Consider the following 458,531-nt stretch of genomic DNA (forward strand, 5'->3'; position numbering starts at 1 on the left):
GGACCACGTACTCGGCGAGCGCGTGGTGGACGAAGACGTCGGTGGCGCGGCGCTGGAGGTCGCGCAGCCGGGTCGGGTCGAGCACGGTACTCGCGGTGGGCCGCTCGGTGCTCATCCGGTAGAGGATGGCCAGCTCGTCGGCGTCGCTCGGGTAGTCGACCACGACCTTCATCAGGAAGCGGTCGCGCTGCGCCTCGGGGAGCTGATAGACGCCCTCGGACTCGATCGGGTTCTGGGTGGCCAGGACGAGGAACGGGTCCGGTACCGGCCAGCTCCGGCCGGCGATGGAGACCTGCCGCTCGGCCATCGCCTCGAGAAGCGCCGACTGCACCTTGGCCGGGGCCCGGTTGATCTCGTCGGCGAGCACCAGGTTCGCCATGATCGGCCCCAGCTCCACGTCGAACTGCTCGGTGGAGGCGCGGTAGATGCGGGTGCCGACGATGTCGGAGGGAACCAGGTCGGGGGTGAACTGGATGCGGGAGAACGTGCCACCGACCACTGTGGCGAGCGTCTGCGCCGCCAGCGTCTTGGCCACCCCCGGGACGCCCTCCAGCAGGCAGTGGCCGTCGGCGATCAGGGCGGTGAGCAGGCGGTCGACGAGCCGATCCTGCCCGACGATCACGCGTTTGACCTCGACGAGGGTCTGTTCCAGCTCGACGCCACTCGCGTCGGCGTCGACCGGGCTGAGCACGCTGGCCGGGGTGTCCGAGATGTCCGTCACGGTGCTTGCTTCCCGTGCCGGACCGGCGACAAACGTCGGATTATCGGCCCCTGGCCGGTGGTCGGCGGGCCGGACCGGCAGCATCTCCCCAGTCGGGCGGGAACGGCACGAAGCGGTGCGCCACCGGCCGGACCGGTACGGAACACGACACCGGCCCCCGCCGGAGCGGGGGCCGGTGCGGGGCCGGACGGGTCAGTTGGCGATGACCAGGTGGAACGGCCGGTCCGAGGCGCTGCCGGAGGAGCTGCGCGTCTGCACGAAGACGGCGTTCGGGGTCAGCGTGCGGGGCGCTACCGACACCTCACCGGCCGGCGGCACGTTCGCCGTGTCGTTCGTGCCGATCGTCGCCACGTACGCCTTGGCGGACACGTTGTAGTCCAGCAGCACCTGGTACTGCCCGGCGGACACCCCGACGCCCGGGGTGAACCGGAACGAGGACACCACGTTGCCGGAGTGCTGCAGCAGCGTGCCGTTGGCCGCCACGACGGCCCAGGCGACCTGGCCGGCCGCCGGCGGGGCCAGGGTGGCCCGCATCGCGGTCCGGGCGGCCTGCCGCTCGGCGGCGGTCACCGGCGGCTGGGCCGTGGAGTGCCGGGGGCCGGGCTGCGGCTTCGCCTCGGACTGGGCGGCCGCGGCGATCCCGCCACCGGCCAGGCTCAGCGACAGCGCGGCGAGCGCCACCACCGTCGCCTTGCGCTTGAAGAATGTGGCCATGAGTTCTCCCTTTGTAGACCGTGGTGATACGGCGACTGCGCGGGAAATTGCGGATCATCGAATATCCGCCAGGGAGCGCACCGCTTGTGAGCTGGCCTTACTACAGAGAGTCGCGACGTCTCAACCAGGTGGAACCTAGCACCGGAAAATGCGGGCGGTCAATAGCACTATTGCGTGTCCGACCGATCCGCAAAGCTGCCCGAAATTGCGAGGAACAATTCACGAAATTGTTTCGGAGGGCACCACGCCGACCCGGCTCCGGGTAGCCTGACCCTCATGATCACCATGGCGGGTCCACCCCGGGCGGGCACCCGGGGCGGCCGCCTGGCCACCGCCGCGTGCTGGCTCGCGGTCGCGCCGGTCGCCGCGTGGGCACTGGTACGCCTGACCGGGCTGGAACGCGGTCCACTGGTGCTGGCGATCGCGTTCACGCCGTACGTCGCCGCCGTGGCACCGGTCGTGGCGGTGGCGGCGCTCGCCCTGCGGCGCCGCGCCCCGGCGGTGGTCGCGGTGCTGGCCGCGGTGGCGCTGATCGGCGCGGTGGCGCCCCGCGCGATCCCCGGCGACCGGCCCGCCGCCGACGGGCCGACGCTGCGGCTGCTCACCGCCAACCTGCGCCTCGGCTCGGCCGACCCGGCGGCGCTGGTGGACCTGGTCCGGAACCGCCGGGTCGACGTGCTCACGGTGCAGGAACTCACCCCGCCGCTGGCGGCCGAGCTGGACCGGCTCGGCCTGGCCACGCTGCTGCCGCACCGGTCGCTGAGCCCGGAGGTCGGCTCGACCGGCTCCGGCGTGTACGCCCGGCACCCGCTGCGCGACACCGGTCACCGGCGCAACCAGGGGTTCTTCTTCACCCAGGCGTACGCGACGGTGGTGGTGCCGGGGGCGCCGCCGCTGCGGGTGGAGTCGGCGCACCCGGCCGCGCCGTACGCCCTCGACGTGGTGCCGGACTGGTGGACCGACCAGCGCGCCCAGCCGCCGACCACCCCGGACGGCGGGCTGAGCGTGCTGGCCGGGGACTTCAACGCCACGCTCGACCACGCCGCGCTGCGGGACCTGATCGCCACCGGCTACACCGACGCGGCGGACGCGGCCGGAGCCGGGTTCGGCGGCACCTGGGGCCCGTACGACGGCGACCCGATCCCGCCGGTCACCATCGACCACGTGCTCGTCGACCGGCGCATCGCGGTGCGCGCCGCCGGCACCCATCCGGTGCCGGGGAGCGACCACCGCGCGCTGCTGGCCGAGCTGCGCCTGCCCGCCGGATGAGTCAGGCCGCCGTCCCGCCCGCCACCCGGGCCCGGTCCAGGCCGTAGGTGAGCGCGTCGACAAGGGCGTGCCAGCTCGCCTCGACCACGTTCGGGTGCACGCCCACCGTGGTCCAGTCGCGGCCGACGCCGGCGGTCTCCACCAGCACGCGCGTCACCGCGCCGGTGCCGTGGCTGCCCTCCAGGATGCGGACCTTGTAGTCGGCCAGCTCGAAGTCGCGCAGCTCCGGGTAGTGCCGGGCCAGGCCGACCCGCAGCGCCTCGTCCAGCGCGTTGACCGGGCCGTTGCCCTCGGCGGTGGCGATCACCCGCTCACCGCGTACCCGGATCTTCACCGTCGCCTCGGAGACCACGGCACCGTCCTCGCGGTGCTCGACGATCACCCGGTACGACTCCAGCGCGAACGGCCGGGCCGGCGCGGCATCCGGCAGCTCGGAGCGGACCAGCAGCTCGAACGAGGCGTCGGCGGCCTCGAACGACCAGCCGTCGGCCTCCAGCTCCTTGACCCGCCCGGTGACCCGGGACAGGGTGTCCGGATGGCCGGCCAGGTCCAGACCGAGCTCACGGCTCTTGAGCTCGATGCTGGCCCGGCCGGCCATCTCGGTCACCAGGATCCGCATGTCGTTGCCCACCACGGTGGGTTCCACGTGGTTGTAGAGCAACGGGTCGACCTTGATCGCGCTCGCGTGCAGCCCCGCCTTGTGAGCGAAGGCGGCGGCCCCGACGTAGGCCTGGTGGGTGTCGGGGGCGATGTTGGCGATCTCGGCGATGGCGTGCGAGACCCGCACCATCTGTTCCAGGCAGCCCTCCGGTAGGACGGGCATGCCCAGCTTGAGCTGAAGATTGGCGACGATCGCGAAGATGTCGGCGTTGCCGGGGCGTTCGCCGTACCCGTTGGCGGTGCCCTGCACGTGCCGGACGCCCGCCTCGACCGCGGCGATCGTGTTGGCGACGGCGCAGGCGGTGTCGTTCTGCGCGTGCATGCCGAGTCGTTCCGGCGCGATCCCGGTCCGCGCCACCAGTCCCTCGATCACGGCGGTGACCTGGGAGGGCAGCATGCCGCCGTTGGTGTCGCAGAGCACGAAGCGCTCGGCGCCGGCGGCCAGCGCGGTCTCCGCCACGGCGGCGGTGTAGCCGGGGTCGAACCGGAACCCGTCGTAGCAGTGCTCCCCGTCGACGAAGACGCGCCGCCCCTGCGCCACCAGGTACGACACGGTGTCGCGGATCATGGCGAGGTTCTCCTCGGCGGTGGTGCGCAGCGCCCGCTCCACGTGCCGCAGGTCCGCCTTGGCGACCAGGGCCACGGCCGGGGTCTGTGCGTCGAGCAGGCCGCGCACCTGCGGGTCGTCCTCGACCGCGAGGCCCGCCTTGCGGGTGGCTCCGAAGGCGACCAGGATCGCGTGCCGCAGCTCCAGCTCGGTGCGGGCGCGGCGGAAGAACTCGGTGTCCTTGGGCACCGCGCCCGGCCAGCCGCCCTCGATGAAGCCGACTCCGAGGTCGTCGAGCAGGCGGGCCACCGCCAGCTTGTCGACCACCGAGTACGTGAGCCCTTCGCGCTGCGCGCCGTCGCGCAACGTCGTGTCGTACACCTGGAACGTCATCGGAGTCCTCTTCTCGTGCCCTGGGGAGCAAACAAAAAGACCCCCCGCGGATGCGGGAGGTCTGCGCGCTCGGCGAGGGAAGGCCGGCGCGCTAGCTGCTAATGATCAGGACGAAGCTGGTCACGACCCGTACTCTGCCACCCCGCCCCGGGTTTTGGGAGGCGAAACCCATATTCCGGGACGACAGCCCGCGCGACGCTCGACGCCGAGGCGCTCCTCGCCGGCGCCGGGGCCTGACCATGGGTCTCGACGCGATCAAGGCGGGCCTGCCCGAGTACGCCAAGGACATCCGGCTCAACCTCGGCTCCACCATCACCACCTCGACGCTGAAGCCGGAGCAGGCGTGGGGCACCGCCCTGGCCTGCGCGGTGGCGGCCCGCAACCCGGTGGTGCTGCGGGAGATCGCCGCCGAGGCGGCCGGTCACCTCACCCCCGAGGCGGTCGAGGCCGCCAAGGGCGCGGCGGCGGTCATGGCGATGAACAACGTCTACTACCGGGCCAAGCACCTGATCGGCGACGAGCAGTACGCGTCGCTGCCGGCCCGGCTGCGGATGCAGATCATCGCCCGCCCCGGCGTGGAGAAGACCGACTTCGAGCTGTGGTGCCTCGCCGTCTCGGCGATCACCGGCTGCGGCGTCTGCCTGGAGTCGCACGAGAAGACGCTGCGCGCCGCCGGGTTCAGCCGTGAGCAGGTGCACGAGGGGCTGCGGATCGCCGCCGTCGTCCACGCCGCCGCGGTGACCCTGGACGCGGAGGCCGCACTGGCCTGATCCACCGGCCCGCGCGCCCCGACCGGCACCGCGCGGGCCGACGACCCGAGGGGCCGGCGTCACCACCGTGGCGCCGGCCCCTCGGCGTCGGCGGGCCGGCCCTCCGGCGGTTGACCCCCGGACAGCGTGGGTAACCCTCCCGACTGATGACGGCGCCGCGACGGCCGCGGCCCTGGAGGACGGGAGGCGGCACATGGACGAACTGGACCCGCGCGCCACGCACGGCGGCACCGAGCCGATCCTCGACGACGGCCGGGGCGCGGTCGCCGGCGGCGCTCCGGCCGGTGCCTTCGACCCGTGGCGTTACCGCGACGAGGCGGGTGTGGCGAGCGCCGACCTGACCGGCTACAAGGTCGAGGCCACCGACGGCGCCATCGGCAAGATCGACCGGACGAGTCACGAGGTGGACGACAGCTACCTGGTCGTGGACACCGGGCCGTGGATCTTCGGCAAGAAGGTGATGCTCCCGGCCGGCACCGTGAACCACGTCGACCACGACGCCCGCACCGTGCACGTCGACCGGGAGAAGGACCAGATCAAGGCCGCTCCCGAGTACGACGAGTCCAGCCACGCCGACCCGGGCTTCCGGGACCGGCTGGGCGGCTACTACGGCGAGAACCACTCGGCGCTGCCGCCGGACGTACCGCCGCGCATCTGACACCTCGGCGACGGCCGGCGGGGACGTACACACGCCCCGCCGGCCGTTACCGTGTCGGATGTGGACGCTCCCGAGAGCCCCTTCCCCGCCCTGTTCAACTTCCGCGACGTCGGCGGCTACGCCGCCGGTGACGGACGCACCGTCCGCCGTGGCCGGCTCTACCGCTCCGACTCGCTGCACCGCATCGACGAGACCGACCGGAGCGCGTTCACCGCGCTCGGCATCCGCACCGTGATCGACCTGCGCCGGCCGTCCGAGGTGGAACGCGACGGGCGGGTGCCCGACTACGACGGCCTGACCTACCGGCACATCCACCCCGAGCACGCCGACTGGGGCGCGAACCGGTTCGACGACTCCGGCGTCAGCCTGGCCCGCTACCTGGCCGACCGGTACGCCGACCTGGCGCGTACCGGCACCGCCGGGCTCGCCGAGGCGGTCGGGCTGATCGCCGACAGCGCCAACGCCCCGGTGGTGGTGCACTGCGTCGCCGGCAAGGACCGCACCGGCATCGTCTGCGCGCTCACGCTCTCCGTGCTCGGGGTGCCAGACGAGGACGTGGTCGCCGACTACGCGCTCAGCACCGCCGCGTCGCGGCGCTTCACCGCCTGGGTCCGCTCCACGCTGCCGGACGCGGAGGAACCGCCACCGCCGTTCCTGGAGTCACCGGCCGAGACGATGGAGCTGTTCCTCACGGAGTTGCGCGCCGGCTACGGCTCCGTCGAGGGCTACCTGACCCATGCGGGCGTCACCGACGCGCAGCTGGAGTCCCTGCGTACCCACCTCCTGGACTGACCGCCGCCGCGCGGTGATCGAGGAGCGGACTCCTCGATCACCGCGAAGGGCCGTCAGAGGACCCGGGTGACCCAGCCGTGCGGGTCGGCGGCGCGGCCGCGCTGGATGTCGACGAGCTTCTGCCGCAACGCCATCGTGGCCCGGCCCGGCTCGCCGCCGCCCACGAGGAACTCGCCGTCGGGGAAGCGCACGCCGCCGATCGGGGTGATCACGGCGGCGGTGCCGCAGGCGAACACCTCGCGCAGCCGGCCGCTCGCCGCGTCGGCCCGCCAGTCGTCGAAGCTGACCGGCGCCTCCCGCACCTCGTGCCCGGCCTCGGCGGCGAGGGTGAGGATCGCGTCGCGGGTGATGCCCGGCAGGATCGTGCCGCCCAGCGGCGGGGTGACGATGCTGCCGTCGTCGTAGACGAAGAAGACGTTCATGCCGCCCAGCTCGTCGACGTACCGCCGCTGCACCGCGTCCAGGAACACCACCTGGTCGCAGCCGGCCTCGATCGCCTCGGCCTGCGCGGCGAGCGAGGCGGCGTAGTTGCCGCCGCACTTGGCCGCGCCGGTGCCGCCGGGCGCGGCCCGGGTGTAGTCCGGCGAGACCCAGACCGTCACCGGCTTCACGCCACCGGCGAAGTACGCCCCGGCGGGCGAGGCGATGACGCAGTAGAGGTATTCGTTGGCCGGGCGCACCCCGAGGAAGACCTCGCTGGCGAACATGAACGGACGCAGGTAGAGGCTGGCGTCCTCGTGCTCGGGAATCCACGCCTGGTCGATCTCGACCAGGCGGCGCAGCGACTCCACGAACGTCTCCCCCGGCAGCTCCGGCATGGCCAGCCGGCGGGCGGACGCGTTGAACCGGGCCGCGTTGGCCTCCGGGCGGAACATCGTCACCGCGTCACCGGTGCGGTACGCCTTCAGCCCCTCGAAGATCTCCTGCGCGTAGTGCAGCACGGCCGCGGCCGGGTCCATCGGGATCGGCGCGCGTGCCTCCAGGCGGGCGTCGTACCAGCCCTTGCCCTCGGCGTAGCGGATGGTGACCATGTGATCGGTGAACACCCGGCCGAAGCCCGGGTTCGCCAGCAGGGCGGCCCGGTCGGCGGCGGATACCGGCGCGGGATTCGGACGGATCTCGAAATCGAGCATGTCACCACCGCTCATCGCGCTGACCTCCCTGCGGGTTGACGGCATGCGGGATCGCACGCCGACGTCACTGGTGCCAGAAAACTTACCCCGAACGGTCGTTCAGCGGATAGCTCCGCCCCGGCGGAAGCGACGCGCCGGACGGTCGGGTGGGCCCGGTGACGGGTCTGGCGGCCCGGTACCGGGCCGCCAGGAAGGTCGGCCCGGTCAGGGTACGGCGTAGGCGGCGAGCCGGTCGCCGACCTCCTCGGTGCGCAGCGGCGCCCCCGGCGTACGCGCGGCCAGCTCGGTGCCGACCGCGGCGGTGACCCGGGCGGCGGCGTCGGCGTGGCCGAGCTGGTCCAGCAGCAGCGCGGCGGACAGCACCGCGGCGACCGGGTCGGCGACGCCCTGGCCGGCGATGTCCGGCGCCGAGCCGTGCACCGGCTCGAACATCGACGGGTAGCGCCCCTCGGGGTTGATGCAGCCGCTGGCCGCGAGCCCGATGCCACCGGTCACGGCGGCGGCGATGTCGGTGAGGATGTCGCCGAACAGGTTGTCGGTGACCACCACGTCGTACCGGGACGGGTTCGTCACCAGGAACATCGCGGCGGCGTCGATGTGCTGGTACTCCGTGGTCACGTCCGGGTGCTCGGCGGCCACCGCGGCGAAGGCGCGCGCCCAGAGCGACCCGGCGTGCGTGAGCACGTTGGTCTTGTGCACGAGCGTGACCTTGCGCCGCTCCCGGCGGCCGGCGCGGGTGAACGCGTCGCGGATCACCCGCTCGACGCCGTGCCGGGTGTTCAGGCTCTCCTCGGTGGCCACCTCGGCCGGGGTGTCCCGGTGCAGCGCGCCACCGGCGCCCGCGTACAGCCCCTCGGTGCCCTCGCGGACCACGACGAGGTCGACCTCGCCGGGCTTGACCGCGGCGAGCGGGCCGGCGACGCCGGGCCAGAGCCGGGACGGGCGCAGGTTGACGTACTGGTCGAAGGCGAACCGCAGCTTGAGCAGCAGGCCGCGCTCCAGCACGCCCGGCGGCACCGTCGGGTCGCCCACCGCGCCGAGCAGGATCGCGTCGTGACCGGCCAGCTCGTCGAGGACGGAGTCGGGCAGCACCTCGCCGGTGCGGTGATAGCGCGCCGCGCCCAGGTCGTACTCGGTGGCCTCGATCCCGGGCACCACCGCGTCGAGGACCTTGCGGGCCTGCGCGACCACCTCGGGTCCGATGCCGTCGCCGGCCACCACCGCGATGTGTGCCACCTGAGGCTCCTCGTCTCGTCGTTAGGCGCAACCGTACGTCGCCGTCCCGGCCCCCGGTACGAATCTTCCAACATCCGGGACGGTGAATCACAGGAGGCTCCCAGCCGACACTCATGGTGCGGTCATCTCCACTGCTTAGGGTCGGGGTCACGGGTCGACGGGGGCCCGGAATCCGGCACCGCCGCGACGCGGCGGCGACCACCGAGGGGGCAGGTGTCATGCGGATCGAGCACCGGCGGGCCCACTGGGCGGACGAACAACCACGTACCCGTTGGATCGACCAGTCCGCGTTCCGCCCGCTCCGGCCGGACCTGCACCTGGGCGCCAACCACCGCGTCGAGCGGGCCGGCACCGCGACCTCCGGCCGGATCAGCGTCCGGCACACGGTGACCACCTCGACCGCCGACTACACCCTGCTGCTCAACGCGCCGGAGTGGTTCGGCCACCGGGCGGTGAGCGAGGCGCTGCGTGACGCCGTCGCCGAGCTGCGCGCCGTCGACCTCACCTACGGCCCGAACCGGCCGGACAGCCTCGTGTCCCGGCTGCGCCGCGACGAGATCAGCCCCGACTCGTACCCCCCGCTGGCCGACCTGGTCGACCTCTGCGCCGCGATGCGGGCGGCGACCGACGGCTGGTTCGACGCCTGGGCGGTGCCCGGCGGCTTCGACCCGGGCGGCCTGCTCGGCGGCTGGGCGGTGGAGCGGGCCGCGGCGCGGTTGCGCGCCGCCGGCATCCACGACTACGCCGTGCTCACCGGCGCCGACCTGACGGTACGCGGACACGCGGCGCACGGCGGGCCGTGGCGCGTCGCGGTGCACCACCCCACCGACACCCGGCGCACGCCCGTCGTGCTGGAGATGACCACGGGCTCGGTCGGCACCTCCGGCGTCACCGGCCGCCGCGGGCACGTCGTCGACCCGCACACCGGGGAGCCGACCGACCGGCTGGTGGCCGCCACCGTGCTCGGGCCGAACCTGGCAGTCGCCGACGCCTACGCCACCGCCCTGTACGCCGCCGGACCGGCCGGGCTGGCCTGGTTCCGCCACGACGCGGACTACCGCCCCCTGTTCGCGCACCACCGGCGCTGATCTGCTGTCTGGCGCGGAGCGCGATCGGCCCCCACGGTCTCGGCAACGACCGTGAGGGCCGGTCAGCGACGAGTGCGCGTGGCTCGCGCAATCGAGGGGTGCGGGCCGAGGGGCCGGGCGCCCGACCGCGCCACCCGAAGACGGGCCGGGGATCGACTCAGCGGAAACCGCATCGGTACGCTAGCGAATCGACGCAACTCGAGGCAAGAGTCTCCACAGCGGACGTCGCGGGAACGATGTCGGCAATCAGCGGTGAACGCACGGTGGGGCAGAGGTGACGGGCCCGGCCCGGGATGGCACGCTGTCCGCCGTGAGTTTCGATCTGAGCGTGTGGGCCCTGCCGAACGGGGCGACACCGGAGCAGGTGCGGGCGGCCGTGCAGCAGTGCCGCGAGGGCTGGCACAGCGAGCAGCACCCCGATCCGCGACTCGTCGCCTTCTACCGGGCGATCACCGCGAGCTACCCGGACCGTCCGGCCCGGCCGGATACGCCGTGGGAGGTGGCGCCGTTGCACACGGCCGCCGACCACATCGAGATGAACCTGCATCCGACCTGCCCGGATCAGGTCCTGCTGGACATCGAGCGGCTGGCCGGCGAGCACGACCTGATGCTCTTCGACGCGCAGGACGGCTCGGTCTACCCGCCACCGGCCCGCGTCCGTTCCTGACCCACCGGAACGACGAAGGGCCCGGCCGATGCGGCCGGGCCCCGATCCGTCTGCGTCCGGACTACTCGTCGCGCAGGTCGGCCGCGCTGGCCGCGACCGCGCCGATCGAGTCGGCCGCGGAGGTGAGCAGGTCGGCGCCGAGCGCCTGGTCGACGGTGAGCGTCATCAGCGTCTCACCACCGGCCTCGCGGCGGGCCACCTGCATGGCGGCGATGTTGACGCCGGCCTCGCCGAGCAGGGTGCCGACGGTGCCGACCACGCCGGGCCGGTCGGCGTAGCGCAGGAAGACCAGGATGCCCTCCGCGCCGATCTCCACGTCGAAACCGTCCACCTCGGTCAACTTGAACACGTCGCGGGTGCCGGTGTGCGCCACGGTGCCGGAGACGCGGACGGTGCGCCCGTCCGGCAGCGCCCCGCGCACGGTCACCAGGTTCGGGTGGTCGACCGTCTCGCCCGGCGTGGCGAGCGTGACCTCGACACCCCGCTCGGCCGCCAGGTGCGGCGCGTTGACGTAGGTGACCTGCTCCTCCACCACGGAGCTGAACAGCCCCTTGGTCGCGGCGAGCTTGAGCACCGACACGTCGTGGGCGGCGATCTCGCCGCGCACCTCGACGGTGACGCTGGCGGCCACCCCGCCGGCCAGGGCGGTGAACGCCCGGCCCAGCTTCTCGGCCAGCGGCAGGAGCGGGCGGACGTCCTCGGCGACCACGCCGCCGGCCTGCACGTTCACCGCGTCCGGGACGAACTCGCCCTGCAGCGCGAGCTTGACGCTCTTGGCCACCGCGAGGCCGGCCTTGTCCTGCGCCTCGTTCGTGGAGGCGCCCAGGTGCGGGGTGGCCACCACGTTGTCGAAGGCGAACAGCGGCGAGGAGGTGCACGGTTCCTTGGCGTACACGTCGACGCCGGCGCCGGCGACCCGGCCCTCCGCGATCGCGTCGGCGAGCGCCTGCTCGTCGACCAGACCGCCCCGGGCCGCGTTGACGATCCGGACGCCCGGCTTGACGATCGCCAGTTCCTTCTCGCCGATCAGGCCGACCGTCTCCGGCGTCTTCGGCAGGTGGATCGAGATGAAGTCGCTCTCCCGCAGCAGCTCCTCCAGCCCGACCAGGCGGACACCGAGCTGCGCGGCGCGGGCCGGCTGGATGTACGGGTCGTACGCGATCAGCCGGGTGCCGAACGCGGCGATGCGCTGCGCGAAGAGCACGCCGATACGGCCGAGGCCGACCACGCCCACGGTCTTGCCCTGGATCTCGACGCCGGTGTACTTGGACCGCTTCCACTCCCCCGCCTTGAGCGCGGCGCTGGCGCTGGCGGTGTTCCGGGCCACGGCGAGCAGCAGCGCGAGGGCCTGCTCGGCGGCGGAGACGATGTTGGAGGTGGGAGCGTTGACGACCATGACGCCACGTGCCGTGGCGGCGGGCACCTCGACGTTGTCCAGCCCGACGCCGGCCCGGGCGACCACCTTCAGCCGCGGCGCGGCGGCGATCGCCTCGGCGTCGATCTGGGTGGCGCTGCGTACGATCACCGCGTCGGCCTCGGAGAGGGCGGAGAGCAGAGCGGGGCGGTCGGTGCCGTCCACGTGGCGCACGTCGAAGTCGTGCGCGAGCACCTCGATGGCGGCGGGGGCGAGTTCTTCGGCGATCAGTACGACAGGATTCATCGGTCCTCGTAGACGCTCGGTAATGGTTCGGCCTGGGGCGCCGGGACGCCGCGCTGCGCCCTGCGCCGATCCGTGCCACGGCCGTCGGGTGCGCTCGGGCACCACACCAAGGATGGTAGGTGGCTGCTCGCCCGGCGTGTCCCGGAGTGCGGGGTGAGGGCCCTCACACAGGCCCGTCGCACGCCTGTCATCCCCTGTTCACCGGACGCGGCGACTGGCGGGCTCCCCGTACAACGGAGGCAGCACCCGCACGGGGAGGGAGCCGCTGATGTCGGTAATGGTCCGGATCGCGCTGTTACGGCCGATGGTCCGGCTGGGCCCGCACCGGTGGGGGCCACGGTTGGCCGAGGTCCTGCTCACCCGGTCCCAGATGGTGAGCGGGCTGCCGGGCTCGACCGCCCGGCGCACGGCGGCGGCCGAGGAGGCGGTCACGCTCTGCCGGCGGCTGGCCGCCGAGCGGCCGGACCAGCACCGGGTCGCCCTGGCCCGGGCGCTGGTGGCCCGGGCCGCCGCGCCCGACACGGTTCCCGTCGCCGAGGCGATCGGCCAGCTCCGGGAGGCCATCGCGTACGTCGAGGACACCGACGACCGGTCGGAACTGGTGGTGCTCGCCACCGCCCGCGGGCTCCTCGCGCTGAACCTCCACCTGTGCGGGGAGGTGCGGGAGGCGCTCAGGCAGGCGCTGCGGGCCCGGGCGACCTGGCGCGCCTGCGGGGCGTTGCGTCCGCCGGAGCGGATGCGGTTGGCGCGGGCCCTGCTGGCGATCGGTGACGGCAAGGAGTCGCTGGGCCGGACGGAGGAGGCGAACACGGTCCGGCGAGAGGCGCTGGAGCTGCATCGCGGGCTTTCCGCCTATCGGCGGATCCAGTGGACAGGCATCGGCGCGTCCGCCGCGACGGACCTCGCCCAGGGCTTGGCGGCCACCGGTGCGGCACGCGAGGCCCTCGATTTGATCAAGGAGTCCCGCGTCGACGTGGAGCTGTGGAGCCGGGTCCAGCCCCGGTCGGGGCGACCGCTGCTGGCCCGGGCCATGCTGATCGAAGCGGAGTGCCGGGCGCAGTTGGACGAGCCGGAGGCGGCCGTGCGGCTCGCGGAGCAGGCCGTCGGCCGGCAGCGCGCGACGGCGACGGCCGGAACGCCGCACGCCGGGGCCGCGCTGGCACACGGGCTGCTCGTCCTCGGCGACCTCACCGCCCGGTCCGGCCGGCCGGACGACGCGGCCGCGCACCTGACCGAGGCGGCGGCGCTCGCCCGCAACGGCCACGACGACGTGCTGGCCCGGGCCCTGTTGGACATGCTCGAGCTGCGGGCCGCGGCCGAAGACCGGGCTGCGGTCGACGTCCTGCTGGCCGAGTTACTTCCGCTCTGCCGGGAGAACGCCGGGCGGCTGCCGGAGGTCTGGCGTCCCCGGCTCGCCCGCGCCCTGCTGCTCCGCTGCGCGCTGACAGTGGACGAGCCGACGACGGGCTCCGGCGGTTTGCCGGCGGAGGCACCAGGCCGGTGCGGGACAGCGCCGCCGGACGGACCGGCGGAGGACGGCCTGGCGGGCGGGGGCGCCGGGCCGGACGGAGACGGCCTGGCGGCCGGACGGGAGGCGGTCGAGCTGGCCCGGTTGCTGGCCGGCGGCGACCCGGCGTACCGGGACCTGCTCGGGCGGTGCCTCTTCACGCTCGCGGGCGCGGTGGACCTGGCCGGTGACCCGCGCGGGTCGGCCGAGCTGCTGCGCGAGTGCGTGACAGTGCGCCGCGAGCTGTTCGGCGTCGACCCGGTGGCGAGCCGGCTCGGGTTGGCGGAGGCCCTGTGCAACCTGGGCAACCGGATGCACGCCCTCGACCGGCTGGAGGAGGCGGTGGGGATCTACCGGGAGTGCCTCGATCTGCTGCGCGCCGACCCGGACCGGATCGACCGGGCGGAGCTGCTCACCCCGCTGCGCAACCTCGGGCTCACGCTGTCGCGTCTGAACCGCGGGGCCGAGGCGGAGCGGGTCCGGGACGAGGTCGCGGCCGTTCAGGAGACGGTCGGCGCCGGTCGCTCCGATCCGTCGTGACGGCCCGCGGCCCGACGCCGGGGAGAGCGTCGGGTCGCGGGCCGCACGTGGGGAGGGCTCAGGCGGTCTCGGTGATCGGCCGGTCGACCCAGCTCATCATGCCGCGCAGCTTCTGCCCGGTCTCCTCGATCGGGTGCGCCGCGCCCTCGGCCTGCCACTTGGCGAAGTTCGGCCGGCCGGCCTCGTCCTCGGCCACCCACTCGCGGGCGAACTCGCCGGACTGGATCTCGCCGAGGATCTTGCGCATCTCGTCCTTGACCCGGGAGTCGATGACGCGCGGGCCGCGGGACAGGTCGCCGTACTCGGCGGTGTCGGAGATGCTGTAACGCATCCGGGCGATGCCGCCCTCGTACATCAGGTCGACGATCAGCTTCAGCTCGTGCAGGCACTCGAAGTAGGCCACCTCGGGCGCGTAACCGGCCTCGGTGAGCACCTCGAAACCGGTCTGCACCAGCGCCGCCGCGCCACCGCACAGCACCGCCTGCTCGCCGAACAGGTCGGTCTCGGTCTCCTCGGTGAACGTGGTCCGGATCGCGCCGGCCCGGGTGCCGCCGATCGCCTTGGCGTACGCCAGGGCCAGGCCGAACGCGTTGCCGCTGGCGTCCTGCTCGACGGCGACCAGGCAGGGCACGCCCTTGCCGTCGACGTACTGGCGGCGCACCAGGTGACCGGGGCCCTTCGGGGCGACCATCGCCACGTCCACGTCGGCCGGGGGCTTGATCAGGCCGTACCGGATGTTGAAGCCGTGTCCGAAGAACAGCGCCTTGCCCGCGGCCAGGTTCGGCGCGATGGCCTCGGCGTAGATGTGCCGCTGGGCGGTGTCCGGGGCCAGGATCATGATCACGTCGGCCTCGGCCGCCGCCTCGGCGGGCGTGAGCACCCGCAGGCCCTGCTCCTCGGCCTTCGGCCGGCTCTTCGACCCGGCGGGCAGGCCGATCACCACGTCGACGCCGGAGTCGCGCAGCGACAGCGCGTGCGCGTGGCCCTGGCTGCCGTACCCGATCACGGCGACCTTGCGGCCCTGGATCAGGCCCAGGTCGGCGTCGTCGTCGTAGAACACCTCAACGCTCATTGACTTCCCTTTCGTACGGCGGTGCCCGTCGGCCCGTCGAAAAACTTGTGGGTACGGATCAGGCGGCGCGCAGGGCCGGGCCGGCGGTGATGGCCCGCGAACCCCGCCCGATGGCCACGGTGCCGGACTGGACCATCTCCTTGATCCCGAACGGCTCCAGGTCGCGCAGCAGCGCGTCGAGCTTGTCCGGCGTGCCGGTGGCCTCGATGGTCAGCGTGTCCGGCGCGACGTCGACCACCCGGGCGCGGAACAGGCCGACCGTCTCCAGCACCTGGGCGCGGGCCGTGCGGTCGGCGCGGACCTTGACCAGCAGCAGCTCCCGCGCCACCGACACCTGCGGGTCCAGTTCCACGATCTTGAGGACGTTGACCAGCTTGTTGAGCTGCTTGGTCACCTGCTCCAGCGGTGAGGACTCGGCGTTGACCACGATGGTGATGCGGGAGACGTCCGGGTTCTCGGTCTCGCCCACGGCGAGGCTGTCGATGTTGAACCCGCGCCGGGAGAACAGCCCGGAGACCCGGGCGAGGACACCCGGCTTGTTCTCCACGAGCACGGACAGCGTGTGCATAGTCATCTAGAGTTCGTCCTCGTCGAAGGCGGGACGCACGCCCCGCGCGAACATGATCTCGTCGTTGCTGGTGCCGGCGGCGACCATCGGCCAGACCATCGCGTCCTTGCCCACCACGAAGTCGATGACCACCGGCGCATCGTTGATCGCCATGGCCGCCTCGATGGTCTTGTCCACGTCGGCGGCGTTCTCGCAGCGCAGCCCGACGCAGCCCAGGGCCTCGGCGAGCTTGACGAAGTCCGGGATGCGGTGCTTGTGGGTGCCCAGCTCGGTGTTGGAGTAGCGCTCCCCGTAGAACAGGGTCTGCCACTGCCGCACCATGCCCAGGTTGCCGTTGTTGATCACGGCCACCTTGATCGGGATGCCCTCCAGGGCGCAGGTGGCCAGCTCCTGGTTGGTCATCTGGAAGCAGCCGTCGCCGTCGACCGCCCACACCGTGGTGTCCGGCTTGCCGACCTTGGCTCCCATCGCGGCCGGGACGGCGTAGCCCATGGTGCCCAGGCCACCGGAGTTGAGCCAGGTGTGCGGCTTCTCGTACGAGATGAACTGGCTGGCCCACATCTGGTGCTGGCCGACGCCCGCCACGTAGACCGCGTCCGGGCCGGCGATCTCGCCCAGCCGCTTGATCACGTACTGCGGGGAGAGCGTGCCGTCGGCCGGCTCCTCGAAGCCGAGCGGGTAGCGCTCGCGCAGGTCGTCGAGCTGGGCCCACCAGTCGGTCAGGTCCACCGACGGGTGCGCGGCCTGCTCGGCGGTGACCGCCGCGATCAGCTCGTCGATGACGTGCCGCGCGTCGCCCACGATCGGGACGTCGGCGTGCCGGTTCTTGCCGATCTCGGCCGGGTCGATGTCGGCGTGCACCACTGTCGCGTCCGGCGCGAACGAGTCGAGCCGGCCGGTCACCCGGTCGTCGAAGCGGGCGCCCAGCGCCACGATCAGGTCGGCCTTCTGCAGGCCGTAGACCGCGGCGACGGTGCCGTGCATGCCGGGCATGCCCAGGTGCTGGCGGTGCGAGTCGGGGAACGCGCCCAGCGCCATCAGCGTGGTGACCACCGGGATGCCGGTCTGCTCGGCCAGCTTGCGCAGCCCCTCGGTGGCGCCGGCCTTGAGCACGCCGCCGCCGACGTAGAGGACCGGGCGACGGGCCGAGGTCATCAGCCGGGCCGCCTCGCGAATCTGCTTGCCGTGCGGGTGCAGCGTGGGCCGGTAGCCGGGCAGGTCGAGCGTGGGCGGCCAGGAGAAGGTCGCCGGCGCCTGGAGCACGTCCTTGGGGATGTCGACGAGCACCGGGCCGGGGCGGCCGGTCGCGGCCAGGTGGAACGCCTCGGCAAGCACGCGGGGGATCTCGTCGGCGGTCTGCACCAGGAAGTTGTGCTTGGTGATCGGCAGCGTGATGCCCTGGATGTCCGCCTCCTGGAAGGCGTCCGTGCCGATCGACGGCCGGGCCACCTGCCCGGTGATCGCCACCATCGGGACCGAGTCCATGTACGCGTCGGCGATCGGCGTCACCAGGTTCGTCGCGCCGGGACCGGAGGTGGCGATGCACACACCGACCCGACCGGTGGCCTGCGCGTAGCCGGTGGCCGCGTGCCCGGCGCCCTGCTCGTGCCGGACCAGGATGTGCCGGACCGTGGAGTCGTAGAGCGGGTCGTAGGCGGGCAGGATCGCGCCGCCCGGAATGCCGAAGACCACGTCGACGCCGAGCGCCTCGAGCGACCGCACGAGCGAACCGGCGCCCGAGACCTGCGCGGTGGCGGGCTCCCGTACGGGCGTCTCGGTGGTGGCGGCCGCCGGAACGGTACGGCCGGAGCGGGCGGCGGGGTCGGAGTCACCGGCCGCGCCGGTGCCGGAACGGGCACGGCGGGCGGAGTGGGCGAGGGTCTCTGGCGTGGGTCTCGTCATGGCGGTTCAAGCCTTCGGAAGTGAGTGGGTGACGCGCTTCTCAGGATGGGACGGCGAGGTCCCGGCGATGGTCCGACGGCAACAAAAAAGCCCACGTGCAGGATGCACGGGGCCAGCGCACTCTCGGTGGGAGAGTGCGCTCAGGTAAGTACTCGCGGCGACCGGTTCGACGACATGCGGCTAAGCCTGACGCATCTCACGCGATGAGTCAACTGATCCCACATTTTGGTTCACGGACGTGGGCGTGTCGACCACCGGGACCCCCTCCGCGCCCGGCGCCACCTGCGAAGATCCCTCCAACGGGGGACGCTGCGCGGGCACCGCGGCTGGCGGACTGTTGCGCAGCCGGGGCAGCAGCGGCGAGGGGGCGCGAACCGGGGCGGGCGGCGGCACCGGCGGCATCGCGGTGTGCCGGTTGCCGGGCGCGGTGGCCGCCTCCAGCATCGCCTCCAGGTGCTCGGCCGGTACGCCCCAGCCGAACAGCGCGCCCTGCCCGAACCGGCAACCGGCGGCGACCACGGCGGCCAGCTCGGTCGGGTTGGTGACGCCCTCGGCGATCACCTCGAGCCCGAGCTGGTGGCCCAGGCGCATGACGATGTCGACCATCGGGGCGAACGCCGGGCCGTCCCGCCCGACCGGCCGGACCGGCTCGTGCTCGGCGACCAGACTGTGGTCGATCTTGAGGATGTCGATCGGCAGCCGCCGGAGCTGACCGAGCGACGAGTAGCCGGCGCCGAAGTCGTCGAGCGCGATCCGGACGCCGGTCAGCCGCAGCGCGGTGAGCCGCCGGATCAGCTCGTCCAGGTCGGTGGCGACAGCGTGCTCGGTGACCTCCAGCACCAGCCGCTGCGGCGGCACGTGGTGCGCGCGCAGCGCGTCGGCGACCTGGACCACGTACTCGGGGGCGTGCAGCTCGCGCGGCGACACGTTCACCGACACCCAGACGTCGTGCCCGTCGGCCAGCCAGCGGGAGAGCTGGAAGCAGGCCTGGTGCAACACCCACGCGCCGAGCTTGGCGATCATCCCGCACTCCTCGGCGAGCGGGATGAACTCGTCCGGCCGGACGTTGCCCAGCTCCGGGTGCCGCCAGCGCAGCAGCGCCTCCGCGCCGACCGGCCGCACCGACGGCAGCGAGGCCACCGGCTGGAAGACCAGCCGCAGCTCGTCGCGCTCGATCGCGCCGCGCAGCTCGTGCTCCATCCGGGTCCGCCGGCTCAGCAACTGGTCGTACGTGGCGTCGTAGCGCTCGATCCGGTTCTTGCCCCGCTGCTTGGCGTAGCGCAGCGCCAGGTCGGCGTTGCGCAGCAGCAGTTCGACGTCCTGCTCCCCCTGCCCGGCGGCCACCCCGATGCTCACCGACAGGAAGACCGGCCCGTCCCCCTGCTCGTACGGGCGGCCGAGCACCCCGAGCAGGCGGTCGGCGACCGGGCCGGGGTCGGCCGTCCCGTGCATCAGCACCGCGAACTCGTCACCGCCGAGCCGGGCGGCCAGGTCGCCCGGCCGCAGGTTGCCCCGCAGCCGCCGCCCCACCTCGATCAGCACCGCGTCGCCGACGTCGTGCCCGCGCATGTCGTTGACGTTCTTGAAGCCGTCCAGGTCGAGCCCGAGCAGGACGCACGGCCCGCCCGCCTCGGCGCTGCGGTGCAGGGCACGCAGCAGTCCGCGCCGGTTCGCCAGCCCGGTCAGCGGGTCGGTGTGCGCCAGCTCGCGGAAGTGCGCCTCCCGCTCGGCGAGCCGGATCGCGTAGCCGCGGACGTCGTTCAGCGCCAGGTACTGCCGGGTGACCAGGGCGAACCCCTCGACGGTGCCGGCCACGATGGCGTACCCGTCGAACCCGCCACCCTGCACCAGGTGGTACATCGCGGAGGCCGCCATGGCGAACATCGGCACGAAGGCGTACTCGCCGTCGCGGCGGATGAAGTCGACGTCGAGCTGCGTGAGGTCGGCCCGGCGCCCGGCCACGGCGGTGGCCAGCAGCCCGGCGGCGGTCAGCACCGCGCCGGTGAGCACCATGCCCGGGCCGGCCTGGCAGAGCCCGGCGGACACGGCCAGCCCGCCGGCCGTCACCGCTATCGCGCCGGCGGCGAGCAGCGTCAGCCACCCGCGCGGCGGCGCGACCCGCAGCACGACGATCATCGTGAGCCCGGTGGTGAGCGCCGCGCTCACGGTGGCCAGCACGATCGGCAGGCAGGCCACCGGGGTGGCGTCGCCGAGCAGCCGAGTCGGCTCGCTGAACGCCACCCAGCCGACGAACCAGAGCGCGCTGCCCATGATCAGGCCGTCGAGCAGCAGCCGGGCGGTGGCCGCACGGGTCGCGGCGGCGCCGGGCAGCCGCAGGACGGCGGCGCCGAGGCCGAGCGCGGCGAGCGTCGTACCGACGGAGACGAGGACCGCCCATCCGGTCCGCTGGCCCTGCCGGTGCGCCCAGTGGTCACCGGCGGCGAGCAGGCCGCCGAGACCGACCAGGAGGCTGAACAGGGCGGCACCGGCGGCGACCGCGAGCAGCAGGTGTGCCGGACGGCGGGGGCCGGTGCGGCGCCGCACCGACGCGGCGAGCAGCACGGCGGCGCCGGTCGCGGCGATCCCGCTCACCACCGCGACGGAGACCATCCCCGGGGACGACTGCACGCGTCAACTCTGCCGGATGAGTGCCTCTCGTGGGGCACCGGGTGTGCAACTGTTGGGACACAGGGTGCGCGCGGCGGGGTTGCCGCGCGAATGGTGTCAGACTGGTTGTCATGCCTGAGCTGCGGTCGAGGACCTCCACCCACGGTCGGACGATGGCCGGCGCCCGGGCCCTCTGGCGGGCCACCGGGATGACCGACGACGACTTCGGCAAGCCGATCGTCGCCATCGCGAACAGTTTCACCCAGTTCGTACCCGGTCACGTCCACCTCAAGGACCTCGGTGGCCTGGTCGCCGACGCGGTGGCCGAGGCCGGCGGCGTCGGCCGGGAGTTCAACACGATCGCCGTGGACGACGGCATCGCCATGGGCCACGGCGGCATGCTCTACTCGCTGCCCAGCCGGGAGCTGATCGCCGACGCGGTGGAGTACATGGTCAACGCGCACTGCGCGGACGCCCTGGTCTGCATCTCCAACTGCGACAAGATCACCCCGGGGATGCTCCTGGCCGCGCTGCGGCTCAACATCCCGACCGTCTTCGTCTCCGGCGGCCCGATGGAGGCCGGCAAGACGGTGGCGATCGAGGGCGTGGTGCACTCCAAGATCGACCTGATCGACGCCATGATCGCCTCCTCGAACGAGGCGGTCACCGACGACCAGCTCGGCGAGATCGAGCGCTCCGCGTGCCCCACCTGCGGCTCCTGCTCCGGCATGTTCACCGCCAACTCGATGAACTGCCTCACCGAGGCCATCGGCCTGGCGCTGCCCGGCAACGGGTCGACGCTCGCCACCCACGCCGCGCGGCGGTCGCTGTTCGTCGAGGCCGGACGCACCGTCGTGGAGATCGCCAAGCAGTGGTACGAGAACGACGACGCCTCGGTGCTGCCGCGCTCGATCGCCGGCCGGGAGGCGTTCGAGAACGCGATCGCCCTCGACGTGGCCATGGGCGGCTCCACCAACACGGTGCTGCACCTGCTCGCCGCCGCCCGCGAGGCGGAGCTGGACTTCGGCGTCGCCGACATCGACGCGATCTCCCGGCGGGTGCCGTGCCTGGCCAAGGTCGCCCCGAACTCGCCGAACTACCACATGGAGGACGTGCACCGGGCCGGCGGCATCCCCGCCATCCTCGGCGAACTGGACCGCGCCGGGCTGCTGCACCGCGACGTGCGCGCGGTGCACTCCCCCAACCTCGACACGTGGCTGGCCGACTGGGACGTCCGGGGCGGCTCGGCCACGCGCGAGGCGGTCGAACTGTTCCACGCCGCCCCGGGCGGCGTGCGGACCACCGAGCCGTTCTCCACCGCCAACCGCTGGTCGTCGCTGGACACCGACGCGGCCGGCGGCTGCATCCGGGACCGGGAGCACGCGTACAGCGCGGACGGCGGCCTGGCCATCCTGCACGGCAACCTCGCGCCGGCCGGCTGCGTGGTGAAGACCGCCGGTGTGCCCGAGGAGTGCCTGACGTTCCGCGGCCCGGCCAAGGTCTACGAGTCGCAGGACGACGCGGTGACCGCGATCCTCGCCAAGGAGATCGTCGCCGGGGACGTCGTGGTGATCCGGTACGAGGGCCCGAAGGGCGGCCCCGGCATGCAGGAGATGCTCTACCCCACGTCGTTCCTCAAGGGCCGTGGGCTGGGCCGCTCCTGCGCGCTGCTGACCGACGGCCGGTTCTCCGGCGGCACCTCCGGCCTGTCCATCGGGCACGTCTCCCCGGAGGCGGCCTCCGGTGGACTGATCGCGCTGGTCCGCGACGGCGACGAGATCGTCATCGACATCCCGGGCCGGTCGATCGAGCTGAACGTGCCCGCCGACGAGCTGGAGGCGCGCCGGGTGGCCGAGGAGAAGCGGGACCGCCCGTACACCCCTGTCGACCGTCAGCGTCCGGTGTCGGCGGCGCTGCGCGCGTACGCGTCGATGGCGACCTCGGCCAGCGACGGCGCCTACCGCCGCGTCCCGGAGTGACGTAAGGAAGGGCCCCTTCTTAACGCCTCCGGTAGAGGAGGGGGCCCTTCTTAACACCCGCGCGCCGGTAACGTCCGGCGGCGTGGAGACGACGGTGAGCTATGCGCGACTGGTCCGGCCGGCGATCGACCGGGCGTACGTAGGCGCCCGGTGGGGAGCACGCGCCCGGATGGAGACCTTCTACGCCGAACGGGGCTGCACACTCGGCGCGGAGAACAGCTTCTTCTCCGGCGTGCTGGCCCGGCCGATGCCCGCCGAGGCGCTTGCCGACGGCCTGATCTACACCTCCGGCAGCATGGACGAGGAGCTGGCGCAGGGCGTCGTCGTCCGGGACGCCGAGGGCGCCTGGCACCTCACCGACCTGGGGCGCGAGCTGACGCTGTTCGCCCAGCGGGCCACCGGTGAGGCCGCCGAGGAACTGTGGTCGACGCTGCCTGGAGTGCTGCCCGGCCTGAGCATCGTGCCCCGCCTCGCCGACCTGGTCGGCCGGGTGCTGGCACACGCGCAGGCCACCGGCGGGCCGGTGTTCCGGGCGATGTCCCCGCCGTACGAGCCGGAGGGCGCCTCCCCGGCGCTGCTGCTGGTCACCCGGCTGGGCTCGCTGCGCCACCACCGCGCCGACGCGCACCGGGCCGCGTGGCGGGCCGCCGGGCTGACCGCCGACGAGATCCGCGCGCTGCCGGACGGCCCGCAACGCGCGGCGATCGAGGCGGACACCGACCGCCGCGACGCGCCGGCGTACGCGGCGCTCACCGAGGCCGAGCGGTGGGAACTGCTGGCCGGCCTCGCCGCCCTGCCCAACTAGCGCCCGCAGCCTTAACAGCCGTCGGGTGGAACGCCATGGGTGTCAAACGGTGCCGTAGACACCCATGACGTTCCACTCACGGCGCAGCGGCGCGTCAGGACTGGGCGGGGTCCTCCTCGGCCGGGGCGGTGCCGTCTATCGGCAGGCCGAACTCCGCCGGTGAGTTCTCGTCGGTCCCGTCCAGGTCCGCGTGCGGGTCCTCCGGGGTGACGTCGTCGGGGTCGGCGCCTCCGGCGTGCAGTTCGGACAGCTCAACCGGATCAGTCATGCCGTCCTGGTACCCGCCGGGCGCCGCCCGAACCCGGCAGGTGTCGTTCCAGGCCGTCGAAGAGCAGGTCGAGGGTGAACTCGAACTCGGTCTGGGAGTCGCACCATCCGAGCGTCGGATCCGCCGCGTCGTGCGTCTCGGCGGCGACCATCGCGGCCAGGTGCGGCAGCCGTTCGGCCAGCGCCACCATCTCGGCCTCCGCTGCCTCCGCGTCCGCCTCCCCGCCCGCGTCCGGCCGGAACACCTCCTGGGCGAAGCCGAGCGCCAGGCTGCCGAAGGCGTGCAGCGCCCGGTGGGCGATCCGGTACGAGAATCCGCCGTCGACGAGGGTGGCGAGGATGCCGTCGTAGTAGGCGTACACCCCGGCGGGGACGGTCGGGCGGGAGCTGAGCAGCGCGGGCGCCCACGGGTGCCGCAGCATGACCGCGCGCGCGGCGAGGAAGCGCAGTCGCAGCCGGGTACGCCAGTCGCCGCCGGGCGCGTCCGCCTCGGCTCGCTCGGCGGCTTCGGTGATCTCGGCGGCGACGGCGTCCACGAGGCCGTCGAGCAGCCCGGCCTTGCCGGGTAGGTGGTGGTAGAGCGACATCGCCTCGACGCCGAGTTCGGCGGCGAGCCGGCGCATCGTGAGCGCCGCCATCCCTTCGGCGTCGACGAGGGCGATCGCGCTGGCCAGGGCTCGCTCGCGGCTGAGCGGCTCCCGTGGCTTCCTCGCTCCCATCCGGCTCTCCATCTCCCCTTGACCTTACAACGTATGGTTGGCCTTACGACGTAAGGCAGCCCCCGCCACGGGCACGTCGATCACCCCCGAAGGAGCCGCCATGCACCAGCTGATCCGTACCGCCCGCGTGACCGGGCTGTTCTACCTCGGGCTCGCCGTCACCGGCGCCCTGGGGTTCCTCACCGTCCGGCCCATGATCTTCGACGCTGACGACGCGGGCGCGACGCTCGCCAACCTGGTGGCCCACGAGTCGCTGGCCCGCGCCGGCATCGCCCTCGAACTGCTCGTCGTGCTCACCCAGGCGCTCACCGCCGTCTGGTTCCACCGCCTGTTCCGTACCGTCGACGGCACCGCCGCGGGCAGCATCGCCGCCTTCGGGCTCGTCAACGCGGTCGCGATCCTCGGCAGCGCCGCCGTCCTCGGGACAGCTTTGCGGGTCGCGACCGGCGGGCCGGGCGACGCGGACACCGTCCAGCTGCTCTACCTGGTCAGCGGGAACCTGTGGGAGGTGGGCGGCCTCTTCTTCGGCCTCTGGCTCGTGCCGATGGGCTGGTGCGTGCTCCGGTCCGGCTGGATGCCCCGGCCGCTGGGCTGGGTCCTCGTCGCCGGTGGTGTCGGCTACGTGCTCATGACGTTCGTCGCGTACCTCGCCCCCGGCGCCGGCATCGCCGGTGACCTGCTGGTGGTTCCCGCCACCGTGGGCGAGGTGTGGATCCTCGGCTACCTGATCGTCTTCGGCGTGCGGAAGGAGGAGGTGAAGGTGGACGCCGGGGTGACGAAAGCCTAGGCCGGGCTCGCGGCGAGGGCGACACCCCGGGCGTACCTGATGGCGGCCGGGGTGTCCGCGAACACCAGGCCCTCACGGCGCAGTTCGTCGGCGACGCCGAGGGCGCTGAGCACCTGGTCGTGGCCCGGGGTGATGCCGGAGAGCAGCACCGTGATCCCCCGGGCACGCAGCCGGGCGATGGCGTCGCCGAGCACCTGGGCGCCGGTGGCGTCGACGGTGGAGACGCGGGACATCCGCAGGATCACCACCCGCACGTCGGCCACCTCGGCCAGCTCCAGCAGGAACGTGTGCGCGGCGGCGAAGAACAGCGGCCCGTCCAGCCGGTACGCCACGATGTGCTCGGCGAGCAGCGCGTGCTCCTCGGCGCTGTGCTCGCCGGTGTCCAGCGGCACCTGTTCGAGCTTGGCGCTGCGGGCCACCGCGCGCAGCGCCAGGACGGCAGCCACGGCGAGCCCGACGACCACCGCTGTCACCAGATCCCAGATGACAGTGACGGCGAACGTCAGCACCAGCACCACCGCGTCGGCCCGGGTGGCCCGCATCAGCGCCAGCAGGGAGGCCGCCTCCACCATCCGTATCGTGGTGGCGAGCAGCACCCCGGCCAGGGCGGCCAGCGGGATGCGGCCGACGAGCGGGGCGGCGGCGAGCACGATCGCGGCGAGGGCTACCGCATGGGTGAGCGCGGCGAGTTTCGAGGACGCCCCGGCGCGGACGTTCACCGCGGTACGGGCGATGGCGGCGGTCGCCGGGATGCCGCCGAAGACCGGGGAGGCGAGGTTGGCCAGGCCCTGGCCGAACAGTTCCCGGTCCGGGTCGTGCCGCTCGCCGACAGTCATGCCGTCCGCCACCGTCGCGGAGAGCAGGCTCTCCAGGGCGGCGAGCGCGGCCACGGCCAGGGCGCTGGGCAGCAGGACGCCCAGCGCGCCGAGATCCAGGAAGCTCAGCGACGGCGCGGGCAGACCCTGCGGCAGCTCACCGATCCGGGCCAGGTCGATCGGGGCCAGCTCGGCGACAACAGTCGCGGCGGCCACGCCGACCAGGGAGAACGGCACGGCGGGCCGCCACCGGCCGCCGAGCAGCATGAGTGCCGCCACGCCGAGCGCCACGGCGATCGCGGCGGGCCGGGGATGCGCGGCGAACCGGGCGACCGCGTCGGCTGCGACCGCCCACACCTTCTCGCCGTGCGCCTCGGCGACGCCGAGCGCGGCCGGCACCTGTTGCAGCGCGATGACCACGGCGATGCCGGCGGTGAAGCCCTCGATCACCGGGGCCGGCAGGTAGCGGACGTACCGGCCCAGGCGGGCGAGGGCGAGCGCGATCAGGATCAGCCCGGCCAGCGCGCCGACCATCAGCACGCCTCCGGCGCCGAACTGCTGCACCACCGGCACCAGCACGACTGTCATCGCCCCGGTGGGGCCGGAGACCTGGAGGTTGGAGCCACCGAAGACCGCCGCGACGGCCCCGGCGACGACGGCGGTGACCAGGCCGGCCTGCGCGCCGAGCCCGGAGGTGACGCCGAAGGCGAGCGCCAGGGGCAGCGCCACCACCGCGACGGTGAGCCCGGCGAGCAGATCGCGCCGGGGCGAGCGGCGCACCGCTGCCCAGTCGGCCCGGCCCGGCAGCAGCCCGCCGAACAGCCGGCCCGCCCGCCGGACGACGTCACCGGCGCGAACGGTAGCCGCCGCGCTCACCGGTCCGTCCCCGAGGCCCGCAGCTCGTCCAGCAGGGCGTCCCGGTCGGTGAGGACCGCGCCGAGGATGCGCCGGCCGGCGGCGAGCAGGTCGGCGACGTCGGGGGTGCTGAGCGCGTACATGACCAGGGGGCCGTCTCGGTACGAGGTGACCATGCCGGCGCGGCGCAGCACGGCGAGCTGCTGGGAGAGGTTGGACGCCTCCACGTCGATGGCGGCGAGCAGGTCGCGGACCGGTTTGGGCCCGTCCTGGAGCAGTTCGAGCACCCGGATGCGCACGGGGTGCCCGAGGGTCCGGAACAGCTCCGCCTTGGCCTGGTACAGCGGCACCGACACGACTCACCCCTCCGACGACTCTGAAGACTTTAGCACTTGCAGAAATCTTCAAATCGACGGAGATGGCGGGCGTCCATCTCAGGCCAGGTCGTTGACGCAGCGCAGCACCGGCCGGGAGGTGAGCGCCTCGGCATCCAGCGGGCACGTGGTGCTCACCGTGAAGACGACGCTCTCCCCCGGCAGCAGCGTCACCAGGGCCCGGTCCACCTGCGCGGCCGGATCGAGGCGGTCCGGGAACAGCGTCAGGTCACGCAGCACCGTCCGCGCGGTCACCCGGACGCGCCGGCCGCCGCCGGTCGGCTCGACCGCCGCGTCCCACTGCGCCGCCGGCCACCGCACGTCGCGGTCCTCGGCGAAGAACCACAGCGCGCGCTCCGCTGCGTCCCCGGCGTCCGCGACGAGCAGTTCCGCGCGGCCGTCGTCCGGCCGCGCCACCTCCGCCGGCAGTTCCACCACGACCGAGGAGTACGCGGGGACGTCGAGGTGGACCGAGGTCTTCGCCCTCGGCTCCCCGGTGAGGGCCAGCCGGGTGACGGTGGCCGGCCCGCGCCACGCGTCGGCGGTTTCGTTCACCGCCACCAGCGCCGGCCCGCCGTCGCGCGGCTGCACCGTCAGCAGCCGGTCGGCGTAGGCGCGGCGCAGCGCGTACCACAGGGGTTTGCGGCGCCCGTCGCCATCGATCGCCGACCAGGACGTGACCGGCCAGCAGTCGTTCAGCTGCCACACGACGGTGCCGGTGCAGACCGGCCGGTGCGAGCGGAAGTGCTCCACGCCGAGCTGGATGGCGCGGGCCTGGTTGAGCTGGGTGAGGTAGTGCCAGTCGTCGAAGTCGCCCGGCGGCGGCAGGTGCGCGTCCAGCCCGCGCCGGAGCTTGCGGTCCCCGTCGGCGGCCTTCTGGTGGTGCGCCATGCCCGGCGAGTCGGGCGCGAGCGGGTCGTCGGAGAGGGCCCGGCGCAGCGTCGCGTGCGCCGGCGGCGCCTGGTAGCCGAACTCGGCGACGAAGCGGGGCACGTAGTCCCGGTAACGGGTGTAGTCGTCGGTGTTCCACACGTCCCAGATGTGCGTGGTGCCGTGCGCCGGGTCGTTGGGGTGAAGCTCCTCGCTGCCGGACCAGGGGCTACCCGGCCAGTACGGGACGGTCGTGTCCAACTCGCCGACGATCCCCGGCAGCAGGTCAAGGTAGTAGCCGCGTCCCCAGGTGCGCCCGGCCAGGGGTTCCTGCCAGTCCCAGTCGTGCCAGCCCCAGATGTTCTCGTTGTTGCCGGTCCAGAGCACCAGCGACGGGTGCCCGGCGAGGCGGGTCACCTGCTCCCGCGCCTCCGCCTCGACCTCGGTGCGGAACGGTTCCTCCTCCGGGTACGCCGCGCAGGCGAACAGGAAGTCCTGCTGCACCAGCAGGCCCATCTCGTCGGCGAGGTCGTAGAAGTCGTCGGACTCGTACCGGCCGCCGCCCCAGACGCGCAGCAGGTTGACGTTCGCCCCGGCCGCCTGGCCGAACCGCTGCGCGAGGCGGTCGCGGGTGACCCGGTTGGGGAACGCGTCGTCGGGGATCCAGTTGACGCCCCTGACGAACACCGGGACGTCGTTGACGTGCAGCGCGAACGGGGTGCCGTGGGCGTCGGGCGTGGTGTCCAGCCGTACCGAACGGAACCCGACCCGGCGGGACGCGGCGTCCAGCTCCCGGCCGTCGGCGCCGTGCAGGCTCACGTCGAGGTCGTAGCGCGGCTGGTCGCCGTACCCGATGGGCCACCACAGCGCGGGGTCCGCGACGGTGAGCGTCACGACGGCGGTCCGCTCCCCCGCCGGTACGGCGACCTCGGCGGCGACCCCGGCGACGGCGGCGCGGACGGTCAGCGGCTCGTCGCCGGCCCGCTCGACCCGCGCGTGCAGCTCCACCCGGCCGGTGCCGCCGACCACCGTGACGAGCGGCCGGACCGACGCGAGCCGGGCGGTGGACCAGGCGTGCAGGCCGATCTCCTGCCAGATGCCGGCGGTGACGAGCGTCGGTCCCCAGTCCCAGCCGAAGTTGCAGGCGGTCTTGCGGATGAAGGGGAACGGCTCCGGATAGGCGTTCGGCCGGTCACCGAGCCGGTCCCGGTGCGCCTCGGCGTACCGGTACGGGGAGTCGAAGCGTACGGCCAGGGTGTTGCGGTCCGGGCGCAGCAGCGCGCGGACGTCGAAGCGGTACGAGCGGTGCTGGTTCTCGGTGCGGCCGACCTCGACGCCGTTGAGCGTCACGGTGGCGACCGTGTCGAGACCGGCGCAGACCAGATCGATGCGGTCCTCGTCGCCGGGCTGCCCGGCGAACGTGGTCTCGTAGACCCAGTCGGTGCGGCCGATCCAGGTGAGGCGGTTCTCGTTGTCGTCCCGGTACGGGTCGGGGATGAGGCCCGCCGCGAGCAGGTCGGTGTGCACACAGCCGGGCACGGTGGCCGGCACCGCCGTCCCGGCGAACTCCGGCGGCACCGCCGGGCCGGGCTCGGCCCGCAGCGTCCACCCCTCGTGCAGCAGCGTTCGACGGCTCACGACTTCACCGCGCCTTCCATGATTCCGCGGACGATCTGACGTCCACCGATGAACAGCATGACCAGCAGGGGGACGGTCGCGATGAACGCGCCGGCGAGCACCCGCCGGTAGATCACGTAGTTGCCGCTGGCGAGGTCGGAGACCGCCACCATCGACGTCGGGTAGTCGGTGCCGCTGAGCGTGATCAACGGCCACTGGAAGTCGTTCCAGGTGGCCACGAACGTGAGCAGGCCGAGCACCGCCAGGGCCGGACGGATCGCGGGCAGCACGATCGTCGCGTACACCCGCATGGTCGTGGCGCCGTCGACCCGGGCCGACTCGATCAGCTCGTCCGGGACGGTGTTCACGATGAACTGCCGCATGTAGAACACGCCGAACGCGGTGACCAGGCCGGGCGCGATGACCGCGAGCAGCGTGCCGTTCCAGCCGAGCTTGCCCATCACGATGTAGAGCGCCACGATGCCGAGCTGGTTGGGCACGGTGAGCGTGAGCACCACGAACAGCATCAGCGCGCGGCTGCCCCGGAAGCGCAGCTTGGCGAAGGCGAAGCCGGCCAGCGAGCAGAAGAACAGCACCGAGGCGGTCACGACGGCGGAGACGATGACGCTGTTGACGAGCGACGCGGCGAAGTAGACGTCCTGGAGGGAGAAGACCTCGTCGACGTTCGTGAAGAAGCGGTCGCCGGGGATCACCGCGGGCGGTAGCTTCGCCAGCGCCTCGTCGTCGCTGGTGGCGATGACGAACATCCAGTAGAGCGGGAACGCGGCGAACAGCATGCTCACCGCGAGCAGCAGGTAGGTCCCCAGTCCGGCCGGGGTGTCCTGTGGGGCCCGGGCCACCACGCGTCGCGTCGTCACCGGCGGCCTCCGGAGAGTCGGTTGGTCAGCAGGTAGTTGACGCCGGCCACGACCAGGATGATCAGGAACAGCGCCCAGGACATCGCGGCGGCGTACCCGAGGTTGAGGTCCTTCCAGCCGACCTTGTAGATGAGCTGGGCGATGGTCTGCCACTCACCGTCCGGCCCGCCGGTCGCCGCCTGCGCGTTCGGGTCGAACAGCATCGGCTCGGTGAACAGCTGCAACCCGCCGATGGTGGACAGGATGACGGTGAACAGGACCACCGGCTGGATCATCGGGACGGTGATCCGCCAGAGCTGCTTCCACTGCCCGGCGCCGTCGATCGCGGCGGCCTCGTACACGTCGCGCGGGATGGACTGCATGGCGGCCAGGTAGAGCAGCGCGTTGTAGCCGATCCACTTCCAGTTGACCATGGTGGCGATGGCGATCCAGGCGTGCAGCTTGTCCGCCCGCCAGTCGATCGGGTCGTCCGGGCCGCCGATGCCGAGCAGGCCGAGCGCCCAGTTCGCCATGCCGAAGTCGCGGGAGAAGAAGACGCTGAACACCATCGTCGAGGCCACGATCGGTGTCACGTACGGCAGCAGCACACCCACCCGCCACCACGTCTGCGCCCGCAGTTTGCGGTTGAGCAGCGACGCGACGAGCAGCGCGAGCAGCAGTTGCGGCACTGTGGAGAGCAGGAAGATGCCGAACGTGTTGGTCAGGGCGTTCCAGAAGTCCTCGTCGGCGACCAGCCGGCTGAAGTTCTCGGTGCCGGCCCAGTACGGCAGCGTCGGGTCGTCCAGGCGGTAGTTGCGCAGCGACACGACCGCGTTGAACAGCAGCGGGAACAGCCCGAACACGAGGAAGAGCAGGATGAACGGCGCGATCATCAGGTACGGCATGTACCGCATGTCGAAGCGGTACAGCCGGTCGCGCCAGCTCATCCGCCGATCGGCTGCCCCGTTACGGCCGCGCTTGCGGGCGGGTGGGCGGCCGGGCGGCGCGGGCGCGGCACGGGTGCTGGACATCTGTTCACTCCAGGGCCGGGAGATCGGACGGTGACGGGGCGGACCGGGCCGCCCCGTCACCGCTGACAGGTCAGGACGTGGCGGCCTTCTCGGCCTCCTTGACCGCCTCGGACCAGGCGGCGTCGGACTTGAGCGACTTGTTCTCCACCCGCCGGATCACGTTCTCCACCGCCACCCGGGTCGGGCCGTTCCTGCGGCCCAGGTACTGCGGGGTGAGGCCCTGCGCCATCTTCGGGAAGATCTGGCCGACCGGGGCGTCGTTGAAGAACGGGTTCTTGAAGTCGGCGATCGCCGGGTCGGTGTAGAGCGCCGGCTGCGACGGCAGGTTGCCGACCTTCTTGAAGATCTCGATCTGCTGCTCCGGCGCGACCAGCCAGGTCAGCAACTTGTACGCCTCGTCGACGTTCTTGCCCTGCTTCGGCAGCGTCAGGAAGGAGCCGCCCCAGTTGCCGCCGCCACCGGGCACCGCGGCGATGTCCCACTTGCCCTCGGTGCCGGGTGCGGTGTCCTTGATGTGGCCGAGCATCCACGCCGGGCAGGCGAGCACCGCGAACGCGCCGCTGGTGAAGCCCTTGTCCCAGTCGGCCTGGAAGCTGACCAGGTTGGCCGACAGCCCGGCGCCGACCGCCTTGACCGTGTAGTCGAACGCGACCTTCGGGCCCTGCTCCATCCGGAGCTGGTCCTGCTCGTCGTAGAAGCCGACCGGCTGCTGGCCGAGGATCGGGTTGAACAGGTTGGTGCCGGCGTCGATGAACTTCTTCTTCGTCGTGGCGGTGTACTGCCGCCCGACCTCGATGAACCTGTCCCAGGTGGGCCACAGGGCTGATACCTGGTCGCGTTCGGTGGGCAGGCCGGCGGCCTTGAACAGGTCGGTGCGGTAGCACATGGCCAGGCCGCCGACGTCGGTGCCGAGGCCGATCTGCGTCTTGCCGTCCGCCGACAGCGACTGCTTCCACTTCCAGGGCAGGTACTTGCTCTCGTACGAGCCGGCGCCCTTGTCGAGCAGGTTGACGAACTTGTCGGACTGACTGCGGAACTGGACCATGAAGCCCTCGTCGATCGCCGCGATGTCCGGCGCCCCGTTGCCCGCGACGAGCTTCTTCTGCAGGTCCTCGTGCTGGGCGTTGTACTCGCCCGAGTTGAGCTGGATCTTGACGTTCGGGTGCTCGGCCTCGTACTTGGCCTTCAGATCCTGGAGCCCGAAGTCGCCCCAGAAGTTGATTTTCAGCGTGACCTGACCACCGGCCGAGTCCGAGCCGCCGGTGGTGCTCCTGCCGCTGCAGGCGGCGATCATGACCAGGCTGACGGCACCGACGGCGGCCACGCGCGCCAGGTGCGTCCAGGACCGTCTCATCTCATCCTCCGCGCCGAATGGAAACGCTCTCGAATATCGAGAGACGTTGACTGAACCGGATAAGTGACGCCACCGTACGGTTCCCATTCATGACTGTCAACGGTCGGTTACCGATGTGCTGGCCCGTTAACCTTGCCGCCGCTCACGCCCGAGGTCCGGGCCACTCGTGGCAGTCCTCGGGTTACGCCCGCTCTAAGCTGAACCGCACAAGCGCTCGCCGCCGAAACCCGTTCACCACCACCGACGGCGGCACCCGGGACCGGCACGGCGTGCAGTAGCGTCACCAGACGCCGGTGATCCGGCGACCGGAAGCGCCCGTGAGGGCCGGACACAGTGGAGGAACGCTTCGGTGAAGCGGCCGACCATCGCCGACGTCGCCCGGCGCGCCGGGGTCTCCAAGGGCGCGGTGTCGTACGCGCTCAACGGCCAGCCCGGCGTCTCCGAGACGACCCGGCAACGGATCCTCGCCATCGCCGCCGAGATCGGGTTCCGCCCGAGCAGCGCCGCCCGCGCACTGTCCGGCGCCACCGCCAAGGCGGTCGGGCTGGCACTGTGCCGCCCCGCCCGGATACTCGGCATCGAGCCGTTCTTCATGGAGCTGATCAGCGGCGTCGAGGCCGAACTGTCGGCCCGCTCGTACGCGCTGACGCTCCAGGTGGTCAGCGACCAGGAGGCCGAGATCGCCGTCTACCGGCGGTGGTGGGCCGAACGCCGGGTGGACGGCGTGCTCGTCTGCGACCTGCGCACCGACGACCGGCGCGTACCGGCGCTGGAGGAACTGCAACTGCCGGCGGTGGTGATCGGCGGACCGGGGCACACCGGCGGCCTGGCGAGCGTCTGGGCCGACGACGCGGCGGCCCTGGTGGAGACCGTGGAATACCTGGTCGCGCTCGGCCACCGGCGCATCGCCCGGGTCGGCGGTCTGCCCTCGTTGCTGCACACCGAGATCCGCACCGAGGCGTTCACCGGCGTGTGCCGGCGGCTCGGGCTGGACGAGGCGACCACCGTCTGGTCCGACTACACCGGCGAGGAGGGCGCGCGGGCCACCCGCCGGCTGCTCAGTTCCGCCGGCCGTCCCACGGCGGTGATCTATGACAACGACGTGATGGCGATCGCCGGACTGTCCGTGGCCCAGGAGATGGGCCTCACCGTGCCCGGCGACCTGTCCATCGTGGCCTGGGACGACTCACCGCTCTGCCGCCTGGTGCACCCGCCGCTCACCGCGCTGGGCCGGGACATCCCGGCGTACGGCGCGCACGCCGCCCGGCAGCTCCTCGCCGTCATCGCGGGTGAGCCGGCCACCGTCGTCCAGGACGAGACGGCGCACCTGACGCCGCGCGGCAGTACCGCCCCACCTCGGGCAACACCTCGCTGAACCGGTTCAGCTCACCGGGCGGTGGACGGGTGCTCCTCGAACCACGCCTCGACCCGTTCGGCGGTAGCCGGCCGGGCCAGCGCGAAGCCCTGCCCGTACCGGCAGCCGGCCCGCCGCGCGCCGGCCACCTGCACCTCCGACTCCAGTTCCTCGACCACCAGCTCCACGCCGAGCCGGTCGGCCAGGTTCGCCACCACGTCGATCAGCGGACGCTGCCCGTCCCCGCCCGGACCCACCAGATGCGGGCCCACCTTGAGCAGGTCGATCGGCAACCGGCGGAGCTGCGCGAGCGAGGCGTGCTGGGCCCGGAAGTCGTCCAGCGCGATCCGCACGCCGAGCGACCGCAGGCCGGCCAGCCGGGCCACCACGGTGGACAACTCCGCGCCCACCACCGGTTCGGACACCTCGACCACGAGCCGTTCCGGCACCACGTCGTACGCGGCCAGCGCGGTAGCGGTGCGCGCCACGAAGTCCGGCGCGGCCAGCTCGCGCGGCGTCACGTTGACCGCCATCCACAGATCACGGCCGCCCTCCGACCACGCGGCGAGCTGCCGGCAGGCCCGGTCCAGCACCCACCGCCCGATCTCGCCGGTCAGGTCCAGGTCGGCCGCCACCGGCAGCAGCTCCGCCGGCAGCACCGTACCCAGCGCCGGGCTGCGCCAGCGCAGCAGCGCCTCGGTGCCCACCGGCATCCGGTCGGCGAGCGCCACCACCGGCTGGTAGACCAGGTCCAGCTCACCGCGCGCCACCGCGCCCGGCAGCTCCCGCTCCAGATCCAGGCGTCGGACCAGCTGCTCCTCCAGGTAGGCGTCGTACCACTCGACCCGGTCCCGGCCGAGCTGCACCGCCCGGCGGCGGGCCAGGTCCGCCTGGCGTAGCACGTCCTCCGGATCGCCGCCGCTGGTCTCGGCCAGCCCGACGCTCACCGCCAGCCGGGCGGCGCCTCCGGGCCGGGGGTACGGCTCGGCCAGCGCCGCCAGCAGCCGGATGCCGAGCGCGTACGCGAGCACCGGCCCCCGATCGGTGAGGACCGCGTACTCGGTGTCGCCGAGCCGGGCGACCAGATCGTGCGTCTCGGAGCCCGCCCGCAGCCGGCGCGCGGCCTCGATGAGCACCGGCCCCTCCGGCACCGCGCCACCGGTGCCGTGCAGGTCGACGACGAGCAGGGCACCGCCGCTGCGTTCCGCCATCGCCCGGACCAGCTCGGCGCGCGTCAGCGGCACGGGCCCGGCCACCCGGGCGTCCGGTCCGAGCCGCCGCCGCAACCACGCCTCGCGCGCCGCGAGCCGTTGCACCCGGCGCCGCTGGTCGGCGGCGGTGAGCAGCTCCCCCACCATGATCGGCGGGATGACCGCCAGACCCAGGGCCATCGCGCCGGTGCTGAACTCCCCCGCCGTCATCAGGTGGACCCCGGCGGCCAGCGCGGCGATCCCGGCCGGCGCGGTCAGGCGGGGCCACGCGGCCGGCGCCACGTCCCGGCCCGGCCGTTCACCGCCCGAGGTACGCCGGGCGCCGGCGGCGGTGAGCAGCGCCCCGGCCACCAGCGGCGCCGCGACGAGTGGCAGCGCCCGGTCCGGCGCACCGTAGGCCAGCAGCACCACGAGCAGCGTGAGCCCGCCGAGCGTCAGCGCGGCTCCGGCGTGGCAGCACGCGGCACCGGGCCGGCGGCGACGTTCGGCGAGGGCCGCCACCGCGAGCACGGCGAGCACCACCGCACCAGCAGCCGCCACCGTCGCGGCGACGGCCGGGACCGGGCCGCCCGGCAGCAGCATCCAGCCCGCGAAGACCAGGCTGATGCCGAGCGCCAGCACGTCGACGGTACGGCGCACCAGTTCCGGGCCGGACAGCCGCGACCGGCCGGGCAGGCGCAGCAGGGCCGTCACGTGCAGCACCCCGGTGAGGCACAACCCGGTCAGCGCGATCGGCAGCCGGTGCGCGGAATCACTCAGCGGCAGCACCGCGACGGTGAGCCCGGCGGTCAGGACGGCGCTGTCGAGGATGGCGGCGACCCGGCGGGACAGGGCCGCCCGTCGCGCCCGCCGCCCGGTCGCCGTTGCGACGTGCGTCGGGGCGGTGTCCGTCGTCTCGCCGGCGCGCCACCGGAACGTGACAACCTGCTGCGGTCCGGGCCGCTGCGATCCGGGTTCGGCGGCTCGTCGTCCGGGTGCGGGACGGTCGATCGGTGCCGGCCTGTCAGTCGCGGCGGGCCCGTCGGTCGGTGCGGGAGCTGCGGGCCCGTCGGTCGGTACGGGGGCTGTGGGACGGCCAGTCGGTGCGGCGGCTCCGGCCAGCCAGGCGAGCCGGACGCAGGCGAGGGCGAACCCTCCGGCGACGGCGAGCGCGGCGGCAGCGGGGCCGGGCAGGGCACCGGCGACGCCGGCGAGGAGGAAGACCGCCCCGGTGAGCGACACGGCGACATCGGGCAGGGCTGATCGCCGACGGGGATCGGCGCGAGGGGGGACGGGCACGGCGGTCGCCTTCGTGAGGGGGCACGGGGGCGGTGCGGTTGCGGTACGCGGTACGACGTGCGGGGTCGGGGCGGGCGGGGACGCATCGGCGGGGACCGCTGCGGCCACGCCTAGAAACGATCCCGGAAGCGCCCGGTGACGTCACCGCACCAGTGACGTCCGTCACATCCACAGACGTCACGGAGACGGTCCCCATTCAAGATCGACGCCGCTCGCTTCCGCGTCGCCTCCCGACACAAGATCTTGGAAGCAACCGGCCCCCAGGAGGGCCCTTTGCTTCCAAGATCTCCAGACGCGGCAGATCTTGGTACCGAGCCGCCCCGCGAGGGGCGGAGCCGTACCAAGATCTGGGGCGGACCGCGTGCGGCCGGAGAGGGCGGGCGCGGAAGGGCAGCCCGCGGCGGAGTAGCCGGATGGGGCGAGGGGACGCCCGGGGGGTGGGGTGGAGGGGCCGGATGGGATTATCGGGGGGTGAGCCGCGCCGATACCGTCCGTTTCCGCCACAATCAGGCCATCCTGGTCGCCGCGATCGTCGCCGCCATCGGCGCGCTGCCCCTGGCCTCCGCCCGCTGGTGGCTGCTCTGGGTGCTGCTCGTACCGCTCGCCGCCGCGGTCTGGGCGTGGCGGGCCGGCACCGACGCCGACGCCCGGGAGCTGCGGCTGCGAGCGCTCGTCGGGCAGCGCCGGGTGCCGTGGACCCGGGTCGCCGAACTCGCCGGTGACCCCAGGGGAAGGGCAGTCGCCCGGCTCGACGACGGCGAGGTGGTGGTGCTGCCGGCGGTACGCGCCACCGAGCTGCCCCGGCTGATCGCCGTCACCGGGCAGGAGCTACCGGACGCCGACCGCGACCGGCAGACCGGCGATCAGTAGCCGTCGACCACCCGGTTCGTCAGCTCCTCCCCTGCCACGTACCGGCGCAACTGCTCGCCCACCAGGCGGTACGCGCGGGGCAGCAGCCCCCGTACCGAGCCGGCGACGTGCGGGGTGAGCAGCACGTTCGGCAGCTCCCACAGGGGATGGTCGGCGGGCAGCGGTTCCGGGTCGGTGACGTCCATCGCCGCGCGCAGGCGGCCCGAGGTCAGCTCGGCGACCAGCGCCGACGTACGGGCCACCGGCCCCCGGGCGGCGTTGACGAGCAACGCGCCGTCCGGCATCGCGGCGAGGAAACGCTCGTCGACCATGCCCCGGGTCTGCTCGGTCAGCGGCACCAGCAGCACCACCACGTCCGCCTCGGGCAGCAGCGCGGGCAGTTCGTCCACCCCGTGCACGCCCTGGTCGGGGCGCGGCGTACGGGCCACCAGCGTGAAGCTCACCTCGAACGGGGCGAGCCGGTCGCGTACCGCGGTGCCGATCGAGCCGGCGCCGACGATCAGCACCCGCTTGCCGGCCAGCTCGTCAGTGGGCGCCACCTCGTCGTACGCCCACTCGCGCCGGGCCTGCGCCCGGGCCAGCGGCGCGAATCCGCGCAGCGAGGCGAGGATCGCGGCGACCACCCATTCGGCGGTGGGCGAGTCGTGCACGCCCCGGGCGTCGCAGAGCGTCACGCCGTCGGGGATCCGTCCCACCCAGGCGTCCGCCCCCGCGGAGAGCAGTTGCACCACCTCGACGTCGGGCAACTCGGCCAGGAGCGCGCCGGCGTCGGGGCCGGACAGGAACGGCGGCACCCAGAACCGCACCCCGGCCGGGGACGACGGAAGCCGCCGCGGGTCGTCCAGCAGCTCCACGGTGACGCCGGGTGGCAGTTCGCCGAGCAGCCGGCGGCCCTCGGGGTGCGGGATCCATACCTTCACGATCGCCGACGATATCGGCCCCGGACCGGCGGGCGCGGCGTGACCCGTGACGAACACCGCGCCGGGAATGGAGTGGCGGTCCGGCGGGGTATAACCGAGAACGGGATGCCGCTCGGGTGTTCCGCTTGCTGAGGGCGGTGGCGATGAGCGAGGACGGCCGGGACCGGGTGTCCGTGCCGATTCCGGCGCTCGCCGACCCCGACCGGTTGCGGTCACTCGACGAGACCCGGCTCGACGCCGTACCGGACGAGGCGTTCGACAGGTTCGCGCGGCTGGTCGGCGACCTGCTGGACGTACCTGTCGCGCTCGTCTCCCTGGTGGATGCCGAGCGCCAGTTCTTTCCCGGCGCGACCGGCCTGCCGGAGCCGTGGGCGGCCCGCCGGGAGACCCCGCTGAGCCACTCGTTCTGCCAGCACGTCGTCGACATCGAGATGCCGCTGGTCCTGCCCGACGCCCGCCTCTACCCCCGGGTGCGCCTCAACCTGGCCGTCGAGGACCTGGGCGTGGTGGCGTACGCGGGCATGCCGCTGACCGACCTGGACGGACGGGTGCTCGGCTCGCTCTGCGCGATCGACAGCAAGCCCCGGGCCTGGACCAAGGAGCAGATGCGTACGCTCGCCGACCTGGCCGCCGCGTGCTCCTCGGAGCTGCGGCTGCGCATCGCGGTACGCGGCGCGGAGCAGGCCCGCCGCCGCGCGGAGGAGGCGCACGACCGGCTCGCCATGCTGGCCGGGATGAGCGAGATGCTCGGCGGCACGCTCGACGTGGCCACCGCGGTCGACCGGCTCGGGCACGCGATGGTGCCGCTGCTCGCCGACTGGTGCCTGATCACGCTCGTCGACCCGGCCGGGCGGCCGCGCACCGTCACCGGCGTACACCGGGAAGCCGACCGTGCGAGCGACATGGCCCGCTTCGCCGGGCTGCTGACCACCGGGCTCAGCGCGGACTCGCAGATCCGGTCGGTGCTGCGTACCGGCCGGCCGGTGGTGCGGGCCGTGGCCGGCCTGGACGACGTGGCGCGCGGCACCACGCGCCCGGAACTGGTGCCGCTCGCCGAGCGGCTCGGCGTGGGCTCCCATCTGACCGTGCCGATCACCGCCGCCGGGGACCGGGTGATCGGGGCCGTCACGCTCGTCAACCGCGCGGGGCGGCGCGGGTTCGACACCAGCGACCTGCGCACCGCGCAGGACATCGGGGTACGCGCCGGACAGGCGGTCGGCAACAGCCGTCTCTACGGCGAGCAGCGCCACGTCGCCGAGGTGCTCCAGCACAGCATGCTGCCGAGCCTGCCGGCCGTGCCGGGGATCGAGCTGGCCGCCCGCTACCTGCCGGCCGCCGACCGGGTGGAGGTGGGCGGCGACTGGTACGACGCCTTCGTCCAGCCCGACGGCGAGCTGATCGCCGCGATCGGTGACGTCGCCGGGCACGACATCGAGGCGGCGGCCACCATGGGCCAGTTGCGCAACCTGGTGCGGGGCAACGCGTACGGCCGGGACGATCCGGTGGAGGATCTGGTGGCCCACCTCGACCAGGCCATGGGCGGACTGCGGGTCCCCACCGTGGCCACCGCCGTGCTGGCCCGGGTGCGCCCGGCCGACGACGGGCTGCGGGTCTCCTGGTGCAACGCGGGGCACCCGCCGCCGCTGCTGGTCCGCGCCGACGGCACGGTCTCGGTGGCGGACGGCCGCGGACCGCTGCTCGGCCTGGCCCGGCCGCCCCGGCGCAGCGGCCGGACGCTGACCCTGGCACCGGGCGACACGCTGCTGCTGCACACCGACGGGCTGATCGAGCGCCGGGACCAGCCGATCGACGAGGGACAGGCCGAGCTGCTCGCCCACCTCGAGGCCGGCGGGCCGGGCGTACCCCTGGACCTGCTCTGCGACCGGCTGCTCGCCGCCGCGCACCGGCGCGAGGACGACGTCGCCCTGCTCGCGCTGCGCGCCGGCTGAACCGGCACCGCCTCCTCCGAACGGCCGGACGCGCCCCGCCGTGCCCGCGACGTGCCCGGTTCGCCGGTTCACCCGGCTAGGCTGGGGCGGGTGAGCCCGCGTCTTGCGTACCCCCGTGTCCGCCGCCTCCGGACGGCGCTGGCGGCGTCCTGCGCGGCGCTGCTGCTGGGCACCGCCGGCTGTGCCCTCGGCGAGCCCGAGCCGGATCCGGCCGGGGCGCCGCCCAACCTGCCGACGCCGTCGAGCACCGCGAGTCCCGGCGGAGCCGGTCAGCAGGTGGTCGCCACCGTGCTGGCCAAGGGGCTGGAGGTCCCCTGGGGCATCGCGTTCCTGCCCGACGGCGGGGCGCTGGTGACCGAGCGGGACAAGGGACGGATCCTCCAGGTCGGCCCGGGGTCCGGCCCGGACGGGCTGGCCGTGCGGCCGGTGCAGACCCTGCCGGACGTGGCCGCCGGTGGCGAGGGCGGGCTGCTGGGCATCGCTGTCTCCCCGGCGTACGCCCGGGACCGCACGGTCTTCGTCTACTACACGGCCGAGAACGACAACCGGATCGCGAAGATGCAGCTCGGGGAGGCCCCGAAGCCGATCCTGACCGGCATCCCGAAGTCCGGCACGCACAACGGCGGCGGGCTGGGGTTCGGGCCGGACGGCCACCTCTACGCGAGCACCGGTGACGCCGGGCGCACCGAGAACGCCCAGGACGCCAAGAGCCTCGGCGGCAAGATCCTGCGGATCACCCCGGACGGCAAGCCGGCGCCGGGCAACCCCACCGCCGGGTCCCCGGTCTGGTCGACCGGGCACCGTAACGTCCAGGGCTTCGCCTGGACGCCGGACAAGAAGATGTACGCGGTGGAGTTCGGCCAGAACACCTGGGACGAGATCAACCCGATCAACAAGGGCGGCAACTACGGGTGGCCCCGGGTCGAGGGCCGCGGCGACGACAGGCGCTACGTCAACCCGATCGCGCAGTGGCCCACCGGTGACGCCTCCTGTTCCGGCCTGGCCGCGGTGGACCGTCTGCTCGTCGCCGCCTGCCTGCGCGGCCAGCGGCTCTGGCTGGTGGAGCTGGCCGGCAACGGCACCGTCCTCGGCCAGCCGCGTGACCTGCTCACCGACCGCTACGGTCGGCTACGGGCCGCCGCGGTGGCGCCGGACGGCTCGCTCTGGGTGAGCACCTCGAACCGGGACGGGCGGGGTACACCTGCCGCCGAGGACGACCGCATCCTGCGACTCGTCTTCGCCGACGGGGGCGCCGGCCGGAGCTGATCCGGGCCGGGCGGGTTTGTCAAGATCGCTCAAGGGGCAGGTCAGAATCTCAGCATGGACGGCCACGAGAACGAACAGCACCGCACCGGGGACGAGACGTCTCCGGAGCGCGGGCGCGCCCGCCGCCTGGCGGCGTGGCGGCCCGGTCACCGGCTGCGCCGGCTGGGTGTCGTGCTTGCTCTGTTCGCGGTCACGCTCGGTGGCATCGTGATCGGCACGTACGCGGGCGGCCACGTCGGCACCGACATCGGCCCGTTCCGGGCCGAGTTGAAGCTCAGCCCGTCGCTGTCCGGCGGCACCACCGTCGACATCCCGCCGCTGGGCGCGCTGCTGCTGGACAGCCACGACGGCCCGGCGTACCTCACCGTCGAGGTGGGCTCGCTGGACCAGGGGCGCACCGAGGCGCTCATCGACGACCCGGCCAGCATCAGCCGGGCCAGCCAGTCGGCCGTCCAGGACGTCCGCGACGGCGTGATGCGGCTCGGGCTGCGTACGCTCGCCTCGGCCGTGCTGGCCACGCTGCTGCTGGCCGCGCTGGTCTTCCGGGACGTCCGTCGTACCGCCTGGGCCGGCGGTCTGGCGCTGGTCGTGACCGCCGGCAGCCTCGGGGTGGCCGCGAGCACGTTGCGCCCGCAGGCGATCGAGGAGCCACGGTACGAGGGCCTGCTGGTCAACGCGCCGGCGATCGTCGGTGACGCGCGCCGGATCGCGAACGACTACACCAAGTACGCCGAGCAGCTCCAGCGACTGGTCGGCAACGTCAGCAAGCTCTACACCACGGTCTCCGCCCTGCCCGTGGTGCAGCCGTCGCCGGGCACCACCCGGGTGCTGCACGTGTCGGACATCCACCTCAACCCGACCGGCTGGCAGCTGATCCGCACCGTGGTCGAACAGTTCGGCATCGACGTGGTGGTCGACACCGGCGACATGACCGACTGGGGCAGCGAGCCGGAGGCCTCGTTCGTCGGCTCGATCGGCCTGCTCAAGAAGCCGTACGTGTTCATCCGCGGCAACCACGACTCGCCGCGTACCGCCGCCGCGGTGGCGCAGCAGCCGAACGCGATCGTGCTGAACAACTCGGTCACGACTGTGGGTGGGCTGACCATCGCCGGCATCGGCGACCCCCGCTTCACGCCGGACAAGGAGACCTCGCCGGCCGGCAGCGGCCTCACCTCGGCCGTCGCCGACCAGGTGATCGGCGCCGGCGAACAGCTCGCCGGCATGATCGAGAAGTCGCCGCGCAAGGTCGACATCGCGCTCATCCACGACCCCGCCTCGGCCGGCCCGCTCTCCGGCACCTGCCCGCTCGTGCTCTCCGGGCACACCCACTCCCGGCAGGTATCGAAGCTGCCGCAGGTGGAGGGCAAACAGCCGACCACGCTGATGGTGGAGGGCTCGACCGGCGGTGCCGGGCTGCGCGGCCTGGAGGGCGAGAAGCCGACCCCGTTGACCATGACGGTGCTCTACTTCGACCAGCAGAAGCTGCTCCAGGCGTACGACGAGATCACCGTGGGCGGCACCGGGCAGTCGCAGGTCAACCTGGAGCGGCACGTCATCCGCGACCCGGCCAAGGGCGACCAGGTGCCGGTCACCCCGACCCCGACCCGCGGCCCCTCCGAGTCGCCCTCCCCGGGTACGACCACCCTGAGCCCCACCCCCACGAGCTGACCGCACCGCTTTTCTCGCCGCCTCCCCTCACGCGGTCGGTCCGGTGCTCTGCCGCATCAACACCCGGTCACTCCGCGTCACGAGGCTGCCCGGCACCGGGTTACCCCGACGCCGCCTTTGCTCTGCAGCCATCGACGCAGCAGGCACCGAGAGTCGCCGCGTGGGCGGGTGCAGAGCGGCGGTGCGCCCGTGCCACCCCAGCTCAGAGCGGTGCTGCGGATATGGCTGCAGAGCAAAGGGGCCGCGAGGTGATTCCTGAGGCCGCCAGGGCCGGTTACTCACCGCAACCGAGCAGTCCATTACTTTCTGTGATGAGTACCCTCTACCGCGTCGGCCGGATCCGCCAAAACGCAGACCGCCGTCCCAGAATCGAACCGGGAGCGCCCGGGGCAGCGCCGGGCGCCGCCGGGAGCGCTGGGCAGCGCTGGGCAGCGCCGGGCAGCGCCGGAAGGCCGGCCCTGCACCGCGACGACCCGGGGCCGCCCGGGATGTCCGGCCGGCCCCGTGGATGGCGTGCGGTCAGCGCGAGGCAGGCGCCTCAGCGCAGCGCGATCGCGGCCAGCGCGGCGTTGACGATGCTGCCGGGCAGCAGGTCGTGCAGCTCGTACAGCTCGCGGACGTTGCCGGACTGGCCGAACTCGTCCACACCGAGCGGCACCGCCGGGGCGCCGACCGCCGAGCCGAGCCAGGCCATCGCGTGCGACGCCGCGTCGTGCACGGTGACCACCGGCACCCGATCGGCGAACGCCGACCGCAGCGCGCCCGGCACGCTCGGCACGGTCGCGGTCCGCACGCCCTGGCGCAGCGTCCGCTGCCACGCCCGGTAGAGGCGGTCCAGGCTGGTCACGTCCACCACGTGCGCGGCCACGCCCTCCTCCGCCAGCTCCGCGGCGGCCGCGAGCACCTCCGGCAGCACCGCGCCGGAGGCGGCGAGCTGCACGACCGGGGCGTCAGCCAGATCGGGGTACGCCTGGTGCGCGTCCACGAGCCGGTACGCGCCGGCCACCACCTGCCGCCGCAGCACCGCGTCGCCGAGACGCGTACGCGCGGCCTCGAACGGCGCCTGGTCGATCGGCCGGGTGCTCAGCCGGAAGTAGTACGCCCCGTCCTCGGCCGGCGCGGCGGTGGCGGCCGGAGCGGCGCCGCCGGCGATCTGGCCGAGCGCGTCGCAGAGCAGCCAGTCGAGGCTGCCTGCGTACGCGGGCTCCAGGAACGTCACACCGGGCAGTTCCAGGCCGACCGAGGCGGTGATGGTGGACTGGTGCGCGCCGCCCTCGGGCGCCAGCGTGATGCCGGACGGGGTGCCGGCCACCACGAACCGGGAACCGGAGTACGTGCCGTAGAGGAACGCGTCGAGACCACGCAGCACGAACGGGTCGTAGACGGTGCCCACCGGCAGCAGCGGCTGGCCGGACAGGTCCCACGACAGGCCGAGCTGGCCCAGCAGCAGGAACAGGTTCATCTCCGAGATGCCCAGCTCGATGTGCTGCCCGGCGGGGCTCTCGGTCCAGCGCAACATCCGGTCCTCGGTCCAGGAACGCTGCTCGGTCGGGGCGAAGACGCCGGTCTTGTTGATGAACCCGGCCAGGTTGGTCGAGGTGGCCACGTCCGGCGCGGTGGTCACCAGGTAGGGCGCGACCTGCGGATCGCGGGCCAGGTCGACCAGCACCCGCCCGAAGACCTCCTGGGTGGAGACGGGCTTGTTCGCGCGTACCCTCGTGGTTTCCGGAACGGTGACGCCCAGCGCCCGCTCGCGCGGCGCGCGGGACAGCGCCTCCCGGCGCTCGCCGGCCCGGATGCCGGCCGGGGACGCCGGGTCAAGGCGGTCCCACTCGGTCTCGGCGGTGAGGCCCTGCGCGGCGCGCAGCGCGTCGACCTGCTCGGTGGTGAGCAGCGCCGAGTGGTTGCGCGGGTTGCCGGCGATCGGCAGGCCCCAGCCCTTGACCGTGTACGCGAATACGACGCTGGGCCGGTCGGTGACCGCGTCGCACTGGGCGTACGCGTCGAGCATCGCCTGCGCGTCGTGCCCGCCCAGGTCCGTGACGAGCGGACCCAGCTCGTCGTCGCCGATGTCGGCGACGAACGCGGCGACCTCGGCCGGCGCGCCGTCCAGGAACTGCTTGCGCAGCGCCGGCCCGGCCAGCCCGAACAGCGACTGGTACTGCTCGTTGGGCATCCGGTCGATCCAGTCGCGCAGCGCCGCGCCGCCCGGCCGGGCGTACGCCTCGGCGAGCCGACGGCCGTACTTGACCTCCACGACGTGCCAGCCGGCCGCCTCGAACTGGCCGCGCCACTGGTTGATCCGGATGCCGGGGACGACCCGGTCCAGCGACTGGCGGTTGAAGTCGACGAGCCACATCACGTTGCCGAGTCCGGTGGTGGCCGGGTCGGCGACCGCCTCCCAGATGTTGCCCTCGTCCAGCTCGGCGTCGCCGATGATGGCGACGAACCGGGAGTGCGGGCGCGCGCCGAAGTGGGCGTCGACGTAGCGGCGGGTGACGGCGGCGAACAGCGGCGCGGCGGCGCCCAGGCCGACCGAGCCGGTGGAGAAGTCCACCTCGTCCGGGTCCTTGGTGCGCGAGGGGTACGACTGGAGCCCGCCGCGCGCCCGCAGCTTCGGCAGGTACGCCTTGTCGAGGTTGCCGAGCAGGTACTGGATCGCGTGGAACACCGGCGAGGCGTGCGGCTTCACCGCGACCCGGTCCTCGGCGTCCAGGTGGTGGAACCAGAGCGCTGTCATCGCGGTGACCAGGGAGGCGCTGGACGCCTGGTGGCCGCCGATCTTCACCCCGTCACCGGTGTCGCGGTCGTGGTTGGCCGCGTCGACGATGCGGGTGGCGAGCCAGAGCACCCGGCGCTGGATCTCGTCGAGGACGTCGAGGTCGTGCTGGTTCACGGTGACTCCATCCGGGCGTCGCCGTTGACGCCCTGTCCGGGGGTGGCGAGGCGTTAGGAAGGGCCCCTTCCCATGCACCAGGCGTTAAGAAGGGGCCCTTCCTTACGTACGTCAGGCGCCGAGGCGCGCCAGGATCAGCTCGCGGACGGTCTTCGCGTCCGCCTGACCGCGGGTGGTCTTCATGACCGCGCCGACGAGCGCGCCGGCCGCCGCGACCTTGCCGCTGCGGACCTTGTCGGCGACGTCCGGGTTGGCGGCGATCGCCTCGTCCACGGCGGCGGTGAGCGCACCGGTGTCCGAGACGACCTCCAGGTTGCGGTTGGTCATGATCTCGGTCGGCGAGCCCTCGCCGGCGACCACGCCCTCCAGCACGGTACGGGCCAGCTTGTCGTTGAGCTTGCCCGTGTCGACCAGGCCCTGCAGCTCAGCGACCTGAGCCGGGGTCGCGCCCACGTCGGCCAGCTCCACGCCGGTCTCGTTGGCGCGGCGGGACAGCTCACCCAGCCACCACTTCCGGGCGGCCGCAGGGGTGGCGCCGGCGGCCACAGTCGCCTCGATCAGCTCGACCGCGCCCGCGTTCACCACGGACTGCATGTCGAGATCGGACAGGCCCCAGTCCTGCTGGATCCGCTTGCGACGCAGGCGCGGCAGCTCCGGCAGGGCGGCCTTCAGCTCGGCCACCCACGCCGTGTCCGGGGCGAGCGGCACCAGGTCCGGCTCCGGGAAGTACCGGTAGTCGGTGGCGGTCTCCTTGGACCGGCCCGACGTGGTGTCGCCGGTGTCCTCGTGGAAGTGCCGGGTCTCCTGGGTGATCCGGCCACCGGCCTCGAGCACCGACGCCTGGCGCAGCATCTCCGAGCGGACCGCCCGCTCGACCGAGCGCAGCGAGTTGACGTTCTTGGTCTCGGTGCGGGTGCCCCACTCCTCACCCGGCCGGTTGAGGGAGGTGTTGACGTCGCAGCGCAGGGAGCCCTCCTCCATCCGCACGTCGGAGACGCCGAGCGAGCGGATCACGTCACGCAGCTCGGCGACGTACGCGCGGGCGACCTCGGGCGCGAGCGCGCCGGTGCCCGGGATCGGCTTGGTGACGATCTCGACGAGCGGGATGCCGGCCCGGTTGTAGTCGACGAGCGACTCGGTGGCGCCGTGGATGCGACCGGTGGCGCCGCCGACGTGCAGCGTCTTGCCGGTGTCCTCCTCCAGGTGCACCCGCTCGATGCCGATGCGCACCAGTTCGCCGTTCACCTCGACGTCCAGGTAGCCGTCGAAGCACAGCGGCTCGTCGTACTGGCTGATCTGGAAGTTCTTCGGCATGTCCGGGTAGAAGTAGTTCTTCCGGGCGAAGCGGCACCACTGCGCGATCGAGCAGTTCAGCGCCAGCCCGATCCGGATGGTCGCCTCGATGGCGGCCTTGTTCGCCACCGGCAGCGAACCGGGCAGGCCGAGGCAGACCGGGCAGACCCGGGTGTTCGGCTCGCCACCGAAGTCGGTCGGGCAGCCGCACCACATCTTGGTGTTCGTGCCCAGCTCGACGTGGGTCTCCAGGCCGATCACCGGTTCGAAGCGCGCGACGACCTCGTCGTACGCGGGCAGTGTCGTCGTCATCTGAGCTCCAGGCGCGATCCGGACAGAACCGTTCCAGCCTAATCGGCTGACCCGATCACCCCGCTGCCGGGCTTCGAGATCGCGGCGCCAGGCCCGCCACGACGACCTGACCCGGGCCGGGCGTCACTCGGGTGTGGTGAAGGTCCGGCGACGGTTGTACGCCAGCACGAGCAGGATGCCGCCGATGGAGAAGGCCACGACGCTCAACAGCAGCAGCACGAGCGGCGAACCCGGCCCGGTGATCGGCAGCCACGCGCCGCTCACCTTCGACGGCGAGGGTGTCGGCTGGGGCGTCGCGGGGAGGCTGCTCTCCGACGGCGTGGCGGTCGGATCGCTCGCGGTCGGCGTAGCAGTCGGGTCGGCCGGGGCGGGCGTCGACCAGGTCGGGGGCGCCGTCGGGGTGCCCGGCGTCCGGGCGGCAACGATCAGCGACACCTGCTTCGTGGCGCTGGTGCTGTATCCCTTCGCCGCGACGGTGAAGGCGAACGTACCGGCCTTGCTCGGGGTGCCGCTGAGCTTGCCCTCCTCGTCGAGGGTGAGGCCGTCCGGCAGTGCCCCGGTGGCCAGGGCGAACACGATGTCCGAGTCGCCGTCGGCGGTGAACCGGAAGGAGTAGGGCTTACCGACGGTGGCGGCGGGCGGGTCGCCGGAGGTGAACGCGGTCGCGGCCTCGGCGACGACGACTGTGGCGTTCTGCTCGTCGAAGCGGTCGTTCTTGTCGGTCATCCGCAACGTGAACGTGTACGTGCCAGGCGTCGTCGGCGCGCCACCGAGCGACGTACCCACCACGAGCATCCCCGGCGGCAGACTGCCCGAGGTCACCGACAACCGGTACGGCGCGGTGCCACCTGTGGCCTCGACGGTGTGGATCGCGTACACCCGGCCGAGGTACATGGGCGACCGGGGCTTGCCCGACGTGATGACGACAGTCGGTTCGCGTACCTCGATGGTCGCCGTCTGCTCGCCGAAGAGGTCGTTCTGGTCGGTCATCCGCAACGTGAACGTGTACGTCCCGGGCGTCGTCGGCGCGCCACCGAGCGACGTCCCCACCACGAGCATCCCCGGCGGCAGACTGCCCGACGCCACCGACAACCGGTACGGCGCCGTGCCGCCAGTCGCCTCCACGGTGTGGATCGCGTAGACCTGCCCGATGACCATGACCGACCGGGGCTTGCCCGAGGTGATGGTGACGGTCTCGGTGGAGACGGTGGCCGGTTGCGCGGCGGCCGGTTGCCCGGTGCCCAGCAGCAGCGCGACCACCATCGTCAGGGCCATGACCGGGCGAAGTGTCCCCATCGCACATCCAGCTCTCGGTCGGAACCGCTCGCGTCCGCCAGCGGGTCACAGTCCAGTCGATCCAGCAGACTCGGAGTTTATTCGACCAGTGCCAGTGGCCCCGGACAATCCACTGATCGCTGATCACCGTGTCGCCGCGACGACAGACGCGCCCGGCGCGGTCGTGGTGACCGCACCGGGCGCGTGAGAGTCCCGTCAGCTCAGATCGTCGGCGGGGTGAGCGTGCCGACGGCGTTCTCCAGCGCGGCCGCGACCCGGTACATCCGGTCGTCGGCCATGGTCGGCGCCATGATCTGGAAGCCGACCGGGAGCCCGTCGGACAGACCGCACGGCACCGAGATGGCCGGGCCGCCGTACAGGTTCGTCGGGATGGTGAACAGGTCGGCCAGGTACATCTGGTACGGGTCGGCGGTGCGCGACCCGATCGGGAACGCCACGAACGGCGTGGTCGGCGAGATCAGCGCGTCGACCTGCTCGAACGCGCTGGTGAAGTCCCGCGTGATCAGGGTGCGGACCTTCTGCGCCTGGCCGTAGTAGGCGTCGTAGTAGCCCGACGAGAGCGCGTACGTGCCGATCATGATGCGCCGCTTGACCTCGGGGCCGAAGCCGGCCTCGCGGGTCAGCGACATGACCTCCTCCAGTGACCGGTTGCCGTCGTCGCCGACCCGCAGGCCGAACCGGACGCCGTCGAACCGGGCCAGGTTGGAGGAGCACTCGCTCGGCGCGATCAGGTAGTAGGCCGGCAGCGCGTACTTGAAGTGCGGGCAGGAGATCTCGACGATCTCCGCGCCCAGCTTCGCCAGCGCCTCGACCGACTCGCGGAACGCGGCCATCACGCCCGGCTCCGCGCCCTCGCCGGTGAACTCGGTGACCACGCCAAGCTTGACGCCGGTCAGGTCGCCGGTGGCGCCGAGCCGCGCCGCGGCCACCACGTCCGGCACCGGGGCCGGGATCGAGGTGGAGTCGCGCGGGTCGTGACCGCCGATCACCTCATGCAGCAACGCGGCGTCGAGCACGGTACGCGCGCACGGGCCGGGCGTGTCCAGCGACGAGGAGAACGCGACGAGGCCGTAGCGGGAGGTGCCGCCGTAGGTGGGCTTCGCGCCGACCGTGCCGGTCACCGCGCCGGGCTGGCGGATCGAGCCGCCGGTGTCCGAGCCGATCGACAGCGGCGCCTCGTACGCGGCCAGGGCCGCCGCGCTGCCGCCGCCGGAGCCGCCCGGGATCCGCTCCAGATCCCACGGGTTCCGGGTCGGCCCGTACGCCGAGTATTCGGTGGAGGAGCCCATCGCGAACTCGTCCATGTTCGTCTTGCCGAGCATCACCGTGCCGGCGGCGCGCAGCCGCTCGACGATCGTCGAGTCGTACGGCGGACGCCAGCCCTCCAGGATCTTCGACCCGACGGTGGTCGGTACGCCCTTGGTGGTGAGCACGTCCTTCACCGCGACCGGCACACCGGCGAGCGGGCCCAGTTCCTCACCGGCGGCGCGGCGCTCGTCCACCGCGCGTGCGGCGGCCAGCGCCCCCTCGGTGTCGACGTGCAGGAACGCGTGCACCCGGTCGTCGACGGCGCCGATCCGGTCCAGGTGGGCCTGGGTGACCTCGACCGCGGAGGTCTCGCCGCTCGCCACCAGCCCGGCGATATCCACGGCACTCAACTTCGTCAGGTCGGTCGTACGCTCGCTCATGAGGCCACATCCTCGTCCAGGATCCGCGGGACGCGGAACCGCTGCTCCTCGGCGTCGGGGGCGCCCGACAGCGCCTCCTGCGGGGTCAGACCCGGCCGCACCACGTCCTCGCGGAGCACGTTCGTCAGCGGCACGGAGTGGGACGTCGGCGGGATGTCCGCCGCGGCGACCTCGCCGACCTGCGCGACCGACTGGAGGATCACGTCCAGCTGGCCGGCGAAGGTGTCCAGCTCCTCCTCCGTGACGGCGAGCCGCGACAGTCGCGCGAGGTGCGCGACCTCCTCGCGGGAAATGGCGGCCATCAGTGCCCCCTTCGTGGCTGTCCTGAGACGTCTGCGGTGGGCCGCCCGCGCGTACGGGCGTACTCGATGACGCGCGGTGACCGGAGCGAGTCTATTGTCCCGCCGTCACGACGACGCCTTCGACTCCCCCTCCGGCGCCGGACCGCTGCGGCTCCCCGCCTCCGCCGGGCGCACCGGACGGTAGCGGGACAGCCAGGCCACCAGGTCCTCGGCCGGCATCGGCCGGGCGTGGAACCAGCCCTGCGCCACGTCGCACCCGGCCGCGTGCAGCAGCCGCCAGGTGCGCTCGTCCTCCACGCCCTCGGCCACCACCCGCAGCCCGAGCGCGCCGGCCAGCTCGATCATCGAGCGGACGATCGCCGCGTCGTCCGGGTCGTCGGCCATCCCCAGGACGAACGACCGGTCCACCTTCACCTCGGACAGCGGCAGCCGGCGCAGGTGCTGCAGCGAGGAGTAGCCGGTGCCGAAGTCGTCCAGCGCGATGCCGACGCCGATCCGGTGCAACTGGGTGATGCTGGCGAGCACCCGCCGCGGGTCGGCCATCAGCGCGCCCTCGGTGATCTCCACCTGGAGGCGCTCCGGCGGCACGCCGTACCGGGTCAGCCGGTCGGCGATCTGGTCGGCGATCTCGCCGGTGTGCAGGTCACGGACGCTGACGTTGAGCGCGGCCCGCAGCGCCAGCCCGGCCGCCGACCACTTGGCGAGCTGCTCCACCACGTCGTCCACCACGCGGCGGGTGAGCAGCCGCATCACCGCGCTCTGCTCGGCGACCTGGATCAGCTCGCCCGGGTCGACCATGCCCCGGCGCGGGTGCCGCCAGCGCAGCAGCGCCTCGACGCCCACCACCTCGCCGGTCGCGATGGCGATCTGCGGCTGGTAGTACATGGTGATCTCGCCCGGGTGCCCGGCCTGGTCGTCCGGCCCGGCCGCCGTGGAGTTCCCGTCGGCGGTCGGCCCGATGACGCCCGGCGCGCCGGTGCTCACAGCAGCCTCGGTGTCGTGGGTGACGTCCCCGTCGGCGGTCCCGGCGGCCGGCGTGAACTCCGCCTCGCCGACCACGAGCGGGCCCGCGACCGGTCCGGCCCCGGCGTGGGCGGCCCGGCGGCGGATCGGGTCGGCGCCGGTGAGGATCCGCTCGATCAGGTCGTCGTCGTGCCGCTCCTCGGCCCGGTCCCGGCGGCGCCGCAGCCACCGGTTCGGCCCGTCGCCTGACCGCCGGCCGCCTCGGCCGCCGTCGCGCGCCGGGCGCTGGTTGCGGGCCGGGCGGTCGGCCCGGACCGGCAGCGCGGGCTCCAGCGCGGCGCCGTCACCCCCGCGTACGCCCACCGTCTCCCCGCCCTGCGCGGACGGGCCGGACTCCAGCACCCGGCGCAGGTCGGCCAGCAGGCTCAGCCGCTCGGCCGAGTTGTGGTCGGACTCCGGCGCGTAGACGGCCACGGTGTCGTTGCGGTGCTTCGCGTCGTACATGGCCACGTCGGCGTGGCGCATCAGGGTGGCGAAATCCTCGCCGTGGTCGGGGTAGAGGGCGATGCCGATGGCGCCGCCCACGTCCAGCGGCAACCCGTCCAGGGGCACCGGCTCGGCGAGCGCGGCGACCACCCGGTCGGCCCGCTCGCGCGCCTGGTCGATGTCGGTGAGCCGGGGTACGACGATGGCGAACTCGTCGCCGCCGAGCCGCGCCACCAGGTCGCCGCCGTCGACCGCGCCCATCAGCCGGGCGCTCACCTCGACCAGCAGGCGATCCCCCACCGCGTGCCCGAGCGCGTCGTTGACGTGCTTGAACCGGTCGAGGTCGAGCAGCAGCAGCGCCACGTGCGCGTCCGGCGCGCCCCGGGCGGCCCGCTCGCCGTGCAGGTGCACCTGCTCGGCCACCTCGGTCAGCAGCGCCTTGCGGTTGGGCAGCCCGGTGAGCGGGTCCAGGTCGGCGAGCTGTTCCCGTTCGTCGGAGAGCCGGGCCATCCGGTAGACGGCGAACAGCGGCACCAGCACCAGCGGGATCAGTGCCGCGCTGGCCCGGGCCGCGGCCACCAGCACCGGCGCGAGCAGCAGCAGCGAACCGGTGGACAGCAGCTCGTAGGCGAGGCCGCTGCGGACGCTCGGCCACCACCGGTCGCCGAAACGCAGCCGGACGGCGGAGCTGACCAGCCCGTAGTTGACCACGAACCAGGCGAGCGTCGCGCCGCCCACCGCCGCGACGTCCGTCCAGTGCAGCCGGTCGCCGTCGAACAGCTCGCCCGGCCCGAGGCGGCTGACCGCGTACGCGGCGGCGAGCGCACACGCGTACTGGGCCGCGTTGAAGCCGGTGCGCCACGGGGCGTACCCGAGTCGCCAGCCGCTCACCGCGACCGCGACGGCCTGCACCGCGACGGCCGGGCCGAAGCCCCAGCCGAGCAGGATGGCGAAGGTGAAGCAGGTCGACGGGAACACCGCCGACGTCTGCCGCCGGCCGGGCGGGACGAACGGGCGGGCGTCGCAGGCGACGGCGAGCACCGCCATGGTCCAGAACGCGGCCGGCAGCTCGCTCCACCTGTCGGCGAGCGCGACGAGCGGCCCGGCCGAGACCGCCAGGGCGACCGCGCCGATCGCGGTGACGAAGCCGAAGAACGGCCCGCTCCGCCCGGGCGGGACGGAGTTACGCGGGTCGCCGGTCTCCATCGCACCTCCCGGGGAACGTCCTGGCGCGCGCCGTCACGCGTCGTACGCCAATGAAACGCCCTCCGAGGCGATTTCCCCGACACGACAGTCACGAATCGGTCGGAGTCGTAATTAACTTGGTATCCGCCGGACGAAAGCTGTGACCAGCCTGTCAGTCCTCCACCCGGGCCACCTCGCGGGCCGCCTCCGGGCCGGAGTCGAGCAGCACGCGGAATCCGTCCTCGTCGAGGATGGGCAGTTTCAGGGTGGCGGCCTTGTCGGCCTTGGATCCGGGATTGTCGCCGACCACCACGAAACCGGTCTTCTTGGAGACCGAGCCGGTCACCTTGCCGCCCCGGGCCTGGATCGCCTCGGCCGCCTGGTCGCGGCTGAACCCGCTGAGCGTGCCGGTGACCACGACCGTGACGCCGTCGAGCGGTCGCGGCCCCTCGTCGGCGGCCTCCTCGGCCATCCGGACGCCCGCCTCGGCCCACTTGCGCACCACGTCGCGGTGCCAGTCGACGGCGAACCACTCCTTCACGCTGGCGGCGATGGTCGGGCCGACGCCGTCCACCGAGGACAGCTCCTCCTCACCGGCGGCCTCGATCGCGGCGACCGACCGGAAGTGCCGGGCGAGCGCCTGGGCGGCGGTCGGGCCGACGTGCCGGATGGACAGCGCCACCAGCACCCGCCACAGGTCGCGTTCCTTGGCCTCGGCGAGGTTGTCGAGCAGCTTGGTGGCGTTGCTGCCCAGGCTGCCGTCCTTGTTGACGAAGAACGGCGACCGGCTCAGCTGCTCGGCGTCGAGCTGGAACAGGTCGCCCTCGTTGGTGATGATCTGGGCGTCCAGCAGCGCCGCCGCGCCCTTCTCGCCGAGCACCTCGATGTCGAGCACCTTGCGGCTGGCCAGGTAGAAGACCCGCTCGCGGATCTGGCCGGGGCAGGCACGCCCGTTGGGACAGCGGATGTCGACGTCGCTCTCCTTGGCCGGCGCGAGCGGAGTGCCGCAGGCCGGGCAGGTGGTCGGCATGACGAACGGGCGGGCGTCGGCCGGGCGCAGCTCGACCACCGGGCCGAGCACCTCGGGGATCACGTCGCCGGCCTTGCGCAGCACCACCGTGTCGCCGATGAGCACGCCCTTGCGCTCGACCTCGCGGGCGTTGTGCAGGGTCGCCAGCGCGACTGTGGACCCGGCCACCCGGACCGGTTCGAGGACGGCGAACGGGGTGACCCGGCCGGTGCGCCCGACGTTGACGTCGATGTCGAGCAGCTTGGTGTTCACCTCCTCGGGCGGGTATTTGAAGGCGATCGCCCAGCGGGGCGCGCGGCTGGTCGAGCCGAGGCGACCCTGGATGGAGACCGGGTCGACCTTGACCACCACGCCGTCGATCTCGTGCTCGACGTCGTGCCGGTGCTTGCCGTAGTAGGCGATGTAGTCAGCGACACCGGCCAGGTCGTCCACCACCCGCCACCGGTCGCTGGTGGGCAGCCCCCACGCCTTGAGCGCGGCGTACGACTCGGACTGGGCGGCCGGCCGGAACCCGGTGCGCGCGCCGATGCCGTGCACCACCAGGCGCAGCGGGCGGGAGGCGGTCACCCGGGGGTCCTTCTGCCGCAGGCTGCCGGCGGCGGCGTTGCGCGGGTTGGCGAACGGCGCCTTGCCCTGCTCGACCAGGCTCGCGTTCAGGTCGGCGAACGCGGCCACCGGGAAGTAGATCTCGCCGCGCACCTCCAAGAACTCCGGCACGTCGGGGAAGTCGCCCGCCGGGGTCAGCCGGGCCGGCACGCCCTTGATGCTGCGCACGTTGGCGGTGACGTCCTCGCCGGTGCGCCCGTCGCCCCGGGTGGCGGCGCGCACCAGCCGGCCCTTGGAGTAGGTGAGGTTGATGGCGAGCCCGTCGACCTTCAGCTCGCACAGGTAGGGCACCGGGCCGCCCGCGTCCCGCTCGACCCGCTCGGACCAGGCGGCCAGTTCCTCGTCGGCGAAAGCGTTGTCGAGCGAGAGCATCCGTTCGGCGTGCGCGACCGGGGTGAAGTCGGTGGAGAAGGTGCCGCCGACCCGCTGGGTGGGCGAGTCGGGGGTGCGCAGCGCCGGGTATTCGGCCTCCAGCGCCTCCAGCTCCCGCAGCTGCTTGTCGAACTCGGCGTCGGTGACTGTCGGCGCGTCGAGGACGTAGTAGCGGTACTGGTGTTCGGTCAGCTCCTGGCTGAGCGTGGCGTGCCGCTCCCGGGCCGCCGGGGTCGGCTCGGCACCCGCCGCCGCGTCCTGGGCCGCGTCGACCGCTGGGGGAACCGCTTCTTCGGACACGCCGCCACCTTCGGACACCGCTGTCGACCTCCCGTGTTGGTGCTACCCGAGAACCGTAGCGGTCGGCTGTGACAGCCGTCCGGCCACCCGCGCCGAGCAGGGCGAACCGGCACCAGCCGCGCCATCCGGCGGGCAGGTCCCGGCCGTGCGACGATCGCGTCGGCGGTACTGGGCGACAACGGTCGGAAGGCGGGCGGCGGATGCGCGACGGGGTGATCTGGGCGCTGGTGATCGTGGCCTGCGTCGCGGCCGGGTGGCTGTGGAACGACTGGCGCCGCCGGGCGGCCGAACGCGCCGCCGGCACGCGCGGCCGGGCCGACGGGCGGCGGGGCACCGGGCGTGGCGGCCGGACCGGCACCGACCGGCCCGGCGGAGGGCGCGGCGACGAGCGGGCCGGCGGTGGACGCCGAGGTGACCGGGCCAGCACCGGGCCACGGGGTGACCGCGCCGGCGCGGCGCCGAGGCCCCGGGACGCCGGGCGGGACCGGGACGAGCCGCGGCCCGGGGAGATCTGGTGGGCCGACGTGCCGTACGCCGACGGGACCGGTTCGAAGGTGCGCCCCTGTCTGGTGCTGCGAATCGACGGCGGGGACGTCGAGGTCCTGAAGATCACCAGCCAGGACAAGTCGGACCGGGACGACCACCTGCCGATCCCGACCCGCGGCTGGGATCCCGATGCCGACCACGACAGCTACCTCGACGTGAGCGAGCCGATCGCGGTGCCGCTGGGCGCGTTCGCCGACCGGGCCGGCACCTGCGACCCGGACCTGTGGCGTGGCGTCCGCCGGCTGAGCCACCTCACCGGCTGAGCGCGGGCGGCGTCACCCCTGGCCGCGAGAGCCGCCGCCGGGCGCCTCCCCGTCGAACGCGTCGGCGAGGGCGGTGAGCTGGTCGGCGTACTCGATCCGGCCGGCCCACCCGGCGGGCCAGGCCGCCGTGCCGTACGCGGCACCGACGAACGCGCCGGCCAGCGCGGCGATGGAGTCCGAGTCACCGGCTGTGGTGGCGCCCCGGGCCAGCGCGCCGACCGGGTCGTCGGCGTGGCGCAGCGCGCAGAGCAGCGCGGTGGCGAGCGCCTCCTCGGCGATCCACCCCTCACCGGTGAGCCGGCACGGGTCGCCACCGTCGTCCGGGCGGGCCAGCGCCGCCTCCAGCCGGCCGAGCACGTGCAGGCAGTCGTCCCAGCCCCGGGCGACGAACTCGGCGGCGCTGCTCCCGCCGGGCCGCTGCCACAGGTCACCGAGCCAGTCGTCCCGGTAGACGGTGCGCTGCTCCCGGGCCCGCTCGGTGAGCAGGCCGGGCAGCTCCGGCAGCGCCACGCCGTCGCGCAGCAGCCGGACCGCGTACGCGGTCAGCTCACTGGCCGCCAGCCCGGTCGGGTGACCGTGGGTGAGCCCGGCCTGGAGCTGGGCCAGCCCGGCCATGGTGTCGAGGTCGACGTCGAGCAGCCCGACCGGGGTGACGCGCATGTTCGCGCCGCAGCCCTTGGAACCGGCGACGGTGGCCTCCTGCCAGCGGGCACCCCGGGCCAGCTCGGCGCAGGCCCGCAGGCAGGTCATCCCGGGGGCGCGATTGTTCTCCGGGCTGACCGACCAGTCGACGAAGCGCTGCCGCAGCAGCGGCTCCACCGCCTCGGCCGTGTACGCGGGCGCCTCGTGCAGCGCCCACGCCACTGCGAGCGCCATCTGGGTGTCGTCGGTGACCAGGGCCGGGTCGCCGGTCAGCTCGCGCGGACCGGCCGGGCCGTAGCGCCGGACGATCTCGGTGACGGTGAGGAACTCGGTCGGCTTGCCCAGGGCGTCGCCGTAGGCCAGGCCGAACAGCGAACCGGCGGCGCGGCCGGTGGCGGTGGAGGCGGTCACGATGGCGATCATGCCTCCGCCGCGCAAGTGGCGGAAGGTCAGTCCCAGCAGAGGCAGAACGGGTGGCCGGCCGGGTCGGCGTAGACCCGGAAGCCCTCCCCCTCACCGGGCAGCCGCCGTGCGCCGAGTGCCAGCGCCGCCTTCTCGGCCGCCTCGATGTCGTCGACTGTCACGTCGAGGTGGAACTGCTGCGGCCGGGCCGGGTCGGGCCAGTCGGGGGCACGCAGGCCGGGTGCCCGCTGGAAGGCCACCCGCGGCTGGTGCCCGGGTGGGCCGCCGAGCACCACCCACTCGTCGCCGTCGGAGTTCTCCTCCACCAGGGGCAGGCCGAGCAGCTCGGCGTAGAAGCCGGCCAGCGCGCGCGGGTCGGGACAGTCGATCACTGTGGAACGCAGTCGTCCGATCATGCCGGTCATCGTGCCCGTCGGGTACGACGGAAAAACGTCAGTCCTCGGCGAGCCGCCGGCCCGCGTCGCGGCAGGCGGTGAGCACCGCGCGGGCGTACCCCGGGGTGGCGCCGGCCAGGCCGCACGCGGGGGTGACCACCACCTGCTCGGCCAGCCGGCGGCGGGGGAAGCCGAGCTGGTCCCAGACGCGCCGCACCCGGTCGGCGACCTGGGCCGACGTCGGCGCCCGGCCGGACGGCGGCGGCAGCGTCGGCGCGGCGCCGGCGAGCAGGCCGAGCCCGGCGTCGATCGCCTCGCCGAGCGGGTCGAGGTCGGTGACGAGCGACAGGTCGAGCGCGACGCCCACCGCACCGGCGGAGCGGATCAGCTCCAGCGGTACGTCCGGCGCGCAGCAGTGCACGAGCGCCGGGGCGCCGGCCGCCTCGATCACCTCGCGCAGCAGCGCCCGCGCGACCTCGGTCTCCACCGGACGGTGGGTGCCGAAGCCGCTCTCGGTGGGCACCCGGCCGGCCAGCACCGCCGGCAGGGACGGCTCGTCGAGCTGGAGCAGCACCGAGGCGCGGGGCAGCCGCCGGGTCACCGCCTCGACGTGCCCGCGCAGCCCTTCACCGAGCGAACCGGCGAGGTCGCGTACCGCACCGGGGTCGCGCAGCATCCGGCCGCCGATCGGCAGCTCCAGCGCGGCGGCCAGGGTGAACGGCCCGGCGGCCTGGACCTTGACCGGGCCGGCGTACTCCTCGGCCTGCTCGGCGAGCTGGTCGAGGTCGCGTTCCATCAGGTCGCGGGCGCGGCGCAGGTCCCGGCCGGGGCGCGGGGCGATGCGCCAGCGGGCCGCGTACAGCTCGACCGGGAGTTCGACGAGCAGACCGGCGGTGCGCCCGACGAGGTCCGCGCCCGGCCCTCGGGCGGGCAGCTCGGGCAGGTGTGGCAGGGCGGACAGCTCGCCGAGCACGATCCGCTGCGCCTCGGCGATGTCGGTGCCGGGCAGCGACCCGATCCCGGTCGCCGCGCCGGTGGGCCAGGGCCACGCCTGCTCAGTCACGGCCGCAGCCTATCCGCTGCCCGTCGCCGGTCAGGCAGCGGTGATGGTGGCCGAGCCGAGGACCACGTCTCCGGCCGGGTCCGGCCGGTAGGCCACGACCGCCTGGCCGGCGGCCACACCGCGGACCGGGCGGCGCAGCGAGGCGCGCAGGCCGTCGGCGTCCACCTCGACCGCGGCCGGCACCACGTCGCCGTGCGCCCGCAGCTGCACCTCGCACTCGACCGGCCCGTCCGGGCGCGGCCCGCCGGTCCACACCGGGCGGGTGGCGCGCACGTCCGAGACCTCCAGCGCCTCGGCCGGGCCGACGGTGACCGTGTTGGTGGTCGGGGTGATGGACAGCACGTAGCGGGGGCGGCCGTCCGGCGCCGGGCGGTCCAGGTGCAGGCCGCGCCGCTGCCCGACGGTGTACTGGTAGGCGCCGCTGTGGCTGCCCACCACCGCGCCGGTGAGCGCGTCCACCACCTGGCCCGGCGCCTCACCGAGCCGCTCCGCGAGGAAGCCGCGGGTGTCGCCGTCGGCGATGAAGCAGATGTCGTGCGAGTCGGGCTTGTCGGCCACCGCCAGGCCGCGCCGGGCGGCCTCCGCGCGTACCTCGGCCTTCGTCGAGTCGCCCAGCGGGAAGATGGACCGGTCGAGCTGCGCGCGGGTCAGCACCGCCAGCACGTACGACTGGTCCTTAGCCGCGTCGACGCTGCGCCGCAGCAGGCCGTCCGCGCCGAGCCGGGCGTGGTGGCCGGTCACCACCGCGTCGAAGCCCAGGGCCACGGCCCGGTCCAGCACCGCGGCGAACTTGATCTTCTCGTTGCAGCGCAGGCAGGGATTCGGGGTACGCCCGGCGGCGTACTCGGCCACGAAGTCGTCCACCACGTCGTCGTGGAACCGGTCGGCCATGTCCCACACGTAGAACGGGATGCCGAGCACGTCGGCGGCACGCCGGGCGTCCCGGGAGTCCTCCAGCGTGCAGCAGCCCCGGGCGCCGGTGCGGTACGTCTGCGGGTTGCGGGCCAGGGCCAGGTGCACGCCCGTCACGTCGTGCCCGGCCTCCACCGCCCGTGCCGCCGCGACGGCGGAGTCCACCCCGCCCGACATCGCCGCCAGAACCCTCACCGGCCCACTCCCCTCGTCCTCACCGAGCGTATCCGGGTCAGCGGGGCGTGCGGAGGGCGGCCGCGCGGCGGGCCCGCTCGACCGCGGCGGGCAGCGCGGCGATGAGCGCGTCCACGTCCGCGCCGGTGCTCGTGTGCCCGAGCGTGAAGCGCAGCGAGGACCGGGCCCGGTCGTCGTCGGCGCCCATCGCCAGCAGGACGTGCGAGGGCTGGGCCACCCCGGCGGAGCAGGCCGACCCGGTCGAGCAGGCGATGCCCTGGGCGTCCAGGAGCAGCAGCAGCGCGTCCCCCTCGCAGCCGGGGAAGGAGAAGTGCGCGTTGCCGGGGAGCCGGTCGGCCGGGTCGCCGTTGAAGATCACCTCGGGGACTGCCTGCCGGACCCGCTCGACCAGCTCGTCGCGGAGCGCGGCGACGCGGGCCGCGTACTCCTGCTGGCCCTTCACCGCGGCCTCGACGGCGACCGCGAACGCGACGATGCCCGCGGTATCGAGCGTCCCGGAGCGGACGTCGCGCTCCTGGCCGCCGCCGTGCAGCAGCGGGGTGGCCGCCACGTCGCGGGCCAGCAGCAGCGCGCCCACGCCGGTCGGCCCGCCGAGCTTGTGCCCGGTCACGGTGAGCGCCGACACGCCGCTGGCGGCGAAGTCGACAGGCACCTGCCCGACCGCCTGAATGGCGTCGGTGTGGAACGGCACCCCGTGCGCGGCGGCGACGGCGGCCAGCTCGGCCACCGGCTGGACGGTGCCCACCTCGTTGTTGGCCCACATGGCGGTGACCACCGCGACGCGCTCGCCGTGCTCGGCCAGCTCGGCGCGCAGGCGCTCCGGGTCGAGCCGCCCGGCCGCGTCGACCGGGAGCCAGCCGGCCTGCGCGCCCTCGTGCTCGACCAGCCAGTCCACCGCGTCCAGCACAGCGTGGTGCTCGACCGCGCTGGAGACCACCCGGACCCGGTCGGGCCGGGCGGCGCGGCGGGCCCAGAAGACGCCCTTCACGGCGAGGTTGTCGCTCTCCGTCCCGCCGCCGGTGAAGATCACCTCGGAGGGGCGGGCACCGAGCGCCGCGGCCACCCGCTCGCGGGACTCCTCCACCCGTCGCCGGGCCCGGCGACCCGCCGCGTGCAGCGAGGACGGGTTGCCGACCTCGCGGGCGACAGCGACGTACGCCTCGAGTGCCTCGTCCAGCATCGGGGTCGTCGCCGCGTGATCAAGGTATGCCATCACCGTTCAGCCTAACGGCCTGCGCGCCCGGCACCGGGGGCCGGACCGCCCCGTCCCACCCGGGGCGGTCCGGCCGCTCACGACGGAACGGCCGCGATCACGCGGGAACCGCCGTGATCACGATGTTGTCCCGGTAGCTGCGGGTCTTCGCGTCGAACGGCCCGCCGCAGGTGATCAGCGTGAGGCGGGGCTTGCCGTCGCGGGCGAAGTACCGCTCCAGCGGGATCTTCGACTTCCGGTACTCCTCCCGGGCCACCACCCGGTACGAGCGCTCCCGGCCGTCCGAGCCGGTGGCGGTGAGCTTGTCCCCCTGGCCCAGCTCGCGAAGCCGGAAGAACGCCCCCTTGCCCTGCTCGGCGCTGTCCACGTGCCCGGCGATCACCACCGAGCCGGCATCGGCCTCCAGGCCCGGGCCGTAGCGGTACCACCCGACCTGGTCCACGCTGGGCGGCACCTCGAACTCGTCGGTGCGCTCGTTGACGCCCACCGGGTTGACTGTCGCGGTGACCCGGATCGGCGGGATGCTCAGCTTCACCGGCGGCACGATCTCGCTGTCGCCGGGCAGCGTGCCCGGGTTCACCGGGACCGAGCCGCCGCCGGTCGCCGAGGCCGCCGGCGTGGGTGTGGCACTCGCCAGCGCCGTCACCTCGTCGCCGCCGACGTCCCCGGCGGGCTCGGAGCCGCACGCCACCACTGTCGCCAGGGTGAGCGCGGCGGCGCCGGCGGCCATCGCCGCCAGCGCCCCGCGGTTGCGCACCGTCACCGGCGACCGGCCCGGGCGGTTGCCGCCACCCGCGCCCCGCCGCCGACCAGGAGCAGCACGCCGGCCCCGGCCAGCACGTACCACCAGGTGTCCACGCCGGTGCCGGCCTGGCCGCCGGTGCCGCTGGGCACGCCGCCCGGCGCCGAGTGCAGGCCGTTGATGGTCTGGGCCACCACGCTCAGGTTCTTGGCCTCGGCCGAGCCGATGGCGTAGACGATGGTGGCGGTGCCCTCCTTCAGGTTCAGGTCGGCCGGGCCGATGGCGACGGTGTCGGTGCCGGCGAGCACCACGTCCGCCTTCACCGAGCCGGCGGCCACGTCCGCCTTGGCCTCCTTCGGGTTGGTCAGGTCCTCGAAGACCGGCTCGCCGCCGGCCCGCACGTCGACGGCCGGTGCGGCCGCGGTGTGCCGGACGATCAGCCGGGCCTTGCCGGCGCCCACCTTGGACACGTCGTTGACGAACGGGGTGATCTGCGGGTTTCCGTCGGCGCTCAGGTGGGCGGCGAGGCTGATGTTCGCCCCGCCCGGCACCGCGGCGTCGTCCACCTTCAGGATCGCCTTGTCGATCGCCTCGCCCGGCTTGGTCAGGGCGATGTCGTAGTCCCCCTCGGGCAGGGTGAGCGGACCGGCGACGTCGCCGGGCTTGAAGTTGTTCAGCGTCTTCTCGCCGTTGACGTACACGTCGACCGGGGTGTCCGGGATGCCGTGGACCACGGAGACCTTCGACGAGGCGGCGTAGGCGGGGCTCATGGTGGCGGCGCCGACGCCGGCGAAGGTGAGGGCGGCCACCGCGCCGCCCGCGGCGACCCGACGGAACATCGCGTACTGCATTGTCTGCCTCCTGGTGGTTGATGCTGATTCGTCAGGCCTGGCTTGCAGAACGGGTTACGCCGGCTCCGTCGCCCCCGGATGCGCCCGGATCCGATTTCTTTTTCCCGTCTCCGGACGCATCCGGCGGACCCCGCCGGGACGAAGGAGAGGTGACGAGGGTTGTGACGGACACACCGGGAGAGTGGGGCGGTGGCTGTGGGAGTTACAGTCGGGCATGCCCCACGGAAGGCGAGCCGCCCGGTGACGGCGGCGAGGCAGGGCCCCGAACCGCCGGGCGAGGACGACCTCGCCACCCGGTTCCGCGACGGCGACGAGGCGGCCCTGCGAGAGGCGTACGACAGGTACGGGCGAGCGGTGCTGCACCTGGCCACCACGACGCTTGTGAACCGCAGCGACGCCGAAGACGTGACCCAGGCGACGTTCGTCGCCGCCTGGCTCGGCCGGGAGACGTTCGACCCGGCGAAAGGCTCACTGGTCGGCTGGCTGCTCGGGATCGGGCGGCGCAAGGTGGTCGACCGGATCCGGGCCTCGGCCCGGGAGACGCGCGTGGTCGAGACGGTGAAGCAACTGCCGGAGCCGGTCTCGACCGGTCCCGACCCGGACACCGTTGTCGACCGGCTGGTGGTCGCCGACGAGCTGGCCCGGCTCCCCGACGAACAGCGTCGGATGCTCGAGCTGGCGTTCTACGACGACCTGACACACCAGCAGATCGCGGCGGTGACCGGCGTGCCGTTAGGCACTGTCAAGAGTCACATCAGACGCGGCATGCAGAGCCTGAAACGCAGATGGGAGGTGGACGGTGCAGCACCTGGACCACGACCGGCTGGTCTTTCTGGCGCTCGGTGAGAGCGAGGCGGCTGACGGCGAGGCCACCCATCTGGACACCTGCGACCACTGCCGGGGCGAGGTGGAGACACTCCAGCACGTCGCCGGGCTCGGCGCGGGCACCCAGGGTCTGGCCGATCTGCCCGACCCGCCGGAGCACATCTGGCAGGGCATCATGGCCGAGGTCCGGGCCGCCGAGCAGCTGCCGGCGCTGACCGAGCGGCGCCTGCCGCGCCCGGCCGACCCGGTGGAGCCGGCCGCCGTACCCGTCGTCGCACGTCGTCCGCGCCGCGGCCGGCGCCGGCCGGGGTGGGCGACCACGGCGGTCACCGCCGCCGCTGCCGCGGTGATCGGTGTGGCGGGCACCGCAGCGGTGCTCGGCGGTGGCGGCGAGCCCGCCGATCCGCAGCCGCAGGTGCTGGCCAGCGCGCCGCTCGCGGCGTTCGGGTCGACACCGAAGGAGGCCTCCGGCGACGCGCGGGTGCTCGGTGACAACCGATTGCATCTGCACGTGACGAATCTCCCGACCGTTCCGGGGTACTACGAGGTCTGGCTGATCGATCCGAACACGATGGAAATGTTCTCCGTGGGTACGCTGAGCAACGGATCAGGGGACGCGCTCCTGCCGATTCCCCCGAACGTCGACCTGCGCACCTACACCGTGGTCGACATCAGCGCGGAGCAGTACGACAACAAGCCCGCCCACTCCGGCGACAGCCTGCTGAGGGGCACCCTGACGGGCTGATCGGCGGGCCGGCTCAGCTCCCCGGCCCGCCGATCAGCTCCCCACGAGAAAGGCCGCCGCCCGGTGCACCGGGCGGCGGCCTTCTGTCACGCGACGCTCACTTGCGCTTGCGGATCTCCTCGGCGGCCTGCGGGACGACCTTGAACAGGTCGCCGACGACGCCGTAGTCGGCCAGCTCGAAGATCGGCGCCTCGGCGTCCTTGTTCACCGCGACGATGGTCTTCGAGGTCTGCATGCCGGCCCGGTGCTGGATCGCGCCGGAGATGCCCAGCGCGACGTAGAGCTGCGGGGAGACCGTCTTGCCGGTCTGGCCGACCTGGAACTGGTGCGGGTAGTAGCCGGAGTCGACCGCCGCGCGGGACGCGCCGACCGCGCCGCCGAGCAGGTCGGCCATCTCCTCGACCAGCTTGAAGTTGTCGGCGTTGCCGACACCGCGACCGCCGGAGACGACGACCGACGCCTCGGTCAGCTCGGGGCGGGAGCCCTTCTGCTCGGCGACCCGCTCGACGACCTTGGCGAGCTTGTCCGCGTCGGTGACCGACACGGTGAGCTGCTCGACGGCCGGGGTCGCCGCGGCCGGGGCCGGGGCGAGCGAGTTCGGCCGGACGGTGACCAGCGGCAGGCCCTTGGTGACCTTGGACTTGACGATGGTGGAGCCGGCGAACGCGACCTGGGTCGCGGTGCCGTCGGCGGCCAGGCCGACCACGTCGGTCAGGATGCCGTTGTCCAGCTTGACCGCGAGGCGGGCGGCGATCTCCTTGCCCTCCTGCGACGAGGCGAGCAGCACGGCGGCGGGCTGGACCCGCTTGACCAGCTCGGCGACCACGGTGGCCTTCGGGGCGACCAGGTAGCCGTCGATCTCCTCACCCTCGGCGGCGTAGATCTTCTCCGCGCCGTACTCGCCCAGCTTGGCGCTCAGCGCCTCGGCGGCACCGGCGCCACCGAGGACGACGGCGCTCGGGGTGCCCAGCTCGCGGGCGAGGGTGAGCATCTCGAGGGTGACCTTCTTGACGCCGAACTCCTTGGTGGCTTCGACGACGACGAGAACCTCAGACATGTCCCAGACCTCTCACACGAACTTCTCGGTGGCGAGGAACTCGACCAGCTTCACGCCGCCGTCGCCCTCGTCGGTGATCTTCTCGCCGCCGGAGCGCGGCGGGCGCTTGGAGTGCTCGACCACGGCGCTGGTGGCGCCGTCGAAGCCCACCTCGGCCGGGGCCACACCCAGGTCGCCCAGGGAGAGCGTCTGCACCGGCTTCTTCTTGGCGGCCATGATGCCCTTGAAGGACGGGTAGCGCGGCTCGTTGATGGTGTCCCAGACGGAGACCACGGCCGGGGTCGAGGCGGTGACCACCTCGTAGCCCTCCTCGGTCTGCCGCTCGACGGTCAGGCTGGACCCGTCGACGGTGAGCTTGCGCGCGCCGGTCAGGGCGGCCACGCCCAGCCGCTCGGCGATCATGTGCGGCATGACCTGCACCCGGCCGTCGGTCGACTCGGCGCCGCAGATGACCAGGTCGGCGTTGAGCTGCCCGAGGGCGGCGGCGAGCACCTTCGAGGTGGCCACCGCGCAGGAGCCGTGCAGGGCGTCGTCCACCACGTGGACGGCCTTGTCCGGGCCCATGGAGAGCGCCTTGCGGATCGACTCGGTCGCCCGGTCCGGACCCATGGTCAGGATGGTGACCTCGCCGCCGTGCGCCTCCTTGATCTTCAACGCCTCCTCGATGGCGTACTCGTCCATCTCGTTGATGACGTTGTTCGCCGAACCGCGGTCGACGGTGTTGTCGTCAGAACGCAGGTTGCGGTCCGCGCCCGAATCGGGCACCTGCTTGACGAGTACGACGATGTTCATCGCGCTTCGACGACCCTCCTGTTTGGTGTAGCGATCACTCGCCCGGTCACGGGCGCAGCCTCCCGCGTGACGCAACGTGGGTCAACCGCGGGCAGCTGTGCACTTCCCCACGAGCGCAATGTTACCCGCAAGTAGCATGGCCGCCCCCGCGGCCCGGAGTGACGCAACTCACCACCGTCACGCCGCCTCGGTCAGCGCCTGCCGGATCTTCTCGATCGCCGCCGCCTCGGCCGGCTCGATCCCCCGGTGTGCCTGCGCCACCCGATCCGCCGCGGCCAGCACCACCGACCGGTACGTCTCGACGTCACCCGGCGACTTGGCGCGCAGGATCTCCACCGACCGGCCCAGCGCGGGCAGCACCACCGACTCGACCTCCAGGGCCGAGTCCCGGGGGAGCTGCGGCAGCGGCCCGGTGGTGAGCGCCTCCTTGACCACGCCCCCCACCTCGGCGAGCGCGCCGGAGGCGGCGAAGCTCTCCCGCACCATGGCCAGCACGCCCGGTACGGCGTTGGAGACCAGGAACACGGCACCGAACGCGCCGGTCTTCAGGGTGAGCCGCTCGTCCGCCGTCAACCGTTCCATGATCACGGAGTGTAGACGTACGGCGTGGAGGTGGTGACCGCAACGAGCCCGAGCCGCTCGAGGATGGGCCGGCTGTCCGGCGAGCAGTCCACCTGCAGCAGCGTCTTGCCGCGCTGCTGCGCCAGCCGCGCCCGGTACGCCACGAGCGCCCGGTAGATGCCCTTCTTTCGCCACTGCGGCAGCGTCGAGCCGCCCCAGAGGCTGGCGAAGCCGGTGCCGCGCTGGTAGCGGATCCAGCCCGCGCTGACCACGGTCTCCCCCGCCTCGGCCACCACGATCGTGATCGACTGCGGATCGGCCTCGATCTCCCGGGCCAGCCCGTACACCAGGTGGCTGCGGTCCTCCCGCCAGACCTCCTCCTCCATGGCGGCGATCCGCTCCAGGTCGGCCCGGCTGGTGACCTCACGCAGGCGTACCCCCTCGGAGAGGACCGGGACGGCGGCGGCGAGTGGCGCGACCGGGCCGACCACTACCGTCTCCTGGTCCTCCGGCACGAACCCGGCGGCGCGCAGCCGGTCGCCCAGGTCGGCCGGCTCGTCGTGACCGGCGAGCTTCCACTCGACCGCCTCGCCCCGGGCCCGGAAGACCTCGACCTGCCGGGCGATCAGCGCGTCCAGCTCGGCGCCGGCCAGCCCGTCGAGCGTCCGGTAGGTGAGGAAGCCCCGGTGGTCGAGGCCCAGCACGCGGAACAGCGGTCCGTCCCGCTCCACCGTCACCCCGTCCGGCAGCGGGTCCGGCAGCTCCGGTCGGATCTGGGCGTCGTAGGCGTCGCGCAGCTCGCGCGCGTCAAGATCGGTCATCCCCCCAGGCTAGGCGCGGGGCAAAGCGGATAATCGGCAGCGTGTGGGAGTCGATCAAGAGCTGGTTCGACCCGCGTGAGCTGCGTTCGGTCGGCACCCCGCCGGACTACCGCTTCTCGCTGGCGAACGAACGGACCTTCCTGGCCTGGCTGCGAACAGGGCTCGCGCTGGTGGCCGGCGGGCTGGCCGCCGCCCAGTTCCTCCCGCCGCTGCGCCTGGCCCACCTGCGCGAGGCGCTCGCGATCGCGCTGCTGCTGCTCGGCGCGGCCGTCTCGATCCGGGCCGTCGACCACTGGGCGCGCACCGAACGCGCCATGCGGCTGAACGAGGAGTTGCCCGCGTCCCGCTTCCCGGCCGTGCTGGCGCTCGTCGTCGCGATCGGTGCGCTGCTGCTGGTGGCCGCCGTGCTGCTGGGTGGCGCAGGGTGATCCGTGACCCCGGCCTGCAACCCGAGCGCACCCGGCTGGCCTGGCGGCGGACGCTGCTCACGCTGACCGCGGTGCTGCTGCTGCAGCTGCGGCAGGCGTTCACCGGCCGCGTCCTCGACGCGCTGCTGACCGGGGCGGCGCTCCTGGTCTGGCTCGCCGTGCTGGTGGTGACGTGGCACCGGGCCACCGGCACCGGACCGCGCCGGTTCGACAGCTGGTCGGTGCCGCTGACCGCGCTCGGCGCGGCCGGGCTGGCAGCGCTCGGTGTGGCGCACGTACTCGGCGGGGTGCGCTGACGAGCGGCGGTGAGCCATCATGAGGCATGGCCCGCCTCTACGTGCTGCTCTTCCTGGTCCAGATCGTCCTCGCCGTGTGCGCGCTGATCAGCTGCCTCTCCGCCGACGAGGAGAAGGTCAAGGCGCTGCCCCGGATGATCTGGGTGCTGATCATTCTCTTCTTCCCGCTGGTCGGCTCGATCGCCTGGTTCCTCGTGGGCCGTGAGCGCCCGGCCGGGGCCGCCGGTGTCACCGGGACGACCCGTCCCGCCGCGCCGGCCCGCCGGCCGCTCGCCCCGGACGACGACCCGGAGTTCCTCGCCTCGCTCGACGAGCGGTCCCGCCGCGAGGACCAGGAACGGCTGCGGCTTTGGGAGGAGGACCTGCGCCGCCGGGAGGAGGAGCTGCGGGGCCGCCCGGACGACAGGGACCGCCCCGAGGTCTGACACGCGCCGCGGGCCGTCCGCCGGTCCCCCGGCGGACGGCCCGCACGCGCCGTGTTCAGGCCAGGTTCGACGACCGGGGGTACGCGTCGGCCGGGTCGGTCAGCACGTTCACCAGGTACGGCACGCCCGAGTCGAACGCGCGCCCCAGCGCGGGCCCGAGGTCGGCGGCCTTCTCCACCGTCTCGCCCGCGCCGCCCAGCGCCTCGACCACCTTGTCGTAGCGCAGCCCCGGCTGGAGGTCGGCGGCCACGTCGTAGCCGTACATCGCGCGCATCGGGTGCTTCTCCAGCCCCCAGATGCCGTTGTTGCCGACCACGATCACCACCGGCAGCTTCTGCCGGACCAGCGACTCCACGTCCATCAGCGAGAAGCCGGCCGCGCCGTCGCCCATCAGCACGCAGATCTGCCGGTCCGGGTGGCTGACCCGGGCGCCCATCGCGTAGCCCATGCCGGTGCCGAGGCACCCGTACGGGCCGGGGTCGAGCCAGGTGCCGGGCTGGGCCGGCTCCAGGTACCGACCGGCGTACGACACGAAGTCGCCGCCGTCGCCGATGGTGATGGCGTCCGGGGCGAGCGCCTTGCGAAGCTCGCCGTAGACCCGGGCCGGGCGGATCGGGTCGCTCTCGGCGGCCATCTCCTCCGCGTCGCGGGCCTTCGCCGCGTCCTCGGCGGTCCGCAGCTCGGCGATCCAGTCGGCGTGGTCGGCCCGGTCACCGGCGTGGTCGGCGAACGCGCCGAGGATCAGCCGCAGGTCACCGGCCGGCGCGGCGGCCGGCTGCACGTGCCCGGCGCGCTGGCTGGGCGCGTCCACCACGTGCACGACCTGGGCGTCGCCGAAGTCGCCGAAGGAGAGCCGGAAGTCCAGCGGGGTGCCGATCACCACGACCACGTCGGCGCCCTTGAGCGCGACCCGGCGGGCCTTGGCGAAGGCGAGCGGGTGCTCCGGCGGCAGCGCGCCCCGGCCCATCCCGTTGGTGAACACCGGCACCCGCAGCGACTCGGCGGCGGCACGCAGCGCCTCGACGGCGTCGCCCGCGTACACGTCGGAGCCGGCGATGATCACCGGCCGGGACGCGCCGGCGATCAGGCGGGCCGCCTTCGCGACCTCGTCCGGGTCCGGCTCGATCGGCGCCGGCGGCGTGACCGCCGGCAGGTCGGCGTCACCGACGGAGAAGACCGCCTCCAGCGGGAAGTCCAGGAACACCGGGCCCCGGTGCGGGGTGAGCGCGGTGGTCAGCGCCGCCGACACCGCGCGCGGGATGTCGTCGGCGCTGAACACCGTCTCGGCGTGCTTGGTCACCGGCGCGACGAGCGGCAGGTGGTCCATCTCCTGGAGGCTGCCCGAGCCCCAGCGGAACTGCGGGGCCCGCCCGCCGAGCACCAGCACCGGCGAGGCGTTGAAGAACGCGCTGGTCAGGCCGGAGACGCCGTTGGTGACGCCGGGGCCGGCGGTGAGCACGGCCAGGCCGGGGCGGCGCTGGAGCTTGGCCACCGCCTCGGCGGCGAACACGGCGGACTGCTCGTGCCGCACGTCGTAGAGGGGGAAGCCCGCCTTGTGGGCGGCGTCGTAGAGCGGGAAGACGTGCCCGCCGGAGAGCGTGAACATCTCCCGTACGCCGTGCGCCCGTAGTGCCGCGAGCGCCAGATCGCCGCCGTGGCCCTCGACCCGTTCCGTCATGCCATTCCCCTTCATCGACCGACCGGGGTCACGTTACTGGCCGGTACAGCAGATGTGAACAGCCCTCGCGTCAGCGGCCGGTGAAGCCCGGCTTGCGCTTCTCCACGAACGCGGTCATGCCCTCGCGCCGGTCGTCGGTGGCGAACAGCGCCGCGAAGAGCTGACTCTCCCACGCCAGGCCCGAGGTGAGGTCCATGTCCAGACCCGCGTCCACCGCTGCCTTCGCCGCCCGCAGCGCCTGCGCCGGCCCGGTCAGGAACGGCTTCACGTACGCCACCGCGGCGTCGTAGACCTCGGCGGCCGGGACCACCCGGTCGGCCAGGCCGATCCGCAGCGCCTCGGCGGCGTCGATCATCCGCCCGGTCATGATCAGGTCCTTGGCGCGGGCCGGACCGACCAGCCGGGCCAGTCGCTGGGTGCCACCGGCGCCCGGGATGATGCCGAGCTTGATCTCCGGCTGGCCGAGCTTGGCGTCCTCGGCGACGATCCGCCAGTCGCAGGCCAGCGCCAGCTCGCAGCCGCCGCCGAGCGCGTACCCGGTGATCGCGGCCACGACCGGCTTGGGGATACGGGAGATCGCGCCGAGCGCGCTGGACAGGTCGGCGGCACGCTCCGCCATGTCCACGTAGGACATGTCGGCCATCTCCTTGATGTCCGCGCCGGCCGCGAAGACCTTCTCGCCGCCGTACACGATCACGGCGCGGACCTCGGCGTCGGCGGTGGCCGCCGACGCGGCGGCGCGCAACTCCTCCTGCACCTGGGTGTTGAGCGCGTTCATCGGCGGCCGCTCCAGCCGGATGGTGCCGATGCCGTCCTTCACTTCCAGCCTGACGAACTCGCCCACGCTGCCCTCACTTCCTCGTCGAAGTCGCGTGCCAACCTTACGGCTCGCCTCGTTGGGGTAGACAGTGTGGTGTCGGCGACTCCCCAGGTCGCCGCCGGAGTCGCCGCCGCCCCGCCACCGGGAGTGAGGTCATGATCACCTACTTCGACGACCGATCCGTCCAGGTCACCTCCACGGCGGTACGGGTGGACGGGCGCACCTACCCGCTCGCCGAACTGACCACCGTGTGGCACCGGCGGGGCGAACGCTCGTGGCGGGTGCTCGCCGGGCGCGGCGCGATCGGGGCCGCGATGGCCGGGCCGCTGGTCACCGCCGTGCTGGGCATCGGGCTGGCCGTGTGGCTGCGAAGCTCGGCGGTGGTCACCATCGCCATCGTCGGGATCTCGGTGCTGATCGGCCTGGCCGTCGGGCCGGTGGCCGACTTCCTCTTCGAGTACCTGGACCGCTCCTACGCCCGGGGCAGCCGGGAGATGGAGATGTGGGCCGAATGGCGCGGCCGGCCGGTGCGGCTGCTGCACACCCGCGACGCGATGCGCTTCGGCCAGATCTACCGGGCGGTGCAGCGGGCCATGGAGAGCCTGCCCGCCGGCCCTCGCCGGAGCGCGCCGGGCCCTGCCGCGCCCGGTCAGAACGTGATCGGCTCGTCCGGCAGGAGGCCGAGCCCGCGCAACAGGCCATAGGTGTCCTGCTCGCCCCAGAACTGCACGATCCGGCCACCGGCCAGGCGGTACATCTTGCAGGCGCTCTGCACCGTGGTCGCCCCGGTGGCGTCCCGCCGGTACGTCTGCGCCAGCGACACCACCACCCGGTCCCCGGCCGCGAAGATCTCCTGGATCTCCTGGTCGAGCACGGTCAGGCCGGGCGAGGAGACGGCGGCCTCGGGGTAACGCCGGCCGCGTACCGCGCTGCCGGAGCCGTAGATCTCCACGTCCTCGTCGACCACCTCGGCCAGTTCGGCCAGGTCCTTCGTGACGAAGGTGCGCAGGTAGCGCTTGACCACCTCGACGTTGCGCGCCTGCTCGTCACCGGCCGTCATACCGTCACCCTACCGACGTTCGACCGTCCGGTGTCGACACGCGCGGTTAGGCTGATTCATGGTCCTCTATTACCGGGACGACACCGTGCAGGTCACCTCCGAGGCGATCCACGCGGGCGGTCAGGCCGTCGCGCTCGCCGACGTCACGTACGTCTGGCACGCGCGCGGCACCACCACACTTGCCGTCCGAGGGCGGGTGCTGGGCCGCGGCGTGCTGGTCCTGCTGCTGTCGCTGCCGCCGCTCGTCGCCGTGGTCTGCGTGCTCTCGCTGGCCTGGTCCGCGCAGGACCGCGGCGAGTGGAGACTGGCCCTGATCATCCTGGCCGCGTTCGTGGTGGTGGGACTGGCCCTCACCCCGTTCCTGGAGGTGCCGCTCGGCTGGCTGGACCGCTCCTACGAGCGCGGCAACCGGGTGCACGAACTCTGGGTCCAGCACCACGGCCGGGAGACGCTGCTGGTCCGTACGCCGGACGCGCTGCGGTTCGGGCAGATCTACCGGGCCGTGCAACGCGCCGTGGAACAGCAGACCGACCGCAGGTAGCACCCGTCAGGCCAGGGGCAGCGTGGTCGCCGTCGGCCAGGCCAGCAGCACCGCCCCGAGCGACGGCGCCAGCCACCACGGCACGGCCCGGCGGCGCAGCACCGCGGCCCAGGCCGCCTGCCAGGCCACCAGCGCGGCGAACAGCGGCACCACCAGCAGCACGAACCCGGGCGCCAGACCGATCACCGCGGCCACGGCGAGCACCAGCACGGCGATCCCGCCGGTGGCCGCGTAACGGACGGAGTGGCCGTCCGCGAGCCGCTCGGCGCCGAGCAGGAAGACCAGGCAGCAGAACGTCACCAGGGGCAGCAGCCACCAGCGCGCCCCGACCGGCACGGTCGAGGTGAGACCGAGATGAAGCGGCAGGGCGACGGCGAGCACCGCGTACCCGAGGAGCACGACGGCGACGACGGCGGACCGTACGCCACCCCCGGCCTCCTGTGTCCGGCCGGATTGCGCGAAGCGCGCCGCGGCAGCGAGCAGCACGCCGGTGAGCAGCAGGAACACCGCCACGTATCCGCCCACGGCGAGCGGTAGCCGGGCGGTAGGCAGCAGCGCGGCGAGTACGGCGCCCAGCCCGGCCGCCGGCACCGTCGCGGCGAGCCACCGCCCGGTACGCGGACCGCCGGCGACCGTCCCGGCCCGGCGCGTCCCGGCCCCGTGCGTCAGCAACGCCACCAGTGGTACGAAGCCCAGCGCGAGCCCTGCCAGCAGCAGCCCGGCGCCGCCCGGCCGGGTCAGCGGGGACAGTGGCAGCCCGCCGGCAGGGTTCGGCAGCGCGTGCAGAACCGCGGCGTGCGTACGCGGCGCGAACAGCACCGACACGTGCTCGACGCCGGGCGCCACCACCCGCGTGCGGGTGCCCGGCGCCGCGTCCCGTGACGCCTCGTCGACCGCCTGGCGGAAACCGGCGAACTCCAGCCCGCCGACCACGAGCGTCAGCTTCCCCGGCCAGCCCGCCGGTACGTCGCTGCCGTCGGGCAGCGAGATCGCCACGGCCCGGTCGATCTCCGGATGCGCGACCGCGTACCGGACGACAGCACCCGCGCCCATCGAGTGCCCGACCAGGACGATCCGGTCCGGGTCGACGCCGGGACGCCCGCGCAGCCAGGCGACCGCCACGTCCAGGTCGTGCCGCAGCGCCGCCCGGCTGCGTTCCTCGTCCCGGCCCGCGCCCGGTAGCCGGGAGCTGCTAGCACCGTGCCCGGCGAAGTCGAGCAGCACCGCGATCCCGCCCCGGCGGGCCACCGAGTCGGCCAGCGGCCGCATCAGCCGGGCGGACCCGGCGAAGCCGTGCGCGATCACCACCCCGGGCCGCCGGTCCCCGCTCGCACCGTCGGCCCGTACCTCGGTCAGCGGCACCCCGGCCACCGTCGCCCGCCGGGTGGTCAGACCGGCGTCGGCGCGGGCCAGGAGCAGGGCGCCGAGGACGACCGCGAGCAGCGCGACCACGCCGCAGGCGAGCAGTCGCCGCGACGCCGGGCCGGGGGTGGGCATGTCCGGCACCCTACGCCGCACCGGAAGCCCGGCGTGACCGACGCCGCCCGGCAGCCACCGGGCGGCGCTGGCCCCGACGCCGCACACTGGATGCCATGGCGATCCCTCTCCCCCGGCCCGGCGCCCTGCTCGGCCTCACCCGTACCGCAGTGGACCAGGCGCTCGGCTCGGCCGTCACGATGGCTTCGGTGCCCGCTCGCGCCTTCGCCGTTCTCGACCAGGTGGAGGCGCTGGTCCGGCGGATCGACGGGGTGGTCGACCGGATCGAGGGCACGCTCGACCGCACGGACCGGGTGCTCACCGACGCCGAGGCGGCGGTCCGCGAGGTGGCGGTGATCAGCGCCGCCGCCACCGGCGCGATCGAGACGGCGACCGAGGTGACCGCCGCGGCGACGGTGGTGGTCGGCGAGGCGCAGCAGGTCTCCGCGGCGGCGGCCACCGTGGTCGGCGAGGCGGACCGGGTGGCCCGCAGCGCGGCCGGTGTGGTGACCGAGGCGGAGACGGTGACCGCGCGGGCGGCGGGCACCCTGGCGACCGCCGAGAAGGCGACGGGCGTGGCGAACGAGTTGCTGGCCGCGTACGAGGCGACGCTGCGCCGGGCCGCGCCGATGGCGGCGCGCTTCGTGGAGCAGCTCAGCCCGGAGGAGGTGACCGCCGCGATCCGCCTGGTGGACGAGTTGCCGAAGCTCAAGGACCACCTCACCTCGGACGTGCTGCCGATCCTGGCCACGCTGGACCGGGTCGGCCCGGACCTGCACGACCTGCTGGACGTCACGCGTGATCTCAAGCTCGCGGTCGCCGGCATCCCCGGGCTCGGCATGCTGCGCCGCCGCGGCGAACGCCTCACCGACGACGTGTAAGGAAGGGCCCCTTCTTAACGCCTCCGGTAGTAAAAGGGGCCCTTCCTAACACTCGAACAGCTCGTCGATCTCCGCGCGGTGCGGCAGCGCCACCGAGGCGCCGAGCTTGCGCACGCACGCCGCACCGGCCGCCGCCGCCCAGCGCACCGCGTCGGCCAGGTCCCGCCCCTCGCCCCAGGCCACCGCGAGCGCGGCGGTGAACGCGTCCCCGGCGGCGGTCGAGTCGACCACATTCACCGGTACCGCCGGCACGTGCGTCGCCGGCCGCTCCCGGTCGACGTACCAGGCGCCGTCGCCGCCGAGCGTGAGCACCGCCCGGGGCACCAGGTCCAGCAGCGCCGCCGGCTCGTCCCGGCCGCGACCGGTCAGCGCCTGCGCCTCCGGCTCGTTCACCACGAGCAGGTCGGTCGCCGCCAGCAGCTCGGCCGGCACCGACCGGGCCGGCGCGGCGTTGAGCACCACCCGGGTGCCCGCGGCCCGGGCCGCCAGCGCCGCCTCGGTCACCGTCTCGACCGGCACCTCCAGCTGCGCGACCAGCACGTCCGCATCGCGTACGGCGGAGAGCTCGTCGGCGGTCAACGACGTGAACGCGGCGTTCGCGCCGGGGGTGACCAGGATGGCGTTCTCCCCCGCGCCGCCGACCATGACGAGGGCGACGCCGGACGGCCCGTAGACCACCCGCAGGTGGCCGGTGTCCACGCCCGCGGCTGTCATCCGGGCCCGCAGCGTCACGCCGAACGAGTCGGAGCCGATCGCGCCGAGGAAGACGCAGGAGGCGCCGGCGCGTACCGCGGCGACCGCCTGGTTGGCGCCCTTGCCGCCGGGCAGCATGACGAAGTCGTCGCCCAGCACCGTCTCACCGGGCCGGGGCAGCGCGGCGCCGATGCCGACGAGGTCCATGTTGGCGCTGCCCACGACGGCGACCCGGGTCTGCGGCACGGTGTCGTCCCGTCGCTCAGGCGGCGCGGGCGGCCCAGCGGTCGCCGGACCGCGTCACCACCAGCGGCAGGCCGAACGCCTTCGACAGGTTGTCGGCGGTGAGCACGTCGGCGAGCAGGCCCTGCGCCACCACGGCGCCCTCGCGCAGCAGCAACGCGTGGGTGAAGCCCGGCGGGATCTCCTCGACGTGGTGGGTGACCAGCACCATGGCCGGCGCGTCCGGGTCGTACGCCAGCTCGGCCAGCCGGGCCACCAGGTCCTCGCGCCCACCCAGGTCGAGCCCGGCGGCGGGCTCGTCGAGCAGCAGCAGCTCCGGGTCGGTCATCAGGGCGCGGGCGATCTGGACGCGCTTGCGCTCGCCCTCGGACAGCGTGCCGTACGCGCGGTCGGTGAGGTGGCCGACGCCGAGCTGACTCAGCAGCGCGCCGGCGCGCGCCTCGTCGGTGCGGTCGTAGTTCTCCCGCCAGCGGCCGACCACCGACCAGGCCGCGGTCACCACCACGTCGACGACTCGCTCGTCGGCGGGGATCCGCTCGGCGAGCGTCGCGGTGGACAGGCCGATGCGGGTACGCAGTTCGTTGACGTCGGTGCGGCCGATGCGCTCGCCGAGCACGTGCGCGACGCCGCTGGTGGGGTGCAGCCGGCCGGCGGCCAGGTTGAGCAGCGTGGTCTTGCCCGCGCCGTTCGGCCCGAGCACCACCCACCGTTCGTCCAGCTCGACCTGCCAGTCGACGTCGTGCACCAGCGCGGTGCCGGAACGCTTGACGCCGACGCCGTCGAGGCTGACCACCAGATCCGCGTCCACGGTCGAGGGGGCGGGGGCGCCCGGGGCGCCGGGGATCAGGTCACCAGTCACCGCTCCATCCAATCACGCACCCGGCCCGGCGCCCCCCACGGGCGGCGCCGCCGCCATAGGGTGGGGCGCCGTGTCGTTTGTCACCACTTCCGGAAGGACACCCATGCCCGACCGCTGCCGGAAGGCGCGCGGATGAGCGCGGTCATCGAGATCGCCGGCCTCCGCAAGACGTTCCACACGCTGCGCCAGGGGCGCCGGGTCGCCGTGGACGGCTTCGACATGCTGGTCGAGGCGGGCCAGGTGCACGGCTTCCTCGGGCCGAACGGGTCCGGGAAGACCACCACGCTGCGCGCGCTGCTGGGGCTGGTCCGGCCGGACGCCGGACGGATGCGCGTGCTGGGGGCCGAGTCACCCGAGCACCTGCCGGACGTGGCCGGCCGGGTCGGCGCGATCGTGGAGAGCCCGCAGTTCTTCGGCAACTTCACCGCGCACCGGACGCTGCGGCTGCTGGCGCTGGCCGGTGGTGTGCCGACCGGCCGGGTGGACGAGGTGCTGGAGCAGGTCGGGCTGCGCGACCGGGGCGACGAGCGGGTCAAGGGCTACTCGCTGGGCATGAAGCAGCGTCTGGCGGTCGCGTCGGCGCTGCTGAAGAACCCGGATCTGCTGATCCTGGACGAACCGGCGAACGGGCTGGACCCGGCCGGCATCCGGGAAATGCGCGACCTGACCCGGTCGCTGGCCGAGGCCGGGGTGACGGTGCTGCTGTCCAGCCACATCCTCGCCGAGATCCAGTTGATCTGTGACCACGTGACGATCGTCAGCCGGGGGCAGCGGGTCGCGTACGGGCCAGTGGAGGAGGTGCTGGCCGGCTTCGACCAGCACCAGTGGCGGGTCCGGGTGGCCGATCCGGAGCAGGCCGGGCAGTTGCTGGGCCGGGCCGGCCTGTCGGTGACCGCCGAGCCCGACCACCTGGTGGTGACCGGTGTGGAGGATCCGGAGACGATCAGCCGGACGCTCGGCGAGCAGGGCGTGTGGGTACGGGAGCTGGTCCCGCTGCGGCCGGACCTGGAGAGCGTCTTCCTGGAGCTGACCGGCGGCCACGAGCACGTGGCGGTGCCGCGGCAGGTCGACGGCGCTCCGCCGAACGACGGAGTGATCGACCTCGACGTCCGGGAGAGCCGGGAGGTGGACGCGTGAACCTGGTCCGTGCCGAGCTGGAGCGGCTGGCCGCCCGGCGTTTCGTGCAGCTCATGGTGGTGCTGCTGGCTGTCGCCTTCGCGGTGACGGTGGCGACCACGCTCGCCGGTTCGCACCGGCCCAGCCCGGCGGAGCTGAGCCGGGCCCAGACCCAGGCTGCGGAGAACGTGCGCCAGATGGAGATGGCGTACGACCGCTGCCTGCGGATCCGGGAGGGCGGGCTACCGCTGGGCGAGAACGACTACCTGCCGCGCGACTGCGCCCAGATCGACCCGGCCCAGATCGAGGAGTTGCCGACCGCGGCCGACTACCTCAGCGGTGTCTTCGTCTTCGCCAAGGAGGCCGAGCCGCTGCTCTACTTCCTGATCGCGTTCCTGACGCTGTTCGGGTTCCTGGTCGGGGCCTCCTACATCGGGGCCGACCTGAACTCGGGCGGGGTGGTGAACCTGCTGCTGTGGCGGCCCCGGCGGCCGACGGTGCTCGCCACGAAGCTGGGCACGCTGCTGGGCGGGCTGCTCGGCCTGTCGGTGCTGGCGTCGGTGGCGTACCTCGGGGCGTTCTGGTTGATCGGCCAGGCCTCCGGCCTGGTCGGGCGCACCGGCGGCGACTTCTGGCCGTCGCTCGCCGCGATCTGGGCGCGCGGGCTCGTGCTGGTGCTGCTCGCCGCGGCGCTCGGGTTCGCCGTCGCCACGCTGGGCCGGCACACGTCGGCGGCGCTCGGCACGGTGGCCGCGTACGTGGTGGTGTGGGAACTGGGTGCCCGGCTGGTGTTCCAGATCCTGGAGGTGGGCCGGCCGGACCGGTACATGCTGTCCAGCCACCTGGCGGCCTGGCTGTCCGGCGAGGTGCGGCTGTGGGACAACAACGCCTGCGGCCCCGGGATCTCCGGCTACTGCGACGGCTCCTACACGCTCACCTGGACGTCGGGGCTGGTGGTGCTGCTCGGGCTCACCGGCGCGCTGGTGGCCGCGGCGTTCACGGTGTTCCGCCGCCGCGACCTGATCTGAGGCGGATCCGCAATTCGGCAACTCCTTGCGAACCCTGAAGCCATGATGAAGGATTCCTTCACATGGCGCCAGGGTGCACGACGCGGTCAGCCGACCGTCGAGCCGAACACCTCGTCGCGCACCGCGTCCAGCGCGGTCCGCAGCGCGCCCCGCAGGATCGGCTCCTCGGTCAGCCCGGTCGTCACCACCCGGGGCCGGACCAGCGTGATCGCGGCGACCTCGTGCTGCACCCGCTCGGCCAGCGCCGCCCCGCCCGCCTGGCCGACCGCACCGGCGAGCACCACCAGCGGCGGGTCCAGCACCACGCAGGTGCTCGCCACACCGAGCGCCAGCCGCCGGGCCAGTTCGTCGAGCATCGGCCCACCGGCGGTGCCGGCCGCGATCGCCGCGCGTACCACCTCGGCGGCCCGGGCCGCCGCCACGCCCTGCTCGGCCGCCTCGGGGCTGGCGAAACCGTGCTCGGCTGCCACCGCGCGTACCGCGTCGGCGCCGACGAGCTGCTGGAACGCCGGCTTGGCCCGCTTGGACACGTCGCGCGGGATGGGCGCGCCGGGCACCGGCAGGTAGCCGATCTCGCCGGCCGCGCCGCTGCTGCCGTGGTGCAGCCGCCCGCCCAGCATGATCGCCAGGCCGACGCCCGCGTCCACCCATACCAGCACGAAGTCGGCGGTGCCCCGGGCCGCGCCGGACTGCGCCTCGGCCACCGCCGCGAGGTTCACGTCGTTCTCGAACACGACGGGGGTGTCCAGGTCCTCGCGCAGCGCGGCGAGCAGGCCGCTGTGCCAGCGTGGCAGGTTGAACGCGAACGTGATGTCGCCGGTCTGCGGGTCGACCAGGCCGGGGGTGCCGAGCACGACGCGCCGGACGGCGGACAGCTCCGCCCCGGCGCTGGCGGCCGCCTGGACCACGGCGTTGTGCACCACGCCGACCGGGTCGTCGGTGTCCTTGGTGGACTGCTCGACCCGTCCGGCCACGGTGCCGGTGATGTCGGCGCAGGCCGCGACCACCCGTTCCGCGCCCACCTCGACGCCCACCACGTACGCGCTGCTCGGCCGGACGGCGTAAAGCTGGGCGTTCGGGCCCCGCCCGCCGGCCTGCTCGCCGACCCGGGCGACCAGGCCGCGCTCCTCCAGCCGCTCGACGAGCTGGGACGCGGTGACCTTGGACAGCCCGGTCAGCTCACCGATCCGAGCCCGGGTCAGCGGACCGCGCTCGAGCAGCAGCTCCAGCGCCGCACGGTCGTTGAGCGCCCGCAGGAGTCGGGGGGTGCCGGGCAGCCGGGTCGCACTCATGCCAACGTCCTCAATTTTCAGTAAAGTTTTCTAACCACAAAACGCCTGCCGAGGGGCGCCCGTTAGCGTATCGGCCACCCCCATGCGCGGAGGTCGGACGACCCGGCAGGGAAAGGGGATACTCGTGGGTCTGGATCCAGGACTGCGCCGGCTCGCGCTGGGCACGCTGCTGGCCGCGTATCCGGGACCGGTCCCGCCGGACTGGGCGGTCGACCTGCTCGCCGACGGGCTCGCCGGGCACACCCTGTTCGGCACCAACATCCACGACCCGGCCCAGGTGGCGGCATCCACGGCGGCGCTGCGCGCCGGGCGCCCCGACGTGATCGTCGCGATCGACGAGGAGGGCGGCGACGTCACCCGGCTGGCACACGCCACCGGCAGCCCGTACCCCGGCAACGCCGCGCTCGGCGCGGTGGACGACCCCGACCTCACCCGCCAGGTGTACGCGGCGATCGGCGCGGAACTGACCGCGCTCGGCATCACCGTCGACCTCGCCCCCACCGTCGACGTGAACACCGCCGACGAGAACCCGGTGATCGGCACCCGCTCGTTCGGCGCGGACCCGAAGCGGGTCGCCGTCCACTCCGCCGCCGCCGTCACCGGCCTCCAGTCGACCGGTGTGGCCGCCTGCGCCAAGCACTTCCCCGGGCACGGCGCCACAGTCGCCGACTCCCACCACGAGCTGCCCACTGTCGACGTGCCGCCGGCCGTCCTGCGGGACCGCGACCTGCCGCCGTTCGCCGCCGTCGTCGACGCGGGCGTCCGCGCGGTGATGACCGCGCACATCCGGGTGCCGGCGCTGACCGGCGACGGTCCGGCCACGTTCAGCCGCGCGGTCCTGCACGACCTGCTGCGCGTCGAGTACGGCTTCACCGGCGCGGTGATCACCGACGCGCTGGAGATGAAGGGCGCGGTGCTCGCCGCCGGCGGGGTCGGCGCGGGCGCGGTCCGGGCCCTGGCCGCCGGCGCGGACCTGCTCTGCATCGGCGCCCGGGTGGACGCCGAGCTGGTCGAGTCGGTCGCCGCCGAGATCGTCGCGGCGATCGCCGACGGCCGGCTGGCGCGTGAGCGGGTCGAGGAGGCGGCCGGCCGGACCGCCGCGCTCGCCGCCGCCACCGGCCCCGCCGACGCCCCGCCGCCGGCCGCCGACGGCCTCGGTTACGCCGCCGCACTGCGGGCGGTACGCGTCGAGGGCGACCTCACCCGCGACACCGCCCCCCTGGTGGTGCAGGTGCACGCCACCTCCACCATCGCCGAGGGGCGGGTGCCGTGGGGGCTCGGCCCACACCTGGCCGCCGGGATCGAGCAGGCCCGCGCGGCGGCGGGCGAGACCGACCCGGAGCAGGTGCGGCGGCTCGCCGGGGACCGGCCGGTCGTGCTGGTCGGCCGGCACCTGCACCGGCTGCCCGGCGCGCGTGAGCTGGTCGAGGCGCTGGCCGCCACGCATCGGGTAGCGGTGGTCGAGATGGGCTGGCCGGGCGCGTGGCGGCCGGCGGGCGCGGTCGCGTTCGTCGCCACCCACGGCGCCAGTCACGCCAACGGCCGCGCCGCCGCCGAGGTGCTCGGCCTGACCGCCTGACCCGCGCCCCCACCGGCCCGTCGCCCGGAAGGGCGGCGGGCCGCGCTCTTGAACACGTTCAAAATCTGTCGTACGCTCAGCGTGCCCTTGATTTGAACACGTTCAAGAGAGGCGACGGGGATGGACGTGAAGGTCTGGATGTACCTGGCCTACCTCGCGGTCAGCATCGGTCTGACCATCTGGGTGGCGCGGGCACTGTCCCGCAACGGGATGGTTTTCCTGGAGGACGTGTTCGCCGACAGCCGCCTGGCCGGGGCGGTGAACAGCCTGCTGGTGGTCGGCTTCTACCTGCTCAACCTCGGCTACGTTACGGTGGCGATGAAGGAGTCCGATCCGGTCGGCGACACCAGCCAGGCGCTGGAGCAGCTCTCCATGAAGGTGGGATTCGTCCTGCTGGTGCTCGGCGCGCTGCACTTCTTCAACGTCTTCGCGCTCGGCCGCTACCGGCGCGGTCGGCTGCGGCAGCAGGCGACCCACCCGCCCCTGCCGCCGGTGCGAATGCTCCCGCCGCAGGGCGGACCGGTACCGGCGGCGGGCCCGAACCCGCCGGCCCGGTGACGTCCGCCCCGGGCGGGCACCGGCAGGATCCCACCGGGCACGGGGCCGGTGGGATCCGCGGGTTCACCGTCCTGTTCGACGCGGACTGCCCGATGTGCCGGGCCGCCCGGCGCTGGCTCGCCTCGCGCGCCCAGCTCGTACCCCTGGAGTTCGTGCCGGCCGGGTCCGCCGAGGCCCGGCGGCGCTTCCCCGAGCTGGACCACGACGCCACGTTGCGCGACCTGACGGTGGTGGCCGACACCGGTGCGGTCTACCGCGGCGACGGCGCCTGGTTCGCCTGCCTGTGGGCGCTGGCCGAGCATCGCGGCACGGCCGAGCGGCTGGCCCGTCCGCACCTGCTGCCGCTGGCCCGCAAGGTGGTCGCGGCGGCGTCGGCGGTCCGCGAACGGATCCGGGAACCGGGATACGGTGACGACGATGACCGAGCAGAGTGCGCCGACGACCGCTGCGGGTGGGCAGGGCACGACGACCCGGGGTGAGCAGACCCGCCAGCTGATCCTGGACACCGCGATGCGGCTGTTCCGCGAGCGCGGGTACGCGCGCACGACGATGCGCGCGGTCGCCCAGGAGGCCGGCGTGGCGGTGGGCAACGCCTACTACTACTTCGGTTCCAAGGAACACCTGGTCCAGGAGTTCTACGCGGGCACCCAGCGCGAGCACCGGGCGGCGGCCGACACGGTGCTCGCCCGGGAACGCGACTTCGGCCCGCGACTGGCCGGGGTGCTGCATGCGGGCATCGACGTGCTGAGCCCGTACCACGCGTTCGCCGGTGCCTTCTTCAAGACGGCGGCCGAGCCGACCTCGCCGCTGAGCCCGTTCTCCGCCGAGTCGTCGGAGCCCCGGGACATGTCGATCGCGCTGTTCCGCGAGGCCCTGACCGGGTCCACCGTCAAGCTCGACGACGAGCTGCGCGAGGCACTGCCCGAGCTGCTCTGGCTCGGCTACATGGGCGTGGTGCTCTACTGGGTGCACGACCGCTCGGACGGTCAGGTCAAGACCCGGCAGCTGATCGACGGCGTGGTGCCGCTGGTGGACCGGCTGGTGGGGCTGTCCCGGCTGCGCGTGCTGCGGCCCGTCACCCGTCAGGCACTCGCCCTGATCCACACGCTGCGTCACTGACCTCGTCGGCCCGGTTACGGGCGATTCCGCAGGTGAGAGTCCGTAACCGGACAGCGGCGCACCTCTTGTTCACCAGCGGCACTAACACATAGCGTTACCGATGTCGGGGCCCGGGGGAGAGCCGCGGACCGTGGATCCGGCCCGGGATCCACGGTCCGCGCCAACCCGGAACTTCAGCCCGGGTCAGCGGGGGAACACGCCGAACGCGGTGAGGCCCCGATCCGAGAACCCGGCCGCGTCGGCCACCCGAGCCGACGCGGCGTTGCCGGGGTCGTGCAGGTAGGTGGGGATCGCTCCCTCGTCCAGCACCCGGCGGGCCGCCTGTGCGACCAGCCGCCGGGCCAGGCCGCGCCCGCGCGCCGTCGGCACCGTGCCCACCGCCAGCTCGTGCCCGTACGCGTCGTGCCGCTTGATCCCCACGCCGGCCCGGTACGCGCCGTCGGCACCCCGGACCACGAGCACGTCCCTGTCGAACAGCCGCAGCCACGGCGGCAGTCCGGGCAGTGTGGGCGGCACCCACTCCCCCACCTCGGGCAGCGGCGCCGGGTGGGTGCACCAGCGGAAGACCGAGGTGTGCGCGGTGAACTCGGGCGCGCCGACCACACCCGGCAGGGCGGGCAGCCACTCGCCGAGCGGCCGGTCCCGTACCAGCGCCCGGACCGCCTCGACCCGGTCGGTGGCCACCGAGAGGACGGTGCTGCCGCCCGCCGTCACCGCGACGGCCGGGCGCAGCCGTCCGTCCCAGGCCGGACGGGCGCGGCGGTGGGACCGGACCACGTGCAGCCCGGGGCCCGCCGGCCACTGTCCCAACCAGGTCGCCAGATGGAGGAAGACCCGCCGGTCGAGCATGGTGATCATGGTACGCCGTGACGCCGGCCCCGTGCCCGGGGAATTCAGCGATCGCGCCGGGGTTGAGACGCGCCGGCGACGGGTAGAGGGTCGGCACGCCAGCGACGGACGCCGATCCCTGCTTCCGCCACCGGCCGCAGGAAGTCCGGCGCTTCACGGAACCGGAGGCATCGACCCTGCGTCATATTCATTTTCATACATGGACAAGTTTCTCTGGGACGGTAGTGGTCATGCCTCACGAACCGAATGACCGATTCCAGCAGGACGCGGAGCGCGGCTGGCGGGCCGCCGCAGACGCCGGGCGGTTCCCGGCGCAGCCGGCGTACCGCGAGGTGCGCGACCGGGCGCTCTCCTGGGCCGAACTGAACGCGCAGCCGGCCGGCACCGCCGCCTGGCGTGGCCTCACGCCGCTCTGAGAGGGCGGGGGACGACACACCGGCCGGGCGGGCGTACCGGCCTTCGCACACCTGTGCGGTAGCGTCTTGTGGTCCGATTTCCGGCCTACGACAGGAGAAGCTCCGCGCATGGGCAAGAAGACGATCCACGTCTCCGACTTCACCGGTCAGGTGCTCAGCCCCGACGACGAGGTGGTCAAGGTCGTCGTCCTGGAGCACCCGGACCTGGTCGCCGGCCCCGTGCAGCTGGACGCCACCCCGGTCGAGGTGGAGAGCATCGACGACGCGGCGCTCGACGTCGCGGTGGTGGAGATCCACGACCGGCACGGCCACGGTGAGCCGCGCCGGGTCGTGCTGACCGCCAGCGAGTTCGACGCGATGGCGACCGACGTGCCGATGGCGCAACTGCTGCGTACCGCCGAGCGGGTCAAGCCACCAAAGGCCCGCCGCGCGACCGAGAAGATCGACTACGGCACCATCGAGCACGCCGGCCGCCCGCACCGCGGCCGGGTCACCGAGGAGGAGGCCCGGCTGGTCCGGGAACACCTCGACGAGGTCAACAAGCGCCTGGCCGACGCCGGCATCCGCCAGGTCGACCCCGCCGACCCGGAGCACGCCGCCCGATACGGATTCCCCGCCGCCGACTGACACCCGAATGCCGGGCACGCGCCCCCGTGACGCGTGCCCGGCGTGGTGTCAGGCGCCTTTCCGGGTGATCTCGGCCAGCGCCGCCTCGAACGCCGACTCCAGCGCGTCCTTCTGCAGCCCGAGGCCGCTCAACACACCGTCACCGCCCTCCTCCTCCAGCAGGGCGAGCAGGATGTGCTCCGTACCGATGTAGTTGTGTCCCATCCGCAGCGCCTCCCGGAACGTCAGCTCCAGGACCTTCTTGGCCCGCGCGTCGTAGGGGATCAGGTCCGGGACCTGGCCGGCCGCCGCCGGCAGCGTCGCGGTGACGACCTCCCGCAGCCGTTCCAGGGGTACGCCCTGAGCCACGATCGCGGCGGCGGCCAGCCCTTCCGGCTCGGCGAGCAGACCGAGCGCCACGTGCCCGGGGGTGATCTCGGCGTTGCCGGCGGTCCGCGCCTCCTCCTGAGAGGCCAGCACGACGTTGCGGGCGCGCGGGGTGAACCGGCCGAACCCGGAGTTCGGGTCGAGCGCGGCGGCGGTCTCCGCCTTGGCGGCGGAACGCTTCTGGGCGGCCTGCTTGGTCACGCCCATGCTGCGGCCGATCTCCGTCCATGAGGCGCCGGAGCGGCGCGCCTGGTCGACGAAGTGCCCGATCAGGTGGTCGGCGACGTCGCCCAGGTGGTCGGCGACGAGAACGGCGTCGGCCAGCTGGTCGAGCGCGTCGGTGTGTGCCTTCTTGATGCCGTCGATGAGGTCGTCGAGGCGTACCGGATGGGTCATCTTGTGCGGCTGAGTCTCCTCCATGCGTCAACCATAGGTTGACGACTGCGCTGTCGTCAACCCGCAGTTGACGCGCTCGACGTTCAGCCGCGTACCCACCGCTGGTTGCTGCCGCCGTTGCAGGTCCAGATCTGCACCGCGGTGCCGTTGGTGGTGCCCTGCCCGTTGACGTCCAGGCAGAGACCCGAGCCGACGCCGACGATGGTGCCGTCGGCGTTGATCCGCCACTGCTGGTTGCTGCCGCCGTTGCAGGTCATGATCCGCGCGCGGCTGCCGGACGTGGTGCCCGGGACGTCGAGGCACTTGTTGCCGTACACGGTGAGCTGGTTGTTCGTGCCGACCGTCCACTGCTGGTTGGGCCCACCGTTGCAGTCCCAGATCTGCACGACCGCGCCGTCGGCCTGGCTGGCGCCGTTGACGTCGAGGCAGCGGTTGGCGCTCGCGCTGCGCACCTCTCCGGTCGGGCCGCTGGAACCGTCGCCCGGCGTGATCGCGAGGTTGTCGAACTGGGCGGTGACGCCCTGGCCGGTGCCGTACCCGATCTGGCCGGCCACCCAGGCGGAGTCCGACACGGTGCCGACTGTGGTGCCGTCGATCGCCGCGGTGAGGGTGCTGCCATTGAGCTTCAACGAAAGGTTGTGCCAGCGTCCGGTACCCAGCGCCGCGGTGTTGCCGCTGGCCAGGGTGCGCCAGTTGCCGCTGGTGTTGTTGCTCCGGATCGACCAGGCGCCGCCGTCGGTGACCCGGAAGTAGTAGCCGTTGAGGTTCTGCGGGCCCTGGTGGTTGTAGGTGTTGCCGCGGCCGATGAGCTGGGCGTAGCCGGACTTCTCCAGCAGCACGTCCGAGGAGACCGTGTAGTTGCGCCAGGTCAGATCGCCCAGCAGGGCGTACGGTTCGGCCTGGCCGGACGTCCAGTAGATCGGCGCCTGCTCGGACATCTGGCGGACGCACTGTCCGGTCCGGCCGCCACCGCAGCCGACGATCTCGAACGAGCCCTGCTGGTCCATCAGGTACCGGGCTTCGCGCCCGGTGGCGTAGCTGTCGAAGTTGTCGCGGTACGGCAGATCCAGGGTGCCCTGGACCGGACTGACAGCCGTGCCTTTCCCCTGCCCACTCGTGGTGGTGATGCTGTAGACGTAGCCGGGTTGGACGGTGAGCGAGAAGCGTCCGCCGTTCGGTGTGATGTCGGCGCCCCGGACGAAGTGCTCGGCGCTGTTGTTGGACCTGAGGTTCGTCGCCCACACGCGCACCGTGCCGGCGGAGAGCCCGCCGGTGACGGTGACGTCGAGCTGCTGGGCCGAGCCGGCGTCCTGCGTCTCGATGACGGTGCTCCAGTCGCTGTTGTTCGTGGACTTCAGCGAGACATAGCTGCCGTTGCCGCGGTTGCCCCCGAGGTAGCCGCTGGACGAGTCGAGATAGCGCCAGCCCGGCGCCGTGAACTGGGTGGTGTGCGCCATCACCCAGGTGCTCCTGCCGATCGAGTAGGCGCCGGACCACGGCTGCTGCGCCACCGCCACGCCGGTGGTCGCCCAGGGGATGTTGGGGGTGATGGCGGCGATCACCGGCCAGTTGATGTACCCGGTCATCTTGCCGTCGAGGTAGCCGCGGTTGATGCCCCGGGCGAGGGCCGGCGCGCCGGCGTTGTAGTCGTCGGAGCCGTTCTCACTGGCCCACAGCTGCTTGCCGGTGGAGATCGCGTTGGCGGAGCTGGGGCAGCTGGTCTGGGCGCTGCGGTAGCCGCAGACGTAGTGGCTGCCGAAGACCTGCACCGCGTTGGCGAACGCCGGGTCCCGCAGCGAGTCGTCGGCGGCGCCCCACCCGAAGTCGTCCGAGGCGACGATCTTCACATTGCCGTAGCCGCGGGAGTCGAGTGTGGAGCGCAGGTTCTTGTACCAGGTGGTGTTGTAGCCCTTCTCGTTCCACCCGCCGAGGTAGTTGATGGTCAGTCCGTGCGTCGCCGCGCAGTCCAGCCACCCGACGAGGTAGTTGATCGAGTCGGTGGACCAGAAGTTGCCGTTGCCGATCCAGCCGGGTGCCCCCCAGGCCAGACCGACCAGGGCGATGGAGGGGTTCCGCGCCCGCGCCTGCTCCATCAGCCACCACTCGTAGCCCCGGTTGCAGTTCACGCTGCCCCGGGTGTGCTCGTGGCTGGGCTCGGCGCCGGAGGTGGAGTTGGTGTCGCCGCCGATCTCCACCTTCATCAGTTGCATCGCGGCGCCGTAACCCGGCTTGAACAGGTAGTCGAGGATGTCGCTGCGCTGCGGCTCCGGGTAGTCGATCAGGAGTCTGCTGTTTCCGCCGCCGCCGCTGACCGCGCCGACCCCGTCGAGCACGCGCCCGCCGGAGGCGCCGTTGACGGTGAGGGCGGTCGCCGCCCGGGCCGGCGCGGCGGGGACGGTCAGCGCGAACGCCGTCACCATCGCGGCCACCGCCGCCGACGCCATCCGGCGCCACGCCGCATGTTCTCCGCTCACCCTGCTGGACACCGACCCACCTCCAGATAGACATGTGTCTATCAAATTTCCTGCATGTTAGCGTTCACACCACAGGTTGGTCAACGCCTCGCCGGCCCGAGCCCCACCCCACCGAACGCCGCTCGCGAGCGCGGGTAGGGTCGGTCGGGGTGAGCACCCATTCGACGCTGCTGTTCGTGCTCGCCGCCGTCGCGGTCGTCATCGCCGTACGGTGGGTGGCCTCCCGGACCGGCCTGCCGGCCGCCGCGCTCCTGCCGCTCATCGGCATCGCGTACGCACTGCTCCCCGGCCCCAACGTCGGCCTCGATCCCGAGCTGGCGCTCATGGTCGTGCTGCCGCCGCTGCTCTACAGTGCCGCGCTCGACTCGTCCCTGCTGGACATCCGGCGCAACCTGCGGATCGTGGTCAGTCTCTCCGTGGTGCTGGTGCTCCTCACCGGACTGCTCGTCGGCGTCGGGTTCCACCTCTTCGTCGCCGGCGCGACCCTGGCCGCAGGCATCGCTGTGGGCGCCGCCGTCGCCCCGCCCGACCCGGTCGCCGCCCTGGCCGTCGGCCGCCGGGTCAACCTGCCGCCGAAGATGGTCACGATCATCCAGGGCGAAGGGCTGCTGAACGACGCCACCGCGCTGACCATGCTCAGCGTCGCCGTGGCCGCCGCCGTGGGCGGCGAGTTCTCGTTCCACGCCGCGGTCGGACAGTTCGTGCTCGCCGCGGCCGGCGGCATCGCGGTGGGTGTGGTCGTCGCCCGGGCCAAACGGCTGGTCCGGCCGCTCACCGCGGACCCGCTGCTGTCCAACGCGATCTCGCTCGCGACGCCGTTCGTGGCGTACCTGCTCGGCGAGGCGCTGCACGTCTCCGGCGTGCTCGCAGTGGTGGTCGCCGGCCTGATCGTCGGCCACCAGACGCCGCAGTTCGGCTCCGGAGCCGCCCGCCTCCAGACGAACGCCGTGTGGCGGCTCGTCGACTTCCTCCTCGAAGGCTTCGTCTTCCTGCTGATCGGCCAGCAGCTCCCCGCCGTCATGCGGGGCCTGCGCCAGTACGAGACGTCGACCATCGTCATCGCCGTCGCGGTGTCGGTCGGCGTGGTGCTGCTCCTGCGCCCCGCCTGGCTGATCCTGACCCAGTGGCTCCCCCGGTCGCTGCACACCCGGCTCGGCGGCGTCGCCGAACAGGACGACACCGACGAGCCGGACGCCGCACGCCGGCTCGGCGGCGTCGACCGCAGGGAACGCGGGCTGACCGCCCGCGAGGTGGTGGCGCTGAGCTGGTCCGGTACGCGCGGCGTGATCAGCCTCGCCGCGATCTTCACGCTGCCGTTGACCACCCGCAGCGGAGATCCTTTCCCCGATCGTGACCTGCTGCTGTTCTGCACCTTCGTGGTCGTCCTGGTGACGCTGGTCGGGCAGGGTCTGACGTTCGCGCCGCTCGTGCGGATGCTCGGCCTGCGCGCCAACGAGGCCGACCAGGCCCGGGTACGCAACGAGGCCCGCTCGGCAGCGGTGGAGGCGGCGCTGGCACGCCTCGACACCGTCGTCGCCGAGGACCCGGACAGCACTGTCGCCGTCGACACCACGCGGCCCCAGTGGCAGACCCGGCTGGCCCGCTACCGGGGGCGGCTCGACCTGATCCAGCAGAGCGGCTCGTCGGAGCTGCCCACCTCACCGGAGTACGAGACGGCGCTGCGGGTCCGCCGGAGCGTCCTCGAAGCGCAGCGGGAGGAGTTGCTGCGGTGGCGTGACTCCGGGCGGCTGCCGGACGAGGAGCTGCGGGTGCTGGAACGCGAACTCGACCACGAGGAGCTGTTGCTGCCGAAGCGGGCGCCGGGCTGACCCTGGGCCCGGCGCCCGCCGGCCGCCTCACAGCTGGCGCAGGATCACCGGATCCTTGATCTTCTTGTCCGCGGCCAGCAGCAACGCCTTGCTGATGATCTCGCCGAGCCGGCTGTCGCCCTCGAAGGGCAGGTACATCTCCGGCTCCTTCGCCTTCGCCGAGTCCGGGATGACGCACAGGTACCGCTCGTCCGGCGCGATCAGGATGTTGCCCGAGCCGCAGTGGATGCGGTACGTGTGCAGGTCGCCGCGTACCTCCAGGAACCTGTCGGTGAGCGTGCAGCGACCGGCGATCGCCAGCCGGGGGATCAGGTCCGCCAGCACGTCCCGGCGCGTCCGGCCGGTCGGGGTCAGCTCGCCGAAGCTGTTCTGCGCCCAGTAGTCGCGATACCGGCCCTCCGGCCCGCCGTCGTACCAGTTCGGGTCGGCGCCCACCCCGGCGGCGGCCACGAACAGGTCGACGTCCCGCATCACCTCGCTCAGCACGACCGGCGGAACCTGCGCCAACGGGACCGGCAGGCGCTCGCCCCGGATGAAGAACAGCTGATCGGTTCCCATCGTGTCGAACACGAGGTCGTCGTCCCGGTCCTCGATCCCGGCGACACCCAGTTCGGCGCGCAGCCCCCAGTCCGGGAGGGCCAGCCAGGGCAGGTTGTAGGACGCCCCGTCGTTGCGGTGCTGGACGTACGACCAGCCGCGCCGGGACAGCAGCGCGTTGAGCCGGTGCTGACGCACGATGTGCGCGGCGAACCGGTTGGAGTACACGCCAGTGGCCCGCTCCGCGTCGGTGAGCAGGTACTGCTCCCGGTGCGCCTGCTTGAACGGCTGGGTGATCGCGTGCCGGGTGAGGAAGTCCCGCCACGGCCCCACCGCTTCGGGGTCGAGCACCGGATGCCACAACCGGACCGTCGCGTCGTCGGCCGGCTCGAACACGGTGTCGTCCACTGTGCGCAGCGTCTCACCGGCCCAGCAGCAGGCCACGCCGTCGACGGTCCAGACGAGCCGGCGGGCCAGGGTACGGGCCAGCGGGTGGTCGAGGAACCGTTCGCGCCACTGCTCGACGGTCCACGAACGGTCCCGTCGCAGCAGCCCTTCCAGCCGGTCGCGGGTGGCGACGAGCGTCGCGGCGACGTCGACGACGGTCGCCTTCAGCTCCTTCACCTCGTCGCCATGCTCGCTGCGCACCTGCGCCGGTGGGGCCTTGACCACCTTGCCGTCCGCGTTGCGCCACACCACTACGGCGTCGACACCGCGCACCTCCAGCTCGTACGAGCAGTCGCCCAGCTTGTCCGCGAGCGGCAGCCCGAAGCCGGGCAGAGCCATCTCCTCGACGTCCTCCCGGCTGACGCCGCGCGCCTCGGCGTGCCGGGTCAGCCCCTTCTCCACCAGGCGCAGGGTGCTCTTGTAGGTCAGCCGCGAGGACAGCCGCGCCAGCTGGGCGAGCGCGGCCGGGTGATCGGTGTCGACGAGCGCCGCGACCGCGACGTTCGCCAGTTTCGGGCTCGCCGGGCCGTGGCCGGAGATCTTGCGGGCGGCCCGTTCCGCGATCTGGCCGAGGTTGCGCAGTGTCTGCTCGGACGGCGGGCACATCGTCCGCGTCCAGATCAGTCCCCACAGCAGCCCGACGTTGTAGCGGTCGATCATCCGTGGTGGCATGTCCTTGATGTGGCCGGGGCAGCACGTTGTCATGCGCAGCGGCAGGCTGCGCGCCTGGCCGACGAGCGGGAGCCAGTCGTCGAGCCGGGCGGTGAAAGCGTCGACGCCCACCGCGTCGAGCAGCGACCGGGCCTGCTTGCGCCAACCGGCCGTCGGCTTCGCCTTGTCCACCTCGACCGGGCAGTGCGCCAGCAGCGCCTCCCACGCGGACCGGCGATCCGCCGGCATCGCCTCGATGTCCGCGACGGCGCGGTCGGCCCACTGCTCACCGACGTTGGGGATCGGCCACATCCGGTCGGCCTCGTCGCTGAAGTCGCTCGGCGATTGCTCGATCCCGGTCCGGCGCCAGGTCGCCAGCGCCGCCGGGTTCACGCGCCCGGCCGAGGCCTCCGCCTGGAGGGACTCCCAGGTGAACCGCTTGAGATGGGAGCTCCAGTAATTGAATCCCAGCCAGGCGTGGGTGCTCAGCCGGCCGAGCCAGGCCGAGCCGTCGAGCCCGCCGCCGGAACGCACGGCACGGATCAGCGTGGCCCACCCGTCCTTGCCCGAGCCCGGCACGGTCAGCGCATCGAACACCACCTGCCGTACCGGCGCCGGTTGTGCGGCCAGGAGTTCCTTCGTGCGGCGCCACGCCTCACCCCGGGCCCGGTCCCGCGGGTCCTCGTGCGCGTACGGCAGCGACGGCAGGTGGTCGATCAGTGTCGACGCAGCGGTGACTCGGCGGTCGTGATCCGCGTCGTCACCGGCCAGGTCGGCCACGGCTGCGGCGACCGTCTGCGCCTGTCGGTTCGCCTCCGGTAGCAGCTCGACCAGCGGCGGAGCGAGATCGTACGGCCCGTGCGGATCGTTCAGTGCGGCGAGCAGCGACGGAACCGTCGCCGCCGGCGCCCAGCCGCACACGGTCACCACCAGGCTGATGGATTCCCGCTGACTGGGCTCGTTGAGGGTCTGGCCGCTCCGCTCGCCCCACCTCTTGACGGTGGCGACCACATCGCGCAGGGCCAACTCGGGGTCGTACGTGTCCACTCAGCCACCCACCAGCGGGACGAGCTTGAGGAAGGTGACGCGGGATCCCGCGTGCAGGCGGACCTTCTCGTCCAGGGCGGTGACCTGACGGTCGTCGACGAGCACCACGAAGGCGTTGCGGCCGAACGCGTCGAGTGTCATCCGCGTCCGCTCCTCCGGGTCGGCGTCCACGCCGGACTCGGCGATCTCGAGGGAGACCCGACGGCGGATCAGCTCGGCGAGAGGCAGTGCCTCCTCGAAGACCTCGACTGTCCACACAGGCCCGTTCGGCGCACCGACGACCTCGTCGGTGACTGTGATCAATGGCATGGCGGAGAAGGTAACGGTTCCCTCCGACACCTCAGCATTTTGTGTGACCTGACCGCGTGCCGGACAGTCTCCACCGTGTACGAGATCGTTCCGTGAAGGCGAGGTTGTGAGCGTGTCCTATCCCGCGTACCCGAGCAGGGCCGGCATGTCGGCGGTGGTGGACGCGGCACGCCGCGGCGACCGCGCGGCGATGGACGAGCTGGTCTCGCACTGTCTGCCGCTGGTCTACAACATCGTGGGCCGGGCCCTGAACCGGTCGGCAGACGTCGACGACGTGGTGCAGAACACGATGCTGAGCGTCGTCCGCGGGCTGCCGGGCGTACGCGAGCCGCAGCTTTTCCGCTCGTGGCTGGTCGCCGTCACCATGAACGAGATCCGCACCCACACGCAGCGCCGGCACACCACACCGGCGCCGCCGGAGGACATCGACAACGTGATCGACCCGCGCGCGGACTTCGAGGACCTGACCCTGACCCAGCTCCGCCTCGCCGACCAGCGCCGGGAGGTCGTCCTGGCCACGCGCTGGCTGGACGACGACCACCGCCACCTGCTGTCCCTCTGGTGGCTGGTCGAGGCCGGTCACCTCAGCCGCGCCGACCTGGTCGACGCCCTGAAGCTGGCCCCGCACCACGTGACCGTGCGGGTGTCCCGGATGAAGGCGCAGCTGGACACCGCCCGGCTGGTCGTACGGGCCCTCACCGCCCGGCCCGGTTGCGCCGGCCTGCGCGACACCGCGTCGGGCTGGAACGGTCAGCCGACACCGGTGTGGCGCAAGCGGTTCGCCCGCCACATCCGGGACTGCCCGCACTGCCCGACGAACGACCTGGTCCCCGCCGAGCGGCTGCTGGCCGGCCTGGCGCTCACCCCGATCCCGGCCGATCTCGCCTCGGACGTCACGCACCACCTGCGCACCGTCGCCTCGCCGACGCACGCCGTCCCGCCCGGCGCGCAGGTCGTGAGCGCCGGGGCGCGGTCGACGCTCTCCCTGTCCAAGACCCTGGTCGGCGTGGTCGCCGCCGTCGCCGTGCTCGGCGGGGGTGGTCTGATCCTTGCCAACTACCCGAGCGGGTCGAAGCAGCAGCCGACAAGCGTGGCAGCCTCGCAGCCCGCGACCGAGACCACCGCTCCCGCGCTCACGCCCACCCCGACCCCGCTCGCACCCTCCCCGACCGCTGCCCGTCCGAGCCCCGCCAAGTCGGTGAAGCCCTCGAAGTCACCGAAGCCGACCCCGTCGCCGGCCAGGTCCACCGCCACGTCCAGCGGCTTGTCCGCCGCGGAACGGCGGCTGCTGGTGCTGCTCAACGAGCGGCGTCGCGCGCTCGGGCTGACCGAGGTCAAGCTCGGTACGGCCCAGCACCGGGAGGCGGAGTCCTGCGTACGGCAGAACCTGAACGCGAGCGGCCTGCAGCACTGCGGGCACGAGGTGCTGTTCGCCTCGTCGGGCAACTCCTCGCCGGAGCAGATGATCGAGGCGTGGTTCAACAGCCCCGGGCACAAGACGGCGCTGACGTACGCCAGCTCTCGCTTCGCCGGACCAGCGATCGTGTTCAACGGCAGCCGGCAGGTCGCCGCCATCAACATCGACTACTGAGGCGGTCGCTACGCTCCCCCGATGACGCACGAGAAGGAGATCGTCGAGCCGGTCGACCTGTGCCTGCCGGACGGGCGGCTCAACCCGGCCGCGGTCGGTTGGACCCGCCGGCCGCTGCACCGGGCGAACCTGCGCGGCTGGGGAAGGACCAAGCGCTGGGAGTACTGGGGGATCGTCACGCCCACCCACATCGTCGGCCTCGTCGCGTCGTCGCTGGACTACGCCGGGGTGCACGGCGTCTACGTGCTCGACCGCGCCACAAAGGTCGAGACCGGCAAGGACGTCGTGGTCCCGTTCGCCCGTGGCGTCGTCATGCCGCCGGTCAGCGGCGCGGGCACCGTGTGCGCACGCGGGGGTGGCCTGTCGATCGACATCGACCAGACCGCCGCTGGTAGCACGATCCGTGCCACCGCACCGGGCATCGAGATCGACCTCGTGGTGCCGCTCCCGCCCGGCCACGAGTCGCTCGGCGTCGTGGTCCCGTGGAACACCCGCCGGTTCCAGTACACGGTCAAGGACGTCGGGCGGCCAGTGCGCGGCTCGCTGCGGGTGAACGGCACGACCCACGTCGTGGCCGCGGACGACTCGTTCGCCGTGCTCGACCACGGCCGGGGCAGATGGCCGTACGCGATCACGTGGAACTGGGCGGCGGGCAGCGGACCGGACGTGTCGATCCAGCTCGGCGGCAAGTGGACCGACGGCACCGGCTCGACCGAGAACGCGTTGTTCACCGGCGGCCGGCTGCACAAGCTCGGCGCCGAACTGCGCTGGACCTACGACCGCCGCGACTGGCTGCGGCCGTGGCGGATCAGCGGTGATCGGGTCGCTGTGGAGTTCCACCCGTTCCACGAGAAGGTCTCCCGCACCAACCTCGGCGTCGTGGCCAGCGAGACCCACCAGTGCTTCGGGCACTTCTCCGGCTGGGCCCAGGCGGACGACGGCGAGCGGGTGGCTCTGGACGGCCTGGTCGGCTGGGCGGAGGAAGCTCAGAACCGCTGGTGACGCAGCCGCGCGTTGACCTGCCGCACCACGTCCTCTGGAAGCTTGACCACGCGCCGGTCATAGGTGAGCAGACCGTTGAGCTCGTCCTCCACGTCGGACAGCTGGGTGTAGACGGTCGCGCTCAGACCGGCCCGGATCGCGGGCACGATCTGCTCGGTGTGCAGCCGCGTGAACGCCTCCGCCAGTTCCTCGGCGCTCCGGCACCGCCGGTAGCCGAAATCCTTGCGGCTGAAGGCGTGCCCGTCAACGCGCAGGTTGTAGCCGCCGTACTCCGACAGCACCAGCACCCGGCGGTCCCCGCGTCGCCGCGGCACCCGGAAGCGGCGGAAGTAGACGTGCAGGCTGCGCAGGTCGCCCCCGCCCTGGTCGTGCCAGCCGCTGGCGTGGTCGACAGTACGGGTGCTGTCGAGTTCGGCGACCTCGCGGGCGATCCGGGCCGCGTCGAACTGCCCCCAGCCCTCGTTGAAGGGCACCCACACGGCGAGGCTCACCACGTTGCGCAGGTGCTCGACGGTGTCGCGCAGCTCGGCCCGGAACCGGTCCCGTCCACCGGCGTCGGCACGGCCGAACCGGCGCCGCCACCGGCCCCGGTCGGGCAGCCGCAGCGGCGTCACCGCCGGCGCGGTGACGACCAGCGGGTGGTAACTGCTGCCGCCGTTGACCATGTCCTGCCAGACCAGCATCCCCAGCCGGTCGCAGTGGTAATACCAGCGCAGCGGCTCGATCTTGATGTGCTTGCGCAGCATGGTGAACCCGAGTCGCTTCATGGCGGCGATGTCGGCGATCATCGCCTCGTCGGAGGGCGCCGTGTACATGCCGTCCGACCAGTAGCCCTGGTCGAGGATCCCGGCGTGGAAGTACGGCCGGCCGTTGAGCAGCAGCCGGGGCACGCCGTCGGGGTCCGGTCCGACACCGAACGAGCGCATGCCGAAGTAGCTGCGCACCCGATCCGCGCCCAGCTCGACGGTCACGTCGTAGAGGAACGGATCCTCGGGGCTCCACTGCCGTACCTCGGGGATCGGGATGCGCACGGCCACGCCGACCGGCGCGGTGGCCTCGGCCACCGCGGTCCCGTCGGCCAGGATCCGGATGCCGGCGTCGCCGGCATCCGCCGTCGCGTGCACCGTCACCTCGACGCACCGCTCGTCGAGGAGCGGGGTCAGGGTGAGGCTCCGCAGGTGTACGGCGGGCACGCTCTCGGCCCACACCGTCTGCCAGATCCCGGACTGGGCGGTGTACCAGATGCCGCCGCGGCGCAACCGCTGCTTGCCCCGGGAGTGGTGGCCGGTGTCGCTGTCGTCCTGGACCGCCACGACCAGGACGTTGGAGTCCTCGCGGAGCGCGTCGGTGATGTCGCAGGTGAACGGCAGATACCCGCCGGTGTGGCCGCCGACCGGAACATCGTTCAGGTAGATCCGGCAGGTCTGGTCGACCGCGCCGAAGTGCAGCAACAGGCGCGAACCGGCAGCGTGAAAGCCCGCCGGAAGGGTCAGCGGACGGCGGTACCAGAGCGTCTCGCCCGGTTGGAGCTGCCGCCCGACGCCGGAGAGCGCGGACTCCGGAGAGAACGGCACGAGGATCTCGCCGTCGTAGCGTTCCGGCTCGGTGGACGAACCGGTGATCGCGTACTCCCACCGGCCGTTGAGGTTCAGACAGCTGTCCCGGGCAAACTGCGGGCGGGGATACTCGGGCAGGACACGCTCCGCGTCGAGCGCGGCACCCCACGGGGTCAGCAGCGTCATGCCCGAGCCTCCTGCTCCCGCCGCCGCAGCGCCACGGCCGGCACCGCGATGAGGACCAGCACTGCGAGCGCCATGAGGAAGATGCCCGGCGTCGGGACCTGCTTCACCACGCCGAGGTCCTCGTAGACCTCGCCGGCGCCGGTGATCACGGCGGCGCCGAGGTACGGGCCGACGAGCATCGGGACGAGGATGGCGAAGACCATCCGCAGCCCCTGGACATGGCCGGCCCGGTCCGGCGGTGAGTAGTCACGCACGATGGCGCCGATCGGGGCGAGCACGAGCATGAAGCCCGACATCATCACGATCCCGGCGGCGATCACGGGGACCATGCCGCGGGCGAAGAACATCAGCGCCAGCCCGGTGCCGTAGACCACTACTGCCGGCAGCAGGAAGCGCACCTTGCCGACGCGGTCGATGAGCCGCCCGCCGACCACGCTCACCGCCGACGCCGTGACGAGGACGACGGCCAGGACGATCGCGTACCCCTCGATCCGCAGATACCGCTGCAGGTAGATGATCAGATACGGCAGGAACACCTGGGTGGAGATCCCCCAGATCGACCAGGCGGCGAGGGCGAGGTAGAGCCCCGGGTTGGCCCGGACGGCGGCCGGGCGCAGACCGTGGACGACGGCGCGCAGGTAACCGCCCTCGTGCCGGACGAGTGACGGGCTGTCCTCGACCAGGAACCACGCCAGCAGACCCGCCACGGCCATGATCGCGCCGATGATCACGAAGAACAGCTGCCAGTTCCCGGCGCGGGCCAGCCCGTCGAACCCGCCGAAGATCACCAGCATCGAGACCAGCGGCATGATGGCGAGCACCGACTCGACCCGGCCACGGTTCGCCGGCTCGGTCACGTCGGTGACCCACGCCTGGAACGCCGCGTCGTTGGCCCCGGAGCCGAGGAACGACATTAGGCAGTCCAGCATGATGACAGTGATCGCCGTGACCAGCACGACGTTCGCCACGGGCGCGATGTCCTCCACAAAACCCACTGTCAGGAAGCCGAAGGCGGCGGTGGAGACCCCCCACAGCAGGTAGCCACCGGCGATGAACGACCGGCGCCGGCCGGTCCGGTCGGAGAGGGCGCCGAGCAGCAGGGTCGCGACAGTGGCGGTGACGGCGCTGGCGGCGACCATCGTGGCGATCGCGTTGGGATCGTCGGTGATCGTGTCGTACACGAACAGATTCAGGTAGATGTTCTCGATGGTCCAGGCCATCTGCCCGACGAGCCCGAGCAGGATCAGGGCGGTCCAGGTGCGGGGGCGCAGGCCGGCCGGACCGGCCGACGCGGCCGGAGTGAGCACGCTGCGGGTGGCGGACACGACGGCCTCCTTCGACGGGTCAGAATATGATCCGTCCCGTCCGGCCGTCGATGGGTCCGGGGTCGGCCAGGCCGCCGCCTCCGAGCAGACACGACGAAAAGGCCCCGGTACGGGTGACCGAACCAGGGCCTTGATCGTTGGTGCGCCGCCAGGGACTCGAACCCCGAACCCGCGGATTAAGAGTCCGCTGCTCTGCCAGTTGAGCTAGCGGCGCTCGCTGACAACGGGACGAGACGTTAGCACCCCGCCCACCACCCCGGAAATCCAGGGTCGGCCTCACCGCACCGCCAGCGTGACCTGCCCGGTCGCGGCCCCCGACGGGTCCACCACCAGGGTGTACGCCCCGGAGGCCGGCGCCACGGTCGGCCCGAGTTCACCGGCCCCGTTGATCACGCAGCCGCTGCCGACGGTGCTGCCGTCGGGCGCGCGCAGCGCCAGCACGCCGCACTGGTCCGGCAGGTCCGAGGCGGAAGCGCTCACCGTCACCGACGTGCCGGCCGTGGCGGTGAACCGGTAGCCGGTGACGGCGCCGGGCCGGTCCACGACGGCGACGACAGGTGGCCCGCCGAGCGTGATCGCCGCGTCGCGGTCCCGGCCGGTGACCACCCGCAGCGTGGTCGTGCCGGTGCCGCGTTCGGTCGGGTCGACCACCACCGTGTACGTCCCGTCGGCAGGCAGCAGCGTGCCGTCGACCTCACCGACGCCGTTGATCACGCAGCCGCTGCGCAGCAGCCGCCCCTCGGCGTCCCGCAGTTCCAGCGGTGAGCACTGGTCGGTGAGCGTGCTCGCGGACACGTCCACGTAGGCCCGCTCCCCCGCGCGCCCGCTGAACCGGTAACGCGCCCGCGCGCCGGGTTGTGCGACTGTCGCGGTGACCGCCGGGCCGTTCGGTTGCAGCGTCCCGTCGCTGTCCTGGGCCGTGTACACCCGTACGGCGGCGCGGCCGGTGTCGCCGGGTGCGGCGGTGACCCGCAGCGCGTACGTGCCGGTGGCGGTGAGGTCGACGCGGTCGACGTACCCGGTGCCCTTGATGTTGCACCCGCCGGCGATCTCCCGGCCGCCCGGCTCGGTGAGCACGTACGGCGAGCAGCGGTCCCCGATCCCCGGCGCGGTGGCGTCGACGAAGACGGCGTCCCCGGCTCGCGCGGCGAACGTCAGCGGCTCCCCGCCGGGGGTGAGCGTGGCGGTGGCGACGGGTACGGCGGTGATCGGGGTGGCCGCCGGCGGGGCGACCCGTTCGGTGCTCGCGCCGGCCACGGCGAACTCGGGGCGGCCGCTGACCGCGACGTCGAAGACGCACTCGGCGAGCTGGGCGGGCGCGGTGACGCCGGCCCAGCGGCACACCTGTTCGGCGGCCACGCGCCGGGCCGGGTCGAGGTCGGCGACGGTGACCTCCCGTTCCGGGAACGCGCGGTCGGTGAAGGTGCCCGTGTCCTGCCCGTCGTCGTAGTGCAGCAGGGATCGGCCCGGGGCGATCCGCCAGCTGTCCGCGTACGCGGGATAGAGCTTGTCGAACGGCACCGGCTGGGCCAGCGCCGCCCCGGAGGAGGGGGCGATGTCGTCGGCCGGGTCGCCGTCGAAGTCGCCGAGCAGTCCGCGTACCTTCCCGGCCCGGCCGTCGGCCAGCCGGACCAGCACGCGGTAGCCGTAGCGGCCGATCTGGTCCACCGCCGCGGCGGACCCGTCCGGCCACGTCACGTCGTACCCGTCGACAGGGCCGGTGTCCGACGGGCGGCGGGTGAGGGTGCCGCCGCCGGCCAGGTCGGTGCGGTCCGGCAGCGCGGCCGGCGACGCGCCGTCGACGTGCACGCGGGTGCCGCCGTCGGTGAGGGTGAGCGCGACCCGGTGCGCGCCGATCCGGAACGCGACTGCCGAGTTGACCGAGGCGGTACGCGTGCCGGCCATCGGCGCCTGCCGGACCTGCACCTCCAGCGGGTCGCCGCCGGTCGCCGCGACCAGCGTGAACTCGCCGACGGCCTGGAAGTCGTAGGCGACCCGGTCGAACGTGACCAGGTGCGGGTCGCCGTTGCTGCCGCCGCAGTCGGCGCCGTCCTCGCAGAGCTTCACCGGTCCCTTCGGCGGCGGCGTCTTCTTGGCCGGCTTCTTGCACTCGTCGAGGTTCTTCGGCAGCGTCTTCCCCTTGTACTCGGTGCGCGGCGGCAGCCCTTTCGCCGCCCGGTAGCGGTTCTCCGCGAGCGTCGCCTTCACCTCGGCGGTAGGGATGCCGGTGCCGCCGCACTCCCCCTGCGGCACGGCGTTGCGGGAGATGTCGTCGGCGTGGTTCAGCTCGTGGTACAGCGCGGCGCAGGGGTCGCGGGCCACCCCGTCGCCGTACGGGTCGGTGGACGTCGGGTTCCAGGTGACGGTCGAGGAGCCCTTGCCGTCGGCGCTGTCCGGCGTCTCGAACGCGCCGGAGCCACCCGTGGTCGGGATGATCCGCACCCGGGGACTCTTCTTGTCGCGCAGCCTCGGCAGCAGGCCGGACGGGTCGCCGCCGGGCAACGCGAACCCGGCCAGGCAGCCGTCGACGGCCGCCTGGAAGTCGACGCCGCTGACCGGCACACCGGCGGTCGGGTCGACGCCGTAGTCGGCCCGCGCCGGCCGGGCGCCACCGCCGACGAGCGCACCGACCGCCACCAGCAGCAGGGCCACGGCGGCGGCCGCCGGCCTGCGGCGGCGTACCAGCAGCACCACCAGCGCGACGGCGAGCAGCGCCAGCACTCCCCCGCCGGCGAGCCAGAGCCAGCGCCGGCCGGTCCCACCGTCGTCGGAGACGGTGAACGTGGTGGTCCGCAGCGCCGTCGCGCCCGCGCACGGGTCCGTCGCGCCGGTGCCCGGCAGCGTCACGTAGCCGGCGGTCACCTCGTACCGGCCGGGTGCGCCGACCGGCCAGAGCGTGTCCAGCCCACCGCCGTCTCCGGTGGCGGCCACCGAGCGGAGCAGCACCTCGCCGTCGTGCAGCCGTACCCCGGTCAACGCCACGGTGGCGGTCGCACCAGGCTCCACTGTGGTCAGGCCGGCGGTGGCGGCGGCGCCGATCCCGTCGTCGTGGAAGCTGCGGGCGAGCGTCGGCCCGACGTCGCGCCCGTCACGGCGTACCCCGGTGACCTGCACGGTGCCGACGGGCCTGGTGGCGAGCGCGCAGGCCGACCCGCTGGTGTTCGTGACGGTGAGGTCGAGACGGACCTGGTCCCCGGCGCGGTAGTCGGCCTGGCCGGACCGCAGGGCCAGGCCGAGGCCGCCGTCGGCGGGCGCCGCGGCGCCGCTCGCCGCCCCGGTCGCCAGAGCGGTCACGAGTACGGCGAGCGCCGCCACCAGCCGCAGGGTCCACCTCATGGTGCGGACTGTAGAAGCGGGTGGGCCGGATTCCGCGCGGTCTGTCGGGGACCGGTCGGAGCCGTATCCTCCTGGTGATGGAGCTCTTCGGCACGGTCGCCGACCTGTACGAGCGCGCGCGGCCCGGATATCCGCCGGCGATCGCCGAGTCGATAGTCGCCTACCACGGCGGCACCCCGGCCTCAGTCGTCGAGGTGGGCGCGGGCACCGGCAAGGGCACCGAGGTGCTGGCCCGCCTCGGCGCGCCACTGACCTGCGTGGAACCCGACGCGCGGATGGCGGCCCGGCTGGCCGGGCGGTTCCCGGAAGCGCGCATCGAGGCCACGACGTTCGAGCGATGGTCGCCGCCCACCGGCGGGGTGGACGTGCTCGGCTGCGCGATGGCCTGGCACTGGCTGGACCCGGCCAACCGCAACGCCCTGGCCCGGCGCGCCCTGGCACCCGGCGGCACGCTCGCCGTGTTCGGGCACCGCTACGACTACGCGGACGCCGCCCAGCGGGACGCCGTCCGGGCCGCGCTGCGATCCGTCGACCCCACCGTCCGGGAACGGCCCGTCGACTGGTTCCACCGCGACGTCCTCGACAGCGGACAGTTCGACGACGTACGCCGCGAGGTGATCCGGCGGGAGCTGCCGCTGGACAAGGAGCGGTACCTGGCGCTGATGCGCACGTTCGGGCCGTACCTGTCCCGGACCCCGGAGCAGCAGCGGCGCGGGATCGCCGCCCTGGACCGGCTGGTGGACGACTTCGGCGGCACCGTCGTGCTCGACCTGCGGACCACGCTGGTGCTGGGCCGGGCCGATGCTCGGTGACCGGCCGCTGACCGTGCCCGCCGACGTGGCGAGAATCCGGCGGAGCCTGGCATTTTCGCCTCTCGTCGCCGGTGGCCGGCGTTCCTAGGCTCCTTCCCGAGACGCTTTCCGCGAACGGGAACGGGGCTGCACGTGCTTCGCTATGTCATGCCGGTCGTGATCGGGCTGGTCTACGTCGGGCTCAACTCGCTCGTGCCCGAGCCGCACCGGCGACGACTGAACGCGCTGATCGTCACCGGTGCGGGTGCCGCCTACATCAGCGGCGGCGGGTTCGGGCTGTGGGAACTGGCGTTCTGCGCCCTGCTCGTGGTGGTGGGCTACGCCGGGCTCACCTCGTACACCTTCATCGGTGTCGGGTGGCTGCTGCACACGGCCTGGGACGTGCTGCACCACCGCCGCGGCACCCCGATCATCCCGTCGCTGCACGACTCGTCGTTCGGCTGCGCCCTCTGCGATCCGGTCATCGCGCTCTGGTGCTTCGCCGGCGGCCTGTCGGTCAAGGACCTGTACCGGAGAACCGTCACGGCGTTGCGGCCGCCGGTCGCCGCGCGGTCCTGACTGGTTGAATTCCGCCATGCACACCGTGGCAGTGCTCGCCCTCGACAGCGTCGTGCCGTTCGACCTGGCCACCCCGATGGAGGTCTTCGGCCGCGCACGCCTGGCCGACGGCCGGCCCGGCTACCGGGTGCTCGTCTGCGCCGCGACGCCGACAGTCACCACCGGCGCGTTCCGCATGGCGGTGCCGTGGGGCCTGGACGCCCTCGCCGACGCCGACACCGTCGTCGTACCCGGTGTGTCAGACCCGGCCGCCGCGACGCCCGCCGCGGTCCTCGACGCGCTGCGGACCGCGGCGGCCAACGGAGCCCGGATCGCCTCGATCTGCGGCGGCGCGTTCACCCTCGCCGCCACCGGCCTGCTCGACGGGCATCGCGCCACGACGCACTGGATCGCCACCGACCGGCTCGCCGCCGAGCATCCGCGCGTCCAGGTCGACCCCGACGTCCTGTACGTGGACAACGGCCAGCTCCTGACCTCCGCCGGCGCCGCCGCCGGGCTCGACCTGTGCCTGCACCTGGTCCGGCGCGACCACGGCGCCGCCGTCGCCGCCGACACGGCGCGGCTGTCGGTCATGCCGCTGGAACGCGCGGGCGGGCAGGCTCAGTTCATCACCCACGAGCCGCCCACCCCCGAGGGGACGACGTTGGAGCCGCTGCTGGCCTGGATGCGCGACAACGCCGGGCGTGAGCTGACCCTCGCCGACATCGCCCGGCACGCGGGCCTGAGCACTCGCACACTGAACCGCCGGTTCCGGGACCAGACCGGCACCACCCCGCTGCGGTGGCTGCACCGGGTACGCGTACACCAGGCCCAGCACCTGCTGGAAACCACGACCCACCCCGTCGACCGGGTGGCGAGCCAGGTCGGCTTCGGCTCCACCACCGCCTTCCGGGACCGCTTCCGGCGGATCACCGGCACGAGCCCGCAGGCGTACCGCCGGAGTTTCCGGGGCGTCTGACCGGCCCGGTGGTCACTCCGGTCGTCGTTCGACGGGGGCGCTGCTCAGCACGCCGTCGGGCCGGACCTCCTGACGGAGCCGCGCCAGGTTGACGAACCGGTCGCCCTCGACGGGGGCGGCGTCGAGCAGGCGCAGGACGACAGTGCAGTACTTGGCCATCGTGTTGCGACCCGGCATGAAGATGGACAGCTCGTCGTGGGCGCCGGGTGTCTGCACGATCAGGTCGGCGGGCAGTAACGGCAGCGTCTCCGGGGTGCCGTCCACCGCGACCTTGACGATCCAGAACGGCCCGGTGCCGTCGAGTACGCGCCGGTCCTGCCCCGGTGTCTCCAGCGCGAGCGTCCGCCACGGCTCACCCAGGCAGGTGACGCCGGCCTGCCGCACCGTGGTGACCAGTTCGGCCCCTGCCGCCACGATGATCTCCTCGGCCCGGTCCCACTCCTGCGCGTCCCGGCCCAGCGGTGTGCCGGGCACGAGCCGCGCCACGACAGTCATGGCCGGTACGTGCCGCAGCCGTGGTTCGGGCTGCGCCTCGAAGACGGCGCGGGCCGCCTCGATCGCGTCGGCCTGAGCTTGTCGTTGCCGGTCGACCTCGTCGCGGTGCCGGTCGAGCAGGGCGAGCGCCTGGTCCGGTTCGTCGAGGGCACGCCGGACCAGCTTGACGCTCATCCCGGTGTCCCGCAGCAGGGTGATCAGCATGGCCCGTTCCACCTGGTCGAACGCGTACGAACGGTGGCCGGTCCGGTCGTCGACCTCGGCGGGCACGAGCAGCCCTTCGGCGTGGTAGAAGCGCAGCGCCTGCGGCGACAGGTGACACATCTGGCTGAACTCGCTGATCGACAACATGGCCCCAGACTGCCCCTTGCGGTAACCGGAAGGGCAAGCGCCGCCTAACCTACGCGCTCGTGCTGGGGCAGCCCGGCGGCGGCCGCGATCACCTCCACCGCCTGCTCCAGGCCGGTGCTCTCCGGGAGGACGAGTTCGCCGGGCCAGCCCAGGACGTCGTGTGCAGCGCGGTCAGCATGTCGCGGTAGCGGCCCGTGTACAGGATGCCCTCCAGGACCACGTGGTAGCCGTGGTCGAGGGCGAACCGGGCGGTCTGCTCGATCAGGGCGGGCGCCACACCGCCGGGCTTGTCCCGTTCGAGCAGGACGACGCGGCGCAGGTAGTCCTGCTCGACGAGGGCGCACCCCGGGCCGTGCCGGCGTCGTAGCTCGCGGGCGATGCTGCTCTTGCCCGAGCCGGAGTTGCCCCGGATGCAGACGAGGATCGTGTCCGAGCTGCCGGTGGCCCCAGCGGACACGATCCCCTCCCTGGCGTCAGGTGTCGCAGGCGGATGCCGATCAGGCCCGGGTGATCACCAGGAACGCGTACCCGATCACCTTCGTGCCGTCCCAGTTGTACATGGGACGGCACGCCTGCGGCTTCGTCCACGACGACTGGTACTTGGGCCGGGCCTCGTTGCAGGCCTTCAGCGTCGAGTAGGTCGGGCTCGAGTAGTCCGCGTACGCGGGCGCGGCCAGGCCGAGCACCAGGGCGCCCGCGACCGAGGTGGCGGCGACGAGGCTGCGGATCCGCGGCCGTCGGAAGGCTTTCATGTCTTCTCCTACTCTCATGCACGTCGCCCGACCGTCCATCATGGCCGGCGATCATGATCAGCTTAGGGCGGCGGGACAAGGCGCGCAGCGGGCGGCGTACGCGAAAAAGGCCCCGACCGGCGTGAAGCGCCTGGTCAGGGCCTTGCTCGTTGGTGCGCCGCCAGGGACTCGAACCCCGAACCCGCGGATTAAGAGTCCGCTGCTCTGCCAGTTGAGCTAGCGGCGCTCGCTGACAACGGGAAGAAGATTAGCACGCCCGCCGAGGCGGGTTCCAATCCGATACCGGGGTCCACCCTTCGGACGAGCTTAACCGGCGAAAGCGGTCAAAACGGTCAGCCGATCCGGCGCGGGGGCGGGCGTGGGGGCGTCGATACGGCACGATGTCCGCCAGGCACGCGATGACAGGGGTGGGCATGGGCAGGTTCGCGCGGGCCGGGGCGACGGTGGGCGTCCTGGTCCTGACGGCGTCGCTGGCACTGACCGGGTGCGGCGGCGGCGACGAGGGGAAGAAGCCGGAGTTCGTGCCCGGCCAGCAGCAGGTCGGCGGCGTCTCGTCCTCCGCGCCCGATCCGAGCGTCACACCGAGCGACAGCGCCGCCGCGCCGCCGCTGACGGTGAGCCCCGCCGACGGCGCGAACGCCCGGCCGGTCAGCACCGAGATCAGCGCCCGCATCCCCGGTGGCGGCACCGTGTCGAAGGTGGTGCTCGCCACCGCCGACGGGAAGAACGTCGCCGGGCGGATGCGGCGCGACGGCTCCAGCTGGGTGCCGTCGGCAGCGCTGAAGTACGGCACCAAGTACACCGCCACGGTCACCGGCGCCGGTAAGGACGGCCAGACCTACCAGGGCACCAGCACGTTCACCACGATGGCCAAGCCCAAGTCGATGATCGGCTCCGGTCTCTACATGTTCAGCGGCAAGACGTACGGGGTGGCCATGCCGGTGGTCGCCGAATTCTCCCCGGGCATCCCGAAGAAGGACCGGGCCGCGGTGCAGAAGCGGATGTTCGTGCAGACCGACCCGCCGCAGCCCGGCGCCTGGCACTGGGTCGACAACGGCACCCAGGCGTACTACCGCGCGCCGGAGTACTGGAAGACCGGCACCACGATCACGGTCCGGCTGGCGCTGGCCGGCATCCCGCTGAGCAACGGCCGGTACGGCAACATCGACCGCAGCGCCACCGCCAAGATCGGCCGCGCGTTCGAGATGACTGTCGACAACGCGACCAAGCAGATGACGGTGTCCGAGAACGGCACGGTGATCCGTACGCTGCCGGTGAGCCTGGGCAAGAAGAGCACGCCCTCCTCCAGCGGCACGATGGTGGTGATGGAGAAGAAGGAGGCCACCGTCTTCGACACCCGCAGCGAGCCGGACCCGGCCAACCGGTACGTCACCGAGATCGACTTCGCGCAGCGGATCACCTGGGGCGGCGAGTACATCCACGCCGCGCCCTGGTCCGAGGGCGTGCAGGGGCGCCGCAACGTCTCGCACGGCTGCGTCAACGTGTCGATGGCCAACGGCCGGTGGCTGTTCGGCAAGACGCTCGTGGGCGATCCGATCACGGTGAAGGGCACCGAACGCCGCCTCGCCCCTGGCAACGGCTGGACGGCGTGGAGCATGAGCTGGTCGCAGTTCGTCGCCGGCAGCGCGCTGCCGGTTCCGCAGGGCGGGCAGCCGGCGCCGTTCTGACCGGCGTAACGTGGTCGGACACGCCACCTCCGACGAAGCGCCGGACGCCAGTGGAATCGTTACACCCGCGCGGGGTGTTCCGTTTCACGTCCGGCAACGCGTACCCGCTCCGGCGCGTCTGACCTGAGACGACGGGGAACGGCATCACCTTGTGAGGGAGTCATGCGAGCTGGCCAGGACGAACCGATCCGGGGCGCGAGCGCCCGACGCGTCGGCCGCCGCCGCGCGCTGGCAGCCGGGCTGCTCGCCGCCGCGATGGCCCTGACCGCCTGTACGAGCGGCGGCGACAAGCCGTCGAGCTGGCAGGGCGGCGGAGACGGCGACGGCGGCGAGAAGGCACCGAAGGCGACGGCCACCATCAGCGAGCCCGCCGCCGACGCCAAGGACGTACCGGCGTCCACCGCCATCACCTTCACCACGGAGGAGGCGCAGGACACCACAGTCGAGCTGAAGGACGCCGCCGGCAAGGCCGTCGACGGCACGCTCGCGGCGGACGGCGCCAGCTGGCTGCCGTCCGCGGCCCTGGAGTACGGGCAGACGTACACGGCGACCGTGACCGCGACCGGCGACGACGGCAAGCCCGCCACCGCCACCAGCACGTTCACCACGATGGCGAAGCCGGCCAAGCAGGTCCGGGTCACCAGCTTCCTCGGTGACAACCAGGTCGTGGGCGTCGGCATGCCGCTGATCGTGAAGTTCGGCCGGGCCATCCCGGAGGACTACCGCGACGACATCCAGCGCCGGATGACAGTCACCTCGAAGCCGGCCCAGGAGGGCATCTGGCACTGGGTGAGCCCGACCGAGGTGCGCTACCGGCCGAAGACGTTCTGGAAGGCCAACAGCACCGTCAGCTACAAGGTGCAGGCGGGCGGGCTGCCGCTGGGCGGCGGCTGGTACGGCCGCGCCGACCTCAGCGTCGACATCAAGATCGGCCCGTCGTTCGTGATGACCGTCGACAACCGCACCAAGCGGATGACGGTCACCCGCGACGGCAAGGTGGTCAAGACCATCCCGGTGAGCCTGGGCAAGAAGAGCACCCCCTCCTCCAGCGGCACCATGGTGGTGATCGAGAAGCTCCGGCACACGGTCTTCGACACCATGGAGGAGCTGGGCCCGGAGGAGGGCTACCGCACCGAGATCGACTACGCCCAGCGGCTCACCTGGGGCGGCGAGTTCATCCACGCCGCACCCTGGTCCGAGGGCGTGCAGGGCCGCACGAACGTGTCGCACGGCTGCGTCAACGTCTCGATGAAGGAAGGCAACTGGCTGTTCGCCAACACCCGAATCGGTGACCCGATCACCGTCAAGGGCACCGAGCGCAAGCTCCAGAACGGCAACGGCTGGACCGACTGGAACATGAGCTGGGACGAGTACGTCAAGGGCAGCGCCCTGCCGTACGAGCCGCCGTCGGCCGACACCACGCCGGACGCCGGTACGCCGAGCGTCGAGCCCACCCCCTGACACCCCGCACACGACGAAGCCCCCTCCCGGAGGAGGGGGCTTCGTGTTGGGGTGACTGATGGGAATTGAACCCACGACAACCGGGACCACAACCCGGTGCTCTGCCAACTGAGCTACAGCCACCATGCTCGCCGCTCCGGTCGCCCGGGGCGGTGCGCGGACTAATCATAGCCACACTCCGGCCGACCCCGTCCACCGGGTTCGGCGCGGGCGTCAGAGCTGGGCGGCGATCGCCTTCGCGGCCTCCACGTCCGGCCCCGGCAGTGGCACGAACACGGTCCGCCGGTAGTACTCCAGCTCGCGGATGCTCTCCCTGATGTCGGCGAGCGCCCGGTGGGCCAGGCCCTTCTGCGGCTGCCCGAAGTACACCCGCGGGTACCAGCGCCGGCACAGCTCCTTGATCGAGGACACGTCGATCATCCGGTAGTGCAGGTGGGCGTCGAGCCGGGTCATGTCGCGGGCCAGGAAGCCCCTGTCGGTGGCGATCGAGTTGCCGCACAGCGGCGCGGTACGCGGGTCCTTCACGTAGCTGGTGACGTAGTCGAGCACCATGTCCTCGGCCTCGGCCAGCGTCACCGTGGAGCGGCGTACCTCCTCGGTGAGGCCGGACTTGGCGTGCATGGTGCGCACGATCTCCGGCATGCCGTCGAGCGCCTCGTCGTCGGCGTGGATCACCACGTCGACGCCGTCACCGAGCACGTTGAGGTCGGGATCGGTGACGAGCGCGGCGACCTCGATCAGGGCGTCCCGCCGCAGGTCGAGCCCGGTCATCTCACAGTCGATCCAGACGAGAAGATCAGCCACCGGAACAGACTACGCGCCGCCGACGCGCCCGCGCCTCGGCCCGGCGGCCGAGGTGGACCGCTAGGGTTTCCTGCGTGCCAGCCGAACCCGACGCGCCACCCGCCGTCGCCCGCGACGACGCGGGCGCGCGTACGGTCCGGCGGGTCGTGGCGGTGCTGGCGCTGGTCGCGATCCTGCCGGCGCTCTACCTGCCCAACCTGCGCCACGACTACTACGACCAGAAGATCTACATGTCGGCGATGGACTGGTGGGCGGCCGGGCATCCGCTGTACGACTACGTCCAGCCGGACCGGGTGCAGGGGGCGCTCTACTTCACCTATCCACCGTTCGCGGCGCTGCTCCTGGCGCCGTTCGGGTATCTGCGGCTCGGGGTGGCCATCGCCGCCTTCGCGGTGCTGACCGTGGCCGCGGTGGTGGTGACCACCCGCTGGCTGGTGCTGCCGGTGCTGCAGCGGCACGACCTGCCGCGCGGGTTCGGCCTGACCGTCGCCGTGCTGCTGGTGCTGGCGGTGGAGAGCACGCGGGAGACGCTCACGCTCGGGCAGATCAACATGCTGCTGGTGGTGCTGATCCTCGGCGACCTGCTGTTCGCCGTACCGCAGGGGCGGCGCTGGGCGGGTGTGGGCGTGGGCTTGGCCGCGGCGCTCAAGCTGTTCCCCGGCATCTTCGTGCTCTACCTGCTGGCCGCCCGGAAGTGGCGGGCGGCGGCCGTGGCGGCGGTGACAGCGGCGGTGGCCACGCTGCTGGCGGCGGCTGTCGCGCCGGGTGACTCGTGGCGGTTCTGGACGCACGAGCTGTGGGTGACCGACCGGGTGGGCCGCCCCGATTACACCGGCAACCAGTCGCTGTTCGGGCTGCTCAGCCGCCTGACCGCGCCGGCCGAGCCGGACCGGCTGCTGTGGCTGCTGCTCGCGCTGGCGGTGGCCGCGTTCGGCCTGTGGCGGGCCGCGCGCGCCGCCCGGGCGGGGGACGCGCTGGTGGGTCTCACAGTGACCGGGCTGGTGGGCGGGCTGGTCAGCCCGATCACCTGGATCCACCACCTGTACTGGTTCATCCCCGCCGTGGTGGTGCTCGTCGACGCGGCTCTGGACGCCGATCCGGCGACGCCCGCCGGAGCCCGCCGTCGCGGCGGCCTGTTCGCGCTGGCCGCCGTCGTGGGCCTGCCGATCGCGTACGGGTTGGTGACGTTCCAGGACTGGGGCACCGCCATCGTGCACACGGACGACCCGGTCGACTTCGTCGTCCGCAACGTGTACGTGCTGCTCAGCCTGCTGCTGCTCGTAGCGCTGCCGATCCGCCGGCGCTCGGCCGCGAACCCGATAACTCCGACTGATCGGACACAACTCGCAACAAACGGCGATCAGCGCTAATCTGGTATCAACTACCTCAGTTTTCTCCCAGGTAGCACCGATCCCCCGGTGAGAACGGCCCTCCGCGTCGGCAGCGCGGAGGGCCGTTCGGGTTCTCGTCAGTCCCCGCCGTCGGGGCACCGGCCGGGCGGCGGAGCGATCGCCGCGCGGGTCCGTCCGCCGGGCCCGGAGCCCACCGACACCAGATGCCGCTCGGGCCGCGACGCCGGACCCGGCTGCCGGCCCAGCCCGCTCAGCGACGTGACGCCGAGACGCCCGGCCAGCACCGGCACCTGGTCCGGCTCGACCACGAAGACCACCTCACGCGGCCGCACCGGCCGCAGCAGCACCACCACGGCGAGGACCACCAGCAGCGTCCCGCCGGCCAGCAACGCCCACGCCAGCCCGGGGAACCACCCGGCGCGCACCTCGGCACGCATCCGCAGGTCGAGCCCGTCCGCGCCGTCCACGCGCATCACGACCAGGCTCAGCGACCGGTCGGACAACTCCGCCGGACTCCACTCCAGCGAGCCGACGCCCTCGCGTACCCAGAAGGGCTGGGTCATCGGCGCGGCGGTGCCGGCGCCGGCGGTGGCCGGGTCGAGGTCGACGGGCAGCGGGCCCCGGGTGACCGCGACGCGGCGCACGGTGCTGTGCGGGACGTCGGCCAGCCACCGTCGCACCTGGTCGGCCGGGGCGAGGCCGAGGAAGACCGGACCGTCGTCGTCCCGCGCGGTCAGGTGCAGCCGGGCCTGACCGGTACGCGCCACCGGCAGGTCGGTGCGCAGCAACTCGTCCACGTCGGTCACCAGCACCGCGCGGGCCGACGTGCGGACCGGCTCGAACCGGGCACCGAACGCGCCGTCCGGGCCGGCGTGCCGGGCGGCGAGCCAGAGACCACCACCCGCCAGCAGCGCCGGAACCCCTAACGCCAGCAGCATCATGCCGGCGATCGTGCGTACGAAACGCATTCGCGTCGTCCCTCTCGGTAGCCAACCACCCGGCCGACCTTACCGACGCGCGGCTGCCGATCGGCGGATATCGGCGGCACCCGGCCGGGACGGCGACCGGCCCGGCGGATCGTTCCGCCGGGCCGGTACGACGCTCGCGTTCAGGACTTCGCGGCGGGCTCCCGACGGGTACGCGCGAACGCCAGGCCGCCGAGCGCCAGGCCGCCCAGACCGGCGACCAGGCCGGCCACCCCGAGGGCGGTGGCGGCGCCGGAACCGGCGTCGTCATCGTCGTCGTCGGCCGCCGCCGCGGCCGGCGCGCTCGCGCCCGGCGAGGCGGGCGCCGCGGCGGCCAGCGTGAGCACCGGTGCCGGGCTCTCCGGCTCCTCCGCTCCCGGCGTGGGCTCCTCGATCCAGCGGGAGACGTTGCCGTCGGAGTACGTCTGGAGCACCTTGAACGCCATCGTGTCGACCTGCGGCAGCGGGCCCATCGACACCGGGAACTCCTGGAACTCGCCCGGCTTCACGCCGCCGTTCGGCGCGGCGGTGAAGGTCAGCTTGGAGACCGCCTCGGTGAGCTGGCTGCCGTGCACCTCGATCGGCGGGTCGACCTTGCGCTTCTCCACCGCCACCGTCCAGCCCGCCACCGGCATGGTGGAGACCGAGCCGACCGGGGCGTTCTCCGGCAGGTTCACCTCGACCTTGACTGTCGACGCCGTGTCGCTCTCGTTCGGCACCCGGAACGCGAACCGGCCGTAGCCGCCCTGCGTACCCTCGGCCGGGTTGATCGTGACGTGCGCCGAGGCCGGACCGGCCACGCCGAGCACGGCCGTGGCGACGGCGGTGAGGGTCAGCGCGGCGACTGTCGCGGAGCGCCGGAGACGGATCATCAGATGGGACCTTCCGTTACTTGATCGGCACGGTGGCGGTCACCGTGGCCTGGTCGATGTCGGTCGTACGGACGGTGATGCGCAGCTGCCAGTCGCCCCGGGCCGGCAGGTTGACCTCACCGGTGGCGTGGTTGTCGCTCAGCGGCAGCAGCGGGACGGTGATCGGCTCGATCCCGGCCGACGGCAGCGCGGCGGTGACCTTCCACTCCTGCACCGTCTGGGGACGGTTGTCCTTCGTGTAGGCGTACAGGTGCATCGAGTTGTTGCCGGTCTCGGCCGGGTCCAGCTCGACCTGGAGCGAGTAGATCGGGCTGCTCAGCGTGGTGGAGAAGTAGCCGGCCGGGGCACCCGCGACGTCCGCGCCGGCGGTCCGCGCCGGTGTGGTCTGCACGAGCGTCGCCGACACGCCCAGCACCACCGCCGTGATCGCCAGTTCGGCCACCACGGCCCGCCGCATCGCACCCGGCCGCCCGGCGGCCACCCGCCGCCGCACCAGTGCCCGGGAGTACGCGGCCACGCCGATCACCAGCACGAACAGCGCGATCTTGACCAGCAGGAGCCGGCCGTACGTGGTGTCGATCAGCGCCTGGAAACTGGCCACCTCGATCAGCCCCTGCACGGTGCCGGCCAGCAGCAACGCGGCCACCGCGAGCGCCGCCCAGCGGGACCAGATCGGCAGGATCGCGTCCAGCTCGCGTTCGTCGGCCCGGCGCAGCAGGAACACCGCGAGCATCACCAGGCCGCCCAGCCAGACCGCCATGGCGCCCAGGTGCACCGTGTCCACCACCACCGACACCGCGGGCGCGGGCGACGCCGCCGCGTGCCCGGACAGCGGCCAGGTGAACAGCGCCGCGCCGCCGAGGACCGCCAGGATGATCCCGTCGGTACGGCCGATCGGGCCGGCGAACAGCGGCCGGAGCAGGAACGCGGCCGCGGCGAGCAGACCCAGCCGGACCAGGTGGGTGGTGCCGTAGGCGCTGCCCAGCACGTCGCTCAGGCCGGAGCCGGTCACGTCGAACAGGCCGCCGCCGTTGACGTACGGCACCTGCAGCCACACCTCGGCCACCGTCGCCACCGCCAGCAGGCCCAGCCCGGTCCAGGCCAGCCGTGCCGGTCCCCGGCGGGACAGCCGGCGCGGCCAGAGCGCGACGAGCACCAGCGCCGGGCCGACGAGCAGCAGCAACCCGGCGTAGCCGGCGTACTTCGCCACCTTCACCGCGTTCTCGGTGACCGGGTTCGCCCGGTTGTCCGAGCCGCTGTCGGTGGGCGGCTCCGACGGTGCGCCGACGGAGTAGGTGAAGGCACCGGAGACCGGGTGGCTGTCGGCCGAGATGACCCGGTAGCTCACCAGGTAGGTGCCGCGCCCGCCGGAGGCGTCCACCGGGATCGTCACCTCGGCGCCCTGGAACGTCGGCTCGCCCCGGTCGGCGCGCGAGCCGTCGGGAGCGATCACCCGTACCTTCCCGGGCACCTTGCGGACGCCCTCACTGAAGGTGATCACCACCTGCGCGGGCGCGTCGGGCACCACGGCGGAGGCGGCCGGGCTGCTGCTCACCAGCACCGCGTGGGCGGCGGCCGGGGTGGCCGGGACGAGCAGCAGGGCGACCAGCAGGAGCAGCAGCCCGGCGACGGCCCCGGATCGGGCGGCGACGGCCCGGGACGGGCGGCGTACGGCAGCAGTCATGACCGCCATGGTTCCCGAACCGGGGCGGGTCCGGCGAGCCGGTCCGGGGCGGGCGTGACCGAGCGCCCACCCGGTGCGGCGGCACGCGCCACGCCGGGCCTGCTCGGAGGTCATGGGAGGGTAGTCGGACGGCGGCCGGAAAAAGTTCCCGGCGTGTGCGGGACCACGGAATGGGTCGAAGGACCCTGTCCTGTCCAGGTACGCCGCGTAACCTCGGGTGACGTGATCCCCGGCCCGCGCGACACCGCCGCCGACCGCCCCGAGTCGGCGCCCGACGCTGCCCGGGACGCGGCCACCGGCTGGGCGCTGGCCGCCCGCGACGGGAACCGCGACGCGCAGGCCGCCTTCGTCCGGGCCACCCAGGCCGAGGTGTGGCGCTTCGCCGCCGCGCTCGTCGACCCGGACACCGCGGACGACCTGACCCAGGAGACGTACCTGCGGGCGTTCCGGGCGCTGTCCGGCTTCGAGGGGCGCTCCAGCGTGCGGACCTGGCTGCTCGGGATCGCCCGGCGAGCCTGCGCCGACCACCTGCGCACCGTGGTACGCCGCCGCCGGCTCGACGCGCGGCTCGCCGCCCAGGCCGCCACCGACCGTCCGTACCCGGACCCGGCCGGCCAGCTCGGCGCCGCCGACCTCGTCCGCCGGCTGCCCGCCGAGCGGCGCTCCGCGTTCGTGCTCACCCAGCTGCTCGGCCTGTCGTACGCCGAGGCCGCCGACGTGGAGGGGGTGCCGGTGGGCACCATCCGCTCCCGGGTGGCCCGCGCCCGCGACGAACTCGTCGGCGCCGTCGGCGACACGCTGGCCGGATAACGGGAACCTTTCGTGGCGCTCGGACGACGAATGACTGTGACCCCCTCCCCCTCCCGGGCCGGCCGCTGGCAGGCCCTGCGACCGTGGCTCGGCGTCGCGGCCCGCCTCGGACTCGCCGCGGTGTGGCTGATCGCCGGCGGCACCAAGGTCGGCGACCTGGCCGCCTCCGGCCGGGCCGTGAACGCGTACCAGGTGATGCCGTACGACCTGGCCACAGTGATCGGCGCGGCGCTGCCGTTCGTCGAGCTGGCCCTGGGCGTGCTGCTGCTCGCCGGGCTCGCCACCCGGATCAGCGCCGGTGTGTCCGCGGCGCTGCTCGTGATCTTCATCGCCGGCATCGCCTCGGCCTGGGCCCGGGGCCTGGCCATCGACTGCGGGTGTTTCGGCACCGGCGGCCAGCTCGCCGCCGGTCAGACGCCCAGCTACCTCCCGGAGATCCTCCGGGACCTCGGGTTCCTGGCCCTCGCCGGGTTCCTGCTGATCTGGCCCCGCACTCCGTTCTCGGTGGACGGGTGGCTGGCGGGCGACGACATCGTGGAGGACACCGATGAGCAGTCGTAAGGGACGCAAGGACGCGGCCCGGGTCGTACGCGAGCAGATCGCCCGGGAGAAGCGGCGCAAGCGCACGCTCTGGACCTCGATCGCCGCGGTGCTGGTGCTCGTCATCGCCGGCGGCATCGGCTGGGCGGTCTACTCCAGCCAGAAGTCCGACGAGTTCACCGCCCCGCCCGGGGCCAACGACGCCGGCACCGGCATCGTGCTCGGCACCGGACCGGTCACCATCGACCTGTACGAGGACTACCTCTGCCCGGCCTGCAAGCAGTTCCAGCAGATCAACGGCGAGACGCTCAACCAGCTCGTCGACGAGGGCAAGGCGAAGCTGGTGTTCCACCCGGTCGCGTTCCTGAACCGCTTCTCCACCACGGAGTACTCGACCCGTTCCTCGGCCGCCTCCGGCTGCGCGGCGCAGGGCGGCAAGTTCCGCGAGTTCACCGAGGAACTGTTCGCCAAGCAGCCGGCGGAGGGCGGCGCCGGGCTCAGCAACGACGAGCTGGTCGACATCGGCGCGGGCGTCGGGCTGAACCGGGACGAGTTCGCCTCCTGCGTCTCCGACGGCACGTACCGGTCGTGGACCGAGCACGTCACCGACGAGGCGAGCAAGTCCGGCGTGACCGGCACCCCGACCATCAAGGTCAACGGCAGCGAGCTCCAGGACCGCAGCCCGGAGGGGATCAAGTCGGCGGTGGAGGCGGCCGGCAAGTGATCGCACCCCTGCGCCGGGCCGCGGTGGTGCTCGCCGTCGCGGCCACCGCCCTGCTCACGCTCGCCGCGCCGGCTGCCGCGCACGGCGCGGACGCGCCCGACGGAACCGACTACCGCGCCACGATCAGCGGCGTCGACCCGGACCGGCCCGGCCTCACCGCGCGGATGGTGGAGGCCGGCGCGCGGCTGGAGCTGACGAACGACACCGGCGCCGACGTCACGGTGATGGGCTACTCCGGCGAGCCGTACCTGCGCATCGGCCCGGGAGGCGTGTACGAGAACACCCGCTCCCCCGCCACCTACCTGAACCGGACGCTGGCCGGGGAGACCCGGCTGCCCGCCGAGGCGAACCCGGCCGCCGCGCCCGACTGGCGGCGGATCGACGACGGACCGACCGCCCGCTGGCACGACCAGCGCACGCTGTGGCGCGAGGACGCCCCGCCGGCCGCCGTCGCCGCCGACCCGGACCGGGAACACCGGGTACGCGACTGGACGGTCCCGCTGCGCGCCGGTGACGCCACCGGAGCCGTACGCGGCACGCTGGACTGGGTGCCCCCGCCCGACCCGTACCCCTGGTGGGTGGCCGCCACGCTGGGCTTCCTGCTGATCGGCGCGGCCGGGCTCGCGCCGGGCGGTACCGCCGCCGGGGTGCGGGCGCTGCGCGCGGTCGGCGCGCTGCTCGCCGTGGGCGGCGCCGCCACTGTGGCGCTCACAGTGGCCCGCGCGCTGGACACCGGCGCCCCCGGCGTCGGCGGAACGCTCGCCGAACTGGTCACCGGTCAGGTGTGGACGCTGCTCACCGGCCTCGGCGCGCTCGCCGCGGGCGGGTACACGCTGGCTCGCCGCCCGGCCGCCGACTTCGTGCTGGCGCTCGCCGGCGCCTGCCTCACCGTGTTCGCCGGGGTGACGAACCTCGCCGCGCTGGCCCGCTCGGTGCCCCCCGCCGCCGGTCCGCCCACGCTGGTCCGGGTGCTGGTCGTGCTCGGCCTGGCGACAGGAGCCGGCGCGGTCGCCACGGGCCTGCTGCGCCTGCGCACGGCCGCGAGAACAGCCCGCCCCATCCCCCACCCCACCCCCACGCCCTAACCCGCCCGCCGCCCGCCGCCCGGCGAGATCTTGGTACCAAACGGCCCCCATAGGGGCCCTTTCCTACCAAGATCTCCACTGCTCCCACCACGCGGAACGCCAGTCTCGCGTAACGGGAGGCGTACCTTCCGCCCGGCATCCAAGTCGCCACGACATCTCCGGGGGCCGCAACCGCAAGATCACCGCAAGCTGTGAGCGCCGGGCACGCCCGAGTGGAACACCACGAGTGTCAAACCGCCCTAGACACACCCATCACGTTCCACCCCCGCCGCACTCGCCCCTGGATGGCGTGATCTTGCAGTTGCCGCCCCGAGTCTGCGGCTTCTGCCCCGGAATGCCCGGGCGGAAAGTGCAAGATCGCGGAGGAGGAAGAGAAGAAGGCGGGGCGGGACGGGCGAGGGGCGGGTCAGGTGGGGCGGGGGGCGAAGCCGTAGGGGAGCTCCAGGCGGTGGGCTGTCAGCAGTGCCTCGTCGGACAGCAGGTCGAGCGTGGGCGCGTCGGCGACGATACGGCCGCCGTCCAGGATCACCGAGCGGGGGCACAGCTCGGCCGCGTACGGCAGGTCGTGCGTGACCATGAGCAGCGTCACCGGCAGGGCGCGCAGGATCTCCGCCAGTTCCCGGCGTGCGGCCGGGTCGAGGTTCGACGACGGCTCGTCCAGCACCAGGATCTCCGGGCGCATCGCCAGCACCGTCGCCACCGCCACCCGGCGCCGCTGCCCGAAGGACAGGTGGTGCGGCGCGCGGTCCCGGTGCTCGCTCATGCCGACCGCCGCCAGCGCCTCGTCGACCCGGGCGGCCAGCTCGGCGCCGCGCAGACCCAGGTTGGCCGGCCCGAACGCCACGTCCTCGGCGACGGTGGGCAGGAACAGCTGGTCGTCCGGGTCCTGGAAGACGATGCCGACGCGGCGGCGTACCTCGGCCAGCGTGTCCCGGTCCCGGGTGACGGTCAGGCCGCCGACGCTCACCGTGCCCTCGGCCGGGGTGAGGATGCCGTTGAGGTGCAGCACGAGCGTGGTCTTGCCGGCGCCGTTGGGCCCGAGCAGCGCCACCCGCTCGCCGCGCGGGACGGTCAGGTCCACGCCGTGCAGGGCGACGTGACCGTCCGGGTACGCGTACCGGACGCCGCTGACGTCGAGGGAGGGCGGCTGCTGCACGTACCCGATCATTGCAGGACGAGCGCGACGGCGGCGATGGTGGCCGCGATCGCCGGCACCGTCGCGGCGGCCGCCCACTGGCCGGCGGTGGCCGCGCCGGCCCCCTGCCACACCGCCGGCATCCGGCCGGTGTAGCCGCGGGAGAGCATCGCCAGGTAGACCCGCTCGCCGCGCTCGAACGCGCGCAGGAACAGCGTGCCGACCCCGGCCGCGAAGCCGCGCAACTGCCACAGGAACCGCGGGTCGTCGCCCCGCGACACCCGGGCCACGCGCATCCGCCGGGCCTCGCCGACCAGCACCTCCAGGTAGCGCAGCATGAACGTGGCGATCTGGGTGAGGATCTGCGGGCACCGCAGCCGGTCCAGGCCGAGCAGCAGGTCACGCGTCGTCGTGGTCGCGGCCAGCAGAAGCGACGCGAGTACGCCGAGCGTGCCCTTCGCGAGGATGTTGAACGCGCCGTGCAGACCGTCGACGGACAGGGCGAACCCGGCCACCTCGACCCGCTCCCCGGCGCCGAGGAACGGCAGCGCGAACGCGAACAGCACGAACGGCAGCTCGATCAGCGCCCGGCTGAGCAGCCAGCGCGGGCCGACCCGGGCCAGCGCGGCCACCACGGCGACCAGGAAGGCGTACCCGCCGAAGGCCCAGTACGCCTCCCGGGGCGTGGCCACCACCGCGACGGTGAACAGCACCATCGCGGCGATCTTCACCTCCGGCGGGAGCCGGTGCACCGGCGAGCCGGACTCGCGGTAGAGCACGTGGGCGTGCCCGGCGCCCATGGTCAGCGTGTGCCGGTGGACTGGGCTGCCTCGTCCGCCGGGTCGGTGCTCGCGGTGGTAGTGGCAGGCGTCGCCGGGGTGCGGCGGCGGGCCAGCCAGAACAGGCCGCCGCCGACCGCGAAGGTCAGCAGCACACCGAGTACGCCGGACAGGCCGGTGGAGACGAAGTCGTTGCCGATCCCGCGTACGCCGTAGTCGGCGAGCGGGCTGTCCGCCAGCTCGTGGTCCTTGGCCTGCTGGGCCGGGCAGCTGCCGCCGGTGATCTCGTCGTCGGCGTTGACCGTGCAGCCCTTGAGCAGCGACGAGTCGAGGCCGTCCGGGTGCGAGGAGGCGTAGTTGCTGACCACGCCGGCCAGCAGGAGGGCCACCAGCAGGCCGCCGAGCAGGAACGACCAGTGACGCTTGTTCATCGGGCACCTCCGGCGACCGGGACGGCGGGAGCCGGCGTGGCCGGCTTGAGGGCGCGCAGCGCGTACACCAGGTCGGGCCGGACCTTCGCGACGGTGACCACGGTGGTGGCGGTGATCAGGCCCTCGCCGATGCCGATCAGCAGGTGGGCGACGGCCATGGTGCCGGCCAGCCCGGTGAGGTTGCCGCCGAGGTCGGTGGTGCCGCCCAGCCAGTACTGCAGGACGAAGCCCTGGGACGCGACCACCACGCTGACCAGCGCGGAGACGAACGCGGTCACCGCCAGCCCGGCCGGGGTACGCGGCAGCACGCGCAGCAGCAGCGCGATCAGCAGGTACGCGGCGGCGGTGCCGAGCAGCGCCATGTTGGTGATGTTGAGGCCGAGCATCGCCACCCCGCCGTCACCGAAGACCAGGGCCTGCACGATCAGCACCACGGCGACGCAGAGCGCGCCGACCCAGGGGCCGACGAGCAGCGCGGCCAGCGCCCCGCCGAGCAGGTGACCGCTGACCCCGGCGGTGAAGATCGGGAAGTTGAGCATCTGCACGGCGAAGATGAACGCCGCCACCAGCCCGGCCATCGGGGCCAGCCGGTCGTCGAGGTCGGCGCGCCCCCGCATCACGCAGAAGGCGAGCGCGGCCAGCGCGAGGGCCGCGAAGATCGCGGCGACAGGACCGTTGATGATCCCGTTGGAGATGTGCATCGCCAGGGTGTCCACGCGCTCAGCGTATTTCCAGGAAGGCACAGTTGCCAATATGTGGCAACAACCTCATGATGGCGATCACCCCGCCCGCGCGTCGCCGTCGGCCGGCCGTACCGGCCCGGCGGTATCGTCACCGCCATGACCGACCGCCTCAAGCCCGGCGACCCCGCCCCCGAGTTCACCCTCCCCACCGACGACGGCGGCACGCTGTCCCTGTCCGGCCTGCGCGGGCGCAAGGTCGTCCTGTACGCGTACCCGGCCGCCATGACGCCCGGCTGCACCAAGCAGGCATGTGACTTCCGGGACTCCCTCGCCTCCCTCCAGGCGGCCGGCTACGAGGTGGTCGGCATCTCGCCGGACAAGCCGGCGAAGCTCGCGAAGTTCCGCGACCGGGACGCCATCACGTTCCCGCTGGTCTCCGACGAGGACAAGGCGGTGCTGACCGCGTACGGCGCGTTCGGCGAGAAGCAGATGTACGGCCGCACCGTCACCGGCGTGATCCGCTCGACGTTCGTGGTGGACGAGGACGGCAAGATCGAGCGGGCGCTCTACAACGTGCGGGCCACCGGCCACGTCGCCAAGCTGCGCCGGGATCTCGGCCTCGACTGAGGTCGCGGATCGCCACGCGTGCCGGCGCCCGCGGGGCGGCAGTGGCGGCGGCGGAAGTGGTCTACGATCCGGAGGCTGTGACACCGGTCGGCGGGCTTCCGCGGCGTCGGCCAGAATGGCCGTGGAGAACGACGGTGTTCACCGTGGAGGGGCCGTAGCCCAACGGCAGAGGCATGCGGTTTAGGTCCGCACCAGTGCGGGTTCGAATCCCGCCGGCCCTACCAGTCCGACCGTCGGTTCCGCCCGGTCCGGCCGCCGGTTCCGCCCGGTTCCACCGCCGGTTCCGCCCGGCGCCTGTCGGGAACGTCACGAACGCGGGTTGGGGCGGTGTCGCCCCGCGCAGGATGGCGACGTGGACCTGCGCTTCGTACTCGACCCCGACCTGACGCCCGAGCTGCGCGAACAGATCATCGCGCTCTGGGTGGACGTGACGAACGCCGGCGGCGCCGTCGGATTCGTCGCCCCGGTGACAGCGGACGAGGTCCGCCCGCTCGCCACCGCCACGCTCGACGAGATCGCGGACGGGCCGGACCGCCTGCTCGCCGGCTACGAGGGCGACCGGCTGGTCGCTGTCCTGGTCATCGCCGACAACCGGTTCCACCTCAAGACGCACTGGCGGGTGCTCAAGCGCGTCATGGTGCATCCCGGCACGCAGGGACGCGGGTACGGCGCGGCGCTGATGCGCGAGGCCGAGCGGATCGCCCGAGAGCTCGGCCTGGCGGCGCTGCACGTGACGGTCCGCGACGGCTTGGGGCTGGACCGCTTCTACAAGCGCCTCGGGTACCGGGAGGTCGGCCGTCTTCCGGGCGCGCTGCGCCTGTCCCCCACCGACGCCCGAGACGAGATCCTCATGTGGCGAGACCTCCCCACCTCCTGCTCCTGACCCCACCCTCGCCCGCCCCCGTCCTCGCCCCGCCCGCTCCCGCTCCCGCTCCCGCTCCCGCTCCCGCTCCCGCTCCCGCTCCCGCCGATCTTGCACTTACCGCCCCCACAAAAGCCGCATCCTGGGCAATCCAGGGGCCACAACCGCAAGATCAACGCTGGGGTGCTGTCGTCGTTTCGCGCCGGCCCGCCCGCTTGCGGCGATCTTGCGGTTTGGGCCCGGTCGAAAGGTGCTTATCCGGCAACCGGGGGGCCGGAAGTGCAAGATCGGCGACGGCCGGCAGGAGGGCGGGGCGGAGGGCGGCGGGACGGAGGGTGGGTCAGGAACACGGGGTGGGGGTGGGTGGGGCGGCGGCTGCCTGGACCACGGGCTCCGTGAGGGTCGGGGTGGGGGCGGTGCTGGGGCTGGACGGCAGAGGCGTTGCCGGACTGGTGGTGGGGGTCGGGGGCGTGGGGGTCGGCTTCTTCCGGGCCGGCGCCGGGGCGGCGGGCTTCGCGCCGTACATGCGGGTCGTGCTGCGCTGCACCTGGCCGGGGAGCATCCGGATGCCGGAGGCGGTCACCCGGTGGCCGTACACGTCGGTGACCCGGATCTCGTACGGGCCGGGACCGGCGCCGGACTCGATCAGCCAGTAGTTGTAGTCCTGCCGCTGCGCCGCCCGCCACGAGCCGTTCTGCCGCACCTCGACCGAGCGCAACGGGTTGCCGTGGTCACCGACCAGGACGGCGAACCACCACTGCGACGAGCCCTCCTTCATCCGGAAGGTGAGCGGCCCGGCCAACGGCGGGTTCACCACCGCGCGGTAGCTGACCTTCACCACCCCCTGCACCGGGTCGGCGATCCGGGCGAACGCCTCGGCGGAGAGATCGAGGTGACCGGGCGCGCACTCCGGGCACTGGTCCATCACCAGCACCCGGACGGCGCCTCGCGGGCCGGTGACGTCGAGGTAGCCGCCGCAGGAGGCGCCGGAGGCGTACTCGCTCGGGCCGAGCGCGACGTACATCCGGTCGGCGGGCGCCGCGGGCCGGGAGCAGTTACCGCCGGCACCCTTGGAGTCGTAGAAGGTCGCCTTGCCGCTGCGCGTCGCGCCGCCCGTGGGAGGAGCGGCGGCCACCGGCATGGCGGCAGCCATGGGCGGAGCGGCGGCCACCGGCATGGCGGCGGCGTGCGGAAGGGCGGCCACGGGCGCCACGGCACCGCGCGGCGGCGGGGCGGCGCAGGCGGGGGCGGCGCCACCGCGTACCGCGAGAGTCACCGCGACCGCGGCGGCGACGGTGACCAGACCGGCGGCGGCGAGGCGGCGACGGTGCCGGGCGGTACGGCGGCGACCGTCCGCAACGGCGGGTCGGGGCGCGTCGCCGGTGCTCGGTTGAGGGGGTGCGGTGCCGTCGGTCACGCCGGTCGATGCTGCCGGACCGGCGTGCCGCCGGACAAGCGAGCTAAGCGAAAGCTAAACCGGGGCGGGCGCCGATCAGGCCGGGCGCGCCGCGCGGACGGCGGCCACGACGCCGGCCAGTTCGCCGGCGAGATCGGGCTGCTGCCGCAGCGAGTCCTCCAGGCGTACGCGCCAGACGCCGGTCTCGACCGGCAGCCGCCCGTCGCCCGCCCAGCGCACCCGGTCGCGGGTCTCGTCGAGGGCCGCCGCCGTGGCGGGACCCATCAGGGCGCCGAGTTCGCCGCGGAGCCAGGTGAACAGGCGCTCGTCGTGAATCGCACCGCCGATGACCCGGGCGGCGTCCCACGCCACCCGAGGTTGGTGGAGAACCTGCATCTCGGCTCCTCGGTCGATGTGGTCTTCCTCACCATCATCGATCGGGCGGGCACCCGGCGGCAAGGCCCGGAACGGGCCCACCTCGCTCCGGCGGCCCTGGACCTCCGACACCACACCTCACCGTCCGGTCGCGGGCCCACATCGTGCGACGCGAATCAGTAGCATCGCGGCATGTCAGATCGCCACCAGCTCACCGATTCCGACACGCGTGCGCAGGGCTCCGATGTGGAGCCGGGCGGGCCGGCGGAGGAGAAGGCGCCGCGGCGCCGCCGGGGCCGGCGGATCGCCCTGATCGTGCTGGTGGTGGTGGTGCTGCTCGCCGGCGGCGGTGCCCTCGCCGGCGGCCTCTACTACCGCTCGGTCGACAACTCGATCGAGCGGGTCGACGCCTTCGAGGGCGTACCGGAGGAGTCGCGCCCGCAGGTCGAGGCCAAGGGCGCCATGAACATCATGATCCTGGGCAGCGACTCCCGCGACCCGGAGAGCACCGGCGGCTCGCGCAGCGACACGATCATCCTGGCCCACCTGCCGAAGGACAGGTCGAGTGCCCAGCTCATCTCGATCCCCCGCGACACCTGGACGGCCGTCCCCAAGTCGAAGGAGGGCCGCGGCGGCCGCGACGCGAAGATCAATGCCGCGTACGCCTGGGGCGGTGTGCCGCTGATGGTGCAGACGGTGGAGAAGTTCAGCGGGGTACGCGTGGACAACGTCGCCATGGTCGACTTCGCCGGCTTCAAGGAGATCATCGACGCGCTCGGCGGGGTCGAGATCGACGTGGAGAAGGGCTTCACCACGAAGTACTCGCTGATCGGCACCCGGACCTTCGAGAAGGGCCGGCAAACCATGGACGGGGCCGCCGCGCTGGACTACGCGCGGGAGCGGCACGCCTTCCCGGACGGCGACTTCGCGCGCATCCGACACCAGCAGCAGGTGATCAAGGCCATTCTGGACAAGGCCGCCTCCGGCGGCGTGCTGACCAACCCGGCCAAGCTGAACTCGTTCGTCCGCGCCACGTCCGACTCGGTGGCTGTCGACAAGTCACTGTCGCTGGTGGATCTCGCGATGGAGATACGTGGCCTGCGCGGCGGCAACCTGACGTTCTTCACCTGCCCGGTGAAGGGAACGGGCCGGGTCGGCAGCGAGAGCGTCGTGTTCCCGGATCCGACGCGTTCCAAGCAGTTGTTCGACGCGGTACGCCGCGACTCGGTCCCCGAGATCCTGGCGATCAGCGGAAAGTAGGACGTCGATCTGTCATGCCGGTGCTGGCGGCAGGGCGGGGCCGCTCGTATCCTGCGATCGCCGTCGGTCTCTGCATCCGGGCCGGGGGCGTCACGGGGAAGGATCGACCATGCCACGCCTGCCGGCGTTCGAGCATTCGTCCGCGCCGCCGTCCGGTGCACAGATGAACACGCCGGCGGACAGCGGCATGGACACGACGACAGTGCTGCCGTACGCGGGTTCGCGCGCGTCGACGCGTACCCGACGGTTGCGGGCCTGGATGGTCACCGCGCCCATCGACGTCGCGGCGCTGCTCACGCCGCTGCTGCTCACCCAGGACTACTGGCGGGGCACGCTGTTCAACGCGGCCCTCACCGTGGGCCTGTTCGCCACGGGCGGGCTGTACCGGCCGCGCCGGCACATCAGCATCCTGGACGAGTTGCCGAGCCTCGGCGGCCGCCTGCTGGCCTCCGGCGCGGTGGGTGCCATCATCGCGGCGCTGCGGCACGACTCGGTGCCGCACGTCAGCGGGTTCATGCGCGGCGTCGCGCTCTCCGCCGGCCTGGTGATCGTCGGGCGGGCGCTGAACAGCCGGCTCATCCTGCTGGCCCGCAGGCGCCGGTGGGTGGAGCACAACGCGATAGTGATCGGCGGCGGCCCGATCGGCGGTGAGCTGGCCCGGCTGTTGCGCCGGTACCCGCAGTACGGGCTGCGGTTCGTCGGCGCTGTCGACGCCCCGTCCCGGGGGCGGATCGGCGCGTTGCCGCTCATCGGCACGATCGACGACCTGGAGAAGCTGGCCGACATGCTGGAGTGCGAGGTCCTCGTCATCGCGGACCCGGACTGCTCCGAGGCCGATCTGATGGAGGCGCTGCTGCGTCCGGCGAGTTCCCGCTGCGACCTGTGGGCGGTGCCGCGCCTGTGGGGGTCGCGGTCGCAGGGCGGCTACCCCGACCACATCGGCGCCATTCCGATCATCAAGATCGGCGACACCACGCTCACCGGTCCACGGTGGCGACTCAAGCGCGCCTCGGACGTGGTGTTCGCGGTGACCGCCCTGGTGGTGCTGAGCCCGCTGCTGCTGCTCTGCGCCGCCGCCACGTTCCTCGACGGCGGTCGCGGTGTGTTCTTCCGCCAGGAACGCGTCGGGCGGTACGGCAGGCCGTTCCACGTGATCAAGTTCCGGTCCATGCGCCCCGCCGACGAGTACGAGTCGCAGACCACCTGGTCCATCGCGCACGACGAGCGGGTCGGGCCGATCGGCCGGTTCATGCGGCGCACCTCGTTGGACGAGCTGCCGCAGCTGTGGAACATCCTGCGCGGTGAGATGAGCGTGGTGGGGCCCCGGCCGGAGCGGCCGTACTTCGTGGAGAAGTTCTCCATCGAATACCCGAGGTACGCGATGCGGCACCGGGTACCGGTCGGGCTCACCGGGCTGGCCCAGGTCAGCGGCCTGCGCGGGGACACGCCGATCTCGGACCGGGCGCGGTTCGACAACTACTACGTCGAGAACTGGTCGCTCTGGCTCGACATCAAGATCGTGCTGCGTACCGTCGCCGAGGTCTTCCGGGGCGGCGGCCGCTAGCTGTCGCCGGCGGCCAGCGCCCGCACCAGGTCCGCCCGCCAGTGCTCCGGCGGCGGCAGCTTCGCGGCGGCCCACCGGCCGTGCGCCAGCACGCTGTAGCGGGGGCGCGGCGCCGGGCGGGGGAAGCGGTCGGTCGTGGTCGGCCGGACCCGGTCCGGGTCGAGGCCGCGCAGGGCGAAGACGGCGCGGGCCAGGCCGTACCAGGTCGTCTCGCCGGCGGCCGTGCCGTGGTACGTCCCGGGCGCCGCGTCGCCTGCGAGCGCCGCGTCGGCGAGCGCGACGAGACGCTCGGCGAGCCGGTACGACCAGGTGGGCTGGCCCCGCTGGTCGTCCACCACGTCGAGCCGGTCGCGTTCGGCGGCGAGCCGCAGCATCGTGGTGACGAAGTTGCGCCCGTGGGTGGCGTAGAGCCACGCGGAGCGGACGACGTACCCGGTCTCGGGCAGCAGCCGCGCCACCGCGCGTTCCCCGGCGAGCTTGCTGCGCCCGTACGCGTTCACCGGGCCGGTCGGGGCGTCCTCCGGGTACGGCTCGGTGGCGTCCCCGCCGAACACGTAGTCGGTGGAGACGTGCACGAGGCGCGCCCCGGACACGGCACAGGCGCAGGCCAGCGCGGCTACCGCGTCGCCGTTGACGGCGGTGGCCTCGGCCTCCCGGGTCTCCGCGCCGTCCACGTCGGTCCACGCCGCGGCGTTGAGCACCACGTCGTGCCCGCCCACCGCGTCCCGGATCGCGCTGGTGTCGGTGACGTCCAGGTCGGCGCGGGCGGCGGCGGTGACCGACAGGTCGGGCCGGGTCCGCAGCACGGCGATCAGGTCCCGCCCGAGCATTCCGCCCGCGCCGGTGACGAGGACCCGGGTCATCAGTGGCCGGCCGTCTTCAGTGGCTCCCACCAGGCCCGGTTGTCCCGGTACCAGCGGACCGTCTCGGCCAGGCCCCGGTCGAGGTCGATGCTCGGCGCGTACCCCAGCTCGCTGCTGATCTTGCTGATGTCCAGCGAGTAGCGACGGTCGTGGCCCTTGCGGTCGGTGACCGGCACGACGCGGTCCCAGCCGGCCCCGCACGCCGCCAGGAGCCGTTCGGTGAGCTGCCGGTTCGTCAGCTCGGTGCCGCCGCCGATGTGGTAGACCTCGCCGGCCCGCCCCTTCTCCTGCACCATCGCCACGCCCCGGCAGTGGTCGTGCACGTGCAGCCAGTCCCGGATGTTGCCGCCGTCGCCGTACAGCGGCACGGTCCCGCCGTCGAGCAGGTTGGTCACGAACAGCGGGACGACCTTCTCCGGGAACTGGTACGGCCCGTAGTTGTTGGAACAGCGGGTCACCACGACGTCCAGGCCGTGGGTGCGGTGGTAGGACAGGGCCAGCAGATCCGACCCGGCCTTCGAGGCGGAGTACGGGGAGTTCGGCGCCAGCGGCCAGGTCTCCGTCCAGGAGCCGGAGTCGATCGAGCCGTACACCTCGTCGGTGGAGACGTGCACGAACCGGCGGGTGCCGTGCCGCAGCGCGGCGTCCAGCAGCGTCTGCGTGCCGAGCACGTTCGTGGTGACGAACGGGGCGGCACCGGTGATCGAGCGGTCCACGTGCGACTCGGCGGCGAAGTGGACGATCACGTCGTGGCCGGGCACCACCTCGTCGACCAGCGCGCGGTCGCAGATGTCGCCGCGTACGAAGCGCAGCCGGGGATCGTCGCGCACCGGCGCCAGGTTCGCCAGGTTGCCGGAGTAGGTCAGCTTGTCCAGCACGGTCAGCGCCTCGGGGCCCTCGACCGGCACCCCGGCCGCGTCGCCGCCGGGCACGCCCAGCAGCATCCGCACGTACTCCGACCCGATGAAGCCGGCGCCGCCGGTGACGAGGATCCTCACGGGTCGTGGAGTCTACGCCGTACCGGCAGCGTGGGCGGGACGTCGACGGGCCACGGGGGCGGCGTCGACGCGGGTAGTCTCCGCGGGTGCGCGGAATCCTTCTCGCCGGCGGCACCGGATCCCGGCTCTGGCCGATCACGCGGGCCGTCTCCAAGCAACTGATGCCGGTGTTCGACAAGCCGATGGTCTACTACCCGCTCTCCACCCTGATGATGGCCGGGGTGCGGGAGATCCTGGTGGTGACCACTCCGGAGGATCGCACCCAGTTCGAGCGGCTGCTCGGCGACGGCAGCCAGTGGGGGCTGCGGCTGGCGTACGCCGAGCAGCCCCGGCCGGAGGGCATCGCGCAGGCGTTCCTGCTCGGCGCCGACTTCCTCGGCGACGAGTCGGTGGCGCTGATCCTCGGCGACAACATCTTCCACGGCGCCGGGCTCGGCCGGCAGCTCGCCCAGCACGGTGAGCCGGCCGGTGGGCGGATTTTCGCGTACCCGATGGCGAACCCGCAGGACTACGGCGTGGTCGAGTTCGACGGCGCCGGCCGGGTGCTGTCGATCGAGGAGAAGCCGGCCCGCCCCCGGTCCCGGTACGCGGTCCCGGGCCTCTACTTCTACGACAACCGGGTGGTCGACATCGCCCGCAAGCTGACCCCGAGCGCCCGGGGCGAGCTGGAGATCACCGCGGTCAACGAGACGTACCGGACGTGGGGCGAGCTCACGGTGACGGTGCTCGACCGGGGCACCGCGTGGCTGGACACCGGCACGTTCGCGTCGATGATGCAGGCCGGCGAGTTCGTCCGGGTGATCGAGGAGCGCCAGGGCATGAAGATCGGCTGCGTCGAGGAGGTCGCCTGGCGGTCCGGGCTGATCGACGACGAGCGGCTGCGGATGCTGGCCCATCCGCTGACCCGAAGCGGTTACGGTGACTATCTGCTGGGCCTGCTGGCCGATCGGTCCGGTTCGGGGAGTCCGTCGTGAAGATCCGTCCGCTGAGCATCGAGGGCGCCTGGGAGGTGACCCCGCAACAGCACGGCGACCCGCGAGGTCTGTTCCTGGAGTGGTACCGCTTCGACCGGCTCGCCGAGGCGGTCGGTCATCCCCTGCGGCTGGCGCAGGCCAACATCTCCGTCTCCGCGCGGGACGTGGTGCGCGGCATCCACTTCGCCGACGTACCGCCCGGTCAGGCCAAGTACGTGACATGCGTACGCGGGGCGGTGCTGGACGTGGTGGTCGACGTACGGGTCGGCTCGCCGACGTACGGGCGGTGGGAGGCGGTACGCCTCGACGACACCGAGCGGCGGGCCGTCTACCTGGCCGAAGGGCTGGGGCACGGGTTCTGCGCGCTCACCGACGACGCGACGCTGAGCTACCTCTGCTCCACCACGTACAACCCGGCGGGCGAGCACACGGTGCACCCGCTGGATCCGGACCTCGGAATCGACTGGCCGGCGACGACGCCGCTGTTGTCCGACCGGGACGCGGCGGCACCGAGCCTGGCCGAGACACGCGCGGCGGGTGTGCTGCCCGGCTACGACGCCTGCCGCTCCTTCACCGAAGGGTTGGAGACCCGCCCGTCGCCCTGACCCGGCACCCCGGCCGGTTCCTCGGCCGCGCCCGGTTCCGCGACGGCGTCGGCCGGACGGCGACGCACCGTCGTCGCCCAGAGCGTCCGCACGTCCGCGCTCACCGGGGTACCGGCCCTGCGGTAGCCGAGCACCAGGGCGATGCCGACCCCGACGGCCAGGCCACCGAGTGCGCCACCTGCGGCGTACCACTGCCACCGCGCGGGCTGCGGACGCGGCGGCGGCGCGGCGGCCCGCACCACGGCGACGTGGGCCTTGAGCCCGAGCCCGGCGGGCGGCAGGTCACGTTCGGCGATCCGTTGCAGTTCGGCGGCGAGCGCGGCGGCGACCGCGGCGGCGGTGGCGGCGGACCGGTCGGTGACCGCCACGTCGATCGCCAGCGAGTCCACAGCGGACGAGGCAACGATGCGGCCGGCCAGATCATCCGTGGTGTACGGCAGCCCGAGCGAGTCGATCACCGGGCGGGTCAGCCGGGGCGTGTTCATCATGGTGGCGTACGTCTTCACCCGCCGCTGCATCAGCCGGCCCGCCTCGTCGGCCGGCGGGCGGGGCTGGGGCGCCGCCGACTTCTCGGCGGCGAACGTGACGAGCATCTGGCTCTCGGCCCGGTAGACCGGCGGCCGGCGGTCGGCGAGAACCCCGGTGATCGCGCCGCACAGCAGCGTCAGCACCAGCACGATCGGCCACCGCCTGCCGATCGTGTCGCGGAAGTGGGCCAGGTCCACGACGCGTCACCCTACCGGCGTCATAACGCCGCGGGCGTACCCGCCCGCCGGGTCCATTGCGCGGTGCCGCTCTTGTCGGGTAGAACAGGCCCGCACACATCCGCGCATCTTGGGGGAAGACGAGTGGATTCCGCGTGGTCGGCTCGCGGCCGACGCCGGCGCCTGGGCGCCGGGTGTTAGCCCGGGTCCGGCGGATCGTCTCCCCCGAGCGTCTCTATCTGGTCGCCCTGGGCCTGACCGGGCTCGCCGCACTGGTGTCGGTGACGCTGCCGGCGGCGGAGCGCGGCGAACTCGCGGCGAACATGGTCAGCGCCACGGTGGGCGCGGCCCTCGGCGGGCTGTCCGTCGACACGTTCCTGCTGTCCCGCCCGGCCGGTTGGATCATGTCGCGGGGTCGTCTGTGGATCGCCGGCATCCTCACCGTCTCGCTCGGCCTCACCGCGCTGGCCGCGGCGCTGCTGACCACGCTGGCCGGGCTGGGCAGCCACCCGGTGGGCATCGGGGCGGGCTGCGCGCTCACCGTGTTCAACACCGCCGCGTCGCTCGGCCTGCGCCTGAAGCGGTTCTGGTTCGTCTACACCATGCGGGCGCTCGGCGGCGCGGTGCTGGTGGCCGGGTACGCGCTGCTCTGGCTGGGCCACCGGCTCGACGGTGGCCTGTGGAGCGTGCTCTGGCTGGGCGTGCAGGTCGCCACCGCGACGGTGCTCGGCGTGGCGGTGCTGGGCTGGGCGCGGCGGTTCGGGCCGGTGCCGGCGGCGACGGCCGGGCGTACGGAGTACCGCGCCGACCTGCTCGCGGTGGGCCGGCTGCACGTCGGGGTGTGCGCGCAGATGCTGACGTACCGGCTGAGCCAGGTCCTGGTGGCCCGCTTCGCCGGTGCGGGCGCGCTCGGTGTGTTCGCGCTGGCGGTGGCCGCGCTGGAGTTCGCGCAGTCCGGCGCTGTGGTACGGGCGCAGCGGATCCTCGCCGAGCGTGACCCGGACGCGATCGGCGACCACGGCCGCGAGGTCGTCCGGTCGGCGCTGCCGATCGCCGCGCTCGCCGTGATCGGCCTGGCGGTGCTCGGCGTGCTGGCGCCCGACTACCGCGACGCCTGGATCTTCGGGCTGCTCCTGCTGCCCGGGACGCTGGCGTTGTCGGCCGGCAAGACGTGGAGCGCGGCGCTGCTCAAGCGCGCCGGCGAGCAGGCCACCACCGCCGTGGCCCTGGTCACCATGTCAGTGTCGGTGGTGCTGTACGTTCTGCTCATCCCGTGGGCCGGCGCGCTCGGCGCCGCGGTCGCGTCGTCTGTCGCCTACGGCGTCTACGCGTTGCGCACCCGGCAGCGACTCCAGCGGTCCACGCACCTCCTCGTCAATCGGATGGCCTAGCGGTGGACGTCTCAATCGTCGTGTTGACCTGGGAAGACTTCGAGCGCACCGACGGCTGCGTCCGCTCGCTGCCAGACGGTGTGGAAGCCGTCGTGGTGGACAACGGCAGCGCCGCCGAGATCAGCGACAAGCTGCGGGCGATGTGCGCCGAGACCGGCGCCCGCTACGTGCGTTCGGAGACGAACCTGGGCTACGCCAAGGGCATGAACCTCGGCGTCCGGCACAGCACCCGGTCCCGGGTGGTCCTGTCCAACAACGACATCCTCGTCCAGCCGGGCGCGATCGAGCGGCTGGCCGCCGAGCTGGACGACCCGGCCGTCGGCGCGGCGTTCCCGAAGGTGCTCGACGCGACCGGGCGGGACCAGACCGCCGCCGGCCGGTTCCTCACCGTGCGGACCGGTGTCGCGCACGCCACCGGGCTCAGCCTGGTGTTCCCGAGGCTGCGGATCGTGGCCCCGCCGGAACGGGGCGACTGGCTCTCCGGGCCGTTCGTGGCGGTCCGGCGGGAGACGCTGGACCGGATCGGCGGGGTGGACGAGTCGTCGTTCTTCTACTCCGAGGACCTGCGGCTGTGCTGGGCGGTGCGGCGGCTCGGGCTGCGCCTGGCGTACCTGCCGGACGCCGTCGTGACGCACGAGGACGACGCGAGCGCGAAGCGGCGGTGGGCGGCCGAGGAGATCTCCCGCCGGCAGACCCGGGAGTTCATCCGGGCCAGCCGTGAACTCGGCGGATGGCGGGGCACGGTGGCCTGCTCCGCGTACACGCTGGGGGTGCTCGCCCGGGCGGCGGTGGGCGGCGGGGCCGCGCGGCGGGCGATCGCCCGCGGCGCCCTGGAAGGCATGGGCGTCCGATGAGGGTGCTGTTCGTCTGCACCACCGGCGGGTCGGGGCGGCGGCAGCTCGGCGGCGCCGAACGCTTCCTGATCGAGATGCTGCCGGCGCTCGCGGACCGCGGCGTCGACGTGGTGGCGGCCACTCCGGAGGACGAGGTGGCGGCGGCGTTGCGGGACGCGGGCGTGCCGTGGCGTCGGCTGGGCGCGGCCAGGCGGGTGGACCTCGGGTACGCGCGCGGCATCCGCGCGCTGGTCGAGGAGCTGCGGCCGGACGTGGTGAGCGCGCACCTGCTCTCCGCCGCGATGCACGCCCGCGCCGGGCTGGGCGTGCGGGGCCGCCGCACGCCGCTCGTGGTGACGCTGCACAACAGCCTCTGGCAGTATCGCGACGCGGCGGAGACGCTGCGCGCCAAGGCCGCGGTGCAGGCCAACATCAGCACCGACCTGATGTTCCGGCGGCTGCGGCCGCACGCGACGGTCGCGGTCTCCGACTTCGAGGCCCACGAGCTTCGGGTACGCGGGCGGATCCGTGACGTGCGGGTGATCCCGAATCCGCTGCCCGCCATCTGGCCGCAGGTCGGTGACACCGGCGGCCTCGCGCCGGACGGCCCGGTGCGGGTCGGCTTCCTCGGCCGGCTGGAACGGGAGAAGGGCGCCGACCTGATCGCCGACGTCGCCGCGGCGCTGCCGGACGTGGAGATCCTGGTCGCCGGCGCGGGCACCGTCGACGTCGGGGAGCGGCCGAACCTGCACCTGGTCGGCCGGGTCGACGCCGCGCCGTTCCTGCAACGGCTGCACTGCCTGCTGGTGCCGTCCCGGGTGGAGGCGTTCGGGCGCAGCGCGCTGGAGGCGATGTCGCTGGGTGTGCCGGTGGTGCACTCGGGCGCGGGCGGGCTGACCGAGGTGACAGCCGCCGGTGACGGCGTGCTCGCGTACCGGGCGGAGCTGACGCCGCAGGCGCTCGCCGCCGCCGTCCGGACGGCGGTGGATCCGGTCGCGTGGGACGAGCGGCGGCGCGAGCTGGCCCGGCAGTACGCGCAGCGGCACTCGTTCGACGGATGCGTGGACAACTGGCACGACCTGTACCGGACGGTCGCCCGTGACAGCCGCTGAGCGACGCCTCTGGTCGGTCGGGATCCCGTTCGCGCTGGGCGCGGCGGCGCTGCTGGCCACGCTCGACACCGGGATCGCCGTCGCGCTCGCGCTGGCGGTCGGCACGCTGTTCGCCGCGCGCCTGCGGATGTGGGCGCTCGCCGCCTGCGCCGCCGTCTGGACCGCCGCGCTGCTCGCCGTACGGGTGCTGCCCGGCCCGTACGACTCCTGGGCCGGTCGCGGCGTGCTGCCGGTGCTCGCCGGTTACGTGACCGTCTTCCTGCTGGCCTGGGCGGCGGGGCGGCGGCTGATCGACAGGCGGGACGAGGACGGCGACCGGTCCCGTCCGGCGCTGTCCTGGCCGTCCGAGCGCCGCCTGCTGACGTACCTGCTCGTCCTGCTCGGCGTCGCCGTGGTGACCGCGGCGATCCGGTTCCGGGGGACGGTGCCGCCGCTGCTCGCCGACAACCCGGACGCCGCCCGGCAGGTGCTGCGCGAACAGTCCAACCTCATCATCGGGTTGTTGTCCGAGGCGTGGACGCTCGGCATGGCCGTCTCGCTGCTGCGCGCGCTGTCCGCGCGGGGCCGGGCGCTGCCCGTCTACTACGCGCTGACGGCGGTGTTCACCGTCGGGGCGGCGCTCGGCGCGAGCAAGAACTCGGTGCTGGTGGGCATCGCGCCGGCGCTGATCGCGGCGCTGTCGGTCCGCCGTACCCGGGGACGGGCCGCGTCGTTCCTGGCCGCGCGTACCCCTGTGGTCCTGCTGATCGGCGCGCTGGCGCTCGGGGCGGCGGTGTTCCTCGGCGGGCAGCGCACCATGGCCGGCACCGGCGCGTTCGAGACCGAGTTCCGGGCCCGCTACGGCAGCAACGCGCTGACCAGCAGCGCCGGGTCGCTGGACCTGTCGCTGAGTTCGTCCACCGAGACGTTCGGGCGGGTGTGGTCGCAGCGCGAGCACCTGGAACCCCGGTACGGCACCTACTCGCTGACGTTCCTCGGCTCCCGGGTCGAGCCGATCGTCGGCAAGGCGGACCTGTACGGGCTGACGTCCCAGCTCAGCCAGCCGTACCTGATGAACACGGCGACGTTCGTGGCCATCCCGCTGCTCGACTACGGCCCGCTGGGGGCGGTGTTCTTCCTGGCCGCGCTGGGGCTGGCGGTGGGCGCGACCGAGCGGTGGTTCGAGTTCTCCCGCGCGCCGGCCGGGCAGCTGGCGCGCGCGTTCGTCGTCTACTTCGCGCTGTTCGGCGTCTACGAGCTGTATCCGCTGATCTATCCGACCTGGCTGAGCCTGGTGCCCGGCCTCTGGGTGCTGCACCGGCTGGGCAGGAGCACGGCATGACCTTCGACGGGCTCACCGTGGCCACCGTCCTCTACCGGTCCGCCGGCATGCTCGCCGAGACGTTGCCGACCTGGGTCCGCAGCGCCGGTGACCTGCCGGTCCGGTTCGTCTTCGCGGACAACTGGCCCACCGACGCCTGCGCCGAGGTGATCGCCGGGCACCTGCCCGCCGACCGGTACGCGTACCTGCCCGACGCCACCAACCCGGGTTTCGCGGCCGGGTGCAACCGGGCCGCCGCGACGGTCACCACGAGCCATCTGCTGCTGCTGAACCCGGACGTGTGGCTGCCGGACGACGCGCTCGCCCGGATCTGCGCCGCCGTCGCCGCCGACCCGGACGCCCCGCTCGCGGTCGGCCTGGCCATGCGCGGCGGCGAGTACGTGGGCATCGACCTGAACCCGGTGTCGCTGTTCATCGACAGGCGGGCCACCGCCGGCCGTGCCCCACTCGGCCCGTCCGGTGGCGCGGCGGTCTTCCCGACCGCGCTGTACCAGCGGTTCGGCGGCTTCGACGAGCACCTGTTCGCCTGGGGCGAGGACGCCGACCTGGCGTTCCGGCTCTACGCCTCCGGACTGCGCACCCACGGTCTGGACGTGGTGCTGCCGCACGCCGGCGGGCACAGCGTGGACGGCGACGACCGGTTGCAGGGATTCCGGGCGTTCCTGCTGGCCCGCAACCGGCTGCTGGTCGCGTCCCGCACGTTCACCTGGCCGCTGCTGCTCGTCGCGGTGCCGGTACTGGCGCTCGCGCACCTCGCGCTGGCCGCCCGGCGGATCCGGCAGGGGCTGCTGCGGCCGTTCCTGCGCGGCATCGGACGCGGGCTGGCCGAGGGACCGGCAGCCCGCCGTCGGTGGACCGGGCCCCGCTTCGGGTTCGCGTCCCTGCTCGGCTACCTGACCGCTCGGAGGGCGTGATGACGGCGCAGCCGTGGACCGTGGTGACAGTCACCTACCACTCGGCGGAGACGCTGCGCCGCTGCTGGCGCGGCCCGAAGCCGTACGAGTGGCTGGTGGTCGACAACGCCTCCGCCGACGACTCCGCGGCGGTCGCCGAGGAGCTGGGCGCGCGGGTGATCCGGCTGCCGGAGAACGTCGGCTTCGCCCGCGCCAACAACGTCGCGTTGCGCCAGGCGACCGGCCGGTACGTGCTGTTCGCCAACCCGGACCTGGAGGTGCGCCCGGACGACCTGGACGCGCTGGCCCGGCACCTGGACACGCACGGCGGACTGGTCGCGCCGCAACTGCTGGGCACCGACGGCACGCCGCAGGCGAACGGGCGCGGCTTCCCGTACGCGACGGCGAAGGTCGGCAACCGGAGGGTGTGGCCGCTGTCCCGGCTGCACGCCTCGTACCGGCTGGTGGCCGCGCCCGGCGAGACCCGCCACGTCGCCTGGGTCATGGGCGCGGCGGTGGCCGGCCGGACCGCCGACGTCACCACGCTGGGCGGGTGGAACGAGCGGTTCTTCCTCTACTACGAGGACCACGAGCTGGGCCTGCGCGCCTGGCGGCACGGGATGCCGGTGGCGGTGCTCGGTGACGTGCGGTGGACCCACCACTGGGCCCGCGCGACGAACTCGGTGCGCTGGTCCCGGGCGCACACGCTGGAACTGCGCAGCGCCCGCACGTTCTTCGGCATGTTCCCGGAGTTCCTGGTCGGCCTGCCGCGACCGGCGCGCCGGCACCGCCGGGCCGCCGGGCTGGTCGGCACGACGGTTCCGCCCGAAGCGTCCACTCCGGACCTGAACGGGCAGTGATCGGAGCCGGTCGCGGGGCCGCTGACGTGAATGACGCTTTGATACCGTCTCGCCGTGTCCGTGACACGCCCGGCCTTCTCCCCCTCGATGGCACCCGCGCCGACGACGCCGGTGCCGGCGCGGCCGGGCACCCCGGCGGCGGTCGTCGCGGTCGCGTGGGAGCGGCTGAGCCGGTCCCCGTACTGGTCCGTCGCGGGCCTGCTGGTCGCGTTCGGCGCCGTGCTGCGGATCCGGCAGTGGGCGTACGCCCGCAGCTTCTGGAACGACGAACTCTCCATCGCGCACAACATCCGGGAGCGCGGCTACCTGGATCTGTTGCAGCCGCTGGCGTTCAGCCAGTCGGCACCGCCCGGCTGGCTGTGGCTGGAACGGTTCGCGCTGGAGCAGTTCGGCGACGGTGAGCGGGCGCTGCGGCTGGTGCCGCTGCTGTTCGGGCTGGCGCTGCTGCCACTCGTCGCCTGGCTCGGCCGGCAGCTTCTGCCGCCGCTCGCCGCGCTGGCGGCGCTGCTGCTGGTCACCGTCGCGCCGTTCCTGATCGGCTACTCCAACGAGCTGAAGCAGTACAGCGCCGAGGCGTTCGGCGTCACGCTCGTGGTCGGCTTGGCGCTGCTGCTCGTCCGGCGCGGCCTGACGTGGGCCGGGTCGGCGGTGTTCTGGTCGGCCGCGGCGGTCGTGGCGTTCGTCAGCACCCTGTCCATTCCGGTCACCGGCGTGCTGGGTGTGCTGCTGGCCGGGTACGCGCTGGCCCGCCCGGATCTTCCACGAGCGACCAGGTGGCGTGATCTGGGCCGGTTCCTCGCCCCGGCACCGGCCTGGGCCGTGGTGGCGCTCGTGGTGTACGTGCTGTTCCTGGCGCCGGGACTCGCCGATCCGCAGCTCGCCGCGTACTGGCGGGCGAAGTCGATCTATCCGGCGCACTCGCTGACCGACCTGGCCGCCACCGTGGAGTGGCTCGCGGCGACGTACCGAAGTCTCGCCACGGTGCCGTTCGTGGCCTGGTCGGCCTGGGTCGTCGTACCGCTGCTGGTGCTGGGGGCGGCCGCCGGGCTGCGCCGGCTGTCCACGGTGGGGGTGCTGGTCCTGCTCACCCCGCTGGCGGCGGGGCTAGCCGGCGCGGCGGTGTCGGTCTACCCGTTCAACGGCCGGCTGGCGCTCTACGCGGTGCCGGCGTGCCTGCTGCTCGCCGCGCTCGCCGTCGCGCCGCCACCGGCGCGGACCGGGCTGCCCGCCCGGATCCGGTGGGCGGTCGCGGTGGTGCTCCTGCTCGCGCTCGCCGTTCCGCAACTGGCCACCGCTGTGGTGGCGACGGTGCATCCGGCGCGGGCCTTCGCCCAGGGCGGCGGCGCGAACGCTGTCGACTACCGGGGCGCGCTGCGCCACCTGGACGACAAGCGCCGCCCGGGTGACCTGGTGCTGGCCACCACCGTCTCGTGGAACGCCCAGGCGTGGTACGGCCCGGCCGCGGACGCCTACGTGGTCGCCGCCGGACCGGGCGGCTGCCCGGGGCGGAACGTCTCGACGCTGCTGCCCGGACGGTCCCGGGTCTGGCTGTTCCAGGCCACCGACTGGGCCGACGCGGCGAACCGGGACGTCATCGTCCGGCTCGGCGGCAGTGGTGTGGCGGTGACCGAGCGGCAGTTCGGCGGGGCGCGCGTGGTCCGCTTCGACCTGGCCGCGGGCGTCACCAAGGGCAGCGACGTCTGTCTGGTGCCGCCGCCCAACGGAGCGGCTGTCCGTTAGCTGTGGCGCTGCCAGAGGTCGCGCAGGGCGTCCCAGTTGCCGCCCAGCCCGGCCCCGCAGGGCGTCTCCATGTAGATCGCGCTGGTGTTGTCGTCGCGGCCCCACCAGATGCCGCAGACCGGGCGGCCGTCCTGGCCGTTGCCGGCGTACTCGACGTAGCTGCCCTGCGCCCCGCTGACACCGCCGGTGGCCAGGCCGGCCTCCCTCATGCCCGGCGCGAGCGCCCGGCCGATGATGCCCATCTGTTGGCGGAAGGCGCGCGCCGCCTCCTTCTTCTCGGCCGACTCGTACTCGGCGAAGTGCAGCGACACACCCAGGTAGCGGCAGAAGACGTGCTGCTTCTCCCCGGCGGCGAGCCCGGGGCCGCTCTTCTCGGTGTTGATCGCGCAGCCACCCATGCCGTCGAGCCACGGCTCGGCGATCGGCATGAGCGCGGCGTCGAACTTCGCCTTGTTCAGCGACTGCTGGGTGGCCTCGTACAGTGCCGGGGACGCGCTCGCGGTCGGAGTGGACGGTTCGCCGCCGTCGGCGAGCGACCGCCCGGCCAGCAGGCCCGCGCCACCGGCGAGCACCGCCGCCATGACCACGCCGCCGATCCACAGGCCGGTACGGCTCTTGGGCGGGCGGGCGACCGGAGCGATCCGGGGACCGCCGGTCGGCACGAGCGGGTCCGGGGCGGTGGCCTGGGCCGGGATCGCCGGCACCGGCATGCCCGGCGACACCGGCATGCCGGGTGACACGGGCGCGCCGGACGAGACCGGCGCACCGGCGGACACGGGTGCCCCGGAGACCGGCTGCTGCGGCGTCATCGCCCACGGCTGCGGGCTCCACGGCAACTGCGGCGGCGACGAGACCTGCTGCGGCGGCGCGGACACCGGCGGGGGCGGCGGGAGGATCTCGGCGGTGGCGATGCGCTGGTAGTCCATGCCCAGGCTGCGGAACAGCCGCTCGGCCGCGCCGTCCTCATCGGACGGGTACGCCACCCAGGGCTGGCCGGCGGCGAAGTCGGAGTTCACGTACCGGTGGCCGCCGGGCGTCTGGGCCAGCACGTTCGCCGCGTTGGTGAACGCCTCGCGCCAGCGCTGGTCACCGGCGGCGGCTCCGTCCAGGACCGCCACGGTCAGCGCGCGGTCCTGCCCGTCGAGCGCGGCCCAGGCCCTGCCGACCTGGCACTCGCCCAGCACCTCGGTGAACCTGTACGGACCCTCCGGCTGCATGCCCCACTCCTCTGCTCACCCGCCGTGCGGATAGTACAGAGAGCACGCTCATCGGATCTCCCTGCGGTCGGACCACCCTTGCGCGCTGAAAGTTTTCATGCATAGAGTCCTGGCGTGAATGAAAGCGGTGCGGCCTCCCCCGACCGCCTGCTCGACCTGTTCCACGGCGTACGGCTCACCCCGACCCAGCGCCGCATCGCCCACTGCCTGGTGCGGCACGCGGGCGCGGCGGCGTACCTGTCCGCCGCCGAGGTGGCCGAGCTGGCCGGCGTCAGCCAGCCGTCGGTGACCCGGTTCGCCATGGCGCTCGGGCACGACGGCTACCCCGCGCTGCGCCGCCGCCTGCGGGAACTGACCGTCACCGGGTCGGCCGGACCGGCTGCCGGCAACGCCCTGCAACGGGCGGTGCACGCCGAGCGGGACAATCTCGACCGGCTCGCCGCGCAGCTCGCCGACGCCGGCCGGGTCGCCGAGGTCGGGAAGCTGCTGGCGGCCAGTCGTCCGCTGCCGGTGCTCGGGCTGCGCGCCGCCGCGCCGCTGGCCGCGTACTTCGCGTACTTCGCCGCCAAGGTGCACCCGGACGTGCGGGTCCTCGACGACGGCGGCAGCATGCTGGTCGACCGCCTGGACCAGGCGGCGGCGGCCGGCGCGACGGCGCTGCTGGCGTTCGTGCTGCCCCGCTACCCCCGGGAGACCCTGGACGCGCTGCGCGAGGCCCGGGACGCCGGACTGACCGTCGTGGCGATCACCGACTCGCCGGTGAGCCCGGCCACCGAGCACGCCCAGGTGGTGCTGCCCGCCGCCGTCGGCGCCGACCTGGTCTTCGACCTGCACACCGCACCGATGACGCTGGCCATGGTGGTGCTCCAGGCGATCTGCGACGCCGCACCGGCCGAGACCCAGAACCGGCTCGAGGCGTTCGAGTCGTCCGCCGCCCGCCGCCAGTTGTTCCTCGGCTGAGAGGAGTACGAGATGTACCAGCCCGTCCGCGCCGCTCGCGGCACCACACGCACCGCGAAGGGGTGGCCGCAGGAGGCCGCCCTGCGGATGCTGATGAACAATCTCGACCCGGAGGTGGCCGAGCGCCCCGAGGACCTGGTGGTCTACGGCGGCACCGGGAAGGCGGCCCGGGACTGGGCGTCGTACCACGCGCTGGTGCGCACGCTGACCGAGCTGCGCGACGACGAGACGATGCTCGTGCAGTCCGGCCGGCCGGTCGGCGTGATGCGGACCCACGAGTGGGCGCCGCGTGTGCTGCTGGCCAACTCCAACCTGGTCGGCGACTGGGCCACCTGGCCGGAGTTCCGCCGGCTGGAGTCGCTCGGCCTGACCATGTACGGGCAGATGACCGCCGGTTCCTGGATCTACATCGGCACCCAGGGCATCCTCCAGGGCACGTACGAGACGTTCGCCGCTGTCGCCGCCAAGCGCTTCGAGGGCACGCTCGCCGGCACGCTGACGCTCACCGCCGGCTGCGGCGGGATGGGCGGGGCGCAGCCGCTCGCGGTCACCATGAACGGCGGCGTCTGCCTGATCGTGGACGTGGACCGGTCCCGGCTGGAGCGGCGGGCACACGACCGCTACCTCGACGAGATCGCCGACTCGCTCGACGACGCGGTCGAGCGGGCGCTCGCGGCGAAGCGGGACCGGCGGGCGCTCAGCGTCGGCGTGGTCGGCAACGCCGCCACCGTCTTCCCGGAGCTGCTGCGCCGGGGCGTCGCCATCGACGTCGTGACCGACCAGACCAGCGCGCACGACCCGCTGTCGTACCTGCCGGAGGGCGTGGACCTGGCCGACGCGCGGGACTACGCGGCGGCCAAGCCGGCCGAGTTCACCGACCGGGCCCGGGCGTCGATGGCGAAGCACGTGGAGGCCATGGTCGGCTTCCTGGACGCGGGCGCCGAGGTCTTCGACTACGGCAACTCGATCCGGGGCGAGGCCAAGCTCGGCGGCTACGAGCGGGCGTTCGACTTCCCCGGTTTCGTGCCCGCGTACATCAGGCCGCTGTTCTGCGAGGGCAAGGGCCCGTTCCGCTGGGCCGCGCTCTCCGGCGACCCGAAGGACATCGCCGCCACCGACCGGGCCATCCTCGACCTGTTCCCGGAGAACGAGTCCCTGGCGCGGTGGATCCGGATGGCCGGCGAGCGGATCGCGTTCCAGGGCCTGCCGGCGCGGATCTGCTGGCTCGGCTACGGCGAGCGCGACCGGGCCGGGGTGCGGTTCAACGAGATGGTCGCCTCCGGCGAGCTGAGCGCCCCGGTGGTGATCGGCCGGGACCACCTGGACTGCGGCAGCGTGGCGAGCCCGTACCGGGAGACCGAGGCGATGGCCGACGGCTCCGACGCGATCGCCGACTGGCCGCTGCTGAACGCGCTGGTGAACACCGCCAGCGGCGCGTCCTGGGTGTCCATCCACCACGGCGGCGGCGTGGGGATCGGCCGGTCCATCCACGCCGGCCAGGTCTGCGTGGCCGACGGCAGTGAGCTGGCCGGGCAGAAGATCGAGCGGGTGCTCACGAACGATCCGGCGATGGGCGTCATCCGGCACGTCGACGCCGGCTACGACGACGCGCGCGAGGTCGCCGCGCGTACCGGCGTCCGCGTCCCCATGACCGAGGGCGACCTGTGAGCGACCTGGCGGCCCGGTTCCAGAAGCTGTGGAACGAGATCGCGCCGATCGGGCGCGACGAGGGCAGCAGCGGCTACCTGCGCTACGCGCTGACCGAACCGGAGCTGCGGCTGCGGGAGTGGTTCCACAACCAGGCCGACGCCCGCGGGATGCCGGTTCAGCAGGACGGCAACGGCAACCTGTTCGCCTGGTGGGGCGACCCGGGGGCCGGGGACGCGGTGCTCACCGGCAGCCACTTCGACTCGGTGCCGCACGGCGGCGCGTACGACGGGCCGCTCGGCATCGTCAGCGCGTTCCTCGCCGTGGACGAGCTGCGGGCCGCGGGCGTCACCCCGGACCGGCCGGTGGTGGTCGCCGCGTTCGTGGAGGAGGAGGGCGCGCGGTTCGGCGTACCCTGCCTGGGGTCTCGGCTGCTCACCGGCGAGATCGACGTCGACCGCGCGGCCGGGCTGCGCGACCAGGCCGGGACGACCTTCGCGCAGGCGCTGGGCGAGCGGCCGGCGGGCGCCGACCCGGCGCTGCTCGGCCGCTTCGCGGCCTTCGTGGAACTGCACGTCGAGCAGGGCCGCGCGCTGGTCGACCTGGACGCGCCGGTCGCTGTGGCGTCCGCGATCTGGCCGCACGGCCGGTGGCGGTTCGACTTCACCGGCGAGGGAAACCACGCGGGTACGACAAGGATGGCCGACCGCCGCGACCCGATGCTCACCTACGCGTTCACCGTGCTGGCGGCGAACAAGGAGGCCCGGCTGCGCGACGCGCACGCCACCGTGGGCCGGGTGTCGGTCGAGCCGAACGCCACGAACGCGATCCCGTCCCGGGTCACCGGCTGGCTGGACGCGCGGGCGGCCGAGGCGGAGACGCTGTACGGTCTGGTCGAGGCGGTACGCACCAAGGCCGCCGACCGGGCCGGCCGCGACGGCACGGCGCTGACCTGCACGCAGGAGTCGGCGACCCCGCTCGTCGCGTTCGACCGCGGGCTGGCCGACCGGCTGGCCGCGCTGCTCGACGCGCCGGTGCTGCCCACCGGCGCCGGGCACGACGCGGGCGTGCTGGCGGCGCACCTGCCCACCGCGATGCTGTTCGTGCGCAACCCGACCGGGGTGTCGCACTCCCCCGCCGAGGCGGCCACCGACGCCGACTGCGCCGCCGGGGTGGCCGCCCTGGCCCGGGTGCTGGAGGAGCTGGCATGCCGCTGACCCGCTGGCTGGCCGAGTACGCCTGGCTGCCCGACCGCGCCGAGCCCACCCGGGACGTGCTGATCGAGGCGACCGACGGGCGGCTCACCGCTGTCACCCCGCTGACCGTGGACGGTCCGCCGACCGCCGGGGTCGAGGTGCTCGCCGACGCGGTCCGGCTGCCCGGCCTGACGCTGCCCGGCCTGGCGAACGCGCACTCGCACGCGTTCCACCGGGCGCTGCGCGGACGCACCCACGACGGGCGCGGCGACTTCTGGTCCTGGCGCAGCCTGATGTACGCCGTCGCGATCCGGCTCGACCCGGACACCTACCTGGCGCTGGCCCGCGCCGTGTACGCCGAGATGGCGCTGTCCGGAATCACCTGCGTGGGCGAGTTCCACTACCTGCACCACGGTCCCGGCGGCACCCCGTACGACGACCCGAACGCCATGTCCGCCGCGCTCGTGGAGGCCGCCGCGCACGCCGGGATCCGGCTCACGCTGCTGGACACCGCGTACCTGGCCGGGGGCGTGGACGGCGCGCCGCTGGCCGGGCCGCAACGCCGCTTCGGTGACGGCGACGCGCTGCGCTGGGCGGCGCGGGTGGACGCGTTCCGCCCGGCCGACGACCACGTCCGGCTCGGCGCGGCCATCCACTCGGTACGCGCGGTCCCGGCCGAGCAGCTCGCCACGGTGGCGGGCTGGGCCGACCGCAACGGGCTGCCGCTGCACGTGCACCTGTCCGAGCAGCCGGCCGAGAACGACGCCTGCCGCGCGGTGCACGGCTGCACCCCGACGCGGCTGCTGGCCGACCACGGCGTCCTCGGCCCGCACACCACAGCCGTGCACGCCACCCACCCGACCGCCGCCGACGTGGCGCTGCTCGGCGACAGCCGTACCCGGGTCTGCGTCTGCCCCACCACCGAACGCGACCTGGCCGACGGGGTCGGCCCGGTGCGGCGGATGGCCGACGCGGGCAGCCCGCTGAGCCTGGGCAGCGACAGTCACGCCGTGGTGGACCTGTTCGAGGAGGCCCGCGCGCTGGAGCTGGACGAGCGGCTGCGTACCCGGCGGCGGGGGCACTTCACGCCGGCCGAGATGGTCGGCGCCGCCACCGTCGGCGGCCACGCCGCGCTGGGCTGGGGCGACGCCGGCCGGCTCGCCGTCGGGCAGCGCGCGGACCTGGTCACGGTACGGCTGGACAGCGCCCGCACCGCCGGGGTGCCGCCGGTCGGCGCGTTCTTCGCGGCCACCGCCGCCGACGTGACAAGCGTGGTGGTCGACGGCCGGCCCGTGGTGGACGGCGGCCGGCACCTCACCGTGGACGTGCCCACCGAGCTGCGGGACGCAATCGCAGCGGTGACCGCGAAGGAGGACTCGTGACGCGCGGCAGCCTGCTCGTCGACCACATCGGTGAGCTGGTCACGAACGACGGCCGCGACGGCGACCCGCTGGGTGTCCGGCGCGACGCCGCTCTGTTGATCGAGGACGGCGAGGTGGCCTGGACCGGTCCGGCCCGGCACGCGCCCGCCGCCGACCGGCGCATCGACGCCGGTGGCGCGGCGGTGCTGCCCGGCTTCGTGGACAGCCACGCCCACCTGGTCTTCGCCGGGGACCGGGCCGCCGAGTTCGCCGCCCGGATGGCCGGCGAGCGCTACACCGGCGGCGGCATCCGCACCACAGTCGGCGCCACCCGCGCCGCCTCCGACGACGACCTGCGCGCCACAGTGGGCCGGCTGCGCGCGGAGATGCTGCGGCAGGGCACCACCACCGTCGAGATCAAGAGCGGGTACGGCCTGAACGTCGCCGACGAGGCCCGCTCGCTGCGGATCGCCGCCGAGTTCACAGACGACACCACGTTCCTCGGCGCGCACGTCGTCCCCGCCGAGTACGCCGACCGCCCGGACGACTACGTGGGCCTGGTGTGCGGGCCGATGCTCGCCGCCGCCGCGCCGTACGCCCGCTGGATCGACGTGTTCTGCGAGCGGGGCGCGTTCGACGCCGACCACGCGCGGGCGATCCTCGCCTGCGGGCAGGCCGCCGGTCTGGGCGTCCGGCTGCACGCCAACCAGCTCGGTCCCGGGCCGGGCGTGCGGCTCGGCGTGGAGATGGGCGCGGCCAGCGTCGACCACTGCACCCACCTGACCGACGCCGACATCGACGCGCTGGCCTCACGACGGATCGACTGCATGTGCGCCGAGGGCAACCACACGGCCACCGTCGCCACGCTGCTGCCCGGGGCGGAGTTCTCCACCCGGTCGCCCTATCCGGACGCCCGGCGGCTGCTCGACGCGGGCGTGACGGTGGCGCTGGCGACCGACTGCAACCCCGGCTCGTCGTACACGTCGTCGATGCCGTTCTGCGTCGCGCTCGCCGTACGCGAGATGGGGATGACCCCGGCGGAGGCGGTGTGGGCCGCGACCGCCGGCGGGGCGGCGGCGCTGCGCCGCACCGACGTGGGACGGCTGACCCCCGGGGCGCGGGCCGACCTGATCATCCTCGACGCCCCGTCCCACCTGCACCTGGCCTACCGGCCGGGGGTGCCACTGATCCGCCAGGTCCTGCACAACGGAGTACCGCGATGACCACCGTGACCATCCTGTCCACCGGCGTCACCGCCGCCGACGTGCTCGCGGTGGCCCGCGGCACCGCCAAGGTCGTGCTCGACCCGGCCGCCACCGAGGCGATGGCCACCTCCCGGTCCATCGTGGACCGCATCGAGGCGGCCGGGCGGCCGGTGTACGGCGTCTCCACCGGCTTCGGCGCGCTGGCGAACACGTTCGTGGCCCCGGAGCGCCGGGCCGAGCTTCAGCACGCGCTGATCCGCTCGCACGCCGCCGGGGTGGGCGCGCCGATGCCGCGCGAGGTGGTACGCGCCATGATGCTGCTGCGGATCCGCTCGCTGGCGCTCGGCCGCTCCGGGGTACGCCCGCTGGTCGCCGAGGCGCTCGTGGACCTGCTCAACCACGAGGTGACCCCGTGGGTGCCCGAGCACGGCTCGCTCGGCGCATCAGGCGATCTGGCGCCGCTGGCGCACTGCGCGCTGGTGCTGCTCGGCGAGGGCTGGGTGCTCGGCCCGGCCGGTGACCGCATTCCGGCCGCCGACGCGCTGCGCCGGGTCGGGCTCGAGCCGGTGTCGCTGGCCGCCAAGGAGGGGCTGGCGCTGATCAACGGCACCGACGGCATGCTCGGCATGCTGCTGCTCGCCGTCGCCGACGCCCGGCACCTGTTCGCCATGGCGGACGTGACGGCGGCGCTGGCCATCGAGGCGATGCTCGGCTCGGAGCGGCCGTTCCTGCCCGAGCTGCACGCGATCCGCCCGCATCCCGGCCAGGCCGCGTCGGCGGCGAACATCCACCGGCTGTTGCAGGGCTCGGCGGTGATGGACTCGCACCGCGACGACCTGGCGCACGCGGTGCAGGACGCGTACTCGATGCGGTGTGCGCCGCAGGTGGCCGGCGCGGCCCGGGACACACTCGACTTCGTCGAGGTGATCGCGGGCCGGGAACTGCTGTCGGTGGTGGACAACCCGGTGGTGCTGCCGGACGGGCGGGTCGAGTCGACAGGCAACTTCCACGGCGCGCCGCTCGGCTTCGCCGCCGACTACCTGGCCATCGCCGCCGCCGAGGTGGGCGCGATCGCCGAACGCCGGGTGGACCGGCTGCTGGACGTCACCCGCTCCCGGGAGCTGCCCGCGTTCCTGTCCCCCGACGCCGGGGTGAACTCCGGGCTGATGATCGCCCAGTACACCGCCGCCGGGATCGTGGCGGAGAACCGCCGGCTGGCCGCGCCCGCCTCGGTCGACTCGCTGCCCACCAGCGGCATGCAGGAGGACCACGTCTCGATGGGCTGGGCGGCCACCAAGAAGCTGCGCACGGTGCTGGACAACCTGACCAGCCTGCTCGCGGTGGAGCTGCTGGCGGCCGTACGCGGGCTCCAGCTCCGCGCGCCGCTCACGCCGTCACCGGCCGGGCGGGCCGCGCTCGACGTGCTCGGCGGCACCATCGGCGAGCCGGGACCGGACGTGTTCCTCGCGCCGCTGATGGAGGCGGCGCGGGACGTGGTACGCGGTCCGGAGCTGCGCGCGGCGATCGAACGGGAGATCGGCCCGCTCGGCTGAGCGGGCCGGTCGGGGCGCTCCGGCCGCGCGCGCGTGCGGCGCTGCGGCCGGGCGGCCGGGCGGCCGGCGGGAGCGGATCAGGCGGGCGGGAGCACCTTCGCGACCAGCTTGGCCAGCTCCCGCAGCGCCTTGCCACGGTGACTGACCGCGTCCTTCTCCTCGGGCGTCAGCTCCGCGTTGGTCCGCTCCTGCCCGTCACCGAGGAAGATCGGGTCGTAGCCGAAGCCGCCGTCGCCACGCGGCGCGCGCAGCAGCCGGCCGGACTGGCGGCCGTCGACCAGGTGCTCCTTGCCGCCCGGCAGCACCAGCGCGACGGTGCAGACGAACGCGGCGCCCCGGTGCTCGTCCGGCACGTCGCCGATCTGGTCCAGCACGAGCTGGAGGTTGGCGTGGTCGTCGCCGTGCCGGCCGGACCAGCGGGCGCTAAACACACCCGGCATGCCGTTGAGCGCGTCCACCGCCAGCCCGGAGTCGTCGGCGATGGTCGGCAGGCCGGTGCGCCGGCAGCCCTCCCGCGCCTTGATCAGCGCGTTCTCACCGAAGGTGAGGCCGGTCTCCGGCAGCTCCGGGTACTCCTCGACGTCGTCGAGCCCGAGCAGGGCGATCCGGTGCGCGCCGAGCGCGCCGTCCAGGATCCGCTGGAGCTCGACCAGCTTCTTCCGGTTTCGGGTGGCGAGCAGCACCTTGTTCATGACGAGAGCGCCTTCCGCTGCGCGTCGGTCAGTTCCAGGCAGCCCGCCACGCCCAGGTCGAGCAGCGCGTCGAGCTGGTCGCGGGCGAAGACGCCCGCCTCGCCCGTACCCTGCACCTCGACGAAGTCGCCGGTGCCGGTGCAGACCACGTTCATGTCGACCTCGGCGGTGACGTCCTCGGCGTAGCAGAGGTCGAGCATCGCCTCGCCGCCGATCACCCCGACGCTCACCGCGGCCACCGAGCGGTGCATCACCTTCTCCACCTTGCCCGCCAGCGCCTTGCGCTCGGCCAGCCAGGTCACCGCGTCGTGCAGCGCGACGTACGCGCCGGTGATCGCGGCGGTACGGGTACCGCCGTCGGCCTGGAGCACGTCGCAGTCCAGCACGATCGAGTTCTCGCCGAGCGCCTTGAGGTCGACGCAGGCGCGCAGGCTGCGGCCGATCAGCCGGGAGATCTCGTGGGTCCGCCCGCCGACCTTGCCGCGGACGCTCTCCCGGTCCGAGCGGGTGTTCGTGGCCCGGGGCAGCATCGCGTACTCGGCAGTCACCCAGCCCAGCCCGGAACCCTTGCGCCAGCGGGGCACGCCCTCGGTGACGCTCGCCGTGCAGAGGACCCGGGTCGCGCCGAACTCGACGAGCACCGAGCCCTCCGGGTGGGTGCTCCAGCCCCGGGTCAGGGTCACCGGTCGGAGTTGGTCGGGCCGCCGCCCGTCAGGTCGCGCCATGCCTGCACCCTATGCGGTGCGGTGATCGCACCGCCCGCGGGTGCCCGCCGAGGAGGACCGGCCGCCGCCGGGCTCAGATCTCGTAGCAGGCGCCGGGCCGCACCACGTCCAGCGGCCCGGCGTACGCCCCGGCCGCCGCCTCCACCGTCTGCGACTCGCTGCCCCAGGCCGGTACGAGATGGGTGAGCAGGAGCCGGCCCACGCCCGCCTTGGTGGCCGCCTCGCCGGCCTCCCGGCCGGTCAGGTGCAGGTCCGGCGGGTTCTCCACGCCGTCCATGTAGCTCGCCTCGCAGAGGAACACGTCGGCGTCCTGGGCCAGGCGCAGCAGCGCCTCACAGGGCGCGGTGTCGGCGGAGTAGCAGAACACCCGGCCGCCGTGCTCCAGCCGCACCCCGTACGTCTCGACCGGGTGGTTCATCCGGTCGACGGTGACGCTGAACGGGCCGATCGGAAACGTGCCCGGCTGGAGACCGTAGAACTGGTAGACGTCCTCCACCGAGCCTTCCTCCTGCCCGTACGCCATGGCGAGCCGGTCGGGCGCGCCGGAGGGGGCGTACATCGGCAGGGGCGGGTACGGACCGTCCGGCGCGTACCGGCGCACCACCACGTAGGACACGGCGTCGAACATGTGGTCGCAGTGCAGGTGGGTGAGGAGGACGGCGTCGGGGGCGTGCAGCCCGACGTAGCGCTGGAGCGTGGAGAGCGACCCCACCCCGAAGTCGATCAGAAGCCGGAAGCCCTCGGCTTCCATGAGATAGGCCGAGCAGGGGGATTCGGGCCCCGGGAAGCTGCCCGCGCAGCCGAGGACGGTCAGTCTCATCCGGTGGCCTCGATCTCACGATGAGTAGTCGATGCGCCGGCGGCGGCGCCGCCGATGATCTCTACCGACGCGCTCGCCACGCTGCGCAGCCTACGCGTCGCCCCGGTCGAGCAAGAATCATCTGCCGGAAGTTGTCATCAACGTGACACCCATACACGTCCGCTCCGGACGAGACCGGCGGTCCGGCCGGCGGGCACGCCACCGACCGGACCGGCCATCGGTCCGTCAGGCCCAGAGCTGACCGTCCAGGGCCTCCTCCGCGTCGGCGAGGGTGCCGCCGTACGCGCCGGTCGAAAGGTATTTCCAGCCGCCGTCACAGACCACGAACGCCACGTCCGCGCGGCGGCCGTCGCGGACCGCCTCGTGGGCCACCGCGAGTGCGGCGTGCAGGATGGCGCCGGTGGAGAACCCGGCGAAGATGCCCTCCACCTCGACGAGCTGACGGGTACGCAGCACCGCGTCCCGGGTGCCCACGGAGAAGCGGCGGGACAGCACCCCGGCGTCGTACAGCTCGGGCACGTAGCCCTCGTCGATGTTGCGCAGACCGTAGACGAGCTCGCCGTAGCGCGGCTCGGCCGCCACGATCTGGATGCCTTCGACCTTCTCCCGCAGGAAGCGCCCGGTGCCCATGAGCGTGCCGGTGGTGCCCAGCCCGGCCACGAAGTGGGTGATGCCCGGCAGGTCCTGGAGCAGCTCCGGCCCGGTCGTCTCGTAGTGCGCCCGGGCGTTCGCCTCGTTGCCGTACTGGTAGAGCATCACCCAGTCCGGGTGCTCGGCGGAGATCTGCTTCGCGGTCGCGACCGCCTGGTTCGAGCCGCCGGCCGCCGGCGAGAAGATGATCTCCGCGCCGTACATCCGGAGCAGCTGCACCCGTTCGGTGGAGACGTTCTCCGGCATCACGCAGACCAGGCGGTAGCCGCGCAGCTTCGCCACCATGGCCAGCGAGATGCCGGTGTTGCCGCTCGTCGGCTCCAGGATCGTGTCACCGGGACGCAGCCGGCCGGACTCCTCGGCCGCGCGGACCATGAACAGCGCCGCGCGGTCCTTGATGCTGCCGGTCGGGTTCCGGTCCTCCAGCTTGGCCCAGAGCCGCACCGGCGGCGCCCCGGCAGGAACCGTCGGCGAGAGCCGGGGCAGCCCGACCAGCGGGGTGCCGCCACACGCGTCGAGCAGGCTGTCGTACCGCGCCATCGCGGGCCCCCCTCAGCGGGCGGCGCGCGTGGAGACCGCGTGCGAGGCGATCGCCGCGGCGGCCGCGAAGCCGAACGCGCCACCGGCCACGGCCGGCAGGACGGTCACGCTGTCGCCGTCGTTGAGCTTGGCGTCGAGCGCGCCGAGGAAGCGGACGTCCTCGTCGTTGACGTAGACGTTGACGAACCGGTGCAGCGCGCCCGCGTCGGTGACCAGGCGCGCCTTCAGGCCGCCGTGCCGGGAGTCCAGGTCGGCGATCAGGTCGGCGAGCGTGTCGCCGCTGCCCTCGACGACCTTCGCGCCGCCGGTGTAGCTGCGCAGGATGGTGGGAATGCGAACCTCGATAGCCATGATGTCTCGTGCTCCTCGTTCGGGATCGTGCCAGGTGACGGGAAAAGGAAGGTGCCGGCGCTGAAGGTCAGCGGTCGGAACACTCGTAGTCGACCGTCGCCGGGCTCTGCCCGAACATGTAGGACTGGACGGCGTTCGGGTCCACGGCGGCATCCACGATCTGCACCGGTTCCTCGGTGATCACGCCGTCGACGATCCGGAAGGAGCGGATCTCCTCGGTGTCGGGCTCGCGGGTCGAGACGAGCAGGTAGTGCGCGCCCGGCTCGCCGGCGAAGGAGACGTCCGTACGCGACGGGTAGGCCTCCGTCGCGGTGTGCGAGTGGTAGATGACGACCGGTTCCTCGTCGCGGTCGTCCATCTCGCGCCACACCCGCAACTGCTCCATCGAGTCGAACTCGTAGAACGTCATGGAGCGGGCGGCGTTGTCCATCGGGATGTGCCGGGTCGGGGTGTCACTGCCGACGGGGCCGGCGACCACGCCGCACGCCTCGTCCGGGTGGTCCCGACGCGCGTGGGCGACGATCGCGTCGATGATCGACCGGTCGATGCTCAGCACGCCGCCAAGCCTAGCGCCTGGTCGTCCCGGACGGCGAGGTGGCAACCGTCACCACTCAGTCGATGAGCGCGTTGAGCAGGGATTCCTGGAGATATCCGAGATAGGCGTAGACCGACAGTTGGAACACCCGGGACGAACCCGGGTCCGCGGCCACCGCGTCGTCGAGTTCCTCACCCAGGTCGGTGCCGTCCTTGATCTCCAGGCGTACGCCCATCGCGAGCCGGGCGTCGTTGAGCGCGCGCAGCCACGCCTCGGCCGCCTCCGCGTCCAGCCGCACCTCGCCGCCGGCGTCCCCGTCGGGCAGCGCGGCGAGGACGGCGCCCGCCTGGTCGATCTTGCCGGTCTTGAGATCGCCCTCGGTGTAGCGGCGGAACTCGGCCGTGCCGGCGTCGTCGTCCGGATAGACGTCGGGGAAGAGCCGCCCGACCACCGGGTCGCTGTGGTCGAAGCCGTCGGTCAGCAGGCCGACCACCTCGTTGGCGACCTTGCGCAGCACCCGGACCTCGTCCACGGCGAACGTGGCCACGTAGTGGTCGCCGCGGCGGCGGAACATGCTCATGAGCGGTCCACCGTCGCCCACAGCCCGTACGCGTGCAGCTGCGCCGCGTCGTGCTCCATCCGCTCCCGGGCGCCGCTGGAGACCACGGCCTTGCCCTTGTGGTGCACGTCCAGCATGAGCCGCTCCGCCTTCTCCCGGCTGTACCCGAAGAGCTTCTGGAACACCCAGGTCACATACGTCATCAGGTTGACCGGATCGTCCCAGACGATGGTCACCCATGGCCGGTCGGAGACCGGCACCTCTTCGGTGTCCGGCGTCTCGACCGGCGCAACCTGTGGAGCCGCCATGCCCCCCATCGTGCCACCGGATCCGGGGAACCGATGAACCGGAACGGCGCGGCGGTCGTCGTCACCCGCCCGGGCCGCGTACGCGAGCCCGGGTCGCCGTGTGCCGGCGGCGTCGTCAGGCAAGCAGGATGCCGTGGTCGACAGCATCGGCGAGCACCGAGCCGAGCGAGAGACGGATCACCTCGAAGCGGCGGGCCACCTCGCGGGACAGTTCGAGTTCGACCTCGCGCAGCGCGCGCTGGGCCCAGGAGCGAGCGGCGTTCGGGTCGTTGTTGCCGGGTGCCCGCCAGTGCTGCCAGCAGCCACCGTTGAGGGCGACGCCGACCGGCGGGAGCACCTCGTCGCGCTGCGCGCCGGGCAGCCCGGCCAGCGCGTCCAGGGCACCGGCGCCGGTGAGCCCGGCGACCCCGGCCGTGCTGGTCACCAGGAGCACCCGGTCCAGCTCGGGGGCGTCCGGGTGGTCGGCCAGGCCCCAGCGCACCGCGTGGGTGATGCGCCGGCGTACGCCCTCGGCCAGCGGCGCGCCGAAGACCCGGGCGGCGGCCTCGTCGACCAGCCCTCGCACCGCCTCGTCGCACTGTGCCGTGGCGAGCAGCGACAGCGCCTCCAGCTCCCGGTCGAGCATCTGCGGCAGGCCGGCGCAGCCGACCCCGAAGACGATCTCCTGCACCACCCGCAGGTGGATGTTCGCCAGTTCCAGGGCGAGGTGCTGGCGGATCCGGCGGGCGCAGGCACGGGCCTGACGGTCGATCCGGTCGGCCAGTTCGCCCGGCTCGACGCCGGCGAGCACCGGCACCCGGCCGTGCGCGCCGGACGGCACCGGTGGGTGGGCGCTGCCGCGGCGCAGCACCTCGTCGGCGGCCCAGTTCACCAGCGCGCGGCGCAGGTGCGGCAGCTCGGCGCGGCGGGCCGGGAACCACCGGGCCGGGGTGAGCGCCGGCACCGCGGCCAGCAGCGCCGCGCGGTGCGCCTCGATGGAGACCGACACCGGGTCGAGCCGCCGGGTGGGCCCGGTCCGGCCGGACGGCGGCACGTCCGGCATCCGGGCGGCGTCGCCCGGCGCCGGGCCGGTCACGCCGGGCGTGACGGCGAAGAACACCTCGACGCGGGCACGCGCCACCTCGGCGAGCAGATGCAGCTCGGCCGCGCTGAACGCCTGGTCGGCGGAGATCACGAAGAGCAGCGCGCCGGCCCGGCCGACGGCGTCGCGCAGCACCCGGCCGCCGGCCACACCGAGCGTGCCGGTGTCCGGCGTGTCGACCACCGCGAAGTGCCGCAGCAGCGGATCGGGCAGGCTCAGTTCGACCCGGCGCGGCGGCCGGGCCAGCGCCGGGCCGGCCGCGAGCGGGTCGGCGCCGTAGGCGTGCGGCTGGCGGTAGCCCGGGACGTACGCGGCGCGGGTGGCGGTGGCGGCGTGCTGGACCAGCAGGTTGCTGCCCGGCGGCACGGCGAGCGTCGCGGCCTCGATCCCGAGCAGGCCGACGATCAGCTCACGCCGGTTCGCGCCGGCCGGACCGGCGACGACCACCGCCATCGGCTCGTCCGGCCGGGGTTCGGTCACCCCGAGCCGGGTCGGCAGCGGGGCGCATCCGGAGGGCTCGGCCTGACTGTGCGGGTCGGGCACGTCGACCGAAGGGAGCGAACCTGGTGTCATCAGGTGGGCCTCCCGGTCGGGCGACCGGGGTATCGGTCGCGGGTCTCCCCTGGTTGCAGGGGCTGCCGGAAGAGTACGGGTGTCGGCCATCCGACAGCCAACATGTCCGGTACTCACGGGTAATGGACAGATTACTCAACTTCGCTGCGTGACGGTACGCACGCGGACGGAACATGGTCGATATGCTGCGTCGATGAGTAGGTGGGAGTTCGTCGGCCGTACGGATGAACTCAACCGTCTGTTGTCGGCGGTCGGCGGCCCGGAGGGGCGCGGGTTGCTCCTCAGCGGCGACGCCGGGGTCGGCAAGAGCCGGCTGCTGCGCGAGGGGGTGGCCGCGCTCTCCCCCGAGCGGTACGCGATCTGGTCCGTCGCGGCCAGTGCCACCACCGCCGCGCTGCCGTTCGGCGGGCTGGTCCAGGTGCTCCCCGCCTCGCAGCCGCAGGGCCTGTCCCCCGCCGGCATCCTGCGCTGGGCCATGGACGTGCTCCAGGAACAGGCCGCCGGCCGGCCCGTCGTGCTCGCCATCGACGACGCGCACCTGCTGGATCCGCCGTCGGCGGCGCTCGTGCACCTGGTCGCCCGGTCGGAGAACGCCTACGTGATCGGGACGCTGCGCAACGGCGAACAGGTCCCGCTGCCGATCCGCGCACTCTGGACGGACGACCTCGTCGACCTGGTCGAGCTGGGCCCGCTGTGCCGCAGCGAGACCACCGGGCTGCTCGCCGCCATCCTCGGTGGGCCGGTCGACGCCGGTTCCTCGGACCGGCTGTTCCAGCTCTCCGCCGGCAACCCGCTGCTGCTGCGGGAGCTGGTGCTGGCCGCCGACGACGCGCTGAACCGCAGGTACGGGATCTGGACCTGGACCGGCCGGCTGGGACTGGCACCCAACCTCACCGAACTCATCGACACGCGGATCGGCCAGCTCACCCCCGGCGTCCGGGGGGTCGTCGAGCTGGTCGCCTTCGGCGAGCCCCTGGGCCTGCAACTGCTGGAACGGGCGGTCGACCCGGCGGACGTGGAGACGGCCGAGGAACGCGGGCTCATCACGCTGGTGCACGACGACCGGCGGCTCAACGTCCGCCTGGCGCACCCGCTCTACGGCGAGGTGATGCGGCGGCGCTGCCCGGTCAGCCGCACCCGCCGGCTCCAGGCCACCCTGGCCGGGCTGCTGGAGCAGGTGGGCAAGCGCCGCCGGGAGGACCTGCTGCGCGTCGCGGTGTGGCGGCTCGACTCGGGTACGGCGCAGGACGTGGGCCTGCTGCTCGAAGCGGCGGTGCAGGCGTTCGGCCGGTACGACGTGCCGCTGGCCACCCGGCTGGCCCGGGCCGCGCTGGAGGCCGGCGGCGGCACGGACGCGGCGGAACTGCTCGCCACCATCCTGATGTTCGGCGACCGGCCGGACGAGGCGATCGGCGTGCTCGACCAGGTCGCCGGCGAGATCCACGACGACCGGCGGCGCAGCCGGTGGCTGACCGTCCGGGGCATGGTCAGCTACTGGGGGCTCAACCGCGAGTCCACGGTGGAGGAGATCGCCGCGCGTGCCGAGGAGCTGGACGACCCGGCCGACCGGGCCCGGGTACGCGCGTTCGAGGCCATCATGCGGCTGCACCGGCTCGACGTCGACGTCGCGGTACGGCTGGCCCAGGAGGTGCTGGACCGGCCGGCCGCCCCGATGGCCGCCCGGGAGCTGGCCCGCTGCACGCTCGCCCACCTCCAGGCCGCCCAGGGGCAGTACCAGCTCAGCACCACCGCGATCGCCCGGGTGCAGGCCGAGGCGGCGTGCTGGCGGGCCGACATGCCCTACCTCCAGCTCGCCATGGAGCTGGCCCGGGGCACCCGGCTGACGCTCTCCGGCGACCTGCCCGGCATCGACGCGATCGTCGCCGACGAGTTCGCCGACCTGGCGGGCGCCGGCGACTTCCGGCTCGGCACCGGCTACCTGGCCATCCTGCAGGCGTACGCGGCGCGGCTGCGCGGGCGCGGCGACGACGCGCTGCGGACCAGCCTGGAGGCGTGCGCGGTGCTCGCCACCAGCCGGGTGTACGCGGGCCTCGCGCACGCCGAGCGAGCCCAGGCCGCCGCGCTGCGCGGAGACGCGACGCACGCGGCCGAGGCGATGGCCGAGGCGGACCGGACGCACGCGCCGGGCATGGCGGTGCTCTACCCGTGGCTGGAGCAGGCCCGGGGCGCGGTCCAGGCCGCCACGGGCGACCTGCCAGGGGCCACCAAGCACCTGTGCGCGCTCGCCGACCGGCTGCGTGAGGACGGCCTGGCCGGGCACGAGCTGCTCGTCCTGCTCGACCTGGTCCGGCTGGACCAGGCCGCCGCGCCGGTCGGCCCGACCTGCACCGACGGTGGCCGGCGCACCGTGGCGCAACGCCTGGCCGAACTCTCCGAGCAGGTCGACGGCGTGCTGCCGCCGCTCGTCGCCCGGTTCGGCCGGGCCGCCGTCGACGGCTCGCCGGAGGCGCTGCTCGCAGTCGCCGACGGCTTCGCCGACCGGGAGCTGACCGTGTACGCGGCCGAGGCGACCGCGCTGGCGCTGCACCGGACGCGACACGTCCGCGCCGGCGCCACCGGGCCGATCCGGGACCGCCTGGCCGATCTGCTGCGCCGCTGCGACGAGATCTCCACCCCGGCGCTGCGGCTGCTGCGCCCCACGCTGAGCGAGCGGGAGTGGGAGATCGCCCGGCTGGCCGCCGACGGTGTGACCAGCCGCGCCATCGCCGAACGGCTGTTCCTGTCCACGCGCACGGTGGAGAACCACCTCCAGCGCGTCTACAGCAAACTCGGCGTCGCCGGGCGCGGCGAGTTGCGGGCCGCACTGCGGTCCATGCCGGGGCACGACGGCGCGGACCCGGGCTGAACTCTAGGCTGGGGCGGTGAGCTCCCTTCGCCCCGCGCTGCTGACCGACCACTACGAGCTGACCATGGTCAGCGCGGCCCTGCGTGACGGCACGGCCGACCGACGCTGCGTCTTCGAGGTGTTCAGCCGGCGGCTGCCGGCCGGGCGCCGGTACGGCGTGGTCGCCGGAACCGGCCGGCTGATCGAGATGATCCGCGACTTCCGGTTCGACCCGGCGGAGATCGACTTCCTGCGCCGTACCGGTGTGGTGGACGACCGGGCGGCACAGTGGCTGGCCGACTACCGGTTCACCGGCGACGTCGACGGCTACGCCGAGGGCGAGCTGTTCTTCCCCGGATCCCCGATCCTCACCGTGTCCGGCACGTTCGCCGAGTGCGTGGTGCTGGAGACGCTCGTGCTCTCCGTGCTCAACCACGACTGCGCGGTCGCCGCCGCGGCGGCCCGGATGGTCACCGCGGCCCGGGGCCGGGCACTGATCGAGATGGGCTCCCGCCGGGCGCACGAGGAGGCCGCCGTCGCCGCCGCGCGGGCCGCCTACCTGGCCGGGTTCCGGTTCACCTCCAACCTGGCCGCCGGGCAGCGCTACGGCATCCCCACCGCGGGCACCGCCGCACACGCCTTCACGCTCCTGCACGACGACGAGCGGGCCGCGTTCGCCTCCCAGGTCGCCACGCTGGGCAAGGACACCACGCTGCTCGTCGACACGTACGACATCGCCCAGGGCATCCGCAACGCGATCGCGGTGGCCGGGCCGGAGCTGCGGGCGGTCCGGATCGACTCCGGCGACCTCGCCGTGATCGCCCAGCAGTCCCGGGAACTGCTCGACTCGCTCGGCGCCACCGAGACGAAGATCATCGTCTCGGGCGACCTCGACGAGTACGCCATCGCCGCGCTCGCCGCCGAACCGGTCGACATGTACGGCGCCGGCACCGCTGTGGTGACCGGCTCCGGAGCGCCCACCGCCGGCCTGGTCTACAAGCTGGTCGAGGTGGAGGGGCGACCGGTGGTCAAGCGCTCCGAGCACAAGGCCACCATCGGCGGCCGGAAGGTCGCGGTCCGCCGGCACAAGCCGACCGGCACCGCCACCGAGGAGGTCATCGTGCCGCAGGGCGTGCCGGACCGGCAGCCGAACGACCGGTTGCTCCAGCACTCGTACGTCGTGTCGGGCGAGCCCGCGACGCTGCCCACGCTGGAGGAGTCCCGGGACCACCTGCGCCAGTGCCTGATCTCCATCCCGTGGGAGGGGCTCAAGCTCTCCGCCGGGGATCCGGCCGTACCCGTGACCGTCGTACCCGCGAGCTGAGGAGGAACCCGTCAGATGGCGAACGCCCTGATCATCGTGGACGTGCAGAACGACTTCTGCGAGGGCGGCTCCCTCGCGGTCGGCGGCGGAGCCGGAGTGGCAGCGGGCATCTCCCGGCTGCTCGCCGCCGAGCCGGACCGGTGGGACCACGTGGTCGCGACGAAGGACTACCACATCGACCCGGGCGCGCACTTCGGCGACCCGCCGGACTACGTCGACTCCTGGCCCCGGCACTGCGTGGTCGGCACCGCCGGTTCCGAGTTCCACAGCGAGCTGGCGACCGACCGGGTGGAGGCGATCTTCCACAAGGGCGAGCACGCGGCCGCGTACTCCGGTTTCGAGGGCCACGCCACCGACGGCGAGTGCCTGGCCGACTGGCTGCGGCGGCACGACGTGGACCAGGTCGACGTGGTGGGCATCGCCACCGACCACTGCGTGCGCGCGACCGCCCTGGACGCCGCCCGGGAGGGCTTCCGCACCACTGTGCTGCTCGACCTGACCGCCGCCGTCGCGCCGGGCACGCTCGACGTCGCACTGCGGGCGCTGGACGGCGCCGGGGTGACCATGGTGGGCGAGCCTGTGATCACCGCCGCTTGACCGGATAATCGCTTGCGGGTGTCCTACCCCGGCCCCAGGATGGCGCCGGAGGTACGGACCGTCGTGAACCTGAAGCCTTACCGGGAGGCGCTCGCCCTACCCGGTCTCCGATCGTTGCTGCTGGTGTCGGTCCTGGCCCGCGTGCCGCTGACCGCCACCGGGGTGACGCTCACCTTCTACGTGGTGCTCGACCTGGGCCGCGGCTACGGCGCCGCCGGCCTGGTCGGCGCCGCGTCGACGATCGGCGCGGCGGTCGGCGCCCCGCTGCTCGGGCGGCTCATCGACCGCCGAGGGCTCCGGCCGGTGCTGGTGCTCACGACCGTCGCCGAAGCGCTGTTCTGGTCCGCCGCGCCCACGCTGCCGTACCCGGTGCTGCTGCCCGCCGCGTTCCTCGCCGGGCTGCTCGCCCTGCCGATCTTCTCGATGATCCGCCAGTCGATCGCCGCGCTCGTGCCGGTGGAGAAGCGCCGACCCGCGTACGCGCTGGACTCGATCGCGATGGAGCTGTCGTTCATGGTCGGCCCGGCGCTCGCCGTCGCCCTGGCCACCGCCGTCACGCCGCGCCTGACGCTCTGGGCGGTCGGCGCCGGGATCGTCGGCTCCGGCATCTGTTTCTGGCTGCTCAACCCGCCGGTCCGCGCCGCCGACGAGCAGGCCGGGCCGCAGCGCCCGGTGCACCGCCGCGAGTGGCTCACCCCGCGTCTGCTCGCCGTGCTGGCCGTCAGCCTCGCCGGCACGCTGGTGCTCGGCGGCACCGACGTCGCAGTGGTCGCCGTGCTCCGCTCCGGCGGCGAGATCGGCTGGACCGGCGCCGTGCTGGCCGCCTGGGCGGTCGCCTCACTGGTGGGCGGCTTCGCCTACGGCGCGGTACGCCGCTCGTTCTCCCCGCTGGCGCTGATGGCGGCGCTGAGCCTCGCCACCATCCCGGTCGGGCTGGGCGGGTCGCACTGGTGGCTGCTCTGTCTCGCGCTGATCCCGGCCGGAGCGCTCTGCGCCCCCACCCTCGCATCCACCTCCGACGCGGTCAGCCGGCTGGCCCCGCCCTCCGTACGGGGCCTGGCCATGGGCCTGCACGGCTCGGCCGTGACAGTGGGCATCGCGCTCGGCGCACCGCTGGCCGGTGCGGTCATCGACGCGACGGCACCCGTGTGGGGCTTCGTGGTCACCGGTGCGATCGGCGCGCTGGTGGCGCTGGCGGTGCTCCCGATCGAGCTGCGCCACCGCCGTACCGCAGCCGTCACCCCCACCCCTACCCTCGAGCCCGACTTGACCCCCGCGCCCTTGTAGCCCCCGGCCTCCGCGCCCGCCCTCGGCCTCCGCCCTCGCCCCGCCCTCCCGAAGTTGACCAAGGAGTTCACGTCCTCCCCAGCGGCGTAGACCGCCCCAAACCCCTTGATCACCGGACGCGGCAGGGGCGCCATCGGGCCTCCCCCGGGCGTGATCAAGGAGTTTGTGTCCCGTCAGCGCGACCAACTGCCACAAACTCCTTGATCACCGCCATCAGCACGAGGGCGCGGGCGGGCACGCCAGGTGTGATCGAGAGTTCGTGCCCTCACCAGCGCGGTGCACCGCCCAAACGCCGTGATGACCGTCCGCCCGCACGGCGTCCAGGCGGGCCTTCCCCGGGAGTGATCAAGGAGTTTGTGTCCGCGCCGGCCCGCTGAATTGCCACAAACTCCTTGATCACGGGGCGCAGCGCGGCGCTGGACCCACCCGGCCTGACCCGCACGTCTGCTCCAAGGCGGCCCGGGCTAGCCCAACCCGGGCTGGGCTGACCTGGTCGCTGGTCCGACCCGGTGCCTGGTCCGGTGATCATGAAGTTAGCGGGGACAAAACGGACGCCGATCGCCGCCAACTTCATGATCGACGCGAGGGGACGCACGCGGAGGGAGCGCGGGCGGAGGGAGCGCACGCGGAGGGAGCGCACGCGGAGGGAGCGCGGGTGGGAAAAGGGCGGGCGCCGCGCCCCGGCAAGGGGTGCGGCGCCCGTCTCGACGTGGCGGTGCGGTGGTGCTAGCGCTTGTCGAGGTTGCCTGCGGTGTCCTCCTGGTAGCTGGCGCCACCGTTGACCTCGCTGGTCAGCGGCTTGGCACCACCCTCGGGCGGTCCGGCGAGGCTCTGCCCGGCGGCCAGCTCGGGGAACTTCGCGTCGAACGCCGGCCGCTCGGAGCGGATGCGCGGCATCCGGTCGAAGTTGCGCAGCGGCGGCGGGGAGCTGGTGGCCCACTCGAGCGAGTTGCCGTGACCCCACGGGTCGTCGACCTCGACCACCGGGCCGGTCTTGTACGACTTCCAGCAGTTCCAGATGAACGGCAGCGTCGAGATACCGGTGATGAAAGCGCCGATCGTGGAGATCGTGTTCAGCGTGGTGAAGCCGTCGGCGGCCTGGTAGTCGGCGTACCGGCGCGGCATGCCCTCGTTGCCCAGCCAGTGCTGCACCAGGAACGTGGTGTGGAAGCCGATCATGGTCAGCCAGAAGTGGATCTTGCCGAGCCGCTCGTCGAGCATCCGGCCGAACATCTTCGGGAACCAGAAGTAGATGCCGGCGAACACGGCGAACACGATGGTGCCGAAGAGCACGTAGTGGAAGTGCGCCACCACGAAGTACGAGTCGTGCAGGTGGAAGTCGAGCGGCGGGCTGGCCAGCAGCACGCCGGTGAGACCACCGAAGAGGAAGGTCACCAGGAAGCCGATCGAGAACAGCATCGGCGTCTCGAACGTGATCTGGCCCCGCCACATGGTGCCGATCCAGTTGAAGAACTTCATACCGGTGGGCACGGCGATCAGGTAGCTCAGGAAGCTGAAGAACGGCAGCAGCACCTGGCCGGTGGCGAACATGTGGTGCGCCCAGACGCTCATCGACAGGGCGGCGATGGCGATGGTGGCGGCCACGAGGCCCTTGTAGCCGAAGATCGGCTTCCGGGAGAACACCGGGATGATCTCGCTGATGATGCCGAAGAACGGCAGCGCGATGATGTACACCTCGGGGTGACCGAAGAACCAGAACAGGTGCTGCCAGAGCATCGGCCCGCCGGTCGCCGGGTCGTACACGTGGGCGCCCATCAGGCGGTCCGCGGCGAGCGCGAACAGCGCGGCGGCCAGCAGCGGGAAGACCAGGATCGCCAGCAGGCTGGTGACCAGCATGTTCCAGGTGAAGATCGGCATCCGGAACATGGTCATGCCGGGTGCGCGCAGCGTCAGGATCGTGGTGATCAGGTTGACCGCGCCGAGGATCGTGCCCAGACCGGAGATGGCCAGGCCGACGACCCACATGTTGGCGCCGACGCCCGGGGCGTGGTCGGCGGTGCTCAGCGGCGTGTACGCGGTCCAGCCGAAGTCGGCCGCGCCACCCGGGGCGATGAAGCCCGCGGTGGCGAGCGTGCCGCCGAACAGGTACAGCCAGTAGGCGAACGCGTTGAGCCGGGGGAACGACACGTCCGGCGCGCCGATCTGCAGCGGCACCACGTAGTTCGCGAAGGCGAACACGATCGGCGTCGCGAAGAACAGCAGCATGATCGTGCCGTGCATGGTGAAGAGCTGGTTGTACTGCTCGGGCGACAGGAACTGAAGGCCCGGTTGCGCGAGTTCGGCGCGCATGATCAGGGCCATCAGGCCACCGATCATGAAGAACACGAACGCGGTGACCATGTACATGATCCCGATCTGCTTCGCGTCCGTGGTGCGCAGCAGCCGCGCGATGGCCGACCCCTTGACCGGCTCGCGGACCGGCCAGGGCCGGGTCACGACCGGCTTGGGTGCGACGGTGGTCACGAGTGGCCTCCGGTTCTGGTTGTCCCGCATCGGCGCGCTGGTCATCGGCGCAGCCGTCATCCGCAAGGAGGATAGTCCCCGGTAGGTGGCCTCGCCGCGTGGGGTGGGCGGCTACGATCTCCCGCCCGTCAGAGCGGGCCGGTCAGGAGCCGGTAGTGCTCCCGGAAGATCCTTCCGCCGCGTCCGCGCAGCAACGGGTCGCGCAGCGCCGGCGGCACGTCGCGGGTGCGGTTGCGGTCCCGGGTCCGGTCCCGCACCCAGCGGGTACGCGGGCGGCGGCGACTCTCGTACGCGAGCAGCGCGGCGTCGACGCTGCCGGCGGCCCGCAGCGACTCGGCGAGCACGACGGCGTCCTCCAGTGCCATGGCGGCACCCTGGGAGAGCGTCGGCGCGGTGGCGTGAGCGGCATCACCGACGAGCAGCACCCGGCCGTGGAACCAGCGTCCCAGCTCGACCTCCTCGGTGCGCTCGGCGCACACGGTCTCCAGCGCGGCCAGCACCTCGGGCACCGGGCCGCCGTAGGAGCCGAACAACTCGTGCAGGCGGGCCAGCGGATCGGCGGGCAGGTCGGTGCCGGCCTCGTCGGCGTAGCAGTAGAGCCGCCCGGCGCCGAGCGGCACCACCAGGAACCCGGCCCGCTGGCCGAGCAGGGCGGTCCAGTCCGCGATGCGGGGGCCGCCGCGCACCAGGGCGCGGTAGACCACCTGCCCGGCGGGGCGTGGCGGTCCGCCGAGCGCGGCGAGCGTGCGTACCGCCGAGCGGGGTCCGTCGGCGCCGACGACCAGGTCGTACTCCGCTGTGGTGCCGTCGGTGAAGCCGACGGCGACCCCGCCGGGCAGCGGGTCGACGGTGCTCACCTCGGCGCCGTGGCGCACCGCGCCGCCGGCGCCGGTGAGCAGCACCCGGTGCAGTTCGGCCCGGGGCAGCGCCCGGCACTCCCCCACGCCGGCCCAGAGCGCGTCGAGGTCGACCTCGCACAGCGGCGCTCCGGCGGCGTCGAGGAAGCGCTGCCGGTGGATCACCTGGCCGAGCGGGCGCAGCGGCCCGTCGAGGTCGAGCCGGCGCATCGCCCGGGCGGCGTTGCCGGGCAGGTAGAGGCCGCTCTCGGTCGACTCGGTGGGTGGCAGCCGCTCGGTGACGTCGGGCCGGAACCCCGCCAGGCGCAGCGCCCGGGCCACGGCGAGGCCGGCGATGCCCGCGCCGACGACGAGGATGCGCAGGGGGGAACCACCCATCACGGGGTACGCCTCCGGAGGGGGATCGGAACGCGTTGGAGGCAAGACATTACTCGCCGCAACCAGGCGGCGGAAGTGCCCGTGCGCCCTGGCGCGGGCCGCCGGTCGGCGGCGCACCCCGTCCCACCGGCAGGAATCCCGCATCCATCTGGGGGAAGGGGGCGGCCGCGGCACCCTCGCGCGCCACCGGCCGGACGCGGAGCGTTAACGAGCTCGGCGCATTTGCGCAATGATTCGAGACATGTAAATGTGTTCCTTGCATCGTGGGAGCGCTCCCGCCCGTACCACCGACCGAACCGGCGCCGTCCCCGCGCCGAGCCAAGGAGCATCATGAAGCGTCCACTCAGGGCCATCGCGGCGGCCGGACTGCTCGCCGCCGGCACCCTCGTCGCCGTCGCGCTCGGCGGCACCGCCTCCGCCGACACCCAGATCTGCGAGCAGTACGGCTCGACCACGATCGGCGGCAAGTACGTGGTGCAGAACAACCGCTGGGGCACCAGTGCCCAGCAGTGCATCAACGTCACCTCGACCGGCTTCTCCATCACCCGGGCGGACGGCTCCGCGCCGACCAACGGGGCGCCGGTCGCGTACCCGTCGATCTTCGTGGGCTGCCACTACACCAACTGCTCGCCCGGCACGAACCTGCCGGTGCAGGTGAAGAACATCAGCAGCGCGCCGTCCAGCATCAGCTACAACTACGTCAGCGGCGCGATCTTCAACGCGTCGTACGACATCTGGCTCGACCCGTCACCCAAGCGCGACGGCGTGAACCAGATGGAGATCATGATCTGGCTCAACCGGCAGGGCTCGATCCAGCCCATCGGCTCGCCGGTCGGCACCGCCACCATCGCCGGCCGCACCTGGGAGGTCTGGCGCGGCAGCAACGGCTCCAACAACGTCATCTCGTACCTGTCGCCGTCGGCCATCCCCAGCTTCAGCTTCGACGCGCTGGCGTTCATCAACGACACCCGTAACCGGGGCGCGATCACGAACGACTGGTACCTGACCAGCATCCAGGCCGGCTTCGAGCCGTGGCAGGGCGGCGTCGGGCTGGCTGTCAACTCGTTCTCGCAGAACGTCAACACCGGCTCCAACCCGCCGCCGACCTCGCCCGGACCTACCACGCCCCCGCCGTCGGGCGGCGCATCCTGCACCGTCACCTACAAGGCGGCGAACGTCTGGAACAACGGCTTCACCGCCGACGTGACGGTCAAGAACACCGGCTCCGGCACGATCAACGGCTGGACGCTCAACTACAACCTGCCCTCCGGGCAGACCGTCACCAACGCGTGGAACGCCACTGTCAGCCAGAGCGGCTCCGCGGTGACCGCCCGCAACGCCGGCTACAACGGCACGCTGGCGCCCGGCGCGTCCACCAGCTTCGGCTACCAGGCGACGCTGAACGGCAGCTACTCCGCACCGAGCAGCTTCACGCTCAACGGCTCCACCTGCGCCCGCGGCTGACCACCGCACACGCGAAAAGGGCGCGGTCCGCTGCGGACCGCGCCCTTTCCGTGCGTACGCCTCAGCCGGCGAGGGCGTCGATGTCGCGCATCTCCTCGGCGGTGAGCGAGAACCCGAACACGTCGGCGTTCGCGCGGATGCGTTCCGGCGTGACCGACTTGGGGATGACCACGATCTCGTGGTCGATGTGCCAGCGCAGCACCACCTGGGCCGGGGACACGTCGTGCGCCTGGGCGATGCGGACCAGCACCGGGTCGGACAGGTCACTTGTCTTGAACGGGCTGTACCCCTCCAGCGCCACCCCCCGGTCCCGGTGCGCGACGTGCGTCTGCCTGTCGTACAGCGACGGGCTCCAGCGGATCTGGTTGACCGCGGGCGTCTCCTCGGTGGCCTGGATCAGCTCGTCGATCTGCCCGATCGAGTAGTTGCTCACCCCGACCGTGCGCGCCATGTTCTCGTCCCGCGCGGCGAGCATCTCCCGCCACACCGGGATGCTGTCGCCGGGCGCGGACGGCGGCCAGTGCACCAGCCACAGGTCGACGTAGTCGGTGTCCAGGGCGGCCAGGCTGGCCTCGATGGTCTCCCGCTCCCGGCCCACCCGGTCCGGCGGCAGCTTCGTGGTGATGAAGACGTCCTCCCGGCGCAGCCCGCTCTCCTTGACCGCCCGCCCGACCTCCTTCTCGTTGCCGTACATGGTGGCGGTGTCGATGTGGCGGTAGCCGGCGTCGAGCGCGGCGAGCACGGCCTGATAGCCGGCCTCACCGGTGGCCTGCCACGTGCCGAAGCCGAGCAGCGGGATCCGGACGTCGCCGGTGAGCGGAAGGGTGGGCTGGTCGCTGTCCATGTCCCCCGTTCTACCCCGGTTCGTCGCACACACACCGGCATCCCGGCGCGCACGGCGCGTCTGGGGGAGGATGCGGGGATGGCGGACCGGCTGGACGAGTACCGGCGCAAACGGGACGCCGCGCGTACCCCGGAACCGGTGCCCGAGCGGGCTTCCGGGCGGAAGCGGTCCGCGCGGCGCGCACCCCGCTTCGTCATCCAGCAGCACCACGCCCGGAGCCTGCACTGGGACCTGCGCCTGGAGCACGACGGCGTGCTCGCCTCCTGGGCGGTGCCGCGCGGCCTGCCCCGCGACCCGGGTCGCAACCACCTCGCCGTGCACACCGAGGACCACCCGATGGAATACCTCACGTTCCACGGGGAGATCCCGGCCGGCGAGTACGGCGGCGGGCGGATGATCGTGCACGACACCGGCACCTACCGCGCGGAGAAGTGGCGCGACGACGAGGTGATCGTGGTGCTCGACGGCGAGCGCACGAAGGGCCGGTACGTGCTGTTCGCCACTGGTGGCCGGGGCCGGGACTGGATGGTCAGGCGCACCGACCCGGCGCCGGAGGGTTGGACGCCGATGCCCGACCTGGTCCGCCCGATGCTGGCCACCGAGGGCGGACGGCTGCCGCGCGACGCCGACGCCTGGGGGTACGAGCTGCGCTGGGCGGGCGTACGGGCGATGGCGTACGTCTCGGGCGGCCGGCTGCGGCTGCTCGACGGCGACGACACGGAGGTCACCGGGGACTACCCGTGGGCGCGGGCGATGGCCGAGACGCTGGCCCCGGCCGAGGCGGTGATCGACGGTGTGCTCGTGCGGATCGACCCGGCCGGGCGGGTCCGGCCGCCGACCCGGCGCGACGGGCAGTTCCTCGCCGTCGACCTGCTCTGGCTGGAGGGCGTGTCCAGCCTCGACGTGCCGTACGCGCAACGCCGTGACCTGCTCGACGGTCTGGCGCTCGCCGGTCCGCACTGGCAGACTCCGCCGTGGTTCCCGGGAGTCGGCGCGGACGCCCTACGGGCCGCCCGTGAGCAGGGGCTCCCGGGAGTGGTGGCGAAACGCCTCGACTCCCCGTACGAGCCGGGCCGGCGCAGCCGGCACTGGCTGAGCATCGACGCGAGCTGAGGACCACCGTGCACCTGACGCACCTGGAGTGCCCGCGCTGCGGCAGTGAACACCCGGCCGACGTGGTGCAGAACCTGTGCGCCTGCGGCTCGCCGCTGCTGGCCCGCTACGACCTCGCCGCGGTGGCCGCCACCGTCGCCCCGGAGCAGTTCGGGCTGCGCCCGGCGGACCTGTGGCGCTACCGGGAACTGCTGCCGGTGGCCGATCCCCGGTTCGTCACCACGCTGGGCGAGGGCTGGACGCCGATGTGGCGTGCGCCGGCGTACGGCCACGAGATCGGCATCGCGGACCTGATCGTCAAGGACGAGGGGCTGACCCCGACCGGGTCGTTCAAGGCGCGCGGCGCGTCGGTGGGCGTGAGCCGGGCCCGGGAGCTGGGCGTGGAGCGGATCGCCATGCCGACGAACGGCAACGCCGGTGCGGCCTGGGCCACGTACGCGGCGCGGGCCGGGATGGGCGCGACGATCGCCATGCCGCTGGCCGCGCCGACGATCTGCCGCGAGGAGTGCCTCGCCGCCGGGGCCGACCTGCGGCTGATCGACGGCCTGATCAACGACGCGGGCCGGGAGATCGCCGCGCTGATCGCCGGGGCGGACGGACGGATCTTCGACGCCGGCACGCTGCGCGAGCCGTACCGCATCGAGGGCAAGAAGACCATGGGGTACGAGATCGTCGAGCAGCTCGGCTGGCAGGTGCCCGACGTGATCGTCTATCCCACCGGCGGGGGCGTCGGGCTGATCGGCATCCACAAGGCGCTGCACGAGCTGCGCGAGCTGGGCTGGGTGGAGGACCGGCTGCCCCGGCTGGTCGCGGTGCAGTCCACCGGGTGCGCGCCGATCGTGCGGGCGTTCGCCGCGGGCGAGGAGCGCGCCACCCCGTGGCAGGACGCGCGTACCGTCGCGTTCGGCATCACCGTGCCCGCCCCGCTCGGCGACGAGCTGGTCCTGTCCGCGCTGCGGGACAGCGCCGGCACCGCGGTCGCCGTTGACGACGCGGAGATCCTCGCCGACCTGCGGGACTTCGCCGCCCGGGAAGGGCTGCTGCTCTGCCCGGAGGGCGCGGCCTGCCTGACCGCCGCGCGGCACCTGCGGGCGGGCGGCTGGATCAGGCCCGGTGAGCGCGTGGTGGTGCTCAACACGGGCGCCGGCGTCAAGTATCCGGGCCTGGTGCAAGGAGGGGCCCCTTATTAACGTCTCCGGTAGAGCAGGGGCCCCCGCTTAACACGTGCGCACCGGGCGTCAGGACGTCGGCGGCTCGTCCTCGCCCGCCTCCTCGGCGGCGTCCGCCTCCTCCTTCGTCTTGTGCACCGCGCCGTCGGCGTGCTCCGGCGGGCCGTAGACGGTGTAGAGCACCAGCGGGTTCGGTCCGGTGTTGACGAAGTTGTGCTTCGTGCCGGCCGGCACGACCACCAGGTCGCCGGAGACGACCTCCTTCTTCTCCCCGGCCACCCGCGCCTCGCCGGTGCCGCTGACGAACGTGAGGATCTGGTCGATGCCCTCGTGGACCTCCTCGCCGATCTCGCCGCCCGGCGGAATGGTCATGATGACCAGCTGGGTGTGCTCCCCGGTCCAGAGCACGCGGCGGAAGTCGGGACTCTTCTCGGCGACGGTCGCGATCGTGAAATGCTCCATGGCCCGCTCATACCCCGATCACGCGCCCGCCACGCCGGGAGTCGCAGATGGTGGAATTCCCCACGCCGATCCGGTTTGGATCCCCGGAGAAGGGGCATGTGCTGCCGACAAGACCGGTGCGAGCTGGCCGGTCGAGCCAGGTCCCCGCCGGCGTACCGCCGTACGGCTGCGGTGGTGGGAGACGGCCGGAGCGCGGCGACGTTACGACCGGAGGTCGTGCGGCGCCGTGCGCTCGTCTGCGGGTCCGGTCAGGCCAGCACGGCCAGGTGGAACGGCCGGTCCGCGTGCCCGCTCGCGCCGTGCGTCTCGACGAACACCGCGTTGGCGATGCCGGAGCGCGGCGCCACCGTGATGACGCCCTGCGGGACCAGCCCGTTCGCCGTCGCGGGGCCGACCGTCCCGACGTACGCCGCTCCCGCGACGTCCTGGTCGAACGCGACCTGGTACATCCCGGCGGCGAGCCGGGTGGCCGAGGTGGCGCCGAGGCCGCGGACGAGCCGTCCGTTGGCGTCGACCACGGCGAACAGCATGCGCGCGGTGGCCGGCAGCCCGACCGGCGAACACGAGTTGATCTCGGTGTCGACGCGCGCGGCCTCCCGCATGCTCGGGATCGGCTGGCCGGTGGTGTCCCTCCTTGCTCTGCGGCTGGGCATGGTGATCCTCTCTCCCGCCGGTACGCCGGCAGAAGGCGTTCGTACGCGTCCGGGCGATCGTCGGCGGTCCCCCTCGATGATTCCGACGCTATGTCGGGGCACCGCCCGGCAACCAGCCGGGGAACTGTCCGATCACTGACAATGGACGCCTCTGACCTGCGAAAACATCCATCCGATCGGCGATGCGCGGCCGGTTCCGCCGGCCGTTTCCGTCCCGGTTGTCGCATCGGAGCCGACCGGAAGCCATGACGCAGCGCAATCGTCTGGCTACATTGAAGTATGGTGCAGCCGCTCCGGGGTCGACCGACGGTCTACCGGCCGGTGCTGGCCGCGCGTCGCGGCGAACTGGAGGCACTGGCCCGCCTCGACGACGCCTCCGCCGCGTTGCTCGCACCGGTCCTCGACGTTCCGGCGCACGCCCCGTCCATCGTGGACGCTCTGACCCGGCTGCCCGCCGGGCTGCTGCCCGCCGTCGACGTGTCGGCGCTGCCCGACGCCACGGACCACGATCCGGTCCGCTGGGGCGTACCGCTGGTGCCGGTGATCGGCCTCGCGGACAGCGAGCGGCGGCTCGCCGCGCACGGCGCGGCGGCGCGGGCCTGGGCGCATCGCGCGGTCGTGCGGTTGCGCGTCGGCCCGGACCGGGCCGGGCCGGACGCCGCGACGGCGGCCGCGGAACGGGCGTGGCGGGGGACGGGCCTGCTGCCCGAGCAGTGCGACCTGCTGCTGGACGCCGGGGACGTGTGCTGCCAGGCCGACATCCGGCTGGCCGAGCCGCGGATCCGGCGTGCGGAGCAGTGGGCCCGGCGGCACGCCTGGCGCTCCGTGACGGTGGCGGCGGGCGGGATGCCGCCGTCGCTGTCCCGGCTGCCGGTGGACGAGCCGGTCCGGGTGGACCGCTACGACTGGTCGCTCTGGCGGCGGCTGGCCGACCTGGGCCTCGGGTACGGCGACTACGGCGTCGGCTGCGCGGTACGCGACGCGGACGAACCGGGCGACCGCACCCCGACGCTGCGCTGGACCGCCGACGACGCGTGGTGGGTGTACCGCTGGTCGCGGCGGGGCGGGCGGGGCGACGAGCGCTTCGCCGACCTGTGCCGCACGCTCACCACCGCGCCGCACTGGTCGCCGGCCGGGGCCGGTTTCTCCTGGGGCGACCACGAGGTCGTCCGGCGGGCCCGGCGGGGCGCCGGGGCGGGCTCACCCGCCAACTGGATCGCGTGGAGCACGTCGCATCATCTGGCGCATGTGCTGGACGCGCTGGTCCGGCCGGAACCGGACCAGCGCGCCGGCTGAGCTCACTCCTTCTCGGTGAACCCGAACTGGACCACGCCCTCGTCGTCGACGACTGCGTCCACCGACGTGTCGTTCAGCAGTTCGGCCGCGTCCGAGTCGAGGAAGATGCGCGCCCCCTCGGTGTCCACCACCTGGTCGCCCTGCACCGGCTGCGGCACCAGCTCGATCGAGAGCGAACCGGCGTCGGTGTCGGCGGCGATGCGCAGCCCACCGGCATCGGCGACGTCCTGCTGGGCGGCGAGGTCACGGATCACCAGAACGGCGTTGTCGGTCATGGTCAGCATGGCAGAACTCCTCATGGCTGGATGTCGGGTTTGCGGGCGACACGGCCCACGCGGTCGGCTCGCGACCCGGAAGCGGGCGAGACACGGTCTCGCCGCGCTGGAGACAGGGCGGTTCCACCGCCCTCACCCCCACCGTGCCCGCTGCCGGGCCATCCGTCAAACGGAACGGGATCATCGGCCGCTCGCCGGTGAACTGGGGTTTTCCCCGATCCGGAGCGGGAACTCCCCTTCTTTGCGGCGCCCGCGCCGGGGCCCGCAAATAACCTTTCATGCCGGGGCCTTTCCCGCAGGAAATCTCCGTGGCAGCATCTGTCCATGCATCGACGCCTATTTCCCCGGGCGCTCGCGGCGCTGGTGCTGGTCGCCACCGCGGCCGCCGCCGGCACCACCACCGCCACCGCCGAAGCGCCCACCCCCGCGCAGACCCGGCTGAACGCCACCATCGACGCGGTCCTCGCCGACAGCCGCCTGAACGGGGCGCAGGCAGGCGTGGTCGTCGTCGACACCGCCACCGGTCGCACGCTCTACGACCGCAACGGCACCCGGCGGCTCATCCCCGCCTCCAACACCAAGCTGCTCACCTCGGCGGCGGCGATGGAGCTGCTCGGCCCCGGTCACCGCTTCACCACCGAGGTCGGCGCCGACGGCCCCCGGCGCGCCGGGATGCTCCGCGGCGACCTCTACCTGCGCGGCGGGGGCGACCCCACCATCCTCGCCGCCGACTACGACCGGCTCGCGCAGCAGGTCGCCGCGGCGGGCGTACGCGTCGTCGCGGGCGACCTGGTCGCCGACGACACCCGGTACGACAAGGGCCGGCTCGGTCCGGACTGGACCTGGGACGACGAGCCCTACTACTACGCCGCCCAGGTCTCCGCGCTGACGGTGGCTCCGGACACCGACTACGACGCCGGAACGGTGATCGTCCACGCCGCACCGGCAACGCGGGCCGGCGCCCGGCCAAAGATCACCATGACGCCGGACAACGGCTGGCTGCGCATCGACAACCGGGCCGAGACGGTGACCGAGGGCGAGACCACCATCTCGTTCAAACGCGAACACGGCGGCAACACCGTGGTGGTCACCGGCCAGATCGCCGTCGGCCAGGCCGCCGAGAGCGACTGGGTCACCGTGTGGGAACCGACCGGGTACGCCGCTGACGTGTTCCGCTCCGCGCTGCGGCGGCACGGCGTACGGGTGCTCGGCCGCACCGTACTCGGCACCGCCACCCCGGACACGGCCGAGCCGCTCGCCCGGCACGACTCGATGCCGCTGGCCGACCTGATGGTCCCGTTCCTCAAGCTCTCCAACAACGGGCACGCCGAGGTGCTGACCAAGGAACTGGGCCGGCAGCTGTCCGGGTCCGGCACCTGGGCCGCCGGGCTGTCCGCGATCAGCGGGTACGTGGGCGACGCCGGAGTGGACACCGGAACTCTGCGCCAGCGCGACGGGTCCGGCCTGTCCCGGCGCAACCTCGTCCCGCCGGCCCAGTTCGTCACGCTGCTCTCGGCGGTTCGCGCCGAACCGTGGTTCGACACCTGGTACGCCGCCCTGCCGGTGGCCGGCAACCCGGACCGGTTCGTGGGCGGGACGCTACGCAGCCGGATGGCCGGCACCGCCGCCGCGAACAACGTGCACGCCAAGACCGGCAGCCTGACCGGCGCGTCGGCGCTCTCCGGCTACGTCACCGACGCCGACGGCCGGCTGCTCGCCTTCTCGATCGTGCTGAACAACTACCTCACCTCGTCGGTGAAGGGACTGGAGGACCAGATCGCGATCGCGCTCGCGTCGTACACCGAGAAGGAGACGGCGACCGCCCGGCGCACCGTGCCGGCCGCGCCGGAGTCGCCGCGCGTACCGGAGGGGCGGGAGTGCTCCTGGGTGAAGCCCGCGCTCTGCTGACCGGCCGTGCCGCCCCGGTGCTCAGGCGCCGGGGCGGTACGGACGCGGATCGGCAGCGGGGTCGCCGCGCTCGACGAGCGCGTCGATCTCGGCCGACGGCAGCCCGCGGAGGGTGAGCACCCGGCGGCCCCACACGTGCAGGCGGCACGGGTGCGGGCTGGCGTCGTTGCGGCAGATGGTCCCGCCCGACCAGACCCGCGGCGCGTGCACCACCACCGCCCGCACCGCGAACTGGACGTCCTCGACCGTCACGTACGGCGGCATCGGGATCTCGCGCAGCACGTCACCCTCGGTGCGCGGGCGGGCGGGGGCGACGGGGGCAGGGCCGGTCATCGGTCGGGCCTCCACAGAGGATGGTCGGACGGGACAACCGAAACGTACGACGCCCGGCCCGGTACGCGACGGACAAACTGTCCCCGCTCAGCGCAGCGCCATCGCCTGGAGGCTGACGTTGCCGCAGTCGCCCAGCGACTCCTCGACCGTCCAGGTCAGGAGCAGCTTCGCGCCGCGCGGCGCGCGGAACTTCACGGTGAACTCGGCGGTCAGCGCGGTGTGCGGATCCTCCATCCGCAGCGTGGTCACCGGGCCGCCGCCGGAGACGCGCACGTCGAGGCGGCCACGGGCCATCCAGAGCCCGGCGTACAGACGGACGGTGCGCTGCTGCCCGTCGGCGGCCACCGCCAGGTTGAACCCGCTGCCCCGGTGGCAGGTGTAGACGCCGGACATGGTGCCGCTCGCCGACGCGACCGGGTTGCCGTCCCGCCAGGCGTACGCCTCGGGGTTGTTGCTGAAGCTCTCCCGCCGCCCGCGGCCGCCCTCGTCGCGGATCTCGCCGGAGCCACCCCGCTTGCGGACCGTCCGGTCGGCGCCGGTGAGCCCCCAGTGGACCCAGTCGGTGGGGCCTGCGGCGGTGAGGTCGACGGTGGCGGGCACCTCGGCGCGGGTCACGGTGACGGTCGGCGGCAGCGCGGTCGTCGGAGACGGCGACGGCGTGGACGGCGACGGGCTCGGCGACGGTGGCCGCTGGCGGGGACGCAGCCCCGGGTTGACGACGGCGTCGTCGGTCTCGTTCGGCAGCCCGACCCGGCCGGGCGGCGCCACCGGCAGGCCGGCGTGCTCCTCGCGCGGCGCGTCGTGCCGCTCGACGCCGAGGTAGACCGCCAGCGCCGCCAGGCAGAGCAACGCGGCCAGCCCTTCCAGCATCAGCCGTCGCCGGCGTCGCAGCCGGCGCAGCGCGGACCGGGTACGCGGAAGGCCGTGCCGATGCGAGCCGGGGCCGGTACGCGGACGGTCCTCCTGGCCCACCACACCCTCCACTTCGGTCACGACACCGCCGGATACGACTGGTGTGCGACGGGCTTCACGGTGTCACCCTTTGCGCCATATGTCGAGTGACGGGTTCTTCCAGTCCGTTACCTGGGGGCCGTGATCGGGGCCGGCGGCTCGGGCCGCTCAGCTTACCGTGATCGCCTGCAACGCCACCCCGTCGTTCTGCCCGCCGATGACGGTCAGGGCCCGCCACCTGATCAGCAGCTGCTCCCCCGGGGCGGCCCGGAAGCGGATGACGTACTGGTAGAAGCGGTCGCCCGCGGCGAGGGCCACCTCGCGGACGACGGGATCGCCGCCGCTGGACAGCGACAGGTCGAGCCGCGCGCCGGCCGAGAACGTGCCGACGAACAGCCGGACCGTCCGCAGATCCCCGCTCCCGGCCACGCCCAGCGTGAAGCTCTTCTCGGCGCCGCGCTGGAAGACACCCGCCCGGGTGCCCTCCTGGCGCGCGGTCGGCGTGCCGTCGGTCCAGTGGAGATCGCACGCACCCGCGTTGTGCTCCAGCCGCTCGCCGCCCCGGTCCTGGATCTCGCCGCTGCCGCTCGCCTTGCGATGGAAACTGTCGGCGCCGTTGCCACCCCAGTGCCGCCAGTCCCGCGTACCGAGCTCGGTCAGCGACAACGTCCCCGGCAGCGGCACCAGGTCCACGTCGAGCAGCGGTTCGCCGGGCGAGACCGGGTCGCCGGTGACCGGTACGACCGGCGCCTGATCGCCGGGTGCCTGCTCAGTCGGTGCCGCCACCGGCGCGGTCTCCCGCGGGGGTGACGCGGGCGACCGGACCGCGTACGCCAGCGCCGCCACCAGCCCGGTCACGGCCACCGCCGCCAGCACCGCGCGCCGGCGTCGACGCCGGGCCCGGGCCGCCGCGACCCGGGTGACCGGGGCATCGACCGGGGGCCGGGCCGGGTCGGGCGTCCGGCTCAGCCCGGTCCGCGCCGTCCGCGCCGCGTCGCGCAGCCGGACGCCGATCCCGCCGGTCAGGTCGGCGAGGCGCGCCGCCAGACTCTCCGGGGCGGAGTGCCGGCCCGGCCGCGCCTCCACCTGGGCCGGTGGGTCCGGCTCGGCCGGGCCGTGGGCGGCACCTGCCGGATCGTGGGTGATGCCTGCCGGATCGTGGTTGATGCCTGCCGGGTCGTCGGTGATGCCTGCCGGGCTCGCCGGGCCAGGGACGGCCGGTGCCGGGCTCGCCGGGCCGTGGGCGGCTCCTGCCGGGCCGGCCGGACCGTGGGTGGTGGTGCCCGGCCGGATCGGCGACGGAGCGGACAGGTGCAGTCCGATCGGTGCCGGCCCGACCAGCGGAACCCGGCCGCCGGCCGGATTCGGACGTGACTCGGGGCCGGCCGGCGCAGCCGCTCCGGAGACGAGTGGTCCCGGGCCGATCGAACCCGGGCCGATCGGTCCCGGAGCTTGCACACCCGGGCTGAGCAGACCCGGAGCTTGCACACCCGGCGCGATCGGACCCGAAGCGCGCGTCCCCGGCGCGAGCGTGCCCGGGCTGGGCGGACCCGAAGCGAGCGTGTTCGGGCTGGGCGGACTCGAAGCGAGCGTGTCCGAGGTAAGCGGGCCCGGGGCGAGCGGAGGCGGCGCGGGCAGGCTGGGTGCGGGCATGTCGGTCGGGAGCGGGCCGGCGGCCGGAAGGTCGGGAGCCGACGGGCCGGCGGCGCGCGGAGGCGGCCAGACAGCGGTACCGGGCGGATCCAGGTCGAGCGGCGGTGCCGGCCCGTCCGCGTCGGAGGGTGAGCGCTCGGCGTCCGGGGACATCACCGGCCGGGATGCGCCGGGGTCAGGGTCCCCGGGCAGGCGGCGTGGACCGGTGGGGCGCTCGGGTGCGTCCGTCGATTCGTCCGGCGTGGGCAGCCAACCCCCGACCCGGATTCCGGTCCGCGCGATGTCGTCCTCAGCCACCGACCCTCCTCGGCCACCGGCGGCGAGCGGCCCGGCCCCGTGGCTCGCCGTAGGGAGGATGACACAGAACGCGATCTTGGAGAAGGCCATCGACCCCCGCAATTCCCACGCACCACGCCCCGCCAGCCCTTCCCGCGGACAAGATCTTGGAAGAATCAGGCCCCCATAGGGGCCATTTCCTACCAAGATCTCCCCCGGGCCCGGCTTGGCAGACGCGCCCGGCCTCGCCAACCCCGTTGATCATGAGGTTGGCGGGGACATTTCGGGCGCGGAGTGCCGTCAACCTCATGATCGACGGGAGCAGGCGCGGGGCGGGCGACGGGCGGCGGGCGCGGGCGGGCGACGGGAGCGGGCGCGGGCGGGCGGCGGGCGGCGGGCCCCGGGGGGGGTCAGTGGCGGGTTCGGCGCTGGAGGCCCCGCGTAGGGTGCCAGCTCTCGATCAGCAGGTGGTCGGGTGGGTCGCCCACCCGGGTGAGGACCACCTCGGTCAGCTCGATCCGGAAGCGGTGCGAGCCGTCCTCGGCGGGCGGCTCCTCGTGCGCCCGGCCGGCGATCTTCGCGTCCCCGTCCCAGGCGGACGGGTCGTCCGGCGGCGTGTCCTCGGTCGGGCTGTGCAGCGCCACCCGGGGGTCACGCAGCAGGTCACGCGCCTTGAGCGCGCCGGCCATACTGCCCAGCCGCAGCTGCCCGTCGTCGCCGAAGTCGAACTCGGTGCCGCTGATCCGCGGCGAGCCGTCCCGCCGCAGCGTCGCCATCGTGCCGTGTTTGCGGACCGCGAAGCGGGCGCGTACGCGCGCCGCGAACTCGGGCTCGGCCGCCACCAGATCGGACCACCATGTCATGCGCCCGAGTGTGTCCGGAAAACCTGACAAGCCGCGGCACATTTCCCGGCGGACTCAGCCGACCTGGAAACCGAGCGCCTGAGCCAGCATCACGGCCTGCTCGGCGTCGATCCGCGCGCCGGAACGCTGCACCGCCGTCGGGTCGAGCGCGGACAGGTCACTGCCGCGCAGATCCGCCCGGATCAGCTTGGCGGCGTGCAGCTGGGCGCCGGAGAGGTCCACGCCGGTGAGCGTCGCGCCGGTGAGGTCGGCGCCGGTCAGGTCGACCTCCCGCATCCGTACGTCGGTGATCCGCGCCCCGCGCAGGTCGGCCCCGGCGAGCGTGACGAAGGACCAGTCGCCCCGGTCGACCCGCAGGGGGCGTAGGTCGCAGCGGTCGAACGTGCTGCCGACCAGCTTGCACCCGGTGAACTCGGCTTCGAAGAGGTTGCACTTGGTGAACGAGCACCTGGTGAACGCCGAGTCGGTGTGCCGGGAGGCGTTGAACGCCACGTTGCCGAACACGCAGTCGGTGAAGACCGCGCCCCGGCTGACCGCCTCGGTCAGGTCGACGTGGAAGAACTCGCACCGCACGAAGTGCCGGTCGCCCAGCTCCTCGGCGTACCAGTCCTCCTGGCGGTAGGTGACGTCCTCGACCGTCTCGGGCATGCCACCGACCCTAGTGACACTTCCCGGTCGCGATACCTGCGGGTAGGTTCGCGTCGTGAGTGTCGCAGTGAGCACCGACCCCGGCCGTGTCGGCTTCGATCCCGCCCGGCTGGCGCGGATCGACGAGCACTTCGCCCGGTACGTCGACGACGGCCGGCTCGCCGGCTGGCAGATCGTCGTCAGCCGCCGGGGCGAGATCGCCCACTCCTCGACGTACGGGCTGCGGGACCGGGAGGCCGGTACGCCGGTCGAGCCGGACACGCTCTGGCGCATCTACTCGATGACCAAGCCGATCACCTCGGTCGCCGCGATGATGCTCTGGGAGGAGGGCCGGTTCGAACTGAACGACCCGGTCAGCCGCTGGCTGCCGGAGTTCGCCGACGTCCGCGTCTACGACCGGGGTTCGGTGCTCAAGCCGTACACCGTGCCGGCGGTCGAGCCGATCCGGATCTGGCACCTGCTCACCCACACCGCCGGCCTCACGTACGGCTTCGCCCAGGTCTCGGTGGTCGACGGCCTGTACCGGGCGGCCGGCTTCGACCTGGGCGTGCCACCGGGCGCGGACCTGGCGGCGGCCTCGGCCGGGCTGGCCCGGCTGCCTCTGCTGTTCCAGCCCGGCACGAGCTGGAACTACGGCGTCTCCACCGACGTGCTGGGCCGCCTGGTCGAGGTGGTGTCCGGGCAGTCGCTCGACGCGTTCTTCGCCGAGCGGATCCTGCGTCCGCTGGGGATGACGGACACCCGCTGGTGGGTGGACGCGGCGGGCGCGAAGCGCCTGGCCGCGCTCTACGCCCCGCACCCGGCCACCGGGCAGGCGGTACGCGCCGACGGGGTGGGCCGGGCCGCGCTGGCGGAGCCGACGTGGCACTCCGGCGGCGGCGGGCTGGTCTCCACGGCGGCCGACTACCACCGGTTCACCCAGTTCCTGCTGCGCGGCGGCGAGCTGGACGGGGTGCGCCTGCTCGGCCCCCGCACGGTGCGCTTCATGACCCGCAACCACCTGCCCGGCAACCGGGATCTGGCCTCGTTCTCGCCGGAGGGCTTCGCCGAGACGATCCTCGACGGGATCGGCTTCGGGCTGGGCTTCGCCGTCGTGCTCGACCCGGTGCCGTCGCGGGTGCCCAGCAGCGTCGGCGAGTTCTACTGGGGCGGCCTGGCCAGCACCGCGTTCTGGGTCGACCCGGTCGAGGAGGTCACCGCCCTGCTGTTCACCCAGTTGATGCCGTCGAGCACGTACCCGCTGCGCGGCCAGTTGCGCCAGCTCGTCTACTCGTCGCTCGTCGACTGAGCCGGTTCGGCGGAACTCCCGCCGCCCGCCGGTGGGCTGCCTAGCCTGTGAGGCATGAGCGACATCGTCGTGTTCGGCGCCGGCGGCACGGCGGGCTCGCGGATCGCCGCCGAGGCGGTCGAGCGGGGCCACCGGGTGACAGCGGCGGTGCGGCGTCCGGAGGCAGTCGGCTACCTACCCCCCGGCGTACGCACGGTGACCGGCGACGCCACCTCGGCGCGGAGCGTACGCGAACTGGCCGAGGATGCGGACGTGCTGGTGGTGGCCATCGGCGGCGGCGAGCGGGACCTGTGGCGCGACGCCGCGCGGACACTGGTCGACACGCTGCGTGAGTTGCCGGACCCGCCCCGGGTGATCCACGTCGGCGGCGGCTCGACGCTGCTCACCCCGAAGGGCACCCGCTACCTGGACGAGCCGGACTTCCCGGAGGAGTACCGGGACTCGGCGCACGGCCAAGCCGACGCGCTGGAGTTCTACCGCACCAGCGCCGACGGGGTGACCTGGACGTACGTGTCCCCGCCGCCGCTGGAGTTCCACCCGGGTGAGCGGACCGGGCACTACCGCACCGGCACCGACCACCCGGTCACCGACGCGCAGGGCCGTTCGGTGCTCACCTACGAAGACCTGGCCGTGGCGATCGTCGACGAGATCGAAAGTCCCCGGTTCGGCAACGCCCGGTTCACCGTCGCGTACTGACCCGGCGCGTACCGGTTCAGCCGGCCAGCCGGGCCGGGAAGCCGCCGGTGGCGATCGGGCCCCATGACTCGATCGTGACGCGGATCAGCGACTTGCCCTGCGCGACCATCGCCGACCGGTACTCGTCCCAGTCGGGGTGCTCGCCGGAGATGCTGCGGAAGTACTCGACGAGCGGCTCCAGCGCCTCGGGCAGGTCGAGCACCTCGGCCACGCCGTCGACCTGCACCCACGGGCCGTCCCAGTCGTCGGAGAGCACGCACGCGGAGACGCGCGGGTCGCGGCGGACGTTGGCGACCTTGGCACGCTCGGGATAGGTGGAGATCACCAGGCGGCCCTCGGCGTCCACGCCGCAGGCCACCGGGGAGGACTGCGGGCGGCCGTCGGAGCGGGTGGTCATGAGCACGACGTGGTGGCGGGGGCGGAGGAACTCGATCAGGGCGTCCCGGTCGACCCGGGTGTTCTTCGCGATGCTGCGTGCCATGCCCTCGGTTCTACCAGGCATGCCCGTCGTTCTCAGCGCGGACGCCCGGCCGCCCGCTGCGCGGTGACCTGCTCGGGCACGCGCGGGCGGGCCGAGGGCCGCCACGCGCGGCCGTTGGCGTAGATCACCCGGAAACCGAGGTACGCGGCGAGCGGTGCCCAGTGCGCCGAGCGCATCCGCACCTCGGCGGCGTTGTGGCGCTGACCGTTGGCGAGCACGTCGAGCAGCACGGTCTCGAAGGCGGCCGACTCGACCCAGTCGACCTCGCGCGTGAAGCCGCAGATCAGCGCCGCGCCGGTGACGTCGAGGAACTCGCGCAGCGTGGCGTCGGAGGCGCGCAGCACCGAGCAGCTGCCGAAGTAGAGGCGGCGGCCCTCGCACCGGCCGGCCATCCGCTCGGCCACGTCCGTCAGCTCGACCGAGTCCCAGTCGGTGAGGCAGAGCCGGCTCGGCTCGCCGTGCATGGCGAAGAAGCCGACCCGGTGGTCCGCGTACTGCTTGAGCAGCCACCTGTCGACGAAGTAGAACAGCTCGTCGCGGGTGGCCGCGTCCTTGTGGATGTAGCGGATGCGGCCGAGCCGTTCGAGCAGGTCGAGCGTGGGCAGGACGGATCCTCGCTCGTTGAGGTCGCGGTGCCACTGCCCCTCGACGCAGAACACGCCCCCACGCGCCAACGCCCACCTCCCCGCCCGTCGAGGTCGCCGCCCGGATCCGGGAGCAGACGTTACCGGTCCCCTCCGACAGGCGACACCCGGCGGCGCGTACGCAAACAGGCACTATTCACAGGCAATATCCAGCAAACGCCCGATGTGAGAACAATTTTGGCTAATCACCACGAAGAATCCTCGTACCTGTCACGGTGAGAGAGACGGGACGTACCGGTCGATGTGCCCGTCCAACCCCAGTTCCGCTCTGACATCGGGAGGACTCTGTGCGCGTCAACACCCTGAAGCGGGCGGCGGTCGCGTTCGCGCTGGCCCTGCCCGGGGCCGCCGTGGCGACAGTCGTGGCCGCGCCACCGGCGCACGCCGACGGCTGCTACACCTGGAACCGGACGCTGTCCCAGGGAAGCTCCGGCGCCGAGGTCCGGCAGCTCCAGATCCGGGTGGCCGGCTGGGCCGCGTACGGCGGCATCGTCCGGGTCGACGGCGTGTACGGCCCGGAGACGGCCGCCGCGGTCAAGCGCTTCCAGGCCGCGTACGGGCTGCGCGCCGACGGCGTGGCCGGACCGAAGACGTTCGCCAAGATCTACGAACTGCAGAAGGACAGCGACTGCACGCCGAAGCACTTCAGCTACGCCGAGCTGGACAACGGCTGCGGCAAGGGCGGCTGGGCCGGGGGGCCGCTCTCCTCGGCGGCCACCCGGGAGAACGCGCTGCGCACCATGTGGAAGCTGGAGGCGCTGCGGCGCAGCCTCGGCGACAAGCCGCTCTACGTGACCAGCGGGTTCCGCAGCATCGCCTGCAACCGGCAGGTCGGCGGCGCCTCGGACAGCCAGCACCTGTACGGCAACGCGGCCGACCTGATCGCCAAGCACCGCAGCCTCTGCGACATCGCCCGGTCCGCCCGGGACCAGGGCTTCAGCGGCATCTACGGCCCCGGCTACCCGGACCACGACGACCACACGCACGTGGACTCGCGGCGGGAGAACAACCGGGACAAGGTGCCGAACACCAGGGACTGGTCCGCCCCGGACTGCGGGGTCAAGTAACGCGGTGACGGCGGCCCGGCGCGGGGGTGGGGGCTCCCCGGCCGGGCCGCCGTCGGCATGCTCCGGCACGGCCGACGCCGCTCCGCGACGGGGCGTCGGCACGACCGGAACCAGGGCGCCGGGCGTCCGCCGACCCGGGCCGGGCGGGCCCGAGGGTCAGCTCGCCCCGGGCCGGGCGGGCCCGGGGTCGACGTGCCCGGAACCGGGCGAGGGCTCGGCGCCGGCTCGCCCGGGGACTGGTGGCGGGAGTCAGCTCGCCCGCGGCCAGCGGGGCCGGGCGGCGGGAGCCGACCGCCCGGCGACGGGCCGCAGGCCGGGCCGCACCGGCGGCGCGGTGACCCGCGGGACCGGGCCACGCGCCGCCTGCGCCGCGGCGGCGGGACGGGCGACCTGACCCGGAACCGCCCGCGCCGGCTGCCCCGGTACGGGACGTCCGGCCTGACCGGGTACGCCGGGCCGCGCGACCTGTCCGGGTACGCCCGGTCGCGCCGCCTGGCCGGCGGCACGGGCGACCTGACCGGCCGGACGGGCGCCGGACGGCCCGGTCAGCACGAACGGGAAGGGCACGTGCACGAACGGGTTGCCGTGCCGGATCAGCGCGTCGATCTGGCGGTCGTTGAGACCGTGTGTCTCCAGCACGCGCCGGCCCCAGCGATGCAACCGGCAGGGGAACGACGACCCGTCGTTGCGGCACTTCGGCCCCGCGGGCCACTCCTCGGCGGCGTGCACCACCACCGCCCGGACCGCGAGGCGGACGTCCTCGGGGGTCAACGGTGCCGGTACCGGCACCTCGCCCAGGATCTGGTCGATGGGGTCCGTCGACTGCTCACCAACTCGCACGGCAGGCCTCCCGCAGCTCGGCAGCGGTGCGGCGGAACGGCCGCACCACATCCTCGACCACTGGTACGGCCGGATGACGGCAGCAGTTCAATCTCGCCACGCGGAGCGTCAGACGAGGCCGGCGTCCTGGACCAGCAGGGCCACCTGCACCCGGTTGTTCAGGTCGAGCTTCGTCAGCAGCCGCGACACGTACGCCTTCACCGTCGCCACGCTCATGAACAGCTCGGCGGAGATCTCGGCGTTGGTCCGGCCCCGCCCGAGCAGCAACGCGACCTCCCGCTCCCGCTCGGAAAGGTCGTCGAGCAGTCGTACCGCCCGCTCCCGCTTCGGGTCCGGGCCGGGCGCCGGCGCGGTGCCGGTCACGTGCGCGATGAGCTTGCGGGTCACCGCCGGGGACAGCGTCGCCTCCCCCGCCGCGACCCGGCGCACCGCGGCCACGATCTCGGCCGGCGGGGTGTCCTTGAGCAGGAATCCGCTCGCTCCGGCGCGCAGCGCCCGCAGCACCTGCTCGTCGGCGTCGAAGGTGGTGAGCACCAGCACCTCGGGCGGCTCGGCCGTGGCACGCAGCGTCTCGGTGGCGGCCAGCCCGTCGACCCGGGGCATGCGGATGTCCATCAGCACCACGTCCGGGGCGTGTGCGGCGACCGCCGCCGGCACCTCGGCGCCGTCGGTGGCCTCGCCGACCACGGTCAGATCGGGTACGCCGCCGAGGATCATCGACAGCGCGCCGCGGACCAGCGGGTCGTCGTCGACGATGAGCACCCGCACCGGGGCGCTCACCGGTCCGCCGCCCACGGCAGCCGGGCGGTCAGCCGGAACGTGCCGTCGGCGTCCCGCCCGTGTTCCAGGCTGCCACCGGCGAGCGTGACCCGTTCGGCGATGCCGACCAGGCCGGTACCGGTGCCGGGGATCGCGGTGGCCGGGCCGCCCACCGGCCAGGGGTTGCTGATCTCCACCACCAGCCCGTGCCCCGGGCCGCCGGCCAGCCGGACCGTCACCACCGCCCCGGGCGCGTGCTTGCGGGCGTTGGTCAGCCCTTCCTGCACGATCCGGTACGCGCTGCGCCCTATCGCCGCGGGCACCGCCTCCGGCTGGCTCACCTCGTCGACCACGCCGACCCGTACCCCGGCGTCGCGGCTCTCGGCGACGAGGGCGGGCACGTCGGCCAGCGTGGGCTGCGGCCGTTCCGGCGTCGCCTCGGAGCCGACCTCGGCCCGCAGCACGCCGATCACCTCGCGCAGGTCCTGCAGCGCGGCGTGCGCGCTGGCCCGGATCACCCCGGCGGCCCGCGCCACCTCCTCCGGCGGCGCGTCCGGCCGGAACTCCAGCGCGCCCGCGTGCAGGCTGAGCAGGGAGATCCGGTGCGCGAGTACGTCGTGCATCTCCCGGGCGATCCGGCCGCGTTCGAGCTGCCGGGCCTGATCGAGCCGGAGCTGCTGCTCGGCCTCGGCCCGCTCGGCGCGGTCGCGCAGGGACAGCACCAGCTGGCGGCGGGCCCGGACGAACAGCGCCCACGCCACCACCACGCAGATGAACAACGCGGTCCAGATCACCGAGCCCCAGAACGGCATCGTCGGGTCGGGCCGGACGGCGAGGTAGACCGGCAGGCTCAGCACGTTCCACGCCGCCAGGGCCAGGCCCACCGGCAGCGGCCGGTGCACGAGCACGGTGAACGTGATGACGAGCAGCGCGAGGCCGGAGGTGACCGAGAAGAACACCAGCGGCGCGGTGGCCAGCGCCAGCCCGACCGGCCAGCGGCGGCGCAGCCAGAGCGCGCCGCTGACGAGCAGGCCGACGAGCAGGTCGGCCTCCTCCAGCCAGGCCGGACCGGCGTTGAGGCCGAACTGCGGGGTGGCGCTGGTGACGTCGCCGTGCGTGATCAACACCCAGAGCAGCGAGGCCACGAACAGCACGCCGTCCACGAACCAGTCGCGCGGCGTCCGCCGGGCGGCCCGGGTGGGCACCAGGGACCCCGGCAGGAGCCAGGGATGATCGGGTACGGCGGCGCTGGTCACCCGTCCATGCTAGGAAGCCGCCCGGACCGGCTACCAGCTACCAAAGTCGACGCCTGCGGTGAACCGAGGTCGACATCGGCGCCGACCGTCGGCCGCAGCGCGCGACCGGGTGGCCCCGGCAGGCTCGACGGCATGATCGAAGTCGACCAGCTCACCAAGCGGTATGGCGCGCACACCGCCGTCGAGGACGTCACGTTCCGGTGCGAACCGGGCTCGGTGACCGGTTTCCTCGGGCCGAACGGCGCCGGGAAGTCCACCACCATGCGGATGATCTGCGGGATGACGCCGCCCACCTCGGGTGGCGCGACTGTCGGTGGCCGCCCGTACCGGCACCTGCCCAACCCGGGGCGGGAGATCGGCGTGCTGCTCGACGCGTCGGCGCAGCACGCCGGGCGCACCGGACGGGAGGCGCTCACGCTCGCCGCCCGCACCATGGGCGTGGACCGGAGACGGGTGGCGGCGGCGCTCGACCGGGTCGGGCTGAACGACACCGCGGCCCGGCGCCGCGTCGGCGCGTACTCCCTGGGCATGCGGCAGCGGCTCGGCCTGGCGCTGGCGCTGCTGGGCGACCCCCGGGTCCTGATCCTGGACGAGCCGGCCAACGGCCTCGACCCGGAGGGGATCTTCTGGATGCGCGGCCTGCTGCGCGACTTCGCCGACCGGGGCGGCACGGTGCTGCTCTCCTCGCACCTGCTGCGCGAGGTGGAGGCGGTGGCCGACCGGCTGGTGGTGATCGGCGGCGGCCGGGTGGTCGCCCAGGGCGGCAAGGACGAGCTGCTCGCCGGCGCCGGCACGCTGGTGCGCGCCCGCGACGCGCACGCGCTGCGCCTGACGTTGGAGCGAGCCGCGCTGCCCGCGTCCGCCGGCACCGACGGCGGCTTCGTCGTCCGGGCCGAGCCCGGCGAGGTCGGCCAGGCCGCGGCGGACGCCGGGCTGGTCCTCACCGAGCTGCGCCCGGCCGGCAGCGGCGGCCTGGAACAACTCTTCCTCACCCTCACCGCCGGCGCGTCGACCAAGGAGGCCGTCCGATGACCACCGCCACCCGCACCCCCGCACCGCCGCGACCCGAGGCCACCGTCGCTGGCCCCTCGCTGGCCCGGCTCACCGCCGTGGAGCTGCGCAAGCTCACCGACACCCGGGCCGGGCGGTGGTTGCTGATCACGATCGGGTTGATCGCCGCGGCGATCGTGGTGGTGCAGCTGTTCGTCGTCGACGCGCCGGACCAGACGTTCAGCGCCTTCTTCACCCCGTCGCTGCTGCCGGTCGGCCTGCTGCTGCCGGTGCTCGGCATCCTCTCCATCACCGGCGAGTGGTCGCAGCGCACCGCGCTCACCACGTTCGCACTGGTGCCCCGCCGGGAGCGGGTGATCGTCGCCAAGCTCGCCGCGGTGGTGCTCGCCGCCCTCGCCTCGGTGCTGGTCAGCCTGGCCGTCGCCGCCGTCGGCACGCTCGCCGCACGGGCCACCGGGGGCGCGGGCACCTGGACGTTCGACTGGCAACTGCTGCCGCACGCTGCCGTGTTCCAGGTGGCGAGCGTGCTGATGGGCGCCGCCTTCGGCCTGCTGCTGCTGAACACGCCGCTGGCGATCGTCACCTACTTCCTGCTGCCCACCGTGTGGAGCCTACTCGCCGCGATGATTGAGGGCCTGCGCGCGCCGGCCCGCTGGCTGGACACGTCCTACACGATGGAGCCGCTGCTCGGTGCCGAGGTGACCGGCGGGCAGTGGGCCCGGCTCGGCGTCTCGCTGGCGGTCTGGGTGCTCCTGCCGCTGGCTGCCGGGCTGTTCCGGACCATGCGCCGGGAGGTGTCGTGACCGTGGCGGCCCGCGGACTCGGCGAGGATGTCGTGGTCGACGGCGGACGCGCCGAACTGGTGGTCATGTGGGCCGGTTTCCCGCTGCTCGGGGCCGGGCTCGGTGCCGGGCTGACCGCGCTGTCCGGCTGGATCGCCGGGCTGCCATGGTTTCCGTTCCAGGGCCTGTTCGAGCTGCTCGACGGGTGGCCGGACGAGCGGTCGTACCCGATCGGGGCCGGGGTGGGCGTGCTCGGCGGCCTGTTCCTGGCGTTGGTGGCCGTGCGGGACCGGTTGACCGTCACGGTCGGGCACCGCACGGTACGGCTGCACCGCGACGGGCACGGCCGGGACGTGGCCCGCGCCGACGTGGCAGGGGTGTTCGTCGACGGCGAGGCGCTGGTGCTGCTGGACACCGCCGGTGGCGAGCTGGCCCGGGAGAAGTCCGACCTGGACGCCGAGCGGCTGCGCGCGGCGTTCACCCGGCAGGGCTGGCCGTGGATCGGCGCGGATCCGCACCGGGACGCGTACCGGCGGTGGGTGGAGGGCCTGCCCGGCCTGCCGCCCGGCGCGGACGCCCTGCTGCGCGCCCGGCAGCGGGCGCTCGACGGCGGCCACGACGCCGAGACCCGGGAGCTGCACGGGGAGCTGGCCCGGCTCGGCGTCGTGGTCCGCGACGAGGGCAAACGGCAGTACTGGCGGCTGGTCGCCGGCCCGCCGCCGGGGTGAGAGCGGCCGTCGCGCTGCGATCTTCGCGCCGAGGATTTACGTTCGTCCATGGCGGGGTCACGGCTCGTCGGACGCGGTGGCCCCGGGGCGGTACGACGCGGGCGACGGGGAGGGGCCGGCAATGGCCGTGGCACAGGGCATCTTCCGGCGCAAGCCGGTCGAGCAGATCGCCGACGAGACCGACGAGGGCCTCTCCCGCGAACTGGGGTTGTGGCAGCTCATTGCGATCGGCGTCGGCGGCATCATCGGGGCGGGCATCTTCGCGCTGGCCGGGGCGGTGGCGAACGAGACCGCCGGCCCGGCCGTGCTGGTGTCGTTCCTGATCGCCGGCCTGGCCAGCGCCGCCGCCGCGCTGTCGTACGCGGAGTTCGCCGGCATGATCCCGAAGGCCGGGTCGGCCTACACCTACGGGTACGCGGTGCTCGGTGAGGCGGTCGGCTGGTTCATCGGCTGGGACCTGCTGCTGGAGTACACGGCCATCGTCGCGGTGGTGGCGATCGGCATCTCCGGCTACTTCGGCTTCCTGGTCAACGAGCTGGGCGCGGACCTGCCGGCCTGGATGCTCGGCGCGCCCGGCACCGGCGACGGGCACCGCGTCGACCTGTTCGCGGTGGTGCTCTGCCTGCTCATCGCGTTCCTGCTGACCCGGGGCATCAAGGCCGCCGCGCGGTTCGAGACGTTCGTGGTGGGCCTCAAGGTCGCTGTCGTCCTGCTGGTGATTGTGGTCGGCTTCTTCCACGTGAAGACCGCCAACTACTCGCCGTTCTTCCCGTTCGGCGTCGGCGGCGCGATCACCGGCGCGGCCACCGTCTTCTTCGCCGTCTTCGGGTACGACGCGATGAGCACCGCCGCCGAGGAGTCGCGCGACGCCCGCCGGCACATGCCCAAGGCGATCATCTGGTCACTTGTCATCTCGATGGTGCTGTACGTGCTGGCCACGCTGGTGCTCACCGGCATGCAGAACTACCGGGACATCGACCCGGAGAGCGGCTTCTCCTCCGCGTTCGCCTCGGTCGGGCTGTCCGGGCTCGCCAGCGTGATCGCGGTCGGGGCGATCATCGGCATCCTCACCGTGATGTTCACGTTCATGCTCGGCGTGACCCGGGTGTGGTTCTCGATGAGCCGGGACGGACTGCTGCCCGGCTGGTTCGCCAAGGTCCACCCGGTACGCCGGGTGCCGACCCGGGTCACCTGGATCGTCGGGGTCGGCTCGGCGCTCATCGCCGGTTTCCTGCCGATCCGGCAGGCCGCCGAGCTGACGAACATCGGCATCCTGCTCGCGTTCGTGGTGGTGTGCGTGGCGGTGATCGTGCTGCGCTACCGCCGCCCGGACGCGCCGCGGACGTTCCGGCTCCCCGGCATGCCCGTGGTGCCGGCGATCGGCGTGATCTTCTCGATCTGGCTGATCACGTTCCTCGACCCGGTGACGTGGCTGCGGTTCGGCGCCTGGTTCCTGCTCGGCGCGGTCGTCTACGCCCTGTACGGCTACCGCCGTTCGGCGCTGGCCCGGCGCGACGGGGACACCGCCGGCACGCCCCGCTGACCGCGCGCCGCCGCGCCCGCAGACGTGACGTGCCACATCCGCTGGCGCGTTTCCGGCATCAGAACGAACTGTTCGGGCATGTTCTCCGTACACAGGTGTGGTTCGTGACGTCTACCTCGGAGGCATGGTGTCCGCACTTCGAACTGATCCATTCGCGGGGGCAATTCTCCAGGTCGGCGTACTCGCGGCCCTGGCCGGCACGGTCGGCCTGAGCGCGTACGGCTGGCTGGCCGGTCTGCTCTTCGGGGTGGTGACGGTCGCGGCGCTCGGATACGGGCTGCGCCGCTCGGGCGCGGAGCGGCTCGGGCCGGCCGACTGGGTGACGCTCACCCGGGCGACGCTCACCGGAGGCGTGGCCGCGCTGACTGTCGACTCGTTCCGCGAGCCGATCGTGGTGCCGGTGCTGGTCACGCTGAGCGCGGTGGCGCTCTCCCTCGACTGGGTCGACGGGCAGGTGGCCCGGCGCACCGGCACCGCCAGTGCGCTAGGCGCCCGGTTCGACATGGAGGTCGACTCCTTCCTCGTCCTGGTCCTCTGCGGGTACGTCGCCGACCAGGTCGGCGCCTGGGTGCTGGTGATCGGCGCGATGCGGTACGTCTTCGTCGCCGCCGGCTGGGTCCTGCCGTGGATGCGCGGCTCGCTGCCGCCGCGCTACTGGCGCAAGGTGGTGGCCGCCACGCAGGGCATCGCGCTGGCGGTGGTGGCGGCGGGCGTCCTGCCCCGGCTGCTCGCCGTCGCGGTGCTTCTCGGCGCGCTCGCGATGCTCGTCGAGTCGTTCGGCCGTGACGTCGCCTGGTTGTGGCGGCACCGCGTACGGCCGGTGCCGCGCGCACTCCCGGCCGCGCCGGTCTCCCCCGCACCGGCGGGCCACCGGCCCGAGTGGACGCCGGGCGTGCGGATCGCCCGCGAGCCCGCCGAGGTCGGCGGTCGGCACCGGTGACCGACCTGTCCCGCCGGGCGGACGGCGACGACGCCCCGGACGCCACCACGACCGACGACAGCGAGACCGCCACCACGACCGACCACAACGAGACCGGCACCACGACCGACGACGCGCCGGCGCCGGGGCGGCGGCGCTCCCGGCGGGTGCTCGCCGCCACGGTCACCGCGCTGGCCGCCGCACTCGTGCTTGTGGCACTCGTCGCGCCGAGCGACATCAACGAGTTCACCCCCCGCGCGTTCCTGCGCATCCCGGTGGAAGGGCTGATCGCCGTCGCCCTGCTGCTGGTCCTGCCGCCGCGTCCGCGCCGGGTGGCGGCCACGCTGCTCGGCGCGCTGCTCGGCCTGGTCCTCGTCCTCAAGGTCACCGACCTGGGGTTCTCGCTGGTCCTGGACCGCCCCTTCGACCTGATCGCCGACTGGACGTTCCTCGGCGCGGGCGCGGAGTTCCTGTCCGAGTCGTACGGCCGGGCCGCCGAGGTGGGTGCGGTGGCGCTGGCGGTGGTCGCCGTGCTCGCCGTACCGCTGCTGGTGACGCTGTCGGTGCGGCGGCTGACCCGGGTCGTGGTCGGTCACCGGCGGGTGACCGCGCGCGCGACCACCGCGTTCGCCGCCGCCTGGGTGGTCTGCGTCGTGCTCGGCGCGCAGATCGTGCCGGGCGTCCCGGTCGCCGCCGGCACGGTGGCGTCCGGTCTCTACGACCGGGCCCGGCAGGTACGGGCGGGCCTCAACGACCAGGAGACGCTGAACACCCAGCTCGCCGGTGACCCGTTCCAGACCATGCCGGGCGAGGAGATGCTCACCGCGCTGCGCGGCAAGGACGTGCTGTTCACGTTCGTGGAGAGCTACGGCCGGGTCGCGGTGGAGGATCCGGACCTCGCGCCGGAGGTGGACGCCGTCCTGGACGAGGGGACCCGGCAGTTGCGCGCGGCCGGGTACGGCAGCCGCAGCGCGTTCCTCACCTCGTCCACCACCGGCGGTGGGAGCTGGCTCGCGCACGCCACGCTGATGAGCGGCATCCGGGCGGACAACCAGTTGCGCTATACCAACCTGGTCCGCAGCGACCGGATGACACTGAACGGGGCGTTCAAGCGCGCCGGCTGGCGGACCACGCTCGTCATGCCGGCGCTCACCCGGGCCTGGCCGGAGGCCGAGTTCTTCTCCCCGGACAAGGTGTACGGCGTGAAGGAGCTCGGCTACCGGGGGCCGCTGTTCAGCTTCTCCTCACCGCCGGACCAGTACACGCTGTCGGCGTTCCAGCGCAGCGAGCGCGGACCGGGACACGCCCCGGTGATGGCCGAGATCCCGCTGCTGTCCAGCCACATCCCGTGGACGCCGGTACCGCCGCTGGTCGACTGGGACGACGTCGGGGACGGCTCGGTGTACAAGGGGACGGCGCGCGCCGACCGCTCGGCGGAGGGCACCCGGGAGGCGTACCGGCAGGCGGTGGTCTACACGCTGCGCACGCTGATCTCCTACGTGCAGCGGTACGGTGACGAGAACCTGGTGCTCGTGTTCCTCGGCGACCACCAGCCGGCCCGGGCGGTCACCGGCGAGGGTGCCGGCAAGGACGTGCCGATCACCGTCGTCGCCAAGGACCCGGCCGTGCTCGACCGCATCGCCGGGTGGGGCTGGCAGGACGGCCTCAACCCCGACCCGCAGGCCCCGGTCTGGCCGATGGAGTCGTTCCGCGACCGGTTCCTGCACGCGTTCGGACCGAAGTCCACCACTCACAGTTAGGGAAGTCGTGACGATGCTCGCACGGGCCTGGGGGATCACCCGTTCCCTTGCCGTCTACCACGGTCAGCCGGCCAAGCACCGGCGTGCCCGGCAGCTCTACGGGCAGTTCCTCTCCCCCGGCGACCTCGGCTTCGACATCGGCGCCCACGTCGGCGGCCGGGTCCGCACCTGGCGACGGCTGGGCGCACGCGTCGTCGCGGTGGAGCCGCAGCCGGACTGTCTGCGGGTGCTTCGCCTGGGCTTCGGCCGGGACGCCGACGTGACGATCGAACCGACGGCGGTCGGGGCGCGGTCCGGGAGCGCGCGGCTGGAGCTGTCGTCTGCGACGCCGACGGTGTCCACCATGTCGTCGTCGTGGATCGAGTCGGTCACCGCCGATCCGAGCTTCGCCGGGGTCCGCTGGGACCGGTCGGTCGAGGTGCCGGTGGTGACGCTCGACGACCTGATCGCGCGGCACGGCGTACCGGCGTTCTGCAAGGTCGACGTCGAGGGTTTCGAGGTCGACGTGCTGGCCGGGCTGAGTCACCCGGTGCGCGGGCTGTCGTTCGAGTACCTGCCGCCCGCGCACGACTCCGCGCTGGCCGCGTTGGAGCTGGTGGAACGGCTGGGCGCGTCGGCGGGTGGCTACCGCTACAACTACTCGCCGGTGGAGACCATGCGGTTCGCGAGCGACAGGTGGCTGGACGCGGCCGAGCTGGTGCGCCTGCTGGAGACGTACCGCCCGGCCGGTCGTTCCGGCGACGTCTACGCCCGGCTGGCGGCCTCGTGACGTAGCGGCGCCACGTCCCTCTCCTCAAACCGGCCGACGGCGACTAGCATCGCTGATCATGGATATGAAGCGCGTCACCCGCTCGCGACCCGGGCGGCTGATCGCGACGGTCGTGCTCGCCGTCGCGGTTGCGGTCCCGCTCGGCGTGACCGGCGCCGCGTCGGCCGCGACGCCCCTGACCGTGGCGCAGGCGCTCGCCGTCCAGGACGGCCGGACGGCCACCGTCACCGGCTACGTCATCGGCCAGCCCACCGCCACCACCACGGTGCTCACCTCCGGCTTCACCGCGGACACCGCGATCGCCCTCGCCGACCAGGCCGGCGAGACCGGCACGAGCCGGATGCTGTACGTGCAGGTGACGGCCGCCTGGCGGAGCACCTTCGGGCTGCTCACCAACCCGTCGCTGCGGGGGCGGCAGGTGACCGCGACCGGCGCGCTCACCGCGTACTTCAGCCACGGCGGGCTGAAGAACCCGACCGCGATGAGTCTCGGCGGCGGCGCCACGCCGAGTCCCACGCCGACCCCGAGCCCGACCGGCACCGCCGTGCCGGACGCCTACTACGCGGCTGCGTCCGGCAAGACCGGGCCGGCGCTGCGCACCGCGCTGCACGGCATCATCAAGGTGCAGGCAAAACTCAGCTACGACCAGGTGTGGGACGCGCTGAAGGACACCGATCAGGATCCGGCCAACCCGGCCAACGTGATCCTGCTCTACAGCGGACGGTCGCAGAGCAAGACGAGCAACGGCGGCGGCGCGAACGACTGGAACCGGGAGCACGTCTGGGCCAAGTCGCACGGCGACTTCGGCACCGCCACCGGTCCCGGCACCGACGTGCACCACCTTCGCCCGGAGGACGTGTCGGTCAACTCGTTGCGCGGCAACAAGGACTTCGACGCGGGCGGCGGCACGGTCGCCGAGGCGCCCGGCTGCTACACCGACGCCGACTCGTTCGAGCCGCGCGACGCGGTGAAGGGCGACGTGGCCCGCATGATCCTCTACATGGCGATCCGGTACGAGGGCGGCGACGGCTGGCCGGACCTGGAACCGAACGACTCGGTCTCCAACGGCTCCGCGCCCCGGCTCGGGCGGCTGTCGAAGCTGCTGACCTGGAACGACCAGGATCCGCCGGACGCCTTCGAGAAGCGCCGCAACCAGCGCATCTACGAGCGCTGGCAGGGCAACCGCAACCCGTTCGTCGACCACCCCGAGTGGGCGCGGTCGATCTGGAGTTGACGCTCGTCCCCGATGTTCCGAAGCGTGGCGAGCGGGTAGAGACATCCGGTTGGCACGGCCGGGAGGCGGTCGGCACGGACGCGCCCCGGGCACCGCACGATCGGAGATGAGGCTCTCATGGCCCAGAACGGCATTCCGGACATCGCACTCAACGACGGCAACACCATCCCGCAGCTCGGCTTCGGCGTCTTCCAGATCGAGCCGAAGGACACCGTGCGGGCGGTCGGCACCGCGCTCGAGGTCGGCTACCGGCACATCGACACCGCCCAGATGTACGGCAACGAGGCCGAGGTGGGTCAGGCGCTGCGCGCCTCCGGCCTGGACCGCGGCGAGGTCTTCGTCACCAGCAAGCTGAACAACGGCTTCCACCGCCCGGACGACGCCCGCAAGGCGTTCGAGCAGTCGCTGCGGGAGCTGAAGTTCGACTACCTCGACCTGTTCCTGATCCACTGGCCGCTGCCCACCCGCTACGACGGCGACTTCGTCTCCACCTGGAAGGTGCTGGAGGAACTGCGTGACGCGGGCACGGTCCGGTCGATCGGCGTGTCCAACTTCCAGGTCGCGCACCTGGAGCGGCTGGCCGCCGAGGCGGACGTGGTGCCGGCGGTCAACCAGATCGAGGCGCACCCCTACCTCGGCAACGAGGAGGTGCGGGCGTACGACAAGGCGCACGGCATCGCCACCGAGGCGTGGTCGCCGATCGCGCAGGGCAAGGTGCTCGACGACCCGACGGTCGTGGACGTGGCCGAGCAGGTCGGCCGGACCCCGGCCCAGGTGGTGTTGCGCTGGCACGTGCAGCGCGGCGACATCGTCTTCCCGAAGTCGACCACGCCGAAGCGGATCGAGGAGAACTTCGCGATCTTCGACTTCACGCTCGACGACACCGCGATGGAGCGGCTCACCTCGCTGGACCGGGGCGAGGCCGGCCGGACCGGACCGAACCCGGACGAGTTCGACTACATCCCGAGCTGAGCAGTCACACGTCGGAGGGGCCCCGGGGAGACTCGGGGCCCCTCCGCTGTTGACTTCGCGCGCACTCGAAGGGGCAGGGTGGCTGGCAAAGCTCCGACGGGGAGGAAGACATGCGCTACCGCACCATCGGCACGGACCCGGCCACCCGCCGCGAGGTCAGCGTGCTCAGTCTCGGCGCGATGCTGTTCGGCACCGCCACCGACGAGGCCACCTCGTTCGCCATCCTCGACCGGTACGTCGAGGCGGGCGGCACCTTCATCGACACCTCGGACAACTACGCCTTCTGGCAGAACGGGGGCCAGGGTGGCGAGAGCGAGGAGCTGCTCGGCCGCTGGCGGCGCAGCCGCGGGATCGGCGACGAGGTGGTCATCGCGACGAAGTTGGGCGCCCGTCCGCTCGCCCCCGGCACCAGCTACGTCGACAACCCGGAAGGGCTGTCGGCGAAGGTGATCCGCGAGTCCGCCGAGCGCAGCCGGGAGCGCCTCGGCGTCGAGCGGCTCGACCTGCTCTACGCCCACATCGAGGACCACACGGTGCCGCTGCAGGAGACCGTGGAGGGCTTCGCCGAGCTGGTGGCCGAGGGCACGGTCGGGCTGCTGGGCGCCAGCAACCACCGCGCCTGGCGGGTGGAGCGGGCCCGCGCGCTCGCCGCCTCGGCCGGTTTGCCCGGGTACGAGGTGCTCCAGTACCACCGCAGCTACCTGCCCCGGCGCCTGGACGTGCCGAGCGAGCTGGACCGGGACGGGGACGTCGGCTGGGTCGGGCCGGACCTGCTCAGCTACCTGCGCACCGAGCCGCAGCTCACGCTGGTCGCGTACTCGCCGCTGTTGAAGGGCGCGTACGTCCGGCCGGAACGGCTCGCCGAGGAGTACGCGCTGCCGGCCACCCCGGCCCGGCTGGAGGCGCTGCGGGCGGTGGCTGCCGAGACCGGCGCCACAGTCAACCAGGTGGTACTGGCCTGGCTGACGGGTGGGGACATCCCGTCGATTCCGCTCGTCGGCTTCTCCTCGGTGGCGCAACTGGAGGAGAGCCTGGCCGCCGTCGACCTGGAGCTGACCGCCGAGCAGCGGACCCGGCTGGACTCGGCGCACTGACCGGTGCCGGGCCGGGTGGCTCACACGCCACCCGGCCCGCGCCGATCAACCGGCTCGCGTCGCTCAACCGGCTCGCGTCGCTGAACCGGCCGGTGCCGCTGAGCTGTTCCGCGCCGCTGAACCGGCCGGGAACCGGTCGACCTCGACGTCGAGCCGCAGGGTGCCGGTACCCGGCAGGGCCACCTCGGTGGCGTCGGCCGGGCGGGTCGCGCCGTCGTACCAGCCGGCGTAGTTGACGTAGGGCGGCGTCCACAGCCACGCCACGGTGACCGGCTGGGGACCGAGCACGCGCAGCGCGTACTCACCGTCGGGATTCAGATCCAACGTGTATCCGATGACCTCACGGGTACGCGCGTTGCGCACCGTCAGTTCGGCGTCCACCGGGCGGCCCTCCGGGTCGACGAGCCGGCCGGTGACCAGGACGCCCCGCCGTACGGCAAGGTTGTAGACGGTGGTGGAGCCGGCCCGGACCGTGACCGGCACGGCCTTGCCCCGCAGGGCGAACCCGCCGGACCACTGGGTGGCGTTGTCGGCGGTGGTGAACAGCAGCGGCCAGGCGTACGGGCCGAGCCAGTCGATCCGGTAGCGGCCCTGCGCGTCCAGTTCCACTCCCCAATGCAGGAAGGTGCCCGACTCGGGCGCGAGCGTCACGGTGCCGGAGGTCGCCGGCCTGCCGGTGGCCGCGCTGGTCACGGTGCCGGTGACGACACCGGCGCGGTCGAGCCGGATCGGGGGCACGGTGACCGTCTGCCCGGCGCGGAGGGTGACCACCCGGGCCTGCTTCGCGTCGCCGGTGCCGCCGGTCGCGCCGACCCACTGCGCGCCGTACGCCGATCCGCCGGCGGGGCGGACGAACAGGTTCCAGGAACCGGCCGCCACCAGGCCGACGCGGACGTTCCCGGAGGCGTCGGAGCAGTACCGTCCCGGGTTGTGGGGTAGTTCGCCGGTCCCGGCGGGCGCCGGCGTCACACAGGCCCCGGCGACCGCTGCGCCGGTCGCCGCGTCGACCACCCGGGACACCACGTGCGCGGCCGGGGTCAGGTCGACCACCGCGCTGCCGCTGCCGTCGGCCAGCACGGTCACGGTAGCGTCGCGGGGCAGGTGGGAATCACCGTCGGTGTAGACCCATACCTCCTGCGGACCGGGGACGAGTGGCGGCACTGTCACCTCACCGTCGTCGCACAGGTTGCGGCGGGTGTCGACGTACACGCAGACGCGGTCGATCGGGGCGCCGGTGACCGCGTCACGCGCCCGCAGGGTCAACGGACTGGGCGTGAGCAGGCGCTCGGAGACGTCCGTCGTGCCCCCCGCGGACACCCGGACCGTTCCGGCCCCCGCCCAGTCCGTCCGGCCCGGCACCCACTGCCGCAGCGAGTCGTCGGGCAGGTCGGGGTCGACGTACCCGGGACTGATGGCGACCTTGTAGTCGCCGGCCGGCACCTCCACGCGCAGCTGCCCGGACTCGTCCAACTGGAGCAGTTGGACGTGGTAGCTGCTGTCCGCGGCCACCACGTCGACACTGCCCGGGCTCGGGGTGCCGTCGGGCGCGATGACGGTCAGGTGGAGGACACCTGTCGGCTCCTCGGCCGCGCCGGCTGCGGCGGGTGCGGCGGTGACGGCCAGGGCCGCCACGGTGAGTGCGCCGAGCACTCTTCGGACGATGGACACGGTGGACCCCTCTCGGTTTCAATGCGCTCAAGAGGCGTCCGCGTCACCACAACCAGGACACGCCCCCCGTGCGTCGGATGTCGGCGCAGCATATGGCAGACGATCGATCGGGCGCTGTCCGCGACCGGTCATCCGGCGGACCGCTGCGGGAACGGTCATAACCCGCCTTCCTCCCGTACCGGCCACCGTCGGCCGGGGATCCACCCACCGCCAGATCGGATCTGGCGGGCCGTCTGGCGCCTGAGAGGTGAGGCCGGCACAACACCACAGCATCCCGGCCTCGTTGAAACAGGCGATCGGTCTGGCGGCACGCCCGTACGCCTGTCGAGACACCGACGAGAGAGGTAGCGATTCATGAGCAACCGGAACACCGGCCTGGCCGTCGAGGCCGAGGGCCTGGTCCGGTCCTTCGGTTCGACCCGGGCACTCGACGGGCTGGACCTGCGGGTTCCCGCCGGAACCGTCTACGGCGTACTGGGCCCGAACGGCGCCGGGAAGACCACAGCCGTACGCGTGCTGGCGACGCTGTTGCGGCCGGACGGCGGCACGGCCCGGGTCTTCGGGCACGACGTGGTGCGCGAGGCCGACGCGGTGCGCGCCCGGGTGAGCCTGACCGGCCAGTACGCCTCGCTGGACGAGGACCTGACCGGCGCGGAGAACCTGGTCCTGCTCGGCCGGCTGCTCGGGCTGGGCCGGTCCGGCGCCCGGGACCGGGCCGAGCAGTTGCTCGCCGCGTTCGGGCTGACCGAGGCGGCGGGACGGCAGGTGAAGAAGTACTCCGGCGGGATGCGGCGGCGCATCGACATCGCCGCGAGCATCCTCAACACGCCGGACCTGCTGTTCCTCGACGAACCGACCACCGGGCTGGACCCGCGCAGCCGCAACCAGGTGTGGGCGATCGTGCGGGCGGTGGTGGCGTACGGCACGACGGTGCTGCTGACCACGCAGTACCTCGACGAGGCGGACCAGCTCGCCGGCCGGATCGCTGTGGTCGACCACGGCCGGGTGATCGCGGAGGGCACCCCGGGCGAGTTGAAGTCGTCGATCGGCGCGGGCAGTGTCCACATCCGGCTGCGCGATCCGGAGCAGCGGCCGCAGGCCGAGCAGGTGCTGCGGGCGTCGCTCGGCGTACCGGTGCAGCTCGCCGCGGACCCGGCGGCGCTGACCGCCCGCGTCGGCGAGCACGGCACCGACCTGGAGGCCGGCACGCAGGCGGCCCGGGCGCTCGGTGAGCTGGCCGCCGCCGGCATCGTGGTGGACGACTTCTCCCTCGGCCAGCCCAGCCTGGACGAGGTGTTCCTGGCCCTGACCGACCACCCGGCCGTCCCGGCGGACGAGCGGGACGACGAACTGGAGGCGGCGCGATGAGCGACACCGCGATCAGCACCGGGCGGTCGCCGTCCGTCTACATGCCGTCCGCCGAGGCGCTGGCCACCGTGCTCGCCCCGGCCGAGCGGCCGGCCCGGCCCAGCGCGCTGTCGGCGTCGCTGACGTTCGGCTGGCGCGCGCTGCTGAAGATCAAGCACGTGCCGGAGCAGCTGTTCGACGTGACCGCGTTCCCGATCATCATGGTGCTGATGTTCACGTACCTGTTCGGTGGCGCGCTCGCCGACAGCCCGCGTGCGTACCTCCAGTTCTTCCTGCCCGGCATCATGGTCACGAGCGTCGTGATGATCACCATGTACACCGGGGTGGGGCTGAACAGCGACATCGAGAAGGGCGTCTTCGACCGGATCCGTACGCTGCCGGTCTGGCGGCCGGCGGCGCTCGTCGGGATGATCTTCGGCGACGTGCTGCGCTACGTCCTGGCCGCCGTGGTGATCCTGACCGTGGGCGTGGTGCTCGGCTTCCGTCCCGACGGCGGGCTGCTCGGGGTGCTCGCCGGGATCGGGCTGCTTGTGGTCTTCTCGTTCGCGTTCTCCTGGGTGTGGACGTTCTTCGGCCTGGTGCTGCGCAGCGAGAAGTCGGTGATGGGGACCAGCATGATGGTGCTGTTCCCGCTGACGTTCCTGAGCAACGTGTTCGTCGACCCGTCGACAATGCCCGGTTGGCTGCAGGCGTTCGTCAAGATCAACCCGATCACCCAGCTCGTCACCTCGGTCCGCGCGGCGATGGCCGGCTCGATGGACGGCCCGAGCACCATGTGGATGCTGCTCTGGAGCGCCCTCTTCGTGGTCGTCTTCGGCACGCTGACGATGTACCGCTACAACCGCCGCTGACGCGACGGCGGTGGCGGGGTCCACTCGGCCCCGCCACCGTCGGTGGTCAGAGCCGCCAGGGCACCGGCTCGGCCGGCCGGTAGCGGCAGGCACCGCCGGTGGTGACCGACTCGCGCAGGTGCGCGGCGAGCGCCGGATGCCGCTCGTCGATGCGGCGCAGGGTGTCCCGGATCCGCCCGGTCACCGCCTTGCGCGCCCGTTCCGCCTGGTCACCGAGTCGCCGGCCGCGCCCGGCCAGCCCGGCGGCAGTACGCAACTGGTCGAGCAGCGCCGCGCGCTCGGCGTCCAGTTCGGCCAGCCGCCGCCCGTCGTCCCGGGCCGCCGCCCGATCGATCTCGTCGTCGAGCCGCCGCAGGTGCCGGCGGTAGCGGGCCTTCGCCTCGTCGTCGAGCACCGGATCGGCACCGAGGCGGCGCGCGGCGACGAGTTCCGGACCGGCCGCCGGGTCGAGCAGTTCGACGGCGGGCACGTCCGTGCCGGGACGGCTCAGCAGCAGGCGCAGGTCGTGCAGCCCTTTGGCGTCGGGCAGGTGCACCACGACGCCGTCGTACGCGAGGCGCCACACCGGCCCGTCCGGACGGAACTCGGGCCGGATGACGTCCGCGCCGGGGTCGGGCGGCCGCCCGTACACCACACCCGCCCGGGACAGGCCCGACGCGGTCCGGCGGCCGGCCGGCGACGACGCGGCGACCAGCGCCGGAACGCCCGCGCCGAGCCGGGCGGCCGGGGGCGCGACCACTGCGGACGCCGCCGCGGGGGCGGGATCCGCCGCACCCAGCCGGTCCACCACCTGGACCATGCCCAGCGTCCGCGCCTCGGCCACCGTCTCGGCCCGCAGTCGCCGCGCCTCGGCCGCGTCGCCCGGCCCGTTTCGCCCGGCGAGCGCGCCCACCAGACCGGCCCGGGCCAGCACCGACCAGGGCCGGGCGCCCAGCCGGTCGGCGGCGTCCCGGGCCGCCGCGTAGCAGTCGATCGCGTCGTCCCACCGGCCCTCGGCCGCGTCCACACCGGCCAGCCACAGGTCGACCGGGCCGCCGATGTCGCAGCCGAACAACGCCGCCGCCCACTGCCCGCGGTGCGGGGCCAGGTCGGCCCGTACCGCCGCGCACCGCGCCGGGTCGCCGTCCACGGCCGCCGCCTGCGCCCGCAGGCGCAGCCACAACGGCGACACCGACCGGGGGTACGCGGTGCCCGCGGCCTCGATCGCGGCGGTGAGCCGCAGCACCTTGGCCGCGTCGCCGCGCTCGGCCGCGGTGATCGCCCGGAGCAGTTCGACCTGCGGGTGCCCGGCGCCCACCCGGTCGAGCACCGCCTCGGCCTCGGCGAGGCGGCCGTACAGCAGCAGAATCGACCAGCGCATGTGGTGCGTCATGAACGCGTGGTCGGAGTGCCCCGGCTCGCGGTAGCTCTCCGCCTCGGCGAAGCCCGCCTCGGCGGCGGCGAGGTCGCCCTGGAAGGCGGCGATGATGGCGGTGTCCGCGATCGCCGCCACCCGCTGCCGGGCCACGTCGTCGCGTCGCGCGCCGGTCACGAACGCGGTCAGCTCCTGCCGGTAACCCGGATCGCCCAGCTCCAGCAGCGCGACCCAGCGCAGCGCCGTGGCCCACAGCTCGGTCTCCCGGTCGCCGCTGCGGCGGGCCACCTCCCGGATCTCGGCGGTGACCACTGCTCGCTCCTGCGCGGTGCCGAGACCCCATGTCGTGTCGTGGCGGGCCCACAGGCTGAAGGTGAGCGCCTCGTCGTCGCGGCCGTGCCGGGCGAGCGTCTCGGTGGCGGTGATCAGGTCGGTGACCAGCGCGCGTACCGGCCGTTCCGGATCCGGCTCCGCGATCAACCGCCGGTACGCCTCCCGGACCAGCTCGGCGGCGTCGAGCCGGCGGCGGGTGGCGGAGTGCTGCCGGTGCGCGATGAGCGCCACCCGGGTCAGCGCGCCGGGATCGGGCAGCTCCCTCGCCAGCGCGGCGGCCTCGGCCAGCAGCCGCTCCACCTCGGCCGGCGGGCCGGCGTGGTGCAGCAGCCCGGCCAGCTCCAGCAGCACCCGGACCCGCCGGCCGGGCTCGCCGGTCAGTTCGAGCGCGCGCCGGTAGTGCCGTACCGACTCGTCCACCGCGATCCGGCCCCCGGCGTCGCGGGCGGCGGCCACCAGCAGGTCACCGGCGCGTTCCGGGTCCAGCTCGGCGCCGGCCAGCCAGGCGTGCCGGGCCAGGTGGGCCGGGCTGAGTGCACCGGCGAGCGCGTCCGATTCGTAGACGGCCCGGACCACAGCCGCGTGCCGGGCCCGCCGTTCGTCGTCGGCGAGCCCGTCGTAGAGCGTCTCGCGGACCAGGTCGTGCACGAAGACGAACCGGCCGCCGTCGCGGGGCAGCACCAGCCGGGCTGCGGCGGCGCGGCCGAGCAGCCGGTCGACCTGCGCGACCGGAGCGGGTACGCAGGCGGCGAGCGTCCGTCTGTCGAACTCGCGGCCGAGCACGGCGGCCACCGTGAGGGCCTCGACCACTGCGGCGGGCAGTTGGTCGAGCCGGCGGCGCACCACCTCCCGTACGCCGGGGGCGATGGTGTCGGTGAGACCGTGGGTGTGCCAGAGCCGGGCGGTCTGCTCCACGAAGAACGGGTTGCCGCCGGTGCGCCGGTGCACCTCCGCGACCAGATCCGCGGCGGGCTCCCGGCCGGCGGTGCGGGCCATCAGCGCGGCCACCTCGGCGCGGTCCAGCCCGGCGAGCGTGACGGTGGTGGCCTTGGCGGTGAGCGGCAGCAGCCACGGGCGCAGCGGGTGCTCGCCGGACTCGACCTCGGCGTCCCGGTAGGTGCCGATCAGCAGCAGCCGTTCGAACCAGGCGTGCTGGGTGACGAACTGGAGCAGCCGCAGCGACGCCGGGTCGGCCCAGTGCAGGTCGTCGAAGACCAGCACGACCGGCCGGTGCTGGGCGACGGCGACCAGCGCGGCGGTCACCGCGTCGTGCCTGTTGAACTCGGCCCGGCCGGCCTCGCCCGGCGCGGACGTGTCGCCCTGGTCCGTCGCGTCGCCCTGGTCCGTCGCGCCGCCCGGCTCGGTGGCGTCGCCCGGCTCGGTGGCGTCGCCCGGCTCGGTGGCGTCGCCTGCCGCGCGCTCGCCCAGCAGTGCCGCCAGGCCCGCGGCGGCGGCCTCCCGCACCCCGCTCGGGTCGCCGGCGGATCGGGCCAGCCGGCGCAGCACCTGCACCCAGGGCCAGTAGTCGGGGGCGGTGTCGGAGTCCCAGCAGGCGGCGCCGAGCACCAGCGCCCCGCTGCGGCGGGCCTCGTCGGCGGCGGCCGAGACCAGCGTGGTCTTGCCGATGCCCGGCTCGCCGGTGACCAGGACGAGACCGCCGTGGCTGTCGACCAGCCGGGCCACCTCGGCGCGCAGCAGGGCAGCGGGATGCTCCCGCCCGATCAGCTCCGGCCCGAACCGCGGCTCCATGACCTCACGACGCTAGTCGAAGGGTCCGACAAAAGCGGGAGCCCTCAGAGCCGCGCGTCGGTGACCACGTGGGCGCACGCCGGGCACGCCGCCGGTCCCTGCTCGGCGAACCACCGGCAGGTACGCCTGATGGCACACTTCGGCAGCGCCTCCTCGGCGGGCGGGGCGACCTCGGCGTACGAGGCGGCCATCCGGGCGCCCAGTCCGCAGTGCGAGCCGGTCCAGAAGCCACAGGACGAGGTGACGCACGGGCCGGCGAGCCGGGCACGCGACTCGATCGGCTCGTCGGAGTCACCGAGCCCGGCGAGTGCCACCTCGGCCGGCACGGCCGGGGTCACGTAGGCCACCCGGCCCGCCGGAGTGATCATGCCGAGGAACACCGTGGCGTTCGACGCCGGGGTGCTCGGGCACATCCGCTCCGGCGTGCCGGCCGGCCGGGCGACATCAGTCACCGCTGGATCCAGAATCCGAAGTCGTTGATCCTCTGGCCGAGCTCCTGGGCGAGCGGGCCGTCGATGACCCAGAGCCCGTGCCACTCGGGACGCAGCTTGATGTTGCCGTGGCCGAGGGTCAGCGGGGTGGTCAGCTTGGCGTCGGCGGTACGCAGGGCGGCCAGGCCGGCCTTCTGGATCTCCGCGCCGATCAGGGACTGCTGCTCGGGGCTCAGGTCGACGCCGTCGACCACGAAGCGGAACTCGTTGCGGGCCATGTGTTTCCTCCGGTCACTCGTACGATTCGGTGCCCAGCCCGCGGCGCAGGCTGGTGCGGGTGAAGGCCGCCCAGCCGGCGTGCGAGGCGGCGTCGGTGCGGTGCCCGGCTCGGGCGAGCACCCGGGCGGCGTGCTCCGCCCAGCGGTCGGCGGTCGTCGCCGCGTCGCCCCACAGCTCGCGGCAGGCGGCGACCGCGAAGGCGACCTGTTCCGGTGCGCCGCTGAACCCGGCGGGTCCGTCGGCGACCCGGATCGTGCCGTCCGGCCGGACCCGCACGCTCGGGAAGTGGTGGTGCAGGCTGGCCAGCGTGGCCAGGTGCGTGGCGTCCCGCCGGTCGGCGGCGAAGCCGGCCCGCAACTCGTCGTCGTGGCGGTGCCGGATCGCGTGCAGGACCAGCGCGTCGCCGGTCGCCTCGATCCGGGCGACCACGTGCACCGGCATGCTCCAGGCCGACGGCGAGTTCGCCGACCAGAACGCCAGCCAGGCGGTGAGCCGGGCGTGGAAGTCGGCCTGGACGGCGATCGGGAGCGCGGCCCCGCCGGGCGCGCGCAGTGCGGCGGTGGCGATGTGGTCCCGGATGACGAGCGGAGTCGCGGGGCGGCGCGGTGCGGCCGCCGCAACGCCGGTGGTGGAGGCGACGGCCAGGCCGGTCACGGTGACCGCCGAGGCCGCCGCCACGCCGGCGAGCAGTCGCCGACGGTCGAGCGGGTGTCCGTTGTGGTTCATCGTCGGCCCTTCGTCGACGGCATTGGCCCGACGTTATCGACCGGAAGCGATCAGAAAAACACCCTGCGTGACGGGAGGTCGACAGGAAAGCCGGGGATACCCGGCGGCGTGAACGACGGTTCCTGTGCCCGATTCACGCGCCACCCACCGGCGGACGGTCAGGCCCGGAGCAACCCGGCCACAGCCCGCTGCGCGTGCACGACGGTCGCCGCCGGCAGGTCGAGCGCCCGCCGACGTCCGCGGGCGCGCCGCCCGGTCAGTTCACCGCAACCCTTGATATCGATAGATGCCTATCTATAGGCTGGCGGCGTTCCGCTCACCCCCCATCCAAGGAGTGTGAACCATGCGTAAGCCCAAGCTGTCCCGGATCCTCGCCACCCTCGCGGCCGCGACGCTGGCAGCGCTCGGCGCGGTAGCCGTCAACCCGGCTCCGGCCTCCGCCGCCGTCCGCAACGTCTGCTACAACATCAGCCAGGCTGGCCCGTTCGCCAACACGGCGGTGCAGGCGGCGGCGATCTGGAACAACTACACGAACAACATCAACATGGCCCAGTGCGGGTCCAACCTGCGGATCACCTACACCTACGGCGGCGGCTCGTACGCCCAGCGCACCAGCCTCGGCAACGGCCGCGTGGTGATCGACTACTACCAGGCCCAGCAGTACTCGCCGCTGCGCATCATGACGCACGAGATCGGCCACATCCTCGGCCTGCCGGACAACTACAACGGCAACTGCGCCATCCTGATGTCCGGCGGCAGCGCCGGTACGAGCTGCACCAACCCGTACCCCAGCTCCGCCGAGGCCTCCCGGGTCGACTCGCTGTTCGGCTTCGCCGCCCGCAGCGCGACGCCCGCCCAGGTCTTCACCGGCAGCTGGCCGGCCGCCTCGACCGTGGGTGCCCAGCGCTGACGACGCCGTGACGACGGGGTCGGCGGGTCACCGCCGGCCCCGTCCGCGCGTCCCGCGCCGGCCGGGCGCGGCGTCGTCGGCGAGATCGGCCGCGCGGCGGCTCATCTCCTCGACCCGCTCCCGGAGCCGGCGCAGCGCCGCGGCGTCGTCGTCCACCCCGGACACCTCGTCGAGCAGGCCGACGTAGTCGGCGGCCAGCCGCCGGTACGCCGGGGCGACCGGCCCGGCGTGCCCGTCCAGGTCGATGATCTGCTGGGCGAGAACAGCGGTGGCGGCACCGAGCGCCGCCCGCTCGTCGGCCCGCGCATCCCGCCCGGCCCGCCGCGCGTCGGCCAGCCGCCCGGCCCGCCGGCCGCCGAACCAGAGCACCACCGCACCGGCGACCACCCCGGCCACCGCGCCACCGGCCAGCAGATACCGGGGCAACGAGGGGCTGATGGTACGGGCGCCGTCCGGCACCAGACCGGCCCGGACCAGCCGGTCGTAGTTGAGCACGATCACCTTCAGCGCCTCGACCGGCCGGTCCACGAACGCATCAGCGCCCCGGCCGATGGTGGTCTCGGCGACCATCGCCCGGCCGAGGTCCTTGGCGCCGTCGCCACCGAGGCGGGAGCATCCGTAGGTGTCCCAGTCCTCGCCGTCGCGGCTCATCGCCAGCACCAGTGTGCCCTGGGCGGCGCGCTCGGTGTCGGCGCACGCCTCCCGCAGGTCGGCACCGGGCTCCATGATCAGCACCACCAGCCGCCGGTTGCCGATCACCCGTTCGGCGGCCGCCCGGTCCAGGTCCACTCCCGGCGCCGCGTAGACCGACGAGACGCGCACCTGCCGCGCGATCGGCCCGTCCAGGATCCCGCCGGTCCACAGCGCCCAGCCGGCCAGCGCCAGGCAGGCGAGCACCGCGCGGCCGAACGCGGTGCCGACCAGGCGGCCGAGCAGCCGGCGCGGGCCGGTCGCCGTCCCGCCACGACGGTCCGCCGCCCGTTCGGGCCGGTTCGCGACGCGGCTCACGACAGCCTCGCCCGCAGGTAGACGTCCGGCCGGTAGCCGGGCATCCGCACGTCCCGGGCCACGTCGTCCAGCTCGGCCGCCGCGTCGGCCAGCAGTTCGCGTACGTGCCGGTCGGGCAGCCCCTCGTCGAACGCGTCCCGGGCCGCCCGCAACCGGCCCACGCCCCGGACCAGCGCCGGGTCCGTGCGCGCGTCGGTGAGCAGCGACAACTCCACCGCCAGCGCGGAGAGCCCGGCCAGCCGGGCCGGCGTGCCACCGGGACCGACATCGGCCGGACGGCGGCCCGACCCCCGCACGGTACGGATGGACAGCACCACGAAACCCGCCACGCAGGCGGCGAAGATCCAGGGCAGCGCCGGCAACGCCACCCGCAGCGGGTCGAACGGCCGGTACGGCAACGGACGGTCGAACAGCCCCGCGTACCGCACGTCGGTGACCTGGGCCAGGTACGTGCCGAGCACGTTCTGCTGGGGGTAGGCGTATCGGCCGATCCGCGCGCCGAACTGGGCGTAGAAGCTCGCGGTGGCCACCTCGGCGAATTCCGCCGCGCCCGGACCGTGGTACTCGATCCAGTCGCCGTACATCACCACAAGCGGCTGGTCCGGGGCGAGCCGGTGCAGCGCCGGCCCGTACGCGGGCAGCGGCTCCCCGTACGGCTGCGCGGGCAGCACCACGAACCAGGCGCCGTCCGGGAACGCGGTGCCCGCGGCCTTCTCCGGCAGCCGGTTCAGCGTGGCGCCGGAGCCCACGTACCGGCCGGTGGTGCGCAGCGCGGCGACCACCGGGGCCAGCTCCGGGCCGGCCGGTTCCCGCCAGCGCAGGTCGTCGCGGTCCGGCGGGAGGGGCTGCTCGTGCAGCGTGGCCAGCAGCGTGAGCAGCGGGCCGGTCACGTCGCGGGTGGCGAACCGGGCCCGCCAGCCCGGCACGTCGTCCGGCGACGCCACGTAGAACCCGCCGCTGACCTCGGTGCCGACGATCCGGATCTCGGCGTTCTCCACGTCCTTCACCCGCCGGCGTTCGGCCTCGTCCAGACCGGGCGGGGCGACCAGGATCCGGGTGCCCCGGTCACCGATGGCGGCCCGGACCCGCTGCTCGTCCCAGCGCGCGACAGCCCCCGGCAGCCGGACCACCGGTTCGGCCGCGACGAGCGCCGTCATCTCCTCGACCGAAGGCACGCTCGCGTCGCTCAACTCCCCCGCCGAGCCCTCGGGCAGCGCGGCGGTCGACGGGGAACGCCCGTAGCTGACCTCGACGCTCTGCCGCTGCGCCACCAGGAACACCACGAGCACGGCCGCCGCGGCGGCCAGCAGCGACCAGCGCAGCAGCTCCCGGCGTGCCCTCGTCATCGCCCGGCCCGCCACAGCTCGTCGGCGCGGCGGGCGTGCTCGGCCGCCGCGCGGGCCGCGTCCGCGCCGCCGCTCCCGGCGGCGAGCGACTCGGCCCGGGCCAGCAGACGCTCGGCCTCCGGCAGCGTCACCGGGGACGCGTCCCGGCTGACGGTGGCGTCGTGGATCGCCGCCCGCGCCGACGACCAGGCGACCCGCCGGCCCTCGGCCCGGGCGCGGCGCCGGGGCAGCAACGCGGCGAGGAAACCGGCGGCCACCGCCACCAGGCCCCCGCCCAGCCAGGGCAGCACGCTCACCGTCATGATCTCTGTCTAACGCACCGCCGCCAGCGCCGCGCGCCGAGGGCGGCCGGTGCGACCTACGACGACTCGTAGCCCTCGTTGAAACCCTCCATGAACCCGCCTGCGAACCCGGAGATGACACATCCGGCACAGCACAGGATCACCAGCAGCGCCGGCACCGTTACCCACAGCACGATCGCCCATCTGCTCATCCCCTCGCTCGGCTGCTCCACGTACGCCGGCGGGTGGTACGGCTGCTGGTGGTACGCCTGCTGCTGATACGGATCCTGCTGGTAGGGGTCGTGAGGATGCATCCGGACATCGTGCCCACCGGCAGTGGCCGCCGGAAGATCCGAACGGTCCGCCGATCCTGCCGCGACGGCCCCTCGTCACGCCCGATGCGCATCGAGATGGGTCAGCACCGTCTGGTTGGCCTCCCAGCCGTCCGGGAACTTCACCGGTACGTCCAGGTGCACCCGCTCGGTCGACGGGTAAGCATCGAGCAGCTCACCGATCCCCGCCCGCGCCACCACCACGCAGGCGTGCCGGTGCCGCGACGCCAGCACGCACAGCCGCCCAGACTCCAGGTGGAACGCGGTCGCGTCGCGCCGGCCGGAGAGCGGATGCAGCACGATCGTCACGTCGTACTCCCGGCCCTGGAGCCGGTTGGCGGTGTCCACGGTGATGCCCGCCCCGGCCGCGCCCAGCCGGGAGCGGATGGCCGCGACCTGGTCGCGGTGCGCGGCCCCGACGGCGATCCGGTCCGCGGTGACCGGCGCGCCGCCCGGGGCGGCCTCGCTGACCGCGACCGCGCCGCGCGCCAGCACCCGCAGCGCCAGTTCCGCGCAGGCCGCGGCGGCGTCGGCATCGGTACGCACGGTGTGCCGGGCCGGCAGCTCGTGCAACGCCCAGCCGGTGGCGGCGGCCAGCTCGACCGCGGCGTCGTAGGCGTCACCCGCGCCGGGCTCGGTGAACGTCAGCGCACGATCGGCCGGGCCGGTCCCGGCGCGGAACCCGGTGAACGGGTAGAACGCGGCGGACACCACAGGCGCGGCCGAGTCCGGCAGCCGCCACGACACCGGAAGCCGGTGCACCGGCAGCTCCGGGTTGTGCCGCAGCAGCGTGGCCACCGCCGACTGCATCGGATCCCAGGTCAGCCCGGTCCAGCGGAACGTCTCCACGGTGCTGAACGGATCGAGCTGACCGGGGTCGCCGACGAACAGGGCCCGCTCGAACCGCCCCGCCACGCGCAGCAGCGCGTCGGCGCGCATCTGGTACGCCTCGTCCACGATCGCCCACGGCCAGCTCCCCTCGGTGACGGTGGCCCACTTGGCCGCCGTACCGATGGTGACCGCCGGGCCGCCCAGGTCGGCCACCTTTGCCGCGACCCGGACCGCCGGGTGGGCGGTGACCCGCTCGGTGGGCCGGTAGTCGGTCGCGGAGAGCCGCCCGACGCGCAGCTCCGGGGCCTTGCGGCCGAGCCGGTCGATGAGGTCGTCGACCTGCTCGTTGGTCTGCGCCACGATCATCAGCGGGTCGCCGGTGGCAGCAGTTTCGATGGCGGCGCGGACCACGAGGGTGGACTTCCCGGCGCCGGGAGGCGAGTCCACGACGACACCGCGGTGCGTGCCGTCGCGCAGATCCCGCAGCACACGCTGGATCACCTGCTCGGCTTCGTGCAAGGAAGACCCCCTGTCAAAGTCTCCGGTGGGGCCCCTTCTTAACACGCCCCGGGGCAGGACCTCGCGCCGCCGGCAGGGAGATCACCGCCCATCGATCACCTTGCACCCGGCTGCCACACTCTCGGTCAGGAACGACGGAGGAATCGCAGGTGAAACGATGGACCTTCACCGCAGTCGCGTCGGTTGTGTCATCGGTCTCGTCCTGCTGCCGTTCGGTCTCTGCACGGTCTTGTCCGGCTTGGACGACAGCACCTTTCGGTTGATCTCGGGGTTGGTCGTCGGCGCGCTCATGCTGCTCGGCGGCGTCGCGGGCATCGTCGAGGCGGTCCGGCCGTTCCGGTTCCACATCAGCTTCGAAGGCGTGACCGTCCGGACAGCCGAGCTGAACCGGCTGCTGCCCTGGGAGGAGATCGAACACCTGATCCTGTACCAGCCACCTCCGGTTCTGTCCGAGAAGAGGATGCCGTCGCCGTTGCTGCTGCTCGTACCCGCCGCCACGTCGGCCCTCGACGTTCCACTGACACACCGCAGCCCGTTGGACGACAGGCCCTGCGTGGTCCTGCTCGAAGTGCACGACGTCCGGGAGAAGACGGACCAGGTAGCCGACGCCCTCGCCCGGTACGGCGGCAGCCGTTTCATCGACCACCGCCAGATCGTCCGGCAGCGTTTCGACTCAGCCGACTTCCCGATCGAAGCGCGCGGATACGACAGGGATGCCGTCGACGCCCTCGTGCAGAAGGGCCGGGAGGCGCTGCGGTCGGAGGATCACCTGCTGCGCCTCGCAACGAAGGTACAGGTCGAGCGGGCCCTGCTCGAGTTGCCGCTCGTCGCCCACGGCTACTACCGCACCCAAGTCGACGCGTTCCTGCGGGACCTGTCCGCCGCGTTGGCACGGTTCGAGGAGGGCGACGAGGAGCCCGGCTGACGTGCCCGCACCCGCTCGCGGGCCCTTCGTACCCGAAGGGCTCGCGGCGTTCGCGAGCGGACGCCTACGGCTTGCGGGCGAGTAGCCCGACGAAGGTGTGGTAGGTGTCGGTCTGCTGCTGGGCGGGCGCGTCCGGGTCGGGACGCCACTCGGCCAGCGGCACCAGGCCCGGCTCCAGCACCGTCAGCCCGTCGGCGAAGGCGAGGATCTCCTCGTCGGTACGCCAGCGGCCGGTGCCCAGCGACTCGTTGAACACCCGCTCGACCTCGCGGGCCTTGCGGGAGCCCTCCGGATCCCGCTCACCCGGGTCGCGGAAGTGCGAGATCGCGACATAGCTGCCCGACGGCAGCGCGTCGATCAGTGCCGCCGCCACCGATCGCGGGTCCTCGTCGTCGCCGATGTGGTGCAGGATCGCGAACAGCAGGAGCCCGATCGGACGGTCGAAGTCGAGGAACCGGCGGACGTCCGGGTCGTTGAGGATCTCCTCCGGCTCCCGGATGTCGGCCTGGATCACCGTCGCGGTGCCCTCCGCGGCGAGCAGCGCCCGCCCGTGTGCCAGAACGATCGGGTCGTTGTCCACGTACACGACGCGGGCGGCCGGGTTGTGCTCGATGGCGACCTCGTGCACGTTGCCCTGGGTCGGCAGCCCCGACCCGATGTCGAGGAACTGGTCGATGCCCGCCTCGGTCACGAGGTAGCGGATCACCCGGCGCAGGAAGGCCCGGTTCGCCTGACCGGCGGCCGGCCCGTCCGGCGTGATCCGCAGGGCGTGCTCGGCGACCTTCCGGTCGACCTCGAAGTTGTCCTTGCCGCCCAGGAAGTAGTCGTAGACCCGGGCCACGCTGGGAACGGTGACGTCGATTCCGGGCGGTGCGGCCTTGTCGCGGGTCACTGGCGTCTCCAGACTCCGTGGGCGGTTCCGGGTGTTTCGGGGAGTGTAGCGACCGTACAGGGTGGACCGTCACCCCGTTTGGGACCGCTCCCAGCGGACGAGCCCGTCACCAGGACGTTCACCGGCCGACACGCCGAAGCGCGCTGACCGCCGCCCGGACCAGGTTCAAGGCACGGACCCCTCTTGACCAATTCGCCAGTAGCGCAGGCCCTTCTCGACAACGCGCCGGGTAAGACTGTGGGGCATGAGTGAAGCGCCGGTGCTCTACCTCGTCGTCTGCGCCGCGCCACCGGCCCAGCGGATCGGCGAACTCGCCGACCTGCTGATGGCCGACGGCTGGAGGATCTGCGTGATCGCCACCCCGATCGCCGCGAGCTGGCTCGACTGCGACGCGCTCGCCGAACAAACCGGATATCCGGTACGCGCGCAGTGGCGTCGACCCGGCGATCCCGAGCCGCACCCGCCGGCCGATGGCGCCGCAGTCGTGCCCGCCACGTTCAATACGCTGAACAAGTGGGCGACCGGGGCGAGCGACACGCTGGCGCTGGGAATCATCAACGAGCTGCTCGGCACCGGCGTGCCGATACATGTCTTCCCCCGGGTGAAGGCAACGCTTGCCGCGCACCCCGCCTACGGGCCGAACCTGCGGCGGTTGCGCGATGCGGGAGTAGTGGTACACGACGCCGATGTGCTGAGGACACCGGACGAGATGACGCCGAGCCACTGGGCGGCGGTGGTCGACGTGTTGCGCGCGGCCCGAACCGGCGCCTGACAGGAGCGGGGGCACCTGGCGATTGAAGCGGAACGCAGCGCCAGAGGAGCGCTTCTTTCGTCTCGGGTCGTTGCCTTCGCCCGGAGTGTCGAGGAGCCGGCAGACCTGGTGGTGCCGCACCGACGAGTATCGATTGGCGGTGAGGTCCCCAGGTGTCCAGCACTCCGCCCGACGTACACGGGCCTCAGCGCAGCTCCGTTACCCACACGCCCCGCCGTGACCATCTCGTAGTCCGCAGCGCCCACCGCCGGGCAGCCGCACGTCACACCAGACCCGGTACCGCAGGTGCTGCGCGTCCTCCTCGCTGAGCGTCGTCTCACCGAAGTCGACGACATCCAGGTGCCCGAGCGACCGGGCGAGCGCGGCGGCCAGCTCGACGGCGGCGTCCCGGCCGGCCAGCGTGGTCGGCAGGTGGACGATCCAGCGCGGCTCAGTCATCGTGGCCGCGCCGCCGGCAGCCGTTGTGGCGGGACTGCCACTGCCGCAAGGCCTGGCGAATCCGCTCCGACTCGGTCCGCGCCGTGGTCAGCTCCCGGTGCAGGCGGTCCATCTCGTCGGCGACCCGGCACAGGTAGTCGTGCACCTGCGCCGGGTCCAGCCCACGCCAGCGGGTGTCGAAGACGGCGCTGCGCACCTGGTACGCCTGCACCCGCTCGCCGGTCACGTAGATCACGACGCCGCCGTCCCGGCCGCCATGGCCTCGTCGGGCAGCCCGGCCGCGGCGAGCGTCGCCCTCCCCCACCGGGCCAGCCGGCAGGGGTACGGGACGCGCTCGCTGCGGCACAGCGGTCCCTGCGGCCAGTGCTCGGGCACGTGTACGCGCACGGCCAGCGCGGCGACGAGCAGTTCCTCGTCGGTGACCGGGGTGAGGACGGGAAAGTCGGCGAGTACGGCGGACATCGGCAGGCGCCTCCGGGTCGGGTCTCGTGGAGTGGCGCCGGGGCGGGCGGGGACGGCGGGAGCCGCGATCGGGGGACGCGGTGCCGCCGGAGCCCAGCACCCGCCCCGGGCCATGCGCTGACCATCAGTCCTTCTCCGCAGGAGGCGCATGCCCTGATGATCGTGGCCGCCATGCACATCCCGCATACGCTCGGTCACCCTTACGAAACGTGGAGCCATATGCACGGCACGTATACCGGGCCGCTCCGGAGCGGGTTGAATGGCTAGGCTCGACTTCGGACACAGGTTCTCCGCGAACGGCGAGGTTGCCGGTGACACCTGCGAACTGCCCCCGCTGCGGCGGCCGCCTGGCGCGCGACAACAGCACGGGGCGCTGCGCGCCCTGCCAGGCCGCCGAACGCGACCGCCTCAGCACGCCGCCCAGGGTGCCCGACTCGTTCTGGGACCATGAACCGGTACGGACGGCGCTGGCCCGGCGGCATCTCGGGCAGGTGATCCGGGCGTACCGCCACCACCCGTACCACGGGCGGAGCCCGCTGCCGCAGAGCGTGGTCGCGGGGTGGCTGGGGATCACGCAGGCACAGTTGAGCCGGATCGAGAACGGTCCCGCACTGGTGCATCTCGACCGGCTGACGCATTGGGCGACCGTGCTCCGCATCCCGCCGAGGTCTCTCTGGTTCTCAGTCGGTCCAGACTCCCCGGTCAGCGCTCCGGCCGACGGGATCCGCGCAACACCAGACCGGGGCCGACGAACCCTTCTGGCCGGCATCGCTGCGGTGTCGGCAGGAGCTGGGCTGGTCGGGGTCGCTGAGCAGCCCCGGCCCCGGCGTATCGGCAGTGCGGACGTCTCTCGGCTGAACGCGGTCCTGGAGCTCTACCGGTCGGTCGACTACGAATGCGGTGGCGGCCTGCTATATCGGGAGGTCGCGCGGTTCGCGGAGTCGGTATACGGAATGCTCGACTGGTCACACGCGCCCGGGCTGACACCCCGCCTGGTCGCGGCGGTTGCGGCGGCGCGTCAGTTGGCCGGCTGGACCGCGCTGGACGCCGGACGGCACGCGGACGCTCAGCGGCATTTCGCCGCCGGCGAGCGGGCCGCGATCTCCGCTGACGATGCCCCGCTGGCGGCCCTGATCCGCTACTCGCAGGCCAAGCAGCTACAGCACCTTCGACACAATCAGGATGCCCTGGCCGCGCTGAGGCTGGCCCACTCAAAGCTGGGGTCCCGGGCAACCCCGGCCGTGAAGGCGCTGCTCCGGGGCGCGGAGGCAGCCTCGACAGCCGCGCTCGGCGACCACCGCCACGCGCTGAGCCTTCTCGGTCAGGCGAGTGATCAGTTCGAGCGGGTGGATCCCGAGCGTGAACCGACCTGGATGGCCTTCTACGATCGTGGCGAGCTGCTAGCCCAGTACGGCCGCGTGTACCGCGACATGGCCCGGCAGGCCGGAACGCACGCCGCACAGGCGGTGCGGAGCGTCGAGGAGGCGATCGTCGCTTTCGGCCCGGCGAACGTCCGCAGCATGGTCCTGAACGAGGTCGGCTTGTGCAGCGCGCTCTTCCTCACCGATGAGCCCGAGCGGGCGGTCGCTGTCGGCACGCGCGTGGTCGAGCAGTCGCGTGCGCTGAGTTCCAGTCGAGTGGTTGATCGAGTAATCAACCTGCGCCGCGATCTCGGACGGCACCGCCGCCTTCCCGTCGTTGCCGAATTCGAACGGACGCTCATCGCACGAGCTGCGGCCACGGCATGAGCGGACGGTTCTCGGAAGAAGCGATGACCCGCGCCATGCGGGAGATCGCCGGCGGCCTCGACGTGCCAGCCGACGACGCTCGGCTCCTGCGGCTGACCAACAACGCCGTGTTCGCGCTGCCGGCATCCGGGCTTGTCATCCGCATCGCGCGGACGCACCGGCTCCGGGACCGGATGACGAAGGTCGTTCACCTCGCGCGATGGTTCGCCGAGCTGGACGCGCCCACGATCCGGCTGGCGCCTGGCGTGCCGCAGCCAGTGGCGGTCGGTGACTTGGTTGCCTCGGTGTGGACTTACGTGGCACCCGCCGCGCCTACCCCGACGGTCGATGACCTCGGCTCGGTGCTGCGGCGGTTTCATGCGCTCGGACCCCCACCCTTCCCACTGGCCACCTGGGATCCGATCGGGGATGCGCGTCGACGCCTGGCGGATGCCGACGGGTTGGGCGCAGAGGACCACGACTACCTGGTGACGTGGTGCGACCGCTTGGAGCCGCAGGTCGCCGATCTCAACCGGCGCGCGGAGCAGTCGCTCATCCACGGGGACGCACACGTCGGCAACCTGCTCCGGGAGGCATCGGGCGGCATCCTGCTCTGCGACTTCGACGCCACTTGTCTTGGGCCTTGGCAGGTGGACCTGGCAGCGGTCGCTGTGGGCGGGGCCCGCTTCGGAAAGACCGGGGCGCATCGGGCGCTCGCCAAGGCGTACGGGTACGACGTGATGTCCGACCGCAACTGGCCGCTTCTGCGGGAAGCCCGCGAGCTCAAAATGATCGCTGCTGCCACGCCGCTTCTCGCGAGTTCGGCGAGCGTCGCGGCCGAATTTGCCAAGCGATTGCAGTCAGTTTCGCAAGGCGAGCACGGTCTACGTTGGAAGCCATTCGCCGATCTCGTCTGAGAGCCTCTCGGCGAGCGACTGCCGCCCCGGTGGGATCCTGTGCTTGTGCTGGAGAATCTGCGACCACAGCACCAGACCGCAGCGGAGACCGAGGGTCTGGTGGAGCAGCTTGTGGACGTGTACCTCGATGCGCACCCCGACGACGGCCCGCGCTACACGGCCGAGCGGTGCGAACAGCAGCGCGCCGCACACATGCCCCGGGGAAGCTGGGGGCTGGTGACGGCCTACGTCGATGACGAGTTGGTCGGCTACGTCTACGGCTTCCCGCTCGGATCCGATACGCGTTGGTGGGACGGCATCCACGAACCGGTACCGGACGGCTTCATGGACGAAGACGGGCAACGGACTTACGCGGTCTGCGAACTGGTGGTGCGGCGATCGTGGCAACGCCGGGGTATCGCGAGGGCGCGCCACGATCGGCTCCTGAGCACCCGGCGGGAAGAGAGGGCCACGCTGCTCGTACGACCCGACCACACTGCCGCCCAGCAGGCGTATGACTCCTGGGGTTGGCGATCGGCCGGGTGGCTCCAGCCGACACGCGAGGGCGCGCCTCTGTTCGAGGTCCGCACGAAGGTACTCACGTTGCGCTCCTAGAGCCTTCAGAACACAAGCAGGAGTGCCTCTTCCAGCCTGTGACGCCATGCCATAAGTCGCCGCGGTCGGGCCGGCCTACGTGGTTCCCGATCACTAGCCGTTCAGTGGAAGGAGGGCCGTGGTTGGCATGACAGTATGTCGATCATGGCAGATGCGGCTCTCGACCTCCGCCTTCGCAAAGCAGCTGCTGCTTGGCTGAACGAACGAGCACAGCGCCAACAGGAACTGGCGACGAAGGCAGAGCTGGCGCAGTTCATCTTCGAAGGCCGACGAGTCGCTCTCCTGGATCCACAGCGCGGTATCCGTAAGCCTGCGTTTCTTGATGCAGCGCTGTCCATCCGCACAACGTTTACCCCGCCGTGCCACCCACCGCCTTACGAGGACCGAGAGGGACCGGACGGGCTCCTCCGATACAAGTATCGTGGAGACGACCCCAACCACCATGAGAATATCGCGTTGCGTCGCGCGTACGAACAGCGTCTACCACTGATCTGGTTCGTTGGCATCGCACCTGCTCTCTACCTGCCGCGGTATCCGGTGTGGCTGATCGCGGACGAACCGGAACAACTGCAGTTCGCGGTTGCGCTTGACGAGGCACAGCGCTTGATCCAGCCGGGAAGCGCATTCGATACGGACAGGCGAAGGTACGTCGAACGTCTGACGAAGCTGCGTCTTCACCAGCCGGTTTTCCGAGCCAGGGTGATACAGGCCTATGGGACGACCTGCGCGATCTGCCGGCTGCGCCACCGGTCGCTGCTGGACGCTGCCCACATCATCCCTGACGGCCAACCGGCGGGCGATCCGATCGTGCCCAACGGCCTAGCCCTCTGCAAGATTCATCACGCGGCGTTCGATCAGAACATCATTGGAATCCGACCCGACCACCGAGTCGAGGTGCGTCCCGACATCCTGAAGGAAGTCGATGGACCGATGCTGCGTCATGGAATCCAGGAAATGCATGGATGCCAGATTGCACTGCCTAAGGAGCGCTCTGCTCATCCCCATCGTCAAAGGCTTGAGGCACGCTACGAGAAGTTTCGGGCGGCCGCCTAGAAGATCGCCTGTTAACTGGGCTCTGTCGGCCGGGCTGACGCTGGCCAGACCCGGGAAAGCAGCACCGCGATCCCACCCGCGAGCACCCCGACCATCGTCCCGGTGACCAGGCTCGACATGACCGCCGCACCCCGCACCAACGCTTCCCGCGCCCCCGGCTCCAGCCCGGCCAGCCCCGGCGCGTTCATCCCCAGCGACGAGTCCCAGAACACCTGGTGCCCGACCGCCAGGAACACCCCGTACAGCGCCCCGATCACCACTGTCGTCAGGAACGGGCGCGGCGGCCGTCGCCACAGCACGGCGGCCACCCAGCACAGCGGCGGTCCGACCGCCAGCAGCGCGGCCACGACAGTGCCCTCCGGCACCACGTCCAGGTCGTGCAGTGCCACGCGCGGGGCGGCCGGCGCGGCCAGCGCGACGAGCGCCGGCCAGGAGAACCCGAGGGTACGGCGACCCGCGCTCATCGGGTCACCTCCGCCGGCCCGGAGTCCGGTGCCGAAGCGAGTGCCGACTGCGGAACGGACGCGGTCGAACGCACGAATCTCAGCAACGCGACGAACGCCAGCACGGCCGTCACCGCGCCTCCGGCGAAACGCACCCAGTGGCCGGCGACGAACTCGGCCGCGACCTGACGCAGGTACTCCGGCGAGTGCGTCCCCACCGGGTCCACGAACATGATCTCGTTGCGCGGCCAGAAGAAGACAGCGGAGAACAGGAACTCGCAGACGACGAAGACGGCTGTGGCTCCGGCGACCCACCAGCGCAGCCGCCGGTCGCGCCAGGTGAGCAGCGTCGCGGCGACGCTGCTCAGGATCACCGACGCGCCGAGCGGCGGGAAGTAGTCGTGCGGGCCGCCGTGGACGAGGAACTCGCGGGCCCGGTCGAGCGAGGCGGGCGCGTCGTTGAAGACGTTCGGGTAGAGCATCACGGTTTCGGCGGCGACCCCGCCGAACGACATCATCGACGCCCAGACCATCACAATAAGGGCGAACCAGGTCAGTCTTGTGCGTACCACGAGGGTTATCCTCACGTTTCGGGGACGCCATCGACGCTAGGTCGGCCGTCCTCGGCCGTCGTCCGCGTGGCCGCGCGACCGGATGTCGCTTCTCGGCGTACGCCTCGGGGTCGTCCCTGACGCCTGCGGACGACAGCGGTGAGGGTCCGCGCGGACCTAGGCTCGAAGGCGTGCCCGACACCTCACCCACCCGCGCCGATGTGCTGCTCGCGGCGGCCACGCTCGGCCTGGTCGTGGTGGCCGTGGCGGCCGACCGGCCCTCGCCCGGCAGCGCGGCGCTCGCGGTCGTGGTCGGCGCGGTGCTCGGCGGGCTGGTGCTGTGCGCCAGGCGGTGGCCGCTGCCGGCGCTGCTGGCCACGGCGATCGTGATCCTCGGGTACTACGCGCTGGACCTGCCGCCCGTAGGGGTGGCCGCCCCGGCCGCGGCCGTCCTCTACCGGGCGTCCGAGCGCGGGCGTGTCGTCCCGGCCGCCGTCGTGGCCGGGAGCCTGCTGGCCGTCTCGGTGGCCGCCCGGCTGGCCGAGGGGGACGACATCGCGGTCGTGGTGGGTACGGAACTCGGCTCCGAGGCGGCGCTGCTGCTCGCCGTCCTCGCCCTCGGTGACGCGGTACGCAACCGCCGGTCGCTGCGGGCGGCGCTGGTCCGGCAGGCGGTCGCGGCGGACGAGGAGCGGCACCGGGAGGCGACCCGTCAGGTCGAGGCGGAACGGCTGCGCATCGCCCGGGAGGTGCACGACACGCTCGGGCACACCATGTCGGTGATCACGTTGCAGTCCGCAGTCGCCGGGGAGGCGCTCGCCGACGGCGATCCGGCGCAGGCGGAGAGCGCGCTCGCAGCGATCCGGTCGGTGAGCGGCAGCGCGATGGCGGAGTTGCGGGCGACGCTCGGCACGCTGCGCCGTGAGCCCGGGCCCCGGGAACCGGTCCCCGGCTTCGACCGGCTCCCGGCGCTGGTGGACGGCGTTCGCCGGGGTGGGCTGGCGGTCGACCTGCGGGTCGAGGGTCCGGTGGACACGCTGCCCGCGGTGGTGGGCAGCACCGTCTACCGGGTCGTGCAGGAGGCGTTGACGAACGTCCTGCGCCACGCCGACGCCACCCGGGTCTCCGTGACGGTTCGCGCCACGCCCGGCCGGCTCGCGCTGGAGGTGGTGGACGACGGCCGCGGCGGCCCGCCCGCCGGGGACGGGGCGGGCCAAGGCTTGCGCGGCATGGCTGAGCGCGTGGCCCTGCTCGGGGGCACCGTCGAAACCGGCACGAGCGGCGGCTTCCGCGTATCGGTCCGCCTGCCGCTGACGGGAGCCGCCGCGTGAACCCGATCCGTGTCGTCCTCGTCGACGACCAGCACCTGGTGCGTACCGGCCTGCGCGCGCTGCTCGACCGGGCGGCGGACATCGAGGTGGTGGGTGAGGCCGGTGACGGCGGCAGCGGCCTCTCGGTGGTACGGGAGCAGCGGCCCGACATCGTGCTGATGGACGTCCGGATGCCCGGCGGGGACGGGCTGGCGGCGACCCGGCGGATCCTGACCGACCCGACGCTGGACGGCGTCCAGGTCGTCATGCTCACCACGTTCGACGACGACGAGTACCTGTTCGAGGCGATCCGCGCCGGGGCGGCGGGTTTCCTGCTCAAGGACACCCCGCCGGACGCGCTGCGGGACGCGGTCCGGACCGTGGCCGGTGGCGACGCGCTGCTCTCCCCCGCGGTCACCCGGCGGGTGCTCGCCGCGGCGGCCCGCTCACCGGTGGCCGACCCGGCGCGGCTGGCCGGACTGACCGCACGGGAACGGGACGTACTCGCGCAGGTGGGCGCCGGACGGTCCAACACCGAGATCGGGCAGGCGTTGTTCCTGAGCCCGGACACCGCCCGCACCTACGTGAGCCGCCTGTTGCAGAAGCTGAACGCCCGCGACCGGGCACAGCTCGTCGTCATCGCGTACGAGAGCGGGCTGATCCGCCCCGGCGAGGGCTGAGCCGCGTCGGGGCGGGCCGCAGTCAGACCGGCGTCGCGTCCGCCGATTCAGGCGCCGCGTGCCGGCCGCCACCACCGCCGTTGCGCCGCTCGTCGCCGTGCCCCGGCCACCACGCCTTGTGGCCGATCAGCCCAGTCAGCGCCGGTACGAAGAACATCGACATGACGAACGCGGACAGCACGATCCCGATCGCCACCGCGAAGCCCATCTGCTGGAGGAACGAGATCGGCGCGAGCATCAGCACCCCGAACGTACCGGCCAGGATGAGCCCGGCGGCGGCGACCGTCGGGCCGGCGTGTTCCACGCCGATCGCGGCGGCTTCGTGCGGTTCGTGGCCCTCGCGCGCCTCCTCGCGTAGTCGGGCGATCATCAGAATGTTGTAGTCGGTGCCGATCGCCACCACGAACAGGTACAGGATGATCGGCAGCTGGAACGTCACGCCCGGGTTGCCCTGGAGCCCCTGGAACACGTAGACGGTGGCACCGAGCGTGGCGGCGAAGTTGAGCAGCACCGCGATCACCAGGTAGACCGGCGCGACGAGGCTGCGCAGCAGCAGCGCCAGGATGATCGCGATCAGGAGCGCGGCGGCCGGGAGGATCACCGACAGGTCCCTGTTGTTCGCCGAGTTGATGTCCGCGAAGATCGCGGTGGCGCCGCCGACGAGCGCCTTGGTGCCGGGCGGAGCCGCCTCGTGCACCGCGTCCCGCAGGTCGTCGCGGACCAGCGTGATCGCCTCGTTGGACATCGGGTTCTCGTCGAGCAGCAGGTTGATCCGGGCGACGCTCGGGTCGGTGGGGCTGCGCTCCGGCGGCTGCGCCTGCCCGACGCCGGGCGCGCGCGCCGCTGCGGCGGCGAAGTCGTTCACCTGCTGGTCGGTGAGCGGGCTGCCGTTGCCGGTGGTCAGGTAGACCTCGGTGGGCGCGAGCGCCCCGGCGGCGAACCCGCGCTGGAGGTCCTGGGCGGCCCGCGCCGACTCGGTGTCCTGCGGGAATCCGGCGCTGAAGTCGTAGTCGGCCTTGTAGCCGAGCACCCCGGCGGCGAGCGCCACGAGCAGCACACCGGAGGCGGCGGCCACGACGGCCGGACGGCGGCCGACGACGGCGCCGAGCCGCCGGGACAGCGTCGCCTTGGGCGGACGCTGCCACGCCTTTGACGGCCAGAACACCCACCGGCCGAGCAGCGATACGAGCGCCGGGATCAGCGTCAGCGAGGTGACGAGCATGACGCCGACGGCGATGGCGAGCGCCGGGCCGAGCGAGCCGAAGAAGCCGAGCGAGGCGAGCAGCAGCACCAGGAACGCCACGATCACCGCACCGGCTGCGGAGGTGATGACCTCGCCGACCCGCTGCACCGAGACGATCATCGCGGTGCGCTTGTCGTCGCCGGCGCGCAGCCGTTCCCGGTAGCGGAACAGCAGGAACAGGATGTAGTCGGTGCCGATGCCGAACAGCACGATCAGCAGGATGGTCTGCAGGTCCTGGCTGACGTTGAGGTCGAACGCCTTGCCGGCGGCGGCGACCAGCCCGGTGGTGACGGACATGACGACGCTGATCACCACCACCGGCAGCAGCGCGGCGATCGGGCTGCGGAAGATGATCAGGATCAGTCCGATGATGAGGACGATGGTGGCGACACCGACGACCGCGAACGCCTCGTTGAACGTGTCCTCGTTGTCGACGAAGCTCGCCACGTCGCCTGCCACCCCGGCGGTCAGGCCGCTGCCGGCCAGGTCCGGGCCGAGGGCGGCGCGCAGGTCGCGTACCGCGTCGAGCAGGCGTGGGTCGTCGGGGCTGTCGGCGTCGAGACCGACGGTGACCACCTGCACCGACTTGTCCGGCGCGACGGCCTGCGGGCCGGTCAGGTAGCCGGAGGTCTGCGGGATGTTCCGGGCCTTGAGCGCGGTGGCGAGCTGACCCACGCGCGCCTCGTCGGCCGCTGTGAGCGGCTTGCCGTCGCTGCGTTTGACCACGACGGTGGCGGTGGCGGTGGCGGCCTGCGGGAACGACTTCGCGGCCAGCTCGGTGGCCTGCACCGACTCGTAGGTGCGCGGCAGGAAGCTCTCCTGGTCCGCGGAGGTGATGTCGCTCAGCGAAGGACTGGCGGCGATGATCGCGATCGCGGCGACGACCCAGCCGCCGATCACCCACCAGGCCTTGCCCACGACGAATCTGCCCAGGCGCTCGAACATCGTTTCCCCCGTGTGTTCGGCTGTGTCGCACGCGATCCTACGCTGTGTGAGCAATCCCTTTCGGACGGCTCGCGGACTTTCGTCGATGATCCGGGTGGTCGAGGATCGACAGATGAGCGTGCGGCTGCCCGGTCCCGGAGTGCTGACGGCCTGGTTGGCGGCGACCGTCCCGGCCCCACTCGTGGTCTACGAGTGGACCCACAGGTGGGAGGAGGAGCAGCCGGTCTCCACCGCGCTGTGGTGGCCCGTGCTCGCGTCGCCGGCGCTCGCCGCCGTGCTGGCGGCCCGCCAACCCCGGCGCGCCGCCGCTGCCGTCGGCGTGTCCACGCTGGTCACGACCGTGCTTCTTGCGGTGTCACTGGCCTTCTTCCGGTGGGTCGTGCCGCTGACCGGCGAGGCCCTCTGGGGGCGGGCAATGCTCGGCGGCGCGGCGCTCGCGGTGGCCGGGGCGCTGATCGGGTACGCCGTCGGCGGGCGCCTGCCCCGCCGGGCCGGCCCGGCGTCGCGGCGCGGCTATCTGATCGGCGGGTTCGCCGTCGTGTTCGGCGCGCTGCTGGCGCAGTCCGCGGTACGGCTCGGCGCCGAGGACAGCACGATCGGAGAACCCCCTCGGGAGTACGGCGGCGTCGGCCCGTACGCGACGTCTGCGAGCCGGTTCACGGCGCCTGCGGCCGGGGCGTACGCGATCTTCGCGCTGGGTTTCTCCCCGGTGGACCCGGACTGCCGCCTCACCGGCGGCGGCTCGCGGGTCCAGGCGGCCGAGCCGGTCTCCGTCCCGCCGGGCGGCTACGGCAGCGACGCCGCCGTCTATTCCTGGGTGGCGACAGTGCGGGTGCCGACTCCCGGTGCGTGGACGCTCGACTGCCGCACGGACGACCCGGAGGCGTCCTACGTGGTGGGTGACGTGCCGCAGATCAGGGGCGCGGTAGGCGAGATGATCCACTGGCCGGCGGGCGTGATCTGGCTGCTCGGCACGGTGCCCGGCCTGCTGGTCGTCGCGGACACCGCCCGGCGGAGACGAGCTACTTGCCGCCTTCCGAGGTGAGGCCCTGCCAACCGTCGGCGCCGGTCACCGTCGGATTCGGCAGCGAATAATGGCTGATACTGGCCGCGTCCGCCTCTCTGATCCGGTCCACCAGTGCGTAGACGATCGCATTGAGCGCAAGGTGCTGCGCTCGGGTGGTCACCACGGTCATGTCCACGATGTCACTGTCTGGCACTTCTGCCCGTCGCACGACAAGACGCCCGTCGCCCCACTCCTCGTTCTGCTCCAAGCCGCACCTCCGTCAATCCGTGCCGTTAGTTGAATGGCCAGGCTCAACGTGCTTGTTGGCCACCGCTCGCTCCTGTGCCTTCAGGTAATACCTCGTGGCTTGCTGGCGCTGCCGAATCAGGAAGGTCGCGAGGACCAACGCCAGGAAGGACAGCCCCAACCAGAGGACGTCGCTATGGATCTTGTGTGGAAGCCCGGCCAGGCTCAGGGCAACCTCGGTCGGCAGGCGTTTCGCGGCGTCGAGCACGTACAGCAGCACGCCTGCGAACGAAAGTAACATCACCGACTGAAGGCCGAAGTACGCAATGAGCGAAGCGCGGCCGACCCGCTCCTGGTCGAGTCCTCGGCCCAAGGCGCCTGCAACAAACGCCGGCAGCGCCAGCACGAGCGCGGGCAGACCGACGGCAGCCGCTGCGTTGTCCAGACCAGCGCGGGACAGCGTGAAGAAGAGAAGAACGATAGCGGTCAGCGTGGCGAGAGTCGCTGCGTTGCCTAGTGCGCCCGGCGGAATCTCTCGCAGGTAGACGATCGATTTGAAGTCCCAGGACACGCGCTCGCCAGGGGCGATGGACCTCAGGTCACCCCAGCGCCCGTGTCGGCGGACGTACAGATGCGCCACGGGGCGAGCCTGCTCGTGGTGGAGCCGGACATACTGTTGAAACCCATTGATCTTGAAATGGCGTTGACGAAGTATGTCTCGCCCACCCAACACCTCGAGATGATGACTGAAGACATAGCAACCCGCCGGGGCAAGCAGTTCAAAATGGTAGCTGTCTGCTTGTAGCGCTCGCGTCATCGGTACGTCGAGCGTAAATGGCGCCAAGCCGAAACGAGCCCTCAGCTTCTCATACGGGCTGACATGCATCCTTTCGGGCGAATAGAGGGAGCTGTAGGTGACCAGGACGTTCATCGTCTCCGGAACCGGCACCTCGCCGACCACAACGTAACTCTTGGCGAGCACCTTACAGATGTCGAGAATTTTGTCTCGCCAGACCGGGGAGATCTCCTCGCTGAGGCCAGTGATCTGCTTCAGCGCATCCTGAACCTCTTCCCATGCTGATTTGGGGGCATCCGTCGGTCTCGTCCCGCCGACTCCGACCGGAGCCGCAGCAGGCCGGCAGATCGCCACGATGACCCGGGCCATGATGTCCCGGTCAGATTTCCTGAGTGCGGGGGAGCTGAGATGTTGACCCGTCTCCTGCCAAGCCAGCAGAAAGAGGGACTCGATCGCGAGCGCGGTGAGGCCGCGAACTTCCCGTTGGGAAAGAACAGGGATGGTCTCCCCTTTCGCGTCCGTGGCGCTCACTAGGTCGAATAGCAACCCCTTCCGCGCAGTCACCAGGGGGATCAGTACACCGGTCGAACCTCGTCCACTTCGTTCGCCGCCCTCCGCTGCCGTCGAACGGGGATCGGCGCCGACGTGCTCGGGCGAACCGGTTTCGTCGCTGTAGTTGGGTCGACGGGCCGGCTGCGGCAAGTCGATCCGATATTGCAGCGTCGTCCTGACACGGAGCATCCGCCCGCTCGGCTCGACCTCGTCGTGGACCCTCGCCAGCGAGCGTGGCGGATCGAGCAAGAGATTGATGAAGCAGGCGATCGCATATGGGTCGTAGTTGCGGGCGACATAACTCGCGGCCTCCTGTATCTCCTCCCGGCTCGGGGATTCAGCGACGGGCGCGCCGGGTGCCATTGCTTTGAGATTGGGATTTTCCCGCAGCAGCGCCAGCGCCAGGCCGGCGCCCGCCGCCAGGGCTCCGAAAATGATATGCACAGCCAGGTTCGCCCACGGAAACTCCACCAGCGCCATGAAGAGAAACAGCAGGAGGAGCGCTGTCACCGCCAAGAAGGCAAGTCGCTTAGGCAGCATGCCGAATCCCTCGGATCGGCTGACCTCCGGAAGATCTGATGCCATAGGCCACGCTCCCCGGTTTTCGGCACCTGGAGGCCCTGACCGGCCACCGAGTGCAGTTCACCTCTGCGGTCTTATGCACTTCCGTACGTCCATAGTGCCAACCACTACATAAATGTCAACGGACGCTTCGGTCCGTCCTGCAGGCACAGCGGGGAGGCGCGCCCGTTTCAACCCGCCTGGTCGGGATTGACAAGGGACATTGGCTCCTTCACGCCCGCCCGCGCGCTGTCGCGTATGCGACAGCACCGGAGCGGATGGATCTGCGGTTCCGGTGCCCGGGGGAAGTGTCGTAGAGAGCCCGTAGCCTGGGGCGGTCAACGACGATCGCAGGGAGGCGACGTGCTCGACCACTTCTCCGTAGCGGTGCGCGATCTGGCGGCCAGCGGCGCCTTCTACGACGCCGTGCTGGCTCCGCTGGGCGGGCGCCGGCTCATGGAGCCCGGCCCGATCGGCTACGGCGTCGACAAGCCCGACTTCTGGGTGGAGCCCGCCCCGGCCGCTGCCACGCCGGTGCCGGTGCACATCGCGTTCACCGCCGCCGACCGCCCCACGGTGCGGGCGTTCCACGACGCGGCGGTGGCGGCCGGCGCGGAGGTGCTGCACGCGCCGAAGGAGTGGCCGGAATACCACGCCGGCTACTACGGCGCGTTCGTCCGCGACCCGGACGGCAACAACGTCGAGGCGGTCTGCCACCGTCCGGAGTGAGTCCGGTTGCGTCGGCGATGCAGGATGGGCCGGTGGAGATCGAACCGGTCGAGCACGCTCCGGAACGCGCCATCCGCCTCGCCTGGCTGGGCCAGCGCTGGCACGACCTCACCTTCCTGCACTGGGCGGTCCCGCCGGAACGGGTGGCGCCGCTGCTGCCCGCGGGCACCCGGCCGGACACGTTCGACGGGCTCACCTACGTCGGGCTGATCGGGTTTCAGATGGTCGGGCTGGGGCTCGGGCGTGGTCCGGGCGTGCCCTACTTCGGCACCTTCTGGGAGACGAACGTCCGGCTCTACTCGGTCGACGGCTCGGGGCGGCGCGCTGTCGTGTTCCGCTCGCTCGACGCGTCGCGGCTGGTGCCCGTGCTGGTGGCGCAGCTGAGCCTGCGCCTGCCGTACAAGTGGTCGGCGATGCGGCTGGACCGTTCCGGTGACACGCTCACCTACCGGTGCCGCCGCCGCTGGCCCGGTCCGCCGGGCGCGACGAGCCGGATGACGGTCCGCGTCGGGGCGCCCGTTCCCGAGCCGACGCCGCTGGAGCACTTCCTCACCGCACGCTGGGGCCTGCACACCCGCGCGTACGGCCGCACCCTGCACGTGCCGAACTGGCATCCACAGTGGCCGCTGCACCGTGCCGAACTGCTGCACCTGGACGACGAACTGGTCACCGCCGGGGGCCTGCCGGCACCGGACGGGCCGCCGGTGAGCGTGCTCTACTCCCCCGGCGTCCCCGTCGTCTTCGGCAACCCCACGTCGGCCCGATGACGCCACCCTGATCGACGCCAGATCGGCGGAGTGGCGGCATCCGGCGCACCGGGACACCGCCACCTCCCCGATGTGGCGGCGGCACGTCCGCGCGGCGCCGAGGCGAGCGCGGTCAGCGCAGCGGGTCGTGGGTGCCGTGCGGCACGTCGGGGCGGCATCGGCGTACCCGGTCGGCGGCCATCCGACCGCCCACCGCCAGCCCGTACCGCTCGACGGCGGCGAGTCCGTACGCGCTGCACGTCGGCGTGTAGCGGCAGGTCGCCGGCCAGCGGTGCGACAGCCAGCGCCGGTAGCCGAGGATGGCGGCCCGGCCGGCCCGGTCCACGGCGGGCCGGCGCACGAGGCCGGCGGTCACCGAGCCGAGGGTGAGCAGCATCGAGAAGAGGCCCAGGTCGCAGCAGCCCGGCCCGTCACAGGTGGGCACGTCGCAGTTGCACCAGTCCCGGCTCTTCTTCTTGTTGTGGTGCCGCTTCCGAAAGATCACCACGTCATGATGCGACACGCCTGCCAGTGTCGAATGAGGCGACCGGACCTGGTCCGGTGTGATCGGGTCGTCGTCGGGCCGGGAACCTAGCGTCGAAGGCGTCACCAAGGAGGGAACAACGGGTGCTGGATCGGCTCAACGCCGCGCTGGACCACCTCGAACAGCGGCTCGACCAGCCGCTCGACGTGGCCGCGCTGGCCCGGGTAGCGGGCGTGTCGGAACACCACTTCGGCCGGCTGTTCTCGGCGCTGGCCGGGCTGCCGCTGTCGGAGTACGTGCGCCGTCGCCGGATGACGCTGGCGGGCGCCGACGTGCTCGCCGGCCGGGAGTCGCTGCTCGACGTGGCGGTCCGCTGGGGGTACGGCTCGAACGAGGCGTTCGCCCGCGCGTTCCGGGCCGTGCACGGTGTCGGGCCGACGCAGGCCCGGCAGGCCGGTGTGGTGCTGCGGTCCCAGCCCCGGATGTCCTTCCGGCTCGTCGTCGAAGGGAACACCAGCATGGACTACCGGATCGTGACCAAGGACGCCTTCCGGCTCGCCGGGTTGACGGCGCGGGTGCCGCTCGTGCACGAGGGGATGAACCCGCACATCGTGGCGTTCGTCAGGGGCATCGACCCGGCCACCGTACGCCGCATCGAGGCACTGTCCGACCAGGAGCCGCACGGCATCGTCAACGTCAGCGCCGAGCTGACCGGTTCCCGCGACGAGGGCACCGAGCTGGACTACTGGTACGCGGCGGTCACCGGCGCGGACGTGCCGGACGACCTGCGCAGCCTGCCGGTCGAGGCCGGTGACTGGGCGGTGTTCTCCAGTTCCGGCGCGTTCCCGGTGGCGGTGCAGCACCTGTGGCGGGCCGTGTTCACGTCCTGGTTCCCGTCCAACCCGTACGAGACCCGGCCGGGGCCGGAGATCTCGCGGGTGCGGGTCGCCGCGGACGGCGGCACCGCCGACGCGGAGCTGTGGATCCCGGTGCGCCGGGTCTAGGGTCGCGCCGCCGCTCGCGCCACCGCCGCGGCTCGCGCCAGCGCGGCCGGCACGTCGTGCACGTGGTACGGATGTTCGCCCGGCTCGATCGCGGCGAGGAACATCGCGTACACGGCGGCCAGCCGCAGCGGCGCGACCGGTCGCAGCAGGTCGACCGCCCGGCGCGGGTCGCTGCCCGGCACGTCGACGCGCCAGCGCCGGGCCCACGCGTCGACGAGCCGGTCGGCGGCGTCCGCGGCCTCGGTGAGACGCAGGATGTCGAAGGCGGGGTGGCCGACGAACGAGTCCGCCCAGTCGATCACCGTCCGGTGCCCGTCGTCGCCGCGGACGTTACCGGGGTGCAGGTCGCCGTGCACGAGCGTGTCCGGCAGGCCGCAGTCGCCGACCTGCCGCAACCGCCGGTCGAGCCCGTCGAGCAGATCCGCGGCGGCCGACACGTCGTACCCGGCGAGCCGCTCGTGGATCCAGCCCGCCAGCCGCGCCCCGCGCAGGTCGGGCACCCCGGCCGCGACCAGCTCACCGACCACCCCGCACGCCCGCCACTGCACTGAATGATGCTCGGCCGCGACGGCGGCCCGCTCGCCTTCCCCGGCCCCGTACCGGTCCGCGCCCGGCACGTCCGCCAGCAGCATCCGCCCCTCGCCGTCGGCGGCGAGCACGACCGGCCCGTTGATCAAGGAGTTCGTGCCAACAGGGAAGGCCAGGACCGTGGGCTCGTGGCGGGCGAACGGGGGGAGCTGCTTCAGCCACGCCGGGCCCCGGTCGGTGTCCAGGCGCCAGATGGCGGAGAGGTTCCAGGTGCGCTGCTGCGCCACCGCCGTCACTCGGCGGCCGAGCCGGCGCAGCTCGCCGGTCGCCCAGGCGACGCTGCGGGCCGGGCCGCCGGCCTCCGCCCACGGCTGGCGCAGCGGATGCGGCGCCAGGTCCACTGTCGCCGGTTCCAGGGGTACGCCAAGTGCGTTCACGGCCGGTTCCAGGGGTACGCCGGGCGCGTCGACGACCTGCGCCAGGTAGCGGACGTGGCCGCCCGGCGGCGCGGGACGGTCGGCGTCGAGCAGCCGCAGCACGGCGACCTCCAGACCGTGGCGCTGCCGGACGGCGTCGACGATCGAAGCGACCTCCTGCCACCACGGCTCCGGCACGGCGAACGGCGGCAGCGCGCCGAGCGGGCGGCCGGCGGAGTCGAGCAGGACCAGCGACACGGTGCGGGACACGGCCGGACGGTATCCGGGCACCCCTACGGGAGGCGAGCGGATTGATCGGGGTCCGGTTCGGGACCGCTCCCCGATGTCAGGGGCGCGGGTGCCCGGAACGCTGAGGCGATGAGCCTTCTCGATTCCCGCACCCGTCCCGCGTACCAGTGGTTACGTCCGGTCGCCGCGACGTCGGCGGCGCTGCTGCTCGGCTACGGCCTGCTGCGCGTGCTCGACCGCCTGGACGGGCACAGCGACAAGGGCGCCTGGGCGTGGAACACCGGCCACACCCTGTTCCTGCTCGGCGTCCTCGGCTTCGCCGCGCTGATCGTCGGGCTGCACGGTCTGCTGCGTACCCGGTCGTCGCGGTTGCGGACGCTCGACGACGTGGCAGCGCTGGCCGGCCTGGTCGGCGCCGCCGCGTTCGTCTGGGTGATCCTCGGTGACCTGTTCCCGAGCTTCGCCGACGCGGTGCGCACCCCCGGCCTGGTGTTGTTCGGCGGGCCGCTGCTGTTCGAGGTGGGCCTGCTGGTGCTGCTGTACCGGGCGGCGGCGGCCCGGCTGCTGCCGGTGTGGGCGCCGGTGCTGGTGCTGGCCGGGTTCCTGGCGATCGCGGTGAACCTCGACCTGCTGCCGGTGGGCGCCGCGCTGGTGCTGGCCGGGCTGCTGCCGCTGCGCGTCACCCCGCGCCCGGTGGCCTGACCGGCGTCACCGCCAGACGGTACGGCGGAACCCCTTGTGACCGGCGCACACGTCGCGCTGGCCGCCGGTGCGGCTGACCGAGCCGTCGCGGCACTGCACCAGCCAGCCGCGGTCGGACCAGAACCCGGGTACGCACTCGAACCAGTCGCAGACCTTCGCGGCCGGCCTGCGGATCCGCTGCCCGCCGCAGAAGTCGTACCCGAAGGGGTTCGCCGGGGCGCCGCAGCGGCGCTCGACCGGCGGCTGCGGCGTGCCGCGCGGCGGCGCGGGACGGGCGCGGGACGGCTCGGGACTGGTCGTGGGCCGGACCTGGACGGCGGGCGCGACATGCGGCGGCGCGGGGGTGCCGGTGGCCGCCGGGGTCGCGGCGGCGGCGCGCTCGGAGCCGGCCCGGGTGGGCGGATTGGACTCGACGAGCATCGCCGGCACGATCAGCGCGAGCGCCGCGCCGACAGCCACCGTCCGCCGCCCGCCGGGCACCAGCGCGGTGATGCGGGCCTGGGCCGGGGTGAGAACGGCCGGACGTTCGGGCCGCGCCGCGGTGTGCTCCGCGATCAGCTCGTCCAGTTCGGCCACGACCGCGGCGCGCTGCTCGATCGCGTCGGCGAACGCCAGCGTGAGCGTGAACCGGAAGTCGGCCGCCGCGCCGGTGGGCAGCAGCAACCCGGAGGTACGCCGCCGGTCCAGCACCTGGATCAGGGTGACCGGCGCGCCGGGGTCGTGGGACAGGCCGGTCATCCGGCCGTACGCCCAGTCGCGCCGGCCGCGTCCGCCGAGCAGCACCAGACGCCGGTTGGTGAGCACGGCGAGCCCGGCGTCGACCACCTTGACGCCCTCGGGGCGACGGGGGCGCAGCACGGGCGGGTCGGGGTCGACCGTCAGTTCGGGGGCCGGCAGCACGGCGGTGTGCCGCACCTCCACCAGTTGCGCGGCCGGGAGCGCCCAGAAGACCACCTCGCCGGGGGCCAGCTCCATCGGCAGGCCGACACCCGCCTGGGCCGAGCCGTGGAAGGACACCGCGAGCGTACGCAGGCGGCGCAGCTCGTCGTCGCGGCGTCGCCACGCCTCGTCGGCCGCACGGAAGACCCGCTGCCGCCGCTCGTTCTGTCGGTGCGCCCACCGGTACCGCCATGTGGAACCCGTCGAATCAGTCTTCGCCACGCCGACTCCTCCGCCGCGCGAGCCCACCAATCGGGGTGTCATTCATGTCAACGGTGCGGCAGGGGTACCAAGACACGCGAAAGTCGCCAATTAGACCGATCGGCTGATTGACCGACACAATCGGCGGAAACTCCCGCGTCGATTCACGTTCCGTGCCACCGGCTCCCGGCGGTCCCGCTTCGTCATGCGGGCGGGTGGCCACGTCGGTAACGTCAGCCGCAACGGTGGGCCGGACCGCGCCCCCCGGGCGGCGAGGAGGTGCACCGGTGGGCGACCCGGCCGTGGTGGTGGGAGTGGACATCGGCACCACCAGTTCCAAGGCCGTCGCGTTCGACACCACCGGCCGGCAACTGGCCAGCCACTCGATCGGCTACCCCCTGGAGGAGCCGAACCCGGGCTGGGCCGAGCAGGACCCGGACCTGATCTACCAGGCCGTCCTCGGCGTGATCCGTGCGGTGGTCGACGAGCTGGGCCGGCCGATCGCCGGCCTGTCGTTCAGCACCGCGATGCACAGCCTGATCGGGCTGGACGCCGACGGCACCCCGCTGACCCCGTCGATCACCTGGGCCGACTCCCGGGCCAGCGCGCAGGCCGAGCGCCTGCGGGCCGCGCCGTCCGGGCTCGCCCTGCACCGGCGTACCGGCACCCCGGTGCACCCGATGGCGCCGCTGCCGAAGCTGGTGTGGTTCGCCGAGCAGGAACCGAAACTGCACGAGCGGGTCGCGCACTGGGTCGGCATCAAGGACCTCGTGCTGCGGCGGCTCGCGGACGCGCTCGTCACCGACCACTCGGTCGCGTCCGCCACCGGCCTGATGGACATCCACCGGCTGGCCTGGGACGCCGAGGCGCTCCGCGTCGCCGGCATCACCGAGGAGCAGCTCCCCCAGCTCGTACCCACCACCCACGTGCTGCCGGGGCTCACCGCCCAGGCGGCGCGCGCGACCGGGCTGCCGGCGGACACCCCGCTGGTGGTGGGCGCCGGCGACGGTCCGCTGGCCAACCTGGGCCTCGGCGCGGTGCGCCCCGGCGTGGTGGCCTGCTCGATCGGCACCAGCGGCGCGATGCGGGTGATGGTGGAACGCCCCGGCGTGGACCCGCTCGGCGGCGTGTTCTGCTACGCGCTCACCGAGGACCGCTGGGTGGTCGGCGGCGCCATCAACAACGGCGGGATCGTCCTCCAGTGGGCGAACGACGCGCTCGCCCCCGAACTGGGCGAGCACGCCGAGGAGGAACTGCTCGACCTGGCCGCCACGGCGCCGGTCGGCTCCGGCGGGCTGATCATGCTGCCGTACCTGCTGAGCGAGCGGGCGCCGCACTGGAGCGCGCTGCCCCGCGGCGCGTACGTCGGGCTGACCCACGGACACGGCCGGCCGCACCTCGTCCGGGCCGCGCTGGAGGGCGTCTGCCAGCAGCTCGCCCTGGTCCTCGCCTCGGTCCGGGCGGCCGGCAACGAGGTACGCGAGGTCCGCGCCAGCGGCGGCTTCGCCCGCAGCGCGCTGTGGCGGCAGATCCTCGCCGACGCGCTCGGCATGCCGGTGCGGTTCCCCGCCGGGCACGAGGGTTCCGGCTTCGGCGCGGCGCTGCTCGGCATGCAGGCGCTCGGCATTATCGAATCGATCGAGGTCGCCGCCGACCTGGTCCGGATCGAGGAGACGGTCCGCCCGGATCCCGCCTCCGCCGCCACGTACGCGGCACTGCTGCCCCTCTTCTCCGAGCTGTACGACGCGCTCGTACCCACGTTCGCGTCCCTGCGGCGGATGGCGCCGAGCCTGCCGCCGGAACCACCACCCACCGCACCACCCCGCTGATCGACCGAAGGGCGTGATAGCCGTGGTCACACTGCTCGCCGCACCCGCGGAACCGCTCACGAACGCCGGTGACACCCAGCTCGTCCTCGCGGCCCTGCTGGGCATCGCCGCGGTGGTGCTGCTCATCGCGTGGGGGAAGGTGCACCCGTTCCTGTCGCTGATCCTCGGCGCCGCGGTGCTCGGCGTGGTCGCCGCCGTACCCGTCGACAAGATCGTCACGTCGTTCAGCGGCGGGGTCGGCTCCACAGTGGGTGGCGTGGGCCTGCTGATCGCGCTCGGCGCGATGATCGGCGGTCTGCTGGCCGAGTCCGGCGGCGCGGACGGCATCGTCGAACGGGTGGTCGGCCGGGTCTCCGGCACCGCGCTGCCCTGGGCGATGGCCGGCGTGGCCGCGCTCATCGGCCTGCCGCTGTTCTTCGAGGTCGGCGTGGTGCTGCTGGTGCCGATCGTGCTGCTCGTCTCGCTGCGGGTGAACGTCCCGCTGATGAAGATCGGCATTCCCGCGCTCGCCGGCCTGTCGGTGCTGCACGGCCTGGTGCCGCCGCACCCCGGCCCGCTGGTGGCGATCGACGCGCTCGGCGCCAACCTGGGTCAGACGCTGGCGCTGGGCCTGCTGGTCGCGATCCCCACGGTGATCATCGCCGGTCCGGTCTTCGGCAACTTCATCGCCCGGTACGTGCCGGCCACCGCACCCGCCGAGCTGCTGCCGACCCGGCGCGACGCCGACGACCGCAGCCCGACCCGGCCCGGCGACGGCCGGCTCGACGCCGACGGCGACCTGGTCACCGAGGACGACCTGGTCAACCCGGGCACCGGACGGCCCGGCGGCGCGATCGACGAGCCGGCCGGACGGCGCTCGCGCCGCGCGCCGGCGCTGTGGGCGGCGGTGGTCACGGTGCTGCTGCCGGTGGTGCTGATGCTGCTGCGGGCGATCGGTGAGCTGACACTCGCCGAGGACACCGCCGGCCGCAAGGCGCTGGACATCGTCGGCACCCCGATCATCGCCCTGCTCGCCGGCGTCATCTTCGCCATGATCTTCCTGGGCTACCGGTCCGGCTTCAGCCGTACCCAGGTCTCCGGTTTCCTCGGCGGCTCGCTGCCGCCGATCGCCGGCATCCTGCTGATCGTCGCCGCAGGCGGTGGCTTCAAGCAGGTACTCGTTGACGCCGGCGTGGGCGACCTGGTCGCGAACGCCGCCGACGGCGCGAACCTCTCGCCGCTGCTGCTCGGCTGGCTGGTGGCGGTCGGCATCCGGGTCGCCACCGGCTCGGCCACCGTCGCCACCATCACCGCCGCAGGCATCGTGGCGCCGCTGGCCGGCACGCTCGCCGGCCCCGAGGTGGCGTTGCTGGCACTGGCCATCGGCTGCGGGTCGCTGTTCTTCTCCCACGTCAACGACGCCGGCTTCTGGCTGGTGAAGGAGTACTTCGGGCTGACCGTCGGGCAGACCATCAAGAGCTGGTCGGTGATGGAGACCATCATCTCGGTGGTCGGTTTCCTCGGCGTCCTGCTGCTCGACGTCTTCATCTAGCGGGTCAGGGAGCCTCGACGCCGGAGATGCGGAACTTGTGCACCTCGGCGCCGAGGATCTCCGTCACCTGCTCGGCCTCCGGGCCGGAGCCCCGGAACGCCAGCAACTGCTCGTCGGACTCCCACCGTTCGTATACGTTGATCCGGCCCGGCTCGACCAGGTCGGCGCTGACCGCGAAGTCCACGCAGCCGGGCGCGGCGCGGGCCGCGCGGACGGCGGCCTCGCAGGACGCCAGGTAGGCGTCCCGCCGGGCCGGATCGACGTAGAGGGTGCCGGCGACGATGAGCATGCCGGCCATCCTGCCACGGACCCCCGTCAGGACCGGGTGATCGCGTTGGCGTGGATCGCCTCGTTCAGGTACGCGGCCATCCCGGGCCGCAGCGTCTCGAAGTACGCGGTGAACCGCGGGTCCGCCACGTACATGTCCGCCAGGCCGGTGTGGATCTCGTACGAGCAGTCGTACCACCACTTCGTGATGAGCTGCCGGTGCTCCTCGGCGAGCGCCATCGCCTCCGGCCCGTCAGCGGGCGCGCCCGATTCCATGAGCGCGGCGAACCGCCGCCCCCAGTCCTCGTTCTCCGCCTTGTTGCGCAGCCAGTCCTCCTTCGAGTAGCGGCCCGCGCGCTCCTGCGACTGCCGGTACGCCTCGGTGTCGCCCCAGCGCTGCTCCGCCTCCTCGGCGTGCTCGTCCGGGTCGAAGTCACCGAACACCTCGAACCGCTCCTCCGGCGTCAACTGGATCCCCAACGTCCTCGCCTCCATCGCGTGTTCGATCGCCGCGACCATCTCCTGGAGCTTCCCGATCCGCCCGGACAGCAACTCGTGCTGCCGGCGCAGGTGCGCCACCGGGTCGGCGTCCGGATCGTCCAGGATCTCGGCGATCTCCTCCAGCGGGAACCCCAGCTCGCGGTAGTACCGGATGAGCTGCAACCGGTCCAGGTCCGCCTCGTCGTAGCGGCGGTAGCCCGTCGGCGTGCGCCCGCTCGGCCGCAGCAGCCCGATCTCGTCGTAGTGGTGCAGCGTCCGGACCGTCACCCGGGCCGCCCGCGCCACCTGGCCCACCGTGTACGCCATGGTTCCCTCCCTTCCGCGACAAAGACTCCCGCCTCCCGCTGCGTGAGGGTCAAGCCGGAGATGCGTACTCCGTCAAGTACTCGGCGTCGCCGACGACGAACTCGCCGTACCCGAACCGGTCGCCGAGCGCGACGAGCCGCTCGTACTGGCTGCGTCGCATCGGCCAGGTGCAGTTCCGAGCGATGCGCAGGCACCAGCGGAGGGCCAGATCTGGCGAACAGGACCGGTTGCACCGGAGGAGAGCGTCCCGCAGCGCCCCGCCGGGATCCCGCGCGTCCGGCAGACCGTCCGTCAGCGCCTCGATCTCGCCAGCGACGGCATCGGCCAGGCTCTGGTCCTGCGCCGATTCCGGCTCCGCACCGCCCGGACCGTGCCGGGAGAGCCAGTCGTCGCACTCCCGGACGATCGTGGCGAACCAGTCCGGCCCGGACGGCCATGTGCCGTCCGGGCCGAACGAGAAGGTGTGGTCCGATCCGATGTACCACAGCAGTTCGACCTCGGCGGGCCTGAGCCCTGTACGCATCAGGAAGGCGTCGCTGCGAAGCGCCCGCACCTCACGCGGGTCCGTCTCCGGGCCGAGGAGCCGGCCCAGGAGGTCCAAGGGCGTGCCCTCATATCGCCAGTCCTGGTGGAAACGACCGACGAAGCCGGTCAGACCGAAGTCGAAGCTCGAAACGGAGGTCATCGGTTCCCTTTCTCAGGGGACACGCCGGAGGGGCCTCCCGCGATAGCGGAAGGCCCCTCCGAAATCAGCTCCCGGGTCAGGCGCTGACCTTATCCTTCTCCGGGGCGGCGAAGGTCGCGTTCGGCGGGGTGCGGACGGCGTGCACCAGACCGGCGGCGGAGAGCAGCAGGAGCAGGCCCGCGCCGAGGTACATGGCCAGGGCGCCCTGCTCGGCCTTGCGGCCGAACTCGCTGAAGCCGTACGAGGTGAGCAGCAGGCCCCGCAGCGTCTCACCCTTGAACACGGTCTCCCGCTGTGCGGTTACCTCGGCGAGCTGCTTCTGCAGGTCGGCCAGGTTGGCGGCGTTGCTCTGCTCGGCCTGGGCCACCTGCTCGCGCAACGCGGTCTGCGGCTCGCCCAGGTCGGCGTAGGTCTTGCCACCGGCCATGTTCTTCAGGTGCAGGCCGATGTACTCGTTGGCGTAGCACTCGGCCTGCTTGCCGGTGGTCATCTTCTGGCCGGCGTACTCGCGCAGGCAGTCCGACTTCTTCTCCTCGTCGGAGAGCTTGTCCGCCGGGGTGAAGGTGATGTTCTGCTCGCCGAGCTGGCTGCGTACGTAGTCGTTGGCGAAGTTGGCGTTCGTCGTCAGGACGACGCCGACGACGAGCAGCAGGACCGCCAGGCCAAATCCACCGATGCTGAACAGCAGGTCGAGCGTCCGTCGCTTCATATCAAACTCCCGTGTGGAGACGTCTTCATCCGTTTACGAGGAATATCATGACCGCGGCGCATCGCCCCTGAGCAGGGTCGAACCCCCTGTCCCGTCCGGGACCTTCGGCCCCCGTGTACCCGGGCCGGTCAGCGCTGCGCGCCCGCTCCGGACAGCGCGGGAAGCAGGTCCGGCAGGGCGGCCGGGCGGCCGTACCGCCAGCCCTGACCCTGCCGGCAGCCGATCGCGGTGACCGCCGCGTGCTGCGCGACCGTCTCCACCCCCTCGGCCACCACGGCCAGGTCGAACGCGCCGGCCAGCCGGTTCACCATCTCCACCGTGGCGTACGCACGGGCGTCATCGGCGTCCAGCCGGGACACGAACGACCTGTCGATCTTCAACTCGGTGGCCGGGATGCGGTGCAGGTAGCTCAGCGAGGAGTACCCGGTGCCGAAGTCGTCGATGGCGATGCGGACACCGAGGTCGCGCAGCTGGGACAGCCGGTCGAGCACCGAGTCGCTGCCCTCGATCAGCGCCGACTCGGTGAGTTCCAGGGTGAGCGCGCGAGGCGGCAGACCGGCCGCGCCGACCGCGCCGGTGACGGTGGCGATCAGGTCCGGCCGGCACAGGTGGGCGGCGGCGATGTTCACCGCGACTGTCACGTCGGGCGCGTGCTCGCGCCAGGTGGCCGCGGCCCGGCACGCCTCGTGGATGACCCACCTGTCGATGGCCACGATCAGCCCGGTCTCCTCGGCCAGCGGCAGGAACCGCGCCGGGGTGAGCACACCCAGCCGGGGATGCCGCCAGCGCACCAGAGCCTCGGCGCTGCGTACCGTGCCCGTGTCGAGGTCGACGATGGGCTGGAACTCCATCAGCAACTGGCCCTCGTCCACCGCGCGCCGCAGGTCGGCGATCAGCTCGGCCCGGCTGACCGCCGACTCCCGCAGTTCCGGCGTGCACGTGCGGTACACGGCCTTGCCGGCCGCCTTCGCCGCGTACATGGCGATGTCGGCGTCGCGGAGCAGGTCGGTGTGCGAGGTGTGCTGCGGCCCGTACTCGGCGATGCCGATGCTCGCCGACGGGTGGACGCCGAGATCCTCCTCACCGGGCAGCGGTTCCAGAGCGGCCAGCAGCCGGACCGCGAGCCGCTCCGGTGACACCTGGCGCTCCCCGGCCACCAGCACCGCGAACTCGTCGCCGCCGAGCCGGGCGATCATCCCGTCCGGGCCGACCGCGTCCCGCATGCGCTCGGCGGTGACGGTCAGCAGGCGGTCCCCGGCGGCGTGCCCGAACCTGTCGTTCACCTGCTTGAAGCCGTCCAGGTCGAGCAGCACCACGGCGACGGGGCCGCCGGCGCGCAACGCCCGCCGCAGCCGCCGGACGAACGTCAGCCGGTTGGGCAGGCCGGTGAGCTGGTCGGAGTACGCGAGCCGGCGCAGCCGGCCGACCAGTCGCAGGTTCTCGTTCGCGGCCAGCCCCTGGCGCAGTGCCAGCACGCCGAGCAGGCCCATCATGCCGACGAAGACCACCTGCGGGGTCTGCCCGCTGGGCTGCCGGGACAGCAGGACCGCGACGATCGCGCCGCCCACCGGCAGGTACGGCAACGCGACCCGCCACCAGGGCGGCAGCGGCGAGTCGACCACGTCGTCCTCGCCGTCCTCCTCGGACCGGGGCGGATAGCGGGTGGCCAGGCCGACCAGCAGGTAGCTCAGCGGCCAGCAGACGTCGACCGGATGACCGGGCGTGTAGTCACCGCGTGCCACCAGGGAGACGTAGACGGCGTCCGCGCCGGACCGGATCGCCAGCCCCGCCCCGATCACGGTGAGCGCCCGCCACATCGGCCGGGCCGGGCCGGCGACCGCCACCAGGATGGTGAGCTGCATCAGGTCGAACATCGGGTAGAGCAGCCCGAACGTCCGCATCGGGTCGGCCAGCCCGGCGTCGGTGATCCGGTGGAACACCACCACCCAGCCGATCGGGATGAGAGCCAGCCCGACGATCACCCCGTCGAGCACGGTGCGGGCCCGGCCGATCACGCTGCGCGGGCCGGTACGGGAGCAGAGCAGCGCGCCGGTGCCGGTGACGATGCCGGCGGCGAACAGGCCCGCCACCAGCGGAGTGTGGGGCAGGCCGAGCCCGCCGAGCCGTTCCACCGTCCACACCGCACGGCCGAGCGCGGCGAGCATCATGGTGGCGGCCAGCAGTTCCCAGAACCGGCGCAACGTGGCCGGCTGCCGTCGCGCCGCGCCGACGCAGAGAACCGCCGCCCAACTCGACACCGCCATCGCGCCCACGTCGCTCACGAGCGCCGCGCCCGGCAGCCGGGCGGCCAGCCAGACCATCTCACCGAGTACGACGACAGCGGCCGCGACAAGTCCGACACGGCCGACGAGCGGATGACGGGCCGGCGCCGCGGCGGCGAGGCTCACGTCGTGCTGGGATACAACGATGCGCTCCGGCTCTCTTCCAGACGTGCACCCTCGACGACGAGGACCGGACGACGGACGGCGCAAGCCTAGCCAGCGCCGGGGACTGCCGCCAGACTCGACGACTGTCGGTCAGCGGACCGCAGGCGGGTGCCGGTAGAGGGAGACCAGGACGCCGTAGCGCGCCTGTCCCGGCGGCGCCTCCTCCGCCTCGCCCACGAGTTCGTCCAGCGTGGACCGCAGGCGCCGGGCCTGGGCCGGGGTGAGCCGCAGGTGCCGCAGGTGTACGAGCGGGTCGGGGTCGCCGGCGAGTTCCTCGGCGTACGCGCCCAGCAGGGCCGCGGTGGCGCCCGCGTCGGTGTCGGCGCCGACGAGGCGGCGGAACGTGCGCTCGTGGTAGCGCTCGGTGCCGCCCCGGACCTGGCGGCTGTGCGCCGGGCGGACCATGCCGGCCTCGGTCAGCACCCCGAGGTGGTGGGCCACCGTGCCCTTCGCCGCGCCGAGGCGGGTGGCGAGCTGGCTGAGCGTGGCGGGTCCGCCTCCGAGCGCGAACAGCAGCCGGTGCCGGAACGGGTGGGCCAGCGCCTTGAACTGGGCCGGTTCGCGGATCTCCAGCGGATCGTCGGTCACCGTGAAAGCGTCTAGCTCTCTTGACGCTTTGTCAACCGCCTGCTCTACTGCCCATCATCGCGAGAACGGGGGAGCCGATGCGTCCGGACGAGATCACGAGCATCGTCGAGCGGGCCGCCGGCCTGGTCGCCGACGAGTACGTCCTTCCCGACGTCGCCGACCGGGTCGCCGGCCACCTGCGCGAGCGCCTGCGCGCCGGGGCGTACGCCGGGGCGGACGACCCCGCCACGCTCGGCGCGCTCGTCACCGCCGACCTCCAGTCGGCCAACGGCGACCTGCACCTGCGGCTCAAGCACCACGAACAGCCCCTGTCCGACAAGGCCGACGACCCGACCGGGGAGCACTTCGCGCGCCTCGCCGCGCTCGGCATGGGCGGCGTGACCCGGGTGCAACGGCTACCGGGCAACGTCGGGCTGCTGGAGATCCAGCCGTACGTGTTCCCGCCCGACCTGGCCGGCGACGCGCTGACCGCCGCGCTGCGGCTGCTCGCCGGCACCGACGCGCTCCTGCTCGACCTGCGCGGCACCGAGGGCGGCAGCCCGGACGGGGTGGCGCTGATCTGCGGCTGGTTCTTCGCCGAGCCGACGCACCTGCACACCATGCACGAGCGCTCCGGCGCCACCCGCCAGTTCTTCAGCGCCGCCTGGCTGCCGGTCCCCCGGTACGCCCCGGACAAGCCGGTGCACGTGCTCACCGGTCCGGCCACGTTCTCCGGTGGCGAGGAACTGGCGTACGACCTTCAGCAGTTCGGCCGGGCCACAGTGGTCGGTGAGCCCACCCGGGGCGGCGCGCACCCCCGGATCGGGCACCGGCTGCACCCGCACCTGGAACTGACGGTGCCGGTGGCCCGGCCCGTGCACGCGGCGAGCGGCACCAACTGGGAGGGCTGCGGCGTCGCCCCGGACGTCGCGACCCCTGTCGGCCGGGCGCGCGACGTCGCGTACCGAAGGAGCCTGGAGGCGCTGCTGGCGGCGGACCCGGACCGGCCGACGGCGGCCGAGGCGCGGACGGCCCTCGCCGCCCTGGGCTGAGCCACGCGGGTCAGGACCAGTCCTCCGCCGGGGCCGGGTCCGGCGGCGCGGCGGCCGTGCCGGGCGGTCCGCCGTGCGTCCACGGCGTCTCCTCCGGCGCCGGGAACGCGCCACCCGGCAGGAACCCGTCGGACAGGCTGGTCAGGCAGATCCGCTCGCCCACCTCGGGGACGCTGCCCGGCGGCGCGGTCAGCCCCCGGCCCATCCCGCCGGACAGCTCCAGCACCACCTCGGTCTTGCCGTCGCCCCCGGGCGTCACGAACACGACAGTCGCCTTCTGCGCCGGGCGGGCCGGGGAGTACAGCGTCGCGCCCGCCGGCATCGGCACCGGCTCGGTGGTGACCACCTGGATGCGCGGGCGCAGCACCGGGCGCCTGCCGGAGTCGTCCACCCGCGCCGGATCGGCCAGCGTCACCTCGCCCACGAACGCCTCCCCGGACAGCCGGTGCTCGGCCATCACCAGCGGATCGTCGTAGGCGCGCTGCACCGCCCACGCGGTCGACGCGCGTTCCAGCCGCTGCAACCGCAGCGCCGCCGCCACCGCGCCGTCGCGCCTCGGCTGCGGACCGCCCCCGGCGTCGACGTGCTCGGCGTGCGCGGTGAACGCGTCCCGGTCACCGGCCCACCGGCCGGTCACCCGCGCGCCGGCCGGCAGCGTCCGCAACAGGCCGACGCCGCGCCACATCAGCTCCCAGGTGGGCGCGAGCTGGTCCCGCAACAGACCGGCGAGCTCGTCGTACGCGGCCGCGCGCCCGACCGGGTCGTCCTCGGCCCGGGTGTACGCCTCGATCGCCGGGGCGAGCCGCCGGTTGTCGAAGTCCGGGTCGGTCGCCGGACCGGCAGGTGGGCAGTGTTCCGGGTCCTCGGCGCGGGCCGCCGCCTCGGCACCGGTCATCCCCGGAGGCGGGTCGAGCCAGCCCAGCACCGCCGGCAGATGCAGATCCTCCACCACGCTCTGCCCGGTCGCCCAGTGCAGCGTCAGCGCGTCGGTCAGCGCCAGCAACGCCGACGAGCCGGGCTGCTCGGCGCGCTCGGCGAAGAACGTCAGCCAGCGGCCCAGCAGCGGCACCGACGGGTGCACCGGATAGTCCCCGTCGGTGCGGCGGAACCGGGTCGAGCGGCCGAACAGCCGCAGGAACGTGATCCCGGCCGGGTTCGGCACCAGCAGTTGCGGCGCGTCCACGTACCGGTGGCGGACGTCGCGACCGCGGTCCACCGGCACCGCCTCGGTCAGGTCGCGGAACTCGTCCAGGTACGGCAGCACGATCCCGGCCAGCTCGGCGGCGAATGCGAACCGCTCGTCCCGGTTGCGCGGCTGCGGCACCACGAGCAACCGGGCCTCGTCGGGAGCGGCACCCACCATCGCCGCCAGCGGGGCGTTCGCCTCACCTGCGAGCGCGAGCGGCACCACCACCAGCGGCCGCTCCGACAGGTGCAGGTGGCGAACCGTGGCCACCGGCTGGGCCCGCCCGGCGGCGACCGCCTGCGCCCGGGCGAGCGCGCGAAGCGTACTCACGCGGGGTGTCCGGCGAGGGCGTCGGCGCGCAGCGTACTCATGCGGTCTGTCCGGCGAGAGCGTCGGCGCGCAGGCGCGCGGCGGCCCGCAGCAGCGCGGCGGCCTCCGCCTGCTCCGGTTCGGGCGCGGCCACGCCCTCGGCGAGCGCCAGCACGTCGGCGACCTCCTCGACGCCGCCCAGCGCCTCGCGGACCGGCCGGCCCAGCGCCCCGGTCTGCCCGCGCGCCTCGTGCCGGCAGAAGTACGCCAGCTCGCAGGCGGCCAGGCAGTCCGGCGCGTAGCGCGCGGGCACCTGGTGCAGCGCGGCGGCGAGCGTGGCCGGATCGGCCGCCGGGTCGACGGTGAACCCGGCCGGTACGGCGGCGAGCAGCTCCTCGACCCGGGCCATCCGGGCCAGTTGACGGCGCAGCACCAGCAGCTGCCGGCGCACGTCCAGCAGGCTGGCCACCGGCCGGTTGGCGAAGTCGCGCGGGCAGACCAGCACCACCTCGTGCGACACCAGCTCCGGGTCACGTCCCTCGGCGGCGAGCAGCTCGCGCAGCGCCAGCACGTAGACGGCGGACTGGATCGCGGCGGCGGCCACCTTGCCCGGGTCGGCCTGCCCGTCGATCACCGGGAACGACTTGATCTCCACGACGTGGAACCGGCCGGCCAGCCGCGCCGCGACCAGGTCCGGTTCCAGGTGCACCCGGGTACCCGCCACGTCCAGGCCGAGCAGCGGATGGTCGAACAACGCCGGGCCGTCGCCGCTCGCGGTCAGCGCCGCCCGGGACCGCTCCGGCCGGTCCGCGTCCGCACCGAGATCGGTCCAGGTGGCATCCGCCGGGACCGGTACGCCGAGCCGCTCCGCGACCAGGCGCAGCAGTTCCTTCCCGCCGTCGGCCTTGACCTGGGCCTCGAAGGCGTTGCCCCGGGTGATCGCGAAACGGGACTGGCCGAACCGGGCCGGGAAGCCGAGCCGCTCGGCGAGCGCCGGCTTATCCGCGCCGGCGCTGTCCAGCACCGCGCGGCGGGTGCAGCCGGGGTTGCCGGTCAGCGCGGCGATGGTACGGGCGTTGTGCCGCCGGGGCGGCTCACCACCCCTGATCCGTGCCAGCCGATCTTCCACCCGATGAAGTGTAAGGAAGGGCCCCTTGTTAACGCCTCCGGTAGAGGAAGGGCCCCTTGTTAACACGGCGCGTCAGCGGTCGGCGGAGCGGTTCCAGGGCGAGCGCGGGGACTGCGCGCCCGCGACGCGACGACGCCGGCGGCGGTGCCGAAGGCCGGGCGTGCAGGGCGGGCGGGCCGCGGTGTGCACCGGTACGGCGACCGGGGTGTCCGGCTGGCGGCCGATCAGCCAGAAGAGGAAACGGGTCACTGTCAGCCGACCGGGAGGCGCTGGGCCTCGGCGCGGGAGATGTCGTACTCGGCGCCGCAGAACGTGCACTGCTGCGCGTACCGGGTGCGCAGCGGGATCAGCGGGATGAAGAAGAGGCTGAACTTGGTGACCCGGCGGGTGATCACCTGGGCGGCCTGGTTGCCGCAGTTGCGGCAGACCTCGGTGACGACGCCGGACCGGACGACCTTGGTCCGCAGCCCGAAGATGAAGAACATCGCCCGGCATTACCCACCCGGGGCCTGTGTTAAAAGGGGCCCCCTCCTCTACCGGAGGCGTTAAGAGGGGGCCCTTCCTTACAGCCAGATGGGCTTCCAGTCGGGGACCTCGTGGAAGCGGCGCAGCTCGGCCCACCCGGCCACGTTGCCGCTCCAGGCCGCGTACGGCGGGTTGCCCTCGTCGAAGCCGGACTGCACGAACGTCAGCTTCGTCCTGCCGTCGGACTCCGCCAGTTCCCAGGACGTCACGCCGACCGGTCCCCAGTCGATGGACATCGCCCGCCCCGGCGTCACGTCGAACACCTTCGCGGCCTCACCGGCGTCGAGGCCGCCCATCGCGTACCGGCCGCCCTCCCAGGGCTCGACTCCGACCGGGTAGCCGAACCAGGCGGTGACCTGCTCGGAGTCGGTGAGCGACGCCCACACCTTGTCCATCGGCGCGTCGATGACCACCTCACCGCGCAGGTCGGCGGAGGTGAAGTCGGTACGCGGCAGCAGCGGCCGGCCGTCCAGGTGGTCGTTGAGATGGGCGATCGCCAGGTACCAGTACGTCTGGAGCACGCCCCGGATGCTGCTGCCGCTCATCGCCTCCTCGTAGTCGAAGTGGCTCTGCCGCAGCGTGAGTATCGTGCCGTCGCCATCGGGCTCCAGTTCGAACTCGGTGGTGGTCTCCACGCCGTCGAGCGTCCACGCGAAGCGCAGTGTCCGGTCGTCGACGTGCAGCAGCCGCTGGTGTGGCGCGTCGCCTTCGGGCGTGTAGCGGCCCCAGAACTCGTACCGCCGGGGCAGCTCGACCTCGGCGTGCTCGGCCAGCCAGACGCGCAGTTCGGCGGGGTCGGTCAGGGCCCGGCGGACTGTGGCCACGGGTGCGGCGAGGCGGGCGCGGATGGTCATCGGCTCACTCATGGGTGTCGCCTTTCGGGTAGCAGGCCACGGCGAGCTTGAAGGCGTCCCCCTCGGCGCCGCCGTAGCGCGTGAACAGGTCCTGCAGCGTCGTCTGCAGGTCGTGCAGGAACTCCTGCCGCCGCTCGGCGGGCACCCGAATCTCGCCGGAGACACCGATGGACGGCAGTTCGGGTGCGGCGCGGTCCAGCGCGGCGATGTCGGCCTGGACCTCCTCCATGAGGTCGAGCAGGTAGCCCAGGCTCAGTTCGTCGCGGGCCCGGCGGGCGCCGCCGATGCGGCCGACGAGGCGGGGCGAGAGCCAGTACGACCGGGCGGCGGCCTGGTAGATGCCCTCGGTGATGCCGCGCACCTGCCGCTGCGCCACCTGCTCGGCCAGCCCGGCCGCGACGAGCTGCTTGACGTGGTAGTAGACGCGCTGCGGCGTCTGCTCCAGCCGGGCCGCGACCTCGGTGCAGGTGCGGGGCTCGGCGAGTTGCCGCAGCACCTCGATGCGCTGCGGCTTGAGCAGGATCTCGGCCTGCTCTCGCTGTTCCAGGTACAGGACGTCTCTCATGGCAAAATCAGTTTGTACGTACAAAACTTCCTTGTCAATGCCTTCGACGAAAGGCCGCGCGGTCCGCGCGGCCTTTCGTGGGTACGTCGCGTCAGGGCGTCCAGTCCGGACGCAGCGGGTACCCGTTCACCCCCTCGGGGCCGTTGTGCGTGGCGAGCACATGGTGCAACTGGATGCCGTTGCGCTCGAACGCCAGCCGGGAGCCCGCCATGTAGAGGCCCCACACCTTCGCGGTGCCCGGCCCGACCTCGCCGACGCAGAAGTCCCAGTGCTCGACCAGGTTGCGGCACCAGCCGGCGAGCGTCAGCGCGTAGTGCTGGCGCAGGTTCTCCTCGTGGTGCACCTCGAACCCGGCATCGTGGATCTCGCTGATCAGCCGGCCCGGACCGGCCAGCTCGCCGTCCGGGAAGACGTACCTGTCGATGAACGCGCCGGAGCGGTGCGGCGCGCGGTTGTCGGCCCGGGTGATGCAGTGGTTGAGCAGCCGACCGCCGGGCTTGAGCCGCTCGCGCAGGGCACCGAAGTAGGCCGGATAGTTGCGCACCCCGATGTGCTCGGTCAGCCCGATCGAGGAGATCGCGTCGAACTGCTCGCGCGGCGCGTCCCGGTAGTCGAGGTGGCGCACCTCCGCCAGTTCGCTGAGCCCTTCCCGCTCGATCGCGGCGCGCGCCCACTCGGCCTGCGCCTTCGACAGGGTGACGCCGAGCGCCTTGACGCCGTACTCCCGGGCCGCGTGCCGGACCATGCCGCCCCAGCCGCAGCCGACGTCCAGCAGCCGCATCCCCGGCTTGAGCGCCAGCTTGCCGGCGACCAGGTCGTACTTGTTCCGCTGCGCCTCCTCCAGGGTGTCGCCGGGGCTGCGGAAGACCGCGCAGGTGTACGTCATGGACGGCCCGAGCACCTTCTCGTAGAAGGCGTTCGACACGTCGTAGTGGTGGGAGATCGCGCTGCTGTCCCGGGTACGCGAGTGACGCAGGCCGGTCATCAGCCGCCGCCAGCGCGGCGCCGCCTCCTGCGGCGGGGGCGGCGGCGGGCGCAGCCGTTCCCAGCCCAGCCCCCGGACCAGCGCGAGCGCGTCGCTCACCGGCGGGATGCGCAGCGGCACCTCGTCCTTGATCACCCGCAGCGCCTCGTACGGGTCGCCCGGGTGCACCCCCTGCAGCTCCAGGTCGCCGCTGACGTAGGCCCGGGCCATGCCCAGGTCACCCGGCGCGGTGAGCAGGTAGGACAGACCTCGCTCGGTGTGGATCGCCAGGGTGATGCCGGCGTCGGCCGGGCCCACCGCGCTGCCGTCGTAGCCGGTGACCCGGACGGGCAGGTCGCCGGTGGTGACCGCGCGGACCACGTCCGCGACTGTGGGTCCGGTACGCCGCCCGCCCGCCGGCGGGCCGGCCGGGGCGCTCGCCGCCCCCGGTGTTCGGTCGGTCAGACTCATGCTCGGGATACCGCCTTCTCGTACAGTCCGGTGAGTCGGTGGTCCGGGTCGTAGCGGTCCTTCACGGCACGCCAGGTGTCGCCGCCGTAGAGGCGGTCGAACTCGCCCCGGTCGTAGTACGCGTCGGAGTAGAGCGACTTGTGGCCGCCCACCTCCGACACCATGCGCTCGATCTGGCGGTTGACGTCGCCGTCCGCGGCGCCCGCCGCGATGGGCACGCTTCCCCAGAAGCCGATGTTCACATACGTTTCGCCCGGTCGGAGCGGATATAGCGGCCACGCCTTCGCCGACCCGGGACCGGAGGGATCGCGCAGCCGCAGCGGGCACAACCAGACCGGCGTCATGCCCACGTTCGCCGCGAACCAGCGCAGGAACTCGGGCGTGCGGTCCAGCGGGACCTCCACGTCCTGCACCACCCGCTCGCGGGCCGGGCGGCCCCGCCACCTGTCGACCCGGGCGGCCACCTGGTGCCGGTGCTCCAGCCGCACGATCCGGTGGTAGACGTCGCTGCGCCGGTAGCGCCGCGGCCACAGCCGCCGCACCACCGGGTGCTGCACCCCGAACGCCGCCGAGCACCAGAACCAGTCGGTGTCCCAGCGCCAGAGATAGTCGTACGCGGTGAGCGTGTCCCGGGTGCGCCGGCGCAGCGAGCGGTAGTAGATGTCCTGGCCGGTGTAGTCGGACGGGCCGTCGTCGGCCTCGTCGGCGAACGCGCCGAGCACGAGGTAAGCCTCGCCGGGGCTGAACACCACCCCGTCCATCGCGTCGACCGGCTCACCGCCCCAGGCGCCCTTGGCGACCACCTCGCCGATCGCGTCGACCAGTTCCTCCAGCCGGGTGAACCGGATGTTGCGCAGCGACACGTACCGGCGGACCGGTTGCAGCTCGATGCGCAGCCGGGTGGCGTAGCCGAGGCTGCCCAGCGAGTTGGGGAAGGCCCGGTGCAGGTCGGCGTGCTCGCCCTGCGGCCGGGTCGTGACGATCTCCCCCGAACCGGTGAGCACGTCCATCTCCCGCACCGACTCGTGCGGCAGGCCGTTGCGGAAGGAGGTGGACTCGATGCCCAGGCCGGTCACCGCCCCGCCCAGGGTGATGGTGCGCAACTGCGGCACGACAAGCGGCATCAGGCCGTGCGGCAGCGTCGCGTCGACCAGATCCTCGTAGGTGCACATGCCCTGCACGTCGGCGGTACGGGCCGCCGGGTCCACAGCGAGCACACCGGTCAGGCCGCTGACGTCCAGGCCGGGCGTACGCGGCGCGGAGCGGGGCCGGAACAGGTTCGAGGTCTGCTTGGCCAGCCGTACGGGTTCCCCGGCGGGCACCGCGGCGTAGGAGCGCCGCAGCGTGTCCACCGCCCGTTCATGATCACGGACAGCGTGCATGAGATCACCTTACGCGCGGGTACGACAATTCGTGGGACGTCCACGGTGGCCTCGCCGACTCGCGGTCGGCTCGCGCGTTACCGTGACCGCCATGGCGAATCCCGCGCTGACCGCTCTCGACCACTCCGGCCTGCCGTACCGGGTGATCCGCCACGGTCCGGTCGCGAGCCTCGCCGAGGCGGCCGCGGCGCGCGGCGTCGAGGTGCCCGACGTGGTCAAGACGATCGTGGTCCGCCGCGGCGAGGGCGACCTGCTGTTCGTGCTCACTCCCGGCGGCCGGGTGATCTCCTGGCCGAAGCTGCGCGCCCTGCTCGGGGTGAGCCGCCTGTCGATGCCCGACGCCGAGGCGGCGAAGGCCGCCACCGGGTACGCGCGCGGCACCATCACGCCGTTCGGCTCCACCACCGCCTGGCCGGTGATCGCCGACGAGCGGCTGCGCGGCCGGGAGATCACGCTCGGCGCGGGCGAGCACGGCCTCGCCGTCGCTGTCGACGCGGACACCGCGCTGGCGGCGCTCGCCGCGACGGTGGCCGACGTGACCGATGAGGAGCCGACGCGTTGAACGGTGGCCGGTACGCGGCCACCGGCATAGCGTGGAGGGCATGCCGAAAGCCGTCTGGAACGACCTCGTCGTCGCCGAGAGCGACGACACCGTGCTGGTCGAGGGCAACCACTACTTCCCCCGTACCGCGCTGCGCGACGACCTGATCCGCCCCTCCGACACCCACACGGTCTGCCCGTGGAAGGGCACGGCCTCGTACTACACGCTCGAACACGGCGGCGCCACCAGCCCGGACGCCGTCTGGTACTACCCCGACCCGAAACCGGAGGCGGAGATGGTCCGCGACCGGGTGGCGTTCTGGAAGGACGTCCGGGTCGTCGACTGAGTCACCGTGCCGCCGGCTCGACTGGCACCCGGCGGCCCCGGTGGGTCACCATGCTCCCATGGCCGACCCGCACTCCGACCCGTCCGGCACCGTCTACGGCGGCGCCCGCCGCACCCGGCGCGTCCGGGGCGTCCGGCTGCCGCAGGACCCGCTGATGCGGATCGCGCTGGGCGTCGGCGCGACCGGCGTACTCCTCGGGGCCTTCTTCGCCACCGGCGTGCTCGGCGGCAGTGGCGAGCGGCCGGTGGTGCCGGCGGCTGCGGTGCCCACAGCGGCGGCGAGCGAGCCGAGCGCGGAACCGACGGCGGAGCCCACGCCTTCGTCGTCGCCGTCGCCGAGCGCGGCGCCGACCACCCCGGCCGCGCCGGTGGCCACCCCGAAGGTGCTGCGCGGCGTGCCGTCCGGGCGCTGCCTCGGCGTGACCGGCGACGAGGCCGAGGGCGCGCAGGCCGCGCTCGCCGACTGCACCGGCGGGCCGGAGCAGCAGTGGGTGGTCACGCCGGTCACGAATGACACCTATCTGCTCGTGAACGCGGCGAGCAGCAAGTGCCTGGACGTCAACGAGGCGAAGACCGACGACGGCGCGGACGTGCAGCAGTGGTCCTGCAACGGGCAGGCCAACCAGCAGTGGCGGTTCCAGCAGGCCGGTGACGGCGCGGCGCTGCTGGTCGCCGTGCACAGCGGCAAGTGCGCGCAGGTCGACGACGCCGGCACCGAGCCCGGCCGCGAGCTGGAGCAGGCGCCGTGCAGCGGCGCACCCGAGCAGCAGTGGGCGGCCGGCTGACCGGTCACCCCGGGTAGCGCCGGCCGGTCACCCCTGGCAGCGCCGGCCGGTCACCCCCGGTAGCTCCAGGCCCGCCGGCTCGCGACCACCGGCAGCGTGAACGCGGGCTCGTCGGCGGGACGGCGGCGCAGCAGCAGCGACAGCCCGGCCGCGCCGATCGACAGCGCACCGGCCACGTACCAGGCCATCGCGTAGTCGCCGAGCCGATCCCGGACCAGGCCCGCGCCGGTGGCCGCGAGCGCGGCGCCGAACTGGTGCGCGGCGAACACCCAGCCGAACACCACCGCCCCGGACGCGCCGAACCACTCCCGGCACAGCGCCACCGTCGGCGGGACCGTCGCCACCCAGTCCAGCCCGTAGAAGACGATGAAGACCAGCATGCTCGGCTCGGCCGTACCGGTGAACAGGCTCGGCAGCACCACCAGCGACGCCCCGCGCAAGGCGTAGTAGGCGCCGAGCAGCAGCCGCGGGTCGACCCGGTCGGTGAGCCAGCCGGAGGCGATCGAGCCGGCGATGTCGAAGATCCCGACCACGGCGAGCAGCCCCGCGGCGGTGGTCTCCGGCATGCCGTGGTCGTGGGCGGCCGGCACGAAGTGCGTACCGACCAGGCCGTTCGTGGTCGCGCCGCAGATCGCGAAACCGCCGGCGAGCAGCCAGAACGGCCGCGTCCGCGCGGCGGCGGCGAGCGCGCCGACCGCCCGCGCCGCCGCGCCGCCCTCCGGCCGTGCCGGCGGCACGACCTCGGCCGCGCCGTAGGCGGGCCGCCCCAGGTCCGCCGGATGCTCCCGCAACAACCACACCACAAGGGGTACGACCGCCAGAGCGGCCCCGGCGACGACGAGTGCCGCCGTGCGCCAGCCGTGGTCGCGCACCAGCACCGCCAGCAGCGGGAGGAAGACGAGCTGCCCGGCCGCGCCGCCGGCGGTGAGCACGCCCGTCACCAGGCCCCGGCGCTTGACGAACCAGCGCCCGGTCACCGTCGCCACGAACGCCAGGGCCATCGAGCCGGTGCCCAGCCCGACGAGGACGCCCCAGCACAGCAGGAGCTGCCAGCTCTCGGTCATCCCCACGGTCAGGCCACTGCCGGCGGCCACCAGCATCAGCGCGCCGGCGACCACCCGGCGGATGCCGAACCGGTCCATCAGCGCGGCGGCGAACGGCGCGGTGAGGCCGTACAGCAGCAGGTTGACCGAGACGGCGGCGGAGATGGTCGCCAGCGGCCAGCCGAACTCGGCGTGCAGCGGGTGCAGCAGCACGCCGGGGGTGGCGCGGAAGCCGGCCGCGCCGACGAGCGCCACGAAGGCGACGGCGGCGACGAGCCAGGCCGGATGCAGGCGGGATCGCTTCACCAGCCGAGTCTCGGGCCGGGCGGTCCGTTGGACGAGTGGCCGGAAAGCCAACGTGCGCAATAATCGGGCCATGTCCGTACCGCACCGGATCGCCGTCCTCGCCCTCGACGGGGTGGTGGCGCTCGACCTCGGCACCCCGGCCCAGGTCTTCGGCGCCGCCCGCGCCGACGACCGCACCCCGCTGTACGCGGTGGCGACCTGCACTCCCGGCGGGCAGCCGGTACGCAGCAGCGCCGGATTCCAGGTCCTCCCCGAACACGGCCTGGAACTGCTGGACAGCGCCGACACCGTGATCGTCCCCGGCATCCACACCGGTTCGCCGCTGCTCGACGGCACGCTGGCCGCCGAGGTGACCGACGCGCTGCACGCCGCGTACGCCCGGGGTGCGCGCGTCATGTCCATCTGCACCGGCGCGTTCGTGCTCGCCGCCGCCGGCCTGCTCGACGGCCGCCCGGCCACCACGCACTGGGCGTACGCGCCGCGCTTCCGCCGCCTTCACCCCGGCGTACGGCTCGACCCCGACGTCCTGTTCGTCGACGACGGTCGCGTGCTCACCTCGGCCGGCGTGGCCGCCGGTATCGACCTGTGCCTGCATGTCGTCCGCACCGACCACGGCAGCGCGGTGGCCAACCGGGCGGCCCGGCGCTGCGTGGTCCCGCCGTGGCGCGAGGGTGGGCAGGCCCAGTACATCGAGCGGCCGGTCCCCCGCGGCACCGACAACGGCACCGCCGCGACCCGCGAGTGGGCGCGGCAACGGTTGCACGAACCGGTGGCGCTGCGCGAGATGGCGGCGCACGCACGGATGAGCGTCCGCACGTTCACCCGGCACTTCCGCTCCGAGACCGGCCTCAGTCCGGCGCAGTGGCTGCTCCAGCAGCGCACCGAGTACGCGCGGGTGCTGCTGGAGACGACTGATCTGAGCGTCGACCGGATCGCCCGGGACGCGGGTTTCGGCACCACCGCCGCGCTGCGCCAGCACTTCCACACCCGGGTCGGCGTGGCGCCCACCGCCTACCGCCGCACGTTCCGTCACCCTTCCCCCGCGGCGTCGCGGCCTGACGGCGTGGCGGTCAGGCCAGGTGGGGCTGGCGGCGCAGGGCGCGGAGCTGGGTGAGGTGCAGCGGCAGGTGCACGCGGATGTGCAGGTCCAGCGCTCTGCCCCAGGGCAGCGATTCGTCCACGTCCAGGTCGAAGCCCTCGCGTAGCACCGTGTCCACTGGTGTCTCCGCCGCCGGGCCGAGCCGCTCGGCCAGCGCGCACAACTTCTGGCTGGTGGCCCGGAACAGCGCGGCCAGTCCGTCCAGCCCGCCGCATTCGGAGACCAGCGCGTCGAGCTGGGGACGGTGGATGGTGTCCAGGTCGTAGTAGGCGAACGGCGACCCGGCCAGCACCGCCTCCGTCGCCTCGCTCATCAGCTCGTCGTTGGCGGCGAGGTGCGCGACGATCTGCTCGGCGCTCAGCTGCCCTTCGGGCGGCGGCCCGAACCCGCCCGCGTCGATCTCCTCGAACAACTCCTCGTACGCCTGCCGCAGTGCCGGGGCGTCCACCTCGTCCATGCCCCGCATCCAACCCTCGCGGCCGCTGCGATCACCCCGACTACCGGGCCCGGTTCACCCGGACGCGTGAAAAGGCCGGCACCCCGTTGGTTCGGGGTGCCGGCCTTTCGCTGCGTTCTTCGTTGTTCGTCTTACTTGTTCCAGTGCTGGGCGACGAGGTCGGCGGCCTGCTGCTCCCACTGGGCGTAGTGGTCCGGGTAGGCGGACACCTGGACGGTCTGGGCGGCCTTGGTCAGCGGCATGTCCTGCCAGCCGTCGACCTGCTTCAGGCCCTTGAGGAACGCGGTGGTCGAGTACTCGGGGTCGGTGATCTGCTCCACCGTGCCCCACCCGCTCGACGGACGCTGCTGGAACAGGCCCTGCGAGTCGTGGTCGTTACGGTCACCCAGGTGGCCCAGGTTCTCCAGCTTCGACTCCTGCAACGCCGTGGCGATGGAGACGACCGCGGCGCGCTCGTCCATGCCGGCCTTCTTCGTCGCGGCGATGATCGCCTTCACATTCGCGGTCTGCTCGTCGTTCAGCTCGATCCGCGACTGGGTGCCCTGCACGCCGTGCGGGATCAGCTTGTCACCCTGCACGCTCACACTCACCGGCTTCGCCGCGTGCGTGGTGGTGTCGGCCGCGTGGGCGGCGACCGGACCGGCGAACACGCCACCGGTGAAAGCCAGACCAGCAATACCCAGGATGCTCTTACGCAGAATCGTGTTCATCACAAGTGCTCCATTCGGGGGTCGACGCACCCGCCGGGGGACGGGGGTGCGTGGGCACCGTCAGGCGCTCAAAAGTCTTCAAGGGAGTTCTCGGCTGCTCGCGGGGCGGGGGCCTCTGCGCGGCGCCGGAAGCATGTCCAACGACCCGCCGGCCAGGATCATTCCCGGGGCCTTCACGCCACCACCGGGGGGTGCGGCGCGCGGGGTTCACGTCGTCGGAACCGTGTTCAACGACCCGCCGCCCGCGACTGTTTCTCGCAGGCCGTGCGGCCCGTTCGGGGCCGGGCTGGTGCTCGGTCGTTCACCCGGTTACAACGCCATCCGCCCGCCCACGATTCCGCCACCAGAGTGCCGCCCACCACCCCCGAACCGGACACCCCACCCCACACACGCCCAACCCGGATCGAGCCCAGCCGAGCACCTCGCCCTGCACCCCGTGATCAAGGAGTTCGGCACCTTCCGACGCCCACGAACCCACAAACCCCTTGATCACCCCGGAGAAGCCCTTCCCGGGCACCCCCCACAGCGTTGATCATGAGGTTGGCGGCGACAAAACGGACACCACGCACCGTCAACTTCATGATCAACGCAGCCGGGCCCCCGACCACCTCGCGATCTTGCAGTTCGGGGCCCTCGATGGGTCCCATTCGCGGGGTTTGCGGGGGCCCGAAGTGCAAGATCGCGGGCACGCGAGGGCTCGTGGACACCTCTTGTTCGCGGGCTCGCGAGAGCTCGCCAGGATCTCGGAAGTGCCGTCGATCTTGGAGTTGTGGCACCTCACCGAAGGTGCGAACCGGGCATCTTGGGCACCACAACTCCAAGATCGACGAGAGCGGGCGGGAGCGCGGGAGGGCAGGAGGACGGGCGAGAGCGGGCGGGAGCGCGGGAGCGGGAGCGGCGGCAGGGCGGGAGCGGTGGCAGGGCGGGAAGGGTGGGCTCAGCGGCGGCCGTGGCGGGCGCGTAGGTAGTCGGAGACGACGTACTCGCCCAGGTCGTCCAGGTCGGGGGTAAACATCCGGCCACCCGAGCGCCGGGCCACCGCGTCCACGAACCGGCGCAGCCCCGGGTCGTCGCCGAGCATGAACAGGTTGAGCGTCGCGCCGTACCGGGTCAGCCGGTCCACCTCCCGGATCGTCGCCGAAATGGTCTCCGGCAGCGGCGGCCAGTGGAAGTACGCCTCGCCGTCCTCCGGGTCCAGGTGTGCCGTCGGCTCGCCGTCGGTGACCACCAGCACCACCGGCTCGGCACCCGGGTGGCGGCGCAGGTGCCGGCCGGCGATCCGCAGCGCGTGCTGCAGGTTGGTGCCCTGCTGCATGTCGGGCTCCACCGCCGCCAGTTCCTGCTGGGTGAGCGGCATCGCCTCCCGGCCGAAGCCGACGATCTGCAACGCGTCCTGCGGGAACCGGGTCGCCATCAGGTGCGACAGGGCCAGCGCGGTCTGCTTCATCGGACCCCAGCGGCCCTGCGAGATCATCGAGTACGACAGGTCGACGCAGAGGACCACAGCCGCCGACGCCCGCCGCTCGGTCTCCACCACCTCGAAGTCCTCGACCGCGAGCGGCACCGGCACTCCGGGGCCGGCCCGGCGTACCGCCCGGGTGAGCGTGCGCACCACGTCCAGCGGCTGCTCGTCGCCGTACTCCCAGGGGCGTGACGCTCCGCTCACCTCGCCGGCGGCGCCCGCGGTGCGGAGGTCGTGCTGGCCGCGCGGCCCGGCGGTCAGGTCGGCGAAGACGCGCCGCAGCGCGGTTCCGGCGAGCCGGCGCAGCGCCTTGGGGGTGAGCGTCAGCCCTTCCGCGTCGCGGGTGACCCAGCCCTGGCGGCGCAGCTCGCGTTCCAGCTCCCGCAACCGGCGTACGTCGTCGGCGGCGTCGCGGCCCAGCGTCCGGGCGACCGCCTCCACGTCGACGTCGTCGAGTGTGGCGCCGGGCTGGTCCTGGTCGAGGGAGTCCAGCAGCTCGTCGAGTTCGGCGATCTCGTCGAGCGCGCCGGTGGCCTCGCCGTAGCCGAGCGGCTGGTCGCCGCGGACCCGCTCGCCGCGCTGCCAGTTCAGGTCCGGCCGCAGCGACCGCAGGTGCGCGTCGAGCTGGGACAGTTCGCCGGCCAGCCGGTCGCCGAGCGACTGGCGCATCAGCCCGGCCAGTTCCTCGCGCTGCCGGTCCGAGAGTGACCGCATGAGCCGCTCACCGGCGGCGGCCCGCCGGGCCAGCACGTCGATCAGCTCGTCGACGTCCTTGGGGCGTTCCGGGAAGAACTCCCCGTGGCGGCGCATGAACTCGGCGAACGCGTCGGTGGTGTCCTCGGAGCGGGCATGCCGGGCGAGCAGGTCGTTGAGGTCGCGCATCATCTCGGCGAGCTGCCGCTGGACGGCCGGGTCGGCGGTGGCCCGGGCCGCGTCGCGCAGCCCGGCGAACCGCTGCTCCAGCACGTCGCCGCGCAGCCCGTCGAGGATCCGCTGGTACGTCTGCCGCGCCTCGGCGCTGGCCCAGTCGTACCCGGAAAGCTCCGACACCGCACGGGCGGTGGAGCGGGGCAGGTTGTCGAGCACGGCCTCGGCGAACCGGGCGTCGTCGCTGTCGCGGCCGCGCAGCTCGTCGCGTTCGGCGGCGAGCGCCTGGTCGAGCAGCGCCCGGGCCCGGGTGACGGCGCCGTCCAGGTCGCCGCGGCGCAGCGCCTCCCGGCGCAGGCGGCGGGCCCGGGCGGCCAGGTCGTCGAGCCCGCCACGCCCCTGTGGGCCGCGCCGCAGCAGCTCGCGCAGGGATTCGCGCAGGCTGCCGCCGGCGAGCACGTCGGAGCCGACCGCGTCCACCGCGGCGCGCACGTCGTACGGCGGGGCGAGCGGGTCGGGGCCGCCGCGCCACTGCCCGTACCGGAAGCGGTTGCCGCCGGCCACTGTCAGTCCCGGTCCCCGTAGACGGTGCGCCCGGTGTCGGTGACATCCTTGCCGAGCCGGCGGGTCAGGTGCAGCCCTTCCAGCACGAACTCGATGCCGGCCGCCGCCTCCTCGGGGCTGGGCGCGTCGCCGAGGCCGAGCCGGTCGAGCACCTTGGCCAGCCCCGGCACGGTGCCGACCTGGCGCAACAGCTCGGCCGAGGAGACCAGTTCGCCGGTCTCGACGGCGCCGCCCTCGGCGACGAGCGCGGTGAAGCCGGACAGGTCGAGCCCGGCCAGGCGGGCGCGGAACGTCTCGGCGGTGGCGGTACGCAGCAGGTGCGCGAGCACCTCGATCTCGCGTCCTTCCTCGCCGCTCTCGAACTCGACCTTGCCGCGCAGCGTGGAGGTCACCGACACGGTGTCCCCGATCCGGGCCACCGGCGCCTCCGGCCGGGACGCCGCCCCGACGCCACCAGCCGCCCCGGCACCGCCTGCCGCCCCGGCACCGCCACCCGAGGCAGCGGCAGCAGCACCGGCGAGCAGACCCGAACGGCGCAACGCGGCGGCGGCCACCGTCTCCGCGGCGGCGATGGCGAACCGGGCGGACACACCGGAACGCGGGTCCACCGACGGGGACTCCCGCACGTCGCGGGCGAACCGGGCCAGCACCTCCAGCACGTGCTCCGGTACGACGGCGACCAGGTCGGCCTCCTGCCGGATCAGCTCCAGCTCCAGGTCGAGGTCGAGCGGATAGTGGGTACGGATCTCCGCGCCGAACCGGTCCTTCAGCGGCGTGATGATCCGGCCCCGGTTGGTGTAGTCCTCCGGGTTGGCGCTGGCCACCAGCAGCAGGTCCAGCGGCAGCCGCAACTGGTAGCCGCGGACCTGGATGTCGCGTTCCTCGAGCACGTTGAGCAGCGCCACCTGGATGCGTTCGGCCAGGTCGGGCAGCTCGTTGACGGCGAAGACGCCCCGGTTGGTACGCGGCACGAGCCCGAAGTGGATGGTCTCCGGGTCGCCGAGCGTGCGTCCCTGGGCGAGGCGGATCGGGTCGACGTCGCCGATCAGGTCACCGACGCTGGTGTCCGGCGTGGCGAGCTTCTCGCCGTACCGCATCGAGCGGTGCAGCCAGCCGATCGTCAGGTCGTCGCCGGCCGAGTCGACAAGCGCCCGGGAGGCCGGGGTGAGCGGGTGCATCGGGTGTTCGTTGAGCACCGAGCCGGGGATCACCGGGGTCCACTCGTCCAGCAGCGCGCCGAGCGAGCGGATCAGCCGGGTCTTGCCCTGCCCGCGCTCGCCGAGCAGCACCATGTCGTGCCCGGCGAGCAGCGCGCGCTCGACCTCGGGCAGCACCGTGTCCTCGTAGCCCACGATGCCGGGGAAGCGGTCCTCGCCGGAGCCCATCCGGGCGAGGAGGTTGTCTCGGAGTTCCTGTTTGACCGTGCGGTACTGGTGGCCGGTCGCGCGCAGCTCGCCGAGCGTGCTCGGCAGGTCGGCGGGCGGGACCGGGGAAACCTGGTTGGGAGCGGTCACCCGATCCACGCTAGCGCGCTCCGACGGCCGGCGGCCTCCGTCGTCGATGTCGCGACAAGGGAAGCCGCCGGAACGCCGCTCACTTCCCGAGGCGGGCGCGGACCATCCGGGGTACGGCGGCCAGCCCGGTGACCGGGCGGAACGCGTGCGCGGCGGCGACCAGTGCGGCGTACTCGTCGTCGGCGAGGTCGATCTCGGCGGCGGCCGCGTTGCGTTCCATCTGCTCGACCCCGGACGCGCCCGGGATGGCCACCACGTTGGGGTGCCGCAGCACGTACGCGAGCGCGATCTGGCTGGGCGTGGCGTCGTGCGCGTCGGCGACCTCGCGCAGCGTGGCGATCAGCGCGGTGCCGCGTTCCAGGTTCTCCGGCAGAAAGTACGGGTTGGCCCGGCGTACCGCACCGGCCGGCGGGTTCGTGGCGTCGTAGCGGCCGGACAGGAAACCCTGCGCCAGCGGCGAGTACGCGATGACGATCCGGCCGGCCTGCTCCGCGTACGGGATGAGGTCTTCCTCGGGGCCGCGGTCGATCATGCTGTAGCGGACCTGGTTGCTCAGCACCCGGCGGCCCAGCGCGGCCTCGGCGAACCGCCACCGGCGCAGGCCGTAGTTGCTGACGCCGACCTCGCCGACCAGTCCGACGTCCTGCAGCGAGCGCATGCCGCGCATGGTGGTGGTGTCGGCGACCACCGGGTTGGCCTGGTGCACCTGGTAGAGGTCGATGCCGTCGACGCCGAGCCGGGCGGCTGAGGCGACAGCGCGCTGCTGCACCACCGGGGCGACCGGCAGCAGCGGGAAGATCTTGCTGGCGACCACGACCTTGGCCCGGTCGTCGCCAAGCGCCGCGCCGAGGATGCGCTCGCTGCGGCCGAAGCCGTACAGCTCGGCGGTGTCGAACAGGGTGACGCCCAGGTCGAGCGCACGCCGGACGATCTCGGCGGCCCGGCGCTCGTACTCGGGGCCGTAACCCCACTCCTTGGAGCCGAACTGCCAGGTGCCGAGGCCGATCTTGGAAATGGGCTTGGGGGCGTCGAGCCGCACGTAACGCATGTGGCCGAACGTACCCGCGCCGCTGCGCGCGCACTCCGGTGCGGACAGAATGGCCTGGTGACATACCTCGCCAGCGACGACCGTTACCACGAGATGATCTACCGGCGCAGCGGCCGGAGCGGGCTGAAGCTCCCCGTCATCTCCCTCGGCCTGTGGCACAACTTCGGACCGGACCGGCCCTTCGAGCGGCAGCGCGACATCGTCCGCCGCGCCTTCGACCTCGGCATCACCCACTTCGACCTGGCGAACAACTACGGTCCGCCGCCCGGTTCGGCGGAGGAGAACTTCGGCCGGCTGCTCACAGGCGACCTGAAGCCGTACCGGGACGAGCTGGTGATCTCCAGCAAGGCCGGGTACCTGATGTGGCCCGGCCCGTACGGCGAGTGGGGCTCGCGCAAGTACCTGATCTCGTCGCTGGACCAGTCGCTGCGCCGACTCGGGCTGGACTACGTCGACATCTTCTACTCGCACCGGTTCGACCCGGAAACCCCGCTGGAGGAGACGATGGGCGCGCTCGACGCGATCGTCCGCTCCGGCAAGGCGCTCTACGTGGGCATCTCCAACTACGACTCGGAGCAGACCGAGCGGGCCGCGGCGATCCTGCGCGACCTGGGCACGCCGCTGCTGATCAACCAGCCGTCGTACTCGATGATGAACCGCTGGACGGAGAGCGACGGGCTGCTGGACACGCTGGAGGGCGTCGGCGCCGGCTGCATCGCGTACAGCCCGCTCGCCCAGGGCCTGCTCACCGACCGTTACCTCACCGGCATCCCGGCCGACTCCCGGGTGCGCACGAGCGTCTTCCTGAACGAGAGCGACCTCGACGACCAGACCATGGCGACGGTGCGAGGGCTCGCCGCGGTGGCCGAGCGGCGCGGGCAGACGCTCGCGCAGCTCGCCCTGGCCTGGGCGCTGCGCGACCCGCGCATGACCAGCCTCATCATCGGCGCGAGCAGCGTGGCGCAGCTGGAGGGCAACGTGGCCGCGCTGGGCAACCTCGACCTCGCCGGTGAGGACCTGGCCGAGATCGAGCGCCTGCTCGGCTGAGTCACCAGATGCGGCGCCGCCCGGCGCGGTGGTTGCGGACACCGCACGGCCGCCCGGGCGGCGGACCGCCGGACCGCCGCAGTCCGACCACCGCCGCCGCGAGCAGCGCGACGACGAACGCCGCCGCGCCGAGGACGAGCGGCCGGGACAGCGGTCCGCCGTCGGTCACCGTCGCGACCGGCACCGCCGGCTCCTCGTCGGTCGCCGCCCCGGCGAGGGTACGCGGAGGCGACGCGCTCGCCTTCGGCGCTGCCGGTGACGCGTCCGGCTCGCCGCGCGCCGCCCGGAAGATCACGTCCGAGCAGGAGTAGTACGTGTCCTGGGTGTCCGAGTTCTGCCAGATGACGTAGACGATGTGCCGGCCACTACGGTCGGCCGGCAGCTTCCCCCGCATCTCGTAGGCGCCCGCGCGGATCGGCGGGTCGGTGACCTCGAGGAACGGCTTCTCCTCCAGATCCGCCCAGGTCAGCACGCGCTTCGGCGAGTACGAGCCGGTGGTGACGTAGTACCGGAACGTGCCCCGGTGCGGGATGGTGGTGCGGTAGCGGAACGTGTGCCGGGCCCCGGCCGTGAGCGTGGTGGCCGGCCAGTCGGCGCGCGGCAGGTCCAGTCCCCGGTACGCGGACAGCCCGCCGCTGCACAGCTCGCCGTCCGGGATGCGTTCCCGGTCCCGCCCGTCGATCCGGGCCACCCGGATGTTGTCCCACTCGCGTACCGCCGCTCCGGCGGCGATCGCGGCCCGGCAGGCGGGCGTCCGCGCCCGGCCACCCTCCGGCCCGCAGGCGGCGGACCGGCTCAGTGGGCTGGTCGGCGCACCGTGTGCCGCGGCGGGCGCGGCGGTCAGCGGCACCGTCGCGGCGACGGCGGCGAGCGCGGCGGACGCGGCGAACGCGCGACGTGCGGCCATGTGATCGACCTCCCGCGCACTGGTACGGCCACGAGCCGCGAAAGGTTCGATCCGCGCCGATCGGCCGGGGCGACATGACCGAACGGACAACCGGGGCGGCGACGGACGCCCGGTGGGCCCTAGAGTGACGAAACCTGTGATCGAGGAGCGTCCCTTGACCGAACCGGCCCCGTCCCCCGAGCCGTCCCGTACCGCCCCGGCGGCCGGGCCCGCGCCGGGTGACGTCCCCGCCCCCACGCAGCCGTACCTGCTGGTGCTGCCCACCATGGAGGGCGCGCCCGCGCCGGTGCCCTGGCCCGGCGTCGAGGGACAACCCGGCTGGGCGATTCCGGTCAGCGTGCCGCCCGGCACCCAGGGGTACGCGTTGTTCCTCCCGCTGGTCCCCGCGCCCGGCCAGCCGGCGGCGGCGGTGCCCGCCCAGGCGACGGCTCCCGCCGCCGAGCGCTCCCCGGCGGAGGGCGCCGCCCCGGCCACCGGCGCGAGCGGCACCACCGCTGCCCCGGCCACACCGGCAGAGGGCTCGGTTCCTTACGCCGCCGCGAGCGACCCGACCGCCTCGGCCGGGTCTACACCGATCGACGGCGGTGCGCCGGCAGCAGCCGGGGCTGGGAAGCGCGTCGCCGACCGTCCGGCGGGCGGAGAGCCTGTCGCCGCCCCGCCGGACGCCGTTCCGGCGGCTCGCCGGGAGCAGGCGGGCGCAACGTCCTCGGCCACCGGCGACGCCGCATCGTCCACCCCGGATGCCGGCCCGGATACTCCTGCCGGATCCCCCGGCACGCCAGCGGCTACCGGCCCGTCCGGCGCCACGCCGGCGCCTCCCGCCGGTGCGCAGACGCCTGTCCCCTCTCCGGGTGCGCAGCCTGTCTCCGGAGCATGGACCGCGCCGGGCGCGCAGCCGACCACCGGGCCGCAGCCCGCGCCGGGTACTCAGCGCGCTCCGGGCACCCCGCCTCCGCACGGCGGTGGGCTGGCGCCCGCGCCGCCGTACCCGGGAATGGGGTGGAGCGGTCACCCGCAGGCGCCGGTCTGGGCGCCGCGACCGCCGGTGCCGCGGACCTCGTTCCTCGGCACGAAGTGGCCCGGTCCGAAGGCGGCGACCGGGCGGGCCGTACCCCTCGCGGTGCTGGCCGCCGCGGTCGGCAGCGCGGTCTTCGTGCCGCTCGGCCGCGTCGGCGTCGGCTGGTTCCTGGGGTGGCTCACGCTCACGCTCGCGGTGGTGCTGGCAGTCCGGTCGAAGACCGCGGACCTGCCGCGCGCCGACAAGCTCATCCGGGCCGGGTGGGCGACTGCGGCGCTGGCCCTGATCGCCGTTCCGGCGTTCCGCAACGCCTGGTGGCTCGTGACGTTCTGCGTGCTCGGCGCGCTCGGCTGCGCCACCCTCGCGATCATCGGCGGGCGGCTCGTGCGCTCGATCCTGTTCGGCCTGGTGGCCACGCCGTTCGCGGCGTTGCGCGGCCTGCCCTGGGTACGCCGGCACGTCACCGCCTCGCCACAGGAGGCGACGGTCCGCAAGGTGACTGTCTCGGTGGTCGCCACGGTCGTGGTGCTCGTGGTCTTCGGCAGCCTGCTCGCGTCGGCCGACGCGGCGTTCTCCGAGGCGCTCGGTTCGCTCGTCCCCGAGATCAACATCGGTACGGTGTTCGGCTGGCTGTTCCTCGCCGTGGTGGGCGGTCTGATCGCTGTCGCCGCGCTCTACACGCTCGCCGCACCGCCCGATCTGTCCACCGTGGACCGCGAGGGTGAGCGTCGCCTCGGCCTGCTGGAGTGGGCCCCGGCCATCGGCGCGCTCACGCTGCTGTTCGCCGGGTTCGTGGTGGTGCAGTTCACCATGCTCTTCGGCGGGCAGCGGCACGTGCAGCGGGTCGCCGGGCTCAGCTACGCCGAGTACGCGCGCAGCGGCTTCTGGCAGCTGCTCTTCGTCACGCTGCTGACGGTGGCGGTGCTCGGCGGGGTGAGCCGCTGGGCGCGCCGGGAGCAGCCGGTCGAGCGGATCCTGCTGCGCGTGCTGCTCGGGCTGATCAGCGCGCTGAGCGTGGTGATCGTGGCGTCGGCGCTGTCCCGGATGTGGACGTACCAGAAGGTCTACAGCTTCACCGGCGAACGGATCTTCGTGATGGCGTTCGAGATGCTGCTCGGCACGGTCTTCCTGATGATCCTCGCGGCCGGCATCAAATGGCGGGGCCGGTGGATTCCCGGCACCACGCTCGCGCTGGCTGTCGCGATGCTGCTCGGTCTGGCCGTACTCAACCCGGAGAACTACGTCGCCCGCCGCAACACCCTGCGGTACGAGCAGACCGGCAAGATCGACGCCTGGTACCTGCGGGCGCTGTCCGCCGACGCCACCCCGGCGCTCGCCAAGCTCCCCGACCCGGTACGCCGGTGCACGCTGAGCTGGATCGCCGACGACCTCGCCGAACCCGACCCCTGGTACGCCTGGAACCTGGGCCGCCAGCGTGCCCGCAAGGCACTGGAGGAGGTCGGCCCGCAGGCGATCGGCGGCCCGAAGGACTGCCGCCGGGCCGACCAGTTCGACCTGCCGAAGACCCGGCGTCCCCGCTGACGTCACCGGCCGGGCCGCGAATCCACGCGGCCCGGCCGGCCCGGTCAGGCCGGGCCGCCGCCGAAGCCGATCTCGTTGCCGTCCGGGTCGTGGAAGATCACCTTGCGGACGCCGTTGTCGTAGGTCTCCCGCGAGGACGGCGTCAGACCACGGTCGGCGATCGCCGCGACGCGGGAGTCGAGATCGTCGACGAAGACCGTCTGCATGGCATGCCCGGCGTGCCCGGGCCGCACCTCGATGTAGAGGTACCGGTGCTCGGCCAGCTCCCACACCGCCTCGTGGTCGTTCGGCAGGAACTGCGGCGGCGCGCCGAGCAGGCGCTCGTACCAGTCCGTCGCCACCGCGAGGTCGCGCACCGGGACGCCGGCGAACAGGTCGACAGTCATCCGGTCAATCTAGCGGCGTCGACGTGGCCGCGCGGGCTCACGCCGTACCGGCGTTTGAACGCCGCACTCAGGGCGAACGAAGAGCCGTAGCCGACTCGGCGGGCGACCGCGCCGACGGTTGCGCCGGGCTCGCGGAGCAGGTCGGCCGCGAGCGCCAGCCGCCAGCCCGTCAGGTACGCCATGGGCGGCTCACCGAGCAGCGCGGTGAAGCGCCGGGCCAGCGCCGCCCGGGACATCCCCACCTCCACGGCGAGCGACGCCACCGTCCACGGCCGGGCCGGGTCGTGGTGCAGCATCCGCAGCGCGCGGCCGACCACCGGATCGGCGTACGCCCGGTACCAGGCGGGCGCGGCGGCGCCCGGCCGGGCGAGCCACTCCCGCAGCGCGGCGATGAGCAGCAGGTCGAGCAGGCGGTCCAGCACCGCCTCCTGACCGGGGTCGTCCTTGACGATCTCCGCGGCCAGCAGCGGCACCAGCGGTGTGTCCCAGGACTCGCGCCGCACCACCGCGAGCGGCGGCAGCGCGTCCAGCAGCCGCCGCCCGACCGTCCCCCGCACCGGGTACGTGCCGGTGAGCAGCACGGTCCGGCCGTCCGGCCCGTTGCCCCAGGTGCGTACGCCCCACCGGGTCATCGCGAACAGCTCGCGTCCGTCCGGCGTGGTGCAGCGCTGACCCGGGTGCACCACCACCTGCGGCGCCGTGGCCGGATCGTCCGCCACGGTGTACGGGGCCGGCCCGCGCACGATCGCCACGTCACCGGCGGTCAGCCGCGCGGCGTCACCCTCCTCCGGCACGATCCAGCCGTCGCCCCGCACCACGGCGACAAGCGTGAGCGGCGCCTCGTCCCGGATCAACATCGACCAGGGCGGGGTGAGGATCGAGCGCAGCAGGAAGGCGCCCCGCGCCCGGGGACCGTCGAGCAGGCCGGAGACGGCGTCCACGAGACGATTGAACACAGGATCGCGCGTCCTGACCATGGGCCGTCTCACCGCGCGGCGGTTCGATGAGGACATGCGACTCGTACAACAACTGACGCTGGTCGGCGCCACAGTCGGGGCCGGCCTGATGGCGGGCCTGTTCGCCGCGTTCGCGTACGCCGTGATGCCGGCGCTGCGCGGCGCGGACGACCGCACGTTCGTGGACGCGATGCAGCGCATCAACGTCACCATCGTCAACGGCTGGTTCCTGCTGGCGTTCCTGGGTACGCCGGTGCTCGCAGCGCTCGCGGCGGTGCCGGCGTGGCGCGGGGCGACCAGGCCGGCGCTGCCGTGGATCATCGCCGGGCTGGCCCTGTACCTGGTGATGTTCGTCGTCACGGTGGCGGTGAACGTGCCGTTGAACGACGCGCTCGCGGCGGCCGGTACGGCGGATCTCGGTGCGGCACGGGAGCGCTTCGAGTCCGCCTGGGTCACCTGGAACGTGGTCCGGACGCTGGCGAGCACTGCCGGGTTCGGCGCGTTGTGCTGGGCGCTGGTGCTCGCGGGCCGGGCGACCGGTTGAGCCGCTCGGGCCGGCGGAAACGGCTCCGGCCAGTCTGCTACGACCGGTCTTCGGTCAGCGGCAGGTAGCTCTCCGGCAGCCAGCGGACGACCACCTTCGGGAAGAGCGTCCCGCCGAGCCGGCGGTAGAAGCGCTGCGCGGCCTCGTTCTCCGGCTTCACCTCCCAGCGGATGACGAGCCGGTCGGCGGCGGCCCGCTCGGCCAGCGCGACCATGAGGTGCCGCCCCACGCCGCCGTCCCGCGCCTCGGCGCGGACGAACAGGTCGTCGAGCGCGAGGATGTCCTCACCGCTCCACATGTGCAGGCGCCGCTGCGCGGAGACGTAGCCGAGCACCTCGCCGTCCCGCTCGGCCAGCAGGACCGTCACGTCGGCACGGCCGAGCACCTCACGCCACCGGTCAGGGCTGGTGCCGACGTGCTCGCTCTCGCCCTCGTGGGCAGCGATCTCCCGGACCAGGGCGTCCACCACGGCCGCGTCGTCCGGGCCGGCCTGTCGGATGCGGATGGCGTCGTTCACGGTACTCTCCCTCGCGTAGGACCTCATGATCATCCTCTGCAGGGCATGCCCGCTGATCCGACATTCGGCCGACGCTGGCCAGCATCTCCGCCGCAACGTCGCCCCCGCTCCCCTCCGGCAGGATTGCGACATGCTCGGCGCAGCCAGTAGGGATCATCGGCCAACTCCGGCCCGCGCCGTTCAGCGACCGGCCCTTCGTCAGGCCATGGACGCAATCGACAGGACAAGTGCTGAATTTCCGCAACCGTCAAGCCCATTTCCGACAGGCCGCCGGGAGCGTATCAGCGATAAGCAAATGCGCCGGGTGAGCGTCGCAGCTGGTCGACGATTTTGCCGGCCAGCTGCGACGACCCTCAGATCAGCCGAGCGAGACGTAGCAATTTACGCCGTCTGATTCGCGGTAGCAGTGAGCATTCTCGTTGTCCTGAATCCGGGTGTAGACGTTAGCGCCCACTCGACGCCAGGAGCCGTCGCGGGATTGCACCCAGTACGCCTCGCTCTGCATCGTGAAGACATCGGTGTCGTTCCAGACGGTCCAACTGTAAGTACGGCCGTTCATGCTGGCAGTTGTGCAGTTGTTGTTGCTGTCCAGGTAGTTGTAGGTCGAGCCAGCGTTCTTGTTCCAGACATCGCAGTTGCCGCCCTGCCCATTCGGGCTGAAGCTGAGGCCCTTGGCGATGACCAGGCCCTGGATGCTGTCATGCCGGATAACGTCTCCGCCCACGACCATCGGCTGAACGTCGTCCGAGGACGCCGGAAGCGGCGCAGAGGGGGCGGCCGAGGCAGGGCCACCGAGGACCGCCGTCCCCAGCGAGGCGACAGCGGCCAGCGCCACCAACGATGGAGCGGATCGGAACTTGATAACAGACATGTGCATCCTCCCGTGACGGCGATCTGGATCTCAGAGCGCCACGAGAGATTTTCGCATGCGCATGCTTCGCTGCGCTGCCCCGCCCGTACGATCAGTAGTCATTTTTTTCGATGGTCCGAAAAATCCGAATCATCTCACCGCAGGGACAGGCGTGGTACGCGGAACACGACGAGCAATGGCACCCGCGAGAGACAAGGTGAATGCGGTACAGGTGGTAAGCAAAGCGGGAAGGCCCTTGAGTTGCTCAGCCAGGTCCGCGGCGGCGCCGGGCGAACCGAAGTCGTATGCCGCCAGGGTCATCGGATACCACCAGTAGGACGCCGGTGCGCCATCCGTCGAGTCGAAGGCAGCGTAGGCGACAAAAGTCAAATCCAATACGGCGATTCCTGCGATGACCATCGCAAGAAGGACGAAGGACCACGGAAGTCGTGGCGTGAGTCGCGCCACGACCATCACCAGTGCGGTCAGCAGCAGTCCCCACGAGACGGTAGCGGCGGCGACGGCCAGCCTGGCTTCTCCGAGAGCCTCCCCCACAATGGGAACCGACGACAGGGCGAGGATGCCGGAGGCAAGTAGAGCCGGAACGATCCACAGCCAGCGCGACATTGACGGCTCCCGGCTCACCCGCCACCCCAGCCAGGCGGCGGCGGCGATCACCGGCACGACGCCGAGCGCAGTCACCGAGGCAACGACCGCCTGACTGGCACCCCCGTCGATGGTGGCCACGACAAGGATGCTGACGGACGCAGCAATCAGCAGCGCCACGCCGAGCACCAGTGGAACAACCAGCACACCGGCCGCCCTGGGTACGCGCGAGCGCGACTGTGGCACGGACATAAGGCTCCCCTGCTCGATGAGGGCACACCACGCGACGTCGGCAAGGTCGCGCGCCGGCCTGGACGATTCGGTCAACAACTCGGCGATCTCCTCGCCGTAACGCTCACGAACAGCCTTCGGATACATCGCCAACGCCAGGCGCACCATAGAAGCTCGTCGAACAGCCAGCATCACGCCAACCCCAGACGAGTCAGGCCTCGTGCTGCCACTGACCGCATGCGCCGCAGCTCGACGCCGAGCGCCTCCCGGCCCGCGGTCGTCAGCTGATAGGGCTTACGTCGCTCAAGCGCGGGCAGGGCCTCGATATAGCCATGTTCCTCGAGACGGCGGATTGCACCGTACAGGGTCCCAGGTCCTGGGCGCTCACTGGTCAGCTCGGCGATATCTCGCTGAATGGCGTAGCCGTGCGCCGGGCCGGCGGCAAGGCTGATCATGACAAGAAGAGCCGGTTCGGAGAATCGTCCAAGGTCAGAGAGGCCTACCATCGCGCCCTCCTATTACGTTGAACGTAGCATCCATCGACGGACAGGCAGTGTCAAGCCCTCGGCGCGAGGAAGGAGGGGAGGAAGACGTGCCACGGAACGAGGCGAACCGGCTTTCCTGCACCCGGTTCCAGAGACGACGAAGGGCGCCCGCCGCTTCCGACAGACGCCCTGATCGCTAAGGGTGGAGCCGAGGGGACTCGAACCCCTGACCCCCACACTGCCAGTGTGGTGCGCTACCAGCTGCGCCACGGCCCCTTGCGGTCGTCCCCGGTCGCCCGGGCACGGAGAGAACTATACACACGCCGACCGGCATGGTCATCTCGCGGGGGGTGCCCCGCACCCGGCTCAGTTCAGTGCCACGTCCGGCGGGAAGTGGGCCACCGCCGCCATCATGCCGCCCTGCCGGCGCAGCACCATCGGCCAGAGATCATCCGGCCGGTCGACGAAGGCGTCACCGGGCAGGGCGTCGAACACGAACCAGGAGCCCTCCTCGATCTCACGCTCCACCTGCCCGGCACCCCAGCCGGAGTAGCCGGCGAACACCCGGATCCCGCCGACGGCCTCGCGCAGCTTCTCCGGGTCGACCGAGAGGTCGATGGTGCCGACCGCGCCGGAGACGCGGTGGAAGCCCTTGACCGGGCGGACGGGGTGTCGCATGCGGGCCAGGCAGATGGCCGAGTCGGGCTGCACCGGGCCGCCCTCGAACAGCACCGCCGGGTCGCCGGCCAGGTCGCTCCAGTCGCCGAGCACGTCGGCCACCGAGACCTCGGTGGCCCGGTTCAGCACCACCCCGAGGGCGCCGCCGGGTTCGTGGGCGACGAGCAGCACGACCGTACGGTCGAAGTTCGGATCCTTGAGCCCGGGTGTCGCGACCAGCAGTCGTCCGGTCATCGACTCCATGGCTCGGCCACCGATCGCCTGCCCCTCACCCTGCATCTCCGACACCCGTCAGCCGTGTGCCCGTACGGGCCCGAGGCTGTCGACCGTCCACCCTGTCAACGCCATGTCACGCACCATAGCCTGCGTCCGGCCCGCTGGTTAAGGTCTGACGGCGGGTGATCGCGACGGATCGAGGGAGGGCCGGATGGCGGCGCAGGCCGAACTGGCAGTGATCGGCGGGTCGGGACTCTACGCCCTGCTCGACGGGGTGGAGCACGTGGTGGACACCCCGTACGGCGAGCCGTCGGGCCCGATCACCGTCGCCGAGGTGGGCGGTCGGCGGGTGGCGTTCCTGCCCCGCCACGGGCGCGATCACCGCTACCCGCCGCACCTGATCCCGTACCGGGCGAACCTGTGGGCGCTGCGGTCGCTGGGCGTACGCCAGGTGCTGGCACCCTGCGCGGTGGGCGGCCTGCGGCCGGAGCTGGGTCCGGGGACGTTCGTGGTGCCGGATCAGTTGATCGACCGCACCAGCGGGCGCACGCAGACGTACTACGACAGGGGTGCGGTGCACGTCTCGTTCGCCGATCCGTACTGCCCGGCCGGGCGGCGCACGCTGCTGGACACGGCGGCCGGGCGGGGCGTACCGGCGGTGGACGGCGGGACGGTGGTCGTGGTCGAGGGTCCGCGCTTCTCGACCCGAGCGGAGTCGCGCTGGTTCGCCTCGATGGGCGGCACGATCGTCAACATGACCGGCCACCCGGAGGCGGTGCTCGCCCGCGAGCTGGCCCTCTGCTACACGTCCATTGCGCTGGTGACGGACCTGGACGCGGGCGTCGAGGCGGGCGAGTCGGTCACCCACGAGGAGGTGTTCCGGGTCTTCGCGGAGAACACCGACCGGCTGCGCGGGCTGCTGCTGGACGCCGTCGCGGCGCTGCCGGCCGAGCGGGAGTGCGAGTGCGGGAACGCGCTGGACGGGATCAAGCTGCCGTTCCCGCTGCCCTGAGCGCGGGAAGCGCCCGAAAAGCCGGCTTCGGCCCGATAGATTCGGCTGGTCGGGGGACAGGGCACCGGGCCGTCTCCGGCATCCGCGCGTGGAACGGAGGCAGCCGGCGATGGCGACGGTGCGGGAGGCGACCTACGACCTGCTGCGCGCACTCGGCCTGACCACTGTCTTCGGCAACCCCGGCTCGACCGAGGAGCCGTTCCTGCAGGAGTTCCCGGCCGACTTCCACTACGTGCACGCGCTCCAGGAGGCGTCGGCGGTCGCGATGGCCGACGGCTACGCCCAGGGCACCGGCCGGCCCGCGCACGTCAACCTGCACACCGCTCCGGGCACCGGCAACGGCATGGGCAACCTGGTCACCGCCTGGCACAACCGGACCCCGCTGATCGTCAGCGCCGGTCAGCAGACCCGCGAGATGCTGCTGATCGAGCCGCGTCTGGCCAGCCCCCGGGCGGTCGAGCTGGCCCAGCCGTACGTCAAGTGGGCCCACGAACCGGCCCGCGCGCAGGACATCCCGGCGGCCTTCATGCGGGCGTACGCCTCGGCGGTGCAACCCCCGGCCGGGCCGGTGTTCCTCTCCCTGCCGATGGACGACTGGGACCGCCCGGCCGATCCGCCGCCGCAGGTGCGTACCGTCGCCACCCGGATCGCGCCGGACCCGGACCGGCTGCGCGGCTTCGCCGAGGCGCTGGCCGCTGCCCGCGCTCCGGCGCTGGTGCTCGGCGCGGCGGTGGACCGGTCGGACGCCTGGCCGGACGCGGTAGCGCTGGCCGAGCGCCTGGCCGCGCCGGTCTGGGCCGCCCCGGCGCCGGAGCGAGCCGTGTTCCCCGAACGGCATCCGCACTTCCGCGGCGTGCTGCCGTACGCGATCGGGCCCTTGTCGGAGGCGTTGCGCGGCCACGACGTGGTGCTGGTGGTGGGCGCGCCGGTGTTCCGCTACTACCCGCACGTGCCGGGCGACTACCTGCCCGGCGACGCGCGGCTGCTGCACGTCACCGACGACCCGGACGAGGCGGCGCGCGCCCCGGTCGGGGAGAGCCTGCTCGGCGACGCTCGCCTGACCATGGCCGCGCTGTGCGAGCTGCTGCCGCCGACCGACCGACAGGCGCCGTCACCGCGCCCGCAACCGGCCCCGCCGGAGCCGACCGACCCGCCGAGCGCCGACGCGCTGTTCGCCGCGCTGGCGGACGCGTGGCCGGCGGACGGGGTGCTGGTGCAGGAGTCGCCGTCCAACCTGGCCGCGCTGCGCCGCCGGCTGCCGATCGAGCGGCCGCGCTCGTACCTGACGATGGCCAGCGGCGGCCTCGGCTTCGGGCTGCCGGCGGCGGTCGGCATGGCGCTCGCCGAACGCGACACCGGGCGCGGCCGCCCGGTCGTCGCGGTGGTCGGCGACGGCTCGTTCCACTACTCGGTCCAGGCGTTGTGGACGGCGGCGCGGCTGCGGCTGCCGCTCGCCGTCGTGGTCCCGGTGAATCAGCAGTACGCGATCCTGAAGGCGTTCGCCGAGCTGAAGCACACCCCTGGTGTGCCGGCGCTGGACCTGCCGGGACTGGACGTCACGGCGGTGGCGCACGGCTACGGCTGCGCCGGTGAGGTGACCACGCTCGACGGGCTCGGCGCGGCACTGGAGGCGGCGCTCACCGCGGACCGGCCGACGGTGCTGCCGGTGCCGATCAGCACCGACGTGCCACGGATCCTGTGAGCCTCAGCCGGGCTGGACGATCAGCGGGGCGCCGCTGCCGGCGTCGAGCACCACGCGCCCGCCCACCGGCGCGGCGAGCGTGACGCTCACCGGCTTCATCACCAGCTGCATGGTGCACGGGCCGGTGGGCGAGACCACGGCGCCGCCGATCACCACCACGTCCGGCCGTTCCAGCACGAGCGGGGTGGGCGGACTGTCGCAGGCGCCGACGCCGAGCACGTAGTCGATGCGGTTGCCCTCGACCGCCCGCAGCTGCTGCGCGGACACCAGGCCCGCCGGGAGCGGCGTGCCGGGCACCGCGCCGCCGGGAACCCGGCCGGTCACGCGCGGCGCGACAGCGACCCGCGCCACGGGTACGGCCAGCTCGTCCACTGTGAACAGCCAGGCGGGCACCTCGGCACGCCCTCGGCTGGTCCACATCGGCGCGCTGCCCAGCCGTACCCCGGTCACGGTGAGCGCGACGCACGGCGTCGGCGCCGACGTCGACACCGGGTCGTTCGGGCCGGGCCGCCCGGTCGGTGCCGGGTCCGGCGCCGCCGGCCGCCCGTCGCACGGCGGTGGGTCGCCCTGACGGAGCTGGGCGTACGCGTCGGCGGCGCTCACCAGCGGCACCCGCAGTGTGCCGTCGGGGAACCGGATCGTGCCGTCCTTCGGTACGGCGGCCGGGATCGGGATCTGGTCCCGGTACCAGCCGGCGCTGAACGCCGTCTTCGCCTCGTCGCTGGCGCCCGGGTCGCCGGTGAGCACCGTCGGCTCCTGAAGCGGCACGTACCCGTCGCGCCAGCCCGGCACGGGTCGCCAGCCGGCGGCCACCTCCTGCGCCCGCTCGGTGAACGCGGGGCGCTGGTCCGGGCCGGTGGGCGGCGTCCGGACGGGAGCGGCGCCGGGCGTGGCGCAGGCGGAGAGGGCCAGCAACGGGATCCCGAGCAGGGCGAGCACGCGACGCATACCCGTTGGACGCGTGCCGGTCCCGGACGGTTCCGCGCTCAGTCCTCGCCGCCGAGATCGGCCTGGTACGCCTCCCAGAGCAGGTCCGCGCCGTGCCGCCGGTGCCGGTCCAGCGCGCGCAGCAGGTCGCGGGTGCGGGCCCGCACCTCCGCGGCGGACACCCCGGGCAGGCGTACGGCGTGCTGGAGCGCGGCGAGCGCCGCGCTGATCGCGGCGTGCTCGCCGACGAGCAGGCGTACGCCCCGGTCCAGGCGTGGCGCGGCGCGCACCAGGTCGGCGTAGTGGCCGCCGGCTCCCTCGGTGACGCGGACGTGTTCGGTGAACCCCCGCCGGACGGGGTCCAGATCGGTGAGAAGTCGCTCCCGCCAACGCGGCCCGGCTATGGCCAGCGCCCGCCCGAGGGCGCGCAGGTCACCGGAGGCGCTCGGGAGTACGGCGGTCGGCTGCTGGATCGGACTGGTGACCATGGGACACCTCCCGCTGCTGGGTGCGAACCCGTATGGCGATGGTGGACCCGGTTTCCGGCGCTGTCCAGCGGTCGGCGCCGCCTCATCTGTCCCTCTGGCCCCAGCGGCCCCAGAGGGCCCAGGAGCCTCAGACGACTGTGCGCCCCGGTCCGGGTGGACGGGGCGCACAGTCTGTGTGGTGGAGGTGCCGGGAATCGAACCCGGGTCCTTCGCCGGTTTGTCAGGGCTTCTCCGAGCGCAGCTCGCTATGCCTCTACTCGGCCCCACCGCTCACGCGAGCAAGTTGGTGTGACGGGCCCAGTCGCTGATTGATCTCGCCGCACGGACCCCGCGACCGGGTCCGATTGGCCAGCCTTCTAGCTGATGCCGGCTAACTGGGTCGAAGGCGCTCCCAGGCCGACAGACTTGCTACTCGCCTCAGGCGGCGAGAGCGAAGTCAGCGCGATTGTTCTTGGCGCTTATTGGTTTCCGACGACCGATTCTCGAGACGACGTCGGCTTCCTCGGCTCGCTTCCCCTGTCGCTGCGTACGAAGTCGAAACCAGTCACCCCCTCGTAGCGCTGCCCCTGTCGGCAGCACACCAAGCCTAACGCCTGGCGCAACCGGTTTCATCCCGAGGCCCACCCGACGCGGACTACCGGACGAACCGGACGAATCACTCAGCCATGCCCTTGCCGCGCCGGCCCACCGCCCGGGCGATCTCCTTGGCGGCGTCCCGCTTCGCCAGGTCCTGGCGCTTGTCGTACGACTTCTTACCCCGGGCCAGGCCGATCTCCACCTTCGCCCAGCCGTCGGAGAAGTAGACCTGCAACGGCACCAGCGTCAGGCCGCTCTCCTTGAGCTTGCCCAGCAGCCGGTCGATCTCGATCCGGTTGAGCAGCAGCTTGCGGGTGCGCCGGGGCTCGTGGTTGGTCCAGGTGCCCTGCGCGTACTCCGGGATGTGCATGGCGTGCAGGTAGATCTCGCCGTCGCGCTCCTGGGCGAACGCGTCCACGAGCGACGCCCGCCCGGCCCGCAGCGACTTGACCTCGGTGCCGGTGAGCGCCATGCCCGCCTCGTACGTGTCGAGGATGGCGTAGTCGTGGCGTGCCTTCTTGTTGGAGGCGACCACCTTGCGACCCTTTTCCCGTGGCATCGGCGCCACCCCCTTCCTGATCGACTCGCCGGCCACCGGCCGGCGAGCGGAGATCATGCTACCGGAACCACAAGGGCCCTCCCGCGCCGTTTATTCCGGCGCGGAAGGGCCCTCGGTGAGCCGTACGAGGTGGCTAGACCCGCAGGTAGAAGCGGAGCGTGACCCAGGCGGTGACCGCGCTGACCACGCCACCGACGGCGGCCATCAGCGGGAAGGTCAGGAAGATCTCGGACCAGGAGATCGGGGTGATCAGGCCCTCCAGGGCGGCCATCGAGCTGCCGGCCGCCACCACCTTCACTCCGATCAACGCGAGCAGGCCGAGGATGGAGCCGAACAGACCGGCCACCACCGCCTCCAGCACGAACGGCGCCTGGATGAACCAGTTCGACGCGCCGACGAGCTTCATGACCGCCACCTCACGCCGCTTGCTGTAGGCGGCGACCTGGATGGTGTTCGCGACGAGCAGCAGGGCGGCGATGGCCATCACGGTGGCGATCGCGAGCGCTCCGTTCTGGAAGCCGCTCAGCACGCCGAAGACCTTGTCGAGCAGCTTGCTCTGGTCGACGATCGTGTCGATGCCCTCGGTGGCCTTGTACTTGTCGTAGATCGCCTTGTACTGCTCCGGGTCGTTCAGCTTCACCCGGTACGACTCGGGAAGCTGGTCCGGCTTGACGGCGCTGACCAGGTCCGGGGCGTCGGCGTACATCTGCTGGAAGCGCTCGTACGCCTGCTCCTTGTTGACGTACGTCGAGTCCTTGACCAGCGGGTCCTGGCCGAGCTGCTGACCCAGCGCGTCGACCTGTTCCTTGGTGGCATCGGTCTTCAGGAAGATCGAGACCTCGACGTTCTCGTAGTAGAGGTCCTTCATGTCGCCGACCTTCTGGTAGAGAAGGCCGCTGCCGCCCAGCATGAACAGCGACACCGCCATTGTGATGATCATGGCGATGGTCATGGTGACGTTGCGCCACAGCCCGACCAGTACTTCGGACAGGACGTACTTCATCCGCATCGGGATATCCTCCGGCTCTCCGGCGTGAGGTTTCGTCGTCAGGGTCTACGGAACGTCGTCCGGCTCAGCCGTAGACGCCCCGGGCCTGGTCGCGCACGATGCGGCCGCTCTCGATCTCGATGACCCGGCGCCGCATCTGGTTCACGATGTTGGAGTCGTGCGTGACCATCACGACGGTCGTGCCGGTGCGGTTGATCCGGTCCAGCAGGCGCATGATCTCGATCGAGGTGTCCGGGTCCAGGTTTCCGGTCGGCTCGTCGGCCAGCAGGATCAGCGGCCGGTTGACGAACGCCCGGGCCACCGCGACACGCTGCTGCTCACCACCGGACAGCTCGTGCGGGTAGCGGTGCTCCTTGCCGCCGAGACCGACCAGCTCCAGCACCTCCGGCACGACCCGGCGGGCGACCGCCTTCGTCTTACCGATCACCTCCAGCGCGAACGCCACGTTCTCGTACGCCGTGCGGTTCGGCAGCAACCGGAAGTCCTGGAAGACGCAGCCGATGGAACGCCGGAAGTGGGGTCGCTTCCAGGAACGCATCGACGTGACGTCCTTGCCGTTGACGACGACCCGGCCCTTGTTGGGCGTGACCTCGTGCAGCAGCAACTTGATGATGGTGGACTTGCCGGAGCCGGATGGACCGATGAAGAAGACGAACTCGCCCTTCTCGATCGAGACGGACACGTTGTCGAGCGAAGGCCGGGACGCCTTCGGGTACGTCTTCGTCACTTGCTCAAGCTGAATCACGGGTCGGTAGTCTACGCGGTGTAACCGCAGAGCCAAGCCCCACGCCCCGCAGAAGCGGTGCGCGTCATCGATTTACCCGGTCAGACCGAGATCGATGACGCGCTGCGTCCAATCGTGATCACGCACTGTCAGCGCTGAGCTGCTGCTGCTTCCGCCAGCGGATTCCCGCCTCGATGAAGCTGTCCAGGTCACCGTCGAAGACCGAGGACGGATTGCCCGTCTCCTGTTCGGTACGCAGATCCTTCACCATCTGATACGGGTGCAGGACGTACGAGCGCATCTGGTCGCCCCACGAGCTGGTGCTGCCGGTCTTCAGGCCGGCCAGCTTCTCCTCCTCCTCCTGCCGCTTGCGCTCCAGCAGCCGGGCCTGGAGCACCCGCATCGCGGAGGCCTTGTTCTGCAGCTGGGACTTCTCGTTCTGGCAGGTCACCACGATGCCGGTGGGGATGTGGGTCAGCCGCACCGCCGAGTCGGTGGTGTTGACGCTCTGCCCACCCGGCCCGGAGGACCGGTAGACGTCCACCCGGACCTCGTTCTCCGGGATGTCGATGTGGTCGGTCTGCTCGGTGACCGGCAGCACCTCGACCCCGGCGAAGCTGGTCTGCCGGCGGCCCTGGTTGTCGAACGGGCTGATCCGCACCAGCCGGTGCGTGCCGGACTCCACGCTCAGCGTGCCGTAGGCGTAGGGCACCTTCACCGTGAAGGTGGCCGACTTCAGGCCCGCCTCCTCGGCGTACGAGGTCTCGTAGACCTCGGTCGGGTAGCCGTGCCGCTCGGCCCAGCGCAGGTACATCCGCAGCAGCATCTCGGCGAAGTCGGCGGCGTCCACGCCACCGGCGCCGGCCCGGATCGCGACGAGCGCCTCCCGCGAGTCGTACTCGCCGGAGAGCAGCGTGCGGACCTCCATCTCCTGGATGGCCTTGGTCAGCCCGGCGATCTCCGACTCGACCTCGGTCAGCACGCCCGGGTCGTCCTCGGCCTGGGCCAGCTCCAGCAACACCCCGGCGTCGTCGAGCCGGGAGCGCAGGTCACCGAGCTTGGTGATCTCGCCGTTGACGTACGACAGCTGCGACGTCACCTGCTGCGCCTTGGCCTGGTCGTCCCAGAGGTCGGGCGCGGAGGCCTCCTGCTCCAGCCGGGCCTTCTGCTCGCGCAGCTTGTCGAGGTCGAGCACAGCCTCGATGTTGCGCAGCGTGGCGTCGAGTTCCTTGAGCTGTTCGGCGTAATCGGCAGCGGTCACGACAGACAAGACTACTGCGTCGTTCCGTCAACCTGTTGCAGGTGGTCAGCCGACCGGCGCGGTCTTCAGCCAGGACAGCGCCGCCTTGTGGTAGGCGACGGCGAACTCCAGCGCGCTGGCGTCGTAGCTGTCGCCTTCCTTCTTGGCGTTCTTGACCTGCTCCCGCACCGCCGCCAGGGCCTCGGTGTGGTACTCGTTCGCCGAGGCGTACAGGTTCTTGAGCTGGCTCGACGAGTGCAGGTTGCCGAACGCGATCCGTAGCGCTATCGGGTTACGGATGGTGTCCTTGCCGGGATTCTCCGCCAGCCAGCGGGAGAATGTCCGTTTCCCGGCCGCCGTCAGCGCGTACGGCTGGCTCATCCGCGGCCCGGGCTTACCGAGACGCACCAGACCCTTCTCGGCCAGGACCGGCAGCTCCCGGTAGACCTGACTGCGGGTCATCGACCAGTACGGCGCCAGCCGGCGCTCAGCGGCGGCCATCAACTGGCCGCCAGTCATCGGGCCGTCGTGCAGCAGACCGAGCAGAGCTGCTGCCGTCGGGTTGACTCCGGATTCCGCCATGCCCTCTAAGCTGCCACTTTGTCGGCTCTGGCGTCCAGGATTTGCTCATTTCGGCACCCGATGACGGGTCCGATGTGCACTGTCGGATGAGGAAGAGGGCCCGCCCCGGCCGGGACGGGCCCTCCGGCGAGTGCCTCAGCCCATGTGCGGGTAGCCGTGATCGGTCGGCGGAACGAACGTCTCCTTGATCGTCCGCGGCGACATCCAGCGGACCAGGTTGTGCCAGGAACCCGCCTTGTCGTTGGTGCCGCTGGCCCGGGCGCCGCCGAACGGCTGCTGCCCGACCACCGCGCCGGTCGGCTTGTCGTTGATGTAGAAGTTGCCCGCCGCGTACCGCATCTTCTCCGCCACCTGGTCGACCACCCGGCGATCGGTCGCGAAGATCGACCCGGTCAGCGCGTACGGCGCGATCGACTCGGCCTGGGCGACCACCTCGTCGAAGCGGGCGTCGTCGAAGACGTGCACGCCGAGGATCGGCCCGAAGTACTCGGTGGTGAACGTCTCGTGCGCGGCGTCGGAGCACTCGAACAGCGTCGGCCGGACGAACCAGCCGACCGAGTCGTCGGCGGTGCCCCCGGCCAGGATGCGGCAGGAGTCGTCACCCTTGATCAGCTCCAGCGCGGCGGTGTGCCGGCCGAACGCCTTGTCGTCGATCACCGCGCCGCCGAAGTTGCTGAAGTCGGTCACGTCGCCGTAGGTAAGCGAGTCGGCGGTGGCGGCGAGCCGGTCGCGCAGCCCAGCCTCCCAGATCGAGCGCGGGACGTACGCCCGCGAGGCGGCCGAGCACTTCTGCCCCTGGTACTCGTAGGCGCCCCGGATCAGCGCGGTGTGCAGCGCGTCCACGTCGGCGCTGGTGTGCGCCACCACGAAGTCCTTGCCGCCGGTCTCGCCGACCAGCCGGGGGTAGCCCCGGTAGCGGGCGATGTTGTCGCCGACGGTCTTCCACAGGTGCTGGAACACCTTCGTCGAGCCGGTGAAGTGGATGCCGGCGAGATCCGGGTCGGCGAGGACCACCTCGGAGACCTCCTCGCCGCGCCCGGTGACCATGTTGATCACGCCGGGCGGCAGGCCGGCGGCCTCGAACAGGCGCATGGTGAAGTGCGCCGCGAACTGCTGCGTCGGGGACGGCTTCCAGACCACCGTGTTGCCGAGCATGGCCGGCGCGGACGGCAGGTTGCCGGCGATCGCGGTGAAGTTGAACGGGGTGATCGCGTAGACGAAGCCCTCCAGCGGCCGGTGGTCGAGGCGGTTCCAGACCCCGGACGAGGACAGCGGCTGCTCGGCCAGGAGCCGCCGGGCGAAGTGCACGTTGAAGCGGAGGAAGTCGATCAGCTCGCACGCCGAGTCGATCTCGGCCTGGACGGCGGTCTTGGACTGACCGAGCATGGTGGCCGCGTTGAGCGTGTCCCGCCAGGGGCCGGCCAGCAGGTCGGCCGCGCGCAGGAAGATCGCGGCCCGCTCCTCGAACGGCAGCGCGCGCCACATCGGGGCGGCGTCCTTGGCGGCCTGCACGGCGGCGCGGGCGTCGTCGTGGGTGGCGTGCCCGGTGACGCCGAGGACGTGCGCGTGCTTGTGCGGCTGCACCACGTCGATCGACGCGCCGCCGGCCATCCGCCGCTCGCCGGCGATCGTCATCGGCAGCTCGATCCGCTCGGCGGCCAGTTCAGCCAGCCGCCGCTGGAGCCGTTCCCGGTCGGCGCTGCCGGGCTCGTAGTTATGCACCGGCTCGTTGAGCGGCTCGGGTACGGAGAACACGGCGTCCATCTCAGGCTCCTGGCGATCTCGACGGCGACGGCGAAACCGGACCCGCGGGCGCCGGCCGGGTGGCCGGACGCCGGACACCGCGGGGTGGGGCGGCGGCGGGACCTGGCCCGATTCTGTCACGAGGCGGCCCCGCGGGACGCGCCTGCCCGAGACACCGGACAGCCCGGCCGTCTCCGGAGCTTCGGCCGCAGCCCACCCACAACCGACGAAACATCGGAGTACGCGACAACACGTCGTTGATCCTTCGGCGCGCGTCGTCCGAGGGCGACCCGAGCCCCGCCCGCCCGAGCAGCGGCGGCACGCCGCGTACGCTGGATGACCGGTGACCTGCCCGGCCCGGCGCGGGGCGATCCGGCGACCGTCGAAGGGGAGACGATGAGCAACCAGCCCGGCAGCTCCGCGGCCGCGGAGACGGACGAGCCCGAGGCCGTCGAGCCGTCAGCCGGCGAGGCGACCACGGACGAGGCCGCCTCGACCGGGCGCCCGGAGTTCGCCCCCGGTGCCGTCGCGCTCGCCCTGGTCTCGATCGGCTGGCTCGCCGCCATGCTCTGGTCCACCCGCGAGGCGATCCACTCCACGGCTGCCGGCGTCACCGCGATCAGTCTCTCCGCGTACGCGCTGCCCGGCGTCATCACCGCGGCGCTCGTCACCGGCGCCACCGTCGCCCTGCTCGCGACCAACCGGCTGGGCCGCGCCACGCTCCGCTTCCTGGCCGCCGTCGGCACCGGCCTCCTGGTCGGGCTCGTCACCGCGGTGGCGATCAACCTGACGTACGCGGACAACGCCACCACGAACACCATCGCCGGCACCGCTGCGGCAGCCGCGATCATCGGCGGGGCGATGGCCGGCGCGCGCCAGGCCCGGGTGGTCGGCGCGATCACCCTCGCGACCCTCACCGCGCAGATCTTCGTGGTGCTGTTCAGCCGCGCCCGCGACCCGCTCTCCGACCTGTTCGGCGCCGGGGAGACCCAGCAGTCCGTGCTCGACGCGGCGAAGTGGGTCTCGCGTACCGAATCGTTGCTCGCCGGACTCCTCGCCGGCCTGGCCGCGTACCTCTATCTCACCTGGTCCCGGCGCCGGGCGGAGCGCCGCGACGGCGTGGCGTCGCCGCTGCGCTGGCCGGCGTACCTGGTGGCCGGAGCGGGCGCAGGCCTGCTCCTGCTGCTCACCGAGGTGATCATCCGGATCGGCGGGCGCGGGCTGCTCGACCTGGCCGCAGCGCTCAGCGAGGCCGACGAGGTGGCGCAGACCGCGCTCGGCACCTCGCGGGTGGACAACGGGATCTGGGTGCTCTTCGTCGGCGCGCTGACCACGCTCATCGTCTTCGGACGCACGCTCGACCCGCGCCCGCAGGACGACGACGAGGGCGAGCCCACGGCCTGACGTCAGCCGGCCTCGCGCAGCAGCAGGTCCAGCTCGGTCACGTCGTACCACTCCAGTTCGTGGTCCTCGGCGCCGTCGACGGTGAACTGGGCGTCCGGGTCGCCGGCCTGGGCCTCCACCACCACGTCGACGGCGGCGGCCACGTCCTCGACCGCGTCCGTGCCGTCCACGTGCAGCGCGGCGACCGACTTCACCGGCACCGGCCCGGCCGGCCGGACCACGCTCGACCCCAGCTCGCCGCCGACCCGCCCGACCGCACGGGCCGGCAGGTCGGCCGAGACCACCACCCGTCGTCGGGGCGCGGCGGGGTCGTGCCGGAGCAGGAGCAGCGCGTCCTGGGCGGCCCGGGTGAAGGCCACGTACTCCAGTTCCTCCTCGTCGCCCTCGGCGTACCACTCGCGCAGCTCCGGGGTCACGGCGTGCGCCGCCTCGGCGCTCAGCCCCTCCTCGCGCAGCCGGGCGAGCATGGGAACGGTCGCCGGCAGGTACACCCGGACAAGCTCGTCGGTCACCGGTCACTCCCACACTCAGGCCGATCGTCGGCGGACGCCGACTCCGGGCGCCGATCATGCCGTACGCCGAGACCGTCATACACCCGGCACCGGCGCGGGTGAAGTCTCCCGCCGGTGTGTCTCCCGAACGGGCATGCGGCGACGTCACCCGGTGATGGCAAACTTAAGCAAACGCAATCAACCCCGGGAGTCACCGTGGAGTCGAGGTTCCTGCTGCTGTCCGACGTCGCCGCCGAGCTGAACGTCTCGGACTCGCAGGTCTACCACATGGTCCGCAGCGGCGAACTGCCCGCGATCAAGATCGGCGGCCGGGGCCAGTGGCGGGTCGAGCGCGCCCGGCTGGAGGAATACATCGAGCGCAAGTACGCCGAGACCGCCGAGTGGGTACGCGGCAACCCGCTCGGCGACCGGGACGACGAGTGACTCCCCGCTGACCGTGGGCCATTGACGACCGTCACACACGTCCGGGAAGATGAGAGTTGTCGGAGGCAAACGAAGGCAAACGCAAGGATCTGAGATGGTCGACACCCGCCGTCCCCGCGCAACCCGCCCGCCGGTCCGTCTCCGGCCCGCCCCGCCGCTCGACCCGCCCTGCGTCGACGAGGAGCCGCTGTGGAGTCCCGTCGGGCAGCTCACCCTCGACCTGACCGATCCGCGCCGAGGTGCCCCCGCACGCCCCGCCGGTCGCGCCCCGGACCCGGCGGTCGCCTGGCCACGCTGGACCGGCACCCCCGCGTCAGCCCTCGCGTCCGCCACGCCCGAGGGAGCCCGGGCCGCGCACCGGTTCGTCCGCACCTTCCTGGAGATCGTCAACGGCTTCCGGCCACCCGGCCAGCTCCGGCCGCTCTGCGTGCCCGAGTCGGCCGGCCCGGTCGCGGCCGAGCTGACCCGGGCGGCCCGCCGGGTGACCCCGGTCCGCCGCCGTACCGCCCGGCCAGCCCTGCTGCTGCGGCGCCTGCGGGTCTGCGAACCCCGAGCGGGTGCGGTCGAGGCCACCGCCGTGTTCGCCGGCGCCGGTGGCGCGAGCTGGGCCGTCGCGATACGCCTGGAACGCCGCCGAGGCACCTGGCTGTGCCTCGTCCTCGACGTCCTCTGAGCCCTCGTCGTCACCCCCGGACCTGGCTGGACGTGACGCGGCCACCCGAGCCGATCCGTGAGCGGGCGCAGGCTCCCGGCTCCCGGCTCCCGGCTCCCGGCTCCCGGCTCCCGGCTCCCGGCTCCCGGCTCCCGGCTCCCGGCTCCCGGCTCCCGGCTCCCGGCTCCCGGCTCCCGGCGAGATCTTGGTACCAAACGGCCCCCAGAGGGGCCATTTGGTACCAAGATCTTCGCCAATCCCACCACGCGGAACGTGAGTCTCGCCTGACGGAAGGCTCGTCGCGGCAACCAGCCGCACGAGGATCTCCGGCCCACACCCGCGCCTCCACCGGCGGCGATCTTGCACTTTCGGTCCCCCGATAACGGCACGAAACGGGCACGATGAGGGCCGAAACTGCAAGATCGCGGGGCAGGCCGGGCGGGCGGGGACGGGCGAGGGGCCCCGGCCGGGAGGCCGGGGCCCGTCGGGGCGCTCGTTCGGGGGTCAGTTGCCGCCGTTGGGCGAACCGTGGCAGCGCTTGTACTTGCGGCCCGAGCCACACGGGCAGGGCGCGTTACGGGACGGGCCCTCGCCGCCGTCGACCTGGCCCGGGGCGGCCCGCCGGGCGGTGCTCGCGGCGACCGCCTGGCCGCTCGCCCCGGCCGCCGCACCCGGCGTGCGGCGCGACGTGGAGGCGGCCGGGCGCTCGGAGGACTGCTGGCCGATGCCGAGCGCCGGCGCCTGCTGCTCGGGCCGCTCGATCACCGGGGCTCCCCGGCCGGCCTCGCCGTCCACCGACGGTGCGGAGTACTGCAGGCCCTGCTGCTGCGGCGCGCGGTTGAGACCCTTGGCCCGGATCTCCACCGGCTTCTCCAGCAGTGCGACCTCCTCGGCCTCCGGCTCCGCCTCCTCGACCTGCACCTCCAGGTTGTAGAGGAAGCCGACCGTCTCCTCCTTGATGCCGTCCATCATGGAGGCGAACATGTCGAAGCCCTCGCGCTGGTACTCGATGACCGGGTCGCGCTGGGCGTACGCCCGCAGGCTGATGCCCTCCTGGAGGTAGTCCATCTCGTAGAGGTGCTCGCGCCACTTACGGTCGATCACCTGGAGCAGGACCATGCGCTCGAGCTGGCGTACCGCCTCCTCGCCGAGGTTCTCCTCACGCTTGTCGTACGCGGCGTGCGCGTCCTCCTTGAGGCGGGCGAGCAGGAAGTCCTGGTCGATGCCGGAGCGGGAACCGACCTCCTCCTCCAGCTCGTCGATGGTGATCCCGACCGGGTAGAGCTGCTTCAGGCTCGACCAGAGCTGCTCGAGGTCCCAGTCCTCGGCGTAGCCGTCGCTCGTCGCGCCGACCACGTACGCGGTCACCACGTCGTCGATCATGTTGCGGACCTGGTCGGACAGGTCCTCACCGTTGAGCACCCGGAGGCGCTCGGCGTAGATCACCTGGCGCTGCTTGTTCAGCACCTCGTCGTACTTGAGGACGTTCTTGCGGATCTCGGCGTTCTGGCCCTCGATCTGGGCCTGGGCGCTCCTGATCTGGCGGGTGACCATCTTCGACTCGATGGGCACGTCCTCCGGGATGTTGAAGCGGTCCATCACCGCCTCGACCGCGCCGGCCCGGAAGCGCTTCATCAGCTCGTCCTGTAGCGACAGGTAGAAGCGGGACTCGCCCGGGTCACCCTGCCGGCCGGCGCGACCGCGCAGCTGGTTGTCGATCCGGCGGGACTCGTGCCGCTCGGTGCCCAGCACGTAGAGCCCACCGGCGGCGGCCACCTCCTCCGCCTCGGCGTCGCACGCCTGCTTCCAGGTCGGAAGGATCTCCTCCAGAGCCTTGGCGTACTCCTCCGGCTGCTCGACCGGGTCGAGCCCGCGCTGGCGCAGCTCGTTCGCGGCGAGGAACTCGGGGTTGCCGCCGAGCAGGATGTCCGTACCACGGCCGGCCATGTTGGTCGCGACGGTGACCGCGCCCTTGCGCCCGGCCTGCGCGACGATCTCCGCTTCCTTGGCGTGGAACTTCGCGTTCAGCACCGAGTGCGGGATGCCGCGGCGGCGCAGCATGTGCGACAGGATCTCGGAGTTCTCCACCGAGACGGTGCCGACCAGCACCGGCTGGCCCTGCTCGTGCCGCTCGGCGATGTCCTCGACGACGGCGTTGAACTTGGCCTTCTCGGTCTTGTAGATGACGTCGGGCCGGTCGAGCCGGACCATCGGCCGGTGCGTCGGGATGGTCACGACGCCGACCTTGTAGACCTTGTTGAACTCGCCCGCCTCGGTCTGGGCGGTACCGGTCATGCCGGAGAGCTTCTCGTAGAGGCGGAAGTAGTTCTGGAGGGTGATGGTGGCCAGGGTCTGGTTCTCCTGCTTGATCTCCACCCCCTCCTTGGCCTCGATCGCCTGGTGCATGCCCTCGTTGTAGCGGCGGCCGTGCAGGATGCGGCCGGTGAACTCGTCGACGATCAGGACCTCACCGTCGTTGACGATGTAGTCCTTGTCGCGCTTGTAGAGCTCCTTGGCCTTGATCGCGTTGTTCAGGTAGCCCACCAGCGGGGTGTTCACCGACTCGTAGAGGTTGTCGATGCCCAGGCGGTCCTCCACCTTGGCCACGCCGCGCTCGGTGATCGCGATGGTGCGCTTGGCGTAGTCGACCTCGTAGTCGCCCTCGCCGTCGGTGCCGGGCTGGAGCCGGGCCACCACCGTGGCGAACTCCTGGTACCACCGGGCGGAGTGCTCGGCCGGACCGGAGATGATCAGCGGGGTACGCGCCTCGTCGATCAGGATCGAGTCGACCTCGTCGACCACGGCGAAGAAGTGGCCGCGCTGGACCAGCTCGTCCTTCGACCAGGCCATGTTGTCGCGCAGGTAGTCGAAGCCGAACTCGTTGTTCGTGCCGTAGGTGATGTCGCACTCGTAGGCCGCGCGGTGCTCGCTCGCGGGCCGGTTGGGCAGCACCACGCCGACGCGCAGGCCGAGGAACTCGTGGACGCGGCCCATCCAGGCGGCGTCGCGCTCGGCCAGGTAGTCGTTCACGGTGATCACGTGCACGCCCTTGCCGGCGAGCGCGTTCAGGTAGACCGGCATGACCGAGGTGAGCGTCTTGCCCTCACCGGTCTTCATCTCGGCGATGTTGCCGAAGTGCAGCGCCGCGCCACCCATCACCTGGACGTCGTAGGGGCGCTGGCCGAGCACCCGCGAGGCGGCCTCGCGGCACACCGCGAACGCCTCGGGCAGCAGGTCGTCGAGGGTCTCGCCATCCTCGAGCCGCTCCTTGAACTGCTCGGTCATGGCGCTCAGCTCGTCGTCGCTGAGGTTGACGTAGTCGTCCTCGATCGAGTTGACGGCGGCAGCGATGGCCTTCAGCCGACGCACCATGCGGCCCTCGCCGGCGCGAAGGAACTTTTCCAGAATCGACACGGATCAACGCTCCCCTAGACGGTCTCGAACCATCGTAGGCGCTCCGACGCGACGATGGTCACTGGTGGCGGCGGTCCGGGCCCCGGAACCCGACATAACGCCGCGACCGTCCGCCACCGGCCGCTAATCGGGTTACGCCGTGCGCGAACGATCCGGCACGATGGCTCGGATGGAGCCTGTGGAGATCATCGAGGACGGCCTGCTGCTGCGCCCGTGGCGTGCGGAGGACGCCGACGCGGTGTACCGCGCCTGCCAGGATCCGGACATCCAGCGCTGGACCACCGTACCTCGCCCGTACCTGCCGGAGCACGCGACCGAGTACGTCACCACGATCAGCGCCACCGCCTGGGCCGAGGGCACCGGGGCGCTGTTCGCGGTCTGCGACGCCGGCACCGGTGAGCTGCTCGCCTCGTTCGGCCTGGTCTCCGTCGACCGCGCGCGGGACTCGGCCGAGGTGGGCTACTGGACCGCGCCGTGGGCCCGGGGCCGGGGCGTCGCGGTCCGCGCCACCCGCGCGCTCGCCCGCTGGGCGTTCGACGCGCTCAAGCTGCGCCGGCTCACCTGGCAGGCCGAGATCGGCAACCACGCCTCCCGGCTGGTCGCGCTGCGCGCCGGCTTCCGGATCGAGGGTGAGCTGCGTTTGGCCCACCCCTCCGAGGGTGGCCGGCCCGAGGGCTGGATCGGCTCGCTGCTCCCCGGCGAGGTCGCCGCTGCGGGCGACCCGGTCCCCTACGGCCCGGACACGCTCCAGGCCCGCCGCGCGGCGGTCTTCGGCCGGCCGCAGCCGGTCCTGTTCGCCACCGCCGGGGCCACCGAGCTGCGACTGCGGGCGCTGGAGGAACGCGACCTGGCCGCGGTGACCCGTACCTGCCAGGACGAGCAGACGATCCGCTGGACCACGGTGCCGCACCCGTACCGGCCGGAGCACGCGGAGGGTTTCCTGCGCGACCTGGTGCGCCCGGCCTGGGCGCGGGGCACCGCCGCGACGTTCGCCGTGGCCGACCCGGACGACACCTACGTCGCCTCGATCGACCTGCGCATCCTCCCCAACGACCCGCTGGTGGCCGACGTGGGCTACATGACCGCGCCGCACGCCCGCGGCCGGGGCTACCTGCCGGCCGCGCTCACCGCTGTCTGCGCCTGGGGCTTCACCACGCTCGGCCTGGCCCGGATCGAGTGGCGCGCGAACGTGGGCAACACCGCCTCCCGGCGGGCCGCCGAGAAGGCCGGTTTCACCGTCGAGGGCACGCTGCGCGGCGGCGTCCAGCACCGCGGCGAGCGGCAGGACGTCTGGATCGGCGCCCTGCTGCCGGGTGACCTGACGTGACGCCGGAGACGATCGAGGGGTACGGCGTACGGCTGCGGCCGTGCCACCTCGCGGACGTACCGGACATGGTGGCCGGGTGCGCCGACCCGGAGATCCGCCGGTTCATGCCCCTGCTGCCCGATCCCTACGACGAAGACGCCGCCCGCTGGTGGATCACCGAGGGCGCGCCGGCCGCGTGGGCGGCGGGTGGGTCCGCGTACACGATCGCCGACCCGGACAGCGACCGGCTGCTCGGCAGCATCGGTCTGACCCGGCTCAGCGCGGAGCGGGCGACGTACGAGATCGGCTACTGGGTGGGACCGGCGGCGCGCGGCCGGGGTGTGGCCACGGCCGCCACCCGGCTGCTGACCGAGCGGGCGTTCGCCGCCGGGGCGGCCCGGCTGGAACTGCTGACCCGGACCGAGAACGTGGCGAGCCAGCGCATTGCCCTGGCCTGCGGCTACCGGCACGAGGGCGTACGCCGGGCGGCGGGCACGGACGCGGGCGGCGTACGCCAGGATCTGATCGCCTGGGTGCGGGTGGCCGACGACCCGCCCGGGCCGGTCGCCCGCCTGCTGCCGGACCTGCCGGACGGCCGGCTCACCGACGGCGTGGTGACGCTGCGCCCGGTGGAGCCGGCGGACACGGACGCGCTGTACCGGCTGCACTCGCTGCCGGAGGTGGTGGCGAACCGGGTGCCGCCGGTGCCGCCGCAGCGGGCGGCGCTCGCGCGCCGCTGCCGGCTGGCGGCGAGCCGCTGGCTGGCCGGCGAGGCCGCCGACCTGGCGATCCTCGACGCTGCCACCGGCGCTGTGGTGGGCGGCTGCGCGTTGTTCTACGACGAGCCCGCCACCGGCCAGGCGATGATCGGCTACAGCCTGCTGCCCGAGGCGCGCGGGCGCGGGCTGGCGGCCCGGACGGTCCGGCTGGTCGCCGGGTGGGCGTTCGGCATCGGGGTGGCCCGGCTCTGGGCCGGCACACGGCCGGACAACATCGCCTCGCAGCGGGTGCTGGAACGGGCCGGCTTCCGGCGGGAAGGGCTGTTGCGCGGCCGGCTGCCGGGCCCGGACGGCGTCCGCGTCGACTCGGTGGTCTACGGCCGGCTGGCCGCCGACGAGAACTGAGGACGGGCCCCACGCGGGGCCCGTCCTCACCGGTCAAGGGGTCACGCGTCGAGCTGGATGATCCCGTAGTCGTACGCGTGCCGCCGGTAGACCACGCTCGGGCGGCCGGACTCCTTGTCCTGGAACAGGTAGAAGTCGTGACCGACCAGTTCCATCTGGAACAGCGCGTCGTCGACGGTCATCGGTTCGGCGGGGTGGACCTTCGCCCGGGCGATGTGCCACGGCTGGTCGTCGGGTTCGCTGTAGCTGCCCTCGTCGGGCCGTTCGGCGACCGCTGTGGCGGTGCCGGTGCCGTCGAGCGCCGCCAGGCCGGGGCCGTCGAGGTCGGCCACGGGCAGGCCGGCGGTCGCGGCGGCCACGGAGATCGGCGCATGCCGCCCGCGGTGTACCCGGCGACGGTCCGCCGCGCGCCGGAATCGCGTGTCCAGCTTGGCGATGGCGGCGTCGAGCGCGCTGTAGAAGTCGTTCGTGCAGGCCTCGGCCCGGATCACCGGGCCGCGCGTCACGCACGTGATCTCCACCCGCTGGCAGGTGTCCGCCTGGCGTGGATTGCGCTCGTGGAACAACTCGACGTCCACGCGAATGAGCTTCTGGTCGTAGCGTTCGATTTTCGCGAGCTTCTCGGCTACGTGCACCCGGTAATGGTCCGGCACTTCGACGTTACGGCCCTTGACCACGATGTCCACGTGACCTCCCTTGTTCGGACGGTCGTTCGGTCCGGATCAGATCCGGTCGACGCACCCGGGAGGGCCCCGCTCGGCGTCGACCGGTGTTGTTCGGCTACGCCTCCTTCCAGTGCCGGGGGAAGGTTGGATCCTCACTACCCCCGACACCGAAACGCTAACTCCTGTACGGCCACCCGTCACCCCTGGTTGCCGAAGGCGGTCGCGAAATTTAACAGCTCATACACCATGGGGTGAAACGGATACACGAAGCGTCACCGAACGCGCCGCTTTTGCGTTGCGGCGAGCACCGCCGCGGCCTTTGGCGTCATTCCCGCGCGGTGCAACATCCGGCTCACCGCCGCCAGCGTGGCGCCGGTGGTGACGATGTCGTCGAGCAGCACGACGGTCTCCCCCGGGCGGTCCGCGGCAGGCGGGCGGCGCAACCGGAACGCCGCCTCGGCCGCGGCGGCCCGCCCCGCGCTGTCCAGCCCCACCGAGTCGGTGCGGGGCAGGGCCCGGAGCGGGCGCAGCACACGTACCGGCCAGCCGGCCGCGCGCAACCGGGCCGCCGCCGGGCGCACCAGCCGGTCCAGGTGGTCGCCGTAGCGGGCCCGGGCGGCGCGGGCGGTGTCCGGCACCGCCACCAGCGTCACCGGGCCGGGCGGCCCGGCCGCCGTCGCCACCACCTCGGCCAGCAGCGCGCCCAACGGCCGGGCCAGCCCGTGCCGGCCCCGTTCCTTGTACGCCAGCAGCCCTTCGCGCAGCGCACCGCCGTACGGGCCGAGCGCGACGCAGGGCGGCAGGCCGGGCGGAGCCGGATCGGGCCGGGTGGGGGCGGGACGCAGCGACTCCAGTTCCCGCACGCAGCCGCCGCAGAAGCCGTGCCGCAGCCGTACCGATCCCGCGCCGCAGCCCGCGCACCCGGCGGGCAGCACGAGGTCGGTCAGGTCCGACCAGAGCCCGCCCAGGTCACGCACGGCCGGTCAGTAGAGGAAGAACGGCGCGGTCGGGTTCGTCGCACGGCTGCCCGCCGGCACGTCGAGCACCTGCTCCCGCTTGACGTAGTCGAACGGGTTGTTCCGCCAGGCCGCGCCGTCCGTCTCGAACATGAACGAGAACGCGGCCAGGCCGCGGTCGCCGCCGCCCGGATACCCGGCGAGCTGGGTCACCGGGGCGCCGATCTCCACCGTCAGCGGGGTCTCCCAGGCGCCGTCGACGGTGACCTGGTGGATCGCCGAGCGCCGGTCCGCCTCGTTGCCGGCCAGCGCCAGCTCGTTCTCCGCCACCCAGTCCACCACGGTCACGCCGGTGAGCAGCGTGGTGACCCGGCGGGGCTGCCCGAGGCTGACCACGCCACCGTCGACGCTCACCGCGGCGACGAAGACCGAGCCGCCGGAGACCAGCGCGATCCGGTGCCCGTCGAGAGAACCGGCCACCGCCGTCACCGGCCCGGGCACCGACAACGGGATCTCGCTCATCCGGGCCGTACCGTCGAAGCGGTAGAGCCGGCCGTCGGCCGCCACCAGACCGGCCGGGCGGGCCTTGTTCAGCGACCTCAGCCAGGTGGGCCGGCTCATCGCCCGGAACGTGCGGTCGCCGGCGCTGAACGACGCGACCGGTTCCGGGCCGGTGCCGACCTTGAGCCGCCTGCGGTTGTCCGGCCCGGTCACCACGAGCGCGGCGAGCACCTGGTCGTCGGCGCGGGCGAGCGACGCGGAGACCACGTTGCGGTTCTCCGCGGGCGGCAGCGGCGCGGAGGCGCGCGACTCGGTGCCGAAGGCCAGGGGACGGACGGCGCCGTCGTAGACGGCGTACCGCATGGGGTCGCCGCCGCGGGGATAGGCGGCTGTCGAGACCCGCTCCCGCCGCAGGTCGACGGTGAGCCGCTTCTGGTTCTGGATCTTCAGGTCGACCTGGCCGTCCAGGTCCGACAGCGACCACGCCAGCTGGGTGCCGAGCCGGGTCAGCCGCTGCTCGTTGGCGCCCGGCATGTTGAGGTTGATCTCCCAGTGGCCGTCCGCGCCGGTCGCATTGTTGATCAGCTGGGTGCCGTCGGGCAGCCCGGTCACGGCGGGGGCCAGCCAGTCCGACGGGCGGTCGGCCAGCCACTTCATCACCTCGGTGATCCGGCGCTCGGTCGGCGCCGACGAGGGCAGGTAGCGCTGGTCCGGCACCAGCCGGGTCAGGTCGGGGTTCCAGAAGTAGACGGTACGGGGACGGTAGTACTCGCGTACCGCCGCGTCGCTGGCCAGCAGCAGGTTCGGCAGTTCGGTGATCAGCAGGCCGGTGCCGGCCGGGTCGGCCCGGCGCAGCTCGAAGACGTACTGCGTCTCGCTCGCCACCGGCGGACCGAGCGTGCCGTCGGCGCGCAGCACGCCCACCTGCTGCACCTTGAGCGTCACGGTGCTGGTGCCCTGGTTGTTCGGCGGCGTGCTCTCCGGCTTCTCCCGCAGCCGCACCACAGTCAGCTCGATCTCGCTGGCCTGCGGCTTGCCCGTCAGCAGGTCGCGGGCCTCGGCGGCGAGGAACTTCCGGGCCCGCGCGTACGCCTGGTCGCGTTCCCCGGCGGCGGCGGCCCGCAGGTAGTTCTCGACGAACGGCACCGGCTCGCTGCTGTCGGCCGGTTCCGGCGGCCGGGCCGGGCTGCCGTTGAACACCCCGGACTCGGGGGCCGGTGCCGACCCGTCCACCTGCACGTCGGTCTGGTCCGGGATGCCGCAGCCGGCGAGCGCGGCCGGCAGCAGCGCGCCGGTCAGCAGCAGGGCCAGGACGCGGCGCCTCACGGCCGTGCCTCCGCGTGGTCGCCGCCGGTGGCCGGACCGGCGGTCAGCGCCGCGACGCCGCCGCCGGGCGCGATGGCGGGCAGCTCGCCGTCGCGCGGACCGCCGAACGGCACCGTGGCGTCGGCCGGCACCAGCCGCAGCGGGCTGGTGGTGAGCCGGTCCCCGGCCCGGGCCGGCAGGGTGAGGCGGAACTGCGCGCCCTGCCCGGGCGCGCCCCACGCCTCCAGCCAGCCGCCGTGCAGGCGGGCGTCCTCCAGGCTGATCGACAGGCCCAGCCCGGTGCCGCCGGTCTGCCGGGCGCGCGACGGGTCGGCCCGCCAGAAGCGGTTGAACACCAGCTTCTCCTCCCCCGGCTTGAGGCCGACACCGTGGTCCCGAACGGTGATCGCCACCGCGCTCTGGTCCTGGCCCAGGGTGATCCGTACCGGCTTGGCCTCGCCGTGCTCGACCGCGTTGCCGACCAGGTTGCGCAGCACCCGCTCGACGCGGCGCGGGTCGACCTCGGCGATCACCGGAGTGTCCGGCAGGTCCAGCTCGATGGTCACCCCGACCCGCTCGGCCAGCCCGGCCAGCCGCTCGGCGACCCGGTGCACCACCGGCACCAGGTCGGTCGGCTCGCTGTCCAGCACCGCGAACCCGGCGTCGAACCGGCTGATCTCCAGCAGGTCGGTGAGCAGTTCCTCGAACCGGTCCAGCTCGGCCTGGAGCAGCTCGGCGCTGCGGGCCACCGCCGGGTCGAACTCGTCGCGCTCGGCGAAGATCAGGTCGGCGGCCATCCGGACCGTGGTCAGCGGCGTCCGCAGCTCGTGCGAGACGTCCGAGGTGAACCGGCGTTGCAGCCGGGACATCTCCTCCAGCCGGAGGATCTGCCGTTGCAGGTTCGTCGCCATCTGGTTGAACGAGGCGGCCAGCAGGGCGAGGTCGTCCTCGCCGGAGACCACCATGCGCTGGTCGAGCAGGCCGGCGGAGAGCCGCTGCGCGGTGCGCGCGGCGACCCGTACCGGCGTCACCACCAGCCGGGTGACCAGGGCGGCCAGCAGGCCGAGCAGGAGCACCAGCGCGACGCCGGTAGCCACCACCGTGGCCCGGGCGTCGGCCGCCGTCGCGTCCTGCCGGGCCAGGGGTACGAGGTAGTAGAGCTCGACCTGCCCGAACTTGGTGGGCACCGGGGAGCCGTAGACGAGGTATTTCGTGCGCTCGCCGCCGAGCGAGCCGGTACGGATCTGGTGCGCGACCTTGCCGGAGGCGACGGTGGCCCGCAACTCGTCCCCGATCACCGTGCCCACCGGCACGTCGGGCGTGGTCCGCGGCTCGATGAACTCGGCGAAGTTGTCGGCGGTGATCGCCACCACCACGCCGCTGGTCTGGGTGGGGTCGCCACCGGCCAGGTAGTTGACGGTGCCGTCGATGGTGTTCTGGAGCTGCGCCTCCTGCGGCTGGCTGTAGAGGTTGAACTGCTTGGCCGCGTACTCGCTGCCGTTGCTCAGCCGCAGCCGCACGTCCGTCTCGGCGTTCTCCAGCAGGATGCTCGTGATCTTGTCAGCGATCAGATAGGCGAAACCGCCCACCAGCAGACTCGACGCCACCAGCGTGATGGTGACCACACGGACCTGGAGCGACCGCCGCCACGCCTGGTGCACCGCGGCCACCAGCCGGGCGACCCGGCCGACCAGGGCGAGCCAGAGCGCCCGCACGGCGTGGAGGCGGCGGGGTGCGGGGGTCGGCGACTCGGGCAGCGAGGTCAGCACAATGCTGACCAGGCTATCCGGTACCCGCCTTGTAGCCCACGCCCCGCACGGTGAGGATGATTTCGGGTCGCTCCGGATCCGGCTCGATCTTGGCGCGCAGCCGCTGCACGTGCACGTTGACCAGGCGGGTGTCCGCCGCGTGGCGATAGCCCCAGACCTGCTCCAGCAGCACCTCGCGGGTGAAGACCTGACGCGGCTTGCGGGCGAGCGCGACCAGCAGGTCGAACTCCAGCGGCGTCAGCTTCACCTCCTCGCCGTCGCGGCTGACCGTGTGCGCCGGCACGTCGATGGTGATCTGGTTGCCGGGCGGGCCGATGGTCAGCATCTCCGGCGCCACGTCCTCGCCCCGGCGCAGCCGGGCCCGCATCCGGGCCACCAGCTCCTTGGGCTTGAACGGCTTCACCACGTAGTCGTCGGCGCCGGACTCCAGCCCGAGCACCACGTCGACGGTGTCGCTCTTGGCGGTCAGCATCACGATCGGCACGCCGGACTCGCCCCGGATGGCGCGGGCCACGTCGATTCCGCTCATCCCCGGCAGCATCAGGTCGAGCAGGACGATGTCGGGTCGGCTGTCACGGAAGGCGGCCAGCGCCCGTTCGCCGTCCGCGACGAAGGACGGCACGAAGCCCTCGCTGCGCAGCACGATGCCGAGCATCTCGGCGAGGGCGGGGTCGTCGTCGACCACGAGTACCCGGGCTCTCATGGGGTTTATCGTTCCATCCCCGTTCGTCTGGAGTGTTCGGCGTCTCCACGGCACGGTAGCGCCGAGCGGCCCCGCGCACCACCGCAAGTCGGCGTGGCCGCCCAGCGTGGCGCGCCGGGCCGGACGGGTCCACCGGATGCGGACCCGCCGTGCAACCATGATCCCCCGGGCGTCGCCCCGCCCGCCACCTCCGCTCGCCCCCGCCCAGGAGTACGCGTGCCCGACGCCGGCCCGACCGCGGTGCTCCCGCGCCGTCCGCTGACCGTCGGCGAGCTGCTCGACGCGGCCGTGCTGCTGTTGCGCGACCAGGCCCGGGTGCTCGTACCGCTCGCCCTCCTGCTGGCCCTCGCCGAACAGGCGGTGCTCCACCCGCTGCGGATGCTGGCCGGGACCGACCCGCCGTACTGGTGGCCGGCGGCGTTCGGCGAGACCCTCCCGGAGTACTGGCTGCTGCTGGCCGCCGGCGCGGGCACCGAGGCCGCGATCGTCGCGCTGCTCGGCGCCCCGGCGGCACGCGGCGCCGGGGCGGCGCTGCTGGGGCGCCGTCCGGGGCCGTCCGAGCTGCTGCGCGGCGCCCGGCTCGGCGCGACACTGCCGGCCGCCGTCCTGGTCGGGCTGACCGTCGCCGTGTCCGGCCTGACCGGGCCGGGCTGGTTCCTGGCGTACGCGCTGCTCGGCCTGGTCGTGCCGGTGCTGGTGCTGGACGGCGTGCCCGCGCACCTGGCGCCCTGGCGGGCGGTACGCCTGGCCGGCCGGGTCAGCGCGCGGGCCGCCGCGATCCGGCTGCTGGGCTACCTGGGCTGGTGGCTGATCCGGCTCGGCATCGGGCTGGGCGTCTACAACGGCCTCGCCATGCTGGGGCTGTTCGACGTCTCGGCCTGGGCGCTGCCGATCACGATCGCCGCGTTCGCCGCGGTGAACGCGCTGGCGTACCCGGCGCTCGCCTGCCTGGACGCGGTCCTGCACCTGGAGACCCGGATCCGCACCGAAGGGCTGGACATCCGGCTCTCCCGCGCCCCGGCCGGCGTCCCCGAGCCCGTCCTGCTGGCGGCGCACCGGTGAGCCGGTGGTGGACCGAGACGGTCGCGGCCCTCGGTGACGTGGTGCCGCTGCCGCTGGCCGCGCTGATCCTGCTGGCGGTCGCGTTGCTGGCGGCGCTGGCCTGGTATTTCTTCCCGGCCTGGGTGCCCCGTCGGCTGCCCCGGTTCACGATCCCCCGGCTGCGGCGCCCGCGTCTGCCCCGGGTGCGGCTGCCCCGGCTGCGGCTGTCCCGGTTCCGGCGGCGTGCCCGCCGGCCGCGCACCGATCCACCGTCCGTGCGGCTGCCCTCACCCCGGCTGCCGGAACCGGCGGCGGCCGGACCGGGACTGGCCGACCGGCTCGCGGCCGAGGGCCGGTACGCCGAAGCGGTGCGGGAGCGGCTGCGCGAGATGGTGCGGCTTCTCGTCGTCCGGCGGGTGGTGGAACCCCGACCCGGGCTCACCGTCGTGGAGCTGACCGAGGCGGCGGCCCGCACCCGGCCGCAGGTCGGGCCGGCGCTGCACGCGGCCGGGGCGATCTTCTCCGACCTCTGGTACGCCCAGCGTCCCGCCACCGCCGCGCACGACCGGCGGATGCGGGAACTCGCCGCCGACCTGCGTCGCGAGCTGACCGGGGAGGAGCAGCGGTGACCGCCACCGTCGTACCGGAGACCACGACGACGGCGGCGGCCCTGTCGGCGCCGCGCCGGCGCACGTACCGGTTACTCGTCCCGCTCGGCCTCGCCGTGCTGCTGATCGTCACCACGCTCGTGCTGCGCGCGATCGACCGGCCCGACGCCGACGAGCCCGGCTTCCTGTCCCCGGTCGCCACCGGCGACGACGGCGCCAGCAGGCTCGCGGAGGCGCTGCGCGCCCAGGGCGTACCGGTGCGCCGGGAGACGGACCTGGCGGCGGCGCTGCGTACCGCCGGGGCCGAGCCGAGCACGCTGTTCGTGCCCGCCCCCGCGCTGGTGCACCCGGACCGGCTCGGCGGCCTGACCACCCTGCCGCCCGGCAGCCGGCTGGTGCTGGTCGAGCCGTCCCGGCGGGTGCTCACCGAGCTGGACACGCCGATCGAGCCGGCCGACCGGCGCTGGGCCGCCCGGGCGGTGCCGCCGGACGCCGGCGGCACCCCGTGCCGGCTGCCCGAGGCGGTCCGGGCCGGTGCCGCCGCGATCGACCTGCAGCGCTACGCCGGGCCGGCCGAGGTCGACAGCTGCTACGGCGGCGCGCTGCTGCGCGCCCCCGGCCGGATCGAGGTGGTGCTGGCCGGCGCCAGCGACCCGTTCCGCAACGACCGGATCGACGAGTGGGGCAACGAGGCTCTCGCCACCGGCCTGCTCGGCGCCGGCCGCCCGCTGGTCTGGCTCGACCTGCTCGAGCCGGTGCCGGCGCCGACGCGCCCGAGCTGGTCGGCGGAGCCGTTCACCGAGGAGCCCACCCAGGGCGGCAGCGGCCGGTCCGAGCGGCCCGACCCGCCCGACCGCGCCGACCCGCCCCGGGAGAACCCGCTCTGGGGCGCCTTCCCGCCCTGGTTCTGGGCCCTGCTGGTGCAGCTCGCCCTGGCCGGGCTGCTCGTGGTGCTGTGGCGCGCCCGCCAGCTCGGGCCGCCGGTGTCGGAGCCGCTGCCGGTCACCGTCCGGGCCGCCGAGACGGTACGCGGCCGGGCCCGGCTCTACCGCCGGGCCGGCGCCCGGGACACCGTCGCCGAGACGCTGCGCGCCGCCGCGCTGGACCGGCTCGTGACCTGGCTCAACCTGCCCCCGGACACGCCCGACGACGAGGTGGCCGCCCGGGTCGCGGAGCGCGCCGGCACCGACCCGGAACGGGTGGCCGACCTGCTCTACGGTCCCGCCCCGGAGAAGGACCGCGAGCTGCTGGAGCTGGCCCGTGACCTGGACGCCCTGACCCGTACCCTGGCCCCGCATCCGAGCGAAGGAGACACCCGGTGACCGGACCCGTCACGACCACCGCCCCGTCCGGCGCCCGCGCCGCCCTGCACCGGCTGCGCGCCGAGGTCGCCAAGGCCGTCGTCGGGCAGGACGCCGTGGTCACCGGCCTGGTGATCGCGTTGCTCTGCCGGGGGCACGTGCTGCTGGAGGGCGTACCGGGAGTGGCCAAGACGCTGCTGGTGCGGACGCTGGCCGCCGCCCTCGACCTGGACGCCAAGCGGGTGCAGTTCACCCCGGACCTGATGCCCGGCGACGTCACCGGCTCGCTGATCTTCGACCAGCGCACCGCCGCGTTCACGTTCCGGGAGGGGCCGGTCTTCACCAACCTGCTGCTCGCCGACGAGATCAACCGGACCCCGCCGAAGACGCAGTCCGCGCTGCTGGAGGTGATGGAGGAGCGGCAGGTCTCCGTCGACGGCGAGCGCCGTCCGCTGCCCGACCCGTTCATCGTCGTGGCCACCCAGAACCCGGTCGAGTACGAGGGCACCTACCCGCTGCCCGAGGCGCAGCTCGACCGCTTCCTGCTGAAGCTGACGGTGCCGCTGCCGGAGCGCGAGGAGGAACTGGGCGTGCTGCGCGCGCACCACGCCGGCTTCGACCCGCGCGACCTGCGTGCCGCCGGCGTACGCCCGGTTGCCGGCGCCGCGGACCTGGCCGCCGCCCGGGCGGAGGTGCAGAGGGTGCACGTGGCCGAGCCGGTGCTCGGCTACATCGTGGACCTGTGCCGGGGCACCCGGGCCGCCCCGGCGCTGGAGCTGGGCGCCTCCCCCCGGGGTGTCACCGCGCTGCTGAACGCCGCCAAGGCGTGGTCCTGGCTGGCCGGTCGCGACCACGTCACCCCGGACGACGTCAAGGCGGTCGCCCGTCCGACGCTGCGGCACCGGCTGCGTCCGCGTCCGGAGGTGGAGCTGGAGGGCATCACCGTGGACGCCGTGCTGGACTCGGTGCTGGCCACCGTGCCGACGCCGCGATGACCTGGCGGGCGGGTCTGCTGCTCGGCGCGGGCGCGCTGACCCTGCCGGCCTGGCCGGCGCCGTTCCTCGGCGTCGCCGTGCTGACCGCGGCGGTGCTGCTGCTGGTGCTGCTCGACCGGGCGCTGGCGGTGCCGCCGCACGCGCTCACCGTGACCCGTTCCGGGGAGCGGACGGTCCGCCTCGGTGGCACCGCGACCGTCACGCTGCACCTGGCCAACCCGACCGACCGCACGCTGTACGCCCAGGTACGCGACGCCTGGGTGCCCTCGGCCGGGGCGCGTCCGGACGTGCCGCCGGACCGCCTGCTGACCGTGCCGCCCGGTGGCACCGCCACGCTGCCGGTCCGGCTCACCCCGACCCGGCGCGGCGACCGGCCGGCGGTGGCGCTGACCGTACGGTCGCTCGGGCCGATGCGCCTGGGCGCCCGGCAGCGCGCCGGCCGGCCCGCGACGCCTCGGTGGACGCTGCGGGTGCTGCCCCGCTTCGACTCCCGCCGGCACCTGCCGGAGAAGCTGGCCCGGTTGCGGGTCATCGACGGCGTGCAGGTGACCCGGGGGCGCGGTCACGGCACCGAGTTCGACACGTTGCGCGAGTACGCGGTGGGCGACGACGTCCGCTCGATCGACTGGCGGGGCAGCGCCCGCCGCGCCGACGTGCTGGTACGCACCTGGCGGCCGGAGCGGGACCGACGCCTGGTGTGCGTCCTGGACACCGGCCGCACGTCGGCGGTACGCCTCGGCGACGAGCCTCGGCTGGACACCGCCATCGACGCGGCGCTGCTGCTCACCGCGCTCGCCGCCCGTGCCGGTGACCGGGTGGACCTGCTGGCGGCGGACACCGAGATCCGGGCCCGGGTGACCGGCAGCGGCCGTCCGGCGTTGCTCGCCCGGCTGGTCGACGCGGTGGCGCCGTTGCAGCCCGCGCTGGCCGAGACCGACTTCGAGCTGATCGCCGCCGAGGTGCTGCGCCGGGAGCGGCAGCGCAGCCTGGTGGTGCTGTTCACCGCGCTGGAGGCGGGCGCGATCGGCGACGGGCTGTTGCCGGTGCTGCCCCGGCTGGCGACCCGGCACCGGGTGGTGCTCGCCGCGGCCGGCGACCCGGTGCTGACCGGGCTCGCCACCGCCACCCCGACCGGCCCGGACGACCCGTACGCGGCCGCGTCGGCGTGGCGAGCGCTGGCCGAGCGGGAGCGGGTACGCGCCGTCCTGTCGCGCTACGGCGTGACGGTGGTGGACGTACCGGGGCACCGGCTGGCCCCGGCGGTCGCCGACACCTATCTGCGGCTCAAGTCCCTCGGCCAGCTCTGACCGCGCGCCGGCCGAGCACCAGCGCGTACGCCAGGAAGGCCAGCCACACCGCGGCGCCCGTCGCCACCCGCAGCGGGATCGGCACCGGCGCCGGGGTGACGAACGCCTCGATCAGCGCGGAGACCGCGAAGACGCCGACCAGGCCGGCGGCGACCACGGCGGCGAGCCGTCCCGCCTCGGCGAGAGCCCGGCCGCGTCCGAGGTGCGCGGGCGGGGCGATCCAGGCCCAGGCGGTCCGCAGGCCGACCCCGGCGGCGACGAAGATGCCGGTCAGTTCCAGCAGCCCGTGCGGGGTGATCATGCCGAAGAAGACGTCGGCCCGGTCGTAGGAGATCATTACGCCGCCGACCACGCCGATGTTGAGCGCGTTCTGCCACAGCAGCCAGAACACCGGCACCACGAGCACGCCGGCGGCCAGGCACTGGGCGGCCAGCCAGGCGTTGTGCGTCCAGAGGCGGAACGCGAACGTGGGCGCGGAGAACTCGGAGTAGTAGCCGGCGAAACCGGAGTCCACCAGTTGCTTGGCCTCCTCGGCGCCGACGAACGCGGCGGCCGTGTCGGGGTTGGAGGCGACGAACCAGATGAGGAAGGCGCTCAACGCGCTGAACGCCGTGGCCACGCCGCACCACCACGGCCAGGCCCGGTAGAGGGCGGCGGGCAGGTCGGCCGTCAGGAACCGGCCCACCGCGGCCCAGGACGGCCGGGGGCGGCCGGTGACCCGGGCCCGCGCCGCGAGGACGAGGTGGGAGAGGCGGTTCACCAGCGCCGGCTCGGGTGCCCGGGCGCGCAACGCGGACAGGTGCGTGGCGGTGCGCTGGTAGAGCGCCACCAGCTCGTCGACCTCGGCCGCGTCGAGGCGACGCCGCCCGGTCAGGTGTTCCAGCCGTCGCCATTCGGCGCCGTGCTCGGCCACGTACGCGTCGAGATCCACTCACCCTCCCCCGTTCGGCGTCCATGGTGTTCACTGTCGGGGTGCGCGCGCAACCTCCCTCACCGCCTCGTTGGGCCGACGCCGGTCTGGTCAGCGGCGAGGCGGTAGAGCTGGACGTCCGGGTGGCCCGGCTGGGTTCCCGGGTGCTCGCCCTGCTGATCGACGCCGTGATCCAGCTCGTGCTGTTCCTGGTGCTCGGCGCGGTGCTGGCGATGGTCGCGCTCGCGCTGCTGGGCGACGTCCTCGACGCGGCGCTGGCCGGCGCGCTCCAGATCGTGCTGCTGGTGCTTGTCCTGCTGGGCTATCCGGTGACCATGGAGCGCTTCGCCGGTGGCCGGACGGTGGGCAAGCTGGCCGTGGGGTTGCGGGTGGTGCGGGCCGACGGCGGCCCGGTGGGCGTGGGCCAGTCGCTGACCCGGGCGCTCGTGGGCGTGGCGGTGGAGTGGCCCGGTCTGGTGCTGCCGCTGCTGAGCTGGGTCGCCGGCGTCACGGTGATGCTCACCGACCCGCGCGGTCGCCGGCTGGGCGACCTGGTCGCCGGCACGCTCGTGGTGCACAGCCGCGGCGCCGCGCACTGGCGTCCGCTGCCGCCGGCACCGCCGCCGCTGCTGGCCTGGGCGACCACGCTCGACCTGACCCGGTTCGACGACGGGCTGGCGCTGGCCGCCCGGCAGTACCTGGACCGGCTGCCCCAGCTCGCCGAGCCGGACCGTTTCCTACTGGGCCGGGCGCTGTGGGCGGAGGTCGCGGCGGTCACCTCGCCGCCTCCGCCGTGGGCCGCGCCGGACTCGGTCTACCTGTCCGCCGTGCTGGCCGAGCGGGGGCGCCGGGCCGCGCTGCGGATGGGCCGGACCCGTGCGGTCACCGCCGCGCTCTGGCCGGAGTTGGTCCCGGCGTCGGCCGCCGTGCCGCCGCACGCTGTCGCGCCTGCCGCCCTGCGTCCGGCCGCGCCGGTCGACGGCCGGTTGCGGTCCGCCGTGCCGGACGCCGGCCCCGATCCGGTACGCCGCTGAGCCGGGCTCAGGCGAACAGCGCCCGCCCCCACCAGTCGGCCGCGTCGCGTACGCCGGGCGGGCAGGCGAACAGGCCGCTGGAGACGTGCCGCAGGTACTCGTTCATGGCGTCGTTGCGGGCCAGCCGGGTCTGGATCGGCACGAACTGCCGGCGCGGATCCCGCTGGTAGGCGATGAAGAACAGACCGGCGTCGAGCCGGCCCAGCCCGTCCGAGCCGTCCACAAAGTTGTAGCCGCGACGCAGCAGGCGGGCGCCGTCGTTCGCGTCCGGGTGGGCCAGCCGTACGTGCGCGGTGTCGGCGATGAGCGGCTCCCCGTCGTCGCCCTTGGCGGCGAAGTCCGGCTCGTCGAACTCGTCGCGGCGGCCCAGCGGCGCGCCGCTGCCCTTGGTCCGGCCGACGATCATCTCCTGTTCGGCCAGCGGGCTGCGGTCCCACGTCTCGATCAGCATCCGGATCTTCCGGGTGACCAGGTAGGAGCCGCCGGTCATCCAGTCCGGACCGTCACCGGGCTGCACCCAGAGCTGGTCGCGGAGCAGGGCGGCGTCCTCGGCCTTGAGGTTGGCGGTGCCGTCCTTGAAGCCGAACAGGTTGCGGGGTGTGGCCTGGTCCCGCGACGTCGACGAGGTACGCCCGAAGCCGAGCTGCGACCAGCGGACGCTCACCACGCCCATGCCGATCCGGGCGAGGTTGCGGATGGCGTGCACCGCGACCTGCGGGTCGTTGGCGCACGCCTGGACGCAGATGTCGCCGCCGGACAGTTCCGGCCGCAGCGCGTCCCCGGCGAAGTGCGGCAGGTCGGCCAGGGCGGCCGGACGCCGGGCGGCGATGCCGAAGCGGTCCCGGCCCTGCGCGTCGCGGAAGAGCGTCGGCCCGAAGCCCACGGTGAGGGTGAGCTGCGACGGGGGCAGTCCGAGTGCCTCACCGGTGTCGTCCGGCGGGGCCTCGGGCATGCCGCCGACCGCGCCGATCACCCCGGCGTCCTTGCCGGCGGTCATCCGGGCCGCGGCGGCGGTCCACTCCTGGAGCATCGCGACCAGCCGGTCCCGGTCCTTCGTGACCACGTCGAACGCGACGAAGTGCAGCCGGTCCTGCGCCGGGGTGGTGATGCCGGCCTGGTGCTCGCCGAGGAACGGCACCGACCCGGCGGCGGATCCGGTGGCGGACGCCTCGTTCCCGCCGGCGAGCAGCGCGCCCGCGCCGCCCGCCACCCCGGCGACGCCCGCCACGCCGACGCCTGCGAGTGTCATCGCCCGGCGCCGGGACAGGCCACGGCCGGTCCGCTCGCGGTTCGGCTCGCTCGTCGCGTCGCCGTCGGCGGGGCCGGTCATCGCGCGACGGCCGCCGCGACCTTGCTGACCGGCTCGGCCAGCGCGTTCACCGTGTCCGACAGCTCCTTCAGCTCGTCCTTGCCGAGCTGGGTGTGCAGCTTCCAGCCGTCGCCGGCGCGGTGCTTGCCGAGCGTGGCCTCCACGTTCGCGAACTCGCTGTCGAGCTGCTTGACCAGGTCGGGCGCGCGCTGCTCCAGCGCCGGCCGCAGCGCGGCGATGGCCGCCTTGGAGCCCTCCAGGTTGGCGTTGAAGTCCCACAGGTCGGTGTGCGAGTAGCGCTCCTCCTCGCCGGTGATCTTGCCGCTGGCGACCTCGTCGAGCAGCGCCTTGGCGCCGTTGGCGAGCTGGAGCGGGGTGAGCTTCTCGGCGTCCGCCTTGGCGACGATCGCCTTGACGTCGACAAGGAGCCGGTCCGCGATCGGGCCGTCGGAACTGACGTCGCCGGTGGTCCAGAGGTCCTTCTCGATCCGGTGGAAGCCGGTGAACTCCATGCCCTCCTCGACCACCTCCTCACGGCCGTCGATCTTCGGGTCGAGGTCGCCGAAGCTCTCCGCCACCGGCTCGATCCGCTCCCAGTAGGTGCGGGCCACCGGGTACAGCGCCTTGGCCTTCGCCACGTCGTTCGCCTTGACCGCCGACACGAACTCCTCGGTCTTCGTCAGCAGCGCGGCGGTCTGGCTGCGCACGTACCGCTGGTAGCTCTCGGCGGCCTGGGTCAGCGCCGCGTCAGGGGCGACAGTCGCGGCGGTGCCGGAGACCTTCAGCGCGCCCCGGATGCCCCGGCCGCTCATCCCCGGCTTGCAGGCCGTCTCGTACGTGCCGGCGGTCAGCTCGACGCGCAGCTCCCGGCTGAGCCCGGGGGCGATGTTCTCCACCTCGCCCATCACCCGGTCACCCGCGGCGTAGACGTAGAACTCGTTGACCTTGGAACCGGTGTTCGTCACCTTGAAGGTCACCTGGCCGGCGTCGATCTCGGTGTCGCCGACCTCGCAGACGGTGTCGGTGGCCTTGACGGCGATCGGACCGCCGTTCGTGGCGTCGGCGTCGTCACCGCCTCCGCAGCCGGCCAGTCCGGCGACGGCGAGCAGCCCGGCAGCGGCGGGCGCGACGAGTCGAGTGGTACGCATCGTGCGGGGTCTCCTCGGGAACGGGCGGGTCAGGCGCGGGGGGACGGAACGGCGGCGACGTCGGCCGGCGCGTCGGACGTGTCGGCTGCGGGCGCGGCGGCCGGGACCGGCTCGGCGGGCCGGGCCGGCTTCGCGGGTTGAGCGGGCTTGGCCGGCTTGCGCAGGAAGAGCACGAGCACCGGCACCGCGTACGCGACCCAGGCGACCAGTTCCAGCACCGTCGGCGCGGCGGTGACGTTGAACATGCCGGCGAGCAGCGCGCCGTACCAGGAACTCGGGTCGAGCGTGGCCGAGATGTCGAACGCCAGGTCGTTCAGGCCGGGCAGCACGCCCGCCTCCTGGAAGTCGTGCACGCCGTACTTGAGGATGCCGGCGGCGACCAGGATGAGCAGCGCGCCGGTCCAGGTGAAGAACCGGCTCAGGTTGATCCGTACCGCGCTGCGGTAGAGCAGGAAGCCGATCACGACGGCGGTGGCGATTCCGCCGGCCAGGGCGAGCAGCGAGCCGGGCCCGGTGCCGCCGGCTGCGCTCTCGGCGGCGGCGTAGAAGATCAGCGCGGTTTCCAGGCCCTCACGGATGACCGCGAGGAACGCCATGCCGGCGACGGCCAGGGAGCCGACCGCGAGCGCGTCGGTGAGCTTGCCGCGCAGCTCCCCGGCGATGGTGCGGGCGGCCCGGCGCATCCAGAAGATCATCCAGGTCACGAAGACCACGGCGGCGACCGAGGTGACCGCCTCGAACAGCTCGCGCGACTCGGAGGTGCGCAGCAGTGAGGTCGACGTGTACTGGATCAGGGAGCCGAAGCCGACGGAGAGCGCCACGGCCAGGCCGACACCGGCCCACACCTGCGGCAGCCGGTCCCGGCGCTGCGACTTGACCAGGAAGGCGACGAGGATGCTGACCACGAGCGTCGCTTCCAGACCTTCACGCAGGCCGATCAAGTACGTGGCGAACATCAGGCACTCCGTCGTCGCTGAGTTAGGGCAGGCATACCTTGCTCCTGTTCACAGCAAACGTCAAGCTGATCCGGGTAACGTCACCCGGTTCGCCACCTGACGGCCTTCCCCCGTACGCGAAAAGGGACCGGGGTCGGCCGCGCGGCCGACCCCGGTCCCTTCGGGAGCGTGGAACTCAGTAGCGGTAGTGGTCGGGCTTGAACGGGCCTTCCGGGGAGACGCCCAGGTAGGAGGCCTGTTCCTTGGTCAGCGTGGTCAGCTTGGCGCCGAGGGCGTCCAGGTGCAGGCGGGCGACCTTCTCGTCCAGGTGCTTGGGCAGCACGTAGACACCGATCGGGTACTCGTCGGTCTTGGTGAACAGCTCGATCTGGGCGATCGTCTGGTTGGCGAACGAGTTCGACATCACGAAGCTCGGGTGACCGGTGGCGTTGCCCAGGTTCAGCAGACGACCCTCGGACAACACGATGATCGCGTGGCCGTCGTCGAAACGCCACACGTCGACCTGCGGCTTGATGTTCTCCCGCGTCACATCGCTGCGCTTGGCCAGACCGGCCATGTCGATCTCGTTGTCGAAGTGCCCGATGTTACCCACGATCGCCTGGTGCTTCATCCGCGCCATGTGCTCGTTGGTGATGACGTCGAAGCAGCCCGTCGCGGTGATGAAGATGTCCGCCTGCTCCACCACGTCATCCAGCGTGGCGACCTGGTAGCCGTCCATCGCCGCCTGCAACGCGCAGATCGGGTCGACCTCGGTCACCACCACCCGGGCACCCTGCCCACGCAGCGACTCCGCGCAACCCTTACCCACATCGCCGTAGCCCATCACCACGGCCATCTTCCCGCCGATCAACACATCGGTGGCCCGGTTGATGCCGTCGATCAGCGAGTGCCGGCAGCCGTACTTGTTGTCGAACTTGCTCTTCGTCACCGAGTCGTTGACGTTGATCGCCGGGAACAACAACGCCCCGGCGCGGTGCATCTCGTAGAGCCGGTGCACGCCGGTGGTGGTCTCCTCGGTGACGCCCTTGATGCCGGCGGCGATCCGGGTCCACCGCTGGTTGTCCTCGGCCAGCGACCGGTGCAGCAGCTCGAGGATGACCGCGTACTCCTCCGAGTCAGCCGACTCCACCGGCGGCACGACACCCGCCTTCTCGAACTCGGCGCCCTTATGGACGAGCAGGGTGGCGTCGCCGCCGTCGTCGAGGATCATGTTCGGGCCCTGCCCGTCGGGCCAGGCGAGCACCTGCTCGGTGCACCACCAGTATTCGGGCAGCGTTTCGCCCTTCCAGGCGTAGACCGGCACACCCGCCGGGGCCTCCGGGGTGCCCTCCGGGCCGACCACGATCGCCGCGGCCGCGTGGTCCTGGGTGGAGAAAATATTGCACGACGCCCACCGGACCCGCGCGCCCAACGCGACCAGAGTCTCGATCAGAACAGCGGTCTGCACCGTCATGTGCAACGAACCAGTGATACGGGCACCGGCCAACGGCTGAACCTCGGCGAACTCACGCCGAATCGCCATCAGACCGGGCATCTCATGCTCGGCGAGCCGGATCTCCTTACGCCCGAACTCGGCAAGCGACAGATCCGCCACCTTGTAGTCGCCCTCGGCGAGGGTGCTCGGCCGGGCCTGCGACGACGCGCCGCTGGAGGCCGCCGGGAGGGTGCTGGTCATGGAAGCTCCTGTCGAACGATGGTGGTGCGCAGCCTTCCACCTTACGCTCGCGGGCCGTTCGACCCGTGCCCGGTTGGCCGACCGCGCAATCGGCCGGTCGGCGGACAGCGCACGGGGCGGTCGGTCGTGAGCGGACTTTCCACTCACGGCCCGGCCGCCCCGTGCATCCCCCCGGTTTGGTTCCCCCGCACGTCACCGGACCTTCGTCGCGACAACGCTGCGTACCCATAGAGTCACACCAGGCGGGGTGGCCGTCAAGCTATTTCGGAAAAGTCGGACTTGCGCGGATCAGTGCATGCCGCACGTGGCGACGAACGCCTCTCCCGCCCCGCTCACCGCCAGCGGGCCACCGGCCGCCGTACCCACAGCGGCCTGACCCGCGCCCAGCGTCACCACGCCCACACCGTCGTCCACGGTCAGCTTCCCGGCCCGGCAGAGCACCACCCGCGGCCCGGGCAGCGTCAACCGCACCCCGGACGACCCGGCGGTCACCTCGACCCGGTGCAGCGCGAAGTCCTCCACCGGCACCGGCCAGGTCAGCACGCCCGGCTCCACCTGCTCCGGCCGCAGCACCGGCTCGGTCAGCACCTCGAACCGGAGCACCCGCAGCAACTCGTCCACGTCGACCCGCTTCGGGGTCAGCCCGCCGCGCAACACGTTGTCACTGGCCGCCATGATCTCGACGCCGGTACCGCGCAGGTAGGCGTGCAGGTTCCCGGCCGGCATCCAGATGCCCTCGCCGGGCGCCAGCCGGACGTGGTGCAGCAGCAACGCCACCACCACACCCGGGTCGGCCGGATAGCCGGACGCCAGCGCGCGGACCAGCTCGGCGTCCGCCGAGGCCGGACCCGCGTCCGCCGCCGCCAGCACGGCCGCCACCAGCCCGGCGCGCTCCGCCTGCGGCCAGCTCAGCAGCAGACGTACCGCCTCCCGCAGCCCCGCCGGCCCGTCGCGCAACGCCGCCACCACAGGTTCCAGCGCGGGTACGCCGAACGCGGCGATCGCCGCCGCCGACTCCCCCGGGTCGCGGAAGCCGCACAGGGCGTCGAACTCCGAGAGCGCCACCAACAGCTCCGGCTTGTGGTACGGGTCCACGTAGTTGACCCGCCCGACGTCGGCGGCGTGCCCCGCGCGGGCCTGCTCGGCGTCCGGATGCGCCTGGAGGCTCAGCGGCGCGTCGGCGGCCAGCACCTTCAGCAGGAACGGCAGCCGGGTGCCGAACCGGCCGACCAGCCGCTCACCCAGCCAGTGGCCCGGCTCGGCCACCAGCAGCTCGGTGAGGCTGACCGGCCGGCCGTCGCGCTGCACGGTGGCCGGTGCGCCCGGGTGGGCGCCCAGCCACAGCTCCGCCTCCGGCCCGTTGCTCGGCACCGGACGCCCCTGCAACTCGGCGATCGCGGTGCGCGAGCCCCAGGCGTAGTCACGGATCCGGCCCTGCAACAACTCCATCGGTCAGCTCCCGGGCCGCCCGGCCACCTCGTCGGCCGTGGGCGTCCCACCAGTGGTCAGGGTCTCCGGGACGGCGGTGTCCGCCGCCTGCCCGGTGCCGGCCCGCTCGGCGGCGGCCGAGTAGATGTCCGGCTCCAGGTAGATCACCCGCGCGGTGGGCACCTCGCGGCGGATCCGCGCCTCGACCGCGTTGATGTCGCGGGCCAGGTCCTGGGCGGTCTCCCAGGCCGGCACCGCGATCTTCGCGGCCACCATGAGCTCCTCCGGGCCGAGGTAGAGCGTCTTCATGTGGATGATCCGCTCGACCTCGGGACCGTTCGTCACGGCCTGCTCGATCTTGTCGAGCTCGCTCTGCTCGGCGCCCTCGCCGAGCAGCAGGCTCTTGGTCTCGATCGCCAGCGTGATCGCGATGACCACCAGCAGCACGCCGATCATCGCGGTGCCCGCCGCGTCCCACATGCCGTTGCCGGTGATCAGCGTCATACCGACGCCGAACAGCGCGAAGACCAGACCCACGAGCGCGCCGAAGTCCTCCAGCAGCACCACCGGAAGCTCCGGCGCCTTGGCCCGGCGGATGAACCGGACCCAGCTCTGGTTGCCCCGGATCAGGTTCGACTCCTTGATCGCGGTACGGAAGGAGAAGCTCTCCATCACGATCGCCGCGACCAGCACCGCCACCGGCACCCAGTGCCAGCTCTCGATCGGGTGCGGATCGGACGCCTTGTGGTACGCCTCGTAGAGCGCGAACAGGCCACCGATGCTGAACAGCACGATCGCCACGATGAACGCGTAGATGTAGCGCTCCCGGCCGTACCCGAACGGGTGCTGGGGCGTGGCCCGCCGCTTGGCACGACGGCCGCCGAGCAACAGCAGGCCCTGGTTGCCGGAGTCGGCCACCGAGTGGATCGACTCGGCCAGCATCGACGACGAGCCGGTCAGGGCGAACGCGACGAACTTGGTGACGGCGATGCCGAGGTTCGCCGCCAGGGCGGCGACGATCGCCTTCGTGCCCCCGTTTGCGCTCATTTCCCGCCTCGCTCGATGCCCCGTGTGCTCACTGGTTCGCCAGCTCCTTCATCTCCGTGATGGCCGGTACCGCCATCGGGTCCAGCCCGTGGGCCAGGGCGAGGTAGATCGAGGCGAAGTCGGGGACCGCCACCAGCGACGCGAGCCGCTCCAGCGCGGAGCCACCCTCGGCGGTCACCACGTCGCAGCGCACCCCGCGCCGCTCGGCGAGCGTCTGCACCGCGTCCGCGCGACGCTCCTCCACCGCCAGCGGCTCGTCGGTGTCGTCGTCGGCGTTGAGCCCGCCGTCGCGCAGCAGCACCAGCCGCAGCCGGGTGCCGTCGGGCTCGTCGTCGCCCGGGTCGGCGAAGATGTCCCGCTCGCCCTCGGCCAGGCCGCCGAACACGCCGTCGAGCAGGCCGACGCGACCCCGGCCCGCCTCGCCCAGCGCACCGGCGACCACCGGGTAGCGGGCGTTCGCGGACAACGTGTCACCGAACCGCCGGGCGGCCACGGTGGCCAGCGGGGACGAACCCCACACGATCGGGATCGACCCGGACAGGCCCAGCGCCAGCGACTTCGCCGGGTTGACGAAGGACTCGGCGGTCGGCCGGCATCGATCGGCGTCGGCGTCCAGCCGGGCCGCCGTCTCGGCCAGATCCGCCTCGTTGACCTTCACGAGCCCGAGGGTACGGGCGGCCAGCAGAACCGGCACGGTGAGCGCCCAGAGGCTGGCCCGGGCCGGCGCGCGCCGGGGAACCGGGATGAACGGCGCGCGGGCCCGCTCGGCCACCGACTGGAGCTGCGAGTCGGGCGCACCGACCGCCACCAGCCGTGCCCCGCGCCGGTGCGCCGCCTCGGCCGCGCCCAGCGCCTCCGGGCTACGGCCGGACGCGCTCACCGCGATCACCACGTCCGCCGCGCCCACCCAGCCCGGCACACCGGCGCTGCGGTGCGGGATGACCGGCACCGGGCAGCGCGGCCCGGCGACGGTGGCCAGCACGTCACCGGTACGCCCGGCGGTGCCGATGCCGGCGATGACCACCGCGCGCGGTCGTCCGTCGTCGGCGAGCACGGACAGGTTCGCCTCCGCGGCCAGCGCCGCGGACTCGCGTACCTGGGCGCCCGCGGACGCGGTGAACCGGAGCATGCCACCCGGATCGCGCTCGGAGAGCTGCGCCGCGTCGTCGAGCAGGGCCTCGTCGGCGCGCCGGTGGCCGCTGACCCCGGCCGTCCCCTCCATCACCGCGACGACCCGCCCCGCGCCTCGTCGGCGGCGGGTCCACCGCGCGCCTCGTCCAGCAGGAGCACCGGGACGTCGTCCCGGACCTCGAAGATGCGACCGCACTCGGTGCAGGTGAGCGTCTGCGCCTGCGCGTCGTAGTCGAGCGGGGCGTGGTGCGTGTCCGGGCAGGCGAGAATGTCGAGCAACTGCGGGTCCAGGGCCACGGCGCGGCTCCTTCCACGTATGCGGTCTCACCGGTCGGCGGTGCCGGTCGGCGCAGGCGATCTTATCGGCCGAGCGGCCCCGGCACGGGGCCCCGTTCAGCCCCGGTTGTCCGTCCTCCGGTCGGGCAGGTGGCGGCTACCGGGTCACGGCGTGACCACCCACCGTCACGGTAACCCCGGGAGCCGGTCGGGTTCCGGCTCAGTCCGGCAAGCGGGGCAGGACGCTCGTCGCGTCCCCGCCCGCAGCGGCCGAGGGCGGGATGCCCGGCCCGCCCGCACCTGCCGTGTGCGGGGGCGGGGGCAGGACACTCGTCGCCTCCGCGCCCGCCGGGGGCGCCGGCCCGGGCGCGGGCGCGCCGTACACGTTGCCGGCCGGGCGGGGCGGCGTCGCGCCCCCGTACACCGTGGGGGCCGGTCCGGGCGTGCCGGAGCGGTAGGTGGTGGTGCTGCGCGGCAGCGGGACCGGCGGAAGGTCGGCGGCGTTCCCGCCGCCGGCCCGGTCGGCGCGGTTGCGGCGCAGCAGCAGGACGATGAGGGCGGCGCCGACGAGCACCAGCCCGATGCCGAACCACATGATCAGGGAACCTCCGAACGACGAGTCGTCGGCCGCGGCGGCGGCCGGGGCGACGGCGGCGGCCACCGGCGACGTGTCGGTCACCTCGGCCGCCGGGGTCTCGCTCGCGCTGGGCGTCGGCGAGGGCTTGCGGGACGGGCTGGGGCTCGGCGTCCGGGGGGCGCCCACCAGCCGGGCCGACCCGCCGGCCCGCCCGAGCACGTCGCCGTTCGCGGCGGTCGCCTCGCCGGCCAGCTCCAGCCGACCGCCGACGGCGCCGGGCAGGAAGGACACCCGGTAGCGCACGCTGACGCCCTTGCCCTTGCACAGCGGCCGGTCGACCGGCGCGACTGCGGCGGTGGCGACGGCGCCGTCCCCGGAGACCGGCACCGGCACCCATCGGCCACCGGACGCCACCTGCACCCGGACCTGGTCCGCCCGCAGACCCTCCAGGCGGAGCCCGATCGCGGTACGCAGCTGCACGCAGCCGTCGGTCCGCTTGCGCACCTCGACCGCCACCGTGCCCGGCGGGCCACCGGCGGTGAAGCTGTTCGCCGAACGCAGTCCCACCCGGTCGTCCCGGGCCGACGCCGGCGACGCCGGGACGGCGATCAGGCCACCCAGCAGCGCGCCGACCATGGCCCACCGCGCCGCGTGCCGCCTCACCGACATCTCCACCTCACCGTTGCGTCCGGACCGGATCCGCCGGTCAGGTTACTACCGGCCCCTCCAGGCACCCGGGCATCGAGCACGCCACATGTGTGCCGCGCCACGCGATCACCGCCCGCCCAGGTCACCGCCCGACGCGCCTGCCTCGGCGAGCGCCCGCCGGCACAGCCGGTCGGCCGTCCGGGTCGTCTCCGGCAGCCGGTACCGGGGCGTCAGAGCCAGTACCCGCCGCACCGCGTTGTCCAACCCCATCCGGTGCCCGACACTCACGAAGACCGGCCGGACACCGTCCTGAGTCCGCAGTACCCGCCCGACCACCTCGCCGCCGTCGCACAGGTCGGCGCTGTCACCCCGCTCCGGGCCGGGCCCGGTCCACGAGCCGACGAGCGGCGTCTTGCCCACCCCGATGGTGGGCAGCCCGGTCACCAGGCCCAGGTGGCAGGCCAGCCCGAACCGTCGCGGGTGTGCCAGCCCGTGCCCGTCGCAGACCAGCAGCTCGGGACGGGTGGTGAGCCGGTCCAGCGCGGCCAGCAACGCCGGCATCTCGCGGAACGCGAACAGCCCCGGCACGTACGGGAAGGCGGGCCGCCCCACGCACACCGCCTCGTCGACCACGTCGAGGGTGGTCGCGTCCAGGACCGTGACGGCCGCGGCGAGCAAGTCACCGCCGGGCGCGTACGCCACGTCCAGCCCGGCCACCGTCGCGGGCGTGGCGGGACCGGGCCCGGTCAGGTCCACCCGGGACCGCAACTCCTCCTGTACGCGTCTCGCCTCCGCCACGTCGGCGGGCGGCACATAGGGCACGGGTGAACCGTCGGTGGAGGGCATGAGGTTCCCGTGCGCTGTCAGGAGGGGGTGGAGGCGATGGTGGGGTCGGCGGCGGGGTCACCGGCCTGTCGGAGCTGCTCCTCGAACATCACGAAGGTCCGCCGCCGGACGCCCCGGATCAGCGCCTGCTCCTGCGGCGTCGGGTACCGGCGTTCAGCTTGGAGCGTGTCCTCGATCGCCCGGACGGTTTCGTAGAGAGCGAAAATCGGCCCGTCGCCGCGGAGGTAGAGGCTTCTCTCAAGCTCGGTGAGCTGAACAAACTCTTCAGGGGAGACCTCATAGATCTCATCCCCGCCCTCGAACAGCACCTTGTCGATGAGGTTGTTGGCCTCGCGCCAGCCCCCGGTGTCCTTGGACAGCCTCCAGCCAGCCATACCACCGTCTGGGGTGGCGACCAACTTTACGGGAGAGTCGTAGTAGTTGAAGAACTTGGGTAGCGCCAAGCCTCTCACCGGCGTCACTGCGGCGGCACCTTCCCGACGTTCTCCTGCACTTTGCTCCAGTAGATGCTTTGCGCGCGCCGGAGGAGCCCGTCGCGGATGGCGCGTTCTGTGTGTGTCAACGGCCTGCCATCACTCTCGGCAACCGCTTCCAGGTCACGTCGGACTTCATACAGCGCATGCTCCCATTCCGAGACCTCCTCGATCCCCGCGAGCTGCAGTCGAAGCTCTGCCATGTGGCCGTTCGACATCCGAAGGTTGAGCAAGAGGTCCCGGTAGCCGCTGTCCTGCGGATCTAGGAACCGGTCCTTGACATGGAGTATTACCACTGTCGGGTCGGCGCTCAGCCTTCCGAGCGCCTGATAGACAGCATCGATGGTGTCGAATTGCACTCTGGCACCCGCCAAGTCCTTGAGCTTGGACGCGTCGTTCTCGTACTCGACCAGCTTGTCGAGAACGCGGTCCCGATTCTTGGGTTCCTTTCGCCAATCGGGCGTGCCTTGGTCGGCAGCCAGGGCAACAGCGAGCGTGTTCAGCTCCGGTTGAGCTACCGCCGCCTGCGCGTACAGCTGATCGACGTATGCAAGGCGATACGCCTCGTCATCTCGTCGGGTTCTGTCGAACCCGAGCTGCAACCGCCGTTGGCCGCGCCTCGCAACTCGCTCGCCGAGTTCCCGCTGCTCTTCGCTGATCGGCGTCGGGTAGGGCTTCAGTGGCTCTGGGGCGATCACCGCCTCGGCGCCGCGTACGACTATGTCGTTGATGACCTCGCCGAGCACGTCGATGGCCTGCTGGTGACTCGCCAGGTGGTGCAGGGTCAGCGGCCGGGCGGTCAGTGAGTTCGCGAGTTCCGGGGTCGCCAGGATCATCCGGACGAGGTCGGGTCGCTCCGCGAGCTGCCGCACCACCGTCTCGGCCAGCAACTCCTCCCGTCGCGGTGGCGCCTCCCAGCTCTGGTCGAGCATCCGCTGGACGCGCGGGTCGGCGAGCAGCCGGCTCAGGTCGGCCGCGGCGCTCTGATCGAGCCCGGGTACGAGCCGCCGCAACGTCGGCACGTCGGCGTGCTGCGCCAGTTCGACGGGTGTCACCCCGGCGGCGAAGGCGGCGTCGAGATTCCCGGTCTCCGCGAGCGCGTCGCGCACGTAGAGCCCGGCGGCGATCCGGTCGGCGTGCGCCTGCCGGTGGTCCTCGCGTACCCGGGCCGGTTCCGGCTCGACGGGCGGCGCGCTGCCCGGCATCGGTCCGTCGGCGTGGCGGTGGAAGGTGGTGGACTCGCCGAGCAGGTGGACGTGGTTGAAGTCCGGTACGTGGCCGTCGGCGATCGGTGGCGGGGCCGGCGGTCGTGGCGGCTCCGGGCGGGGAAGCGGCTCGGGCAGGACGTTGTAGGTGCCGGGCGGGCGGCCGGTGAGTGGCATCGGCCGGCCGTCGGGGCCGAGCACCAGAGCGTCGACGCCGACCACGTTGCTGCGGGCCGGTCGGCCGCTGTGGTGGTAGATCGGCCGGTTCGCCACCTCGCCCGTCTGCGGATCGAGGAAAAGGATCGTGCCGTTCTGGTTCAACGCCACCCACGCGTGCGAGCCGCCGCCCTCGAAGCTGGTGATGAGGAACGCGTAGCTGCCGTGGCCGCCCGACGCGAGCTGTGCGTACAGGTCCCGGTACCCGCCGTCCACCAGCAGTTGCCGGTCGCGGCCGGTGATTCCGGGCCGATCCGGCGGGCAGAGGTTCTGGAACCGGCCGCCGGTCGTCTGCTCGACCCGCAGCGGTCCGTCCGCCTCGCCGCCCACCGGCCGGTTCACGTCGCCGTGCAGGTAACCGTCGAAGGTCCGGGGCGCCGCGACGCGCGGCCGTCCGTGAACCCACGTCTCGAACAGCGACAGCGTGCAGTCGAGGCAGTTGATCCCCCGGGTGGCGTCGGCCGCCGGTCCGCCGTCGTTCGCGAGGCGGAACCAGCCACCGCGCCGGGGATCGGCGGTACGCGTCACGCTGCCGTCCGGATTGCGGGGCATCTGCCGTTCGAGGTCGGTCTGGTGCAGCGCGAGCGGAGGCCGCAGCCCTCCCCGGCGGCCGTAGGGCCGGGACCTGTCGATCGGCTCGGGATGGCCGTGACCGGTGAGCGCGGAGTGGTCGGCCGTCTCCACCGCGCCGACGGCGAGGTCCGCCACGTCGTCGTTGATGCGGTAGAAGTCGAGGTCGTCCTCGACCATCACCTCGCCCGGAACGAGTCTTCCGGCGAGGACGTGCCGCGCCTCGTCGCGCAGATCGGCCGCCTCCAGGGCGGCCTCGTGCGACTCCCGGTGCCATCGTTCGGCCGCCAGGGTCCGGCCGGCGCGGCGCAGCTCCATGGCCTGCGCGGCCCAGTCACTGGCCCGTTCCTCGTGATACGTGGCGCGCTCATGTAACCAGTCGGCTCTGGTCTCACGTCGGCGGTGCTCGAACCACGTCCGCTGGGACCGCAGGTGACCCCGGTAGCGGCGCCGGTCGAGCGACTCGCGATCGGCGACCAGGCGCGCGGCGCGCTCCCGGATCGTTCGCAGGTCGGGCGGCGGCGGCTCGGGCCGGCCGAGGTCGGGACCTGGGGAGTCGGCAGACGGCCGGGGCGGCGCCAAGGACTCCACGAGAGGGAAGCGAGGGCTCGGGCGTGGATCCGGGCCGGGCAGTCCCGGCAGAGGCGCCGTCTGCGGTTGGGGCGACGGCGCGGCCAGCGGTGTCGTGTGACCGACTCCGGTCCGCTCCGGCAACGGCGGGGCCGCATGCGAATGATCCGCAGTGGGCGGCAACGACGTGGCTGGTGCCGCTCCCGCCTGTACCGGGGTCGACGGCGGCGGCGCGGCACTGTCGATCGGCGCCACGACCGGACCCGCACCGGCATGGACTCCGGGCCCGGGCAGGGACGGACCGACGACGGGCGCGTCCGTGACCACCGAGGACAGCGTGGGACTCGTGGCGGCTGTCAGAGGCGTCGTGCTGTGCGGAATGGCATCGATCTGCGGCGTCGCTGCGGAATCCGGCGCCGGGCGGGCCAGGTCCACGGCGAGCGGATGCGGGCCGGCGGCTTGGGGCGTGACGTGTGTGGGTGTCACGGGAACGGCGCCCGCCATCGCGTCGCCGCTCTGGACGATCGGCTCGGCGACCCGCTGGGCCGGGATCAGTCCGACGGGGTCGGCGACGATCGGCACATCCAGGCCGACCGGCGACACCGTCAACCCGCTCAGCTGCCCGTCGAGGCGGCGTTGCAGTGCCGAGTCGGCCTGGTTGGTGGCGGACCCGGTCGCGCCGGAGGCCGCCGCACGCGCCAGATCCTCGAGCGACGGGCCCTGGCCGGTCGCCAGACCGGCTGCGGTCTCGGCGAGCGTCTCGCCGGCCATCTCCCGCCCGAACCGCTCGCCGATCTCCGCGAACCGCCCGTTGGCGTGCCGACCCAGCCCGGCCAGCGGCGCGACCGCGCCGCCGGCGAATCCGCCGAGCGCCGACGTGCTCACGTCGGTCAGGTCGAGGCCGTCCCGCCGACCGGTGGAGTTCTGGTACGCCTGCGTACCGAGGCTGGTGCCCGCCTCCTGACCGGCCTCCAGCAGCCCGCCGATCGCGGCCCGACGAGCGAGCGTGCGGGCACCGGACTTGGCCACCTCCTTCGCGGCGCGTTCGCCCGCTTCCTTCAGCCCCTGCTTGACCGCCTTGCGGGCGAGCTGGGCCACCAGCCGCTTGAAGATCTGCTGCACCACGACCCGCGTGGCGGTGATCGCGGCGGCGGCCGCCGGTGAGGCGGCGCCCAGGGTGAGCACTGTGGCGACCGCCAGGGAGAGCAACTCGACAACCAGGATGCCCAGCTCGATCCAGGTCTCCAGCTTCGCGCCCTCGATGTCGCATCCACAGGAGTCGACCAGCCGCGCCAGCTCGTCGGTGGCCGCGACCAGGACGTGCAGCGGCGCGTCCTGGCCCTCGGCGAGCTTGTGCCAGGCCGTGTCGAAGGCACCGGCGACCAGGCCGACTCCCCCGTAGCCGCTCTTCACCTCACCGGCGGCGGTGACCGCGTCGTCACGCGGACGGGTCAGGACGCCCGCCACGCCGTACCACTGGTCGGCCAGGTCCCAGACGGCGCGCTCGTTGCCCTCCGGCCATTCGACGCCGACCACCCAGTCGAGCGCCTCGTAGATCCAGCCGGGCAGATCCCACGGGCAGAAGTCGAGCGGGTGCGGGATCGGGCTGGGCAGCATGCTCACGCGCGGATCCTCCGGTGGTCAGCGCCGGGGCCGATGGGGGTTGTGCCCTTGCTGCGGGATCTTCCCGAGGTCACGGGCGTTGCTCAGGTCCGTCTCCACGGTGGCCGTGACCGAGCGGACGACGTCCGACCCGAGCACCTCCAGCGAGCGGCCGAGAAGCTCCCACGCGCGCAGTAGCGTCTCGGCGTAGCCCTGGTAGTGCTTGTCGAACGCGGCGCCGATGTCGTCCCGGCCCCAGGGGCGCTGGGCGCTCGCGGCGGCGATCGGCTCGCCCGTCTCCCGCCGGGCCGCGCTCACCGCCCGCCCCGACAGCGCCAGGTCGGCACCGCCGCGCCGGGCCCGGTCCGGGTCCAGCCAGATCTCTCCCCCGGCCACCTGTCACTCGCCGCGGGCCAGCACGGAGTCGGCCCGGCCGAGCAGTGCGCCGAAGTCATGGGTACGCAGGAACTCGACCGAAGGAGAGCCCGGCGGCAGGTAGCCGGAGACCAGTTCGCGGGTGGCGGTGGTCGCCGCGGTGGAGGCGCGCAGCACGGTCTCGGTGATCTTCCGGCTCAACGCCCGGGCGTCCCGGTCGTGGAACGCCGCCGGGCTCACCTCGACGCTGATCAGCTCGCCTCGTGCACCGACCACGGCGGTCACCTGACCGTCGTCGGAGCGTTCGGTGACCCGCAGCTCGGCCAGCTTGGTCTGGAGTTCGTCCAGACCGGACCGCAAGCGCTGGTATTGGCCGTACACCTCGTCGAAGCGCGCGCGTAGTGCACGGTTCGCATCCCGGTCCGCACTCTCGGCCACCGTCGCTCCCCTTCCGTCACCGTGGGTAGGGCCGACCATACCGGGTGCCACGAAATCCGTGGGGTCCGGTAATTTCAGGTGGTGATCGAGCGACAGCAGGCCGAGCAGATCGCCTCGGTGTGGGCCCGGCGGGACTCCGACCGCCTCGGTTTTCCCTGCACGCCCGAGGTCGAGGAGTTCGACCTGGGCTACGTGGTGACGTCCACCGTGTCCACCGACGCCCGCGCGCTGCCCGGCGACCTGCCGACCACCGTGATCGACAAGGCGACCGGCGAGGTGTCCACCTGGCCTCGGGTGCCGACCGAGGCGGTCGAGCGGATGTACCGGCAACGGCGACCGGCCGAGCCGCGTGCGCCGCGTACCGTCGATCCGGCCGCCCAGTTGCTGCGTGAGCTGACCCGCCTGCCCACGCCCGGCGCGGCGGCGCACCTCACGCTCGACGGCCGGCAGCACGTCGCGCAGGGCGCGAAGGGCGACGTCGAGGTGCACCACCATCCGCTCGTCCAGTCCTACCTGGACGAGCTACCCGCGGGGCATCTGGTGCGCGGTGGGGAGCGGCACGCCGAGATGATCGTCGTCTCCGACGCGCTGTACGAGCACGACCACCGCCGCGCCACCGAGGGCCTGCCCCCGTTGTCCCTTGAGGACGCACGGGACCTGCTCGGCACCAGTCGGATCGAGAGCTTCCGCATCCGCGAAGCGGGCGACCCGGCGGGCGGACCGGCGGATCTGCGCTGCGAGTCGTGCATCCGCTTCCTGGTGCACGTCAACGTGCTTCCCTGGCCGGAACTTGCCTACGCCGAGGAGTGGCAGTCCGAACCCCAGACGCCCCCCGACCCGGACCGGTTTCCCGCCGAGGTGGCGAACGCGCTCGTGATCGCCGGCTGGCGCCCCCACTTCGGCGACGAGGTGTCCGCCGCCGCCTCGGTCCGCAAGGTCGGCGAAGTCCGGGGCGCGCAGCACGCGCACGCCAGCTTTCCGGCCGCGCTGGCCACCCTCACCGCCTTCCCCGGGCTGGTGAGCGCGCGGCAGGGCCCCGGTGAGGCGGTCTGGATCTCCCGCTTCGAGGTGCGACCGCGGAAGGTGGCGCACACCGCCGACTCCCTCGCCGACTTCACCACCGTCCTGGGTGCACGCCTCTTCCCGCTCGGCAGCGAACGTCAGGAGAGCATCCTCGCGGTCGACGAGCACGGCCGGATCTTCGCCCTCGACCAGGCCGGCGAGTGGTTCCTCGGCGCCGACATCGACGCCGCCCTCACCACCCTGCTGCTCGGCCGCGCCCCCGCCCGGGTTCGCGAGGACGGCACCTGGTGAGGCCGCGAGTGATCAGAGGGCCACGCCGGTCAGCACCGTGACGCGCGGCTCGGTGTAGTCGTCCATGGCGCTGCGCAGCCCTTCGCGTCCGACGCCGGAGCCCTTCATTCCGCCGTACGGCATCTGGTCGGCCCGGTACGAGGGCACGTCCCCGACGATCACGCCGCCGACCTCGAGCGTGCGGGCGGCATCGAACGCCACGTCGAGCCGGCGGGTGAAGACACCGGCCTGCAGGCCGTACACGGAGTCGTTGACGGCGGCGAACGCGCCCCGGTCGTCGGCGACCGGGGCGACCACCAGTACCGGCCCGAACACCTCCTCGGCGCACACCTTCGCGTCGGCCGGCACGCCGCTGAGCACGGTGGGCGGGTAGGTGGCGCCGTCGCGCCGCCCGCCGGTCTCGATGACGGCGCCGGCGGCGACCGCCTCGTCCACCCAGGTCTCGACGCGCTGCGCCGCCTCGACCGACACCAACGGGCCGACGTCGGTCAGCTCGGAGCGCGGGTCGCCGGTGCGCAGCGCCTGCACCGCCGCGACGAGCCGGGGCAGGAAACCGTCGTAGAGCCATTCGTGCACGTAGACCCGCTGCACCGCGATGCACGACTGCCCGGCCTGGTAGTTGGAGAACGTGGCGATGCGGTGCGCGGCGAAGGTCAGGTCCTCGTCCGCGGCCCAGTCCTCGCAGATCACCACTGCGGCGTTGCCGCCGAGTTCCAGCGTGACGTGCTTGTCCGGCACGGCCCGGCGGATGGCCGCGCCGACCGGTCCGGAGCCGGTGAACGACACCACCGGCAGCCGCGGGTCGGCGACCAGTTCGGCGGCGCGCTCGTTCGGCAACGGCAGCACCGAGAACATGCCCTCGGGCAGGTCGGTCTCGGCCAGGATCTCGCCGAGCAGCAGCGCGCTGAGCGGGGTGGCCGGGGCCGGCTTGACCACGATCGGGGTGCCGACGGCGAGCGCCGGGGCGACCTTGTGGGCGACCAGATTGAGCGGGAAGTTGAACGGGGTGATGCCGAGCACCGGCCCGCGCGGCACCCGCCGGACCAGGGCGATCCGCCCTGTGGCGGCCGGGTCGGTGTCGAGCCGTTGCAGTTCGCCGGAGAATCGGCGGGCCTCCTCGGCAGCCCAGCGGAACGTGGAGATCGCGCGTCCCACCTCGGCCTTGGCCCACTTGACCGGCTTGCCGTTCTCGGCGGTGATCAGCGTGGCCACCTCGTCGGCCCGCTCGGCGAGCCGCCGGGAGACGTGGTCCAGGGCGGCCGCGCGGGCGTGCGCGGGCAGGGCCGCGGCCTCCGCCGCCACCCGGGCGGCGCCCGCGACGGCGGCTTCGACCTGGTCAGCCGTGGCGAGCGTGGTACGCCCCACCGGCTGCCCGTCGTACGGATGGGTGACGGTCAGCTCGTCCTCGCCGTGGGCGGGGCGACCGGCGACGTAGAAGGCTCTCGGCTCCACGACCGGCAGCCTAGACCACAGGCGCTCACGCGGAAACAGTTGCCCAAACCCTTGTCTGCCTCGGATTTAGTAGCCAAGATGGCAGTTAGATTGCGATAACCTCCGCTGACCCTCCCCCCGGCCACCTTCTCGGAGACTTCTGATGAGCGACCAGCAGCAGCTGCGCAACTTCGTCAACGGCGAGTACGTCGACCCGGTGGACGGCGGCTACGCCGACCTGATCGACCCGTGCACCGGCGAGGTCTTCGCCCAGGCCCCGGTCTCCGGCGCGGCGGACGTGGACGCGGCCATGAAGGCCGCCGCCGCCGCGTTCGAGACCTGGCGGGACACCACGCCGGCCGAGCGGCAGCGGGCGCTGCTGAAGTTCGCCGACGCGGTCGAGGCGCGGGCCGCCGAACTGGTCGACGCGGAGGTGCGCAACACCGGCAAGCCCCGGCAGCTCACCACCGAGGAGGAGCTGCCGCCCGCGGTGGACGAGCTGCGCTTCTTCGCCGGCGCCGCGCGCCTGCTGGAGGGCCGCTCGGCCGGTGAGTACATGGCCGGGCACACGTCGTACGTGCGGCGCGAGCCGATCGGTGTCTGCGCCCAGGTGACCCCGTGGAACTACCCGCTGATGATGGCGGTCTGGAAGATCGCCCCGGCGCTGGCGGCGGGTAACGCGGTAGTACTGAAGCCGTCGGACACCACGCCGGTGTCGACGCTGCTGCTGGCCGAGATCGCCGCCGAACACCTGCCCCCGGGCGTGTTCAACGTGGTCTGCGGCGACCGCGACACCGGCCGTACGCTGGTCTCCCACCCGACCCCGCAGCTCGTGTCGATCACCGGGTCGACCCGCGCGGGCATGGAGGTCGCCGCCGCGGCGGCGCCGGACCTCAAGCGGACGCACCTGGAGCTGGGCGGCAAGGCCCCGGTGGTGATCTTCGACGACGCGGACGTGGCCGCGGCGGCCGAGGCGATCGCGATGGGCGGCTACTTCAACGCCGGGCAGGACTGCACGGCGGCGACCCGCGTGCTCACCGGGCCGGGCATCCACGAGGACTTCGTGGCCGCGCTCACCGAGCAGGCCCGCAACACCCGCACCGGCGGGCCGGACGACGCCGACGTGCTCTACGGCCCGCTGAACAACGCCAACCAGCTCGCCCGGGTCAGCGGATTCGTGGACCGGCTGCCGGACCACGCGAACGTCACCACCGGCGGTGCCCGGGTCGGCGAGCGCGGCTTCTTCTACGCCCCGACCGTGGTCTCCGGCGTACGCCAGGCCGACGAGATCATCCAGGACGAGGTGTTCGGGCCGGTCATCACCGTGCAGCGGTTCTCCGACGAGGACGAGGCGGTGCGCTGGGCGAACGGCGTCGACTACGGCCTGTCCGCCTCGGTGTGGACGCGCGACCACGGCCGGGCCATGCGGATGACCCGCCGGCTCGACTTCGGCTGCGTCTGGGTGAACACCCACATCCCGTTCGTCTCGGAGATGCCGCACGGCGGCTTCAAGCACTCCGGCCACGGCAAGGACCTGTCGGTCTACAGCCTGGAGGACTACACCCGGGTCAAGCACGTCATGCACAACATCGAGGGCTGATCGGCGATGGCCACCAGCGAGGAGCTGCACAAGCGCCGGGTCGAGGCCGTGGCGCGGGGCGTGGGCAGCACGATTCCCGCGTACGTGGACCGGGCGGGCGGCGGCACGATCACCGACGTGGACGGGCGGGAGTGGATCGACTTCGCCGCCGGCATCGCCGTCACCAACGTGGGCAACTCCGCGCCGCGCGTGGTCGAGGCGGTACGCGCGCAGGTCGAACGATTCACCCACACCTGCTTCATGGTCGCGCCGTACGAGTCGTACGTGGCGGTCTGCGAGCAGCTCAACGCGCTGACCCCGGGTGGTTTCGAGAAGCGCTCGGCGCTGTTCAACTCCGGCGCCGAGGCGGTGGAGAACGCGGTGAAGATCGCCCGGCACGCGACCGGGCGGCCGGCGGTGGTGGTGTTCGACCACGCGTACCACGGCCGGACCAACCTGACCATGGCGCTGACCGCGAAGAACATGCCGTACAAGCACCGGTTCGGGCCGTTCGCCGGTGAGGTCTACCGGGTGCCGATGTCGTACCCGCTGCGCGACGGCGGGCTGGACGGCGCCACCGCGGCGGCCCGGTCGATCGAGATGATCGAGAAGCAGGTGGGCGCGGAGAACGTGGCCGCGCTGCTCATCGAGCCGATCCAGGGCGAGGGCGGTTTCGTCGTACCCGCGCTGGGTTTCCTGCCGGCGTTGCGCGAATGGGCGACGGCGGCCGGGGTGGTGTTCGTCGCCGACGAGATCCAGACCGGTTTCTGCCGCACCGGCGACTGGTTCGCCTGCGCCCACGAGGGCGTCGAGCCGGACCTGATCACGCTGGCCAAGGGCATCGCGGGCGGGCTGCCGCTGGCGGCGGTGACCGGCCGGGCGGAGCTGATGGACGCGGTGCACGTCGGCGGCCTGGGCGGCACGTACGGCGGCAACCCGATCGCCTGTGCCGCCGCGCTCGCGTCGATGGAGACGATGCGGGAGCTGGACCTGGCCGCCGCCGCGCGCCGGATCGGCGCGGTGATGGGTGAGCGGCTGCGCGCGATCGCCGCCGGTGACCCGCGCGTCGCCGAGGTACGCGGCCGGGGCGCGATGCTCGCCGTGGAGATCGTGCAGCCCGGCACGCTGACCCCGGACCCGGCCGCCACGGCGGCGATCTCGGCCGCCTGCCACGCCGCCGGGCTGCTCACGCTGACCTGCGGCACCTACGGCAACGTGCTGCGGTTCCTGCCCCCACTGGTCATCTCCGACGACGAGCTGGGCCGGGGACTGGACATCCTGGCGGCCGCCTTCGGCTGACCCCGGACGTGGAACACCATGGGCCCGATCTCCCCCAGGGCCGGCCCATGGTGTTCCACCCGGAGGATCAGCGGAGCAGCTCGACGGTGTTGCGCCGGACCAGGTTCTTGCCCGGTTCCCGGATGGCGTCCATGGCAGCGGTGTTGAGCAGCACGCAACTGCCCGACGGCCCGGTGACGGTCACCGTCACCACCTTGTTGTTGTCCAGGTTCGTCACCCGCAGCCGGGTGCCGAGGGGGAACTGGCCGCTGGTGGCGGCCGGTGCTCCGCCCTCAGCGAAGAACGTGAGCGCGCCGGAGCAGACGCTGCCGCCGATCGGCTGCGCGGCGCCCGGACGGGTCTCACCCGGTTGGGCGCCGGGTGCCGGGGCGGCGGCGCCGTCGAGGCGTTCCACCACGTTGCGGCGGATGACGTTCTTGCCCGGCTCGCGTACCAGGTCCATGGCGGCGGCGTTCAGCAGCACGCAGCTCCCCGACGGCCCGGTCACGGTCACCGTGGCCACCTTGCGGTTGTCCAGGTTCGTCACCCGCAGCCGGGTGCCCACCGGGAATCTGTCGCTCGTCGCGGCCGGTGGTCCGCCCTCGGCCGAGAAGGTCACCGACCCGGCGCAGACCGACCGCCCGACCGGCGCGGTGTCCGCGAAACCCAGTCCGGTGCCCACCGAGACCGCCACCGTGGCGGTCACCGCCACGGTTGCCGCCATCACGTGCTTGCGCTGCACCCTCACGTTCTCTCCCGTCGTCGCTGTCGTTCGCCGCGTGGTACGGACGGGAGGGCCGGAACGTTCACCTGGCCTGATGGACTACAACGGACCGTAACGGGTGTGCGGCGCTCCGGTCATCAGCGCCCAGTACCTGTCGCCGTAGGACCAGTGCCACCACTCCGTCGGGTAGTTCACCATCCCCGCGCCGCTCAACGCCGCCACCAGCACATTCCGGTTGCGCCACGCGCTCACCGGGATGTGCCGTGCGGCGGTGAAGCAGGCGTCGGCGCTCTCCTCCGGGGTGGCGTCGAGCGCGGTGCCCATGTCCAGCTCCACACCGTCGGCGTCGCACAGGGTGAGGTCGACTGCTCCGCCGGTGCTGTGCGGGGCCACCTCGACCGGCGAGACGAACTTGGTGGTCTCCCGGTGCAGCCGGTCCGCCGGCCAGTCCGGGTGACGCCGGCGCAGTTCGTCCCGGTAGCCGGTGAAGATGTCCAGCTGCGCCCGGTACGGCCGGTAGCCCTCGACCACGAGCAGGCGCAGCCCGGCCGGCAGCGCGCGCTGCGCGGCCAGCAACCGGTCCGCGACACCGCGCCGCACCCGGGCGTACGCCCCGGCGGGATCGGCGGCCCGCCCGTCCACCCGCAGTCCGGGCACGTCGCGCAGGTCCACCAGGGGTTCGCCGTCGTCCCGGCTGGACACCGCGGCGACCCGGGGGTCGGAGAGCAGGATCACGGCGTGCCCCCGGGGTGTTCGCGCGACGGCCGGGCCGCGTGCCGGGCGAAGGCGAGCGCGACGAGCCGGTCCACCACCTCGGGATACGCGACACCCGACTCGGCCCACACCTTCGGGTACATCGAGTGCGCGGTGAAGCCGGGCAGCGTGTTCAGCTCGTTGACGAACAGGTCGCCGGTGGTCTCGTCGTAGAGGAAGTCGACACGGGCCAGCCCCCAACCGCCGATCGCGGTGAACGCCCGTACCGACAGGTCGCGGATCCGCTCGGTGACCTCGTCCGGCAGCGGCGCCGGGACGATCATCGGGTCGGCGTCGCCGAAGTACTTCTGCCGGTAGTCGAACCAGCCGCCCGCGACCCGGACCTCGCCGACCGCCGACGCCTCCGGCTGCCAGCCGCCGAGCACGCCACATTCCAGCTCCCGGCCGGTCACGCCCTGCTCGACGAGCACCACGTGGTCGTGCCGGAACGCCTCCTCCACGGCCGCCACCAGGTCGTCGCCGTCTGCCACCCGGGAGATGCCGATCGAGGAGCCCATGCGGGCCGGCTTGACGAACAGCGGTCCGCGCAGCCCCACCACCAGCTTCTCCGGGTCCGCCGCGGCCCGCCAGGTCGGTTCGTCGAACCAGACGTACGGCGTGGTCGGCACGTCCTCGGCCCGCAGCGCCCGCTTCATCGCCACCTTGTCCATGCCGACGGCGGAGGCGAGGATGCCGCACCCGACGTACGGCACGCCGAGCGATTCCAGCAGCCCCTGCACCACGCCGTCTTCGCCGTACGGGCCGTGCAGCACCGGGAACACCACGTCCAGCTCGGCGTGCACGGTGGCCGGGTCGTCGGCCGCGCTGACCGCCACGGTGCCGGCGGCTGCCCCGCGCCGCAGTTCCACCGCCTCCCCGGTGACCGGTAGCCGGTCGTCGATCGCCCGGCCGGCCGCCACGGTGCCGAGGTGCCGCGCGAGCACCGGCTCCGGCAGCAGCCGGATCCCGCCGGTACGCGTGATGCCGAGCGCCACCACGCGGTGCCCCCGCTCCGCCAGGGCCCGGGCCACGCCGAGCGCCGAGGCGCAGGAGACCTCGTGTTCCGCCGACGGGCCTCCGAACAGGACACCGATCCGCACTGTCGACCTCATGCCGCCACTCCCACAGTCATCGGGTCGCCCGCCAGCCGGGCCACCACTTCCGCTTCCACGTTTCCGCCGGTCAGCACCACGCCGACGGTCATCTGCCGCCGGCCCTCGGGCGGCCACGGCGCCCCGCCGCCGGAACGGGCGACGCCGCCCGCGCCGGCCACCTCGCCTAGGCGCAACGCGCCGGCCAGTCCGGCCGCGCCGGACGGCTCGACGAGCACCTTCAGGTCCAGCAGGAGCAGCCGGAACGCCTCGACGATCGCGTCGTCGTCGACCCGGACCACCCCCCGCACGGCGGTCCGGGCCACCGCGAACGGCAGGTCGCCGACGCACCCGGGCCGCAGCCCGTCGGCCAGGCTCGGCGCCGGGGCGACAGGTGTGGGTCGTCCGGCGGCCAGGCTGCGGGCGAGCGAGTCGCAGCCGACCGGCTCGACGCCGTACACCCGGATCGGCGTTCCGGCCGCGGCCAGGCAGGCACCGGCGATGCCGCCGCCCCCGCCCACCGGCACCACAAGCGCGTCCAGGGGCGTGCCGCGCCGCGCCGCCTCCTCGATCAGTTCCAGGCTGGCGCTGCCCTGTCCGGCCACCACGTCCGGGTGGTCGTACGCGTCGACGAGCGGGTGGCCCTCCACGTCGGCGATCCGCCGGGCGACGGCCAGACGCTCCTCGACAGTGGTGCCGGCCCGGACCACCCGGGCCCCGGCGGCCCGCGCCCGGTCCACCTTGACCGGCGCGGCGTCCACCGGCAGCACGACCGTCGCGGCCAGCCCGTGCCGGCGCGCGGCCAGCGCCACCGCGACGGCGTGGTTGCCGGTGCTCTGCGCGACCACGCCGGTGTGCCCGGCGGCGGCGAGCCGGCCCACCGCCAGCATCGCGCCGCGCATCTTGTACGAGCCGCCGTCCTGGAGGTTCTCCGCCTTGAGCAGGACGCGGGCGCCGGCCAGGCGGTCGATCGCCGGGCTGTGCAGCACCGGGGTACGCACCACCCGGCCGGACAGCGCGCGGGCGGCCTCCTCGACATGTGTGCGGTCCGGCAGCACCGGCGCGTCGGTTCGGGGCATGGTCTCTCCTTCGGGATTCGAGTGGACGCGGCGGCGCGGCAGGTCGAACAGCCAGTGCGCGCCGAGCGCGGTGAGGCAGCGGTGCACGGCGAGACTCAGTGCGAGCACGAGCGCGGTGAGCACGACCGGGTAGACGGTCACCAGCAGCGCCCGCGCGGGCCCGTCCAGCCCGGCCACCGGTGCGGCGAGGAGCCGGTCCAGCAGCGCCAGCACCGGCATGTGGATCACGTAGACACCAAGCGTGCGGCGGCCGAGCCGGGTCAGTACCGGACCGGCCAGGCGGTGCCGGGCCAGCCGGGCGGCGGCGGTCAGCCCGAACGCCACCGCGAGCACGGAGACGAGCAGGTACACGCCGGGCCAGCTCTGCGCGCCGGCCAGCGCCATGGCGGCCAGCGCGACCGCGTACGCGGCACCGGTGCCGGCGAGCCGCCGGGTGCTCGCGGCGTCCGCCCACCGCGTGAGGTACGGCCGCAGGCGCACACCGGCCAGGAAGAACACCAGGTTCTGGTAGACCTGCCCCCGGTTGCCGGGGCTGTCCAGCAGCCCGGTGGCCGCCACCGCGGACAGCGCGCCCGCAGCCATCAGCAGGACCGCCGGGTGGACCCGGCGCAGCGCCTTGGCGAGCACGAAGTAGAGCGCCAGCGCGTACAGGTACCACAGGTTCGAGGGCGTCACGGTGAGCTGGGCCAGCAGCTCACCCGGGTCGGTGGCCCGGTCGGTCGGGAAGCCGGGCGCCAGCGCCAGCAGCGCGGTGTGGACGAGCAGCCAGATCACGTACAGGTAGAGGTTCCGGGCGATCCGGGACCGCCCGGACACCCGCCACGGGCGGGCCACCGCGTTCGCCGCGAAGACGCCGGAGATCGCGAAGAACAACGGCATCCGCAGCGGCAGCAACTGCTCGCCGAGCAGGCCCCACGCGCCCGGCACCGGCAGACCGACCCGCCAGTCGATACGCAGGTAGTCCTTGACGACGACGTGCCAGAGCACCACGAGCACGATGCAGGCGCCCTTGGCCACGTCGGCCCAGACCACCCGGTCACCTGGTGGTGCGCTCCCCTCGGTACGCGTCGGCACTGCGGTCTCCTCTCCGGCCTTCTGCGAAAGGGCGGCGGCGGCGCCGGTCCCGTCCTCGGGCAGGTGTCATCGCGGGACGCCGCGACGGCGGCTCCCGGAGTCGTGTGTGGGGTGGTCAGCCCACGAGGGGCAGGTGGACGTCGACCCGCAGGCCGCCGTCCGCACCCGGGCGGGCGGCGATGACGCCGCCGTGCGCCTGGGTGATGGAGCGGGCGATGGCCAGGCCGAGCCCGGCACCGCCGCCCTGGTTGGTCCGGTCCCGGGCGAGGCGCCGGAACGGCTCGAACAGCCCGTCGACCGCTTCGGCGGGGACGTTCTGCCCGCTGTTGGTCACAGTCAGCGCGGGGTCACCGCCGACCGTGACGGTGAGCCGGCCGCCCTCGCGGTTGTACTTGATGCCGTTCTCCACCAGGTTCGTGACCAGGCGTTCCAGCAGCACCCGCTCACCGGTCACGATCCGGGGCGACAGCCGGGACTCCACCGTCACACCCGCCTCGGCGGCCCGGTCGGCGTACGCGGCCAGCACGCCGGTGACGATCTGCTCCAGGCGCTGCGGGGTGGAGGACCGCAGGCCCTGGTCGCTCTCGCTGAGCGCGAGCAGCCCTTCGATCAGCCGCTCGTTGCGTTCGTTCGTGGCGAGCAGCTGGGCGGTCAGCAGTTCCAGTTGCTCGCCGGTGAGCGACTGGGCCATGCCGACCTCGATCAGGGTGCGCTGCACCGCCAGCGGCGTACGCAGCTCGTGCGAGGCGTTCGCGGCGAACCGCCGCTGTCCCTCGTACCCGGCGGTGACCCGGTCCAGCATGTCGTCGATCGCGCGGCTGAGCCCGGCCAGCTCGTCCCGGCCGCCGCGCCGGATGCGGTAGCCGAGGTTCTGCGGTCCCAGGTTCGCGATCGGAGCGACCAGGTCGTGCACCGGGCGCAGGCACCAGCGGGCAGCGCCCCACACCGCGAGCCCGGCGGCCACCAGCACCAGCAACTCGATCAGTCGCGGCAGCAGCGGCACGAACGGACGGCCCGGCTCGCACACCGCGCCGATGGTGGCCAGGCCGCAGAACCACTGGGCCTGCCCCCACACCAGTTCGAGCAGCGACTTGACCATGTTGGGCACGAAGAACCCGGCGAGCAGGGCGAGCACCCCGACCAGCAGGATGCGGCGGCGGGGGCTCACTCCGGCTCGCCGATCCGGTAGCCGGCCTTCGGCACGGTGTGGATGACCGACGGCTGGCCGAGCTTCTTGCGCAGGGTCATCACCGTCACCCGGACCGCGTTGGTGAACGGGTCGGCGAACTCGTCCCACGCCTGTTCCAGCAGCTCCTCGGCGCTGACCACCCGGCCGCCGGCCCGCATCAGCACGTGCAGGACGGCGAACTCCTTCGGGCTGAGCCCGAGCGGGCTGCCGTCCCGGGTCGCGGTGTGCCGGGCCACGTCGAGCACCACGCCGTGCCGCTCCAGCACCGGCGGCAGGGCCGGGGTGGAGCGGCGGCCCAGCGCCTGGACCCGCGCCACCAGCTCGGCGAACGCGAACGGCTTGGTCAGGTAGTCGTCGGCGCCCAGCCCGAGGCCGGCGACCCGGTCCCGGATGCCGGCGGCGGCGGTGAGCAGCAGCACGCGGGTGCCGGCGTCGGACCCGGCCAGGCTGCGGCACACCTCGTCGCCGGTGGCGCCGGGCATGTCCCGGTCCAGCACCGCCACGTCGTACCGGTTGACCCCGATCCGTTCCAGCGCGCCGTCGCCGTCGTAGCAGACGTCGACGGCCATGGAGAACCGTCGCAGCCCCTCGGCGACCGTGTCCGCCAAGAGCCGCTCGTCGTCCGCCACCAGCACCCGCACCTTGCGCTCCCCCGTGTCTTTCCTCGTCGTCCGGCACACCTTCGCAGGCCGCAGTTAAGGGTTCTGTAAGCGTCCGCAGCAGCCATCCTCCACGCGGGCCACGCTGCGACAACCGGCGTCGAGCCGTCTGGGCCGTTCGTCCGGTCCACGGGCAGCGCGCGCACTGCTGAAGTGACCCGGATCACGCATTGGCGCTCAGGCGTGAGGTGGGTCACGATGGGTGGAAGGAGGCGCTGGTGGCTGACCCGTGGCTCGCCCTGGAGTTCGGCGCGGATCCGGCGGAGCGGATCGCGCAGGTCGGTGCCGCCCACGAGGCGTTCCTCACCGCGGGAACCACAGGCGGCGTCCGGGAGGTGGTCGCCCGCTCCTGGGAGCGGTCCGCGCTGCTCGACCCGGAGGCCACCGCGCCGGTCGACCTCACCGACGACGCGCTGGAGACCTACCGCGCCGCGCATCCGCTGGCCCGGGTGATGCCGCTGTTCCGCGACCTGCTCGGCGGCATCGCGCAGGACGGCGCGCACCTGATGGCGGTCTGCGACGCCGCAGGCCGGCTGCTCTGGGTGGAGGGCCACCCGGGGGTGCTGCGGCACGCCGAGCGGATGAACTTCGTACCGGGCGCCCGCTGGGACGAGGCGCACGCCGGCACGAACGCCCCCGGCACCGCCCTCGCCGTCGACCACGGCGTGCAGATCTTCGCCACCGAGCACTTCGTCCGGCCGGTGCAGCGCTGGACGTGCGCCGCCGCGCCGGTCCACGACCCGGTCAGCGGCGCGCTGCTCGGGGCCGTCGACATCACCGGCGGGGACCACCTGGCCAACCCGCAGAGCCTCGCGCTGGTGCGGGCGACCGCCCGGGCCGCCGAGGCGTTCCTGGCCGGGGCCGCGCCCACCGCGCCGGACGTGGCGTACGTGTCGGCGCTCGGGCGGGACGAGGCGGAGCTGCGCGTCGGCGGCCGGCGCATCCGGCTCGGCCGGCGGCACAGCGAGCTGCTGGTGCTGCTCGTCGACCATCCCGAGGGCCGCACCGGGGAACAGCTCGGCCTCGACCTCTACGGCGACGACAGGCGGCACCCGGTCACGCTGCGCGCCGAACTGTCCCGGCTGCGCCGCGTGCTCGGCGAGGAACTGCTCGACTCCCGCCCGTACCGGCTGCGGCCGGCCGTGCGCGCGGACTTCCGTACCGTCACCGAACTGCTGGAGCGTGGCGATCCGGCGGCGGCGCTGCGCGCGTACCCCGGGCCCCTGCTGCCCGGGTCGGACGCGCCGGGAGTCGCGCGACTGCGCCGCCTGGTCGACGGTCAGGTGCGCGCCGCGGTGCTGGCCGGCGCCGACCCGGGCCTGCTCGCGGCCTGGACCGCGACGCCCGCCGGAGCCGACGACCTGGCCGCCTGGCAGGCCCTGGCGCGGGCGTTGCCGCCGGGCGCGCCCCGCCGGCCGCTCGCTGTCGCACGGACCCGCCAGCTCGCCGAGGAGTACGCGCTGCCGCGCGCAACGTTCCTGCAACGTCCCGGAAACTAGCCTGCCCGCCATCCACCCCAGACGGACGGCGGAGGTACCCATGACGCGCTACGACGCCCCCACCCACTGGCAGTCCCGCTACGACCACTACATCGGCGGCGAGTACGTGAAGCCGCACGGTGGGAAGTACTTCGAGAACCCGACCCCGGTGACCGGCCAGACCTTCTGCGAGGTGGCCCGGGGCACCGCCGAGGACGTGGAGAAGGCGCTCGACGCGGCACACGGCGCGGCCGACGCGTGGGGCCGCACCTCGGTCGCCGAACGCTCGCTGATCCTCAACCGGATCGCCGACCGCATGCAGGACAACCTGGAGTCCCTCGCGATCGCCGAGACGTGGGAGAACGGCAAGCCGGTACGCGAGACGCTCGCCGCCGACATCCCGCTCGCGATCGACCACTTCCGCTACTTCGCCGGGGCGATCCGGGCGCAGGAGGGCTCGCTCGGCGAACTCGACGACGACACCGTCGCCTACCACTTCCACGAGCCGCTGGGCGTGGTCGGTCAGATCATCCCGTGGAACTTCCCGATCCTCATGGCGGTGTGGAAGCTCGCCCCGGCGCTCGCCGCCGGCAACGCGGTGGTGCTCAAGCCGGCCGAGCAGACGCCCGCCTCGATCCACTACCTGCTCTCGCTGATCGGCGACCTGCTGCCGCCCGGCGTGCTCAACGTGGTGAACGGCTTCGGCGTCGAGGCGGGCAAGCCGCTGGCCTCCTCGTCGCGGGTGGCGAAGGTGGCGTTCACCGGCGAGACCACCACCGGGCGGCTGATCATGCAGTACGCCAGCGAGAACATCAAGCCGGTCACGCTGGAACTGGGCGGCAAGAGCCCGAACATCTTCTTCGACGACGTCAGCGCCGCGTCCGACGACTTCCGGGACAAGGCCCTCGAAGGCTTCACCATGTTCGCCCTCAACCAGGGCGAGGTGTGCACCTGCCCGTCCCGGGCGCTCATCCAGCAGGGCCACTACTCCGACTTCCTGGCCGCCGCCGTGGACCGGACGAAGGCGGTCAAGCAGGGGCATCCGCTGGACACGGACACGATGGTCGGCGCGCAGGCGTCGAACGACCAGCTGGAGAAGATCCTGTCCTACCTGGACATCGGGCGGCAGGAGGGCGCCAAGGTGCTGACCGGCGGCGAGCGGGCCGACCTGGGCGGCGAACTGTCCGGCGGCTACTACGTCCAGCCGACCATCTTCGAGGGCGACAACTCGATGCGGATCTTCCAGGAGGAGATCTTCGGCCCGGTCGTGTCGGTCACCTCCTTCGCCGACCTGGACGACGCCGTGAAGATCGCCAACGACACGCTGTACGGGCTCGGCGCGGGCGTGTGGACCCGGGACCTGAACACCGCGTACCGGGCCGGACGCGCGATCCAGGCCGGCCGGGTGTGGACGAACTGCTACCACGCCTACCCGGCGCACGCCGCGTTCGGCGGCTACAAGCAGTCCGGCATCGGCCGGGAGAACCACAAGATGATGCTGGAGCACTACCAGCAGACCAAGAACCTGCTGGTCAGCTACTCGCCGAAGAAGCTGGGCTTCTTCTGATGGGTGACACCGTGACAGTGACCCCCGCGGCGGCCGACCTGATCCGGTCGCTGCGGGGGCAGCACGGCCCACTGATGTTCCACCAGTCCGGCGGCTGCTGCGACGGCAGCGCCCCGATGTGCTATCCGGCCGGGGAGTTCCGCACCGGCGGCTCGGACGTGCTGCTCGCCTCGCTGGCCGTCGACGGCGTGCCCGAGCCGGTGGAGTTCTGGATGTCGAAGGCCCAGTGGGAGCTGTGGCAGCACACCCGGCTCACCGTCGACGTGGTGCCCGGCCGGGGCAGCGGCTTCTCCCTGGAGGCACCGGAGGGCGTCCGCTTCCTCATCCGGTCCCACCTGAACCGCTGATCTGTCCGAGATCTTGCAGCTCGCGGGTATCACGGCGGTGGGATGCTGACGCCGTCCACTTCGGAGTCCGCGTCCCACCACCGCTCGAGTCGCTACCGGGTCGCGTTCCGCCACCGCCCGACAGGAGACCGCTCATGAACCCGGTCCGACAGCCAGTGCTCGCCGCCGGCCTCACCGCCCTGGCCACCGCCGCCACGCTCGGGCTCGCGCCGGGCGCCGCCGTCGCCGCCCCGGCGGCCTCACCCCGCGTCTCCGTCAACTGGTTCGGCGCCGCCGACGTACGGGCGCACACCGCCACCGTCGGCGGCCGGTTCGACTGCGGCGCCGAGCGCGGCCTCGCGTACATCGAGGTGCACCTGGAGCAGCGGGCACGGCGCGGCACGGTCACCGGCTTCGGGTTCGGCGTGATCGGCGCGTGCACCGACGAGCGCACCGCCGGCACCTGGACCGCGACGATCCCCGCCGACCAGGGCACCTTCCGCCCCGGCCCGGCCACCACGATCGCCCGCCTGGTGGTCGAGCCCAACTCGATCACCGAAACCACCGAACGCGTGCGCCTGCGCCCCCACTGCACCCGCCCCTGACCCCACCCCCACCGCCCCCCTACCCCTCTCCCCCGCGATCTTGCACTTGGTGCCCCTTGGTTGCCAGATCTGTCCCTTTTGCGGGGTAGGCAAGCGCAAGATCGGCGGGGGTTGGCGCGGTCGGCGGGGTTGGCAGGGGCGGAGGCAGCGCGGGTTAGGGGGTCAGGGCGGCTCGGAGAGTGGCGACGATGTGGGACGGGCGTCGGTAGAGGTCGCGGTCGGTGAAGTAGCGCATCCGCCAACCGTTGGCGTCCAGCCAGTTGATCCGGTCGCGGTCGTACCGCATGCGCTCCGGGTCCAGGTGGGACAGACCGTCGTACTCCACACCCACCCGCCGTTCCCGGTAACCCAGGTCGACGCGGAAGCGGGGCATGCCGTACCGGTCGTGAATCCACATCTGCGGCTCGGGTGCCGGGAGCCCGCCGTCGAGCAGCAACAGCCGCAGCTGGCTCTCCTGCCGGCACTCGGAGCGGCCGTCGGCTCGCGGCACGAGATCGCGCGCCTGCCGGACGCCGCGCAGGGCCCGGTGCAGGGGCAACTCCGCCGCGAGGTCGTCGACCGTCACGGCACCCGAGCGGAGTGCGGCGTCGAGCACGGGGAGGGCATCCATACGGCGTACGCCTCGGGCAAGGTCGATCGCGCACTGCGTGGCGGGCACGCACGGCAGGCCACCGACGACCACTGGCCGGACCGGCAGGACGGAGTGATGGACGACGAGACCCGGTAGGCGGGGCTTGGCGACGTCCGGCGGCAACTGCACGTGCACCGCGGATTCCCGAAGGACGCCAAATCCGTGGCGGCGCGCCGCGCTCTGCATCGCCAGCATCGCGTCGCCGGGCAGACACAGCAGCAGGGCTCGCAGCTCGTCCTCGTCATCGCACGGTGTCGGCGCGTAGACACCGCGCCGCACGCGGACCAGCTCCTCGCGCCTGACTTGGGTGCGTACTCGCTTCACGGTGAGCACCCGCATCAGTTCCCGGGTCCGCCACAGCTGCGTCGACATCCCCGAACCATGCCGCCCCGCCCGCGCCCGAACCTCTCGCCACTTCCCTCACCTGTGGACAACCCCAGGCATGTGCACACCCCCCACCGTCCCTTCCCCTTGTGCTAGGCCCTCCCCTCGCCTAGCGCGACGCTTCTATAGGTGGGCCGGTTCCGGGAGGGGTTGGTATCGGTAGGGTTCGACGTCGGTGATCGACGAGTGACTCATGCAAGATCTGGCCACCGCAGAAGGGTGTGCCGTGAAGCGCGACCTGTCCTCGTGGGTTGCCGGCGTCGGCCCGGCCCACCTTGCTGGCCTGATCAGAAGCCTGTCCGCGATTGGTGTCGCGTGACTCATCACAGATGTGCCGCCGGGTGATCGTCTCCCGGGCCGACGCCGTCCGAACGTCGTCCCGTGCAAGGGAGAACCGTCCGTGCCTTCCATCCTGGCAGATCGTCTGGCCGGCCGTGTTGACGCGGTCATCGGTGTGGATACCCATACCGATACGCACACCGCCGCGGTGACCACCCCGGTCGGGACAGTGCTGGCCGAGATCACCGTGCCGGCCACCGCCGACGGCGCCGCTGTTCTGCTGGCCTGGGCCGGGCGGCAGACGACCGGGCTGGGAACGGGCCGGCGGGCCTGGGCCCTGGACGGCGCCCGGTGTCACGGGGTCGGCCTGCTGCGTGTCCTGCGCGCCGCGGGTGAGGACGTCCTGGAAGCACCCAAACCCGCTGCCGGACGCCGTCGGCGAGGCGGCAAGTCCGACGCGTTGGACGCCGTGCACGCCGCTCGCGCGGTGCTGGCCGCCGACCACGTCGCCACGCCCCGCGCCGACGGCGACCGGGAAGCCCTGCGCCTGCTGCACGTCTGCCGCCGCCACTACAGCGACACCCGCACCGCCACCATCAACCTGTTCAAATCGCTGATCCTCACCGCCGACGACGATCTACGCACACAGATGCGCGGACTGAACACCCTGCGGCAGGTCCAACACGCCACCACCCTCACCACCGGCACCGGCAGCGGCACCGGCAGCGGCACCGGCAGCGGCAGCGGCAGCGGCAGCGGCAGCGGCAGCGGCAGCGGCAGCGGACTTGACCGACTGCGCCGCACTCAACTGGCAGCCCTGGCCGAGCAGATCCTGACCCTCGAGAAGCTCCTGAAAGCCAACCTCGCCGAGATCCGCACCCTGGTCGACAAGCTCTGCCCCACCCTGCTCGACCAACCCGGGATCGGCCCCGTCACCGCCGCGATCGCACTGACCGCCTGGTCACACCCCGGCCGGTTCCGCAACGAAGCCGCCTTCGCCTCACTCGCCGGCGCCAGCCCCGTCCCCGCCAACTCCGGACGCACCATCCGCCACCGCCTCAACCGAGGCGGCGACCGCACCCTCAACGCCGCCCTACACACCATCGCGAAAACCCGCCAACGATGCCACCAACCCACCAAGGACTACGTCGAACGCCGCACCACCGAAGGCCGCACCCCAGCCGAAATCACCCGCAGCCTCAAACGCTACATAGCCCGCCAAATCTGGCGCACCCTCGAAACCAACGCTTGACAAACACCTTCACAGATCTTGCAGTTAGCGCCCTCTCACCGGGGGATATGACCGGAATGCCGGGGCCGAAAGTGCAAGATCAACGGGGAGGAAGAGGGCGGAGGTGGCGGGTCAGCGGTTGTCCAGGAGCGGCTGGGTGGGGTTCCACGGGGTTCCGGTTTCGGCGTCGTGGCGGCGGCGGGCTATCGCGGACAGCGCCTCCAGCACCACCCGGTTGCCCAGGTACGCGGTGATGTCGGCGTGGTCATACGGCGGCGCGACCTCGACCACGTCCAGCCCGACCACAGGCAGCTCGTAACAGACCCGGCGCACCGCGTCGAGCAGTTGCCGGGAGGTGAACCCGCCCGGCTCGGGTGTGCCGGTGCCGGGCGCCATGCCGGGGTCGACCACGTCCACGTCGACGGAGAGGAACACGCCCTCGCACTCGTCGGTCGCGATGCCGAACGCCTCGGTGAGGCAGGTGTCCAGGCCGCGCGCCACGATCTCGGTCATCTCGTACGAGCGCATCCGCTGCTCGGCCATCCAGGCCAGCGTGTCCGGGCCGGGCCAGTAGCCGCGCAGCCCGATCTGGAGGAAGCGGTCGCCGCGTACCGCGCCGGACTCGATGAGCCGGCGCATCGGCTGGCCGTGGCCGTGCAGCGAGCCGAACTCGACGTCCCCGGTGTCGGCGTGCGCGTCGAAGTGCACGAGCGACACCCGGCCGAGCCCGTGGTGCCGGGCCACGCCGGTGGCGTCGGGCAGCGCGATGGAGTGGTCGCCGCCGAGCACCACCGGGATCGCCCCGGCGGCGGCGACCGCGTGCACGGCGGTCTCCAGGGCGGCGAGCGAGCGTTCGATGTCGCCGCCGAACATCTCCACGTCGCCGGCGTCGTAGACGCACAGGTCCTTCAGTGCGTCCACGCGCAGCGCCAGCGACGGGCGGGAGCCGTCGTGCGGCAGATAGCAGGCCTGCCGGATGGCGGACGGCCCGAACCGGGTGCCGGGCCGGTGCGAGGTGCCGCCGTCGAAGGGCGCCCCGATGATCACCACGTCCGCGTCGGCGTACGTGACCGGCTCCTCGACGGTGCACGGCGGCACGCCGAGGAACGTGATGTCGGGGCCGTACATCGGGCCGTACCGGGTCATCGTTCCTCCATCCCCCACGGCGAACCGTAGCCGGTGAGCAGGTCCAGGAAGGGGGTCGGCGGGAACGCCTCCGGGCCGAGCACGCCCGTGCCCGTCCACGCGCCGGTGGCGAGCAGTTCCAGCGCGACGACCGGGTTGACGGCGGTCTGCCAGACCACCGCCTGGTGGCCGTACTCGGCCATCGACCACTCGTTGTCGACCACGTGGTAGAGGTAGACGCGGCGGGGCCGGCCGTCCGGGCCGGTGCCGGTGACGTACGTGCCGGCGCACGTCTTGCCGCTCATCCGGTCGCCGAGCGTGGCCGGGTCGGGCAGCGCGGCGGCCACCAGGTCGCGCGGCGACACCTCGACCCCGCGTACGCGCACCGGCTGGGTCGAGTCCAGTCCGAGCTTGTGCAGCGTGCGCAGCACCTCGATGAACTCGGCGCCGAGGCCGTACTTGAAGGTGACCCGCTTCGCCGGCACCCAGCGCGGGATGAGCAGCACCTCCTCGTGCTCGACGTTGACGCATTCGACCGGGCCGATCCCGGCCGGGAAGTCGAAGACCTCCGGCTCGCTGAACGGCTCGGTGGTGAACCAGCCGCGCCCGGCCTCCCAGATCACCGGCGGGTTGAGGCACTCCTCGATGGTGGTCCAGATGGAGAACGAGGGCGCGAAGTCGTACCCGGCGACTGTCAGGTTCGCGCCGTCGCGTACCCCGATCTCGTCGATCTCGGCGAAGAGTTCGTCGGCGGCGTAGCGGGCGAAGACGTCGGACAGGCCCGGTTCGACGCCGATGCCGCACAGCGCGAGCCGCCCGGCGGCGGCCCACCGCTCCGCGACGGCGAACTGCTCGTCGCCGAGCTTGACCCCGGTCTGGGCGTAGGGGTGCTCGGGGTGCGGCCGGGACAGCGACATGGCCATGTCGAGGTAGTCGGCCCCGGCGGCGAACGCGCCGTCGAAGATCGGCATGACGAAGCGCGGGTCGACCGCGTTGAGCACGTGCGTGATGCGGTGTTCCCGGCACAGCGCGGCCACCGCGTCGGCGGAGGAGGCGTCGACTGTGGCGGCGACGAACCGGTCGCCGTGCCCGGCGACGGCCCGCGCCGCGCGCGCCGGGTCGTGGTCGGCGACCACCATGAGGTCGAAGAAGGAACGGCGGGCGGCGATGGATACGGCGGCGGAGCCGACGCCACCGGCGCCGACGAGGAGGATACGCATCAGGAGTCGAACCCCAGTCCAAGACGGTCGAGAGTACGGAGCCAGAGGTTGCGCCGTCCGTCACGCGCGTCGGCGCGGGCGAGCGACCAGCGGGTGAGGTTGACGCCCACGGACCGGGCCGGTTCCGGCGGGAACGGCAGCGGCTTGCGGCGCACCAGGTCGAGCCGGGTCAGCGGGGTGTGGGTGCCGGACAGCAGGTCGAGCGTGACGCGGGCGCCGAACCGGGTCGCGCCGACGCCGAGCCCGGTGAACCCGGCCGCGTACGCCAGGCGTCCTTCGTACGCGGTGCCGAAGAACGCGCAGAACCGGGTGCAGGTGTCGATGACGCCACCCCAGCGGTGGCTGAACCGCAGCCCGTCGAGTTGCGGGAAGGTCGTGAAGAAGTGCGATGCCAGCGTGGTGAAGGTGGCCTCGCGCTGCTCCAGCGCGGGCGCCACCCGATTGCCGTAGTGGTAGATCGCGTCGTAGCCGCCGAACAGGATCCGGTTGTCGGCGGTGAGCCGGTAGTAGTGGAACTGGTTACCGGTGTCGGCGAGCCCCTGCCGGTGCCGCCAGCCGATCGCGTCGCGCTGCGTGGCCGTCAGCGGCTCGGTCATCAGCGCGTAGTCGTAGACCGGGACGACCCAGGAGCGCAGCCGGCGCAGCAGCGGCGGGAACGCGTTGGTGGCGAGGACGACCTGCCGCGCCCGGACCGAGCCGGGCGCCGCGTCCGCGCCGCCCGACGTCCGGGCGAGCAGCGCGGCGCCGTCGCGGGCCAGGCCGGTGACGCGGGTGTGCTCGTGCACGCGTACGCCCAGGTCGAGCGCGGCGCGGCGCAGTCCCCAGGCGAGCTTCGCCGGGTCGAGCAGGGCCACCCGGTCGGCGTCCCACATCCCGCCCAGGTACGTCGGCGACGCCACCTCGGCGCGTACCTCGTCGCGGTCGAGCAGCCGCACGTCGTGGCCGTACCGGCGGGCCATCTCGGCGTCGTCGGCGAGCCCGTCGAGCTGGTACGGCTCGACCGCCACCGCCAGTTCCCCGGTGCGTTCGAAGTCGCAGTCGATGTCGTACTTCGCGACGGTGGCGGCGATGGCGTCCAGGTTCTCCCGGCCCAGCCGTTCCAGCTCGCCGATCTCGCCGGGGAACCGCTCGACGCCGTTGGCGAGCCCGTGGGTCAGCGACGCGGCGCAGAACCCGCCGTTGCGCCCGGACGCCGCCCAGCCGCAGGTGCCCGCGTCGACGAGCAGCACGTCACGGTCCGGGTCGGCCTCCTTTGCGAGCAGCGCGGTCCACAGCCCGGCGTACCCGCCGCCGACCACGAGCAGGTCGGCGGCGTGCGCACCGGACAGCGACGGCAGCGCGTCGGGGCGCTCCGGGCGGTCCAGCCAGTACGACACGGGCGCGGCGTCGGCCAGCGCCCGGCCGGTATGCGGGAGTGTCATGGCTTGCCCGCCGGTGTGGCGACCACCGCGAGGGCGGCCCGTCGTGCCCGCCGCCCGCGCAGCGAGGTGGCCCCCACCAGCAGCAACGCGATCACGAACATGGCCGTGCCGATCACGTTGACCTGCGGCGGGATGCCCCGCTGGGAGGCGCCCCAGACGTACATGGGGAACGTGACAGTGGTGCCGGCGTTGAAGTTCGTGATGATGAAGTCGTCGAAGCTGAGCGAGAACGCCAGCAGCGCGGCGGCCACGATGCCGGGTAGCACGAGCGGCAGCGTGATCCGCCGGAACGTCTGCCACTCGCTGGCGTACAGGTCCATCGCGGCTTCCTCCAGCCGCCGGTCCATGCCGGAGAGCCGGGCCTTCACGGTGACCACGATGAACGACATGCAGAACATGACGTGCGCGATGACGATGGTCCAGAAGCCCTGCGGCACCCCGGCCGCGACGAAGAGGGCGAGCAGCGAGGTGCCCATCACCAGTTCCGGGGTGGCCATCGGCAGGAAGATCAGGCCGTTGAGCCCGGACCGGCCGCGGAAGCTGTGCCGGACCAGGGCGAACGCCATCAGCGTGCCGAGGAGCGTGGAGACGAGAGTGGCGATGAGCCCGATCTGCATGCTGCGCACCACGGCGTCGCACATGTCCGAGGTGGCGCAGGGCTGCTTCCAGTTGTCGAGCGTGAACTCGTTGAAGTCGTAGGAGAGCCGGCTGGAGGGCCGGTTGAAGGAGAGCCCGGCGACCACCATGATCGGCAGCGTCAGGTAGCCGAGGACGAGCAGTGCCACGCCCATCACCCACCGGTCGGCGAGCCAGCGCTTCAGTTTGCTCACAGGACGTCCTCCGTTCCCGCGCGGCGCAGGTAGACGAAGACGATCGCCAGGATCGCGGCCATCAGCAGGAACGACAGCGCCGCGCCCTGCGGATAGTCCAGCCGGACCAGGAACGCCGAGTCGATGACGTTGCCGATCATGTACTCGTTCGGCGTACCGAGCAGCTCGGCGTTGATGTAGTCACCGGTGGCCGGGATGAAGAACAGCAGCGTGCCGGCGATCAGGCCGGGCATCGACAGCGGCAGCGTCACCTTGGCGAACGCGCGCAGCGGGCTCGCGTACAGGTCGCTCGCCGCTTCCAGCAGCCGGGGATCCAGCCGCTCCAGGCTCGCGTACAGCGGCAGCACCAGGAACGGCAGGAAGTTGTACGTCAGACCGAGCACCACGGCGATCGGGGTGGCCAGCAGCCGGCCGTCCGGTCCGAGCAGGTGCACGTCGCGCAGCAGCCCGACCAGCGCGCCGTTGTCCGACAGGATGGTCTTCCAGGCCAGCGTGCGCACCAGGAAGCTGGTGAACATCGGCGCGACCACGGCGACCAGCAGCAGGTTCTTCCACCGGCCGGCCTTCTGCGCGATCGCGTACGCCAGCGGGTAGCCCATCAGCAGCGCGAGCACCAGCGCGATGGCCGAGTAGAGGAACGACCGGGAGAACTGCGGCCAGTACGCCTGCAACGCGTCCGGGTAGTTGCTGAACGCCCAGGTCATGGCGTACCCGGTGGAGAGCGACCCGGCCGGGTCGTAGAGGCTGGCCGAGGCGAGCTGCACGAGCGGGAGCGCGAAGAAGACGAGCAGCCAGGCCGCGCCGGGCAGCAGCAACAGGTACGGCAGGAGCCGGTTGCGCCCGCGCCGCACCGGCGGCGGCGCCGGTTTCCCGGCGGAGGTCGGTACGTGGGCCAGCGCGCTCATGCCGCCACTCCGCCAATTCGCTCGCTCATGCCGACGCACCCACCGGCGGCTCGTCGAGCAGCGGCGCGGTCTGGTCGTCCTCACCGGCGGCCCGGGGCAGCAGGAACGCGTGCCGCGGGTCCCAGTGCGCGGTCACCGCCGTGCCGACCGCCAGCTGACCGCCGAGCCCGCTGTTCGCGGCGAACGCGGTCAGCTCGCTGCCCCACGCGGTGCGCACCAGGTACTGGGTGCTCACCCCGACGTAGGAGGCGTCGCTGACCACGCCGCCGACGTGCTGGTGCCCGGCCGGTACCCGGTCCGGGCTCTCGACCAGGTGCAGTTTCTCGGGACGTACGCCGAGGAAGGCCGGCCCGTCGGTGAGCCGGGCCCGGCCGGCGGGCACCGAGAAGCGCGAGCCGTGCGCCGTGACCAGCACGTCGTCGGCGGCGCGGCCGCCGGCTTCGGCGGCGAGCAGGTTGGACTGGCCGAGGAAGTTCGCGACGAACGCGGTGGCCGGGTACTCGTAGATGTCGGCGGGCGCGCCGAGCTGCTCGATCCGGCCGGCGTTCATCACCGCGACCGTGTCGGCCATCGTCATGGCCTCCTCCTGGTCGTGGGTGACGTGCACGAAGGTGATGCCGACCTCGGTCTGGATCCGCTTCAGCTCGATCTGCATCTGCCGGCGCAGCTTCAGGTCGAGCGCGCCGAGCGGCTCGTCGAGCAGCAGCACCTGCGGGTGGTTGATGAGTGCGCGGGCCAGCGCGACGCGCTGCTGCTGGCCGCCGGAGAGCTGGGCCGGGCGGCGCCGGCCGTACCCCTCGAGCTGGACCAGCGCGAGCATCCGTTCGACCTGGTCGCCCACCTTGCGGATGCCGCGACGGCGCAGCCCGAATGCCACGTTCTCGTGGATGTCCAGGTGCGGGAAGAGGGCGTAGCTCTGGAAGACGGTGTTGACCGGCCGCTTGTACGGCCGCAGCCCGGCGATGTCCTGCTCGCCGAGCAGCACCTTTCCGCTCGTCGGCTGCTCCAGCCCGGCGATCATCCGCAGCGTGGTGGTCTTGCCGCAGCCGGACGCGCCGAGCAGGGCGAAGAACGAACCCTGCGGGATGGTCAGGGTGAGGTCGTCGACGGCGGTGAAGACGCCGAACCGCTTGGTCAGGTCGACCAGCCGCAGGTCGCCGGCCGGAGTCTGCTGCCCCTTCACGCGCCGATCACCTGCTGGAACTTGGTCTCGTACTCCTTCTCCTGCGCCTCGTCGAGCGCCATGAAGACCTTGGCCTTGGACAGCATCGTGTCGTCCGGGAAGATCAGCGGGTTGCTCGCCAGGTCCGGGTCGATCTTCTCCATCTCGGCCTGCGCGCCCTGCACCGGGCAGATGTAGTTGACGTACGCGGCCAGCTTCGCCGCCACCGCCGGGTCGTAGTAGTGGTTCATCAACGCCTCGGCGTTGGCCTTGTGGGTGGCCTTGTTCGGCACCAGCATGTTGTCCGACCAGAGCATCACGCCGGACTCGGGCACCACGAACTTGATCTTCTCGTCGTCGAAGCCGAGCTGGACCACGTCGCCGGACCAGCCGATGCACGCGGCGATGTCGCCCTTGGCCAGGTCGGGCGCGTAGTCGTTGCCGGTGAAGCGCCGGATCTGCTTGCTGTCCACGGCCTTCTTGAGCTTGTTCAGCGCGTCGTCGAACTGGGCCGAGGTGAACTTGGCCGGGTCGTGGCCGAGCGACTGCAGCAGCAGGCCGATGGTGTCGCGCATCTCCGACAGCACGGTCACCTTGCCCTTGAGGTCCGGGCGGGTGAGCAGCTCGTCGACGGTGCGGATCTCCTTGGTGACGTTCGCGTTGTACGCGAGCCCGGCCAGGCCGGACTGCCACGGGACGGCGAGCTGGGTCTCGGCGTCGAAGGAGCGACCGCGCAGCGACTGCAGCAGGTTCGCCTCGACGTTGGGCATCTTCGACTTGTCGAGCTTCTGCACCCAGCCGAGGCGGATCACCCGGGCGGCCATCCAGTCGGTGAGGACCATGATGTCCCGGCCGGTGCTCTGACAGCCGGCGAGCTGGTTGCGCACCTTGCCGAAGAACTCGTTGTTGTCGTTGACGTCCTCGGTGTACGTCACCTGGATGCCCGAGGCGGCGACGAAGGCGTCGAGCGTGGGGCGCTTGGACTCGTCCTTCTCGTCGGTGTCCATGTACTGCGGCCAGTTCGAGAAGGCGACCTTCTTCTCGGTGGCGGAGAGATCCTCGCTCTTGCACCCGGCTTCGGTCTGCTGGGCGCCCTTGGTCCCGCAGCCGGCCAGGGTGCCCGCGGTGGCGAGCAGTGCGGCCGAGCCGACGGTCCCGGTGAGCAGACCACGCCGGGTGAGGGTCCGAAGGGGACTACGCATGTGACGACTCCTTGAGGGGGCATCGTCGGCGGCGGGACGGGGGACGGCGCGCCGGCGGGAGGGTCAGTGGCGATGGACGACTGATCCTGACATGAGAAAACCTCTCTCACAAGGGATTCCGTTGCGGGAATAGCCACTCGCCACGAAATACGCCAGACTGCGCGGGGCACTACGATCGATCCGGAGATTCGGACACAAGGAGCGTCGATGGTCAACCGGCACCAGGAGAACTCCAACGGCGGCCGTCGGGTCACCGTGCGTGAAGGATCCAATCACGCTCTGCTCGACGACGTGGCCAAGCAGATCATCGAGCAGCTCCAGGAGGACGGGCGCCGCCCGTACGCGAGCATCGGCAAGGCGGTCGGCCTCTCCGAGGCGGCGGTACGGCAGCGGGTGCAGCGGCTGCTCGACGCGGGCGTCATGCAGATCGTCGCGGTCACCGATCCGCTCCAGCTCGGCTTCCCCCGCCAGGCCATGATCGGGCTGCGCACCGACGGCGACCTGGAGTCCGTCGCCGACCGGCTGGCCGAGTTCGAGGAGATCGACTACGTGGTGATCACCGCCGGCTCGTTCGACCTGCTGGCCGAGGTGGTCTGCCGCAACGACGAGCACCTGCTGGAGATCCTGCAGAAGCTGCGCGGCGTCCCCGGGGTGCTCTCCACCGAGGCGTTCGTCTACCTGAAGCTGCGCAAGCAGACCTACAGCTGGGGCACCGCCTGATGCGGATTCCGTTGACACAGCAGTAATGCGGCGCTGAATCCGTCGCGCTGAGGCTTTTTCACTTGCCTTATCGGCATCGCCTGTGGGATAACCGTGGGCAGAGCGGCCGGTGTCACCCCTGACCGGCCCGAGACCCGATGGGGCTGACATGGCCAACGCCACCGACCACCTGTGGATGCACTTCACCCGCATGGCGAGCTACCCGACCGGCGAGGTTCCGACAATCGTCCGGGGCGAGGGCGCGTACGTCTGGGACGCGCAGGGCCGCCGCTACCTGGACGGACTGGCCGGGCTGTTCGTCGTCAACGCCGGCCACGGCCGCACCGAGCTGGCCGAGGCCGCCGCCAAGCAGGCCGGCGAGCTGGCCTACTTCCCGCTCTGGTCGTACGCCCACCCGAAGGCCGTCGAGCTGGCCGAGAAGATCGCCACGCTCACGCCCGGCGACCTGAACCGGGTCTTCTTCACCACCGGCGGCTCGGAGGCCGTCGAGGCGGCGTGGAAGCTGGCCCGGGCCTACTTCAAGCGCACCGGCAAGCCCACCAAGCACAAGGTGGTCAGCCGCTACATCGCCTACCACGGCACCTCGATGGGCGCTCTGTCGATCACCGGCCTGCCCGGCATCAAGACCGACTTCGAGCCGCTGGTGCCGGGTGGCATCAAGGTGCCGAACACCAACTTCTACCGGGCCCCCGAGCACGGCGACGACGCCGAGGCGTTCGGCCGCTGGGCCGCCGAGGAGATCGGCCGGGCGATCGAGCGGGAGGGACCGGAGACGGTCGCCGCCGTCTTCCTGGAGCCGGTGCAGAACTCCGGCGGCTGCTTCCCGCCGCCGCCCGGCTACTTCGAGCGGGTACGCGAGATCTGCGACGCGTACGACGTGCTGCTGGTCAGCGACGAGGTGATCTGCTCCTGGGGCCGGCTCGGCGAGTACTTCGGCGCCGTCCGGTACGGCTACCAGCCGGACATCATCACCACCGCCAAGGGCATCACCTCCGGCTACGCCCCACTCGGCGCCATGATCGCCAGCGAGCGGCTGATGGAACCGTTCCTCACCGAGACCGGCATGTTCGCGCACGGCGTCACGTTCGGCGGCCACCCGGTCTCCTGCGCCGTCGCGCTGGCCAACCTGGAGGTGTTCGCCCGGGAGGACCTGATCGGGCACGTCCGGGCCAACGAGGGCGCGTTCCGGTCCACCCTGGAGAAGCTGCACGACCTGCCGATCGTCGGCGACGTCCGCGGTGACGGCTACTTCTACGGCATCGAGCTGGTCAAGGACAAGACGACCCGGGAGACGTTCGACGAGGCCGAGTCCGAGCGGCTGCTGCGCGGCTTCCTGTCCACCGCGCTGTTCGACGCCGGGCTCTACTGCCGGGCCGACGACCGCGGCGATCCGGTGGTGCAGCTCGCCCCGCCGCTGATCGCCGACCAGCAGCACTTCGACGAGATCGAGCAGATCCTGCGCGCGGTGCTGACCGAGGCATGGTCGCGGCTCTGACCCGATGACCGGCTACCAACAGCTGTCGTACTGGCTGTCCAGCCTGGACGAGCCGCTGACACCACGACCCGGGTTGCCCGGCGACACGGACGCCGACGTGGCGATCGTGGGCGCCGGGTACACCGGGCTGTGGACGGCGTACTACCTGGCCCGGGCCGATCCCACGTTGCGCGTCGTCGTGCTGGAACGGGAGATCGCCGGGTACGGCGCCTCCGGGCGCAACGGCGGCTGGTGCTCGGCGCTGTTCCCCACCTCACTGCCGGCGCTGGCCCGGCGGCACGGCCGGGACCGGGCACTGGCCATGCAGCGGGCCATGCACGACACCGTCGCCGAGGTGGGGCGGGTCGCCGCCGCCGAGGGCATCGACTGCGACTGGCAGGCCGGCGGCACGGTGACGCTGGCCCGCAGCGAGGCCCAGCTCGGCCGGGCCCGCGCCGAGGTCGCCCAGGCCCACACGCACGGGCTCACCGACGACGACCTGACGCTGCTCGACGCCGCCGAGGCCGCCGCGCGCTGCAACGCCGAGGGGGTACGCGGCGGCACGTACACCCCGCACTGCGCGGCGGTGCACCCGGCGAAACTGGTCCGGGGCCTCGCCCGGGCGGTGGAGCGCCGGGGCGTACGCATCCACGAGCGCACACCGGTCACCGCGGTGCGGCCCGGCGCGGCGGTCACACCGGCGGGCGCGGTCCGGGCACCGGTGGTGGTCCGCGCGACGGAGGGCTACACGCCAGGGCTGTCCGGCCAGCGGCGCACCGTGGCGCCCGTCTACTCGCTGATGGTCGCCACCCCGCCGCTGCCCGAGGAGACCTGGGCACGGATCGGGCTGGCGCAGCGGGAGACGTTCTCCGACTACCGGCACGTCATCGTGTACGGCCAGCGCACCGCCGACGGCCGCCTGGCGTTCGGCGGGCGGGGCGCGCCCTACCACTACGCCTCCCGGGTCCGGCCCGGATTCGACAGGGAGCCCCGGGTGTTCACGGCGCTGCGCCGCGCGCTCGCGGACCTGTTCCCGGTCCTCGGGCCGGAGGTGCCGGTGACACACGCCTGGGGCGGGCCGCTCGGCGTGGCCCGGGACTGGGCCGCGTCGGTGGGGCTGGACCGGCGCACCGGGCTCGCCTGGGCCGGCGGCTACGTCGGCGACGGCGTCGGCACCAGCAACCTCGCCGGCCGTACGCTGGCCGACCTGATCCGGGGCGTGGAGAGCGACCTGACGGCGCTGCCCTGGGTGGGCCACCGCTCCCCGCGCTGGGAACCGGAGCCGCTGCGCTGGCTCGCCATGAACGCCGGCCTGCGGGTGATGTCCTCAGCCGACCGGAGAGAGCACCGCACGTCCCGCCCGTCCCGCCGAGCCGAGGCCTTCAACCGCTTCCTGGGCCACTGACCGCACCCGGCCTCCCGCCCGGTCCCCCCACCCCGTTGATCATGAAGTTGGCGGCACTCAGGGAGATCGAAAACGCCGTCAACCTCATGATCGACCGAAAAGCCTGACGGCGGGTCAGTGGTGGGGCGGGATGACCCGGAGGTGGCCTCGGCGGCCCTGCTGGTGGGGGGCCTGGGGCTTGCTGGTGGGCTCGTCCTCGGGAGGACGGGGCGGGGCCGGGCGTGCCGCTTCGCGTACCGCCTCGGCCAGCGCCACCAGGTCGTCCGTGGTGGGCGGCGGCGGCTCGAACTCGCCCTCGTGCCGCACCACGTCCCAGCCGCGCGGGGCGGTCAGGTTGCGGGCGTGCGGCTCACACAGGTCGTACGTGTGCGGTTCGGCGAACGCGGCGAGCGGGCCCACCACCGCCGTCGACTCGTTGTAGACATAGGTCAATGTGGCGACCGCTTGCCGGGGGCAGCCGTTACGGGAGCAGCGCCGTGGTGACCTCACGGCGGCAGGGTATCCCCATTACCGGGTCCGGCGCACCGCTTCGCGTTACGACACGCCCGTCATGGTGATCACAATTCCTCCGATCGGCGCACCGGCACGCCGGACGGCCGCGCGACAGCGGGTGGACCGTCGCCCCGGGCTACCCTGTCCGTCATGACGAGCCCGCAGAACCGCCGCCCCGGCTCCGGCCGGCGCACCCACCGCGACCGGCACGGTCGCGGGCTGCGCGGGCGGCTGGTGCCGGCCACCGTGCCGCTGGCCCGGACGAAGGCCGAGGTCTTCGACGATCTGGTGCTCGACACGGTGGAGACGCTCGAGCGCCGGTTCGCCAAGGAGCTGGCCGGTGTGGAGTTCGCGGTCGAGGACGTCCCGCCGGACCTGAACGTCTACGACTCGGACGTGCTGGAGGACGGCGAGGTGCCGCTCGCCCGACTGCTGCCCGGGCGGCCCGGCCGCCAGGAGGTGCCGCCGCGCATCGTGCTCTACCGGCGGCCGCTGGAGTTCCGCGCGATGGACCGTGAGGATCTCGCCGACCTGGTGCACGACGTGATCATCGAGCAGGTGGCGAATCTGCTCGGGGTCGATCCGGACGAGCTGGCCTGACCGGTCGCCGGGGCCGGCCGGTGGGCGCCGCCACCCGGCCGGATGCTCCGGCCGGACGGCGACCCGGGTCCGGAGCGGCCCCCACCGCCCCGTGGACCCGTACGTCGATCAGGCGGCGACCCGCCGCTTGAGCTTGCGCCGCTCCCGCTCGGAGAGGCCACCCCAGATTCCGAACCGCTCGTCGTGACCGAGCGCGTACTCCAGGCATTCCGTCTTCACTTCGCACCGCGAGCAGATGCGCTTCGCCTCGCGGGTCGAGCCGCCCTTCTCGGGAAAGAACGCCTCCGGGTCGGTCTGCGAGCAGAGCGCTCGCTCCTGCCACTCCGGCGCGTTCCCGAGCAGGTCGGCCACCTCGAGCTGGCCGTCCATCGATTGCCTCCTTGTCGCGCACCGGCGTCATTCGCCGCTGCAACCCCCCACGCGAAAGGCGTGCCTGTCCGTACGGTCACCATTTGTTGCGTTCCGTGCGAACAACCCCATTCAAATTACACGCGTGTAATGCGTGCGCCGTCAAGCCAAACTTGATAATGGAGTCGCCCTCCCGACACGTCCGGGACGACCGCCGCGGTCGCCCGTAGCCTCGCAACCTGCCCTATCGATTCAGACCCCGGACGAGTAACGCCCTCCCCGGCGAGTTGCCGGAAGTTTTCTGCCGTGGCGCATCGCCGGCAGGCCGGCCGGACGCCCCCGCCGGCCGCTCGTACCAAGATCAGAATTGGTGGGGCAAAGGGTAACCCGCTTCCCGCGACACCGCCCGTCGAGCCGTCCAACGCCGAGCGCGCCCCGTCCACATGGTGGACGGGGCGCGGGTTCCGAGATGACTGACGGATCAGTCCAAGCGGGCTGGTGAGCTGGTGGGCCAGACGAATTCGGCGACCGACCCGCCGGTGACCGAGATCGCCCCGGCGGACGTGTGGTCGTCCCACCAAACGGTATACACACCCGCCTCCAGGTCCGGGTAGACGGCACTGTGGAACACCCCGTCCCGGACGTGCCGCTCACGTACGGCGGAGTGGGTCCGCGGACCGTCGAGGTCCACCCGACTGATCTCGATCTCCCGGCCGTGCAGGTCCCGCCCGGTGTGGATGATCAGCGCGCCCCGATCGCCGCCGAGATCGAGCACGACGCTTCCGACCTCCGACGGGCCGAGATCGTGATGGTGTGACATCAGCCGCCTCCCGTCAGGACTTCTTCGCCTGCGGGTTGCCGAACCCGTCGTACGGCGTGCCGAGGAACGGGAAGTCGGCCAGAAACGGCGCGGTGACGTCGGCCGCGCTCAGGCCGGGCGTCACCGCCGCGGCGGCGGCGTCCGGGCGGAACGTCTTGTCGACGAGCGGCACGGTCAGCCCGGCGATGGCGCGCAGCGCGATGGTCACCACGTCGTCGGCGGGACGGCGGCCGTTGGGGAAACCGGCCAGGTCGCCGCCGAGCACGCCGAACCGGTCCGGCGTGCGGCTGGGCCGGATCGCCGTGTTCAGCCGCAACATGTCCGCCTGCACGTCGCCCGTGGTGTTGGCGAAGCCGTCGATCAGTCCGGCCGGGACGCCGGTGAGCAGGATCGCCACCAGGTCGGCGCGCGGCTTCTTGGACTTGTTGAGCGCGTCCAGATTGGGGAACACACCCGGGTAGAGCGCCGGCAGCAGCGCGGCCAGCTCGGGCCGCTCGACGAACCCGGCGAACCGCTTGTCCTCCGACGGCGGCAGCGTGTTCCAGACATCCTTCTTGGACATCGGCACGATGACCTCGTTGAACAACGGGTTACCGAGCCGCGACACCTGCGTGAACGGGCCGGCCGCGGTGTCCGCGGAGACCCGGTCGCCGAGCACCCGGACCTGCTGGCGGGACGCGCTCGTCCACACCCCGATGGTCGAGGCGCGGTCGGCGGGGCTGTAGCGGGCGGCCTTGCGGCGTACCTGGGCGAGCGGTACCTGCACGGCGAGGCTGTGCACGTTGAGCCGGTCCAGCGCGTTCACCGGCTCGCCCTCGGCCCGGAACAGCTTCTTGCCGGCGACGTGCAGCTGCTGGAACGGCCGCAGCGTACCCAGCTCGAACACCGCGCCCAGGTCGACGAAGAACCCGTCGGCCCGCTGCCCGGCGAACACCTTCTCGCCGGTGGACAGCTTGAACGTCGCCTGCCGGACCAGGTTCTGGTATTTCGGCGTCGACAGCGGGCCGACGTTGCACGGCGGGCAGGGCAGTTTGTGCGCCAGCACCCGCGCGCGGCCGTCCGCGATGCGGGTCAGCCGGTAGAACTGGCGCCGGTTCCAGTTCTTGCTCTCCAGCGACTCGATCGGCCCGGTGTTGTAGAGAAAACTGTTCTCGTTCGTGATCTCGGTAGTGAATTCGAAACGATAGGTGACGTCCGGATAACCGTCACCGTCGTTGTCGATGTGAATCTCGTACCGGACGTCGTCACCGAACTCGAAGAAGTTCGGGCCGCCGGAGGGAAGCTGCAGCGGCACGTAGTTGGCGATCAACGTGACCGTGTCGGGCTGGTTCGGCGTGACGAACGCGTACAGGTCGGAACTGTCGGCGACCGGATCCTTGGCGATCTCCGGGGCCTCGCGGTGAGAGGACATGGCGGACGCACCTTCGTCGGGGGAACGGAAGTCGGAACCGGCGCCGGGAGCCCACGCCGGTGAAGGGTGGGATCAGCGCCGGCCGGCGGCGCGCACCAGGCGGTCGGCCAGGCCGCGGTCGCGTACCTCGACCCGGTTCGTGCCGACGAAGACGTCCATGACGCCGGCGGCGGCGTCGCGGAGGTGGACCACGATCGGCTCGTCGCGCCGGTTCGCCGTGGGGTTGTTCTGCGCGGCGGACAGGCCCGGAACGGTGAGGGCGGCGGCGCCCAGCGTCGCGCTCGCCGCGGCGGTGAGCGTCTGCCTGCGGGTCAACCGCGGCCAGGTCCGCCGCTTCTTCGGCGCCTCGGTGGTCTCGTCAGTGCTCATCGGCAACCTTTCCGGACCGGCGCCGCAGCGCCGCAACGGGCCCCGGCGCCCGGACACCGCCGGGCCCCGGTTCGGGGTCACCGGCGGCGGTCCTCGCCGAAACCGCCGCCGGCATCGACAGGTACGGCGCGCGGCGGGGAAAGGTTCGACCTCAGGCGCGGGCGTGACCGTACGCGGTCGTCCGCTTGCGGAACGGGCGCCCGGCGGCGGTGGCGATGGCCCGCAACTGCTCCTCGGTACGGGCCGAGCCGTTGCCCGAACCGGCCATCCGGGAGATCGTCTCCTCCATCAGCGTGCCGCCCAGGTCGTTGCAGCCGCCGCGCAGCATCTCCACAGTGCCTTCGTCGCCGAGCTTCACCCAGGAGCACTGGATGTTGTCGATCCGGCCGTGCAGCAGCAGCCGGGCCATCGCGTGCACCGCCCGGTTCTCCCGCCAGGTCGGGCCCGGGCGGGCGATGCCGGCCAGGTAGATCGGGGCGTTCGTATGCACGAACGGCAGCGCCACGAACTCGGTGAACCCGCCGGTACGGTCCTGCACACCGGCCAGCACCCGGAAGTGGGCCAGCCACTGGCCCGGGTGGTCCACGTGGCCGTACATCATCGTGGAGCTGGACCGGATGCCCAGCTCGTGGGCCGTGCTGACCACCTCGACCCAGGCGGCGGCCGGCAGCTTGCCCTTGGTGAGCACCCAGCGCACGTCGTCGTCGAGGATCTCGGCGGCGGTGCCCGGGATGGTGTCCAGCCCGGCCTCGCGGAGCTGGAGCAGCCACTCCCGGACCGGTACGCCGGCCTTCGCGGCCGCGGTGGCGATCTCCATCGGGGAGAACGCGTGCACGTGCATGCCGGGCACCCGCGCCTTGATCGCGCGGACGATGTCGGCGTAGCCGGTGACCGGCAGCTTCGGGTCGATGCCGCCCTGGAGGCAGACCTCGGTCGCGCCGGCCGTCCACGCCTCCTCGGCCCGGTCGGCCACCTGCTCGAGGGAGAGCCGGAACGCGTCGGCGTCGCTCTCCCGCTGGGCGAACGCACAGAACCGGCAGCCCACGTAGCAGACGTTCGTGAAATTGATGTTGCGGTTGACCACGTAGGTCACGTCGTCGCCGACCGCGTCCCGGCGCGCGTCGTCGGCCAGCCGGCACAGCTCGTCCAGCGCCGGGCCGTCCGCGCCGAACAGCGCCAGCGCCTTGGCCTCGTGCGCCGGCGTCAGCAGCGCGGCCGGGTCGTCAGCGGCCAGCCGCAGGCCCGCGCGCAGGTCGGCGTCCGCGCCGGCGCCCAGGGGTACGCCCGCGCGCGCCTCCGGCGCCACCTTGCCGGCCACCTCGGCCCAGTCGCCGTACACGCTGTCGAAGTCGCCCCGCCGGTCGTCGGTACGGCCGGTGACGTCGATCGTGACGTGCAGGTCGGTCCGGCCGCCGTAGCCCGACTCCGGCTCCTGCCACGGCCGTCCCACCGGGCGGGCCGCCTCGACTGCGAGCCCGGTGGCCGGGTCGGCGAGCGCCGTGACGTGCGGCAGCAGGCGCGGGTCCAGCCACGGCTCGCCCGCCCGGACGTACTCCGGGTAGACGGTCAGCCGCTCGCGCAGCGTGAACCCGGCACTCGCGGTACGCGCCGCCAGCTCGTCGAGGTGCGGCCAGGGCCGCTCCGGGTTGACGTGGTCGGGCGTGACCGGGGAGACGCCGCCCCAGTCGTCGATGCCGGCGCGCAGCAGCAGGTCGTACTCGCCCGCGATGAGGTTCGGCGGGGCCTGGATGCGGGCCTTCGGGCCGAGCAGCACCCGGGCCACCGCCACGGTGGCGGCCAGGTCGTGCAGCTCCGCGTCCGGCATGCCGCGCATCGCGGTGTCCGGCTTGGCGCGGAAGTTCTGCACGATCACCTCCTGGAGGTGGCCGTACTCCCGCATCGCGCGGCGGATCGCGAAGATCGCGTCGACCCGCTCGGCCCGGTTCTCGCCGATGCCGATCAGGATGCCGGTGGTGAACGGCACCCCGACCCGGCCGGCGTCGTCGAGCACCCGCAGGCGTACCGCGGGTTCCTTGTCCGGCGAGCCGTAGTGCGGGCCGCCGGGCTCGGACCAGAGCCGGGTGGCGGTGGTCTCCAGCATCATGCCCATGCTCGGCGCGACCGGCTTGAGCCGCTGCAGCTCCGACCAGGTGAGCACGCCCGGGTTCAGGTGGGGCAGCAGGCCGGTCTCCTCCAGCACCGCCACCGCGCAGGCGCGCAGGTAGTCCAGCGTCGAGTCGTACCCCCGCTCGTCCAGCCACCGGCGGGCCGCCGGCCACCGCTCCTCGGGCCGGTCGCCGAGCGTGAACAGCGCCTCCTTGCAGCCCTGCGCGGCGCCCTCGCGGGCGATCGCCAGCACCTCGTCGCGTTCCAGGTAGGCGGCGGGCAGCCGGTGCGGCACGGTGGCGAACGTGCAGTAGTGGCAGCGGTCCCGGCAGAGCCGGGTCAGCGGGATGAAGACCTTCTTCGAGTACGTCACCACGCCCGGCCGCCCGGCGTCACGCAGCCCGGCGTCGCGGATGTCGGAGGCGATCCGGAGCAGGTCGTCGAGCATCGGCCCGCGAGCGGCGAGCAGCGCACTCGCCTCGCCGGCGTCGAGTGCCCGGCCGGTGGCGGCCCGCCCCAGCGCCCGCCGGATGCTCGCCTCGGTCGGTTCGGGGTCGCTGCGATCAACCATCCGCCCAGCCTAAGCGCTGCCGGACGGCCGGACGCCCGCCCCCGGTCGCGGTCCGGGCATCGGGACGAACCGGGTGATCCCCCGCACAGCGGCGGGCTCCGGTGGCGGCGGGCGACGATGCTCCGTCGCCCGCCGCCCGGACCTCAGCGGGGCTGGTTCGGGTCCTCGCGGTCGAACCGCTGGGTGCGCTCGTCGTCGGCGGCGGGCGACGGCGCGCCCGGCTCGGCGGACTGGCGCGGGATCGCCTGCGTCGGGTCGGCCGACGGCGGCTGGCCGAACGGCGCGGACTGCGGCGATCCGTACTGCGGCGCCTGCTGCGGGCCGGCGTACGGCGAGCCGGCCTGCGGGTCGGCGGACGGCGGGCCGGACTGCGGGCCGTGTGGCGGCGCGGTGTTGAACGGCGGCGCCGACTGCGGCTGGCCGTACGGACCGGGCTGCTGCTGCGGCCAGCCGGGCGGGGGCGAGCCGGCCTGCGGGTAACCCTGGCCGGGCTGCTGCGGGTAGCCGCCCGCGCCGGGGTAGCCCTGACCCGGCTGCTGCGGCCAGCCGGGCTGGGGCTGGCCGTACACGCCCGGCTGCGCCTTGGGCTTCGGCACGTAGTAGAGCGTGCGCCAGATCTTGAACACCACGAACGCGGCGATCCCGAAGATCGCCAACCACGCCACGCGGGTGAGCAGACCGAGGAACGCGTCCAGCACCTCACCGTCGGCGAGCCGGCCGACCAGCCAGATCAGGAACGTCAGCGCGCCGAACACGACGGAGACGGCGTACTCGACGAGCGCCACCTGCGTGATCAGCTTGGCCTTCGGCACGACCGGGAGGATCACGGTGGCGATCAGGACGGCGAGCAGCGGCAGGACCGTCGCCTCCAGGCCGATGAAGGCGAAATACGTGCTCCCGGCGCGGCTGCTGAACGTGCTGTAGTCGACCGGCACCAGCAGGCGCAGCAGGCCGACGAAGAGAAGCACGGCGTTGGCGCCGAGAAGGACGAGCGCGGCCAGTTCGCGCAACGGCTTGATCAACTGGCTGGCCTGCGCGGCGTCGCCGGACGCGGGCTCGGCGGGGCTGGTCACGGACTCCCCCAGGGGACGAAAGCGGACAGTTGCCGAAGTGAGCGTAGTCTCTCCGGCCACCGGACGATCGACGGCGGCGCGTGCGCAAGGATGGACGCCATGCGCATCGTGGTACTGACCGGCGGCATCGGGGGCGCCCGTTTCCTGCTCGGCGTGCGGGCGTACGCCCGTGAGGTGGGCGCCGAGGTGACCGCCGTGGTCAACGTCGGCGACGATCTGCTGCTGCACGGGCTGAAGGTCTGCCCCGACCTGGACAGCGTGCTCTACACGCTCGGCGGCGGCGCCGACCCGGAGCGGGGCTGGGGCCGGGCGGGCGAGACCTGGACGGTGAAGAACGAGCTGGCCGCGTACGGCGCGGAGCCGAGCTGGTTCGGCCTCGGCGACAAGGACGTCGCCACCCACCTGGTGCGCACCCAGATGATCAACGCCGGCTACCCGTTGTCCCAAGTCACCGAGGCGCTGGCGGCGCGCTGGCAGCCGGGCGTACGGCTGCTGCCCGCCACTGACGACCGCCTGGAGACGCACGCCGTCGTCACCGACGACCAGGGCCGCCGGGCGATCCACTTCCAGGAGTGGTGGGTGCGCCATCGGGCCGCCGTACCCACCGACCGGTTCGTCTTCGTCGGCGCCGACACGGCGAAGCCCGCGCCGGGCGTGGTCGAGGCGATCGCCGCCGCGGACGTGGTGCTGATCGCGCCGAGCAACCCGGTGGTGAGCATCGCGCCGGTGCTGGCGGTGCCCGGTCTGCGCGACGCGGTGACCGGCGGGCCGGCCCCGGTGATCGGGGTGTCGCCGATCATCGGCGGCGCGCCGGTACGCGGCATGGCCGACCGCTGCCTCGCCGTGCTCGGCGTGGAGTGCAGCGCGGCCGGCGTGGGCGGCCTCTACGGCGCCCGGTCGGCGGGCGGGCTGCTCGACGGCTGGCTGGTCGCACCGGAGGACGAGGACGCCGTGGTGCCGGACGTGACCGTCCGCGCGGCGCCGCTGCGGATGACCGACGAGGCGGCGACCGCCGCGATGGTGCGCGCCGCGCTGGAGTTGATGTGAGGCTGGAGATCCTGCCGGTGCCGGGCATCGGCGACGTGACCGAGGGCGACGACCTGGCGGCGCTGATCACCGGTGCGGCGCCCTGGCTGCGCGACCACGACGTCCTGGTGGTCACCAGCAAGATCGTGTCGAAGGCGGAGGGCCGGCTCGTCGACGTGCCGGCCGACGGCCCGGAACGGCTCGCCGAGCGGGACCGCATCCTGGCCGGCGAGACCGCCCGGGTGGTGGCGACGCGGGGCGCGACCCGGATCGTGCAGACCCACCACGGGTTCGTGATGGCCACCGCCGGCATCGACGCCTCGAACGTGGACAAGACCCGCCTGGTGCTGCTGCCCGTCGACCCGGACGCGTCCGCCCGGGCGCTGCGCGACGCGCTGCGCGACAGGTACGGCCTCGACGTGGCGGTGATCGTCAGCGACACCATGGGCCGCCCGTGGCGCAACGGGCTGACCGACGTGGCGCTCGGGGTGGCCGGCATGCCGGCGATCCGGGACCACCGGGGCGAGGTCGACCCGTACGGCAACGAACTGTTCGTCACCCAGATGGCGGTGGTCGACGAACTCGCCGCCGCCGGTGAGCTGATCAAGGGCAAGTGCGACCAGCTACCGGTCGCGGTGATCCGGGGTTACCTCGCCGCGACCCGGGACGACGACGAGGGCGCCCGCGCGCTCGTCCGCGACGCCTCGATGGACCTGTTCTCGCTCGGCACGGCCGAGGCGCGCGCCGCCGGTCTGCGGGCGGCGGCGACGCTCGCGGACCGGATCGGCCCCGAGCCCGCCGACCCGGACGCAGTGCGGCGGGCGATCGACGCGGTGGCCGACGTGGTCGCCCCCGGCACGGTCTTCACCCACGTGACCGACGACGAGGTACGCGCCGGACTCGCCGCCACGGTGCCCGGCTGGCCCACCTCGGCCACCGGCCTGCTGCTCGGCGCGGCGCCCGCCCCTGTCGACCCGGCGGATCTGGTCCGGTTCGGCGCGGACCTGCAACGTCTGCGCGCCGCGCTGGCCGCCGAAGGCGTCGACTCGATGTTGCTCCCGCCCCCGTCCGGCAGCACCGCGAGCGCCACGCTGGCGCTCTGAGACGGTCAGGCGTCGAGGACGGCCCGGCCCAGCGGGGTGAGCGTGTGCAGGACGGTGTTGCGGTCGCGCCGGCTGACCAGCAGCCCCGCGTTGCGCAGCACAGTGGTGTGCTGGCTGGCCGCGGCGGCGGAGATGCGCAGCCGGCGTGCCATCTCGCCGGTGGTGCAGCCCTCGTCGGCGGCCTGGAGCACCCGGGAGCGGGTCCGGCCGAGCAGGGCGGCGAGCGCCTCGCCCTGCGGTGACGCGGCGGCGCCGGACGCGGGCGTCAGACCGGCCAGCCGGTCGACCGGGTAGACCAGCACCGGGGGCAGCGTCGGGTCGACCAGCGCCACCGGGGTACGCGAGCAGAAGAACGACGGCACGAGCAGCAGCCCGCGGCCGTCCAGGTGCAGCTCCCGGGTGTCCGGGTAGTCGAGCACCTCCAGCACGCCCGAGACCCAGCGCATGTTCGGCCGCAGGCTCGCCAGCAGCCCCTCGGCGCCGCCGTCGAGCATGGCGCGCGCACGCCGGGCCCGGTCCGCCTCGACCGCCGCCTGCACGCGGGACCAGTACGGCGTGACCGCCAGCGACTGGTAGCGCGCCATGGCGTCGGTGAGGTGGTGCAGCGTCTCCGGTTCGCCACGGGCGAGCGCGGTGGCCGACGACGGCAGCGTGGTCTCCCCGGCGAGGAGCGTCAGGTCGCGCTGCAACATGTCCACAGGGGTGCCCCGGACCGCGTCCAGCCCGGCCTCGAAGCCCTCCCGGCTGGCGGACGGGGTGAGGAAGTCGGGGAAGTAGCCACGCGGCGGGTTGAGCGCGAGCAGCAGGCGGTACTGCTCGGCGTCGGTGTCGGTCCGCAGGCCGTGCGCCACCGTGCGTCGCCACGTGGTCATCATCGGGTCACGGCTGCGCCCCTGGAGCAGGTGCAGGCTGAGGACCAGTTCCCAGAGCGGGTCCGCGGCCGGGGCGACCCGGGTCCGCAGGACGTCCTCGCCCGAGAAAATGATCTTCAACATGGATTGCTCCCGTGCGGACGGCGGGGGTGCCCGCCACACTTCGCACTGTACCCGCCGGTACTAATCTCCATCTTTAAGCGTCAGGTGAAAAACCTCGACGCCGGGCACGCCCGTTCGGCAAACTCTCTGTTGCCTGCCGACGCCGGGGCGCAACGATGACCCGGACGCCGGCTGACGGGCGTGGCCGGGTGGCACCACGAGGGTCTGCGACATCAGTCGCAGGGGTGCCGCCCGGCCCTCGCTCATCCGATCCAGAGTGCCACCCGGTGGTCCTCGTCGGTGACGTAGTAGCAGCGTCCCGCCAGCTCGGCCAGCCCCTCCACGTGGTGGAACGGCGCCAGCTCCGCGACCACCTCCCCGGTCACCAGGGCGTCCCCGCCCGCGTCGTGCCGGAACCGCACGTGCCGGGAGGTCACCTCGCCGCCGTGCGGGTGGTCGTCCAGCAGCACCGAACCCTTGCCGAGCGCGTCGATCGACCCGGTCACCGCCGCGTAGCCGCCGTCGCCGGTCGGGGTGATCGCGCGGAAACCGGTGAGCGCACCGGGCGGCGTCACCCCGGTCAGCGCGTACGCCCCGAGCGCACGCAGGTCACCCGGCCGCTCCGGGTCGTCGAACATCTCCGGTACGCCGGCCAGCTCGACGTAGACCGGCTCCCCCTCGGCGGTCACCGGGAAACGCAGCCCGAGCAGTGCCGTACCGTCCGGGGTGAACGCCGCCGCCTCGACGTTGATCGGCAGGTCGTCGGCGGCGAGCCGGGTCACCCAGCTCTTGGCGCGGGCGGTGCCCCGGGCCAGCGTCTCCACGATGAACCGCTCCCGGACCCGGTCACCCGGTGGCAGCAGCGTCAGCGGCGCGGTGGCGAGCGCGTCGTTCACCGCCCGGTGCAGCCGGAAACGGTTGCGCACCACCCGCACCGGCAGCGGCCCGGCCACGGCGTCGTCCTCCCGGAACCGGGCCACGAACGCGCGCCGGGGCCGCAGCGGGCCGCCCTTGGACCCGAAGTGCGAGCCGAAGACGTACACCCAGCCGTCGTGGTGGGCGAGCGCCTCGCCGTCCTCGGTGCGGCCGTTCTCCGGGCCGGCGTCGGCGGCCACGTGGTGCGCCTCCCAGTGACCGTCGTCGCGCTCCAGCAGCAGCGCCAGGCACTCCTCGACCGGCCCCTCGTCCAGCACCGTCCAGAAGCCGCGACGCGCGCCGTGCGCCCGCAGCAGCGCGGCCGACCGCACCGGCAGGAGGTCGCTCGCCTCGTTGCCGGCCACCAGGAACTCGACGAGTCGCAGGGTCACCGCGCCAGGGTACGGAGGCGGCGCTCGTAGAGTGTCCGGGTGCCCGATCTCATCTCGTACACCGAGCTGCACGCCGACGCCGTCGCGACGCTGAGCCGCTGGACGGCGACCAGCCCCGCCGCCGACGCCGCCCGGGACCGGACCCTGGCGCTGCTGGCCGACGGGCCGGTGGCGATGAGCCGGACGCACCGGGCCGGGCACGTCACCGCGAGCGCGCTGGTGCTCGACCCGGACGGCCGGGTGCTGCTCTGCCTGCACGGCAAGATCCGCAGGTGGATGCAGCTCGGCGGGCACTGCGAGCCCGGCGACCGGACGCTCGTGGGCACCGCGCTGCGCGAGGCCACCGAGGAGTCCGGCATCAGCGGCCTGACCATCGAGCCGGAGCCGATCGACGTGGACATCCATCAGGTCGCCTGTCAGGGCGGCTCGTTCCACTACGACGTCCGGTACACCGTGCTGGCCCCGGCCGGTGCGGTCGAGCAGGTCAGCGCGGAGTCCGAGGCGCTCGGCTGGTTCCCGCCGGACCGGCTGCCCGAGCCGCTCGCCCACGCCACGGCGCAGCTCGTGCCCCCGGCGCTCGCGGCGCTGGCCCGCCGTACGCGCGGCTGAACGAGGGCACCGCGCCGCGCCGCCGGGCGTGTCCCGCTCCGGCGGCCTGGCGCGCGGCCGATCAGACCAGGCCCTCCTCGCCGCGTTCCTTCAGCTCGTCCACGATCTTCTTCACGTCCTGCGCGCGGTCGCGCGGGCAGACCAGCAGCGCGTCCGGGGTGTCCACGACGATCAGGTCGTGCACCCCGACGGTGGCGACGAGCCGGCCCGAGTGCGGCACCACCACGGTGCCCGTGGTGTCGTGCAGCAGCACGCCCGGTTTCGCGTCCCCGCCCAGCACCACGTTGCCGGCGCCGTCGGCGGGCAGCACCTCGCCGAGCGTGTGGAAGTCGCCGACGTCGTTCCAGCCGAAGTCGCCGGGCACCGTGCCCACCCGGCCCGCCGTCGCCGCGCCCTCCATCACCGCGTAGTCGACCGAGATCCGGGGCAGCGTCGGCCAGATCCGGCCGAGCACGTCGTCCTGCTCCGGCGTCCCCCAGGCCGCCGCGATGGCGGTGATCCCGGCGTGCAGCTCCGGCTGCTGGCGGGCCAGCTCGGCCAGGAAGACGTCCACCCGCCAGACGAACATGCTGGCGTTCCAGAGGTGCCGCCCGGAACGGACGTACACCTCGGCCACCTCCGCGGCCGGCTTCTCCTTGAACTCGCGTACCGGGCGCAGCGGACCGTCCCCCACCGGCTCACCGGTCTCCAGGTAGCCGTAGCCGGTCTCCGGGCGCGTCGGGGTGATGCCCACCGTCATCAGCAGCCCCTGCTCCGCACCCCGGATCGCCTGGCGTACCACCTCGGCCAGCCGGGCCGGGTCGCCGATCAGGTGGTCGGCGGCGAACGAGCCCATCACCGCGTCCGGGGTCCGGGCGGCGATCACCGCCGCGGCCAGCGCGATCGCGGCACAGGAGTCCCGCGGCGACGGCTCGACAAGGATGTTCTCCTCCGGCAGGCCGGCCAGTTGCCGAGCCACCGCCGCGGCGTGCGCGGCCCCGGTGACCACGAGCGTGCGCTCCGGAGTGGTCAACGGCGACAACCGGTCGACAGTGGCCTGCAACAGCGAGGCGGCGGTGCCGGTCAGCGGGTGGAGGAACTTGGGGTGGCCGGCACGGGACAACGGCCACAACCTCGTGCCGCTGCCGCCCGCCGGGATGACGGCGTAGAACATCAGCACATCATGCCCGAAGCGGGCGAGCCGTCACGGTCGGTCGCCCGGGACCGGCAACCGGCGCTCAGGAGCGCGCCCGTCGCCACGCCGCGATGTGGACCTCCGCGCTGGACTCCCAGGTGAACTCCTTGGCCCTGTCGAACCCGGCCTTGGCCAGGGACAGCCGCCGCTGCTCGTCGTCCAGCAGGGCGGCCAGGTCGGTGGCGATCTGGTCCGGGTCCTCGCTGGTGTACGCGACCGCGTCGCCGCCCACCTCGGGCAGGGACAGGCGCGGCGTGGTGAGCACCGGGGCGGCGCACGCCATCGCCTCCAGGATCGGCAGACCGAAGCCCTCGCCGTAGGAGGGGTAGGCGGCCACCAGCGCGCCGCCGAGGAAGCCGGGCAGGTCGGCGTAGCGCAGGTAGCCCGGGCGCAGCAGCCGCAGGTGCGACGGGACCTCGGCCACCGCGCGGTCGATGTCGTCGTCGTGCCCCTGGCCACCGGCCACCACCAGCGCGGGCGGGTTCGGCCGGTCGGCCACCGCCCGGGCCCAGCCGCGGATCAGGTTGGGTACGTTCTTGCGCGGCTCCTTGGCCCCGAGGAACGCGATGTAGCTGCCGTCGCCGAGGCCGAGGCGGGCCCGGACGCGGGCCTTCTCCTCGTCGCCCGGCGCGTGGAACGCGTCCTGGTCGACACCGTGGTAGGCGACGTCGATCCGGGTCGGGTCGGCGTCCAGCAGCCGGATCAGCTCGTCGCGGGTCGCCTTGCTCGGCACGATCACCCGGCCGGCCCGGCGCAGCGACGTCTTGATCGCGCTGCGGAAGAACGTCCGGCGCGACTTGTCGTAGTGCTCCGGCTCGGTGAAGAAGGTCGCGTCGTGCACGGTGACCGTCACCGGGCACCCGGCGCGCAGCGGGCACGTGTAGAACGGCGAGTGCAGCACCTCGGCGCCGACCTGCTGGGCGAGCAGCGGCAGGCCGGTCTGCTCCCAGGCCAGCCGCGCCGGCCGGTGCGCCACCGCCGCCGGGGCGGGGATCACCTCGGCGCCGGGCAGCATCCGGTTGTAGCGCTCCAGGTCGGTGCGGAGACTCACCACGGCCAGGTCGACGCCGGTGCCGCAGACCCGGCCCAGCGCGCCGAGCAGTCCGTCGACGTATCTACCGACGCCGCCACGGTCGGCGGGGACACTCGTGGCGTCGATGAGAACGCGGGGCGGGCGACCGGCGGTCACAGGGCGACTCCTCAGGTGGCGCAGTTGTGGGGAAGAACACTCTCGCCAAGCCTACGCCGGGCCGGGCGCAAGGTGCTGACCGCGACCCGACGGTACGCCGACTTGTCGTTGTCATCGAGTACGCACGCGGGGCGCGTATCGTTCGCGCCGATGGCCGACAACATTGCCCGGGTGTTCGCCGACGCGATCGCGCCCGACCCCACCCGACCGCTGCTGACCTGGTACGACGACGCCACCGGCGAGCGCACCGAACTGTCCGGGGCGACGCTTGCGAACTGGGTGGCGAAGACCGCCAACCTGCTCACCGACGAGGTGGGCGCCGCGCCGGGCGACGCGGCCGGGGTGCTGCTGCCGCCGCACTGGCAGACCGCCGCCGTACTGCTCGGCTGCTGGTCGGCGAAACTGACTGTGGTCGACTCGCCAGGCCCGGTGGAGGCGCTGTTCGTCGCAGTCGACCGGGTCGACGAGGCGGCCGGGTGGCCGGCCGGCGAGCGGTACGCGCTGGCGCTCGACCCGTTCGCGCTGCCGATGCGGCAGGTGCCGGCGGGCTGCACCGACTTCGTCACCGCGGTACGCGGACACGGCGACCACTTCACGCCGGACCCGGCCGCCGGCGAGGCCGACGCGGCACTGCTGGCCCGCGCCCGGGCTCGCGCCACCGAGCTGGGCCTGGCTCAGGGCGACCGCCTCCTGGTCGACGTGACCACTCACCCCGACCCGGTCGAGTGGCTGCTCACCCCGCTGATCGCGGGCGCCAGCGTGGTGGCCTGCGCCCACCCCGACCCGACCCGCCTGGCCGCCCGCGCCGAAACCGAGAAGACCACCCACACCCTGCCCTGAGCCGCCGCCCTCCCCCTCCCCGTCGATCTTGCAGTTTCAGCCCTCGGCGTGGGTGATTCGCCCCTTTCGCCGGGGCGGAAAGTGCAAGATCAGCGAGGTGAGGCGGGGCTGTCGGTGGTGGCCCGGCGCTGGGCCAGGGCGGCGAACGCCGTCAGGGACTCGGGGTTGGCCAGGGCGCCCTTGGCCGCCGCGCTGTCCACAGGGGTGCCCGTCAGGATCTTCTTGACCGGCACCTCCAGCTTCTTCGCGCTCAGCGTGCGGGGCACCGCCCGGACCTGGTGGATCTCGTCCGGCACGTGCCGGGGCGACAGGGCCGTACGCAGCTCCCGGCAGATCTTCCGGCGCATCTCGTCGTCGAGTTCCAGGCCCTCGGCGAGCACCACGAACAGCAGCAGCTCACCCGCGCCGCCCTCGTCGTCCTCCAGGTGCACGACCACCGAGTCGACCACCTCGTCCAGCCCTTCGACCACCGAGTAGAACTCGGCGGTGCCGAGCCGCACCCCGCCCCGGTTGAGCGTGGCGTCGGACCGGCCGGTGATCACGCACCCGCCGCGCTCGTTCACGGTGATCCAGTCACCGTGCCGCCACACCCCGGGATAGACCTCGAAGTACGCCTCCCGGTAGCGGGCGCCGTCCGGGTCGTTCCAGAACCCGACCGGCATGCTCGGCATCGGCTCGGTGATCACCAGTTCGCCGAGCTGCCCGATCACCGCGCTGCCGTCGGCGGAGCGGGCCTCCACCTTGGCGCCCAGCGCCCGGCAGGCGATCTCCCCCGCGTACACCGGCAGCAGCGGCACGCCGCCGACGAACCCGGTGCACACGTCCGTGCCGCCGGACAGCGACTGGAGCTGGAGGCGGTCGCTCACGTTCTCGTACACCCAGGTGAAGCCCTCGGCCGGCAGCGGCGCGCCGGTCGAGCCCAGGCCGCGCACCGCGGACAGGTCGGCGACCTCGCGCGGCACCAGCCCGGCCTTGCGGCAGGCCAGCAGGAACGGCGCGGACGTGCCGAAGTACGTGGTGCCGGTGTCAGCGGCCAGCCGCCACAGCGCGCCCAGGTCGGGGTGGCCCGGGTTGCCGTCGAACAGCACGATCGCCGCGCCCACCGCCGGGCCGGAGACCAGGAAGTTCCACATCATCCAGCCGGTCGTGGTGAACCACAGGAACCGGTCGGACGGGCCCAGGTCGTGGTGCAGCGCCAGCATCTTGAGGTGTTCCAGCAGGATGCCGCCGTGGCCGTGCACGATCGGCTTGGGCAGGCCGGTGGTGCCGGAGGAGTAGAGCACGTAGAGCGGGTGGTCGAAGGCGACAGGGGTGAACGTCAACGGCTCGTCGATGTCCGCCGCCAGCTCCGCCCACGGCAGCGCGCCGTCGGGGGCCGGGCCGTCCGGATCGAGGTACGCGACGGCGACGGTGTGCCGCAGCGACGGCAGGGCGGCCCGGATCGCGGCCACCTCGGCGCGCCTGTCGACCGGCTTGTCGCCGTACCGGTAGCCGTCCACGGCGACCAGGACCGTGGGTTCGATCTGCTGCCAGCGGTCGGTGACGCTGCGGGTGCCGAACTCGGGTGCGCAGGAGGAGAAGATCGCGCCGAGGCTGGCGGTGGCGAGCAGCAGGACGTACGTCTCGGGGATGTTCGGCGCGTACGCGGCCACCCGGTCGCCCGAACCCACGCCGAGGCGGCGCAGCCCGGCCGCCACCCGGCGGACCCGCTCGCGCAGTTCGGCAGCGGTGAGCGTCTCCGGCGCGCGGGTCTGACCGTGTGCGATCACCGCCGGGTCGTCGTCGCCCAGCCCCGGCATGCGCAGCACGTTCTCGGCGTAGTTGAGCGTCGCGCCGGGGAACCAGCGGGTGCCCGGCATGGCCCGGTCGGTGAGGGTGGCCGTCGGCGGGGTGTGCGCGACGACGTCGAACCAGTCCCAGATCGAACGCCAGAACGCGTCCAGGTCGGTCACCGACCACTGCCACAGCGCGTCGTAGTCGGCGAACTCCAGCCCGCGGTGCTCGGCCAGCCAGCGCAGGTAGTCACCGATCCGGGACCGCTCCCGCACGTCCGCCGGCGGCGTCCACAGCACGTCAGCCACTGATCCACCCTCCCCTGGGCCCGCCACGACGGTGTGCCGGAGCCGTGGCGCCATCTTGCCCTACCTCGTGCCGCCATTGTCCGCGCCGGGTACGCCGTACGGGGCGTGCCCCACCCACACCCCGCACCCCCACCCCATGTGGGCCGGGTGCAAGGAAGGGCCCCCGGTTACGGGCCCTTCCTTACACCTCAGCCGGCGCGGTGAGCCTGGATCGCGCGGCGCCGGGCCAGCCGGTGCGCGCGCCGGATCTCGGCCTCCCGGAAGCGGCGCTCGTCCTCCGGCGACTCGGGCAGCACCGGCCGGACCGGGCGGGGCGAGCCACCCACGTCGACGCCGACGAAGACCAGGTACGCAGTGGCAACCCGCACCGGCTCCTCCTCGGCCGAGTCCCAGCGCTCGGCGACCACCTTCACCCCGACCTCCATCGAGGTCTGGCCGGTCCAGTTGATCTGGGCGTGCGCGTGCACGAGGTCGCCCACCCGGACCGGCTCGGAGAAGACGATCTCGTCGATGGACGCGGTCACCGCGGTGCCGCCGCTGTGCCGTGCCGCCGCCGCTCCGGCAACGTCGTCCACGAATTTCATCAGTACCCCACCGTGCACGGTCCCGTACAGATTGACATCGACCGCGGTCATGATGCGACTGAGCGTGACGCGGGAGTACGAGGTCGGCTTACCCGGCGGGACCGCGGGATGATCTGTCATGCCGAAAACGGTACGGTGCGCGGATGCGACATCTCTGGAGCTTCCTCGCCGGGTTGGCGGTGGCGCCCGTCACCTGGGTGCTCGTCACGCTCGGTCAGGACGGATCTGAGCGGACCGTCGACCGCTGGGTGGAGATCGGGACGTACAGCACACCGAACCTGATCGAGCCGGCCGTCTATCTGGGCGTCGCCGGCATCCTGCTCGGCCTGCTCGGCACGTTGCGCTTCTCGCCGTTCGGCCCGCTGGTGGCCGGCCTATTGCTCGCGGTCCCGTACCTCGGGCTGTTCGTCGCGCCGTTCAGCGTGCGGGACCGGGTGCCGGACGACCTGAAGCTGCTCGGTGACCCGCTGCCGCTGCGCGACCCGCTGGACAACGGCACGCTGTTCCTCATCGGCGTACTGCTGCTGATGGCGGTGTTCAGCACGAGCCGCTGGCGGCGTCCCGCCACACCCCCGACGACCGAGGCGGAGCTGACCCCGGCCGTCGCGCCGGTGGAGCACAAGCCGGCGCTCACCGACTGGCCCCCGGCGCCGGCGAAGGACCCGGACACGCCTCCGCTCACGTTGGCGTACCCCGAAGCCCCCACCGAACCCCTGCCCCGCCGCACCGGCGGCGAGTCGCCGTGGTCGGCGCCGCCGCGCGGCGCGGGCCGGCCGGAGGGCACCGAGAGCCGTTGACGAGCGCGGGCGGGCCGGTACGCAACCGGCCCGCCCGCCCGAACGTCCTCCGGTCAGCCCTTGAGTAGCTGGCGCGCCATGACGATGCGCTGCACCTGGTTGGTGCCCTCGTAGATCTGGGTGATCTTGGCGTCCCGCATCATCCGCTCGACCGGGTAGTCGCGGGTGTAGCCGTAGCCGCCGAGCAACTGGACCGCGTCGGTGGTGATCTCCATGGCGGCGTCCGAGGCGAAGCACTTCGCGGCCGCGCCGAAGTAGGTCAGGTCGGCGTCGCCACGCTCGGACTTGCCGGCGGCCGCGTACGTGAGCTGCCGCGCCGCCTCCAGCTTCATGCCCATGTCGGCGAGCATGAACTGGATGCCTTGGAAGTCGGCGACCGGCTTGCCGAACTGCTTGCGCTCCTGGACGTAGCCCTTGGCGTAGTCCAGCGCGCCCTGCGCGATGCCGACCGCCTGGGCGGCGATGGTGACGCGGGTGTGGTCCAACGTCTTCATCGCGGTGGCGAACCCGGTGCCCTCGGCGCCGATCATGCGGTCGGCCGGGATCCGGACGTTGTCGAAGTAGACCTCGCGGGTGGGTGAGCCCTTGATGCCGAGCTTCTTCTCCGGTGCGCCGAAGCTGACGCCCTGGTCGGACTTCTCCACCACGAACGCGGAGATGCCCTTCGACCGGGCTGTGGGATCGGTCACGGCGAAGACGGTGTAGTACTCGGACACGCCCGCGTTGGTGATCCACCGCTTCACGCCGTTGAGCACCCAGTGGTCTCCGTCACGTACCGCCTTGGTGGTCATCGAGGCGGCGTCGCTGCCCGCCTCCGGCTCGGAGAGGCAGTAGGAGAACATGCCCTCGCCGGCCGCGACCGGCGTGAGGTACTTGCGCTTCAGCTCCTCGGAGCCGGCCAGCAGCAGCGGCATGGTGCCCAGCTTGTTCACCGCCGGGATCAGCGAGGAGGACGCGCAGGCCCGGGCCACCTCCTCGATCACGATGGCCGTGGCCAGCGCATCCGCGCCGGCGCCGCCGTACTCGACCGGGATGTGCGGGGCGTGGAAGTCGGCCGCCCGCAGGGCCTCGTACGACGCCTTGGGGAACTCACCTGTCTCGTCCGCCTCGGCGGCGTGCGGAGCCACTTTGGCCGCACAGACCTCACGGACCGCCTCCCGGATCGCCTCGTGCTCCTCCGGCAACCGGTAGACGTCGAACGACTGTTCTGCGGCCATGTCGGCCCTCCCCTTTCACCGCTATCATGCGCAGTCTGTGCCGCCCGGGGGCCGACGACTGCCGCAAACTGAAGGATAGCCACCGGCCCCGGCCGAACCTTACCGGCGGGTAGGCTCGCGCCCGAGCCTCGCCCGCCCGAGCCCACTACCCTCACAGCAGACATCCAGTTCCCTCGGTGCCCGGCCTCGGCGCCCCAGCAGAATGCGACGCGTGGAAGCGCCGCCAGTGCGAGCGGAGAAGACAGGCGTGACGATTCCGTACCCGAACACCCAGCCGATGCCGGCCATCGCCGCGGTGACCCCGCCGTCCGGCGCCGCCCGCCCGAGGGTGACCTTCCTCGGCACCGGCTACCTCGGTGCGACCTACGCCATCTGCTACGCGGAGCTGGGCTACGAGGTGCTCGGCTTCGACGTGGACGCGGACAAGATCGCGAAGCTGAACGCCGGCGAGGTGCCGATCCACGAGCCCGGCCTCGACGAGCTGCTGCGACGCAACCTGGCCGCCGGCCGGCTGCGGTTCAGCACCGACATCCAGGAGACCGCCGACTTCGGCGACGTCCACTTCATCTGCGTCGGCACCCCGCAGCGGGCCGACGGCATGGGCGCCGACCTGTCGTACGTCGAGGCGTCGGTGACCAGCCTCGCCCAGCACCTGACCCGCAAGGCGCTGATCGTCGGCAAGTCCACCGTGCCGGTGGGCACCGCCGAGTGGGTGGAGCAGCTCGTCGGCAAGCACACCCCGGCCGACCTCGGCGTCGAGGTGGCGTGGAGCCCCGAGTTCCTCCAGGAGGGCTTCGCCGTCGACGACGTGCTGCGTCCGAACCGGATCGTGGTCGGCGTCAAGAGCGAGTGGGCCAACGGCATGCTGTTCGCCGCCCACAAGGGCGTCTTCGACCTGGCCGCCACCGAGGACCGCGAGGTGCCGCTGGTGGTCACCGACTTCGCGACCGCCGAGCTGGTCAAGGTGGCCGCGAACGCGTTCCTCGCCACCAAGATTTCCTTCATCAACGCGATGGCCGAGGTCTGCGAGGCGGCCGGGGGCGACGTCACCCAGCTCGCCCGCTCGATCGGCTACGACCCGCGTATCGGCAACCGCTTCCTCCAGGCCGGGCTCGGATTCGGCGGCGCCTGCCTGCCCAAGGACATCCGCGCCTTCCAGGCCCGTGCGCAGGAACTGGGCGCCGGTGAGGCGCTGCGCTTCCTGCACGAGGTCGACCTGATCAACCAGCGCCGCCGCAGCCGCGTCGTGCAGCTCGCCGCCGAGCTGCTCGGCCGCCGGTCCGGCCCGGCCGGGCCGGACCTGTCCGGCACCCGGGTCGCGGTGCTCGGCGCCACGTTCAAACCCAACACCGATGACGTACGCGACGCGCCGGCGCTCGCGGTCGCCTCGCTGCTCGGCAAGGCCGGCGCCGACGTGCACGTGTTCGACCCGCAGGGCATCGAGAACGCGCGCCGGGCGGTGCCCGAGCTGACGTACGAGGAGAGTATGAACGACGCCGTCCGCGGCGCCGACCTGGTCTGCGTGCTCACCGAGTGGGCCGAGTTCCGCAACGCCGACCCGGTCGCCCTGGGCGAGCTGGCCAACGGTCGCAAGGTGGTCGACGGGCGCAACTGCCTCGACTCCACATTGTGGACGCAGGCCGGCTGGGAGTACCGCGGGATGGGCCGCCCCTGATCCGCTGACCGTGCGGACCGGCCGCTGGGGAACGTCTCCCGGCGGCCGGTCCGTTTTTGTTGTCCGGAACGCGGCGGCAACTGTCGAAATCCCGGCCCACTCAAGGCATGCTGCCTCTGGGAGGTCCACAGTGCGGGGGCACGGGCGGACGGGAGACTGTCGTGGAGAGCTTCAGGTGCGCCTCGTGCGGGCAGGACATCAAGCCCGCCGTCGTCTGCCCGCACTGCGGCGCGCACCAGCCCCAGTGGGCCGAGCACCTGGCCGACATCGAGCGTTCCATCGCCGAGATGAAGGCCCGCGACGCCGAGATCGCCCGGGAGCAGCGGCAGATCGCGGCCAAGATGCAGGCCGCCCTCTTCCAGCGGGACATCCTCGCGCACGCCGGTGAGGAACGGATCCGGCAGGCCACCCGGCCGCGCCGGGTCCTGCGCCGCCGGGCCGGCCGCCGCCCGCCCACCGCCGCCACCGGCGCCCCGCCCCGGGTGCCCCGCCAGGGCACCCCGCCGCCCGGCCCGGAGGACCTGCCCCCGTCGCCGCCGCGCGGCCGCCCGCGCTGGCTCGACGCGGACGACCCGGAGCACCCGCCCGAGGCGTCCTCGCGCGAGGTGCAGAACATCCCGCTCGGGCTCGGCGCGCTCCTGCTCGGCGTCGCCGCCGTGGTCTTCGCCGCGGTGGCCACCAGTTCGATGGACGCACTGGCCCGCCTCGGCGTGCTGCTGGTGGCGACGGCGCTGATGCTGCTCGCCCCGCCGGTGCTGGCCCGGCGCGGCCTCACCTCCACCGCCGAGACCATCGCCGCGGTCGGGTTGCTGCTGGTGCCGTTGGCCGGGTACGCGCTCTGGGCCGTCGACCGGATCGGCGGCAGCGGCTCGGGTGCCGCCTTCGCCGGGACGATCTTCCTGGTCACCACGCTCGTCGCGCTCGGGTACGCGTACGGGACGGGTCTGCGGGCACCCCGCTTCGCCACGGTGCTGGCCGCGCAGCCGGTGCTGCCCCTGCTGGCGTACGAGCGGATCACCGGGCCGGTCGGCTGGGCGCTGGTGCTCACAGTGGTGGCGGTGCTCGACCTGATGCTCGCCCGATCGGCTGTGGTACGCGAGCGGCCGGTCCGGCGTGACCTGCCCGCCACCGAGCCGGCGACGCCCGTTCCGCCCCGGCAGCGCGCCGACGAGGACCGGCCCGAGTCGGCGCCGGAGGAATCCGCCGAGGTGCTGGGCGGCGAGACGCCACCGGGTCCGGCCGCCACCGCCCGGCCGGTGCCCTGGCTGCCCGAGCTGACCTGGCTGCTGCACGCCGTGGCGGTCGCTGTCGCGCTGGCGTACGCGGTCACCGGCCTGCTGCGTGCCACCACGGTGCCGCCGGCCGCCGCCGCGGGCACGGCGCTGCTGCTCGCCGCCCTCGTCGCGCTGGCCGGGACGCTCGTGCTGCGCCGGCCGCCGCTGCCGGACGTCGGCGCCGGCATCCTCACGCTCGCCGTCATCGGCGCGCTCGGCCGGGTCGCCTCGGTGGCCCTGCCCGGCCGGTCCCTGCTGCTCATCTCCGCCGTCATCGCGCTGACCGGGCTCGCCGTCCGGGCCGTACCGGAGACGGCCCGGCGTGGTCCGCAGATCGCCTCCGCGGTGGCGCTCACGGTCTGCGGCCTCGTGGTCGCCGGTGGCGCGCTGCGCGCCGGGCTGGCCCCGGTCCGGGCCTCGCTGCCCGCCTGGTCGGCGGACCTGACCGGATGGCACGCCGAACTGGCCCAGGCCGTCGGACCGACCGGCTGGCAGCTCGCGGCCAGCGCGCTGCTGCTGACCGTCGCCGCCGTGATCGCGCTGCCCGCCGAGATCCGGCGCGAGTTCGCTGTGGTCGGCGCGGCGCTCACCGCGCTCGCCGTACCCGCGTCGCTCGGTCTGGGCTGGGCGGCGGCCTGCTGGCCGATGCTGCTCACCGCGGTCGCGATCGGCGTGCTCGGGCTGACCGCACGCACCGAACGGGCGGCGGTGGCGCACGCGGTGACAGCGACCGGGCTCGGCCTGGTCGGCGCCGGCGCGGCGCTCGCCCGCCCGGCCCTCACCGCCGCCGCGCTGACGGTGCTGTTCCTGGCCGGGGCGCTGGTGTCCCTCGCGCCGCGGGTCCGGCTCGCCCCGGCCGCGACGGACACGGTCTGCGCCTGGGCCGCGGGCGGCGCGGCGTTCGCCCTGCCCGGCGCCGTCGCCGCGTTCGTCGCCGCCACGGTGCCGACGCCGCCTGTCGCCACACCGGCGAACCTGCGCGAGATCACCGTGCCGATCCTCGCGGCGAGCTTCCTCGCCGTCTGCGTCACGCTCGGCTACGCCGCGCTGGTGCAGGTGGCGCAGCGGCATCTGAGCATGCCGCACGCGCTGGGTACGGTGCTCGGCGCGGTGGGCGTCGCCGCCGCCGCGTTCGGCGCGCCGGGCGCGACCTCGGCCGACGCGTGGGTGGGCAGTCTGCTCCTGGTCGCCGCCGCGCTGCTGGCGCTCGCCCCGCGCATCGACGCCGGGCGGCGTGCCGACATGTCGCTGGACGGTTCCGACCTGGCGCTCGCCGCCACCACCGTGGCGCTCGTCGCGACGCTGGCCCGGATCGCCGCGGTGCTCGCTCCCGGCGGCCAACTCGTGGTGGCCTCCGCGCTGGTGCTGCTGGTGGCGGTGGCCGCCCGGGCGCTCCCGGAGGAGTGGCGGCGCGGGCCGATTCTCGGCATCGCCGCCGGTGGCACGCTGATCGGCCTGATCGCCGCCTGGAGTGCCCTGCGTGGCGGGCTGGGCGTGCTCGCCACCCCCGGGCCGATCTGGGCCGGTGACCTGACCGGCTGGCCGGCCGCGCCAACCGGCGGGTCGACCTGGCAGGCTCCGGTGGCGCTGGCGCTGCTGGGGGTGACAGCGGCCATCCTGCTGCCGCCACCGTGGAAGCACGACGTCTCCGGTCTGGCCGCCGTGCTCGCCACGGTGGGCGCCCCGGCCGCGTTCGACCTGCCCTGGTGGTCACCGGTGCTGGTCGGTTGCATGGTCGCCACCGTCTACGGCATGGCGGCCGCGGCCGCTGTCGATCCCCGGGCCGCGCTGTCCCGGGCCACTGTGGCCGGGGTGGTGGCGTTGCACGCGGCCGGGGCCGGTCTGGTGCGGCCGTGGACCACAGCGCTGGCGCTGGGCAGCATCGCACTGATCGGCGCCACGGTGGCCGCCGTGGCACGTACGGTCGCGCCGTCGCTCGTCGACGATGTCCGCACCGAGGGCATGCCGCCGCACCTGGTGCAGGTGGGCGGCGCGGGTGCCGGAGCCGCGGTGCTCGCGCTGCCCGGCGCCGTGGCCGCGCTGGCAGTCGAGTACGGCCGTCCGCCGCAGGTGGTGCTGACCGCCGCGCTCGCCGCCGCCAGCATCGGCCTGGCCGCGATCGCCGCGGTACGCCGGCAGGTGCCGCAGTATCTTCCGTACGTCAGCGTGGCGGTGGTCGGCGCGGCCACCGTCACCGCCGCCGCCGCGCTCGCGGTCGGCCTGCCGGCGGGCGTGTTCGCCGCGGCCGCCGCGCTGCTCGGTGTGCTCGCCGAGCTGATCCGGGCCGCCACCGTCCCGCCCGCTGGTTCGGGCCGGCCGGTACGCCGCTGGACGGTGCTGCTCAACGGTGCGCTGCGCCGCGCCCCGGACGATCCCGAGCTGCGCTGGCGGGTCAGCCCGGCCGCCGGTGCGCTCGCCGCCGCCGCGCTGCCCACCGCGCTGGCGCTGGCCACCCTGGCGCCGACGCTCGTGGTGGCGCTGTTCTCGCCGTTCGCGGTGCTGCGCCGGGTGTGGCAGGGTCCGCCGCCGGAGTTGCTGACCCCGCCGCCGGAGGCGGTGAACCCCACGCACGTGCTCACCGCGCTGCTGCTGACAGTGACAGCGGCGCTCGCCGCCACCGGGTTCAGCGGCGGCCGGCGGTCCCGCGCGGTGCCGGTGATCCTGCCCGGAGCGGCGATCACGCTGCTGATCACGCCGGTGGCGCTCGGCAGGGGCTGGCCGGTGACCGCGCTGGCCGCGCTGGCGGTGTTCACCATCTCGATGCTCGGGCTGGCGCTGACCCCGCCACCGGCCATCGCCGAGCCGGGCCGGTCGATCCGGGTGGCCCGGGTGCTGGTCTTCGCGCTGGGGCTGACCGCCGGTGGCGCGGGGCTGGCCGGCAGCCTCGCCACGAGCGACCTGACCGTGTTCACGCTCGGCGGGGCGGTCGGCGTGGGCATTGTCGCCGCGCTGTTCGGCACCACCCAGCGGGCGCGCATCCTGGGCTGGTTGTTCGGCTCGGTGATGGCGCAGCTGTTCGTGCTCACGATCGGCCTGAAGTCCGGGCTGGCGGCGGTCTGGTCCGCGTTCGGGGTGCTCGCGGTCGGTGCGGCGTTGCAGGTGTTCGCCGCCACGCTGCCCCGGCTGCGCCGCCCGGAGGCGTACCGGGAGGCGGCCACCGTCGAGTGGAGCGGCTACGGCGCGGCGCTCATCGCGCTGGCGCTGGCGTACGACTCGCCCCGGCACATCGCCGCGCTGCTGGCCGCCTGGGGCGCGGTCCTCGGGGTGGCGGCGAGCCGCCCGGGACGGCGGCCGATGGAGCGCAACCTGCTGTTCTGGGCCGTGGTGGCCTGCGAGATCAGCGCCTGGTGGATCCTGATGCGGGTGGCCGACGTGGCGCTGCCGGAGGCGTACACGCTGCCGTTCGCCGCGCTGGCCCTGCTGGTCGGTGTCCTGCAACTGCGGCACCGGCCCGACCTGTCGAGCTGGGTGGCGTACGGGCCGGCGCTGGTCACCGCGTTCCTGCCCACGCTGGCGATCGTGATCGCGACCGAATCGAGCATGCTGCGGCAGGTGCTGCTGCTGCTCGGCGCCGTCGCGGTGCTGATCTTCGGCTCGACCAGCCGGCAGCAGGCGCCGGTGATCGTCGGGGCGACCGTGACCGCGATCGCGGCCGTGCACGCGTTGTTCAGCCTGGGCCCGTGGCTGGTGCTGATCCCGGTCGGCATCGTCCTGCTGGCGCTGGGCGCGAGCAACGAGCGGCGTCGCCGCGCCCAGGAGCGCCTGCAGACCGCGCTACGCGGCATGCGGTGAGCCGTCCGGCCCGGGCTGCGGCTGGTCCGGGCTGCGACCCGCCTGGCTGTGACTGGTTCGCCTGGCCGGCGCGCGCCCGGGTCCGCGACACCCTGCGCGACCGCGCTTGACCCGGTCACACTCCGTGTCGGCAGGGTGCGGCGGGGTTATTCCCCCATCGCCTTTGCTCTGCACCCACCGACGCAGCAGTTACCCTACGTGATGATTGCCGTCGCCGAGCTGTCGGCGTCGAAATGCCGCGCCGCAGGTCGGAGCCGTGCTGCGTCGATGGCTGCAGAGCAAAGGCGGCGGAAGGCATCAACACGTGCTCGCCATCGGTCACGCAGCGCAACCAGCCAGGCTCCAACACGAAGAGTGACGGGTGGTCAGATCAGGGAGGCGCGCAGCGCGGCGTCCTTCTCCGCGACCAGGTCCTCCAGGCTCGCCTGGTAGGCCGCCATCCGGTCGCGCAGCGCCGGGTCGGCGGCGCCCAGGATGCGTACCGCGAGCAGGCCGGCGTTGCGGGCGTTGCCGATCGAGACGGTGGCGACCGGGACGCCGGCCGGCATCTGCACGATGGACAGCAGCGAATCCATGCCGTCCAGGTACTTCAACGGCACCGGAACGCCGATCACCGGCAGCGGGGTGACCGAGGCGACCATGCCGGGCAGGTGGGCCGCCCCGCCCGCGCCCGCGATGATCACCTGGATGCCGCGGTCCGCGGCGGCCCGGCCGTACTCGATCATCTTGACCGGGGTGCGGTGCGCCGAGACGACGCCCACCTCGTACGGCACGCCGAACTCGTCCAACGCCTCGGCGGCGGCCCGCATGACCGGCCAGTCCGAGTCACTACCCATGATCAGCCCGACGGTGCTCATGCCTGCCCCTCCTGGAGCCAGCGGGCGGCACGCGCGGCCCGGGCCCGTACGTCGTCAAGGTCGTTGCCGAGCACCGTGACGTGCCCGATCTTGCGGCCCGGGCGGACCTGCTTGCCGTACAGGTGGACCTTGGCACCGGGCTCGGCGGCGAACAGGTGGTGCAGCCGCTCGTCGATGGAGATGCCGCCCGGCTCGCCGCCGAGCACGTTCGCCATCACCACGACCGGCGCGGTCAGCGAGGTGTCCCCCATCGGGTAGTCGAGCACCGCCCGCAGGTGCTGCTCGAACTGCGAGGTCCGGGCCCCCTCGATGGTCCAGTGCCCGGAGTTGTGCGGCCGCATCGCCAGCTCGTTCACGACCAGCCCGGACGGCGTGTCGAACAGCTCCACCGCGAGCAGGCCGACCACGCCGAGCGCGGTCGCCAGGTCGATGGCGAGCTGCTGCGCGGCGACGGCCTGCTCCTCCGGCAGGTCGGGCGCGGGCGCCAGCACCTCGACGCAGATGCCGTCGCGCTGCACCGTCTCCACCACCGGGTACGCGGCGACCTGCCCGAACGGCGACCGGGCCACCTGCACGGCCAGCTCCCGGCGCAGCGCCACCCGCTCCTCGACCAGCAGCGGCGTGCCACCGGCGAGCAGCGTGGCGGCCAGCGCACCGGCCTGGCCGGCGTCGTCGACCATCCAGACCCCGCGGCCGTCGTAGCCGCCCCGGGCGGCCTTGAGCACCACCGGCCAGCCGGTCTCCTCGCCGAAGGCGATCAGGTCGGCCGGGGACTCCACCCGACGCCAGGCCGGGTTCGGCGCGCCCAGCTCGCCGAGCCGTTCCCGCATCACCCGCTTGTCCTGCGCGTGCACCAGCGCCTCGGCCGGCGGGAACAGCTTCACGCCCTCGTCGGTCAGGGCACGGATGTGCTCGTTCGGCACGTGCTCGTGGTCGAAGGTGACCACGTCGCACCCCTTGGCGAACGTCCGCAGCGCGGCCAGGTCGGTGTGGTCGCCGTACTGGACGTCGGCGGCGACCAGCGCCGCGCCGTCGTCCGGGGCTTGCGCCAGCACGCGCAGCGACTGGCCGAGAGCGATTGCGGCCTGGTGGGTCATCCGGGCGAGCTGGCCGCCACCCACCATGCCCACGACGGGGAGACCGGTACGGGAGTCCATAGCGCCGCCAGCCTATAAGGGCCGGTGGCGGGCCGGACCGCGAGGGCGGCCCGGCCCGTTCCGCTCAGCCGAGCTGCGCGACCAGCTCCTCGACGCCGGTCACCGGCCGCTGGCAGACGAAGCCCCGGCAGACGTACGCGGCGGGCTTACCGTCGACGAACGGCCGCCCGGCCAGCAGTGGCACACCGGGCTGGTCCGGGGCGCCGGCCACCACCACCGCGCCGGGCGGGGCGTGCCGCCGGGCGGCGGCCACCAGCGGGTCGCCCTCCGGGTCGCCGGTCGCCACCGCGATCTCGTACGGCCCGGACAGCAGCGCCTCGCCGACGGTGGCCGCGTACCCGGTGAACCGGGCGTGCCGGTCGACGATCGGGGCGACCGTCGTCAGCGTCTTCTCGGCCGCCTCCCGGTACCGGGTCTCGCCGGTCAGCGCCGCGTACGCCACCAGCGCCGCGACGATCGCCGAGCGGCCCGACGGGGTCGCGTTGTCGGTCGGGTCGGCGGGCCGGGTGACCAGGCGCTCGGCGTCGTCGGCGGTGTCGTAGAACGCGCCGTCCGGGCCGGCGAACCGGGCCAGCGCCACGTCGAGCAGCTCACCGGCCAGTACCAGCCACCGCCCCTCGCCGGTGAGCTGGTGCATCGCGCAGAACGCCTCGGCGACGCAGCCGTAGTCCTCCAGCACCCCGGCCGGCTCGCCCACGACCTTGTCCCGGGAGACCCGCCGCAGCCGGCCGTCCACGAGATGCACGGTGGCCAGATGCTCGGCGGCCTCCCGCATCGCACCGTCGGAGACGATCAGTACGCCGTCCATCAGGTTCGCGTCCTCGTCGTCGGGCGACACGAGGAGCGTGGCGACCTGCTGGAACTCCGCGACGGCGGTGATCGCGAGCCCGTTCCAGGCGGCCACCACCTTGTCGTCGCGGGCCGGCTGGGGCCGGGTGTCGCGGGCGGCCAGCAGCCGGCCCACCACGTCCTGCCAGCGGGCCCGCACCGCCGGGTCGGCGTCGTCGACGTCCCGCGCCAGCCGCAGCACGCTGGCGCCGTGCTCGAACGTGCCGTCGGCGGTGACGCCGAACAGGTCCGCGGCGAACCGGCCGTCGTCGGGCCCCAGCACCTCGACGAGCTGGTCGGGCGTCCAGACGTAGGTGAGCCCCTCGACGCCCTCGGTGTCCGCGTCGAGCGCGGAGGCGAAGCCCTCCCCGGCGCGGTGCAGCTCGTCGGCGAGGAACCGCGCGGTGTCCCGGGCCACCCGGCGGGCCAGCCGGTCGCCGGTCAGCCGCCAGAGCTGGGTGTAGACGCGCAGCAGCAGCGCGTTGTCGTAGAGCATCTTCTCGAAGTGCGGCACGGTCCAGTGGCCGTCCACCGAGTAGCGGGCGAACCCACCGGCGAGCTGGTCGTTGAGACCGCCGCGGGCCATCGCCTCGCAGGTGTGCCGGACGATCTCCAGGCTGCGCGCCGAGCCGGTGCGCTGGTGGTGCCGGAGCAGGAAGAGCAGGTTCATGTGCGGCGGGAACTTCGGCGCGCCGCCGAAACCGCCGTTCGTCTCGTCGTACTCCCGGGCGAGCTGACTCGCGGCGGCGTCGAGCAGGTCGGCGGTGAGCGGCGCGGTGACGCCGCCGACGGCCTGCGCGCCGCCGATCGCCTCGACCACGGCGGTGCCCTGCCGCAGCACCGCCTCGCGCTGGTCGCGCCAGGCGGTGGCGACCGAGCCGAGCAGGCGGATGAAGTTGGCCCGCGGGAAGTACGTGCCGCAGAAGAACGGGGTGCCGTCCGGCGTGGCGAACACGGTCATCGGCCAGCCGCCCTGCCCGGTCATGGCCTGGGTGGCGGTCATGTAGACCGCGTCCACGTCGGGTCGCTCCTCGCGGTCGACCTTCACGCAGACGAAGTCGTCGTTCATCAACCGGGCCACTGCCTCGTTCTCGAACGACTCGTGTGCCATGACGTGACACCAGTGACACGCCGAGTAACCCACCGAGATCAGCACCGGCACGTCGCGCCGCTTCGCCTCGGCGAACGCCTCGTCGCACCAGGGCCACCAGTCGACCGGGTTGTCGGCGTGCTGGAGCAGATAGGGCGACGTGGCATTGGCGAGTCGGTTCACCACCCGACCTTAGCGAGCACGCGCGGCAGGTGCGGCGCGAGTGCGGCGGCCGGGCCGGGAACCGCCGCCCCGGCCCGGCCGGCGCCTCAACGGGTCAGGGTGAGCGTCGAGGTGTCCCGCACGGTGAACTCGTTCCAGTACTCGAAGTCGCGGACCAGGATCTCGCTGACCGACTGGGCGGTGCCGCGCTGGAACTTGACGTCGGCCGGGTAGGTGGTGGCCGACCACGGCACCACCTGGCCCGGCACGCACGGGATGTGGGGTGAGAAGGAGCCACGCACCATGCCCGCCTTCTTCTGCTCCTGGACCAACTCGCCCGCGATGGAGAAGGAGTCCGCCCGGGTGCAGGTGATCGACCCGCGGACGGTGGCGACGCCCTTGTTGTCCACCGTCGCCACCGGGTCGACGGTCAGCGTGACGTCGAGTGCCGGCAGCGGAGGCGGGTTCCCGATGTGGATCTCGCCGCGCAGGCCGCCGGCCGCGCCCTCACACCGGATCTCGAAGGTGGCGTCGAAGCGCTCGACGTAGTCGAACGGCCCCCAGTCGGCGTGCAGGACCGTGAACGAGCCGGTGCTCTGCGCGCAGGAGCGTCCCCAACCGCCGTTGTAGAGCTGCAGGCTGGCCGCGTCGCTCCCGTAGACCGGCTGGCTGACGTTCTGGTAGGTGTCACCCGCCTTCAGCGTCTGACCGGCCGGGGCGGAGATGCCCAGGCGCCAGATGTTGTCGGTGTCGCTCCAGAACTCCATCCCGAACCGCCGCTGCTCGCCGCCCCACGCGCTCATCTCGTCGCCGGGCGTCGGTGCGGCGGAGCTGTACGAGTAGGAGTTGCCGGCGGTGATCGGATCACCCGGCTCGCCGGTGACGGCGAACGACCAGGACTGCGCCGGCCGGGCCTGCGCCGGCGCGGACACGACCAGGCCGGCGGCGCCGGTGGTCAGCGCCATGGCCGAGGCGAGCAGGACCCGTCTCCAGGAACGTCTCATCATCGTCCTCCCCGTGTGGACGTCAGCGGGGACGCCTGTCGCGCCCGCCGTACCAGCAGCGTAGGACCGGTCGGGCTCCCTCCGCTGTCCCGTCCACGACGGACGGACCGGTCAGGAGGCGCCGTCGGCACGCAACGGGAAGACGTTGCCCCGGGCGGAGTCGCGCAGCGACCCCAGCACCGCGGCGATCTTGTCGGCGGGCATCGGCTTGAAGAAGTGGTAACCCTGGGCGGCGGTGCAGCCCAGCTCGGCCAGCGCGGTCCGCTGTTCGGCGGTCTCCACGCCCTCCGCCACCACCCGCAGCCCCAGCTCGTGGGCCAGCCCGACGGTGGTCCGGACGATCGCCGCCGCCTCCGGCGAGTCGGCCATCCGGAGCACGAACGAGCGGTCCACCTTCAGCTCGTCGACAGCGATCCGGGTGAGGAACGTCAGTGACGAGAACCCGGTGCCGAAGTCGTCCACGGCGAGCTGCACGCCCATGGCACGCAGCGTGGCCAGCACCTCGTCGATGACCTCCAGCTCGCTCATCACCACCGTCTCGGTGATCTCCAGAACCAGCCGGTGCGGCGGCACCTGATGACGGCGCAGCGCCTCGTCGATCTCGGCGGGCAGCCGCGGGTCGAGCAGGCTGCGCGCGGACAGGTTCACCGAGATCGGCACGTCCAGCCCGTCCCGCGCCCAGCCGGCAGCCACCGCCAGCGCCTTGTCCAGCACGTACCGGGTGAAGCTGCCGAGCTGCTCGCTGTTCTCCACCGGCCGGATGAAGTCGGCCGGCCCGAGCCAGCCCCGGCGCGGATGCCGCCACCGGATCAGCGCCTCCACCCCGGTCGGCGCGCCGGTGGCCAGATCGACAGCCGGCTGCAACGCCAGCACCAGCTGGTCGTCGGCGGCCAGCGCCTCCCGCATCTCCGCGAGCAGCGCCAGGTGGTCGGTGCTCGCCGCGTCGCGGGAGCTGTCGTACGCGGCGACGCTGCCGCCGCCCTCCTTCGCCTGGTACATGGCGATGTCGGCGCGCCGCAGCAGCTCGGTCAGATCGGCCGCGCCCGCGTCGGCGACCACCACCCCCACCGCCACCTCGACGGACATCCGCACCCCGGCCACCTCGGTCGGAGCGGCGAGGCGCTCGGCGACCTCCCGGGCCTGGCGCAGCGCGTACGCCATCGGGGCCACCCGGTCCTCGATCAGCGGCACCGAGGTCAGCAGCAGGGCGAACTCGTCGCCCCCGAGGCGCCCGAGCAGGTCGCCCGGCCGGGTCAGCGCGGCGAGCCGGTTGGAGGTGAGCCGCAGCAGCTGGTCGCCCGCCGAGTGCCCGAGCGTGTCGTTCACCTCTTTGAACTGGTTCACGTCGAGCAGCAGCAGCGCCACCGGGTGGTCGTGCGCGCGCTGCCGCAGCGCCTGGTCCCCCTTCGCCAGCAGCGCCGACCGGTTGAGCAGGCCGGTGAGCTGGTCGTGCACCGCGTCGTACGACGAGCGGGCGGTGACCAGGCGCAGCTCCCGGTGCGTTGCCGCGTCGTGCAGGGCGGCGGCCAGGGCGTCCCCGAAGGCCGCCACGCCGTCGCGTTCCCGCGCGCTCGGCGGCGCGGACCGGGCGAACCGCACCCGCAGCCGGCCGACCTCGGCCGATCCCACCGCGAGGCGTCGCACCAGTTCGTGCTCCCCCGCGCCGGCACCGGCCGACGGTTCCACCTCCCGGTCGCGTACCTGTCCGCCGCGATCGGCCCGGTAGCGGCGCCAGCGCCCCTCGCCCCGGGCCACGTCGACCTCGACCAGTTCCGCGCCGAACAGGGTGAGCGCGCCGGTCACCGCGGCGGTCGCCACGCCGCGCTCGTCGAGCTGGTTGAGCGCGGCGGTGGCCTCGGCGAACGCCCGCCAGGTGCGCCGCTCCTGGTCGGCGCGGAGCCGGTGGCGGTAGGTCTGCTGGAGCAACCACAGCGGTGGCGGCAGGAGCAGCAGCCAGCGCGGGTCGAGTTCGAGCAGCGCGACGACCACCAGACCGACCGCCACGTTGCCGACGAACATCAGCAGCTTGCCGCGCAACGCGGCGAGCAGCGGCGGCCCGATGGCGATGCCGTGCCGCAGGGCGAGCGTGACGGCGCCCAGGAAGGCGGTCGTCAGCAGGTACGCCACCGCGGCGGCGGTGAGCGTGAGCGCCAGCTCCGGGGTGGGCGCGGCGAGCAGCGGTGGGCCCAGCGCGGTGGCCACCGCCGCGGCGAGCGCGGTGGCGGCGGTGAGCGAACCGGCGATCCCCACCAGTTCCAGCGCCGGACGGCGGTCGGAGACCACTGACATCACGGTCCAGGCGGTGCCCACACCGAGCAGGGCGGCGGCCGGGAGCCAGCCGGCCGGCACCAGCCAGAGGCAGACCACCAGCGCCGCCTCGCCCCAGGTGATGCTCACCATGCCCGAGGCCGAACGGAAGCGCAGTCGGGCGAGCTGGGCCACCGCGAACGCGGCGACGGCGATGCCGAACCGCGCCGGACCGGGCAGCGGGTGGTCGGCCGGCAGGTGCGACGGGACGGTGAGGCCGAGCGCGGCGGCCAGCAGACCGGTCAGCGCGACCGCGACGGTGAGAACGACGACGCCCACCGGTGTCCCGCGCAGGCCGATCCGGTCGGGGGAACGGTCGGCCGGCTCGGTGGTCACGGGGCCGCCCCGTCGACGGGTCGGGCCGGGGCATGGTCGGGGGCCGGTGCTGTCGTCGACATCGGCGTCCCCCTTCCGCGCAGGGTCCGGGGCCTGACGGTCCCCCCGGCGGAAGGCTAAGCCAAAGCCGGTGGTCGCAACAGGGGGCGACGACCGACTTCGGCGTGATTCACGCGGTGTTCAGCTGTTCCGGTGCTGCTGGGACCCGTTGGGGGCGTTCGTCGGTGAATCCTGCTCGACGAGCCCGTCTGTCGGATCGACGACTGCGGAATCGGCCCGGCCCGGGGTGCCCTGCTGCGGGAAGCGGTCGGGCAGCCGGCGCAGCCGGGCGTTCATGTTGCGGATCAGCAGGACGGTGACGGTGGCCAGCGCGAGGATGAGGAAGAGGCCCATCGGACCGGCCAGACCACCCGTACGGGTGTCACCGAAGTTGTTCTGCGCGAGCACCTCGACGGTGGTCAGCATGGTGTTCCTCCGATGTGCGACTGAGCACCAGGGTAGACCCCGGCCGGGTCAGTGGGCACGGCACGCCTCACGTACGCCCGCGAACAGGTCCGACTCGGGCAGCGGGCTGTCGACCAGCGACCGGGCGAGTTGGAAGTCCTCCGTCGGCCAGGCGCGCTTCTGCAGCTCCATCGGCACCTGGAACCAGAAGCCGTCCGGGTCGATCTGGGTGGCGTGCGCGCGCAGCGCGTCGTCGCGGACCGGGAAGTAGTCGGCGCACTCGACCCGGGTGGTGATCCGGGCGCCCTTGTCGGGGCGCTCGTCCCAGCGCTTCATCCACTCGCCGTACGGCGACTCGAGCCCGGCGGCGAGCACCGCCTCGTGCAGGCTCATGATCTTGGCGCGGGAGAAGCCCACGTCGTAGTAGAGCTTCAGCGGCTGCCACGGCTCGCCCAGCTCGGGGTGGCGCTCCGGGTCACCGGCCGCGTCGAACGCCGCGACGGTGACCTTGTGGGTCATGATGTGGTCGGGGTGCGGGTAGCCGCCCTCCTCGTCGTACGTGGTGACGACGTGCGGGCGGAACTGCCGCATCAGGCGCACCAGCGGCGCGGCGGCGGCGTCCACGTCCTGGAGGGCGAAACAGCCCTCCGGCAGCGGCGGGAGCGGGTCACCCTCGGGCAGCCCGGAGTCGACGAAACCGAGCCACGCCTGCTCGACGCCGAGGATGGCCCGGGCGGCGTCCATCTCGGCCCGCCGGATGTCACCGATGTTCGCCCAGACGTCGGGGCGGTCCATCTTGGGGTTGAGCACACTGCCCCGCTCACCACCGGTGGCGGTGACGACCAGGACGTCCACCCCCTCGGCGACGTATTTCGCCATGGTGGCGGCGCCCTTGCTCGACTCGTCGTCGGGATGGGCGTGCACCGCCATGAGACGTAGCTGTTCTGCCACCTTCGGCACTCCTCGTCTGTGCCCGCCGACCGACCCCCGGGCCGGGCGGCTGACCTGCCGGAATCTCCCCCCGCGCCCGCGAAAGCCCCCGTGACGGCCGGCCGGGGAGCCCGCCACCGGAGTGGCCAGGGCCACGCCCGCCGGTCGAGGCCGACCTGCCATCCTTGACTCAGCGCCGGGCTGGGAAGATGGACCTAGCCATTCTTGCCGATGCCGCCGACAACAACGCCAGGAGATACCCGCCGGTGAGCGAGACGCACACCACAGTCGCCGCGGAGGCGCCGGTCTTCCCGCCGGGCCGCTACGGCCGCCGCCGGGAGCCGGGTCGCCGCCGGCCTGTCCTGCTCGCCCTGACGGTGACCGTCCTGCTCGCCGTCCTCGGGCTGGGCGCGGCGAAGCTCTACTACCAGTACGGCGACCCGGAGTACCAGGGCGAGATGATCAGCTACTCCGACATCACCGACTCCCGCGTGACAGTCGACTTCCGGGTCACCGTGCCGCCGGGCGGTTCCGCCACCTGTCTGCTGCGGGCCCGCTCGCACGACGGCGCCCAGGTGGGCACCGCCGAGACCACGGTGACCGCGGAGCCGGGCCAGCGCCACATCCGGACCCGCCAGGAGGTGCCCACGAGCGCCCGGCCGTTCATCGGTGAGGTGGTGCGCTGCCGGCCGGCCGGCTGAGCCGGAGCGCCGGCGAGCCGCCGGCAACCGCACCCCGGTCCCGTCGCCGGCACCCGGGGTGATTGATCACACCTCGACGCGTACGGCACTGGTAGCCTTGCAAGTTCACCTGTCAGCCAGTCCGCACCAACCGAGGAGACCGCCTGTGTCCACAAATGGAAACGAGGCGCCCGCCACCTGGCTGTCCCAGGACGCCTACGACCGTCTGCAGGCCGAGCTCGACGAGCTGATCGCCAACCGGCCGGTCATCGCCGCCGAGATCAACGCCCGGCGCGAGGAGGGCGACCTGCGGGAGAACGGTGGCTACCACGCCGCCCGCGAGGAGCAGGGCAAGGCCGAGGGCCGCATTCTCTACCTCAAGGAGCTGCTGCGCACCGCCAAGGTCGGTGAGGCTCCGGACACCGACGCGGTCTCGCCGGGCATGGTCGTGAAGATCTACTTCGACGACGACGCCGACGACAGCGAGACGTTCCTGCTCGGCTCCCGGGAGATCGCCTCCACCACCGACCTCACGGTCTACAGCCCCGAGTCCGCGCTCGGCAAGGCCATCCTCGGCGGCAAGGCGGGGCAGACCTGCACCTACACCGCTCCGAGCGGCGCCGATATCAAGGTGACCATCGTCTCCTTCGAGCCGTACAGCGGCTGACCCCTCCGGACCCGCGCCGGATGGCTCGGGTCCCGAACCCGACCGAGGCTGACAGGCCCTCCTCGGACCCGAGCCGCACACCCGAACGCCCCGACCGGATCATCCGGCCGGGGCGTTCGTGTTCCGCTGTGACGGTCGCGTGCCGCCGGGGGCTCAGCCCTCGCCGGTGAAGACCACCTGGTAGCCGCTGGCCCGCAGCGCGCTGATCAGGGTGTCCGAGTGCTCCACCCCGCGGGTCTCGACGGACAGGGCCACCTCCACCTCGCCGAGGCGCAGGTGCGGGTTGGCGCGCTGGTGCACCACGTCCACCACGTTGGCCCGGTGCTCGGCGATCTCGCCGAGCATCGAGGCGAGCTGGCCGGGCCGGTCCGTGCAGCGCACGGTGATCCGCAGGAACCGGCCGGCCGCCGCCAGGCCGTGCTCGATCACCCGGAGCATGAGCAGCGGGTCGATGTTGCCCCCGGAGAGCACCGCGACCACCGGCGTGTCCACCTCGACCGCGCCGGCCAGCAGCGCCGCGACGCCCACCGCGCCGGCCGGCTCGACGACCTGCTTACCGCGCTCGAGCAGCGTCAGCAGCGCCCGCGAGATGTCCTCCTCGGAGACCGTGACGACGTCGTCGACGAGCTTGCGGACGTGGGTGAAGGTCAGCTCGCCCGGACGGCCGACGGCGATCCCGTCCGCGATCGTCGCGAACGAGGGCAGCCGCAGCGGCTCGCCGGCCCGCAGCGAGGGCGGGAAGGCGGCGGCGCTCGCCGCCTGGACCCCGATCACGCGTACGTCGGGACGCAGCGCCTTGGCCGCCACCGCCATGCCCGAGACCAGCCCGCCGCCGCCCACCCCGGTCACGATGGTGCGCACGTCCGGGCACTGTTCGAGGATCTCCAGCGCCACGGTGCCCTGCCCGGCGATGACGTCCGCGTGGTCGAACGGGTGGATGAACACCGCTCCGGTCCGCTCGGCGAAGGTCTGCGCCGCGACCAGCGACTCGTCCACCGTGTTGCCGACCAGCTCGACCTGCGCGCCGTACCCCTTCGTGGCGGCGACCTTCGGCAGCGGCGCGTTCACCGGCATGAAGACGGTGGCGTGCGCGCCGACCAGCCCGGCGGCCAGCGCCACGCCCTGGGCGTGGTTGCCGGCGCTCGCCGCGACCACGCCGCGGGACCGCTCCTCGGCCGAGAGCCGGGAGATCCGCACGTACGCGCCGCGCACCTTGTACGACCCGGCGCGCTGAAGGTTCTCGCACTTGAGCCAGACCGGCCCGCCGAGCGCGGCGCTGAGCGGCCGGGACGGCTCCAGCGGGGTGGTACGGGTGACACCGGCGAGCAGTTCCCGCGCGGCCTGTACGTCGGCGAGACCGACCAGTTCCGTCATGCCCCGATCGTGCCACCCGGGGCGGGCGGAACCTGCGGCGACGTCGGCGCAACCGGCATCGGCGCGGCGGGCGCGGGCCGGCCCGGTTGACCGGGCCAGGCGGACTGGCCGGGCCAGGCGGACTGGCCGGGCCACACCGGCACGGCGCGGGCGAGCCGGTCCTGCTGGGCGGCGGAGATCCGGCGAACCAGCACGACGAACGCGATCCCGGCGACCAGGCAGGCCACCGCCGGCACCAGCCGGGGCGCGAGCGCCTCCTCGTAGTAACGCACGTACGTGCCGAACTCCGCGTCGTTGCGGGGCAGCTCGGTCAGCCGGTCGTACCGCTGCTCCTCGGCCCGCGCGACGAACCGGTCGCCGATCAGGAACACCAGCCAGCTCGCCCACCACACCCCGACCAGCCACGACTGGCGGCGCTGCCACACACTGTTGCGGAGCAGGTCGCCGAGCACCCGGGCCGGTACGACGAGGTTGGCGAACGGCACCAGCCACCCGGCGATCGCCCACGCCGGGCCGAGGTTCGGCACCGCGCCCGGGAAGGCGTCCAGGTTCTTGCGCGCCCGCCACGTCCAGATCACCACGAGCGTCCCGGCGGTCAGGATGGCGAGCAGGTACGGCAGCGAGAACAGCACCTCGGCCAGCACCGCGCCCAGCAGCACGTCCCGGTCGAGCTGCTCCGCGGCCGAGCGGGCCAGCCGGGCGCCGAGCAGCGGGAACAGCGCCGTCAGCAGGTAGCACAGCACTGTCGTGCCGACCGCGACGCAACCGGCGGTGCCCAGCCCGCGTACGCCGTACGTGGGCGTGCCGGGGCTCACGGCGGGCTGACCGACGCGGGTGCCGCAGCGCAGGCACTCCTCATGCGCCGGGGACGTGGCGTCCCCGCAGGTCTGGCAGTTCATCGGGGACCGTCCGAGATGGTGTGCGCGACAGGAGTGCGCCCACGCTAGACGATCACGCGGTGGCCGGCGACCCCGTTCCGACGCGGGGATAGCCGGGGGCGTGCCGTGCCCAGGGCGCCTGCATCTCGAACTGGCCGGCCACACCGAGCAGCAGCAGTTCCGAGCCGGGCGGGCCGACGAACTGCACGCCCACCGGCAGCCCGTCCGGGCGGCGGCCGACCGGCACCACGATCGACGGCAACCCGGCGATGTTCCACGGCGCCGCGTACGGGGCGTACCTGATGTTGGTCGACATGTTCGCCAGCCAGGAGCGGCCGGACCACCCGGCGGCCTCCGGCGGCGGCCCGGCCAGCGCCGGGGTGAGCAGCAGGTCGATCGAGTTGTCCGCGAAGAAGTGCACCGACCGTTCGCGCCAGGCGGCCCGGTCGGCCTCCCGCACGTACCCCCGGCGTTGTGCCCACTCGCCGAGCGTGACGTGCCGGCGGCTGCGTCGCTGGAGCCGGCGCGGGGCCACCCCGGCGGCGCGCACGTCGGCGGCGGCGGCCGCGAACCACGTGGCGATGCCCTGGAGGCCGAGCCGGGTCGGGTAGACCGGGTCGGCGGGCACGGTGTCGTGCCCGGCGGCGGCGAGCAGCCGGCCGGCGGCGGCGACCGCGTCCCGGTTCGGCGCGTCCGGCGAGACGCCGCGCACCGGCGAGCGCAGCGAGACACCCACCCGCAGCCGCTCCGGCGGGACCAGCTTGTCCGGCCGGCGCCCGGCCAGCACCGAGAAGCCGACCGCCGCGTCGGCGACGGTGCTGGTGAGCATGCCGTGCTCGGTGAGGCCGAACCAGTCGTCCGCGCCGAGCTGGCAGGGCACCACGCCCCGGCCGGGCTTGAGCCCGACCAGGCCGCAACAGGCCGCCGGGATGCGGATCGACCCGAGACCGTCGTTGCCGTGGGCCATCGGCACCAGCCCGGCGGCCACCGCGGCGGCCGCGCCGCCGGAGGAGCCACCCGGGGTACGCGCCTTGTCCCACGGGTTGCGGGTCACCCCGGTGTCGTCGTCGGTGAGGGCCCACAGGCCCAGCTCCGGCATCCGGGTCACGCCGAGGATGACAGCGCCCGCGCCGCGCAGCCGCCGGACCACCTCGTGGTCGGCCTCCGCCACCTCGGTACGCATCGCGGCCGACCCGTTCCAGGTGGGCAGGCCGGCCACCGGCGTGTTCTCCTTGACCGCCACCGGCACCCCGGCTAGCGGCAGGTTCGCCAGTTCCTCCTGCTCGTCGACCTTCTCCGCCTCGGTGATCGCCTCGCCGCCGCGTACCGTGCGGAACGCGGCCAGCTCGGCGTCGACCCGGGCGACGTGGTCCAGGTGGTCGGCCACCACCTGGGTGGCGGAGACGTCGCCACGGCGTACCGCCCGGGCGATCTGTTTCGCGGTCGTCCCGACCCAGGTCGTCGGCAAGATGTCCGGCACTGCCACCCTCCCCAACCAGCGGTCAGCCCAGGGCCTGCTCCAGATCGGCGAGCAGGTCGTCGACCGTCTCGATGCCGACAGACAGTCGCACGAGATCGCCGGGAACTTCAAGCGGCGAGCCCGCAGCGCTCGCGTGTGTCATCCGGCCCGGGTGCTCGATCAGGGACTCCACGCCGCCCAGCGACTCGGCGAGCACGAACAACCGCGCCCGGTTGCAGATCTGGACCGCGTGCTCCTCGCCGCCCGCCGCGCGGAACGAGATCATGCCGCCGAACCGGCGCATCTGCTTGGCGGCCACCTCGTGGCCGGGGTGCGACGGCAGGCCCGGGTAGATGACCTGGGCGACCTTGGCGTGTCCGTCCAGGTAGGCCGCGATCCGCTCGGCGTTGTCGCAGTGCCGGTCCATCCGTACCCCGAGGGTCTTGATGCCGCGCAGGGTGAGCCAGGCGTCGAACGGGCCGTTGACCGCGCCCATCGCGTTCTGGTGGTAGCGCAGCTCCTCGCCGAGCGCCCGGTCCGCCGCGACCAGCGCGCCGCCGACCACGTCGGAGTGCCCGCCGACGTACTTGGTGGTGGAGTGGACCACGACGTCCGCGCCGAACGCGATCGGCTGCTGGAGGTACGGCGAGGCGAACGTGTTGTCGACCACCAGCAGCGCCCCGGCGTCGTGCGCCACGGCGGCGAGCGCCGCGATGTCGGCGATGCCGAGCAGCGGGTTGGTCGGCGTCTCCACCCACACGATCCTGGTGGTGCCCGGGCGGATCGCCGCCCGCACGGCGTCCGGGTCGGAGACCTTCGCCGGGGTGTACGCCAGGCCCCAGCGCTCGGCCACCTTGGCGAACAGCCGGTACGTCCCGCCGTACGCGTCGTCCGGGATCACCACGTGGTCGCCCGGCTTGCAGACGGTCCGCAGCAGCGTGTCCTCGGCGGCCAGGCCGCTGGCGAAGGCGAGCGCCACCGGGCCGCCCTCCAGCGCGGCCAGGCACTCCTGGAGCGCGTCGCGGGTGGGGTTGCCGGAGCGGCTGTACTCGTAGCCCTCGCGGGGCGCGCCGACGGCGTCCTGGGCGTACGTGCTGGTCTGGTAGATCGGAGGGATCACCGCACCGGTGCGGGCCTCCGGGTCCTGACCGGCGTGGATGGCGAGTGTCTCGAAGCCGTGCCTCATGCCGCAGACGTTAGTCCCCCGCCCGGTCCCGCTCCCGGCAACCCGGCGCGAGTCACAACCGCGAAGGTGTCGGGGCGGTCGGCCATACTGGTCCGGTGAGTACGACCGGGGCGCTCCCCTCTCGCCTGCACGGCGTCGCCGACCGGATCCCGGCCTCGCTGGGTCTCCTGAGCGGCCCGCGGTCGGGGCGGGTCAGCTTGCCCGTGCGCCTCGCCTGGTCGGGCCCCGCCGACTACGACGTGGGTGACCCCGGTGAGCGGCTGACCCTCTACTGCCTCCTGCTGGACTGCGGCCAGCGGGACGACATCATCAGGTACGTCGACGCCGGGCTGCTCCGCCAGGACTGGCCACGTATCCGGCGCTTGACCGCACGCCGGGTGATCCGGCTCTGGGAGCGGCAACTGCCCGATCTCGTCGCCGGGTGATGGACGCGCTGCACCGTCGCCTGCTGGAGATCGGTTTCGCTGCTGGTGACGACCTGGGGTTGATGCTCGCCGGCGGCTATGCCATGTGCGCCCACGACCTGGTCGACCGACCCTCCCAGGACATCGACTTCGCCACGGCCGCCGCGCTGCCGCTCGACGCCGTGACGGATCGCCTCGCCGCCGCCTACGTCGCGGCCGGGTTCTCCGCTCGGATCATCGAGTCGACGCCGCGCATGGCTCGCCTGCTGATCTCGGACGACACCTCCTCGTGCGAAGTCGACCTGCTCAAAGAGGCGCTCGCGCCGCCCGCCCGCATGGCGCTGGGCCCGGTGCTGGCGTTCGAGGATGCGGTCGGGCTGAAGGTCCGGGCGCTGCACGACCGTGCCGCGCACCGGGACTACATCGACGTCCGCGCAGCCTCAGAGCGGCTCACCTGGTCGGAGCTGGAGCACCTCGGCGCCCGGCACACCGCCGGCTTCTCGTTGGACGAACTGGCCGACCGGCTGGGTGGTGTGACGGAGCGGGACAGCCGGACATTCCGTTCGTACGGACTCACCGAGCAGCAGGTCGACGAGTTGCGCGGATGGGCGCTGCGATGGGAGGCGGACATCCGGGCTCGCCTCGCCAACGGCGAGACCGGCCCGACCGGCATCCCCGAAGACGACTGGGACGCCTACCTCGACCGCGCCTGACCAACGGCCGGCCTTCTCGTCGATCATGAGGTTGACGGTGGTTGGGGTCCGATTTGTCGCAGCCAACCTCATGATCAACGCTCGCCCGGAGGTGGGGTGGGCGGGCCGGGCCTAGGGTGGGCGGATGAGCGGGTGCGTGTTCTGCGGGATCGTGGCGGGCGAGGTGCCGGCCTTCCGGGTGACCGACGAGCCGGACGGGGTCGCGTTCCTCGACACCCGGCCGGTGTTCAAGGGACACGTGCTGGTGGTGCCCCGCACCCATCTGGTCACCCTGTCCGACCTGCCGGCCGACGTGCTGCCCGGCTACTTCCGGCTGGTGCAGCGCATCGCCGTGGCCGTGGAGTCCGGTCTGGGCTCCGGCGGGACGTTCGTGGCGATGAACAACCGGGTGTCCCAGTCGGTTGCGCACCTGCACACCCACGTGGTGCCCCGGACCAAGGGCGACGGCCTGCGCGGCTTCTTCTGGCCGCGTACCCGGTACGCCGACGACGCCGAGGCGACGGAGTTCGCCGGGCGGATCTCGGCGGCGCTGGCCTGACACCGGCGTGGGCGGGTAAGGAACCGGGGGGCGACGCTGTTGCACACGCTGGGAAAGCCAAGAGAGGAGTCCCACCGTGTTCCTCCGCCGCATGAAGGCCGAAATGATCTCTCCTGACCAGGCCCTGCCGGGCCGTCCGATCGCGATGCCGATCGCCGACCGGCACGAGGTGCTGCCGTCGACGTTGAAGGGCCCGTTCCCCGAGGGCGCGCAGGTCGCCGTCTTCGGCATGGGCTGCTTCTGGGGTGCCGAGCGGCTGTTCTGGACCCTCCCCGGCGTGATCACCACGTCGGCCGGTTACGCGGGCGGGTACACCACCAACCCGACGTACGAGGAGGTCTGCTCGGGTATGACCGGGCACGCCGAGGTGGTCCAGGTGGTCTACGACCCGTCGAAGATCGCCTACGAGGACCTGCTGAAGGTCTTCTGGGAGAACCACGACCCGACCCAGGGCATGCGCCAGGGCAACGACGTGGGCACCCAGTACCGCTCGGCGATCTACACCACCACCGACGAGCAGGCCGCCGTCGCGAAGGCGTCGCGGGACGCGTTCGCGCCGATCGTGGCCCGGGCCGGCAAGGGTGAGATCACCACCGAGATCGCCCCGCTCGGCGACTACTACTTCGCCGAGGACTACCACCAGCAGTACCTGGCCCCGACGAAGAACCCGAACGGCTACTGCAACCACGGACCGAACGGGCTGAGCTGCCCAGTCGGCGTGGCCCGCATCGCGTAGTCAGACGGAGCACTGCCCCACTCGGGCCCTCGTCCCTCAGGGACGAGGGCCCGAACGCGCCACTGTCAATCGGTGGCTCGGGGATGGCCGGTTCCGGCGTGCTTGATCCAGCAGGTTCGGGTCTGGTCGTCGACCAGGTACCAGATGCGGCCGCCGGCGGTGACCTCGTACTGCCACTGCGACAGAGCCCTACCGTTGTGCACCGCGGTGGCGAGGGAGCCCTTGAGGGGGTGCTGGCGGCTGGTCGGCGGAGACGGGCACGGGTGCGCCTCGATCGCGTCGAACGCGCCGCGGGTGTTCGACGCAGCCTGCCGGCACAGCTCCTCCCAGCCCTTGGCCGCGTCATTGGTGGCGAAACGCAGGGTGTACCCACCGGGTCGGGGTGGCGGGGCAGCGCGGTCGCCGCGCTTCGCGCTCACTCGCCGGTCGGGCGCGTGACCGGCCCGAAGTCGTCGGCGCTGGGCGCGGACAGGATCCGATGCAGGTCGGGATCGGCGTGCACCTCGGCGGTGTGCCGCCATTCCGCGAGCAGCTGGGACACCGCCGCGGTGCTGCCGACAGCGGCTGCGGCCTCGGCCGTGGCGATGAACTCATCGGTCATCTGCTCGGCGTCCCCCTGCGGGAGAAACCGCATCCAGGGCAGCACGGTCGGGAGCGTCTCCCGGACCAGGGCCGGCTCTCGCCGCGCCAGGCCGGCCAGCAGCCGCGCGGTCAGATCGACCACCGCCCCTTCGGCCTCAGCCCGTTCGGCGGACATCAGCACCAGGTCGGCGGCGTCCCGGCGACGCAGCCGCAGTGCCCGGGTACGGGCCAGTCGTTCCGCGGTTTCCGTGGGCTGGCGCAGCAACTCGGAGAACGGCACCGATTCCAAGGGCATCGACATGACATCAATACTACTTCAGAAGTAACACGCTGCGGCATTCCTCACACCCACGCGGGTGCCGAATCCGGACATCTGGTGGAGTGCGGCAGGAACAGCAGGCGTGACAGGCACCCACCCTGCGTGACGGCGCATCGTAGCAAGCTGTCACACGTTCGTCATCGTCTCAACAGGCGAACTGCAACATGCTCTGGCAGCATTGGCTCGTATGTGCGGACTTGCGGGAGAGTTCCGCCGTGACGGTTCACGCGCCGATGTCTCGGCCGTGGAGCGGATGGCGGCCACGATGAGTGACCGAGGGCCCGACGACAGCGGCGTCTGGTCGCAGGGCCCGACAGCGCTGGGACACCGGCGCCTGAAGATCATCGACCTGTCCGCGGCGAGCGGCCAACCCATCGTTGACGCCGCCGCCGGACTGACCGGCGTCTTCAACGGCTGCATCTACAACTACCGGGAACTGCGCGCCGAGCTGCAGGCCAAGGGCCACCGCTTCTTCTCGTCCGGGGACAGCGAAGTAGTGGTCAAGGCGTACGCCGAGTGGGGGCTCGACTTCGTCGACCACCTGATCGGCATGTTCGCGGTCGCGATCAGCGAGCGCGACACCGGCCGCCTGGTGCTGGCCCGGGACCGCCTCGGCATCAAGCCGCTCTACCTGGCCGAGAGCCCCGGCGTGGTGCGTTTCGCCTCCACCCTGCCGGCGCTGCTCGCCGGTGGCGGCATCGACACCACCATCGACCGGGTGGCGCTCGCCCACTACCTGAGCTTCCACAGCATCGTGCCGCCGCCGCGCACCATCCTCGCCGGCGTCACCAAGCTGCCGCCGGCCACGGTCCGGGTGTACGAGGCGGACGGCTCCACCCACGAGCGGGTGTACTGGGACCCGACCTTCGGCCGTGCCGCCGAGCGGGCCGGCTGGTCCGAGCGGGACTGGCAGGACGCGCTGCTCGACTCGCTGACCACCGCCGTACGCCGCCGCATGGTGGCCGACGTCCCGGTGGGCGTGCTGCTCTCCGGCGGCCTCGACTCCAGCCTGGTCGTCGCGCTGCTGGCCGGCGAGGGGCAGGCCCGGTCCGGCCTGGCCACGTTCTCCATCGGCTTCGACGCGGTCGGCGGCCGGGAGGGCGACGAGTTCGTCTACTCCGACCTGGTGGCGAAGACGTTCGGCACCGACCACCACCAGATCCGGGTGCCCACCGGTGACCTGCTGCCGCCGCTGGAGGCCGCCGTCGCGGCCATGAGCGAGCCCATGGTCAGCCACGACTGCGTCGCGTTCTGGCTGCTCAGCCAGGAGGTCGCGAAGCACGTCAAGGTGGTCCAGTCGGGCCAGGGCGCGGACGAGATCCTGGGCGGCTACCACTGGTACCCGCCGCTCGCGGGGGTGGACCGGGAGCAGGCGCTCGAGACGTACGCAAAGGCGTTCTTCGACCGCGACGCGGCCGGACTGGCCCGGGTGCTCAACCCGGCGTGGCTGGCCGACGGCGATCCGGCGCGGGAGTTCGTGGCCGCGCACCTGGGCCGCGCGGGCGCGCAGACCGCCGTCGACGCCGGCCTGCGGATCGACACCCAGGTCATGCTGACCGACGACCCGGTGAAGCGGGTCGACAACATGACCATGGCGCACGGGCTGGAGGCCCGGGTGCCGTTCCTCGACCACGAGTTCGTCGAGCTGGCCGCGAGCTGCCCGCCGGAGCTGAAGCTGGCCCAGGGCGGCAAGGGCGTGCTCAAGGAGATCGGTCGCCGGGTCCTGCCGCACGAGGTCATCGACCGCCCCAAGGGCTACTTCCCGGTGCCCGGCCTCACCCACCTGGAGGGCAAGCTCCTCGACCGGGTACGCGACGCGCTCACCGCCCCGGAGGCGCGCCGACGTGACCTGTTCCGCGCCGACTACGTCGACGCGCTGCTCGCCGACCCGAATGCCGAACTGACCCCGTTGAACGGAAACAAGCTGTGGCAACTGGGACTCCTGGAAATGTGGCTCCAGAGCCACGGAATCGACTGACCGTGACCGACACCCTCGCCACCGGAACGGCGCGTACCGACCGGGAACGGGTGCTGGGCCGGCGCCGGGAACGCACCGGCCCGGGCGGTGACCCGATCGCACCGGGTACGCCGGAGCCGCGGCAGCCGGAGACCGCGTCCACCGACGCCTCGGGCGTGGTGCTGGACTGCGGCTGGGGCCGGCTCGTGTTCGGGCAGACGTTCGACGACCAGGTGCACGTCGCAGACGTGCTGCGCTCCGAGGCGGTCGGCGCCCGGGACATCTGCATCTACCTGCGCGATCCGCACGTGCTGGTGTCCCGGCTGCCGGACGAGCTGTTCATCGACCCGTCGCTGACGTACCGGCTGCCGCTGGGCGCGAAGCGGCCCGCCGCCACCGAGGGCGGTGACGTGCCCGGGCTGACCGTCCGGCCGCTGCGCGACGCCGCCGACGCCGAGGCGGTGAACCGGATCTACGCGCGCAACGGCATGGTCACCGCCCCGGTCGAGGTGCTGGTGGACAACGCCGGCACGGACCGGTTCCTGCACCTGGTGGCCGAGGACGCCACCGGTGAGGTGGTCGGCACCATCACCGGCGTGGACCACGTCGCGGTGTTCGGCGACCCGGAGAACGGCGCCAGCCTGTGGTGCCTGACGGTGGACTTCAACACCGCCCCGCCCGGCACCGGGCAGGCGCTGCTCACCGCGCTCGCCGACCGGCTCGACGGGCGTGGACGGGCGTTCGTGGACCTGTCCGTGCTGGCCGAGAACGCGGGCGCGATCCGGCTGTACGAGCGCCTCGGCTTCCACCGCACCGGCACGCTCTGCGTGAAGCGGAAGAACCCGATCAACGAGCGCCTGTTCCTGCCCGCCATGCCCGAGGGGTACGACGAGCTGAACCCGTACGCGAAGATCGTCGCGGACGAGGCGATGCGCCGCGGCATCCGGGTCGAGGTGACCGACCCGAACTGGGGTGAGCTGAAGCTGACCACCGGCGGCCGGACCATCCACACCCGCGAGTCGCTGTCGGAGCTGACCTCGGCGGTGGCGATGAGCCGCTGCGACGACAAGCGGGTGACCCGGCGCATCCTCACCGAGGCGGGGCTGTCGGTGCCGCGCGGCCGCACGGCCACCGGCGAGCCCGACGACGTCGCGTTCCTGAACGACGTGGGCCCGGTGGTGGTCAAGCCGGCGCGGGGCGAGCAGGGCAACGGCATCACCGTCGGCGTGCGTACGCCGGAGGCCCTGACCGCGGCCGTCGAGCTGGCCCGCCGGTTCTGCCCGGACGTGCTGATCGAGGAACTGCGCGCGGGCGAGGACCTGCGGGTCGTGGTGATCGACCACGAGGTGGTCGCCGCCGCGGTCCGCCGCCCGGCGCAGATCACCGGCGACGGGGTGCACGACATCACCGAGCTGATCGAGCGGCAGAGCCGCCGCCGGGCCGCCGCCACCGGCGGTGAGTCCCGCATCCCGGTCGACGACATGACCCGCGAGGTGGTGGCGGAGGCCGGGTACCGGATGCACGACGTGCTCCCGGAGGGCGAGGTGCTCGCGGTCCGCCGGACGGCCAACCTGCACACCGGCGGCACGATCCACGACGTGACCGCCGAGCTGCACCCGGCGATCGCCGAGGCGTGCGTCACCGCGAGCCGGGCGCTGGACATCCCGGTCACCGGGCTGGACCTGCTGGTTCCCGCCCCGGACCAGCCGGAACACGTGTTCATCGAGGCGAACGAGCGGCCCGGACTGGCCAACCACGAGCCGCAGCCCACCGCCGAGCGTTTCGTCGACCTGCTCTTCCCGGGTACCCGGGCACCGCAGCGACTCTGGTCGCCGGCCGGTGCGGCAAGCTCTGGGGCATGACCGCACGCAAGCCCCAACCGCTCAAGCTCGACCTCGACTACCTCCGCCAGGTGCTGGTGGAGCTGCTGGAGATCCCCAGCCCGTCGGGGCGCACCGACCACATCCAGCAGTACGTCGGCGAGCGGCTCTCCGCGATCGGGATCAGCTCCACGCTGACCCGTCGCGGGGCGCTGAGCGCCTGCCTGCCCGGTCCCCGGGAGACCGGCGCCGACCGGGCGATCGTGGTGCACACCGACACCATCGGCGGCATGGTGAAGCGGCTCAAGGAGAACGGGCGGCTGGAGGTCAACCCGATCGGTACGCACAGCGCCCGCTTCGCCGAGGGCGCCCACGTGCGGATCTTCACCGACGACCTGGAGCGGGTCGTCACCGGCCAGGTGCTGCCGCTGAAGGCGAGCGGCCACCGCTACAACGAGGCAGTCGACCTTCAGGGCGTCGGCTGGGAACTGGTCGAGGTGCGGGTGGACGAGCCGGTGCACGACGAGGCCGGGCTGCGGGCGCTCGGCATCGACGCCGGGGACTTCGTCGCGTTCCTGCCCAACCCCACGATCACCCCGAACGGGTACGTCAAGTCCCGGCACCTGGACGACAAGGCGGGCGTGGCGGCGGTGCTGACCGCGTTCAAGGCGATGGTCGACGCCGGGATCACCCCGGCGGTCACCGCGCACCTGCTGGTCACCGTCACCGAGGAGATCGGCCACGGCGCCAGCCACGGGCTGGACCCGGACGTCGCGGAGATCGTCTCGGTGGACGCGGCGGTGGTCGCGCCGGGCCAGCAGTCCCGGGAGACCGCTGCGACACTCGCGATGGGCGACGGGGTCGGCCCGTTCGACTACCACCTGACCCGCAACCTCGCCTCGATCGCCAAGGAGCACGGCGTCGACCTGGTCCGGGACGTGTTCGACTACTACCGCTCGGACGTGGCCGCCGCGGTCGAGGCCGGCGCGCACGCCCGGGTCGCGCTGCTCGGGTTCGGCGTGGACGCCACCCACGGCCACGAGCGCACCCACCTCGACGGCCTGCACCAGCTCACCCAGCTGCTCTGCCTCTACCTGCAGAGCCCGCTGGTCTTCCCCGAGTGGGACGCCGAGCCGGAGGGCGACCTGGCCGACTTCCCGTCGCTCGCCGTGCAGCCGGCGAACGAGGAGGGCCCGCGCGAGGGCCCGATCGGCCTGGACTGACCGGGGCCTGTGATCGAAATCCGTTGCCGCGGCCGCCGCGTAGTGGATAGCGTGGCGGTACACGGGAAAGGAGGTGGTCCAGACTTGTATAGCAATCGGACTCGTGAGGTGGCTGTCCGCTAGCCGCTGTCCTCGACAGTGAAAACTCGCCCGCCGCGAGGCGGGCACCTGCAGGATCGTCGAGACCGTGTGGCAGCGGTGCGGCGAAACCACGACAGCCACCCGACCCCCGGGGTGCCGGCCCAGTCCAGCCGGCCCGCGCGCGAGCGCGGAAGCCCCGGGGGTCGCTTTTTGCGCTCGGGAGGGTGCGGTGTCCATGCGTGAGCTGGTGGTGCTCGGTACGGCCAGCCAGGCCCCGACCCGGCAGCGCAACCACAACGGCTACCTGCTGCGCTGGGACGACGAGGTGATCCTCTTCGACCCGGGCGAGGGCAGTCAGCGGCAGATGCTGCACACCGGGATCACCGCCACCGACCTGACCCGGATCTGCGTCACCCACTTCCACGGCGATCACTGCCTCGGCCTGCCCGGCACGATCCAGCGCCTCTCGCTGGACCGCGTACCGCGCCCGGTGGCGGTGCACTTCCCGGCCGGCGGCGCCGAGTACTTCGCCCGGCTGCGCCACGCCTCCAGCTTCTACGAGACCGCCGAACTCGCCGTCGAACCGATCGACACCGACGGGCAGCGGATCACGCTGGGCATCGGCACGCTTGAGGCCCGCCGGCTGCGGCACCCGATCGAGACGTACGGGTACCGCCTGGTCGAGCCGGACGGCTGCCGGATGCTGCCGGAGCGGCTGGCCGCGTACGGCATCGCCGGTCCGGACGTGGGGCAGCTGCTGCGCGACGGCCACCTGGACCGCGACGGACGCCGCGTCACCCGCGACGAGGTGAGCGTGACCCGGCCGGGGCAGCGGTTCGCGTTCGTGATGGACACCGGGCTCTGCGACGGCGTGTACGCGCTGGCCGAGCACGCCGACCTGCTGGTGATCGAGTCGACGTTCCTGGAGTCGGAGGCGGCGCTCGCCGCCGAGGTCGGGCACCTCACCGCCGGCCAGGCCGCGCGGGTGGCGGCCGAGTCGGGGGTACGCACGCTCGTGCTCACCCACTTCTCCCAGCGGTACGCCGACCCGCGCCGCTTCCACGACGAGGCCAGGGAACACTTCACCGGTGATCTGGTGATCGCCGAGGATCTCCAGACGGTTCCGGTGCCGCCCCGGCGGGTACCGTCGCCCGGGTGACGATCTCCCTACGTTCCGCGACCGAGGCCGACCTGATGGCGGTCGGCGCCCTGCACCAGCGTTCCCGGGTGGCGGCGTACTCGTCGTTCCTGCCGCCCGAGTCGCTGGCCGACCCGACGCCGGAGGCGATGGGCCGCTACTGGGTGGAGCGGCTGACCTGGGAGGGCGCCGACCACCGGATGACAGTGGCCGAGCGGGACGGGCGGCTGGTGGGGTTCAGCTACCTCGGGCCGGACGACGAGGGCGACCCGGCGACCGGGCTGCTGAACGCGATCCACCTGGAGCCGTCCGAGCGGGGCCGGGGCACCGGACGGGCGCTGATGGTGGACGCGCTGGACGCGATGCGGGCCCGGGGATGGACGCGCGCGGTGCTATGGGTGCTGCGGGACAACGCCCACGCGCGCCGGTTCTACGAGCGCGGCGGCTGGACCGCGACCGGTGAGCAGCGGGACGAGCACATCGGTGCGGCGCTCGTCCCCCAGCTCCGCTACGCCCGCCGGGTGTAAGGAAGGGCCCCTTATTAACGCCTCCGGTAGAGGAAGGGCCCCTTGTTAACACCCGGTGTTAACAAGGGGCCCTTCCTTACAAGCAGGGTCAGCGGGCGCCCAGGTGGGCGAGCAGGTCCTGCCGGGTCAGCACGCCCTTGGGCTTGCCGTCGACCAGCACCAGCGCGGCGTCGGCCTTCTCCAGCAGACCGACCGCCTCGCTCACCGGCTGGCCGCCGCCGATCATCGGCAGCGGCTCGCCCATGTGCCGCTCGATCGTGTCGTGCAGGTGGGCCTGGCCGGTGAACAGGGCGTCGAGCAGGTCCTTCTCCGCGATCGAACCGGCCACCTCACCGGTCACCACCGGCGGCTCGGCCTTCAGCACCGGGAGCTGCGAGACGCCGTACTCGCGCATGTAGTCGATCGCGTCGCGGACCGTCTCGGTCGGGTGCACGTGCACCAGCTCGGGCAGGCCACCGGGCTTGCCGGCGAGCGCGTCGGCGACGGTCGGCTCGGTGCCCGAGTCGTCCAGGAAGCCGTACCGGGCCATCCACTTGTCGTTGAAGATCTTCGACAGGTAGCCCCGGCCGCCGTCCGGCAGCAGCACCACGATCACGTCGTCCGGGCCGGCCTTGCGGGCCACCTCCAGCGCACCCACCACGGCCATGCCGCAGGAGCCGCCGACCAGCAGACCCTCCTCGCGGGCCAGCCGGCGGGTCATCTCGAAGGACTCCTTGTCCGACACCTCGACGATCTCGTCGGCGATCTTCTGGTCGTACGTCTCCGGCCAGAAGTCCTCACCGACGCCCTCGACCAGGTACGGCCGGCCGGTGCCGCCGGAGTAGACCGAGCCCTCCGGGTCCGCGCCGATCACCTTGACCCGGCCCTCGGACGCCTCCTTGAGGTAGCGGCCGATGCCGGAGATGGTGCCGCCGGTGCCGACGCCCGCCACGAAGTGGGTGATCTTGCCCTCGGTCTGCTTCCACAGCTCCGGGCCGGTGGTCTCGTAGTGCGAGCGCGGGTTGGCCGGGTTGCTGTACTGGTTGGGCTTCCACGCGCCGGGGATTTCCCGGGCCAGCCGGTCGGAGACGTTGTAGTAGGAGCGCGGGTCCTCCGGCGCGACGGCGGTCGGGCAGACCACCACCTCGGCCCCGTACGCGCGCAGCACGTCCTGCTTGTCCTGGCTGACCTTGTCCGGGCAGACGAAGACGCATCGGTAGCCCTTGAGCTGGGCCACCAGGGCCAGGCCGACGCCCGTGTTGCCGCTGGTCGGCTCCACGATCGTGCCGCCCGGCCGCAGGATGCCCGCCTTCTCGGCGTCCTCCACCATGCGCATCGCGATCCGGTCCTTGACCGAGCCGCCCGGGTTGACGTACTCCACCTTCGCCAGCACGGTGGCCTGGATGCCCTCGGTGACGTTGCGCAGGCGGACCAGCGGGGTGTTGCCGATCAACTCGACGACGTTGTCGTAGTACTGCACCTCGTTGTGCCCTTCGTCGCGCCGCCGTCGTGGGGCGGTCGGTCAGCCGTCAGTTCGCCGACCAGCGTACGTGGCGTCAGGGCACCACATGCCCGGGGATGACGGAGCTGCGACGTGCCTCCCACTCCAGGAAACGCTCGGTCTCGGCGAGCACGCTGCCCGCCAGCCAGGTCACCATGACCGCGTCGTCGGCCAAGCCGAAGATCGCCAGCGGGATCTCCGGCAGCAGGTCGATCGGGGAGACGATGTACGCCGTCGCCCCGGCCATCAGCGCCAGGCGCAGACCGCCGTCGTACTCGCCCCGGGTGGTCGCCCGGATCATCCTCGGCAGCGCCGCCAGCCGGGCACCGAGCGACGGCCCGCCCCGCGTGCCCGCCGCCAGCGCCCGGGCCAGCGCGGCGAACGCGGCGCTGCGCTTCAACGTCTTCCCCATGATGTCGCCCCTCTCCGCTCGACCATGGTGAGGCCCGGTGGCAAGCCCGCGCCCGCTGCCCCCATCGGTACCCAATCCGGGCACCGCCCAGCCATCCGATCACGGACAGCAGTGGTCGTACCGGCGCGATACTGTCGGTTCATGGGGGACGCTGGTTCCGTCGCGCCGGTCCGCCGGCAGCGCGCCCGGCAGATCGCCCGCCTCGCGGCGATCGGCACGGGCGCCACGGTGGCGGCCACCGCCGCCACCGGCGGGGTGCTGCTCGGCCAGGCCCGGCAGGCCCGCCGCACCATCCCGATGGCGCAGGCCCCGCCACCCCGCTGCAACGGCGTATACGGCGCGAAACTTCCCGGCCCACCGGTCACCATGGTGATCCTGGGCGACTCCTCAGCGGCCGGCTACGGCGTGCACAGGCGCCGCGAGACACCGGGCTCGCTGCTGGCCACCGGGCTGTCCCGCCGCCTGCACCGGCCGGTCCGGCTGCACCGGTTCGCCGTGGTCGGCGCGCTGTCGTCCGGGCTGAAGCCGCAGGTCGAGTCCGCCCTGGAGGTCGAGCCGGACGTGGCGGTGATCCTGGTCGGCGGCAACGACGTCACCAACCGCACGCCGTTCTCGGTGGCGGTGCGCTACCTGACCGACGCGGTCCGCACGCTGCGGGCGGCCGGCTGTGAGGTGGTCGTCGGCACCTGTCCCGACCTGGGCACCATCCGGCCGATCCAGCCGCCGCTGCGCTGGCTGGCCCGGCGCTGGAGCCGCCAGCTCGCCGCCGCGCAGACGGTGGGCGTGGTCGAGGCCGGCGGCCGTGCCGTCTCGCTCGGCGACATGCTCGGGCCGCGGTTCGCCGCCGAGCCCGCCCGGATGTTCGCCTGGGACCGGTTCCACCCCTCCGCCGAGGGGTACGCGATAGCCGCGGCGGCGTTGCTGCCCACCGTGCTGTCCGCGCTGGGCGCGGTCCCGGAACGCAGGCCTGTCCTGCCCGGCGTCGAAGGCGTACGGTCGCTCCCGGAGGCCGCCCACCAGGCGGCCCGGCACGCCGGCACGGAGGTCAGCGGCGCCCAGCTCCGGGGTCGCGACCGCGGGCCGGGCGGGCGGTGGGCGCAGCTTCGCCGGCGGGCCTTCTTCGGCGTCGGCGCGGTGCCACCGACCGGCAGCGCCGCCGACTCGGCAACGCTGGAGGGAACGGCATGAGCGAGCGCAGCGAGCGAATCGGCCAGCTCAGCGCGGAGGTGCCTCGTGGCGGCACGGAGCGAAGCGGAGTGACGGCATGAGCGAGCGGAACGAGGTGGCCCGGTGGGGCCGGGCCGCGGCCCTGTCGCTGCTGGCCGGCACGGTGGGTGGCGCGGCTGTCCTCGCCGGCCAGGCCATCGCCGCCCGCACCCGCGAGTACGCCCAGCCCGAGCTGGGTCTGGTGCTGCGCGCGACGGTCGGCCGTGCGGACGCGCCGCCGCTGCGGCTGGTGCTCCTGGGTGACTCGTCGGCGCTCGGCGTGGGCGTGGACCGGTTCGAGGACACCATCGGCGGCCAGCTCGCCAACCTGCTCGCCGAGGGGCCGACCGGCCGCCGGGTGCAGCTGTCCAGCGTCGGGGTCTCCGGCTCGCGTGCCACCGACCTGGCGACCCAGGTGGCCCGGGCGCTGCTGGGCGAGCGGCCGGACGTGGCGGTGGTGCTGATCGGGGCGAACGACGCCACGGCGATGGCCCGGCCCGGTGACGCGGCGGCCTACCTCGGCTCGGCGGTACGCCGGCTGCGGGAGGCACACGTCGAGGTCGTGGTGGGGACGTGTCCCGATCTCGGGGCGGTACGCGCGGTCGCCGCACCGCTGCGTCAGGTGCTCGGCTGGTCCGGGCGGCGGATGGCGCGGGCCCAGACGGCGGCCGTGCTGGACGCCGGGGGCACCGTGGTCGACCTGGGCACCGAGACCGGTCCGGTGTTCCGCGCGGACGCGGGCACGCTCTGCCACGACGGCTTCCACCCGTCCGCAGACGGCTATCGGGTCTGGGCACACGCCCTGCTGCCGGCGGTCGAGGCCGCGGCGGCCGTGGCGTTCCGGCACCACCGCCGACCGCCCACGGGGTGACATTTCCCGCCCGCCGCACATCTTCCCGCGCATGTTACTGGCGCGTTAACGTTGGCTCATGCCGATTGAGTCGCCCCGCGACGCCGTCATCGTCGCCACCGCCCGGTCCCCCATCGGCCGCGCGTTCAAGGGTTCCCTCCGCGAGGTCCGCCCGGACGACCTCGCTGCCACCATCGTCCAGGCCGCCCTCGACAAGGTTCCGGCGCTCGATCCCACCACCATCGACGACCTCTACCTCGGGTGTGGCCTGCCCGGCGGCGAGCAGGGCTTCAACATGGCGCGGGTGGTCGCCACCCTGATGGGCCTCGACGGCCTGCCCGGCGCCACGCTGACCCGCTACTGCGCGTCCTCGCTCCAGACCACCCGGATGGCGATGCACGCGATCCGGGCCGGTGAGGGCGACGTGTTCATCTCCGCGGGTGTGGAGATGGTCTCCCGGTACGCCCGGGGCAACTCGGACGCGCTGCCGCCGGAGGCGCAGGCCCTCGTCGGTGGCGGCTGGGAGAACCCCCGCTTCGCCGAGGCCCGGGAGCGTTCCGCGGCCCGCGCCCAGGGCGGCGCCGAGGTGTGGACCGACCCGCGCGAGTCCGGGCAGCTGCCCGACATCTACCTCGCCATGGGGCAGACCGCGGAGAACCTGGCCCAGGTGTACGACGTGACCCGCGAGGACATGGACGCGTTCGGCGTCCGCAGCCAGAACCTCGCCGAGAAGGCGATCGCCGACGGCTTCTGGGCCCGCGAGATCACCCCGGTCACCACGCCGGACGGCACGGTGGTCAGCACCGACGACGGCCCGCGTGCCGGGGTGACGCTGGAGGCGGTGGCCGGCCTGAAGCCGGTGTTCCGCCCGGACGGCCGGATCACCGCGGGCAACTGCTGCCCGCTCAACGACGGCGCCGCCGCCGTGGTGATCATGAGCGCCGAGCGGGCGTCCGAGCTGGGGCTCACCCCGCTGGCCCGGATCGTGTCCACCGGTGTCACCGGGCTCTCCCCCGAGATCATGGGCCTGGGTCCGGTCGAGGCGTCGAAGCAGGCGTTGAAGCGGGCCGGCATGACCATCGACGACGTCGACCTGGTCGAGATCAACGAGGCGTTCGCCGCCCAGGTGATCCCCTCGTACCGGCAGCTCGGCATTCCGGAGGAGAAGCTGAACGTCGCCGGTGGCGCGATCGCTGTCGGCCATCCGTTCGGCATGACCGGCGCCCGGATCACCGGCACGCTGCTCAACGCGCTGGAGTGGCACGACAAGACCATCGGTCTGGAGACCATGTGCGTCGGCGGCGGCCAGGGCATGGCGATGGTGCTCGAACGACTGAGTTGAGACCGGTTCGCCGGGGCACGGGCCGGGTACGGGAGGCCGCATGGCCACCGTCGTGGAACGTGAGCGCAAGTACTCCGGCGACGAGGGTTTCCGGCTGCCCGACCTGACCGGGTGCGGTGGCGTCGTGACCATGTCCGACGCCACCGTCTCGGATCTGGACGCCGTCTACTGGGACACCGACGACCTGCTCCTGCTGCGTAGCGGGCACGCGCTGCGCCGGCGTACCGGTGGGCACGACGCGGGCTGGCACCTCAAGGTGGGCGCGGGTGGCGCCCGGGTCGAGCACCAGTTCCCGGCCGGAGCGTCCGACGACGGCCCGCCGCCCGAGCTGGTCGCGCTGATCCGGGGCGCGTCGCGCGGTCGTCCGGTCGCCCCGGCGGCCCGGGTCGTGAACCGTCGCCGGGAACACCGGCTGCGGGACGCGGACGGCCGGGTACTGGCCGAGGTGGCCGAGGACGACGTCCGGTCCGAGGATCTGGTGGACGACACCGCGCGGACCTGGCACGAGATCGAGATCGAGCTGGTCGACGGCGACGAGGCGCTGCTCGACGCCCTCGGTGAGCGGCTGCGCGCGGCAGGCGCCCGGGAGGTGGCGGTCAGCAAGTCGCACCGGGCCGTCGCCGGCCGGATCGGGCGCTTCGACGACCGGGAACCGGACGGTCCGGCGGGCCCGGTCCTCGCGTACGTCAGGGCGCAGCGCGACGCGATCGTCGGCAACCACGCGGCCGCCTACCAGGGGGACGAGGACGCGGTCCACGACATGCGCGTGGCGACCCGCCGGTTGCGGGCGACGCTGCGTACCTTCCGGGGCCTGTGGGACCGCCGGGAGGGCGAGGCGCTCCGGGCCGAGCTGCGCCGCCTCGGCGGGGAGCTGGGCCGGGTCCGCGACACCCAGGTGATGGCCGCCCGGCTCACCGACGCGGTGCACGACCTGCCGGACGAGCTGGTGCTCGGTCCGGTGGCGGCACGGATCGGCGAACGGTTCGCTGCCGACCGGGCCGAGGCGACCACCGCGCTGCGGTCCGCGCTGGACGCCGACCGCTACCCCGAACTGCTGGCCCGCCTGGACCGGCTGGCCGACGGCCCGCCTGCCGACGTCGGCCGGCGGTGGGTGGACCGCAGGGTCCGCAAGGCGGCACGCCGCGCCGACACCCGGCTGGACCGGGCGCTCGCCACGACCGGGCCGGACGGGGACGCCGCGCTGCACGAGGCGCGCAAGAAGCTGAAGGTGGCCCGCTACGCGGTGGAGGTGCGCCAACCGGCTGCCGGCAGGCACGCCGCTCGCCTGGTGAAGCGGTTCAAGGCGCTCCAGGACCTGCTCGGCACCCACCAGGACTCGGTGGTCACCCGGGAGGTGCTGCGGCGGCAGGCGCTCCAGGCGTACGCCGAGGGCGAGAACACGTTCACCTACGGTCTGCTGCACGCGAGGCAGGCCGAGGCCGCCGGCCACGACCGCCCGGCCGTCCTGCGGGCGCGCGACCGGTCACGGCACCGCAAGGTACGCCGCTGGCTCAAGCCCTGACGGCTCCCCCACTCGGTCGATCATGAACTTGGCCGGGATCCGCGTCCGTTTTGTCGCCGCCAACTTCATGATCAACGCGGCCGAGGCCCAGGGGGCGGGGGTCAGAGTGCGGCGCGGGTTCGGGTCACGGCGGCGGCAGCCTCGGCCAGCACGGGCTCGGGGGGCGCGGCGAGCGTCAGGTCGGCGGCCACCACGCGGAGCTGGTCGGGCAGGGCCAGATCGGAGGGGAGGCGGGGCACGTCGCGGCGCGGCTCGCCGGCCGCGTCGGCGGCCAGGTTGGCGATCTCCTGGACCAGCTTGTGCACCAGATCGGCCCGGGACACGTTGCCGCCGTCGGCCTTGGCCGACCAGCGCGGCTGCTGCCAGTGCCCGACCTGTCGGACCAGCAGGGTCACCGCCCGGTCCAGTTCCGCTGCGCTCATCGCCGCCGAGTCTACGGCCGCCCCAGGCCACGACGCGGCGACAGGCGCCGGAACCGGCATCAGCGGGCGACAGGCGCGCCGGACCGGCGATAGCGACAGGCGCGCCGAGCCGACGTCAGCGGCGGACGTAGCTGAGCAGGCGGAGGATCTGCCAGTACAGGAAGATCAGCCCGACCAGCAGACCGAACGCGCAGTACCAGGCGTAGCGGCGGGGCAGCCGGCCGGCGGACCGCTCGACCAGGTCGAAGTCGAGGATGAAGCTGAGCGCGCCCGCGATGATCGCCACCACCGAGAACAGGTAAGGCAGCCAGCCCACCCGGTCACTGAGGCTGTAGACGACCACCCCCTGCCGCCCGGTGAACAGGTACGCGAACAGGTTGACCAGGCCGATCGCCACGATCCCGACGAGCGTGCCGATGACCAGCCGGGCCAGGCGCGGGGTGGCGCGTACCAGCCGGGCCCGGTAGAGCACCGCCATGCCGAGGAAGACGCCGAACGTGCCGACCACCGCCTGCACCACGATGCCCGGATAGACCATCTCGAAGGCGCGACTGGCCACCCCGAGCAGCAGGCCCTGGAGCACCGCGTACCCGATGACGACCGGCGGGCTGGTGATCTGCTTGAGCGAGATGACGAGCACCAGCGCTAGGCTGGCCAGCGCGCTCCCGGCGAGCGCGGCGGAGATCCACGCGGCCTGCGGCACCACCACCCAGGACACGGCCGCCGTGACGCCGGTGACCAGCAGCAGCCCCACGGTCCGGCTGACCACGTCGGCGACAGTCATCGTGTCGGCGGTCCCGACCCCGAGCACCTGCCGCTCGGCGCGGCCGACGTCGTCCAGCCGGTCCAGCACCGGGTTGGCACTGCGCACCGTGACCACCTCCCGCCCCCGTACCCGGATCCCACTCTGCCCCGGGCGGACCGGCCGGGTCGGGGAAACGGCGACGCCCGCGCCGCGGATGCGGCAGGCGGGCGTCGTCGGGGAGGGCTGTGCGGTCAGTCGTCGCCCTGGAAGTAGCTGAGCAGCCGCAGGATCTCGATGTAGAGCCAGACCAGGCCGACCACGATGCCGAAGGCGGCGGTCCAGGAGTAACGCTGCGGGAGGCCCATCCGGACCCCCTGCTCGATCTCGGCGAAGTTGAGCACGAAGCTCAGCGACGCCACCACGATGCAGACCAGGCTGAAGCCGATCGCGAGCGGGCTGCCGTCCCGCAGACCGGTGTTCACGCCGAACAGCGCCAGCACCAGGTTGACCATCATCACGCCGAACAGGCCGGCGATGACCGCCACCATGATCCGGGTGAACTTCGGCGTGGCCCGGATGATCCGCGCCTTGTAGATCATCGCCATCAGGAAGAACACGCCGAACGTGGCCACGACCGCTTGGAGCACGATGCCGTCGTAGAGCGACTCGAACGCCTTGCTGACCATGCCGACGAAGACGCCCTCGATGATCGAGTACGCCACCACGAGCGCCGGGTTGGCCATCCGGGAGAACGAGATGATCAGGCCGAGCACCAGGCCGACCACCGCGGCGCCGATCCACGCGACGCCGACGAGCGAATCCGGCACGAGCACCCAGGCCGCCGCGGCCGAGGCGCCGAGGATGGCGAGCATGAGGACCGTCTTGACGACCACGTCGTCGAGGGTCATCGGGGTCACGGTGGGCGGAGCCACCGGCTGGCCGTAGCCGCCCGGGTAGGGCTGGGCGTAGGGCTGCTGGGGGTACTGCTGCTGGGGGTATCCGGGCTGACCGTACGGCCCGGGCTGGGCGTACCCGGCCGCCCGCTCACGCTCTGCCGCCTGGCCGAGCCGGGCGAGCACCGGGTTCGAGGACTTCACTTCTCAGGCCTCCCTCAGGGGGTCGATCGCACGTAGACGTGCTACTCCAGGGTAGACGTGGGCGCAAACGCGCGCGTGACCGCTAGCTGTGGGAAAGCTGAGAGTTCTCGTGCCCGGGGCGGGGGTCGAACCCGCACGCCTTGCGGCAGCCGCTTTTAAGGCGGCCGTGTCTGCCGTTCCACCACCCGGGCGGGTGACACCGGCGCGTCGACACGCGGCGGTGCAGATCTCACCGTAGCGGCTCGGCCGTGACGCGGCGTACCCCGACGGGTGCGGCCGTTATGGTCGAGGCCGTGACCAGCGCCGCCCGCACGGCCCTCGGGCCCGACCGTGACCGGGCGGCCCGTCCGGCGGCGATCACGCGGCGGGTGACCGCCGCTCTCCGGCGGCACCGCGCGGACCTGCTCGCGGGGTTGGCGTTCGTCGCGCTCGCCGGCTGGCTCACCCACGGTCTGTGGCCGGCGCCGGGCACGCGGGTGCTCGCGCTCAACCCGGCCGACCAGACGCTGTACGAGTGGTTCCTGGCGCTCGACGCGCGCGCCCTGCGCGGCGAGCTGAGCCTGGTCACCGGCCGGCTGAACGCGCCGGACGGGGTCAACCTGATGGCCAACACCTCGGTCGTGGCGCTCGGCGTGCTGCTCGCCCCGGTCACGCTGGCGTTCGGGGCGCCCGTCACGTTCGCCCTGCTCGTCGCCGCGAACATGGCCGGTACGGCGCTGGCCTGGTACCTGCTGTTCACCCGCCTCCTGCGCGCCCGCCCGGTCGCTGCCGCACTCGGGGCTGCGCTCTGCGGCTTCGGACCGGGCATGGTCTCGCAGAGCAACGGCCACCTGCACATGACCGCGCAGTGGCTGGTCCCGGTGCTGGTCTGGCTCGTGGTCCGGCTGCTGCGCGCCGCCGACCCGGCCGGTCGACCGGACGGCCCGGACCGCCGCCGGATGGCGTCCTCGGCGGTCGGGCTCGCCGCGGTCGTCACCGTGCAGGTCTTCGTCGGCGAGGAGGTGCTGTTCCTCGCCGCGCTCACCCTGGCGGTGACCGCCGTCGCGTACGGGTCGGCCGACCGGCACCTGCTGCGCCGGGCCGGTTCCGGCTTCGCCGGAGGGCTGCTCGCCGCCGCCGGGCTGTCGCTGCTGGTGCTGGCGTACCCGCTGTGGGTGCAGTTCGCCGGCCCGCAGGGCGTCGCGGACGGCCTGTTCCCGCCCGCCTACTTCTCCGCCGACCTGGTCGGCTGGACCCGCCTGTCCGCGCTGACGGTGTTCGGCAGCCCGGAGGCGGTCCGGCTCACCACCGGGCCGGCCGAGTTCACCACGTTCCTGGGCTGGCCGCTGCTGCTGGTCGCCGTGGGCTGCGCGGTCTGGCTGGCCCGGCGCGCACCGGTGGTGGTGGCGCTGGTGGCAGCCGCGCTGGTGACGGCCGCGCTCGCGCTCGGCCCGCAGGTGGTGGCCGGTGGCGAGCGGACCGGGATCCCCGGCCCGTACGCGCTGCTGGCCGGCCTGCCGGTGGTCGACGGCGCGCTGCCGATGCGTTTCGCGCTGGCGGTGCTGCCACTCGTCGGCACCGTGCTCACCCTCGCCGTGCACCGGGCGCTCGGCGAGTCCGGCCGGGCCCGGCGGCTCGTCCCGGTCGCGGTCGGCGCGGCGCTGCTCAGCGTCTTCCCCACGCCGCTGCCCACGATGGGCCGGCCGCCGCTGCCCGAGTTCGTCACCGGCGGCCACTGGCGGCAGTGCGTACGCCCCGGCGGCGTGCTGGTGCCGGTGCCCACCGCCACGCCGCAGGACCCCTGGCCGATGCGCTGGGCCACCGCCACCGGGGTCGCCTTCGCCATGCCGGAGGGCTTCTTCATCGGCCCGTACGGCCCGGACGGCGAGGCCACCATGGGCACCTGGGCGCGTCCCACCTCGGCGTTGCTCGCCGACGTGGCCCGTCGCGGCGTGGCACCGGTGGTGGGTGACAGGCAGCGCCGCCAGGCCGCCCGGGACATCGAGTTCTGGCGTGCCTCGTGTGTCGCGGTGACCGACGGCACGCCGCACGCGGAGATGCTGCGCCGGACCCTGGAGCAGCTGTTCGGCCGGCCGGGTACGCGGCTCGCCGACGCCTGGACCTGGCGGTTCTGAGGGCGGTTTGGGCCCGGACATGACGAAGGGCCCCTCCCGTGCGGGAGGGGCCCTTTCGCGGAACGCGTCAGACGCGCGCGGCGACCGGCGGGGCGGACGCCTCGGCGAACTCCTCGCGCGGGTCGTGCAGCTGGCCCAGCGCGACCACCTCACGCTTGAGGAAGAACGCCAGCGTCCAGTCGACCACCACGCGCACCTTGCGGTTGAACGAGGGGATCCGCGACATGTGGTACGTCCGGTGCATGAACCAGGCCGGCCAGCCGGTCATCTTGATGCCGTAGACCTGCGCCACGCCCTTGTGCAGGCCGAGACTCGCCACGCTGCCGGCGTGCTTGTGCTTGTAGTCGACCGGCTCACGCCCGCGGATCACGTTGGCGATGTTGTCGGCCATCCGGGCCGCCTGCCGCACCGCGTGCTGGGCGCTCGGGGAGCAGAAGTTGCCCGGCTCCTTGGTCAGGTCCGGTACGGCGGCGCAGTCGCCGGCGCTCCACGCGCCCTCGACCACCCGGTCGCCGTCCACGATCTGCAGCGTCGGCCGGCAGGTGACCCGGCGACGCTCGTCACGCGGGAAGTCCGTCGCGTCCAGCATCGGCGACGGCTTCACACCGGCGGTCCAGACGATGGTGTCGGACGGGAAGCTGTCGCCGTCGGAGAGCTTCACCACACCGTCGACGCAGGACTCCAGCCGGGTGTCCAGGCGGATGTCCATGTCCCGCTTCATCAGCTGCTGCACCGTGTAGGCGCCCATGTCCCGGTCGACCTCGGGCAGCACCCGCTGGGTCGCCTCCACGAGCACCCAGCGCATGTCCTCCGGCTTCAGCTCCGGGTAGTAACGCAGCGCGTCGCGGGCCATGTCCTCCATCTCGGCGAGCGCCTCGATGCCGGCGTAGCCACCGCCCACGAAGACGAACGTCAGCGCGCGGCTGCGGACCGCCGGGTCGGTGGTGGAGGCCGCCACGTCGAGCCGGTCCAGCACGTGGTTGCGCAGGAAGATGGCCTCGCCGATGGTCTTGAACCCGATGCCGTTCTCGTGCAGGCCGGGGATCGGCAGGGTGCGGGAGACCGAACCGGGAGCGACGACCACGTGGTCGTACCGGATCTCCCGGGCCGGGCCGCTGATCGGCTGCACCACGGCGGTCATGCGGTCGTGGTCGATCCGGGTGACGGTGCCCGCCACCACGGTGCACTTGCGCAACTCCCGCCGCAGCGGCACGACGGCGTGCCGAGGGGAGATGTTGCCCGCCGATGCCTCGGGGAGGAACGGCTGGTACGTCATGTGCGGCTGCGGGTCGACGACGATGACCTCGGCCTCACGCCTGCTCAGCTTCTTGGACAGGCGCAGAGCGGCGTACAGGCCCACGTGACCGGCACCCACGACAAGGATCCGCTTCGGGTTCACGTCATCTATCTTTCCCCGGGTGCTTCGGGTAATCCCGCGCGAGACCCCCTTCTGTGACGGAGCACAACCGGTGTGACCTGCGCAACGTCGCCGGAACGCTGGGTCACCTGCGCCGGAGCAACCAGCCCAGCAACCCGCTCAGCCCCACCGCCACCAGCAGTCCCGCCACCGTCGCCGCCTGGGTGCCGTCGGTCCCGCCCAGTCCCCCGAGCCACGCCAGCACCACGCCGAGCACGGCACTGGCGAGCACCACGCCGCCCGCCCGGCCCAGCCACCGCAGCACCACGTCCGGGTCGATCAGGCCGTCGTAGGGCAGCAGCGCCGCCAGCGCGCAGAGCGAGTGCGCCAGGTAGAGCAGCGTCGCCACGGCGAGCAGCCGCCACAGCGCCGGCGGCCGGTCGAAGCCGAGCGTGGCCAGCAGCCAGCCGCCGACGGTCACCAGCGCGGTGAACGTCGGCCAGATCCGGCGCGGCCCGGCCGCCGGCAGCACCGCGGCCACCGTCAGGGCCAGCAGCGAGCGCGCGGTGAGGGCCTGCACCGGGTACGCGAGCAGGAAACCGGCCAGCACGGTGAGGAAGATGCCGCCGCGGACGAGCAGCGGCAGCGGGCTGACCCGGGCGGCGGCGTACCGCAGCGCCCGCACCCGCTCGACCAGGGCATCCGTCACTGAGCCGGCCTTTCGTTCGCGACTGCGGGACTCCGCTTCGCTGCGTTCCTCGCGCTCACCGCAACCCTGCCTTCGGGGCGGTCGCCAACCGGGCCACGTCGCGCAGCACCTCGTCCAGGCTGCCGGCGCCGGCCCAGCGCACCACCGGCACGCCGTGCTCGCGGAGCTGGCCGATCATCGTGTCCCGGTCCAGCCGCCACAGCCGGTACGCCACCTCGGCCCAGCCGCGTTCCTTCGGCACCGGCAGCTCGGCCGGCAGCGTGTCCACCGCCACCACGAACCGTCCGCCCCGGGCCAGCCGGGCCAGCATCTGCGCGGAGCGCTCGTCGAGCAGCGGGGTGAGCACCACCACGAGCGCGTCCGAGGAGAGCACCTGCGGGCCGAAGACCTGGTCGTACGGCTCGTGCGGCGACGACTCGGCGTGCACGTCGAGCAGCCACTCCAGCACTGTCAGGTACTGCCGCCGCCCGGTGGCCGGACGCAGCCGGCGGGCGGCCGGGCCGTACTCCAGCATCGACACCCGGTCGCCGCGGTGCAGGTAGTGCTCGGCGATCGCGGCGGCCGCCCGCACCGTGGTGTCCAGCACGGAAGCGGGCCCGTTCACGCCACCGGAGCGGCCCGCCTCGGCCAGCACGTCCAGCAGCACCACCACCTCGGCGTCCCGGTCCGAGAGCGTCGACGCGACGTGCAGCTGGCGGGCCCGCAGCGACACCCGCCAGTCGATCCGGCGCAGCCGGTCGCCGGGTGCGAACACGCGTACCCCGGCCAGCTCGCCGCCCTCGCCCGGCCGCCGCGAGCGGTGCGCGCCGACCAGGCCGGCGGCCCGAGGCATCGCCTCGACCGCGTCGAACGGCTCGGTACGCGGATAGACCCGGGCCCGGATCGGCTCGGTGATCACCGCACGGGAGACCAGCAGGCCGTCGGCGGCGGCGACCCGGACACCGGCCGGGCCGATCGGGTGCCGCCCCCATCGCAGGGCGGTGCCGGTCAGCTCCAGGTCGACGGCGCTGCCCCGGGGTACGGAGGTGACGAACGGGCGGTCCGCGCCGCCGGAGCGGCTCACGTCCAGCCCGGCGCCGCCGAAGCCGACCTGCTCGACCCGCAGCCAGCGCGACATCCGGGTCCGTACCACCGCCAGGTCGTACCCGATCAGGTCGGGGTTGGCCACCGCGACGGTGGCGGCCAGCGGCGAGCCCTCGACCAGGTGGGTGTCCCCGACGCCGAGTTCCAGCTCGGGCAGCGCGGCGGGGCGGCGGCGCAGCGCATACGCGGTCCCGAGCGCGAACGGTGTGGCGAGCACCACCAGGTCGATGCGGCCGAGCAGGACGGCGACGACGACCAGCACGCCGGTGAGCAGCACGGCCCGGCCGAGCGCCCAGGTGGGCGCCCAGCCGCTCGCCGCGTCGGCCCGGTCCATCAGCGTCCGGCGGCGTAGCTGGGCAGCGCGCCGCTGGCCGGGGCGGGGGTCGACTCCAGGACCTCGCCGACGACGAACGACGGGTCGACCCGGCGCAGCCACATCTCCGGACGCAGCGTGATCCGGTGCGCCAGCGCGGGCGCCGCCACGGCCTTGACGTCCTCCGGCACCACGTAGTCGCGGTTGGCGAGCACCGCCCGTACCCGGGACAGCAGCAGCAGCGCCAGCGAGCCGCGCGGGGACGCGCCGACCAGCACCGACGGGTGCTCCCGGGTGGCAGCGGTGAGCGCCACGATGTACCGCCCGACCGAGTCCTCGACCACCACGTCCTCCAGCGCGGCCTGCATGGCGCGCAGCGTGGCGGCGTCCACCACCGGCTTGATCTCCGCCTCCTCGCGGCGGCGGGCGATCCGGCGGCGCAGTACGTCCCACTCCTCGTCGTGGCTCGGGTAGCCGAACGACACCCGCAGCAGGAACCGGTCGAGCTGCGCCTCCGGCAGCGGGTACGTGCCCTCGTACTCGATGGGGTTGGCGGTGGCGAGCACGTGGAACGGCTCGTCGAGGCGGTAGGTCACGCCCTCCACCGACACCTGCTTCTCCTGCATCGCCTCCAGCAACGCCGACTGCGTCTTCGGCGGCGTCCGGTTGATCTCGTCGGCGAGCAGCAGGTTGGTGAACACCGGCCCGGCCCGGAAGGCGAAGTCGCCACTGCTCTGGTCGTAGAGGAACGAGCCGGTCACGTCGGCGGGCAGCAGGTCAGGGGTGAACTGGAGCCGCCGGAAGTCCAGCCCGAGGGCCTGCGCGAAGCAGCGCGCGGTGAGCGTCTTGCCCAGGCCGGGCAGATCCTCCAGCAGCACGTGACCACCGGCGAGGATGCCGGCCAGCACCAGCTCCAGCGCGTCCCGCTTGCCGACCACGACGGTGCCGACCGCCTCCAGGACGGCCCGGGCGAGCCGGCCCACCTCGGCGGGGGCCATGCTCCGGTCCACGTCGTTCATCAGATCTTCTCCAGTTCGGCGACGATCGCCGCGAGGTCGCGCGGCGACGGAGGGCGGCGGACGGGGGTGGCGAGGAACGTCCACAGTGGCTCGCCCAGCAGGGCTCGGGCACGGGCCGGGTCGGACTCACGGGTGACGCCGTGCCGCTGACGCAGCCGTTCGTCGGCCAGTTCGCCGAGCCGCGGCAGGATGCGTTCGGTGAACCGCTCCCGGTTGTCGGAGGACCAGTCCAGCGGGCGCTCCCAGCCGTTGATCGCGGTACGCAGCGCGTCCCGGGCGGACCAGTTCCAGGTGCCGGGCTCCTCACCGGCGGGCGCCCGGGTGCCCGCCCGGGGCGGCGGCGGAGGTGAGAGCGCGGTGGTGACCCGGCGTACGGCGAGCACGGCGAGCACGCCGGCCACGATGATCCAGATCGGCACCTTCAGGCCGACCGCGCGCAGCCCGACCACGATCACCACGACGACGGCGGCGGTGACCGCCACGGTCCGCAGCAGCGCGCGCGCCCGCCCGCCACCGGACGGACGCTCGGCCTCCCCGGCCGGCTCCTCGCCGAACGACATCAGGTCGTCGATGCTGGTGCTCACGACGCCTCCCCCGCCAGGCTGGTCAACTCGCCGCGCAACCGGCGCAGCGCGGCGCGGGCCTGGTCCCGGGTGCGCTCGTCGACCGGGTGCGTGGCGTAGCGGGCCTCCCGGTAGACGTGCGCGAAACCGTCGAGCACGTCGGCGCTGGCGACCGCCGGGATGCCGGCCGCCGGGTCGCCGCGCAGCAGCCGCCCCACCAGGTCGGTCGGGGTGTCGCCGGTGTGCCGGGGCACGCCCGCGTCCTCGGCGGCCTCCTCCAGGCGTACCCAGCAGGCGATCACAGCGGTTCGCGGGTCTGTGGAGCGGTCGTCGAGTTCGACGAGTCCGGCGTCGAGCGCGGCCACCACCTCGCGGGCGGTCCCCTCGGCGGTACGCCGGGAGCGCCGCACCGGCACCGCCCGGGTCGTCCGCCGCAGCGCGCCCCGGAGCACGTTCCACAGGACGTACCCGATGGCGCCCAGCACCGCCGCGAACAGCAACGCCACGGCGGTGGTGGCCAGCCAGTCGGGCACACCGCCCGACGTGGACTCACCCACGTCGCGGGGTTCCACCGGGTACGACGGCACCGCCTCGGGCGACGGGTACTCCGGCACGTACGGGATGGTGTCGGCGGCCGGCGGGATCCGGCTGGCCCCGATGGCGGAGTGACCGGCGGCGAACGCGGCGAGCGCGAGCAGCACCGTCACCGCGGCGACCGGCCACCACCTGCGCAGTACGCCGAAATCCATCCCACCGCCTCAGGTGTTCTCAGTCCACCCCGGCCAGGTCCTTCGCCCGGGTGAACACGTCGTCCAGCATCGCCGGTGTGAGCCGGCCGGTGAACGTGTTCTGCTGGCTGACGTGATAGCAGCCCAGCAACGCCGGCACCGACTCGCCGGACCAGTGTGCCCCATGACCGAACACCGGTCGCGGAGTGGGCGGTCGCTGCCCGTACACCTGGCGTAGCACCGGCCACCACGCGGCCCACGCGAACGCACCCAGCGCGACCACGACGCGCAGCGTGGGCCGGATCAGTTCGACTTCGCGGTGCAGCCACGGCGCGCAGGTGTCCCGCTCGGCCGGGGTGGGCTTGTTGTCCGGCGGCGCGCACCGCACGGCCGCGAAGATGCGGGTGTCGCGCAACGTCAGGCCGTCGTCGGCGGCCACACTCGTCGGCTGGTTGGCCAGCCCGGCCCGGTGCAGCGCGGCGAACAACACGTCGCCGGACCGGTCCCCGGTGAAGATCCGGCCGGTGCGGTTGCCGCCGTGCGCCGCCGGCGCCAGACCGAGAATCGCGATGCGCGCGTCCTGCGGACCGAGGCCCGGCACCGGCCGTCCCCAGTAGTCCTGGTCGCGGAACGCGGCCCGCTTGACCCGGGCGACCTCCTCCCGCCACGCCACCAGACGCGGGCAGGCGAAGCAGTCGCTGACCGCGCCGTCGAGGTCGGCCAGGTCGGCCGCCCGCGCGGCGCGGGCGACCACGTCCTGCGGGGTACGCGACTCAGCCAAGCTTCGCCCGGAACAGTTCCAGCGTGCGGGCCCAGGCGGTGGCGGCGGCCCGCTGGTCGTAGTGCTCGGGCCGGTCCTCGTTGAAGAACGCGTGCGCGGTGCCCGGGTAGTCGAACGTCTGGCAGGTGCCACCGGCGGACTCGATGGACCGGCGTACGCTCTGCACCCCGTCGGCGGCGGACAGGCCGTCCGCCTCGGAGCAGTGGATGAGCGCCGCCTTCCCGGCGTAGTCGGCCCAGTCGGTGGCCATGCCCTCCCACGGCAGACGCGGGTAGAACCCGGCGGTGGCCACGATGCGCTCGGAGAACGTGCCGGACCACAGGGCCAGGCTCGCGCCCGCGCAGAACCCGGCACAGCCCACCTTGCCGGCGACCTCCGGCCGGCTCGCCAGGTATTCGGCGGCGGCGGCGATGTCACTCGCCGCCTCGTCCATCTGGGAGCTGTTCAGCATCAGCCGCGGCTCGGTCGGCTTCACGGCCGGTCCGCCGTGCCGGAAGTCGGGCGCGAGGGCGACGAAGCCGGCCTCGGCGAAGCGGTCGACCACGGCCCGGACGTGGGGTACGAGACCCCACCAGTCCTGGATGACGATGACCGCCGGGCTGGCCGCACCGCCGGAGGGTATCGCGAGATACCCCTCGCTCGTCCCCCCGTTGCCGGTGAAGCTCACCATCTCGCCCATGGGCCCGTCCTCCTTGCGGTCAGTCAACGTTGGCTGGTCGCACAGTTGGCTGTTATGTGCCGGTAGCGTGCCACGCGGTCGGCGGCCCGGGGAAGACGGAACAACAGTGGCATTCACCTCCTGTTGAACCGCCCCACAGGTATAGCGATCGCTAAACTGGTCGCATGGTGCCGGACGCGAGAGGAGGGGAAGGCATGAGCGACTACTCCCGATGGCAGGACATCCGCGTCGACCACGTCGCCCGGGCCGGAGGCGAAGAGGCGGTCGACGCGGGCAAGCAGCAACTCCTCGCCGAGGTCATCGGTCACCGACTCGCGGAAGTGCGCCGAGCGCGGGGGTTGACCCAACAGCAGGTGGCTGACCGCATGGGCGTCACCAAGGGACGGATCTCCCAGATCGAGCAGGGAAAGATCTCCGGTCAGGACGTGGTGGCCCGGTTCGCCGCCGCCCTGGGTGGCCGACTCCATCAGGCGATCTACTTCGACGACGGCGACATCGCCGCCATCGCCTAACAGCGGCTCCGCGCGAGATCTTGGAAGATTGCGGCCCCTATGAGGGCCGTTTCCTTCCAAGATCTCGCGCGGTCGAGCGCGCTCAGGGGGTTGACGTGGGTTCCGGGGAAGCGCTGGTGGTGGGCGCGGTCGGGGTGGCGCTGTCCGTGGGCGCGAATGCGGGCGGGGCGATCGACGGTGAGACCGGCGGGCCGAACGGGGCCCGCTCCGGACAGTACGGGTAGGTGTTACGCATCTCCGGCACCGCGCCCGTGTCGGCCATGCAGCTCGGCCAGCCGAGCGTGATCGGCACGCCGTTCTGGTCGAAGAGCCGCGCGTCGCGGATCAGCCGCCCCTGCTGGTCGTAGACGAAGACGTCCTCGATCCGCTCGTACCGGTGGTCCACCGACGTCTGCTCGTAACTGCCGTAGACGTCGGTGTCGGCGCGCTCGTCCACCTGGGCCAGCACGGCGATGGAGAACAACAGCAGCGCGGCGGTGGCGATCTGGTGCAGTTGTCGCCGCCACCCGGTGATCCCGGCCGAGCGACGACCCCACCACATGGACGCGACGATCGCGCCGATGAGCAGCAGCATCCCCATCGAGCTGTTGCCGTCCAGCCGGGGCACCAGGCCGGACCGGCCGTCCACCATCCAGGCCACGATCAGCGCGGCCAGCCAGCCGCGCACCAGCCACCAGGCCGGGCGCAGCGGACGCAGGAAGTCGCTCACCGTCTCGTGCCCGAGCACCGGGCCGAGTTGGCGGTCCAGCAGGCGGAGCTGCGTGGCCGCCTGCTCCCGCGCCTCGGCCAGCCGGTGGAAGCGCGCCGGTCGCCGCCCCTCCCCGGCGCCGGCGGCGGCGCGCAGCTCGGCCGCGTACGCCTCGGGCGTGCCCAACCGGTCCACGAGCGCGCCCTCGCCCTCGGCGGCCACCTCGGCGAGGTGTTCCGGCAGGTCCTCGGTCAGCTCGTCACGGACCCCGGGCGGCAGGTCGACGAGCGCCGCGCGAACCCGGTCGACGTAGTCCGTGATCTCCTGCCCAGTGACGGTCATGCCGCCATCCCCCGATCGTCGAGCAGTGCGTCCATGGTGGTGGCGAACGAGCGCCAGGTCTTGCCGGAGCGGGTGAGCTGGTCACGCCCGGCGGCGTTGAGCGAGTAGTACTTGCGGTGCGGCCCGGACTCGCTCGGCACCACGTACGTGGTGAGCAGACCGGCCGCGAACAGCCGGCGCAGCGTGCCGTAGACCGAGGCGTCGCCGACCTCGGCGAGACCGGCCTCGCGCAGGCGCCGCAGGATGTCGTAGCCGTACCCGTCCTCGTCCTTGAGCACGGCGAGCACCGCCAGGTCGAGCACGCCCTTGAGGAGCTGCGTGGTATCCACGCTCCGCACACTAGTGCGCAATCCGCACTACCGTCAACGACACAGCACCATGTCGCCCACCGGGGCCGGTGATCAAGGAGTTGGCGTCCTCAGAGGCGCCCGGATCGGACACAAACTCCTTGATCACCGCCGGAAGGGCAACCTTCCGTCGACGGCTCAGACGTAGAGCTTGCGGAGTTCGCGGGCGATGTCCGAGACCTCGGTCAGGGTGCCGCTCGCCACCGACATCACGAGAGCCTCGGCCTGATCAACGTCGACATCCTGGATCGGCACCTCGTTGAGGGCCAGAAACACCCGCCCCGCCGCCCAGGCGAGACGCTTGTTCCCATCAATCAGCGCGTGGTTCATGCAGACCGAGTGCAGCAGCGCGGCGGCCTTGGTCCAGAGATCGGGATAAGCCTCCTGGCCGAACGCCACGGTGGCCGGGCGGACCACCGCCGAAGAGAGCAGACCGAAATCACGGACCTGCGGCGTCCCACCCAACACGATCGAGGCGATCTCCACGAGGTCGTCGACCTCGAGATAGTGGATCACTCCGCCAACCGCCGCAGCAGCTCGGCGTCACGCTCGGCAACCTCCCGCGCGAGATCCCGCACGCGGGCACGATGACTGCGCGCCGAGACGTACTCCTCGACTGCGACAACGATGGTGGCGTTCATCGACCGGTGCTCCTGCTCGGCAAGCTGCTTGAGCCGTTCGTGCAGTCCGTCGGGAAGATTGACAGTGGTGACCATATGGAAATCATACCGGCCACACGCAGGGGAACCACCTATCTCGAGATCGCCCCCAGGCTCCAGGCGATGCCGTCGAGGATGTCGTGCTCGGAGGCGACCACCGACGGCATCCCGGCCCGTTCCATGATCACTCGCAGCACCAGCGCGCCCGCGCCGATCACGTCGGCCCGCCCCGGGTGCATCACCGGGTACGCCAGCCGCTGCTCGCTGCTCTTGCCGAGCAGGTCGGCGGTCACCTCGGCCACCTGCTCGTACGAGATGCGGGCGTGGTGGATGCGGCTGGGGTCGTACTCCTGGAGCCCCTGCGCCAGGGCGACCACGGTGGTGACCGAACCGGCGAGCCCGACCAGCGTGGCGGCCTCGCGGCCGGGCACGGCGGCGAGCGCGCGGTCGACGGCGGCGGCGATGTCCGCTTCGGCGGCGGTGATCTGCGCCGCGGTCGGCGGGTCGCCGTGCAGGTGGCGTTCGGTCATCCGGACGCAGCCGATGTCCACCGAGATCGCGCCGCGCACACCGTCGGCGCGGGTGCCGACGACGAACTCGGTCGAGCCGCCGCCGATGTCGACCACCAGGTACGGCGGCTCGGCGTCGGCGGGCAGGCCGCGCACCGCGCCGGTGAACGACAGGCGCGCTTCCTCGTCACCGGTCACCACCTCGGGCGGTACGCCGAGCGTGCGCTCGACCATCGCGCGGAAGTCGGCGGCGTTGGAGGCGTCGCGGGAGGCCGAGGTGGCGCACATGCGTACCCGGTCGGCGCCGGACTTCTCGATCTCGGCCGCGTAGTCGGCGAGCGCCACCCGGGTCCGCTCGATGGCCTCCGGGGCGAGCTTGCCGGTCTGGTCGACGCCCTGCCCCAGCCGCACGATCTCCATCCGCCGGGTGACGTCGCGCAGCGGCGCCGCCTCCCCGGCCGACGCCTCGGGCAGGTCGGCGATCAGCAGTCGGATCGAGTTGGTCCCGCAGTCGATGGCGGCCACACGCGCACTCACGGCGCCCACCCTACGGCAGCCCGACCCCAGGCCCGCGCGATCAGAGGCGCAGCAGCATTCGAGTGTTGCCCAGCGTGTTGGGCTTGACCCGTTCCAGGTCCAGGAACTCCGCGACGCCCTCGTCGTACGAGCGCAGGAGCTGCTCGTACACCGGCTGCGGCACGGGCGCGCCGTCGATCTCGCGGAAGCCGAACGAGCCGAAGAAGCCGGTCTCGAACGTGAGCACGAAGATCCGGCGGATGCCCAGGTCGCGCGCCGAGTCGATCAGCTCACCGACGATCCGGTGCCCGATCCGGTGGCCCCGGCAGGACGGGTCGACCGCCACCGTCCGGATCTCGGCCAGGTCCTCCCACATGACGTGCAGCGCGCCGCACCCGACCACCGTGCCGTCCGAGGTCACCGCGACCCGGAACTCCTGCACGTCCTCGTACAACGTCACCGTTGCCTTGCTGAGCAGCCGCCGGTCGTCGGTGTAGGTGTCCACCAGCCGCCGGATGCCGCGCACGTCGGTGGTGCGGGCCCGGCGGACCGTGATCTCGTCGGCGCTCATCTCACTGGACCGGCGGCACGTCCACGCAGGGGCCGGCCGCCCACCACTTCTCCACCAGCGCCAGCGTCTCGTCGCCGAACGGGTTGACCCCCGGCCCGGCGGCGAGCGCGTGCCCGAGGTGCACGTGCAGGCACTTGACCCGCCCCGGCATGCCACCGGCCGAGATGCCGGCGATCTCCGGCACCTCGCCGATCGCCTCCCGGCGGGTCAGGTAGTCCTCGTGCGCCGCCCGGTACCGCGCCGCCAGCTCCGGATCCTCCGCGAGCCGCTCGGCCATCTCCTTCATCAGCCCGGCCGACTCCAGCCGGCTGCACGCCGCCGTGGCGCGAGGGCAGGTCAGGTAGAACAGCGTCGGGAACGGCGTGCCGTCGGCCAGCCGGGGCGTCGTCTCCACCACGTCGGGCAGGCCGCAGGGACACCTGTGGGCCACCGCGCGGGTACCGCGCGGCGGGCGTCCGAGCTGCGCGGCCACCGCGGCCAGGTCGGCCTCGGTGGCCGGTTGGCGTTCCGGCGGGGGTACGGAGTCCGCCGCCGGCTCCTGCGGTGGTACGACGCTCACCGCGCCGCCTTCGTTCGCGACTGCGGGGCTCGCAAACCCGGCTCACTCCTCGCGCTCACAGGAAGTGCCTCTCGAATCAAAGCTCACTTGTCCCCGCGATCGGCGTTGGCCGCCCGAACGCTCGACCACAGGGTGTCGTACCAGGGCTCGGGCTGCTTCGGCGCCCCCGGCTTCGCGTCCTTGCCGGCGTCCTTCGCGGCGCCCTCCGGGTCGGAGAGCACCACGAGCAGCGTCTCGCCCGGCTTGCCCATGAAGAACCGCTCCCGGGCCTGCGTCTTGACGTACTCCGGGTCCTTCCACTTGGCCGCCTCGGCGGTGAGCCGCTCGATCTCGGCCCGCTGGGCGGCCTGCGCGGCTTCCATCCGCTCGATGTCGGCCTGCTGGTCCAGGTAGACCCGGACCGGATAGGTGTACGCCAGGGCGAGCGCGATCAGCACCGCGAACAGCACTGTGGCGCGCCCGGTGAAGCGCCGGGGTTGGGGTGCGGTGAGCCGCTTGACCGGGCCACCGGCGGCGGTACGCCGGGCCGCGGCGGGGCGGCTCGCGGAGCGTACGCCGTCGGTGGCACGCGACGCGCCGGGTGACCGGCCGGCGGCGCGCGCCTCCGCGCGGACGCCGTTGTCGCGGGCCGTGGACCGGACCCGGGCGCCGCCCGTCCGGCCGGGCTGACCCGGCCGACGGGCGGGCCGCTGGCCACCCGGTGTGCGGCGCTGCTGCATCGTCACACCCCTCCCCCGGAGCTCTCGCTCAGGCCGAACGGTAGCGCGGGAACGCGCCGGCACCGGCGTACCGCGCCGCGTCGGCCAGCTCCTCCTCGATCCGCAGGAGCTGGTTGTACTTGGCCACCCGGTCCGAGCGGGCCGGTGCGCCGGTCTTGATCTGCCCGCAGCCGGTGGCGACGGCCAGGTCGGCGATGGTGGTGTCCTCGGTCTCGCCGGAGCGGTGGCTCATCATGCACTTGAAGCCGGCCCGGTGGGCCAGGTCGACGGCGTCGAGCGTCTCGGTGAGCGAACCGATCTGGTTGACCTTCACCAGCACCGCGTTGGCGGCCTGCTCGGCGATGCCCCGGGCGATGCGCTGCGGGTTCGTCACGAACAGGTCGTCGCCGACGATCTGGATGCGGTCGCCGAGCGCGGCGGTGAGGGTGGCCCAGCCGCTCCAGTCGTCCTCGGCCAGCGGGTCCTCGATCGACACGATCGGGTAGTCGCCGGCGAGCTTGGTGTAGTAGTTGCTCATCTCCTCGGCGCTCTTGGCGCTGCCCTCGAACGTGTAGGTGCCGTTGTCGAAGAACTCGGTGGCGGCCACGTCGAGCGCGAAGACGATGTCGGTGCCGAGCCGGTAGCCGGCCTTCTCCACCGCCTCGGCGATGAGGTCCAGCGCGGCGGCGTTGGTGGGCAGGTTCGGGGCGAAGCCGCCCTCGTCGCCCAGGCCGGTCGACAGGTCCTTCTTCCTCAGCACCGACTTCAGCGCGTGGTAGACCTCGGCGCCCGAGCGCAGCGCGTCCCGGAACGTCGGCGCGCCGATCGGCGCGATCATGAACTCCTGGATGTCGACGTTCGAGTCGGCGTGCGCGCCACCGTTGAGGATGTTCATCATCGGCACCGGGAGCAGGTGCGCGTTCGGGCCGCCCAGGTAGCGGAACAGGCTCAGCTCGGCGCTGCCGGCGGCGGCCTTCGCCACGGCCAGGGAGACGCCGAGGATGGCGTTCGCGCCCAGCTCGCCCTTGTTGTCCGAGCCGTCGATGTCGATCATCTTCTGGTCGATCAGCCGCTGCTCGCTGGCCTCGTAGCCGATGAGCTGGTCGACGATCCGGTCCTCGATGTTGGCGACGGCCTTCTCGACACCCTTGCCCAGGTAGCGGTCCTTGTCACCGTCGCGCAGCTCGACCGCCTCGAAGGCGCCGGTGGAGGCGCCGGACGGCACCGCGGCGCGGGCGATCGTGCCGTCGTCGAGCCCGACCTCGACCTCGACCGTCGGGTTGCCCCGCGAGTCCAGGATCTCCCGGGCGACGATTCCCTCGATGGTTGCCACTGAGTCGCTCCTCGTTTGTGTGGTTCCGGTCCGTATGGGCCGCGACGGTGCGGCTGAGGCAGGTGTTGAACGCAGCGTATCGGTCCCCGCCCTGCCGTACCCCGCTCGGGGCGGCCCCCGAGGCGCTTGCTGAGACGGACATTCCCGGATTACCGGTCGTCAACCGGCAACCGGTTTGCGAGACGTTGCGTCAATCGACAAGGCTGGGCATCATGCCTGCCGCCTCGACGACTCTCCGCGTGCTCGCCGCCTCGGTCATCGCGTCGCTCTCGGTCACCGGCTGTCAGGCCCTGGACGACGCGAACGTCGCACTCGGTCGCGCCGACCTGGTCAACGACCTCGCCGCGCGGATGGACCGGGCGCTGGAGCAGACCTGGGCCGCCGACTACCAGCTCGACGGCGGCCGGACCGCCTCGATCGCGCAGACCAAGAAGCCGCTGCGGTCCACGTACACCTGGCCCGGCGGCAAGATCACCGTGACCCAGGAGTCGGTGACCCGGTGCGCCAGCACCGCCGCCCGTACCTCCTGCACCGTCTCGCCACCGGTGCTCACCGCCGGGAAGCCGTCGGTGATCGTCTACGACGAGGCGCGCAAGCAGGGCCTGGTCACGCCGCCCGCGGTGATCCGGCTGCTCACCGACGCGGCGCTGGCGCCGGAGGCGGTCATCGAGCAGAGCGACACCACGCTCGCCGGCCGTCACGCCACCTGCGTCGACGTCACCCACGACGGGGAGCGCTTCAACGCCTGCGTGACGAACGAGGGCGTGCTGGCCAGCTTCTCCGGCACGCTCGACGGCAAGCCCGCCGAGGTGACGCTGAGCCGCTACACCGAGAGCGTCGAGGCCGCCGCGTTCGCGGTTCCGGCCGGCGCCGGTGTGGTGGACCGCCGCCCGTCCACGTCGTGACCACGCCCGGGTTCCGGCCCGCGGCGGATCACGGGCGGCCGCCGCGACCGGACGACCTGGCGCTGCCGGTGGCCGGCCGGAAGCTGCTGACCGGCCCGGACGAGCAGCCGCTGCGCATCGGAGCGCTGTCCGGTGACCTCGCCTGGACCCCGGTCGGCACGCTCGACGGCGTCCCGGCGTGGGCGGCCGAGGTGACCGATCCGGAGTCGCTGCCGGGCCGGTGGCGCAGCTGGCGCGGCCTCGCCGCCGAGCTGCCCGCACCCCGCGCCGACCTGGCCGGGCGGGCCCTGGCCGTGGTCACCTGGCGGCGTACCCACAGGTGGTGCGGGTCCTGCCGGGCCGAACTGGCCGACGTACCGGGCGAGACCGCCCGGCGCTGCCCGGACTGCGGGCTCACCGTGTTCGTCCCGCTGTCCGTCGCGGTGCTGACCGCGATCACCCGCCCCGGCCCGGCCGGCGGCACCGAACTGCTGCTGGTCCGGCACACGCAGGGGCCGACGCAGCTCTGGGCGCTCGTCGCCGGGTTCGTCGAGGCGGGCGAGTCGCTGGAGGCGGCGGTACACCGCGAGGTCGCCGAGGAGGTCGGCCTGACCCTGCGGCGACCGGAGTACGTGGACAGCCAGCCGTGGGCGCTGTCCGGGCCGGGCACGCTGCTCGCCGGATTCACCGCCGAGGTCACCGACCCGGCCGCCGAGCCGGTCGTCGACGGCACCGAGCTGACCGAGGCGCGCTGGTTCCCGGCCGACGCGCTGCCCGCCGAGCTGCCGCCCGCGTACTCCCTGTCCCGCTGGCTGATCAACGCGGTCGCCGCCCGGCGGTGACCGCAGGCCCGGGCCGCCGCCCGGCGGTGAGCCTCACACCCCCAGCAGCGTCCGCAGGTGGCGCGGCGGCGGGCAGTCGTACGCCAGCATCGCGTCGTGCCAGTCCCGCAGCGGCACGCCGTCCGGCCGGGCGGCCGCGATGTCGGCCATCTCGCTGTAGCCGACGAAGTACGTGGACAGCTGCGTCGAGGTGAGCAGCGCCCGCCGCCACTTGCCGGCCGCCTCGCCCTCCTCCTGGAAACCGCGCCCGGTCATCAACGCCATCGCCTCGGCCTCGGGCAGGTCGTCGCAGTGCACGAGCTGGTCCAGCAGCGCGTTGATGGTCATCCGGAGCTGCATCTTGAGCTGCTGCAACCGCACCGGCAGCCCACCGAAGCCGAGCCCGGCCATCAGCTCCTCCGCGTAGACCGCCCAGCCCTCGACGAACACACCCGACTCGGTGAGCGCGCGTACCCGGGTCGGGCCGTCGTACCGCCGGGCGTGCGCGAGCTGGAGGAAGTGACCGGGCATCGCCTCGTGCACCGTCAGGTTGCGGATCATGTGGTCGTTGTACTCGCGGTAGAACGACTCGACCCGCTGCGCCGGCCAGTCCGCCGGGGTGGGCGAGATGCAGTAGAACGTGGGCACGTCGGCCGTCTCCAGCGGGCCCGGCGAATCGCAGTACGCCACCGCCACGCCCCGCGCGAACTCCGGCATCTCCTGAATGACGCACGGGTCGCCGACCATGCTGACCAGGTCGTGGTGGCGGACGAAGTCACTCGCCTCGTCCAGCGTGACCGAGGCGAGGTCGACAATCGTGGCGTCGTCCGGGTGCTCGGCGGCGAGCAGGTCCAACGCCCGGCGTACCGTCTCGTCGTCGGCCGGACCACCGACCAGCTCGACCGACGCCGCGCGGATCTCCTCGGTGACCCGGTCGAGGTTCGCCCAGGCGCGGCGCTGCACCTCGGCGGCGCTCAGCTCGGTGTCGAGCGTGTGCCACAGCCGCGCCTCCCACCGCCGCCGGCCCAGCCGCGGGTCACGCCCCGGGCCGGAGTCGGCGGCCAAGCCCTGCCGCAGCCAGGCCACGAACTCCTCGAGCGCGGCGATCGCGTCGGTGGCCGCCGGTCCGACCCGGTCCCGCAGCGCCGGCGCCTCGGCCAGCAGGCCGGGCACCTCGTCGCGGATCAGCGCCGCCGTACCGGTGAACTGCCCGACCGCCGTCTCCGCGTGGACCCGCGGCATGTCCCGCAGCGTCGCGCGCGCCGTCGACAGCGCATCGGGTACGGCCGACAGGCGCCCCGCGAGACTGGTCAGGCGCTCCTCCGCCGGGGCGAACGGACGGGCCAGTAGGGCGTGCAGCAGCGGTCCCGGATTGTGGCGCAGCGGATCCCACTCGTGGCCGCGGATCTCGGTGGCCTCGAACAGTCCCCGGTCGACGAGGCTGGTGAGCAGCGCGTGGTCGACGCTCTCCGCGGGGTCGAGCGCGTCCGGGTCGATCTCCGCGAGCGCGTCGGCCGCGTCCTTGAGCATCGCCTGGTCGGCGGCGAGGGCGTCGGCGGAGAGGTCGGGCAGCCGATCGTCGTAGCGGTGGTCTCCGACGGAGGTGGCCAGCCCGGGCCGGCTCTCCAGCAACGCCTCCACGATCCGCTCCGCCAGCGGCACGAACGACTCCATCCCCCGACCCTACCGATCACCCCGCCCACTCCCCGCCCTCACCACCCGTCCGTTCCCCTCCCCGCCTCGCCCTCTCGCCGCGCCCGTCCCGCCCGTTCTAGCGTTGATCAAGGAGTTTGTGTCCCCCTCACACCTCCATCGCCACACAAACCCCTTGATCAACGCTCTCAGGCAGCCGTGAGGTGCTCGGCAGGCGAGGGCGGGTCGGGCAGGTGCACCCGGCGATCTTGCGGTTGCTGCCCGGGCGAGTGGGGCATTTGCGACACCACACGGGCCGGAAGTGCAAGATCGCGGGGGAAGGGGGGCGGGGACGCGCGGGGGGTCAGGCGGGAGGGGTGCGTTCGGCGGCTCGGACTGCCTCGGCGTACGCCAAGGTGGCTCGCCGGAGCGCGGCCTCCGGGTCGATGCCGGCCTGTCGGGCGGCGGCCACTGTGGCCAGCAGGCTCGCGCCGAGCCGGGCCTCCGGGTCCACCTGCGACTCGGCCAGCGGGGGCGGTACGGCCAGGCCGACCCGCCCGGCCCGGTCCAGGATCTTCGCGGCCAGCGACAGCGCGGGCTGGCTCAGCGCGATGCCGTCCAGCACCGACTCGCGGGTCTTCTCGGCCCGCTTGATCCGTTCCCAGTTCGCCTCGATCTCCTCGATCGAGCCGGCCGGCTCACCCGAGAACACATGTGGGTTGCGCCGCACCATCTTGTCGACCAGGGTGCCCGCGACGTCGTCGACGGTCCAGCTCTTGCCCTCCGGCAGGTTCTCCGCCAGCCGGGCGTGCAGCAGCACCTGGAGCAGCACGTCGCCCAGTTCCTCGCGGAGCGCGTCGGTGTCGTCGGCGCTGATCGCGTCGTACGCCTCGTAGCACTCCTCGAGCAGGAAACCGGCCAGGGTGCGGTGGGTCTGCGCCCGTTTCCACGGGTCGCCGCCCGGGGAGGCCAGCCGGTCCATCACCTCGACCGCGTCGAGCAGCCGGGCGCCGGGCGGATCCCACGAGCCGTACATCAGCTCCAGTTCGGCCAGGCCGGGCTCGCGGGCCAGCCGCAGCCCCAGCTCGCGGGCCAGCGACTCGTCGCCGGCCGGGCCGGCCAGCCACACCGCGCCGCCGTGCGCGGCCGCGGCGTCGAGCAGCGCCTGGGTCGCGCCCTCGGTCACCACGCTCACCTCGGCGCCGGCCGTCCGGACCGCCCGGGTCAGCTCGCTCTCCGCACCGGCGAGCACAGGCGCGGAGCGTACGGCGTCCCAGGCGGCCGAGGTCAGCAGGCCGGCGGGCAGCCGGGGCGAGGTGACGAGCAGGACGATGCGGGCGGTCATGCGGCTCCGGGAGCTGGCGAACCGGAGGCCGGCGCCTCCGGCGTGGAGATGTCGGTGACCGGGCCGTCCTGGTCGACGTACGGCAGGGAGTAGAAGACGAACGACTGGCCGGTGTTGACGAGCGACGGCACGCCCGTCACGCCGAACCGGGGGTTGACGCGGACGTCCGACTTCTCGGCCTGCTCCTGCAGCGCGCTGCTGAGCGCGGTGGCGGTGCGGACGAACCCGGCCTCGCCGAACGCCTGCCGGACCTGGTCGACGCTCAGGCCCGGCTGAATCGCCCCGGTCTTCTCGAGGGCGCGGTAGACGGCCATCAGGGATTCGTCGCTGAGGTCGGCCGGGGGCAGGCTCTGCTGGAGCGTGCCGGAGAGGTCGACCCACTCGCCCCACAGCTTCGTGTACTCGGTGGTTGCCGGCATCCGGAGCGCCTGCTGGATCTGCTCCGGGGAGATCTGATCGGTGACCTGGAGACCCTTGTCGGCCGCCACGCGCTTGCCCAGGTCGATCGCGACCAGCAGGTTCAGCACGTCCTGCCGGGTCACCGAGGACCGCAGCTCCGCCGGCGACGGCGTCTGCGGGGACTGGCTACGGACGGCGTCCGCGTACTGCCGCTGCGCGTCCTCGTAGATCGCGTCGACCCGGTCGACGGAGTAGCGGGTGTCGCCGACGTACGCGGCGACGTCCGGGGCGGAGCGGCCGCAGGCGGCGAGAGAGAGCGCGGCGAGGGCCGCGACGCTGACGGCGACGAGGGAACGGCGAGCACGCATGAGGGCCACTCTCTCACGGCGAGTACGAACCTGTGACTCCGCCCACCTCATCGCGCACCCGCCGGGACCGCACCGGCCAGCTCCTCGGGCTTGCTGGGTCATCGTCCGCTCGCCACTGCGGGGCTGGCAACACCGGCCAGCTCCTCGGGCTTGCCCAGGACGTCGGCCAGGAGCTGCCCGCACCACTCCAGCAACGCCTGGTCGCGCAACGGCTCGCCGCCGATCCGCCGGGTGCTCGGCCGGGGCACGCTCACCTGGTCGAGCGCCTGCTTGTAGACCGAGTCCGGGTGGTACCGCTTGAGTCGCATCTGCTTCGAGTCGGGCAGCGGCAGCGGGCCGAACCGGATGTGCTTGCCCTGCATCGACACGTCGGTCAGCCCGTAGCGGCGGGCCAGCAGCCGGAACCGCGCCACCGCGACCAGGTTCTGCACCGGCGCGGGCGGCTCGCCGTACCGGTCGGTCATCTCGGCGACCACCTCGCGCAGGCGTTCTTCGTCGCGGGCCTCGGCGAGCTTGCGGTACATCTCCAGGCGCAGCCGCTCCACCGCGACGTAGTCGTGCGGCAGGTGCGCGTCGATCGGCAGGTCGACCTTGACCTCGGCCTCCTCCTCCGTGCTCTCGCCCTTGAAGGCGGAGACCGCCTCGCCGACCATCCGGACGTACAGGTCGAAGCCGACGCCCTCGATGTGGCCGGACTGCTCGCCGCCGAGCAGGTTTCCGGCGCCGCGGATCTCCAGGTCCTTCATCGCCACGTACATGCCCGCGCCGAGTTCGGTGTGCTGGGCGATGGTGGCCAGCCGCTCGTGCGCGTTCTCGGTGAGCGGCTTCTCCGGCGGGTAGAGGAAGTACGCGTACGCCCGCTCCCGGCCCCGGCCGACCCGGCCGCGGATCTGGTGCAGCTGGGCCAGGCCGAGCAGGTCGGCCCGCTCCACGATGAGGGTGTTGGCGTTCGGGATGTCGATGCCGGACTCGACGATGGTGGTGCAGACCAGGACGTCGAACTCCTTCTCCCAGAAGCCGACCATCACCTTCTCCAGCGCCTCCTCGCCCATCTGGCCGTGCGCCACCGCGACCCGGGCCTCCGGCACCAGCTCCCGCAGCTTGCGGGCGGTCTTCTCGATCGACTCGACCCGGTTGTGCAGGTAGAAGACCTGACCGTCGCGCAGCAGCTCACGGTGGATGGACGCGGCCACCTGCCGGTCGTCGTACGCCCCGACGAACGTGAGGACCGGGTGCCGCTCCTCCGGCGGGGTGGCGATGGTGGACATCTCCCGGATGCCGGTGATCGCCATCTCCAGCGTCCGCGGGATCGGGGTGGCCGACATGGCGAGCACGTCGACCGAGGCGCGCAGCGTCTTCAGGTGCTCCTTGTGCTCGACGCCGAACCGCTGCTCCTCGTCGATGATCACGAGGCCCAGCTGCTTGAACCGGGTGGACGCCTGGAGCAGCCGGTGGGTGCCGATGACGATGTCGACGGTGCCGGCGGCGACCATCTCCAGCGTCTGCTCGGTCTCCTTCGGCGTCTGGAACCGGGACAGCTGCCGGATCGACACCGGGAACTGGCTCATCCGCTCGGCGAACGTGTTGTAGTGCTGCTGCACCAGCAGCGTGGTCGGCACCAGCACCGCCACCTGCTTGCCGTCCTGCACCGCCTTGAACGCCGCCCGTACCGCGATCTCGGTCTTGCCGTAGCCGACGTCCCCGCAGATCAGCCGGTCCATCGGGACGGTCTGTTCCATGTCCCGCTTGACCTCCTCGATGGCGGCCAGCTGGTCGGGCGTCTCCTGCCAGGGGAACGCGTCCTCCAGTTCCCGCTGCCACGGGGTGTCGGGGCCGAAGTTGTGCCCCTTGGACGCCTTGCGCGCGGCGTACAGCTGGATGAGCTGGGCGGCGATCTCCCGGACCGCCTTACGCGCCCGCGCCTTGGACTTCTGCCAGTCCGAGCCGCCCATCTTGTGCAGCGTGGGCTGCTCACCGCCGACGTAGCGGGACAGCTGGTCGAGCTGGTCGGTGGGGACGAACAGGCGGTCGCCGGGCTGGCCGCGCTTGCTCGGCGCGTACTCGATGACCAGGTATTCGCGGCTGGCGCCGTTGACGGTGCGCTGCACCAGCTCGACGTACCGGCCGATGCCGTGCTGCTCGTGCACGACGAAGTCGCCGGCCTTCAGCTCCAGCGGGTCGATGGTGTTGCGCCGCCGGCTGGGCATCTTGCGCATGTCGCGGGTGGAGGTGCCCCGGCCGCCGGTGACGTCGTTGCCGGTGAGCAGCACGAACTTCGACGCCTCGTCGACGAACCCGGCGGTCAGGCAGCCGCAGGACACGAGCAGCTCGCCCGGTGCGGGCGCGGCGGGCACCTCCTCGGTGAGCCGGGCGCCGAGGCCGGCGTCGCGGAGCACCTCGACGGCCCGCTGGGCGGGGCCGTGCCCCTCGAAGACGAGCGCGATCGACCAGCCCTCGCCGGCCCAGCGCTTGAGGTCGTCGACCACCCGGGCGGTCTCGCCGTGGTACAGCGGCGCCGGCTGGGCGGCCAGGCTCACCGCGATGGCGTCGTCGGGGGTGACGTCGACCTCGGCGGGCTCGTCCTCCCAGGGCTGCCGGGCCGGTGCCGCGTCCGCCTCGACCAGGCCGAACGGCGCGAGCGTCCACCAGGGCTGGCGCAGGGCGCGGGCTGCCGTGCGTACCTCGGCCAGGGTCTTGAAGGCGGCGGCGCCGAGGTCGACCGGGGCCTGGCCGCCGACGGCGGCCGCGGCCCAGCTGGCCTGGAGGAACTCCTCCGAGGTACGGACCAGGTCGTGCGCGCGGGTGCGGATGCGCTCGGGGTCGCAGAGGAGTACGTGGGTGCCGGCCGGCATGCAGTCGACGAGCAGTTCCAGCGCGTCGGCGCCGATCAGCGCGGGGGCGAGGGACTCCATGCCCTCGACCGGGATGCCCTCGGCCAGCTTGTCCAGGATCTCGGCCAGCTCCGGATGCTCGGCGGCCAGCGCGGCGGCCCGCTCCCGCACCGCCGGGGTCAGCAGCAGTTCCCGGCAGGGCGGCGCCCAGAGCTGCGCGACGCCCTCGATGGTGCGCTGGTCGGCGACCGCGAAGGTGCGGATCTCCTCCACCTCGTCGCCCCAGAACTCGACCCGGGACGGGTGTTCGTCGGTGGGCGGGAAGACGTCCAGGATGCCGCCGCGGACCGCGAACTCACCGCGCTTGGTGACCAGGTCGACGCGGGCGTACGCCATGTCGGTGAGCCGGCGGGCGACCTCCTCCAGGTCGGCCTCGTCCCCGGCGGCGAGCTGCACCGGCTCCAGGTCGCCGAGGCCTTTGAGCTGCGGCTGGAGCAGCGACCGGACCGGTGCCACGACGACACGCAGCGGCCCGGTGCGGCCGTGCGCGTCGGCGGCGTCCGGGTGGGCCAGGCGGCGCAGCACGGCGAGGCGCCGCCCGACCGTGTCGGAGCGGGGCGACAGGCGCTCGTGCGGCAGCGTCTCCCAGGACGGGAAGACCGCCACCTGCTCCGGCGGCAGCAGACTGCCCAGTGCGGAGGCCAGGTCGTCGGCCTCGCGGGTGGTGGCGGTGACCGCGAGCACCGGGCGCCCCGCGCCACCGGCCGGCTCGTCGGCGGCGACCGCGGCGACAGCGAACGGGCGCAGCGCGGCCGGGGCGGTGAGGTCGAGCCCGTCGACCTGGGCGGCACCGGAGCGCGCCAGGTCACGCGCCCGGGCCAGCCCCGGGTCGGCCAGGGCGGCGGAGAAGAGTCCGGTGAGCATCAGTGATCACTTCCAGCGGATCGACACACGACGACGACCCCGCGTCCAGCCGGACGGGGGGTGCACCGTTCGAGCCTATCCCCCTCCACCGACGATCCGGGGCCGCCCGATGTTGGATCTTGACCAGCCGCGACCGGGCGTGGTGCGGTGGGTGGATGGTCGAGTATCGGACGGTCTTCGACGCCGAGGTGGATTTCTCCAACGGCGGTGGTCTGCGCACCGACGGGTTCCGGCTGGACGTGCCGCACCCGGACGTCACCGACGACGAGGTGGCCGCGCTGCTGGTCCGGCACCTCGGGCTGCTCATGGTCGGCGAGGTACGGATCACCAACCGGACCGTCGTCGAGGAGCCGCACAAGGGCGGGCGGGGGGTGGCCGCCCCGGCCGCCGGCGGCGGGCGGAAGCTCGTCGAGCTGAGTCACGTGATCACCGAGGGCATGGTCACGCTGCCCGGCTGGCCCGGGCCGTCGATCACCGACTGGCTGACCCGGGAGGAGTCCCGGAAGCGGTACGCACCGGGTGTCGAGTTCCACGTCGCGCGGATCAACATGATCGCCAACACCGGCACGTACGTGGACACGCCGTCGCACCGCTTCGCCGACGGCCCGGACCTGACCGGGATGCCGCTGGACCGCCTCGCCGACCTGCCCGGCCTGGTGGTACGCGTGCCGGCCGGTACGCGCGCGGTGGACCGGCTGCTGCTCGCCCCGTACGACGTGGCCGGGTGCGCGGTGCTGCTGCACACCGGCTGGGACGCGCACTTCGGCACCGACGGGTACGCCGCACCGGAAGCGCCCTACCTGACCGGTGACGGCGCGCAGTTCCTGGCCGAGTCGGGCGCGGCGCTGGTCGGCATCGACTCGATCAACATCGACGACATGACGGCGGCGGCAGCGGGTCAGCGCCCGGCGCACACCGGTCTGCTGGCCGCCGGCATCCCGATCGTGGAGCACCTGACCGGCCTTTCCGAGTTGCCGCCGACGGGTTTCCGGTTCACCGCCGCCCCGCCACGGGTGGCCGGCATGGGCACGTTCCCGGTCCGCGCCTTCGCCGTCGTCGACGCCTGACCCGCGCCGCCGCCCGCCACCAACCGCCAAGCGCCGGCTGGAACGCCATGGGTGTCAAAAGGGCGCTGAGACACCCATAGCGTTCCACTGACCGGCACTTCGACGCGTGAGTGGAACGGCATGGGTGTCAAACGGGGACGTAGACACCCATGGCGTTCCACCGAACGGGCGGCGGGCGGCGGGGTGAGGGGTGGGGGGTGGGGGGTGGGGGGTGGGTCAGTAGCGGACGGCGATGCGGCGCTCGACCGCGTCCACCCGGATCTCGCCGCCGTACGGGATGATCACCTGCGGGTCGGTGTGGCCCAGGTCGACGTCGAAGACCACCACCGGGTCGTCGGCGTAGGGGGCGAGCGCCGACAGGATCGCCTCCCGCTGGTCGGCGGCCCAGGCCAGCCGCTCCGCGACCGAGTGCGGCCGGTCGAAGTCCCACGCCTTGGGGCGGCCCACCACGATCGCCGGGAAGCCGGCGAGCAGCCCTCGCTCGCCCATGTTCCGCACGATCCGGAAGACCTCCTGCGCGGGCGGCAGCTCGTTCGACGTCTCCAGCACCAGCACCGACCCGGCCAGTTCGGCGGCAGAGGGAACGCGGTCGGTCGCCATCAGCCAGTGCACGATCTCCAGGCAGCCGCCCCACGTCCGGCCCCGCACCACCCGGGCCGGGCCGTGCCAGCGCCAGCCCTCGGACGGGTACATCGGCGGCTCCTCGGCCAGCGCGGCGGGATCACGCCAGTCGCACGGCTCGTCACCCCACTCGGGCGCGGCGGTCAGCTCGTACCAGCCGGTGGTGAACAGCGCGGCGCGCAGCGAGTCGAGCGTGAGCGGGTGCGGCTTGCCGGAGCGCCCGAGGTGCACCAGCACCGAGCCGCCGTGATAGCCGACGACGCCCAGCCGGTACAGGTGGTTGAGCACGTTGGTGTTGTCCGAGTAGCCGAAGTACGGCTTCGGGTTGGCCCGCAGCACGTCGTCGTCCAGGTACGGGGTGACGGTGATCAGGTCGTCCCCGCCGACCGTCGCCAGCACGGCGGTGATCGTCGGGTCGGCGAACGCGGCGGTCAGGTCCCGCGCCCGGTCGCGCGGGTCGGCGTCCATGACCCGGGTGGTCGGATACTCCACCGGTTCCAGCCACAGTTCGTCGCGGAGCCGGCGCAGCCCCAGCTCGTACACGTGAGGGAAGAGACCCGGCAGGCCGGCGGAGGGTGAGACGACCGCGACGCGGTCGCCCGGCTGCGGTTTGGCGGGGTAGGCGGGCACCTGCATGATCCGACGTTAACGGCGCGGACCAGCGGTTTTCGGCCGACGAAACCCCATGAGCCGGGCATATGCCCGCAATAGGCTGAGGCCGTGAACGACGAGCCGGAGCTGCGTACCCGGGACTGGCTGCCCCGCACGGCGGCGCTGATCCTCGGCACCCTGGCGCTGGCGAGCGCGTTCATCGCCGCCTACGTCGGCGCGCTGCACAAGCCGGACCCGCGCGACGTGCCGGTCGCCGTCGTCACGAGCGACCAGCAGGCCCAGGCCGTGATGTCCGCCGTCCGCGCCCGCACCGACACGATCAAACCGATCGGGTACGACAGCCGCGGCGCCGCCTCCGACGGCCTCACCGACCGGTCGGTGTACGCGGTCCTCAGCTCCGCCCCGGACGGCGGCCTGACGCTCGCCACCGCCAGCGCCGGCGCGCCCGCCGCCACCGAACTCGTCACCGACGTGTTCACCGAGGCGGCCCGGCAGGCCGGGGTGCCGCTCGAGGTCACCGACGACGTGCCGGTCTCCGCCGACGACCCGCGCGGTCTGGTCCCGTTCTACCTGGCCGTCGGCGTGGTGCTCGGCGGCTACCTGGCGTCCACGGCGCTCGGCATCTCGCTCGGCACCAGCCCGCGCGACCTGCGCCGCGCCGGGCTGCGGATCGCCACGCTCGCGGTGCACGCGGTCCTGCTCGGCGTCATCGGCGCGATCCTCGTCGGGCCCGTGCTCGGCGTGTTCGCCGGTCACGTGGCGACGGTGGCGGTGGTCGGCGCGCTCGCCGCGTTCGCGGCCGGGATGGTCGCCGCCGCCGTGCAGGGCTGGCTCGGGCTGCTCGGCACCGGCATCGTGATCCTGCTGCTCGTGGTGCTCGGCAACCCCGGCTCCGGCGGCATCTACGCGCCTGAGTTCCTGCCGCCGTTCCTACGCGGGATGCACCGCTGGAACGTGCCCGGCCTGGCCACCGACCTGTTCAAGTCGGCGATCTACTTCGACTGGCGTGGCGGCGGCTGGGCGCTGACCGGGCTGCTGGTCTGGGTGGTCGTCGGCCTGGTCGGTCTGCTCACCGCGACCATGTTCCGCGCCCGCCGGCGACCCGCGCCGGGGCGGCACGCCGCCGATCAGGGCTGACCGGCGAACCGTCCCAGAGTGCAGATCATCACGGTGTCCCCCTCCTGTCCCCCGGGCCCACGCGGATACCATCCAGAGGAGTCGGACAGCGCTGTCCTTCGTCCTCGCGTAAGGAGCGCAACCGTGACCGACCAGCATGACCACGACGGCCCCGACGCCGCTCTCCGGGCCGACATCCGCCGCCTCGGCACGCTGCTCGGGCAGACGCTCGCCCGTCAGGAGGGCCGGCCGCTGCTCGACCTGGTCGAGGAGATCCGCGCCCAGGTCCGCTCCGACGCGCCGGCCGCCGCCCAGCGCCTCGCCGGGCTCGACGTCACCACCGGCACGAAGCTGGCCCGCGCCTTCTCCACCTACTTCCACCTGGCGAACATCACCGAGCAGGTGCACCGCGCCCGGGACCTGCGCCGTCGCCGCGCGACCCACGGCGGCTGGCTGGACCAGGCGGCCAAAATGATCGCCGAGCGGGGCGTACCGGCCGAGGAGATCGCCGCCGCGGCCCGCCGGCTGGCCGTACGCCCGGTCTTCACCGCGCACCCCACCGAGGCGGCCCGCCGGTCCATCCTGTCCAAGCTGCGTGCGGTCGCCGACGAGCTGGACACCGAGACCGCGAACGCGATCCTCTACGGCGCCAGCGACGAGGGCCCGGCCAACCGCCGCCTCGCCGAACTGCTCGACCTGATGTGGCAGACCGACGAGCTGCGGCTGGACCGGCCGGACCCGACCGACGAGGCGCGCAACGCGATCTACTACCTGCGCGACCTGTACGCCGAGGCCGCGCCGCAGGTCCTCGACGACCTCGCCGACACGCTGCGCACGCTCGGCGTGGAGACGTCGCCGACGTCCCGCCCGCTGAGCTTCGGCACCTGGATCGGCGGCGACCGCGACGGCAACCCGTTCGTCACGCCCGTGGTCACCCGCGAGGTGCTGCGCATCCAGCACGAGCACGGCATCGCCGCCACCGAGAAGGCGATGGACGACCTGATCACCGAGGTCAGCGTCTCCCGGCGCCTGCGCGCGGTGTCGCTCGACCTGTCCGCCAGCCTGGCCAAGGACCTGGACGCGCTGCCCGAGGTGGCACCCCGGTTCCGCCGGGTCAACGCGGAGGAGCCGTACCGGCTCAAGGCGCGGTGCGTGAAGGCGAAGCTCGCCAACACCCGGGAGCGGCTGCGCGCCGACACCCCGCACGTGCCGGGGCGCGACTACCGGGGCTCGGCCGAGCTGATCGCCGACCTGGAACTGCTGCGCGCGTCGCTGGCCCGCAACTCCGGCCAGCTCACCGCCGTCGGGCGGCTGGCCTCGGCCATCCGTACGGTGTCCGCGTTCGGCCTGCACCTGGCCACCATGGACATCCGGGAGCACGCGGAGAAGCACCACGAGGTGCTGGCCCAGCTCTACGAGGCGGTCGGCGAGGTGTCCGACTACCCGGCGCTGTCCCGGCTGGAGCGCACCAAGCTGCTCGCCGACGAGCTGACCGGCCGCCGGCCGCTCTCCACCCAGGACAGCCCGCTCACCGAGTCGGCCCGCAAGACGTTCGACGTGTTCGCGGCCATCCGTGAGGCGCAGGACCGGTTCGGCCCCGAGGTCATCGAGTCGTACATCATCTCGATGACGCTCGGCGTGGACGACGTGCTCGCCGCCGTGGTGCTGGCCCGCGAGGCCGGCCTGGTGGACGTGCACTCCGGGCGCGCCCGCATCGGCATCGTGCCGCTGCTGGAGACCCCGGCCGAGCTGAACGCCGGTGGTGAGCTGCTGGACGAACTGCTGTCGCTGCCCGCGTACCGGGCGCTCGTGGCGGCCCGGGGCGACGTGCAGGAGGTGATGCTCGGCTACTCCGACTCCAACAAGGAGGCGGGCATCACCACCAGCCAGTGGTCCATCCACCGGGCGCAGCGTGCGCTGCGGGACGTGGCCGCGCGGCACGGCGTACACCTGCGGTTGTTCCACGGCCGGGGCGGCACCGTCGGCCGCGGTGGTGGCCCCACGCACGACGCGATCCTGGCCCAGCCGTACGGCACGCTGGACGGCGCGATCAAGGTGACCGAGCAGGGTGAGGTCATCTCCGACAAGTACACGCTGCCGGCGCTCGCCCGGGAGAACCTGGAACTGACAGTGGCGGCGGTGCTCCAGGCCACGCTGCTGCACACCGCGCCCCGGCAGCCGGCCGAGATGCTGGAGCGCTGGGACGCGGCGATGGACGTGGTGTCGGAGTCGGCGTTCCGGTCGTACCGGTCGCTGGTCGAGGACCCGGACCTGCCCGCGTACTTCTGGGCCTCCACCCCGACCGAACTGCTCGGCGCGCTGAACATCGGCTCCCGGCCGGCGAAGCGCCCGAACACCGGTGCCGGCCTGTCCGGCCTGCGGGCCATTCCGTGGGTGTTCGGCTGGACGCAGACCCGGCAGATCGTGCCGGGCTGGTTCGGCGTGGGCTCCGGGCTGGCCGCCGCGCGCGCCGCCGGGCTGGCCGACGTGCTCGCCGAGATGAACCGGAACTGGCACTTCTTCCGCACGTTCCTGTCGAACGTCGAGATGATGCTGACCAAGACCGACCTGGACATCGCCCGGCGCTACGTCGAGACGCTGGTGCCGAAGAAGCTGCACCCGATCTTCGACAAGATCCAGCAGGAGTACGAGCTGACCAAGCAGGAGGTGCTGGCGGTCACCGCGTCACCGGCGCTGCTGGAGAACTCGCCGGTGCTCCAGCGCACGCTCGCCGTGCGGGACACCTACCTGGAGCCGCTGCACCACCTGCAGGTGGCGCTGCTGCGGCAGTACCGCGAATCGGGCGCCGCCGGGCGGGCGGTGGTGACCGCGCCGGGCGGACGGCGTGCCCCGAACGACGGTACGGCGCTGGAGCGGGCGCTGCTGACCACCGTCAACGGCATCGCCGCCGGCATGCGCAACACCGGCTGAGGTGTAAGGAAGGGCCCCCTCTTAACGCCTAGTGCATAAGAGGGGGCCCTTTTTAACGCCCGCGTGCGCCGAGCGCCGAGCGGCGTCCGACGCAACGGCGCCCGCGCGGCGGTGTCGGCTAGAAGTCGCCGCCGCCGAAGTCACCACCGAAGTCCCCGCCGCCGAAGCCACCGAAGTCGCCGCCGCCGAAGTCCCCGCCGCCGAAGTCGCCACCGGCGTAGTCACCGCCACCCTGGTCGCCGCCCATGTCGCCGCCCTGGTCTCCGAAGTCCTGGCCGTCGCCGAAGCCCTCCTGGTAACCGGCGTCGTACCCCGGGTCGGCGAACGCGGGCGAGAACAGCGCGTCCGCGATCAGGAGACCGCCGACCACGCCGACGCCCGCGCCGAGCGCGGTCTTCCACCACGGCGTGGAGTACCAGCCGGCCGGCACCGGCCGCCCCTGGAACCGGCCACCCGGGTAGTAGTAGGGCGTCGCGTTCCCCGGCTGCGGGCCGGCGCGGAACGTCTGCCCCTGCACGTCGACCTGGCGCTCCTTGGTGAGCGCGCCGGCACCCTGGGCGGCGGCGAGCGGCGGCAGCTCCGGGCCCGGGTCGATGCCCATCGCGGTACGCGCCGCCCGGATGTACGCCAGCCCTTCCAGCGCGGTCTCCCGGGCCAGCCCGAACTGGCGCGGCGTGGTCGCCTGCTCCAGCTGCGAACCGGCGGCGTTGTAGCGCTCACCGGCGTCGGCGAGCGCCTGCCGGACCGCCGGGGCGTCGCCGTGCAGGTTCATCAGCTGGCCGCCGAGCCGCTCGTACCACCGCTGCGCCTCGGCGCGGGCGTCGGCCAGTTCGTTCGACCGACGCGATCTGCTCCCCCTCCGCCAGAACACGAACGCACCTCCGAGCAGCAGGATCAGGACCAGCCACAACGCGAACTCCATGACTCGAACGTACCCACCGGGCGCTCGTCGTACCCGTTTGGCAAGCTCTTGGCCATGAGCTTTGCGACGCTGGCCGTGGTGGTGCTCTGCCTCGCCGCGGGCGGCGCGGTGGGCTGGCTGGCCGCGCGGGCGCGCGCGGCGGCCGACATCGCCCGCCTGGAGGCGACGCTCGCCGCCACCCGGGCCGGTGAGGGGCGGCTGGAGCAGTCCATGCGGGCGCTGAGCTACGAGGCGACGGCGCAGTCCCAGGAGGCGGTCGCCCGCGCGGTGGCGCCGCTGCACGACACGCTGCGCCGCTACGAGCAGCGGGTGGCGGAGCTGGAGCGGGACCGGGTGGACGCGTACGCCGAGCTGCGCGAGCAGGTGCGGTCCATGAGCGCCGTCTCGGGCGAGCTGCGCACCGAGACCAAGCAGCTGGTCGCCGCGCTGCGCGCGCCGCAGGTGCGGGGCCGCTGGGGCGAGCACCAGCTCCGCCGGATCGTCGAGGCCGCCGGCATGCTGGAGCACTGCGACTTCAGCGAGCAGGTCACCGCCGCGACCGACCACCAGGGGGTACGCCCCGACCTCGTGGTACGGCTGCACGGCGGCCGGACGGTGGTGGTGGACGCGAAGGCGCCGTTCGACGCGTACCTGACCGCGATGGAGGCGCGCGACGAGCGCGGGCGCGACACCCACCTGGACGCGCACGCCCGCCACCTGCGTGCGCACGTGGACGGCCTGGCCGCCAAGTCCTACTGGTCGGCGTTCGACCAGACGCCCGAGTTCGTGGTGCTGTTCGTGCCGGCGGATCCGTTCCTCGACGTGGCGCTGCAACGCGACCCGTCCCTGTTGGAGCACGCGTTCGCCCGTAACGTGGTGCTCGCCACACCGGCAACGCTGGTGGCGCTGCTGCGCACGGTGGCCTATTCGTGGCGGCAGGAGGCGCTGGCCCGTAACGCCGCGACGGTCCACTCGCTGGCCCGCGAGCTGTACGGGCGGCTGTCCACTCTGGGTGACCACGTGGGCAAGCTCGGCAGTTCGTTGAGCGGGGCGGTGACGGCGTACAACCGCGCGGTGGGCTCACTGGAGGCGCGGGTGCTGGTCAGCGCCCGCAAGCTGGCCGAGCTGGGCGTCTCCGACGACGAGCTGGCCGCGCCGGCGCAGGTGGAGCTGGCGCCGAGACAGCCGCAGGCGCCGGAGCTGTTGGGCGCGCCGTCCACATCGGCCGAGAGGTCGACAGACGTCGACGCCTAACACGTCGCACGTGATGACGTAGACCGATTCGTGTCACGGACTGATCACAAACCCAGGCCGGGTAGTGACACGTGTCGTCCTGACACGCAGGATCACCGTCACACGTGCCCTGCCCCTCGAGGGCCCTGTTCTCTGGAGGAAGAGAACGTTGAGTAAACCCCCCACGCGCAGCCGGCGTCCGTCCGCCGCGCTCCTGGCCTCGGTCCTCGCGGCCGGTGCCCTGACCGTCGGAGGTGGCACCGGCACCGCGAGCGCCGCCCCCGCCGCCCCGCAACCCTCGCAGCCGACCGCCGCGAAGGCACTGGGCGCACACGACGCCAAGTTGCTCGACGAGGCCGAGGCGAAGAACGCGCCGACCGTCACGATGATCATCGCGGCGAAGAAGGGCTCGGCCAAGAAGGTCGTCGACGGCCTGACCGGCCTCGGTGCCACCGTCAGCCAGCGGTACGACCAGATCGGCTACGTGCTGGCGAAGGTCCCGACCGCGAAGGCGCTCAAGGCCGCCACGCTGCCCGGTGTCGCCGCCGTCGACCTGGACGAGACCATCAAGCTCCCCGACCCGGCGCCCGAGGCTGCTCCGAAGGGCGCGAAGACCGCCACCGGCGCCCAGACGCTCGCCGGGCCCGGCGGTGACACCGGCGCGGTGAACCCGTACATGCCGACGAACGAGACCGGCGCGGAGGCCTTCAAGGCCGCGAACCCGCAGTGGGACGGCCGCGGCGTCACCATCGGCATCATGGACTCCGGTGTGGACCTCGACCAGCCGGCGCTCCAGACGACCACCACCGGCGAGCGCAAGATCGTCGACTGGGTCACCGCCACCGACCCGCTGGAGGACGCCTCCTGGCGCCCCATGCTGACCGAGGTCAGCGGCCCGTCGTTCACCACCTCGCTGGGCACCTGGACCGCGCCGGCCGGCAACTACCGGTTCAACGTCTTCCGCGAGAACATCACCGCGAACAGCGACGCGCGGGGTGACCTCAACCGCGACGGCGACACCACCGACTTCTGGGGCGTGCTCTACAACCCCACCACCGGTGACGTCCGTGTCGACGCGAACCAGAACAACGACTTCACCGACGACGAGGTGATGCGGCCGTACAAGGAGAAGTTCCAGGTCGGCCACTTCGGCACGGACAACCCGGCCACCGCGGTCCGCGAGCAGATCCCGTTCGTGGTCGAGTACCGGCGCAACGTGAACACCGCCCCGGTCGGCGGCCCCGGCCTGGTCGACTACGTCAACATCGGCATCATCGAGAGCACCCACGGCACCCACGTCGCCGGCATCACCGCGGCCAACGACATGCTTGGCAACAGCGCCTTCGACGGCGCCGCGCCGGGTGCCAAGCTGGTCTCCGCCCGCGCCTGCTCCTGGGGTGGCGGCTGCACCGCCGCGGCGCTCACCACCGGCATGGCCGACCTGGTGATCAACCGCAAGGTCGACGTGGTGAACATGTCGATCGGCGGTCTGCCGGCGCTCAACGACGGTTCGAACGCCCGCGCGGTCCTCTACAACGACCTGATCAACACCTACGGCGTGCAGCTGTTCATCTCGGCCGGCAACTCCGGTCCGGGCGTGAACACCGTCGGTGACCCGTCGGTCGCCACCGACGTGGTCAGCGTGGCGGCGAGCGTCAGCAAGGACACCTGGCTGGCCAACTACGGCTCGGTGGTCCGCAAGGACAACGCCCTGTTCAACTTCTCGTCGCGCGGCCCTCGTGAGGACGGCGGCTTCAAGCCGAACATCGCCGCCCCAGGTTCGGCCATCTCCACCGCGCCGACCTGGCAGCCGGGCAACCCGGTGCCGGAGGCGGGCTACCCGCTGCCCCCGGGCTACCAGATGCTCAACGGCACCTCGATGGCCGCACCGCAGGCCACCGGCGCCGCCGCGCTGCTGCTGTCGGCCGCCAAGGCGACCGGCAAGGGCGTCACCCCGGCCGCGCTGCGCCGGGCCGTCTACACGTCGGCCCAGCCGATCACCGGCGTCCCGACGTACGCGCAGGGCTACGGCATGTTCAACGTGCCGGGCGCGTGGAGCCTGCTCGCCAAGGGCGTGCAGACCCGCACCTACACCTCCGAGGCGCCGGTCTGCACCGAGCTGTCGCCGAACCTGACCCGCTACGACCGGGCCTCCGGCACGTTCGTGCCGAACCCGAACGTCGGCACCGGCCTCTACAACCGCTGCGCCGCCGACCGTGGTGGCCAGAAGGTCAAGGAGAGCCGCCACTACGAGGTGAAGCTGACCCGCACCAGCGGCCCGAACAAGGGCATCAAGCACGAAGTCGCCTTCCGGGGCAACGACGGCACCTACAGCGCCCCCAAGGTGGTCTGGCTGCCGCTGAACAAGACCGTCACGGTCAAGGTGAAGGCCAAGCCGATGACCGCCGGCGCGCACGGCGCCATCATGACCGTCGACGACCCGGCCACCAACGTGGTCGACTTCGAGGTCGCCACCGTCGTGATCGCCTCGAACCCGGTGTCCGCGCCGGCGTACTCCTTCTCGGCCGAGGGCTCGGTCGAGCGGAACAACTTCCGGTCGTACTTCGTGACCGTCCCGCCGGGTGCGGGCGCGCTCCAGGTCAACCTGTCCGGCATCGCGACCGGCTCGCAGACCCGGTTCATCGCCATCAACCCGTACGGCGTGCCGGTCGAGAGCACCGCCAGCACCGCCTGCTACACCAACTTCTCCGACGCGGCGGTCTGCAAGCCGCAGGAGCGGGACTACCAGAACCCGCTGCCGGGCGTGTGGGAGATCGAGGTGGAGGCGCGTCGCACCTCGCCGGCGCTGGACAACCCGTTCCGGCTCCAGGCCCGCGTGCAGGGCGTCACGGTGGAGCCGGCCGTGGTCCAGCTCCCGTCGGTCACCGCCGGCACCCCGGCGCCGGTGAGCTGGAAGCTGACCAACACCTTCGGCCCGGTCCAGGTGACCGGCGTCGGCGGCCCGCTGGCGAGCGTCCGGGCCGAGCGGCCCAGCATCACCGAGGGCGCGACCCAGGAGTACGTGGTGGAGGTGCCCGCGGGCGCCACCTCGTTCACCGCCCGGATCGGCAACCCGTCCGACCTGAGTGCCGACCTGGACCTGACGGTCTTCCGCGGCACCACCCAGGTGGGGCAGTCGGCCGACGGTGACTCGGAGGAGGCGGTCACGCTGACCAACCCGACTCCCGGCACCTACCGGGTCGTGGTGGACGGTTACTCGATGAGCGACCCGAGCACCGCGTACGACTACCGGGACTCGTTCGCGTCCCCGGCGCTGGGCACGCTCTCCGCGCCGTCCACGCCGCTGTCCCTGGCCAACGGCGCCACCGCCACCCTCACCGGCGCGGTGACCGCCCTGTCCACCCCGGCCGAGGGCCGGGAGCTGTACGGCGACATGGCCGTAACCACCACCGAGGGCGCTGTCGTCGGCCGCGGTTCGGTGGAGATCCTCGCGGTCAACTGAGCCGCTGACACGACGGAGCCCCGTCCCCTCTCGCAGGGGGCGGGGCTCCTTCGCGTCGTCGTCAGGCGGGGCGGGCGGACTCGACCACGAACGGGGTGCCCTGCTGGCAGGTGGTCATCATGCCCGGTTCGGGACGGCCGGTGACCTCGACCTTGGCGCCGGCCTTGAGCACGTCACGCGGCCCGCCGACGAGCAGGTGGCCGTCGAGCAGCAGGCAGTTCGGCTCGACGCCGGCCTGCACGGTGCCGCTGATGACGGTGCCGCCGACACCCGGCGGGGTCGACGGGCCGCCCTTCCAGGAGGGGCCGGGACGCTTCGGGCTCGTGCCGGGGTCGGGCTGGCTGGTCACGGGGGCGGCTCCCGTCGTACTCGGGCTCGGGCTGGGATCGGCGGACCCGTCGCCGGGTGCGGCGCAGGCGGTCAGCGCGAGGCCGGCGAGCAGTGCGACGAGCACCGTACGAGGAGTCTTCATGGTCGGTTGGACGCGGCGGCCGGCCGATCCGTTCCCGGTCAGCCGCGGGCCGCGGCGGCGGCCTTCATGTCGCGCTTGAGTTCCTGCGGCAGCGAGAACGTCAGCCGCTCGTCGGCGGTGGTGATCTCCTCGACGTCGCCGAAGCCGCGCTCGGCCAGGTACGCGAGCACCTGCTGGACCAGCTCGTCGGGCACGCTCGCGCCGGAGGTCACACCCACGGTCCGGGCGCCGGTGAGCCAGGCGTCCTCGATCTCGTGCGCGAAGTCGACCAGGTGCCCGGCACGGGCCCCGGCGTCCAGCGCCACCTCGACCAGGCGGACCGAGTTCGAGGAGTTGCGCGAGCCGACCACGATCACCACGTCGCACTCGGGGGCGATCTCCTTGACCACGTGCTGGCGGTTGGAGGTCGCGTAGCAGATGTCGTCGCTGGGCGGCGACTGGAGCAGCGGCAGCCGCTTCTTGAGCCGGGCCACCGTCTCCAGCGTCTCGTCCACCGACAGCGTGGTCTGGGAGAGCCAGACCACCTTCTCCGGGTCGCGCACGGTGACCTTGTCGACCCCGTCCGGGCCGTCCACGAGCTGGATGTGGGCGGGCGCCTCACCGGCGGTGCCGATGACCTCCTCGTGCCCCTCGTGGCCGATGAGAAGAATGTCGTAGTCCTGTGCGGCGAACCGGCGGGCCTCGTGGTGCACCTTCGTGACGAGCGGGCAGGTGGCGTCGATCGCCCGCAGCGAGCGCTGCTTGGCCTGCTCGTAGACCTCGGGGGCGACGCCGTGGGCGGAGAAGATGACGGTGGCGCCCTCGGGCACCTCCTCGTTCTCCTCCACGAAGATCGCGCCCTGGGCCTCCAGCGTGCGCACCACGTGCTTGTTGTGCACGATCTGCTTGCGCACGTAGATCGGCGCGCCGTAGAGCTTCAGCGCCTCCTCGACGGTCTGCACCGCCCGGTCCACGCCCGCGCAGTAGCCGCGCGGGTTGGCCAGGAGCACGCGCTTGCCGGTCCGGGGAGTCGTCTCAGCGTCAGTCACCCGCCCATCGTACGTGCCGCTCTCCCGCGCGGCAGCGGCCGCGAGGCGCACGCGGGCGCTGTCGGTCCCGGGCCGTAGGGTGGGCGGGTGAGCGCGGGAGAGGACGGCCGGGGGGCACCGGACGGACGGAGCACGGCCGAGGAGCCGTGGCCGGTCCGGGTGGTCAGCCAGAAGGTCGGCGCCTGGATCGCCCGCCTCGGCTGGGTGTGGGTCGACGGCCAGGTCGCGCAGATCAGCCGGCGGCCCGGCGCGAGCACCGTCTTCCTCACGCTGCGTGACCCGTCGGCCGATCTCAGCCTGACCGTCACCACCAACCGGGACGTGCTCGACGCGGGCGCTCCGGAGCTGCGCGAGGGCGCCCGGGTGGTGCTGCACGCCAAGCCCGAGTTCTACGCCGCACGGGGCACGCTCAGCCTGCGCGCCGACGAGATCCGCCAGGTCGGTCTCGGTGAGCTGCTGGCCCGGCTGGAGAAGCTCAAGAAGCTGCTCGCGGCCGAGGGCCTGTTCGACCGGGCCCGCAAGCGGCGGCTGCCGTTCCTGCCGGGCCGGGTCGGCCTGATCACCGGCCGCGCCTCCGCGGCCGAGCGCGACGTGCTGACGAACGCCCGCCGCCGCTGGCCCGCCGTCGACTTCCGCACGATCAACGTGGCGGTGCAGGGGCCGAGCGCGGTGCCCGACATCGTGGGGGCGCTGAAGGTGCTCGACGCCGACCCGGCCGTCGACGTGATCGTCATCGCCCGGGGCGGCGGCGGCATCGAGGATCTGCTGCCCTTCTCCGACGAGGCGCTGTGCCGGGCGGTCTTCGCCTGCCGCACCCCGGTGGTCAGCGCGATCGGCCACGAGACGGACGCGCCGCTGCTCGACTACGTGGCCGACGTGCGCGCCTCCACCCCGACCGACGCGGCGAAGCGCATCGTGCCGGACCTGACCGAGGAGGTCCGCCTGATCGGCCAGGCCCGGTCCCGACTGGAACGGGCCGTTCGTCACCTGGTCGACCGGGAGCAGCACCGGATCGACCTGCTGCGCTCCCGCCCGGTGCTGGCCCGGCCGCAGGTGATGGTCGAGCAGCGGGCGGTGGACGTGTCCGCGCTCCGCGACCGCGCCGGCCGGTCGCTGGAGCACCGGCTGCGGGGCGCCACCGACGACCTGCGGCACACGCTGGCCCGGCTGCGCGCGCTGTCGCCGGCGGCCACGCTGGAGCGTGGCTACGCGATCGTGCAGCGCGCCGACGGCCACGTCGTCCGCGCGGCCGCCGAGGTCGCCAAGGGCGATCCACTGCGGGTACGCCTCGCAGAGGGCGAGCTGACCGCCACCGTCGACGGCTGAGGGATGAGGGACATGACCGGGACGAAGCAGGACGAACAGCTCAGCTACGAGCAGGCCCGCGCCGAGCTGGCCTCGGTGGTGGAGAAGCTGGAGGCGGGCGGCACCTCGCTGGAGGAGTCGCTGGCCCTCTGGGAGCGCGGCGAGCAGCTCGCCGGGGTGTGCCAGCGCTGGCTGGACGGCGCCCGCGCCCGCATCGACGCCGCGCGGCAGCGTACCGAGGACTGACGGTGGGGTTCGGCGATCGCGCCGAACCCCACCGCAGAGGTCAGTTGAACAGGTTGTACAGCTCGGCGGGGGCCTCCACGACCTGGTCCGCCGAGGGCTTCTGGGCCGGGGCCGCGTTGCCGTAGTCGGTGTAGGTGATCTTCAGATCCTGCGCGGCGTTCTGGCCGGCGGCCGGGATCTTGAGCACCATCTCGCTGAGCCGGCCCTGCGTGTCGACCTTGGCGGTGAACGGCACCGACTGGGCCTGCGCCCCGAGCGCGGTGATCACGGCCGGGTCGAGCGAACCCGCCTCGGCGGCCTTCGACACGTCGACGGTGCCCTCGTACGCGCCCTCGCCGGTCTGCCGTACCTCGGTGATGCCCTGGGTGAGGACGGCGCTGCCGGCCGGGTCGAGCTTCTCGAAGTCGAAGCCCAGCGACCGGTTGCCCTTGATCCGGTTCTGGTCGAGGTGGTGGTACTTGCCGGTGTTCAGGTTCTTCACGCCGGGGATCTGCGCGGCCGCCGAGCCGCCGAGTTCCAGCTTGACCCAGCTGTCCGGCTTGGCGTGGATGAGGTCCAGCTTCATCATCAGGTCCGACGCCGGGTCGCCGATGGTCATCCGCATGTCGGCGCTCTGGCTCGGCTCGTGCACCTGCCCTTCGGCGGTGGAGCCCGCGCCGGTCATGGTGAACTTGAAGTTGCCCTCGCGGATCGCGTTCGTGGAGTCGAGCAGAGCCTGCTTGGCCGCGCTGCTGGACGCCGTGGCGCTCGGTGCGACGCTGCCGGAGGCACTCGGGGTCGCGGAGGCGCCGGAGGTCGTCGCGTCGCCGTTGCAGGCCGCCAGGCCGGGAATGAGCAGCGCCGCGGCGAACGCGGTGGCGCTGAAGCGTCGTATCTTCACGTCAACCTCTCCAGGTGGGTCGTCCGGGCTCGATGTCCCTTCTGTTCCCGGAAGCGGGGTTCCGCAATCCCGCCTCACCCGGAGGGAGGACGTCAGCGCAGCGACGCGGCGAGCTTGCGCAGCTCCGTCTCGCCCGCGTCACCGACCACGATCACGGTGCGGTCCGGCTCCAGCAGGACGAGTGCCTGCTCGTTGCCGCGCGCCGTGTAGCGCTGCCAGCTCAGCCCGTCGGGCAGGTCGGCCGCGCCCTGCGGCTGCCCCTCGGTCAGCTCCGCGGACAGCAGCTTCTCCGCCGGGACGTTGCTCTCCACGAGCTGCGCGCCCCGGCCCTCCGGGGTCACGTACCCGATCCGCAGCGTCGAACCGTCCGCCTCGGTGCGGAAGCGGGCGTTCACCGTACGCCAGTCGTCACCCAGCCCGGTCGGTTCGCTGACCGGGAACACGTTCGCGGAGCGGGCCTGCTCCAGCGCGGGCGCCGGGTCGACGGTCACCGGCGAGTCACCGCCGAGGAAGCCCCGGTAGAAGGCGAGCAGCAGCGCGATCGGGACCAGCAGGATCAGCAGGGACAGCGCCATGTCCTTCGGCGACCGCTCGGACCGGGCCTTCTCCTTGCCGGCGGGCGGCGCGGGGGTGTCCGCCACGGCGGCCGGCTCGCCCCGGTCCGCGACGAGCGCGGGCTGCCCCTCGGGCGGGGTCGGGCCGCCGTCCGGTCGGACCGGCGGCTGTCCCTCCGGCGGGGTGGCGTCGGTCGGTGTGCGGTCGGCAGGCTGCGCGGCTTCCACCCGGCCATTGTCGCAGCCCACCGGGGGACGTGATCCTGGCCTCCTCCGCCCCGCCGGGACGGCGAACCTGAGATCGTGTGAGGATCAGCGACAAAACCGGCGGCGGTGGCCGCCGGTCCCACCCCGCAACGTCGCGAGGAGGCCGCCATGACAACCACCAGTACGCGGACGCCCCAGGATCTCGACCGCAACCTCGCCCTCGATCTGGTCCGGGTGACCGAGGCCGCGGCGATGGCCGCCGGCCGCTGGGTCGGCCGGGGCGACAAGGAGGGCGGCGACGGCGCAGCGGTCGACGCCATGCGCAAGCTGATCAACTCGATTCCGATGCGCGGCGTCGTGGTGATCGGCGAGGGCGAGAAGGACAACGCCCCGATGCTGTTCAACGGCGAGGAGGTCGGCGACGGGACCGGCCCCGAGGTGGACGTGGCGGTCGACCCGATCGACGGCACCACGCTGATGAGCAAGGGCATGCCGAACGCGCTGGCGGTGCTCGCGGTGGCCGAGCGCGGCGCGATGTTCGACCCGAGCGCGGTCTTCTACATGGAGAAGCTGGCGGTCGGCCCGATGTACGCCGACGTGGTGGACATCAACGCCGGCGTGGCCGAGAACATCAACCGGATCGCCAAGGTCAAGGGCACCGACGCCGCCGAGGTGACCGTGTGCGTGCTGGACCGGTCACGTCACGACGACCTGGTCAAGCAGATCCGGCGTACCGGCGCGGGGATCCGGTTCATCTCCGACGGCGACATCGCCGGTGCCATCGCGGCGGCCCGCGGCGAGTCGGACGTGGACGTGCTGATGGGCATCGGCGGGACCCCGGAGGGCATCACCGCCGCCTGCGCGCTCAAGTGCATGGGCGGCATGATGCAGGCCAAGCTCTGGCCGAAGGACGACGACGAGCGCCGCAAGGCGCTGGACGCCGGGCACGACCTGGACCGGGTACTGTTCACCGACGACCTGGTCACCGGCGACAACTGCTTCTTCGTGGCCACCGGCGTCACCTCCGGCGACCTGCTGCGCGGCGTGCGCTACCGCTCGGGCGGGGCGTACACGCAGTCGATCGTGATGCGTTCCAAGAGCGGCACGATCCGGGTGATCGACTCGTACCACCGTCTGGAGAAGCTCGCCCTCTACTCGGCCGTCGACTTCGACGGCCGCCCGCTGGCCGAGCAGGAGTGAGCCGAGCCGGGACGGCGGCACCACCGGCACCGCCGACGCTGTCGACCGGGCGACGTGTCGCCGGTGTCGGGTTGGCCACCGCCTCGGGCGTGATGGTCGCCGTCCAGTCCCGGATCAACGGCGAGCTGGGCGTACGCCTGGCCGACGGGATCGCCGCCGCGGTGGTCTCGTTCGGTGTGGGTCTGCTGATCCTGCTGGTGCTGGTCCCCGCCACCCCCGGTGGACGGCGGGGACTGGCCGCCCTGCGGGGTGCGTTGCGCGCCGGCTCGCTGCGCCCGTGGCAGTGCCTGGGCGGCGTGTGCGGCGCGTTCCTGGTGGCGACGCAGGGGCTGACCATCGGCGCGCTCGGCGTGGCGGTCTTCACCGTCGCGGTGGTGGCCGGGCAGTCCGGCAGCAGCCTGCTCGTCGACCGGGCCGGCATCGGCCCGGCCGGCCGTCAGCCGGTCACCCCGAACCGGCTGATCGGTGCGGTGCTCACCGTGCTCGCCGTCCTGCTGGCGGTGGGCGACCGCCTCGGTGACCCGCAGGCGCTGGCGCTGGCCCTGCTGCCGCTGGCGGCCGGGGTGGGCATCGCCTGGCAGCAGGCGGTGAACGGGCGGGTCCGGGCGGCCGCGGGCAGCGCCATGACCGCCACGCTCGTGAACTTCACAGTCGGCACGGCGGCACTGCTCGTGACCTTCGCGGTGGACCTGGCGGTACGCGGCCGACCGGCCGGCGCGTTCCCGGACGAGCCGTGGCTCTACCTCGGCGGCCCGCTCGGCATCGTGTTCATCGCGCTGGCCGCCGCCCTCGTCCGGTTCACCGGGGTGCTGCTGCTCGGCCTGGCCACGATCGCCGGGCAGATCGTCGGCGCCGTGCTGCTGGACCTGGTGCTGCCGACCGCCGCCTCGCACCCCGGGCTGGACACGCTGCTCGGCGCGGCGCTGACCATGGTCGCCGTGCTCGTCGCCGCCTTCGGCCCGGCCCGCCGCCCCTAACGGGCGGCGGCGGGCGCGGCGGCGCGCAGGCCGGTGACCATCTCGTCGACGACCCGGTCCAGCGGCGTTCCCTCGATCCCGAACGTCTCGCTGGCGGCGGTGGAGTCCATCACGAACGGCCGGGCGAACTGGTGCGCGGTCTCCCGCATCTCCCGGGCGAACGGGTCGGCCAGGCCACCGAGCCAGAGCACCGGGTGGGGCATCCGGGTCAGCCGGGGTGCCGGCGCCCCGGCCCGCTCCGCCGCCCGGTCGGCGAGCGCCCGCATGGACATCGGGGGCGCGCTCGGCACGTGCCAGGCCCGTCCCCAGGCCCGCGGGTCGGTGGCGGCGGCCACGAGGGTACGGGCGACGTCTCCCACGTACGTCCAGGTGTGCGGCGCGTCCCAGGCGACCGGCAGGAACACCCGCCGCCCGGCGAGCACCTTGGGCAGCACCATCATGGGCAGCGACTTGCCGCCGAGGCCGATGTAGTCGGATCCGCGTACCTCGGTGATCCGGGCCCGGCCGGCGCGGTGGGCGTCCAGGGCGTCGGCCCACATCCGGTTGCGGACCCGGCCCTTGACGCCGGTGGCGGCGAGCGGGGTGGCCTCGGTCATCGGTGCGTCGACCCGGCCGTACCCGTAGAGGTTGCCGACTGTGGCGAGCACGGCGCCGCTGCGCTCGGCGGCGGTGAGCAGGGCGGCTGCGAGCGGCGGCCAGTCCGTCTGCCACGTGTGGTACTCCGGGTTGGCGCAGTTGTAGAGCGCGTCTGCGCCCTCGGTGAGCGCGGCGAGCCGGTCCGCGTCGGCGGCGTCAGCGGCCACCCGCTCGATCGCCGGGTGCTCGGGGCCGGTGCCGCGCCGGGTCATCATGCGCACGCGCTCGCCGCGCTCGGCGAGGAGGCGGGCGGTGGCGGTGCCGACGGGACCGGCGCCGACGATCACGTGCAGTGCCATGACAGGTTCCACCTTTGCTGAAGCAGTTGTCCGAAGCGAGAGCACCGCTCTCGAAACAGAGCATGACTCATGCGGGCGGTACCGTCAAGAGCAGTGCTCTCTCTTTTGATTGCTGCTCTCATCCGTGGCAGAGTGAGGGCATGGTCGCTCCCTCGCTCCGCGCCCGGGTCCGCGCCGGGATGATCGAAGAGATCAAGACGGTGGCCCGCCGACACCTGGACACCGACGGCGCGAACCTCTCCCTGCGCGCGGTGGCCCGCGACCTCGGCATGGTCTCCTCGGCGATCTACCGCTACTTCCCCAGCCGCGACGACCTGCTCACCGCGCTGATCCTCGAGGCGTACGACGCGCTCGGCGACGCGGTGGAGGCGGCCGACGCCGGCGCCGACCCGGCCGACCTGCGCGGACGCTGGCTCGCCGTC

421 protein-coding genes, 6 tRNA genes, 1 other RNA gene and 2 pseudogenes (2 of these 430 only partly in view) are annotated in these 458,531 nt (G+C 73.1%); 174 read left to right on the plus strand and 256 right to left on the minus strand.

Translation table 11 applies throughout. The features are described from left to right. Together O7604_RS02985 and O7604_RS02990 are read right to left on the minus strand one after the other, a co-directional pair. Positions 1-721: the 5' portion of a MoxR family ATPase gene (locus O7604_RS02985; RefSeq protein ID WP_269701587.1), read on the minus strand. Its footprint begins 329 nt before the window's first position; only the first 721 of its 1,050 coding nucleotides appear in the window; the start codon lies at positions 719-721; its stop codon lies beyond the left edge, outside the window. 192 nt (positions 722-913) lie between these two features. Beyond that, positions 914-1,435: a hypothetical protein gene (locus tag O7604_RS02990; protein WP_269701589.1), complete on the minus strand. Its 522-nt coding sequence runs from the start codon at positions 1,433-1,435 to the stop codon at positions 914-916. A 285-nt stretch (positions 1,436-1,720) separates the two neighbouring features. On the opposite strand from O7604_RS02990, the gene O7604_RS02995 reads away from it, so the two are divergent. Next, the gene (locus O7604_RS02995) at positions 1,721-2,704 is read left to right on the plus strand and encodes an endonuclease/exonuclease/phosphatase family protein (RefSeq protein WP_281580030.1); all 984 of its coding nucleotides are present in this window, start codon (positions 1,721-1,723) and stop codon (positions 2,702-2,704) included. A gap of 1 nt (position 2,705) precedes the next feature. On the opposite strand, the gene cimA is transcribed toward O7604_RS02995, so the two are convergent. Further along, positions 2,706-4,304, minus strand: coding sequence for a citramalate synthase (cimA, locus tag O7604_RS03000; protein ID WP_281578787.1), 1,599 nt, complete (start codon positions 4,302-4,304; stop codon positions 2,706-2,708). Positions 4,305-4,543: 239 nt separating this feature from the next. On the opposite strand from cimA, the gene O7604_RS03005 reads away from it, so the two are divergent. The 3 genes from O7604_RS03005 (at position 4,544) to O7604_RS03015 (ending at position 6,524) form a co-directional block, all read left to right on the plus strand. Further along, positions 4,544-5,074, plus strand: a complete 531-nt coding sequence (locus O7604_RS03005; protein WP_013284513.1) for a carboxymuconolactone decarboxylase family protein — start codon at positions 4,544-4,546, stop codon at positions 5,072-5,074. A gap of 193 nt (positions 5,075-5,267) precedes the next feature. Further along, the gene (locus tag O7604_RS03010; RefSeq protein ID WP_281578788.1) at positions 5,268-5,732 is read left to right on the plus strand and encodes a PRC-barrel domain containing protein; all 465 of its coding nucleotides are present in this window, start codon (positions 5,268-5,270) and stop codon (positions 5,730-5,732) included. 51 nt (positions 5,733-5,783) lie between these two features. Beyond that, a complete protein-coding gene (locus tag O7604_RS03015) occupies positions 5,784-6,524 on the plus strand; it encodes a tyrosine-protein phosphatase (RefSeq protein ID WP_281578789.1) in 741 nt (246 codons plus the stop codon). Positions 6,525-6,577: 53 nt separating this feature from the next. Here O7604_RS03015 and O7604_RS03020 read toward each other — a convergent pair whose 3' ends face one another. Then, positions 6,578-7,672, minus strand: coding sequence for a branched-chain amino acid aminotransferase (locus tag O7604_RS03020; RefSeq protein WP_269701596.1), 1,095 nt, complete (start codon positions 7,670-7,672; stop codon positions 6,578-6,580). Positions 7,673-7,861: 189 nt separating this feature from the next. After that, positions 7,862-8,893: a 3-isopropylmalate dehydrogenase gene (locus O7604_RS03025; RefSeq protein WP_281578790.1), complete on the minus strand. Its 1,032-nt coding sequence runs from the start codon at positions 8,891-8,893 to the stop codon at positions 7,862-7,864. Between the two features lie 218 nt (positions 8,894-9,111). On the opposite strand from O7604_RS03025, the gene O7604_RS03030 reads away from it, so the two are divergent. Both O7604_RS03030 and O7604_RS03035 read left to right on the plus strand, forming a co-directional pair. After that, positions 9,112-9,981 (plus strand): FAD:protein FMN transferase, encoded by an 870-nt coding sequence (locus O7604_RS03030; RefSeq protein WP_281578791.1) that lies wholly within the window; start codon positions 9,112-9,114, stop codon positions 9,979-9,981. A gap of 310 nt (positions 9,982-10,291) precedes the next feature. Continuing rightward, positions 10,292-10,648 carry a hypothetical protein gene (locus tag O7604_RS03035; protein ID WP_269701601.1) on the plus strand — a complete coding sequence of 119 codons (357 nt, stop codon included), beginning with the start codon at positions 10,292-10,294 and terminating at the stop codon, positions 10,646-10,648. Positions 10,649-10,709: 61 nt separating this feature from the next. Here O7604_RS03035 and serA read toward each other — a convergent pair whose 3' ends face one another. After that, positions 10,710-12,308, minus strand: a complete 1,599-nt coding sequence (serA, locus tag O7604_RS03040) for a phosphoglycerate dehydrogenase (RefSeq protein ID WP_269701603.1) — start codon at positions 12,306-12,308, stop codon at positions 10,710-10,712. A gap of 268 nt (positions 12,309-12,576) precedes the next feature. Here serA and O7604_RS03045 point away from each other — a divergent pair, with 268 nt between their 5' ends. Beyond that, a complete protein-coding gene (locus tag O7604_RS03045) occupies positions 12,577-14,355 on the plus strand; it encodes a tetratricopeptide repeat protein (protein ID WP_281578792.1) in 1,779 nt (592 codons plus the stop codon). Between the two features lie 58 nt (positions 14,356-14,413). Here O7604_RS03045 and ilvC read toward each other — a convergent pair whose 3' ends face one another. The 4 genes from ilvC to O7604_RS03065 form a co-directional block, all read right to left on the minus strand. Continuing rightward, the gene (gene ilvC / locus O7604_RS03050) at positions 14,414-15,427 is read right to left on the minus strand and encodes a ketol-acid reductoisomerase (RefSeq protein ID WP_269701606.1); all 1,014 of its coding nucleotides are present in this window, start codon (positions 15,425-15,427) and stop codon (positions 14,414-14,416) included. Between the two features lie 58 nt (positions 15,428-15,485). Next, positions 15,486-16,001, minus strand: a complete 516-nt coding sequence (ilvN, locus tag O7604_RS03055) for an acetolactate synthase small subunit (protein WP_018786257.1) — start codon at positions 15,999-16,001, stop codon at positions 15,486-15,488. Further along, positions 16,002-17,897: an acetolactate synthase large subunit gene (locus tag O7604_RS03060; protein WP_281578793.1), complete on the minus strand. Its 1,896-nt coding sequence runs from the start codon at positions 17,895-17,897 to the stop codon at positions 16,002-16,004. A 180-nt stretch (positions 17,898-18,077) separates the two neighbouring features. Next, on the minus strand, positions 18,078-20,525 hold the full coding sequence (locus tag O7604_RS03065; RefSeq protein ID WP_281578794.1) for a bifunctional diguanylate cyclase/phosphodiesterase: 2,448 nt from the start codon (positions 20,523-20,525) through the stop codon (positions 18,078-18,080). 110 nt (positions 20,526-20,635) lie between these two features. Here O7604_RS03065 and ilvD point away from each other — a divergent pair, with 110 nt between their 5' ends. Beyond that, the gene (gene ilvD, locus O7604_RS03070) at positions 20,636-22,483 is read left to right on the plus strand and encodes a dihydroxy-acid dehydratase (protein ID WP_281578795.1); all 1,848 of its coding nucleotides are present in this window, start codon (positions 20,636-20,638) and stop codon (positions 22,481-22,483) included. A gap of 94 nt (positions 22,484-22,577) precedes the next feature. Then, on the plus strand, positions 22,578-23,288 hold the full coding sequence (locus O7604_RS03075) for a hypothetical protein (protein WP_281578796.1): 711 nt from the start codon (positions 22,578-22,580) through the stop codon (positions 23,286-23,288). Between the two features lie 94 nt (positions 23,289-23,382). On the opposite strand, the gene O7604_RS03080 is transcribed toward O7604_RS03075, so the two are convergent. Both O7604_RS03080 and O7604_RS03085 read right to left on the minus strand, forming a co-directional pair. After that, positions 23,383-23,556, minus strand: a complete 174-nt coding sequence (locus O7604_RS03080) for a hypothetical protein (RefSeq protein ID WP_269701611.1) — start codon at positions 23,554-23,556, stop codon at positions 23,383-23,385. Then, positions 23,549-24,286, minus strand: coding sequence for a TetR/AcrR family transcriptional regulator C-terminal domain-containing protein (locus tag O7604_RS03085; RefSeq protein ID WP_281578797.1), 738 nt, complete (start codon positions 24,284-24,286; stop codon positions 23,549-23,551). The genes O7604_RS03080 and O7604_RS03085 overlap by 8 nt, the downstream gene beginning before the upstream one ends. 88 nt (positions 24,287-24,374) lie before the next feature. On the opposite strand from O7604_RS03085, the gene O7604_RS03090 reads away from it, so the two are divergent. Next, complete coding sequence (locus O7604_RS03090) at positions 24,375-25,061, plus strand: DUF4386 domain-containing protein (RefSeq protein WP_281578798.1); 687 nt, start codon at positions 24,375-24,377, stop codon at positions 25,059-25,061. Here the strand turns inward: O7604_RS03090 and O7604_RS03095 are convergent. The 6 genes from O7604_RS03095 to O7604_RS03120 form a co-directional block, all read right to left on the minus strand. Further along, positions 25,058-26,698: a SulP family inorganic anion transporter gene (locus O7604_RS03095; RefSeq protein WP_281580031.1), complete on the minus strand. Its 1,641-nt coding sequence runs from the start codon at positions 26,696-26,698 to the stop codon at positions 25,058-25,060. The two genes, O7604_RS03090 and O7604_RS03095, sit on opposite strands and share 4 nt — an antisense overlap. A 50-nt stretch (positions 26,699-26,748) precedes the next feature. After that, a complete protein-coding gene (locus O7604_RS03100) occupies positions 26,749-27,087 on the minus strand; it encodes a metalloregulator ArsR/SmtB family transcription factor (RefSeq protein ID WP_013284484.1) in 339 nt (112 codons plus the stop codon). A 78-nt stretch (positions 27,088-27,165) separates the two neighbouring features. Further along, positions 27,166-29,613, minus strand: coding sequence for a glycoside hydrolase family 2 protein (locus O7604_RS03105; protein ID WP_281578799.1), 2,448 nt, complete (start codon positions 29,611-29,613; stop codon positions 27,166-27,168). After that, positions 29,610-30,470, minus strand: coding sequence for a carbohydrate ABC transporter permease (locus O7604_RS03110; RefSeq protein ID WP_281578800.1), 861 nt, complete (start codon positions 30,468-30,470; stop codon positions 29,610-29,612). The genes O7604_RS03105 and O7604_RS03110 overlap by 4 nt, the downstream gene beginning before the upstream one ends. After that, positions 30,467-31,480 (minus strand): sugar ABC transporter permease, encoded by a 1,014-nt coding sequence (locus O7604_RS03115; RefSeq protein ID WP_281578801.1) that lies wholly within the window; start codon positions 31,478-31,480, stop codon positions 30,467-30,469. Before O7604_RS03115 ends, O7604_RS03110 begins: the two co-directional genes overlap by 4 nt. A gap of 70 nt (positions 31,481-31,550) precedes the next feature. After that, the gene (locus O7604_RS03120) at positions 31,551-32,834 is read right to left on the minus strand and encodes an extracellular solute-binding protein (RefSeq protein WP_269701618.1); all 1,284 of its coding nucleotides are present in this window, start codon (positions 32,832-32,834) and stop codon (positions 31,551-31,553) included. A gap of 349 nt (positions 32,835-33,183) precedes the next feature. On the opposite strand from O7604_RS03120, the gene O7604_RS03125 reads away from it, so the two are divergent. Then, positions 33,184-34,209 (plus strand): LacI family DNA-binding transcriptional regulator, encoded by a 1,026-nt coding sequence (locus O7604_RS03125; RefSeq protein ID WP_269701619.1) that lies wholly within the window; start codon positions 33,184-33,186, stop codon positions 34,207-34,209. Between the two features lie 11 nt (positions 34,210-34,220). Here O7604_RS03125 and O7604_RS03130 read toward each other — a convergent pair whose 3' ends face one another. Beyond that, positions 34,221-36,620: a GGDEF domain-containing phosphodiesterase gene (locus O7604_RS03130; RefSeq protein ID WP_281578802.1), complete on the minus strand. Its 2,400-nt coding sequence runs from the start codon at positions 36,618-36,620 to the stop codon at positions 34,221-34,223. Positions 36,621-37,148: 528 nt separating this feature from the next. On the opposite strand from O7604_RS03130, the gene O7604_RS03135 reads away from it, so the two are divergent. Beyond that, a complete protein-coding gene (locus tag O7604_RS03135) occupies positions 37,149-37,547 on the plus strand; it encodes a PH domain-containing protein (protein WP_269701621.1) in 399 nt (132 codons plus the stop codon). Here O7604_RS03135 and O7604_RS03140 read toward each other — a convergent pair. After that, positions 37,541-38,467 carry a 2-hydroxyacid dehydrogenase gene (locus O7604_RS03140; RefSeq protein WP_269701622.1) on the minus strand — a complete coding sequence of 309 codons (927 nt, stop codon included), beginning with the start codon at positions 38,465-38,467 and terminating at the stop codon, positions 37,541-37,543. The genes O7604_RS03135 and O7604_RS03140 overlap by 7 nt on opposite strands. Positions 38,468-38,610: 143 nt before the next feature. On the opposite strand from O7604_RS03140, the gene O7604_RS03145 reads away from it, so the two are divergent. From O7604_RS03145 to O7604_RS03155, 3 genes are all read left to right on the plus strand, one after another. Next, on the plus strand, positions 38,611-40,416 hold the full coding sequence (locus tag O7604_RS03145) for a SpoIIE family protein phosphatase (protein ID WP_281578803.1): 1,806 nt from the start codon (positions 38,611-38,613) through the stop codon (positions 40,414-40,416). A 90-nt stretch (positions 40,417-40,506) separates the two neighbouring features. Continuing rightward, positions 40,507-41,682 (plus strand): PQQ-dependent sugar dehydrogenase, encoded by a 1,176-nt coding sequence (locus O7604_RS03150; protein ID WP_269701625.1) that lies wholly within the window; start codon positions 40,507-40,509, stop codon positions 41,680-41,682. A gap of 54 nt (positions 41,683-41,736) precedes the next feature. Continuing rightward, positions 41,737-43,350: a metallophosphoesterase gene (locus tag O7604_RS03155; protein WP_281578804.1), complete on the plus strand. Its 1,614-nt coding sequence runs from the start codon at positions 41,737-41,739 to the stop codon at positions 43,348-43,350. A 538-nt stretch (positions 43,351-43,888) separates the two neighbouring features. Here O7604_RS03155 and O7604_RS03160 read toward each other — a convergent pair. The 7 genes from O7604_RS03160 to ligA form a co-directional block, all read right to left on the minus strand. Continuing rightward, entirely contained in the window at positions 43,889-46,246 is a 2,358-nt protein-coding gene (locus tag O7604_RS03160; protein WP_281578805.1) for a pyruvate dehydrogenase, read from the minus strand. 111 nt (positions 46,247-46,357) lie between these two features. Further along, a complete protein-coding gene (gatB, locus tag O7604_RS03165) occupies positions 46,358-47,851 on the minus strand; it encodes an Asp-tRNA(Asn)/Glu-tRNA(Gln) amidotransferase subunit GatB (RefSeq protein ID WP_281578806.1) in 1,494 nt (497 codons plus the stop codon). Positions 47,852-47,974: 123 nt separating this feature from the next. Further along, the gene (locus tag O7604_RS03170) at positions 47,975-49,126 is read right to left on the minus strand and encodes a putative Ig domain-containing protein (RefSeq protein WP_281578807.1); all 1,152 of its coding nucleotides are present in this window, start codon (positions 49,124-49,126) and stop codon (positions 47,975-47,977) included. A 221-nt stretch (positions 49,127-49,347) separates the two neighbouring features. Further along, entirely contained in the window at positions 49,348-50,835 is a 1,488-nt protein-coding gene (gene gatA, locus O7604_RS03175) for an Asp-tRNA(Asn)/Glu-tRNA(Gln) amidotransferase subunit GatA (RefSeq protein ID WP_281578808.1), read from the minus strand. Then, the gene (gene gatC / locus O7604_RS03180) at positions 50,832-51,137 is read right to left on the minus strand and encodes an Asp-tRNA(Asn)/Glu-tRNA(Gln) amidotransferase subunit GatC (protein WP_013284468.1); all 306 of its coding nucleotides are present in this window, start codon (positions 51,135-51,137) and stop codon (positions 50,832-50,834) included. Before gatC ends, gatA begins: the two co-directional genes overlap by 4 nt. A 105-nt stretch (positions 51,138-51,242) precedes the next feature. After that, positions 51,243-53,792 (minus strand): EAL domain-containing protein, encoded by a 2,550-nt coding sequence (locus tag O7604_RS03185; RefSeq protein ID WP_281578809.1) that lies wholly within the window; start codon positions 53,790-53,792, stop codon positions 51,243-51,245. A 151-nt stretch (positions 53,793-53,943) separates the two neighbouring features. After that, positions 53,944-56,079 (minus strand): NAD-dependent DNA ligase LigA, encoded by a 2,136-nt coding sequence (gene ligA, locus O7604_RS03190; RefSeq protein WP_269701635.1) that lies wholly within the window; start codon positions 56,077-56,079, stop codon positions 53,944-53,946. Between the two features lie 200 nt (positions 56,080-56,279). Here ligA and O7604_RS03195 point away from each other — a divergent pair, with 200 nt between their 5' ends. Then, the gene (locus O7604_RS03195; protein WP_281578810.1) at positions 56,280-56,888 is read left to right on the plus strand and encodes a type II toxin-antitoxin system PemK/MazF family toxin; all 609 of its coding nucleotides are present in this window, start codon (positions 56,280-56,282) and stop codon (positions 56,886-56,888) included. Between the two features lie 12 nt (positions 56,889-56,900). On the opposite strand, the gene O7604_RS03200 is transcribed toward O7604_RS03195, so the two are convergent. The 7 genes from O7604_RS03200 to O7604_RS03230 all read right to left on the minus strand — a co-directional run bounded on the left by O7604_RS03200 (position 56,901) and on the right by O7604_RS03230 (position 63,303). After that, positions 56,901-57,953: an ADP-ribosylglycohydrolase family protein gene (locus tag O7604_RS03200; RefSeq protein WP_281578811.1), complete on the minus strand. Its 1,053-nt coding sequence runs from the start codon at positions 57,951-57,953 to the stop codon at positions 56,901-56,903. A gap of 26 nt (positions 57,954-57,979) precedes the next feature. Continuing rightward, positions 57,980-58,348: a VOC family protein gene (locus O7604_RS03205; RefSeq protein WP_174536666.1), complete on the minus strand. Its 369-nt coding sequence runs from the start codon at positions 58,346-58,348 to the stop codon at positions 57,980-57,982. Positions 58,349-58,385: 37 nt separating this feature from the next. Next, entirely contained in the window at positions 58,386-59,390 is a 1,005-nt protein-coding gene (locus tag O7604_RS03210) for a methionine synthase (RefSeq protein WP_281578812.1), read from the minus strand. A gap of 30 nt (positions 59,391-59,420) precedes the next feature. After that, positions 59,421-60,497 (minus strand): tRNA 2-thiouridine(34) synthase MnmA, encoded by a 1,077-nt coding sequence (gene mnmA, locus O7604_RS03215; protein ID WP_281578813.1) that lies wholly within the window; start codon positions 60,495-60,497, stop codon positions 59,421-59,423. A gap of 37 nt (positions 60,498-60,534) precedes the next feature. Further along, the gene (locus O7604_RS03220) at positions 60,535-61,710 is read right to left on the minus strand and encodes a cysteine desulfurase family protein (RefSeq protein WP_269701644.1); all 1,176 of its coding nucleotides are present in this window, start codon (positions 61,708-61,710) and stop codon (positions 60,535-60,537) included. A 97-nt stretch (positions 61,711-61,807) separates the two neighbouring features. Then, positions 61,808-62,473 carry a class F sortase gene (locus tag O7604_RS03225; RefSeq protein WP_281578814.1) on the minus strand — a complete coding sequence of 222 codons (666 nt, stop codon included), beginning with the start codon at positions 62,471-62,473 and terminating at the stop codon, positions 61,808-61,810. After that, the gene (locus O7604_RS03230) at positions 62,470-63,303 is read right to left on the minus strand and encodes a DUF4397 domain-containing protein (RefSeq protein ID WP_281578815.1); all 834 of its coding nucleotides are present in this window, start codon (positions 63,301-63,303) and stop codon (positions 62,470-62,472) included. The genes O7604_RS03225 and O7604_RS03230 overlap by 4 nt, the downstream gene beginning before the upstream one ends. Before the next feature lie 240 nt (positions 63,304-63,543). Between O7604_RS03230 and O7604_RS03235 the strand changes: the two genes are divergently transcribed. Next, on the plus strand, positions 63,544-64,149 hold the full coding sequence (locus O7604_RS03235) for a sigma-70 family RNA polymerase sigma factor (RefSeq protein ID WP_013284457.1): 606 nt from the start codon (positions 63,544-63,546) through the stop codon (positions 64,147-64,149). Beyond that, a complete protein-coding gene (locus tag O7604_RS03240; protein WP_281578816.1) occupies positions 64,103-64,873 on the plus strand; it encodes an anti-sigma factor in 771 nt (256 codons plus the stop codon). The genes O7604_RS03235 and O7604_RS03240 overlap by 47 nt, the downstream gene beginning before the upstream one ends. A 97-nt stretch (positions 64,874-64,970) precedes the next feature. On the opposite strand, the gene O7604_RS03245 is transcribed toward O7604_RS03240, so the two are convergent. The 4 genes from O7604_RS03245 to O7604_RS03260 form a co-directional block, all read right to left on the minus strand. Then, on the minus strand, positions 64,971-65,930 hold the full coding sequence (locus O7604_RS03245; RefSeq protein ID WP_281578817.1) for an electron transfer flavoprotein subunit alpha/FixB family protein: 960 nt from the start codon (positions 65,928-65,930) through the stop codon (positions 64,971-64,973). A 12-nt stretch (positions 65,931-65,942) separates the two neighbouring features. Continuing rightward, positions 65,943-66,722: an electron transfer flavoprotein subunit beta/FixA family protein gene (locus O7604_RS03250; protein ID WP_269701652.1), complete on the minus strand. Its 780-nt coding sequence runs from the start codon at positions 66,720-66,722 to the stop codon at positions 65,943-65,945. Positions 66,723-66,899: 177 nt separating this feature from the next. Beyond that, on the minus strand, positions 66,900-67,304 hold the full coding sequence (locus O7604_RS03255; RefSeq protein WP_269701654.1) for a hypothetical protein: 405 nt from the start codon (positions 67,302-67,304) through the stop codon (positions 66,900-66,902). Positions 67,305-67,306: 2 nt separating this feature from the next. Further along, complete coding sequence (locus O7604_RS03260; protein ID WP_281578818.1) at positions 67,307-68,104, minus strand: GNAT family N-acetyltransferase; 798 nt, start codon at positions 68,102-68,104, stop codon at positions 67,307-67,309. 41 nt (positions 68,105-68,145) lie between these two features. Here O7604_RS03260 and O7604_RS03265 point away from each other — a divergent pair, with 41 nt between their 5' ends. From O7604_RS03265 to O7604_RS03275, 3 genes are read left to right on the plus strand one after another with little or no spacing between them, the layout of a single operon-like run. Beyond that, positions 68,146-68,532: a DUF202 domain-containing protein gene (locus tag O7604_RS03265; RefSeq protein ID WP_269701658.1), complete on the plus strand. Its 387-nt coding sequence runs from the start codon at positions 68,146-68,148 to the stop codon at positions 68,530-68,532. Further along, complete coding sequence (locus tag O7604_RS03270; protein WP_269701659.1) at positions 68,529-68,828, plus strand: DUF202 domain-containing protein; 300 nt, start codon at positions 68,529-68,531, stop codon at positions 68,826-68,828. Before O7604_RS03265 ends, O7604_RS03270 begins: the two co-directional genes overlap by 4 nt. A 26-nt stretch (positions 68,829-68,854) precedes the next feature. Next, a complete protein-coding gene (locus O7604_RS03275) occupies positions 68,855-69,253 on the plus strand; it encodes a PLD nuclease N-terminal domain-containing protein (protein WP_269701661.1) in 399 nt (132 codons plus the stop codon). Between the two features lie 55 nt (positions 69,254-69,308). Here O7604_RS03275 and O7604_RS03280 read toward each other — a convergent pair whose 3' ends face one another. Beyond that, positions 69,309-70,931: an acetolactate synthase gene (locus O7604_RS03280; RefSeq protein ID WP_269701662.1), complete on the minus strand. Its 1,623-nt coding sequence runs from the start codon at positions 70,929-70,931 to the stop codon at positions 69,309-69,311. Positions 70,932-71,001: 70 nt separating this feature from the next. Continuing rightward, positions 71,002-71,775: an enoyl-CoA hydratase-related protein gene (locus O7604_RS03285; protein ID WP_269701663.1), complete on the minus strand. Its 774-nt coding sequence runs from the start codon at positions 71,773-71,775 to the stop codon at positions 71,002-71,004. A gap of 131 nt (positions 71,776-71,906) precedes the next feature. On the opposite strand from O7604_RS03285, the gene O7604_RS03290 reads away from it, so the two are divergent. Continuing rightward, positions 71,907-72,455, plus strand: a complete 549-nt coding sequence (locus tag O7604_RS03290; RefSeq protein WP_269701664.1) for a DUF6232 family protein — start codon at positions 71,907-71,909, stop codon at positions 72,453-72,455. Here the strand turns inward: O7604_RS03290 and O7604_RS03295 are convergent. Beyond that, a complete protein-coding gene (locus tag O7604_RS03295) occupies positions 72,401-72,811 on the minus strand; it encodes a nuclear transport factor 2 family protein (protein ID WP_269701665.1) in 411 nt (136 codons plus the stop codon). The genes O7604_RS03290 and O7604_RS03295 overlap by 55 nt on opposite strands. A 58-nt stretch (positions 72,812-72,869) precedes the next feature. Between O7604_RS03295 and O7604_RS03300 the strand changes: the two genes are divergently transcribed. Next, on the plus strand, positions 72,870-73,352 hold the full coding sequence (locus O7604_RS03300; protein ID WP_269701667.1) for a DUF6232 family protein: 483 nt from the start codon (positions 72,870-72,872) through the stop codon (positions 73,350-73,352). A gap of 6 nt (positions 73,353-73,358) precedes the next feature. On the opposite strand, the gene O7604_RS03305 is transcribed toward O7604_RS03300, so the two are convergent. After that, positions 73,359-74,849, minus strand: a complete 1,491-nt coding sequence (locus O7604_RS03305; RefSeq protein WP_269701669.1) for an alpha/beta fold hydrolase — start codon at positions 74,847-74,849, stop codon at positions 73,359-73,361. A gap of 95 nt (positions 74,850-74,944) precedes the next feature. Here O7604_RS03305 and O7604_RS03310 point away from each other — a divergent pair, with 95 nt between their 5' ends. Further along, positions 74,945-75,709 carry a hypothetical protein gene (locus tag O7604_RS03310; RefSeq protein ID WP_269701670.1) on the plus strand — a complete coding sequence of 255 codons (765 nt, stop codon included), beginning with the start codon at positions 74,945-74,947 and terminating at the stop codon, positions 75,707-75,709. 45 nt (positions 75,710-75,754) lie between these two features. Here the strand turns inward: O7604_RS03310 and O7604_RS03315 are convergent, their stop codons facing one another. Both O7604_RS03315 and O7604_RS03320 read right to left on the minus strand, forming a co-directional pair. Beyond that, positions 75,755-76,648 carry a ribokinase gene (locus O7604_RS03315; protein ID WP_281578819.1) on the minus strand — a complete coding sequence of 298 codons (894 nt, stop codon included), beginning with the start codon at positions 76,646-76,648 and terminating at the stop codon, positions 75,755-75,757. Positions 76,649-76,664: 16 nt separating this feature from the next. After that, a complete protein-coding gene (locus tag O7604_RS03320) occupies positions 76,665-77,516 on the minus strand; it encodes an ABC transporter ATP-binding protein (protein ID WP_269701674.1) in 852 nt (283 codons plus the stop codon). A 120-nt stretch (positions 77,517-77,636) separates the two neighbouring features. On the opposite strand from O7604_RS03320, the gene O7604_RS03325 reads away from it, so the two are divergent. Next, complete coding sequence (locus O7604_RS03325; protein WP_269701676.1) at positions 77,637-78,641, plus strand: ATP-binding cassette domain-containing protein; 1,005 nt, start codon at positions 77,637-77,639, stop codon at positions 78,639-78,641. Then, positions 78,638-79,648, plus strand: coding sequence for an ABC transporter permease subunit (locus O7604_RS03330; RefSeq protein ID WP_269701677.1), 1,011 nt, complete (start codon positions 78,638-78,640; stop codon positions 79,646-79,648). The genes O7604_RS03325 and O7604_RS03330 overlap by 4 nt, the downstream gene beginning before the upstream one ends. Positions 79,649-79,734: 86 nt before the next feature. Here O7604_RS03330 and O7604_RS03335 read toward each other — a convergent pair whose 3' ends face one another. After that, positions 79,735-80,940 (minus strand): ROK family transcriptional regulator, encoded by a 1,206-nt coding sequence (locus O7604_RS03335; RefSeq protein WP_269701679.1) that lies wholly within the window; start codon positions 80,938-80,940, stop codon positions 79,735-79,737. Positions 80,941-81,064: 124 nt separating this feature from the next. Between O7604_RS03335 and O7604_RS03340 the strand changes: the two genes are divergently transcribed. From O7604_RS03340 to O7604_RS03355, 4 genes are all read left to right on the plus strand, one after another. After that, complete coding sequence (locus tag O7604_RS03340) at positions 81,065-82,519, plus strand: glycoside hydrolase family 3 N-terminal domain-containing protein (RefSeq protein ID WP_269701680.1); 1,455 nt, start codon at positions 81,065-81,067, stop codon at positions 82,517-82,519. A gap of 120 nt (positions 82,520-82,639) precedes the next feature. Next, positions 82,640-83,077 carry a hypothetical protein gene (locus O7604_RS03345; protein WP_269701681.1) on the plus strand — a complete coding sequence of 146 codons (438 nt, stop codon included), beginning with the start codon at positions 82,640-82,642 and terminating at the stop codon, positions 83,075-83,077. After that, entirely contained in the window at positions 83,074-83,556 is a 483-nt protein-coding gene (locus tag O7604_RS03350) for a DCC1-like thiol-disulfide oxidoreductase family protein (RefSeq protein WP_269701682.1), read from the plus strand. The genes O7604_RS03345 and O7604_RS03350 overlap by 4 nt, the downstream gene beginning before the upstream one ends. Continuing rightward, positions 83,495-84,196: a TetR family transcriptional regulator gene (locus tag O7604_RS03355; protein ID WP_269701684.1), complete on the plus strand. Its 702-nt coding sequence runs from the start codon at positions 83,495-83,497 to the stop codon at positions 84,194-84,196. The genes O7604_RS03350 and O7604_RS03355 overlap by 62 nt, the downstream gene beginning before the upstream one ends. A gap of 183 nt (positions 84,197-84,379) precedes the next feature. Here O7604_RS03355 and O7604_RS03360 read toward each other — a convergent pair whose 3' ends face one another. Then, positions 84,380-85,045 (minus strand): GNAT family N-acetyltransferase, encoded by a 666-nt coding sequence (locus O7604_RS03360; protein ID WP_281578820.1) that lies wholly within the window; start codon positions 85,043-85,045, stop codon positions 84,380-84,382. A gap of 230 nt (positions 85,046-85,275) precedes the next feature. Between O7604_RS03360 and O7604_RS03365 the strand changes: the two genes are divergently transcribed. Further along, entirely contained in the window at positions 85,276-85,461 is a 186-nt protein-coding gene (locus O7604_RS03365) for a DNA repair protein (RefSeq protein WP_269701687.1), read from the plus strand. Positions 85,462-85,569: 108 nt separating this feature from the next. Continuing rightward, positions 85,570-86,088 (plus strand): hypothetical protein, encoded by a 519-nt coding sequence (locus O7604_RS03370; RefSeq protein WP_281578821.1) that lies wholly within the window; start codon positions 85,570-85,572, stop codon positions 86,086-86,088. A 48-nt stretch (positions 86,089-86,136) separates the two neighbouring features. Here O7604_RS03370 and O7604_RS03375 read toward each other — a convergent pair whose 3' ends face one another. Then, positions 86,137-86,874 carry a Clp protease N-terminal domain-containing protein gene (locus tag O7604_RS03375; protein WP_281578822.1) on the minus strand — a complete coding sequence of 246 codons (738 nt, stop codon included), beginning with the start codon at positions 86,872-86,874 and terminating at the stop codon, positions 86,137-86,139. 59 nt (positions 86,875-86,933) lie between these two features. Beyond that, positions 86,934-89,294, minus strand: coding sequence for a ricin-type beta-trefoil lectin domain protein (locus O7604_RS03380; RefSeq protein WP_281580032.1), 2,361 nt, complete (start codon positions 89,292-89,294; stop codon positions 86,934-86,936). Positions 89,295-89,473: 179 nt separating this feature from the next. Here O7604_RS03380 and O7604_RS03385 point away from each other — a divergent pair, with 179 nt between their 5' ends. Then, positions 89,474-91,153, plus strand: a complete 1,680-nt coding sequence (locus O7604_RS03385) for a Na+/H+ antiporter (protein ID WP_281578823.1) — start codon at positions 89,474-89,476, stop codon at positions 91,151-91,153. 27 nt (positions 91,154-91,180) lie between these two features. On the opposite strand, the gene O7604_RS03390 is transcribed toward O7604_RS03385, so the two are convergent. Both O7604_RS03390 and O7604_RS03395 read right to left on the minus strand, forming a co-directional pair. Beyond that, a complete protein-coding gene (locus O7604_RS03390) occupies positions 91,181-93,835 on the minus strand; it encodes a DUF4132 domain-containing protein (RefSeq protein WP_281578824.1) in 2,655 nt (884 codons plus the stop codon). After that, positions 93,836-94,144, minus strand: coding sequence for a hypothetical protein (locus tag O7604_RS03395; protein ID WP_269701695.1), 309 nt, complete (start codon positions 94,142-94,144; stop codon positions 93,836-93,838). Positions 94,145-94,256: 112 nt separating this feature from the next. On the opposite strand from O7604_RS03395, the gene O7604_RS03400 reads away from it, so the two are divergent. Next, positions 94,257-95,735, plus strand: a complete 1,479-nt coding sequence (locus O7604_RS03400; RefSeq protein WP_281578825.1) for a sigma-70 family RNA polymerase sigma factor — start codon at positions 94,257-94,259, stop codon at positions 95,733-95,735. Between the two features lie 21 nt (positions 95,736-95,756). Beyond that, on the plus strand, positions 95,757-96,737 hold the full coding sequence (locus O7604_RS03405) for a DUF2804 domain-containing protein (protein ID WP_281578826.1): 981 nt from the start codon (positions 95,757-95,759) through the stop codon (positions 96,735-96,737). Here the strand turns inward: O7604_RS03405 and O7604_RS03410 are convergent. From O7604_RS03410 to O7604_RS03425, 4 genes are all read right to left on the minus strand, one after another. Continuing rightward, a complete protein-coding gene (locus O7604_RS03410) occupies positions 96,722-98,479 on the minus strand; it encodes a sugar-binding domain-containing protein (RefSeq protein WP_281578827.1) in 1,758 nt (585 codons plus the stop codon). The genes O7604_RS03405 and O7604_RS03410 overlap by 16 nt on opposite strands. Further along, positions 98,476-99,804 (minus strand): MFS transporter, encoded by a 1,329-nt coding sequence (locus O7604_RS03415; RefSeq protein WP_281578828.1) that lies wholly within the window; start codon positions 99,802-99,804, stop codon positions 98,476-98,478. Before O7604_RS03415 ends, O7604_RS03410 begins: the two co-directional genes overlap by 4 nt. Before the next feature lie 138 nt (positions 99,805-99,942). Then, positions 99,943-100,018: transfer RNA gene (locus tag O7604_RS03420), tRNA-Lys, on the minus strand. 62 nt (positions 100,019-100,080) lie between these two features. Continuing rightward, complete coding sequence (locus O7604_RS03425) at positions 100,081-103,140, minus strand: VWD domain-containing protein (protein WP_281578829.1); 3,060 nt, start codon at positions 103,138-103,140, stop codon at positions 100,081-100,083. Positions 103,141-103,217: 77 nt separating this feature from the next. Between O7604_RS03425 and O7604_RS03430 the strand changes: the two genes are divergently transcribed. The 3 genes from O7604_RS03430 (at position 103,218) to O7604_RS03440 (ending at position 105,468) form a co-directional block, all read left to right on the plus strand. Then, a complete protein-coding gene (locus tag O7604_RS03430; RefSeq protein WP_281578830.1) occupies positions 103,218-103,952 on the plus strand; it encodes a class I SAM-dependent methyltransferase in 735 nt (244 codons plus the stop codon). A 132-nt stretch (positions 103,953-104,084) separates the two neighbouring features. Next, the gene (locus tag O7604_RS03435) at positions 104,085-104,510 is read left to right on the plus strand and encodes a DUF6010 family protein (protein ID WP_281578831.1); all 426 of its coding nucleotides are present in this window, start codon (positions 104,085-104,087) and stop codon (positions 104,508-104,510) included. Positions 104,511-104,526: 16 nt separating this feature from the next. Continuing rightward, a complete protein-coding gene (locus tag O7604_RS03440; protein WP_269701723.1) occupies positions 104,527-105,468 on the plus strand; it encodes a helix-turn-helix domain-containing protein in 942 nt (313 codons plus the stop codon). 12 nt (positions 105,469-105,480) lie between these two features. On the opposite strand, the gene O7604_RS03445 is transcribed toward O7604_RS03440, so the two are convergent. The 4 genes and pseudogenes from O7604_RS03445 to O7604_RS03460 form a co-directional block, all read right to left on the minus strand. Then, positions 105,481-106,314, minus strand: a complete 834-nt coding sequence (locus tag O7604_RS03445) for a MerR family transcriptional regulator (RefSeq protein ID WP_281578832.1) — start codon at positions 106,312-106,314, stop codon at positions 105,481-105,483. Positions 106,315-106,358: 44 nt separating this feature from the next. Continuing rightward, a pseudogene (locus O7604_RS03450) lies at positions 106,359-106,771 on the minus strand (AAA family ATPase). A 40-nt stretch (positions 106,772-106,811) separates the two neighbouring features. Next, positions 106,812-107,066 carry a hypothetical protein gene (locus O7604_RS03455; protein WP_269701728.1) on the minus strand — a complete coding sequence of 85 codons (255 nt, stop codon included), beginning with the start codon at positions 107,064-107,066 and terminating at the stop codon, positions 106,812-106,814. Between the two features lie 150 nt (positions 107,067-107,216). Further along, positions 107,217-107,292: transfer RNA gene (locus O7604_RS03460), tRNA-Lys, on the minus strand. A 187-nt stretch (positions 107,293-107,479) separates the two neighbouring features. On the opposite strand from O7604_RS03460, the gene O7604_RS03465 reads away from it, so the two are divergent. Together O7604_RS03465 and O7604_RS03470 are read left to right on the plus strand one after the other, a co-directional pair. Next, positions 107,480-108,754 carry an Ig-like domain-containing protein gene (locus tag O7604_RS03465; protein ID WP_269701730.1) on the plus strand — a complete coding sequence of 425 codons (1,275 nt, stop codon included), beginning with the start codon at positions 107,480-107,482 and terminating at the stop codon, positions 108,752-108,754. A 162-nt stretch (positions 108,755-108,916) separates the two neighbouring features. Beyond that, complete coding sequence (locus O7604_RS03470; protein WP_269701731.1) at positions 108,917-110,215, plus strand: Ig-like domain-containing protein; 1,299 nt, start codon at positions 108,917-108,919, stop codon at positions 110,213-110,215. A gap of 47 nt (positions 110,216-110,262) precedes the next feature. On the opposite strand, the gene O7604_RS03475 is transcribed toward O7604_RS03470, so the two are convergent. Both O7604_RS03475 and orn read right to left on the minus strand, forming a co-directional pair. Continuing rightward, positions 110,263-110,338, minus strand: a tRNA-His gene (locus tag O7604_RS03475). 90 nt (positions 110,339-110,428) lie between these two features. Continuing rightward, on the minus strand, positions 110,429-111,019 hold the full coding sequence (gene orn / locus O7604_RS03480) for an oligoribonuclease (protein ID WP_013474266.1): 591 nt from the start codon (positions 111,017-111,019) through the stop codon (positions 110,429-110,431). Positions 111,020-111,093: 74 nt separating this feature from the next. On the opposite strand from orn, the gene O7604_RS03485 reads away from it, so the two are divergent. Next, complete coding sequence (locus O7604_RS03485) at positions 111,094-112,389, plus strand: glycosyltransferase 87 family protein (RefSeq protein ID WP_269701734.1); 1,296 nt, start codon at positions 111,094-111,096, stop codon at positions 112,387-112,389. Between the two features lie 221 nt (positions 112,390-112,610). On the opposite strand, the pseudogene O7604_RS03490 reads toward O7604_RS03485, so the two are convergent. The 3 genes and pseudogenes from O7604_RS03490 to O7604_RS03500 form a co-directional block, all read right to left on the minus strand. After that, positions 112,611-112,808, minus strand: a pseudogene (locus O7604_RS03490) (hypothetical protein); the annotation flags it as partial. A 671-nt stretch (positions 112,809-113,479) separates the two neighbouring features. Further along, complete coding sequence (locus tag O7604_RS03495; RefSeq protein WP_269701736.1) at positions 113,480-114,208, minus strand: YcnI family protein; 729 nt, start codon at positions 114,206-114,208, stop codon at positions 113,480-113,482. A 16-nt stretch (positions 114,209-114,224) separates the two neighbouring features. Beyond that, positions 114,225-115,901, minus strand: a complete 1,677-nt coding sequence (locus O7604_RS03500) for a copper resistance protein CopC (protein ID WP_269706904.1) — start codon at positions 115,899-115,901, stop codon at positions 114,225-114,227. Positions 115,902-116,114: 213 nt separating this feature from the next. On the opposite strand from O7604_RS03500, the gene O7604_RS03505 reads away from it, so the two are divergent. The 4 genes from O7604_RS03505 to O7604_RS03520 are packed head-to-tail and all read left to right on the plus strand — an operon-like array spanning position 116,115 to position 119,051. Then, positions 116,115-116,702 carry a sigma-70 family RNA polymerase sigma factor gene (locus O7604_RS03505; RefSeq protein WP_269701738.1) on the plus strand — a complete coding sequence of 196 codons (588 nt, stop codon included), beginning with the start codon at positions 116,115-116,117 and terminating at the stop codon, positions 116,700-116,702. 30 nt (positions 116,703-116,732) lie between these two features. Further along, positions 116,733-117,263 (plus strand): MauE/DoxX family redox-associated membrane protein, encoded by a 531-nt coding sequence (locus O7604_RS03510; protein WP_269701740.1) that lies wholly within the window; start codon positions 116,733-116,735, stop codon positions 117,261-117,263. Continuing rightward, on the plus strand, positions 117,250-117,966 hold the full coding sequence (locus O7604_RS03515) for a thioredoxin domain-containing protein (protein WP_269701742.1): 717 nt from the start codon (positions 117,250-117,252) through the stop codon (positions 117,964-117,966). The genes O7604_RS03510 and O7604_RS03515 overlap by 14 nt, the downstream gene beginning before the upstream one ends. Then, on the plus strand, positions 117,963-119,051 hold the full coding sequence (locus tag O7604_RS03520) for a hypothetical protein (RefSeq protein ID WP_281578833.1): 1,089 nt from the start codon (positions 117,963-117,965) through the stop codon (positions 119,049-119,051). Before O7604_RS03515 ends, O7604_RS03520 begins: the two co-directional genes overlap by 4 nt. A gap of 406 nt (positions 119,052-119,457) precedes the next feature. On the opposite strand, the gene O7604_RS03525 is transcribed toward O7604_RS03520, so the two are convergent. The 4 genes from O7604_RS03525 to O7604_RS03540 are packed head-to-tail and all read right to left on the minus strand — an operon-like array spanning position 119,458 to position 122,112. Beyond that, the gene (locus tag O7604_RS03525; RefSeq protein WP_269701748.1) at positions 119,458-120,219 is read right to left on the minus strand and encodes an ABC transporter ATP-binding protein; all 762 of its coding nucleotides are present in this window, start codon (positions 120,217-120,219) and stop codon (positions 119,458-119,460) included. After that, positions 120,216-120,986 (minus strand): cobalt ECF transporter T component CbiQ, encoded by a 771-nt coding sequence (gene cbiQ / locus O7604_RS03530; RefSeq protein WP_281578834.1) that lies wholly within the window; start codon positions 120,984-120,986, stop codon positions 120,216-120,218. The genes O7604_RS03525 and cbiQ overlap by 4 nt, the downstream gene beginning before the upstream one ends. A 2-nt stretch (positions 120,987-120,988) precedes the next feature. Further along, positions 120,989-121,396: a PDGLE domain-containing protein gene (locus O7604_RS03535; RefSeq protein ID WP_281578835.1), complete on the minus strand. Its 408-nt coding sequence runs from the start codon at positions 121,394-121,396 to the stop codon at positions 120,989-120,991. After that, a complete protein-coding gene (locus O7604_RS03540) occupies positions 121,393-122,112 on the minus strand; it encodes an energy-coupling factor ABC transporter permease (RefSeq protein WP_281578836.1) in 720 nt (239 codons plus the stop codon). The genes O7604_RS03535 and O7604_RS03540 overlap by 4 nt, the downstream gene beginning before the upstream one ends. A 123-nt stretch (positions 122,113-122,235) precedes the next feature. Between O7604_RS03540 and bcp the strand changes: the two genes are divergently transcribed. From bcp to O7604_RS03555, 3 genes are all read left to right on the plus strand, one after another. Then, the gene (gene bcp / locus O7604_RS03545; protein ID WP_281578837.1) at positions 122,236-122,706 is read left to right on the plus strand and encodes a thioredoxin-dependent thiol peroxidase; all 471 of its coding nucleotides are present in this window, start codon (positions 122,236-122,238) and stop codon (positions 122,704-122,706) included. A gap of 148 nt (positions 122,707-122,854) precedes the next feature. Continuing rightward, a tRNA-Leu gene (locus tag O7604_RS03550) sits at positions 122,855-122,930 on the plus strand. Positions 122,931-123,058: 128 nt separating this feature from the next. Further along, positions 123,059-123,589 carry a GNAT family N-acetyltransferase gene (locus O7604_RS03555; protein ID WP_281578838.1) on the plus strand — a complete coding sequence of 177 codons (531 nt, stop codon included), beginning with the start codon at positions 123,059-123,061 and terminating at the stop codon, positions 123,587-123,589. Between the two features lie 319 nt (positions 123,590-123,908). On the opposite strand, the gene O7604_RS03560 is transcribed toward O7604_RS03555, so the two are convergent. Then, the gene (locus O7604_RS03560) at positions 123,909-124,985 is read right to left on the minus strand and encodes an expansin EXLX1 family cellulose-binding protein (RefSeq protein ID WP_281578839.1); all 1,077 of its coding nucleotides are present in this window, start codon (positions 124,983-124,985) and stop codon (positions 123,909-123,911) included. A gap of 75 nt (positions 124,986-125,060) precedes the next feature. Then, positions 125,061-125,360, minus strand: coding sequence for a hypothetical protein (locus tag O7604_RS03565; protein ID WP_269701760.1), 300 nt, complete (start codon positions 125,358-125,360; stop codon positions 125,061-125,063). 171 nt (positions 125,361-125,531) lie between these two features. Between O7604_RS03565 and O7604_RS03570 the strand changes: the two genes are divergently transcribed. Together O7604_RS03570 and O7604_RS03575 are read left to right on the plus strand one after the other, a co-directional pair. Continuing rightward, complete coding sequence (locus O7604_RS03570) at positions 125,532-126,599, plus strand: LCP family protein (protein ID WP_281578840.1); 1,068 nt, start codon at positions 125,532-125,534, stop codon at positions 126,597-126,599. Between the two features lie 109 nt (positions 126,600-126,708). Further along, positions 126,709-128,163 carry a sugar transferase gene (locus O7604_RS03575; protein WP_269701762.1) on the plus strand — a complete coding sequence of 485 codons (1,455 nt, stop codon included), beginning with the start codon at positions 126,709-126,711 and terminating at the stop codon, positions 128,161-128,163. Here the strand turns inward: O7604_RS03575 and rfbD are convergent. Both rfbD and rfbB read right to left on the minus strand, forming a co-directional pair. Next, on the minus strand, positions 128,160-129,026 hold the full coding sequence (gene rfbD / locus O7604_RS03580) for a dTDP-4-dehydrorhamnose reductase (protein ID WP_281578841.1): 867 nt from the start codon (positions 129,024-129,026) through the stop codon (positions 128,160-128,162). The two genes, O7604_RS03575 and rfbD, sit on opposite strands and share 4 nt — an antisense overlap. Next, on the minus strand, positions 129,026-130,024 hold the full coding sequence (rfbB, locus tag O7604_RS03585; RefSeq protein ID WP_281578842.1) for a dTDP-glucose 4,6-dehydratase: 999 nt from the start codon (positions 130,022-130,024) through the stop codon (positions 129,026-129,028). The genes rfbD and rfbB overlap by 1 nt, the downstream gene beginning before the upstream one ends. An 86-nt stretch (positions 130,025-130,110) precedes the next feature. Here rfbB and rfbA point away from each other — a divergent pair, with 86 nt between their 5' ends. Continuing rightward, positions 130,111-130,998 carry a glucose-1-phosphate thymidylyltransferase RfbA gene (rfbA, locus tag O7604_RS03590; protein WP_281578843.1) on the plus strand — a complete coding sequence of 296 codons (888 nt, stop codon included), beginning with the start codon at positions 130,111-130,113 and terminating at the stop codon, positions 130,996-130,998. Next, positions 130,995-131,603, plus strand: a complete 609-nt coding sequence (locus O7604_RS03595) for a dTDP-4-dehydrorhamnose 3,5-epimerase family protein (RefSeq protein WP_281578844.1) — start codon at positions 130,995-130,997, stop codon at positions 131,601-131,603. Before rfbA ends, O7604_RS03595 begins: the two co-directional genes overlap by 4 nt. Here O7604_RS03595 and O7604_RS03600 read toward each other — a convergent pair. Further along, positions 131,549-132,328, minus strand: coding sequence for a lipopolysaccharide biosynthesis protein (locus O7604_RS03600; protein ID WP_281578845.1), 780 nt, complete (start codon positions 132,326-132,328; stop codon positions 131,549-131,551). The genes O7604_RS03595 and O7604_RS03600 overlap by 55 nt on opposite strands. Before the next feature lie 173 nt (positions 132,329-132,501). Here O7604_RS03600 and O7604_RS03605 point away from each other — a divergent pair, with 173 nt between their 5' ends. The 7 genes from O7604_RS03605 to O7604_RS03635 are packed head-to-tail and all read left to right on the plus strand — an operon-like array spanning position 132,502 to position 140,457. Beyond that, positions 132,502-133,698: a hypothetical protein gene (locus tag O7604_RS03605; RefSeq protein ID WP_269701773.1), complete on the plus strand. Its 1,197-nt coding sequence runs from the start codon at positions 132,502-132,504 to the stop codon at positions 133,696-133,698. 2 nt (positions 133,699-133,700) lie between these two features. After that, positions 133,701-134,552: a glycosyltransferase family 2 protein gene (locus O7604_RS03610; RefSeq protein ID WP_281578846.1), complete on the plus strand. Its 852-nt coding sequence runs from the start codon at positions 133,701-133,703 to the stop codon at positions 134,550-134,552. Further along, a complete protein-coding gene (locus tag O7604_RS03615) occupies positions 134,549-135,643 on the plus strand; it encodes a glycosyltransferase family 4 protein (RefSeq protein ID WP_281578847.1) in 1,095 nt (364 codons plus the stop codon). Before O7604_RS03610 ends, O7604_RS03615 begins: the two co-directional genes overlap by 4 nt. Then, complete coding sequence (locus O7604_RS03620) at positions 135,630-136,964, plus strand: hypothetical protein (RefSeq protein WP_281578848.1); 1,335 nt, start codon at positions 135,630-135,632, stop codon at positions 136,962-136,964. The genes O7604_RS03615 and O7604_RS03620 overlap by 14 nt, the downstream gene beginning before the upstream one ends. Then, entirely contained in the window at positions 136,961-137,878 is a 918-nt protein-coding gene (locus O7604_RS03625) for a glycosyltransferase (RefSeq protein ID WP_281578849.1), read from the plus strand. Before O7604_RS03620 ends, O7604_RS03625 begins: the two co-directional genes overlap by 4 nt. Then, positions 137,878-138,717 (plus strand): glycosyltransferase, encoded by an 840-nt coding sequence (locus O7604_RS03630; protein WP_281578850.1) that lies wholly within the window; start codon positions 137,878-137,880, stop codon positions 138,715-138,717. The genes O7604_RS03625 and O7604_RS03630 overlap by 1 nt, the downstream gene beginning before the upstream one ends. 54 nt (positions 138,718-138,771) lie before the next feature. Next, positions 138,772-140,457 carry a glycosyltransferase family 39 protein gene (locus O7604_RS03635; RefSeq protein ID WP_281578851.1) on the plus strand — a complete coding sequence of 562 codons (1,686 nt, stop codon included), beginning with the start codon at positions 138,772-138,774 and terminating at the stop codon, positions 140,455-140,457. Here O7604_RS03635 and O7604_RS03640 read toward each other — a convergent pair. After that, positions 140,454-141,674, minus strand: coding sequence for a hypothetical protein (locus O7604_RS03640; RefSeq protein ID WP_281578852.1), 1,221 nt, complete (start codon positions 141,672-141,674; stop codon positions 140,454-140,456). The two genes, O7604_RS03635 and O7604_RS03640, sit on opposite strands and share 4 nt — an antisense overlap. A 114-nt stretch (positions 141,675-141,788) precedes the next feature. On the opposite strand from O7604_RS03640, the gene O7604_RS03645 reads away from it, so the two are divergent. From O7604_RS03645 to hutH, 6 genes are read left to right on the plus strand one after another with little or no spacing between them, the layout of a single operon-like run. Then, positions 141,789-142,634 (plus strand): MurR/RpiR family transcriptional regulator, encoded by an 846-nt coding sequence (locus tag O7604_RS03645; RefSeq protein WP_281578853.1) that lies wholly within the window; start codon positions 141,789-141,791, stop codon positions 142,632-142,634. Between the two features lie 12 nt (positions 142,635-142,646). Then, the gene (hutU, locus tag O7604_RS03650) at positions 142,647-144,302 is read left to right on the plus strand and encodes a urocanate hydratase (RefSeq protein ID WP_281578854.1); all 1,656 of its coding nucleotides are present in this window, start codon (positions 142,647-142,649) and stop codon (positions 144,300-144,302) included. Further along, on the plus strand, positions 144,299-145,498 hold the full coding sequence (locus O7604_RS03655) for an allantoate amidohydrolase (RefSeq protein ID WP_281578855.1): 1,200 nt from the start codon (positions 144,299-144,301) through the stop codon (positions 145,496-145,498). The genes hutU and O7604_RS03655 overlap by 4 nt, the downstream gene beginning before the upstream one ends. Next, positions 145,495-146,859 (plus strand): formimidoylglutamate deiminase, encoded by a 1,365-nt coding sequence (locus O7604_RS03660; RefSeq protein WP_281580033.1) that lies wholly within the window; start codon positions 145,495-145,497, stop codon positions 146,857-146,859. The genes O7604_RS03655 and O7604_RS03660 overlap by 4 nt, the downstream gene beginning before the upstream one ends. After that, positions 146,856-148,061, plus strand: coding sequence for an imidazolonepropionase (hutI, locus tag O7604_RS03665; protein ID WP_269701788.1), 1,206 nt, complete (start codon positions 146,856-146,858; stop codon positions 148,059-148,061). Before O7604_RS03660 ends, hutI begins: the two co-directional genes overlap by 4 nt. Further along, positions 148,058-149,596 carry a histidine ammonia-lyase gene (gene hutH / locus O7604_RS03670; RefSeq protein WP_269701790.1) on the plus strand — a complete coding sequence of 513 codons (1,539 nt, stop codon included), beginning with the start codon at positions 148,058-148,060 and terminating at the stop codon, positions 149,594-149,596. Before hutI ends, hutH begins: the two co-directional genes overlap by 4 nt. Before the next feature lie 77 nt (positions 149,597-149,673). Here hutH and rdgB read toward each other — a convergent pair whose 3' ends face one another. From rdgB to O7604_RS03715, 9 genes are all read right to left on the minus strand, one after another. Beyond that, entirely contained in the window at positions 149,674-150,288 is a 615-nt protein-coding gene (gene rdgB / locus O7604_RS03675; protein ID WP_269701792.1) for an RdgB/HAM1 family non-canonical purine NTP pyrophosphatase, read from the minus strand. Continuing rightward, on the minus strand, positions 150,285-151,013 hold the full coding sequence (gene rph / locus O7604_RS03680) for a ribonuclease PH (RefSeq protein ID WP_269701793.1): 729 nt from the start codon (positions 151,011-151,013) through the stop codon (positions 150,285-150,287). The genes rdgB and rph overlap by 4 nt, the downstream gene beginning before the upstream one ends. A gap of 73 nt (positions 151,014-151,086) precedes the next feature. Then, complete coding sequence (locus tag O7604_RS03685; RefSeq protein WP_269701795.1) at positions 151,087-151,833, minus strand: MBL fold metallo-hydrolase; 747 nt, start codon at positions 151,831-151,833, stop codon at positions 151,087-151,089. 225 nt (positions 151,834-152,058) lie between these two features. Further along, on the minus strand, positions 152,059-153,024 hold the full coding sequence (locus O7604_RS03690; protein WP_269701797.1) for a pyridoxal-phosphate dependent enzyme: 966 nt from the start codon (positions 153,022-153,024) through the stop codon (positions 152,059-152,061). Positions 153,025-153,036: 12 nt separating this feature from the next. Further along, positions 153,037-153,375: a MoaD family protein gene (locus O7604_RS03695; RefSeq protein ID WP_091329859.1), complete on the minus strand. Its 339-nt coding sequence runs from the start codon at positions 153,373-153,375 to the stop codon at positions 153,037-153,039. A 67-nt stretch (positions 153,376-153,442) separates the two neighbouring features. After that, positions 153,443-153,931 carry a M67 family metallopeptidase gene (locus tag O7604_RS03700; protein ID WP_281578856.1) on the minus strand — a complete coding sequence of 163 codons (489 nt, stop codon included), beginning with the start codon at positions 153,929-153,931 and terminating at the stop codon, positions 153,443-153,445. Between the two features lie 55 nt (positions 153,932-153,986). After that, positions 153,987-154,490 (minus strand): DUF2017 domain-containing protein, encoded by a 504-nt coding sequence (locus O7604_RS03705; RefSeq protein ID WP_269701800.1) that lies wholly within the window; start codon positions 154,488-154,490, stop codon positions 153,987-153,989. Continuing rightward, complete coding sequence (clpS, locus tag O7604_RS03710) at positions 154,487-154,777, minus strand: ATP-dependent Clp protease adapter ClpS (RefSeq protein ID WP_018786685.1); 291 nt, start codon at positions 154,775-154,777, stop codon at positions 154,487-154,489. The genes O7604_RS03705 and clpS overlap by 4 nt, the downstream gene beginning before the upstream one ends. Positions 154,778-154,892: 115 nt before the next feature. Continuing rightward, a complete protein-coding gene (locus O7604_RS03715; RefSeq protein ID WP_281578857.1) occupies positions 154,893-156,431 on the minus strand; it encodes a hypothetical protein in 1,539 nt (512 codons plus the stop codon). A gap of 193 nt (positions 156,432-156,624) precedes the next feature. Between O7604_RS03715 and O7604_RS03720 the strand changes: the two genes are divergently transcribed. From O7604_RS03720 to O7604_RS03735, 4 genes are read left to right on the plus strand one after another with little or no spacing between them, the layout of a single operon-like run. After that, positions 156,625-159,297 carry a LuxR family transcriptional regulator gene (locus O7604_RS03720; protein WP_281578858.1) on the plus strand — a complete coding sequence of 891 codons (2,673 nt, stop codon included), beginning with the start codon at positions 156,625-156,627 and terminating at the stop codon, positions 159,295-159,297. A 16-nt stretch (positions 159,298-159,313) separates the two neighbouring features. Then, positions 159,314-160,600, plus strand: coding sequence for a nicotinate phosphoribosyltransferase (locus O7604_RS03725; RefSeq protein ID WP_281578859.1), 1,287 nt, complete (start codon positions 159,314-159,316; stop codon positions 160,598-160,600). A gap of 15 nt (positions 160,601-160,615) precedes the next feature. Beyond that, the gene (locus tag O7604_RS03730) at positions 160,616-161,197 is read left to right on the plus strand and encodes an isochorismatase family protein (RefSeq protein ID WP_281578860.1); all 582 of its coding nucleotides are present in this window, start codon (positions 160,616-160,618) and stop codon (positions 161,195-161,197) included. Between the two features lie 39 nt (positions 161,198-161,236). After that, on the plus strand, positions 161,237-162,484 hold the full coding sequence (locus O7604_RS03735; protein ID WP_281580034.1) for an MFS transporter: 1,248 nt from the start codon (positions 161,237-161,239) through the stop codon (positions 162,482-162,484). Between the two features lie 726 nt (positions 162,485-163,210). Here O7604_RS03735 and ctaD read toward each other — a convergent pair. Then, a complete protein-coding gene (ctaD, locus tag O7604_RS03740) occupies positions 163,211-164,968 on the minus strand; it encodes a cytochrome c oxidase subunit I (RefSeq protein WP_281580035.1) in 1,758 nt (585 codons plus the stop codon). 128 nt (positions 164,969-165,096) lie between these two features. Beyond that, positions 165,097-166,203 carry an FAD-dependent monooxygenase gene (locus O7604_RS03745; protein ID WP_281578861.1) on the minus strand — a complete coding sequence of 369 codons (1,107 nt, stop codon included), beginning with the start codon at positions 166,201-166,203 and terminating at the stop codon, positions 165,097-165,099. A gap of 330 nt (positions 166,204-166,533) precedes the next feature. Between O7604_RS03745 and O7604_RS03750 the strand changes: the two genes are divergently transcribed. Continuing rightward, positions 166,534-167,667 (plus strand): cellulose binding domain-containing protein, encoded by a 1,134-nt coding sequence (locus tag O7604_RS03750; RefSeq protein WP_281578862.1) that lies wholly within the window; start codon positions 166,534-166,536, stop codon positions 167,665-167,667. 61 nt (positions 167,668-167,728) lie between these two features. On the opposite strand, the gene O7604_RS03755 is transcribed toward O7604_RS03750, so the two are convergent. Then, on the minus strand, positions 167,729-168,511 hold the full coding sequence (locus tag O7604_RS03755; RefSeq protein WP_269701809.1) for an aldo/keto reductase: 783 nt from the start codon (positions 168,509-168,511) through the stop codon (positions 167,729-167,731). Positions 168,512-168,589: 78 nt separating this feature from the next. On the opposite strand from O7604_RS03755, the gene O7604_RS03760 reads away from it, so the two are divergent. Together O7604_RS03760 and O7604_RS03765 are read left to right on the plus strand one after the other, a co-directional pair. Then, positions 168,590-169,624, plus strand: coding sequence for a DNA polymerase ligase N-terminal domain-containing protein (locus tag O7604_RS03760; protein ID WP_281578863.1), 1,035 nt, complete (start codon positions 168,590-168,592; stop codon positions 169,622-169,624). 8 nt (positions 169,625-169,632) lie between these two features. Continuing rightward, positions 169,633-170,814 carry a threonine synthase gene (locus O7604_RS03765; RefSeq protein ID WP_281578864.1) on the plus strand — a complete coding sequence of 394 codons (1,182 nt, stop codon included), beginning with the start codon at positions 169,633-169,635 and terminating at the stop codon, positions 170,812-170,814. A 48-nt stretch (positions 170,815-170,862) separates the two neighbouring features. Here the strand turns inward: O7604_RS03765 and O7604_RS03770 are convergent, their stop codons facing one another. Then, positions 170,863-171,255 carry a cupin domain-containing protein gene (locus O7604_RS03770; RefSeq protein ID WP_013284343.1) on the minus strand — a complete coding sequence of 131 codons (393 nt, stop codon included), beginning with the start codon at positions 171,253-171,255 and terminating at the stop codon, positions 170,863-170,865. Positions 171,256-171,503: 248 nt separating this feature from the next. Continuing rightward, complete coding sequence (locus tag O7604_RS03775; protein WP_269701812.1) at positions 171,504-171,908, minus strand: hypothetical protein; 405 nt, start codon at positions 171,906-171,908, stop codon at positions 171,504-171,506. Between the two features lie 279 nt (positions 171,909-172,187). On the opposite strand from O7604_RS03775, the gene O7604_RS03780 reads away from it, so the two are divergent. Then, entirely contained in the window at positions 172,188-173,204 is a 1,017-nt protein-coding gene (locus O7604_RS03780) for a hypothetical protein (RefSeq protein WP_269701813.1), read from the plus strand. A gap of 2 nt (positions 173,205-173,206) precedes the next feature. Here O7604_RS03780 and O7604_RS03785 read toward each other — a convergent pair whose 3' ends face one another. Beyond that, on the minus strand, positions 173,207-173,488 hold the full coding sequence (locus O7604_RS03785) for an iron-sulfur cluster biosynthesis family protein (protein ID WP_269701814.1): 282 nt from the start codon (positions 173,486-173,488) through the stop codon (positions 173,207-173,209). A gap of 315 nt (positions 173,489-173,803) precedes the next feature. Between O7604_RS03785 and dacB the strand changes: the two genes are divergently transcribed. Beyond that, on the plus strand, positions 173,804-175,387 hold the full coding sequence (gene dacB, locus O7604_RS03790; RefSeq protein ID WP_269701815.1) for a D-alanyl-D-alanine carboxypeptidase/D-alanyl-D-alanine-endopeptidase: 1,584 nt from the start codon (positions 173,804-173,806) through the stop codon (positions 175,385-175,387). A 21-nt stretch (positions 175,388-175,408) separates the two neighbouring features. On the opposite strand, the gene O7604_RS03795 is transcribed toward dacB, so the two are convergent. The 5 genes from O7604_RS03795 to O7604_RS03815 all read right to left on the minus strand — a co-directional run bounded on the left by O7604_RS03795 (position 175,409) and on the right by O7604_RS03815 (position 180,111). Next, positions 175,409-175,720, minus strand: coding sequence for a hypothetical protein (locus tag O7604_RS03795; RefSeq protein ID WP_281578865.1), 312 nt, complete (start codon positions 175,718-175,720; stop codon positions 175,409-175,411). A gap of 87 nt (positions 175,721-175,807) precedes the next feature. Continuing rightward, complete coding sequence (locus O7604_RS03800) at positions 175,808-176,713, minus strand: hypothetical protein (RefSeq protein WP_269701817.1); 906 nt, start codon at positions 176,711-176,713, stop codon at positions 175,808-175,810. Positions 176,714-176,839: 126 nt separating this feature from the next. Next, positions 176,840-178,129: a hypothetical protein gene (locus O7604_RS03805; protein WP_281578866.1), complete on the minus strand. Its 1,290-nt coding sequence runs from the start codon at positions 178,127-178,129 to the stop codon at positions 176,840-176,842. 881 nt (positions 178,130-179,010) lie between these two features. Beyond that, positions 179,011-179,463 (minus strand): pyridoxamine 5'-phosphate oxidase family protein, encoded by a 453-nt coding sequence (locus O7604_RS03810; protein ID WP_269701819.1) that lies wholly within the window; start codon positions 179,461-179,463, stop codon positions 179,011-179,013. A gap of 54 nt (positions 179,464-179,517) precedes the next feature. After that, entirely contained in the window at positions 179,518-180,111 is a 594-nt protein-coding gene (locus tag O7604_RS03815; RefSeq protein WP_281578867.1) for a pentapeptide repeat-containing protein, read from the minus strand. 55 nt (positions 180,112-180,166) lie between these two features. On the opposite strand from O7604_RS03815, the gene O7604_RS03820 reads away from it, so the two are divergent. Both O7604_RS03820 and O7604_RS03825 read left to right on the plus strand, forming a co-directional pair. Further along, positions 180,167-181,399, plus strand: coding sequence for a serine hydrolase domain-containing protein (locus O7604_RS03820; RefSeq protein ID WP_269701822.1), 1,233 nt, complete (start codon positions 180,167-180,169; stop codon positions 181,397-181,399). A 54-nt stretch (positions 181,400-181,453) separates the two neighbouring features. Beyond that, on the plus strand, positions 181,454-182,095 hold the full coding sequence (locus O7604_RS03825; protein WP_281578868.1) for an NAD(P)H-binding protein: 642 nt from the start codon (positions 181,454-181,456) through the stop codon (positions 182,093-182,095). Between the two features lie 16 nt (positions 182,096-182,111). On the opposite strand, the gene O7604_RS03830 is transcribed toward O7604_RS03825, so the two are convergent. Together O7604_RS03830 and O7604_RS03835 are read right to left on the minus strand one after the other, a co-directional pair. Continuing rightward, a complete protein-coding gene (locus O7604_RS03830; RefSeq protein ID WP_269701826.1) occupies positions 182,112-182,576 on the minus strand; it encodes a PPOX class F420-dependent oxidoreductase in 465 nt (154 codons plus the stop codon). Positions 182,577-182,608: 32 nt separating this feature from the next. After that, on the minus strand, positions 182,609-183,250 hold the full coding sequence (locus O7604_RS03835; RefSeq protein ID WP_269701828.1) for a hypothetical protein: 642 nt from the start codon (positions 183,248-183,250) through the stop codon (positions 182,609-182,611). A 257-nt stretch (positions 183,251-183,507) separates the two neighbouring features. Between O7604_RS03835 and O7604_RS03840 the strand changes: the two genes are divergently transcribed. Continuing rightward, the gene (locus tag O7604_RS03840; RefSeq protein ID WP_269701830.1) at positions 183,508-184,287 is read left to right on the plus strand and encodes a D-Ala-D-Ala carboxypeptidase family metallohydrolase; all 780 of its coding nucleotides are present in this window, start codon (positions 183,508-183,510) and stop codon (positions 184,285-184,287) included. A 249-nt stretch (positions 184,288-184,536) separates the two neighbouring features. Here O7604_RS03840 and O7604_RS03845 read toward each other — a convergent pair whose 3' ends face one another. The 3 genes from O7604_RS03845 to O7604_RS03855 all read right to left on the minus strand — a co-directional run bounded on the left by O7604_RS03845 (position 184,537) and on the right by O7604_RS03855 (position 187,142). Then, complete coding sequence (locus O7604_RS03845) at positions 184,537-185,127, minus strand: hypothetical protein (RefSeq protein ID WP_281578869.1); 591 nt, start codon at positions 185,125-185,127, stop codon at positions 184,537-184,539. A 108-nt stretch (positions 185,128-185,235) separates the two neighbouring features. Further along, positions 185,236-185,922 (minus strand): response regulator transcription factor, encoded by a 687-nt coding sequence (locus tag O7604_RS03850; RefSeq protein WP_269701833.1) that lies wholly within the window; start codon positions 185,920-185,922, stop codon positions 185,236-185,238. Then, on the minus strand, positions 185,904-187,142 hold the full coding sequence (locus tag O7604_RS03855) for a histidine kinase (protein ID WP_269701835.1): 1,239 nt from the start codon (positions 187,140-187,142) through the stop codon (positions 185,904-185,906). Before O7604_RS03855 ends, O7604_RS03850 begins: the two co-directional genes overlap by 19 nt. A 132-nt stretch (positions 187,143-187,274) precedes the next feature. On the opposite strand from O7604_RS03855, the gene O7604_RS03860 reads away from it, so the two are divergent. The 10 genes from O7604_RS03860 to O7604_RS03905 all read left to right on the plus strand — a co-directional run bounded on the left by O7604_RS03860 (position 187,275) and on the right by O7604_RS03905 (position 197,954). Next, a complete protein-coding gene (locus tag O7604_RS03860) occupies positions 187,275-188,174 on the plus strand; it encodes an ATP-binding cassette domain-containing protein (protein ID WP_281578870.1) in 900 nt (299 codons plus the stop codon). Beyond that, positions 188,171-188,956: an ABC transporter permease gene (locus tag O7604_RS03865; RefSeq protein ID WP_281578871.1), complete on the plus strand. Its 786-nt coding sequence runs from the start codon at positions 188,171-188,173 to the stop codon at positions 188,954-188,956. Before O7604_RS03860 ends, O7604_RS03865 begins: the two co-directional genes overlap by 4 nt. Beyond that, entirely contained in the window at positions 188,953-189,663 is a 711-nt protein-coding gene (locus O7604_RS03870) for a hypothetical protein (RefSeq protein WP_281578872.1), read from the plus strand. The genes O7604_RS03865 and O7604_RS03870 overlap by 4 nt, the downstream gene beginning before the upstream one ends. A 121-nt stretch (positions 189,664-189,784) precedes the next feature. Next, positions 189,785-191,206: an amino acid permease gene (locus O7604_RS03875; protein WP_281578873.1), complete on the plus strand. Its 1,422-nt coding sequence runs from the start codon at positions 189,785-189,787 to the stop codon at positions 191,204-191,206. Positions 191,207-191,330: 124 nt separating this feature from the next. Then, positions 191,331-192,146: a CDP-alcohol phosphatidyltransferase family protein gene (locus tag O7604_RS03880; protein ID WP_281578874.1), complete on the plus strand. Its 816-nt coding sequence runs from the start codon at positions 191,331-191,333 to the stop codon at positions 192,144-192,146. After that, positions 192,143-193,885, plus strand: a complete 1,743-nt coding sequence (locus tag O7604_RS03885) for a sulfatase (protein ID WP_281578875.1) — start codon at positions 192,143-192,145, stop codon at positions 193,883-193,885. The genes O7604_RS03880 and O7604_RS03885 overlap by 4 nt, the downstream gene beginning before the upstream one ends. Positions 193,886-193,898: 13 nt before the next feature. Next, positions 193,899-194,654, plus strand: a complete 756-nt coding sequence (locus tag O7604_RS03890; protein WP_281580036.1) for an FkbM family methyltransferase — start codon at positions 193,899-193,901, stop codon at positions 194,652-194,654. A 58-nt stretch (positions 194,655-194,712) separates the two neighbouring features. After that, the gene (locus tag O7604_RS03895) at positions 194,713-195,888 is read left to right on the plus strand and encodes an endonuclease (protein WP_281578876.1); all 1,176 of its coding nucleotides are present in this window, start codon (positions 194,713-194,715) and stop codon (positions 195,886-195,888) included. 117 nt (positions 195,889-196,005) lie between these two features. Next, positions 196,006-196,860, plus strand: coding sequence for an aldo/keto reductase (locus O7604_RS03900; RefSeq protein WP_269701849.1), 855 nt, complete (start codon positions 196,006-196,008; stop codon positions 196,858-196,860). 110 nt (positions 196,861-196,970) lie between these two features. Further along, on the plus strand, positions 196,971-197,954 hold the full coding sequence (locus O7604_RS03905; RefSeq protein ID WP_281578877.1) for an aldo/keto reductase: 984 nt from the start codon (positions 196,971-196,973) through the stop codon (positions 197,952-197,954). Positions 197,955-198,017: 63 nt separating this feature from the next. On the opposite strand, the gene O7604_RS03910 is transcribed toward O7604_RS03905, so the two are convergent. After that, complete coding sequence (locus O7604_RS03910) at positions 198,018-199,622, minus strand: hypothetical protein (protein WP_281578878.1); 1,605 nt, start codon at positions 199,620-199,622, stop codon at positions 198,018-198,020. A 354-nt stretch (positions 199,623-199,976) separates the two neighbouring features. Here O7604_RS03910 and O7604_RS03915 point away from each other — a divergent pair, with 354 nt between their 5' ends. Both O7604_RS03915 and O7604_RS03920 read left to right on the plus strand, forming a co-directional pair. Beyond that, positions 199,977-200,990, plus strand: a complete 1,014-nt coding sequence (locus O7604_RS03915) for an ATP-binding cassette domain-containing protein (protein WP_281578879.1) — start codon at positions 199,977-199,979, stop codon at positions 200,988-200,990. Then, a complete protein-coding gene (locus O7604_RS03920) occupies positions 200,987-201,841 on the plus strand; it encodes an ABC transporter permease (RefSeq protein ID WP_281578880.1) in 855 nt (284 codons plus the stop codon). Before O7604_RS03915 ends, O7604_RS03920 begins: the two co-directional genes overlap by 4 nt. A gap of 46 nt (positions 201,842-201,887) precedes the next feature. Here the strand turns inward: O7604_RS03920 and O7604_RS03925 are convergent, their stop codons facing one another. From O7604_RS03925 to O7604_RS03940, 4 genes are read right to left on the minus strand one after another with little or no spacing between them, the layout of a single operon-like run. After that, positions 201,888-205,277, minus strand: coding sequence for an AAA family ATPase (locus O7604_RS03925; protein ID WP_281578881.1), 3,390 nt, complete (start codon positions 205,275-205,277; stop codon positions 201,888-201,890). A gap of 44 nt (positions 205,278-205,321) precedes the next feature. Next, positions 205,322-205,729: a hypothetical protein gene (locus O7604_RS03930; RefSeq protein ID WP_269701859.1), complete on the minus strand. Its 408-nt coding sequence runs from the start codon at positions 205,727-205,729 to the stop codon at positions 205,322-205,324. Continuing rightward, entirely contained in the window at positions 205,726-205,986 is a 261-nt protein-coding gene (locus O7604_RS03935) for a hypothetical protein (RefSeq protein WP_269701860.1), read from the minus strand. The genes O7604_RS03930 and O7604_RS03935 overlap by 4 nt, the downstream gene beginning before the upstream one ends. A 13-nt stretch (positions 205,987-205,999) precedes the next feature. After that, entirely contained in the window at positions 206,000-206,713 is a 714-nt protein-coding gene (locus tag O7604_RS03940; protein ID WP_281578882.1) for a hypothetical protein, read from the minus strand. A 343-nt stretch (positions 206,714-207,056) separates the two neighbouring features. Here O7604_RS03940 and O7604_RS03945 point away from each other — a divergent pair, with 343 nt between their 5' ends. Continuing rightward, complete coding sequence (locus tag O7604_RS03945; protein WP_269701864.1) at positions 207,057-207,623, plus strand: snapalysin family zinc-dependent metalloprotease; 567 nt, start codon at positions 207,057-207,059, stop codon at positions 207,621-207,623. Positions 207,624-207,650: 27 nt separating this feature from the next. On the opposite strand, the gene O7604_RS03950 is transcribed toward O7604_RS03945, so the two are convergent. The 5 genes from O7604_RS03950 to O7604_RS03970 all read right to left on the minus strand — a co-directional run bounded on the left by O7604_RS03950 (position 207,651) and on the right by O7604_RS03970 (position 211,940). Next, a complete protein-coding gene (locus O7604_RS03950) occupies positions 207,651-208,631 on the minus strand; it encodes a hypothetical protein (RefSeq protein WP_269701866.1) in 981 nt (326 codons plus the stop codon). Then, positions 208,628-209,977 (minus strand): hypothetical protein, encoded by a 1,350-nt coding sequence (locus tag O7604_RS03955; RefSeq protein WP_281578883.1) that lies wholly within the window; start codon positions 209,975-209,977, stop codon positions 208,628-208,630. The genes O7604_RS03950 and O7604_RS03955 overlap by 4 nt, the downstream gene beginning before the upstream one ends. Further along, entirely contained in the window at positions 209,974-210,279 is a 306-nt protein-coding gene (locus O7604_RS03960; RefSeq protein ID WP_269701870.1) for a DUF6403 family protein, read from the minus strand. Before O7604_RS03960 ends, O7604_RS03955 begins: the two co-directional genes overlap by 4 nt. Positions 210,280-210,335: 56 nt before the next feature. Next, positions 210,336-210,572, minus strand: coding sequence for a hypothetical protein (locus tag O7604_RS03965; protein ID WP_281578884.1), 237 nt, complete (start codon positions 210,570-210,572; stop codon positions 210,336-210,338). 75 nt (positions 210,573-210,647) lie between these two features. Continuing rightward, on the minus strand, positions 210,648-211,940 hold the full coding sequence (locus tag O7604_RS03970) for an AAA family ATPase (protein ID WP_281578885.1): 1,293 nt from the start codon (positions 211,938-211,940) through the stop codon (positions 210,648-210,650). Positions 211,941-212,097: 157 nt separating this feature from the next. Between O7604_RS03970 and O7604_RS03975 the strand changes: the two genes are divergently transcribed. After that, the gene (locus tag O7604_RS03975) at positions 212,098-212,865 is read left to right on the plus strand and encodes a hypothetical protein (RefSeq protein ID WP_281578886.1); all 768 of its coding nucleotides are present in this window, start codon (positions 212,098-212,100) and stop codon (positions 212,863-212,865) included. Positions 212,866-212,929: 64 nt separating this feature from the next. Here the strand turns inward: O7604_RS03975 and O7604_RS03980 are convergent, their stop codons facing one another. Then, positions 212,930-213,757: an SAM-dependent methyltransferase gene (locus tag O7604_RS03980; RefSeq protein ID WP_269701880.1), complete on the minus strand. Its 828-nt coding sequence runs from the start codon at positions 213,755-213,757 to the stop codon at positions 212,930-212,932. Between the two features lie 259 nt (positions 213,758-214,016). Between O7604_RS03980 and O7604_RS03985 the strand changes: the two genes are divergently transcribed. Next, positions 214,017-214,529: a flavoprotein gene (locus tag O7604_RS03985; RefSeq protein WP_281578887.1), complete on the plus strand. Its 513-nt coding sequence runs from the start codon at positions 214,017-214,019 to the stop codon at positions 214,527-214,529. A gap of 198 nt (positions 214,530-214,727) precedes the next feature. Here the strand turns inward: O7604_RS03985 and O7604_RS03990 are convergent, their stop codons facing one another. From O7604_RS03990 to O7604_RS04000, 3 genes are read right to left on the minus strand one after another with little or no spacing between them, the layout of a single operon-like run. Beyond that, positions 214,728-214,967 carry a hypothetical protein gene (locus tag O7604_RS03990; RefSeq protein ID WP_269701884.1) on the minus strand — a complete coding sequence of 80 codons (240 nt, stop codon included), beginning with the start codon at positions 214,965-214,967 and terminating at the stop codon, positions 214,728-214,730. Further along, on the minus strand, positions 214,960-215,202 hold the full coding sequence (locus O7604_RS03995) for a DivIVA domain-containing protein (protein WP_269701885.1): 243 nt from the start codon (positions 215,200-215,202) through the stop codon (positions 214,960-214,962). Before O7604_RS03995 ends, O7604_RS03990 begins: the two co-directional genes overlap by 8 nt. Next, positions 215,199-215,429 (minus strand): hypothetical protein, encoded by a 231-nt coding sequence (locus O7604_RS04000; protein WP_281578888.1) that lies wholly within the window; start codon positions 215,427-215,429, stop codon positions 215,199-215,201. Before O7604_RS04000 ends, O7604_RS03995 begins: the two co-directional genes overlap by 4 nt. A gap of 425 nt (positions 215,430-215,854) precedes the next feature. Here O7604_RS04000 and O7604_RS04005 point away from each other — a divergent pair, with 425 nt between their 5' ends. From O7604_RS04005 to O7604_RS04020, 4 genes are all read left to right on the plus strand, one after another. Continuing rightward, positions 215,855-217,177, plus strand: coding sequence for a helix-turn-helix transcriptional regulator (locus O7604_RS04005; RefSeq protein WP_281578889.1), 1,323 nt, complete (start codon positions 215,855-215,857; stop codon positions 217,175-217,177). After that, positions 217,174-218,073, plus strand: coding sequence for an aminoglycoside phosphotransferase family protein (locus O7604_RS04010; protein ID WP_281578890.1), 900 nt, complete (start codon positions 217,174-217,176; stop codon positions 218,071-218,073). The genes O7604_RS04005 and O7604_RS04010 overlap by 4 nt, the downstream gene beginning before the upstream one ends. Before the next feature lie 45 nt (positions 218,074-218,118). Continuing rightward, complete coding sequence (locus tag O7604_RS04015) at positions 218,119-218,667, plus strand: GNAT family N-acetyltransferase (protein ID WP_281578891.1); 549 nt, start codon at positions 218,119-218,121, stop codon at positions 218,665-218,667. 135 nt (positions 218,668-218,802) lie between these two features. Further along, a complete protein-coding gene (locus tag O7604_RS04020; protein ID WP_281578892.1) occupies positions 218,803-219,720 on the plus strand; it encodes an HNH endonuclease in 918 nt (305 codons plus the stop codon). An 11-nt stretch (positions 219,721-219,731) separates the two neighbouring features. Here O7604_RS04020 and O7604_RS04025 read toward each other — a convergent pair whose 3' ends face one another. Both O7604_RS04025 and O7604_RS04030 read right to left on the minus strand, forming a co-directional pair. Then, positions 219,732-220,184 carry a hypothetical protein gene (locus O7604_RS04025; protein WP_281578893.1) on the minus strand — a complete coding sequence of 151 codons (453 nt, stop codon included), beginning with the start codon at positions 220,182-220,184 and terminating at the stop codon, positions 219,732-219,734. Then, positions 220,181-220,735: a DUF1772 domain-containing protein gene (locus O7604_RS04030; protein WP_281578894.1), complete on the minus strand. Its 555-nt coding sequence runs from the start codon at positions 220,733-220,735 to the stop codon at positions 220,181-220,183. The genes O7604_RS04025 and O7604_RS04030 overlap by 4 nt, the downstream gene beginning before the upstream one ends. 170 nt (positions 220,736-220,905) lie before the next feature. On the opposite strand from O7604_RS04030, the gene O7604_RS04035 reads away from it, so the two are divergent. Next, entirely contained in the window at positions 220,906-222,045 is a 1,140-nt protein-coding gene (locus tag O7604_RS04035; protein WP_281578895.1) for a sensor histidine kinase, read from the plus strand. Further along, a complete protein-coding gene (locus tag O7604_RS04040; RefSeq protein WP_269701910.1) occupies positions 222,042-222,704 on the plus strand; it encodes a response regulator transcription factor in 663 nt (220 codons plus the stop codon). The genes O7604_RS04035 and O7604_RS04040 overlap by 4 nt, the downstream gene beginning before the upstream one ends. Before the next feature lie 22 nt (positions 222,705-222,726). On the opposite strand, the gene O7604_RS04045 is transcribed toward O7604_RS04040, so the two are convergent. Then, positions 222,727-224,892 carry an MMPL family transporter gene (locus O7604_RS04045; RefSeq protein ID WP_281578896.1) on the minus strand — a complete coding sequence of 722 codons (2,166 nt, stop codon included), beginning with the start codon at positions 224,890-224,892 and terminating at the stop codon, positions 222,727-222,729. Between the two features lie 112 nt (positions 224,893-225,004). Here O7604_RS04045 and O7604_RS04050 point away from each other — a divergent pair, with 112 nt between their 5' ends. Beyond that, entirely contained in the window at positions 225,005-225,937 is a 933-nt protein-coding gene (locus O7604_RS04050; protein WP_281578897.1) for a hypothetical protein, read from the plus strand. Here O7604_RS04050 and O7604_RS04055 read toward each other — a convergent pair. Then, entirely contained in the window at positions 225,915-226,166 is a 252-nt protein-coding gene (locus O7604_RS04055; RefSeq protein WP_194799485.1) for a hypothetical protein, read from the minus strand. The genes O7604_RS04050 and O7604_RS04055 overlap by 23 nt on opposite strands. Positions 226,167-226,178: 12 nt before the next feature. Then, complete coding sequence (locus tag O7604_RS04060) at positions 226,179-228,032, minus strand: hypothetical protein (protein WP_269701914.1); 1,854 nt, start codon at positions 228,030-228,032, stop codon at positions 226,179-226,181. 384 nt (positions 228,033-228,416) lie between these two features. Here O7604_RS04060 and O7604_RS04065 point away from each other — a divergent pair, with 384 nt between their 5' ends. Next, positions 228,417-228,782 carry a VOC family protein gene (locus O7604_RS04065; protein WP_281578898.1) on the plus strand — a complete coding sequence of 122 codons (366 nt, stop codon included), beginning with the start codon at positions 228,417-228,419 and terminating at the stop codon, positions 228,780-228,782. Positions 228,783-228,814: 32 nt separating this feature from the next. Beyond that, positions 228,815-229,549, plus strand: a complete 735-nt coding sequence (locus O7604_RS04070; protein ID WP_281578899.1) for a DUF2071 domain-containing protein — start codon at positions 228,815-228,817, stop codon at positions 229,547-229,549. 112 nt (positions 229,550-229,661) lie between these two features. Here O7604_RS04070 and yidD read toward each other — a convergent pair whose 3' ends face one another. Beyond that, positions 229,662-230,033, minus strand: coding sequence for a membrane protein insertion efficiency factor YidD (gene yidD / locus O7604_RS04075; protein ID WP_269701919.1), 372 nt, complete (start codon positions 230,031-230,033; stop codon positions 229,662-229,664). A gap of 122 nt (positions 230,034-230,155) precedes the next feature. Here yidD and O7604_RS04080 point away from each other — a divergent pair, with 122 nt between their 5' ends. Further along, positions 230,156-231,016 (plus strand): AraC family transcriptional regulator, encoded by an 861-nt coding sequence (locus tag O7604_RS04080; RefSeq protein WP_281578900.1) that lies wholly within the window; start codon positions 230,156-230,158, stop codon positions 231,014-231,016. Here the strand turns inward: O7604_RS04080 and O7604_RS04085 are convergent. Next, a complete protein-coding gene (locus O7604_RS04085) occupies positions 231,013-232,230 on the minus strand; it encodes an aminoglycoside phosphotransferase family protein (RefSeq protein WP_281578901.1) in 1,218 nt (405 codons plus the stop codon). The two genes, O7604_RS04080 and O7604_RS04085, sit on opposite strands and share 4 nt — an antisense overlap. Positions 232,231-232,338: 108 nt before the next feature. Between O7604_RS04085 and O7604_RS04090 the strand changes: the two genes are divergently transcribed. Continuing rightward, on the plus strand, positions 232,339-232,911 hold the full coding sequence (locus O7604_RS04090) for a hypothetical protein (RefSeq protein ID WP_281578902.1): 573 nt from the start codon (positions 232,339-232,341) through the stop codon (positions 232,909-232,911). Between the two features lie 6 nt (positions 232,912-232,917). Here O7604_RS04090 and O7604_RS04095 read toward each other — a convergent pair whose 3' ends face one another. Continuing rightward, the gene (locus tag O7604_RS04095) at positions 232,918-234,072 is read right to left on the minus strand and encodes a hypothetical protein (protein WP_269701925.1); all 1,155 of its coding nucleotides are present in this window, start codon (positions 234,070-234,072) and stop codon (positions 232,918-232,920) included. Between the two features lie 266 nt (positions 234,073-234,338). Here O7604_RS04095 and O7604_RS04100 point away from each other — a divergent pair, with 266 nt between their 5' ends. Both O7604_RS04100 and O7604_RS04105 read left to right on the plus strand, forming a co-directional pair. Beyond that, positions 234,339-235,880 (plus strand): gluconokinase, encoded by a 1,542-nt coding sequence (locus O7604_RS04100; RefSeq protein ID WP_281578903.1) that lies wholly within the window; start codon positions 234,339-234,341, stop codon positions 235,878-235,880. A gap of 22 nt (positions 235,881-235,902) precedes the next feature. Next, positions 235,903-237,411, plus strand: coding sequence for an SLC13 family permease (locus tag O7604_RS04105; protein WP_281578904.1), 1,509 nt, complete (start codon positions 235,903-235,905; stop codon positions 237,409-237,411). Positions 237,412-237,415: 4 nt separating this feature from the next. Here the strand turns inward: O7604_RS04105 and O7604_RS04110 are convergent, their stop codons facing one another. The 6 genes from O7604_RS04110 to O7604_RS04135 all read right to left on the minus strand — a co-directional run bounded on the left by O7604_RS04110 (position 237,416) and on the right by O7604_RS04135 (position 242,914). Beyond that, positions 237,416-237,700, minus strand: a complete 285-nt coding sequence (locus tag O7604_RS04110) for an antibiotic biosynthesis monooxygenase family protein (protein WP_091418876.1) — start codon at positions 237,698-237,700, stop codon at positions 237,416-237,418. A gap of 26 nt (positions 237,701-237,726) precedes the next feature. Further along, on the minus strand, positions 237,727-238,485 hold the full coding sequence (locus tag O7604_RS04115) for a MerR family transcriptional regulator (protein ID WP_281578905.1): 759 nt from the start codon (positions 238,483-238,485) through the stop codon (positions 237,727-237,729). Between the two features lie 49 nt (positions 238,486-238,534). Then, positions 238,535-239,170 (minus strand): hypothetical protein, encoded by a 636-nt coding sequence (locus O7604_RS04120; RefSeq protein WP_269701932.1) that lies wholly within the window; start codon positions 239,168-239,170, stop codon positions 238,535-238,537. 76 nt (positions 239,171-239,246) lie between these two features. Further along, entirely contained in the window at positions 239,247-239,879 is a 633-nt protein-coding gene (locus tag O7604_RS04125) for a hypothetical protein (RefSeq protein ID WP_269701933.1), read from the minus strand. Positions 239,880-240,007: 128 nt separating this feature from the next. Further along, a complete protein-coding gene (locus O7604_RS04130; RefSeq protein ID WP_269701934.1) occupies positions 240,008-242,287 on the minus strand; it encodes an EAL domain-containing protein in 2,280 nt (759 codons plus the stop codon). A gap of 129 nt (positions 242,288-242,416) precedes the next feature. Next, positions 242,417-242,914 carry a helix-turn-helix domain-containing protein gene (locus O7604_RS04135; protein ID WP_281578906.1) on the minus strand — a complete coding sequence of 166 codons (498 nt, stop codon included), beginning with the start codon at positions 242,912-242,914 and terminating at the stop codon, positions 242,417-242,419. 77 nt (positions 242,915-242,991) lie between these two features. On the opposite strand from O7604_RS04135, the gene O7604_RS04140 reads away from it, so the two are divergent. After that, positions 242,992-243,945 carry a S41 family peptidase gene (locus O7604_RS04140; protein WP_281578907.1) on the plus strand — a complete coding sequence of 318 codons (954 nt, stop codon included), beginning with the start codon at positions 242,992-242,994 and terminating at the stop codon, positions 243,943-243,945. 10 nt (positions 243,946-243,955) lie between these two features. On the opposite strand, the gene O7604_RS04145 is transcribed toward O7604_RS04140, so the two are convergent. From O7604_RS04145 to O7604_RS04180, 8 genes are all read right to left on the minus strand, one after another. Then, positions 243,956-245,461, minus strand: a complete 1,506-nt coding sequence (locus O7604_RS04145; RefSeq protein ID WP_281578908.1) for a hypothetical protein — start codon at positions 245,459-245,461, stop codon at positions 243,956-243,958. 37 nt (positions 245,462-245,498) lie between these two features. After that, positions 245,499-246,569, minus strand: coding sequence for a hypothetical protein (locus O7604_RS04150; RefSeq protein ID WP_281578909.1), 1,071 nt, complete (start codon positions 246,567-246,569; stop codon positions 245,499-245,501). Between the two features lie 72 nt (positions 246,570-246,641). Continuing rightward, the gene (locus O7604_RS04155; RefSeq protein ID WP_269701943.1) at positions 246,642-246,818 is read right to left on the minus strand and encodes a hypothetical protein; all 177 of its coding nucleotides are present in this window, start codon (positions 246,816-246,818) and stop codon (positions 246,642-246,644) included. 2 nt (positions 246,819-246,820) lie between these two features. Continuing rightward, entirely contained in the window at positions 246,821-247,054 is a 234-nt protein-coding gene (locus O7604_RS04160) for a zinc-ribbon domain-containing protein (RefSeq protein WP_269701945.1), read from the minus strand. A 78-nt stretch (positions 247,055-247,132) separates the two neighbouring features. Continuing rightward, positions 247,133-247,960 carry an SRPBCC domain-containing protein gene (locus O7604_RS04165; protein WP_269701947.1) on the minus strand — a complete coding sequence of 276 codons (828 nt, stop codon included), beginning with the start codon at positions 247,958-247,960 and terminating at the stop codon, positions 247,133-247,135. Further along, the gene (locus O7604_RS04170) at positions 247,953-248,513 is read right to left on the minus strand and encodes a helix-turn-helix domain-containing protein (protein ID WP_269701949.1); all 561 of its coding nucleotides are present in this window, start codon (positions 248,511-248,513) and stop codon (positions 247,953-247,955) included. The genes O7604_RS04165 and O7604_RS04170 overlap by 8 nt, the downstream gene beginning before the upstream one ends. A 91-nt stretch (positions 248,514-248,604) precedes the next feature. Continuing rightward, positions 248,605-249,948 (minus strand): class I SAM-dependent methyltransferase, encoded by a 1,344-nt coding sequence (locus O7604_RS04175; protein ID WP_269701950.1) that lies wholly within the window; start codon positions 249,946-249,948, stop codon positions 248,605-248,607. Continuing rightward, entirely contained in the window at positions 249,945-251,330 is a 1,386-nt protein-coding gene (locus O7604_RS04180) for an FAD-binding oxidoreductase (RefSeq protein ID WP_281578910.1), read from the minus strand. Before O7604_RS04180 ends, O7604_RS04175 begins: the two co-directional genes overlap by 4 nt. 91 nt (positions 251,331-251,421) lie before the next feature. Between O7604_RS04180 and O7604_RS04185 the strand changes: the two genes are divergently transcribed. Genes O7604_RS04185 through O7604_RS04195 form a run of 3 tightly spaced genes read left to right on the plus strand, consistent with a single transcriptional unit; the run spans position 251,422 to position 253,001 of the window. Then, positions 251,422-251,892, plus strand: coding sequence for a YbaK/EbsC family protein (locus O7604_RS04185; RefSeq protein WP_281578911.1), 471 nt, complete (start codon positions 251,422-251,424; stop codon positions 251,890-251,892). A gap of 40 nt (positions 251,893-251,932) precedes the next feature. Next, a complete protein-coding gene (locus O7604_RS04190) occupies positions 251,933-252,217 on the plus strand; it encodes a DUF427 domain-containing protein (protein ID WP_269701955.1) in 285 nt (94 codons plus the stop codon). A 58-nt stretch (positions 252,218-252,275) separates the two neighbouring features. After that, positions 252,276-253,001 carry an RICIN domain-containing protein gene (locus tag O7604_RS04195; protein ID WP_281578912.1) on the plus strand — a complete coding sequence of 242 codons (726 nt, stop codon included), beginning with the start codon at positions 252,276-252,278 and terminating at the stop codon, positions 252,999-253,001. 50 nt (positions 253,002-253,051) lie between these two features. Here O7604_RS04195 and O7604_RS04200 read toward each other — a convergent pair whose 3' ends face one another. Further along, positions 253,052-254,350: an MFS transporter gene (locus O7604_RS04200; protein WP_281578913.1), complete on the minus strand. Its 1,299-nt coding sequence runs from the start codon at positions 254,348-254,350 to the stop codon at positions 253,052-253,054. Between the two features lie 70 nt (positions 254,351-254,420). Between O7604_RS04200 and O7604_RS04205 the strand changes: the two genes are divergently transcribed. Continuing rightward, positions 254,421-255,464 carry a helix-turn-helix domain-containing protein gene (locus tag O7604_RS04205; RefSeq protein ID WP_281578914.1) on the plus strand — a complete coding sequence of 348 codons (1,044 nt, stop codon included), beginning with the start codon at positions 254,421-254,423 and terminating at the stop codon, positions 255,462-255,464. On the opposite strand, the gene O7604_RS04210 is transcribed toward O7604_RS04205, so the two are convergent. The 5 genes from O7604_RS04210 to O7604_RS04230 form a co-directional block, all read right to left on the minus strand. Then, a complete protein-coding gene (locus O7604_RS04210) occupies positions 255,421-255,897 on the minus strand; it encodes a hypothetical protein (RefSeq protein WP_281580037.1) in 477 nt (158 codons plus the stop codon). The genes O7604_RS04205 and O7604_RS04210 overlap by 44 nt on opposite strands. A gap of 140 nt (positions 255,898-256,037) precedes the next feature. After that, positions 256,038-256,616 (minus strand): hypothetical protein, encoded by a 579-nt coding sequence (locus O7604_RS04215; protein WP_281578915.1) that lies wholly within the window; start codon positions 256,614-256,616, stop codon positions 256,038-256,040. Between the two features lie 937 nt (positions 256,617-257,553). Then, positions 257,554-259,509: a VWA domain-containing protein gene (locus O7604_RS04220; protein WP_281578916.1), complete on the minus strand. Its 1,956-nt coding sequence runs from the start codon at positions 259,507-259,509 to the stop codon at positions 257,554-257,556. Between the two features lie 2 nt (positions 259,510-259,511). Beyond that, positions 259,512-261,032, minus strand: coding sequence for a magnesium chelatase (locus tag O7604_RS04225; protein WP_281578917.1), 1,521 nt, complete (start codon positions 261,030-261,032; stop codon positions 259,512-259,514). Positions 261,033-261,102: 70 nt separating this feature from the next. Beyond that, entirely contained in the window at positions 261,103-262,071 is a 969-nt protein-coding gene (locus O7604_RS04230; protein ID WP_281578918.1) for an aldo/keto reductase, read from the minus strand. 57 nt (positions 262,072-262,128) lie between these two features. On the opposite strand from O7604_RS04230, the gene mgrA reads away from it, so the two are divergent. Further along, complete coding sequence (gene mgrA / locus O7604_RS04235) at positions 262,129-263,118, plus strand: L-glyceraldehyde 3-phosphate reductase (protein ID WP_281578919.1); 990 nt, start codon at positions 262,129-262,131, stop codon at positions 263,116-263,118. Position 263,119: 1 nt separating this feature from the next. On the opposite strand, the gene O7604_RS04240 is transcribed toward mgrA, so the two are convergent. Continuing rightward, positions 263,120-264,025 (minus strand): lytic polysaccharide monooxygenase, encoded by a 906-nt coding sequence (locus tag O7604_RS04240; RefSeq protein WP_281578920.1) that lies wholly within the window; start codon positions 264,023-264,025, stop codon positions 263,120-263,122. Positions 264,026-264,179: 154 nt separating this feature from the next. Here O7604_RS04240 and O7604_RS04245 point away from each other — a divergent pair, with 154 nt between their 5' ends. Next, positions 264,180-266,585, plus strand: coding sequence for a DUF4153 domain-containing protein (locus O7604_RS04245; RefSeq protein ID WP_281578921.1), 2,406 nt, complete (start codon positions 264,180-264,182; stop codon positions 266,583-266,585). A 44-nt stretch (positions 266,586-266,629) separates the two neighbouring features. Here the strand turns inward: O7604_RS04245 and O7604_RS04250 are convergent, their stop codons facing one another. After that, positions 266,630-266,971, minus strand: a complete 342-nt coding sequence (locus O7604_RS04250; protein WP_281578922.1) for a VOC family protein — start codon at positions 266,969-266,971, stop codon at positions 266,630-266,632. Beyond that, positions 266,968-267,912, minus strand: coding sequence for an AraC family transcriptional regulator (locus O7604_RS04255; RefSeq protein ID WP_281578923.1), 945 nt, complete (start codon positions 267,910-267,912; stop codon positions 266,968-266,970). Before O7604_RS04255 ends, O7604_RS04250 begins: the two co-directional genes overlap by 4 nt. Positions 267,913-267,982: 70 nt before the next feature. On the opposite strand from O7604_RS04255, the gene O7604_RS04260 reads away from it, so the two are divergent. Then, positions 267,983-268,471, plus strand: coding sequence for an anthrone oxygenase family protein (locus O7604_RS04260; protein ID WP_281578924.1), 489 nt, complete (start codon positions 267,983-267,985; stop codon positions 268,469-268,471). A 37-nt stretch (positions 268,472-268,508) separates the two neighbouring features. On the opposite strand, the gene O7604_RS04265 is transcribed toward O7604_RS04260, so the two are convergent. The 6 genes from O7604_RS04265 to O7604_RS04290 form a co-directional block, all read right to left on the minus strand. Further along, positions 268,509-268,988, minus strand: coding sequence for a GNAT family N-acetyltransferase (locus O7604_RS04265; RefSeq protein WP_269701975.1), 480 nt, complete (start codon positions 268,986-268,988; stop codon positions 268,509-268,511). A 358-nt stretch (positions 268,989-269,346) separates the two neighbouring features. Continuing rightward, complete coding sequence (locus tag O7604_RS04270; RefSeq protein WP_269701977.1) at positions 269,347-269,826, minus strand: hypothetical protein; 480 nt, start codon at positions 269,824-269,826, stop codon at positions 269,347-269,349. Positions 269,827-269,988: 162 nt separating this feature from the next. After that, positions 269,989-270,843: a hypothetical protein gene (locus O7604_RS04275; protein ID WP_269701979.1), complete on the minus strand. Its 855-nt coding sequence runs from the start codon at positions 270,841-270,843 to the stop codon at positions 269,989-269,991. Positions 270,844-270,866: 23 nt separating this feature from the next. Continuing rightward, positions 270,867-271,130, minus strand: coding sequence for a PadR family transcriptional regulator (locus O7604_RS04280; protein WP_281578925.1), 264 nt, complete (start codon positions 271,128-271,130; stop codon positions 270,867-270,869). 233 nt (positions 271,131-271,363) lie between these two features. Next, positions 271,364-271,436: transfer RNA gene (locus O7604_RS04285), tRNA-Ala, on the minus strand. Between the two features lie 90 nt (positions 271,437-271,526). After that, on the minus strand, positions 271,527-272,117 hold the full coding sequence (locus O7604_RS04290) for a YqgE/AlgH family protein (RefSeq protein ID WP_018787607.1): 591 nt from the start codon (positions 272,115-272,117) through the stop codon (positions 271,527-271,529). A 148-nt stretch (positions 272,118-272,265) separates the two neighbouring features. On the opposite strand from O7604_RS04290, the gene O7604_RS04295 reads away from it, so the two are divergent. Both O7604_RS04295 and mdlC read left to right on the plus strand, forming a co-directional pair. Next, positions 272,266-273,066, plus strand: a complete 801-nt coding sequence (locus O7604_RS04295) for an S-methyl-5'-thioadenosine phosphorylase (RefSeq protein WP_269701983.1) — start codon at positions 272,266-272,268, stop codon at positions 273,064-273,066. 109 nt (positions 273,067-273,175) lie between these two features. Then, a complete protein-coding gene (gene mdlC, locus O7604_RS04300) occupies positions 273,176-274,768 on the plus strand; it encodes a benzoylformate decarboxylase (protein WP_281578926.1) in 1,593 nt (530 codons plus the stop codon). Between the two features lie 3 nt (positions 274,769-274,771). Here the strand turns inward: mdlC and O7604_RS04305 are convergent, their stop codons facing one another. The 9 genes from O7604_RS04305 to pruA all read right to left on the minus strand — a co-directional run bounded on the left by O7604_RS04305 (position 274,772) and on the right by pruA (position 282,637). Continuing rightward, complete coding sequence (locus O7604_RS04305) at positions 274,772-275,716, minus strand: hypothetical protein (RefSeq protein ID WP_269701986.1); 945 nt, start codon at positions 275,714-275,716, stop codon at positions 274,772-274,774. Positions 275,717-275,754: 38 nt separating this feature from the next. Then, the gene (locus O7604_RS04310; protein WP_281578927.1) at positions 275,755-276,183 is read right to left on the minus strand and encodes a hypothetical protein; all 429 of its coding nucleotides are present in this window, start codon (positions 276,181-276,183) and stop codon (positions 275,755-275,757) included. A gap of 176 nt (positions 276,184-276,359) precedes the next feature. Next, positions 276,360-276,735: a transfer-messenger RNA gene (gene ssrA / locus O7604_RS04315) on the minus strand. Between the two features lie 103 nt (positions 276,736-276,838). Next, positions 276,839-277,318 carry an SsrA-binding protein SmpB gene (gene smpB, locus O7604_RS04320; RefSeq protein WP_030501421.1) on the minus strand — a complete coding sequence of 160 codons (480 nt, stop codon included), beginning with the start codon at positions 277,316-277,318 and terminating at the stop codon, positions 276,839-276,841. Positions 277,319-277,451: 133 nt separating this feature from the next. Continuing rightward, complete coding sequence (ftsX, locus tag O7604_RS04325) at positions 277,452-278,327, minus strand: permease-like cell division protein FtsX (RefSeq protein WP_091418746.1); 876 nt, start codon at positions 278,325-278,327, stop codon at positions 277,452-277,454. Positions 278,328-278,391: 64 nt separating this feature from the next. Beyond that, positions 278,392-279,072 carry a cell division ATP-binding protein FtsE gene (gene ftsE, locus O7604_RS04330; protein ID WP_013284225.1) on the minus strand — a complete coding sequence of 227 codons (681 nt, stop codon included), beginning with the start codon at positions 279,070-279,072 and terminating at the stop codon, positions 278,392-278,394. 118 nt (positions 279,073-279,190) lie between these two features. Continuing rightward, on the minus strand, positions 279,191-280,312 hold the full coding sequence (gene prfB, locus O7604_RS04335) for a peptide chain release factor 2 (RefSeq protein ID WP_128137586.1): 1,122 nt from the start codon (positions 280,310-280,312) through the stop codon (positions 279,191-279,193). Positions 280,313-280,357: 45 nt separating this feature from the next. After that, positions 280,358-280,873, minus strand: coding sequence for a PadR family transcriptional regulator (locus tag O7604_RS04340; RefSeq protein ID WP_216932198.1), 516 nt, complete (start codon positions 280,871-280,873; stop codon positions 280,358-280,360). 135 nt (positions 280,874-281,008) lie between these two features. Then, the gene (gene pruA / locus O7604_RS04345; RefSeq protein ID WP_281578928.1) at positions 281,009-282,637 is read right to left on the minus strand and encodes an L-glutamate gamma-semialdehyde dehydrogenase; all 1,629 of its coding nucleotides are present in this window, start codon (positions 282,635-282,637) and stop codon (positions 281,009-281,011) included. A 375-nt stretch (positions 282,638-283,012) separates the two neighbouring features. Here pruA and O7604_RS04350 point away from each other — a divergent pair, with 375 nt between their 5' ends. Further along, the gene (locus O7604_RS04350) at positions 283,013-284,020 is read left to right on the plus strand and encodes a hypothetical protein (RefSeq protein WP_269706910.1); all 1,008 of its coding nucleotides are present in this window, start codon (positions 283,013-283,015) and stop codon (positions 284,018-284,020) included. A gap of 2 nt (positions 284,021-284,022) precedes the next feature. On the opposite strand, the gene O7604_RS04355 is transcribed toward O7604_RS04350, so the two are convergent. After that, entirely contained in the window at positions 284,023-284,532 is a 510-nt protein-coding gene (locus O7604_RS04355; protein ID WP_281578929.1) for a hypothetical protein, read from the minus strand. A gap of 195 nt (positions 284,533-284,727) precedes the next feature. Here O7604_RS04355 and O7604_RS04360 point away from each other — a divergent pair, with 195 nt between their 5' ends. Together O7604_RS04360 and O7604_RS04365 are read left to right on the plus strand one after the other, a co-directional pair. After that, positions 284,728-284,955 carry a helix-turn-helix domain-containing protein gene (locus tag O7604_RS04360; RefSeq protein ID WP_269701998.1) on the plus strand — a complete coding sequence of 76 codons (228 nt, stop codon included), beginning with the start codon at positions 284,728-284,730 and terminating at the stop codon, positions 284,953-284,955. A gap of 94 nt (positions 284,956-285,049) precedes the next feature. After that, the gene (locus tag O7604_RS04365; protein WP_281578930.1) at positions 285,050-285,628 is read left to right on the plus strand and encodes an Rv3235 family protein; all 579 of its coding nucleotides are present in this window, start codon (positions 285,050-285,052) and stop codon (positions 285,626-285,628) included. A 483-nt stretch (positions 285,629-286,111) separates the two neighbouring features. Here O7604_RS04365 and secA read toward each other — a convergent pair whose 3' ends face one another. Further along, the gene (gene secA, locus O7604_RS04370) at positions 286,112-289,021 is read right to left on the minus strand and encodes a preprotein translocase subunit SecA (protein ID WP_281578931.1); all 2,910 of its coding nucleotides are present in this window, start codon (positions 289,019-289,021) and stop codon (positions 286,112-286,114) included. A gap of 169 nt (positions 289,022-289,190) precedes the next feature. On the opposite strand from secA, the gene O7604_RS04375 reads away from it, so the two are divergent. After that, the gene (locus O7604_RS04375; protein WP_281578932.1) at positions 289,191-290,348 is read left to right on the plus strand and encodes a GNAT family N-acetyltransferase; all 1,158 of its coding nucleotides are present in this window, start codon (positions 289,191-289,193) and stop codon (positions 290,346-290,348) included. Beyond that, entirely contained in the window at positions 290,345-291,451 is a 1,107-nt protein-coding gene (locus O7604_RS04380) for a GNAT family N-acetyltransferase (protein WP_281578933.1), read from the plus strand. Before O7604_RS04375 ends, O7604_RS04380 begins: the two co-directional genes overlap by 4 nt. A 41-nt stretch (positions 291,452-291,492) precedes the next feature. Here O7604_RS04380 and raiA read toward each other — a convergent pair whose 3' ends face one another. From raiA to mtrA, 5 genes are all read right to left on the minus strand, one after another. Beyond that, positions 291,493-292,137, minus strand: coding sequence for a ribosome-associated translation inhibitor RaiA (gene raiA, locus O7604_RS04385; protein WP_281578934.1), 645 nt, complete (start codon positions 292,135-292,137; stop codon positions 291,493-291,495). A gap of 251 nt (positions 292,138-292,388) precedes the next feature. Further along, a complete protein-coding gene (locus O7604_RS04390) occupies positions 292,389-293,093 on the minus strand; it encodes a phosphoribosyltransferase family protein (protein WP_269702011.1) in 705 nt (234 codons plus the stop codon). 6 nt (positions 293,094-293,099) lie between these two features. Then, entirely contained in the window at positions 293,100-294,899 is a 1,800-nt protein-coding gene (locus tag O7604_RS04395; protein ID WP_281578935.1) for an LpqB family beta-propeller domain-containing protein, read from the minus strand. Beyond that, complete coding sequence (gene mtrB, locus O7604_RS04400; protein ID WP_281578936.1) at positions 294,896-296,647, minus strand: MtrAB system histidine kinase MtrB; 1,752 nt, start codon at positions 296,645-296,647, stop codon at positions 294,896-294,898. The genes O7604_RS04395 and mtrB overlap by 4 nt, the downstream gene beginning before the upstream one ends. A gap of 13 nt (positions 296,648-296,660) precedes the next feature. After that, complete coding sequence (mtrA, locus tag O7604_RS04405; RefSeq protein ID WP_088969953.1) at positions 296,661-297,350, minus strand: MtrAB system response regulator MtrA; 690 nt, start codon at positions 297,348-297,350, stop codon at positions 296,661-296,663. Positions 297,351-297,566: 216 nt separating this feature from the next. Between mtrA and O7604_RS04410 the strand changes: the two genes are divergently transcribed. The 5 genes from O7604_RS04410 to O7604_RS04430 are packed head-to-tail and all read left to right on the plus strand — an operon-like array spanning position 297,567 to position 302,602. Further along, positions 297,567-298,412: a hypothetical protein gene (locus O7604_RS04410; RefSeq protein WP_281578937.1), complete on the plus strand. Its 846-nt coding sequence runs from the start codon at positions 297,567-297,569 to the stop codon at positions 298,410-298,412. Then, positions 298,409-299,020, plus strand: coding sequence for a DUF4129 domain-containing protein (locus tag O7604_RS04415; RefSeq protein WP_281578938.1), 612 nt, complete (start codon positions 298,409-298,411; stop codon positions 299,018-299,020). Before O7604_RS04410 ends, O7604_RS04415 begins: the two co-directional genes overlap by 4 nt. Continuing rightward, positions 299,017-300,321 (plus strand): DUF4350 domain-containing protein, encoded by a 1,305-nt coding sequence (locus O7604_RS04420; RefSeq protein WP_281578939.1) that lies wholly within the window; start codon positions 299,017-299,019, stop codon positions 300,319-300,321. Before O7604_RS04415 ends, O7604_RS04420 begins: the two co-directional genes overlap by 4 nt. Then, positions 300,318-301,295, plus strand: a complete 978-nt coding sequence (locus O7604_RS04425; protein ID WP_281578940.1) for a MoxR family ATPase — start codon at positions 300,318-300,320, stop codon at positions 301,293-301,295. The genes O7604_RS04420 and O7604_RS04425 overlap by 4 nt, the downstream gene beginning before the upstream one ends. Next, positions 301,292-302,602, plus strand: coding sequence for a DUF58 domain-containing protein (locus O7604_RS04430; protein WP_281578941.1), 1,311 nt, complete (start codon positions 301,292-301,294; stop codon positions 302,600-302,602). Before O7604_RS04425 ends, O7604_RS04430 begins: the two co-directional genes overlap by 4 nt. On the opposite strand, the gene O7604_RS04435 is transcribed toward O7604_RS04430, so the two are convergent. Continuing rightward, complete coding sequence (locus tag O7604_RS04435; protein WP_269702022.1) at positions 302,580-303,533, minus strand: stage II sporulation protein M; 954 nt, start codon at positions 303,531-303,533, stop codon at positions 302,580-302,582. The genes O7604_RS04430 and O7604_RS04435 overlap by 23 nt on opposite strands. Positions 303,534-303,574: 41 nt before the next feature. Here O7604_RS04435 and O7604_RS04440 point away from each other — a divergent pair, with 41 nt between their 5' ends. Continuing rightward, positions 303,575-304,546 carry an RDD family protein gene (locus tag O7604_RS04440; RefSeq protein WP_281578942.1) on the plus strand — a complete coding sequence of 324 codons (972 nt, stop codon included), beginning with the start codon at positions 303,575-303,577 and terminating at the stop codon, positions 304,544-304,546. A gap of 7 nt (positions 304,547-304,553) precedes the next feature. Here O7604_RS04440 and efeB read toward each other — a convergent pair whose 3' ends face one another. From efeB to O7604_RS04510, 14 genes are all read right to left on the minus strand, one after another. Further along, positions 304,554-305,876, minus strand: a complete 1,323-nt coding sequence (gene efeB, locus O7604_RS04445; protein ID WP_281578943.1) for an iron uptake transporter deferrochelatase/peroxidase subunit — start codon at positions 305,874-305,876, stop codon at positions 304,554-304,556. Next, positions 305,873-307,003: an iron uptake system protein EfeO gene (gene efeO, locus O7604_RS04450; protein WP_281578944.1), complete on the minus strand. Its 1,131-nt coding sequence runs from the start codon at positions 307,001-307,003 to the stop codon at positions 305,873-305,875. The genes efeB and efeO overlap by 4 nt, the downstream gene beginning before the upstream one ends. A gap of 29 nt (positions 307,004-307,032) precedes the next feature. Further along, positions 307,033-307,959 carry an iron uptake transporter permease EfeU gene (gene efeU, locus O7604_RS04455; protein WP_281578945.1) on the minus strand — a complete coding sequence of 309 codons (927 nt, stop codon included), beginning with the start codon at positions 307,957-307,959 and terminating at the stop codon, positions 307,033-307,035. A gap of 175 nt (positions 307,960-308,134) precedes the next feature. Beyond that, entirely contained in the window at positions 308,135-309,634 is a 1,500-nt protein-coding gene (ahcY, locus tag O7604_RS04460; RefSeq protein ID WP_281578946.1) for an adenosylhomocysteinase, read from the minus strand. Between the two features lie 288 nt (positions 309,635-309,922). Further along, positions 309,923-311,083 (minus strand): mannose-6-phosphate isomerase, class I, encoded by a 1,161-nt coding sequence (gene manA / locus O7604_RS04465; RefSeq protein ID WP_281578947.1) that lies wholly within the window; start codon positions 311,081-311,083, stop codon positions 309,923-309,925. Positions 311,084-311,086: 3 nt separating this feature from the next. Further along, entirely contained in the window at positions 311,087-312,109 is a 1,023-nt protein-coding gene (locus O7604_RS04470) for a cation diffusion facilitator family transporter (RefSeq protein WP_281578948.1), read from the minus strand. A 28-nt stretch (positions 312,110-312,137) separates the two neighbouring features. After that, positions 312,138-313,334 carry an SIS domain-containing protein gene (locus O7604_RS04475; RefSeq protein ID WP_281578949.1) on the minus strand — a complete coding sequence of 399 codons (1,197 nt, stop codon included), beginning with the start codon at positions 313,332-313,334 and terminating at the stop codon, positions 312,138-312,140. Beyond that, complete coding sequence (locus tag O7604_RS04480) at positions 313,331-313,537, minus strand: Trm112 family protein (protein WP_091418686.1); 207 nt, start codon at positions 313,535-313,537, stop codon at positions 313,331-313,333. The genes O7604_RS04475 and O7604_RS04480 overlap by 4 nt, the downstream gene beginning before the upstream one ends. 199 nt (positions 313,538-313,736) lie before the next feature. After that, positions 313,737-314,762 carry a hypothetical protein gene (locus O7604_RS04485; protein ID WP_281578950.1) on the minus strand — a complete coding sequence of 342 codons (1,026 nt, stop codon included), beginning with the start codon at positions 314,760-314,762 and terminating at the stop codon, positions 313,737-313,739. 105 nt (positions 314,763-314,867) lie between these two features. Further along, complete coding sequence (gene nfi / locus O7604_RS04490; RefSeq protein WP_281578951.1) at positions 314,868-315,587, minus strand: deoxyribonuclease V; 720 nt, start codon at positions 315,585-315,587, stop codon at positions 314,868-314,870. A 17-nt stretch (positions 315,588-315,604) separates the two neighbouring features. Then, entirely contained in the window at positions 315,605-316,048 is a 444-nt protein-coding gene (locus tag O7604_RS04495) for a hypothetical protein (RefSeq protein ID WP_281578952.1), read from the minus strand. Next, positions 316,045-320,238 (minus strand): toxin glutamine deamidase domain-containing protein, encoded by a 4,194-nt coding sequence (locus O7604_RS04500; RefSeq protein ID WP_281579916.1) that lies wholly within the window; start codon positions 320,236-320,238, stop codon positions 316,045-316,047. The genes O7604_RS04495 and O7604_RS04500 overlap by 4 nt, the downstream gene beginning before the upstream one ends. 24 nt (positions 320,239-320,262) lie before the next feature. Then, entirely contained in the window at positions 320,263-320,619 is a 357-nt protein-coding gene (locus tag O7604_RS04505) for a hypothetical protein (protein ID WP_281578953.1), read from the minus strand. 3 nt (positions 320,620-320,622) lie between these two features. Then, on the minus strand, positions 320,623-321,036 hold the full coding sequence (locus O7604_RS04510; RefSeq protein ID WP_269702042.1) for a YbaB/EbfC family nucleoid-associated protein: 414 nt from the start codon (positions 321,034-321,036) through the stop codon (positions 320,623-320,625). A gap of 81 nt (positions 321,037-321,117) precedes the next feature. On the opposite strand from O7604_RS04510, the gene O7604_RS04515 reads away from it, so the two are divergent. After that, positions 321,118-322,350, plus strand: a complete 1,233-nt coding sequence (locus tag O7604_RS04515) for a YwqJ-related putative deaminase (RefSeq protein ID WP_281578954.1) — start codon at positions 321,118-321,120, stop codon at positions 322,348-322,350. A gap of 12 nt (positions 322,351-322,362) precedes the next feature. On the opposite strand, the gene O7604_RS04520 is transcribed toward O7604_RS04515, so the two are convergent. Further along, on the minus strand, positions 322,363-323,802 hold the full coding sequence (locus tag O7604_RS04520) for an aldehyde dehydrogenase family protein (protein WP_281578955.1): 1,440 nt from the start codon (positions 323,800-323,802) through the stop codon (positions 322,363-322,365). 142 nt (positions 323,803-323,944) lie between these two features. Between O7604_RS04520 and O7604_RS04525 the strand changes: the two genes are divergently transcribed. Together O7604_RS04525 and gabT are read left to right on the plus strand one after the other, a co-directional pair. Then, positions 323,945-325,381, plus strand: a complete 1,437-nt coding sequence (locus O7604_RS04525; RefSeq protein WP_281578956.1) for a gamma-aminobutyraldehyde dehydrogenase — start codon at positions 323,945-323,947, stop codon at positions 325,379-325,381. 6 nt (positions 325,382-325,387) lie between these two features. Next, positions 325,388-326,659, plus strand: a complete 1,272-nt coding sequence (gabT, locus tag O7604_RS04530; RefSeq protein WP_281578957.1) for a 4-aminobutyrate--2-oxoglutarate transaminase — start codon at positions 325,388-325,390, stop codon at positions 326,657-326,659. Positions 326,660-326,726: 67 nt separating this feature from the next. On the opposite strand, the gene O7604_RS04535 is transcribed toward gabT, so the two are convergent. The 6 genes from O7604_RS04535 to O7604_RS04560 form a co-directional block, all read right to left on the minus strand. Next, complete coding sequence (locus tag O7604_RS04535; RefSeq protein WP_281578958.1) at positions 326,727-327,386, minus strand: hypothetical protein; 660 nt, start codon at positions 327,384-327,386, stop codon at positions 326,727-326,729. Positions 327,387-327,461: 75 nt separating this feature from the next. Next, positions 327,462-328,097, minus strand: coding sequence for a M15 family metallopeptidase (locus tag O7604_RS04540; RefSeq protein ID WP_269702050.1), 636 nt, complete (start codon positions 328,095-328,097; stop codon positions 327,462-327,464). Further along, positions 328,094-329,227 (minus strand): D-alanine--D-alanine ligase family protein, encoded by a 1,134-nt coding sequence (locus tag O7604_RS04545; protein ID WP_281578959.1) that lies wholly within the window; start codon positions 329,225-329,227, stop codon positions 328,094-328,096. The genes O7604_RS04540 and O7604_RS04545 overlap by 4 nt, the downstream gene beginning before the upstream one ends. Beyond that, positions 329,224-331,359, minus strand: a complete 2,136-nt coding sequence (locus O7604_RS04550) for a pyridoxal-phosphate dependent enzyme (RefSeq protein ID WP_281578960.1) — start codon at positions 331,357-331,359, stop codon at positions 329,224-329,226. Before O7604_RS04550 ends, O7604_RS04545 begins: the two co-directional genes overlap by 4 nt. Positions 331,360-331,474: 115 nt before the next feature. Next, complete coding sequence (locus O7604_RS04555) at positions 331,475-332,527, minus strand: HAMP domain-containing sensor histidine kinase (RefSeq protein WP_281578961.1); 1,053 nt, start codon at positions 332,525-332,527, stop codon at positions 331,475-331,477. Then, entirely contained in the window at positions 332,524-333,189 is a 666-nt protein-coding gene (locus tag O7604_RS04560; RefSeq protein WP_091418650.1) for a response regulator transcription factor, read from the minus strand. Before O7604_RS04560 ends, O7604_RS04555 begins: the two co-directional genes overlap by 4 nt. A gap of 236 nt (positions 333,190-333,425) precedes the next feature. Here O7604_RS04560 and O7604_RS04565 point away from each other — a divergent pair, with 236 nt between their 5' ends. From O7604_RS04565 to O7604_RS04580, 4 genes are all read left to right on the plus strand, one after another. After that, a complete protein-coding gene (locus O7604_RS04565; protein WP_281578962.1) occupies positions 333,426-334,706 on the plus strand; it encodes a transcriptional regulator in 1,281 nt (426 codons plus the stop codon). A 40-nt stretch (positions 334,707-334,746) separates the two neighbouring features. After that, positions 334,747-336,252: an aldehyde dehydrogenase gene (gene adh, locus O7604_RS04570; RefSeq protein ID WP_281578963.1), complete on the plus strand. Its 1,506-nt coding sequence runs from the start codon at positions 334,747-334,749 to the stop codon at positions 336,250-336,252. Next, positions 336,252-336,599, plus strand: coding sequence for a DUF779 domain-containing protein (locus O7604_RS04575; RefSeq protein WP_262012457.1), 348 nt, complete (start codon positions 336,252-336,254; stop codon positions 336,597-336,599). Before adh ends, O7604_RS04575 begins: the two co-directional genes overlap by 1 nt. Positions 336,600-336,733: 134 nt before the next feature. Then, complete coding sequence (locus O7604_RS04580; protein ID WP_281578964.1) at positions 336,734-337,183, plus strand: hypothetical protein; 450 nt, start codon at positions 336,734-336,736, stop codon at positions 337,181-337,183. A 154-nt stretch (positions 337,184-337,337) separates the two neighbouring features. Here O7604_RS04580 and O7604_RS04585 read toward each other — a convergent pair whose 3' ends face one another. Then, positions 337,338-338,186, minus strand: coding sequence for a DUF559 domain-containing protein (locus O7604_RS04585; protein ID WP_281578965.1), 849 nt, complete (start codon positions 338,184-338,186; stop codon positions 337,338-337,340). Positions 338,187-338,598: 412 nt separating this feature from the next. Here O7604_RS04585 and O7604_RS04590 point away from each other — a divergent pair, with 412 nt between their 5' ends. Beyond that, entirely contained in the window at positions 338,599-339,729 is a 1,131-nt protein-coding gene (locus O7604_RS04590; RefSeq protein WP_281578966.1) for an IS110 family transposase, read from the plus strand. Between the two features lie 111 nt (positions 339,730-339,840). Here the strand turns inward: O7604_RS04590 and speB are convergent, their stop codons facing one another. From speB to O7604_RS04625, 7 genes are read right to left on the minus strand one after another with little or no spacing between them, the layout of a single operon-like run. Next, complete coding sequence (gene speB, locus O7604_RS04595) at positions 339,841-340,854, minus strand: agmatinase (RefSeq protein WP_281578967.1); 1,014 nt, start codon at positions 340,852-340,854, stop codon at positions 339,841-339,843. Beyond that, positions 340,851-342,053: a saccharopine dehydrogenase C-terminal domain-containing protein gene (locus tag O7604_RS04600; RefSeq protein ID WP_281578968.1), complete on the minus strand. Its 1,203-nt coding sequence runs from the start codon at positions 342,051-342,053 to the stop codon at positions 340,851-340,853. The genes speB and O7604_RS04600 overlap by 4 nt, the downstream gene beginning before the upstream one ends. Further along, positions 342,053-343,474, minus strand: a complete 1,422-nt coding sequence (locus tag O7604_RS04605) for an FAD-dependent oxidoreductase (protein ID WP_281578969.1) — start codon at positions 343,472-343,474, stop codon at positions 342,053-342,055. Before O7604_RS04605 ends, O7604_RS04600 begins: the two co-directional genes overlap by 1 nt. Then, positions 343,471-344,304 carry an ABC transporter permease gene (locus O7604_RS04610; protein WP_281578970.1) on the minus strand — a complete coding sequence of 278 codons (834 nt, stop codon included), beginning with the start codon at positions 344,302-344,304 and terminating at the stop codon, positions 343,471-343,473. The genes O7604_RS04605 and O7604_RS04610 overlap by 4 nt, the downstream gene beginning before the upstream one ends. Beyond that, a complete protein-coding gene (locus O7604_RS04615; RefSeq protein WP_281578971.1) occupies positions 344,301-345,209 on the minus strand; it encodes an ABC transporter permease in 909 nt (302 codons plus the stop codon). Before O7604_RS04615 ends, O7604_RS04610 begins: the two co-directional genes overlap by 4 nt. Before the next feature lie 25 nt (positions 345,210-345,234). Further along, the gene (locus tag O7604_RS04620; protein WP_269702066.1) at positions 345,235-346,392 is read right to left on the minus strand and encodes an ABC transporter ATP-binding protein; all 1,158 of its coding nucleotides are present in this window, start codon (positions 346,390-346,392) and stop codon (positions 345,235-345,237) included. Beyond that, positions 346,389-347,573, minus strand: a complete 1,185-nt coding sequence (locus tag O7604_RS04625; protein WP_269702067.1) for a spermidine/putrescine ABC transporter substrate-binding protein — start codon at positions 347,571-347,573, stop codon at positions 346,389-346,391. The genes O7604_RS04620 and O7604_RS04625 overlap by 4 nt, the downstream gene beginning before the upstream one ends. 207 nt (positions 347,574-347,780) lie before the next feature. Between O7604_RS04625 and O7604_RS04630 the strand changes: the two genes are divergently transcribed. From O7604_RS04630 to O7604_RS04640, 3 genes are all read left to right on the plus strand, one after another. Beyond that, positions 347,781-348,293, plus strand: coding sequence for an Lrp/AsnC family transcriptional regulator (locus O7604_RS04630; protein ID WP_269702069.1), 513 nt, complete (start codon positions 347,781-347,783; stop codon positions 348,291-348,293). 148 nt (positions 348,294-348,441) lie between these two features. Beyond that, entirely contained in the window at positions 348,442-349,788 is a 1,347-nt protein-coding gene (locus O7604_RS04635) for an aspartate aminotransferase family protein (RefSeq protein ID WP_269702070.1), read from the plus strand. 4 nt (positions 349,789-349,792) lie between these two features. After that, positions 349,793-351,172, plus strand: a complete 1,380-nt coding sequence (locus tag O7604_RS04640; protein WP_281578972.1) for an FAD-dependent oxidoreductase — start codon at positions 349,793-349,795, stop codon at positions 351,170-351,172. Positions 351,173-351,286: 114 nt separating this feature from the next. Here the strand turns inward: O7604_RS04640 and O7604_RS04645 are convergent, their stop codons facing one another. After that, positions 351,287-351,661 (minus strand): DUF3499 domain-containing protein, encoded by a 375-nt coding sequence (locus O7604_RS04645; RefSeq protein WP_281578973.1) that lies wholly within the window; start codon positions 351,659-351,661, stop codon positions 351,287-351,289. 153 nt (positions 351,662-351,814) lie between these two features. Between O7604_RS04645 and O7604_RS04650 the strand changes: the two genes are divergently transcribed. Further along, on the plus strand, positions 351,815-352,264 hold the full coding sequence (locus O7604_RS04650) for a metallopeptidase family protein (RefSeq protein ID WP_018787548.1): 450 nt from the start codon (positions 351,815-351,817) through the stop codon (positions 352,262-352,264). 108 nt (positions 352,265-352,372) lie between these two features. On the opposite strand, the gene O7604_RS04655 is transcribed toward O7604_RS04650, so the two are convergent. The 6 genes from O7604_RS04655 to O7604_RS04680 all read right to left on the minus strand — a co-directional run bounded on the left by O7604_RS04655 (position 352,373) and on the right by O7604_RS04680 (position 358,962). Continuing rightward, entirely contained in the window at positions 352,373-352,633 is a 261-nt protein-coding gene (locus O7604_RS04655; RefSeq protein WP_013284161.1) for a WhiB family transcriptional regulator, read from the minus strand. Positions 352,634-353,093: 460 nt separating this feature from the next. Beyond that, a complete protein-coding gene (locus O7604_RS04660; RefSeq protein WP_269702074.1) occupies positions 353,094-353,432 on the minus strand; it encodes a phospholipase in 339 nt (112 codons plus the stop codon). Between the two features lie 13 nt (positions 353,433-353,445). After that, positions 353,446-354,843 carry a DUF4331 domain-containing protein gene (locus O7604_RS04665; protein WP_281578974.1) on the minus strand — a complete coding sequence of 466 codons (1,398 nt, stop codon included), beginning with the start codon at positions 354,841-354,843 and terminating at the stop codon, positions 353,446-353,448. A gap of 72 nt (positions 354,844-354,915) precedes the next feature. Next, entirely contained in the window at positions 354,916-355,212 is a 297-nt protein-coding gene (locus O7604_RS04670; protein ID WP_269702077.1) for a hypothetical protein, read from the minus strand. Between the two features lie 151 nt (positions 355,213-355,363). Further along, positions 355,364-357,889 carry a bifunctional FO biosynthesis protein CofGH gene (locus tag O7604_RS04675; protein ID WP_269702079.1) on the minus strand — a complete coding sequence of 842 codons (2,526 nt, stop codon included), beginning with the start codon at positions 357,887-357,889 and terminating at the stop codon, positions 355,364-355,366. A 143-nt stretch (positions 357,890-358,032) separates the two neighbouring features. Further along, entirely contained in the window at positions 358,033-358,962 is a 930-nt protein-coding gene (locus O7604_RS04680; protein WP_269702081.1) for a hypothetical protein, read from the minus strand. Positions 358,963-359,061: 99 nt separating this feature from the next. Between O7604_RS04680 and cofD the strand changes: the two genes are divergently transcribed. Continuing rightward, positions 359,062-360,009 (plus strand): 2-phospho-L-lactate transferase, encoded by a 948-nt coding sequence (gene cofD, locus O7604_RS04685; protein ID WP_269702082.1) that lies wholly within the window; start codon positions 359,062-359,064, stop codon positions 360,007-360,009. Continuing rightward, entirely contained in the window at positions 360,006-361,091 is a 1,086-nt protein-coding gene (locus O7604_RS04690; protein ID WP_281578975.1) for a coenzyme F420-0:L-glutamate ligase, read from the plus strand. The genes cofD and O7604_RS04690 overlap by 4 nt, the downstream gene beginning before the upstream one ends. A 5-nt stretch (positions 361,092-361,096) precedes the next feature. Here the strand turns inward: O7604_RS04690 and O7604_RS04695 are convergent, their stop codons facing one another. Both O7604_RS04695 and O7604_RS04700 read right to left on the minus strand, forming a co-directional pair. Further along, positions 361,097-362,086, minus strand: a complete 990-nt coding sequence (locus tag O7604_RS04695) for a winged helix-turn-helix domain-containing protein (RefSeq protein WP_269702084.1) — start codon at positions 362,084-362,086, stop codon at positions 361,097-361,099. Positions 362,087-362,328: 242 nt separating this feature from the next. After that, a complete protein-coding gene (locus O7604_RS04700; protein WP_281578976.1) occupies positions 362,329-363,372 on the minus strand; it encodes a hypothetical protein in 1,044 nt (347 codons plus the stop codon). Between the two features lie 39 nt (positions 363,373-363,411). Here O7604_RS04700 and O7604_RS04705 point away from each other — a divergent pair, with 39 nt between their 5' ends. Further along, positions 363,412-363,981, plus strand: coding sequence for an NUDIX domain-containing protein (locus O7604_RS04705; RefSeq protein WP_281578977.1), 570 nt, complete (start codon positions 363,412-363,414; stop codon positions 363,979-363,981). A gap of 61 nt (positions 363,982-364,042) precedes the next feature. On the opposite strand, the gene O7604_RS04710 is transcribed toward O7604_RS04705, so the two are convergent. Together O7604_RS04710 and O7604_RS04715 are read right to left on the minus strand one after the other, a co-directional pair. Continuing rightward, positions 364,043-365,134 (minus strand): sugar phosphate nucleotidyltransferase, encoded by a 1,092-nt coding sequence (locus tag O7604_RS04710; protein WP_281578978.1) that lies wholly within the window; start codon positions 365,132-365,134, stop codon positions 364,043-364,045. 64 nt (positions 365,135-365,198) lie between these two features. Continuing rightward, positions 365,199-366,344, minus strand: coding sequence for a glycosyltransferase family 1 protein (locus O7604_RS04715; RefSeq protein ID WP_269702091.1), 1,146 nt, complete (start codon positions 366,342-366,344; stop codon positions 365,199-365,201). Positions 366,345-366,494: 150 nt separating this feature from the next. Here O7604_RS04715 and O7604_RS04720 point away from each other — a divergent pair, with 150 nt between their 5' ends. Further along, entirely contained in the window at positions 366,495-367,184 is a 690-nt protein-coding gene (locus O7604_RS04720; RefSeq protein WP_281578979.1) for a TIGR03089 family protein, read from the plus strand. 89 nt (positions 367,185-367,273) lie between these two features. Here O7604_RS04720 and O7604_RS04725 read toward each other — a convergent pair whose 3' ends face one another. After that, complete coding sequence (locus O7604_RS04725; RefSeq protein ID WP_281578980.1) at positions 367,274-369,265, minus strand: acetoacetate--CoA ligase; 1,992 nt, start codon at positions 369,263-369,265, stop codon at positions 367,274-367,276. Between the two features lie 188 nt (positions 369,266-369,453). Further along, on the minus strand, positions 369,454-369,969 hold the full coding sequence (locus O7604_RS04730; RefSeq protein WP_269702096.1) for an acyl-CoA thioesterase: 516 nt from the start codon (positions 369,967-369,969) through the stop codon (positions 369,454-369,456). Between the two features lie 23 nt (positions 369,970-369,992). Here O7604_RS04730 and O7604_RS04735 point away from each other — a divergent pair, with 23 nt between their 5' ends. Further along, positions 369,993-370,646 carry a hypothetical protein gene (locus O7604_RS04735; protein WP_269702097.1) on the plus strand — a complete coding sequence of 218 codons (654 nt, stop codon included), beginning with the start codon at positions 369,993-369,995 and terminating at the stop codon, positions 370,644-370,646. 53 nt (positions 370,647-370,699) lie between these two features. Here O7604_RS04735 and O7604_RS04740 read toward each other — a convergent pair whose 3' ends face one another. Then, the gene (locus tag O7604_RS04740) at positions 370,700-371,863 is read right to left on the minus strand and encodes an acyl-CoA dehydrogenase family protein (RefSeq protein ID WP_269702099.1); all 1,164 of its coding nucleotides are present in this window, start codon (positions 371,861-371,863) and stop codon (positions 370,700-370,702) included. 247 nt (positions 371,864-372,110) lie between these two features. Here O7604_RS04740 and O7604_RS04745 point away from each other — a divergent pair, with 247 nt between their 5' ends. Both O7604_RS04745 and O7604_RS04750 read left to right on the plus strand, forming a co-directional pair. Continuing rightward, entirely contained in the window at positions 372,111-373,538 is a 1,428-nt protein-coding gene (locus O7604_RS04745) for a UDP-glucose/GDP-mannose dehydrogenase family protein (protein ID WP_269702101.1), read from the plus strand. A 161-nt stretch (positions 373,539-373,699) separates the two neighbouring features. Continuing rightward, the gene (locus tag O7604_RS04750; protein ID WP_281578981.1) at positions 373,700-378,604 is read left to right on the plus strand and encodes a permease; all 4,905 of its coding nucleotides are present in this window, start codon (positions 373,700-373,702) and stop codon (positions 378,602-378,604) included. A gap of 365 nt (positions 378,605-378,969) precedes the next feature. Here O7604_RS04750 and purE read toward each other — a convergent pair whose 3' ends face one another. The 7 genes from purE to mca all read right to left on the minus strand — a co-directional run bounded on the left by purE (position 378,970) and on the right by mca (position 387,740). After that, positions 378,970-379,461, minus strand: coding sequence for a 5-(carboxyamino)imidazole ribonucleotide mutase (purE, locus tag O7604_RS04755; protein WP_281578982.1), 492 nt, complete (start codon positions 379,459-379,461; stop codon positions 378,970-378,972). Continuing rightward, positions 379,458-380,618 carry a 5-(carboxyamino)imidazole ribonucleotide synthase gene (locus O7604_RS04760; protein ID WP_281578983.1) on the minus strand — a complete coding sequence of 387 codons (1,161 nt, stop codon included), beginning with the start codon at positions 380,616-380,618 and terminating at the stop codon, positions 379,458-379,460. The genes purE and O7604_RS04760 overlap by 4 nt, the downstream gene beginning before the upstream one ends. A gap of 64 nt (positions 380,619-380,682) precedes the next feature. Further along, a complete protein-coding gene (locus O7604_RS04765; RefSeq protein ID WP_281578984.1) occupies positions 380,683-382,719 on the minus strand; it encodes a thioredoxin domain-containing protein in 2,037 nt (678 codons plus the stop codon). Between the two features lie 86 nt (positions 382,720-382,805). Then, positions 382,806-383,702, minus strand: a complete 897-nt coding sequence (locus O7604_RS04770; RefSeq protein ID WP_269702118.1) for a hypothetical protein — start codon at positions 383,700-383,702, stop codon at positions 382,806-382,808. Positions 383,703-383,813: 111 nt separating this feature from the next. Continuing rightward, positions 383,814-386,309 carry a bifunctional diguanylate cyclase/phosphodiesterase gene (locus O7604_RS04775; RefSeq protein ID WP_281579917.1) on the minus strand — a complete coding sequence of 832 codons (2,496 nt, stop codon included), beginning with the start codon at positions 386,307-386,309 and terminating at the stop codon, positions 383,814-383,816. A 216-nt stretch (positions 386,310-386,525) separates the two neighbouring features. Next, positions 386,526-386,810 (minus strand): hypothetical protein, encoded by a 285-nt coding sequence (locus O7604_RS04780; RefSeq protein WP_269702119.1) that lies wholly within the window; start codon positions 386,808-386,810, stop codon positions 386,526-386,528. A gap of 48 nt (positions 386,811-386,858) precedes the next feature. Continuing rightward, a complete protein-coding gene (mca, locus tag O7604_RS04785; RefSeq protein ID WP_269702120.1) occupies positions 386,859-387,740 on the minus strand; it encodes a mycothiol conjugate amidase Mca in 882 nt (293 codons plus the stop codon). 245 nt (positions 387,741-387,985) lie between these two features. Between mca and O7604_RS04790 the strand changes: the two genes are divergently transcribed. Both O7604_RS04790 and greA read left to right on the plus strand, forming a co-directional pair. After that, positions 387,986-388,420 (plus strand): DUF4307 domain-containing protein, encoded by a 435-nt coding sequence (locus O7604_RS04790; RefSeq protein WP_281578985.1) that lies wholly within the window; start codon positions 387,986-387,988, stop codon positions 388,418-388,420. A gap of 145 nt (positions 388,421-388,565) precedes the next feature. Further along, on the plus strand, positions 388,566-389,066 hold the full coding sequence (greA, locus tag O7604_RS04795) for a transcription elongation factor GreA (protein ID WP_013284133.1): 501 nt from the start codon (positions 388,566-388,568) through the stop codon (positions 389,064-389,066). A 153-nt stretch (positions 389,067-389,219) separates the two neighbouring features. Here greA and ilvA read toward each other — a convergent pair whose 3' ends face one another. The 4 genes from ilvA to O7604_RS04815 are packed head-to-tail and all read right to left on the minus strand — an operon-like array spanning position 389,220 to position 393,963. Next, entirely contained in the window at positions 389,220-390,440 is a 1,221-nt protein-coding gene (gene ilvA / locus O7604_RS04800) for a threonine ammonia-lyase (protein WP_269702122.1), read from the minus strand. Further along, on the minus strand, positions 390,437-391,339 hold the full coding sequence (locus tag O7604_RS04805) for a DUF4328 domain-containing protein (RefSeq protein ID WP_281578986.1): 903 nt from the start codon (positions 391,337-391,339) through the stop codon (positions 390,437-390,439). Before O7604_RS04805 ends, ilvA begins: the two co-directional genes overlap by 4 nt. A gap of 52 nt (positions 391,340-391,391) precedes the next feature. Further along, positions 391,392-392,804 carry an amidase gene (locus O7604_RS04810; RefSeq protein WP_281578987.1) on the minus strand — a complete coding sequence of 471 codons (1,413 nt, stop codon included), beginning with the start codon at positions 392,802-392,804 and terminating at the stop codon, positions 391,392-391,394. A gap of 16 nt (positions 392,805-392,820) precedes the next feature. Then, positions 392,821-393,963 (minus strand): cystathionine gamma-synthase, encoded by a 1,143-nt coding sequence (locus tag O7604_RS04815; RefSeq protein WP_281578988.1) that lies wholly within the window; start codon positions 393,961-393,963, stop codon positions 392,821-392,823. Between the two features lie 95 nt (positions 393,964-394,058). Here O7604_RS04815 and O7604_RS04820 point away from each other — a divergent pair, with 95 nt between their 5' ends. The 4 genes from O7604_RS04820 (at position 394,059) to msrA (ending at position 396,354) form a co-directional block, all read left to right on the plus strand. Next, entirely contained in the window at positions 394,059-394,388 is a 330-nt protein-coding gene (locus O7604_RS04820; protein WP_269702126.1) for a hypothetical protein, read from the plus strand. Next, on the plus strand, positions 394,388-395,080 hold the full coding sequence (locus O7604_RS04825; protein ID WP_281579918.1) for a nucleotidyl transferase AbiEii/AbiGii toxin family protein: 693 nt from the start codon (positions 394,388-394,390) through the stop codon (positions 395,078-395,080). The genes O7604_RS04820 and O7604_RS04825 overlap by 1 nt, the downstream gene beginning before the upstream one ends. Positions 395,081-395,204: 124 nt before the next feature. Then, the gene (locus O7604_RS04830) at positions 395,205-395,618 is read left to right on the plus strand and encodes an HIT family protein (RefSeq protein ID WP_269702127.1); all 414 of its coding nucleotides are present in this window, start codon (positions 395,205-395,207) and stop codon (positions 395,616-395,618) included. A gap of 76 nt (positions 395,619-395,694) precedes the next feature. Then, positions 395,695-396,354: a peptide-methionine (S)-S-oxide reductase MsrA gene (gene msrA, locus O7604_RS04835; RefSeq protein WP_281578989.1), complete on the plus strand. Its 660-nt coding sequence runs from the start codon at positions 395,695-395,697 to the stop codon at positions 396,352-396,354. 65 nt (positions 396,355-396,419) lie between these two features. Here the strand turns inward: msrA and O7604_RS04840 are convergent, their stop codons facing one another. Both O7604_RS04840 and O7604_RS04845 read right to left on the minus strand, forming a co-directional pair. Further along, a complete protein-coding gene (locus O7604_RS04840) occupies positions 396,420-396,773 on the minus strand; it encodes a hypothetical protein (RefSeq protein WP_281578990.1) in 354 nt (117 codons plus the stop codon). Further along, positions 396,770-397,237 (minus strand): hypothetical protein, encoded by a 468-nt coding sequence (locus O7604_RS04845; protein ID WP_269702130.1) that lies wholly within the window; start codon positions 397,235-397,237, stop codon positions 396,770-396,772. Before O7604_RS04845 ends, O7604_RS04840 begins: the two co-directional genes overlap by 4 nt. Before the next feature lie 205 nt (positions 397,238-397,442). Between O7604_RS04845 and O7604_RS04850 the strand changes: the two genes are divergently transcribed. The 5 genes from O7604_RS04850 to O7604_RS04870 all read left to right on the plus strand — a co-directional run bounded on the left by O7604_RS04850 (position 397,443) and on the right by O7604_RS04870 (position 404,001). Then, on the plus strand, positions 397,443-399,233 hold the full coding sequence (locus O7604_RS04850) for an N-acetylglutaminylglutamine amidotransferase (protein WP_269702131.1): 1,791 nt from the start codon (positions 397,443-397,445) through the stop codon (positions 399,231-399,233). Positions 399,234-399,235: 2 nt separating this feature from the next. Then, complete coding sequence (ngg, locus tag O7604_RS04855) at positions 399,236-401,074, plus strand: N-acetylglutaminylglutamine synthetase (protein WP_281578991.1); 1,839 nt, start codon at positions 399,236-399,238, stop codon at positions 401,072-401,074. Further along, positions 401,071-402,255, plus strand: a complete 1,185-nt coding sequence (locus tag O7604_RS04860) for an osmoprotectant NAGGN system M42 family peptidase (protein WP_281578992.1) — start codon at positions 401,071-401,073, stop codon at positions 402,253-402,255. The genes ngg and O7604_RS04860 overlap by 4 nt, the downstream gene beginning before the upstream one ends. A 310-nt stretch (positions 402,256-402,565) precedes the next feature. Next, positions 402,566-403,495, plus strand: a complete 930-nt coding sequence (locus O7604_RS04865) for a ribonuclease Z (protein ID WP_269702135.1) — start codon at positions 402,566-402,568, stop codon at positions 403,493-403,495. Further along, positions 403,492-404,001: a GNAT family N-acetyltransferase gene (locus tag O7604_RS04870; RefSeq protein ID WP_269702136.1), complete on the plus strand. Its 510-nt coding sequence runs from the start codon at positions 403,492-403,494 to the stop codon at positions 403,999-404,001. The genes O7604_RS04865 and O7604_RS04870 overlap by 4 nt, the downstream gene beginning before the upstream one ends. Before the next feature lie 88 nt (positions 404,002-404,089). Here O7604_RS04870 and O7604_RS04875 read toward each other — a convergent pair whose 3' ends face one another. Together O7604_RS04875 and O7604_RS04880 are read right to left on the minus strand one after the other, a co-directional pair. Beyond that, positions 404,090-405,460 (minus strand): cystathionine beta-synthase, encoded by a 1,371-nt coding sequence (locus tag O7604_RS04875; protein ID WP_269702137.1) that lies wholly within the window; start codon positions 405,458-405,460, stop codon positions 404,090-404,092. Positions 405,461-405,536: 76 nt separating this feature from the next. After that, complete coding sequence (locus tag O7604_RS04880; RefSeq protein ID WP_013474058.1) at positions 405,537-405,893, minus strand: YkvA family protein; 357 nt, start codon at positions 405,891-405,893, stop codon at positions 405,537-405,539. Positions 405,894-406,034: 141 nt separating this feature from the next. Between O7604_RS04880 and O7604_RS04885 the strand changes: the two genes are divergently transcribed. The 4 genes from O7604_RS04885 to O7604_RS04900 all read left to right on the plus strand — a co-directional run bounded on the left by O7604_RS04885 (position 406,035) and on the right by O7604_RS04900 (position 410,813). After that, positions 406,035-407,081, plus strand: coding sequence for an SGNH/GDSL hydrolase family protein (locus tag O7604_RS04885; RefSeq protein WP_281578993.1), 1,047 nt, complete (start codon positions 406,035-406,037; stop codon positions 407,079-407,081). A 76-nt stretch (positions 407,082-407,157) separates the two neighbouring features. After that, positions 407,158-407,970 (plus strand): SGNH/GDSL hydrolase family protein, encoded by an 813-nt coding sequence (locus O7604_RS04890; protein ID WP_269702139.1) that lies wholly within the window; start codon positions 407,158-407,160, stop codon positions 407,968-407,970. Between the two features lie 58 nt (positions 407,971-408,028). Then, entirely contained in the window at positions 408,029-409,291 is a 1,263-nt protein-coding gene (locus tag O7604_RS04895; RefSeq protein WP_281578994.1) for an acetyl-CoA C-acetyltransferase, read from the plus strand. 40 nt (positions 409,292-409,331) lie between these two features. Then, the gene (locus O7604_RS04900; RefSeq protein ID WP_269702142.1) at positions 409,332-410,813 is read left to right on the plus strand and encodes a CYTH and CHAD domain-containing protein; all 1,482 of its coding nucleotides are present in this window, start codon (positions 409,332-409,334) and stop codon (positions 410,811-410,813) included. 101 nt (positions 410,814-410,914) lie between these two features. Here the strand turns inward: O7604_RS04900 and O7604_RS04905 are convergent, their stop codons facing one another. The 4 genes from O7604_RS04905 to O7604_RS04920 form a co-directional block, all read right to left on the minus strand. After that, positions 410,915-411,235, minus strand: coding sequence for a hypothetical protein (locus O7604_RS04905; protein ID WP_269702143.1), 321 nt, complete (start codon positions 411,233-411,235; stop codon positions 410,915-410,917). A 115-nt stretch (positions 411,236-411,350) separates the two neighbouring features. After that, entirely contained in the window at positions 411,351-412,106 is a 756-nt protein-coding gene (locus tag O7604_RS04910; protein WP_281578995.1) for a Bax inhibitor-1/YccA family protein, read from the minus strand. 125 nt (positions 412,107-412,231) lie between these two features. Then, positions 412,232-413,077 carry a Bax inhibitor-1/YccA family protein gene (locus tag O7604_RS04915; RefSeq protein ID WP_269702145.1) on the minus strand — a complete coding sequence of 282 codons (846 nt, stop codon included), beginning with the start codon at positions 413,075-413,077 and terminating at the stop codon, positions 412,232-412,234. 110 nt (positions 413,078-413,187) lie between these two features. Next, positions 413,188-413,268: transfer RNA gene (locus O7604_RS04920), tRNA-Leu, on the minus strand. Positions 413,269-413,358: 90 nt separating this feature from the next. Here O7604_RS04920 and O7604_RS04925 point away from each other — a divergent pair. Then, entirely contained in the window at positions 413,359-415,191 is a 1,833-nt protein-coding gene (locus O7604_RS04925; protein ID WP_348651002.1) for a hypothetical protein, read from the plus strand. A gap of 67 nt (positions 415,192-415,258) precedes the next feature. Here O7604_RS04925 and O7604_RS04930 read toward each other — a convergent pair whose 3' ends face one another. The 8 genes from O7604_RS04930 to O7604_RS04965 form a co-directional block, all read right to left on the minus strand. Further along, positions 415,259-416,590, minus strand: coding sequence for an NAD(P)/FAD-dependent oxidoreductase (locus tag O7604_RS04930; RefSeq protein WP_047891391.1), 1,332 nt, complete (start codon positions 416,588-416,590; stop codon positions 415,259-415,261). Between the two features lie 103 nt (positions 416,591-416,693). Further along, positions 416,694-417,257 (minus strand): hypothetical protein, encoded by a 564-nt coding sequence (locus O7604_RS04935; protein ID WP_269702147.1) that lies wholly within the window; start codon positions 417,255-417,257, stop codon positions 416,694-416,696. A gap of 55 nt (positions 417,258-417,312) precedes the next feature. Further along, entirely contained in the window at positions 417,313-418,674 is a 1,362-nt protein-coding gene (locus tag O7604_RS04940) for a DUF58 domain-containing protein (protein ID WP_269702149.1), read from the minus strand. Then, positions 418,674-419,672 (minus strand): MoxR family ATPase, encoded by a 999-nt coding sequence (locus O7604_RS04945; protein WP_194798551.1) that lies wholly within the window; start codon positions 419,670-419,672, stop codon positions 418,674-418,676. Before O7604_RS04945 ends, O7604_RS04940 begins: the two co-directional genes overlap by 1 nt. Further along, positions 419,672-420,232 carry a hypothetical protein gene (locus tag O7604_RS04950; RefSeq protein WP_269706914.1) on the minus strand — a complete coding sequence of 187 codons (561 nt, stop codon included), beginning with the start codon at positions 420,230-420,232 and terminating at the stop codon, positions 419,672-419,674. The genes O7604_RS04945 and O7604_RS04950 overlap by 1 nt, the downstream gene beginning before the upstream one ends. A gap of 20 nt (positions 420,233-420,252) precedes the next feature. After that, on the minus strand, positions 420,253-420,984 hold the full coding sequence (locus O7604_RS04955; protein WP_269702150.1) for a DUF4129 domain-containing protein: 732 nt from the start codon (positions 420,982-420,984) through the stop codon (positions 420,253-420,255). 19 nt (positions 420,985-421,003) lie between these two features. Further along, on the minus strand, positions 421,004-421,717 hold the full coding sequence (locus O7604_RS04960; protein ID WP_269696142.1) for a uracil-DNA glycosylase: 714 nt from the start codon (positions 421,715-421,717) through the stop codon (positions 421,004-421,006). Positions 421,718-421,736: 19 nt separating this feature from the next. Continuing rightward, the gene (locus O7604_RS04965) at positions 421,737-422,423 is read right to left on the minus strand and encodes a dienelactone hydrolase family protein (RefSeq protein ID WP_269696141.1); all 687 of its coding nucleotides are present in this window, start codon (positions 422,421-422,423) and stop codon (positions 421,737-421,739) included. A 194-nt stretch (positions 422,424-422,617) separates the two neighbouring features. Here O7604_RS04965 and O7604_RS04970 point away from each other — a divergent pair, with 194 nt between their 5' ends. Then, on the plus strand, positions 422,618-422,935 hold the full coding sequence (locus O7604_RS04970; protein ID WP_073824954.1) for a helix-turn-helix transcriptional regulator: 318 nt from the start codon (positions 422,618-422,620) through the stop codon (positions 422,933-422,935). A gap of 82 nt (positions 422,936-423,017) precedes the next feature. Here the strand turns inward: O7604_RS04970 and O7604_RS04975 are convergent, their stop codons facing one another. The 9 genes from O7604_RS04975 to eno form a co-directional block, all read right to left on the minus strand. Further along, entirely contained in the window at positions 423,018-423,965 is a 948-nt protein-coding gene (locus tag O7604_RS04975; RefSeq protein WP_194798554.1) for a hypothetical protein, read from the minus strand. Then, entirely contained in the window at positions 423,962-424,294 is a 333-nt protein-coding gene (locus O7604_RS04980; protein ID WP_026268078.1) for a PadR family transcriptional regulator, read from the minus strand. Before O7604_RS04980 ends, O7604_RS04975 begins: the two co-directional genes overlap by 4 nt. 156 nt (positions 424,295-424,450) lie before the next feature. Next, the gene (locus O7604_RS04985; protein ID WP_116504050.1) at positions 424,451-424,828 is read right to left on the minus strand and encodes a Fic family protein; all 378 of its coding nucleotides are present in this window, start codon (positions 424,826-424,828) and stop codon (positions 424,451-424,453) included. Beyond that, entirely contained in the window at positions 424,825-425,028 is a 204-nt protein-coding gene (locus tag O7604_RS04990) for an Arc family DNA-binding protein (RefSeq protein WP_073824963.1), read from the minus strand. The genes O7604_RS04985 and O7604_RS04990 overlap by 4 nt, the downstream gene beginning before the upstream one ends. 35 nt (positions 425,029-425,063) lie before the next feature. Beyond that, entirely contained in the window at positions 425,064-426,005 is a 942-nt protein-coding gene (locus O7604_RS04995) for a Ppx/GppA phosphatase family protein (RefSeq protein ID WP_194798953.1), read from the minus strand. Positions 426,006-426,057: 52 nt separating this feature from the next. After that, positions 426,058-426,567: an amino-acid N-acetyltransferase gene (locus O7604_RS05000; protein WP_194798555.1), complete on the minus strand. Its 510-nt coding sequence runs from the start codon at positions 426,565-426,567 to the stop codon at positions 426,058-426,060. A gap of 1 nt (position 426,568) precedes the next feature. Continuing rightward, positions 426,569-427,126 (minus strand): DUF501 domain-containing protein, encoded by a 558-nt coding sequence (locus O7604_RS05005; RefSeq protein WP_194798556.1) that lies wholly within the window; start codon positions 427,124-427,126, stop codon positions 426,569-426,571. Between the two features lie 83 nt (positions 427,127-427,209). Further along, the gene (locus O7604_RS05010) at positions 427,210-427,845 is read right to left on the minus strand and encodes a septum formation initiator family protein (protein ID WP_269702154.1); all 636 of its coding nucleotides are present in this window, start codon (positions 427,843-427,845) and stop codon (positions 427,210-427,212) included. A 28-nt stretch (positions 427,846-427,873) separates the two neighbouring features. Further along, entirely contained in the window at positions 427,874-429,157 is a 1,284-nt protein-coding gene (gene eno, locus O7604_RS05015; protein ID WP_281578997.1) for a phosphopyruvate hydratase, read from the minus strand. A 212-nt stretch (positions 429,158-429,369) separates the two neighbouring features. On the opposite strand from eno, the gene O7604_RS05020 reads away from it, so the two are divergent. Beyond that, positions 429,370-430,062, plus strand: coding sequence for a hypothetical protein (locus O7604_RS05020; protein ID WP_281578998.1), 693 nt, complete (start codon positions 429,370-429,372; stop codon positions 430,060-430,062). Next, positions 430,059-430,883 carry an NUDIX domain-containing protein gene (locus tag O7604_RS05025; protein ID WP_281578999.1) on the plus strand — a complete coding sequence of 275 codons (825 nt, stop codon included), beginning with the start codon at positions 430,059-430,061 and terminating at the stop codon, positions 430,881-430,883. The genes O7604_RS05020 and O7604_RS05025 overlap by 4 nt, the downstream gene beginning before the upstream one ends. A 33-nt stretch (positions 430,884-430,916) precedes the next feature. On the opposite strand, the gene O7604_RS05030 is transcribed toward O7604_RS05025, so the two are convergent. The 4 genes from O7604_RS05030 to mfd form a co-directional block, all read right to left on the minus strand. Next, positions 430,917-432,536: a DUF885 domain-containing protein gene (locus O7604_RS05030; protein WP_281579000.1), complete on the minus strand. Its 1,620-nt coding sequence runs from the start codon at positions 432,534-432,536 to the stop codon at positions 430,917-430,919. Between the two features lie 322 nt (positions 432,537-432,858). Further along, complete coding sequence (locus O7604_RS05035) at positions 432,859-433,839, minus strand: nucleoside triphosphate pyrophosphohydrolase (RefSeq protein WP_281579001.1); 981 nt, start codon at positions 433,837-433,839, stop codon at positions 432,859-432,861. After that, on the minus strand, positions 433,836-434,606 hold the full coding sequence (locus O7604_RS05040; protein ID WP_281579002.1) for a SurA N-terminal domain-containing protein: 771 nt from the start codon (positions 434,604-434,606) through the stop codon (positions 433,836-433,838). Before O7604_RS05040 ends, O7604_RS05035 begins: the two co-directional genes overlap by 4 nt. Before the next feature lie 98 nt (positions 434,607-434,704). Further along, positions 434,705-438,361 carry a transcription-repair coupling factor gene (gene mfd, locus O7604_RS05045; protein ID WP_281579003.1) on the minus strand — a complete coding sequence of 1,219 codons (3,657 nt, stop codon included), beginning with the start codon at positions 438,359-438,361 and terminating at the stop codon, positions 434,705-434,707. A gap of 155 nt (positions 438,362-438,516) precedes the next feature. Here mfd and O7604_RS05050 point away from each other — a divergent pair, with 155 nt between their 5' ends. Next, complete coding sequence (locus tag O7604_RS05050) at positions 438,517-439,428, plus strand: cyclase family protein (RefSeq protein ID WP_281579004.1); 912 nt, start codon at positions 438,517-438,519, stop codon at positions 439,426-439,428. Positions 439,429-439,644: 216 nt separating this feature from the next. On the opposite strand, the gene O7604_RS05055 is transcribed toward O7604_RS05050, so the two are convergent. Beyond that, positions 439,645-440,685 carry a S66 peptidase family protein gene (locus O7604_RS05055; protein WP_269702163.1) on the minus strand — a complete coding sequence of 347 codons (1,041 nt, stop codon included), beginning with the start codon at positions 440,683-440,685 and terminating at the stop codon, positions 439,645-439,647. 84 nt (positions 440,686-440,769) lie between these two features. Here O7604_RS05055 and O7604_RS05060 point away from each other — a divergent pair, with 84 nt between their 5' ends. Continuing rightward, on the plus strand, positions 440,770-441,798 hold the full coding sequence (locus O7604_RS05060) for a hypothetical protein (RefSeq protein ID WP_281579005.1): 1,029 nt from the start codon (positions 440,770-440,772) through the stop codon (positions 441,796-441,798). A 123-nt stretch (positions 441,799-441,921) separates the two neighbouring features. Beyond that, positions 441,922-444,708 carry a phosphoenolpyruvate carboxylase gene (ppc, locus tag O7604_RS05065; protein WP_269702165.1) on the plus strand — a complete coding sequence of 929 codons (2,787 nt, stop codon included), beginning with the start codon at positions 441,922-441,924 and terminating at the stop codon, positions 444,706-444,708. A 118-nt stretch (positions 444,709-444,826) separates the two neighbouring features. On the opposite strand, the gene O7604_RS05070 is transcribed toward ppc, so the two are convergent. Continuing rightward, the gene (locus O7604_RS05070) at positions 444,827-445,630 is read right to left on the minus strand and encodes a hypothetical protein (RefSeq protein ID WP_281579006.1); all 804 of its coding nucleotides are present in this window, start codon (positions 445,628-445,630) and stop codon (positions 444,827-444,829) included. 54 nt (positions 445,631-445,684) lie between these two features. Here O7604_RS05070 and O7604_RS05075 point away from each other — a divergent pair, with 54 nt between their 5' ends. After that, on the plus strand, positions 445,685-446,863 hold the full coding sequence (locus tag O7604_RS05075; RefSeq protein ID WP_269702167.1) for a DNA recombination protein RmuC: 1,179 nt from the start codon (positions 445,685-445,687) through the stop codon (positions 446,861-446,863). 148 nt (positions 446,864-447,011) lie between these two features. After that, positions 447,012-450,305 carry a S8 family serine peptidase gene (locus O7604_RS05080; protein ID WP_281579007.1) on the plus strand — a complete coding sequence of 1,098 codons (3,294 nt, stop codon included), beginning with the start codon at positions 447,012-447,014 and terminating at the stop codon, positions 450,303-450,305. A 61-nt stretch (positions 450,306-450,366) separates the two neighbouring features. Here the strand turns inward: O7604_RS05080 and O7604_RS05085 are convergent, their stop codons facing one another. Next, positions 450,367-450,777: a hypothetical protein gene (locus tag O7604_RS05085; protein ID WP_269702169.1), complete on the minus strand. Its 411-nt coding sequence runs from the start codon at positions 450,775-450,777 to the stop codon at positions 450,367-450,369. Between the two features lie 38 nt (positions 450,778-450,815). After that, on the minus strand, positions 450,816-451,805 hold the full coding sequence (locus O7604_RS05090; RefSeq protein ID WP_281579008.1) for a 4-hydroxy-3-methylbut-2-enyl diphosphate reductase: 990 nt from the start codon (positions 451,803-451,805) through the stop codon (positions 450,816-450,818). A gap of 87 nt (positions 451,806-451,892) precedes the next feature. On the opposite strand from O7604_RS05090, the gene xseA reads away from it, so the two are divergent. Further along, positions 451,893-453,131, plus strand: coding sequence for an exodeoxyribonuclease VII large subunit (xseA, locus tag O7604_RS05095; RefSeq protein ID WP_281579009.1), 1,239 nt, complete (start codon positions 451,893-451,895; stop codon positions 453,129-453,131). Positions 453,132-453,143: 12 nt separating this feature from the next. Then, positions 453,144-453,356 carry an exodeoxyribonuclease VII small subunit gene (locus O7604_RS05100; protein WP_135243344.1) on the plus strand — a complete coding sequence of 71 codons (213 nt, stop codon included), beginning with the start codon at positions 453,144-453,146 and terminating at the stop codon, positions 453,354-453,356. A 40-nt stretch (positions 453,357-453,396) separates the two neighbouring features. Here O7604_RS05100 and O7604_RS05105 read toward each other — a convergent pair whose 3' ends face one another. After that, entirely contained in the window at positions 453,397-454,236 is an 840-nt protein-coding gene (locus O7604_RS05105; protein WP_269702172.1) for a hypothetical protein, read from the minus strand. A 92-nt stretch (positions 454,237-454,328) separates the two neighbouring features. Beyond that, positions 454,329-455,018, minus strand: a complete 690-nt coding sequence (locus O7604_RS05110) for a DUF4245 family protein (RefSeq protein WP_281579010.1) — start codon at positions 455,016-455,018, stop codon at positions 454,329-454,331. Positions 455,019-455,165: 147 nt separating this feature from the next. On the opposite strand from O7604_RS05110, the gene glpX reads away from it, so the two are divergent. Together glpX and O7604_RS05120 are read left to right on the plus strand one after the other, a co-directional pair. After that, positions 455,166-456,197, plus strand: a complete 1,032-nt coding sequence (glpX, locus tag O7604_RS05115; RefSeq protein ID WP_120573972.1) for a class II fructose-bisphosphatase — start codon at positions 455,166-455,168, stop codon at positions 456,195-456,197. A 38-nt stretch (positions 456,198-456,235) separates the two neighbouring features. Beyond that, the gene (locus tag O7604_RS05120) at positions 456,236-457,174 is read left to right on the plus strand and encodes a DMT family transporter (protein WP_269706916.1); all 939 of its coding nucleotides are present in this window, start codon (positions 456,236-456,238) and stop codon (positions 457,172-457,174) included. Here O7604_RS05120 and O7604_RS05125 read toward each other — a convergent pair. After that, entirely contained in the window at positions 457,171-458,109 is a 939-nt protein-coding gene (locus O7604_RS05125) for an NAD-dependent epimerase/dehydratase family protein (protein ID WP_281579011.1), read from the minus strand. The genes O7604_RS05120 and O7604_RS05125 overlap by 4 nt on opposite strands. 140 nt (positions 458,110-458,249) lie before the next feature. On the opposite strand from O7604_RS05125, the gene O7604_RS05130 reads away from it, so the two are divergent. After that, on the plus strand, positions 458,250-458,531 hold the 5' end (the start) of the coding sequence (locus tag O7604_RS05130) for a TetR/AcrR family transcriptional regulator (RefSeq protein ID WP_269702175.1). The gene runs 405 nt beyond the window's last position; the window shows 282 of its 687 coding nt (coding positions 1-282); its start codon is at positions 458,250-458,252; its stop codon lies off the right edge, out of view.

This window comes from Micromonospora sp. WMMA1947, assembly GCF_027497355.1.
Taxonomy (GTDB): Bacteria; Actinomycetota; Actinomycetes; order Mycobacteriales; family Micromonosporaceae; genus Micromonospora.

Excerpts from the sequence above, each read along its gene's own strand:
- ahcY (WP_281578946.1), bottom strand. The coding sequence starts at position 309,634 with ATGACCAGCACCCTCCCGGCGGCCTCCAGCGGCGCGTCGTCGCAGGCC.
- O7604_RS04120 (WP_269701932.1), bottom strand. The coding sequence starts at position 239,170 with ATGACCTCCGTTTCGAGCTTCGACTTCGGTCTGACCGGCTTCGTCGGT.
- O7604_RS03170 (WP_281578807.1), bottom strand. The coding sequence starts at position 49,126 with ATGGCCCTGACGATGGTGGTCGCGCTGCTGCTGGGCACCGGGCAACCG.
- O7604_RS04675 (WP_269702079.1), bottom strand. The coding sequence starts at position 357,889 with ATGGTTGATCGCAGCGACCCCGAACCGACCGAGGCGAGCATCCGGCGG.
- O7604_RS03155 (WP_281578804.1), top strand. The coding sequence starts at position 41,737 with ATGGACGGCCACGAGAACGAACAGCACCGCACCGGGGACGAGACGTCT.
- O7604_RS03365 (WP_269701687.1), top strand. The coding sequence starts at position 85,276 with ATGCCTCACGAACCGAATGACCGATTCCAGCAGGACGCGGAGCGCGGC.
- O7604_RS03060 (WP_281578793.1), bottom strand. The coding sequence starts at position 17,897 with ATGACGAGACCCACGCCAGAGACCCTCGCCCACTCCGCCCGCCGTGCC.
- O7604_RS03260 (WP_281578818.1), bottom strand. The coding sequence starts at position 68,104 with ATGACCGATCTTGACGCGCGCGAGCTGCGCGACGCCTACGACGCCCAG.
- O7604_RS03275 (WP_269701661.1), top strand. The coding sequence starts at position 68,855 with ATGGCCCGCCTCTACGTGCTGCTCTTCCTGGTCCAGATCGTCCTCGCC.
- O7604_RS04695 (WP_269702084.1), bottom strand. The coding sequence starts at position 362,086 with ATGTTGAAGATCATTTTCTCGGGCGAGGACGTCCTGCGGACCCGGGTC.
- O7604_RS03445 (WP_281578832.1), bottom strand. The coding sequence starts at position 106,314 with ATGTTGTCGATCAGCGAGTTCAGCCAGATGTGTCACCTGTCGCCGCAG.
- O7604_RS03830 (WP_269701826.1), bottom strand. The coding sequence starts at position 182,576 with ATGGCACGCAGCATCGCGAAGAACACCCGGGTCGACCGGGACGCCCTG.
- cimA (WP_281578787.1), bottom strand. The coding sequence starts at position 4,304 with ATGACGTTCCAGGTGTACGACACGACGTTGCGCGACGGCGCGCAGCGC.
- O7604_RS03890 (WP_281580036.1), top strand. The coding sequence starts at position 193,899 with ATGCTCGCACGGGCCTGGGGGATCACCCGTTCCCTTGCCGTCTACCAC.
- O7604_RS03815 (WP_281578867.1), bottom strand. The coding sequence starts at position 180,111 with ATGCCCGAGACGGTCGAGGACGTCACCTACCGCCAGGAGGACTGGTAC.
- O7604_RS03730 (WP_281578860.1), top strand. The coding sequence starts at position 160,616 with ATGGCGAACGCCCTGATCATCGTGGACGTGCAGAACGACTTCTGCGAG.
- O7604_RS03745 (WP_281578861.1), bottom strand. The coding sequence starts at position 166,203 with ATGGGTGGTTCCCCCCTGCGCATCCTCGTCGTCGGCGCGGGCATCGCC.
- O7604_RS04000 (WP_281578888.1), bottom strand. The coding sequence starts at position 215,429 with ATGTCCGCCGTACTCGCCGACTTTCCCGTCCTCACCCCGGTCACCGAC.
- rdgB (WP_269701792.1), bottom strand. The coding sequence starts at position 150,288 with ATGAACAAGGTGCTGCTCGCCACCCGAAACCGGAAGAAGCTGGTCGAG.
- O7604_RS04890 (WP_269702139.1), top strand. The coding sequence starts at position 407,158 with ATGAGCGAGCGGAACGAGGTGGCCCGGTGGGGCCGGGCCGCGGCCCTG.
- O7604_RS03915 (WP_281578879.1), top strand. The coding sequence starts at position 199,977 with ATGAGCAACCGGAACACCGGCCTGGCCGTCGAGGCCGAGGGCCTGGTC.
- smpB (WP_030501421.1), bottom strand. The coding sequence starts at position 277,318 with ATGCCACGGGAAAAGGGTCGCAAGGTGGTCGCCTCCAACAAGAAGGCA.
- O7604_RS03810 (WP_269701819.1), bottom strand. The coding sequence starts at position 179,463 with ATGACATGGTGGTCCGATCTGGTGGCGGCCGAGCCCGAGTTCGCGGCG.
- O7604_RS03965 (WP_281578884.1), bottom strand. The coding sequence starts at position 210,572 with ATGCATCCTCACGACCCCTACCAGCAGGATCCGTATCAGCAGCAGGCG.
- O7604_RS03945 (WP_269701864.1), top strand. The coding sequence starts at position 207,057 with ATGCGTAAGCCCAAGCTGTCCCGGATCCTCGCCACCCTCGCGGCCGCG.
- O7604_RS04230 (WP_281578918.1), bottom strand. The coding sequence starts at position 262,071 with ATGCGTTACGTGCGGCTCGACGCCCCCAAGCCCATTTCCAAGATCGGC.
- ilvN (WP_018786257.1), bottom strand. The coding sequence starts at position 16,001 with ATGACTATGCACACGCTGTCCGTGCTCGTGGAGAACAAGCCGGGTGTC.
- O7604_RS03925 (WP_281578881.1), bottom strand. The coding sequence starts at position 205,277 with ATGGAGCCGCGGTTCGGGCCGGAGCTGATCGGGCGGGAGCATCCCGCT.
- O7604_RS03080 (WP_269701611.1), bottom strand. The coding sequence starts at position 23,556 with ATGACTGATCCGGTTGAGCTGTCCGAACTGCACGCCGGAGGCGCCGAC.
- efeB (WP_281578943.1), bottom strand. The coding sequence starts at position 305,876 with ATGACCGGCCCCGCCGACGGCGACGCGACGAGCGAGCCGAACCGCGAG.
- O7604_RS03020 (WP_269701596.1), bottom strand. The coding sequence starts at position 7,672 with ATGAGCGGTGGTGACATGCTCGATTTCGAGATCCGTCCGAATCCCGCG.
- O7604_RS03195 (WP_281578810.1), top strand. The coding sequence starts at position 56,280 with ATGCGCGACGGGGTGATCTGGGCGCTGGTGATCGTGGCCTGCGTCGCG.
- dacB (WP_269701815.1), top strand. The coding sequence starts at position 173,804 with ATGCATCGACGCCTATTTCCCCGGGCGCTCGCGGCGCTGGTGCTGGTC.
- O7604_RS04305 (WP_269701986.1), bottom strand. The coding sequence starts at position 275,716 with ATGCGTCGCGTGCTCGCCCTGCTCGGGATCCCGTTGCTGGCCCTCTCC.
- O7604_RS04730 (WP_269702096.1), bottom strand. The coding sequence starts at position 369,969 with ATGACAGATCATCCCGCGGTCCCGCCGGGTAAGCCGACCTCGTACTCC.
- O7604_RS03720 (WP_281578858.1), top strand. The coding sequence starts at position 156,625 with ATGAGTAGGTGGGAGTTCGTCGGCCGTACGGATGAACTCAACCGTCTG.
- purE (WP_281578982.1), bottom strand. The coding sequence starts at position 379,461 with ATGAGCACCGTCGGGCTGATCATGGGTAGTGACTCGGACTGGCCGGTC.
- O7604_RS03205 (WP_174536666.1), bottom strand. The coding sequence starts at position 58,348 with ATGATCGGACGACTGCGTTCCACAGTGATCGACTGTCCCGACCCGCGC.
- O7604_RS03145 (WP_281578803.1), top strand. The coding sequence starts at position 38,611 with ATGAGCGAGGACGGCCGGGACCGGGTGTCCGTGCCGATTCCGGCGCTC.
- O7604_RS04060 (WP_269701914.1), bottom strand. The coding sequence starts at position 228,032 with ATGCTGCCTAAGCGACTTGCCTTCTTGGCGGTGACAGCGCTCCTCCTG.
- O7604_RS04965 (WP_269696141.1), bottom strand. The coding sequence starts at position 422,423 with ATGGGCGAGATGGTGAGCTTCACCGGCAACGGGGGGACGAGCGAGGGG.
- O7604_RS04670 (WP_269702077.1), bottom strand. The coding sequence starts at position 355,212 with ATGAGCACTGACGAGACCACCGAGGCGCCGAAGAAGCGGCGGACCTGG.
- O7604_RS04585 (WP_281578965.1), bottom strand. The coding sequence starts at position 338,186 with ATGTCGACGCAGCTGTGGCGGACCCGGGAACTGATGCGGGTGCTCACC.
- O7604_RS03630 (WP_281578850.1), top strand. The coding sequence starts at position 137,878 with ATGACGGCGCAGCCGTGGACCGTGGTGACAGTCACCTACCACTCGGCG.
- O7604_RS03005 (WP_013284513.1), top strand. The coding sequence starts at position 4,544 with ATGGGTCTCGACGCGATCAAGGCGGGCCTGCCCGAGTACGCCAAGGAC.
- O7604_RS03705 (WP_269701800.1), bottom strand. The coding sequence starts at position 154,490 with ATGAGCATGTTCCGCCGCCGCGGCGACCACTACGTGGCCACGTTCGCC.
- O7604_RS04650 (WP_018787548.1), top strand. The coding sequence starts at position 351,815 with ATGACGAGCCCGCAGAACCGCCGCCCCGGCTCCGGCCGGCGCACCCAC.
- O7604_RS03495 (WP_269701736.1), bottom strand. The coding sequence starts at position 114,208 with ATGATCCGTCTCCGGCGCTCCGCGACAGTCGCCGCGCTGACCCTCACC.
- O7604_RS04710 (WP_281578978.1), bottom strand. The coding sequence starts at position 365,134 with ATGTTCTACGCCGTCATCCCGGCGGGCGGCAGCGGCACGAGGTTGTGG.
- O7604_RS03825 (WP_281578868.1), top strand. The coding sequence starts at position 181,454 with ATGAGCGACATCGTCGTGTTCGGCGCCGGCGGCACGGCGGGCTCGCGG.
- O7604_RS03200 (WP_281578811.1), bottom strand. The coding sequence starts at position 57,953 with ATGATCGCCATCGTGACCGCCTCCACCGCCACCGGCCGCGCCGCCGGT.
- O7604_RS04175 (WP_269701950.1), bottom strand. The coding sequence starts at position 249,948 with ATGAGTCTGACCGACCGAACACCGGGGGCGGCGAGCGCCCCGGCCGGC.
- O7604_RS04280 (WP_281578925.1), bottom strand. The coding sequence starts at position 271,130 with ATGATCAGCCTTGCCGCCGGCCCGGCGCACGGCTACGCCATTCAGCGA.
- O7604_RS03455 (WP_269701728.1), bottom strand. The coding sequence starts at position 107,066 with ATGAAAGCCTTCCGACGGCCGCGGATCCGCAGCCTCGTCGCCGCCACC.
- O7604_RS03395 (WP_269701695.1), bottom strand. The coding sequence starts at position 94,144 with ATGCCATTGATCACAGTCACCGACGAGGTCGTCGGTGCGCCGAACGGG.
- efeO (WP_281578944.1), bottom strand. The coding sequence starts at position 307,003 with ATGCGTACCACTCGACTCGTCGCGCCCGCCGCTGCCGGGCTGCTCGCC.
- O7604_RS03875 (WP_281578873.1), top strand. The coding sequence starts at position 189,785 with ATGGCCGTGGCACAGGGCATCTTCCGGCGCAAGCCGGTCGAGCAGATC.
- O7604_RS04260 (WP_281578924.1), top strand. The coding sequence starts at position 267,983 with ATGCGACTCGTACAACAACTGACGCTGGTCGGCGCCACAGTCGGGGCC.
- O7604_RS03010 (WP_281578788.1), top strand. The coding sequence starts at position 5,268 with ATGGACGAACTGGACCCGCGCGCCACGCACGGCGGCACCGAGCCGATC.
- gabT (WP_281578957.1), top strand. The coding sequence starts at position 325,388 with ATGGCCACCAGCGAGGAGCTGCACAAGCGCCGGGTCGAGGCCGTGGCG.
- mfd (WP_281579003.1), bottom strand. The coding sequence starts at position 438,361 with ATGCTCACCGGACTCTTCTCCGCCGCCCTGGCCGACCCGGGGCTGGCC.
- O7604_RS04190 (WP_269701955.1), top strand. The coding sequence starts at position 251,933 with ATGCCGAAAGCCGTCTGGAACGACCTCGTCGTCGCCGAGAGCGACGAC.
- serA (WP_269701603.1), bottom strand. The coding sequence starts at position 12,308 with ATGAATCCTGTCGTACTGATCGCCGAAGAACTCGCCCCCGCCGCCATC.
- O7604_RS04290 (WP_018787607.1), bottom strand. The coding sequence starts at position 272,117 with ATGCAGGGTGAGGGGCAGGCGATCGGTGGCCGAGCCATGGAGTCGATG.
- O7604_RS03090 (WP_281578798.1), top strand. The coding sequence starts at position 24,375 with ATGCACCAGCTGATCCGTACCGCCCGCGTGACCGGGCTGTTCTACCTC.
- O7604_RS03975 (WP_281578886.1), top strand. The coding sequence starts at position 212,098 with ATGGACCTTCACCGCAGTCGCGTCGGTTGTGTCATCGGTCTCGTCCTG.
- O7604_RS03290 (WP_269701664.1), top strand. The coding sequence starts at position 71,907 with ATGATCACCTACTTCGACGACCGATCCGTCCAGGTCACCTCCACGGCG.
- O7604_RS04310 (WP_281578927.1), bottom strand. The coding sequence starts at position 276,183 with ATGGTCACCAGTCCGATCCAGCAGCCGACCGCCGTACTCCCGAGCGCC.
- O7604_RS04815 (WP_281578988.1), bottom strand. The coding sequence starts at position 393,963 with ATGAGGCACGGCTTCGAGACACTCGCCATCCACGCCGGTCAGGACCCG.
- ftsX (WP_091418746.1), bottom strand. The coding sequence starts at position 278,327 with ATGCGGATGAAGTACGTCCTGTCCGAAGTACTGGTCGGGCTGTGGCGC.
- O7604_RS04770 (WP_269702118.1), bottom strand. The coding sequence starts at position 383,702 with ATGAGACGTTCCTGGAGACGGGTCCTGCTCGCCTCGGCCATGGCGCTG.
- adh (WP_281578963.1), top strand. The coding sequence starts at position 334,747 with ATGACGCGCTACGACGCCCCCACCCACTGGCAGTCCCGCTACGACCAC.
- O7604_RS04605 (WP_281578969.1), bottom strand. The coding sequence starts at position 343,474 with ATGACACTCCCGCATACCGGCCGGGCGCTGGCCGACGCCGCGCCCGTG.
- O7604_RS04900 (WP_269702142.1), top strand. The coding sequence starts at position 409,332 with ATGGCCACCGTCGTGGAACGTGAGCGCAAGTACTCCGGCGACGAGGGT.
- O7604_RS03690 (WP_269701797.1), bottom strand. The coding sequence starts at position 153,024 with ATGGCGCGGTACGACAGCCTGCTCGACGCGTGTGGCGGCACCCCGCTG.
- O7604_RS04470 (WP_281578948.1), bottom strand. The coding sequence starts at position 312,109 with ATGAGCGCAAACGGGGGCACGAAGGCGATCGTCGCCGCCCTGGCGGCG.
- O7604_RS03990 (WP_269701884.1), bottom strand. The coding sequence starts at position 214,967 with ATGACTGAGCCGCGCTGGATCGTCCACCTGCCGACCACGCTGGCCGGC.
- O7604_RS03795 (WP_281578865.1), bottom strand. The coding sequence starts at position 175,720 with ATGACCGGCCCTGCCCCCGTCGCCCCCGCCCGCCCGCGCACCGAGGGT.
- O7604_RS03960 (WP_269701870.1), bottom strand. The coding sequence starts at position 210,279 with ATGACGGTGAGCGTGCTGCCCTGGCTGGGCGGGGGCCTGGTGGCGGTG.
- O7604_RS03325 (WP_269701676.1), top strand. The coding sequence starts at position 77,637 with ATGAGCGCGGTCATCGAGATCGCCGGCCTCCGCAAGACGTTCCACACG.
- O7604_RS04340 (WP_216932198.1), bottom strand. The coding sequence starts at position 280,873 with ATGGCGGAATCCGGAGTCAACCCGACGGCAGCAGCTCTGCTCGGTCTG.
- O7604_RS03685 (WP_269701795.1), bottom strand. The coding sequence starts at position 151,833 with ATGAGACTGACCGTCCTCGGCTGCGCGGGCAGCTTCCCGGGGCCCGAA.
- O7604_RS04940 (WP_269702149.1), bottom strand. The coding sequence starts at position 418,674 with ATGGACCGGGCCGACGCGGCGAGCGGCTGGGCGCCCACCTGGGCGCTC.
- O7604_RS03410 (WP_281578827.1), bottom strand. The coding sequence starts at position 98,479 with ATGACGCTGCTGACCCCGTGGGGTGCCGCGCTCGACGCGGAGCGTGTC.
- O7604_RS05055 (WP_269702163.1), bottom strand. The coding sequence starts at position 440,685 with ATGCAGGTGCCCGCCTACCCCGCCAAACCGCAGCCGGGCGACCGCGTC.
- O7604_RS05040 (WP_281579002.1), bottom strand. The coding sequence starts at position 434,606 with ATGCGTGCTCGCCGTTCCCTCGTCGCCGTCAGCGTCGCGGCCCTCGCC.
- O7604_RS03615 (WP_281578847.1), top strand. The coding sequence starts at position 134,549 with ATGAGGGTGCTGTTCGTCTGCACCACCGGCGGGTCGGGGCGGCGGCAG.
- O7604_RS04365 (WP_281578930.1), top strand. The coding sequence starts at position 285,050 with ATGGTCGACACCCGCCGTCCCCGCGCAACCCGCCCGCCGGTCCGTCTC.
- O7604_RS03900 (WP_269701849.1), top strand. The coding sequence starts at position 196,006 with ATGGCCCAGAACGGCATTCCGGACATCGCACTCAACGACGGCAACACC.
- gatB (WP_281578806.1), bottom strand. The coding sequence starts at position 47,851 with ATGACGACGACACTGCCCGCGTACGACGAGGTCGTCGCGCGCTTCGAA.
- O7604_RS04860 (WP_281578992.1), top strand. The coding sequence starts at position 401,071 with ATGACCGCACGCAAGCCCCAACCGCTCAAGCTCGACCTCGACTACCTC.
- O7604_RS04170 (WP_269701949.1), bottom strand. The coding sequence starts at position 248,513 with ATGAGAGACGTCCTGTACCTGGAACAGCGAGAGCAGGCCGAGATCCTG.
- O7604_RS05100 (WP_135243344.1), top strand. The coding sequence starts at position 453,144 with ATGACCGGGACGAAGCAGGACGAACAGCTCAGCTACGAGCAGGCCCGC.
- gatC (WP_013284468.1), bottom strand. The coding sequence starts at position 51,137 with ATGGCCGCCATTTCCCGCGAGGAGGTCGCGCACCTCGCGCGACTGTCG.
- O7604_RS03300 (WP_269701667.1), top strand. The coding sequence starts at position 72,870 with ATGGTCCTCTATTACCGGGACGACACCGTGCAGGTCACCTCCGAGGCG.
- O7604_RS03470 (WP_269701731.1), top strand. The coding sequence starts at position 108,917 with ATGCGAGCTGGCCAGGACGAACCGATCCGGGGCGCGAGCGCCCGACGC.
- rph (WP_269701793.1), bottom strand. The coding sequence starts at position 151,013 with ATGGCGCGACCTGACGGGCGGCGGCCCGACCAACTCCGACCGGTGACC.
- O7604_RS04720 (WP_281578979.1), top strand. The coding sequence starts at position 366,495 with ATGGCCGACAACATTGCCCGGGTGTTCGCCGACGCGATCGCGCCCGAC.
- efeU (WP_281578945.1), bottom strand. The coding sequence starts at position 307,959 with ATGTTCGCCACGTACTTGATCGGCCTGCGTGAAGGTCTGGAAGCGACG.
- O7604_RS03465 (WP_269701730.1), top strand. The coding sequence starts at position 107,480 with ATGGGCAGGTTCGCGCGGGCCGGGGCGACGGTGGGCGTCCTGGTCCTG.
- O7604_RS03375 (WP_281578822.1), bottom strand. The coding sequence starts at position 86,874 with ATGGAGGAGACTCAGCCGCACAAGATGACCCATCCGGTACGCCTCGAC.
- O7604_RS03440 (WP_269701723.1), top strand. The coding sequence starts at position 104,527 with ATGCACACCGTGGCAGTGCTCGCCCTCGACAGCGTCGTGCCGTTCGAC.
- O7604_RS04955 (WP_269702150.1), bottom strand. The coding sequence starts at position 420,984 with ATGGATTTCGGCGTACTGCGCAGGTGGTGGCCGGTCGCCGCGGTGACG.
- O7604_RS03030 (WP_281578791.1), top strand. The coding sequence starts at position 9,112 with ATGCGGATCGAGCACCGGCGGGCCCACTGGGCGGACGAACAACCACGT.
- O7604_RS03360 (WP_281578820.1), bottom strand. The coding sequence starts at position 85,045 with ATGCTCGACCGGCGGGTCTTCCTCCATCTGGCGACCTGGTTGGGACAG.
- O7604_RS04090 (WP_281578902.1), top strand. The coding sequence starts at position 232,339 with ATGAGCCTTCTCGATTCCCGCACCCGTCCCGCGTACCAGTGGTTACGT.
- O7604_RS04020 (WP_281578892.1), top strand. The coding sequence starts at position 218,803 with ATGTCGATCATGGCAGATGCGGCTCTCGACCTCCGCCTTCGCAAAGCA.
- O7604_RS04660 (WP_269702074.1), bottom strand. The coding sequence starts at position 353,432 with ATGTCACACCATCACGATCTCGGCCCGTCGGAGGTCGGAAGCGTCGTG.
- O7604_RS03785 (WP_269701814.1), bottom strand. The coding sequence starts at position 173,488 with ATGCTGACCATGACCGACAACGCCGTTCTGGTGATCCGTGACCTCGCC.
- O7604_RS04830 (WP_269702127.1), top strand. The coding sequence starts at position 395,205 with ATGAGCGGGTGCGTGTTCTGCGGGATCGTGGCGGGCGAGGTGCCGGCC.
- O7604_RS05030 (WP_281579000.1), bottom strand. The coding sequence starts at position 432,536 with ATGGAGTCGTTCGTGCCGCTGGCGGAGCGGATCGTGGAGGCGTTGCTG.
- O7604_RS03355 (WP_269701684.1), top strand. The coding sequence starts at position 83,495 with ATGACCGAGCAGAGTGCGCCGACGACCGCTGCGGGTGGGCAGGGCACG.
- O7604_RS04615 (WP_281578971.1), bottom strand. The coding sequence starts at position 345,209 with ATGAGCGCGCTGGCCCACGTACCGACCTCCGCCGGGAAACCGGCGCCG.
- O7604_RS04925 (WP_348651002.1), top strand. The coding sequence starts at position 413,359 with ATGGTCGAGGCCGTGACCAGCGCCGCCCGCACGGCCCTCGGGCCCGAC.
- O7604_RS03895 (WP_281578876.1), top strand. The coding sequence starts at position 194,713 with ATGGATATGAAGCGCGTCACCCGCTCGCGACCCGGGCGGCTGATCGCG.
- O7604_RS03755 (WP_269701809.1), bottom strand. The coding sequence starts at position 168,511 with ATGGACAGCGACCAGCCCACCCTTCCGCTCACCGGCGACGTCCGGATC.
- O7604_RS04780 (WP_269702119.1), bottom strand. The coding sequence starts at position 386,810 with ATGCTGACCACCGTCGAGGTGCTCGCGCAGAACAACTTCGGTGACACC.
- O7604_RS04655 (WP_013284161.1), bottom strand. The coding sequence starts at position 352,633 with ATGGACGGCCAGCTCGAGGTGGCCGACCTGCTCGGGAACGCGCCGGAG.
- O7604_RS04580 (WP_281578964.1), top strand. The coding sequence starts at position 336,734 with ATGAACCCGGTCCGACAGCCAGTGCTCGCCGCCGGCCTCACCGCCCTG.
- O7604_RS04185 (WP_281578911.1), top strand. The coding sequence starts at position 251,422 with ATGGCGAATCCCGCGCTGACCGCTCTCGACCACTCCGGCCTGCCGTAC.
- O7604_RS04110 (WP_091418876.1), bottom strand. The coding sequence starts at position 237,700 with ATGCTCATCGTCGCCGGCACCCTCTACGTCGATCCGGCCCGGCGGGAC.
- O7604_RS03185 (WP_281578809.1), bottom strand. The coding sequence starts at position 53,792 with ATGGAGACCGGCGACCCGCGTAACTCCGTCCCGCCCGGGCGGAGCGGG.
- O7604_RS03625 (WP_281578849.1), top strand. The coding sequence starts at position 136,961 with ATGACCTTCGACGGGCTCACCGTGGCCACCGTCCTCTACCGGTCCGCC.
- O7604_RS03255 (WP_269701654.1), bottom strand. The coding sequence starts at position 67,304 with ATGGAACGGTTGACGGCGGACGAGCGGCTCACCCTGAAGACCGGCGCG.
- O7604_RS04885 (WP_281578993.1), top strand. The coding sequence starts at position 406,035 with ATGGGGGACGCTGGTTCCGTCGCGCCGGTCCGCCGGCAGCGCGCCCGG.
- O7604_RS03370 (WP_281578821.1), top strand. The coding sequence starts at position 85,570 with ATGGGCAAGAAGACGATCCACGTCTCCGACTTCACCGGTCAGGTGCTC.
- O7604_RS04295 (WP_269701983.1), top strand. The coding sequence starts at position 272,266 with ATGGCGGCGCAGGCCGAACTGGCAGTGATCGGCGGGTCGGGACTCTAC.
- O7604_RS03515 (WP_269701742.1), top strand. The coding sequence starts at position 117,250 with ATGAGCAGTCGTAAGGGACGCAAGGACGCGGCCCGGGTCGTACGCGAG.
- ilvD (WP_281578795.1), top strand. The coding sequence starts at position 20,636 with ATGCCTGAGCTGCGGTCGAGGACCTCCACCCACGGTCGGACGATGGCC.
- O7604_RS03085 (WP_281578797.1), bottom strand. The coding sequence starts at position 24,286 with ATGGAGAGCCGGATGGGAGCGAGGAAGCCACGGGAGCCGCTCAGCCGC.
- O7604_RS03310 (WP_269701670.1), top strand. The coding sequence starts at position 74,945 with ATGGCGATCCCTCTCCCCCGGCCCGGCGCCCTGCTCGGCCTCACCCGT.
- O7604_RS03430 (WP_281578830.1), top strand. The coding sequence starts at position 103,218 with ATGGAGCTCTTCGGCACGGTCGCCGACCTGTACGAGCGCGCGCGGCCC.
- speB (WP_281578967.1), bottom strand. The coding sequence starts at position 340,854 with ATGACCCGGTACGGCCCGATGTACGGCCCCGACATCACGTTCCTCGGC.
- O7604_RS05075 (WP_269702167.1), top strand. The coding sequence starts at position 445,685 with ATGAGCTTTGCGACGCTGGCCGTGGTGGTGCTCTGCCTCGCCGCGGGC.
- O7604_RS04140 (WP_281578907.1), top strand. The coding sequence starts at position 242,992 with ATGCGTCCGGACGAGATCACGAGCATCGTCGAGCGGGCCGCCGGCCTG.
- O7604_RS03570 (WP_281578840.1), top strand. The coding sequence starts at position 125,532 with ATGTCAGATCGCCACCAGCTCACCGATTCCGACACGCGTGCGCAGGGC.
- O7604_RS03250 (WP_269701652.1), bottom strand. The coding sequence starts at position 66,722 with ATGAACATCGTCGTACTCGTCAAGCAGGTGCCCGATTCGGGCGCGGAC.
- O7604_RS03510 (WP_269701740.1), top strand. The coding sequence starts at position 116,733 with ATGACTGTGACCCCCTCCCCCTCCCGGGCCGGCCGCTGGCAGGCCCTG.
- bcp (WP_281578837.1), top strand. The coding sequence starts at position 122,236 with ATGACCGACCGCCTCAAGCCCGGCGACCCCGCCCCCGAGTTCACCCTC.
- O7604_RS04740 (WP_269702099.1), bottom strand. The coding sequence starts at position 371,863 with ATGGCCGCAGAACAGTCGTTCGACGTCTACCGGTTGCCGGAGGAGCAC.
- O7604_RS03295 (WP_269701665.1), bottom strand. The coding sequence starts at position 72,811 with ATGACGGCCGGTGACGAGCAGGCGCGCAACGTCGAGGTGGTCAAGCGC.
- mtrA (WP_088969953.1), bottom strand. The coding sequence starts at position 297,350 with ATGAGAGCCCGGGTACTCGTGGTCGACGACGACCCCGCCCTCGCCGAG.
- O7604_RS04350 (WP_269706910.1), top strand. The coding sequence starts at position 283,013 with ATGAGCAACCAGCCCGGCAGCTCCGCGGCCGCGGAGACGGACGAGCCC.
- O7604_RS03865 (WP_281578871.1), top strand. The coding sequence starts at position 188,171 with ATGACCACCGCCACCCGCACCCCCGCACCGCCGCGACCCGAGGCCACC.
- O7604_RS03535 (WP_281578835.1), bottom strand. The coding sequence starts at position 121,396 with ATGAACAAGCGTCACTGGTCGTTCCTGCTCGGCGGCCTGCTGGTGGCC.
- O7604_RS04160 (WP_269701945.1), bottom strand. The coding sequence starts at position 247,054 with ATGTTCTTCATCTTCGGGCTGCGGACCAAGGTCGTCCGGTCCGGCGTC.
- O7604_RS04500 (WP_281579916.1), bottom strand. The coding sequence starts at position 320,238 with ATGCTGCCCAGCCCGATCCCGCACCCGCTCGACTTCTGCCCGTGGGAT.
- O7604_RS03750 (WP_281578862.1), top strand. The coding sequence starts at position 166,534 with ATGAAGCGTCCACTCAGGGCCATCGCGGCGGCCGGACTGCTCGCCGCC.
- O7604_RS03735 (WP_281580034.1), top strand. The coding sequence starts at position 161,237 with ATGGCGCCGGAGGTACGGACCGTCGTGAACCTGAAGCCTTACCGGGAG.
- O7604_RS03405 (WP_281578826.1), top strand. The coding sequence starts at position 95,757 with ATGACGCACGAGAAGGAGATCGTCGAGCCGGTCGACCTGTGCCTGCCG.
- O7604_RS03935 (WP_269701860.1), bottom strand. The coding sequence starts at position 205,986 with ATGGCCCGCAACGAGTTCCGCTTCGTGGTCGACGGCGTCGACCTGAGC.
- O7604_RS04010 (WP_281578890.1), top strand. The coding sequence starts at position 217,174 with ATGAGCGGACGGTTCTCGGAAGAAGCGATGACCCGCGCCATGCGGGAG.
- O7604_RS04895 (WP_281578994.1), top strand. The coding sequence starts at position 408,029 with ATGCCGATTGAGTCGCCCCGCGACGCCGTCATCGTCGCCACCGCCCGG.
- ilvC (WP_269701606.1), bottom strand. The coding sequence starts at position 15,427 with ATGAGCGTTGAGGTGTTCTACGACGACGACGCCGACCTGGGCCTGATC.
- O7604_RS03715 (WP_281578857.1), bottom strand. The coding sequence starts at position 156,431 with ATGACACCAGGTTCGCTCCCTTCGGTCGACGTGCCCGACCCGCACAGT.
- O7604_RS04240 (WP_281578920.1), bottom strand. The coding sequence starts at position 264,025 with ATGGCCGCACGTCGCGCGTTCGCCGCGTCCGCCGCGCTCGCCGCCGTC.
- O7604_RS03760 (WP_281578863.1), top strand. The coding sequence starts at position 168,590 with ATGGCGGACCGGCTGGACGAGTACCGGCGCAAACGGGACGCCGCGCGT.
- O7604_RS04195 (WP_281578912.1), top strand. The coding sequence starts at position 252,276 with ATGGCCGACCCGCACTCCGACCCGTCCGGCACCGTCTACGGCGGCGCC.
- O7604_RS04025 (WP_281578893.1), bottom strand. The coding sequence starts at position 220,184 with ATGAGCGCGGGTCGCCGTACCCTCGGGTTCTCCTGGCCGGCGCTCGTC.
- O7604_RS04050 (WP_281578897.1), top strand. The coding sequence starts at position 225,005 with ATGAGCGTGCGGCTGCCCGGTCCCGGAGTGCTGACGGCCTGGTTGGCG.
- O7604_RS04375 (WP_281578932.1), top strand. The coding sequence starts at position 289,191 with ATGGAGCCTGTGGAGATCATCGAGGACGGCCTGCTGCTGCGCCCGTGG.
- O7604_RS04575 (WP_262012457.1), top strand. The coding sequence starts at position 336,252 with ATGGGTGACACCGTGACAGTGACCCCCGCGGCGGCCGACCTGATCCGG.
- ilvA (WP_269702122.1), bottom strand. The coding sequence starts at position 390,440 with ATGACGGAACTGGTCGGTCTCGCCGACGTACAGGCCGCGCGGGAACTG.
- O7604_RS03115 (WP_281578801.1), bottom strand. The coding sequence starts at position 31,480 with ATGTCCAGCACCCGTGCCGCGCCCGCGCCGCCCGGCCGCCCACCCGCC.
- O7604_RS03640 (WP_281578852.1), bottom strand. The coding sequence starts at position 141,674 with ATGCAGCCGGAGGGTCCGTACAGGTTCACCGAGGTGCTGGGCGAGTGC.
- O7604_RS03920 (WP_281578880.1), top strand. The coding sequence starts at position 200,987 with ATGAGCGACACCGCGATCAGCACCGGGCGGTCGCCGTCCGTCTACATG.
- O7604_RS03230 (WP_281578815.1), bottom strand. The coding sequence starts at position 63,303 with ATGCAGTACGCGATGTTCCGTCGGGTCGCCGCGGGCGGCGCGGTGGCC.
- O7604_RS04760 (WP_281578983.1), bottom strand. The coding sequence starts at position 380,618 with ATGGACTCCCGTACCGGTCTCCCCGTCGTGGGCATGGTGGGTGGCGGC.
- O7604_RS03860 (WP_281578870.1), top strand. The coding sequence starts at position 187,275 with ATGATCGAAGTCGACCAGCTCACCAAGCGGTATGGCGCGCACACCGCC.
- O7604_RS03575 (WP_269701762.1), top strand. The coding sequence starts at position 126,709 with ATGCCACGCCTGCCGGCGTTCGAGCATTCGTCCGCGCCGCCGTCCGGT.
- O7604_RS04115 (WP_281578905.1), bottom strand. The coding sequence starts at position 238,485 with ATGGCGTACACGGTGGGCCAGGTGGCGCGGGCGGCCCGGGTGACGGTC.
- O7604_RS03775 (WP_269701812.1), bottom strand. The coding sequence starts at position 171,908 with ATGCCCAGCCGCAGAGCAAGGAGGGACACCACCGGCCAGCCGATCCCG.
- O7604_RS05020 (WP_281578998.1), top strand. The coding sequence starts at position 429,370 with ATGCCTGCCGCCTCGACGACTCTCCGCGTGCTCGCCGCCTCGGTCATC.
- O7604_RS04880 (WP_013474058.1), bottom strand. The coding sequence starts at position 405,893 with ATGGGGAAGACGTTGAAGCGCAGCGCCGCGTTCGCCGCGCTGGCCCGG.
- O7604_RS03335 (WP_269701679.1), bottom strand. The coding sequence starts at position 80,940 with ATGAGTGCGACCCGGCTGCCCGGCACCCCCCGACTCCTGCGGGCGCTC.
- O7604_RS03380 (WP_281580032.1), bottom strand. The coding sequence starts at position 89,294 with ATGGCGTCGGCGGCGGTGGCCGCGATGGTGACGGCGTTCGCGCTGACC.
- O7604_RS04275 (WP_269701979.1), bottom strand. The coding sequence starts at position 270,843 with ATGGTGCGCCTGGCGTTGGCGATGTATCCGAAGGCTGTTCGTGAGCGT.
- O7604_RS03245 (WP_281578817.1), bottom strand. The coding sequence starts at position 65,930 with ATGTCTGAGGTTCTCGTCGTCGTCGAAGCCACCAAGGAGTTCGGCGTC.
- hutU (WP_281578854.1), top strand. The coding sequence starts at position 142,647 with ATGTACCAGCCCGTCCGCGCCGCTCGCGGCACCACACGCACCGCGAAG.
- O7604_RS04905 (WP_269702143.1), bottom strand. The coding sequence starts at position 411,235 with ATGAGCGCAGCGGAACTGGACCGGGCGGTGACCCTGCTGGTCCGACAG.
- hutH (WP_269701790.1), top strand. The coding sequence starts at position 148,058 with ATGACCACCGTGACCATCCTGTCCACCGGCGTCACCGCCGCCGACGTG.
- O7604_RS04205 (WP_281578914.1), top strand. The coding sequence starts at position 254,421 with ATGTCCGTACCGCACCGGATCGCCGTCCTCGCCCTCGACGGGGTGGTG.
- O7604_RS04045 (WP_281578896.1), bottom strand. The coding sequence starts at position 224,892 with ATGTTCGAGCGCCTGGGCAGATTCGTCGTGGGCAAGGCCTGGTGGGTG.
- nfi (WP_281578951.1), bottom strand. The coding sequence starts at position 315,587 with ATGCCCTCCACCGACGGTTCACCCGTGCCCTATGTGCCGCCCGCCGAC.
- O7604_RS04630 (WP_269702069.1), top strand. The coding sequence starts at position 347,781 with ATGGTCAACCGGCACCAGGAGAACTCCAACGGCGGCCGTCGGGTCACC.
- O7604_RS04125 (WP_269701933.1), bottom strand. The coding sequence starts at position 239,879 with ATGAAGCGACGGACGCTCGACCTGCTGTTCAGCATCGGTGGATTTGGC.
- O7604_RS04735 (WP_269702097.1), top strand. The coding sequence starts at position 369,993 with ATGCGACATCTCTGGAGCTTCCTCGCCGGGTTGGCGGTGGCGCCCGTC.
- O7604_RS03695 (WP_091329859.1), bottom strand. The coding sequence starts at position 153,375 with ATGGCTATCGAGGTTCGCATTCCCACCATCCTGCGCAGCTACACCGGC.
- O7604_RS03940 (WP_281578882.1), bottom strand. The coding sequence starts at position 206,713 with ATGAACCACAACGGACACCCGCTCGACCGTCGGCGACTGCTCGCCGGC.
- O7604_RS04545 (WP_281578959.1), bottom strand. The coding sequence starts at position 329,227 with ATGAGGTCGACAGTGCGGATCGGTGTCCTGTTCGGAGGCCCGTCGGCG.
- O7604_RS04975 (WP_194798554.1), bottom strand. The coding sequence starts at position 423,965 with ATGACCGTCACTGGGCAGGAGATCACGGACTACGTCGACCGGGTTCGC.
- O7604_RS04805 (WP_281578986.1), bottom strand. The coding sequence starts at position 391,339 with ATGAACTGCCAGACCTGCGGGGACGCCACGTCCCCGGCGCATGAGGAG.
- clpS (WP_018786685.1), bottom strand. The coding sequence starts at position 154,777 with ATGGCGGCTCCACAGGTTGCGCCGGTCGAGACGCCGGACACCGAAGAG.
- O7604_RS03955 (WP_281578883.1), bottom strand. The coding sequence starts at position 209,977 with ATGACGAGGGCACGCCGGGAGCTGCTGCGCTGGTCGCTGCTGGCCGCC.
- O7604_RS03880 (WP_281578874.1), top strand. The coding sequence starts at position 191,331 with ATGGTGTCCGCACTTCGAACTGATCCATTCGCGGGGGCAATTCTCCAG.
- O7604_RS04990 (WP_073824963.1), bottom strand. The coding sequence starts at position 425,028 with ATGGTCACCACTGTCAATCTTCCCGACGGACTGCACGAACGGCTCAAG.
- O7604_RS03500 (WP_269706904.1), bottom strand. The coding sequence starts at position 115,901 with ATGGCGGTCATGACTGCTGCCGTACGCCGCCCGTCCCGGGCCGTCGCC.
- O7604_RS04525 (WP_281578956.1), top strand. The coding sequence starts at position 323,945 with ATGAGCGACCAGCAGCAGCTGCGCAACTTCGTCAACGGCGAGTACGTC.
- pruA (WP_281578928.1), bottom strand. The coding sequence starts at position 282,637 with ATGGACGCCGTGTTCTCCGTACCCGAGCCGCTCAACGAGCCGGTGCAT.
- O7604_RS04485 (WP_281578950.1), bottom strand. The coding sequence starts at position 314,762 with ATGTCGGTGAGGCGGCACGCGGCGCGGTGGGCCATGGTCGGCGCGCTG.
- O7604_RS04640 (WP_281578972.1), top strand. The coding sequence starts at position 349,793 with ATGACCGGCTACCAACAGCTGTCGTACTGGCTGTCCAGCCTGGACGAG.
- mdlC (WP_281578926.1), top strand. The coding sequence starts at position 273,176 with ATGGCGACGGTGCGGGAGGCGACCTACGACCTGCTGCGCGCACTCGGC.
- cofD (WP_269702082.1), top strand. The coding sequence starts at position 359,062 with ATGCGCATCGTGGTACTGACCGGCGGCATCGGGGGCGCCCGTTTCCTG.
- O7604_RS05010 (WP_269702154.1), bottom strand. The coding sequence starts at position 427,845 with ATGCAGCAGCGCCGCACACCGGGTGGCCAGCGGCCCGCCCGTCGGCCG.
- O7604_RS05085 (WP_269702169.1), bottom strand. The coding sequence starts at position 450,777 with ATGAAGACTCCTCGTACGGTGCTCGTCGCACTGCTCGCCGGCCTCGCG.
- O7604_RS04165 (WP_269701947.1), bottom strand. The coding sequence starts at position 247,960 with ATGAGTGAGCCGATGACCATCCGCGCCCGCCTCGCCGCACCCGTGGCC.
- cbiQ (WP_281578834.1), bottom strand. The coding sequence starts at position 120,986 with ATGGGCGCCGGGCACGCCCACGTGCTCTACCGCGAGTCCGGCTCGCCG.
- O7604_RS04635 (WP_269702070.1), top strand. The coding sequence starts at position 348,442 with ATGGCCAACGCCACCGACCACCTGTGGATGCACTTCACCCGCATGGCG.
- manA (WP_281578947.1), bottom strand. The coding sequence starts at position 311,083 with ATGGAGTTGTTGCAGGGCCGGATCCGTGACTACGCCTGGGGCTCGCGC.
- O7604_RS03525 (WP_269701748.1), bottom strand. The coding sequence starts at position 120,219 with ATGATCGGGTACGTGCAGCAGCCGCCCTCCCTCGACGTCAGCGGCGTC.
- O7604_RS05070 (WP_281579006.1), bottom strand. The coding sequence starts at position 445,630 with ATGGAGTTCGCGTTGTGGCTGGTCCTGATCCTGCTGCTCGGAGGTGCG.
- O7604_RS04430 (WP_281578941.1), top strand. The coding sequence starts at position 301,292 with ATGACCTGGCGGGCGGGTCTGCTGCTCGGCGCGGGCGCGCTGACCCTG.
- O7604_RS04950 (WP_269706914.1), bottom strand. The coding sequence starts at position 420,232 with ATGTCGTTCGGCGAGGAGCCGGCCGGGGAGGCCGAGCGTCCGTCCGGT.
- O7604_RS04850 (WP_269702131.1), top strand. The coding sequence starts at position 397,443 with ATGTGCGGACTTGCGGGAGAGTTCCGCCGTGACGGTTCACGCGCCGAT.
- O7604_RS04250 (WP_281578922.1), bottom strand. The coding sequence starts at position 266,971 with ATGACTGTCGACCTGTTCGCCGGCGTCCCGGTGCGCGACCTCGCGGTG.
- gatA (WP_281578808.1), bottom strand. The coding sequence starts at position 50,835 with ATGAGCGAGCGTACGACCGACCTGACGAAGTTGAGTGCCGTGGATATC.
- O7604_RS02990 (WP_269701589.1), bottom strand. The coding sequence starts at position 1,435 with ATGGCCACATTCTTCAAGCGCAAGGCGACGGTGGTGGCGCTCGCCGCG.
- O7604_RS04215 (WP_281578915.1), bottom strand. The coding sequence starts at position 256,616 with ATGAACACGATTCTGCGTAAGAGCATCCTGGGTATTGCTGGTCTGGCT.
- O7604_RS04180 (WP_281578910.1), bottom strand. The coding sequence starts at position 251,330 with ATGCACGCTGTCCGTGATCATGAACGGGCGGTGGACACGCTGCGGCGC.
- O7604_RS03565 (WP_269701760.1), bottom strand. The coding sequence starts at position 125,360 with ATGCAGGTTCTCCACCAACCTCGGGTGGCGTGGGACGCCGCCCGGGTC.
- O7604_RS03045 (WP_281578792.1), top strand. The coding sequence starts at position 12,577 with ATGTCGGTAATGGTCCGGATCGCGCTGTTACGGCCGATGGTCCGGCTG.
- O7604_RS04970 (WP_073824954.1), top strand. The coding sequence starts at position 422,618 with ATGAGCGACTACTCCCGATGGCAGGACATCCGCGTCGACCACGTCGCC.
- O7604_RS04625 (WP_269702067.1), bottom strand. The coding sequence starts at position 347,573 with ATGCGTAGTCCCCTTCGGACCCTCACCCGGCGTGGTCTGCTCACCGGG.
- glpX (WP_120573972.1), top strand. The coding sequence starts at position 455,166 with ATGACAACCACCAGTACGCGGACGCCCCAGGATCTCGACCGCAACCTC.
- O7604_RS04945 (WP_194798551.1), bottom strand. The coding sequence starts at position 419,672 with ATGAACGACGTGGACCGGAGCATGGCCCCCGCCGAGGTGGGCCGGCTC.
- O7604_RS04665 (WP_281578974.1), bottom strand. The coding sequence starts at position 354,843 with ATGTCCTCTCACCGCGAGGCCCCGGAGATCGCCAAGGATCCGGTCGCC.
- O7604_RS03120 (WP_269701618.1), bottom strand. The coding sequence starts at position 32,834 with ATGAGACGGTCCTGGACGCACCTGGCGCGCGTGGCCGCCGTCGGTGCC.
- O7604_RS05000 (WP_194798555.1), bottom strand. The coding sequence starts at position 426,567 with ATGAGCGCCGACGAGATCACGGTCCGCCGGGCCCGCACCACCGACGTG.
- O7604_RS04600 (WP_281578968.1), bottom strand. The coding sequence starts at position 342,053 with ATGCGTATCCTCCTCGTCGGCGCCGGTGGCGTCGGCTCCGCCGCCGTA.
- O7604_RS04825 (WP_281579918.1), top strand. The coding sequence starts at position 394,388 with ATGGACGCGCTGCACCGTCGCCTGCTGGAGATCGGTTTCGCTGCTGGT.
- O7604_RS03425 (WP_281578829.1), bottom strand. The coding sequence starts at position 103,140 with ATGAGGTGGACCCTGCGGCTGGTGGCGGCGCTCGCCGTACTCGTGACC.
- O7604_RS02995 (WP_281580030.1), top strand. The coding sequence starts at position 1,721 with ATGGCGGGTCCACCCCGGGCGGGCACCCGGGGCGGCCGCCTGGCCACC.
- O7604_RS03220 (WP_269701644.1), bottom strand. The coding sequence starts at position 61,710 with ATGGCATACCTTGATCACGCGGCGACGACCCCGATGCTGGACGAGGCA.
- O7604_RS03905 (WP_281578877.1), top strand. The coding sequence starts at position 196,971 with ATGCGCTACCGCACCATCGGCACGGACCCGGCCACCCGCCGCGAGGTC.
- O7604_RS05035 (WP_281579001.1), bottom strand. The coding sequence starts at position 433,839 with ATGACCGCCCGCATCGTCCTGCTCGTCACCTCGCCCCGGCTGCCCGCC.
- O7604_RS05125 (WP_281579011.1), bottom strand. The coding sequence starts at position 458,109 with ATGGCACTGCACGTGATCGTCGGCGCCGGTCCCGTCGGCACCGCCACC.
- O7604_RS03305 (WP_269701669.1), bottom strand. The coding sequence starts at position 74,849 with ATGCCCACCCCCGGCCCGGCGTCGCGGCGACTGCTCGCCTGCGGCGTG.
- O7604_RS04845 (WP_269702130.1), bottom strand. The coding sequence starts at position 397,237 with ATGTCGATGCCCTTGGAATCGGTGCCGTTCTCCGAGTTGCTGCGCCAG.
- rfbD (WP_281578841.1), bottom strand. The coding sequence starts at position 129,026 with ATGACCCGGGTCCTCGTCACCGGCGCGGGCGGAATGCTCGGGCGGGAC.
- O7604_RS05050 (WP_281579004.1), top strand. The coding sequence starts at position 438,517 with ATGGTCGAGTATCGGACGGTCTTCGACGCCGAGGTGGATTTCTCCAAC.
- O7604_RS03780 (WP_269701813.1), top strand. The coding sequence starts at position 172,188 with ATGGTGCAGCCGCTCCGGGGTCGACCGACGGTCTACCGGCCGGTGCTG.
- O7604_RS03770 (WP_013284343.1), bottom strand. The coding sequence starts at position 171,255 with ATGGAGCATTTCACGATCGCGACCGTCGCCGAGAAGAGTCCCGACTTC.
- O7604_RS03345 (WP_269701681.1), top strand. The coding sequence starts at position 82,640 with ATGGACGTGAAGGTCTGGATGTACCTGGCCTACCTCGCGGTCAGCATC.
- O7604_RS03280 (WP_269701662.1), bottom strand. The coding sequence starts at position 70,931 with ATGACGGAACGGGTCGAGGGCCACGGCGGCGATCTGGCGCTCGCGGCA.